This window comes from Roseivirga sp. 4D4 (assembly GCF_001747095.1).
In the GTDB taxonomy this organism is placed as follows: domain Bacteria; phylum Bacteroidota; class Bacteroidia; order Cytophagales; family Cyclobacteriaceae; genus Roseivirga.
The window spans coordinates 1,890,490-2,351,862 of sequence record NZ_MDGP01000001.1 but is presented as its reverse complement, the minus strand read 5'-3'; the positions used below and the strand labels follow the sequence as shown (position 1 = coordinate 2,351,862).

Below are 461,373 nucleotides of genomic sequence, written 5' to 3'. Positions count from 1 at the left end.
CTTCCAGGGTTCCGGGAGCGTTGATCGTACCTAAAATTTTTATGCCTGCTGACTGATAATCCCTCGCTTGAGAAGCTGGTTCATGAATCCGACCACCCTTCCCCATATTACAAATGATCATGCCGAAATCCGTGGCGATAGCAGCATCCCGGCAATAGATGGAGTCTATCATTACACTTTCATCTGATCCGAAGCAAGTCACGTCTATTTCACCACCACTGAAATGTGATAGAAAGCTCTCATATTCCTTTAGAGCTTCTGCATAAAGAGGTTCACTTAGGTAGTTCAACTCCTCCCATTGAGCATGTAAGGTTTCTTGATTTATGAATGCCTTTGAGGCTGGCTTGACCCATAGGGATCTGATGGTCCCGTAGTCAGAATGGCAAGTTTTCATTTACCGTTTTCTTTTGTTCCAAATATAAACTGGGACCCCTGCCATTAGGCCAATGAATCCTGCCATAACCGCAGTTTCACCAGAACCAATGATCATCCAGATGGAAAACCCAAATGCCACAGTGGCAAGGGTAATGTTGGTATAAGTTGGTTTTAAGTTGAACTTTCTTTCAACAGCAAATAAGGCAAAAGCACCTATGCTAAAAATATAGGCAACAAGATTCAGCACGGTTGTCAATAATACCATATATCGGTAAATGCCGGATAATCCTTTGGACTGGTTGAGTAGCACCAAAGCCGTAGCGATAATGCTGGAGACAATAATACCGAAAGTGGGAGACAGGTTCTTGTTTACTTGAGCAAAGGCTTTTGGGAAGAGGCCATCTTTTGCCACACCCAATGCCATCTGGCCCTGCATTAAAACCCACCCATTGAGTGTTCCTAATGCTGAAATACAGGCTCCCGCTGCCACAAAATACATGGCATTGGCACCCCATATTTTTGCCGCTGCATCAGCAAATGGTGAAACTGTATTGGCTACTTCTTCAGGTGGAAGAATGCCGAAAAGCGAAAACGAACTCAGCATATAAATGACCGTGACGAAAACCGTTCCGAGTAAGGTAGCCCTGGGTACCGTTTTTTCGGGCGACTTGATGCTACCGGCAGGTATGGTAGCCGCTTCTAATCCTAAAAAAGCAAAGAGGCAATAGGCCGTAGTAACCGTTATAGCCTGAAAGCTGGACTGGCCGCTAATATTTAAAGGTGAAAAATGTGCGAAGTTGATGAAGAACAGCCCCCCAATGGTGATAATGATCAGTGGAATGAGTTTTAGCGCTGTTGCCACCACCTGGGTTTTTCCAGCTGCCTTTAGACTGTAGCTGTTAATCGTAGTGATCACCCACAATATTGCCATTCCCACAGCCAGACCTAGCAAGGTTTTTTCAACCAGAACAGGAAAGAAAACACCCAAATAGCTAATGATGGTCATTACCAATGCAGCATTGGTGGTCATGATGGAGAGCCAATAACCCCAGCCAATCAGGAAACCTAGGAGATCTCCAAAACCAGCCCTTGAATAGGCGTAAGGACCACCCGTAGTCGGTATGATCTTACTCAAAAAAATCATGATTTTGGCGATCGTGAATGCTCCTGCCGCAGCGATAAGCCATCCAAAGAGACTAATACCACCAAACTCTGCTAGGGCTATGGGAAGCGAGAATATACCGGAGCCGATCATACTACCTACAACCAAAGATGTGGCAGCCCAAAAGCCTAACTTTTTTCCTGCATTAGACTTTTTTGACATTCAGATAAAATTGGAGTTGATTAGCTATTTTAGTGAGATTCAATGGTTAAGATATTTATTATATAACAGAATGCCTAAATACGAGATTCATCCCAAAATTGAGCATGCTGAAACAATGCCTTCTTCTTTTTATAGAAGCGCTGAGGTGTTTGAAGAGTTAATAGAAAAGGTATTTGCTAAGTCATGGCAGTTTATCGGGGATGATGGTTTGGTTAATCAGGATGGTGCTGTTTATCCTTTCAAATTTGAAGGAACAGAAGAACCAATGCTTCTATCAAGAGATAAGGAGACTGTGAGAGTCCTCTCAAATGTGTGTACTCACCGTGGAAATATTCTTTGCCATCAGCCTAATAAAGCACGAAACATCACCTGTGCTTATCATGGCCGAAGGTTTGGTTTGGATGGCAAGTTTCAGCACATGCCGCAGTTCAAGGAGGCTAAGAATTTTCCCCGATCAGCCGATGATCTTCATGAGTTTCCAATGTTAAAATGGGGTCCATGGTTGTTTGCCTCCATGGGGCAGGGTTATGATTTCCAAGATGTCATCGCTGCAATGGAGCGCAAAATTGGCTTTATGCCATTAAACGAGTTCAAACTTGATGTTCAAAGAGGAAAGGACTATCACATCAAGGCGCATTGGGCACTCTACTGCGATAATTATTTGGAGGGCTTCCATATCCCCTTTGTCCATGCCGATTTGAATGCGGCCCTTGATTATGGGAATTATGAGACAGTGCTATTTAAATACACCAACCTTCAAATCGGTTATGCCGATGGTGACGAGCATGTTTTTGATTTTCCTGAAGGGCATGAGGACTTTGGAAAGTCTATAGCCGCTTACTACTTCTGGGTGTTCCCAAATATGATGTTCAACTTTTATCCTTGGGGACTTTCGATAAACGTAGTGAAACCAATATCTAAGGAGCAGACCAAGGTGTCCTTTATTTCATACGTGTATGACGAAAGTAAAGTGGATGTTGGCGCGGGTACTAACTTGGACAAGGTTGAGCAAGAGGATGAGGAGGTGGTTGAAGGAGTACAGCAGGGTATGAAATCCAAGGTTTACCATACAGGACGCTATTCACCCGAAATGGAAAAAGGAGTGCATCATTTTCACCGCCTTCTGGTTGAGTTTCTAAACGAAGAATAGGCCCTCTCGGCTGTGCTCGAGATAGAAAGGGATCGATGGTTCTAAATAGTGTTTTTCACCTCGACCTTGCGGAGAGGTCTTCTGAGTGAATGGCTAAGGTTCTCTCTTAATAAAGTTCATGTGAAACATATTCAGTTCGTCAGAATTTGCTTCTATGAGATCAGGCCTGCCATCACCATTGAGGTCCGCTGCTAGAATATCATAGCTATTAAATTCTGGTCCAACGCTCATCTTCACCCAGCTTTGACCTTTGTCCTTATTCAAGAAAACAGTGTTTGTACCCCTAACATTAGCCACTGCGATATCGATGTTACCATCTAGGTTAAAATCGCTTACCGTTACAGAGTACGAAGCATCTTCGCTTTCATCAAATACAAGACTCTTTGTAAACTGAAGGTTCTCATCTCCGAAATAGATGGCATTAGGCTGGCCAATATTTGCGGTGATAATATCTTTATACCCATCCTGATTAATGTCTGCTATTGCTACACCTCTGGTCTCATCGGTGCCTGTTCCAAAGAGGATTTTTGTGCTGAAATCCAAGTTCCCCCCATTCAGGTATACCGCATTCGATTGACCATCTCGATTGGCTAGAATGAGGTCCAGATCTCCATCTTGATCCATATCAGATACTTCTACGTCTATTGTAGAATCATCTTTAGCACCAAAGCCAATGGGTTCAGAAAACTCTCCTTTTCCATTATTTAGGCAAATCTCGTTTTCCTGTCCACGATTGGTGATCAGAATGTCAATGTCTCCGTCTTGATCCAGGTCGGCTAAAGTCAGGTTTCTTGTATTTGAGTACTTTTTCCCGAAATACTTTCCCCTTTTAAAATTCCCTTGCCCATCATTGAAGTAAAGCATATTAGGGGCATTGTCATTACCAACGGCTACGTCTAAATCACCATCGCCATCTAAATCAGCTAGTTCGGTGGCATAACTGGTTTCGCTGGTGATGTCTAGGGGCTGAGATAGCGTGAAGATTCCCCGGCCATCATTGAAGAATACTTGGTTTTGCAGTGGCCAGTGTCTTCCATTCGCTACTACCGCATCCAAATCACCATCGTTATCGATATCACCAATACCAATAGAAGCTGTTCGGTCTTTATTGGTTCCAAAGATGTAGCGATTGCTACTTCTAAACTGTAAGTCTTGGCTGAAGGCTTGCTGGATTATGAGGAGGCAGCAAAGGCTAAGGAGATGTTTCATTGTCGATGAGCTTCATTTTCAAATCCAAGCTAGCAATTTCTGACCTATTGTAATCCGCTTGAGTTTTAATATCTTACTTAGATGGAAATTGGTACTATACTGATCATAGTAGGCATAGCGTATGTCGTGGCCAATTTCGTTATCTATTTCGCCCAGGAACGCTTTCTCTTTAAACCCGAAAAACTGCCCGAAGACTTTGAATTCAAGTATCCAAACCTTCAATTCGAAGAGTACAACTTGGAAAAAGAACCTGGGGTAAATATCAATGGCATACATTTCAGGATTGCCGAACCTAAAGGAGTGGTGATCTACCTAAAGGGCAACTCAAAGTCGCTTAAAGGATGGGGTAAGTTTGCCGTGGATTTCACTCGATTAGGTTATGATGTACTGATGGTAGATTATCGAGGCTTTGGAAAAAGCACCGGTAAACGATCTGAGGAAAGCATTAAAGATGACTTGCAGTATGTTTATGATAAAGTCAGAGAGCAGGTCCCTGAAAAGTATATCATCCTCTATGGTCGATCCTTGGGTTCTGGGTTTGCAGCAAAAATTGCTTCTATCAATCACCCTAGAATGCTGGTGTTAGAATCACCTTACTACAGTCTTGCCAAGGTGACGAAGCGCTATATTCCATTTATGCCCGTTTCGCTTCTAATCAAGTTTCCTATTCGCACCTATAAGTGGCTTAAGTATGTGGATTGCCCTATTAAAATCGTTCATGGAACAAACGATAAACTCATTCCTTTTAAAACGGCCGTTTCCCTATCAAAAGTTAATGCTGAAAACACCCGGCTTTATCCTGTAATTGGCGCTGGACATAATAACTTGCACACTTTCGAAGAATACCATCGCATGCTCGAAGAAATCCTCAACTCCAAATTACCTGGTACCATCGATCCGTCAGAAACCAGTCTGAATTTTAAGCGAAAACGTAAAAAGGAAAGACAAAATCCATAATCTTGAAGCGCTTGTTGATCATAGGTTCCAGTCTTCTTTTCGTTTATATACTCGGTGCAATATTTCTCTATGCGCTACAGGAGAAGTTCATTTTCCTTGACGGAGAATTACCTGCAGATCATCTCTATGCTTTCGACTCAAAACACGAAGAAATCAATCTCACTACACCTGACGGTGCCAATTTGAATGCAATTCATTTTAGGGCAGATAGTGCCAAAGGTTTGATCCTCTATTTTCATGGTAACCGTGGTAATCTCACCCGTTGGGGAAAGGTAGTTGAGCGCTTCGTAAAACTTGATTATGACGTTTTGGTAATGGATTATCGAGGCTATGGCAAAAGCAGGGGAGAACGATCCATGGAGCTTCTGCTGAAAGACGCAGAGTTGTTTTACAGCCATGCCCTTAGCCAGTATCCTGAAAACGAAATCACCCTCTACGGCCGATCGCTTGGTACTGGAATCGCGTCTTGGTTGGCGGGAGGGCACAACCCCAAGCGCTTAATACTTGAGACGCCATATTACTCATTGGCTTCGGTGGCCCAACGTTTTTATCCGATTTATCCTTCTAATTGGGCACTTCGCTATAACTTTCAAAGCTTCAAATATCTGAAGACTGCCAAGTGCTCAGTCCATATTTTTCATGGCACGGAAGATGAAGTAGTTCCTTACAAATCGGGTAAAAGGTTACATGAATCGATTCCAAATGGGCAGTCTCAATTAATTACCGTAGAAGGTGGGCAACACAAGAACCTCGTTGATTTTGAGGCTTTCAGATCGGCAATACAAGAAATACTTAAATAAGAATTGACAATGCTCGGACTAAGAACTACGATTTATAAAGTATCGGATATTGAAGCGGCCAAGGCTTGGTATACTCATGCTTTCAGTACAAAACCCTATTTCGATGAGCCATTTTACATTGGTTTTAATATCGGTGGTTACGAGCTAGGCTTGCAGCCTGAGGAAGTAGCAGGAGGAGAAAAGATCGATAGCGTATTGAGCTATTGGGGTGTGGAGAAAATCGAAGAAGAATACCAAAGACTCCTAGCCCAGGGCGCTACTCCCCACGAAGCACCTACTAATGTAGGAGGCGAACTGATGGTGGCAAGCGTAAAAGACCCTTGGGGAAATGTCCTGGGATTGATCTATAATCCTTATTTCAAGCTTCCGGATTAGGCAGTAGCTTGAAGGTCTGCGGATTGATTTGAATTGCTCTCCAGATCAATGCATACCCACTTTTCCCTTCATCGATTCAAAGATTTTTTGAGAGTCGAATCCAATGCCATTTTTGAAGACAATTTCCATTTTTCGAATATTGGAGACATCCGATTCAAGATCTCCACCAATTAAGACCAGATCGGCTTTTTTACCCACTGTTAAAGAACCAACCTCTGAATCCCTCTCAAGGTATTCAGCACCATTAAGAGATGATATTTTGATGGCTTCCGTCAGGCTAAAACCCGCTTCGATAAAGAGCTCTATTACTCTTTGGTTGGCATAACCAGCTACAGTCCTTCCAGCGCCTGTAGGGTCAGTACCAGCGACCAGCTTACCACCGGCTTCATAGAACATTTTCTCCCAAGCCATCTGCTTCTTGAATTGGGCCAGTGAGGCAGCATCTCTTCCCTGCCTTCTTGTATGACTTGCAATCAGGCTCTCTTTTATTTCGGGACTCATGGCATCAATGCCACCTCCCAAGACAACTTCGCGATCGGTATAGGGCTCAAAAACAGGGAGGGTGGAAGTAATTGCCACATTCTTTTCGATTAAGAGATCCATTAGAGACTTCATTTCTGGGCTATCGATGGCCAAGTCTCTTAGTGCTTGCCCTCTTTTAAAGGCAGGGCAGAAGTCATCCACTTTATCCGCTACAAAGTCAGAGCTCTGAAAGAATCCGTGCTCAATGTTATCAATTCCGATTTCGGCCGCTTCTCGATAGGTTAAGGAGCAAATATGACCGGTCACTTTTTTGCCCTTGGCGTGGGCAGCCTTCACCACTTGTGTCAAATCTTGGCGGGTGATGTTTTGATAAACCTTAAAGGAGTTAATACCGCGATCGGCCCAGTAATTCACCATTTCAACTCCTTCTTTTGAATTGTTAATAATGCCTACCTCAGGAACAGGCGTGCCAGCTCTTTCAATAAAAGGTCCGGTCAAATCCATCTTTGGTCCCAGCATACGACCTTCTTCAATCCATTTGCGGATATTTAGATCTGTCTGTGGTTCTATACTTCCGGCTGTTCTAATGGTGGTGACACCACCGGCAAGGTAAAGCCTCGGGAAGGTGAAAGTCATTTGTGCCACGCTGAAAACCCCGTCAAAGGGTTTGGGATAGAAGATGTGCTCATGAAGCATGACCAGTCCCGGAATAACCGTCTTGCCTGTACCATCGATCCGTTTGGCACCCTCTGGTATATTGACTGTATTGTTGTCTCCAATAGCCGTTATATTCTCACCTGAAAAAACGATGGTTTGATTTGTTCTAATGGGGCCACCGGTACCATCGATGAGTTTCACATTGGCTATAGCAACTGTTGTTTCCTGAAGACTTACATAGGGCTTCACCGCCCTGGAAAACTCTTGAGCATTGAGAAGGTGGGTGCAAGAAATGATGATGGCGGAAAAGAGGATTCTAAATCTCATGGTATAGTTTAAAAAGTCTCAATAAGATAGGTAAATCTGGTCAAAAATGAGATTGATCTTGTGCGGATTGCAATTGTGCTGCATGCAGAATAAATTGAGGCATGGAATCACTCGTAAGTTTCTTCAATGATGTGCCCACAGAATTCAGAGCTGGCATTCTGATTAGTGGCATACTGATCTTCTGGATACTTGAAGGAACAGTTCCTCTATTTCGATTTGGGTATAAAAAATGGAGACATGCCGGAATCAACCTCTTTCTTACTCTTACGACTATGATCATTGGGTTTGGACTTGCAGGAGCTCTATTAGCTGCTTCTGATCTGGTGGCCCATAATAAATTCGGCTTGCTTTATATCATTGATTTACCACTTTGGGGTCAATTAGTTTTAGGTGTATTGTTGATGGATTTGATTGGCGCTTACCTTGTCCATTGGACGGAGCATAAGGTTAAGTGGATGTGGAAGTTTCATTTGGTTCACCATTCAGATACTACAGTCGATGTGACCACGGGTTTAAGACATCACCCCGGAGAAACGGTCTTCAGAATTGGATTCACCATACTGGCTGTGATGATTATTGGAGCTCCTATGTGGATCATCATGGTTTACCAAAGTCTTTCCGTGCTTTTTGCCCATATCACCCATGCCAACATCAATATGCCAAAACGGATTGATCGCGGACTTTCCTGGGTTTTCATAACCCCTTTAATGCACAAGGTGCATCATCACAATACCCAACCATTGACTGATACAAACTATGGCAACATCTTTTCTTTCTGGGATAGAATCTTTGGGACCTTTGCCCAGGTAGAAGACACTACCGCATTGGTTTATGGTATAGATACCCATATGGACCCCAAGGAGAATGATAAGATGGGCAATCTGTTAAAGATTCCTTTTCAGCCTTACCGACCACCTACTGGGTCAAAATTTGGAAAATAATGCTAGGTAGAAGTATCAAGGAACTTACCGATCAATATGCACAAGTCGGTTTGGTAAAACTTGTAACCATCAGACCATTGAGGAAAGAACCTCCAGTAATTCTCAAAGATGTAGAGGCAATCGCTGAGGTAGGCTTAGCGGGTGATCACTATGCCTCTAAAGGAGGGAAGCGTCAAGTCACCTTAATATCGCGAGAACATATTCATGCTGTGGCTTCCTTTATGGGTAAGGAAGAAATTGATCCCTTGGCATTAAGGAGAAATATAGTCACCACAGGCATTAATCTTAATGCCCTAAAAGACAAGCGATTTCAAATTGGTGAAGCCGTCTTTGAACACACCGGAGAATGTCATCCTTGTTCCAGAATGGAAGAGAACCTTGGATCAGGCGGTTATAATGCCATGCGCGGTCATGGGGGCATCACCTGTCGAGTAATTCAGTCAGGCCGAATTACTCGAGGCGATTCCATTAAAGTTTTTGACTAGTTTGCTTTAATATCAAATGCGATGATAATGCTATAACCATTGGCGGTAAAGCTAAATTGCCCTTCTCCATTTTGGTAATAATCTTCCTCAGTCGGAATTCTGACTGGGTTCAGGTTGAATGAAGTCATAAGGTCAGAAGTATTCGGATCGGTAAGCGGATCGTCATTGTCTAAAAAGGCGAAAGTCCAATCCGTATCTGTAAATGCAACCTGTAGTGATTCATCAATGGCTCCAGCGATTGGTAAGTCATCAGAGGTGATGTCATCTCCCAATATGAACGGGTCAAACTCAGCCTGTCCAACAGGGAAGAAACCAAAAAGTATCTCAGGGCCACTACCGTCAGGGTCCCATGCATCACCATTACCATTTACAAATTGAACTTCCGTTACGGCCAATGCAACTGCCCAGCGATTGCCAACTGTAACTGAACTTGTAGATGTGGCAACGTCCCCAGTGCTACTTGTTACACTAAGCGTCACATTGAAATTACCCACAGCGTTGAATGTGTGAGTTGGATTTTCATCAGTAGATAGTGTACTGTTGTCGCCAAAATTCCAAGAGTAGCTCTCACCATCCGTAGATGTATTGGTGAAAGTAACCGTTTCCCCAGGTTGAATGAACAGCCTATCTTGGTTGAAATTCGGCATAGGAACGATACTGGGCGTCTCATCTCCACCACTACAAGAATAAATTAGAATTAAAGCGGCTAATGCAAATAACTTAGGGAGTTTTTTCATGATTTTGGTTTTGAATGAGGAGTTATTTTAAACTAAACACCTAATTAATACAATTCCCTTACAGATTGTTCAAGTAGTGCTTAGAAATAATTTCTTTTATCGAATTTGAAAGAGCAGTGAAAACCGATAACCGTTCCCCTCAATCTCAAAAATACCCCCACCAAGTAAATAGTCTTTTTGAGTTTCAATGGTCATAGGGTTGAAGGTAAAACGAGCCATTTCTGTTGAATTCAACGGAACGGCTAAGGGATCTTCATTATCGAAAAAGGCCAATTGCCAGTCCTCATCTGTAAACATCACTTGAAATTCCGGTGGCAGAGGCCCTCCAGCGGGAAAGTCACTTTCGACATAGTCATTTCCAAAGTTTAAGAAGAATTCTGAACGAAGGTCCTCGGCCTTAAAGAAGTCTATTAGTAAATCTGGTCCAGAATCATCGTCATCCCAGGGATCTCCATTGGGGTCCAGAAAGTTGATTGACTCAACTCTTATGCCGAGCGCCCATCGGTTACCGACAAAAACGCTTGAGGTTGTGGCAATACGATCACCGGTGCTGCTAGTAACCGTAAGTCGGATGACATACTCTCCCAGTTCTTGATATTCGTGCACTGGGTTTTCCTCTGATGAGCTCGTATTATCACCAAAATCCCAAAAGTATGTAGCTCCGTTTTCACTTGTATTTGTGAAGGTTACTGCCTCGCCAGGTTCTATGAAAAAGCGATCTTGATCGAATGAGGTGATGGGCTTTATGGCTGGTGTGTCATCTCCGCCACAAGATACCAGGGTGATCAAAAGGAGAAAACTGAATACAGATATAGAGTGGCGCATGGGTTGAAGGTCAAGGTAAGTATTCTTGAATAAAACACTTGCATTTACATATTCCCTTACTGAGGGTGTGATTGTAATGGGTTTTCAATCAAGCTCTTATGCCCCAGGGGTGGTCTTATTTACCTTTGATTTTCGAGTGGAGTAGTAAGCGGTAGGATCCAATCGGCATTACCAAACCAAGGCTTGGGAACTGCAGCAATGTCAAAATTAGGGGCTATCAGTTGTTGATATGCGCGGCCATTCAGTGAGGCCCAGGCATCCACATAGACTTTAACATTTGAGCCCATAAGCCTGAACTCTTTTTGGATATGTTGTGCAAACTCCCAGATCATATAGGGTTTACCATCCATCTTACTGGCTTGCCAATCTTCCATAAATCCATCGGTGCGAATCTGTATTCTTTCCCCTGAGCCTTCTTCCTCAATATAGAATCTGGTGATGCCAGATTTCCCTCTCAGTTTCATATGCCAGGCGTATCGGTGTCCTTCTTCCGTCCAGTGGACATTTCCGGGGATGAACAAATGCCTGAAAGGCATTAGTATCTGTACAGCTGCAAAAAGTACAAGACCAGAAATCACTACTTTTCTCACGATCGGCCTGGGAGAAGTGTAATTATTTGTCTCCAATTTTCTGGTTGGCTGAAGACCAAACTTGGAAAATAGTTTCTTAGGCCAGTCCGGTGCAAAGAAGACCGTGGTCGCTAGCATCATAAACCAAGGAAAAATGCCAATGCTGAAGAGTTGGTCATTCATTAAATGAAAAAGAGAGATTATTATGAAGCCAGCTAGTCGGGTTCGCTTGAAAAGCAATGCTGGAACAATTAATAAGTCTAGTAACAAGCCAGAGTAGGACATAAATAACACCATCCATCGCTGATCAAAGAACTGACCAATGATAGGGAAGTCCATATCCGACAGTAACCAATTACTAAGCGGATAGCCACGTAACCAGTCAGGATTAATTTTGGCAACACCACCAAAGAAATAGGGAATGGCAATGGTAAACCTTACGAGCCAAAGGCTCCAATTGGGTATTAAAACCGACCTGATCCGCTTAAAAATTAGACTGTCTATAGAAAAGTTGCGATGAGCCGGAAGGAAGATTAAAACAAAACTGATGATGACGACTAAATAGAAGTGGTTGAGGTAACGTGCTTGCTCCAGCAGGAAGGTGTAGGAGAAGAGTATGAAAAACAGCACTGTGCTGATCCTATACAGAAAACCGATAAGTATAAAGGCTGCTAAAACACCCAAAACATACCATAAACCATACATGTATTGTTCAGGTAGGGGTTGAAAATTAAACGGCCCATAACTGAAATTGAATTCTGGCTCGACCCAATACCTATAGATCCAATTATATCTGAAGTATCGGGTCACTTCCCAGAGCATGATGGCTCCAAAAACGATCCTGAAAACTACTATTGAAGAGATGTCTACGGGTTCGAAAAGATTTTTGATCTTCTCTTTCCCCCAGATTTCATTGAGATCTCCTTTTAGAATATTCATAGTGTTTCGGATGAGTAAATATATTAATCTACCACAAACATTACCGGCTTTCTACTATAGGGTGGCTTACAAAAACTTTCTTGCAAATTGAACTATCAAAATTCTTAGTCGTCTTAAGGGGCGAGAAATTTAGGATGACAGAAAGTCAAGCATCAAGAAGAACGGACCTAAAGCTGAAACTCCTCATACTGAGGTGTCAAGCAGGAAATGAGCCAGCATTTGGAGAGCTGTACGAGCGCTTCAATCAAAGCACATTGGTCTTCTTGAAGAATTTAACGGACTCCGAAATAGCGCAAGACTTGAATCAGGAAGTTTGGCTGCAAGTTTACCGGCAGATAGCCACCCTTGCAGATGCTAGAAGGTTTAAGGCGTGGCTGTTTCAAGTTGCGAGAAATAAGGCCCTCGATTACTTCAAGAGTTCCAAAAGGTTGAGAGAGCTCCATGAAATCATGAAGCCCGATAAACCGCTGGAAGTGCAAATGCCTTTTGATGAGGTAGACTTTAACAAGTCCGACCTTTTGAAGCTTTCCTTGGATGGTTTATCTCCCAAACTCAGGGAAGTGATTGTATTGAACTTCTTCGAAGGAATGGACTATACGGAAATAGCCTTTATCCTGGGTTGTTCGCTGGGCACCGTTAAATCAAGAATTTATAATGGGAAATTGAAGATTAGAGAATTGTTAGAAACTAAAATATTAAGTCATGAATGAAATTGAAAAAAGTAATGATGCCGTCTGGAAAATGATCGAGAGGGAGAAGCGAAAAGATAAGTCGATAAGTAGAATTAGCACGGCTGCCTGGGCCACTACACTCCTAGTGGTTTGTGCGTTTATGGTGCTAACCTTTATGGACTTTAGCCGGCATATTAGTCTTTATAAAAAGGGAGTTATTTCATACGAGAGTGTAACTTCTACCCTTGTCCCTTTTCTTATCATCTTAGGGGTGTTCAGTCTAATTGTGGCCATAGTTATGACCATAGGGAGGTTTATGCGGCTGAGAACGGCCAATTTGTTGGAAATACAGCAGCGGCTGACACTCTTAGAGCAGAGCCTGACAAAGGACGAAGACTTAATTTAATGATCGGTGATCGGTATAAAAGAGGCTAGCTGGTACTAGTCTCTTTGCCTTTAGGCCCTACAGTCATTAATGGCTGTCTCCAAAATTCCCATCACCTTGTCCGCATTCATGCCGACAAGGGAGGCCGGAAACCCTACTTCGAGATTTGTGATAGAAAGAGTTTGGGCCGCTTCGTCAAAGTGATAATCGGTAGAGATTCCGTTTTTGCTTAGATACCCTGAAGTTCCCTCGAATGAAAGGCCTTGTTCTTGCAACTTTGTACCCAGGCAAGTGAAAGTGCTTGCCGAAACGTTATCAAATGTCTTGTTCATCTTCTTCGGTTTCTAGTTCGGCAACTGGAGTCAGGTGATCAGGAATTCTCTCCTCATCTGATTTTACATGATGAAACACCTCCAAGACGGGAGATTCCTTGATCTCAGGCACTACAAAAGTCACTAGCATATTATTCAGGCTTTCGTGTATACGTTCCCAAGCCATTTTAATGTCATCAGCATGAACAATCATAAGGTTGGTTACCTTCTTTTCTTTACCACTATCGGCATCACCTACCATGTATGAGATTTTTGCCTGATAGAATACATCGCCTCCTGGATATTCAAAAACGTCTACGATTTTACTTTTGGCTATACTGGTCACCTGAAATTCACCCATTACACGTTGGCCAATTTCTTCATAGATTTTGGCTTCAGCTTCAGTAAAAGAGAGGGCATCCGCCAAGTAGGTCTCAGTTACATTTTTAACACGGCCGTTTTCGTCTTCTTTTTGGTATTTAACCTTACAAGTAAACCAGTTTTGCATATCAGTAATTTAGGACTGCGAAGTTAAAATTCAATCATGACATTTAAAGGCTTTGAGCGAAAAGCCTTAGATTATTTTTGAATGACTGACGATCTGACGTATTTCGCCTTTAATGAGTAGTGTATTTCCATATAAAAGTGCCATCGTTATCACCTGCTTCCCCAAGCAAAGCGAATGGTTGGCCAAAGAAGTTGAAGCCCTCGATTATGAGGTAACCAGTAAGAGCATATCTGAAGTTGAGATTTCGGGTTATATGGATGACTGCCTTCGGCTCAATATGTACTTGAGGACCGCTGGGCGTGTGCTTTTTCAATTACAAAGGTTTAGAGCGAATACAGCCAATGACCTGTACAAAAGGGTTAAGTCTATTCCATGGGAAAACTACCTGCATAACGATAGCTATTTCTCTGTGACCTCTTTCGTAAGAAATGAGCACATCAAAGACGATCGTTTTGCAAACGTAAGAGTTAAGGATGCCATTGCCGATCGCCTGATCGAAGTAACAGGTAAGCGTCCTGACTCAGGCCCAAACCGTGACCATGTAGTGATCCATCTCTACTGGAAGGAAGATCAGGTGCGTCTCTACTTCGATACGTCCGGCAATACGATTTCCAAACATGGTTATAGAAGAATACCATTTAAGGCGCCAATGATCGAATCTCTGGCTGCGTCAACCATTATAGCTTCCGACTGGGATAAGGAAAGTCACTTTGTCAATCCAATGTGCGGTAGTGGCACATTGGCCATTGAGGCGGCTCTCATGGCCATTAATAAAGCCCCTGGTTTATTGAGGGAGAACTTTGGCTTTATGCACCTGAAGGGTTATGACAAAGATTCATGGGAAGGTTATCAGAGGCTGGCCAGACTTCAAATTAAGCCTTCTCCCAATTTTAAGATCATTGCTTCTGACATGAGTAAGAATGCCATTTGGTCTGCCAAGCAGAACGCGCAGACGGCCGGTGTGGATCACCTGATTGATTTCGAGCTTTGTGACTTTAGGGAAACCCCAGTTCCGGAAGCTCCAGGTGTGGTAATGATGAATCCGGAGTATGGGGAAAGACTGGGAGCCGACAAGGATTTGGAAGAAATATACACTGCCATAGGGGACTTCTTTAAACAGCGTTGTAAAGGATATACCGGTTTTGTATTTACAGGTAATCTTAACTTAGCTAAGAGGATTGGGCTGCGGACATCAGCAAAAATTCCTTTCTTCAATGCAAGAATTGAATGTAGATTATTGAAATACGAACTTTATCAAGGGACAAAGAAAATTCGCGATTGAAAATACTTAAGGCTTTCTTAAATAGCTTTCCAATCAAGCTGCTTTTAGTGCATGTCAAGCACAATCAGTTTCTTTTATTCTATTGGTTTATACTGTTTTCGATTGTAGATGGCCGTTTTGGTAAAGCACTTGGTATTCCCTTCCTTTTTTTAGATCCCATTTATATGGATGAAGTTGGTTTCTGGGGCTTTCTGATCATTGGCGTGGCGCTAGCTGGTTTTTCCATGGCTTTCAATATTACCAGTTATATACTTGATGGCTTTCGGTTTCCTTTTCTCGGCACTTTACCGAGACCCTTTTCTCATTATTGCCTCAATAATTCGTTGATTCCCATTGCCTTCTTGATTTTCTATATTCAGAGGATTATAGTCTTTCAAGACACGGCAGAGTTGTACGAAGGTCCTCAGATTGCCATGGGTATTTTAGGGCTGCTTTCTGGAGTCATTTTTATGCTTAGTTTTCTGTTTGTCTATTTCTCTCGAACGAATCGAGACATTCAAAAGGTGATGCGCAATAAGGAAAAGCGTCCATTAAAGCGTTCTCAAAAGACTAGATATAACGCTTTTAGGCAGTTGAGGAAAATGCGTAAGTCCAAAGTGAAAGTAGACTATTACTTTTCATTAAAACTGAAACATCACTCAACCAGACGATTTGAGAAGTATTATGATCGGATTGCGATCCTCGGTATCTTCAAGCAAAACCAGCGCAATGCGATTATCATTGAATTGTTGCTTTTGGTGATTCTAATTCTCCTGGGCATATTTCAGTCATCCCCGATTTTCCAAATACCTGCTGCAGCCTCGGGAATATTCCTGTTCACCATGATTGTGATGGCAACCGGGGCCTTCAGCTTCTGGCTACGTTCTTGGGTTGTAACTGCAGTAATCGCCTTGTTCTTTTTGTTTAATATCCTTTCCAGTCAGTTGAATTGGGGTTATCAGTACCCGGCATACGGTTTGGACTACACCGTAGAAAAAGCGGATTACTCGCTGGCGACCATTGAAAAACTCAGTAGTCAATCCGAGATAGAGAAATCGAAGGCGCATTGGTTGCAGATGCTTGAAAATTGGAAAATTAAATCTGGAGAAGAAAAGCCAAGAATGACGCTCATTGCCGTGAGTGGTGGTGGTCAGCGATCGGCACTTTGGACCATGAATGTATTGCAGCATGTGGATTCTGTCTTGAGTGGAAACCTGATGAATGAGACGGTCTTAATTTCAGGAGCTTCCGGAGGCTTGGTTGGGGCCGCCTTTTACCGTGATCTTTTCTGGAGCAATAAGAATCCTCAAGATAAAGTTCACGCAGAGGAAATGGGAAAGGAGTTGTTGAATCCTCTCATCTTCTCACTACTGATCAATGATATTTTTTATAAAGCCAGAAAGTTCAAATACGGAGGTCAGCGCTACAAACGGGAGCGAGGATATGAATTTGAAAATAACCTAAGCGAGAACTTGGGAGGAATGTTGAATCGACCCATATCGGCATATCGTGAGGCAGAATTTTCTGGAGACATTCCAGCGCTGCTGGTGAGTCCTTTGATTACAAATGACGGTCGAAAACTTTATATATCGCCACAACCCGTGAGTTTCCTCAATCTTCGACCGAATGAGAAGAGCATTGTTCAGGGAGTAGATTTCCGTTCATTATTAAAAGAACAACAGGCCGATAGTCTACGCTTTTTAACCGCATTGCGAATGAGCGCCACTTTCCCGTACATCACCCCAACGATCACTTTACCAACAAGTCCCCCAATCAAAATTGCGGATGCTGGCATTTCTGATAACTACGGTGTTGTCGATGCGCTGATTTTTCTGAATGTGTTCAAAGACTGGATTTTGGAAAACACCAGCGAGGTTGTATTGATGTCGATAAGAGATTCTGAGAAAAACGAAGAGTTAGGCCCAGTCGAAGGTCAAAATGTACTCGAAAGGTTCTTTTCACCCATTCAATCTGCATACTCCAGTTGGGATAAGGTGCAGACCATTAAGAATGATCAATTTTTTGAATTAACAAAGGCAGCTCTAGGGGAGCACTTGCGCAGAGTTGAATTTCAATATGGAACAGAGAACCCATTTGAGCACAGGGCCTCATTGAGCTGGCGATTGACTGAAATCGAAAAAAGGAATATCATCCGAGCCATTCATCAAAAAAAGAATCAAAACATCCTCAGAAGCCTTTCAGAGTCCAATGAATAGCGTTAGAGACTGTTGCAGATCTTGAAAATTCTTTAGTAAGCAGGCCTACTACAATATTCAACGGCTTCCGGACATTTCATTAGAAAAGGCTCATCTATGTCCTCATCTAATTCCCATATGAACCTATATTCTTTTTGATGTGAAAACCTGACAGGCTTTATGAAATATTGGCCCCAGTTCACGAGATTCCTTAATTCATGAGACATTTTATAGAAATTGAAATTTGGTGGAGGCGTGCCAACCAAAACCTTATCATTTCTATAAACGCATCTAGACCTATAAATATTTGGACAAGGTAAACGGTCGGCTATGGCTTGGGCGAAACCATTGGGGTTGTCTATAAAAAAGTAGTCATCATAATCAAATTTACCTACCAGTGTTTGGTCTGCTTCACCATCGAAGCAGCAGAAAACAAAGTTGTTGAAGCCTGATGAAATGTGTGCTATGCCAGTTCTTTTAGAGTTTCTTCCGATTACTAAGAGACATCCTTCGCTCTTGTCTCCAATCTCTTCATTTTCAGATTTTTGATAATCTTTGAAAGTCCCTAGTCTTAGTGTTCCATCTTTGAAAAAGCTATCTATATGTTCTTTCTTAGACATTTTAATAAGTTTCTCTTGTGGTTCTAAAAGGCTTTGAAATTCTGATTCAAAAGTGAGCTCAGCTAATTTTTCTTTTGGTACTTCCTGGTCCAGATAAAGGTTGTTTAGAAGTGCGCCTGCAATTGATCTCAATTTCTCATTGGATATGGAAGTTTCCATTCCGGTGTAGGAGCTTATAAGCGATCGCATATTGTGTGTATTATGACTAAATATACTGTTTTCTCTTAAAATAACCATGCCTAACAAGTGTTAGGAAAACCATTCTTTTTGCCTAAATTTGCAGACCGTTTATACCTGTGAACCATATGCAAGACGTAGCGCCATATAAGCCTAAAAACAAGATCAGAATCGTTACAGCAGCCTCATTGTTTGATGGGCATGATGCAGCGATTAATATCATGCGAAGGATTATCCAATCCACAGGTTGTGAAGTGATCCATCTAGGGCATGATAGAAGTGTAGAGGAGGTTGTTAATACAGCCATTCAGGAAGATGCACAGGCCATTGCAATGACCTCATACCAGGGAGGTCATAATGAGTACTTCAAATATATGTATGACCTTTTGAAAGAAAAGGGAGCTGAGCATATTCGCATCTTTGGTGGAGGGGGAGGAGTAATTCTTCCTGAAGAGATTAAAGAGTTAATGGAATATGGGGTGACCCGAATTTACTCTCCGGATGATGGTCGTGCAATGGGTTTACAAGGTATGATCAATGATATGGTAGAGCGATGTGACTTTGCTACAGGCGAAAACCTGAATGGCGAAGTAAATCATATCGCAGAAAAGGATGTGAAGTCAATCGCCAGGGTAATATCAGCTGCGGAAAATTTCCCTGAAGCTTCAAAGGCGCACCTTGATCAGGTGCACGAAATGGCTACCAAAGTAGAAGCTCCTGTTTTAGGTATAACAGGTACGGGTGGCGCTGGTAAGTCTTCTTTGGTGGATGAATTGGTCAGAAGATTCTTGATCGACTTTAAAGACAAAAACATTGCGATCGTTTCGGTCGATCCCTCGAAGAGAAAAACAGGCGGGGCCCTATTAGGAGATAGAATTCGAATGAATTCAATTAACAATGAACGTGTTTACATGCGCTCATTAGCTACTCGTCAGTCTAACCTGGCCCTTTCAAAGCATGTCAGAGAAGCCGTTCAGGTATTGAAGGCAGCGCAGTATGATTTGATCATTCTTGAGACTTCAGGGATTGGTCAATCCGATACTGAAATTCTGGATCATTCAGATGTTTCTCTTTATGTGATGACACCAGAGTACGGTGCCGCTACCCAGTTAGAGAAAATCGATATGCTCGATTTTGCTGATGTAATTGCCTTGAACAAATTTGACAAACGTGGAGCACTTGATGCCCTTCGTGATGTGAAGAAACAGTACCAACGTAACCACGGGCTATGGACCGTCAATGTAGATGAGATGCCTGTGTTTGGCACTATAGCCTCTCAATTCAATGACCCTGGCATGAACTCGCTGTATAAAGTGATCATGGACAAGGTTGTGGAGCGTACGGGTACGGAATTGAATTCTACTTTCGAGATCACGAATGAGATGTCTGAAAAGATATTTGTGATTCCACCGAAAAGAACTCGATACCTGTCAGAGATTTCTGAGAATAATCGCGCGTATGATAGTAAGGCACTTTCTCAGGCAGACATTGCAGATAAGCTATATGGTCTTCATAAGTCAATCGAGACGCTAGAGAACTCTGAGATTGAAGACAAAGATCGTTTGATCAAAGGGCTTCAGGAGTCTTTCGAAAAAATTAAGCTCGACTTCGATCCACACAATTGGCAGCTGATTGAGCAATGGGAAGAGAAGAAAAAGAAATATACTGACCCAGTCTATAGCTTTAAAGTTCGGGACAAAGAGATCAAGATTCAGACACATTCTGAGTCACTCTCGCATACGCAAATCCCGAAAGTCTCACTACCAAAGTTTAGAAGCTGGGGTGATGTATTGCGATGGTCTTTGCAAGAAAATGTTCCGGGTGAATTCCCATATACCGCTGGTATTTATCCTTTCAAAAGAGAGGGAGAAGATCCTACCAGAATGTTTGCCGGTGAAGGTGGACCAGAGCGTACGAACAGGCGTTTCCACTATGTGAGTTTGGGCATGCCTGCTGCCAGGCTTTCCACCGCTTTTGACTCTGTTACACTTTATGGAAATGACCCGGATCACCGACCTGACATTTACGGCAAGATCGGTAATGCAGGGGTAAGTATTTGCTGCTTGGACGATGCTAAGAAACTCTACTCAGGCTTTGACCTTTCAAATCCTACCACTTCGGTTTCCATGACCATCAATGGTCCTGCGCCAATGCTGCTCGGTTTCTTTATGAATGCCGCCATTGATCAGCAGTGTGAGGTTTATATCAAGGAAAACGGTCTTGAGAAAGAAGTTGAGGCCAAGATCAAAAAAATCTATGAGGACAAAGGCGTTGCCAGACCTCAATATCAGGGGGAGCTTCCTGAAGGAAACAATGGTCTAGGTTTGATGCTTTTGGGTGTTACTGGAGATCAGGTACTTCCCGCAGAGGTCTATGAGCCTATCAAGGCCAAAACCCTTTCGGTAGTCAGAGGAACTGTTCAGGCTGATATTTTAAAAGAAGATCAAGCCCAAAACACTTGTATTTTCTCTACTGAGTTTGCCTTGAGATTGATGGGTGATGTGCAGCAGTACTTTATTGAGCAATCGGTAAGAAATTTCTATTCTGTTTCTATTTCAGGCTATCATATTGCCGAGGCCGGTGCTAACCCAATTACACAGTTGGCCTTTACATTGGCCAATGGCTTTACGTATGTTGAGTACTACCTCAGTCGTGGAATGGACATCAATGCCTTCGGACCAAACTTATCTTTCTTCTTCTCAAACGGTATCGATCCTGAATACGCAGTGATCGGTCGCGTGGCAAGAAGGATTTGGGCTAAAGCCCTAAAGCATAAATATGGGGCTAATCCAAGAGCTCAAATGTTGAAATATCATATCCAGACGTCTGGCCGATCGCTTCACGCCCAGGAAATTGATTTCAACGATATCAGAACTACACTTCAAGCCTTGTATGCGATTTATGATAACTGTAACTCATTGCATACCAACGCCTATGATGAAGCCATCACTACCCCTACAGAAGAATCTGTGCGTAGAGCCATGGCGATTCAATTGATCATCAACAAGGAGCTAGGACTTGCTAAAAATGAGAATCCGATGCAGGGTTCATTCATTACCGAAGAGTTGACTGATCTTGTAGAGGAGGCAGTATTGGTAGAATTTGATCGCATTACCGAGAGAGGTGGTGTGCTTGGTGCCATGGAGACCATGTACCAGCGTAGCAAAATTCAGGAAGAGTCGCTTTACTATGAGACCCTGAAGCATACGGGTGAATTCCCAATCATCGGTGTGAACACCTTCCTGAGTTCAAAAGGCTCGCCAACGGTATTGCCAAAAGAAGTGATTCGTGCTACGGAGGAAGAGAAAGAATATCAGATCACGATGCTGAACCAGCTTCATGAAGGTAACGCGTCAAGGACTGAAGAAATCATCAAGCGGCTTCAGACCGCGGCAATCCAAAATGAAAACCTCTTCGAAGAACTGATGGAAGCTTGTAAGTACTGTTCTTTAGGACAGATTACTAGCGCACTCTTTGAAGTGGGTGGTCAGTATAGGCGTAATATGTAAATACAGGTTTTGATCGCTGTATGTCGAATTCAACGTTTCTTTCGATCTTATTTCTTTTTGTATGCTCCCTGTGTCATGGGCAAATAATAGATAAGGATTATGAACAAATTGGTGTTGTAGATAGAGACTATCCGGGTAAGGATATACCCTTCTATTTTTTTGCCGATGATGAGCGAGACGTTGTTTTAATAGGATATGGATTTAAGCCAACAACATTTACAGTCTTTAAACTGAGTAGCTTAGAGAGGATCAGTATGTTTAAAACAAAGGGCCATACTACTTCAGTGGAATCCTACTTTTCTGAATCTGAATCTGATATAATCTATATCAAGAATAGTAAAGGGAAAACAGTCAGTAAAGTCAATTTTAAGACTGGTGAAGTCACGAAGACCAAGTGCCAGCTTTCTCCGAAAGGGTGTGATTATTTCACTGAGAAAAATTATACTGCCCTGTGGGATGAAGAATTTCGTTTTTACTACTTCTTTTTCAAGAGGTACCTTTTTTTGGTTGAACAAGAAACTGTTAGCGCTTACAAGAAAGTAAACTAGCAACTTCTGGGTGGATAGGCCTTTTGCTAGAGGAGGCTTTCAAGATAATGCTCCTTGATGCCAAATTGCTGCTTAAGCTTTTCAACTTCGTCTAAGTATTGTTGAGGATTGGCAGTTTTCTTCCTCTTTTGACCCACAATCATCAAATTCTTACCCGTGTGCTCCGTAGAAATGAACTCAAAGACTTTGGTCTTATATCCCTTAGATTCCATCAGTAAGGCACGAATCGCGTCTGTAACAATTTCGGCCTGTCTTTCTTTGAGAATTCCATGTTGGAGGAGGCTATCTAGTCCTTGACTGTCGGTCATTGACTTTCGCACCTGTTTATGACAGCATGGTGCACAAATGATTAGCTCCGCATTGGCCGCCATGCCTTTAGCAATAGCATCGTCAGTGGCGGTATCGCAAGCGTGGAGGGCGATCAGCATATCGGTGCTGTCTAATGCGTAGTCACCTATATAGCCCAGTTCAAAGTTGAGTTGTTCAAAGCCTACTGACTTAGCGATTCCATTACATTTATCAATTAGGTCTTGACGAACTTCAACACCCGCTACGGAAGCATCCAATTTCAGTTGGTTCGCGAGGTAGTCATATAAGGCAAAAGTCAAATAGCCCTTGCCTGAGCCCATGTCTACAACACGAATAGATTTTTTGCTTGAGGCCAATTCATGGTTTTTCAAGAGACTTTCTATCACCTCAACAAACTTGTTGATTTGCTTAAACTTGTCTCCTTTGTCTTTTAAGACCCTTCCGTTTTTGTCGAGGACTCCCAAGAGTTGTAGGTAATCAGTCCCTTGAATCAGATGTCTTTTTTCTTTGTCATGCCCACGATTTGGAGCCGTTTTGAAAGTCGCTGGCTTCTCCTTTAGTCTAGATTTACCGCCATTTCGCTCATAAGCAAAATCAGATGAAGTAGTAAAGAGGTTGGCTATTTCGAACTCTCCTGATAACTGACTTTCGATCGTGACCAGGCCTTCTTTGATGGGCTGGTTTTTAGTGATGTCATTGGTTTTATGTCTATAGATAAATGAAAGCTGCGTCTCCTTCTTAATGCTGGCAAGAGATACGATCACCTTCTTCAAGATACCCTTTTGATCAGTTGGCTTACTCAGGGTAAGCCGAACAAAAGAATCATCTGCTATGCTAGACTGAATATGTTGAAGTAATCGGGTTTCGTTGGACATAAGGCTTTGCACTATACCGCAAAGATACATTTATGCCGATTATGAACTTAATTGGTCCGAATTATCTCATTCGGGCTGTACACTGTGGTTGGAGAAAGTAAAACTCTTGACAGATTCAGGTACATCAAGTCCTGGTTTGCAATCATCGTTTCTTACTACCTTACCTGGTAGGGTATCTATTTCGAGCACTCCGGCCCATACATCTAAGTCATGATCAGCTACTTCATCACTGGCTCCCACGTCTCTGACTTTTGCCGAAGCTTCATCAATATCAATGGCGATTACCAAAGTGCCATTGAGTTCTTTCTGATTGGGGATTCGCGCTTCGGCCCAACGACCAGGAATGATGTTTTCAGTAATGATCTCCAGAGCCTCCATTTTTGCCTCATCATCTTCCACTAGGTGGGCTTTCCCGAATACAGTTACCGATCTATAGTTGATGGAGTGGTGGAAGACTGACCGGGCCAATACCAGGCCATCCATATGGCTCACCGTCAAACTCGCCAACTCTTGATCGAGAAGGGAGAGAAGCATCCTGTTTTTGTTAGACCCATGCAAGAGGATTTGATCTCCCTTTCTGCCATAACCAGTAGGAATCACAATAGACGTATTGGCATGGATATAGGGCACGTAGCAGATGAAATGAGAGTCAAGGATCTCGTATACAAGCTTTTTATCATAGTGAGCTCTTTTCGGACCTCTGACGATTTTATTCAATGATGTCTTAGCAAATTCGGCCATAGCAGTAATCTTAATAATCTAAATATGCCGTAATATTGGACTATCATTGTAATCCAGTTTGGTATTATTAAGTAGTCCACTATGATAGCACTGAAAAACCTGATAGAAATCGATCGGTCTTCTGATACTCCTATTTATCTGCAAATCAACAATGCATTGATACATCTTATGAAGAATGGGATTTTGGAAAGTGGCCTGAAGCTTCCAGGCAGTCGTAGTTTAGCAACAGATTTAGAAATTCATAGGAAAACGGTTGTCGCTGCTTATGATGAATTGATCAGTCAGGGCTGGATTGTAACCATCCAGTCAAAAGGGACCTTTGTCAGTGATCAGTTGCCCGAAGTAAAACCAGAAGGGGATTTTAAGGAAGGGGAGTTCTCAAGAGACGCGCCTTTCGAATTTGGTGATATTGGCGACCTAAAAAGAACCGAACCAAAACTTGTAGATGGATTGACCCTAGACGAGGGAACTCCTGATGTTAGAATCGCACCGGTCGCTGAGATCTTCAGACATTATCGGGGGATCATTTCCAGAGGTTATAATACTAAGCATCTAAACTATGGTCCCTTTTATGGGGATCTTTCCCTTAGGGAGGCTCTGGTCAAATATTTACAAGAAACCAGGGGCTTAAGATGTAGTGTAGACCAAATTTTAATTACCCGCGGTAGTCAAATGGCGATGTATTTATCAAGCCAATTATTACACCGAAATGGTGGGATATCCATTGTGGGGAAGACCAATTATATCGCAGCTAGTTTGACATTGGAGCATGCTGGAGCAGAAATCATGAAGGTTTCTGTCGATGAAAAGGGCTTGGTCACAAAGGAAATTGAGGCAATTTGCAGGCAACAGAAAATCAGCTCTGTTTACGTAACTTCTCACCACCACCATCCAACAACTGTTACTATGAGTGCGGAAAGGCGAATGCACTTGGTTGAGCTTTCAAAGAAGTATGGGTTTGCCATTTTAGAGGATGACTATGATTATGACTTTCACTATCAAAGAGCGCCTTTGCTGCCACTAATCAGTATCGCTTCTCATGGCAATGTGGTTTACATGGGTGCGCTATGTAAGATTGTCGCACCTGCAATTCGTGTGGGTTATATGGTGGCCCCTAAAGATTTTATAACATCTGCCGGGCACTTGAGAAGGATTATCGATCGGCAAGGAGATACTGTTATGGAACGTGCCATTGCTCAAATGATCATGCAGGGCGATTTGCAACGACATAGTCGTAAGGCACTCAAGCTTTACCATGCCAGGAGAGATCACTTTTGTAATCTTCTATCTCAAGAACTGGGTGAGTACATGACCTTTAGTATTCCAGAGGGAGGGATGGCCGTTTGGGTGCTTCTTAGGAAAGACTTGAGTTGGACAAGGATTTCGGAACGTGCGAAGACCAATGGTCTCGATATTCCTGATTACCTGAATTATGATCGGTCTGGATTAGGTCATAATGGTATGCGACTTGGGTTCGCTTCCTTAGATTTTGACGAACAGCAGCATGTTGTAGATATCTTGAAATCGTCAATTTTGGAGCAAATAGAGGGATAATCAAAATATATTTTAGATTTTGTCCCTTTATGAATCAAGAAGCGTCTTAAAGGTGAATCGCGATTTTTTAAACCATTTTTTAATTCAAAACATAGAATAAGATGCAAAAGTATTTATACCTATTTAGAGGTGGAGACGAAATGATGGCTTCACTTTCTCCAGAAGAAGTTCAAGCCCATATGGGTGAGTGGCAAGTTTGGATGCAAGGACTAGCAGAGAAAGGCCAGCTAATTGATGGTGAACCATTGCAAGCGAAAGGAAAACAAGTTTCGGGTGGCGGAAGTGTGGTTACCGATGGTCCATTTGCTGAGGGTGCAGAAATTGTAGGAGGTTATCTTATGATTAATGCCACTTCTTTAGATGAAGCCACGGAAATATCGAAGGGTTGCCCAATTCTTCAAGCAAAGGATGGTCACATTGAAATCAGAGAGATCAATGTTTTAGAATTTGATTAATCATTGATGACCAAAGCCATTGAAGAGAATTCTTCAATGGCTTTTTTTAAAATATCAATAAGCATACTTTTTAAACTTCTTATGTCTAACACCACGGTTAACGATACCCTTGATCACCTTTTCAGGCATGAATATGGTCGGCTGGTTTCGTTGTTTGCCAACCGTTATTCATCACACCTTATTGATAAAATTGAAGATGCAGTTCAGGAGGCGCTGTATAAGGCAGCCAAGGTATGGTCTTATAAGGAAATGCCTGAAAATCCATCAGCATGGTTGTACCGTGTGGCTAATAACAAACTGATTGACTTCTTAAGAAAAGACAATAAAAGTGCCGATTGGGAGCATCACGAAGCGAGCATCATAGATAAAGAAACTACAGAGTTAGAATTGCCAGAGGAAAAAGCCATAGTAGATGATCAGTTAAGGATGATTTTTGCTTGTTGTCATCCCGCAATGAAACCCGTGGAGCAATTGATGCTGAGTCTCAAACTTCTATGTGGTCTTTCTATTAAGGAGATCGCAAGAGCGCTTTTAAAAAATGAGGAGGCCACCAAAAAGGCAATCACAAGGGCCAAGAAAAAATTTAAGGTGGAAGTCGGTGAACTCAGCGTGCCGAGTGATGATGAAATTGAATCTAGGTTATCTTTAGTACTACAGGTTATTTACTTACTCTTTAACGAAGGTTATAAAGCCACAGAGGGTGATAAACTCATTAAAACCGAGCTTTGTGAAGAAGCCATTCGTCTGGGCTTTCTCTTGACCAATGCACCCAATTGTGATAAAGGAGAACTAAAGGCACTCATTTCCATGATGCTGTTCAAGGCGGCTCGTTTTCCCGCTCGGATGGATGACGAGGGAAACTTACTGACGCTTGAGCATCAAAACAGGAAGCTCTACGATGAAGAGTATATCAAATGGGGTTGGGATTTTTTGAGACAGTCGTCTAAGGACGAGACTACCTCTGCCTATCAACTAGAGGCTGCGATATCAGCCTATTATACGACAGCAAGAACCTATGAAGTCACCAATTGGAAAACCATTCTTGGTTTATATAATCGGTTGGTAAAGATTAAGCCAATTCCAGTGGTGCAGATGAGCCGGGTAGTGGTGTTGAGCAAAGTGGAAGGTCCTGCCAAGGCACTTGAGGTGATGGAATCTATTGAGTCAGAGATCAAAGGCAACCAATCTTTTCATGCACTCAAAGCAGACCTTTATGCAGCCGTAGGCAATTGGGCTCAGGCCAGATTCTTTCTTCAAAAGGCGATTGCACAAGCTCAAAACATAGCCGAGAGAAGGTTTCTTGAAAAGAAGCTTCAAGATTGGATTGGTAAATAGCTATTCGTCCGCGGTCAAGATTCTCATTTCTGCGGTATGTTATAATCTTCAAAATTAATTAATTGCAGTATGCTTAAGACCGTCCTTCGCTTCGGTTTGATAATTATTGCCCTACTCATACTTTTTCAGCTGAGTAATGCCTCTTTGTTCGTGCCCTCAATTCCTGCAGATGTTGTTATCGGTATTACCGCAGTAATCTTAATTGGATTGGGGATTTACCTGGGAGGAAATTTGAAGAAGGACAAGATTGTCGCAGTGTCGGCTCCATTAGATGTTGACACACAAAAAATAATTGATCTGGGTATTAGCGAAAGAGAGCTTGAAGTGCTGCAACTGATTTCTGAAGGCTTGTCAAATCAAGAGATAGGAGAAAGGCTTTTTATCTCCGAAAGTACTATCAAAACGCACGTTTCAAGCCTGTTTGTAAAGTTGGACGTAAAGCGAAGAACACAAGCCGTTATACGAGCTAAGGAATGGCGTGTTATTGTTTGACTGACTCCTACTTTCGTACGATTTAGTAGATTGGTACTTAAGTATGACACTCATTTTGGTGTCTCCATGTTGATTTGGGTAAACAAAAAAATAGTTCGATATGAGAAGAATACTTAAGATTTACTCACCCTATGTACTGACCATTTTACTGGGCATCCCATTACTCTTCAGTCTCGTTTATGGTAATGGTCCAGAGTCATTTAGTGCTGGAGAGATTGTTGGATACTCTTCCATCATAGTGGCCATGGCCTTGATCTTTTTTGCGGTAAAAAATCACAGAGATAAAATCAACGAAGGAGTGATCGGTTTTGGTGAAGCGATGAAGATAGGTTTGTCACTGTCAACCATAGGAGGACTCGCCTGGGGCTTATATAACTTTGTTTTCGTTACTTGGATCATGCCGGATTTCAACGAACAATATGTGGCTTATGCCGAAGGTTTGGAAGTCGGTACACCGGCTTTTGAGGCTAAGTATGAAGCATTAATGAGTGGTAGTGGCAGTTTTATGTACACCCCAATTGGTGGTACAATTGTTATGTTCATGACAGTATTTCTAATTGGCTTGGTAATAAGCGTAATAAGTGCCTTAGTTTTACAATCAAAGCAGAAGATGGCAGAAGCATAGTACGGATGAACGGATTTAAGGTATTTAGCTTTATGATATTTATGATGCTCCTGAAGCCTATTATGGCACAGGAGTATTCATTTTTAGAAGAAATAGCGCAGTATAGGGAAGAGCAGAATGCTGAGTTTCTTAATCCAGATAAATCCCCACTGACTCCTAAAGAGAGGGTTGAATTCAAAGGACATGAGTTTTTCGAAGCAGATGAGGCATATCGTGTATATGCCAGGTTTGAGGCAACACCGAATGATAGGCCATTCCCTTTAGGTACTAGCAAAGGAGGAACCCAACTCTACAAGCGAATCGGTATTTTGCACTTTGAGTTAAAAGGCAAACCCTACACACTTGAAGCTTACTTACAAGTGCAGCGTTTTAGAATTCCCAACCAAAAGCCGATTGTCTTCTTACCCTTGGTAGATAAGACCACAGGAGACACCACTTATGGTGGAGGACGGTATATGCATTACGAAGGAATACCGGAAGGGGCAGAATGGGTGATTGACTTCAATAAACTTTACAACCCCTACTGTGCCTATAGTGATAAATACGAATGTCCAATGGTGCCTGAACCAAATCATTTACCCATTGCCATAGAGGCAGGTATAAAAGGGAGTTAGATCTAGGGTTTCCCTTCCAGTACGGGTGCTACTCTGCTTACCCTTTTCCATTCAAAGATTTTAACAAACCCAGCGATACCGGCAAGAAGAATTCCCGGCTTCGCAATATCCTTTCCTAGCCAGGCAATTGAAGCATCGCGTTTTTTGAATAGTAACTGTTTGTTTTCAATGTCTGCATCGGCATAAGCACAAGAGAATTCCCAGGCACCATCTCGCGCCAACTGAATGCTGAAATCAACCAAGCGCTCATCTAATTTGCCAGCGAGTCTATCCATAATGCCGATGATCGGAGAGACCTTATCAATGTTGGCTTGAACCCCATCCACCATAGAGGAAAGGATATCATTGATTTTGCTGAAGTCTCCTTTGAGGTCCTCAATGTTATCACCAGCTACTTCAGCAGCAGCGATACCCAAATCGAGATTGATATGCGCATTGATGCCCAACAGAAGGTGTTGCAAGACAATCGGCCAAAACTTATGGCCCTGTTTGAATGAGATGGCCCAACAGGTACTTGGTTTTTGTCCTTCTTTAAACTGGGTGTAGGCTTCTAAATACCGATTAGCGAAAACTACATCGAGCCTTTCCATCCGAGGATTATCCTCAAACTCTTTATTATTAATGGCTACTTTGATTGCCTTTGTGACCTCTCTATAGAGAATAGGGAAGTAGGCAAGTTTCGATCCCTTTTCCACTTCATCCTTGACTATTTGGTCCAAAAAAGAAATGACTTCGTCTATTGTGTGTGCTTGCATGTCGTAGGTATTCTCCTATGAAAATAGAGAATACCCACGACATTTAAACTACTGCAAAGTACAGCTTCCATTGAAGTCCGAGGCATCAAACAAGGTGTTTGCTCGGCCAACGAGCGTTCCCTTGGTCACCTCTATCGTCAATTGATTGTTACCCGATCTTTTTGGTGAACAATACTCAAGTAAATAGTAACTGTTTGCACGACCATTAATCAGATCACCGATTTCGCGAAAGCTGTCTAACAACTCACCAATATTGGCGGCCGAGACAAAGCTTGTTTTTCCTACCTCTCTCAACACTTGTTCATCAATCTCACCCCCAAGGCCGATGGTATAAATTGAAATGTCTCTATCCGCATTGGCGACCGCCCCGAGTGCCTGACCTTTGGTGTTCCGATTGGCCTGATCAGTACCATCGGTAAAAATCACCAAGGCACTGGAGGCAATTTCATCCAAATTTCTCGTTTGCGTGAGTTTTTGATTGGCTACTTCCAACCCTTGGATAACAGCACCATAGAGGTTTGTAGAGTTGTCTGAGCTCATCTGTGGAGAAATGTTGTCAATCGCTGCTTTTAATTCTACTGCACTGGTAGAAACTGCCTGCAATTGTTTTATATTCTCAGCTCCATCAAACCACCAGATATCCATTTTAATGGCTTGAGCAGAAGGTTCTTCACTTGATGGAACCACCTCATCAATAAAGCTTTTGGCCGCCTGTTTAAGGCCAGCCAGGTTCTCACTGGCGAGTACACTACCACTGAGATCAAGCATCAATGTGATGTGGTAGTCGAACACTTGCTCATTCGGCTGAATCTTTCTTGTGGCCTCAAATTCTGAGATGACAGAACCGTTTTCATAGATAATGAAATCATCTTCTGTGAGGCCTGCTACACCATTACCGGCTCCGTCTTCGACTCTAAAAAATACCGACACATTGGAAGGTAAGTTCACGAATTGATCTTCGATGGTGACAGCCAAGCTGACATTCTCAGCATCATCACTGCCACAGGAGGTGACGAGTCCCAATAGTAAGACCGAAAGGAATAAAATGAATTTTGATTGTTGCATGGTTCTTAGGTTTTGAGTTCACCGCTAAAACCTTGAAACTTATTTTCATATTGTACAGTTAGCCATTTAATTCGACTAAATTTGAGTCTGCTTTACTTAATGACAATATGAAGACAACTACCACGTTACTAGGAGATTATCAATTCGAAGCAGTTAATGAAAATGGCAATAAAGTTCAGATTGATATGCGCCCACCAGAAGAAAAAGAAGCACAATCACCAACTGAGCTCGTCTTATCTGCATTGGCCGGTTGCGCATCCGTAGATTTGGTTCAGATGTTGAAGAAAAGAAAGAAGACGGTGAATAATTTGACTGTTGAAGCAGAGGGAGTTAGAAGAGATGAACACCCCAGAGGGTTTACCCATATCACGCTCCATTTCGTCCTTGATTCACCAGATGCTACGCAGGAAGAATTTGAAAAATTAGGACATCTCGCGGCCACAAAATATTGCTCAGTGGCAGGTACCTTAAGTGCTGAGATGGATCATAAATTCACGATCAATCGCTAGAGGTTGAGCCAATAGGTCATCTTTATTACCAAGGCCCTGTTTTTATTGACAAAGTCTCCGGGGAAGTAATTGTCTGTGTAGGCAATGAAAAGGTCCGATACAGGTTTGAATCTCCACTGAAGACGAGAGTTGATATTTATATTATCAATTTGACTGTTATACTGAATAAAAGTGGTCCAGAATAGTGATTTGTTGAAAGTGATATCGAATCGCGGGCCAATCAGAAAAATGTCTGCATCTCCATAGGGATCAGGCAACCTGATGTTGTTGTAATTGAAATCAAGACTCACTAAGCCGTAGGGTTGAAAGCGATAGTTGATGTTACCCCCAAGGCTGTATCGATTGCCATTGAAATATTGCCCCGCACTTGTCCTGAGCGTATAAAAGAAGAATTGACGCGTATCTGAGTTATAACTCGCCTCAAAGTTCGTGAAGGTGTATTCGCTACCTTCAGGCAGCTCCAGGTTACCTTCACGCGTAGGATCAAAGTCACCAAAGAGGTAGATAAAGTTTCTAACCAAGCTTGCATTGAACCTGCCAGTATTCTTCAATTGAGTATCTACGCCTAATCGCAGTTCTGAATCCGTTGTGCCGTTTGCATCATTTTGAAAGGTCTCAAAGGAAACGAGCGGGTTGAACTGTTGGAAAGGGCCCTTTTCTGGGTAGAAGTTTTTTCTTACTTCTAAACTGGCAAATTCATAACCACTGCGCCTGGCAAACCCCACTTCAGGATTATAGTTGTCTCCAACCTTTTGAACCCTGCTTTGAATTCTCCAGTCAATGGTTGAGTAGGCCAAACTGGCGGCTGTAGCATAACTATCATCAAGTCTTTGCTTATCAAACGATCGGTGGTAGAATATCTTTCCATTCCACACATTGTCAGATGATGCCAGGTTGTAGTCAACACCAATGACTCTATTAAACTGATCGAAGTTAGTGCCATTCTCGTTCCTTAAGTCTTGTTTGTTGATCAGGATAAACCCAATATTCGATCGGCTGAAGACTTTTCGTTGAAGGGCAGCGACTGTGTAGTTGATTTGAGGAAGGTTAATATCTCTTTCCTCATCGGCCTGCATATTGAGCACCCCAATTCTCCAGTTATTATTCAGCTTTCCACTTAGTCGAGCTCCAAAATTGATTTTATTCTGAATGTTTTGCCCGGTGGATTCGTCTCTGGAAACACCAATCCTTCTTGAGAAGAACGGCCTTAGCCCGTCTTGACCAAACTGTCCGAAGAGATCTGCATTCTCAAGAAAGAATTGTCTTCGCTCAGGAAAGAATATCTCGAACCGATCGAGGTTAGTGACTTGCCGATCGACTTCTACTTGAGAAAAGTCAGGATTGACCGTCAAATCCAAATTTAAGGCTGGGCCAACACCTATCTTGGCATCGAAGCCAAAGTTTCCCGATGACTCTGAGGTTCTGGGGAGTTCATCAGTTTCCCCGGAAGGGGTATAACCACCACTTCCCGCCATATTAGCCGAAGCATAGGGAATCACCGCTATGTTGGCACCGGGATTATCCAGCGGTTTGTCCCAAACCAATTGCCCCGTATGTGCCAAGGAGTACAACACGAAATTCCGTGGTATAGGATTCCAGGTAGATCGTTCGCCTGTGTTACTGTCTATGCGGTAAGAGTTGATGTTCCAGATGGTGCCACCTTCTTTGAATCGGATACTTTTAAAAGGAATCGCCATTTCTACCATCCAGTAACCATCATGCTGGGTAGCTTCACCGAACCATTTGTTCTCCCAATCCAAGGACAAGTCTCCACGGCTTCCACCACCATTAGAAACAAGGCCTTCTCTTCTTACCCCAAAGGGGTTAATTCCAAATTGGAAAGCGTTGGTTTTGTCATCGAAAGTGTCAAAGTGGACGATGAACATATCATTACCACCACCTCTGAAATCTCTTCTTAAGGATGGGGTCACATATTTTGAAGGTCCTGTATTGTACAGTTTGGCGCCTATATAGATGAACTTATCATCGTAACTGAATTTCATTTCAGTGATGGCATTGGCCTTAATTCCATCCGTGGGAAAGTTTTGTTGGAAATCATCGGCCAAATCAGCATTCTTCCAGGTTACCTCATCAAGAAGGCCGTCTATAATGATCTCATCTTGAACCCTTGCGATTTTGACTTGCTTTCTGTCTTGAGCCAGTGTATTGAAACCAGCGAACAATGCCAGTGTAAGAAGAATGAGCTTGATACTTCGCATTTACCTCGCAACAATAATTGTATTTATAATTTTCGCAAAAGAGTGTGACGGCTTTGTGACGGGCGGTAGTTGTGACTTAAGTCTGCTATATTTCGGAAAAATCTAATATTCATGAGAATCGTTAAGGAAGTGTCGGGCTTACCCTGCAAGGTCACAGTTTTTTCCTGGAATGGAAAATACTTGATTAAACTCGAAAACGGACCATTTGAGCAAACCTTTAAGGTGAGTGAATTGGATGTTTTAGAAGAAGAGCTTGACGACATCTTAAGTGAAAAATTTTTGAGCGAAGCCATCAAAAGATTCGATGATATGGCTCTTTCGCTGAGAAGTGCCATGAATTAGAAATTACTTTTTAAATTTATATGTTCAATTAGTAAGTTTATAGTCTTAACTAATTGCTCACCTGAAACGCGAATGTCTTTTTTTGTATACTTATTGCTCTCCTTCTTGCTGATCGCACTGATCATCGCGGTGGTCTATCTGCAGCGCTATAGAAGAAGATTAGGAGCCTACGAGTTAAAGCTTGTTGACGAGAAAAGGCGTAAAGAGTCCATTACAGATACATTTGAGCTTCTGATGGATCATTCATCGGACTTTGTCTTTAGGTATAATGCTGATGGCATGATTACCTATGCATCCAGCAATGTGGAAAGGATTTTGGGCTTGGGTAAGGTGGATAATAAGGTTCACTTTAGTGAGCTTCTGACTCCTAATCCAATAAACGATAAAATCTCCGGCCACATGTCGGGATACTTCTCCGGTACTGAGACAATGAAGACACCGGTTTTCATAGAAGTCTATGATGCCACTCAGCAAACACATATGCTAGAGGTGTTTGAATTTCCATTTTCGAATGTAGAAGGTGAAGTAGAGTATGTGACCTGCGTTGCTCGTAACGTTACGAGTCTCTACAAGACGGAACTCGAACTGAAAGAAAGCGAACATCAGCAGGCAATGATATTGCAGGCTATTCCTGATGCCATGTTCACCCTGGACCGCGAGTGTCGTTACATAGACTATCAGGTCCACAACGAAGAAAAACTGTGGTACAGACCCTCAGACTTCTTAGGAAAAAAAGTATCTGAGATTGTACCAGAGCCTCTAGGCTCAATCTTTGAAGATGCCATTACGAATGCTTTTAAAACAGGTGAATTGCAGACCTTGGAGTACGAATTTGGTAAGCCTGGGGCCGAAGAGAACTTCGAAGGTAGAATTATCAAACTGGATCCCAATCGCGTATTAATCATTTCGAGAAATATAAGTCCGCAAAAGAAACTTGAGATTGAGCTTCGTAAAGCCAAGGAGGCGGCAGAGTCTGCAGCTAAGGCAAAGAGTAATTTCCTAGCCACCATGAGTCATGAGATCAGAACTCCTATGAATGGTGTTATAGGGATGACTAGCCTACTGGCCGAAACTGATCTTTCAGAGGAACAAAAGGATTATGTTGAAACCATTCAGGCCAGTGGTGATACCCTATTAAGAATAATCAACGATATTCTTGACTATTCTAAAATCGAATCCGGGAAATTGTCTTTTGAAGAGACAGTCTTTTCTCTAGAAAGAGTGATTAAGGATTCTTTCGCACTTTTCAACTTTGAGGCATCAAAGAAAGGACTGGCTTTGAATTCACATATGGATGATGATGTTCCGGCATTCATAAAAACGGATCGTGGCCGCCTTCGTCAAATACTGCTCAATCTACTCTCAAATGCAGTTAAGTTTACTGAACGTGGGGCTGTAACGCTCAAAGTTGAGTTGGAAAGTAAAACTGCCAAAAATGCTGTTATCTGTTTCACTATTAAAGACACGGGCATTGGTATACCGAAGGAAAAGCTAAGTAGCCTATTCCAAGAATTTACTCAGGCAGATTCTTCTCATTCCAGAAGGTTTGGAGGCACTGGCCTAGGTTTGGCGATTGTAAAGCGCCTAGTGAAATTATTGCATGGTAAGATTACAGTAAAGAGCGAGGCTGGAATAGGGTCAGAGTTCTCATTCAGTACCAGGGTTAAGCTGGCTAGCAAGAAGAATTTGGCAGAAGTCGTATTGAACAAAGCTGAAATTCCTAATGACAAATCTGACCAACTAATTAGCAATGAGTTTCCATTGAAGATATTGCTTGCGGAGGATAACTCGGTGAATAGGAGGCTGACCAGCATCTTTTTAGAACGATTAGGGTTTATTCCAGATGTAGCTTTAGATGGTCTCGAAGTGATCGAGATGGTCAAAAAGAATACTTATGACATCATACTACTCGATGTCTCTATGCCGAAAATGGATGGGCACATAGCAGCGGAGGTTATCAGTGGAATGGACTTGCCTACAAAACCATACATTATAGGGTTTTCAGCAAATGCATTTCAAGATGATATAGATCGTGCTTTGGAATGTGGTATGGATGACTATCTAACCAAACCAATACAATTTGAGGTACTGCGCAACAAATTGATTGTGGCAGGCCAAAGAAGGTTTCCATTTGTATCTTAAATTGCGACCTCATTTTAGCGTATGAATTATTTCGTCACGGCTATCGGAACAGATAGCGGGAAGACATTAGTGTCGTCTATATTGGTTGAAGCCTTAAAAGCTGACTACTGGAAGCCTGTTCAGGCTGGTATGCCAACTGATAGTGAGACTGTACAAAGCCTAATTACTAATGACCAAAGCAAAATACACCCCGAAACGCATTTATTAAAGCTGCCAGCATCACCACATGCGGCTGCTAAATACGAGCATTTGTCGATTCAAATGGACGACTTTGTATTGCCAGAAACGGATAATGAGATTGTGGTTGAAGGGGCAGGCGGCTTGTTAGTTCCATTGAATGATGAGGACTTCGTAATTGATATTGCTGTGTCATTGAATATTCCGGTCATACTGGTCGCCAATCTTTATTTGGGGAGTATCAATCATACATTACTGACCATTGACTATCTGAAAAGAAACAATATAGAAGTAAAAGGTCTAGTGTTTAATGGTGAATCCAATCCTGAAAGTGAGCGCATCATTGAAAAGCATTCAGGTTATAAGGTGCTCTTGAGATTGCCAAAATTAGGTTTAGTGAGTAAAGAAGTGGTTCAATATTGGGCGGATGAATTAATGCTGAATTGGTATGAGTGATTGGGTAGATAGAGATGAGCGTTCAATTTGGCATCCTTTTACACCACTAAAGGGAATGGACCAGCCTTTGGTTATCGACAGAGCTGAGGGGGTGAATTTATACACCCAATCAGGTAAGAAAATCATTGATGCCATATCCTCGTGGTGGGTCAATATTCATGGTCATAGTCACCCCAAGCTAGCTGAAGCCATAGCGCAGCAGGCACATCAGTTAGAACATGTGATTTTTGCAGGATTTACACATAAACCAGCGATTGAATTGGCAGAGCGACTCTTGCAGATCTTGCCTGATAATCAAGCCAAGGTATTCTATTCAGATAATGGAAGTACGGCAGTTGAAGTGGCCATAAAAATGGCCTTTCAGTACTTCTACAATCAGGGAATTGAAAAGAAGAAAATAATTGCCATCGATGGAGCTTATCATGGAGATACCTTTGGAGCAATGTCAGTGGGAGAGAGAGGCCCATTTACCGATCCCTTTGATCCTTACCTTTTTGATGTCGAGTTCATAGACTTTCCAAGCCCCGAAAAGGAAGCAGATGTTTGGCAACATTTTGAATCTTTGGTTGCCAAAGGAGATGTTGCGGCCTTTGTTTTTGAGCCGGTAATCCAAGGAGCTTCAGGGATGAGGGTTTACTCTAAGTCTTTGCTCGATAGGATGATCAACTTAGCGCAATCTCAAGATATCATCTGTATTGCCGATGAAGTGATGACTGGTTTTGGAAGAACGGGAGGTCTCTTTGCCTCGGATCTTTTAGACCATAAACCAGATGTTTTCTGTCTTTCCAAAGGACTCACTGGAGGTGCCCTGGCAATGGGTGTCACTACCTGTACGGATAAAATTCAGGAGGCATACCGTAGCAACGATTTAATGAAGACCTTCTTTCATGGCCATTCATTTACTGGTAACCCAATGACCTGCGCTGTTGCCAATGCGTCCTTGGACCTTCTTTTAACCGATGAATGTGAGTTGAACAGACAACGAATTAACGATCGGCATAGGGAGTTTGAATCCGAGTTAAACGAACATCAACTTGTCAGGAATACAAGGGTTCTGGGTACTATCATTGCCTTTGAATTGAATACCGAAAGGGATACTTCTTACTTTAATGAGGCACGTCATCACCTCTATCCATATTTTATTGACAAGGGTATTTTGATCCGTCCATTGGGGAATGTGATCTATCTTATTCCACCCTATATTATCTCGGATGAGGATTTGAGCTTTATTTATACTAGTATCCTTAACTTTCTAAACGAATACCCTTCACTCATCAAAAATCAGAAATTATGAAAAGGTACTTTTTTGCGCTCTTGACGCTCCTCGTGTTGACCAATTGTGAAGCACAGCAGGCCAATGATGTTTATTATAAGGTGATTACCATGCGCGCTGTACCCGGAAAGCTTCTTGATTTGATTGATGTAATCAAGGCTGACCTAAAGAATTACGAAAGAGCTGGAATTGAGAAACCTTTTTTGATGAGGCACTCCCAGGGGGATCAATGGGATTTGTTATTGATGTACCCGATCAGGGATTTAAGCAAGCATTTCTCAACAAGTGAAATGGATAAGAGAAGGGAGAACTCAGCTACCTTGGATCAAGGTTATGGAAGACCATATTATAATTTAGTGTCTTGGCAGGAGGAGTCTATTGTTGAAGGTCCCTCATTGGAAGATTTCAACGATCGTTTTACGAGATTTGATTATTACCATGTAGAAATGTTTCAAGCCTTAGCGGGTAAACAAGAAGAACTGCTGAGACAGCGTGAAATGGAGAACGTCTACTTGACCGAAATAGGTAGAGACACGAATTTGATTTTTACCAAAATCTTTGGTGGGGAAGTCGATATATTCACATTAGGCTTCTACAGGGATATAAAGCATTTTGCTGAAAGTGCAGATATTCCGATCGAGAAGGAAAACGCTGCTGCTAAAAAAGCTGGTTTTGAAAGCGTATATACGATCGGTAGTTATTTGAGATCATTACTGCTCGAACATCACGATACTTTAGCTGGTGCCGTCAGAAATGACTAAGTAGTTTTTTCGATCACCAGGTATTTGAGAAGGCCATGCCCTCTACTCTGCCAAGAGCCTTGGAAGCCCTTGGGGAAGAGGAAAAAGTCACCAGTATTAAAGACATGTTCTTCACCGCTGGTGTCGGTGATTGTCAGTTGCCCTGAAAGTAGGTTGACCAGTTGCTCCTTCATCGGGGTACTAATCTCTCTTTGAGTTGGCTTCTCCGCCTTCAAACTTACTGTTAATTCTGAGCCCTTAGTGAGAACTTTTTCGTATTGTTCAGCACTGTTTAGGTTGATATTAATTCCGGATAGTTCATCTTGGTCAATTAGTTCAGGAAGTGTCTTCGTGGGATCGGCAGACTCAGCTCTATCTGTCGATATGATGGATAGTTCGTAGTGGTAGTTTTTTCCTGCTTGAATCTCCCAACTACCTGTATATCCTTTAGGTATAAAGAAGAATTGGTTTGATTGGAAAGTCATTTCATTGCCCTTTTCAGGATTTATTTTGGCCTTGCCGTTAAGCATTAGTACCACTTCATCAATAGGGAAGTTATTCATCTGAGTGGTCCACGACTCACTAGAAACTATAAATACACTTAGGTCTACACCTCTCAAAAGCCTTCTTTGAAAGAATTTTCTATCAGGTTCATTTTCCAGTTGAACGGGCTTAAGGCCTATCCCCGATAATGCAGCTTTATCAATGCGAATGGGCTTTAAGGGAGGTTCTTGATTGTCATTTTGTGCCAACGATCGGATGGGTGCTAAAACCGCAATTAGTATTAAAGTGATGGGAATTAAGTAGCGTAGGTTCTTCATTTGGATGAGTTTGTATATTCTGAATTTGGTCAAAAAAATATAAACCCTCAGGGTAAATCTACCTAAGATATGATTTGGACTACAGCATTCTACTTTTCATAGACAAGCACTAAACTACTCAGTGCTCAATGCCTTGATAGGACTCTGAATACTAGTGTTCCAGCATCTTCTTACAATTATGGTGATAGCCAATAGACTCATGCCAATCACTGGTCCAAGGGCAAATCCGGGGTGTAAATTAATTCTGAAGGCATAGTTATCCAGCCATTCACGAGCCCCATAAATAACAAGGGGTATAGCGATAGCACTGCCAATGAACATTAACCGTAGAAAGTCATAAATCAAGACATACAATATCTGAGATACGTTGGCACCTAAGATTTTCCGTATGCCAATCTCTTTTGTTCGCTTCATCGCTGTAAAGGAAGAAAGTCCAAAAATGCCCAGTGAGGCAATGAATACCGCCAGCAAAGTGAAGAAAAAGAACAGCCTGACAAGGTTTTTCTCCATTGCATTCTGTTCTTCATACTTCCGAGTAAGAAAGTAGATTCCTTGAAATTGTTGATTCCATGTCTGCCTTGCCAGATTAACAGCCTCATTCAGTTTTTCTGCCGAACTACCCCTCGTTATAAAAGTCATATCTATATAAGTAGGGTAGCGCAATCCTGTTACATATACTGTTGGGATATCATTGATCGAGTCATTTTTTATAACTCCTTTGACCACCAATGGGCCATTATAAGGTCTTACTTTCTTATTGATGGACGAATCTGGGGAGTTGAATCTCATGGCTGCCAAGGCCGCCTCGTTTACGATGACACCGTTGTAGTCAAAGCCAAATCTTTTGCTGAAGTTCTTTCCTGCTAGGAATTTACTATCCAGACCATCGAAGTAGTGATAATCAATTACATACAAGTCAAAACTATCTGTGAGTCTTGTGGTGTCACCACCAACCTGGTACAGTGGCTTAATTTTTTGCTTCATTTTAACCTGACCATTGAAGAGATTAGAGATATAGGCGGACTCAACTTGCCCCTTATTTAGAAGACTTCGAATATAACCCTCTGATTGTTCGGCAAACATATCATTAGCTCCCGTAAGCCCTGGAAATTTTGCCGTCAGATTCATTCTAAAACTCTTGTTGTCCTTTTCCTTCACATGGGCTAGCTGTTGCTGCACAATATAAAGTCCGGATATAAAGATGACACTCATGGTCAATTGGAAAATCAGTAAGACGCGCATGACTCTGGAACCTTTGGCCGATTGCTTTGAACTGACCACCTGAGTTTTGCCTTTGAGTGCTTCGATGGGCTTTAGGTTTACCAATAGACTTGCCGGATAATAACCAGAAACCAGTGCTGCGAACACAACGAGAACCAATAAGATTAATGAGCTTCTCAAAATGGCTAGAAAGTCTAATGCATTTGGGTACTCGATAGTGGTAAATACATTAACGACTCTAATGCCGAAAATGAAAAGAAAGAACGCGATGAGTCCAGCAATAAGGTTTATGCAGGTGCTTTCGGTCAATACGTTAATGACCAGTTGTCTTGGTTGAATACCGACTAGTTTTCTTACACCAATCTCTTTGGATCGCTCAATCGAATTGATGATAGAACCATTAATGTAATTAGTGGAGGCAAGAATTAGAATGATCATTCCCATTACGATCAGGAAAAGGATGAAAGTCTTATTCGCACTTTGCCCTGGATCATTGGAGACTTTCGTGGCCGTATGAATATCTGTTAGGGCTCTTAATGAAAGGAAATCTTGTTCTATATGGGAAAATTCGGATAGCTTAGCCATGTCGACCAAGCTGCTTTGGAACATCTTGTACGTGTAGTTGTCGTCTACTAATAAGTAAGTATAAGTATTGGGTAGGCTTTCCGAGTTTAAGAGATAATCTTTATCGTGTAGCGAAAACAGGGCACCGAACACCAAATGGGAATTTTTCGGTGGTGCTTTGAAAATACCTGCTATGCTCCAAGACTCTTTGGACTGGCCAGTAGTTCTTGTCCTTATCTCCTCGCCTAATATTGACTTACCCAAACTCATTTTCTTTGGAAAGAGTTTTAGGGCTGTTTCTTCAGAGACCACAACTTCATTTGGTTTGAGTAGTGGTAAACCTTGTACTTTATCTATCCACTCAAGGGTGAAAATATCGAAGAAGGTACTTTCGGAGAAATAGGCCTTTTCTAAATAAGTGGTGCGGTCAAGAGCGTCTTCATCTTTACTAAATAGGAAGGCTGTCCCGTTTTCAGAGAAGGGTACTAACCTTGTTGTTTCCAGAACTTCAGGAAAACGAGCCTCAATGCCTTTACCACTTCTGTATTTAGTGAACGCATTAGTTTTGATGATCTCTTGCCGAAAGTAAGTATCAGTTTCTAACCGGTAAATTCTATCCGACTTGGCGTGAAAACTGTCATAACTGTTCTCAAAATACACATAATGATAAATGAAGAGACATGTCGCCATGCCGAGTGCCAAGCACAGAATATTGAGCAATACGGATCCTTTATTCTCCCGTATATTCCGAAACGAAATAAGGAGATAGTTTCTCAGCATGTGTAAAAATGTTTTCTATCCAAAGATAAACACTCAAGCACAATGCCAGTCTAAAAAATCTATCTTGACTTCGTTATTTAGGCTGTTTTGAAAAATAGGCTTACTTAAGCTGCTCATCTTCGAACTTATTCTGTCCATCTTTGAACATAAATTCCTTCAACCCTTCAAGGTAGGGTCTTTATTCCCAGAGGGTTATTAATACTGTTCGGAAGGTCTACGCCTTTTTCGACAACCAAAACACTACAGAAATGAAAAAGTCAGTTAACACCAACCTTTTTCCTTTCACCTTTTTATGCTTACTACTAACACAATTCTCCCTGGCCCAAGTCCAAAAGCCAGTTAAAGCCTATGATATGCGCTTTGGGGGTTCATCACGGGACACCGATGTCAGTTCTATACGAACAAGCGGTGGTGGCTTCTTACTCACGGCAAGTTCACTCTCCGGCATTAGCGGTAATAAGTCCACGCCTAATCAAGGTGATGATGACTGGTGGGTTGTGAAAACCGATGCTGATGGCAACATTCAATGGGACTTTAATTTTGGAGGAAGTGCCGAAGAGGGTTTTGAGGCTGGTGCAATACAAACCGCTGACGGTAATTTCATTCTTGCTGGAAGAACCAGGTCAGGTGTTTCAGGGGATATAACCTCGTCTTCTCTAGGTTCTGACGATATTCTAATAGTTAAAATTTCAGCCAGTGACCGCAGTATACTGTGGCAAACACGGGTTGGTGGGAATGGAGCAGACTGGGCTTTTGATATAAAAGAGACTTCTGATGGGCAGGTTGTAGTAGGGGGCTATACTACATCTACAGATTTGGCTGGCATTAGCCCTATGGGATCTCTTGACCTTTATCTGGTCAAAATCAATTCTTCTACAGGAAATAAAATTTGGGAACGCACTTACGGAGGGAGCGGATTCGAATCTGCTGATGAGCTATTGCCCAATGTTGATGGTGGAGTGGCGGTAGGAGCTTATTCTGCCTCTACCGATCTGGGACAGGCAAATAACGGAAGCTTTGACTATTGGGTCTTCTCAACCAACGGAAATGGTGATGTGCTTTGGGAGAAACTTTATGGTGGTCCTGGCTTGGATGCCATTCGATCCATGACACAAACCCCTGATGGAGGTTTTGTTTTTGCAGGTCAGAGTAGTTCTGGTGCAGGTGGAGATAAATCAGAAGATAATCTAGGCTTTGATGATATTTGGGTAGTCAGAACCAATAGCGTTGGAGAGTTGCTTTGGGAAAGAACTATTGGGGGTGCTGGTTATGATTGGGGGCAAGCAGCCTATGCACTGTTAGATGGTTCTGTTGTTATCGGAGGTTTTTCAAATTCTCCTGCAGGAGGAGACAAGTTGAGTGACAATATCAACGCCTCTTTGGATATCTGGTTTTTCAACCTTGATATCGCTGGGGACATCACCTGGCAGGCAGATTTTGGAGGGGCGGGCTCTGACGGGGAACTGAATATTCCGTATTTCGATGAGTTGAATCAAGAGGTGTATCTATCTGGAGGTACTCAATCGGGACAGGGATTCTACCTGTCTACTCCGAACTTTGGAGGGTCTAATACTGATCTATGGTTGTCCAAATTCAAACTCCATTCACTAGAAGTAACGAATCTAAGTGCCTGTGAAGGTGAATCTGCAAATGTGCTATTGGCTGGTACGCTTGATACTGGTAGCAATAACAGACGGTATGAATTGAGGAATCCTGATGGCTCCTTGAATGGTGCGACTGTATCAGGAGAGTCACCAGAAGTGAATCTAATGAGTGGCGCTGTAGTCAGTGACACAACTTTGGCTGTCTATGTGCTCAGTGATGTTGGTGATGGCAGCGTTTTAGAAGAACTTATCGGTGAAGTCAATATTACTGTTGGGGATGAATTACTCAGTGCTGCGAATGAGAGTGAGATTAGCTTTGATGCTCAAATTTGCTACAATAAACGCGCAAAGGTGTTTGTAGCTTCCTCCAAGGTTGGCATTGTGTATTCCTTAATCGATGGAGATGGCAATGTACTGGTGACGAAAGAGGGAAATGGAAGAGAATTAATCTTAAAAAGTCCTAAACTCAGAGAATCCACATTATTAAGCCTCAAGCTTGATAATGTGTCGACTGGATGTTCAGTCATTCATGACACTCCAATTGTCATTGAAGTCGAAGATAAAATTACTGCTAAGATATCCTTTAATAGAAGTGACCTCAGCATCAATAAGCCGATCTCCTTTTCTGTCATTGATGATGAAGGAATTGTATCATGGGAGTGGACTTTTAATAATAAGAGGCAAGTTGCCGGAAGAGAGATCATTCACACTTTCAAACGCCCTGGAGTGCATTGGGTGAAACTTAAGGTGACCAATGAAAGTGGCTGTACTAAAGTCATCCGCAAGAAGATCCTGATTAGAAGAAAAATATTCTTTGGGGTTCCCGGTATCTTCTGGCCTTGTACTAATCAGGGGCCCTTCAAAGCCAAATTGAAGCATACGAAAAAGGAGCGTTTAGTAATTGTAAATGGAAGAGGAAAAGTCATTCACTCTGGTAAAAATGAATGGCATGGTTTCGATAAACGAAGAAGGCTGGTTCCAGCAGGAAGGTATTATTATCGAATATTGGCAACTACAGTTGACGGAAAACCATTCCAGAAAAGAGATTCTTTTTACGTTTCTTATTGATTCACCTCTGCCAGTTTAATCCTTGATAAAGCCTCTTTCTTGTACTTTCTGCCGAGTGGAAGTTTCTCAGCATTTACCTGCATAAAGTCATGTCCGTAGGCTTCCAACTTATGCTGGTTTATCAAAAATGATCGGTGTATTCTGAGAAACCAATCCGGTAAGGATGCTTCAAGAAAACTAATTTTCTCTTTGGTTATAATTGTGTCAGACTCTCTGTGGATTTTGACATAGTCGGCAAGGCTTTCGATATAGAGAATATCATTCACAGCCACGGGAATTGACTTCCTATTTGATTTTACATTGATGATTGTCTGACGGTTTTTGTGTTCGAGTGTATCCAGTTTTTCTTGATGAAACTCATTTGCCTTATAAGTGTGAATGAATGAGAAAAGAATGGCAATAAAGTAGATGACTACTACCATTTGGAATAGGTCAGCTGAAACCGGGTTCATTTGGTCCCATTGCAAGTCCGCAAGTGTAACAAATGAAAACATGGAGATAACGGCTGTGAAAAAAGCTGAAATGATAATTGTGTAGACGGTATAAAGCCCAAATTGGAAGTGTTTTCCTTTTGACAAATACTTTGGTACTAAAAATAGATTGAAGAAGTAAGAGCTACCTACTGCCACGGGCATAAGCATGGATGAGTAGTAGAAAGACTCAACATAATTACACCACCTTACACCGAACAAGATATTTAAAAAACCGAATATCACGATCCAGAAAATTATTTGATGTGATGTTTTGATCATAAACTAATCTCGATGACTTACTTCACTAATCTCTTCATTTTTTCCCTATTTTAAAGGAATTGTCGATTAACAACAAGTCTGGTGAGGGATATGACCTGTACATTGGTCCGGCTGGTTAATAGCTTTGAAATTAAGTTTTAACCTAAAGAAGTACATATGTTAGATTTAATTAATGAAGGTGGTCCATTTTTTATGGGACTACTTTCCATCATAGGGGCTGGTATGATAGCACTAGCGATTTTTAACACCTACTCTATTTTCAAAACCAGCGAAAGTCAAAAGGCTAATACCAAAATTGTTCAAGTGAGGGAAATTGGATTGCTTGCTTTGGTTATGGGAGTTTTGGGCACCACCGTTAATCTTTTAGGGGCATTTCAAGCAATTGAAGCTGCAGGAGATGTGTCTATGAGTTTGTTGGCAGGTGGACTCAAGTACTCTACCTATACTATTATCTATGGGATGATTATTTACATCCTATCATTGCTCATATCCATCGGTCTAAGATGGAGAGTAAGTAAGATATCAGCTTAATAAGCTGTGTCAGAAGGAGCTTTTCTTGAAGCTCCTTTTAATTATCGGCTGTCCAAAGTCTTTAGGAATTCTTCGGCAGCAGTTTTATGGCCTTCTTTTTTCTCATCAGACATTTTATCGAAAGTTCTGACGAGCATACCGAGTCTTGGGTTTTTTAAGAAGAAGTCGCGGTTTAAATCCATAAACCTCCAGAATAGCCCGTCCCAGGTCTTTTGCCAATCACCCTTCTTGTAATCACTCATTTTCATCAGGTAGTTCGATCCACTGATATAGGGCTTAGTCGCGAAAAGTCCGCCATCTGCGAACTGACTCATGCCATATACATTAGGCACCATTACCCAGTCATAAGCATCTATAAACAGTTCCATAAACCAGCGGTATACCTGGTCAGGATCGAATTCACAGAGTAGCATAAAGTTGCCCAGAATCATCAAGCGTTCGATGTGGTGACTGTAGCCCGTTTTGAGTACTTTTTTGATCGTGGTATCAATCGGTTCAATGCCCGTGGTACCATCATAAAATGATGACGGAATTTTACGGTCGAAGCCCCAGAAGTTTTTGGTTCTTGAAAAGCTACCTTTTACCTCATACATGCCTCTAATGAACTCTCGCCATCCCAGTATTTGTCTTACAAAGCCTTCTAGTGCATTGATCGCTACATCGTGTTCATCGGCATAGTGAATAGCCTTTTGAATGACTTCTAGAGGATTGATCAATCCTACATTCATCATTGGGGTGAGGATGCTGTGATTCAGAAAGCTTTCTTGCTTTACAATTGCATCTTCGTAGTCTCCAAAACCATGGAATCGATATTGTAAGAATTGATTCAGCCAGTCTTCGGATGTCTTATGATCAATTGGATAAGGTTGGTTTTTTGACAATTCTCCAAGATTCTCGGCAAAGTGGTTATCCACATATTCTTTTGCCTCTTTCCAATAAGAAGTGGTATCAGGAAATTGAATGGAAGGAGGCGTTTTATCTTTAGGGTATTTCTTTCGGTTATCTCCATCAAAGCTCCATTTGCCACCAACTGGCTCACCTTCTCCATCTATGAGTATATCCCTTTTTGAACGTTGTTGTTTGTAAAAAGTGGTTTGAAAGAAGGATTTCTTTTCGGGCTTAAAGAAGCTTTTTAGGTCTTCTTTGGTATTAATGAACAGCGGGTTTTCATAAGAGGTGACTTCTAATCCTAATCTTTGGGTTGATGACTGTATTCTTTTTTCTAGCCAATTATCGGTTGGATTAATGAAGTGGATTTCTTTGATTCCTCTCTTGTCTAGTGTTTTTAAAAGCTCTCTTATATCAGATTCATCTTGTGAAGTGCCTATGTATTTAACTTCAATGTCTTTCGCTTTTAAATATTGCTCATGCGATTTCATACTGGCCCGGTGGAAAGCCAACTTGGTCTTATGAAAGTTGAATTCTTTAAAGAATAGGTGTTCTTCGATCAGATATATCGGGAGACTATTTTCATAGATTTCATGGGACTCAAAAAGCTGATGAGGAAATAAGAGGTTTGCTGCATTCATTTCTTTGATCGATTTCTTCGGCACCTTTCGCTACAGTATTTCACTGAATCCCAATTCAATTCCCACTTTTTTCTCCAAGTGAAAGGCCGTTGGCATACGAGGCAAATTTTGGTAGGAAGATGCTCCTTTTTCATTGAGTAAAGTTTGGTGTTTCTTCTACCCGAGCATATGGAAAATCAGTGATACGGGTGAGTTGGTAGTAAGAATTCAGTCCGGATATACCCACTCCATTAGAAGCTCCAAGATCGATGTATCCTTGATCATTAATCGCGTGATCTGGAATGATCAAGTGTTCAATTTGCCCCACAATCATTGTCGTTCCACTTGACTTTATATCCACGCTTTCCACGTGCTTCAAACCTATTTTCAGTGGGCTTTCTTTTACAAATGGGGCGTGAAAGTCGTGTAGAATCTCCTCGGTCAGCCCGCAAGCGTCAAATTCAGAAATATAATGATCGAATTTTGCCGAAGTATAGTGGGCATTTTTGATGAAGTCTGTACCGATATGGTTAATCGTGAAATAGCCATTCTCCAGAATGTTTTCCTGAGTGTGCCTTCGGACTTCTCCACCGGGACGTACAATAAAACCTAAAAAGGCTGGGTTGCTTCCAAGGTGTACAACAGAGCTGATGATGGCTAAGTTGGACTGTCCTTGGTTTGATTTTGTTCCAACCAAATTGCCAGGTTTGATTCCAGAGACGGAGTTGATAATATTCAGTCGTTTAATCCTGTCGGTCTTTTCAATGTCTTGTCTTGATAGATACATGCTTAATTGTTGCGAGTATGGGTTTTTACAATTCGTTTCTTTTCAGCCTGTACGGCTGGGTGTTTACGATGACCCCAGATTTTTGCTCTGGCTATTTTTCCACTCTCTGTTAGGTCAACTAAAGGTGCTGGGTATTTAGTAGTGAGGTGGAGGCCATTAAATACCTTGTCCATTTCGGTCAATTTCCATGGCTCATGAATAAATTCAACCGGTACTTCTCGTAACTCTGGCACCCATTGCTTGATAAACTTTCCTTCTGGATCGTGCTCTTGTGACTGCTTCACCGGATTATACATTCTGACTGTATTTACTCCGGTTGTTCCTGCCTGCATCTGAAATTGCGGATAATGGATGCCGGGCTCATAGTCTAGAAAGAGGTTGGCTAAATGATATACCCCTGTTCTCCAGTCTTGATCTAAATGATGACAAAGTATTGAAACCACCATTGCTCGCATTCGGAAATTGATCCAGCCTGTTGCTTTCAAGCACCTCATGCACGCATCTACGAGTGGGAAACCTGTTTTGCCTTCTTTCCAAGCAGTGATAAATGCTTCATTTTGAGGGCGCTCCAATAGTTCATAGCCTCGGTTAATGCAGTCCGTTTCATATTCACACTCAACTTCAAACTTTTGAATGAAGTGGCAATGCCATTTCATTCGAGTTAAGATGCCATTAAAGGCTCGCTTGTTTAAAGCATAGTTTGAATGAGTTTTAATATGCTGAACCGCCTGTTTGATGCTTAGGTTACCCCATGCCAGATAGGGAGATAGGCGGCCGCAGGAGGTTCTGCTTTCCAATGGTTTGGAGATCAGACGATGATAGTTATTTCCACGACCTTCGGTAAATGACCTTAGGTATTTCCAGGCATTAGTTTCTCCAGCAGGCTGGTAACTATCCGGGTATTGGCTTATCGTTTCCTTTAGTGCATCGGTGAGTGGAAAGGGATGGTCTAGAGGAGATAGTATGTTCGTTGAGTATTGGTTTACCACTTGAGCTTGGCTCATAGTCACATACCACTGCTTATCCCATCCTTCGCGATTTTTGATGCCTCTTTCTATTCCGTCACGCTTGAATTCGGTCCATTGGATATGTTGCTGGTTCAGGAGCTCAGCTACTCTTTTGTCCCGTCTCCAGGTAATCTTAATACCACTTTCTCGGTGAGAAAATACTTGTTGAATCGTCTCCTGACTTGATAGATACTCAAAAACCTCTTGTGCTTTGCCATGAAAGACTTCAGCATGGCGATTGTATGAGGTCAGGTGTTGATTAAAATCTAAAATGGAGTGGTAAATGAATTGGAGATGCCGATCTGAAGTGTCTGGATACGCAATCATATCGGGTTCGAACAGATAGATAATACGATATGGAATTCCAGCTTTTTCTGCAGCATGGAGAGGTGCGTGATCTTGTGTTCGGATATCACGTTTTAACCAAACAATATTGATCGGTCTATCTACCACTGCTTGATTTCCTTTTTACACTTTTTCCAAAATGCGAAGAAAGAGGGATAATATCCTTTCACATCAAACATCCAATCTCTGGAGTCTTCAGTGCCCTGATAGTCTTGGTTGAGTGGGTGTTCTTTGTAGAAGATCTCTTTTAAGCCATACGTTTCTCTGAGTTGCTGAAATGAACCACGAAAGTACTGTATGCCTGAAATGTTTTTGGATAGTACCATGGCGAAGTCAATACATTTATTAGAAACAGGATATTGCTCAAATACTTTTGGGTCAAGTACCAAGATTCGATTTGCTTGCTGATCAGTTCGCCAGTTAGGATCGAGGTTATAATAGTTGTATGCCAGAGTTGGTAATGCCGTGTCTATTGACAACTCAGTGCTGCGTGGCAGACTGGTTTTTAATTCAGGCTTCGCTGTACTGTTTAGTGCTTCTGGAATTAGTAAACTTTCAAAATGCTCATAAGGTACGTCTAGGAAAGTATTCTTCTGTTTCGAGTAAAAGAAGTTGTTGATGTTTTCCTGGTTGGCATAATACTTTTTGTTTGCATTGGCGCCTGACACCCATTGCCAGCTCAGTGCATTGCTTGCCCAGTCTCCATCCAGCAAGTGGTAATACATCCATTTGGCGGGGGTATGCCAATGACTCTTGGCAATATTACACGCGATCGAGGCCAAATACATGCGCATGTGATTGTGCACATAACCGGAATCATATAACAATTGGATGTTTTGATCTACGATATGGATGCCAGTATCAGCATTGATCAATGCATTTGGTATTTCGTAGTTTCCGATGTCTGGTTGCTCCCTTTTAAGGTCTTGATTGATGGCTTCACCTTTCGTTATCCACACTTGTTGCCAATAGTCTCGCCAAGCCAACTCTTGAACGAACTTTTCGATCTCTGACATTTGGAAACCTCTTTCCAATAGTCGATCCAGAACGAACTTAGTCGAAATAACTCCACGAGATATATAGGGAGATAAATAGCTTACCGAACCATCAACATAGTTTCTGTCCTTACCATAGGCTATCGGATCAATCCGATCTATTTTTTCAAGAATAGACGCATAAGAAGTATCAAAAATCATCTTTTAGAGATTTTGTTCCCAGTGATTTGGCGTTGCATGGAGCATTTAAAGCGATCAATGTCTTCGTTTCGCTTTTTGAGATGTTTTTGACTTACTCCACTATTGACCCGCTTGCGCCAAAGCTTGAAGCTTGAAGACTTCAAGGTTTTTCTCATCAACTGAATTACTTCTTTTTCAGGAAGCCCAAACTGGTGATGAATGGCTTCAAAAGGAGTTCTATCTTCCCAAGCCATTTCAATGATTCTGTCTTGCTCTCTTTCTGTTAATGCCTTCATCGCAACCGAATAACTTAATGTCGGCAAAACTGTTCGGCAATATCAGTTGAAATTGGATTGGCTGTAATTAGAGTTTGAGGTCTGATGGTTCGTAGCGGACAAACCCATCTTTCATAGGGAGTTGCCTTTTTAAGTTCCAGCAGTCCTTTGCCTCGCTAAATCGTTTACCGGGGTTGTCATTTAGAAAGTCACGAACGTATTGATTTAACATATTATGGGTTGCAATCTCTCTTCTGAAGTTTGGGTTTTCTTTTCTTTTCTCCAATTCTTCCCACTTATGGATGGCGTCACGAAGTGTAGCGCCTATGTTTGCCTTTACCCAATCCATGAAATCAGTATTAAATGAGAATTTCCTATTCACCTGACTAATCATGAACTTTCTGAAATTTGGACCGAAGGATACATTGTCTGTGATTACAGTATCGAGGGTTAACCGTTCTTTGGCCCAATTGAACTTAGATGATGGCTTTTTTCTCTTTTCCTTAGGTTTCACTTTGCCATCATTATCTAAGGCATACATGATGCGATCCCTTAGAGTGAACTTACTTCCATCGGCAGGTAGGCTACTGACTTTGCAAATTCTCATCATTTCTTCTTTGGTCCAATACCAGGTATTGAACTCTTCTCCTGAGCTTATTTCACCGAAGTCTGGTCGTGACATACTCCTTTAAATAGGTTGAACGAGCTATTTATTTTCTGCCTCTAACTCCTGAAGCCTCCGATTTGCATTCTCATACTTCGGATCTAATTCAATTGCTCTTTTGAAAGCTCGAATGGCTCCAGCTTTATCCTCATTGATAAGTAAACCCTCTCCATAACTATTGAATGCTCTAGGGGAATGCGGGTAGATAATGGTGTTGAATTGAAAGGTAAGCAAGGCTTCGCGTATTCTGTCGGATCGTAAGAACACATAACCCAATGTGTTGAGTTCTCTATCTTTTCCTACCAGATGATTCACTTTATTCAAATGGTTTCGGACATCTTTTATGATGTCTTCCATAGACTCATTTTCGAATAGCTCGAGCAAATAGGTAGCTGCTCTATAGTTAGGTTCCGATGCATAACCAACAGCGATTTGTGCTACATCAAGCTCAAGGTCATTTCTTGGGTATTCAACGATTCTAGCATACTCTTCTCCGTTTTCTTTAAAGATGAATGTAGGCACCCGATGAATCCTCAGTCCTTTTTCCTCCCCACTAGGGCCTTGTTTGTATTTTTCAACACCATCATACAGCGCGGTGAACTTTAATCTGTCTTGGTTCAGTCCGAGATCCTTCCACATTTTGACAAATTGAGGTACCCATCGTTTACTATCTCCACACCATGTACCTAAGTAGATGTCGACCTCGGTGTTTTCAAGATTCTTTTTCCAGTTGGTTGGCTCACCTTTCAAGGAGAACAGTTTCCAATTTTCTTCAAACCATACTTTGTAGATAGAATCCGTCTTTAGCACCTCAAGGTCAAAGGGTCCGGCCAAGTGCTTTTCTGCTCTTGCATTCAGGTAAGTTTGAGGAGTCTGGGCTATGGCCAAATGACCGAAGAGTAAGGCAAGAAGTAAAAGGTGCTTTTTCATATGTGAAAGAGAATTGTCAGATATACGACTAAATATAAATGCAATATTGGAGAACAACCAACCGATTCAATGACTGACCAAAAAAAGTTGGCTAGCGTAGGAATTGGTTCAATCAACGACCAGTTGATCCTTCGAGTGACTTGTTAGGCTGCAAACAAAAAAGCCTCATATCCAAAAGAATATGAGGCTTTTAAGGCTTTCTTTTATTATCAGATGGTCATCGAAGGATCGAAACGTTCCAGATAATCAGCAACTCTTCTCACGAACATTCCACCAAGCGATCCATCTACTACTCTATGGTCATAGGAGTGAGATAAGAACATTTTATGTCTAATCGCAATAGCGTCACCTGTTGGAGTCTCAACGACAGCTGGTTTTTTCACAACCGCACCCAAGGCCAGTATACCTACTTGAGGCTGCATAATGATCGGAGTACCCATGACATTGCCAAATGATCCAACATTTGAGATGGTGTAAGTACCACCTTGAAGGTCGTCTGGTGTTAATTTATTTTCTCTCGCTCTACGCGCCAGGTCATTCACTTTCTTGGTCAAACCTACAAGGTTATACTGATCAGTATTATGAATAACCGGAACAATAAGGTTGCCTGTTGGCAATGCTACAGCCATTCCGACATTGATTGCCCTTTTCTTTACAATGTTATTACCATCCACCTGAATGTTCATCATTGGATAGTCCTTTAAGGCATTGACAACCGCCTCCATGAAGATAGGCGTGAATGTAATCGGTTCACCCTCTCTTTCTTTGAAAGACTGTTTGATACGGTTTCTCCAGTGGACAATGTTGGTCACATCTGCCTCAACGAATGATGTAACATGTGGAGAGATTCTTTTCGAATCCACCATGCGCTCTGCAATCATCTTGCGCATGCGATCCATTTCAATGATTTCGTCCTCGCCAGATACTGAAACCGGCATTGGCTTCGGTGCACTTGCTGATGGCGCTGCAACTGGAGGAGCAGGGGCTGCCACCGGAGCCTGAACACCACCAACAGGCCTACTTTTCAAGTAAGCCATAATGTCTTTTTTGGTAACGCGACCTTCTCTGCCTGTACCTGGCACCATTTCTAACTCAGCCATTGGGATGCTCTCCTGACGCGCAATGTTCATGACCAAAGGCGAGTAGAATCGATCTGAAGCAGGTGCTTCTAATACTGCATGTCCATTTGAAGAGGTAGCAGCTTCGTTAGATTGGCCATTTACTGCCACGGGAGCAGCTTCTGGTTTTTCGGCCGGTGCTGGAGCAACTTCAGGAGCTGAAGTTTCAACCGCTGCATCTGTTTCAATTTTAGCGATTGGTGCACCGACTGGTACAACATCGCCCTCTTGCACCAAAATTTCTTTGAGGACACCACCATGAGTGGCTGGTACTTCAGTATCAACCTTGTCGGTTGCTACTTCAAGCACGGACTCGTCCGCTTCAATAGTTTCACCTTCTTGCTTTAACCAAGATAGTACAGTACCCTCCATGATACTTTCTCCCATCTTCGGCATTACCATTTCTACTACAGCCATAACAAAATACTAATGATTAAAACGATTGCATTGAACTACAAAAGTAAGTCTTTTACCAAATATTATCAATGTTTTAACCCTTCAAACTTTTCCTAACCAAATTTAATACTGATATTTCTGTTAATTCAATATTTAATAATCTATTTTGAGTTAATTGCAGCTTTTTTGCCACGGTTTGGTTACCATCTGCATAGGCGATCCAAACAGTGCCGACCGGTTTGTCAGGGGTTCCACCTCCGGGGCCTGCAATTCCACTCGTGGCAGCACCGATATCTGCATTAAAAGCTTTTCTGACCCCTTCGGCCATTTCTTTAACACAAGCTTCACTCACAGCACCGTGGGCTTCCAGCGTTTCTGGTTTTACTCCTAATAGATTGATTTTGTGATCGTTGTGATAGGGAACAACTCCGCCTTGGAAGTATTCCGAAGAACCTGCGATTGTCGTGATCTTATGCTGAACATAACCACCAGAACAACTTTCGGCCAAGGCTAATGTTTTATCTTGAGCCAATAGCATTTCACCGATTGCCTTTTCTAGCGTCATATCGTCATAACCATAGATGTACTTTTCCGCGAGGGGCAAAAGGGCATCTATTTTTGACTGCACTTCCTCTTTTAATATTTGTCGATCATGACCCACAGCGGTTAGTCGCAGTTTTACATGTCCAACACTTGGTAGGTAGGCGAGTGAAATATGGTCTGGAAGACTATCTTCCCAGTCCTTGATTTTGTCAGCAAGAAATGATTCTCCAATGCCTACTGTTTTGACTAGCTTGTGATAAATCACAGGTGTTTGGAAGAAATCTCTAAGTTTTGGGATAACCAGCTTTTTCATGAGATTTTTCATCTCATGTGGTACCCCTGGCATGGATACAAATACTTTTCCATTGCGCTCGTACCAAGTACCAGGTGCTGTTCCCAAGTCATTATGTAAGACTTCTGCAATTTCTGGAACCAGTGCCTGTCTTCTGTTCAGTTCAGTAAAAGTTCTACCTCTACGCTCAAAGAAGTCTTGAACGTGCTCAAGCACATCTTGATTCATGATGATTTCACTGCCGAAATAATGCGCGAGCATTGGCATAGTTAGGTCATCATTGGTTGGACCCAGCCCACCGGTGATTAAAACTATATCTGCTCTTTCTTCTGCCTGCGCGAAAGCCTCAAGGATGTCTAGTTCAGTATCGCCAACTGTAGTTTTTCGAATTACTTTGACGCCAAGTTCATCGAGTTCAGCACTCATCCACTGAGAGTTGGTATCAGTAATTTGACCATAAAGAATCTCATCTCCGATGGTGAGGATTTCTGCGAGTACTTTCTTCATTTATGAACTGTAAAACCTTAAATACTGTGATTAAGTGCCTGTTGGATATCAACGATGATGTCATCGATATGCTCTAAACCTACCGAGACCCGAATAAGTTCTGGTGTAATGTCAACTTTCTGTCTTTCTCCTTCGGTCAGCTTTGCATGAGTAGTCGAAGAGGGGTGCGTCACAATGGTTCTACTATCTCCAAGATTAGCTGTTAGAGAACACATTTTAATCTCGTCTAAGAATCTTTTCCCTCTTTCAAGGCCTCCTTTAATACCGAATGATACTACTCCGCCTCCGGCAGACATTTGTCGATTGGCAATTTCATGTTGAGGGTGAGACGGGAGAAATGGATATTTCACCCATGCTATCTGGTCATTCGATTCTAAGAATTGAGCCAATTTTAATGCATTATCACAATGCCTATCCATACGCACAGCCAGGGTTTCCAAGCTTTTTGATAGTACCCATGCATTAAAAGGAGACATGGATGGCCCGGTACTTCGACTAAAGGCATAGATTTCATCAATCAGGTCTTGCCTACCGACAGTCACTCCTCCGAGTACACGTCCTTGCCCGTCAATGAATTTGGTAGCTGAATGAATCACAAGGTCAGCACCAAATTTTATGGGCTGTTGTAGATAAGGAGTGGCAAAGCAGTTGTCCACCACAAGAATTAAGTCGTTCTTTTTGGTAAACTCAGATACCCAACTGAGATCCACTAAATCAACACCAGGGTTAGTCGGTGTTTCGACATAAAGAAGCTTGGTGTTTTCCTTTACAACTTCTTGCCATGAGTCCGTGTCTTTAAGATCGACATAAGTGGTGGTGATGTTCCATTTGGGAAGAATCTTGTTAAAGACTGTGTGGGTAGAGCCAAATATCGAGCGACATGAAATAATATTGTCGCCTGCTGCAAGAAGTGCGGCAAAAGTAGAAAATACTGCTGCCATACCTGAGGCAAAGGCATAACCTGCTTCGGCACCTTCCATTGCACAGATTTTGTCTACAAATTCTTGTGTGTTTGGATTGCTGAAACGGCTATAGATGTTTTTGTCTATCTCCCCGGCAAATGCCGCTCGCATTTCTTCCGAATTTTCGTATGTAAAACTGGAAGTCAGGTATAGCGGGGTAGAATGCTCTTGAGCATGCGTGCCATCGATTTGCTGTCGGATGGCTTGTGTTTCAAATCTTTGATCTTCGTTCATGTCAATGAATTGTTGACCAAAGATAGCGGCTCTTCTCACTAGTGGATAGCCACGATAGAAAAACTTTATGAATGATTAACTTAGGAAAAATGAAAATACAGAAACGAATAATCGGCCTACTATTACTGGTACTTTTTATCAGCGCTTGTGACAATGAACCCAGTGGCACTCCAGAAGATGATGCTAGTGAATTAGTCGGAATTTGGACCGTTACTTTCGCTAGCGCTGCCAACTGTGATGATCCCGATGAAAATTTGTCCTTTGCTCCGGTTTGTACCTCTACTGACTGCCTAAAAGTAGAGTTTAAGGCTGACGGAACTTTTGTGAGTACTGATTTGGAAGATGGCGTGACCACCATTAATAATGGAACTTACACGGTATCAGGCAACCAGATGACCATTACTGAAGACATGGACGTACAGGTAGCCACTTTTGAGATAGAGAGCGGTACGCTCACCCTGCAAGGAAATGAGGCTGAGACCGGATGTGATGTGTCTACAACACTGACAAAAGACTCTTAATCCTGAGTTATTTTGGTGGTAATTTTCAAAGCCTAATAATTATTAGGTTTGTCAAAAGGTATTGTGACTGACAATATATAAAGTCAGTCTCGCCAATCTTTGCAGGAAAATAATCAACCATGAAAAAATTACTGTTCTTTAGTTTGCTTACAGGTTTAATGGCCTGCCAAGGGACAAAAAATGAATCTGAGGTAAAGGATGAGCCTCAAGTAGTCCAGTCCTCCAATACAGGTCACCACATAGCATCAATTGCCAAAGTATTCGAGGCCCACGGTGGTTTCGACAACTGGAGTGCCTTAAAGACGCTTTCTTATGACAATGGCGGTCAGCATACGATTGTGGAACTTCAAAACCGATATACTAGAATAGAGTCTGAAAACCAGACAGTGGGTTTTGACGGTGAAAGAGTATGGGTGAATCCACCAAGTGAGAATGCTGCTAGACAAAGAATGAGGTATAACCTCATTTTCTACTTTTATTCTTTTCCTTTTGTGGTAGGTGATCCTGGTATCAGCTATGAGGATTTAGAGCCTATTGAATTAAAAGGTAAAAGCTACAATGCTGTGAAGGTCTCTTATGGAGATGGTATCGGTGACTCTCCTAAAGACAACTATATCGTGCTGTCAGACCCTGAGACGAATCAAATGCATTGGCTTATGTACACAGCAACATTTGGTAGAAATGAATCAAGCGATAGATTCAGCCTGATCAAGTATGATGGTTGGCAAGAGTTTGAAGGGGTTGTTTTACCAAGCTCATTGCAGTGGTACCAATATAGTGATGGCGTGGTTGGTGAACCTAGAGGTGGAGCCAGAGTTTTTGAGAATATTCAGGTGTCAAAGGAGTACCCGTCTATGGATAATTTCAGCATGCCAGAAGGCGCTCAAGATGTTACAAACCCAGCGACATAGAAGCTAGAAACTAAGTAATTTTTGAAGCCTTGATCATTGAGATTGAGGCTTTTTTGGTTTTTGGCCCTTCGAAAAGCCCCGATTTTCATAAAAAGGGTAAAAAAATCATGTTTTTGGGTTACCGTTCAATGAATCCATTACAACAGTTTCAGATTAAACCCGTAAATTTAGAAATCAGTATAAAAGCTGATAAACCTATCTCTAATCCGTTGGCACTACTGCTCAACCGGGTTTATCTCTACGACTCAAGTAGAGAACTCTATGTATAACATATTATTAAAATAAAATGAGTTGCACTACGCTGCTTGTTCAAAACTGATAACAGATGAAAATTAAAAGAACACTACTTTTTAATTCCTTCAAAGGTTTGGCCTTTGTCGGAGCTATTGTCTTAATGACTGCTTCTTGTAAAAGCCAGAAGGCAGTGGCAGATGTCACTCCTGAAGTTCCTGAAGAGGTTGTTGTTGTTGAAACCCCCGAACCGGAACCAGAGCCAGAGCCGATCGTAAAACCCAAAGAGCCAACTGCAGAAGAGAGAATCACAGGCAGTTTGAACTCTTATTTCTCTGGTATTGCCAATGCATCGTCTACAAACGCAGCTAACAATAGCATTCAAGAAGCGCTTCGCATGTTTGGTAGTTCTGATGCTCCTGTTTTGATCATCTTTTATTCAGCAAATGGCCAGGAGGATTTTGATGAACCTACTACTATTTCTAAGTACCTCAACTACCTAAAAGATCAGAAAAAGAACCCTCACAAAGTGAAGGAGTTGGTAATGGACGCTCAGGGTAAGGTTAAAGAACTAGTGCTCGTTAAAAAGTAATTCACGTTTATTGAAGACATCATGAAAAATTATATAACAAGACTATCTATTACACTAGCAATTATCTGTTTTCTAGGCGTTAATCTTTCTGCCCAAAATGCGGTTGATCCAAATAGAGAAAAGGCTATTGATTCTTTGGCCCTTGAGAAGGTAAAGGACCTGGGCAAATACATTAGCATTATTGGTAACAAAGACACGCCTTTCTCAGAAGCCACCCGCGTTATGGATCGTGCTGAAGAACTCTTCGCACCTGGTAGTGAAATGGGTGTTTCTTCTTTGGCTTCAGAAGAGATTGAATATTACAAAGTACGTGAATACTTCAAGCGCTTAATGGCTCTGAACTATGATAAGGTGACCATTGAATGGTACGATGTTCAGTACATTTCTGACTTGGAAAGACAGCCCGATGGAAAATATGTTGGAGTTGTGACCGTTTACCAAAAGTTCGAAGGAAAGAGCGGTGATCTTCTCAAATACAAAGACACAACCAAAAAGGACATCACCATTTATGTTGAAAAGAAGTCGACTCAAATCGCAGGCAGAACTGTAGAATTTTGGGATGTGATTTTAGGAGACATTAGAGTATCAGAAACCTCTGTATGATTCAGAAATTAAGCGTATTTATAATATTACTTTGTGGCGTTGTCAGTATTGGCAACGCCCAAGTGCTTAATGACGATTATGACATTGAGCAACAACTATTGGCCAGTACTAAACAGCTCAATCAGTTCTTCAAACGCTTTAATGGTGAAGAGAACAATAAGGGTGTTGAGCTTGAGCCTGGTGATCGTCAATATCGTAATCCAAGATTGAGAAAGCGGTATATCAGTATGCTCTTCGATGAAGAGTATGCGCAAATTTCTAAGGATTTAAAAACCCGATTTATAAACTATACCACCAAATCCGATCAACCCAAGTTTCTGGGTTTGAGATCTGAAGACTGGTTTGCGGTGGTTAATACCACCTTTGAGTACGAGGGTAGAGAAGAGGCAATTACACTTTACATGCAAATGCAGCAGGAGGGTCTCGGCTATGAGTGGGTGATTTCGAAAGTGTCTTTTGGTCGATATAAAGAAATGTTCGACAAGCAACGCGGTGAAACCAAGGAGTTCTTGCATCCGATGAGTCATGAACTAGATTTTATGAACCTTAGGAAAGCCTTGGTGAAAAATGGCAGTCCTGAGTCGTATACTCTGGCAGATTACGAGCCAGATTATTTGACGCTTTTCATTTACGAGGTGAAAAAAGGCTTGCTGAAGTTTAATACTGTTAACCGAATCAACTTCCATTTCTTCAGTCTTGATGGCTGGTATTTTTCTTTAAACAATTTTAATCGAGCCGGCTATAATACCGGATGGTTAATCTCTGACCTAACCGAGATCAATAAGCCCCAAAAGGAACAGCTATTGAAAATAATCTATGATCAGAAATAGGGTCCTTCTTCCAGTTATCATGCTTTTTGTTTCGATCTGTACTTTTAGTCAGACGGAAACGCCTACAGATACCTTGCCTGATCCTGAAAAGGAACAAGCGATGGCCATGGTAGAGGCAGTGGAATATTATTTCAACTTACTCGGCTCGAAACGAACCAAAACACGAGAGAAGGAAACGATTATCAACGAGAGTTATAAAAAGCTATTCATAGACGATCGTGTTCAGGTGGAAGATGATCTACAAGAGGATCGTTCAACACAGATATTCAAAGACATTCAGGCCTACTTAAAAGATATCGACTTCTTCTTTAAGGAAGTTGTCTTTGACTTTGAGATTAATTCTGTTGAAAGACTCTATACTGCTGATAGTACTCCATATTTCAAGGCAGATATTACTCGGAACCTTAATGCCATTGGCATAGCCGATGATACCCTTAAAATCTCCGGACAGCGCTTCATCGAACTCAATTTTGACGGTCCTCAAAGGGAAATAAAAGTCGCTAGTATTTACACTAATAAGATTGACAGAGAAAGGCAGTTGAGAGCCTGGTGGCTGAATCTATCCGTTGGTTGGAAGCAGATCTTTCAAGATGAGATCGGCATATATGACGATAGCCTAACGGTAGATGAATTGACAAGAATTGCTGGAATGGACTCACTGGATCTTTCAGGCAATGGTCAGGTGGTCAACCTGGATCCTATTTATGTTTTGACAGACTTGTCCTACCTAAAGCTTTCAAACTCCTTCATCACTGATCTTAGTCCACTACTTTCTATAAATCGCTTAAAGACGCTTGATATATCCGAAACATCAGTTCACGACCTTAGTGCATTGAAGTATCACACCGATATTGAAGATATGGTTTTGCATAGTAGCCATGTGACCGATTTCTCGGTACTGGGATTTTTTGAAAAACTGAAGCGATTGAATTTGATGGGTTCACAATTCGATGACTTATCTTTTATTTCGAGTTTCACAACACTGACGGATCTTAACTTGAAGGGAGCCACTGGAACCAACTCCATTGACTATTCGGGACTTGTAAATCTCCGAAACCTAAACCTTGAAGGAAGTGACATCAACACTTTAAATGGCTTCGAAAGACTTGCAGAACTCAAAGAACTCAATCTTGAAGGCACCAGTGTCAAGAGTGTTGAAAGCCTTGCTACGCTTCAGAACCTTAGTCGTCTAAATATTTCGAGTACCGAAGTCAGTGATATAGAACCATTGGTTGGTATCAGGGCTTTAAGCCGAGTGTATGTGGAAGGCCTCGGGCTTGAAGATGCTCAAATAGATAATTTTGTTGACAACAATGATGCACTCCTCATTCGTGATCTTGCCTCCTTGGCTTCATGGTGGGAGGGACTTTCACCTGAATGGCAAACGCTGTTAACTGCGCAGCTTAATATGGCTAATCCTTCCACAGAAGAACTTGTGCGCCTACTTGACCTTGATAAACTAGATGCAAAAAATGCTGGAATCCGATCGCTTGAACCTGTGAGTCGGTTGACCAAACTTACACTATTGGATGCCAGCGACAACAACATCACCAGCTTAGTGGGAGTGGATCGGCTCACTGAACTCATTACTATCCGCTTCAATAATACTAACGTTACTGACCTTAGTCCTCTAAAATTATTGACTAAGCTCGAGACAATCGAAGCTGAAAATACTAGGGTAAGAGAAGTACGATCATTGAACGGCTTGACTAAGCTGAGTTATCTCAATGTGGATGGAGCAGCATTGTCTAAGCCAAATGCCAATGCTCTATTGAATACTATTCCAGGCTTGAAATTGCGTTTTCAGACTGGCGCCCTGATGAGCTGGTGGAATGGTCTGAGTGAAGATATGAAAGATGTCTTCCGTCAAAACGCTTCTATTACTGCTCAGCCGACTTCCGATGAACTGCATGCATTGGTAGCTATTGAGGTACTAGAGGTTAATGGACCAATTGATGGGAAAGACCTTGAGTCTTTGGAAGAACTTGTGAATCTAAAGTCACTTACACTTTCTAGAACTGGTTTAACTAGTCTGAGTGAACTCCCCAATATTCAGACCTTGACTAGTTTGAGTATTACAGAAACTCCATTCAATGATTTGAACTCTGTATTAAGGTTTGAGGAGTTGACTGAACTGAATATCAGTAATACAGCTGTCACGGACCTCAGTGATTTATCGGTGATGATAAAACTGAAGAAAGTTAATTTCTCAGGCACTACCGTAAAAAGGCTGAGAGGCCTTGAAAGACTGGTAAACCTCGAAGTAGTAGATTGCTCCAATACCCGGGTAGCCAGACTTGATGGACTCTTTTTGCTTCCAGAGTTAAAACAAGTGATTTGCTTTAATAGCAAACTAAACGCAAAGGACATCTCATCCCTCAAAGCAGCACAACCAAAGGTTGAGGTTATTTTCTATTAAGCTTTATACTTCTTGAAAATTGCTGTGGCAATGTGTCCTCCAAAACCAAAGGTATTGCTCATGGCGTAATTGACAGTTCTTTTCTGAGCCTCGCCAAGGGTTAAATCATACTTATCCGCCCAATCCGGTTCAACTTCGGTTGTGTTAATTGTAGGAGGGATCATGTCATCCACTGTTGCCATGATGCTTGCAATCGCCTCAATCGCACCTGCGGCACCCAAAAGGTGGCCTGTCATTGACTTTGTAGCACTAATATTCAAGTCTGGGTTTTCTCCAAAAACCCTCGCGATAGCCTTTAATTCACTGACATCGCCCATGGGAGTAGAGGTAGCATGCATGTTGATATAGTCAATATCACTTGCCGTAATTTCAGCTTCTCTTAGGGCTTCGTTCATGCCTAGGTAGGCGCCTTCACCATCGGGATGAGTGCCGGTCAGATGGTAAGCATCTGCTGCCATTCCACCTCCGACTACTTCGCCATAGATGTGTGCTCCTCTTGCTTGGGCATGCTCCAGGGATTCCAATATCAATGCACCAGCTCCTTCGCCCATAACAAAACCATCTCGATTAACGTCAAAGGGCTTCGAAGCCCCGGAGGGGTCATCGTTGTTGGTGGATAATGCTCTGGAGGCATTAAAGCCACCCAGACCAGCAATGGTAATTGGAGCTTCGGAGCCACCTGTTACAATCATGTCGGCTTTGCCCCATCTTATGTGATTGAAGGCATCGATTATTGCGGTTGTGGAAGTCGCACAAGCTGATATTGTGGTGAAATTAGGTCCTCTGAGTCCATATTTAATGGAGATGATTCCTGAAGCAATGTCGGCAATGATTTTCGGAATGAAGAACGGATTGAAACGAGGGGTTTCACCATTCTTTACAAACTCTATCATCTCTTCGGTAAAAGTTTCAATCCCCCCATTACCTGAGCCCCAAATAACACCAAATCTATTTCGATCAAGCGTTTCAAAGTCGATTCCACCGTTCTTGATCGCTTCTTCAACAGCTACCAGTGCATAGGAAGTAAATTTGTCATACCGCCTAGACTCGCTCTTTGGAATGTAATCGTTAAGGTCAAAGTCTTTCAACTCACAGGCAAAGTGTGTTTTGAACTTGGATGTATCGAATCTTGTGATGGGCGCAGCTCCACTCTGACCATTCTTTAGATTTGTCCAAAAGTCCTCAAGGTTATTTCCTATAGGAGTCAGAGCTCCCATTCCTGTTACAACTACTCTACGCATGATTCTTAATTTCTAAATTCGATTGAATGAATGTCAGCAAGCTATTCGTCACCTCATTAAAGTATTCTGGCGAATCCATTGTTTTCGCTACCAGAATACCGCCTTCAAGCATTGCAATGAATGTGTTCGAAAAACGGGATGGATCAGCCAAAGGATTAATCTCCATTTTCCGCTGACTTTCTACCACTATACTTGTGATTTCTTTACGCCAAAGGCTGAAGGTTGTTTGAACCTTGTCTCTTAACAGAGGATGGGCATCATCAGTTTCAATAGCACTATTCATTAATGGGCAACCGCCATTTTCGGCTACATCACCGTAATGCTGTTGATAGAAGTTCACTAAAGCACCAAGTTTATCAATGGCGCTACCATTGATGGCGATGGATTTGTAAAGCCCTTTTTGAAGAAACCTCAGATTGTATTCAAAGCAGGCCATTGCCAGCGCATCTTTACTGGCAAAATTGCCATAGATAGCGCCTTTTGTTAGACCCGTAACATCAGTCATGTCTGACAAGCTGGTTCCATAGACCCCCTTTTTGTTAAAGATAGGAGCTACCTTTTCAATGATATATGCCTTGGTTCTATCTGACTTTTTCATTTCAAGGCTAAAAATATACCAATTGGTATATTATAGCAAGTAAAACTTGATTTCAATGCACTCGTTATAACACAGTGTTTTCCACAGTCGGTTTGATATCGAAGCGGATTATCTCGTAATTATTTTGCTAAATCCATCACATGAAGATCAAGACACTTACCCTCACATTTTTTCTACTCTCAATTGCTAGTGCCTCTTTCGCACAAGACAAGAAGTGGGCTAACCCAATCATCAAAGATTATGGAAGAATTCTGGATTTAGAGAATGTGGCAGTGACTCCAGATCCTGATATGGAGTACAAGATTTTAATTGAAATAGTCCATGACATGAAGAAGCCTGGACGCTTGAACTTTTATGCTAATAATGTGGCACGCTTGATTAACCTTCATGCCATTGGTGGAGTTAAACCCGAGAACCTCAATGTAACTGTTGTTATTCACGCTGCGGCTACTAACTCTGTAATCAATGCAGAGGCTTATGAGAAGAAGTATAAAGTGGAGAGTCCCTATGTGAAGTTCTATGAAGCTTTAGAGGAAGCAGGAGTGGAGATGATCGTTTGTGGTCAATCTTTGAACATGTTTGGGCATCAACCCGAAGATGTCGTTCCTCAGGTGAAAATTGCAACTTCCGCTTTGACCGTAATGAGCACCTATCAACTCAAAGGTTATTCATTTTTCAAGATGGGTGGATCTTAAAAAAGAATGATTGATTAAGTCTTGAAAATTCACTCTATTGAGTGATCAAGATAAATTAGTCATCCTATGATCCGTATTAAACTAATTCTTCCCGTAATAATCTTCTTGTTTGCAGTCAATGCTATTGAAGCACAAGAAATGGTGAACCCGATAATCAAAAGTTATGGAGGGATTTTCGATGCACCCCATGCTACTGAGAAGCCTGATCCGAATATGGAGTATAAGGTAATCATAGATGTCGCTACTGGTTCTTCAAAAGTGGATGACCCGTTTTATTCAATTTCCAATGTGGCAAGACTCTTGAATTTGCATGGTATGGGAGGTGTGAAAAAAGAGAATATGAAAGTGGTGCTTGCCATTCATGGTGGAGCTGTTTGGTCTGTGTTGAATAATGAAAAGTATAACGAGAAGTATGGTATTGATAATCCTCACATTCCATTGTTTAAAGAACTCCAGGAAGCTGGTGTTAAAATCTTTGTTTGCTCTCAATCCATGATGGGTAGAAATATCGATCACACGAAACTGGCACCAGGTTTGGAAACCGCAACCTCTATGCTTACCACAATGACCACCTATCAATTGAAGGGCTATGCGGCATTGAAATTTTAGCTTCAATCCAACTATTTCGAATTGAGGTTCATCATAGTTTAGTAAACCGCTATAACTATGAAACATCACTTCAAATTTGCCTTAAGACAACTCTTTAGAAACAAGCTGATCGCCTTTGGAAGCCTCACTAGTATGGTGGTGGGCTTACTCAGTGCTCTACTGATATACATTTGGGTGGATAATGAATTATCTACCGACCGATTTCATAAAAATATAGACAATATCTATATGACGGTTGCGCAGCAAAGCCCTGTCGATCAGATTAGTCCTATCGGGGCTAAGCTCTTCTTTAAGGTCAATTATGATGATTACCCTCAGGTACGCAGCATGTTGAGTACCTCATTGTATAATGAGAATCGCATAAAACTGGTAAAGGGTGAAGTTGAATATCGTGGAAGAGGCTTGGTGACGGATAGTACCTTCTTTGAATTCTTTGATTTTGAATTGCTTGAGGGCCATCGGGAAAATGTGATGAAAGATCCTACCAGCATGGTGATGACCGAATCTATGGCAAGGAGAGTTTTTGGAGATGAAGATCCGATTGGTCAAACACTCTACCTTGAATGCGATAGAACAGGGTATTTTGAGGTGAGGGCGATTATGAAGGACATTCCTTCTAACAGCTCCATCAATTTTGATTTCATGGTGCCCTCCCATATGCATCCTTGGTGGGGAATTGCTTCTCAGGAGTTTTTGCTAATGGAAGATGATTTTGACAAGGCAGCTTTTGACGATGCTTTTAAACATGTAGGTCGAAATCACCCCCAATTCAAAGAAAGTATCATGTCAACTGTGGCATTTAAGGACCTGTACTTTAATCACAAGTTTTCACAAGATATGTTCGTGAAGTTCGGCAATAGGGATGAGGTGGATACCTTGATTCTAGTCGCTATTGTAGTGCTTTTAGTTAGCATCTTTAATTTCACTAACCTTCAGACGACCTTAGCGCTGTCTCAACTGAAAACCAGAGGAATCAAACAGGTAAATGGTGCGAGTAGGTCGGATTTTAGACTTGAGTTAATTGTTAATCGATCCATCTATGCTTTGGTATGCCTTGCCTTGACCTTCTTCCTCTTTGAGTTAGTTAAGCCATACTACCTAGCCTTTCTGGGAATTAGTCAAAACTTTACCACAGTTGAGTTTCTGATCGCTTTGACGGTTGGTATTGCTGCATTTTCACTTATCTCGGCACTTATTACACTCTTTCAGACTACCAATGTTATTACCTCACAAGCGCTTTTGGGCAATCTGAATAAAGGAAAGCGTTCGAATGCTGGTAAAGTGCTTACTACGGTTCAATATGTACTGGCAATCACGCTCATCATAGTTACAGCTGTTGTTTTTAAGCAGTTTAACTATATGCAGAATAAGTCACTAGGTTATCAAGAGGAGAATGTAGTAGCTGTCAATTTCTTTGAGCGTGTGCCCTATAATTTTGATAATCCGGAAATAACCAGGCAGCTTGAACTGAAGCAGCGAGAAGATTATAAGCTGGTAAAAAGTGAGCTGATGAAGATTCCGGGGGTTGTCTCCTTTTCTCAAGGACCCTTACCTGTGGAGGGTAATTCATCTACCATGTCGTGGAAATTGGCGAATAGCAATTATGAGTACACCGAAGTGAATATGATTAGCCTGGAGCCGACTTATAAAGATATCCTGGGCTTAGAGGTGGTAAAGGGTCGCTTTTTCACGGATTCTTTGGATAAGTCAAGACAACACAAGGTGGTGATCAATGAAGCTGCAATGCACTACTGGGGAATTGAGAATATCGAAGGTGTTAAAATTGCAAGTAGCTCATGGAGTGGAGAGAAGGATCCATGGCAAGTGGTTGGTGTGGTAAAGGATTTTCATTTTGAACACCTTTCCAAAAAGGTAGAACCATTGATCATGACTTTTTTCAATGATGTTGAGAAGCAATTTTTAGTCAGGCTCAATGGTGAACGATTCAAGGAGACAATCGACAACATCGGATCACTATTTTCTCAGGTGAACCCTAAACGCACTTTTGAATACACCATACTCGAAAACAAGGTTAAAGCTCAATACGATCGCGAGAAGAAACTTTCTCAGACCTTTATTCTCTTTACACTGACAGGTCTGTTATTGTCTTCTATTGGCCTCTTTACATTCGCCTTATATGAGACAAGAAAGCGAATCAAAGAGATCGGTATTAGGAAAGTCATTGGTGCAGATGTCTTTGAAGTCGTCAGGTTATTGAGTATGTCCTTTGTCAAGTGGGTATTACTTGCTTTTGTCATTGCTTGCCCCCTAGGATGGTATTTTATGAATGATTGGCTTGCGAATTTTGCCAATCAAACTACCCTGAGTTGGTGGTTATTTGGAGGGGCCGGCCTATTGACTTTGGTCCTTGCATTGCTCACCGTGATTGGTCAGACTTATGTAGCTGCAAGAAGGAATCCAGTGGAGTCGTTGAGGTATGAATGATCAGAACTGATTGATCACCGTTACTCCCTGAGACTTGAACTCGTTCATTTTAGGGAGTAATTGTGCTCCCTCTTCCAAAGAGATGAGTTGTCCAATGAGTTGTTCGGGAGCCAGTTTTCCCTCTTTGATCATTTCAAGCATTTCGGGGTAAACATGTGCTTGCATGCCATGGCTACCGATAACCTCGAGCTCGTTAGCGACTACCAAGTGCATTGGGATTTTGGGATCATAATCGTCTCCTGCCATAAGCCCTACTTGAATGTGTTTTCCTCTTTTCCGAAGGTTTGCGACTGAATTATAGCAAGTCATTTTATTACCGAGCGCATCTAAGGAGACATGTGCACCTCTTTTGGTCAATTCTCTGACAGCCTCTACTGGATTGATATCATTCGCATTGATGCAATGATCGGCACCGATAGATTTGGCAATTGCTAGAGTCTCTTCATTAATGTCAATTGCGATTACCTTGGCGCCTTTTGCTTTGGCGATCATAATGGCAGAAAGACCTACACCACCACATCCATGCACGGCCACCCATTGATCGGCCTTGACCTGCCCTTGATAGACCACCGCTCGGTAGGAGGTGATAAACCGACATCCTAAGCTGGCAGCGGTTTCAAAGGTAATTTCCTCTGGAAGGTGAACGAGATTGATGTCGGCATAATGAATGCTCACATATTCGGCAAAGCTACCCCAATGTGTAAAACCAGGTTGAAACTGATTATCACACACCTGATGATTTCCAGAATGACATTCAGGGCACTTGCCGCAACCACCAACAAAGGGAACAGTGACCCGATCTCCAATCTTGAATTTGGAAACACCCTTTCCCACCTCAACTACCGTTCCGGCCAGCTCGTGACCTGGAACATGTGGCAATTCTATATCGTTATCGTGCCCCATCCACCCGTGCCAATCAGACCTGCAAAGGCCTGTAGCTTCTACTTTCAGTACCACACCACCTGCTACTGGCGTAGGATCAGGAAGATTTTCGATCGTAACGGGGCCTTGAAACTTTGTGTAGAGAATGGCTTTCATTGGCATTGAGTCTGAACGGAGTCTAATTAAACAAACAATTATCAGTTTTCTGTGCTTTATTTGTGGAACAAACTTTAAGCTATGTACAACGGACTATTACACATGCATTCAGGCCTTAGATGGGTTGTGCTTGTTCTATTAATTGCTGCTATCTATAATGCTTTTTCTAAGAAGAGCTCTGGAATTTGGACTGCTAAGGATAAGAAGATCACCCTATTTGCAATGGTGTTTACGCACATTCAATTGTTGGTAGGTCTTGCGCTTTACTTTATTAATATGTCTAGTAGTGAAGTAGTTAAGAAGGTTTCTTTTGCCGAAGGCTTTATGAAAAGTTCTATGTTAAGATTCTACACAGTCGAACATATTTCACTAATGTTGATAGCCATTGCTTTGATCACTGTGGGTTACAGTAAGGCCAAAAGAGCAGCGAGTGATGCAAAGAAATTTGGTGCTGTGGCGACCTTCTATCTGATAGGCTTAATTCTGATTTTGGCTTCTATTCCTTGGCCATTTAGAAATTTAGGTGCTGGTTGGTTCTAGCCCGGTGAATGATATTGAATGCTTAGCCTCGATAACTCGGGGCTTTTTTATTGATTACTATTTATAATCAACTGCCGATAGAATCGAATCGCGTCTTTGTAGTCTTCGACTGGAATGTGTTCATCGATGCCGTGAAAGGTATTGATGTTGTTTTCATTGATGTGATAGGGGACAAACCGATAGATATTGCCACTTACTTCCGTAAAATGCCTGGAGTCTGTAGCTGCTATTACAAGATTAGGAGCAGTCAGCGTATTGGCAAAGACTTGTTTGATCGTTTTGTTGATGAATCCATAACCATCATTGTCTATAGGGGAGACAGCAGACGGATTGGTATTAAATCCATAAAACTTTGGTTTCACACGCTCGTCATCAATTACCGAAACCACATGGCCCATGACATTATCTGCTGTCTGCCCTGGAATGATTCTAAAATTGACGACAGCCCTGGCATAAGTGGGAATTACATTTTCTTTAATTCCTGCTTCAAAGATGGTTGGAGAAGTGGTTGTTCTGACTAATGCGTTTCCAGCCCCACTAGCATTTTCGTAGGTGCTGATGATCATTCCTTTGAAGATACTCCTATTGGCAAAGGCCATCTTATTAACAAAACCCATTTCAGGACCTAGTTGGTCCATAAACCCTTGCATGGGTTCAGATAGTGTCGGAGTAAGTGGGTTTGCTTTCAGTTTTGCCATTGCATTAGAAAGCACATCAATAGCTGTCTCTTTGGCGGGTTGTGAAGAATGACCGCCTTCCATATCAACGGTGAATTCTATTGTGGTCGAACCTTTTTCAGCTATCCCAATAAGTGCTGCGTCAGGCTCAATACCAGGTATAAGTTTCTGGGTAATGGCATACCCTTCATCTAAGACAAATTCTGCTTCAATGCCTTGTTGAGTCAAATATTCTGCAATCAAGACAGCGCCCTTATCACCTCCTATTTCCTCATCATGACCAAAGGAAAGATAGACAGTCCTTTTGGGTTGGAAACCATCAGTCAAAAGCATTTCTGTAGCTTCTAGAATCCCGATTACTGAAAATTTATCGTCAATGGTGCCACGACCCCAAATCTTGCCATCCTTTATTTCTCCGGCAAAAGGATCGACTGTCCACTTGTCTGGTGAGGCAATTGGAACAACATCGATATGTCCCATAAGTACTATGGGCTTCAAGGAAGCATTTGATCCTTGCCATTTATAAAGATGACTGTATTCACTAAATACTTCATGATCGAGCAGAGAGTCTATTAGGGGATAGTTCCTACTTAATAAAAGATTGAATGCCTCAAAAGCCATAGAATCGAAATCACTTTCATTCTCGAACGAGATCGTCTTCAGCCGTAGTGCTTCTTGCAAATGCTGTATAGCCAGATCGGGAATCTCGATCTTTTCGATTGGATCGACTTGTAGTTGATTCGAACTGAATGTGAGGGTTTTTACTAAGATGAAGCCAACAAAAAGTAAAAGGACGATCAGTATACCGAGAAAAATCTTTTTCATAAAAAGCAGGACAGTACGACCTACAATTTACCGATTTTCACCTTAATCCCTTCTGAATTCCCTGCCATCAAACTTGAAATGATCCTGGTGCCTGGAAACTGATCGAAAAGGATTTTAAGGAAAACCGTGATCGGTATAGACATGATCAAACCTGGAATTCCCCATACAAAACCCCAAAGCATCAACATGATAAGGATTGTAATTACATTAATGGAAAATGATTTGCCCATGAATATGGGTTCCAATATTCCTCCAAAGAGCACTTGAACTCCGGTTATAGTGATTACAAAAAAGAGTAGATAAGAAGCTACTTCTATCTCCACGAAAGAGAAGATAGCCAACAGTATCACACTGATTACCGAACCTACCAGTTGAAGGAAGTTAATGGCGAAGGCAAACAGACCCCAGAAAACCGGGAAGCTGACCCCAAAACCCCAACAGGCAAGACCGATTCCTATGCCGGTAAAGAGACTGATAAAGAATTTGACTTTGATGAATTTGATCAGGTCTTTCTCGATTTTCATAAAGGTTTTCACTGAGGAGAACTGCTTCTTGAAGATGGTATTTTGAAGTACTTTCTGAATATCTACAGAACCTGCTAAAAGTAGTATGACCATAAATGCTGATGACAAGGTCATGGTGAGTGTATCGGTGATAAAACCAACGGTAGGAGCAAAGTTCTTGCTCAAAGTCTCTTTGTTGATAAGAGAAGCCAAAGCGTTTTCATCCTGAAGAAAGTCCACGCCAAAGAAAGATTCTACTGAGAATATTAGAGAAGCAATTTTGACTTTGGCCTTATCGAAATAGGCGTTATCAGTAGACAGAATCTCTTTACTCGATAACTGGATGAGCTCACCACCAAGTTTGAAAAAAACCGCAATAATCAGAATGACGATGATTAGACTCAGTGCTTTTGGACTGCCTTTCTTTTTTAGCCACCGCATTAACGGCAAAAAGAGTAAGGCGATGAACATTGCAGAAATAAGTGGAATGAAGATAAACGACAAGGTCTTCAGCATGTAGAATACCAAAGGAATCACAATAATAAGAAGTAGGAGATTGGTCGTTCTGCGATCGTTCATTCAAATGAATTTGCTGCCGCAAAGGTATACCGATTATGGGCAACTAATGTTTTGAGAATCACTATTTTTTGTCCGCTAGTAGGTCTTCGTCATATTGGCATCAACGCAGATAATGAAGTCAGCTTTCCCAATGTGATCGGCCGAAAGCTTGGTGATGTCATCCTGCTCCACAGTTGATATCGTCTGTACTTTGATTGATGGATTTAGCCTATTGAGATACCATAAAATCCCTTCATAATAATCAGAGTGGTATGCGCCATTGTAGTGGATAAATAGTTTTCCTGAAGGATGGTTCTCGTAAATAAAATGTGCCATCGTAGCATCTTTTGAAGCTTGGGATTTGACCAGGTTAGGTGTACCATGATCGCCCATCATGCTAAGAATGTTTACATAACGAGGAAGGTCGGGATCGAAAGCGATCGGTAAAGGTGCTATCCATGATTTCTCTTCGTCTGTAAGACCTTCCAATACTTCAAAGCCCTTTTGGTAGACCATATTGGCATATCTTCTGGGAATATTTGTTCCTACAAAGTCTAGGTTATTCTCCTTCGCGAAATTCACAAGGGGTGCATAGTCTGTTTGGTGGTTTTTCCATAGTCGAGCCAGAGTATCTAGTCCTTTCGCATCAATTTTACCCTTGAGATAACTCCTGAGTTCATCTTGATTATCGGCTTCAATCATTTCAGCACCCAGAACCAAATCTCTTTTCTTGTGTAGCGCTGCAGTCACCTCAAATTGCAGCCAGTGGGCTATTGGGTTATTGTGCTGTTCACCAAAGAAGATTACATCTGGTTTTTCAAGTTGTTTGAGCATCTTTTTATAGGACACCTTTTTGCCCTTGGCATTGTAGATTACATAAGGACCATTTTGCTGGGCCAAGATTGGAGCCGTAAAAAGTAAGATGCTAAGGGCTAATAAAAATCGCATGCTCAATTAATTAGATACTCTGAAATTTAACTGATCTACACCTGTATTCTTAGATCGAGGGTGATAGGCGGTAATTATTACTTCATGGTTACCGATCTGCTCAAGAGTGAGCTGTGCGGTAAAGTTATTGGCCTCTGAAATTGACATGGGTATCGTTTTCCAATACCTGCTATTGACGTATATCATTGCTTCTACTTCTATCTCTTCAGAATCCCACAAGCCTCCTTTGGAAATAGTACACCCACACATCATGACCATATTGGCCTTGATTTCTACTGTTTTATCTTTTTCAAGTGAAAATCCCTGATGGGTTTGTGGATAGAGGCCATCGATAACAAAACCGGGAATCTCTAAGGTGATACCTGCTCCATCCATATGTTTTCCCGGAATCATCCAGACTTGTGTTTGGGCAAAGATTCGAGCTTCCTCATGGTTAAGTGGAGATAAGGCTTGAATGGTAATGTACTGTGGTTTGCTTAAGTAAAGACTCGCCTCATAGAAGGCAGCACCGGTTGTGATATCGGTGTTTCTTTCATGAGAAGTTTTCATAATGAGGTCGGTATCACCTGTTCCACCTGAAGTGAGGCCCTTGGCAAGAACCTCATCCGTGAGTGCATCTCTCAGTACTATCATAGAGCCACCCATACTGGTGCCAATGAATTTAGCGTCTTTGGCCTTTGTTCGAACAATGATTTTTGTCCTTTTATCTTCTTGGGAGAAGGCAGTGAAGCAAGAGAAGAGGAAAATAGTGATCAGTATGTTTTTCATGCTTGAATTTAATGGACTTACTCTAATAAGGACGTGAGGAATGTAGATAAGAGGTACAGCTTTATCATAAAGAATGCTTCTTTTCTTATTAGTGGTCTAACAATAGCAATTCATGTCTGTTAATTCTCAAAGCATTATCTTAATTTCGAAGCCAAACAAACGTTAGTTATGGGATTAACATCTTCACAAAAAGAGATCTTAGACAAGGCCATTGAAGCCTTGCATACTCGTGTTTTTCACGCACAATATCCTGAGCATCCATCTCCAAAAATCTATGGAGAAACTGCGGATGAGGATGGAAAAAATGCATTCAAAGCCCTTAGGAAAGGAAACTTTGAAGAATTAAAGCAAGAAGGAGCAAGTGAATGGGTCGGTGAAGAAGATTCTCCTTATTTCTTGGAACCAGTGGGAACCAAATACCCGGCCTTTTCTGTGGACACACTGATCGAACGTGCCGAAGGCGCTTTTCATTCTTGGAGAAAAGTTTCCAAAGATGACAGAGCATCCGTGCTGATCGATTCGTTAGAAAGATTTTCGAAGCGTTTCTTCGAGAACGCTTATGCTACAATGCATACAACTGGTCAGGGCTATATGATGGCTTTCCAGGCCTCAGGTCCGCATGCTGCCGACCGTGCCTTAGAAGCTATCGCTGCTGGTTATGAAGAACTAGGTCGTTTCCCTGAGTCTAATGTTTGGACCAAGCCTATGGGTAAGTACGACTTGGTAATCAACAAAGAATGGAGGGCGGTTCCTAAAGGAATTGGTCTTGTGATTGGTTGCTCTACTTTCCCAACATGGAATTCAGTACCGGGTGTTTATGCCGATTTGATGATGGGCAATTCTGTCATTGTTAAGCCTCATCCAGGCGCAATCCTGCCAATGGCAATTGTTGTGGCTGAGATTAGAAATGCCCTGAGAGATGCAGGATTTGATCCTGAGACTTGTCAATTAGCTGTTGACACCAAGGCCAACCCGCTGGCAAAAGAACTTGCAGAGCATGCTAAAGTTAAGGTTGTTGATTTCACAGGTAACTCTGAATTTGGATCATACCTTGAGTCATTGCCAAAAGCAGTTTTCACCGAAAAGACTGGAGTAAACTCAATCATTCTGGATTCAGTTGAGAACATTGACAAGGTCATTCAAAATATTACTTTCTCAGTAGCACTTTATTCTGGGCAAATGTGCACTGCGCCACAGAACTTCTTTATCCCTAAAGGCGGGGTTAAAACGCCAGAAGGAGTTGTTTCTTTCGATGAAGTGGCGCAAAAGTTTGCCGACTTTACCGATGGCTTAATAAACAACCCTAAGGCCGGACCATTTGTAGCGGGTACTATCCAAAACCCTGCAACAGCTGAAAGAACAGTAGGAGCGTCCAAAGCAATTGGTGGGAAGACTTGGTTAGAAACCAGAAATATTGAACAAAGCATTCCTTATTTCAAGAATGCTAGAACGCAAACCCCTACGGTCATTGAATTGACCGCAGGCGATAAAGACAAGTTCTCAAAAGAGATGTTCGGACCGATCGCTTTCTTAATCAAGACGAAAGACACAAAAGAGTCAGTGGCCCTAGCTAAAGAAATGGCAGAGTCTTACGGTGCCATTTCTTGTGGTGCTTATACTACCGATGCTGAAATGAAGGAATATATCGCAGACGAGATGTCCTTGGCAGCTACGCCAGTTTCTTTCAACTTGGTAGGACAGATATTTGTGAATCAAAATGCGGCATTCTCTGACTTCCATGTGACAGGAGGTAACCCTGCCGGAAATGCTTCATTCACTAACCCTGATTATGTGAATCGTAGATTTACTTGGGTGGGAATGAGAGAGCCAGCGTAGGTAATCAAGAATTAATAATTGTAATTGTAAATGAGTAATGAGCCATCTCGATAGGGGTGGCTTTTTTGTAGTCTCTTGTCAATTCTTCCCCTGAAGACCGTAATAGTTTTTGGTGTAGTAGAATAAGCGATTCAGTGGAATTTACTTTTCTTTTGATTCTCCAAAAGAAAAGACGACCAACCCGTCTACCGACAAAGGCAGGCATCAAAACCATCGAAGTGGAATTGTGCCCCTAGTGGTTACATCGGTCGATGGTCACGCTGATGTTGGATCTCCACGCACTCAGATCCGCCAACTTTCGTCATTATAAAGTCTTCGGCTAGAAATATTAATCTCCCTCTTTGAAGAGGGAGTGCCGCAGGCGAGGGAGTTGGCAGAGTTGTTCTCTTAGGGTTCCAGTAATCAAAATGGTTTTTTGGTGTAACTATCTCACACCCCTCCGCCCTTCAGGCACCTCCCCTTACAAGGGGAGGAGTTCATTTTTTCGTATAGGTCACAAAGTCAAAGGCGTATTGATGCCTGTCATCTGTCGGATGGTGAATGCGACCAGCTTCATGCCATTCCTCTTTATCGAAGTCCGGAAAGAAAGTATCTGCTCCGTCAATTTCTACATCTACTTCAGTGATCAACATTTTATCGACCATGCCTTTCTCGATGGAGTCTTTGTAGATAACACCACCACCGATAATGAAGACTTCTTTTAATGAATGTTGGACTTCACAAAGCTCGAATGCTTCTTCCAGACTGTGTACTACAAAGTGACCTTCTGGCGCTATGTAGTCCTGCTGTCTGGTGATGATGACAAAGGTTCTTCTGGGTAGAAGTCCTGGAAGTGAATCGAAGGTTTTACGGCCCAGAATGACAAAATGATCTACAGTAACCTCCTTGAAAAACTTAAAATCATCAGGCAGTCTCCATAGTAAGTCATTGTCTTTTCCTATGGCATTGTTCTTGGCTTTGGCTACAACGATTGTCCTGATCATAATGTGTTCCCTAGTAAAAATGATTTGATGTCCATCCGTTTTTTGCCTTCCATTTGTAGTTGGGTGATGGCTATTGCATTGCCACCGGTTTGGATATGCAAGTAAGACTTGTTGTCTGTTTCATAGTCACCTGGCTCTTCACCAACGCTGGTAAAGTCTAATTTTTTGGCCCCAAAAATCTTGAACTTCTTTCCATTTAGATGTGTCCAGGCCGCAGGATATGGCGATAAACCACGAATGAAATTATAAACCTCTTCGGAAGATTTGGTCCAGTCAATTTCGCAGGTTTCTTTAAAGATTTTAGGTGCGTGTTTAATCTCCTGACTTGTATCCTGAGGTTCTTGAGGGTAATCTCCCGATTCAATGGCACGCACAGTTTTGAGCACCAGCTTGGCACCCTTTTCCATTAAGCGACCATATAAGTCTCCAACCGTATCATCTTCTTCGATAGGCTCTCGATCCTGAAAAATGATATTACCCGTATCAATCTCATGCTTGAGAAAGAAAGTGGTTACGCCAGTTTCCTTTTCGCCATTGATAATGGCCCAATTGATCGGGGCAGCACCTCTATATTGTGGAAGCAGGGAGCCATGCAGGTTGAAAGTGCCTATTTCAGGCATGTCCCAGACAGCTACAGGAAGCATTCTAAAGGCCACCACAATCTGTAGATTAGCATTATAGCTTTTCAACTCCTCTAGAAATTCTGGCGACTTAAGGTTGGTAGGTTGAAGCACAGGGATTCCTTGAGCGACAGCGTAGTCCTTCACTGGAGTCGTTGCTAACTTTTGACCCCGACCTTTGGGACGGTCTGGCGCAGTGATTACAGCTACTACATTGTAACCGTTTTCTACCAGTATTTGCAGGCTTGGTACTGCAAACTCTGGTGTGCCCATATATATGATTCTTAGATCAGTCATCTATTTCAATCCGTCATTCCGGAATTTTTCTTTTTAAAATCATCATAAAAGAAAAATATCCGGAATCTCATTTATGAGAAGAGATACCGGATAAAAAGATCATACTTCAAATATATGACCTTTTTTCCGGCATGACGCTGTGGTTATTCTTCAAAATCAGGGTAAAGTAAATACTTCTTGCGCATGGCTTTATAAGCCTCAAGCTTAGGCTGCCATGTGGCTTTAATCTCTTCTTCAGACCAACCTGCTTCTACCTGCTTTCGAAAATCTTTAGTGCCAGAGAGTAAGTCAATATAAGACCGAAAGAAGGTGGTGTCATCCTTGATGTCAGCATGATAATCCAATAGATACTTCAGCGTCAACTCATGAGGTGCCTCCGTATCTCCAAAATATTGTCCGAGGCAAAGTTTGCCTTCCATGGGTGGGTATTTCGAACCTGCATTGGGTTGAGGTGTAAAACTAAAGGTTCCTTTGGAATAGTCAGGGTGCCCAATTACTTCAAATGGAAAGTCGGTTCCTCTACCCACACTAACAACCGAGCCTTCAAAGAATCCAAGCGTTGGGTAGAGTGCAATCGCATTGTCGGTTGGCAAATTAGGGGATGGTTTAATCGGTAAGCTGTATGTCGAGTTATGATCCCATCCCTTCATAGGAATTACCCTGAGCTTACTTTGAACTCCGTTTTCCAGCCAACCTTCACCGTTAATCATTTGTGCCAATTCTGCCACAGTCAAACCATGGACAATGGGTATGGGATGCATAGCGACAAAACCTTTGATATCGTCATCTTTCACAGGCCCGTCAATGTACATGCCGTTAGGGTTTGGGCGATCCAGAACAATGACTTCTTTACCATTCTCGGCAGCCGCTTCCATTACATAGTGCATGGTGCTGATAAAAGTATAAAACCGAACGCCCACATCTTGAATGTCAAAGATTAAGACGTCTACATCTTCCAACATTTCAGGGCTTGGCTTTTTCGTACGGCCATAAATGGAAATGATCGGCAGGCCGGTTTTCTCATCCTTAGCATCATCGATTTTAGCACCATCTGGAGCCTCTCCACGAAAACCGTGCTCCGGAGCCATGACTTTGACAACATTAACACCCCTTGAGAGCAGCGTGTCTACCAAATGAGTGTTGTTGATGACTGAAGTTTGATTAACAACTAGCGCAACTCTTTTGCCTTCCAGAGCAGGCAGGTATTCGTCCACTCTTTCTGCACCAAGCTGGAGTTCTTGCGCATTGGAACAGGCAAAAACAGAAAAAATGCACAGGGCGAGCAGTAGTCGAATCATTCGCTTCGTTTATATTTGAGGAATTGCGTCAAAATTAACCATAATCTTGAACCTCCCTTATTTCATTTCTAAAAGAATCAATACTACAGATAAGGGTAGTTTCTCCTCTATTATCCATCGGGTAGCGATTGCAAGTGTTGCACTGGGCATTGCGATTATGGTCATTTCATTTCAGGTCTTAGGTGGTTTTCAGAATAACATCAAGGATAAGATATTCACTTTTTCGGGACACATTCAGATCAAGAAGTTTTCTCTTAACAACTCTTATGAGGAGGAGCCGATCATTGTAACAGAAGAGCGAATGGAAATGCTAAAAAATGACCCTTATGTCAAGCATATCCAGGAGTTTGCGCATAAACCGGGTCTGATTAATCGAGATGGAGAAAATTTTGGACTAGTCTTCAAAGGAATTGGTGATTCATTTGACCGCGAAGCCTTCAGCGACTATATGGTGGCAGGAGAGATTCCAGTCTTCGATTCTACGGAGTTGGTCACCAATACCGTAATGCTGAGTCAACGGATGGCTGATAGAATGAATGTGGAATTGGGCGATCGCTTGGTTACCGTATTTATCATGGACCCTCCAAGAAGGAGGAGTATGTATGTGACGGGTATATTCAATACGGGGCTTGACAATTTCGATGAACAGATTGTCATTGGTGATATCAATATGATCCGAAGCCTCAATGACTGGACTGCCGATCAGGTAGGCGGGTACGAAGTTTTCGTCAATGATATCGATCGTCTGGACGAAGCGGATGATTCAATTGTTCAGAAAATCAGTGTGGAGCATTATACCGAAAAGGTGAGTGAGAAATTCGTCCAAATTTTTGATTGGTTAGGCTTGCTATCTCAAAACGTCTATATCCTCATTACCCTGATCTTGTTTGTCGCTTGCTTCAATATGGTTTCAGTACTTTTTATTCTAATCATGGAGAGGACTCAGATGATTGGTTCCTTTAAAGCCTTCGGGGCAACGAATCGTTTAATCAGAAGAATATTCGCTTACAATGGAGTCAGGTTGGTGATTAAGGGCTTATTGTTGGGTAACGTGATTGCCATTGGCTTTGGAGTCTTACAGTATTATTTTGAGTTGATCCCTCTAGAGCCTTCTACTTATTATATGGATCATGTGCCGATCGACTGGAACTGGTTCAGTACAATAGGTATTAACCTGTTGACTTTGGTAATTGTAGGAATGGTCTTGATTATTCCGACAGCCGTGATTTCAAGAATTAGCCCTGTCAAGGCTATTCGCTTCGACTAATTCCGGAGTTGCCTCCATATCTCTTCTGTATGAACGGAAAAGACTTCCAATTTTGATTTGCATCACTCCAATGACGGCCTCTTTGATAATGCCTCCACTCATTTTTGATGTGCCTCTGGTGCGGTCCGTAAAGATGATCGGCACTTCTTTAATTTTGAAGCCATACTTCCAGGTGAGGAATTTCATTTCAATCTGGAAGGCATAGCCCATAAATCTGACTTTGTCCAGCTCGATCGTTTCCAAAACACTTCTGTGGTAGCATTTGAAACCAGCCGTTGTATCATTAATTGGCATCCCGGTTACTATTCTTACATAATGGCTGGCAAAGTAAGAAAGCATTACCCTGCTCATGGGCCAATTGACCACGTTAACTCCTGTTACATACCTGGAGCCTATGGCCATGTCGTTGCCATCTTTTTTACAAGCAGAATAGAGTCTGTTAAGATCTTCAGGGTTATGCGAAAAGTCAGCATCCATTTCAAAAATGTACTGATAGTTTCTTTTCAAAGCCCAGCGAAAGCCATGGATATAAGCGGTACCGAGTCCTAGTTTTCCAGAACGTTCTTCAATGAAGATACGATCAGGGTGCGCTTCCATTTTTGTCTTCACGAGCGCGCCAGTGCCATCAGGTGAACCGTCATCAACAATGAGCAAATCGAAGCCCGAGGGTTGAGACATAACTGCCTCGATCATCTCTTCGATGTTCTCCTTTTCGTTATAGGTCGGTATAATAACTAGGCTATCACTCATGTGAGGGACACAAATCTAATATAATCTCAAATACAGCCTTCAGGTCGTGAAAATTAATTTACTTTAAGCTGTTGGTAAATCAGTGAGTGGTTGAACGTCTTACTCGTAACAGAGTTCTCGATTACCTCACAATAACTGTTAAATGAAAAAAGCTGTATTTCTAGATAGGGATGGGGTGCTTAATGAAGAATTGGGTTATCAGGTCACCTCTATGGCAGATTTCGAAATCAAAGAAGGTGTTACCGAAGGCTTGAAAATGCTGAAGGAAGCTGACTTTTTATTGATTGTAGTAACCAATCAAAGTGGTATAGCTAAGGGTACTTATGACAGCACTTTTGTGATGGACTGTCACCAAAAGATTCAAGATGCTTCCAACGGTGCTTTAGACGATATATACTTCGCTCCAGGCTATGATTCAGTCAGTAAGTCTTTGTCCAGAAAGCCAGGGTCATTGATGTTTGAAAGAGCCATTGCCAAACATGACATTGATGTAAACAGATCATGGATGATAGGTGACCGCGAAAGCGATATGATTCCAGCAAAGAAGGTCGGCTTGAAAACTATTCAAATTGCCTTAGATGAGCCTTCCCCGTTGGCCGATCATGTAGCAGAGAATTTTCTTCAGGCCGTGGAGTCTGTCCTTAAAGCATAAAAAAGGCGGATAAGAATATCCGCCTGATCAATATCTATTCACTTCTAAGTCCCTCTGTAGGAGCGGTGGTCATTACCTTACGAACCTGTGAAGAAATGGTGGTTAAAACCATGATTACTACTATTACAAAAGCAATAGCAAATGGGATAACAGTGATCGGCTTATGAACTTCATAAACTGTTTCAAAAAGTGTACTCATTAGTAAGTAACTGATCGGCAAACCTAATACAAGGGCTACTGATAGAAATATCACAAACTGTTTATTGATTACAAAGGCCAAGTTTTTAAGTCCAGCTCCAAGTGCTTTTCTAATACTAAATTCCTTGGTTCGGCTTGCTACATTGAGTGAAACCAGCCCATATAACCCTAGACATGATAGGATGATGCACATCGAGGCAACAATTCGCATGAGTTTGCCGTGCCCGTCAATTTCACGGAAGTAGTTTTCAAGTGTAGCCTCTTGATAGAATCCACCAAAGGGCTTTTCTGGAAATAGCTCTGCCCACTTGTCTTCCAGGGCTTCATAAGTCGCAACTAAGGTCCCAGGCTTTACTCTCATGGAAACAAAGGTGTATTCGTCCTCCGGACTGAGTTTGATGATCATTGGCTCGATTTCTTCGGAGAAGTTTTCTTGGTGAAAGTCTTTGATAATGCCGATAACCGCGTAACTCAATGTATCTGACTTGAAACGTTCTCCAAGAGCACCTTCTGGGTTTATCACCCTGGCCATTCTCTCATTGACCAATACATTTTGAAAGTCTGCCTCGCGTCCCTTTTCAAAAGATCTGCCTTCGATAACTTCCAACTCCATTGTTTCGATATATTCTGGTCCCACTTCCAGTGTTAGGATGTCCAAGTCTTCTTCAAGAATTTGGATCTCCATTCTGGTAGCGCGTCTACTGAGGTGATGTTTCGATGGAGCGATAGACTCAATATTTGCATTTGATTCCATTGCCGCCATGAGCCTCATAGCTTCAGTGGCAGGGAAGACATTGGCACTTATGGTAGCATCTTCATTATAACCCCAATCTTGACTTTTCTGGAATGCTGTATTCTGAGTAAACATGATGCCGCCAACCACCGCAATACAGGCTAGTATGTATTGGAAAGTTAGAAATACCTTAGTCATCTTGTTTTTCCCACCAAACTTCAATCGCCCTCTGAAGATGTGTACTGCACTGAAATTAGAGATATAGAGGGCAGGGTAAGCACCAGAAGCGAGCCCAGTAAAAACAACCAGAACCAAAAGGAAAACCCAAAGTGATGGTTGTGCAATGTCGAAGTCCATTCCAATGTCAAACATTTGGTCGAACCCTGGTATCAAGACAGTAACTCCAAGTATGAATCCAAAGACTAGAGCGACAAGCGTCAGGAATACATTTTCGGAAAGAAACTGGAAGACCAAAGACTTACGCGTACTGCCCATGACCTTACGTACACCAATCTCTTTGAGTCGCTTGGTAGCCGAAACGATCGCAATGTTGATGTAGTTGAAAATGGCCAATACAAGTATGAAGCCTGCGATAATTGATAGCACCAAACTTCCTACGCCATCGGTACTTCCGGTAATGGTATTTCGCATATCATCACCTTTGAGGTAAAGATCATTCCATGCAAAAAATCGGAAGGCCGTGGCCGGATAATCTTTTCTTACTTCGTTCTGCAGTGCCACGTATTGCTGAACATTATCTGTAATATTGCTAATTGCCGAATGATCGTCAACCTGAATGAAGGTTGCATCTAAAAATCTTGCCCAATCATTAAGGTCCACATTGGGGTCTACCTGCTTGAGCTGATCGAAGTTGACCAAGACGCTGAAGGACATACTACGTTTGTAAGGGAATTTTTTGGCAACTCCGGCTACTTCGAAGGTGTATCTTTGAGATCCGAATTCGAAGGTCATCGATTCGCCCAGTGGGTTTTCATCTCCAAAGTACTTTATGGAAGTATTCTCACTGAGGATTATTTTATTGGGCTCATTCAGCGCAGATTTATCCCCCCATTTGAGAGGGAAAGTGAACATGTCCAGATATTCTGGATCAACGAAACTAAAGTTCTCATTGAATACATTGCCGCCACTTTTTAGCACACCACCTTTTCTTTCTACCCGAATGACTCGCTTAATCTGCGGAAAATCATTCATCAGTATTTGGGCAAAAGGGGCAGGTGTAATGCCATACTGAGCTTCCTGGCCACTTCTGTTGAGAAATGAGGTGGCCATGTAGATTTCATCTTTGTTCTCATGGAATTGATCAGTAGTGTATTCCATGTCTACAAAAGCGTAAACCATAATAGCCACGCCCAAAGCCATGGCCAACCCGAAAATATTGATGAACGAAGAAAGCGGACTACGTTTAATGGTCCGCAAAGTAGTTTTGAGGTAAGATTTTAGCATGTTGTGTTGAGTTTTGACCTTTCTGAAAGGTTAGATGCTAAAAGCTAACCGAGGGTTGCACCTCCGTATTATTTTTTAATGCAGGTAAAACTCCTGTCTCCGGCCGCTAGTGTGACCGAAACAACCTTACCCTTTTCGTCACGCTTGAAAGTGGCAATAAGCCCGCCTGTTTTTAATAACTCGAATTCGTCTTCTCCTAAGGCCATTAAATCTGCCTTTGGCTGAGATTTGTCTGTCGGTTCAGCCTGCAGACCATTGTCGGCATCATATGTAACGGTAACATCAAAGCCGAAATCTGATTTGTTATCAAAGGTGTACTCTCCGGCATACTCCTTGGTCGAATCTTCTTTTTTCTCAGTCTCTTGTGCGAAGGCAATCGAACTGATGGCTAGTGTAAGACAGATAAGGACAGCCTGTCTTAATGATCTTGATTTCTGTTTCATGATTTTGAGTTTTCATTTGAGATGAGCTCATAAGAAAAAAGGTTACAGTTTGAACATTCCACACAATAAAAACTAAAAAAATAGTTATTAAATCGATAAGCCAGATTGGCGAGGCAATTTTCTATATTTAATAAGGCGTATTTCCCTTCAATTATTAATCATTTTTAGCATGTCCAGAAGTTTCAAATTAACCATCTTCAACCTTGTGTTAATGCTCTTGATTGCTGCCTGTAGCAGTAAAAAGGAGTCTTCTAGTGACCTTGACAGGCGGGCAGATGAGCAATTTACCGCTTATGTTTCTTCTTACACATCGGGTCAGGTTTCTTCCAGATCCTTTGTAACTGTTCAACTGGCGAGTGAGGTGTCAAAAGAGTTTCAGAAGCTGAATGCATTGACCTTTTCGCCATCGATTAGTGGAGAGGTCAATTGGTTAACAGATCGGGTGATTGAATTTCGTCCAAAACATCCCCTCAAGAATGGGCAAGCGTATGTGGCCAAGTTGGACCTTATGGCCTTGGGTTTCGAATTAGAAGAAGGAAAAGAGGAATTTCAATTTGGCTTTCGAGCAATTCCACAAGACTTTGATTTTAGAATTACAAGTATTGTAAGCGATACCAATGACCCAATGAAAAAACAGGTGGTCAAGGGTGAGTTGCAGACTGCTGATGTGGCAGACACATTGAAGCTCAGGCAAGCATTGACCGTCAGACAACCTGGTGCGACCTTGGAGGTGCAATGGGACTTCGATCAGAACGCAGGGACTAATCACGCTTTCACCATTTCTGGAGCGGAACGTAAAGAGGAGGGTTCTAAGTTGAGCTATCAGTTTGATGGGACATCTATTGGTGTTGTAAGATCCAGTAGGGGAACGACTGACATTCCTGCTCTTAATGACTTCAAGGTGGTCGATAGTAAGGTCTTCAAAGTAGGTAGTCCATACGTTCTGTTGAGCTTTTCAGATCCTTTGAATGAGGCTCAGGACCTTCATGGTTTGATAACGCTGGAGGATGATGATAATCTCAGGTTTTCGGTCTCAGAAAATCAAGTGAAAGTTTACACCTCAACTAACTTGACGGGAATCAAGAGACTTTCGGTATATCCTGGAATTAAGAACAAGCTGGATTACAAAATGGAAGATGGCTTTGGTACCAATGTCTCTTTTGCCCAGACCAAACCAGAAGTAAAAATCGTCAATAAGGGAACCATTTTACCGAGTACAGATGGTTTGGTGTTGCCCTTTGAAGCAGTCAATCTCAGGGCGGTGGATGTTACTGTGATCAAAATCTTCGAGGATAATGTAGTTCAGTTTTTACAGGCTAATAACCTAAATGGAGGTGATCGCCTGAGAAGTGTTGGCCGTCCGATCCATGAAAGCCGTGTGATTCTTGATGAATCCAATTTATTGGATCTATCAGGGTGGAACCGGTTTAACTTGGATATCTCAGAGCTTGTCAATACAGAGCCTGGAGCCATCTATCAAGTCAGACTGAGCTTTAAGAAAGCTTATTCCCTATATAATTGTGGTGAGGGCGCACTGGATGAATTGCCTCTGGAAGGTGAGGTTGAAGAAGATAATTGGGAAGCTAACAGCGGTGAAAACGGAGGGGCATATGACAGCTATTACAACTACAGCTATAATTCAAATTATAACTGGAGTGAACGAGATAACCCTTGCAGTGATAGTTATTATTATGGCACCAACAGGATGGTAAATACCAATATTCTGGCTTCCAACCTTGGGCTCATTGCCAAGATTGGTAACAATAGAGAACTGAATGCCTTCGTCTCAGACCTGAGAACCACCAAGCCGATTTCGGGTGCAGAGGTCCAAGTGTATGACTTTCAACAAACTGTAATCGAGAGCCTCACCACCGATGGCGAAGGAAAAGTAGCCTTAGACCTTGACCGAAAGCCTTTTCTACTTGTGGTGAGTAGAGGTGCCGAAAAGGGATATCTAAAGCTTTGGGATGGCCAATCACTCTCTTTAAGCAACTTTAACGTGGGTGGAGCAAGAGTCGAGCGTGGTATCAAAGGTTTTATCTATGGCGAGCGGGGCGTTTGGCGGCCTGGTGACAATATCTACCTCAACTTTTTATTAGAAGACAGTGAAGCCAACCTGCCGGAAGATCACCCTGTAGTAATGGAACTGGTCGATCCATCTGGCAATGTGAAAGTTAGAAAGGTAGAAACCAGCGGATTGAATGGTTTCTATCATTTCCCACTTAAAACTGAAGACGATGCACCTACCGGTAATTGGCTGGCAAGGGTTAAAATTGGAGGTACAGAATTCACTAAGAGAATTAAGGTTGAGACCGTCAAACCCAATCGCTTAAAGATTGATTTGAAGTTTGACAAGGACAGGGTTTTAGCCGGAGGGAGAGCCCTAAGTGGCGACTTGAATGTACAATGGCTCAGCGGTGCCCCAGCCAAGAACCTTAAAGCCGAATTCGATCTTTACCTAAATCCTACCAAGACGGTATTTGAGGATTATCCCAACTATATGTTTGACGATCGGGCAAAGGAATTCCAGTCCGAAACCCAGCGAATTTATAGTGGTACTATTGATGCCAAGGGACATGCTGATGTCAATGTCTCCTTAAACAAGAAATCCAACGCACCAGGTATGTTAACCGCTACTTTTAGTGGTAAAGTGTTTGAACCGGGGGGCGACTTTAGTATTGATCAGTTCAGCATTCCATTTTATCCCTACGAAAGTTTTGTTGGGATAAAGAAGCCCGAGGGAGATAGAAGAGGTCAATTGTTAACGGATGAAGACCATATGATGCAGATCGTTTCTGTGGATGCTGAGGGAAATCCTTTGGATAAGAAAGGACTTGTATTAGAAGTTTTTAAACTCAATTGGCGTTGGTGGTGGGACAGGTCATCAGATAATCTTGCCTATTACATTAGTCGTAATTATAACCAGCCCTATGATCGGCAAAGGGTAGAAACGGTTGATGGCAAGGCATCCGTCAAGCTAAATATTCCTAATCGTGATTGGGGTAGGTATTACGTCCGGGTGCGAGATATAGAATCGGGTCATTCAGCCGGGGCTATCACTTATTTTGATTGGCCAGGTTGGGCTGAAGAGGGTAGACCTGGTGGGGCTGCATTGCTCAATTTTTCTACAGATGCGGAAGACTATAAGGTTGGTGAACCCATTACACTCAATATTCCAGCAAGTGCCGAGGGGCGTGCCTTGGTAAGCATTGAGAATGGCAGTAAGGTAGTGGCTTCTTACTGGGTCGATACCAAAGAAGGAGCCAACGAGTTTGTTTTTGAGTCGACTCGTGAAATGGTGCCTAATGCTTACGTTCACACAACACTATTGCAACCCCATGCACAGACTAGCAATGATTTGCCTATTAGACTTTATGGGATTGTACCTGTTAATATCAGCGACCCAAATTCGAGATTAAAACCTGAGATTTCACTGCCTGATGTATTGGAGCCTGAGTCACAGGTAGAAGTAAATGTGTCAGAGCAGAATGGTAAACCCATGACCTATACCATTGCTGTGGTGGACGAAGGTTTATTGGATATTACTCGATTCAAGACCCCTAATCCTTGGAATACATTCTTTGCACGTCAGGCCTTGGGTGTGAAAACCTGGGACGTTTATGATGATGTAATCGGTGCTTATCATGGAGATTTATCTAGGCTCCTGGCACTCGGAGGTGATGGTTCTGGGGCTAGCCCTGAAAAGGTTAAGGCTAATCGATTCAAGCCAGTAGTAATGCATTTAGGGCCTTTTGAGTTAGAAGCTGGTGAAAAGGCCTCTCACAGTTTCCAAATGCCAAATTATGTAGGTTCAGTGAGAACCATGGTAGTTGCGGGACAAGATGGTGCTTATGGTAAAACAGAGCAGGCAACACCAGTGCGAAAGCCATTGATGGTTTTGGGTACGCTCCCGAGGGTAGTAGGGCCAGGTGAGAAGATCAAGCTTCCTGTTTCGGTTTTCGCCATGGAGCCAGATGTGAAAGATGTGGAGGTGAGCGTTAAGGGAAATCAGCTATTGAAGATTGTTAATGACCAAAATCAGTCTTTGAAATTCGAAGAGATTGGCGATCAGGTTGTTGATTTTGAATTCGAGGTAAGCGAAGCCATTGGTGTTGGCGAGGTGGAAATTGTGGCTACTTCAGGAAGGGAGCGAGCGACTTACAAGGTAGAGGTGCAGGTTAGAAATCCCAATCCAATCATTACAGACGTCTCGGAGTTTACGCTTCAAGCAGGAGAAAGCCTAAACAACAGTTTTGACCAGGTCGGGATGGCTGGAACGAATGAGTTCTCTTTGGAGCTAAGCATTATCCCACCAATTAATTTAGGCAAGCGACTGAGTTATCTCATGCGTTATCCTCATGGGTGCATTGAGCAAACTACATCTTCTGTCTTTCCACAACTGTTCTTAAGTGATATTACCGAGCTGTCTGAACGAGAGGCCACCGATGTTCAAAGGAACGTGAAAGCGGGCATCGATCGGATCGGGAAATTTCAGACCGCAACAGGAGGTTTCGCCTACTGGCCAGGTAATAGTGATGATAATGATTGGGGAACCAATTATGGCGGAGATTTTCTATTGGAGGCCAAGGATAAAGGTTACTTCGTTCCGTCAAAACTCCTGAACGACTGGAAGAAATATCAAAGAAAAAGAGCACGTAGTTGGAGCAGATACTCAGCTTATAATGATGACTTAGTCCAAGCATATCGATTATATGTTTTGGCAAAAGCACAAGCGCCTGAGTTGGGAGCGATGAATCGATTGAGGGAAGATGATCGACTCAGCTTAGAGGCTAAGTGGCGATTAGCGGCCGCATATGCTTTGGTAGGGAGAGCACAGGTAGCACGAGAAATCATTGATCAATTACCTACCCAATCGCCCAGAAAATCCAATTACTACTACTACGGATCAATGGTTCGAGACAATGCGATGATTCTTGAGACCCTGGGCCTATTGAGTATGCAGAACGAAGGATTGACACTGATGAGGTCAGTAGCTCAGGCACTCAGTGAAAGGCGATGGATGAGCACACAAACCACTGCTTATGCCTTACTCTCAATTATCAAATTTGCCGGGGTAGATAAGACCAATGGTGGTGTAGAAGCCAGTTATCAGATCGATAACAAGGCTACTCAGGAAGTCAATACTTCCAGACCGATTATTCTGATCGATACTCCTGTAACCGGAACAGAGTCAGTTAATGCCCAAGTAGAGAATAAAGGGGCTGGTGTCCTTTTCGTTCGAGCGATTAAAAAGGGTCAACCCCTAACGGGTCAGGAAAAGCCTGCGGAAGAGGGACTGAGGCTGGCTGTCACTTACTCTGATCGGAATGGTAATACTATTGATCCTAATACCTTGGATCAAGGTGCTGACTTTTTCGCTGAAGTATCCATTTTCAACCCTGGTACCCGTGGGGTCTATAAGGATCTTGCGCTGAGCCAAATCTTCCCTTCAGGGTGGGAGATTCTAAACGATCGTTTGAACGAAATTCCAGGAGTGGTGCAAAAGGTAGACTATGATTATCGTGACGTCAGAGATGATCGAGTCTTCACCTATTTTGACTTAAGGCCGAATGAGCGAAAGAAGTTCAGAGTTGCTTTGAACGCTACTTATGCCGGTCAATATTACTTACCAGCGGTTAAAGTGGAAGCGATGTATGACGATACCATTAATGCCAGAACTTCTGGCCAATGGGTAAAAGTTGAGAGAAGCGATAATTGATAAGGCTCATAAAACGATATCGTAAGGTCCTGCTGATCGTTGCCTTTTGCACAAGCCTTATATACTACTATGCTTTACCGAAGGTGCTCTTTGACGATCCCTATGCCACAGTGGTCAATGACTTCAGAGGTGAGCTGATGTCTGCCAGAATTGCATCAGATGGTCAATGGAGATTCCCAGAAATTGAAGAGATCCCGGAAAAGTACGAAAAGGCCCTTTTGCTCTTTGAAGATCAGCACTTTTATAAGCACCCAGGAGTAAACCCTGTTGCCCTAGGTCGTGCCTTGTGGCAAAACGTGAGTGAAGGCAAAGTCGTGAGTGGTGGTAGCACCATCACCATGCAGGTTATACGCCTTGCACGAAAAGGGAAGGGCCGTTCCATTGGTGAGAAGCTCATCGAAATGACGCTGGCCACACGATTGGAATTGAGGTATAAAAAGTCAAGCATATTGAAGCTTTATGCCTCTCATGCTCCGTTTGGTGGAAATACGGTCGGACTCAGTGCAGCTTCATGGCGGTATTTTCAACGTCCACCTGAGCATCTCTCTTGGGCTGAGTCTGCCTTGTTGGCCATTTTACCTAACCAGCCCTCGTTGCTCTTTCCGGGTAGAAGGAATGAGAGATTAAAAGCAAAGAGAGATCGACTTCTAGATCGACTCTATGGTGAAGGCCATATGGACCTGACTTCTCTGGACTTGGCCAAGGCTGAACCCTTACCAGACGGGCCTAGTAATCTACCTCAGAAGGCTGATCATTTTTTGAACTACATATCCAGCAATGGCAAAGCAGGAAAGGTGACAAAATCTACTATTGATGGTCACCTGCAAACCAGAGTGACTAATGTGCTGAATGCCCACCATCAATTGTTGAAAACGGATGGTATTCATAATGCTGCGGTGCTGGTCCTTGATGTCAAGGAAAACAAGGTCATCAGTTATAATGGTAATGTGTCAATTGCGGGTAGTGAACATGCGTCATACGTGGATGTAATTCAAGCCCCAAGAAGCACAGGTAGTTTGCTAAAGCCAATCCTCTATGCAAGCTTATTGGATGAGGGTATGATTTTGCCAAAGACCTTGATCCCTGATGTGCCGACTTTCTATTCGGATTTTGCCCCTAAGAACTTCACCAGAAAATATGATGGGGCCGTTCATGCCGATATGGCTATTTCCAGGTCTTTGAATGTGCCCGCGGTAAACATGCTGAAACAATATGGCTATCCTCGGTTTCATCAGAAGCTGAGGGGTTTGGGGATGAGCACTTTGACTCAGCCTGCCGATCATTATGGGCTAGCAATGATCCTTGGTGGTTCTGATGGTACGCTTTGGGATATGGCGAATATCTATGCGGGCATGTCAAGAACGCTTTCTGACTTTCAGGCAAACAGGTCCTCATATAATACTGCCAGTTTCGATTTTGCAGATTACTCCGTAAAGCAGGGAGAGGTAGGAAAGTCGAAAGATGATTCAATGTTGAGTGCTTCTTCCATTTGGTTTGCTTTTCAGGCAATGCTTGAGGTCTACCGTCCTGATGAGGACTCTTCTTGGAAAATGTATTCAAGTTCAAGGAAGGTGGCATGGAAGACAGGAACCAGCTTTGGTTACCGCGATGGTTGGGCCATCGGGGTAACACCAGAATACGTGGTAGGTGTATGGGTAGGTAACGCAGATGGTGAGGGGAGACCTGGTTTGACAGGTATCAAGGCTGCTGCTCCTATAATGTTTGATGTTTTTGATCTACTGCCAGAGACCAGTTGGTTTTTGCCACCAAGATCAGAGCTTACTACGGCTGCGGTAGATCGTCAAAGTGGTCATTTGGCTTCGCCATATTCTTCCGAGGTTGATACGGTCTTCATTCCAAAAGTCGGTTTGAGAACAGCTGCTAGTCCTTACCACCAAAGGGTGCATTTGACTAAAACAGGAGACTTCAGGGTGAATGCTGCTTGCTACCCTCTGAATGACATGATTGCTAAGAACTGGTTTGTATTGCCACCCAAGCAGGCTTTTTACTTTAGAAAGAAGAACCCTACCTATCAGGAATTGCCTCCATTACTGGCTAATTGTGCTGATGAGGAACTGTCTTTGGTAGTAATGGATATGATCTACCCTGAGCAAGACGCGACACTCTATATTCCTATTCAGCAAGATGGAACGAAAGGCCAGCTTATTTTTGAGGCGACACATCGCAAGCAAGACTCGGAATTGCACTGGCATTTGGATGATACCTACCTAGGGAGTACAAATACTCAACATGTAATGGGTTTGCAACCAGTACCCGGTGATCATGTGGTCCGAGTTATCGATTCGGATGGGAATGAATTGGTAAGGTCTTTTAAGGTGCTCTCGAGGGAAGGGGATGAATAACCGTGCTTATTACAACCTATTTTTATTGAGTGGTGTCAACAAAGAGAGTCCAAAGGTAAAACAAATGAAAACATTCAAATGCATATTAGTGGTACTGACCTTGGTCATCTTCAGCTCTTGCGGAGAAGAAGATACACTACCGGAGTCGTGTTTAGAGGCAGGAGAAATAATTCTCACGGTTGAAAAAGGTGTTGGCTCCATCAAAGAAGAAAGCGGTCAGCGTATCATCACCTATTTCATTCCAGGAACCACAGATTCGTTCAGAGTAGGCGTGGTTTGCAATGACTTGTTTCCTGATTTCTTGATTACTGAGGAAACTCAAGTGCGATTCTCAGGCCATTTCCGCAGTAATAACAATCCTGTTGGAAATGTATTGGCCTTTGGAGATAACAGTATTGATATTTTGGAACTCACTTTTATCGAAGATATTACAGGTTCCGATTGATGCAATTTTCAAGTCGTATTTAGAAAAGAATAAAAAAGACCTCATTTACGAGGTCTTTTCTTTTAACTCATTTCTGGTTTAAGCCGATCGGCAAACATGGCCCTCAACTTAGCAACTTTTGGATCTATAATGGCCGTACAGTAGCCTTGACTTCTGTGTTCGTTATAATAGTTCTGATGATCTTCTTCGGCTGTATAATAAGCTCCTAATGGGCTTATTTCTGTCACGATCGGATCGTCAAAGTAATCCTTCATCTCTAAAACAACTTCTTCCGCTATTTCCTTCTCTTTTTCATCCTGAAAGAAAATCACAGATCGATATTGTGTTCCCTGATCGTAACCTTGTCGATTCAAAGTAGTCGGATCATGAGTTGAGAAGAAGATCCTTAGTAGATCAGCATAATCCAATACTTCCGGATCGTAGGTTATCTTAATCACTTCTGCATGTCCTGTGCGTCCCGAACAGATTTCTCTGTAGGTCGGGTTTTTAATTGCACCACCAGAATAGCCAGATTCAACATGGCTTACACCTTCGACTCTCTGAAATACTGCCTCAGTACACCAAAAACAACCGCCACCAATAATGGCTGTTGCTTCTTTATTATCATCCTCCAGCAGTTGCATAGAAGCCGAATTGATACAATACCTCAAGCCACTTGGCTCTGGTCCATCAGGAAACACATGTCCCTGATGAGCATCACAGGTATTACACACCACTTCTACTCGAGTCATGCCATAGCTAGTGTCTTTTATATAACCAATAGCATTTTCTTTTACAGGCTGGGCAAAGCTAGGCCAGCCGGTTCCTGATTCGAACTTCACTCTTGAGTCAAATAAGGGTGTTCCGCAACAGACACAGCCATATAGTCCTGGCTCATGCCTTTCGCAAAAAGCTCCGGTGCCCGCTCTTTCGGTACCTTTGAGTCTTGCAATTTGAAACTGTTCTGGGGTGAGGATTTTCCTCCACTCTTCTTCAGTTTTTTCAACCCTACGGTCAGGGCTGGGGTTGCCATTATTGGCAAATTTGATCACATCAATCCACGTGAGCATATTATTCCTTTCTTTAGCCGAAAGAACAAATCTATGAAAGGATTAGTTTGAATTTGCAATAATAATTTAGTCATGAAAATTGGGATAGATTACGGAAGCAAGTTGGCAGGTACCACGGTTATCGCTTATCGTGAGGAAGGGAAGATTCATCTTGTGAAATCAGTCAAGAATAAAGATGCTGACTTGATGATTCTGGAATTTGTGAAGGAGAACAATGTGAGTGTCGTAGGAATTGATGCACCTCTGTCCTTGCCTGGTGTTTATTCTCAGCTTATAGGGTATAATGATTACCATTATCGCGCTTGCGACAAAGCCTTAAAGGCGATGTCTCCAATGTTCTTGGGTGGTTTGACAGCAAGAGCTATGAAGCTTCGATCGGCTTTAGTAGCCAATGATATTGAGGTCTTTGAAACGTATCCCGTGAAGGCTGGTAATTCACTTTTTACTGAGGACGAGGGTTATCGTAGTAAGACTCCAGATTATGAATCAATGTTGGATACTTTAAGCAAAATGGGGATAACCTTGGCCAAAGACTCTAAGTTGGAATCAGGTCATGATTTAGATGCAATTTTAGCCCTAGACATAGTGGATAGAATAAACAAAGGAGATGCTAGTGTAGCAGGAGACTCAAAAGAGGGAGTGATCTATTATTAAGACTTTTCAGAGACCTTTTCCTCGATGTATTCTACAGCTTGACCTACTGTTTGAAGTCTTTCTGCATCGCTATCTGGTATGCGAATATTAAAGGTCTGCTCAAACTCCATTACGATTTCGGCATAGTCAAGGGAGTCAATTCCCAGGTCTTTTATGAAATTGGCATCGGTAGTTGCCTCGGTTGGAGCTATGCCTATTTTCTCAACAAGTATTTGAATTACTTTTTCTAGCGTATTGCTCATTAGGGGGTATTGAATGAAATGATTTCGGAAGATAAACGATTCCTTAAAATAATTAAAACCTCAACGTAAATTCTGTGCCTTCGTTCATGACTGATTTAACAGTAATGGCACCACCATGTTTTCTCATAATCTGCTTGGACAAACTGAGTCCAATACCCGATCCTTGCTTTTTGGTTGTAAAGAAGGGTATGAAAATCTTACCCAATGCTTCTTCGTCAATACCTACACCATTATCTCTGATTGTCAAGGTGGGTCTTCCATATTCATTTAGAAAGGCATTAACTATGATCATTTTCTCACCACTATTCTCATCAAGGGCATGAATGGCGTTTTGTAGCAGGTTGATCAACACTTGATCAATCAACTCCTTATCAATATTGAACATTAAGCCCTGAGGTTGGATATTCAATCTAAAGTCAATGTTCTTAGCGGCTATTTCATGTTTCAGAAGAAGACTAATATGATCCAGTACTTTTTGAACTTCTATTTCTTGAAGTTTTGGCTCAGGAATTCTTGTAAGGTTTCTGAAATCAGATACAAAACGAATCAAACCTTCGCTTCTACGTTTGATGGTCTGTACTGCTAGATAGATGTCTTCTAACTCTTCTTTTTCAATTGGGACATCGTCTTCAATATTGTCGACTAAGTTTTCTTCGACCGTGGCGGCTAATGAGGATAGTGGCGTAACTGAATTCATAATCTCATGTGTCAGTACACGGATTAGGTTTTGCCAAGCCTCCATTTCTTTCTCTTCCAGTTCGCTTTGGATATTCTGTATGGAGACTAGCTTAAACTCTTCACCTCTTAAAACCAACTCAATCACGTATACCGAAAGTTGAGTTCTATTGCCTTCATTTGTCAATTCAATCAAAGCGCTTCCTCCGGTCTTAAGCTTTACTAGAGATTCTACGAGCTTGGCGCTTACCTTGCTGAGCTCGAAAATATTTGTGAGTGATTCTATACCAATGAGTTTTTTAGCGGCACTGTTAATGATCTGTATATCGCCTAACTTATTAAATGTGATTAAGCCAATGCCAACGTGCTGTACAATGGTTCGGAAGTAATGATAGTTTGCTTCTTTATCGGCACGAATTTCCCTGAATTTTTTAATCACGTTGTTGAACTCTTTGTAAAGTTCATTCATTGATTGTCCGCGCCCATGAGTAGGGTAGGTGGTTGTGAAATCATCGTATTTAATAGAGCTCAAAAAGCCTGCAATCTCACGGTTTGTTTTGTCGATAGACCGAATAAGAAAGTAGGTCTGGATGGCGATCAGCATGATCAAGAATGTACTGTTGACATTATTGGGCACTTCAAATACCACATATGCTAAAAGCATGATTGAACCGATCAGTAATACTATTCGGAGTACTAAGAGTAGCCGAATGTTCTTAAAGCCCATGCTTTTCTAAACGTCTGTATAGTGATGCACGGGTAAGTCCCAATTCCTTCGCTGCCTTAGATATGTTACCAGAATGTTTATTTACAGCTTTGAGGATTACGTTCTTCTCTACATCATCGAGATTCAGGTTATCTGCTGTCTCAGTCTGGCTGTCAGTTTTTTGCACCAAGAAGAAGAAATCATCAGGCATGAGAATGTTGCCATCACTCATGATGATCGCTCTTTCTATTGCATGCTGTAACTCACGGATGTTTCCGGGCCAAGGGTACTTGCTGAGCTTCTTCATCGTGGAAGAGGCCACTTTCTTTTGAGGTTTTCGGTATTTGTCGCAGTAAACCTTAACAAAGTGTTCAGCGAGCAGATTAACATCATCTTGCCTTTCTCTCAAAGGAGGTAAGTGCAGTTCAACGGTATTGATTCTATAAAGTAAATCTTGCCTGAAGGTGTTTTCGGCCACCATGTCATATACTGGCATATTGGTCGCGCAGATAAGGCGAATGTCAATATCCATAGGTTTATTGGAGCCAATCCTGGTTACTTGCCTTTGTTGAAGAACGGAGAGGAGTTTGGACTGAAGAGGCATACTTAAATTGCCAATCTCATCTAAGAAGAGAGAACCACCTGTTGCTACTTCAAATCGACCTGCTCTGTCTTCCTTGGCATCCGTAAATGCTCCTTTTTTATGGCCAAAAAGTTCACTTTCAAATAAGGTTTCGGTTATGGCACCCATATCAACGCCCACAAAGACATTGTCTTTTCTCAACGAACGCTGGTGGATTGCTCTGGCGACCAATTCCTTACCCGTACCATTCTCTCCTAGAATCAGTACGTTAGCATCAGTACCGGCAACTTTGTCAATTATGCTGAAGACATTCTTCATTGCAGGACTATCCCCAATAATATCTTTGAAAGGCTTATTGATATCGTCCTCTAATTGTTTTTTGGCACTTTTGAGCTTGTCTACTTCTTTGTAGGACTCTTTGAGTTTAATGGCAGCCGATAGTGTACCTATCAGTTTTTCGTTTTGCCAAGGTTTTAGTACAAAGTCAGTGGCACCCTCCTTAAGCGCTTTTACGGCCATTTCAACATCACCAAATGCGGTAATTAATATGACGACAGCCTGTGGATCTGCATCAAGAATTTGCTCTAACCAATAAAAGCCTTCCTTACCACTCGTTATGTCTTTGCTAAAATTCATATCGAGCAGAATGACATCATAGGTGCCATTGTTCATTAGAAAAGGAATCTTCTTAGGGTTTTTTTCGATGATTACTTCTTTTGCATGTTTTTTCAGCAGCAGCTTTGCAGCGATTAACACATCTTCATCATCATCTATAATTAAAATTTTGCCTAATTCTTTATCCACAGTGTCGTTAGTTTATTCAGATGGCGTTCTTTAAGCCTAAATAGTGCCAACAGGGCTAAAAGGCCTAATATATAGTTTTTCGGTGGTTGTGTGTCCGAAAATGTGACAAAATATGATCGAAAATGGACATCTCTAAATATCTAAGAGGACTGGGATAAACACCTAAGATGGTGAGCGTGCAAGAGTTTTAATATGAAGTTTAAGGGTGAATTGTAATTATTAAAGGATGAGTTTTATATAAAGAGTACGTACATGTATCTAAAAACCGATGAAATAAAAAAACACAATATTTAGGGAACTAACATTTTGCAGAAGTGATTAAAGTACATATATTGCACACGTTGTTTTGAATTAATTTAAATATTAATTCAGATATTTTGAGTTTTTGACCTTTGGGCTCGGTACTGACCATACTGAGCCTTTTTTTATGCCCTCCCCTCAATAGTTCTTATTATAAAGTGTTCGAATCCGATCAATTCGTGTGTTATAATTGTACACTTTGAAACCTCTTACATATTCCAAATAATTTGTAACTAATTGTTTTTCAGTTATTTAAAAAAGTGGCACCCTTGTTGTCTGTAGCTGGCCGGATTAGAAAACACTTTAACAACAGCAATGGATAAAAAAATCAAAAAGAAAACATTCACTACCAAAAGGGTCGTCACAATACTTGGTAGTGCTGGATTAGTATTCCTTATACTATATGTTTTTGTTTTTGCCGATAAGGCTTCAAAACTCAATGTCGATTCAGAGAAAATCAGTATGGCCACAGTGGTTGAGGGGCCATTTCAAGAATACATACCTATAGAAGGTACAGTTCAACCAAAGGCTACTTTCTTCTTGGATGCGAAGGTTGGTGGTAATGTCCAAGAGAAATTTCTCGAGGGAGGTGTAGAGGTTCAGAAGGGTGATACTATTCTGAAGCTGGAAAATAGCAGTTTGGAAATGCAGTACATCCGGGAGCAAACCCAGACGAACAGGTTGACGAATGAGATTGAGATCGCTAACAACAATTTGACACAATCATTATTTAGATCAAATGCACAGGTGATTGCTATTGATTTTGATATAGATGAAGCAAAAGACATTTATACACGAAATCAACAACTCTGGAAGGATAAAGTGATCTCGGAGCAAGAGTACCTGAACTCAAAAAGAAGATACGACAGGTTGATTGCCACAAGAGCAAATACGATCAGACAGAAGGAATTTGACTCTATTAACTCCATAAGTCAGGTAAGCCAAAATAAACAAAGACTTATCACTTCTCAAGAGAGTCTGAAAATCGTTGAAGGACAACTAGATGACCTTTTTGTTACAGCTCCAGTTGGAGGTCTGTTGTCTACTGTGAATGCTGAAATTGGACAAAATATAAACCAAGGTACTACAATCGCCCAAATTGATGATTTAGAAGGCTTTAAGATTGAGGCAAATGTCGATCAGCATTATTTACCAAGGGTTTATGAAGGCCTTGTAGGTACTTATGACTTTGCTGGCTCTACTTACTCTTTAGAGATCAGAAAAAAATTCCCAGAAATTAACAATGGTACTTTCGTAGTTGAAATGGTAGGCGATGTGCCTGCGGGCGTTAGAAGGGGACAAACGATCTCTATTCGACTTCAACTAAGTGAAGAAAAGAACGCTATTCAAATTCCCAGAGGAAGCTTTTTCCAGACTACAGGTGGTAACTGGATATTCGTTGTAGACGAGTCTGGAACTGTAGCAACAAGAAGACAAATTAGAATTGGAAACCAGACGCCACGTCATTATGAAGTGCTTGAAGGTTTACAACCTGGAGAAAAAGTCATATTTTCATCTTACGAAGGATATGATGACAAAGACAAATTAATAATCAAACAATAAATTAATTCAAACAACCGATAACTTTTTACATTATGGAAAATGGTAAAAACATTATTACTACAAAAGGTCTCAAGAAGTTCTATTACACTGATGAGATCGAAACTACTGCACTAAACAACGTTAATCTGGCGATTGGCGAGGGAGAATTCGTGGCAATCATGGGTCCTTCTGGTTGCGGAAAATCTACTTTACTTAATATCATTGGTCTGTTGGACAACCCTTCTGAAGGTGAGTTCTATTTTTATGATGAAGAGGTCTCAAAATATTCTGAAAGACAAAGAGCTGAGCTTAGGAAGAAGAACATTGGTTTCGTATTCCAGAGCTTTAACTTGATTGACGAGCTTACAGTTTATGAAAATGTTGAGCTTCCTTTGATTTACTTGAAGTACCCTTCTGCCGACAGAAAGAAAAGAGTCGAAGAAGTGTTAGAGACTATGCAGATTATGCACAGAAAAGATCACTTCCCTCAACAGCTTTCTGGTGGTCAGCAACAAAGGGTTGCCGTAGCAAGAGCTGTAGTTGCTAAGCCAAACCTTATTCTTGCGGATGAGCCTACTGGTAACTTGGACTCAACTAATGGTCAGGAAGTAATGACTTTGTTGAGCGACTTGAATGCTAAAGGAACAACGGTTGTAATGGTGACGCACTCCGCTACTGATGCAGAATATGCGCACAGAGTGATCAACCTATTTGATGGTCAGGTAGTTTCTGAGAACATCAATTCCAAAGAGAACTCTCTAGTTTAATAATATTCCCTTTTACGGGTTTAAATCATCCGCTTGCCTATTGGCAAGTGGATGATTAAAGAAGCTTGAAAAACGGCTTCCAGGTATAGTATTGCCTAAAGGATAGAAAACACCATTATGAAAAAGATTTTATACACATGTTTGGCCTTAGTTACGCTTTCGAGCTTGACTTTAGCTCAACGAACCCTCACACTTGAAGAGTGTATTGATATAGCGCTTGATAATAATATTAGTATCAAGACAGCCAGAAATAATGCAATCAGTGCTAAGGCTGGGTATACCCAAAGTAAGTTTAATTTTTTACCTAGTCTGAGTGCCAATGCCAGTCATAACTGGAGTGAAGGACTTCAATTTGACCAAACTGTCGGTAACTTGGTTAATACTACCGCACTAAGTGGTGGTGGTTCTCTCAGTGCAGGGGTTACAATATTTAATGGTTTTAGAAATGTCTTAACCATGGGTCAGCGAAAGCTTCAATATGAAGCTTCTCTACAGACTATTAAAAGCAATATACAGGTCACCGAGGCCCAAGTAATTGGTTCTTTTCTGGATATTATTTCCACTAATGAGCAGTTGAAAATTGCTATTCAGACACTTGACTTACTCAATGATCAGTTAGCAAGACAGGAGAGTATTGAACGTGCCGGTACCGGTAGTATGGAGCAAGTCTATAATTTCAGAGCCCAAATTGCACAACAAAAACTGACTAAGGTTAACTTAGAAAACCAATTGGCTACCAGTGAGCTTACCTTACTGCAATTGTTGTTGTTAGACACAACTCAGGACTATGAGTTTGCCGGTGTTACATCAAATGATGCTCAGTTGGAGCAAGAGGTTGAGGAGTTTACTACTATATATGAAAGAGCTGAGAGCTTTAGCCCTAGCCTCAGGTCTGCCGAAATTAGTATGGAGGCTTCTAAGAAAGCGCTTAAGATTTCTCAATATCAATGGATGCCTACGTTAAGTGCAGGTGCATCATGGGGAACCAGTTGGTCCTCGAACTTTGTGAATGTGCTAGAGAGAGATCCGGTTACACAAGCACCCACCCGTACTGAGGTTGCTGATTGGAGTACACAATTTGAAGCCAATGAGCGAAAGGGTGCGAACTTGAATTTGAACATACCTCTCTTTACAAGGTTTGCCAATAGAACGGCAGTACAGCAGTCCAAAGTGCAATACCTCAATGCTGAGCTGAACCTTGAACAAACAAAGAATACCCTCATAAATCAAGTTCAACAAGCATATCTAAACCTTGTTAATGCAAAAACCAGTTATGCTGCTGCTAAAGAAAGTTTGGTCAACTTGAATACTTCTTTTGAGTTCTCAAAAACAAGGTATGAGAGTGGTACTATTGATTTTGTAACGTACCTGCAGAGTCTTAATCTCAAAAACGGTGCTGAATTTCAGTTAGTTCAAGCAAGATATGCTATCATGTTGAGAAAACTGATTCTCGACATCTTTACAGGCGAATTGGATCCAGAGAATTCTAATTAAGATTATATACTTCAACCGTTTGGTTGTGCACTAAGAAAATTTGATTGTTTTCCATAAGTACAAATTGATAAGGGAGATCGGGTAAACTGATCTCTCTTTTTGTTTTGTCGTATAAGTGAATCATCTGGAGTTTTCCACTACTAAGAAATACTATCTCATCGCCTGTGAATGTGAAAAAATCTATTCCACTCTCGGTAATCTTTTCACTGTAGTTTCCGAGGTTGTCAAAGACAAAGATGCCTTCCTTTGAGTCTCCTATAAACAAATAGTTTTGGTAGGATCGGATGAATTTGATATCCCAAGAGTCAATATCTAAACTCAAATTGAGTTGGTTTTCTATGAGTAATTCCCTGTCATTGATATCTATTTTCTTCAAACTCAATTCCTGATTGTTGAGGATCCAGAGGTTATTATCATTTGCTAATGTAGCTAACCCTGAAAAGTCACTGATTTGATTGCTGTTGACCTGATACCTTTCAGAGGCGTTTAAGAACCTATCGAGGAGTATGTATTCCTGGAAATTTTGATAGTATACAAATGTCCTCAAACCCTGCCAGGCATCTATGAGTGTCGGTGTGCCTTGCTTTTGAGGTGAGTAATGGTAAATCTCATTTCCCTTCTTATCGAGTTTGTCAATAGCCCCTTGATTGTTAGAAAAGTATAGGTAGCCTTGTCTGTCTATGGAAGCCGCTGTAGGTCTATAGCCAAGGTCAAATGAATAAGTCTTTTCTAAGCTTTGTGCTTGTAGAAAGGAGCCGCTGACAAGGCATAGGAGTATGACGTGACTAAGCTTCAAAAGTCTTTAGTTCGATTTTCCCATCACTGTATTCCGCATAAGTGCAATAGTTAAGCCATTCACCCAGATTAATGTACTTGCTGTTCTGTCCAACTTCCAGGTCTAATGGAAGGTGTCTATGACCAAAGATATAGTAGTCATAGTGTTTCTGTTTTTCCATTGCCTTGGCGAAGCTCCAAAGCCACTCATCTTCACCCATGAATCTTTGCTCAGTATCATTGGCTTGAGCACGACTCTTGCCTGACCAAAAATTAGCTAAGCCTATTCCAATGTTAGGATGGAGCCAACGGAAGCACCATTGAAAAAATCGATTCCTGAAGATTTTCTTGAGGAATTTATAACCTTTGTCACCGGGGCCAATGCCATCTCCATGCCCTATAAAAAGTTTAATGTCATCGATGGACACATCTATGGGGTCATAAATTACCTTGGCACCAATTTCCCTATCTAGATAACCAAACATCCACAGATCATGGTTACCGGTGAATATAACCAGGTTGATTCCTGCATCCGAAATCTCGGATAGCTTGCCCAAGAATCTCGTAAAACCTTTAGGTACTGTTGACCTATACTCAAACCAAAAGTCAAAGAGGTCGCCTACAAGAAAGATTGTATGCGCGTCCTTTTTACATTCATCGAGCCAGCGGATTATTTTTTTTTCTCGTTCCAAACTGACTTCTGTAGTAGGTACGCCCAGATGAAAATCTGATGCGAAGTAGACTTTTTGGTTTGGAGCTGGGTTTAATTCCATAAGTGAAGCAAAGTAAAAATTGCAAAACCTGTGTAAATAAAAAAATCAGGTCGTTAAACCTGATTTTTAATGTATTGAATTAAATTCTTATTCTGCCTTAGGTTCTTCAGTTGATGCCTCAGGAGTTCCCGTGTCTTCAACTATTGGTTCTTCCACCGCTTCCTCGGTTTTGGCTTCTTCAGAAATTTCTTCCTCAGCTTTTCCATTATTATTGGTAAACGCTTCATAAGTGGTCTGCTTTTCAAAAGGACGAGGTCCTATCAGTCCCTCTAAGTCAGACTGGAATAATATCTCTTTTGCAAGAAGTTCTTTTGCCAAAACTTCAAGTTCAGATTTCTTGTCAGTTAGAAGGCCGATAGTTCTTTGATAGGCAGAATCAACGATCTTCTTTACTTCTTCATCAATGGTCTTAGCAGTATCTTCCGAATAAGGTTTTGAGAATCCATATTCGTTTTGCTTAGAATCGTAGAAAGAGATATGCCCCACTTTTTCGTTCATGCCGTAAACAGTCACAATACTGTAGGCCACTTTCGTGACTCTCTCTAAGTCGCTCAAGGCGCCAGTAGATATTTTACCGAAAATGATTTCTTCGGCTGCTCGGCCACCCAACGTCATACACATCTCGTCAATCAGTTGTTCTGTCTGATACAAGAACTGTTCTTTGGGAAGGTATTGAGCGTATCCAAGTGCAGCAACTCCTCTAGGTACAATAGATACTTTAACCAATGGGTCAGCATGTTCCAAGAACCATCCTGCCACCGCGTGACCTGCCTCATGGTAGGCAACAATCTTCTTTTCTTCTGGTGAAATAATCTTGCTTTTCTTTTCAAGCCCACCTATCACTCTGTCAATAGCGTCCTGGAAGTCTTCCATATCGACAGCCTTCTTGTCTTTTCTTGCAGCAATTAATGCCGCTTCGTTGCAAACATTGGCAATTTCTGCTCCGGCAAAACCTGGAGTTTGAGCAGATAATTTTTTGGCATCAATGTCCTTCGCCAATTTAATGGGTCCGAGATGTACTTTGAATATGGCTTCTCTACCAACAATATCTGGTTTATCAATACCGATTTGTCTATCAAATCGACCAGGCCTTAAAAGGGCATTATCTAGCACGTCAGGGCGGTTGGTTGCGGCCAGAATAATTACGCCAGAATCGGTTGCAAAACCATCCATTTCTACCAAGAGGGAGTTCAATGTATTCTCTCTTTCATCATTAGAGCCAGGCATCTGTCCTTTGCCTCTGGAACGACCGATGGCATCAATCTCGTCAATGAAAACAATACATGGCGCTTTCTCCTTAGCCTGCTTAAAGAGATCTCTTACTCTTGCAGCACCAACACCCACAAACATCTCAACAAAGTCAGACCCTGATAAAGAGAAGAAAGGGACAGCGGCTTCACCCGCTACGGCTTTTGCTAATAAAGTCTTACCTGTACCAGGAGGGCCTACAAGCAGAGCACCTTTAGGTATTTTACCTCCAAGTTTGGTGAACTTAGATGGGTTCTTTAAGAAGTCGACAATTTCTTTCACTTCCTCTTTTGCCTCATCAAGTCCGGCAACGTTGTCAAAAGTGATCTTTACTTTGTTTTCAGCATCAAAAAGTGCTGCTCGAGATTTGCCAATATTGAATATTTGTCCGCCAGGACCAGCATTTCCCGTCATCCTACGCATCATCAACCAGAAGAAAAGGACAATAAGTATCAAGAAACCCCATGTACTCAAGAAGTCCATGATGGTGGTTCTGTCATCAAATTCAGTAGTAACTCTCTGTTGTTGTGGGATATTACTTGTTTCTAAGAAGTTGTCGTAATATGTCCTGAAATCCTCTGCTGAGAAGAACTGTTTTTGAATGGTGTAGTGTGGCCCACTGTTAAAGCCAAAGACACTATTACCATCCAGCTCAGTCTTATATTTGGCGTTTTGAAGCGCCTCTTGCTTAAGTGTTACCTCTACGGTATTTTGACCATTAATAAAAACCACTCGAGCAACATCATTGCTCTTGATCATATCTTCGAATCGCGACTTTGTAATGGCTATGCCAGAACTTTGACTTGTAAAGTATGATACTGCGAAAAATACTATGATCAGGGATACGAAAATCCATACCTGATTATTTGGTCTTTTACCTGCTGGTCCAGGTTTGCCTAGTATATTTTTCTTTCTTGGATTATCCGGCATTATATATTTTTTAAAATTTTATAAACCTACTTAATAACGCTCTCTTAACAATAAAGTTAACTATGGATTTTGAGAGACTTGCGTAATGATTGCGTCACCCCATAGTTCTTCAATGGCATAGTGATCGCGTTTCCCTTTATTGAAAATATGAGCCACAACATTGACGTAGTCGATAAGAATCCACTCTCTATTTGTGAACCCCTCTTTTCGCCAAGGGCTCTCCTTAGAGGCTTTCTTCATTTCATCTTCAACAGATTCGGCTATTGCCTCGATTTGGGTATCAGAATTTCCAGAGCAAATGATGAAAAAATCACTTATCGCACCTTTTACCTTTCTAAGGTCCATTATGACAATGTCCTCAGCTTTCTTCTCTTCCATCCCCTTAACAACGATGTTGCTCAATTCTTCAGAACTCATTCAATTGTATAAGTGATTTTAACTTAATTTTAGGATCAAAACTACTAAAAAATCATTGTACAAAATCCTTGCTAATACCTTATTTCTGGGCAAAAAAGTGATTTACATGCCAAGTTGTCATTCTACCAACGACATTGCCCTGGAAATGATCAGAAACACTGACATTGGAGAGGGGACTGTCATTATAACCGACCACCAAATAAATGGCAGGGGACAAAGGGGGAATTCTTGGTTGGCTAGCCCTGGTGAGAACATTACAATGTCTCTAGTGCTCAAACCTAAATTTCTAGAGGCATCTCAACAGTACTTTTTAAATATGGGTGTGTCTTTGGGCGTTTTGAAGACAGTGAATGACACATTAGGCGAAGATAAAGGCATGATTAAATGGCCGAATGATATTTTAATAGATAAGCACAAAGTCGCAGGTGTTTTGATAGAAAATGTTTTGGTGGGTAAAAAAATCGATCATTCTATTGTTGGCATCGGACTCAATGTCAACCAATTGAATTTTAGCGGAATTAAGGCCACTTCTCTTAGAGATAATTTGGGTAGAAGACTTGAATTGAAAAACATTTTGGAATCTTTGGTCGAGAATATCGAGGCTTTTTACTTAAAGCTTAAAGCTCATAAGACCTCTGAGATAAAAGGAGAGTATTTGAGGTATCTATTAGGGTATAAGACTAAGCTCAGATTTAAATCAGAATTTGAATTTGATGGTATCATCGAGAATGTCACTGATTCAGGGTTGTTGTCAGTTTTAGTCAATGGTGAGACCAAAGAGTTCAATTTCCAAGAAATCGGGTTCATCCTTTAATCTTTGAGCAATCTTTGATTTTGCTAATGGCTTAAGTTACCTTTGTGGCGCAATTAATACATGAATTATGCAAGAAACACTTGAGTACAAAGTAAAAGATATTAATCTATCAGATTGGGGTAGAAAAGAGATTGAATTAGCTGAGGCCGAAATGCCTGGTTTGATGTCTTTGAGAGAAGAGTTTGGCCCATCACAAATCCTTAAAGGAGCAAGGATAGCCGGTTGTCTTCATATGACAATTCAGACAGCTGTTCTTATCGAAACATTGAGAGATCTAGGTGCAGAAGTTTCTTGGTCTTCATGCAATATTTTCTCCACACAGGATCATGCCGCTGCGGCAATTGCTAAGGCAGGAATTCCAGTTTATGCTTGGAAAGGTATGAATGATGAAGAGTTCGATTGGTGTATTGAGCAAACCCTATTCGCGTTTGAAGGAGGAAAGCCTCTCAATATGATCCTTGATGATGGCGGTGACCTTACTAACATGGTATTGGATAAATACCCTGAGTTAGTACCGAATATTAAAGGTCTTTCTGAAGAAACTACTACTGGTGTTCACAGGCTTTATGAGCGTATGAAAAATGGGACGCTTCCAATGCCTGCAATCAATGTGAATGATTCAGTGACAAAATCAAAATTTGACAACAAGTATGGTTGCAAGGAATCTCTAGTAGATGCAATCAGAAGGGCAACAGACGTAATGCTTGCTGGTAAAGTAGCTGTAGTAGCTGGATATGGTGATGTTGGAAAAGGGTCTGCCGCTTCTTTGGCTGGTGCCGGTGTTCGCGTAATTGTTACTGAAATTGATCCAATCTGTGCGCTTCAAGCCGCAATGGATGGTTTCGAAGTTCAGAAGATGGACAATGCCATTCCTAGAGCTAACATTATTGTGACTGCTACGGGTAATTATAATATTATCCAGCAGCGACACTTTGAAGCAATGAAGGATAAAACCATCGTTTGTAACATTGGTCACTTCGATAATGAAATTGATATGGCTTGGTTGAATGGTAACCATGGTGATAGCAAAGTAGAGATCAAACCTCAAGTGGATCTTTACAATGTTAATGGTAACGATATCATTGTTTTGGCTGAAGGTCGTCTGGTGAATCTTGGCTGTGCAACTGGTCATCCATCATTTGTAATGTCGAATTCATTTACAAATCAGACATTAGCACAAATCGAGCTTTGGACTAATACGGATGCTTATGAAAATGCGGTGTATACTTTGCCAAAGCACTTAGATGAGAAGGTTGCTAAACTTCACCTTGCTAATATTGGTGTTGAACTTGAAGAACTAACTCAGGAGCAAGCAGAATATATTGGAGTAACGGTTGAAGGTCCTTATAAGCCAGAACACTACAGGTACTAGAAATACTAAAGTCGGTGGAGTTGAGGCAATTCCACCGACTGTTTTTTAATAACAAATAATATAAGGAGGCCTACTTGTCTCACCAACTGCCCACAGATTACCTGACCAGTTCGTTCCGTTGGTACTCGTGGCATAGAAGGTTTGCGAACTTGATTCACCCCTATAGACCAGAACAAGTTTGTTGCCATCTGCCGTCATGGATGGTCTGAATGCAGTTTTGGCCGAAGATGTAACATAAACGGCAGTTGTTGCTGACGTTGCTGGTACAACTTGCCTTGCTACCATGCGATTATTGTTAGCGTGATAAACAGCGTATAGATTACCGTTAAGGCTTGCTGCCGTCACACCGAATTTACCGCCCTGAATAGCTCCGCCAACAGATCCCGTGATCTCGACTGGGCTTCCCCATGTACTGCTTATTCCGTTAAACTTTTTATAAAACACCTTGTCGTCATTTCCTCTATTGTAGAAAATGTATAACTCGTTGTTATGAACTGTTAAATATCCTGGGTTGGTTCCTTCAAACGCACCTTGATTCTCAGCTGAAGTGACCGCCACCGTAATGGGGTTATTCCAATTTGTACCGTCACTGGATCTCATTATTAGAATTCGGTCATCGCCTCCAAAGCCCCCAATTGGGCTCTCAAAGGCAACATAGATTTGATTGTTCCAGACAGCTGCCGTCAGAGGGTTTAGCGTGGTAGCCCCAGAGACCATAATTGTGTTTCCTTGCCATGTATTTCCTCCATCTGATGAATATGAATATTTAATCTGGTAGCCACTAGCGGGATCGGCATGAAATACATAGATTTTATTGTTAAAGTAGACTGATGCCGGTCCTATATCCGTTTCTGAAGGTGAACTGACTGCACCTTGTCCTACCCAGGTAGTGCCATTTGAGCTCCTGCCTTGGTTGATAGATAGAGAGTTCTTTCCTCTCATATAAAGTTTAAACTCAACATTGCTGCCACCTCCTGTGCCACCTCCACCACTGCCGCTTCCACCACCGGAGCCACCACCTCCTCCGCCAGGACAATACAAACAGTCATCATCTATCAGTTCGGGTAGATCGCTGATTCGCGGTTCAACTTCTGGTGCTTCTTCACTGCATCCCCAAAGAATGAGGGCAAAAACAATTAGGTAATAGGGAATGTTCTTTTTCATTTGTGTTTATTTTAATAGTTAAAAGAATTATTTATGCTATTACAATAATGAAAGAGTATAGAGAAAGAAACATGAAAGCTATATGAATATTTTATAAAGCAATATTTTGTATGTGAAATCACAATTGAAAGAATTGCTTCCTAAGTCCAATAGGCTTTAGAAAACTAAAGCAAAAATAAAGGCCTCGAAAGAGGCCTTTATTTTTTAGGGATGATCCGGTTTTTAGTAAGAGATAATATAGGGAGATTTTTTCGTCTCACCCACTGCCCAAAGATTACCTGTCCATGTTTGTCCATTTGTACTGCGCGCATAAAAGACATGAGCATCAGAGTCGCCTTTGTAGGCCAAAACTAGGTGTGTACCATCTGAGGTGAGAGAGGGTCCTGCGCTCGTTTTTGCTGTGGATACATAATATCCCGTGGGGTTTGAAACAAGTGCGTTAACAGATAACATGTTATTTGTAGATGTTTTATATACAGCATAAAGGTTCCCATTATGACTGTAAGCTGCAACATGGTCTTTGCCAAGGATTGTGCTACCATTAATGTTACCTGTAATCTCCACTGGAGGTTCCCAAGATATATTACCAGGAATAGTGGAATCAAACTTTTTATAAAAAACACGCTTTGTAGAATGTTTGACATAGAATATATATAATTCATTATTGTGGACTGCTAAGTAACCTCTTGTTCCTGCTGTATTCTCGCTTGCAGTTAAGGGAGTACTATGATGAGTCCAGTTTGGAGTACTTGTATTTGTGTGTGATTTATATACCCTGATTTCTCTTGCAAATGTGCCTGGAGTAAAACGTGTGACGGCCACATATACAGCACTGTCATAAGTAACCGCTGACATGCCTATGCTTGTCCCAATGGAAGATGTGACTGTATTATTGGTGTTCCAGCTTGAACCATTGTCATCAGACCAGGAATATTCAATGTCCCCTCCAACAGTGTAAGCAGAAAAAGTAAATATTCTACCATTTAAATAGGCAGCAGCAGGGCTGACATCTGTTTGCACTGATCCGACCGAGCCTTGAGCGGTCCAGCTTGTTCCATTGGTACTAGTACCCTGATTTACGGTCAAGGAATTTTCTCCTTTCATATAGAGCTTGTAGGTTGTACTAGTTCCACCACCAGAACCACCACCTGGTCCACCAGAACCACCACCTGGTCCATCATCGCAATCATCACCATCAAAAGTGCAACCTCGGGAATCTAAGGGTCTCGTGTCCTCCTGTATTTCGGTTGTCTCACAATTGACTAAGAACACGCTTAAGAGTATTAGAAAAAATAGATTAATTTTTTTCATATGCTTATCGTTTATAGTTACAAAATGATTGAATTAAAAATAATTAAAATTTCTAAGAAAAATATTAATTCTTTATTAAATAATTATGAATGTATACAACATTATTTGAAGTGTTTATATCATGCCTCTCATCCCGCAGCCTTAAAAGAGCATGAGGGATTTGCTTACGTCAAGCACTTTATCCGATTGTTTGGGAGAGAGAATTAACTGACTATCTTGCCGTTTCAAATCTATGAAAGCAGACAAAATTACTTCGATTTATGCTAAAGGGACTAAGCGGAAATTGCTCAAGCTCTTTGGGGTTCAAATGAAGGATCCTTATATGAAGTATAAGGAGATCACGATATTTCAACAGCTTTTCACAAGTCTCAAACCTAAGAAGTGTTTAGAGTATGGCTGTGGCACAAGTACCTTATACTATTTGGATTTTCTGCCAAAAGAAACAAAGTGGTACTCTATTGAACACCATGAAGAGTGGTTCAAAAAAATTCATGCATCTAATGACAGAGATAATCTGGAGCTGATCCATGTACTTATTGGTGATAATGAACCTTCAAGCCTCGAAGATGATGATTATGTGAATTACCCTGAGCAATTTGGAAAGTTTGATTTCATTTTGGTGGATGGTATAAGGCGGGAGCATTGTATTCAAAAAGCCCACGATTTACTAACCGATGATGGCTTGTTGATCGTGCATGACAGCAACAGAGAACAGTATCATTCACTGATCAAAGAGTTTCCAAATTGGATGATTATCGAGGATTTTAGGAAGTCTGCGGGAGGAATAGGTTTTGCTAGTAAGAAATTGGATCTAGAAAATGTACTTGACCTTGATAGTCATATCGGCCTATGGAAGTTAGATACCAAAATTTCTAACTTCTTCAAATTCAAATTCTTGCTTGGAAAGAAGGCTAAGCCCTTTCGTTTTCAAAGATCCTCTAGCTAAGGACGAAAGACCAAATAGAATTTATGGAATTTAGATAAGTCGCCCTTAGTCGCATCGTTAAGAGCAAGGGCAAACTTAAAGAACTGAGATTCACTCGAAAAGTCATAGATATATCCAGACCATAACGTTTCGAAGCCTGTCAACATCGCCTGATTTTCTTCTCTTACTAAGGCGAGCGTCTGCTCTTTAGTGTCATTTATGGCTTTTATTTCTACATCTCTTATCGCCTTGCGGTTGGCATAAAAAGGGATATTGTGAATTAGCCATCCATCTAGGAATATGGGTGTTTCCTTAATAATTCGTTCGTCTTGCTGAATGATGTTACCTATGGTGTCATAAGGTCGGAATTCCTCCATTTTCGGCAGAAAGGCTGAGAAAACTATTAGAAAACCCATCATAGACCAAAATGGAATGTATACTTTAAGATTAGGCGTTTTATTCTTCAAACCGGCAACCAAAAGTGTTAATAATGCCAGTGGGACAGTATAAAGGCCTAGTGCTAAATTGAGTTCGAATACTGCATAACTAGTGACGCCAATTAATAGGGCAGCTGGAAAAAACAAGGAAAAACTCCAAAGCCCTTTCAATAATCTACTCTTGGGATTGAACCTCAAAAGCATTGGAACCAAAATGAGTATTAGGGCTGGATGGGCTTGGATCATATAAGTTGGAAGCTTCCCCTTAGAGACTGTGAAAATGATTAGCATTGTCAGAAGCCAGCTAAAGGCAAAGCTCATTTCCCTTATACGAGACCAATCTTTTAGATTTCTTATAAAGGCATAATAGAAGGCAAGGGAGTAGGGTACTATACTCCATGCGATCACAGTGAGGTAATAGAACGGTTGCGGTCCCCGATTTGCCTTGGACAAGGCTCTGTCAAAAGTCTCTCTTTTGTAAACTAACCAAAAGGAATCCCCCTCCTTTAAATACATATAAATAACCCAACTCAACCCAATGAGTAAAATAATAGGTACTCCTATATGCAATTTTAAGAACCTGATTTTCTTCCAAATTTCGAATATTTTGAAGTTTGTCTCGATCAATACGAACAAACCGATGATACCAGTAATAACTATGATATACGGGAAGCCTTTGGTAAGAACAGCGAGCCCTAAAGCCACATAAGACCAAAAGATAAATTTGAATTCTTGCTGTTTATAACCTTTAATAAACAGGTACATAGTCAGCGTGAAAAGGAAGGTTAAGGGTACTTCTGGACTGGCATATTGCTTAACGAAGATGAACTGAGCACTGGAAGCCATGATCATCATTGAGTATATTCCAGCTCTTTCTCCATAGAGCTGTTTCCCCAATAAATATACCAGCCAGACTGAGCCGAGTGCCATAAGTATAATGGGTAACCTTATACCAAACTCATTAATTCCAAATATTGAACTGCTTAAGGCTATGGCCCAGTAGGTTAGAGGAGGCTTGTTATATCTCGGTTCATAGTTATAATTGATGTCCAAGAAATTTCCAGATTCGAACATTTCTCTAACCGCTTCTGCATAGAAGCTTTCATTTGGAGTGAAAATGTCATTGACTTGAAAATTTATAAAGTATAGAATTGAAATGACACCAAAGATCATTAGGCTCTGCGACCTATTGGCCTGTTTGATAGTCAAAAAATCTAGAACTCTTCGCATCAATAATAGTGTTAAATTTGTCTCCAGATAAAGAACTGCAAATTTAGTAGTAATTAATTCCCAACAAGTTTTCTAAATAACTTAACGAAAATTGGAGAGACTCAATGTAACCGCCATAATACCGACTTTCAATGAGGAACAGAATATAGCAAAGGCTATAGAATCTGTTTTGTGGGCTAATGAAATCATAGTTATTGACTCTTTTAGTACGGATAGGACACTTGAGATTGCTGGTGAGTACAATGTTCAGCTTGTACAACATGAGTATGTGAATTCAGCTACACAAAAGAACTGGATTATTCCTCAGGCTAAAAATGAATGGATATTTTTATTAGATGCTGATGAGTATGCTACCGATGGTCTGATTGAAGAAGTTCGGACACTGTTAAAGTCCCAGGTTAAAGAAGTGGCTTACTGGATAAACCGTAAGAATTTCTTTATGGGCATAAGAGTGAACTATAGCGGTTGGCAGAACGATAAGGTAATCAGGCTTTTCAAGAGAGACTTCTGTAAATATGAAGATAAACACGTGCATGCCGAGATTCTGGCAGATGGGCCGGTCGGCCACCTGAAAAACGTCATTGAGCATAACACTTACAAAGGGCTTTCTCATTATTTGGCCAAAATCGATCGTTACTCCACCTGGAAGGCCTATGACAAGCTAGGTAAGGGAGCATCTACCAGTCTTTTTTTTAATAGCGTTATAAAACCCATTTACAGATTTGTATATCACTACTTCCTAAGGTTGGGCATATTGGATGGTAGAGTGGGCTTTGTGATTTCAGCATTGAATGCCTACGATGTAATGTTGAGAGGTGTTAAAATATGGAGAATCAAACAAGGTGAGAAAATTCAAAAATAGTAGCAATGATACTTGTTGAAAATGCCGTCATCAGTGATGACATCAAAGAGCAGTTTTTCGTTTGTGATCTCGATAAGTGCAAAGGTGCTTGCTGTGTGGAGGGCGACCTGGGTGCTCCTCTGGAAGAGTCGGAATTAAAAGAGCTTGAAGAGTGCTATGATGTAGTAAAACCTTACTTGTCAAAAGAAGGTGTTGAAGCGATAGAAAAAGAAGGGCCTTATATCAAGGACTTTGAAGGAGATTACTCTACAACCACCATTGGAGGTAAGGAATGTGCTTTTGCTATTTATGATGAGAACAAAGTATTGAAGTGTGGTATTGAGCAGGCCTACATCGATGGTAAGACCAAGTTCAAAAAACCTATTTCATGCCATCTATATCCAATTAGAATCACTAAATATGATCACTACGAAGCTTTGAATTACGACAGATGGTCTATCTGTTCTGCGGCCTGTGCCTTGGGTGAAAAGTTAGGAGTTCCGATTTATAAGTTTTTGAAAGATGCACTGATTCGAAAGTATGGAGAGGCTTGGTATCAGGAGCTCCGTGATGATATCGAGGGTAACTAGCCATCTACAGAATGGCCTTCTTCATCTATAGTAGGCCTTAGTACTTCTATTTCTTTTTATATCATAGTATGATTTTCTTAAATCATGTTTTGTAAACTCAAAACAACAAAAACATGGTTAAGAATTATCTGAAAATGGCGTGGAGAAACTTGTTGAAGCACAAGGGCCACACCGCAATCAATGTATTCGGTTTAGCAGTCGGAATGGCCTGCTTCCTTTTGATTCTCTTTTATGTTAAAGATGAATCTTCTTATGATAAGTTTCATGCCGATCATGAGCGAATCTACAGAATAACTGAGGTCAACTATACGGATGGGGGAGATAACTACTTGGCAAATGCCTATAGTGCCATTGGTCCGGCTCTGCAAAGTGACTTCCCGGAATTCGAGGCATTTGTAAGGTTCCATATCGAAGAATTCTCTGTTGAGAATGGCCCCGAAAAAAAGTTTCAAGAACCCTTTTTTGCCTTTGCGGATTCTACACTTTGGGATGTCCTTGATTTTACTTTGCTGGAAGGAGATAAAAGTAGTGCGCTGGCAGATCCATTTTCAATAGTGATCACCGAATCTATGGCTAAAAAGTACTTCGGAGATGAAGATGCCATGGGGAAGACTTTGAAAGTTGATAGCCAAAATGACTATCAGGTGACAGGCATCTTACAAGACATTCCCGAAAACTCACATTTACAATTCGATTTTCTGGCTTCGTTTATAAGCCTAAGGCAGGTGCAGGGCGGCTGGATGTTTAATAACTGGTACTGGCCACCAATGTATACTTATGTAAAAGTGCCACCGGGAGTAGACGTTAAAAATGTGGAGGCAAAGTTTCCGGGTATGGTAGAGAAGTACCTAGGGAAACTCACAGCTGAACAAAGAGGCTATAAGATGCAATCACTTGCCGATGTGCATACTACTACTGACTATGCCAATGAATTAGGCAAGACGACTAATAAAACTTATTTATACATACTCACAACCACAGCATTTCTGATCTTGGCCATTGCTTGTGTCAATTTCATGAACCTATCTTTGGCAAGATCGATCAGCAGATCAGGAGAGGTGGGAGTCAGAAAGGTGTTTGGTGCCGTTAGGGAACAAATTATCGTCCAATACCTAAGTGAATCAATTCTAGTTACCACTATTTCAGGGGTAATTGGCTTTGGGTTTTTCTTGCTGGCGATGCCGGCCTTCAACAACCTGACAGAAAAGTCATTGACGGTTGGAGTAGCCGATGTACCACTCATTTTGGGAGGATTGCTTGTCATCGCATTGATAGTCGGTTTTCTGTCGGGTATTTATCCTGCACTTTTTTTATCGGGGTTTTCACCCGCGGCCATTTTAAAAGGGAAGGTCGCAAAGCAGAGTCCATTCGCCAGTCTCTTTAAGAAGGTCCTCATCACCTTTCAATTTGTAATTTCTGCCGCGCTGATTATCTCCACCTTTATCATCTACTTCCAACTACAGTATATGCGCAACAAGGCTTTAGGCTTTAATAAGGAGCAAACCGTAGTGTTGGAAGTAAGATCGATAAGAGACCAAACCAGAATCAAAACGCTCAAGGACAGGTTAAATCAGTTGCCACAGGTGACTGGGGCTGCTGTATCTTCAAGAATACCGGGTCACGAGGGTTTTTATGATTATAACGTCCTACCGGAAGGAGAGACAGTAGAGAATAATATGCTCTTTATGAGACTAGAGTCAGACTTAGATTTCACTGATTTGTATGAGTTCGAAGTGATCAAGGGGCGAGGTTTTGACAGTAGACTGAATACAGATTCGCTGTCTTATCTGATCAATGAAACTGCAGCAGCTCAACTTGGTTGGGATGAAGATGATTTGAATAAGAAGCTCAATATGGGAAGTCTCAATCAGGATGGTACTTTCAGGGTTTTGCATACGGGTAAGGTTATTGGAATTGTCAAAGATTTCAACTTTGTCTCATTACACAATGAAGTCGATCCAGTAGTAATGAGCATCATACAAAGTTCTCAACCTTATATGCAAAGTAAATTGTCGGTAAGAATAGCTCCTGGAGATTTGATGGAGTCTATGCAGGCTATTGAGGATGAGTGGCGTCAATTTACCTCAGCAGCTCAATTCGAATACTTCTTTTTAGATGACTCGGTGGATCGTATGTACAATGCTGAGAAGCAACTGGGCAAGGTGTTTTTGACCTTCTCTTCCATTAGTATAGTGCTAGCATGTTTAGGACTTTTAGCCATGACTACCCTACTGGCAGCTCAGTTGAAGAAGGAAATTGGGATAAGAAAAGTGCTTGGAGCAACAGTTGGTAGTATCGTGCTTTTAATGTCCCGTGGATACTTACAACTGATTGCCATCTCGTTTGTCATCGCGTGTGTGATCACCTATCTTGTTATGGAAAAGTGGCTCGAAAACTTTGCTTACCACATCCAGATGCAAGTATGGTACTTCTTGTTGGCAGGTGTTGTGCTAGGCCTTATTTCATTTCTAACCATGAGTTTTAAATCTGTAAAAGCGGCCTATGGAAATCCGGTAGAGGCATTGAGATACGAATGAGAATTAACTGGAGACTTGTATTCACCCATCTTCTTTTTTGGTTGCTTTATGTAATCATATGGAGTATCAGGGATATGGCTTATGCGCCTACTTTCTGGGATACGGTTGATGCAAACGTAATCGGGGGACTCATTTATTCAGTGGGTGTATACGTGAATCTCTACATACTTGTACCTCACCTCCTTTTAAAAGGAAAGCAGCTTATTTACTGCTTAGTCATGATCATTTGGCTAATGATAATGGCCTATGCTGCGGCTGAGATTTTTGTGTATATATACAGAGATGTCAGCCCTAGTACAAGTGAGTTTTTTGGCTCAGCTGGTGGACTTGCGAGTACCGCGGTAGAGTTTTTGGTGGTGTATGCCCTGGCGACAAGTCTATTTTTCATCAACGAGTGGTACATCAAAGAGCGTAAGTTACGCGAGCTTGAAAGTCAAAACTTGAAGGCGGAGTTAGATCTATTGAAAGGTCAGATTAATCCTCATTTCCTGTTTAACGCACTGAATAGTGTCCATGTATTGATTAGGACCAACCCTGACTTGGCTACCCAAACACTGGAGAAGTTTTCGGACCTGCTCAGCCATCAGTTATATGATGTAGATAAAGATAAAATAACACTTCAGCAGGAGGTTAGAAACCTGGATAACTTCATTCAGCTTCAGAAAATGCGTCATCAAGATCATGTTGAAGTAAATGCTTCTTTCGATATCGATTCTGGAGAGAAGGCGATCGCTCCGATGGTGTTTTTGAATTTTGTTGAAAATGCTTTTAAGCATGGTTCAGGGTCAGATGATGGAAAGGTCAAGGTAGATATCAAGCTCTCTTTTAATCAGGATCAATTAGTATTTAGATGTACCAATTCATTTGTTGAGCAGGGGGAAGAATCCAAAAAGATTGGTCTTGGAATCGCCAATGCGCGAAGAAGGTTGGATATCATTTACCCAAGTAAGTATGAGTTGTCTACAGGTAGGGAGGGGAATGAATACATCGTATTGCTTAAATTGGATTTAAGTGAAAGTTAGTTGCATAATCATAGATGATGAACCTCTTGCCAGACGGGGACTTAAAGACTACATCGACAAGGTTAGTCTGTTGGAGTTGGTGGGTGAATTTAAGAGTGCAATTGAGGCACGTACCTTTTTAGAAGAACACCCGGTAGATTTGATGTTTTTGGACATCAATATGCCGAAGTTAAGCGGTCTTGATTTCGTTAAATCATTGTCTGAAGGACCAAAGGTGATTTTTACTACTGCATATCGCGAGTTTGCAACTGAAAGCTATGACCTGAACGGAATCGATTATCTACTTAAGCCTATCTCTTTCGAACGATTCTTTAAGGCTGTCAACAAGGTCTTTGAGCTTTTGCAAACCGCGACATTGAAAAATCCAGAGGATCATTTTTTTGTAAAGGTGGATGGTAAGATCAAGCGCGTGATGAATGTAGACGTGCTCTATATAGAGGGTATGAAGGACTATGTGAAGATCTACTTAGAAGACGGGTCAATGCTCATTACCTTGCTCTCTTTAAAACAAATGGAGCTAGCCCTGCCCGAAGGCTTTATGCGTGTACATCGATCATTTATCGTATCCATTGACAAAGTGGGAGAGATAGCCGGGAATATCTTGAAAATCGGAGCTGCCGAAGTACCTATGGCACCCAATCTTAGAGCAGAAGTAATGCAAAAGGTTCTCGGGGATAACTATTTGAAAAGGTAGGCTGAGATTACTATACGCAAAACGGGCAGGGTTCGGTATACTCCTTACCTTCCGAAGACCATACACTGAATTTACTTTAGTCATTATCAAAGTTCTGACAAACTAGGCTTAATGTGTGATTTAAATTATTGATAATTTAAAAAATGTGAATATATTAGTTTTATTATTAAAAATTAATGTTAAATAATAAACTCTAATGCAATGATTTATACTTGTCTGCGTATCTCCATGGCAGTGCTGATAACCATGGTTTTCTCACATTCACTAACTGCTCAAAATGAAACAATAGACATCTCCATAGAAGAACTGGATCAAATCATGCACAGGCCAATGACACTAGAGAGTATTTCCAGTGAGACGGTTACGATTGGTCAGAGCGGTATTAAACAAAAGACAAAAAGGTGGAGGTATAGACTGGGGCCAATAGGTGGTGGAACCTTAGCGCTAATGCATTTAACGATAGAGGTTACTTATCAAATTGAAAATAAGAGATTCACCGGAGTAGTCGCTCACAGCTCATTGCTGAGTGGTGGTGGTTTTGGTATTTACTTCAATGCCGGTAATTTTGCTTGGAATATTGGCAATGATGGTAAGCTGCTTACTTGGAATTCATCAGGTGTTCTCGGTTTTAGCTTATTCTTCTCGGGAGGCCCTGTAGGTTGGAGCAGAACGGAATATTTTAGTGGAGAAGTTCATTTAGACGATTTTGGTGATTTTGATGGGGATGGTGGAGATTCTGAATTAATAAATGTCAACAGAACTTAAATCATATTGAAATTCAAAAATCAATTATGTCAAATGTAAAACTAAGTCTTCTCATTGCTCTGATTGTCTGTTCTTCAAATATGTCATATGGACAAGATCGAGATTATAAGGGGTTTGAAGTTCATAACTTTGAAATCATGAACTACACTACTTTGAATCTATATGTCGAATATACAGTTCAGCAAGATGGCTATGTGATAATTGATTCGGTTCATGGTGGTTTTACTGGGTGGGTCTTCAATTTATATTTTGAACCCGTTGATAATCATATAGTGCAGAATTGGAATGAAGATACGGGCCAACTGATTTGGGAACAGACTTTTACTGCTGGCGTGGGAAAGTCATATGAGTCGGCACTTTATACTCAGATCTTTAGAATTGAAGGAGCCTTGGAAGTCAATGGAATAGATACGGATTCAATGGAAGTGATTAGTATAATGAATGCAGAGCCAAAGTTTAATATTGGGGTTAGGGTATTTTACTCTATTTATGTTTGGCATATTTTACTCATGATAATTTCTGCTTTGGTCACGTTATTTCAAACAAAGTATGGAAGCTTAAGAAAGCTGATTATTGCAGGATTATTTCCACTAATTGGTCCAGTAATTTATTTGGGAGTAGGCTTATATAGGCTTATAAGGTTTATTATTCTATGGGCAAAAGGGTTAAAAGCACCTGTCGCCTAATGAGGTAAATAGAAACAAAAAGCCCCGACCAGTCGGAGCTTTTTTTATAGATCTGAAAAATCAAAGTCATCGAGGAAGGCTGTAGTAAAGTCTCCTGACTTAAAGCCTTCGTCATCCATAAGTTTTATATGGAATGGTATCGTGGTTTTGATCCCTTCGATTACAAATTCTTCCAATGCCCGCTTCATTCTCACCAAAACCTCTTCTCTTGATTGAGCACTCACAATAAGTTTAGCAATCATAGAGTCATAGTTTGGGGGAATCGAATAACCTGCATATACATGGCTGTCAACTCTGACACCGTGTCCACCTGGAAGGTGAAGGTTTGTGATTTTCCCAGGAGAAGGTCTAAATCCATGGCTAGGATCTTCGGCATTGATACGACACTCCATTGCATATAATTTTGGATAATATGCTGTTCCAACAATGGGTACACCTGCAGCTGCTTTGATCTGTTCTTTGATCAAGTCAAAGTCTGTCACCTCTTCGGTAATAGGGTGCTCAACTTGAATTCTGGTGTTCATTTCCATGAAATAGAAGTCACCATGTTTGTCTAATAAAAACTCGACAGTACCAGCGCCTTCATATCCAATGGCTTCGGCAGCTTTAACGGCCGCAGTTCCCATTTTATCCCTAAGCTTTTTATCAACAGCAGGAGAAGGTGTCTCCTCAACTAGCTTCTGATGTCTTCTTTGAATAGAGCAATCTCTTTCGGACAGATGACATGCTTTTCCAAAGCTATCACCTACCACTTGAATCTCTACGTGACGCGGCTCTTCGATGAATTTCTCTAGATAGAGGCCATCGTTACCAAAAGCAGCAGCTGATTCCATTCTGGCATCATCCCAAGCCTTTTGGAAACCATCGTCATCATGGACGATTCTCATTCCGCGACCGCCACCACCGGCAGTAGCTTTCAAGATCACGGGATATTTCATTTTGTTGGCGATTTTGATGCCGTTCTCAACGGTATCAAGCAGGCCATCTGAACCTGGGATGGTAGGTACACCAGCAGCCTTCATCGTTGCTTTGGCAGTAGCCTTATCACCCATTTTGTCAATCATATCAGGGCTGGCTCCAATAAATTTGATGCCATACTCCTCGCATACACGAGAAAACTCGGCATTTTCAGAAAGGAATCCATAACCTGGATGAATAGCATCGGCATTGGTAATTTCGGCTGCCGAAATGATATGAGGAATTTTTAAATAAGACTCGTTAGAGGGAGCAGGTCCAATATTCACGGCCTCATCTGCAAATCTAACGTGGAGACTGTCTTTGTCTGCTGCAGAATAAACAGCAACAGTTTTGATGCCCATTTCTTTACAAGTTCTGATAACTCGAAGGGCAATTTCTCCTCTATTGGCAATTAATATTTTCTTGAACACAGTGATTCAATTAAAGATGATACATGATGGGTTATACCCCCTGCCTTATGATGGATCAACCAAGAATAACGGCTGATCATACTCTATCGGTGAAGCATTTTCTACCAATACCTTCACGATAGTACCAGAGATTTCAGACTCTATTTCATTGAATAGTTTCATTGCCTCTATGATGCCGACCTTGTCGCCCACAGAAACTGTGTCACCAACACTCATAAAAGGTGGATCTTCAGGTTTTGGAGCTCTGTAGAAGGTACCAATCATTGGCGATTTGATCTCAACATAGTTGCTGGTGTCATCCGCCTTTGGGGCCGCAGCTTTTGGTGCTTCAGCCGCTGGTGCTGCAGGGGCAGCCGCAGGGACCGGAGCTGGAGCAGCTGCTGGTAAAGCAGGTGCGCTTGCAACTACGGTGGCTTCGGCATCGCGCCTCACCTCTATTTTGAACTCTTCAGTTTCAATGTTGACTTCAGCCAAACCAGATTTGGCGATGAAGTCGATCATGTTTTTTATTTCTTTCGGATTCATTCGTAGGTCAGTTGATTATTTTACGCGCTCACCATATGAGTGAGTTCTTGTGTCTACTTTAATTTTGTCCCCTAAGTTAATGAATAATGGCACTTGTATTTCAGCACCAGTTTCTAGGGTTGCGGGTTTGGTTGCATTAGTCGCGGTATCTCCCTTAATGCCAGGCTCAGTATATGTGATTTCAAGCACGACATAAGCGGGAAGTTCACAGGTAAGCGGAAGCTCAGTTTCTGCATGAAAAAGAATGTCAACTTCTTGTCCATCCTTAATAAGACCAGCACTTTTCCCGATCATTTGTTCTTCGATCATTACTTGTTCGAAGGTATCAGAGTTCATAAAGTGAAAACCAAAGTCATCTTTATATAAGAACTGATGAGATCTTTTTTCGACCCTTGCAGTCTCGATCTTATGACCCGCAGTGAAAGTGTTGTCCACCACTTTACCCGTCTTTACATTCTTAAGCCTCGTTCTGACAAAGGCCGGGCCTTTTCCAGGTTTTACATGCTGAAACTCTGTGATCATCCAAAGGTCTTGATCTTTGACTATACAAAGTCCGTTTTTAATATCTGCAGTAGTTGCCATATGACAAATCTATTGAGTTAAGTCTAAAATTACTTAGGATCGTAAGCCCATTTTAGCCAAATCGATCCCCAGGTGAACCCTCCGCCAAAAGCAGCAAGAATCAGGTTGTCACCTTTGCGAAGTTGAGATTCATAGTCCCATAAACATAATGGAATTGTTCCACTGGTTGTATTACCGTATTTGTGGATGTTCAACATGACCTTCTCTTCACCAACCTCCATTCGCCTGGCTGTCGCATCAATTATACGTTTGTTGGCCTGATGAGGCACCAGATAAGCGATATCTTCTCCAGTGAGGTTATTCCTTTCCATCACTTCAGCTGCCGCATCTGCCATATTAGTAACAGCAAATTTGAATACAGCGGAGCCTTCTTGATATACAAAGTGTTCTCTGTTTTGAATGGTTTCGAGGCTAGCAGGTTTTCTACTGCCACCTGCTTTCATATGCAAGTGTTGTGCGCCTGACCCATCAGATTTGAGCATGGAATCCATAACTCCAAAGTCAGGAGATCCGGGCTCAAGCATAACTGCACCACCACCATCGCCAAAGATGATGCAGGTGGTTCTGTCCGTGTAGTCTATAATGGAAGACATCTTGTCTGCACCCACAACTACTACTTTCTTATACTTTCCTGTTTCTATAAACTGAGAACCTGTGATCAATGCATAAATAAATCCGGAGCAAGCCGCCTGAAGGTCATAGTTAAAGGCATTTTTTGCACCAACCGCATCTCCAATGAGATTGGCCGTTGCCGGAAAAGTCATGTCAGGAGTAGTAGTGGCACATATGATTAGATCAATGTCCTCAGCATTGGTATTGGTCTTTTCAAGAAGTCCTTTCACGGCTTCTATGCCAATAACTGAAGTTCCTTGATTTTCACCTTTGAGAATGTGCCTTTGCTTGATGCCAGTTCTTGAAGTGATCCATTCATCAGTGGTATCGACAATAGTTTCAAGTTCCTTGTTTGTTAAAACGTAATCTGGAACATAACCATGGACACCCGTGATTTGAGCTCGAATGTTCGTCATTAAGTAGTATTAAGGCCTATATGATGACCTGAATTAAGTTCGGTGCCCAATATAAGCGTAAACCATTCAGAATCATAATCAGAAATTAGAAAGAGTTGATGGGACAAATGCCCTTAAATAAGTACTGCTCCTGAATAAATATCCAGGAGCAGTGCTTTTAAGATCTTAGTACTTATACTAAAACTTCTTTTTCCATCACAACTTTACCTTTATAGTAAAGTTTGCCTTCATGCCAGAAGGCTCTGTGAGGCATGTGTAGCTCGCCTGTTGTAGGGCAAACCACCAATGTTTTGGCAGTCAATTTCTTATGCGTTCTACGCTTGTCTCTACGAGTTCTTGAAATTTTTCTTTTAGGATGCGCCATTTTAAATCTTATTTATTCGCTTTCGCTATTTTTTACTCTCTAAACCTTTTAATGCTGCCCATCTAGGATCAACATCTTCTTCTTGCTGCTCGTCAGATGTATCGTCTTGCTCTGAAGTATACACCATTGCACCTTCTTCATTCTGATCATCATCTTCCTGAAATCTGGGATGAAGCTTTTTCATTGGAATTTGTAAACCAATAAATTCAAAAAGTAAATCTGCTATGTTGATGGTCTGGGTATCCTTGAGGATAACCATGACATCTTCAGATAACTCTTTCTCTTCTTCTCCATACTTGAAGATCATTTTACTCTCAAAAGAGATGGGTTGATCGAACAAGTCAAGACTTCTATCACAAGTCAATTCAATACTTCCTTCAACTTTGAAGTCCATTTGAATCATACTATCTGACTTTTGAAGTGAAACGTCAGCGTTGAGTTTTCCCTTGCTAAACATTTCATTTTCAAACAGTTCAAAGAACGAATCTGAAATTTCAAACTGATAATCATGATTACCATTTGCTAGCTTGAAAATATGAATATCAAATGCTCTTCTCGCTTTCAATTTCCTAGCTTAAATTTCAGGACTGCAAAGGTATGTAATTATTGATTAATGAAGAAATATGTTTTAGATAAAAAACTCACCGAATCTGATGTCAATGATGAAGTGAGTTTTATCTGCATTCATCAAACCTCCGATTTGACGGATTCTTCTGTTTTTGAGCCATTACTTTCGGTTTCTACATTGATCATTAAAGGTCCTAAAGACTGATCATAACCATTTAGGTCTAGTTCATCTGAGCAAGACATCTTAAAATCAATGTTTTTGTACTTGGCGCTCTCTTTAAAGTCATGAATGATTTCTAATACATCATGTTGAATATGACGTGTTCTTGAAGCATCAATCAATAGTTCCGCATTATCGGGTATCTTATTAAGCTCTTTTAATATCTGTGCCTTATTTAGGAAAGTCACCATTTCTGCTAAAACAATACGATAATGTTTATGCGCTTTGTCATGGGTCTCTTTGAGCACATAAGGGTTTTTGAGGTTGTTTAGAAGAATGTAGAAAATCGCTACCGCCATACCTATTCCAATACCCTTAAGTAAATCGGTGAGTACAATAGCCAGTACAGTAACCACGAAGGGAATGAACTGCTGGTAACCAGACTTGAACATCTGCTTGAACAGAGAAGGCTTTGCTAATTTGTACCCCACAACTAGCAGAATAGCCGCTAAACTGGACAGCGGAATCATATTGAGCACATTGGGAATAATCATTGCAGAGATGAGAATGAGAAATCCATGAATCAATGCTGATGCCCTTGTTTTACCTCCAGACTGAATATTGGCTGAGCTACGGACAATAACTTGAGTAACAGGTAACCCCCCGATAAGGCCAGAAACAAAATTGCCAATACCCTGTGCTCTAAGCTCTCTACTGGTAGGGGTAACACGTTTCTGCGGATCTAATTTATCAGTAGCTTCTACACATAAGAGTGTTTCTAAACTCGCAACTATGGCAATGGTGATACCCAAAACCCATACTTCAATCATTCCGAAGGCGCTGAAATCTGGCAGTGTAAATTGATCAATAAAACCATTAAAATCACTTGCTACAGGAATACTAACCATATGATCCTGGCTAATTGACATTGAAGACCCAGAAAACGCGATGGCCAATACAATTCCAACAATTACCACAACCAAAGGCCCTTGAATGACCTGGGTGATTTTGATTCTTTTGACAAACTGCTGCTCCCATAGAATAAGGATGGCCAGAGAGATAAGCGCAATGGTGATGGCACCAGGTGAAATAAAGTTGATCATATTGACCAATTCAGAGAACGTATTTTCTCCATCGGCTTGAATAAAACCTAAATCCCCTTCAGGATCTGCGTCATAGCCAAAAGCATGAGGAATCTGCTTTAGGAAAATGATAACCCCAATTCCCGCCAGCATTCCTTTGATTACGGCACTTGGAAAGTAGTAACCAATAATTCCTGCTCTAGCGACACCCAGGACGAACTGGATGACCCCAGCAATAACAACGGCAACCAAGAAGATTTCAAAAGATCCCAGATCTTGGATCCCTGCCAATACTATGGCTGCAAGCCCAGCCGCAGGACCACTAACACCGAGTTGCGAACCACTGAATGCGGTTACAACTATACCACCAACCATACCGGCAATAATGCCAGAGAAAAGTGGTGCACCAGATGCAAGTGCAATACCCAAACATAGGGGTACAGCTACCAGAAATACGACCAGACCCGATGGGGCGTCATGTTTTAGATTAGAAAAAAAACTGTTCTTCATTAGTAGTGTCTTAGACTAGATGCAACACGCACCTAGCAGTGTGATTTTAAAAAATGGTAAAGGATTAACTGATTAAATATCAGTGAAATTCTGGGGGAGGGGTATTTATTTCCCCGTGGTTCAATTTTTTGGTTCGAAAAAGGTCAGCCTGACAACTTTGAATTTTCAAGTAAGTCCCGGACAAATTACCATGACCAGAAGTTCGAAAATAAACCGTCTTTGAGTCTTCTAATTCCTTTTCCGACTCTTCAGAATCTGTTTCAAATAGCTCTAAACCGTCAATATTATCTAATGCATAGGCAAAGCAATCAACCGTAAACATGGCCGAGAAACCGCATAATAATATTAAGGCAATGACTTTTTTCACTTTGGTCAAGGTACGAAAGAATACGGTTAGATAGATAATACGTTGTTAGAAATCGATCAAATTAGGCCTTGGGATGACAAACGACATTCATTTCTGAATTAGGAAGATGTTCTGTTTCTGACAATGTCAATGGCCATATAAAGAGCACTTCGCATACTTTGTTCGTTGGCTATGTTCTTGCCTGCAATTCCAAATGCCGTACCATGGTCAGGTGAGGTGCGCACAATTGGCAGCCCTGCTGTAAAGTTAACCCCATCTTCAAAGGCTATGGTTTTGAAAGGGATCAGACCTTGATCGTGATACATGGCCAAAACGCCATCAAACTTGGAATAACTTGCATTGCCGAAAAAGCCATCTGCCGGATAAGGTCCGAAGACCAAATCACCCTTTTCCTTGAATTGGGAGATGACCGGAGTGATAACTTCATTTTCTTCGCTACCCAAAAGGCCTTCTTCCCCTGCATGCGGATTGAGCCCTAAGATGGCCACTCTCGGTTTCCCAATGCCAAAGTCTTTCTTGAGTGACTTTATCATAAGACTAATCTTTCGAGTCAGTACTTCTGCGGTCAGTTTTTCTTTAACCTTTGCCAAAGGGATGTGCCCTGTTGCTACTCCAATTTTCAGGCTTTCGTTACAAAGAAACATGAGACTGTCCTCTGCTCCGAAAGTTTCTGTAAAGTATTCGGTGTGTCCGGGAAACTTAAAGTCATCGGCTTGAATATTATTCTTACTAATAGGTGCCGTGACAACTCCTTGAATATCTCCATTCTTTAAGTCCTCGCTTGCATGGGTCAAAGAAGCTAGAGCAAACCTACCCGCCTCAGAAGTTTCCTGGCCTGCTTTAATTTCATAATCCTCATCCCAGCAATTGATAACATTGAGTTTGTTATGTCTAATGTCTTTGATGGATTGTGCTTGGTGAAAAGAGAAGCGATCGATCTGTAAGTGGTTCTTGTAAAACGAAAACACTTTTCCATGCCCGTATATTACTATGTTGGCAAATGAGAGCATTTTGTTATTCTCGACTGCCTTCATGACCACCTCAGGTCCAATGCCATTGATGTCTCCAATGGTTATGCCGATCGTTGGCTTGATTTGATTGTCGTTTGCTTCCTCCTTCATATCTCTTCAAAATCAATAATTGTCCTTTACAACTGTGCCTTAAATCCAGATTTTTGCGCAAATTAATGTTTTTTGCCTAAGTTGTCGCGATGTCTGGAGTACGCCCTAAAAAACATCTTGGCCAGCACTTTCTTACCGATTTAAGTATTGCTGAGAATATTGCCAAAGCACTAAGTGGTCATGGTGATTATCAACGAGTTTTGGAGATAGGTCCTGGCACAGGGGTACTTACTCAATTTCTCTTAGAACAGCCTGTAGAGACTTGGGTGATTGAGGTCGATAGAGAGTCAGTTAGTTATCTCGAAACGCATTTTTCTCAACTAAAGGACCGAATCATTTCGGGAGATTTCCTCAAGATGAATTTCAATGAATCGATTGGTTCACCTCTGGCAATCGTGGGCAACTTTCCCTACAACATTTCATCTCAAATTTTCTTTCGCGTTCTAGACTTTCGCAATGACATTCCTGAGGTAGTTTGTATGATTCAGAAGGAGGTAGCTGAACGTTTGGCATCGCCTCCGGGTAACAAGACTTATGGGATACTCAGTGTTTTATTACAAGCCTATTATGACATTGAATATTTGTTTACTGTAAAACCCGGTGTATTTAACCCACCACCAAAAGTTAATTCAGGTGTTATCAGACTTAAGCGTAACAATGTCAGTCAGTTAGGTTGTGACGAAAGTCTTTTTAAATCTGTAGTAAAGGCAGGTTTTCAAATGAGGCGGAAAACATTGCGCAATGCATTAAAACCTATAAATTTGCCATCCGAGTTGGTGGATCACCCGATGCTGAATTTGCGGGCAGAGACCCTCTCGGTTGAAGATTTTGTCACCCTTACAAATCTAATTTCATCGTGTCAGAAGCGAGCGTAAAATTTGAGCTTTCCAAGGAGTACCTTGATCTTGTTGTTCAGGCAGTCGAACAACAAGACAATGCCTTTATCCTTGAGACGATGGAAGGGGTAGACCCTGCTGATATTTCCCTCCTATTAGAAGAGGCAACTTCTGACAACACTAAGTATGTTCTGGATTTGCTTCAGAACGAAGTGGGTGCCGAGGTAATCGAAGAACTTGAAGAAGATACGCGTCAGGACTTTCTGAAAGAGTTGAGCTCAGAGGAGATCGCTGAATACATTGAAGAGATGGAGTCCGATGACGCGGTAGATGTCATTAATGACTTACCTGTCAGGGTAAGGGAAGAAGTAATTGCCGCGATTAAGGACCCCGAAAACGCAGCGCACATTCAAGAGTTGATGCGTTACGATGAGGACTGTGCTGGCGGACTGATGGCGAAGGAGATGATTGTCGCCAATGTGAATTGGACAATCCTTCAGACCATTGATGAGATTCGTAGGCAGGCCGAAAACGTAGAAAAGATTTACTCCATCTATGTTGTTGACGATCGCCAGAAATTGTTAGGAAAAGTTTCTGTGAAAAGGATCATTCTCTCCAACGACAATATCTCTATCAAGGATATCTACGATGAAGATATCAAGGCAGTAGAAACCTATATGGACGAAGAGGAAGTGGCTGATATCATGCAGAAGTATGATTTAGACGCTGTTCCTGTGGTCAACCTTCAAGGGAAGCTGGTAGGTAGAATTACCATTGATGACATTGTAGATGTTATCACTGAACAGGCTGAAGAAGACATGCAGTTAATGTCAGGTATTTCTGCTGATGTTGAAGAGGACGATAGCATCTGGGCCATCTCCAAGGCTCGTCTTCCTTGGCTAATGATCGGTTTAGTGGGTGGAACTTTAGGTGCATGGGCGATCGGCTTTTTTGAGGGCGATTTGGAGAGCAATGCAGCCCTTGCCTTCTTTATCCCACTAGTAATGGCAACAGGAGGTAATGTAGGCATTCAGTCTTCTACTTTGGTTGTGCAAAGTCTGGCTAACAGATCTGCTTTTACTGAATCGTTCGGTAAAAGAATAGCCAAAATGTTTTTGGTGGCCATTTTCACAGGGATAGTCTTAGCAGCCATCAGTTTTGGGATCGTATATATCTGGAAGGGTGATGCTGATCTAGGCAAAGTGGTGGCCATTTCATTGATCTGCGTGATCATGCTGGCTTCCTTCACGGGCACTTCAACTCCTTTGATTCTTGATAAATTCGGGATCAATCCTGCCCTTGCCTCAGGTCCATTTATCACCACCACGAACGATATTTTAGGAATTATCGTTTATCTGGCCATCGCTAACCTTTTACTTACATAAAAATGTCTAAGAAGTGCCTGATTGTAGATGAGATGCACGAGAGCATCCAAGATTTGCTATCGCAAATTGGCATAGAACCTGTTTACCGACCCAAAGCTTCAAGAGAAGAAATTCTCGACTTGATCAGTGACTTTGAAGGCTTACTGATCAGGAGTAAGACTACGGTAGACAGAGAGCTTGTGGACAAGGCAAAGAAGTTGGAATTTATCGGAAGGGCAGGAGCGGGCCTTGATAAGATAGACGTTGAATACGTTGAGTCAAGGGACATAGAGATTCTGAATGCCCCTGAAGGAAATCGTGATGCCCTAGCCGAACATGCTGTAGCAATGTTGCTCAACTTGCTCAATAATATTAACCGTGCCGATCGTGAAGTAAGAAATTGGATATGGGACCGGGAAGGCAACAGGGGTGTGGAGCTTAGTGATAAGACGGTCGGTATTATAGGATATGGTCATATGGGACAGGCCTTTGTTCAACGACTTAGGGCATTTGATTGCCGAGTGCTAGTCTACGATAAGTATAAGAAGGGTTTCGGAACAAAGAATGTAGAAGAGGTAAGTCTGGAGAAGATGTTTGCAAAAGCTGACGTTTTGAGCTTGCATGTTCCATTGACTGAGGAGACAAGAGGGTGGATCGATGCTGAATTCTTTGGGCAGTTCAAAAAGAACATCTACCTCTTAAATACCGCAAGAGGTGAAATTATTCCAACTCGAGACTTATTAGACTTATTAGACTCAGGTAAGCTTATAGGTGCGGCTTTAGACGTTTTAGAGAAAGAAAAATTCGATCAGCTTAGCGCAGAACAGAAATCCCTTTTTGAAAACCTCTTTAATCGAAAAAATGTGGTCCTATCTCCTCATGTGGGAGGCTGGACATTTGCCTCTTTCAAGCGAATCAACGAGGTATTGGTGGGAAAAATAGCTACCCATTATCGCATCGATTGGAATGCTTAGGCTTTATGATTTGCTAATTTTTAGCTAATTTTGAGTTCAATCGCCTGAACAGGCGATTTTATTTGTTTATAGGCGGTTTCAATCTGAGGCCGTTCTTTGTTTTAAGAGTACACAAAATATATTGATATGGCAGGTGTTAGTTATTACACTGAAGAGGGATTGCAGAAGTTGAAAGATGAACTGCACGAGTTAAAGACGAAAGGTAGAGCCGATATGTCTAAGCAAATAGCGGAGGCAAGAGATAAAGGAGACTTGAGTGAAAATGCTGAGTATGATGCTGCCAAAGATGCTCAAGGCTTAATGGAAATGCGTATTTCCGAACTGGAAACGGTTATCGGTGATGCCAGAATAAAAAAACAAGAAGATGTTGACCTTTCAAAGGTGTCGATTCTCTCTACAGTAAAGATCAAGAATGTAAAGAACGGCATGGAAGTGAAATACACTTTGGTGTCTGAAAAAGAAGCTGACCTAAAGAGTGGTAAGATTTCATATGAATCACCAATTGGAAAGGGCCTTCTAAATAAAAAGATTGGTGAAGTAGCGGAAGTGATTGCCCCTGCAGGGAAAATAGAGTTCGAAATTCTGGATATCACCTTAGAGTAAGATGCCAAGTATCTTCACCCGGATCATCAATCGTGAAATTCCAGGCTACATTGTGGCAGAGAATGATGATGCGATTGCCTTTCTCGATATCAATCCGCTTAATGAAGGACATACGCTAGTAGTGCCTAAGAAGGAAGTGGACAAGCTATTCGATCTTGATGAAGATACTTACCTCAAACTCCAATCCTTTGCACACCAAGTAGCCAAAGCTATTGAAAAAGCCATTCCTTGCCTGAGGGTTGGCGTTGCAGTTGTGGGCTTAGAAGTGCCGCATGCCCATATCCACCTAATTCCACTTCACGGAATGCATGATATTGATTTTGGTAGGCCTAAGTTGAAGCTAAGTCCTGAGGCTTTTGAGGAAGTAAGAGGTAAGATTACGGAGTACTATTAACTGTTTTGGCCATAAGTCGTGACGTCCCTAGCGGTGCTACCCATATGGCTTTTTCGTGTACTGCTTTACATTTTAATACTTCTTTTTCAGTATTTGTCCTTCGCGCCTATAACCGTGCTTTTGCAAAGATTTTATCAGTAGTTCCTTAATGACTTTGTCAAAGTCATCGCTGAGAATGTAATTATATGTTGCGTCTCTATAGAATTTTAGTCGTTCTGCTTCTGATGCTTTGTCGAGATAGCTCTGTACTAGGTTGTCCTCAACGCTATAATCAAAACCTTCAATGATCAATTTTTCCGTTCGGTACTTGATTCCAATGCCGTCCAAAGTCTCAATCGTTATTTCTTTCTTTCTGACAACTCTCAGGTCATTGATGTATTGACTGACTTTAGTTATTGGGTAAATTTCAAATTGCTCACTAAGCACTTTAGCGAGTAGGACTCTGCCCTGCCTTCTCTCAGCTCTTCTTTGTTTCATTTCTTCTATCTCAGTTTTTGGTAGTGGATTTCCCTTCCAGTCCACTTCCGATACTTCGTCCCATTCCTGAAGTTGAGCTTTTATTTGTTCATCACTCGTGTAATCGTCATCAAGAAATTCCGCTTCACCGATTGTTAAAACAAGCCCTAAAAAATCAGTGAGATTTTGAGCAACCAGTCTGATAGGTGGGTCGTTTGATGGACTTACACAAACGATTGGGGCATTACTGAGGTCTTTAACTGTCCCAAAATCTGTCAGGAAACCGAAGTGTATTCCATCTCCACCAGTCCCTGCAAATGGTATGACGTCCAAAGGTGTCATGGAGTGATGGTGGTCATACTCAATATAGAAACCGAGCCATTCCCAGGTTTGTCCCCTTATGTTTTGATACTCTTCAAGTTTTTGAAGCAAATCAGGCTTCTCGTATTCACCGAAAAAAAAGTCTTGGGAATTTGATTTAAATAGAGAGAACATAAGTATTAATATCAGAAGCCCTTTCATTTCTTAATGCGCTCAACGTTTACTAATAACAAAAAGATGTGTCAATATACAGAGTATTGAGTTGGTCAATGTTTTTTTAAACCTAGCTTCGGATCTCTATTTCACCCTTCCCGGATTATCAGCTACGAAATTCTTCCAGCTTTTGGCTCGACTTTGTAAACTTCCGTTTTGGAAGTGATGACAAACGGCCACGGCTAGGGCATCTGTGGCATCAAGCATTTTGGGGAGTTCTTTGATGCTCAATAAGGTTTGAAGCATAGAGGCCACTTGTTCTTTGGAGGCGTTACCATTTCCGGTAACTGACTGCTTTACTTTTTTTGGAGCATACTCGGTAATAGGAATATCTCTAGCCAGCGCAGCAGACATTGCCACGCCTTGTGCTCTGCCCAATTTCAGCATTGATTGGATATTCTTACCATAGAAGGGCGCTTCTAAGGCTACTTCGTCAGGATGGAACTCCTCAATAATGGACGTGATGCGTTCAAAGATTTTCTTGAGCTTTAATTCATGACCGGAATACTTACTTAAGTGGATAACACCAAACTGTAATAAGGACAGTTTTTTACCTGATATTTTAAGCAGGCCATAGCCCATTACACTGGTGCCAGGGTCAATGCCTAAAACTATTTTTTCTGGTACTACGGCCATGTGATTGCAATATAATGAATCCGAATAGCCGATCGATTTTAATTTTCCACGCTAATGGTATTTATTCGTGTATGATCCTGGCCATTGGCATATATGTGGGCTACCTTCTTTTTCTTCTGGTCCTCATTGTGGTTTGGAACACTTGGAAACTCGATCCACGACCTTATCAAGAAATCCCAATTTCGGTAATCATCCCTTTTCGTAACGAGGAGAAGAACCTGTTCAAATTGGTTAAGAGCCTGAGTGAACAGGGGCACCGAGTCTTTGAGGTTGTTTTCGTTAATGACCACTCTGAAGATGAAGGGTTGAACTTACTCCGCGAGCTCCTTCAGGAAGTCAGCTTTGATTATCAAATACACACCCTAAAAGATACTTTCGGCAAGAAGGAAGCCATTAAGGCTGGAATTGAAATGGCGAACAATGATCTTATCGTCACGACCGATGCTGATTGCGCTGCAGGCAGTAAGTGGCTCGAGGAGATTTCCAGTCGCTTTCAGGATGAACATATTCAAATGGTGGTGGGACCAGTGGTACTCACAGGAAATAGCTTTTGGCAAAAAATGCAATCCCTTGAGTTTGCTTCTTTGATCGGAACGGGAGGAGTCTTCTTGAGAATGGGGTTGCCTTTAATGGCCAACGGGGCAAACCTTGCTTACAGAAAAGCTGCCTTTAAAAAGGTAGACGGGTTTAATGGGATTGATTCTACACCATCTGGGGATGACGAACTTTTAATGCATAAGGTAAATCAAGAATTTCCCAACGGCATCAAATTCCAAAAATCCATCGGGTCAGTCGTTTCAACTGAAGCTTCGGAAGGCTGGAGTGCCTTCAGACAACAGCGCCTAAGGTGGGCGAGCAAGTGGCGGGTAGGACTTAGGTTCGCTACGATCCTTTCGGCACTACTAATTTTTATAGTTCAACTCATTCAGCTATGGCTTTTCTATAATCTATTTGACCCAGGCGACAATCTTCAACTAATTGCTTCGTTACTATTCTTTAAATTACTGATCGAGTTCATCTTCCTTTGGTCTATCGGGCACACCTTTGGACAAAAAATGAATGGAATTGCCTTTATAGTTAACTATCTATTGTATCCGCTTTATGCCATATATTTTGGCATTGCTGCTAACTTTGGAAAGTTTAAATGGAAGGGTAGAGCTTATTAGCTAAGTTTCATGAGCGATGAAGAGTTTGACGTAATGGACGAGTTGTACTTTGTACAGCCATTCGATTATTTGATCGAAGAACTTGAAATGACTGCCTCGGAATTGAAGGAAGTTTTACGAGGTTTGTTAAAGCGAGGTTGGATCAAGTGTTTTTATAATATGAATGATGAGGTGTTCGAAGATCAACTAGACTTTGAAAACGCCTTTCAAGATTACTACTACCTAGCCACAAAAACTGGGCTTTTGGCCCATAATGGAAGATAATATGCCACAGAGGTCACTGCAAAATAGATTTGATCAAAAAGAGCTGGAAGTCAATGCCCTCTTGGAGATTACCCAAGCGGTGAACAATAACTTGCCCGAAGAAGACTTGTACAAGATTTATGAGTTTACGCTTCGCGCAAATCTCAGACTCGATAAGCTTACACTTTATGTGCTCGAAGAAGATTGGGAATGTAAAGTGCAGTTTGGTACTAAAAAGGATTTCACCCAAGTGTCCCTTGGGCAAAGTTGCTTACAAGTAAGTGAGGCAACAGAGATCAGCAAGTTGGACTTAGATGTTCCTTGCTTTTCGGAATTCGATATCATCATTCCTGTTAAACACAAAGACAGATTACTCGCCTTTGTTTTCCTCAAAGTCAAAAGCGAAATCGAAGACCTCATCGATACGACCTTTATTCAGGCACTAAGTAATATTATTCTGGTGGCCATTGAGAACAAGCGATTAGCGAGAAAACAGCTAGAGCAGCAGGCCTTGCAGCGAGATATTGAAATTGCGAGTGATGTTCAAAACTTCCTTTTCCCCAAAGACTTACCTAGAACTGATAAAATTGAAATCAAAGCTTTTTACCAGCCATGTCAGACTGTAGGGGGTGACTATTATGATTACATCACCTTGGAAGATCAAAACCAGTTTGTGGTGTGTATTGCTGATGTATCTGGGAAAGGCGTTCCAGCGGCAATCCTGATGTCTAATTTTCAGGCGGTACTACGAACAGTTTCACGTACAGCAAAGAACCCGAAGGAGGTTGTTACTGAATTGAACTACCAACTAAGTCGTAATGCGAATAGAGAAAACTTCATCACATTTTTTCTAGCAGTTTATGACTATGATACCAAAGACCTTAGGTATATAAACGCAGGTCACAACCCTCCAATGTTGATGAACGGTTCTGCAGAGGTGCAACGTCTGACGGTTGGCACCACTGTTTTGGGGGCATTTGAACCTTTACCTTTTATGGAGATGGGAACAGTCTCTGGCTTGGAAGATTTCTCGCTTTTCCTTTTTACCGATGGGTTAACCGAAACTTTCGATGATAAGGAAGAAGAGTTCGGAGCGGAACGACTTCAAGCCTTCTTAGAGTCTAATCATGGTCGCCCATTAGATGATGTGCATAATGACCTACTGAAAGCTCTAGATGACTATCGAAAGTCACAACCCTTCTCGGATGACTTGACTTTCTTATCTTGCAGGGTCAAGAATGGTACCGCATAAAACCCCATCACTCTTTAAATACTTATGGCCGAATCTGGTTTGGAACATTCCAAACTCAGAAAAGAAGATTTTCTTGACTTTTGATGATGGTCCGATCCCAGGGCTTACGGAATGGGTGATTCAAACCTTGGATGCATACAAGATCAAATCGACATTCTTTTGTGTTGGAGAAAACATCAAGAAACATCCAGATGTCTTTTCCAAATTGTTGGAAGCTGGTCATAGTATTGGGAACCACACCCACCATCATTTAAATGGAAGAATGGTTTCAACCGGTGATTATTTGGATGATATTCTTCTTTGTGACGAGGCTCTAAATATTGAGAACACATCTACAGATCTTTTTAGACCTCCATACGGTAGGTTGAAAACGAGTCAGAGAAACTCCTTGAAGCACAAGAGAATAGTTATGTGGGATGTTTTGAGTAAAGATTATGATGGATCATTGAAGCCCGAGGATATTCTCCGAGGTACTATAAAGGCCACTCAACCGGGTTCTATTGTTGTCTTTCATGACAATTTAAAAGCTGAAACGAACTTGAAGGCAGTCTTACCGAAGTACATAGATCATTTCTTGAGTATAGGTTATCAATTTGAGCAACTCTAATGGTGTTCTTATTAACTGTGTATTCGCTCTTGTCTGTCATTGAACTGGCATTAATTGTTATCCATTTTTGGAAGTTTAAAAGCATTGCGCTGATACCTAAGGAGCAAACGCCTGAGGTCACTGTCTTGGTTTGTGCCCGAAACGAAGAGCACAACCTACGAGACTGTTTGGAATCTCTGATGACTTCCGACTATCCCTTTGAGAAGGTAGAAATACTTGTTGGGGATGATAATTCAGAAGATAGTACTGGAGACATTATTCATGAGTTTGCCAATAAGTTCAAAGCAATAAAAGCTGTTGATATTGCCCATGAAAAGGACGGACTGATCGCGAAAGCAAACGTTCTGAATCAGTTGATCGATGTGAGTCAATACGAATGTCAGGTAATCATTGATGCCGATATGGTCGTCACAAAGGATTGGTTACGACTGATGGTTTCAGCGCTGAAGTCAGGAAATGATATGGTAAGTGGCTATACTCAGGTTAAGCGATCCAGCTGGTTTGCAAACCTTCAATTTATGGACTGGCAATCTGTGCTCTTCGCCATGAAGACTATGGCTGACTTTGTAAGGCCAATTTCAATCCTGGGTAATAACATGGCATTCAATAAGACTGCTTATCATAAGGTAGGCGGCTTTCGAGGACTTGGTCCTACTGATGTGGAAGACTTAGGCTTATTGCAGAGATTCCAAAAAGAAGGTTTTAGAACAATGCAATTGGTGGCCTCCGAGGGTCATGCCTATACTAAACCGCAATTGACATTTGGAGAGCTATTGACTCAACGCTGCCGCTGGATGAATGGAGTTTTTACACATCATTTTGTTCTTGGTATCCCTGCTTTCTTTGCTAGGCTATGGGTGGTGTTTGCTGTCTTGGCTTTATTTATCAATCTAAATTTGGCCGCGTTTATCGCCTTTTACGGTCTTTGGACAAATTGGGCGAAAAGCAGGATCATGACAACTAGAACAAAGTCTCATGATTCAATCTTCTTGTTATCGCCAATTATTATTAGTCTTTTAGATACTTTAGCACTCCTAAGGCTAGTGCTCATTGGAAAGGTGAGTTGGAAAGGAAGGAAACATTAATGATTGATACCCACGCGCACATATATGCGGATCAGTTTAAGGAAGACATTGATCATATAATTGAACGCTCCAAAGAAGTCGGTTTGGAGAGAATCTACATGCCCAATATTGATCATACATCCATTGATGATATGTTGGAATTAGAGCTCAAGCACCCTGACTTCTGTATTGCCACGATGGGGCTTCATCCTTGTTCCGTAAAAAGTGATTTTGAAAAAGAACTATATATAGTAGAGGAATGGTTGTCGAAAAGAGAGTTTGTAGCGATCGGAGAGATGGGTACAGATTTATACTGGGACAAGACATTTGTCGATCAGCAAGTGGAAGCTTTTAAAATTCAAGTCGCTTGGGCCAAGGAGTATCAAAAACCAATCATCATCCATTGTCGTGAGTCCTTGGATATGACCATAGACTTGGTCGAGCAGTTGAAGGATGATGATTTAACTGGAGTTTTTCATTGTTTCAATGGATCGGTAGAGCAAGCCGAGAGAATTGCTGCACTCGGATTTTATATTGGGCTTGGGGGCGTTTCTACCTTTAAGAATGGGGGTATGGATCAAGTTATTCCGGAGCTGGATATGAGTAATGTGGTTTTAGAGACGGACAGCCCGTACTTGGCCCCGGTTCCTCATCGTGGAAAGCGAAATGAACCAGCCTATGTTCAATTGGTAGCGCAGAAGGTCGCTGACTACAGAGAAACGTCTCTTGAAGAAATTAGCTCCATTACCACAGCAAATGCAAACAAACTATTTCAATTCGATGCTTGAGTTAAAACCTATACAGCACTTCGACTTATTTGATCAGCCTAAGGCCAAAATATTGATCATTTATACTGGTGGAACTCTTGGTATGGACTATGATGAGAATGGCTCATTGCAGCCCTGTGGTTTTGATCAGATACTAAGGAGAGCCCCAGTGGCGAAAGAATTACATATTAACCTGTCGGTTATATCATTTGAAATACCGATTGATTCGTCAAAAGTTGAACTGGCCCATTGGCAAAGTATGGCCAAGGTTATCCATGAACATTATGACCAATTTGACGGGTTCTTAATACTGCATGGGACCGATACTATGGCCTATTCGGCATCTGCATTAAGCTTTATGCTTGAAGGGTTGAATAAACCAGTGATTTTTACTGGAGCGCAATTACCAATTGCTTCTCCTCGATCAGATGCTCAAGAAAACCTCGTTACATCCTTAGAGATTGCTTCCGATAAAAAGGAAGGAAAACCGATCATCACAGAAGTTTGCATCTTTTTTAATAATGTACTGCTAAGGGGGAATCGATCCAAGAAGGTAGAAAGCGAACGCTTCGATGCTTTTGAATCAGAAAACTACCCAGTTCTAGCAAAGGCTGGAATTGCCATAGAATATCAATGGTCTTACTTAAGACCATATGCAGATGAAGTTTTGAAACTTAATGTCGCCATGGATCCAGCAATAGTGGCGTTGAAGCTCTTTCCGGGTTTGAATGCCACTACCGTTGAACACATTGTTAAGGCACCCCTTGTAAGGGGCATTATACTAGAGAGTTACGGAGCAGGAAATGTACCTCATGAGCAGTGGTTTTTGGACCTTTTGAAATCAGGTGTCGATTCAGGTAAATTGATATTGAACATCAGCCAGTGTAATGGCGGGCGCGTATTACATGGGAAGTATCAGACCAGCGGAGCGCTTGATCGGATTGGCGTTTTAAGCGGGTCGGATTTGACAACTGAAGCAGCGACTACTAAAATGATGTACGCTCTTGGTCAATTTAGCTCTCCGACCGATCAGAAAACATGCCTGACAACTTCGATTAGAGGTGAAATGAACTGATTTTTCATGCTTGACAAAAACAAATTTCGGCTTGCATACTGAAATTATTATTAATTTATTTGTCACCCTGCGAGAAGCGCAGATATGGAAAGGGAGAGGTGTCCGAGTGGTTGAAGGAGCACGCCTGGAAAGTGTGTATACCTCTAAAGGGTATCGAGGGTTCGAATCCCTCTCTCTCCGCACTATCAACTAAAACTTTAAGTGATAATTTCTTTTAATCATATTTATTAATAATTTAGAAATCGTTTTAACCTTATATTAATCAAAACTAGACTATGAAAAAGTTATTTTCTTTACTGATGATCCTTGGCATTTTCGCTTTTGGATTTAACGCTGTTGCTCAAGATAGCACGGGTACAGCTTCAGATACAACTGTCGTAGCAGAGCCAGATCCAATTCCAGAACAGCCGGAATATGAGATTGAAGAGGAGGCACAGTCTTTCGACCAAATTATTAAAGACAAGTTTATCGAAGGTGATCCTCAGTTTATGTCACCAGTATTGATCTGTTTGATTCTTGGATTGGCTATCGCCATCGAAAGAATTATCAGTCTTAACTTATCAACTACAAACACTCAAAAGCTATTGAGCAAAGTTGAAGACGCACTTGAGTCAGGTGGAGTTGAAGCTGCTAAAGAAGTTACTAAAAGCACTAGAGGTCCTGTGGCATCTATCTTTACACAAGGTCTAATGAGAATGTCTGAGGGCATTGAGATGGTTGAGAAATCAGTTATCGCTTATGGATCAGTTGAAATGGGTAGACTTGAAAGAGGTCTAGTTTGGATTTCACTATTTATCTCACTCGCTCCAATGCTTGGTTTCATGGGTACAGTAATCGGTATGATTGGTGCCTTTGACGCAATTGAAGCTGCAGGTGATATTTCTCCTTCACTAGTGGCAGGAGGTATTAAAGTAGCACTTTTGACAACTGTTGCGGGTCTAATCGTTGCGATTATCCTTCAGTTATTCTACAACTACTGTGTTTCTAAAATCGATTCTATCGTAAACTCTATGGAAGATGCCTCTATCTCTCTAGTAGACTTATTAGTGAAGCATAATCTTTCTAAGTAATCATTGTCAACTCTAAAAAGATAAATTATGAGTCAGGAACAATGGATTGATATTGGATTATATGGCGCGATCATTTTGATCATTGTCGCAACACTTGCGGCTATCGGAATGAATCTTGTAAACGCCTTTAGTAATCCTAAGAGCCTTGTAAAAGGTGGAATTGGAATTGGCGTACTAGCCGTTATATTCCTAATTGGTTATTCAATGGCACCAGCAGAATTTGGTGCTTCTACAGCTAAGGCATTAGAAGCCTCTAATATTGACCCAACCAGCGATGGTGCAGGATCAATGTATAAACTAGTAGGTGGAGCAATGACTACAACATTGATACTTGTTGTAATCGCTTTAGTTGGTTTGGTATACTCATCAGTAGCAAGAATCGTAAGATAATTTTATGGCAAGAAGTAAAGATAAGGGAAGTCAAGAGGTGAATGCAGGCTCAATGGCCGACATCGCATTCTTGCTTTTGATTTTCTTCCTTGTAACTACCCAGATTGCCACGAACAAAGGACTAACACTTTTGCTTCCTCCTAAACAGGAAGAAGACGAGCCAATTGAAATCAAGCAACAAGAGCGTAATCTGTTTAAAATCCAGATTAACTCTGCTGATAGACTTTTGGTAGAAGAAGAGCCGTTAGACGATGTTACGCAAATCAGGGAGATGGTATATGACTTTGTGTTGAACTTTGGAAAGCCTAGCGATAAAAAGAAAGGTAAAGCTGAAGTGAGTGACAGAGACGTATATGAGAGTTTACCAGCTTCAATGAAAGCATATATTAATCGTAGTCTAGGGTCATCTGAGTCATCTGACGGACCAGGCAGCGCGATTATATCACTGAAAGCTGACCGTGGAAGTAGCTATGATATTTTTATTAGTATCCTAGATGAACTAAACGCGGCATATAATAGAATTTATGGCGAAAGAGTCGGTTTGACTGATGAAGAATTCAGAAAGTTGAACAGAAATGACCCACGCCAGAAAGAGTTGTACGATAGAGCTAGAGCGGGTATACCGAAAGCGATATCTATTGCAGAACCATCAACAGTAGGAGGATAATATGTCTAAGTTCAAGAAAAAGAGTGAATCGAGTCAGGATATCCCCACCGCAGCTTTACCGGACATTATCTTTATGCTTTTGTTCTTCTTTATGGTAACTACCGTATTGAGAGAAACAGAGCTAAAGGTAGAGCAGAGAATTCCGCGAGCTGAACAGTTGGTGAAACTCGAAAAGAAAAAATTGGTGACATACCTTTATGTAGGTGCGCCAAAAGATAAAAGCCTTGGTTCAGAATCCAGAATTCAGGCCAATGATGCCTTCATCGGTATCGATGGTATTGTACAATGGGTGAACCAGGAGAAGTCTAAATTGAGTGAAGTAGAACGTGATCAAATCACAGTTTCAATGAAAGTTGATGAAGAGACCAAAATGGGTATCATTGTTGACATTCAGACGGAGCTGAGAGAAGCAAATGCACGTAAGATCATGTACGCTGCACCAACTAAGGCTAAGGATAATTAATCAATAACTTTTTCAAGAAAAGGGACTACCGCGTAGTCCCTTTTTTTATGCATTTTAGCGAGAGATGAGCAAGCTGAAACTTAATGACAAGCGCATAACAAATGGCTGGTGTATGTACGACTGGGCCAATTCAGTCTATTCATTAACCATCACCACAGCGGTATTTCCCATATACTTTGAAAGTGTCACAACCAGCGATGATGGAAACAAGCTGGTCGATTTTTTGGGTTGGCAGCTACCGAATACTGTGCTTTACTCTTATGCCTTATCTCTGTCCTTTTTACTGACAGCAATGATGTTGCCATTACTTACAGGTATTGCCGACTATACCGGAAAGAAGAAGACCTTTCTTAAGTTCTTTGCTTACCTGGGAGCTTCAGCCTGCGCAGCGATGTTCTTCTTCGAAGGTTCAAACATAGAGTTTGGGGTATTGATGGTCATACTGGCCAGTATCGGTTACTCAGGAGGCCTGGTTTTCTATGATGCTTACTTGCCGGAAATCGCTACCGCAGATCGGTTTGATCAATTGAGCGCTAAAGGTTATTCTCTTGGCTATATAGGCAGTGTGATTCTGCTTATACTAAACCTCTTAATGATTCAAGAACCTGAGGTGTTTGGTCTTCAGGAAGGATCCCTTCCTGCCAGAATATCTTTCCTGACCGTGGCCATTTGGTGGGCAGGTTTTGCACAAATTACGTTCAATCGTCTTCCTGCTAATCCTTTTAAGAAAACCAATACAGATCATTGGTTCAAGAAGGGATATAGAGAATTGAAAATGGTCTATAGTCAAATAAAGGAGCTGCCGAACTTAAGACGTTATGTGCTGGCCTACTTCTTTTTTAATGCTGGCGTGCAGGCTGTAATGTACCTAGCTTCACTCTTTGGCGCAAAGGAGCTTCAATTACCTACTGATGCGCTGATTAAGATTGTACTTATTATACAGCTTGTAGCTATAGGTGGAGCATATTTGTTTGCCAACCTTTCTAAAAGGAAGGGTAATGTATTCTCTCTTATGACCATGATTGTCATCTGGGTAGCAGTATGTATTCTGGCGTTCTTTGTTAATAGTGAGCTGCAGTTTTATGGGCTGGCCATAATGGTAGGTTTGATCATGGGAGGGATTCAGTCATTGTCTAGGTCTACCTATTCAAAACTCATACCCGAAAACACAGAAGATCATGCTTCCTTCTTTAGCTTTTATGATGTTACTTTCAACGTCTCTATAGTAACTGGTACACTGGCTTATGGTACCATCGAATGGCTGACTGGTTCTATGAGATATAGTGCACTTGGACTCAGTGTTTTCTTCATTATTGGATTGCTTTTAGTTAGAAGCGTGAAGGTTAGAGACATCTGATTGACCGAAACTCAATTTTTGGTATTAATCGCAAACGTTTGCAATGACATTAGTCTCTTGCAGCCTCTTTAGCTTAGTTTTTTATGATTATTATTGATTTTACAAGGATTCTGTGAATAGGATACGCCTGGTCTATGGAATCGATTTTCAAAAATTAAAAGAGCATGAAAAAACTACTTTACACTATGATTGCGATGTCATTGATGACATTCGCCATTACTTCCTGTGACAACGGGAATGCAGATTTTGATGTTGTCGATGTAGCACCAGTAATTTCTATAGCAGACCCTGGGAATGTTATTCAAGGTGCTGCTGTAAATATTGAAGTATCATTTACAGATGGTTCAGAGAACCTATCTCAGAGCACATTGGCTTCTGCTTCTTATGACCTCGTTACAGGAGGTAATTCAGTTGCGTCTGGTACTTTCACAGTATCAGGAAGAACCGCTACTGGAACAGTTACAATTGCTGGTGGTCTGGCCGCAGGAGATTATACGCTAAGCGTTACTGCTACAGATTCAAATGGCAATGCGGACACAGAATCATTTGATTTCTCAGTTACTTCTGATTTTTCTGTGGGAATTATCGGTTCGGCAACTCCTACAGGCTGGGATTCTGATACGGATTTGAACTTTGTAACGGGTACGCAATATGAAATTACTATTGCATTGACAGCTGGTGAAGCCAAGTTCAGATCAAATGATGATTGGGGTCAGAACTGGGGTGACGGAGCATTCCCGACTGGTACTGGTACTCAGGATGGTGCCAATATTCCAATTGCAACTGCTGGTACTTACTTAGTTACTTTTGATACAGCTACTGGTGCTTACTCGTTCACTGCACAGTAAGAAAAAAACACAACTACAAAAAAAAGCCCATTGATTGGGCTTTTTTTAACCCTAAAACTATGATGCGCTATTCTTTGTCTATCATTCTTCTCCTTATCACCACGAGTGTTTCCATGGGGCAGATTGTTACTTTGGAACCCTCAAATGCTAATGGAGAGCAAGAGATAAAATTGATCTTTGATGCTACCCAAGGTGATGCTGGTTTAGTAGGGGCCAGCAAAGTCTATGTACATACTGGGGTAGTGACAGACAGCCCCAATGGAACAGCCTGGACTTTTGTAAAGGGCAATTGGGGCGCTGATGATGGTATAGGTTTGATGACCAAAGTATCTGGTGAGAGTGATAAGTGGGAGATCACATTATCACCGACAGCTAGAGAATATTATGGTGTTCCTTCTGGAACTAATATGTTCAGGTTGTCCATGGTATTTAGAAATGCCGATGGTTCTTCAAAAGGTGCCGGAACACCGGGATCCATAACTGGTGGGGAGGTGGCCTCCAATGGTGATATCTATATGGACTTGAACGTTGCCAATTTTGTAACAATCACGGCACCTACGGAAGAAGATATTTTTGTTGTAGATGGTCAATCCGTGACCTTGTCAGCTGAAGCTTCAAGCGAAGTATCTGCTATGGCCATTTCAGTTGATGAAGGAAATGGCTTCGATGAAAAGGCCAGTATTACCTCTGGAACCAATATTAGTTTTGATTTTTCTCCAACCAGCAGTTTTAGAGGTTCTTTAAAGGTGACCGCTACGGTGAACGGAGAAAATTTAGAAGTAACCCAGTCACTTAATGTTAACCTCACTTCAGAAACACAAGTGTTGGCATTACCTGCTGGACTGAAAAAGGGTATCAACTATGGAGATGACCTAACTAAGGTGAGCCTGGTACTGGAAGCACCGGAAAAGGACTTTGTTTATGTCGTGGGTGATTTTAACAATTGGGAAATCAGATCAGAATATTTGATGAATGTCACACCCGATGGAGAATTATTTTGGATTGAGCTATCGGGGCTAACGCCAAACCAAGAATACGTATTCCAGTATTGGGTAGATGGAAATATTAGAATCGGTGACCCTTATGCTGATGAGGTGGCTGATCCATGGAATGACTCATTCATACCTGCAAGTGTTCATGATGACATACCCGACTACAACAAAACTGACTATGCGATTGCCACCACCTTAGAAACTGGGCAAGCTGCTTTTCAATGGGATGCTTCAGAAGACTCATGGCAAAGGCCAGCTAAAGAAGACTTGGTTATTTACGAGTTATTGGTTCGCGACTTTATCGGTACACACAGCTATAAAGATTTAATTGACACACTTGATTATATCGCTGACCTTGGAGTGAATGCGATAGAACTCATGCCGATAATGGAGTTTGAAGGCAATGAGTCTTGGGGTTATAACCCTATGTATTTCTTTGCGCCAGATAAGTACTACGGCACTAAGGATGATTTAAAGACATTTATTCAGGTTTGTCATCAGAAAGGAATAGCTGTTATTCTGGACATGGTTCTGAATCACGCTTTTGGTTTGAATCCAATGGTAAGAATGTATTGGGATGAAGCCAATAGTAAACCAGCAGCAAATAGCCCTTGGTTCAATCCTGATGCAACGCATCCTTTCAACGTTGGCTTTGATTTTAATCATGAGAGCACATATACCCAGGCTTTCGCAGATTCTGTCAATGCCTATTGGGTCAATGAATACCATTTCGATGGCTATAGATTTGATCTCTCAAAAGGGTTTACCCAAACTAACAATCCAAGTGATGTTGGAGCGTGGTCTGCTTTTGATCAAACGCGTATTGACTTGCTTACGCGAATGAGTACTAAGCTCTGGGAAACTGATCAAGAGGCTTACGTCATTCTTGAGCACTTTGCCGATGCTTCTGAAGAGAATGCTTTGGCAGCAGCGGGTATGTTACTGTGGAGGAACGTTGGTTTTCCTTACCGGAAGGCACTTGGTGGATCTACAGGAGAGACTTTTCAGGGAGCTACAGCTAATACACATGTTTCTTATATGGAAAGCCATGATGAACAAAGGCAACTATGGGAGGTCTTCCAAGAAGGCGAGGCTGAAGAAGGTTATAATACAAGAGACACTACAATCGCCTTGGAAAGGCTGAAAATGAATGCGGCTTTTATATATACTCTTCCAGGTCCAAAAATGCTATGGCAGTTTGGAGAATTGGGATATGATATTGACATCAACTTCAATGGTAGAGTAGGAAACAAACCGCTTGTTTGGGGTGAGGGAAGTCTAGGCTATTATGAAGACCCATTAAGGTCTTATACTTACGATGCCTTTGCAGCAATAATTGCCTTGCGTAACCTGATTAATGAAGAGGCTAACGTCAATTATACTTATGACTTTGCCGGTGATGAACGATCGATCAGTATTGATTCCGATGATCTAGATGTTCTAATCGTAGGAAACTTTGGTCTTTCAGAGACTACGATGGACGTTGCATATACTCAGACCGGGGATTGGTATGATTATTTTTCTGGAGAGACAGTGGCGGTTGCGGATGTTAGTGCATCCGTAGACTTGGCTCCGGGAGAGTTCAAAATATATACCTCTAATGATGTTTCAGATGGTTTTCCTGGAGCAGTTGAGGCATTCGTCAACCCAGTGACGGTCAGTCCTGCGGTTTTTGGTCCGGACGATGAAGTGACGATTACCTTTGATGCCTCTAAAGCCAGTCCTGATGGCACCAATGGTTTGGTGGGTGCTTCTAAAGTTTATATGCATGCTGGGGTTGTTTTTGACGATGTAACAAGCCAAACACTGCAAAATGTAGTGGGAACACTTACTGATGACGGCTTGGGTTTAATGACAAAAGTGGATGGAGAAGACGATAAGTGGGAGATAACAATCACTCCAACTAATTACTTTTCAATCACCAGTGGTGAAGCGGTAAGACTGGGGATGTACTTCAGAGATGCAGACAATTCTAATGTAGGCAAAGGCTTTCGAGGGTCTAATGTATTCCTTGATATGGAACTTAACGGGGCATTAATTAGTGTCTCCCCTGCAGAATTCGACCAAGACGATCAAATCACATTGACCTTTGACGCACGTTTTGGCAACCGAGGTCTGGTAGGAGAGAGCAAAGTCTATATGCACTCAGGTATAAGCTTTACCGAGGGTGGAACCGCGTTTGAAGACGGTTTTGTCATAGGGAATTGGGGGGAAGATGATGGCGTTGGCTTAATGACTAAATCTTCTGAGAATGCGAATAAGTGGCAATTGACATTTACACCAACGCAGTACTATGGGATGAGTGACACCGATATTGCTTATCGTTTAGCTATGGTATTTAGAAATGCCGATGGAAGTAAAAAAGGAACAGGGACTCCTGGAGATTTTGAAGGTGGAACGGTGATCGCGAATGGCGATATCTTCTTTGACTTTCCGATAATTAAAGAAGTCACCAGTATTGAAGATGAGTTACCTGGGTTTAACTATTACCCGAACCCCACTCAGGGTATTATTAATTTCTCTGGAGAAATACCAGGTATACCAAGGGCTGTTAAGATATTCAACATGAATGGCAATGAGGTCTTCAGTCAAAAGTTATCCCAAGGCAGAATGGAACCAGTGGATATAACAGGTTTGAAATCTGGATTGTACCTTCTCCGAATTCTTACCGACCAGAAGCGGTATACTTTAAAAGTATTGGTGCGATAGCATATTAGACTACTTAGCGCAATAAAAAAGGGGTTTAAGCCCCTTTTTTATTCAAATTTCATGTGTTTCACTGAATCGCCAGAATCTCTCAGCTCTCGAAGTGAGTCAATACCGATGTCCAAGTGCGCATTAACGTAATCCGTGGTGACCTTACTATCGCTAGCTTCAGTTTTCACGCCTTCTGGGATCATTGGATTGTCAGACACTAACAAAAGCGCTCCTCTTGGAATTTCATTTACAAAGCCCACAGTAAATAGGGTGGCAGTTTCCATGTCTACAGCCATGGCACGAATCTTCCTAAGGTACTTTTTAAACGCCTTGTCATGCTCCCATACACGTCTATTGGTCGTATAACAAGTGCCAGTCCAATAGTCTCTCTGATGCTTCTTAATCATTGAAGAAACAGCTCGCTGTAATCTAAAGGATGGAAGTGCCGGGATTTCCACGGGCATATAGTCATTACTTGTTCCCTCACCACGTATGGCAGCAATTGGAAGAATCAAATCGCCTAATTGAGTCTTTTTCTTCAAACCGCCACACTTTCCTAAGAAGAGTACCGCCTTAGGGTTGATGCTACTTAGTAGGTCCATGACGGTTGCAGCCATAGCACTCCCCATACCAAAATTGATGATGGTAATGTTTTCGGCTGTAGCGCTTTGCATCGGCCTGTCTTTACCTTTTATTTCTACATCAAATTTTTCGGAAAACATATTGACGTAGTTGATGAAGTTAGTCAATAAGATATACTCACCGAATTCTTCATTAGGTACACCAGTGTATCTGGGGAGCCAATTGTCTACTATTTCTTCTTTGGTCTTCATAGAGGTTTAATCGTAGGAGGGAATTATTTAGCTTTACCAAATGCTCGAACTCAATCTTCCTAAATACAAATATCGAATCGAACAACGGGCTGGCAAGTTAGCCATTTTCGATCCGATAAGGAAGAAGTTCATTGTATTAACCCCTGAAGAGTGGGTGAGACAACACTTTATTAATTTTCTTAATAATCACCTCAATTACCCCGCAAGCTTAACGAGTGTTGAAACAGGACATAAATACAACTCGCTGACTAAAAGAAGTGATATTATGGTCAGAAATAATGAGTTGAATCCACTGGTTTTAGTAGAATGCAAGGCAGCTTCAGTCCCTGTTAATGAATCAACGGTAAGACAGTTAGCTGTTTACAACACTCAATGTAACGCTCGATTACTTATTGTTACCAATGGTCTGGTGACATATGCTTGCCTCTGTAAATCTCCTGACGGAGAATTTGAAACGCTCGACCAAATTCCGGATTACAATAGTTTGACCGCTATGCTATGATTGATTAAATTCCTAGGTGAGTTTAATCAAGAAGATAGGCTTTCTTACTGCATTTATAATTCCATTATTGGCAGTGCTGGGGTTTTACCTGGGAGGGTATTGGAATTATCTTACGGTGGTGTTCGTCTTTGTCTTCATTCCATTAGCCGATTGGCTAATTGGGCAAGACCCAGAAAATATGACGGATGATGAAGCACGGGTTGTCTCAGAACAATTCTACTACCGCTTAATAACCTATGTCTGGACAATCTTTCAAGTCTCTTTTTTGGTTTGGGGTGCATATGTGATGGCCGACAGTAATATGGAACTTCAATATTTAATTGGGTTTGTTCTAAGCTTTGCATTGGTAACTGGCGGTATAGGAATTACTGTGGCGCATGAGCTTGGTCATAAGAAATCAAAGTTGGAAAGGGTCTATGCTCGGATCATTCTGATGACTGTGTGCTATATGCACTTTTATATAGAACACAATCGAGGACACCATGTCTATGTGGCTACACCTCGAGATCCAGCGACAAGCCGTAAGAACGAGAATTTTTATGCCTTCTGGTTTCGTTCAGTGATCGGGAGTTATACAAGCGCATGGAAGCTTGAAAGAAGTCGTCTAGAACGAAAGGGTGCGAGTTTCTGGAGTACTCAAAATGAGATGATTTGGTATACAATGCTGCCGCTGGTTTTTGCTGCCCTGCTGACTTTAATTATCAGTTTGTTCTTTGATCGAATCGTTTGGGAAGTGCCCTTGTTCTTTTTTGCTCAGAGTCTTTTGGCATTCACCCTCTTAGAGATTGTCAATTATGTTGAGCATTATGGAATAGTGCGCAAAGAGAAGTCACCTGGAGTATATGAGCGCGTAAACCCTATGCACTCATGGAACTCAAATCACAGGCTGAGTAATTTCTTTCTGTTCCAATTGCAACGTCATTCAGATCATCATGCGAATGCTATCAAAAGATATCAGGTTTTAAAGCACTATGATGAGTCTCCGCAACTTCCCTCAGGATATCCAGCTATGATACTATTGGCAGCTATGCCACCACTCTGGTTCAAGTGGATTAACCCAAAGTTGAAATCTTGGGAGGAGACAGTTTATAATCGGGCAGACTAGAGTGTCTTGTTCGCTTTTTCGTCAGCTCTTTTAGCGTGATTTTTTCGTTGAATGTTGCCCACCATATTCGCGACTGTATCTCTACTGAGTAGCCTGGGTAAGAAGGCACTCAGCTTGTTCCAAAAACCGGGAACCGCAACTACCTTTCCTTTCATTAAAGCGTTAAAAGCATATTCAGCCACAAAGTCACTGTCCATGATATTAAACTTAATGTTGGGGTCATCATTGCCATTGGCCTTAGCAAAGTTCGTTTTGGTCATTCCAGGACAGATCACAGTGGCCTTGATATTTGTTCCTTTCATCTCATTGGCCAATGCCTGAGTGAAGTTCAGTAAATACGATTTTGAGGCGTGGTAGGTAGACATTAATGGACCAGGTACAAAGGCAGCCACGGAGGCATTATTCAGAATATAGCCCTTGCCTCTGGAGATCATGCCTGGTAATAAGAGCTTAATCAGCTGTGTAGCGGTGATCATGTGAACTTGGAGCATGGCTCTATCTTTGACCCAACTGCTTTCAGCAAAGTATCCAAAGTTGCCAAAGCCAGCATTGTTGAAGATGAGATCAATTTCTAAGCCTTGGTCAGTCACGAAATCAATGATCGAAGTTGCAGCGGATTCAGCCGATAAGTCTTGGACAAAGATCTCAATATTGACGTCACTCTCATTTTTTAAGGCCTGCCTAGACTTTTCGAGTCCGTTCGCATCCATATCAACCATGACAAGGTCATAGCCCTTGGAAGCCAATAATTTACAGAATTCAAACCCTATACCACCTGCAGCACCAGTAACTAAAGCGTTGTCAGCCATCTTAATCTTTGTTCGAGGAAATTATATAAAAAAAGGAACCTCTAAAAATAGAGGTTCCTTCAATCAATACTATGAATCTTTTAAGCTAAATGTTTGTCCAAAGTAACGTATGGCAGATCGAACGCTTGTGCAACCGCTTCATACACAACATCTCCTTTGATTACATTTAAACCTTTGGCTAGTTCAGTATCATCATTGCAAGCCTTTTTCCAGCCTTTGTTAGCCAGTTGAATGGCATATGGAAGCGTGGCGTTAGTCAGTGCTAGCGTAGAAGTATAAGGCACTGCACCTGGCATGTTTGCTACACAATAGTGTAGTACATCATCGATAACATAGGTAGGCTCAGCATGTGTCGTTGGTCTACAAGTCTCAATACAACCACCCTGATCTACAGCTACATCAACTAGTACGGTTCCCGGCTTCATGTCTTTTAGCATATCTCTAGTGATCAAATGAGGGGCTTTGGCTCCAGGAATCAACACGGCACCAATGATTAAATCCGAGTCTTTGATCATCGCACGAATATTATATTCGTTAGACATCATTGTATTCACATTGGCCGGCATGATGTCGTCCAGCTCTCTCATTCTTTTCAAGCTGATGTCCATCATAGTTACATCTGCTCCAAGGCCAGCCGCCATCTTTGCAGCTTGTGTACCCACAATACCACCACCAAGGACTAAAACCTTAGCAGGAAGTACACCTGGAACACCTCCGAGTAGTTTGCCCATGCCACCAAGAGGTTTTTCAAGGTAGTTAGCTCCCTTTTGTGTGGCCATACGGCCAGCTACTTCTGACATAGGCACTAATAGAGGAAGGCTTCTATCAGCCTTTTCAACAGTTTCATAGGCCAAACAAACCGACTTATTAGCAATCATTGCCTTAGTCAATGGTTCGTAGGATGCAAAGTGGAAATAAGTAAATAGAAGTTGATCCTCTTTGATCAAATTATACTCTGATTCGATAGGTTCTTTCACCTTCATGATCATTTCAGCAATGGCATAGGTATCCTCAATTGTAGGAAGGATTTGAGCACCTGCTTTTGTGTAGTCTTCATCAGAAAAACCACTTCCCAGACCTGCTGTAGATTGAACATAAACGGTATGACCGCGCTTCGTAAGTTCAGCCACGCCAGAAGGAGTTGCTGCTACTCGATTTTCATTGTTTTTGATTTCCTTAGGTACACCAATGATCATGATAAAAGGATGTTTAATTTTTTGTGAGCGCAAATATAGTAAGCGGAGTTAACAAACGTTTGCAATTGAAATAAAAATGACTTTGTGTCCTGGTATTCAGAAGGAAATGTGATCACATCTGGTAATCTCGAAATTATGTTCTTTTTGATCAAAATTGAAAAGAATAATATTTTGTTATTTCGAATAAAATGAAATAGGAAATCGTTCAGTAATCTTTGACAAAATAATATTTTATGAATGGCAAATTTTCATGACTTAAACCAAATTTGCTTTGTCTTAATAATTGATTACTTTTGTATTCCATTTCATTGGGAAACAACCGTTCATTTTAAACTGTGAGGCCTGTGGGAGCAACGAAAAGTATTAACAAGAGAAAGGTTAGTGTAGAAGACGTCTTGAGAGACTATAGACTTGTTTTTGAAAGCAGAGAAGCGAGTTTGATTGGCCGAAAGGAAGTTTTCATGGGCAAGGCTAAATTCGGCATCTTCGGTGATGGTAAAGAATTGGCTCAGATCGCCATGGCCAAGGTTTTTCAAAATGGTGATTTCAGATCTGGTTACTACCGTGATCAGACCTTCATGTTTGCCATCGAGGGTCTTACAATTCAACAATACTTTGCTCAGTTATATGCCCATACTTCTATAGAAGCAGAACCAGCTTCTGGAGGAAGGTTGATGAATGGCCACTTTGCGAATCGTCTTCTGGACGAAAAAGGAAATTGGAAGAATCAGACAGAGATGAAAAACTCAAGTGCTGATATTTCTCCCACTGCAGGCCAAATGCCAAGACTTGTAGGCCTCGCCTATGCCTCTAAGCTCTACAGAGAGAACAAAGAACTGCACGGATTTTCTGACTTCTCAATTAAGGGGAATGAGGTGGCGTTCGGAACCATCGGTAATGCTTCTACCTCTGAAGGACACTTTTTTGAAAGTATCAATGCGGCTGGTGTGCTACAAGTACCAATGGTTATGTCTGTCTGGGATGATGATTATGGGATTTCAGTACCAAAAGAATATCACACTACGGGCGGAAGTATTTCTGATTTTCTTGCCGGAATGCAAAGGACCAAATCAAAAGCTGGTTATGAGATCATTAAGGCTAAAGGTTGGGATTATCTTGGGCTGATCGAAGCCTTTGAAAAAGGAACTAAAATTGCTCGAGAAGAGCATGTGCCAGTTTTGATTCATGTGCAAGAAATGACTCAACCCCAGGGTCACTCCACATCAGGATCGCATGAGCGTTATAAGCCGAAAGAGCGCCTTGAATGGGAGAAGGAGCATGACTGTATTGTCCAATTCAGAAAGTGGATTTTAGATAATGACATAAGTTCTGAGGAAGAAATCGATGCAATTGAAAAGGAGGCCAAGGCTACTGCCAAGCAAGCTAGACAGGATGCTTGGAATGGTTTTATCGCTGATATCAAAAGAGATCAGGATAAAGCGGTTGAAATCCTTGAAGCTTTAGGTAATGAAAGTGCTCATGGAGGCACTATTCTTCAAATTGTATCAGAACTTAAAAGTACGCTGAACTCAATTCGACTTGATACCTTTAAGGTTGTCAAAAAAGTGTTGAGAATAACGCGAAATGAAGAAACCTCAGCCAGGGCCTCATTAGTCGCTTGGTTAGAGAATGCCGATAAAGAAAACCACGCCCGTTACAGTTCGCATGTAATGAGTGAATCGGAGCATGCTTCCCTCAATGTTGAGGAAATTAAGGCTGAGTTTTCTGAATCGTCTCCTTTGGTAGATGGTCGAGAAGTGCTTCAGGCATGTTTTGATGCGGCTATGAGTCGCGATCCACGCGTGTTTGCTATTGGTGAAGATGTGGGTAAGATTGGTGACGTAAACCAAGCATTTGCTGGGCTTCAAGACAAATACGGAAAGCTCAGAGTCACGGATACCGGAATCAGAGAGACGACCATAATCGGTCAGGGAATAGGTGCAGCCTTAAGAGGACTCAGACCTATCACTGAAATCCAGTATTTGGATTATTTATTATATGCGCTTCAAACCCTTTCGGATGATTTAGCAACGCTTCAATACAGAACCGTTGGAGGGCAGAAAGCGCCACTGATTATCAGAACTAGAGGTCACAGACTGGAAGGTGTGTGGCATTCAGGTTCTCCAATAGGGATGATCTTGAACAGTCTTAGGGGTATCAATGTATTGGTGCCAAGGGATATGACACAAGCGGCTGGATTTTATAATACGATGCTCAAATCTGATGATCCGGCATTAATAATTGAATGCTTGAATGGTTATCGATTAAAAGAACGAATTCCTGACAACATTGGTGAGTTTACCGTTCCTTTAGGTAAGCCAGAAATATTGAGATCAGGTGATGATGTAACAATAGTTACTTATGGTTCAATGTGCAGAGTGGTGATGCAAGCCGCACAGGAGCTAGAAGAAGTAGGAATATCAACCGAAGTAATTGATGTTCAGACCTTACTTCCATTTGATGTAGATCATTCCATTATTGAATCACTTAAGAAGACAAATCGGGTGGTTTTCGCGGATGAGGATGTACCTGGTGGAGCTTCGGCCTATATGATGCAGAAGGTTCTGGAAGAGCAGAAAGGGTACTTGCAGCTCGATTCTCAGCCTGTGACTATAGCGGCTAAGGAACACAGACCAGCTTATGCTTCAGATGGAGATTACTTCTCTAAGCCAAATACAGAGACGGTATTTGATAAGGTCTATGAGCTAATGAGTGAGGTTGATCCAACCAGATTCCCCGAAATCTACTAGTCAGTTTGTTGAAGGAATCGTGATTCCCTGAAGAGTGAATTCCTCAGTACTGGCGACATTGCTTTCATTCAAAGCTCTGTCACGAATCTTGAATTGAAGCATAAGAGTGTCCGTCCTGAAAATGGGCAAGAATAAGCCTGAATTCATCTCGTAGGTAACCACACCCTCAATTGGGCGATCATTATCGCGAATGAAATCACAAGGATTATCTTCACTTGAAAGACAAGGGAATCTTCCATCAAATGAAATTCCACATAGTGTGGTTTCATTGGCGCTTCCTCTTGGTTGAGCTCTCATTTCTAGCTCTTCAAAAACACCATTTCTCTTTACTAAAAAATCTACCTCAATGTTGAATTGATTTTCATTGAAGTTGATTAAAAGGGTATCAAGAAAATCCTCATCGTTATTCAGGTCCAAGTTTTCTCTGTCTTCAATCACATAGTCTAGGCACGAAAAGGGAGGGTCTGTGGGTCTTTCACCAAATTCAACAAAACCGTTGGTTCCTGTTACAAGGCTGTAAGAGTTGTAAGGTGCATTGTTTTCATTCCCATCCAGGCCTAGGTCGCCATTGCCATCCGAAACATTGAAAGAAAGACTCAATACGGTTTCTTCAAAAAGGGGATCTCCCTCATTTCTGACTTGAAAGGTGACATCGTCAAAACTTATCGATGGAGCATCTGGTAAATCAGGTGGTCTATTGCAGCTGAAAGCAACGAGGCTTATTGTCGCAATAGATAGGAAAACCTTTGAATAGTAGTGCGTAATTCTCATGCAAAGCATTTAAAAGAGTACAATTATAGCAATATTTGCCCTAAGTGTTTGCTCATTGTCAATAACGAATGCCTGATATCAATAGTTTATCTGAAAGAATTATTTCTGTCAACTCATTGACTTTTGATGAGCTGGCGTTAGAAGTTTTTAGACTCCAATTTCAGCATAATCCAGTGTATCAATCATACGCTCAGGCGTTAGGTAGGAAATTGGATGATGTAAACAACATCAACGACATTCCTTTTTTACCCATTGAATTTTTCAAGACGAAGAACGTAAAAACTGGAGAATGGAACACAGAAAGAGTTTTTGAGAGTAGTGGCACCACTCAGAGCCAGACAAGCAAACATCATGTTTTTAATGAAGCATTTTATCTCCAAAGTTGCTTATCAGGGTTTGAAGAAATGTATGGTCCTGTCGAGGATTTCACCGTATTAGCACTGTTGCCTTCTTATCTAGAACGTGCTAATTCTGGGCTGATTTCAATGGTTAATCATTTCATCACGAAAAGCGGGAAACCGAAATCAGGATTTTTTCTGAACGATATAAAAGCATTGAGAGATACTTTGACTTCGTTGCAAGGTAGCGGAGAAAAGGTGCTATTGATCGGTGTTACATTCGGCTTACTGGACTTTTGCGAAACCTATGAAGTCAATTTTCCTGAACTGATTGTAATGGAAACAGGAGGGATGAAAGGCCGAAGAGAGGAAATGGTTAGGGAAGATGTACATGAGGTTTTAAAAACCTCATTTGGTGTTTCGACTATCCATTCGGAGTACGGTATGACTGAACTTTTCTCTCAGGCTTACTCCCAAAAGAAGGGTATTTTTCGACCTAGCCGTACTATGAAAGTAATCGCCAGAGATTTGAATGATCCTCTGACCTATCCTTTTGCTGGAAGAAATGGTGGTTTGAATATTGTCGATTTGGCCAATTTCAAGACATGTTCTTTTATTGAAACCAAGGATATGGGAGTTGTTTATCAGGATGGTTCGTTCGAGGTAAAAGGCAGAATTGACAATGCCGAACTACGCGGATGTAACCTAATGGTAATTTAAAATATTACTCACTTCGAGTCGTTGGGAGATAGATTGACCTGGGGTAAGATTATTTTGTTTAGGGTTAATTTTTAACTTTGTTGTATAACTACTCATATGAATAAGAAGAAAATCATCATTATAGCGATTGCTGTGGCTTTTTTGGGCATAACATCTTGTGCACAAAAAATCTGTCCGGCCTATGCTAAGGTTGATAAAAAGGAAGAAAAGAAAGAGAAAAAAGAGGGTCAGTTCTAAATTAGACCAAATATTTTTCTACGTCTTCTGCACCGATGCTTTCACCGCACATGATTACCAACCTTTCGGTGACATTCCTGAGTTCTCGAATGTTGCCAGACCAGTCATAGGCCTGTAGTGCCTTAAATCCGTCAGCTGTCACTTCCTTCTTTTTGGTTCCATACTCATGGGCTATGTCATCCAAAAATTTGTCAACCAGAAGTGGTATGTCGTCTTTTCTATCTTTCAGAGGTGGGACTTGAACTAAAATGACACTCAATCTGTGATAAAGATCTTCTCGAAAATTAGTCTCCTCGATTTCTTTCTTTAAGTCTTTATTGGTTGCAGCGAGAACGCGTACGTTTACGTTGATATCCTTATCTCCACCAACGCGTGTGATTTTATGCTCTTGAAGGGCTCGAAGGACTTTCGCCTGAGCAGAAAGGCTCATGTCGCCTATCTCATCTAGAAATAGCGTTCCTTCATTAGCCTGCTCAAATTTACCAATGCGCTGTTTGTGGGCAGAGGTAAAAGCACCCTTCTCATGCCCGAAAAGTTCGCTTTCTATCAATTCTGCTGGAATTGCCGCGCAGTTAACCTCTATAAATGGAGCGCTGGCTCGATTACTTCTTTCGTGTATTCCCCTTGCCACAAGCTCCTTACCACTTCCGTTTGGTCCAGTAATGAGTACCCTAGCATCTGTTGGGCCAACTTTGTCCATCATCTCTTTAACCTCTGATAATGAACCGGATTCACCGATCATCTCATATCGCTTGGATAGCTTCTTCTTGAGGGTTTTGGTTTCGGTCACCAACGAACTCTTGTCTAAAGCGTTTTTAACCGTTAGCAATAATCGGTTCAGGTCTGGTGGCTTGGGTACGAAATCAAAGGCACCCATTTTTGTAGCATCTACCGCGGTTTCAATGGTGCCATGCGCAGAGATCATGATGAACTGAGTGTCTAACCCTGCCATCTGTACCCGTTCTAATAACTCTATGCCATCCATTTTTGGCATTTTAACATCGCATAGAGCAATGTCATACTTGTTGGCGATTAGCTTGTCTAAGCCTTCTTGACCATCCTTTGCTTCGTCAATCGTATATTTTTCATATTCCAGAATTTCTCGAAGCGTGCTTCTTATACTTTGTTCATCATCGATGATCAGAATCTTTGCCATGTTCAATATTTTAATCAATAATAAAAGGTCGTGACATTCTAAACAAATAGTTTGCCACGACCTTTTTAAAAACAAGCCGATAAGCCGGGTTCTGTCATATCTCGACTAATCGAGAAGTTCTTATCATTTATCTAGTCTCTTAATTACTCAAGAGATCAATCTGCCTACCCACTTACATCGAGCGGGAACTCTCAAACGCAAGCTTACATGGCATTTCACCGCATAGAGTTTACCTGATTTCACTACAGCATTACCTGTACATTCTTTCTGTTGCACTTGTCCTTCCCCGACAAGTCGGGGAGACGGCTGTTAGCCGCTATGCTTCCCTTTGGTGCCCGGACTTTCCTCCCCGACAAGTCAGGGCGATAAGTTGGCTTGTGATACAAAGGTATGGTTATTGTTTGAACCAAGGCTGAAGTTGTCCTTGAAAAGTTCATGGTGCACTATCTCTGATTTAAAGAAAATTGAATTTTCTTGATGACTATTTTAAGAGCCGTGGTACTAAGGTTAAAAAGACATAATCGCTATGGAAAAACAATACTACGGTTTAAGTATGGGATTAATCAATCAGGTAAGTGAAATCAAAAATCCGGTTTCAGAGAGTAACTACTTTGTCTATATAATGAAGGACTTAATTAAGGAATTCAACAAAGTTGGAGCAGATTGTATTTTACCCAACGAAAGGCTAAATCAGGTGAGTAACTTTATCAATGAGATGGCAATTGAGGGGTACTTGATTTTTAGCTTTGAGAAGGAAGAATACTTTTCTGACATTATAAAAACAGCAGAGTTAGTTGTCGAAGACTTTGCACGTAAATTGGTAAGAGGTTCGAAGGCCTTTAGAGAAAAAGCAGAACGTAACATTGCCATCGCTAATTTCAGAATGTGTTTTAAGCCTTATTGCATTGAAAAAACTGTTGAGAAAGACTTTCCCAGAGAGAAGGTGGCAGAAGTAGTTTTAGAAGAACTGAAAGAGACAATTAGTAAAGGTAGGGGTATTCCAATGGCTACTAAGCCATCGATCGTGGAGCTTTTGACTAATGAGGACTTCCAGATGAACTGAGATCATATCCCTTCAGCCTCATTTGTACCAAATGAGTATTCGGTATTAGAAATTGGCTGATGTTCTAATTTTTTATACATTTCAGTGGCTGGCAAAGTTCAATCATTTATTCATCCTAATATTTCTAATGATGAAGAAGCTTTTTGCCATTAGCATGGGGTTCATTAATCGAGAACCCAAATCCCCATTTATTCCCAACCCGAACAGCATTTATGTCGAACTGATGAGGAAGTTAGCCTATGAGTTCTTGAACTCTGGAGCGAGAATTTATCTACCATATCCGGTTGAAATGATAGAAACAGAAGAAGAGATATATGATATTCTCGTAAGTAGTGGTTACTGCCTGATGTCATTTGATCAAGACGTGTCGCCAATTCAGGTCATTCGACAAAGTAGATCAATTGTAAGGGGCTATGGATTAAATCTATTTTCTAAACCGGGTAGTACATCTGATGATGAATTAGAGGTTTTTGTAAGGTGCATGAGTCCATACCTGATCCCCTTTACTATTGAAGATGACTTGTCTCAATCAATGGTTTTTGAGAAGGCGCTACAAGGTCTGAATAAAGTTATTAAACAGGGTAGGGAGTTACCAATTGATACACGCATAATCATGGCCAAATTCCTAGAAGAACAACTTCATGCGTATAAGACGCAGATTTAAATAACACTTCAATGAGGGCAAGACTAATTGATTCAGCATAATCAGACAATTTTAATTATTTGACCTCAAGTGTACTAGTCAGTAGTACAGTAAACGTCCTCTGATACCGTCCTTGTTGATCTCCAAGGTAGGGGCTGGCAAACGGATCATGTCGGCCATAAAGAGTAAGATTCTGAGCCATTTCTTATCGGTTTTGATATAGGATAGGTCAAAGTCTATACCGAGGTAATATTGCCTAAAGTTCTCGAAACCCGCAACAGCGTTTTGATTGTCTCTGGCAAAGACCATATTCTGTGCGCCATAGCCAAGTGCTAAATTGAGCCATTTAGGGAAACGACTTTCTTTTGCAAAAGCATGAACATCAAAGGATAACCAATAGGTTTGACCGTTGTAGTCTTTCAGCAACTCTTCTAAAAGACCACTGCCCAGAATTTCGGGCCTTTGACCCGCAAGGCTGGTCTCGTGGAAACTCCATTTAATCTTAATGCGCTGTTCACTCCAGGCTTTTTGTTGTAGGTAGAAAAGTCCTGAACCAGCAGCATTGGCAATCATATCTCCATAGGAAAATCCAAAGTCTGGTGAGAATCCGTCCAGGATTTCTACCGGTAAAAGGAGTAAGGTGCTTAATGCACTGCTCCAAACAATCGCCTTATGATCAGACAACTGAGTCTTTCTTAGGAGTTGGTAGTTGACTCTTGAGAAGTTATATGTGGTAAAAGTATGTCCGAATTTGTCGACTTGCTTCCACTCAGCATTGTCATTAAAGAATTTGAACCTATCAAAGCCTTGTTCTTTATACCAAGCCTGACTTAACACTACCATAGAGGTCGCATATCCGATTCCTCCATAAAGCACTATGTTCTTAAGCCGGTTGTCTGGCAATGTGTCCTGACCAAAAGATGAAAGAGCCTGAGCTAACAAAAAAGTTAGGCACAAAAGCATGGAACGCATGTTGCAAGATAATTAATCTACTAAGCTAATGCCTTTTTATAGGTGTCTATTGCCCTCAGCCTTGCGAATTTATGATCCACTATTGGATCGGGATAGGAATCAGTTCCGTATTCAGGAATCCATTTTTTGATGTATTTTAACTCTCTATCGAATTTCTCAGTTTGAGAGGCAGGATTAAAAACTCTAAAATAGGGTTGGGCATCTGTGCCTGTACCTGCTGCCCATTGCCAGCCACCATTATTCGAAGCTAAGTCAAAATCCAAAAGCTTTTTAGCAAAGTAAGCTTCACCCCAGCGCCAGTCAATAAGTAAGTGTTTTGTCAGAAAACTGGCGACTATCATGCGGACACGGTTGTGCATATATCCCGTTTCATTGAGTTGTCGCATTCCTGCATCTACAATGGGGTAGCCGGTCATTCCATCACACCATTTCTGAAATCCCTCCTCATCTTGTCGCCAGGGTATTTCGTCATATTGTGGCTTAAAGGCTTTTTCTGTTACATGAGGATTGTTTGCCAAAATCATTGCGTAGAAATCTCTCCAGATTAATTCATTAAGAAAAGTGCTATTGAGTTTTCCGGTTTCAAGTGCAAGTTTTCTAATGCTGATCGTACCGAACCTTAGGTGAACACCTAATCTGGAAGTAGCATCTAGGGCAGGGTAGTCACGCTGGTCACTGTATTTTTTTATAACCTCTTTGTCAAGGTCTTTGGTTGGGATTTCAATGGATGATTTTTCAAAACCCATTTCTTTTAATGAAATCACCTGCTCATCGGTTTGTGACCAGTTTTTTTGAGTTAATGCATCACCTTGGAGAATGGGAGGGTTGCTTTGAAATTTGTCTCTCCAAACTCGACTATAGGGGGTAAAGACTTTATAGAAAGTGCCGTTACCTGAGGTGATCTCTTCCTTTTCGAAAATCACATGATCTTTGAAGGGGTAGAAACCTATTCCTCTCGAGCTCAAGAGGGCTTCTACCTCATTATCCCTTTTGATGGCGTAAGGTTCGTAATCTCGATTGGTGAAAACGGATTCAATTTCAAATTCTTTCGAAATTCTTTCGAAAACCTCACGAGGTGTGGAATAAAAGGTTTTAATACCGGAACCTACTGCAACGAGTTGATCGTTCATTTGACTGATCTGATCATGAATGAAACTGACTCGAGCATCGTTTTTTTCCTCCAATCTGTCCAGAATGTTTTTATCAAAGATAAATATTGGAAGTACAGGTGAGTTTTCTTTAAGAGCGTAACTGAGTGCTGTGTTATCGTAAAAGCGAAGGTCTCTTCTAAACCAGAAGATGTTGATTTTTGACATGCTGTTTTAATAACTAAGATGCCCTTTAGAAGTTTCCACTTTCTTCCTCAGAAGTTTCTTTTTTTGGTGTCTCCTTCCGCTTCTTCCTTTTTTTATTCACACCAGAGAAGAATTCCCGAAAACTGTTGAAACTCGTAGTTTGTGTGATACTGGCTCCTGTGGTGTTTGTGGTGGCATTTTGTGTGTTGGCAAGACGGGTTATATCGTAATTGTTTCTGGAATAAACTTTCACCTTATATCTGCCATCATCCGTCAACAGATACTCAGCAGTCCAATCACCGGCAATGCTATTAACATCCACTAGATTTGTAAGTCCCCCTTCACGAGTAATTCTCAGGCGACCGTCCAAGAAGGTATATGAAAGCCTAAGCCTGAAGGTATTGAAGGCATCCTGATCTAGGTCCGCTAAGTCTAAGTCAACTTCGAGGTTTTCGTCCAGTTGAGCAATCAATTGACTGAACTGATTGGATAAGAACTGACTCACATTTTGAGTGGTCGTACGACCACCAATGGTAATACCTCCTTGATCCGAGAATCTGTTGAGTACAATTAAGCTGAGAACTTGTCGATTTAATTCTTGTTCGTCACTAAGCAGTCTGTTTTTGAAAGCGTCAATGGCCACTTGGTTTTCTTGCCCTTGTATTTGACTAAAATCAATATCAAAAGCTATAGTCGGTGATAGCATAGGGCCCTCTAAAGAGAGAAGTACTTTGGTAGGAAACCTTCTATTTACACCGCTGGAGCCACTTTCACTGGTCGGGTCGGCAAACCCTGTCTGCTCAAGAACGGGTTGTAATGAAGTGTTTTGCGAAAATGAGGCATTCAAATCTAAGACTCCGGTATATGGATCACCGTACCAGGTAATGGTACTGGGTTGCTCAATATCAAACTCCTTGGTTATAATGTTATAGAGTGAGAAATTATAGCCTCCTTCCACAATATTCAAGCCTCCCGTCATGGCAAAGTCTCCTTGTGGATCGATTTGAAGCCTCAATTGGCCATTGCCACGACCACGTATAATGTCTCCTGATTTAGGGTCTATAATGATCTCCACATAGGCATCCGGAGTTACACCGATGTCTAGGTCTAGATTTAGTCCTTCAATCTTAATTTTATTTACCTCATCTGATGTTTCTTCAATATTGTCTTCAACAGTGGTCGTATCTGTACGATCAATAAAAGTGATATACTCTGGATTATCAGTTGCATCAGTTCCCTCGCTTATCGGTACAAAGAGCCGAGTCTCTCCTGAGGTCTGCACATTGGCGGCTATCGTTAAGTTGGAGGCCTCACCAATCAGGTCAACAGTGCCCGTAGCATAGGCAGTTCCATAATACAGGTCGCTTAAACTTTCATCAGTATTCAATACCTGAAATTCATCAAGGTCTCCTGAAAGGTTGAGCTTAAAGTTGCTAAAGGAATCGTGAGCAATGGTACCATTGAAATCTGCCTGACTGCCTATGGCATCTACAAAACCTATATCAGTTAACTCAATAAGATCCTTTTTGAATGATACACCTCCATTAAAGTCATACTTGGTGTTGAGGTAATTGATTTTCATTTGAGCGTCTTTCAGGTTTCCAGTGCCATTAATGACGGGGTTTCTTGTTGTTCCTGATACCTTATATTGACCGTTTAGAAAGCCGTCAAGCTCGGTGAAGTACTCTTCAATAAAGGGTTCCGCGATTCGAAGGTTTGCATCATTCAATTGAAGGTTGAGGTTTAACTGATCCGTTTTGTTCGAAGGGAGAAAGTCGCCATTTAAAGTGATAATTTCTTTATTAAGCCGCTCGACTTTGAAGTCTAAGTCAAACTTCTTTTGTAGATCATTCCATTCGAGTCTACCAGCTAAATCACCTACGAGAAAATTATTAATTCTGAGCCCATCTAACTGAACATCCCCAAAGAGCAGGGGGTTGAAATATATGTTTTGAGCGGAGAGTTTTCCCTTTAGTTTCCCTGTATATGTTTTTGAGGTTAGTGGGTTAATATTGGCTACAGAAACATCTTTGAACACAATTCCAAGGGTCTTAGTGCTGTCTTTGGTCACAGCTACTGCACCATCAAAACTGATTGATTGGTCGGTATTGTATATGTTTAAACCCTTGATGTCTATTCTTCTCTCACCGAAAATGACCCGATTTTCATCATTTATTTTCCATTCTTCATTCAATGCCTGGAGTGTCGACTCCTTAAAACGTAAGACCGTACTATCGGGATAAAAATCAATATCAGCACCCAGTTCGGCAAAGTTGCCACTACTGATCTGTTTTACTTTCTGTTCAACATCAATATTAAGCCCATCCCATTTCGCAGTCAATTGGAGAGAGTCAGTTTCAGAAGTATTCGCGTATCGCTGCTTTTCTGAATTCAGATAACCAATGGTAAATACCTTTGATGCATCTCGCAGGTCCTCAGAGTTAACGGCAATTGTGTTATTGTAGAACCAGATATTCGCCCATTTAATGGTGTCTGCATTGGCAGATAGGTTTAAGTTAGTATTCCGCTCATTGGTAAACCTACCTTGAATTTTGGCCTGTTGAGATATGTATAGCGATGTATCAAAGAGTTGAAGAATCGGACTTATATTCTTCAAGTCCATTCTGTAACCAATATTGAACGGTATGGCACTTGTTCTATTTTCTGCTAGAAAAGCATCCACCTCCTGAAGTCGACTGGAAAAAATAAGCCGATACTCTTCATTGATCGTTTCCAGCTCATCTAGTAGGTTGGTGAACTCAAACTGTCCATCAAGTTGAATGTCAAACTGATTTTCAGATATGAATTGTACTCGCCTTCCATCATTGTCACGTTGCGAGACGAATTGTAGAGAATCAAACACTATGGAGCTTTCTTCATAGGCTAAGTAGGTGTCTTTTAAACTTATATCTCCCAAAATACTGTCTAACTGAATGCCCGTCACATCAATATTGAAACGGCTAGCCAAGGCAACATCTTCATTAATTATATTCAGTGTGTTGAGTTGGGCAGTATCAAGTTTCCCTTCGATTTTGAAGATTTGCTTTTTTTCTCTCAAATCAACTGACCCTTTTGCACTAAGTTTAATGTTAGGATCTTCAACTGTGACATCCCCATTAAAGAATGACTGGGCAAATCTACCCTCCGTCTCAATGTTGGTATAATCATAGCCATTAATGCCAACTCTAGGAATTTCAGCATTTAGTTTAAAATCAGCCTCTTCAAGCGTGAAACCGCTTCCTTCGATTCTGCCATCCATATCTACTTTCTGAAAAACACTATCTCCAGTAAATAGCCCAAGATCGAAGCCCTGCATACTTAATCTCCCATCGTATTTGGGTAGTCCTCCATCAGTTGCTTTTATGTTTGTATTAGAATTGAATGAACCGATTTCAGTGTCAAACTGGCCATCCGCTACAAAGTCATTTATGAAGCCAATGAAACTTCCGCTTAGGTTAACCAGCCCAAGCTTATTGGTAATATTATAGGTCCTTTCTCCAATGTATTCCTGAAAGTCATCAGCATCTATGGTAGAGTTATCAAGCGTTACGGAAAAGTCGGTAGTTTCAATGTTGGGTAAACCTTCCAACTCCATTGCTCCTCTGAGAATGGTGTTTTCTCCGAATTCAAGTTGAAAATCATCTGAAAAGAAGTCGCTGACATTTCCTTCGAAGAATCCATCGATTTTGACCAGTTCATTATGCTTCTTGAATTCTGGTACAAAGAAGCTCAATTCATCAGTGTGTAACCTTGCACCATTGAAGTTAGCTCGGACGTCTATACTGTCCACAAAGTAGCCCATATCACTCGGTCGGTTCATTCCGAAGACTACCTCATCCGTAATTCTTGATTTACCCATTTGGAGGTCCAAATCATAGAATGCCATTTCGCGCCAGGAGTTTCTGAAAAACGTTTTTAGCTCATCAATCTTAAAACCAGAAGCACTATCTCTGGCTGTTAAGTATTTGACGTCAATTTGGAAAGTGTCTGCCACAGCCTTTAAGTTGAGCAAGTCGGCATTTAAATCAACTAGTTTGAAGTGATTGTAATCAAACCCTGTTTTGACGCTATCCCGATTTTTATCTGATATACTGAAGGTGGATTCTATTAAGGTAATTTCGTCAATGGTAAAAGCTGCTGGCTCTACAGGCCCATCGGCAGGTTGTGAGGCAAATAATTCACCAAGTTTAATTACCCAATCATCGATATTGAGTCTTAGGCGCGTTTCATCTCTTAGGTTCACCTCTGCACCCTTCACCCATGCCTGACCTGTTTCGAAGTTTTGCTTGCCTATGAGGTCTCCTAGCTTGAAGGTCAAAACCATCTCATCGATGCCAATCATTTTGACATCATTGAGGTCGTAAATTTTTGTGCCGTCTATAGAAACAGCATTAAACCACTTGATATTGATGTAATCAATTTCCGTTTTATAACCAGTACCCTCCGTGAGATATGTAGTAATGCGATTGCTGATGTAATTCTGGACTGGCGGTAGGTGTATCAGTAGCGCTACCAGCGCCAGTAGGATGAAGGGAGTAAGGACAAGCCAAAGAATTGATTTAACAATTCGTTTTTTAATAACTTGCGATCTTTTAATTTTCTCTTTCAATGCCTTCCTCCGAAATCAAAATCTTAGCCATAGAATCCTCTTGTGATGAAACATCTGCGGCTATCGCAGTCAATGGCAAAGTACTTAATAATATAATCGCAACGCAATCGGTACACGAAAATTATGGGGGTGTAGTACCTGAATTGGCAAGCCGCGCACACCAACAGAACATCGTTCCTGTCATAGATGAAGCACTCAAAAATGCTGCCATACCTAAAGAAGATTTATCTGCTATTGCTTTCACTCGCGGTCCAGGCTTAATGGGTGCTTTATTAGTGGGTACTTCTCTCGCTAAATCTATGGCATTGGCACTTGACATTCCATTGATTGAAGTCAATCATATGCAGGCGCATATACTGGCGCATTTCATTGATGATCCTAAGCCTAGTTTTCCATTCCTTTGCCTTACTGTGAGCGGAGGTCATACTCAAATTGTTTTGGTTGAAGATTACCTGAAAATGAGTGTAATCGGAGAGACACAAGATGATGCAGTAGGAGAGGCTTTTGATAAAACAGCTAAGATGCTGGGGCTTGGATATCCTGGAGGGCCAATTGTAGATAAGTTAGCTCAAGCAGGTGATCCCCTTAAATTCAAATTTCCAGAAACTGAGATGCCAGGGTTAAGCTATTCATTCAGTGGTATTAAGACAGCTGTATTATACTTCTTGAGAGATCAGCTTAAACAGAATGAGAACTTCATTCAGGAGAATGTAAATGACATTTGCGCTAGCGTTCAACATACATTGGTTCAAATGCTAATGCAGAAGCTGAGAAAGGCTTCGAGGCAGTATAGGATCAAAGAAATTGCTATAGCAGGTGGTGTTTCTGCCAATAGTGGTTTAAGAAGCGCATTGCATAACCTTGCGGAAAAAGAAGACTGGAAGGTTTATATACCTTCTTTTGAATATTGCACCGATAATGCGGGAATGATTGCCATGGCTGCTCATTTCAAATATTTGAAAGAGGAGTTTGTGGATCAAAGCGTAAGTGCTTTGCCTAGAATGAAATTTTAAATGAAAGGTACTTTTCAGATTGGGGATGTGAGAACTCATCACTTCAAGGTGACGAAAGATCATTTGGCCACTTTTGAAAGTGGTCCCGTTCATCCCGTATGCAGTACCTTCATATTGGCTCGTGAAATGGAATGGTCTAGTAGACTTTTTTTATTGGACATGTGTGAAGCTGATGAGGAAGGCGTTGGCACCATGCTTCAAATCGAACATAAGTCGCCAGCCTTTGTAGGCGAAGAATTGAATTTAGAGGCTCGGGTGATGTCCTTTGCAAAGAATGAATTGATCTGTGGGATAGAGGTCAAGGTTGGAGAGAGGTTAGTGGCTACTGGCAAGACTGGTCAGAAAATTATGTCCAAGGACAAGATCACTCAAATTTTCACTAGTTTAGAAAGATAGATGGCAAAGGATAAGCAGCGGTTTGCAAAGACTGTAAATATTAAGAATAGAAAGGCCAGTTACGAGTTTGAGTTTCTGGATAAATATGTTGCAGGAATGCAGTTAATGGGTACTGAGATTAAATCGATTCGTGAAAGCTTGGTAAACTTGCAAGATGCATTTTGCTACTTTCAAGGAGAGGAGCTCTTTGTAAAGCAATTGCATATAGCGCCTTATGCTCAGGGAACTCATTACAATCATGAGAGTGATCGTGAAAGGAAACTCTTATTAAATAAGAGAGAGCTGAGTAAGCTTAGAGAAAAGTCTAAAGAAAAGGGTTTATCGATCATCCCAACTAGGCTTTTCATTACCGATCGTGGATTCGCGAAGCTTGAAATTATATTGGGTAGAGGAAAGAAACTCCACGATAAACGAGATTCCATCAAAGAGAAGGACTTAAAAAGAGATTTAGAAAGAATCAATTATTAGTCAATGCAAATAGGAAGTCATGGTGTGGTAAGACTGAGTATTGTTCCTGTAAGGGAAGAACCCTCAGATGCTTCAGAGATGATTTCTCAATTGCTCTTTGGTGAACATTATACAGTGCTTGAAGTATCGGAAAATAATGCCTGGATTAAAATCGAGAATGCCTTCGATAATTACCAAGGTTGGATTGACCTGAAACAACATCATCCAATTTCTCCCGAATATTTCGAACAAATTGAAGGCAGTGAATACAAGATTTGTACTGAACTGACCAGTAAGATTTTATTTGATCATCAGGTGAGCTATATCACTTGTGGTGCTATTCTTCCTTTACTGAATAACCCCATTTTTAAAGAAGAAGGTAATGTAGTGTTTAATGGCAATGCCAAGAGTGTACATCAGAAAGTGAGTGTATCTACCCTGATCAATACCGCAAAGATGTATCAAAACACACCTTATTTATGGGGAGGTAGATCACCTTTTGGAATTGACTGTTCTGGATTTACCCAAGTTGTCTTTAGAATGTCTGGCTATCGACTCCCACGAGATTCCTCCCAACAGATTATGAAAGGGGAGGAGGTTGAGTTTGATGAACATGAACCGGGTGATTTAGCATTCTTTACCAATAAGGAAGGTAAAATGAATCATGTAGGGATACTCTTAGGAGAGGGAGAAGTCATTCATGCCTCTGGAAAGGTGAGGATTGACCAAATTGATGAGAAGGGGATCTTCAATCAAGAACAAAATCATTATACACATCATTTATTTAAAGTTAAGCGAGTGTTAAAGTAGTTCATGAGACGCGTTCTGGTTTTAAATCAAGATTATAGCCCACTATCCGTTTGTTCGGCAGAAAGGGCATTTCTTTTGATTTACCTCGACAAAGCAGAGCTCGTTCATGAAGACCCGAAACTAAGAATGAGGTCGGTAGGCTCTAGTTATCCAACCCCCTCGGTAATAAGGCTCCAGAAATACATTTTCATTCCTTTCAAAAGTGTGATGCTTTCCAGACAGAATGTATTCAAGAGGGATGCTCATCAATGCTTGTATTGTGGAAGCGATAAAGACTTAACCCTCGATCATGTAGTGCCCAAGTCGAGAGGAGGAGGTTCCAATTGGACAAACCTGGCTACTGCCTGCAAGCGCTGTAATTCTATCAAAGGGGACAAAACCCCAGAAGAAGCTGAAATGCCACTTTCACAGAAGCCTTTTAAGCCTTCATACATCATGTTTGTGAGAAACTTCAGTGGCTTTACTTCTGATGACTGGCTGCAGTATCTGAGTTTGAATTAGCTCACCCAAAGAGATAATTCGCAATGATACTTCCATCCGGAAGAGGGTTCCCACAAGTAGATATTAACACTTGCACCAGAACTGCCATGGACAAATACCAAGGCCTTAGAATGAGATTCTAAGAAAATGGGATAGCCAAGACTTATATTTCTTATGTAGTCATTTTTATTCAAGCCTTTTTTTAGTTCTCTTACTAGCTTTTTAGGCCATTTTCCAGATTTTAAATCTTTTGGTTGTAAAGATTTCAGTCTTGTGACTGATTCATCGCTTAGTTGAAAGTCTATAGCATCCAATGTTCTCTCCAAACCAATACAGCTGAAGGTTTTTGATTTTAATTCGTTGACTATAATTGGCTCCTCAAGCCAGAAAAAATCACTTTGCCGAGTATTTAATCTGATTTGGCCACCTTCTATTCTGTTGAATATGTACTCAATGAGTTTGTTTTCTCTATCTATTGAACCAGTGGACTGAGCTTGAAGAGGGCTTACAGAGTTGTAAATAAGCATAACTATAATGCTAGCAACCTGAATCGCCTTTCGCTTTGTTAGAGTTTTTTCTTTCAGCTTCATTCGCATCTCGGATATCATATTTTTTTGAATTATGCAGGCTCTGGTAGGCCGTTGTTTCGTGTAAACCACCCCAGCTCAATTTACGATAATAACTCATATCCTGTTTATGATCATCCCAAACCGACAACGAGTATGCCATTGCATCTACATAGTCGGATATAAACTCATGTTGAGTCATAACTATGTCCAATTTTTTTGGTTGGAGGGAGTTGTATAAATCCTGTAGAGCTTGGTTAGTTCCTGGGTCTTCGCTTCCATTATAAATTGAGAAGCTCAAGTATCCGTGCATAGCCTCGTGTAAGATTGTGCTTGCAAGCCCTAGGCTGGTCGAATTTTTTAAGCGCTCTTCATCAAGAGTGATCATAAAATTGGTTTTACTAATCCGATTGGTGTTTGCATTGAGGTCATTACCTTGATTGTCTTTTCCAGCATCTCCTACTTGAAAAGATAGATTGTACGTACCTGAGTCATTAAAGAAATTGAGTATATCAGCTGATATATGGCCAATTTTTTGATTTTTTTCTGGGTGCGTATCGTTTTTTAAAGCTGCTGACCAATTTAGGGGGTCACCCTTAGAAGCAAGGTCGAGAATGATTTGCTCACTGCATGGAAGTAATGACAAACTGCTGTCGAGGATTAAGCCATCAGGAAGTAAAATTGGGATTTCACCTTCTTCTTCACATTCGTTACTACTACCTGCCACTTCAGTATGATTCGAATAGGTATAGTAGCAAGTACGCGTGTAAACAGGAGTTCTTTCATAGCTTGATATATCACACCCTTCCGGTGTACAATTAAGAGTATAAAATACTTCTTCGTGCATACTCAGTTCGCAAACCTTGACTAATGAACTGCTAGTACCGGTATTACCGCCAGGTGCGGTTGACCCTCCCCCTCCATCAATCATCTCTTCGAAAGGACATTCCTCGGAAAAAAGCACAGCTGTCGGGTCAGATGGATCAGGAGCGGCAGAAGATGAATTATTATTACTTGATTTAGTCAGAATCAATTTGGTGACTGACCCAGAGAAGTCAGACATTGACCTGGTTTTTAGGTATTCAGGAATGAATTCTTCATCCATGACGTATCTCATGACAAATGGCTCAAATACTTCTCCCTGCTCATTATACTTCAGAATTAGATTATAGAATGTGAATGGAGAGGCGGACAGGTTCTCTATTTGAATCGAGTATGTCTCCCTTCCTAAGGAGTCTGCTGTTCTCAGTATTCTGTCAAGATCAATATCAAGGGTGATATTTTGGCCTCCATCGTTAACCGAAAAACGCTTTTGGTCATTTCCCAGATTTAGTTGATTGAAAAGGTCATCGACAATATGCGGTATGTCTTGTGAAGAAACGATCTCCCTTCTTACTTCTTGTTTGACTGGAAGTTCAGAGTCTTCGTCCTGCTGACAGGCCAAGCATAGAGAGATACTAAATAGTATTAAAAGATATGATTTCTTGAATTTCATTTGAATAGATTTTTACAAATATGTTAATAAATATTTTTAAAATTATATTTTTCTTTAAAATTCGAAATTCTTCTGTTTATATGTCTCAACAGATTGTGCAGTAGATCATAGCATTACTTTAATGTTGCTTGAATAAAAAATAAATTCTTACCTTTGCAGTCCGTTTCGACCGAGGCGGCTTTTTGCAACAAGTGTGAAGAGTTTTTAGAACCAAAAATTCCCCAATATGTGCCCTGCATATTGAAGGAAGTAATCACAGGGCAATATTATCATGTCAGAAGAAAAAAAAGCACCTGAAGCAGTAGAGGAAACTGTAGTTGCTCAGGAAACTCAAGAGGCACCAGCCGTTGAGGAAAAAGTAGAGGCAACTGAAGTTGCTGAAGAGACTCCAGTAGTAGAAGAGAAACCAAAAGCTAAGAAAGCACCAGCTAAAAAAGCTGCTAAGAAAGAAGCTGAACCCGCTCAAGAAGAATTTGATTGGGAGGCTTTTGAAACTAAAGGTTTTGGAGAAGGCTACTCTAGCAAGGAGAGAGAAGATTTAGAGGCGCTATATGGCGATACTTTAAATACGATCGAGGAGAAGAAAGTGATCCATGGTACTGTAGTATCGATCACGCCAAGAGATATTGTGCTAAACATCGGCTACAAGTCAGATGGTTTGGTAAGTTCTTCAGAATTCAGAGATACACCTGATTTAAAAATCGGTGATCAGATTGAAGTATACATTGAAGAGCAAGAAAACGCACAAGGACAACTAGTGCTTTCTAGAAGAAAGGCGAAGATTGTACGTGCATGGGAATTGATCCAAGATGCTAGCGAAAATGATAAGGTAATCGAAGGCTTCGTAAAAAGAAGAACTAAAGGTGGTCTTATTGTTGACGTTTACGGTGTTGAATCATTCTTGCCAGGTTCACAAATTGATGTGAAGCCAATCAGAGACTTTGATGTTTTTGTAGGTAAGAAAATGGAAGTGAAAGTTGTGAAAATCAACTACACTAACGACAACGTAGTAGTATCTCATAAAGTACTAATCGAGAAAGATCTTGAGAAGCAAAAAGCACTTATCCTTGAGAACCTTGAGAAAGGTCAAGTATTGGAGGGTGTTATCAAGAACATGACCAACTTCGGTGTATTCATCGATCTAGGTGGTGTTGATGGTCTATTGCACATCACTGATATCTCTTGGGGTAGAATCAATGACCCAGCTGAGGTATTGAACCTTGATGAGAAAGTGAATGTAGTAGTACTTGACTTCGATGATGACAAGAGAAGAATTTCTCTTGGTATGAAGCAATTGACTGAGCACCCTTGGGATCAGTTAGATGCTGCTATCGAAGTAGGTTCTAAAGTGAAAGGTTCTATCGTGAATGTTGCTGATTATGGTGCGTTCCTTGAGCTTAATGCTGGCGTTGAAGGTTTGATCCACGTTTCTGAAATGTCTTGGTCTCAGCACTTGAGAAACCCACAAGACTTCATCAGTGTTGGAGATGAGCTTGAAGCAGTTGTATTGACACTTGACAGAGACGAAAGAAAAATGTCTCTAGGTATTAAGCAATTGACTGAAGATCCTTGGACTAAGCAAGATGTATTGACTAAGTACGGTGTTGGTACTAACCACACAGGTATCGTAAGAAACCTAACCAACTTCGGTTTATTCATTGAGCTAGAAGAAGGTATCGATGGTTTAGTACACGTTTCTGATCTTTCTTGGACTAAGAAAATCAAACATCCATCTGAATTTGTAAAAGTTGGAGATGAGCTTGAAGTACAGGTACTTGAGCTTGATATTGATAACAAGCGTTTGGCACTAGGTCATAAGCAGTTGGAAGAGAATCCATGGGATACTTTCGAAACTGTATTCACTCCAGGTTCTGCTCACAAGACAACGGTAATTTCTAAAAATGACAAAGGTGCTTCTCTAGAATTGCCTTACGGACTTGAAGGAATTGCTACGAACAAGAACTTGAAGAAAGAAGATGGTTCTAATGTAGAAGTAGGTGAGACTTTAGATTTCGTTGTAGTTGAATTCTCTAAGGATGACAAGCGAATTGTAATGTCACATACTTATACGCATACTGCTCCTGAAAAACCTGCGGCTCCTGTTAGAAAGGCCAAGTCAGGTGGTTCTGCTAAAGCAAAAGCGAAACTGAAGAACAATGATGCTGAAGTTTCTACTTTAGGAGATCTTGATGCACTTTCTGCATTGAAAGCTGAGATGGAAGATAACACCAAGAAGGCTAACGAGAAGAAAGCTGCTGACAAGAAGAAAGCAGACGCGAAAGCAACTAAAGCTAAGAAAGAAGAAGCTCCTAAGGCTGAGGCTCCAGAAGCTGACGCTGCTGAAGAAGCAACTGAAGAGTAAGGTTTAATAAATGACAAAAAGCATCCTGTGAAAACGGGATGCTTTTTTATTACTTAATCGTTCAAAACTTGGTGCAGCTAACGATTATTGATAAATTTGCGCACTGAATAACTGGCGCTGTGGCCGAGTGGTCCCGATACATCGGGAAGCACTGCAAAAGGTGGTACTCACCTGAATTGCACAAAGAAAAACGAAAAGCCACATCGTTAAAATAATGGCGCTGTGGCCGAGTGGCTAGGCAGAGCTCTGCAAAAGCTCGTACAGCGGTTCGAATCCGCTCAGCGCCTCTCCAAAGCCCCACCCCGAAACTTCGGAGTTGGGGCTTTTTTCATTAAAGTACTTTTAAGCCTTTAGGTTCTAAGGTATTAATCCTCAAACCCCTAGTTTTTCCTGAAAAACTGACTAGAAAATGGCAACAAATTCTTGTGAATTTGGTTGGTCTATTTTCCCTTCTCAAAATGGTTGCGTTAGGTTGTTGTAATTCCACTATTTATAATGATTCTAAATAAATATTGATGAATTAATCTGTGTGTAAATAATTGATTTACAGATTTTTGAGACTTCTTTTTATGTCTATTTAGACCCTAAAATGGGCTTGCGTTTTAGTTTGAAATACGGGCTTCCGATACTACCTTTGCCGCTACATTTTCAGTATTGAGTTAATCTGTGATTAAAAATACATTTTACATGGTAGCGAAAACAACCATTGTCCGATTTGCGACAGCATGCCTCTTTGTATGCTGTTTTCTTTTTTCTGGGGGTGATCTATTTGCCCAAAGAGATGCAGTTCCAACTGATGAAGCCATCATCAATATCGGAGCCGGACTATTCGAAGAATATGCTTGTAACACTTGCCATAATGTGGTGGGTAAGAAAGTAGGTCCTGCTTTAGCTGGTGTCTATGACAGAAGAGAATTAGAATGGATCTATTCATGGGTGAAGAATTCGACACTATTGATAGAAAGTGGTGACGATCAGGCAGTAGCGCTCTTTAATGAGTACAACAAGCTTCAGATGGCGGCTTACGATCTGACCAACGATCAAATCTTGTCAATTCTCGCTTATGTTAGAAATGTAGAAGAGAATCCGGTTGAGGTTGTTGACCCAGCCGCAGGTGGAGAAGGCGCAGTTGCACAAGAAGGTGGTGTACCGGCAGAGTATCTCAACGTAATGGTCGGAGTGCTCGTTTTTGTACTTCTGGTCATTCTGATTGTACTTGGACTGATCATTAGCGTACTGAGAAGAATCGCTGCTGAGAAGAAAGATATTTCTGAAGATGACGAAGAGGTTATTAACGAAAAGTTCAGTCTATCTGCCTTCGTAAAAAGTCCTGCGGTTATCGGTATTATCACTTTCCTGGTGATTGCCTTAGCCGCGAAAAACGTAATTGACGGACTCTATACGGTAGGTGTTCAGCAGGGTTATGCTCCTGAGCAGCCAATCGCTTTTTCACATAAACTTCACGCAGGCGAATATGAAATCGCTTGTCAGTATTGCCACACAGGAGTAGAGATTGGTAAGTCTGCCAACATTCCTTCGGTAAACATCTGTATGAACTGTCACAACTACTTGAAGACAGATTCGCCTGAAATTCAAAAACTTTATGCTGCTCAAGAATCTGGGCAACCAATTGAGTGGGTTAGAATTCACAACCTGCCAGATTTAGCCTATTTCAATCACTCACAGCACGTGAAGGTGGGAGAGATAGAGTGTCAAACTTGTCACGGAGAAATTCAGGAAATGGAAGTCGTAAAACAACATGCTCCTTTAACAATGGGCTGGTGTATCGACTGTCATAGAAATACTGATATTAATTCTCAGGGCAATGGTTACTACGACAAGCTTGTAGAACTACATAATAAGAGTTCGAAGACGCCAATGAAAGTGGCGGACATCGGTGGTTTGGAATGTGCTAAGTGCCACTATTAATTGAATACACGATTTCTGATTGATATACAATGAAAGAAAATCAAAAAACATACTGGAAAGGAATTGAGCAGTTAACGAACGATTCTGAGTTTGTTAAGAAGAACGAAGGTGAATTTCCAGAGTATCTTCCTGTAAGTGATCAGGACGGTAATAGTAATAGAAGGGATTTCTTAAAGCTAATGGGTTTCGGTATCGCTGCTGCTTCTTTAGCTGCATGTGAGGCTCCCGTTAGAAAAGCTATTCCTTATCTGAACAAGCCGGTGGATGTAGATCCATCTGTACCTAACTATTATGCTTCTACTTATGTCAATGGTGGTGATGCAGTAAGCATTGTCGTTAAGACTAGAGAAGGCAGGCCAATCAAAATTGAGGGTAACAAATACAGCTCAATTGGTCAGGGTGGTACGAATGCTCAAGTTGAGGCTTCTGTGCTTTCACTTTATGATAAGGAGCGTCTTGCTGGTCCTACCAAAGATGGAGCAGATGCTGACTGGGAGACTGTCGATAGAGAAATCACTGCTCAGTTAAATGATATTGCTTCTAAAGGAGGTCAAATCAGAATTGTAAGTCAGTCTGTTCTAAGTCCGACTACAAAAAGAGCAGTAGGAGAATTTGTTGCTAAGTTCCCGACCGCACAGCATGTTACTTATGACGCTGCTTCGGCATACGGAATTTCTGAAGCACATAGAAGATCTTTCGGTGAAGCGATGGTTCCTTCTTATGATTTCAGCAAAGCACATACAATAGTAAGTGTTGGAGCTGATTTCTTAGGTACATGGATTTCTCCAATCGAGTTTACCAAGCAGTACAGTAAGACTAGAAAAATTAACGAGCATCACAGAGAGATGTCTCGTCACTATCAGTTCGAATCAAACTTGTCTTTGACAGGTTCGAATGCTGATTATAGAACACCGATCAAACCTTCTCAAGTTGGACCTTTGGTCGCAGCCATGTATAATGGTATTGCTGCAAAAGCAGGTCAGGCTAGTGTAAGTGGCGGAGCAGCTGTTGATCATGCTGCTGAAGCCATTAATGAGCTTTGGGCAAATAGAGGCAAGTCACTTGTGGTTTGCGGTTCTAATGACCCAATGGTTCAGGTGTTGATCAATGGTATCAACAATATGTTGGGTAACTATGGTACTACCATCGATGCGAATGCACCGGTTTACTACCGTCAAGGTAATGATCAGGCCATGAGTAACCTAGTGAAAGAAATGAATGGCGGATCTGTTTCTGCGGTCATTTTCTTCAACTGTAACCCAGCTTATGACTCTGCTGAAGCAGCCGCTCTAAGTGCAGCCATGTCTAAGGTTGGTTTGACAATTTCTACTTCTGATAGAATGGATGAAACTGCTTCTGCTGTGAAGTATGTTGCGCCTGATCACCACTACCTAGAGCAGTGGAACGATGCAGAATTGAGAGAAGGACATTACAGTTTGGTACAGCCAACAATCTCTCCAATTTTCAAAACAAGACAAGCGCCAGAGTCATTCTTGAAATGGGCTGGACAGGACGTAGAGTACTATACTTACCTACAGAATAACTGGAGAGAAAACTTCTTTGGTAAGCAAACAGATACTTCAAGCTTCCAAACTTTCTGGGATAAAGCACTATATGATGGTGTATTCGAGACTGGTGGTAGCAATAGAAACTTGAGCTACGATGCAGCGGCAGCGAATGCAGCGGCTACGAGCATTGCTCAGAATTATAAGGTAGGTGGAAACGGTTTTGAGCTTTCACTTTATCAAAAAATTGGATTAGGTGACGGTTCTCAGGCCAATAACCCTTGGCTTCAGGAAATGTCTGATCCAATCACAAAAGCGACTTGGGATAACTACTTGACCATGTCGATTGCTGATGCCAATGAAATGGGTATCACCTTGAAAGAAGGTGAGACGCAATTGGTTGATTTGACGGTTGGTGGAACTACAGTGAAAGTTCCTGTGCTCGTTCAACCTGGTCAAGCCATTGGTACACTAGGTATGGCTGTGGGTTATGGAAGAACAAAAGCTGGTAGAGTAGCTGATGGTCTTGGTGTTAATGCATACCCAATGATGACAAAGCTCAATGGAGCCAATGTCATGGATGTATTTGCAGGTGTAAGTGTTACAGCGACTGGCGAAAGTTATAGAATAGCGCAAACGCAGACTCACCAGACTTACATGGGTCGTGAGAACGTAATCCAGGAAGCTACGCTTTCAGAATACAAAGAAGATGCAGGTGCCGGAAGATGGCATCCAAAAATTTATAAAGAAGGTAAGTATATCAAACCTTCGAAAATCACCTTGTGGAAAGGTCACGAGTACTCTAACCACCACTGGGCGATGACCATCGATATGAACTCTTGTACTGGATGTTCGGCTTGTACCGTAGCATGTCAGGCAGAAAACAATATTCCTGTTGTAGGTAAAGAGGAAGTATTGAATAGAAGAGAAATGGCATGGATTAGAATTGACAGATACTACTCTGCAGCTAATCCTGCAGGAAGTAAGAAGGAGCTGGAAAATGCAGCTGAAAATCCTGAGGTTACTTTCCAGCCAATGATGTGTCAGCATTGTAATAATGCACCTTGTGAAACTGTATGTCCAGTTGCTGCGACTACTCACAGTTCAGAGGGATTGAATCAGATGACTTATAACAGATGTATTGGTACGAGATACTGTGCTAACAACTGTCCTTACAAAGTAAGAAGGTTCAACTGGTTCAAATACCACGATAATACTCAGTTCGATATGAACTCTTCAATGAACAACGATTTGGGTAAAATGGTATTGAACCCTGACGTGACTGTTCGTGCAAGAGGTGTAATGGAAAAATGTACGATGTGCGTGCAGCGTATCCAAGCTGGTAAATTGACTGCAAAACGCGAAGGAAGAAGACCGGTTGATGGCGAAATCAGCATCGCTTGTGCTTCAGCTTGTCCGTCTGATGCAATCACATTTGGAGATTTGAATGATAAGAATTCTAAAATCTCTCAAATGCTGCAGATTGAGGATAAGAAGGATGGCGAAGGAGCTACCGAGCGCGTGGTCAATGAAGAGCGTGCTTATCATGTGTTGGAAGAGATTAATGTCAACCCTAACGTGTGGTATATGACCAAGATCAGAAACAAACAAAAAACTGAAGCTTAATTTTTAAACCGAAAGAATATGCAGGTTACTTCACCCGTAAGAAAACCTTTAATCACAGGCGGTAAAACCGTTCATGATGTCACCGAAGACATCTGTCGCCAGGTTGAAGCTAAGCCTTCAAAACTGTGGTTGATGGCCTTCGGAATATCCGTGGTTACATTGGCTATAGGATTCCTTGCTGTTGCCGCTACCCTTTGGGAGGGCATTGGCATGTGGGGTCTTAATAAAACAGTAGGCTGGGCATGGGATATCACCAACTTCGTATGGTGGGTAGGTATTGGTCACGCAGGAACGCTTATTTCTGCAGTACTATTACTCTTCCGTCAGAAGTGGAGAATGGCCATTAACAGAGCATCTGAGGCAATGACAATCTTTGCTGTAATATGTGCTGCTATGTTCCCGGTACTTCACATGGGTAGACCATGGCTAGGAGCTTACTGGGCACTACCATTACCAAATACCTTCGGTTCGTTGTGGGTAAACTTTAACTCTCCTTTATTGTGGGACGTTTTCGCGATCTCAACTTACTTCTCTGTATCTCTTGTTTTCTGGTACCTCGGTTTAGTACCTGATTTCGCAACAATTCGGGATAGAGCTTCTGGTATTAGAAAGAAAATTTATGGTGCACTTTCATTAGGATGGGATGGAGCTGCTAAAACCTGGTCTAGATATGAGTCGGTTTCTCTTATCTTGGCAGGTCTTGCGACACCACTTGTACTTTCAGTACACACCATCGTATCCTTTGACTTTGCTACCTCAGTAATTCCTGGATGGCACACCACAATCTTCCCTCCATACTTTGTAGCTGGAGCGATTTTCTCGGGTTTTGCCATGGTATTGACGCTAATGATCGTCACCAGACAGGTATTCAAACTTCACGACTATATCACTATCGAGCATATCGAATTAATGAACATTGTAATCATTGTTACGGGTTCGATTGTAGGTATCGCTTATATCACAGAGTTTTTCATCGCATGGTACTCAGGAGTTCCGGCTGAACAATATGCATTCTTTAACAGGATGCAAGGGCCTTACTGGTGGGCATACTGGTCGATGATGACTTGTAACGTGATTTCACCACAACTCTTCTGGTCTAAGAAAATCAGAACGAGTATTGCTGCCACGTTCATCATTTCAATTATTGTGAACATTGGTATGTGGTTCGAAAGGTTTGTAATTATTGTGACTTCGCTTCACAGAGATTACCTGCCTTCTTCATGGGCTATGTTCTATCCAACCATTTATGACATGGGTGTTTACTTGTTCACCTTCGGATTGTTCTTCACAGCATTCTTCTTGTTCGCGAAGTTCTTCCCAGTGATCAACATGGCTGAAGTGAAAAGTATTGTTAAATCATCATCTGAAAAAACGGCTTAATCATGAGTGATTCTAAAGACTTTATCCTAGGTGTTTACGATGACGAAGACGTATTGCTGAAAGCAGTAGGTAAGATTCGTGGTGCTGGTATTAAAATAGACGAAGTATATAGCCCATTTCCGGTTCACGGACTAGATGATGAGTTAGGCTACAAAAAGTCAAGGCTTCCAATTGCCGCATTCATGTTCGGTATTTTGGGAACTACGCTTGCCTTAACCATGCAGATTTGGATGCTTGGTATTGACTGGCCAATGATTATTGGTGGTAAAAACCATGTAGCTCTTCCAGATTTCGTACCGGTTACTTTTGAGCTAACGGTATTACTTGCCGCCTTCGGTATGGTAGGTACATTCTTGGTTGCAAGTGATTTGAAACCATGGAAAGACCCTAAGTTGCTTGATATCAGAATTACTGATGACAAACACATTATGGCGATCGATTTAGGCCAAAACAAAGCGGTTGATGCTTCTAAAATTGGCAGCGCGCTTAAAGATTCAGGTGCAATCGAAGTGAATGATAAAAAAGTTGAAGAATAAGCTGACTAACGTTATGATCCATAAATTAAAAGCTTTCGTTCCCCTCGCATTGATTGTTCTCATCAGTGCCTGTACCGCAAAGGGTGACAACCCAGGTTTAGAATATGCTCCGCAAATGTATCACTCAGTTCCTTACGAGCCTTTGACTCAGATTGTTGATGAAGACAGAGGCGAATGGTTGAGTAATAGGGAAGATGGAAAAGGAGAATTTTATAATTCTAACCCAAACAATCCCTATGCACAAAATGTCAGAATACCAGTAGCAGGAACAGTGAGAAGAACGAGTAACAACATACTACCTTATAGATTGGAGAAAGATCAATTGGCGGAAGCAGCATTGATCGAAAATCCATTCCCAGCAAGTCCTGAGGTTCAGGCTGAAGGTAAAAGGTTGTATACAGAATATTGTCAGCACTGTCATGGAGCAGATGGCAAGGGACAAGGTAAAGTTGGCGTAGTATACGCGGGTGTACCATCTTATTCAGCCCCAAACAAGAAAGATTTACCTCAAGGGCACATCTTTCACGTGATTACTCATGGATATAATCGTATGTGGCCTCATGCTTCGCAAATCAGCGAAGAGAGACGTTGGAAAATCGCAAGGTATGTTCAACAATTACAGCAACAGTAACAGATAAATTTTTTAGAGATGTCAAAAGAAGTATTTGATTTTAGCGCTGGGATTAAGAAGAAGCTTGCAATAGCTTTTATCTCAGGTGTGGTGCTGTTACTAGTAGGTTCTTTATTGTCTTCTTCTGGAGGACATGGTGAAGAGCACGCTGAGGGTGATCATGCCGAGTTAGCTGAGGCTGGCGATCATGGTACAGACCATGAAACAGAAGGAGATCACGGTGAGCCTGCCGGACATGATACAGACGATGCTCATGGGGCAGAAGCTGGCGATCATGAAGGTGGTGACCATGAAAAAGGCTGGTTTGATAGAGTAGTAATTGATTTATGGGTAAACAATGTCTATTTCACAGGTTTGGCCTTAATCGGACTATTTTTCTTTGCCATCCAATATGCTGCTCAAGCAGGTTGGTCTACTTATATACTAAGAATTCCATTATCAATGGCGAGCTGGATTTTGCCAGCGGGGGTCTTGATGTTTTTGACATTCATGATCTTTAACCATGATATTTTCCACTGGACACACAGTGACTTATATGAAGTTGGAGGGGCGCATTATGATGAACTCATTGCTGGAAAGGCGAGCTTCTTTTACCTACCCTTAGAAGGCGGATCATTCCCAGTCTTCTTTGTGGCTAGAATGGTAATCTTCTTTGGAGCATGGGTATTATTGTTCAGAAGGTTAAGAACACTTTCTAACCTTGAAGACGAACTTGGTGGAACTACTTATTGGTACAAAATGAGAAGAGCATCAGTTGCCTTCCTTTTGATCTTTGCTGTTTCATCTTCAGTTTCGGCTTGGGACTGGATTATGTCAATTGATACTCACTGGTTCTCAACCATGTTTGGTTGGTATGTATTTGCGAGCTGGTTTGTGGCTGGTTTGGCACTGATCACTTTGATGACAGTATTGTTAAAAGAAGCGGGTTACCTATCACAGGTAACTTCAAATCACTTACACGATCTGGGTAAATTTGTATTTGCGTTCAGTATCTTCTGGACTTATATCTGGTTCTCTCAGTTCTTGTTAATCTATTACGCAAACATTCCCGAAGAGTCAGTGTACTTTGTCGAGCGATTCTTGAGCGACAAATATGCACCGGTATTCTTTGTGAATCTGATCATGAATTTCTTCTTCCCTTTCCTTGTCTTGATTACAAGAGATGCGAAGAGGTTGAATGTATTCTTGAAAATCGCCTGTATCGTAATTATCCTAGGGCACTGGATAGATTTCTATCTAATGGTGACACCAGGTACGTTGGGCGAGTCTGGAGCTTTCGGTTTAACTGAAATCGGAACTTACTTGATATTTGGATCAGCGTTCTTATTTGTAGTACTCAAAGCACTTTCATCTGCTGCTTTAGTACCTAAGAACCATCCAATGTTGGAAGAAGCAAAACATCACCATATTTAACACATAGATAAACTAGTAGATATGTTCGGTTTTTACATAGCACTTGCGGTTTTCTTAGTTGTAGCCATCTTGTTGTTGATCTTCAGGATCACACGTCTAGTTGGTATCGTTAAGGGAACGGGGGAGAAGGTTGTTACAGGAAGTAACAACGCGAATGCAGCGATGATGATCGTGTTCATGGTGTTATTCTTTGGACTTGCAGCGTGGTACTCTTACGTCAATTTTGACGCTTATGATCCACCTGTAGCCTCAGAGCACGGAGAACTGACTGACAAACTTTTCTGGAGAACCATGTGGATCACTGGAATCGTATTCGTCATTACTAACATCTTGCTATTTGTATTTTCTTATAAATACAGATATGATGAAAAGAGAAAAGCGCTTTTCTATCCACATAATAACAAGTTGGAGTATATCTGGACAGGCGTGCCAGCGATCGTTTTGACTTGGTTAGTGATTTCAGGATGGATGGCCTGGGATGGTATCATGAGTGAGGCACCAGAAGATGCGGAGCAGATTGAGATTATGGGATACCAGTTCCAATGGTCGATAAGATATGGTGGGGTTGATAATCAAGTAGGAGATTATGATTATCGTCTGATCGATGCGGTTAATGCCCATGGCCAAGACCTCTCCGATAGATCAAACTTCGATGATTTTATTTCTAACAGTATGGTAATCCCTAAAGGAAAGCCGGTATTGTTAAAGATTAGAGCAAGAGATGTGCTCCATAGTGTATTTATTCCTCACATGCGTGTAAAAATGGATGCTGTACCAGGTATGCCTACTCAATTCTGGTTTGTGGCTAATAAGACCACTGAAGAGATCAGAGTAGAAGAAGGTAATCCTGATTTCAACTATGAGTTGGCTTGTACAGAAATTTGTGGTGGTGGACACTTCTCAATGAAGAAGAGAGTGGTTGTTCTTGAGCCTGCGGAGTATGCTGAGTGGAAAGCTGACCAGAAGTCTTGGCTTTCTAAACATCCTGAGTATTTGAGTCAAGTTCCTGAAAACTTGAAAGAATTAGCATTAGTTACAGCTGGAATTAACGAATAATAAGACATTAAATAAGTGCATATGGCAACAGAAGTAGCACAAATCGATGTTCATGCACATGAGGATCATCATGATCATCACGAGCAGTCATTTATTGAAAAATATATATTCTCAACCGATCACAAAGTAATTGCCAAGCAATTCCTTATCACGGGTATTTTCTGGGCAATTATTGGAGCAGCTATGTCTGCGATCTTCAGATTGCAACTTGGTTTTCCTGAAGCAGATTTAGGGTGGTTGAGACCGCTTTTAGGTAGATGGATTACTGAGACTGGTCAACTAGATCAGGAGTTCTATTTGGCGCTAGTGACAATGCACGGTACCATTATGGTATTCTTTGTATTGACAGCTGGCTTGAGTGGTACGTTCTCGAATTTCTTGATTCCTCTACAGATTGGTGCAAGAGATATGGCCTCTGGCTTCATGAACATGCTTTCTTACTGGTTCTTTTTTGTATCTGGTGTGTTGATGTTCATTTCACTATTCCTGGAAACTGGACCAGCATCGGGCGGATGGGTAGTTTATCCACCACTGTCTGCTATTCAGACAGCAATGCCAGGTTCAGGTATGGGTATGACCCTATGGCTAGTGGCTATGGTTTTCTTTATCGCATCCTCACTACTGGGAGGTATTAACTATATCACAACAGTAATTAACTTAAGAACGAAGGGGATGACCTTCTCTAGGCTGCCATTGACGATTTGGGCCTTCTTCTTAACAGCTGTAATCGGTGTGCTTTCATTCCCAGTATTATTCGCTGCGGCCTTATTGTTAGTATTCGATAGAAGCTTCGGTACATCATTTTACTTATCCGAGATTTATATTCAGGGAGAGGCACTTTCTAATGTAGGAGGTAGCCCAATTCTTTATCAGCATTTATTCTGGTTCCTAGGACACCCTGAGGTATATATCGTATTGCTACCTGCATTAGGTATTACATCGGAGATTATCGCAACAAATTCAAGGAAACCAATCTTTGGTTACAAGGCGATGATTGTGTCAATGCTTGGTATTACGTTCCTTTCATTTATTGTTTGGGCGCACCATATGTTCGTTTCAGGATTGAATCCTTTCTTAGGATCAATCTTCATGTTCTTGACATTGATTATTGCAGTACCATCAGCAGTAAAAGTATTTAACTACCTGACCACATTATGGAAGGGTAATATAGTGTTCACACCGGCCATGTTGTTCTCGATCGGCCTGGTGTCGGTGTTTATCTCAGGAGGTATCACGGGTATTTTCTTAGGTAACTCAGCGATTGATATTCAATTGCACGATACATATTTCGTAGTTGCTCACTTCCACTTAGTAATGGGAGCAGCTTCAGCATTCGGTCTATTGGCAGGGGTTTACCATTGGTTCCCTAAAATGTTCGGCCGTATGATGGATGCTAAGTTGGGCTATATCCACTTCTGGTTGACGTTCATTGGTATTTACTCTGTGTTCTTCCCAATGCACTATATTGGAATCGCTGGATTCCCAAGAAGATATTACTCGTTCACAAACTTTGATGCATTTAGTGGCTTCACTGACTTGAACCAGTTCATTTCAATTGCTGCCATTGCAACATTCATTGGCCAGTTTATCTTCTTGTTCAACTTCTTCTACAGCATGTACAGAGGAAGAAAAGCACCGGCTAACCCTTGGAAGTCTAATACATTAGAATGGACTACGCCAAGAAATCCTGGTCACGGTAACTGGGTGGGAGAAATTCCTCACGTTTACAGATGGCCTTATGATTACTCGAAGCCTGGTGCTGAGGATGATTTTATTCCTCAAACTGTTCCATTCTCAGAGACTATGGAATCTAACTTGCCGCATGAAAATGACTTGATAGCATTGGAAAAAGAGCAGGCGGAAGAGATCGTAGTGGATGAGTCTGCAGGACACTAAAGCGAGACTATTTAGACGGTTTTCAGCCGTCACAATTATAGCTGTCTATTTGCTTATAGCAGTAGGCGGAATAGTAAGAAGTACTGGGTCAGGCATGGGTTGTCCTGACTGGCCTAAGTGTTTCGGAAGTTGGGTGCCACCTACAAGTGTAGATGAGCTTCCAGCGGACTACAAAGAGGACTACGTTCGGCAACGTGTTGAAAAGAATAAGAAGTTCTCTAAGTATTTGACAGCATTGGGCTTTGATGATCTGGCTTATCAGGTTGAAAATGACCCAAGTATTCTTGAGGAAGAAGATTTCAATGCAGTCAAAACTTGGGTAGAGTATGTAAACCGCTTGATAGGTGCGGTTATCGGCCTACTGATCTTTGGCACTTTTGTGTTGTCGATCAGGTACTGGAAGAAAGATAGACCCATCACCGTTCTTTCATTTGTTGCATTTGTATTGGTTGGTTTCCAAGGATGGATTGGCTCTATTGTGGTAAGTACAAACTTGCTGCAATGGATGATTACAATCCATATGCTCTTGGCCATCGTAATTGTATGTCTTTTGATCTACGTTTACTTCCGATCGAAGAGAGAAGGTCTAAGCCAATTAACTGGTTTATCTGGAAAGTTGAAGTGGCTTGTAATAGCATGCTTATTATTTACGGTAATTCAAGTTGTATTAGGCACTCAGGTACGAGAAGGTATAGATATGGTAGCTACCTATGCGGCCAGATCTGAATGGATATCGAACCTAGGATTAACATTTCTAATTCATCGTTCATATTCATTGCTCTTATTGGCACTGCATGTATATATGTTCTATATGCTTTTGAGGAGTGTGGAGCTGAAGTCGATTACTAAATGGCTGTTAATTATTGTGGCTGTTGAGATTTTGAGCGGGGCGATAATGGCCTACTTTGGAGTTCCAGCATTTATTCAACCAATACACTTGCTCTTAGGGACAGTAATAGTAGGAGTGCAGTATTATCTGCTACTTCTGATTAACCATAAACAAAAAAGTATTGCTTGACAATGATATCAGGTGATTCAGCAAATATTAAAGTAACATCACTCTTTGCTCAAAAGGCAAAGGCATATGTGGAATTGACAAAACTGAGACTTTCTCTAGTGGTGTCCTTTTCATCTGCTTTTGGTTATGTGTTGGCGATGAGAGGAAGCGTTGATTGGATGCAATTAGCAATGCTCTTCATTGGAGGCTTCCTGATTAGCGCAGCATCATGTACAATTAATCAAGTACTGGAAGTAGAGTATGATAAGCTGATGAAGCGCACTCAGAGTCGACCATTGCCTACTAACCGGCTCAATGCAACTGAGTCATTATGGTTTGCAGGGATTGTGGCCATCCTGGGACTCTATATGCTATTGATTTGGACTAATTGGTTAACAGTTGGTCTTGCTACACTTTCAATGATCCTGTACAGTTTCGTTTATACCCCCCTTAAAAGAGTTGGGCCAATAGCTGTTTTTGTTGGAGCTATTCCGGGTGCATTACCACCGTTATTGGGTTGGACAGCAGCTACTGGTGATATCAATCACGCTGCGATGATCATCTTTGGAATTCAGTTCATCTGGCAGTTTCCACATTTCTGGGCAATCGCGTGGGTAGCTGATGAAGATTATAAAAAGGCCGGTTTTAAACTGTTGCCAGTAAAAGGAGAGAAGGATCTTAAGACGGCTTTCCAGATAATGACATACACTTTGTTCCTTATCCCAATGGGCTTATTGCCGATGTATTTTGGGTTGACAGGAACAAATTCAGCTGTAGTTGTTACGGTCTGCGGAGTTTTGTTCTTAGCGTCAACCATTAAGTTGATGAAAGATCAATCAAGGAAGTCTGCTTTGCGGATTATGTTCGGTTCGTTCCTATACTTACCGATAGTTCAGATTGCGTACCTATTAGACATGGTGAATTGATGGTGGAGGATTATAAACTAGTAGACGTACCTGTAGAGCAACCGCTCTCAATGCATCCTAAGAAGTTTGCCCTTTGGTTATTTATCGTAACGGTTGTGATGATTTTCGCAGCATTTACGAGTGCCCATATTGTAAGACAAGCAGATGGTGATTGGTTGATATATGACATTCCTCCGATGCTTTGGATTACTTCGGGTATTATTTTGACCAGTAGTATCTTCATGCAGTGGGCATATATCGCAGCAAAGAGAGATAAGTTAGAGCAGGTAAAACTTGCCCTTTCGATTACGACAATATTAGGATTGGCCTTTTTGTATGGTCAGTTTCAGGCTTGGGGCCAACTGGTGGATGCTGGGGTCTTTTTTGTAGGAAATCCTGCAGGAAGCTTCATGTATGTATTTACTGGAATCCATGCCGCACACCTTATTAGTGGTGTGATTTATTTGTTATATATGCTAATTTCGTCCTTTAGATATAAGGTTCATGCTAAGAACATGTTGAACATGGATATGTGTACAACATACTGGCATTTCCTCGGAGGACTCTGGATATATTTGTTCATATTTTTATTGCTGAATCATTAATTAAACTGTTCTATGGCAACTACTGCTACAGTAAATAAGAAGAGCTTATGGGGAGGTGGAATTGCGCCTTTCAAAGCCAGCTATGGAAAGCTGATGATGTGGTTTTTTCTACTATCAGATGCTTTTACTTTTTCTGGCCTGCTTATTACCTATGCCTTTTTAAGATGGAGTGCTCCTGCATACAAGGGGGATCCTGAAGCCTTTACTTTCTCAACGGAGTACTGGCCTATTCCTGAAAAAGTTTACGAGGCTTTTCCTGGTTTACATGGCGTAGAGGCGCCACTTTACTTTGTAGGTCTCATGACCTTCATACTTATTTTGAGTTCTGTTACTATGGTACTAGCTGTTGAGGCAGGTCATAGAATGGATAAGAAAGGAGTAGTAAAATGGATGCTTTGGACCATCATTGGTGGATTTGCTTTCTTAAGCTGCCAGGCTTGGGAATGGTCTCACTTTATCCATGGTACTGATGTTGCTACTATCGGTGATGTTGTGAAGAATGGTATCTGGATGGAGAATTACGAGATTATAGGGGCCAACCTCAATTTCAATCAATACGGACCCCCGGCCTTTGCAGCCTTATTCTTCTTTATCACAGGATTCCATGGATTCCATGTTTTCTCTGGAGTATTGATAAACATCATTATCTTCTTTAATGCCGCGAATGGCATGTATGAAAGAAGAGGGCATTATGAGATGGTCGAAAAAGTTGGTCTTTACTGGCACTTTGTAGATCTAGTTTGGGTCTTTGTATTTACATTCTTTTATCTGATTTGATAGACTTTTATTATGGAACAAGCAACAAGCAACGTAGTAGTTCAGCCCGTAGATAAAGCCAAAATTCGAGGAATTTGGAAAGTGGCTTTGATTCTGTTTCTAGTAACAGTTATCGAGTATGGCTTTGCATTTACAATGGACGCGGGAATGTTAAGGACCGTAATCTTTGTGGGATTAACCATTGTAAAAGCATGGTTTATTGTAAGTGAGTTTATGCACCTGGGCCATGAGGTTAAAGGCCTAATCTACTCGATCATTTTACCGATGATATTTATCATTTGGCTGATTGTAGCCTTGGTGAACATGGAAGGTGCTGCCATTAAGGATGCAAGAGGTATTGTGGATGTTGAACAGCCAGCGACAGAACATGTCGGTGGTGAAGAGCACTAAATGAAAATTATTTATAGACATAGAAATCAGGTCATATCAGTGACCTGATTTTTTGTTTTAGGCTATGAAGAAAAAAATCGTCTTACTGTTTTTGGTCATCGCATTACCTGTGTTGATCTTTCTATTTCTCAAAGCATTCGGGAATAATGAATTCACCATACCCGTGTATTATGAGCAAGGCCTAGGCGATTCACTTGCCACTCCGTGCCTTGATCGTTCTGTGGAACAATATGTAGTCAAAAACCCCGTATTGCCACTTGGTGGTCTTAAGGTGGTTCATTTCGAGCGTATGGATGGTCCTGTCCTAAAAACTCGTTTAGAAGAGTTAGAGCGAGTACAGGATGTCTTTTATGATAAGGAAGGGATACAGCTGCTTACACATCTAAATGGTGCCTCAATCAAGAAGCAGGATATAAGTGACTACGATAAGAGAATCCAGTTCTTGGACCAGTTCTGGAAAATCAACGAGATGGATTCTACAGCCTGGGCAGAATTGAAATATTGTGGAGTAGCTATGTCTTCTTTGGACAATAGGGTGGTCTTACTGGATGAGCTCAACAGAATTAGAGGCTACTACAATATTTTAGAGCGAGAGGAAACAGATCGCTTAATACTGGAGTTAAGGATTTTAGATTCAAAAAGATAAAGGTATGTCAGAGCAGAAGAAGTCGATGTTTTGGATCAAGGTATTGTCAATAGCGATACCCTTAGTCGTTGCAGTTTTATTAGGGCTTCCCACCAAACTGGATTTAGGAGATTGGGTTTACAATTTGCCTCATGTGATTGGGGTGATAAATAGCTTGACGGCTGTTAGTTTGATTTTGGCCTTCGTTTTTGTGAAACAGAAGAAGATTACCTTACACAAACAGTTCAACTCAGCTGCCTTTATTTTGGGTGCTGTTTTTCTACTCTGTTATGTTACTTACCACGCTAGCGCTGAATCTACTGCCTATGGTCAGGATGACTATACTAAATACATCTATTACTTCTTTTTGCTGAGCCACATTATGCTTTCCATAGGAGTAGTACCGATGGTTCTACTTGCTTTTTATTACGCTTTGAATGACATGATCGATAAGCACAAAAAGATTGTAAAATTTACTTTCCCTATTTGGTTATATGTGTCCGTAACAGGAGTAATCGTTTATTTGATGATCAGTCCTTATTATGTGCATTAGTGGGATATAAGCGTATTGAGCTTTAAATTTGTATTATGTTCAAAAGGTTGAGAATCGTATTACTGACAATCGCAATTTTGGTGTTAACCAATGTTGTCTCTTTTGCTCAGTGCGCCATGTGTCGTGGTTCTGTCGAATCAACAGTAAGTGCCGGAGAAACTTCGATGGCTTCCAACCTGAACCTTGGTATTCTTTATCTATTTTTTGCACCGTACCTGCTCGTAGGTCTAATCGCTTATTTCTGGTACAAGACGAGTCGTAAAAATGTCAAAAAAGCCAAAGGGATTGGCAGTGTTGCAGGGTAAATGCCCTCAATGCCATCAAGGTGATTTATTTACACATGGTGCATATAACCTACGAAACTTCACAAAGGTAAATGAGCATTGTTCCCATTGTGGAGTCAGGTTTGAACGAGAACCTAGATTTTTCGATGGTGCCATGTACATCAGCTATGCCCTTTCGGTAGGCTTGTTTCTGGTCAGCGCATTTATCATTTACATGCTCTTCCATCCAGTTTCTGAAAATGTCTACCTAATCGCGATAATTTCGGAAGTATTTTTGCTTTACCCTTTGATGTTCCGCTATTCACGAATTTTCTACCTCTACATTTTTGGAGGTCTGAAGTTTCAGCCTGAATTAGAGGAGAAAGAAAATAATTAGTAGATTCCGTTCTAACGGCATTAGGGTTCAATATTTTGAGTAATCAGCAAGGTTTTTTCCGAACCAATAAGTTTCTTATTATCAGTATTGTACTGGTAATGATTACTCTCATCATTGATGAGGCCATATTCTCAGATCAGAGCCGAAGAGTAGATCCTCAGACTACAATTACCCAGAACTTACATACTGCATTAGGGCAATTAGACAATCACATCGAAAGGGTCAGCGATATTGCCATTTTAGACCTCAATCGGCTCTTTAACCGATTTACTAATGATGAAGAGTTACCCTATTTCATTTATGAAAATGGTAATGTGATTTATTGGAGTACCAACAGGTTTGTTCCAAAGTACGGGACACTAGGGGGGACATATCTCTATAAATTTCTTGAGTTAAAAAGTGGTCAGTATGTCGCGAGGAGGAAAGTAATCAATAGTGCTCAAAACCGAGTGGTAGAGATTTTTGCCTTGCTTCCATTATCATCTGATGTAGTACTTAATGATTCGTTTCTAGAGTATGGATTGAACGGAGAGGTATTTGGAAGGTCTTCATTCACACTTTCAAGTGAAGAATCCATTCCAGAAAAAAACATAAGTTCTCCCGAGGGTAGCTTTCTATTCTCTTTTGATGGAACTGAACGGATGAAGATAGACTACCCTAGCTTCTCCACTTTTATCTTTTTACTCTACCTGATTTCAATTGCAGCCTTCATCTGGTCAGGCTTTGTTTACAGTCATAAGTTAGTGGCAAGGGGGAGACCTTATTTGGGTGTTGGACTGATTGCTGTTTTCATGCTCGTAGTACGCCTTTCAATGTTACGCTATGAATACCCTTTGAGTGTTATAGAGTGGTCCTTGTTTCAACCTGATAGTTTTGCAGCGAGCTGGTGGCAACCTTCTTTGGGTGACTTTATATTAAATCAAGTCGCCCTTTTAGTAGTAGTTGGGTATGGTTATAAAGTATTTACTAAAAGACAAACTCAGACTCTGGTAGTTTCATTCAGGGCAGTGATTCTTCCTCTGATATTGTTAGTAACCATTTTATTCTACTATATCTCAGAAGTGGAATCCATTCTACTGAACTCGCAATGGTCATTTGATGTCGCTCGGGATATCAGCTACAGCCCCTTTAAGCTCTTGGTCTATTTTGCCCTATTCATCAAAGCCATTATGGTCTTTCTTATAGGACAATACCTCAGTCGAACACTTAGAAATATCTCGAAACCTCGACTCGTTAATACTGGCCTTAGCATGATTTTGTTAGCTGCTGTTATAATGGCAATATCTCTTGAGATGCAGCACCTTATGCTTGTCGGTTTCTTGATGGGCTACTTGCTGATTGTATATAACTTCAACCTATCAGAGCACATAGACAAGGTTAACTATAATACCTTTCTCTATTTTTTTATTGCAGCCTTTCTCATGGCGAGCGTTTCTACTTCCATTTTAATGAGACATATCAGAAGTGAGAATTTGCAGGATAAACGTGCGCTTGCAACTCGTCTTTCCACAGAAGAAGATATTGCAGCAGAATTTCTCTTGTCAAAAGCAAAGGAGAGTATTGAACAAGATATTAGGATCCAAACCGGGATTACGAGCCCATTCGGATCTAAGGATCAAATAAGAAGACTAATTCAACGTGTTTATTTGGGTGAGTACTTTGATAAGTATGAGATTGAGATATTGCTATTTAATGGCACAGGAAGGCCAATCAATAGTAATACATCGATTGACTATCAGGGTTTGGTAGATACCTATGCCCGACCCGTAAATGCCACGGATTTTGAGGGACTCTATTTTTATCGTGAAAACTACCCCGTTCGTCTCAATCAATACTACCTGTTCTCTGAGATTCAGCGATACAATACAACCATCGGCTATATACTCGTAAGACTCGATAGAAAAGAGCAATTGAACAATAGCATATTGCCAAGACTCCTCTTAGATGATGACTTTGAAGAGGATGGAATGCATTTTGATTATGGAGTATACAATGGTAATGTACTTGAGTCGACCACGGGCGATTTTAATTACCAGCGCAATTTCAATTTTAGCCTCCTCTCAGATTCACTTTTGTATCAAGAAGGGATTTCCCTTGCAGGGCATCATCATTTGGGAGTAGAGGGTAATGGTGAAAATCAAGTCTATATCATCAGTAACAGGTTATATCCTCCCAAGTACCTCATTACCAACTTTGCCATCTTCTTTCTCTTTATGGTAGCTGCCATCATCCTTGTTTTTGGAGTAAGTGCCATGTTCTATAACCTTCAAAAAACGAGTACCACACTCTCTGCCAAAATTCAGATTCTGCTAAACTTCGCCTTCTTCCTTCCATTGATCATTGTGAGTATAGTGGTGTTGCGACTGGTCAATAAGACCGTTGAAGAGAAAATTGATACACAATATTTGTCTATTACCGAAAGTGCTGCGGCCAATCTAGCCAATCAATTGCAGGACTTTTTGGAAGGTCAAAATGAAAACAACGAAACCCTCGAAGACAGGATCACTGAAATAAGCCTCTATGCTCAGGCAGACATTAACCTCTTTAATACGAATGGGAGGCTGATCGCTACGAATCAGCGACTCATTTTTGAAAATGAAATACTAGCACCATTCGCAAACCCCAGCGCTATGGCCAATATAGTTGAATCGGGAAATAAGGAACAATTGAGTATTGAAAGAGTGGGCGAGTTAGATTACCGTTCAACATTCTATGGTATTCGGTCCAATGAGGACAATAGACTCCTGGGTATTCTGACAATGCCATTCTTTGATTCTGAAGAACAACTAAAGGCAGAACAACGAGATATACTCTCTAACATTCTCAATGCCTTCACCTTCATCTTCGTGATTTTCGTGGTATTGTCATTTCTCGCTTCAAGAATTCTCACATATCCTTTTAAATACTTAACCCAGAAGATCAAGTCTACTACACTTTCCACCCTCAACGAGCCCTTGGAATGGCAAGCCAATGATGAAATCGGGCTTATGGTTCGAGAGTATAATAAGATGCTCCTTAACCTTGAAAAGAGTAAGAAGGCATTGGCTTTGAGTGAGAAAGAAAGTGCCTGGCGGGAAATGGCACAACAGGTTGCCCATGAGATTAAGAATCCATTAACTCCGATGAAGCTGAAATTGCAGCATCTAAAAAGGGTATTGAGTCAGGCACCTGATGTTGGCAATGACTTCAATATGCCTATTGACAGCTTGCTTAATCAGGTGGAGACTTTGAGCGACATAGCCACGTCTTTCTCATCTTTTGCCAAGATGCCAATGCCAATCAGTGAGCGTTTGGATTTGGTTGAAGAGCTACGAAAGTCGGTAAGACTCTTTAAGGGCAATAAAGCTGAGATAAAAACCAATATACCTAAGCAACCAGTTTGGGTTATGGGAGATAGTAAACTGTTGGGAAGGATATTCAATAACCTTATTCTAAATGCTGAGCAGTCTCTCAATGAAGATAGACCAGGAAGGCTCTCCATAGAACTTTTGGTTACCCATAATAAGGCCAGAATTACCTTTGAAGATAACGGTAATGGTATCCCTGAAGACATCAAGGAGAAGATATTTATCCCTAAATTTAGTACTAAGGAAGAAGGTTCTGGCATTGGGTTAGCCATTGCCAAACGTGGGGTAGAACATGCCGGTGGGAGTATTTGGTTTGACTCAACTCTTGGAAAGGGGACAACCTTCTACCTGGAGTTTCCGCTAACCGATTGATTGTGCTTCGTGGTTCACTTGTTTTCTTGGTTACACTCTTGCTCAGTGTTTCGCTAAAGGCACAGACAGGTACGGTCTGTAAATGGATATCCACGTTTGATGGAGAAGTTGTCCTTGACTCGCTTACTGTCTACCCCGAGTCCATCAAAATCAAAGAACCGAATTCCGAGATCAGGTACAGTTTTAATCTTAATACAAATAGTATCAGAATTCCCAATCAGGGGTTTGATTCTGTCCGGGTTTGTTATAGGACGCTGCCATTCGATCTCCATACCCCGAAGGCAAATAGAACTTTAGACATCTATGATTCCACAGCGCTTTTCAAAGATGCGGTGCTGTATCAAGAAGCGCTCGCACTGCCAGTCAGAGAAGAAATAGTATCGACTGAAAGTATTACCAAGACGGGTAGTATTACCCGAGGAGTATCCTTCGGAAATCGCCAGGACGTATTTGTAAATTCTACACTAAACCTTCAAATGGAAGGGCAACTCACTGAAAACGTTAACCTTCGGGCAGTAATCACAGATCGTAATGTGCCTTTTCAGCCTGAAGGCAATACTCAGCAACTTCAAGACTTCGATAATGTATTCATCGAACTCTATAACGATAAGTTTTCGCTGAAAGCGGGCGATGTGGTACTAAGAAATGGAGAGTCCAATTTTCTTCGGTATTACAAGAATGTTCAAGGTGCCCAATTTAAGATTGACTATGATTTGTCCAATGGTTTTAAGGCCCGGACGTCATTGGCCGGTTCTGTGGCCAAAGGTCGTTTTGCTTCAACCTCAATCGAGCCAATTGAAGGTGTGCTGGGTCCTTACCGAGTCAGGGGAGCACAGAATGAAAGGTTCCTGATTATTCTGGCGGGATCAGAGAAGGTATTCATCGATGGAGAACAAAAAACAAGAGGTTTTGAAAATGATTATGTGATCGACTATAATTTGGGAGAAATAACCTTCACCAATAAGGTGCTGATCACTCAGTTTACTCGAATAAGAGTCGATTTTGAATTTTCAGACCAGAATTACACACGTTCTATCTTTCAGGCCAGTCACTACCAAGAAAACGACAACCTAAAATTTTCACTCAACTATTACAGTGAGAAGGACAACAGAAATCAACCTTTGGCTTTTGAATTGAGTAATGAGGAGAAACGAATCCTTGCGGATGCAGGAGATGATTTGGATCAGGCATTTACCAGTCGTGTAGATAGTATTGGATTTACCCCTGACTTGATCCTCTATAGAAGGACGATAGGTCGTGATGCAGATAATTTGTCCTATGATATTTTCCAATATTCGACTAATCCAGATAGCGCTTTCTTCGATGTGCAATTTTCGGAAGTTGGTAATATGCAGGGAAACTACCGCCTCTTAAGTACCACTTCCAATGGGCGGATTTATGAGTGGGTTCCTCCGGTGAATGGTGTGGCGCAAGGCAACTTCGAGCCTATTTCCATTCTTAACGCCCCGAATCAGAAGGCAATGTTCACTATTGGTGGTGCCGCAAAACTGAATGACCATGATGTTGTCGAAGCAGAATTGGCGCTATCACAAAATGATTTGAATCTCTTTTCTGAGGAAGACTCAGAAGACGATAATGGCACTGCTTTTAAAGTTATACACAGAACAAAGGATAGATCCGTTCGGTTACTGCCTAATTACCAGTTCAACTCTGAAGTTTCATTCGAGTATAACAGCGAGTCGTTCTCCTTTGTCGATCGGCTTCGGTACATAGAATTTGATCGAGATTGGAGCTTTAATCCCAACGATTTTACGCAGAACTTTTCTGAAAATATCCTGAACGCTCAGGTCAATTTGTCCAAAGACAGGCTGAATAATTTTGACTATCGACTAGTTAGACGAAAAAGAGGCGAGGCTGTGGATGGTTTTCAGCATTACTTCAATGTATCTAAGCAGTTTGGTAGAATTCAAACCCAGCTGAATGCTTATTTGATGAGAAACGATCAAGTTGTTCTTGATTCTGAATGGAATAGAGTCAAGCTGGATATTGCCTATGCCAGCCGATGGTTTATTCCAGGTTACCGATATCAGCAGGACAGGAACGCGGTAAGAAACCAGTTGGACAATCGAGTAGTAAGTACGGCTATGAATTTTTCTGAGCATACATTCTATTTGAAGAATGCAGATACCCTTAGAACAACCTACGGTATTGACTATCAAAGTAGGGAAGACCGTCTCCCTATAAACGGAGTATTGCTCGATAACAATCAATCAGAAACATGGAATGCCTTTTTTAAGACCAATTTTGATAGCAATAACAGGCTCTCATTGCTCTTCACTTATCGAAATCTAGAGAATCTCAATGAGAGTGGATTGGATAGGAATGATGAAACGATTATGGGGCGAGTTGATTGGACAGGGTCATTTTTCGACCGAATCATTCGGTCTGAGCTTAATTATAACCTATCAAACAGTCGTGAGTTGAGAAGGGAATTTATCTTTATTCAAGTAGCCACTGGTCAGGGAACACATACTTGGAGAGATGATAATGGCGATGGTATTCAGGACTTGAATGAGTTCTATTTGGCAATCAACCCTGATGAGAAGAATTACGCAAAGATCTTTGTGCCAACCGATACTTTTGAGGAGGCCTTTAATACCATCATTTCGTATAGATTCAATTTGAATTTCCCGCGAACATGGAATAGTGAAACCGGATTTAAGAAATTCATTGCTCACTTTTCCAATAGTACAGCATGGTCACTCAATTCCAAAATCACTGACGATGACCTGGGTAGTAGATTACTGCCAACCAATGTTCCTGATTCGCTCATACTCGGTTTAAATGAGAGTGTTCGTTCAACCCTATTTTTCAATCGTTCCAATACCAAATTCGGTGCAGATATCGGTATCGCCCAAATTCAGAACAAGCAACTCCTTCTTAATGGTTTTGAGAGAAGAGCGAATCGTGATATCAGGACTCATATTCGATGGAATATTAACAAGTCGCTTAATCTCGACATCAACTACATTGATGGAAATAGAAGTAACTCTTCCGATGTATTGACAGAGCGAAACTATCAGATAGAACAAACTACATTTCAACCTTCGCTTACCTGGCAACCCTTCAGGACATTCCGGTTCACAGGTAAGCTGTCCCAAAAGGAAAAGCAAAACGTATTTTCTGAAGGCAATGGAGAAACAGCGACACTTAGGGAATTAGAAATTAGTATGCGTTTTGCCAAAGCTGCCAAAACTACCCTAACGAGTGGGTTCCGTTTTGTGAATATTGATTTCTCTGGCACCGAAAATACACCAACAGGTTATGAACTTTTAGAGGCACTCAGGCCAGGTCAGAATCTTACTTGGAATGTAAATTGGCAACAGAAATTGGGGAAAGGCCTTCAGTTGGTGCTAAGGTATGACGGAAGAAAATCGGCCGACAACAGTGCTATTCATTTGGGAAGAGTACAGGTGAGCGCATTGTTCTAGTAAGTGTTAATAAAAGGTTAAAGCCCGATTTTGACTAATCCATAATTGCACCATCCCGTATCTTAGTACTGACCAAACTATTTTTTATGAAGACGCGAGCTGCCATTTTGATCCTCACTTTTTGCTTTTCAATCACCACTTTATTTAGTCAGAAAAAGTCAAATGAAATATTTGTAGACCAGCAATGGTTCCAAACTCATCAGTCTGATGATGACTTAGTGCTGCTTCACGTTGCGGACCCTAAATCGTATGAGGAGGGGCATATAGAAGGAGCTATTTCAATAGTCCCCCAAGAGTATACTGTGGTGAGAGATGGACTTTATTGGGAACTGCCCGAACTGAGTAAGATGGATTCTACCCTCAGGTCCAAAGGAGTAACGAATGACTCTCAGCTGATCCTTTATTATGGAGGAAATGATCATGCAGCTACGTTTAGATTGTTTTTTACACTAGACTATTTTGGACTGTCCGATCGTGTAAGAATACTGGATGGTGGCCTCAAAGGATGGAAAGCCAATGACTTGGCCCTTAGTACAGACAAACCAGCGATATCCGAGACAACAGGTAAACTTAAGCTTAAGCCAAAGAAGAAAATCAAGGTGGATAAGAATTATGCCCGAAAGTCTGCAGGTAAGGATAAAATCAACCTAATCGATGCCAGACGAGATGTATTTTATAACGGAACTGAAATGGGTCAGTATAAACGTGGGGGGCATATTATGGGGGCTGGTAATATATGCTGGCTCGATATAGTAGATGAAAACATGTTCGTAAAGGACAAGACTGTCTTAGCTCAGATGTACGCGGCTCAGGGAGTAGGGAAAGGCGAACAGGTTGTAGCCTATTGCCACGTGGGTTTAAGAGCGTCTACCATTTATACCATTGCCAAATATTTAGGCTTTCAGGCAAGACTCTATGATGGATCCTTCAATGAGTGGGATACACTACCAGATGAGTATGCCGTAGAAAGGTAGGCTTAGGACCTTGATTTCTTAAGGTAAATGATATTTACCCTCAGCATTACGAAGAATGCAAACAAGAGAAATGGAATGACAGCAAAGTTCTGGCTGATCACTATTGGTTCAGAGAAGCCATTCGTGATTGCGGCTACTAATAAACCAATTCCGACAGCCAGAATTAGCCACCCGATGACCACTACCCGTTTTGTGATTAATTTCTGGAGCCCTTGCTCGTTGGCACTCATAACTAATGCATTGATTTGAATTTGCGCATCATCTTATTGGCAAAGACAAAGTCATCTAATTCTTGAACTCCGGAGTGGATGATGTCATTGTTGGTTCCTTCCCATAACTTTCGGCTATTGGAAATAAAGAGAATATATTCCCCAATTTCCATGACTGAGTTCATGTCGTGGGTCACGATGATGGTAGTTATATTATACTCATCCGTGATCTCTTGAAGCAATTGATCAATTTTTATTGAAGTCTGAGGGTCAAGTCCCGAGTTGGGTTCATCACAGAAGAGATACTTTGAGTTGTTTACGATTGCTCTGGCAATTCCTACGCGCTTTTGCATACCTCCACTGATTTCTGAAGGCATTTTCTTGTTGGTGTTTTCAAGCTTTACTCTTTTTAAGATAAAGTTGACCCGATCCAACTTCTCGTCTTCAGGCATATCAGTTAAAACGTCAAGTGGAAACTTGACATTCTGTTCCACATTCTTTGAATCGAAGAGAGCCCCGCCTTGAAAAAGCATTCCAATTTCCCTACGGATATCGGTTTTGGTGTCACGATCGGCACCAATAAAATTCCTTCCATTGTAAAGAACCTCTCCACTGTCGGGCATAAAAAGCCCCACGATATTCTTGAGCATTACACTTTTTCCCGATCCGCTCGCACCAATGATCATACTGGTTTTTCCTTGTTCAAAGACACCATTGATGTCTTGTATGACCGTCTTGTCTGCAAAGGACTTCGTAAGGTTTTTAACTTCTATCATCAGACAAGGAGTAATTGAGCGAGTACAAAATCACTTAACAAAATCGCAATACAACTTACGGTAACCGCACGCGTACTGGACTGTCCTACCTCTAGGGCTCCACCTTTGGTAAAAAAACCCATGTAGGCCGAAATGGACGATACAAGAAATGCGAATACCACAGATTTGATAAGCGCGAAATAGACACTGAACGTATTAAACTCAAGTTTCAATCCAATGAAGTAGTCGGCAGGGGCTAGGACACCACCAAACTTCGCTGCCAGATAACCACCAGAAATGGCTAAGGTTCCTGCCAGAATAACCAAGAATGGGTACATGAATAATGTCGCTACAATTTTTGGTAACACTAGATAAGAAACGGAATTTATGCCCATTACTTCCAATGCATCAATTTGTTCAGTAATTCTCATGGTACCTAGGTTACCGGCAATACTGGAGCCTACCTTACCTGCGAAAATGATCCCCGTAATGGTCGGTGCCAATTCTAAAATCGTCAAGTCTCTTACAACTAAACCGATGACATTATCCGGTATCAAAGGGTTAACCAAGTTATAGGCAGTTTGGAGTGTGGATACCGCTCCCATAAACACCGAAACGATGGAGACAAGGACAATACTGTTGATACCTATCAAGACGCATTCGTCCAGAATTAATTTGGCATAAGTCCTGAAAGACTCAGGGTTCTTAAAGAGTGCACCAAGAAATAAAATGTATTCTCCGAGTTTTCTCATGAATCTAATTTATTCCTGTTGGAATCAATCATCGGTAAAATAGTAAAACTTGCCCTAAGAGTGCCTTCAAATCGGCAAAAAAGGAATTCTCATTTTACTACATCATTACAACGAGTGTTTTGACAATAACAGATTAACTTTATGTAATAAAGCGACAAACATGCGAAAACTGGCAGTGATTAGTAGTGGCACCAAGGGAATTGGCAGGGCTACGGTAGAGAAGTTTCATAAAGAAGGTTTTGATGTTGCAACTTGTGCAAGAAGTGAAGATGACCTGCTAAACCTTAAAAGTAGTTTAGAAGGACAGAATGGTCCGGGATCTATTTATGTAAAGCCTGCTGACATGTCTGATATGAGGCAGCTGGGAGCTTTTGCTGACTTTGTCAAAGCACATAGTCAGCCTGTAGATGTGCTGCTCAATAATACGGGGGTCTTCATTCCTGGTTCGGTTCATGATGAGGCAGAGGGCAGCCTTGAGCAAATGATTGAGACCAACTTATACAGTGCGTACTACCTGACCAGAGCCTTTATTGAAGGCATGAAAAAAAGAAAAGAAGGTCATGTGTTCACTACCGGTTCCATCGCGGGGATTCAGTCTTATGCAAATGGCGGCAGTTATTCGATTTCAAAGTTTGCATTGCATGGATTTACAAAGGCCTTAAGAGAAGAAATGAAAGAACATGGTGTAAGGGTAACCTCGATACTCGCTGGAGCTACTTATACCAACAGTTGGGATGGAGTGGAGTTGCCTGAAGACAGGTTTATGAAGGCCACGGACGTTGCCGATGCCATTTATGCGGCACATGCTCTTTCTAAGAATACAGTGGTAGAAGAGATACTACTTAGACCACAGCTGGGAGATATTTAAGAGTTAACAAAATTGCAACAAAACACCTCATTTCAGGTTAACTTTGAAGCAATCAGAAATCCATGAATTCTAGCGTAGCCTCAGTTAAAAATTACTGCAAGAGCCTTGTCAAATACCACCGTAGAAAGTCGATCCCTGTGAAGGTTGGCGATGTGATAATAGGTGGTGATAATCCGATTGTTGTACAGTCTATGACTACCATTGACACTATGGATACAATGGGTTCAGTGGAGCAGACCATCAGAATGGTGGAGGCAGGCTGTGAATTAGTCCGTATTACAGCACCAAGCTTGAAGGAAGCCGAGAACCTTAGGCATATTAAGGCCGAACTGAGAAAGAGGGGATACAATGTTCCACTGGTGGCTGACATCCACTTCACACCAAATGCTGCTGAACTAGCGGCACAGATAGTCGAAAAGGTTAGGGTGAATCCGGGTAACTATGCCGATAAAAAGAAATTTGAGAACATCGAGTATACCGATGAGACCTATGAAGCCGAACTTCAACGTATAAGAGATCGGTTTACTCCACTGGTTGAACTTTGTAAGGCACATGGCACCGCCATGAGGATCGGTACCAATCATGGTTCTCTTTCCGATAGAATCATGAGTAGGTACGGAGATACCGCTTTGGGAATGGTTGAGTCAGCCCTTGAGTTTTTGCGCATTTGCGAAGATTTAGACTTTGATCAAATTGTGATTTCTATGAAGTCTAGCAATGCTCAAGTCATGGTGGAGGCCTATCGATTGCTTGTTCAAAAGCTGGATGAAGAGGGTCTAAAGCCCTATCCACTCCACTTAGGTGTGACGGAAGCCGGTGAGGCCGAAGATGGAAGGATCAAGTCAGCAGTGGGTATCGGTACTTTGCTCGAAGATGGCCTTGGGGATACTGTAAGAGTTTCGTTAACCGAAGAACCTGAATTCGAAGCTCCTGTCGCCCAAAAACTGGTTGATCAATACATCAATCGTGAAGATCATGACGCAATTGCGGAGATTGAGGAAAGTCCTATCGATCCATATGCATATCACCGAAGGCAAACCCGAGAGATCGTTAACATTGGCCAGACCAATGTGCCTCGTGTGATGGCTGACTTCAGTCGAATAGATGAGGTTTCTATTAAAAGTTTGAAGGCCATCGGTCATTTCTATCTTCCAGAACCAGACAAATGGACTATGAATGATCAAGGGGCTGATTATGTCTACTCAGGAGGCAAGGCTATACCCTTTATGCTCCCAAATGGGATAAGAGAAGTAATCGATTACCCTATTTGGAATGAACTTGAGGACAAAAAGAATCGCCACCCGATATATGCTTTGGATCAGCTGAAAGTTGCTGAGAATTGTGATGATACTTTAAATTTTGTCACGCTTGAAGATCATCAATTGGATGATGACACCATGTCCATCTTGGAAGCCGATAATCTCGTGGTCGTCCTGAAGACGAGAAATAAGCATGCTATGCCAGCACTCAGAAGGTTCTTCTTTGAGTTGGAAAAGAGGAAGTTAAAAGTGCCTGTAATTATTGAAAGAGGATATGAGATTGTCTATGAGGAGACTTTTCTGATTCAGGCATCGACAGATGTTGGCGGATTACTAGTCGATGGCTTTGGCGATGGCGTAATGCTTAGTGCCACTGAAAAAGATGATGTTGATGCTTTGAAACTGAAGAATCAGACCGCTTTTGGAATTCTTCAGGCAGGACGTACCAGAATGACAAAGACAGAGTATATCTCTTGTCCAAGCTGTGGTCGTACCCTTTTCGATCTTCAGGAAACGACCGCCATGATCAGAAAACGAACGGATCATTTGAAAGGCGTGAAAATCGGCATCATGGGATGTATTGTGAATGGACCTGGAGAAATGGCAGACGCGGATTTCGGTTATGTAGGGTCTGGGAAAGGCAAAATTACCTTGTATAAAGGTCAAGACGTTGTAAAAAGAGGTGTTCCATCAGAACAAGCCGTTGATGAATTGATTGAAATCATTCGTCAGGACGGAAAATGGATGGAACCACAAACCATTGAAGGATAAAGAAATGTCAGAAGAAAAGAAGAGTGCTGAAAAGGAAGAAAGGGTTAAACTAACGGCTAAAGAGGCCTTTGACTTTGGTCCATTATTGGGTTATTTCTTTAGAAAGAAGGACCCTAATCGTCCGAATAATTTCAATTTACGGATGATGCATGGCGTGAACAAGATTTCTATTATCATGTTTTTAATTGCCCTGACCGTGATAATTGCTCGTGCTATTTCACGCAGCATGTAGTTCGGTCCACTATTTTTTTGACTTATGTATATTGATGAATTCAGAGACTATTGCCTAGCCAAGCCAGGCGTGACAGAGGATACTCCTTTCGGCCCTGATACGCTTGTGATGAAGGTCATGAATAAAGTTTTTGCTATCACGGGAATTGTGGAGTATGAGTTTATTAACCTCAAATGTGATCCTGAACGGGCAGCAGAATTGAGAGAAGAATTTGATGGAATTCGTCCAGGTTGGCACATGAATAAAGTGCACTGGAATTCGGTATTTACGGATGGCTCCGTACCAGAAAACCTAATCAGAGAATTGATCGATCATTCTTATGATCTGATTGTAGCTAGCTTGCCAAAGAAGTTGAAGGAAGAGTTAAAAAATCTTTAAGGGATCAACTTCACCACATAGTTATGTAGTGAGTAATTGTCATAGTTATCTACACTGAGCTCTACCCAACCAAAGTATCTAGTGGTGCCAATATCTATTCTGACCGCTACAAATTTATTCTGTAGACCATTCCAAAGGCCACTGACTGTTTGACCAGCGATTTCCGCAAGTGGCAGCGTAGAAGCATTCACCCAGGTCTCTGAAGTTGCAGTAACAATATCACCACTGTTCAAGGCTTTGATATCTCCATTTTCATCGACTGAGACTCGAACATCCGCGCTCTCAGTATTGAGTGTGAGCCCTCTATCACCACTAAATTCTTGATAAGCATTAAGTGTAATATCTGTGGTCTGATCAAAATTGATATCTAGTGCACGTGGTGTAATATGTACCTGATCCAGAGATAAAACAAGAGGGCTTGTTAAACCAAGAGAAACTATATTTTCACTGCTATCATCACCCATAACTAACTGACGTTGTTCCTCGGTAATGCCTCCACCATCATCGTCTCCGCAGGAAACAATGGTGATCAGTAATAGTGTGAAGAGTAGAATTTTGCAGCGTTTCATATTGTGGGTTTTTCTAACAACTAAGTTTGCCAGTAAAGGGTTTGGGCTTCAATAGGGTTTTCGAAAGGAGTTTTCTCCTCCTGACACTTTTCATATCGGGCTCGGATGGCATTATACCATTTCGCTTGCATATCCGGATCGCCCATAAGCATCAAAGGAGGGTTGTTATTTAGTCCTTCTTTGAGTTTTTTGAAGACATCCACATCCTGTTGGATAAACGTATCAGCGAACTTATAGAATATAGGCCTGAAGATCTTAAACCAGCTAATGTCTGTATAGATGAACTGGGTTAACTCCGTTGTGTTTTCATTAACCGGGGTGAGTGTTGTCATGATCAAAATGACTTTTTCCCCTACAGTAATATGTTCAATACGAATGCCAGGTATTTGAAAGCTTATCTCAGTGGTCTGTTCCTTCTTTAAAATTTTATAGGCTGCCGAATTTTTTGAGGGGGCATGCCTAACCATCTTAAAACCAAGATGGCTGGGAGCGAATTTCTTCTCTTTGAGCTTAAGGTTGTCGCTTTTTCTAAAAAACCATGATTGATGTACAAAAGGCACATGTGCCGGATCGATTAAGCCAATGACAGAGTGATCCAAACTGCAGTCCATAGGTTTTGCAGTGACGAGGTCAAAGGATTTGTCCTGGTCTAAAGGGAATTGTGGAAATAGGCTTTCATCAATATCCTCTGGCTTTCGCATATCACGCGGCAAGTAGATCAGTACTAAGCCATGCACCTCTCTGATAGGATAATAAGGTGCCCTTACTTTGCTAACATCTAGTTTCGAATTGGGAGGCAGGGCTGGAATCTTTGTGCAAGTACCATCGGTTTTAAATCGCCATCCGTGGTAGCAACATTGGATTTCGCAACCATCAAATTTCCCGTAGGTCAGCGGTATTCCTCGGTGTGGACATTGATTTCTTAAGGCGAAAGCCTTTCCGTTTTCATCGCGCCCAAGAAGAATCTTTTCGCTATCAATTTCCTTTTCAATGGTTTTGCCCTTTTTCAGAACACTTCCATGACAGGCCACATACCAAATATTGCGGAGGTTATTGGACTTGCTTGCTTTCATTCCGCAACAAACATAATGAATAAGATGCTTATTGGTATATGATTAAAATCAGAGAATTTCTAACAAAGCATTTTTGTCAAGTACCGTTGCAAACTCCTCATTTAGACTGGCCAGGGCTGTCTGGTGGATCAATTCGGCTTCAAACACTTCTCCATTCAGTCCTTTTCGATCGAAAGTGGCGGAAGCATCGGACACCAAGTAGACTTCGAATCCAAAATTGCCAGCCATTCGGGTGGTTGTAGAAACGCAGTGATTCGTGGTTAAGCCAGCAATAACCAGTTTGTCGATATCTTGGGTATCCAGTCTCTCCTTTAAATCGGTACCAATGAATCCCGAGTTTACATGCTTGATGATCAAAGGCTCCCCATCTATAGGTTGGAACTCATTGAGCATTTGAAAACCGGGCTTACTTTCATGAAGCTCTGAGTTCGGGTCTGTGGAACTATGAATGATATGGAAGACTGGCAGGTCTTTTTCACGCCAAATATCTAGGAGTTCCTTTGCTACTTTTTCGGCATAAGGGTTATTGCGGTTTCCTCCCCAATGCTCGGTTTTCTCCCAACCCTTTTGAAGATCGATAAGAATAAGTGCTGGTTTCTTTTTGGTAAGACTCATATTCAAGATTGAGTCGTAAAAATAATACCTAGTCCCTAATGATAGGACCAAGTACTTCTAACTTTCCATCAATTTCGGGCAGTTCTGTAATGCCCAAGACCTTGGCAATCATTGGATAGATATGGATGTTCCGAAACTTATCAATCTTTAAGCCTGATTTAAAGTTTGGGCCGTAGGCGTAGAAAATAGCACCCATGTCTTCCGTTTCTTCAGGATCAAAGCCGTGCTCTCCGTGAAACTCTTGGTTCTGTATGGCCCTGTCTTTTCTGTTTTTTGAGGTAAGGTAGTGTCCTGGGTTGATTTTGATAAAGAGATCACCAACACGATGGTTGTTTCCATAATGCCAGTGTGCTGGCATCTCTGACTTGAAGTAGACTTCGAATTTATCGCTATCTGGTCTAGCCTTTAGTATGGAAGCCATCTCATTTAGATAAGCTTTGTCTTCGGAATAGAAATGCCCATGCGCACCATTGCTGACAAAACGAAACTTGTCTTCATCAAAATCTTTGAGCAATTCTTGAACGGTCATATAAGAATCTTTCTCTGGCTTTATTTCATGCATGCCGTGATCAGACGTTACTATCACATTGACAGGAAGATCAATTGCTTCCAACTTCTTCATAAGCAGACCAATGAGCCTGTCAGCCTCTAACACTGTCTCTTTGGTTTCTTCTGCATTAGGGCCAGTTGCATGTCCCTGGCTATCGACCAAGGAAAAATATAAAGTCATGAAATTAGGCCGTTCCGATACTGGAAGTTCTAGCCAATCAATGGCTGCCTGAATTCTTGTCTCGTTTGGGACTGAGCCATCATAGATATGATAGTAATCCGGGAAGCTCCCAGTGACTGGAGCTTCAGAACCCACCCAGAAATAGGATGCTGATTTCATTCCATGTTGCTGTACTAATTGCCAAAGCGGGGTGCCCCCATAAAATGCCGGATTTTCAACAATTGATCTATTTCTAGTGCTGTATTGGATGTCTAGTTGAGAGTCGTAGAAGCTATTGTCAACCAAACCGTGATGATCGGGATATAGTCCTGTAACAATTGTATAATGGTTTGGGAAAGTCTTACTCGGGTAGGATGGAAGCATTGCTTCTGCACTCACACCTTCATTGATGAATTCTTGTAAGTTAGGCGCATTGAATTTTTCGACATAGTCATGCCGGAAGCCATCCAATGATATAAGAATGACATAAGGCGTTTGATCTTTGTCTTGGATTTTGGCCACAGAGACAAAGCCAATTACTGCCACTAAAAGGAATAATTCAAAATGCTTTTTCAACACACGCTGTTTCGAAAGTAAAGGTAATAGTAGGGATAGTGGCATATGATTTTATAACTGTTAAGCTTCTATTAATAAACGTAGCAAAGGCTTTGATCTGGCTACTCTAGATAGTCTAGATTAAAGTCTAGGGTCAATGCTAACTGATTCAATAATGTCTTAGCCAGACCCTTTGTGCGGCTCATTTCGTACTTGTAGAAGAACTTCATCGTATGAATTTTTCCTTCCATCGCTGCTTTTAGAGGGGTGTCGTTTGAAACCTCATCATAGGCTTTATTGGCGATTTTTAGCCATTGCCAGCCAATAATGACTGTTCCGAACAAGTCCATGAAGACAGTAGCATCAGAAAGGTACCTTTCAAAATCTCCTTTCTTAGCTATTGGGGCTAGTTCAGTCAGTACCTGCTGAATCATTTTGAGATTTTGCTCTAATTCATTGGCATAGACATGAAGAGCGTCAATTCTAGAGGCTTTGGCAATGGTTTCCATCACTTCCTCTGCCAACCACTGCAATACCTTTCCATTTTTAAGGTTCACTTTACGACCAAGTAAATCCAGCGATTGAATACCAGTTGTGCCTTCGTAAATAGAAATGATTCGAATGTCTCTATAATACTGCTGCAAGATGAAATCCTGACAAAAACCATAACCACCAAGTATTTGAAGCCCTTGGCTCACAGATTCAAGCCCTTTTTCAGCCGGGTATGTTTTTACAATGGGTGTTAACAATTCAAGGAGGAGATTGTATCGCTCCTTGTCTTCTCCTTCTGCTATTTGCTCCCGATCTAAATAATGAGCTGCCTGTAAAATAAGGCTCAATGAACCTTCGACAATCGACTTTTGATGCAGAAGCATTCTTTTGACATCAGGATGATTGATAATTAAAGTCTGATCTTGTAGTAAGTCTTTGTCTCCGGTCGAAGTCAGTTTTCTTCCCTGAGGCCGTTCTTTGGCATATTGAAGCGAAGCATAATAGGCGGCAGAAGCAATTCCTGCACCCATTCGGCCAGTAGCTATTCTGGCTTCGTTCATCAATTGAAACATATAGGTCAGACCGCGATTTTCTTCCCCAACCAACCAGGCCTCCGAATTTTCAAATACCAGATGTGAAGTGCAATAACCTCGTTGCCCTAGTTTCTCAAATTCACCTGCTGTAGCTACATGATTTTCTTCAAGACTTCCGTTGATAGGTTTGAATTTGGGGACAACGAAAAGCGATACGCCTTTTGTGCCCTCTGGTGCTCCATCAATTCTGCCAAGAAGGAGATGCACAATGTTATCTGCAAACTGATGATCTCCAGCAGAAATAAAGATTTTCTGGCCGTTAATCAGATAGCTGCCGTTTCCTATTGGAGTAGCACTGGTAGTGATGTCAGACAAAGAACTGCCTGCCTGAGGCTCTGTCAGGCACATTGAACCTGTCCATTCCATGTCGAGCATTTTAGGTAGGTACTGATCTTTTAAGACTTGATTTCCAAATGTCGCTATTAGGTTGGCTGCGCCTGTTGTCAGTCCTAAGTATCCAGTAACATGGTTATTGGCAGCTTCCATAATATAGTAAGCAGCATGGAAGAGTGTGTTGGGCATTTGCAAACCACCGTCTTCTTCATTAAAGATTGAGGCAATAAGCCCTAGGTCTCTAGCTTGTTGAAAGATTCGTTCAAATTGAGGATGGATAGTGATTTTTCCTTCCTTATAAACGGAAGGCTTTTGGTCCATCTCCTTGATATAAGGAAAGAGCTCTGCATCGCTTAGCGAAGCAATGGAGTCCAAGAACATATCTATTGATGCAGTGTCATACGCTGAGAAACGGCCTTCGCCCAAAACCGAATCAGTTTTATGGACCTTGTGAATGAGGAATTTGAGCGTTTCTAAATTTGTATATTGATTTTGCATGTGCCTTCTATTAAAGTAATGGTGCTAAAAGCCTACAGACGGATTCTTTCAATTTCTGTTTTAAACTGCGTTTTCTCCAGTCTTCTAATGTAATTTGGATACATTCCTTTTTGTCTTCTTCGAACTGATCGATGAGGGTTTCAACCAAGTCCTCATCGTACAAATATGCATTCACTTCATGGTTCAGGTCAAAACTTCTATAGTCCATATTAGCGGTACCTACGGATGCAAAAGAATGATCTATTGCGATCACCTTGGAGTGAAGAAACCCCTTTTGGTAAAAGTAAATGCTGACACCAGCGGCCAACAACTCTTCGATGAAAGACAAAGATGCGGCCTGTACAATCCATGAATCTGATTCATAGGGGATCATCAATTCTACTTTCACATCACTCTTCGATACTGTGGTAATGGCATCCAGAATGCTCTCGGTAGGAATGAAATAGGGTGTCGCAATTCTCACCTTGGTCCTGGCAGAAGTTATTGCAATAAGGAAGGAGTCCATAATACTTGCTAGTTCCCAATCGGGACCGCTTGCGTTAATCTGAACACAATGATCTCCAAAATGCCCAAGTTCAGGGAAGTACTTGTCCGCTGTCTCTAGTTCATGCTGAACTACAAACTGCCAGTTTAAAAAGAATAGAAACTGTAGGGTTTTCACAGCTTCACCCTCAATCATTAGGTGGGTATCACGCCAGTATTCCGGGTGGGTATGGTTATTAATGTACCGATCACTAATATTGATGCCACCCGTAAACCCCACTTTCCCATCTACAATCAGTATTTTTCTATGATCTCGATAATTGATTTTACTAGTAAAGGATGGAAAGAGTACGGGCATGAATTCTGCTAATTGAACGCCACTGGCTTTTAATTTTTTGAAGAAGCTCTTTTTTAGTGCCAAAGAGCCCACACCGTCTACAAGCATCCTGACCTCAATTCCTTGCTTTGCTTTCTCCATCAAAAGGTCGGTTACCGCTCCGCCAATACCATCATCTTCGAAAATGTAGTACTCGATATGAATATGGTCTTTGGCTTCCCTTAAAGCATTCATCATCTGTGGAAACTTCTCTTCACCATTGCGAAGCACAGTTACAGAATTATTGAGTGTGAGAGGTGATAGGTCGTTTTTCAAAAAGCGAATCAACTTTTCGAATTGGCCATAGGGTTTTATTACTTGAGGGTTGACCCGAGTTTGGTTGTCCAAATGCTCTTGGGCATACAATGGGCCAAATGCCTGATTGATAAGGCCTCTTTTGGCAAAAACCTTCCTTTTCCGTTGATGCTGTCCAAAGAAGAAATATATCGCCACACCAATTATCGGTAGCAACAGCAGCAACATTAAATAAGAATGCGTTTTCAGAGGGTTGCGATTCTCCAATAACAGATTGATCACCACAAAGAAGATGATCACGTAGTACAATGGAAGTATGTAGGGTGAGATGATTTCCCAAACGCCAAGCATACCTAAAGATAGGCTACTTCAGCATAGATTTGATAAATGCGGCACCAAAATCAAGAATTGGGGTGGAGGACATTATCTTGAGTTCTTCGGCCAGAGATGTTTCCTCATCAAGGAACTTAAAAAAGCCCTTTGCGCCATTCTTCTTGAACATAGGGGTAAAGACTTCATCCCCGGTGTACTTGCCTGAGGCCAACACGTTTAAGAGGGTAGCATCGTATTTTTTGAACCTCGCTTTTTCATAAGGCAGGTCCTTTAGCGGATCAATTTCCTTAGAAAGATTATCCACCATCTTAAGGATAATTTTCTGTCCTCGAAGAAAAGTATAGCCAGTAGAGGGTTTTGCAAATCCTCCATTGATGCCAATTCTGATTACATTTTCACTTACCCTCATTTGAAAATCATGATCCGTCATGGGAATAATCCCATATTCATCTTCTACGATTTTGTAATGCTCAATACCTAAACTCTTGATATAAGATTTTAATCGATCTTCGTACACTTCTTGCTCCAAAAGAGACTGATTGAAGATGGTGTATTCGACCAATGCCCTATGTTCGGTAAAGGGTAATATGTAACCGAATCGGCAGTCACCTTCCTGATCAATCTTAAAATCCATATAAGTACAGGCATCCGGATTGAATGCCGGGGTTTCTGTTTCAATTACATAGCCTTTGAAATGCTGCAATAGCGTAGTGGCTTTCTCTTGCTGAAGCTTTGTAGGGTCGAAGGTGCTATCAAAAACCAGTTCCCCTTTGTATTGACCTTTATCCGTAGTAACTACACCACTCTTATCTATACTTTGGATGTCTTCTTTAATCCAGGTTATCCGATCGTCTTCAGACAAAGACTTTTTTATAAACTCGTAGAAATCAATGCCGCGAATGAGCTTGTAGGTGTACGGAGCAAGCTCATATGTCTCGCTAAAACCGCTACCAGCGTATATGGCTTGTTCCCATGATTTATGGACGAGATGCTCAAAGAGGTTGTCGTTTTTTTCCCAAAAGCACCATGTTCTATCATTTTTTGACTTATCTTCCCTATCGATAATAAGGATTGATTTATTCAAATCCCTATTGTTGATCGACACATATGCCAGGGTAAGCCCAGCGGCACCCGCACCGGCTACTACATAATCATAATGCTTCATTAGTCAATAAACTTACAATGATTATTAATCATTTGAGTTTCTATGGTGAATAACCATTTGGCTGATGGTATGTTAAATAAATCTTCAAGGCGATTTTAATTAATCGTTTTGAAAACTTAGTAATATTGTGCCCCCTTCGGGGGGGAATCGAATGAACAAAACAATCTTCATAAGTCTTCTGGCCTTGTGCCTGCTGTCTTCGTGTGCGGTACAAACGATGTGCCCAGCATATCAGTCAGCCTTTGTGCTTGATAAAAAGGAGCAAGACAGGATTTATTCCCTCTTTACAGTGGTAGAAGGGGATACAGTACCCAAGAGACCGATCGGCTTTCGGTTTAAGGCGGATGGAGACACCCTAATGGAGAAGTTTATTGTAGGTACTCAGGGTCGAGGTTTCAGGGTCCAAGGTGGTCGAATCCACTCTTTCGAGAAAGCTGGGTTTACCTACGAGAATAGAAAGAAAGAAAGGCTTTGGGCCAAAGTGTTTAATGGTCGTGAAAAACCCGTTTTAGAGAATCCCTATCTATTCGACAGAATCTTTAAGAAAAGACCTTTTTACAAACTTGATGACCTTGAGTCTAAGTTGATCCATTTCAACAGTACAGAATATGACTCTCTGCTCAAATCAACTCTGAATCGCTTTGATACCACCACTTATACCAGGTTAATGGATGAAATAGCTGAGCTTCCACCGGCTATTCAGGTACAATATGCTCCACTATTGCGAGGAGGTTTCAATGTAGAACAAGAGGCCTATAACAAGCGATTTCAAGATTACTTCTTGAAACTGGAAGAGGCCAAGATTGAAGATTTGTCTGATTCTACGGATTTAGCGGATTTGGAAGGCGATACGCTTTCCACAGATACAGTCACTAAAAAGAAAGGACTGTTTGGCCTTTTCAAAAAGAAGAACAAGACTCCAAAGCCTAAAAAGGAACGGAAGAAGAAGTCCAAAGACGAGAATGAAGAAGGATTACCACCGGAAGAGGATAATCTTGAAATCTGAGGGGTAGGGTATTTCAATGGTTTACGGATTCACCTGTAAACATTGAAATCATGAAAGACCAAAAACATTTATTATTTCTATTTTTTGTCCTTTTGTGCACTGCGATTGTCAGTTGCGACAAGGAAGACGGAGACGATGAATATCCAAACGATCAGGCAGATCAAACCAGAAATTCTGGTCTAGTCGCTCGATATTCGGTATCGGGAAATGATATTTCCCTGATTCAAAGCGGCCCTGCTGCCAATGGTTTTTATAACCAAACCAGACAAAACGAATTCTGGAATTTTTTCACCAACCTTATTCCTGCTGATGCCAGGCAGGTAATGAAGGAGCTGGAGCTCTTTGCGGATTCTGAAGATGGTACAGCTGCATATGTAGCTCCAATTAACCAGAACGACCTTAGCATCTGGGAGATGGGACATAACCTGGATTTCGTCTGGGATAGGAATAACCAGTTTGTACCTGGAGAGAGCGCCTATACCTCCATTCATGAAATTGCTCACCTGATCACCTTGGACAATAATCAGGTGAGTGTAGGTAATGGAGGATGTGAAAGCTTCCATACAGGAGAGGGCTGTAGTACCACAGCATCCTACATCAATCAATTCTATAATCAGTTTTGGGGAGATATATATGCTGAGAATCAGCGCATAGGCCAAGATGATTTTGATGGATTTTTTGCCTTCTATAGAAAGTATCAGAGTCGGTTTGTATCAGAGTATGCGGCCACCAACCCTGGAGAAGATATTGCCGAATCATTTGCAAATTATGTGATGGGCGATGCTCCCACAGGCAACTCTATCGCAGCACAGAAGATCAGGTTCTTTGACCAGTTTCCAGAACTCTCAAACCTAAAGCAGAGAATTAAAGGCAATATCAATTTCCCTATTAGCCTCCCAGGCATTAAGGGAGCCAGATCACAAAGATTTATGGCCAGAGTTGGCTCAGGACTATAGTAGTGCGTTCTTTTGGTTGAATGAAAAAGCGAGCTTGTACGGAGCTCGCTTTTACTTTTTTAAACCACCAAGTTCACAATCTTCTTAGGTACTATGATCACCTTTTTAGGTGTTTTGCCCTCAAGCCACTTTTGTACATTCTCATGCGCCAAAGCAGCAGCCTCAATCTCATCTTTACCCAAGTCGGCACCCAACTGAATTTTAGCACGCATCTTACCATTGACCATCACAGGATATTCAATAGAATCTTCTACTAAATAAGAGGCATCAAAAGCAGGGTACTCAGCATTGATAATGCTCTCCTCATGGCCCAGTAGTGACCAAAGCTCTTCTGTAATATGAGGAGCGTAAGGAGAAATGATCACAATCAAGTCTTCTAAAATGCTTCGATTATTGCACTTCAAAGCCGATAGCTCATTAACACAAATCATAAAAGTACTGACCGAAGTATTGAAAGAGTATCTTTCTATATCTTCTTGTGCTTTTTTGATGGCTTTATGAAGTGATTTCAACTCGTCCTTAGAAGGTTCAGCGTCTGACAAGTTCAAGTTGCCTTGCTCATCGTGAAAGAGTCTCCAAAGCTTTCGCAAGAACTTGTTGACACCATCAATGCCATTGGTGTTCCAGGGTTTGAACTGCTCCAAAGGCCCTAAGAACATCTCGTAAAGTCTCAAGGTATCAGCGCCATATCGTTCTATAATCTCATCAGGATTGACGACATTATACTTCGACTTAGACATCTTCTCGACTTCCCATCCGCAGATGTATTTTCCATCCTCAAGGATAAACTCCGCATCAGCTAAATCAGGTCTCCATTTTTTGAAGGCCTCCGTATCTAAAACGTCATTTCGACAAAGACTGACATCTACATGGATTGGTGTTACTTTGACACTGGCAATGTCAACTGCTATTTGTTGATTAGGATAGAGCTTTGTAACAATGCTTTGTACCTCACTTTCTATTTTGGCAATTCCACCGTCAATATCCTTTTCCGGTTTCAAAACATCTTGAATACCTTTTGAAATGAATATGTTAGGTAGCTTAATATCCAAATCAGGTAAATTCAGCCTGTAGACAAAATTCGATCGCCCCTGGATCATACCTTGGTTGATCAACTTTTTGAAAGGTTCTTCCTGGTTCACAAAACCTAGGTCAAATAATATCTTATTCCAGAAACGTGAGTAAAGCAAGTGACCTGTGGCATGTTCGGACCCACCGATGTATAAGTCTACATTCTCCCAATACTCCTGAACACCCTTGTCTATAAATGCCGCTTCATTATGAGCATCCATATAGCGGTACCAATACCAACTTGAGCCGGCCCAACCTGGCATGGTACTCAATTCCAATGGATATGACTGGTCGTCTCCATCAGGTGAATAAGTAAAGTTTTCTGCCCTGCCTAATGGTGGGTCGCCATCTTCTGTTGGTAAGTATTTATCAATTTCTGGAAGAATGATTGGCAAGTCTTTCTGGTCAACCAAATAAGGAATGTCGTTTTTGAAATAAACGGGTACTGGTTCACCCCAATAGCGCTGTCTCGCGAAAATAGCATCTCTGATCCTGTAGTTGATCTTGCCCTTGCCAACACCTTTTTCTTCCGCAAACTCAATCGCCTTTGCAATGGCATCCTTGCATGAAAGGCCATCCAAGAAACCAGAATTGATCATAGTTCCATCTTTGGTAGCGTCAGCTCTTTCGCTGATATCGGCATCTTTGATCACCGGAACGATCGGCAAGTCGAAGTGCTTAGCAAAATCGTAATCTCTTTGGTCGCCACAGGGTACAGCCATTACAGCACCTGTTCCATAACCTGCCAATACATAGTCGGCCACCCAAATTGGTACTTTCTTACCATTGAATGGATTAGTAGCGTAACTACCCGTGAACACACCAGAAATAGACTTGACATCTGTCATCCTATCTCTTTCAGAGCGATTTGAAGCTTGCTCTACATAACTTTCAACAGCTTCCTTCTGCTCTGGAGTAGTGAGCGCTTTCGTTAAATCACTTTCAGGGGCTAACGACAAGAAGGTCACTCCAAAAATGGTATCAATTCTTGTGGTGAATACCTCGATTTCGATATCAGAATTTTCCACCCGGAACCTCAACTCTGCACCAATGGACTTTCCAATCCAGTTGCGCTGCATTTCTTTTAATGGCTCAGACCAATCGATCGTATCCAATCCCTGAAGCAACCTTTCGGCATAAGCTGTGATACGCATGCTCCATTGCTTCATGTTCTTTCGAACTACTGGGAATCCACCTCTTTCGGAGAAACCATCTTTGACTTCGTCATTAGACAATACGGTTCCCAATTCAGGGCACCAGTTTACGGCAGTGTCTGATAAATAGGTAAGTCGGTATTTGAGCAACATGCGTTGTTGTTCGGCTTCCGACCAGCTATTCCAGTCCTCTGCTGAAAAGTCTGGTGTATCTTCATCGCAAGCGGCATTGATGCCCGCATTTCCAGTTTTGGAGAAACTTTCTTTTAACGAGTCAATGTGCTCTGCCTTAGCAGTGTCATAGTCATACCAGCTATCGAAAATCTGCATGAAGATCCACTGTGTCCACTTGTAGTAGGCCGGATCGCAGGTTTGTACTTCTTTGTCCCAGTCAAAGGCAAAGCCAATATTCTTCAACTGCTCTTTATAGCGAGCAATGTTCTCCTTAGTGGTAATGGCGGGGTGTTGCCCGGTTTGAATGGCATATTGCTCTGCAGGCAGTCCAAACGCGTCAAAACCCATTGGGTGCAAAACATTGAAGCCTTGATTCCTCTTGAACCGAGAAACAATGTCACTGGCGATATAACCCAGCGGGTGGCCCACATGAAGTCCTGCTCCTGAAGGATAGGGGAACATGTCCAATGCATAGAACTTTGGTTTGGAAGTGTCCTTAGTTGCTTTAAAGGTCTCTTTTGCCGTCCAATATGCCTGCCACTTAGGCTCTATTTCACGATGATTGTATTCAGCCATTACCGCTTAACCGATTTTCTTGTTTAAAGTCTGCAAAAATAGTGTTTTTAGTGCCTTTAGAAATGATTTTTGGTAATTATCATCTGATTTACTGCCAAGCGATTATCTTTGGCGGATTAACACGTATCTATGTTCGGACTGTTTAAAAAGAAACCCAAGGAGAAGCCACTTCCTAAATTGTTAGACTTGAACAACAACCCTATTGTGGAAGGCGCTACGGTAAAGTCGCTTCGATATGAATTAGGTGAGTGTACTGTTGAACTTGAAGGTCAGGAATATTTCTATGTTTCTAAGAAGTCAGGTGAACGGGTGAGCTATACCCGAATGGTGGATGCGATTACCGAGAATCAAAAGGTAATGTTAGTCACTGAGGCAGATAAGTAAGCCTTACTATCAGTTGAATTGGCCAAAATGCCAGAGAATTCCGGAAGGGTCATGCATAAAGCATTCTTTACCCCAGCTTTCAATCCGTATAGGAGTGAGCCTTACCTTGGCATACTTCTCATGAAGACCTAAGGCTGTCAATTCCTTCCAATATCTTTCAACATCGTCTACCTCAAGAAAGAGCATGGTGTTGTCTACCCAATCTTTCACGTAGGCCTTTTGTAAGTAAAAGCTCAACGTATCAGTAACACGAAAAAGTGACATGTTATGACTGATCACTGATTCCTCGAAGCCCAATTCTATGTAAAAGGATCTGGATTCTTCAAAGTTCTTAGCACCAATAAAGGCTCTGATCGATTTGGCAACATGTTTCATATGCGAGGTTTGGGTCTATTTACCATGCAAGTAAAGACTTTCGCTCATAAAACATGCTTGATTGAAATCAAGAAATGAATAATCACTTTGTCCCCTATCAAGATTCCAGTAGTTATGATCCATTAAGAAAAAATAACATATCCATTATGAGCTTTTTCCGCTGTTATCCGTTACCTAATGGAAAAGCACATCAAAATGAAAAAACTATCTATTCTCTTCTCGTTCGCTCTCCTATTTAGCTACTCTGCCGAAGCACAATTACTGAAGAAAGCCAAAAGCCTTTTAGGTGGCAAAGGTGGTTTTTCAAAAGAAGAAGCTGCCGATGCCTTAAAAGAGGCCTTTATTCAGGGTACAGGAAAAGGAGTTGATTTGCTGTCACAACTGAATGGTTATTATGGTAATCCAGAGATTAAGATTCCGATGCCTCCAGATGCTAAGAATGTAGAGAACAAGCTGAGGGCGATTGGATTGGGAAATGAGGTAGATAAGGCCATTGAATCCCTAAACCGTGCAGCTGAAGATGCGGCCGTTGAAGCCAAGGATATTTTTGTGGCGGCCATTAAAGGGCTCACCATTACTGATGCGCTGAATATCGTTGGTGGTAAGCAAGATGCTGGTACCCAGTTTTTAAGGGGACAAACAACTGATGATTTGACAGCCAAATTCAGTCCCATTATAAAGACTTCTCTTGACAAAGTTGACGCAACTAAGTATTGGAGTGATGTGATGACCAAATACAATAAGATTCCTTTGGTCAGAAAGGTTGAAACAGATTTAACTGCTTATGTTACGCAACAGGCAATAGATGGTTTGTTTGTGATGATTGCAAAGGAGGAGTTAAATATTAGACAGAACCCTGCTGCAAGAACTTCTGACCTTTTGAAGAAGGTCTTTAAGTAACCATCAATTTCGGCTGGAGACAGCCGATCGCTTCGACCCTAGCTTGTAGGCAAATGAAATGCCTAACAAAGAAATGCCACCCTCACCAACAGGTTCGCCACTGGTGGCTACGTTTAACTCGTATCCAAAGGCTCCAATCAAACCAAGTTTTATACTGTCATTGATTAAAAAGTCATAACCTAATCCGATTGTTGGTTGTAAAACCGTAATATCCGTATTTCCAGATCTGAGCGGCTGATCATCTCGCCAATCAATGTCTAAAAACCACATGCTTGCTCTTCCTTCTAAAAACCAACCAGAAAAGCCTGATTTAAAATATCGCTTGTAGGCCAGTGTAAAACCAGGTCCACCGCCTTCTTCATCGTCATGCTTTCCAAAATCTTGCCGCATGGCAATATTATACCCAAGCTTGCCCACCAGCATCGAATTGGCAGACATTGCCCAATTAGCCTTGAGGTTGATGATAGCGCCAGCTGGATATAATTGGACGCCAAGTCCGGCAGACTCCAATCCCCTTGTTCGTACATCCTGTGCAGCGGCCAATGTCGAAAAAATTACAAATACCAATGTGGCCAGCAGTGCTCTCATGACACTAAATAAAAGTGAAATTGTAATTGGCAATGAAGTTCCACAAGACTACCACCGCAATGGCGATCAGCTTGGCCCAATAGAAGTTCATGTCTCTTTTATTAATCAATAAATAGATGATGAATGTGTTGATCCCTAAGCCTATAAGGGCAAAGCTCAGATATTTAGAATACTGAATCAGTTCATCTGGATTCTGATCATTGAATGTCCAGAACTTATTAAAAAAGAAATTAGAAGTGGCTGCACAAAGAAAGCCCACACCATTGGCCACATATTTATTGACCTTTATGCGCTCCTTCCCTAAAAAAGTAATGCCATAATCTATGGCCATGCCGGAGAGACCAACAAGGCAAAATCTAAAAAATTTGAAGCCTAATTCGAGCATTAAAACTGTGCGCCATTAAATCCGGCAATGCAAATATGCTGAACTATTTTGATTTCTTGAAAAGCCGTACTTTTGTTGCCATACTGAAACACTAACATGTCCCTGAATACTTTATCGTCAGAAAAACAGTCCAACAAGCTTTTTTATACTTTTCTAGCGGTTTGGTTTGTTATTGGCCTCGTCCAAAACTATTTCACTGAAGTCAATGGTGAGGAAGCCTATTACTGGCTATTCTCACAGTATTTAGACTGGGGATACCTAGACCATCCCCCAATGGTCGGTGTGGTTACAGCTCCGGGGTATTGGCTGATGCCCAACCCCTTGGGACTTCGCCTGGGTATGCTGATCGTCAACATTTTAACAATGACGGTAGTATGGAAGACCACAGAAAAGAAGGATACCCAGCTCTTGATATGGATTTTTGTAGCCATGCTGTCCGTCCATGTTGGTTCTTATATGGTCAAGACGGATGTGCCATTAATTCTGGGGGTGGCACTGTTCTATTACTTCTATAAGCAATACCTAAAGGCTGATAGCCTAAAGACGGTATTCTTTTTGGCTTTGTCGATCGCTTTGATTCTTATGAGTAAGCATCACGGTATTTTGGTGGTATTCTTTACGGTGCTGTCCAACGTAAAACTCCTTACCAAAAAGAGCTTCTGGCTAACGGTAGGTTTTACAGTACTGCTCATGCTACCCCATACTTATTGGCAGTACATGAATGAGTTTGCTACCATCAAATTTCATTTGTACAACCGCATTGACATGGGCTTTAGCTGGGAGAATATAGCCTATTATATTGGGGTACAACCACTTGTATTTGGTCCACTAATCGGAGTCTCCTTACTTGCTGCCAGTTATAAGAATAAGGAGGGTACTGATTTCAATCGGGCTTTGAAATTCACCATCGTTGGCGTATTGATTTTCTTCTTGGTATCCACTTTTAAAGTAGAGTTCCACAAGCATTGGACAAGTGTATTGTCTGTTCCTTTTATGCTTTTGGGTCACGAATTTATCCGTAAGAACCAGGGTTGGAGGAAAGTTCTGATAAAGCTTTCCATCGTTTCCATCATCATCGTTATTCCAGCAAGGATTTACCTGATGCATGACTTCTTTCCAAAGAAATGGACGGAAGGATGGGATGTGCTTCACAATTGGGACACTTGGGCCGATGAGATAGAGGAGTTGAGTGGAGGTCTGCCGATCATGTTCAATAATCACTATGAGAGGTCTTCGAGATATGCTTATTTGACAAAGGACATTGTACACTGTTACAATACTTTCGATTATCGCGAAACACACCACGATTTATTGCCACTCGAAGAGAACCTTCAAGGAAAGACGGTTTTTCAAATCAATAGATTTAGGGATACTGTCAATTATAAGGATTACTTTACACAAATAGGGAAGGGGATTCATTACAGAACTATCGAGAATTTCAGGAGTTATCGCAATGTCTGGATTGAAATAGAAGATGGCGAAAAACACTACGATCTTGAAGCTGGAGAAATCGTAGCACTTAAGCTCAAGTTGATCAATAAGTATAAGCGTGGTGTTGACTTTGCCAATGCTGGTGATCGTTTAGTAACGCTCAATGTCCACTACCTAAAAGGCTTAAAACCAGTAGAGAAAGAAAGACTGATGATACTTAATGGTACGATGTCTGAAGGCGAGGAGTTGACATATGATGTTGACTTGAATATACCAGAACTTGAGGGTGATTTTGATATTCGTTTCTCTATCCAAGTTGGACAAATTGAACCTCCGATAAACAGTCGGAAGGTAAAAGTGACAATAGACTAGAACCTGTCTTCGATTTGAGACTTGTTTTTAGGTTGACCTTGTTTGTCGAATCGTTGGGCCAGTTGATACTCTGTCAACCCCATCACTACAAACATGCTCACCGTGATTGCCCCAATTGCCACGTAAATTGCCACCATGGCTTCCATTGTGAAGTAAGCAAATATTTGAATGGTAATCGAAGCTATAGATGTCCACATCATTAGATTACCGGCATACTCATTGGCAAAATCCCAGGCTGCTTGGCTCTTCATAGACCTTTTGGTACGGTAACCCATCATTGAATTGGGTTCTTCAGGACGAACCAGTTTGCCCAGTGTACCTATCAGCACAGATGAAAAGGCTAGCATTACATGTGCTATTATTAACTCAGAATTTTCCATGGGTTAGGTGGTAAAGAGGTCAAAGATATTAGTGATCGTTGATGATTTGCCTCCTTTATAGAGCTCAGTATATCCGCAATTGCCGCATGAAACGGTCATGAACTTACGATTCTGTAAGTCGAAAAATTTACTAAATCCACTACCGGTTGTGGCAATCGTATCTGTTTCGAATGTTCTGTTGTTGCACTTTGAGCACTTGTAGTTTCTATGTTCCATGTTACTTGTCTTGGGGTTTTTTCTTTATCCGACCTGAGTCTTTTAAGGCCTTGTTAACGATCCATTCCATTTGGCCATTTGTACTTCGAAATTCATCTGCAGCCCATTTCTCGACTGCAGATAGAAGCTCTGGATCTAGACGAAGTACAAATGGTTTCTTCTTGGCCATGCTAGTATTTTTCTTTCCCTAAGACCAGGTGTGCTCCCTGACTCATATTGGTTATTACGCGCCAGCCCTGAGCTGATAGGTCATTCAATCTCTTCTCGAATTTCTCGACCTTTTCAAAGGGTCCTTTGGTGATTAGCTTATACTGCATAATTCTAGTGATTTAAAGTTCCAGCATTTACGATGGGTGAAGCCGCCTTATCTGAGCAAAGTACAACCATTAAATTACTTACCATTGCCGCTTTTTTCTCTTCATCTAAGTCTACGATTTCCTTTTTATTCAACTCTTCAAGAGCACTTTCAACCATCCCAACTGCACCTTCTACAATCTTATAGCGAGCTGCTACAATGGCCGTTGCCTGCTGTCTTTGAAGCATGGCGCTTGCGATTTCTTCGGCATAAGCCAAATAACCAATTCTGGCTTCAATCACTTTAATTCCGGCAATGGAGAGCCTTTCTCTTAACTCCTCTTCAAGATCATGATTTACCTCTTCCATTCCGGATCTCAGTGTAATTTCAGAATCATCCTCGAAATTATCATAAGCAAACATCCCTGCGAGCTTTCTAACAGCGGCATCTGATTGAACCCTAACAAAATGCTCGTAATCATTTACATCAAAGGCCGCTTTGTAGGTGTCTTCTACCTGCCAGACTAAGATGACGCTAATCATGATAGGGTTACCGAGTTTATCATTCACTTTCACACGCTCACTGTCGAAATTATGAGCTCTTAGCGACACTTTCTTCTTCACAAAGAATGGGTTAACCCAGAAGAACCCGTTTTCCTTGACAGACCCACGATAGTCTCCGAAGAATATCATGACGCGCGACTTGTTGGGTTGGATGATGAAAAATCCTGGAAGCATGAAAAAGAACAAAACAAACAACAACCCGAAAAATGGATTGTGGGTGACAACGAGTCCTGCAATTGCTCCAAAAAAGATGAGTAAGACGACAGTCAGCATTAAAAAGCCCGACATGGGGCTAAAGGGTCTTTCAAGATTCTTCATAGTATTGAATTTATAATGATATTAAAATGATATCATTTCAAATATACGATCAATTTTAAGAAAGGTTATATGAGTGATGCTTTTCTTCATTGTTTTTGCTAGTAGTGTTACCTTCGGAAATGATCGAGAAAATCACCCGACCCACACTGCTTTTAGATACTCAAAAGATGGAGGCCAATATCAATTTCATGGTTGAAAAGGCCGATCGACTAAATGTGAAGTTGATACCTCACTTTAAGACTCACCAGTCTAAGCAGATAGCAAGGTTTTTTAGTGACAGAGGAATCGATGCCATCACTGTTTCTTCGGTTGAAATGGCCGAGTATTTCGTTGAGAGTGGGTGGAGGGATATTACGGTAGCTTTTCCTTTTAACCGCCTAGAAGTGGAGGTGATCAATGGTTTTGTCCAACAAGGTGTGAAGGTCAAGCTCTTGGTCACAGATGTAGATACAGTCTCTTTTTTAAGAGAGAATTTGGTAGGTCAAGTAAGTCTATTTATCGAGTTGGATGCTGGTTACAATCGCTCTGGGGTAAGTACAGAGCGGATAGATGAGGTTCAGGCAATTGCTCTTGAGATGGATAAATCAGAAAAGACTCATTTCTATGGTTTATACTGTCATCCAGGAAATACATATCACTCGGATTCAATTGAGGGGATCAAAATACTTTGGGCTGATGCTATCAAGAAAGTCAACGCTGTTCGGGAGGCCTTAAGTAGTTTTGGTAGAGAACTGATCGTTCGGATGGGGGATACGCCAGGCTGTGCTGTGGTTGACGATATGGATGGTGTGGATGAGATGGGGCCTGGAAATTTTGTGTTTTACGACTTGGTAATGAACTACCTCAATGTCTGTGATGAGTCAGATATTGCTGTTGCCGTGGCATGCCCGATTGTAGCTAAAAGCGAAGCGCGCAATGAGCTCGTTATTCATGGAGGTGCAGTTCATTTTTCAAAAGACCATCTTTTTGATAAAGGCGAAAACAGGTTTTTTGGTGAAATGGTGGTTCTTAATGAGGCTGGCTGGTCAAATATTATTCCTAATGCCAAACTCATATCCCTGTCACAAGAACATGGTATTATAAAAGTGTCTGATGAGCTTTTGGAGACTTTGCAGGTGGGAGACGTGATCGGCATACTACCGATCCACTCGTGTCTGACGGCCAATTTAATGAGAGAGTACCTCACGCTCGAAGGCCAGCGGTTTGACCATATGTAGATAATTTCCCCCTCTTGTTAACTTTTGAAATTGTGGTTCGTCATTTGGCCAAAGGTGATAAGCACCTTTGAAAAAACTCAGGAATCCACCTCTGGCAGTTCGAGAGACTTTTTATTGAACAGCAGATATTTTTTTCTAGCTGCAACATTTCCTCTCGAAGTCTGATCTAATGATTCGTTGAACTAAGTTTTCGATCATTTACCGATCGTTAGCGATGGTTTACCGATAGCACTTTTTAATAAGGTGATACTTCTAGCAGTTTTGCATTACAACGGTCAAACTCAAAAACAATGATTAAAAACTATCTAAAAGTTGCGTTCCGAAACCTCCTTCGCAACAAATTCTACTCTATTTTAAACATAAGTGGTCTCGCAATCGGGATCGCATGTTGCCTACTTATAGTATTGTTTGTTACTGATGAGCTAAGCTATGACAGGTACTATGACAACTCAGAAAATACTTACAGACTGACAATGGCAGGGGCCTTGAATGGTTCTGCATTTGATCTGGCAGTGGTGGGTGATGTTGTGGGGAAAACACTGGTCGAAGATTTTCCAGAAGTAATTGATTATGTAAGGTTCAGACAAAATGGCTCTCCCTTTATTCGTTCGGGTGAGAACATTTTTAAAGAAGAAAAATATGTGTGGGCCGATCAATCTATGATTGACATCTTCGATCTGGAAATTGTAAGTGGCGATCCTAGTGCAGCACTGACAGCACCAAAATCACTAATAATGAGTGAAACGGCTGCAAAAAAATACTTTGGCAGTGCAGAGGCAGTAGGTCAGCAGGTGGAATTCGGTCAGGCTAAGGATTATCGGGTGACTGCAGTTTACAAGGACATTCCGACAAATACCCACTTTGATTTTGATGTAATTGGCTCATTGATCACACTAGACGAATCTCGTCAGAATATGTGGATGAACATGAATTTCCAGACTTATGTGGTATTGACTCCCGATGCTGATTTAGAAAAAATGGCTGCTCAGTTTCCGGATATGCTGAAGAAGTACATAGGTCCGGAAGTAAAGAAATTTCTAAACATTGAGTGGGAAGAAATGGAACAAGCTGGTTCATCTCTGGCTTTTGCATTACAGCCTGTAGTTGATATTCACTTGACATCTGACTTACAAGGAGAACTGGATGCCAACAGCGACAAGAGCTATGTCTACATATTTTCCGCCATTGCATTCTTCATTCTCTTGATTGCGTGTATCAACTTCATGAATTTGGCAACTGCACGATCGGCACACAGAGCTAAAGAAGTAGGAGTTAGAAAAGTTTTGGGATCAATAAAGGCCCAGTTGATTTATCAGTTTCTGGCGGAGTCAATTCTAATTAGTTTCATTTCCTTCGTTTTGGCAGTCGGTATTGCTTATGTGGCGCTACCGTTCTTTAATGACCTTTCGGCAAAGGAATTGGTTATACCTTTTACAAACCCACTTTTCCTTGGTTCAATTTTCGCAGGGGTATTGATGGTTGGTTTCTTGGCTGGAAGTTATCCTGCCTTCTTTTTATCAGCCTTTAAGCCTGTCACAGTATTGAAAGGTTCTTTGAGCAATGGGATGAAAAGTGGTGCTTTAAGAAGTGTATTAGTGGTCATTCAATTTTGTACTTCAATCTTCTTGGTGATTGGGACCTTGGTTATTCTGAATCAATTGGAGTACATCCAAAATAAGAACCTAGGTTTTGATAGAGATCAGGTTTTAATAATCAATGATGCCTTCTTGGCTCGAGGTAATACGAGAGCTCTAAAGACTGAAGTGGAGAGCTTTCCTGAAGTGAAGTCAGCATCCTTGAGTGGTTTTCTTCCAACACCTTCAAACAATAACATGAACCTTTTCTTCAATGGGATAGTGCCTAGCGAAGGAACGCAAGTAATCATGAGTAGCTGGACGGTTGATTATGAGTACTTGGAAACCTTAGGGATCGAGTTGGTGCAAGGACGAAATTTCTCAAGAGATTTTGCCACGGATTCTACGGCCATAATAGTCAACGAGGCTGCGTTGAAAGAACTAGAACTAGAAGGAGATCCATTGGGTAAAATCATCGGAACTTTTGTGAGCAATGAAGGTGATATTCAAGGATATACAATCGTGGGGATCGTTAAAGATTTTCACTACCAGACACTTAAGTCAAAAATCGGTCCTCTTGCACTGCAATTGGGTAACAGTACCGGCTTATTAAACCTGAAGGTAAATACTCGCGATTATGCGGGACTTTTAGGGAAACTTGAGTCTAGCTGGATGGAATTGGCTCCTAATCAACCTTTTGAGACTTCGTTTCTTGATGACAGATTCAATAGAATGTACGATGCAGAACAAAGACTTGGAAAGATCTTCGGTGTATTTGCTACCCTGACGATTGTTGTAGCATGTTTAGGTCTATTTGGCCTGGCAGCATATACCGCTGAGAACAGAATCAAAGAAGTGGGTATTCGAAAAGTACTTGGTGCCAGCGTTGGTCAGATCGTTTTCTTGCTCTCCAGAGATATGGGTAAGCTAGTGATCATTGCATTCATTTTTGGAGCACCGTTGGCATGGTACGCCATGAACAACTGGTTGCAAGGTTTTGAATACCGCACCAATATCGGCTGGACAATCTTTGCTATGACCGCTCTAGGTTCATTGTTTATCGCATTGATAACGATGAGTTATCAGTCCTTGAAAGCTGCGGTGAGTAACCCAGTGAAATCACTTAGAACAGAATAGTCAGAAAGAAATAGAATCAGTCAAAGAGCAATCTGGAAAAGGATTGCTCTTTTTTATTTTAAGCGGCAGACGAATTTTGCATTAAAATTGTTAGAATAGTGTTTTGACACTAGATGAAATCATTTCTTAAGCTACCTGTCCTGGTTTGGATGTTTATCTCACTTTTGGTCTATGCCAGCGTGTTGATATCTCCACTGACTTTTCGGTATTCCGGGGTAGTGTCTTTTGGTATTCCGTTTATCATTCTGCTTAACCTCGTTTTCTTGATCTTAAGCCTGCTGTTCAAATCTAAGTTGGGTTGGATTCCATTACTCTTACTTATTTGTGGGTGGCCATTTATTAATATAGCGATTTCATTGAATGGGAATGATGATTTGAATCAGGAAGGAGTCAAAGTGCTCAGTTATAATGTCAAGTGGTTTGTTGACGCAAGAGGTGATAACTATAAAGAGGTGATGGCCTGGGTCGAAGATGTAGATGCTGACATTATTTGTTTTCAGGAGTTTTATCCACTGAGGGGGATAGCTGAAAAGATTAGAAACAAGGGGTATCAACTTTCCATGGACAAGGATCGATTCAATAATGCCATTTTTTCTAAATACCCAATAGTCAATGATGGTCTGATACTGGAATCTAACTCAATTAATAACATTCGCTTCGCTGATTTGATTATAGCCGGTGATACTGTAAGAGTTTATGGAGTCCATTTGCAATCTATGGGAATTGACCCAAACAAAATTCAGGATACCGAAGGGATTCAGAATGAGTATGATAATGTCAAGTCGAGATTTCTCTTCTCGAGCACTTCCCGGACGAAGCAGATAAAGGCTTTGATGGACCATGTCGCACTTACTAACTATCCGGTCATCATAGCTGGGGACTTTAATGATGTACCTTTCAGTTATAACTACTTTCAGTTTAGAAAACGCTTTGAGAATTCTTTTGAAAAGGAAGGTCGTGGCTTAGGCGTGACCTTCAATAGGAACATTCCATATCTGCGCATTGATAATCAGTTTTTCTCTAAAGAATTCAAGATCAAGGCGTTCAAGACCGTTGATAATATTTATTATTCTGATCATTTTCCGCTAATAGGTATTTATGAGTTAAGTGATTAACTTGTTGCTTTGAATGGGTTATTTATGGCTGGGAATAACAGTAAACTTACTAGATCAAGTGCGGATAAAGTAGTAGCGGGAGTGTGTGGCGGCTTGGCTGAGTGGCTTGGCTGGGATGTCACCTTAGTCAGACTCATTTATGTGTTAATTTCAATTTTTAGTGCTGGCTTCCCCGGGTTCATTGTATATGTAATTCTTTGGGTGATCATGCCAGCAAAATGATGAACACCTTACATATCTGCAATTTGAACTAAACCAAATGAAACGATTTTTACTCGCCTGCATGGTCTGTCTGACCATAGCAGCAGTACCTTCATGTGACTTGAAGTACTTCGAAAGCACCGAATTTGGGGACATTATCTTTGATCCATCCCTTGCAATTCCGGTCGGAACCATCACCTATACTGTCGCTGAACTCTTTGAAGAGCTGAATGATGGCGGTGCGGTAATAGCACCGAATGGGGAAGATGTGGTTACCTTGACATATACGGAAACCTTACAATCTCAAAGTGCCTCGGGTTTCTTGACAGTGCTAGATCAGAGTTTCGGGGCCAGCCTGGCTTCAGGAACAAATTTATCTAACCCACCTGTGCAGACGACAATTTCGGTTTCAGAACTTTATGAGTTTGATTTAACTCAAACTGCTGATGAATCTTATGATAGTATAATTTTTAATGCTGGGAGCTTCGATTTCAACGTAAGCTCAGACATTGGTGCAGATGTTGATTTTGTTGCCACCTTCATTTCACTGGAAAATGCAAATGGGCCAATCGTGATTTCGGGTAGCTTACCCGCAGGTGGTGCTGACTTCGTACAGTCAGAATCTTTGGCGAACGGGAAAGGGTTATTTCATCTAGATGATCAAGGCAATGCCGCTTCTAGCAAGTTCTTAGTCAGAATCCAATATGACATTACCGTGGGGCCTAGCAATAGTATCACCGATAGCCAACGCGTGTCCTTCACCATAGGCATAAATAATACGTCTTTTCAAACCGTATATGGCAACGTAGGTAACCAATCACTCACTGTGGGGCAACAGGACATTAGCTTGGATTTTTTCAGCACATTCGATTCTGGAGATATCACTTTTGTGGATCCAACCGTAAGGTTCATTTTCGATAACAGTTTTGGCTTTCCTCTAGGTATTGATTTTCAGCAAATCACTGCGGTAAGCGGAACAGGGACTAATATTCCACTTTCGGGGACGGTGGTTGATAATCTACAGGTGGTTAATGCACCGGATATTAATCAACAGGGTCAGGTGGTAAGAACAGAAATTGAGGTTACAACAAGTAACTCTAATATTGCCGATTTGCTCTCGTCAAAACCAACTCGCTTTTTAGTAGATGTAGGTGCGGAGTCAAATCCTGCAACTGCTCCAGCAAGCTACAATTTCATTGATGATTCGAACTTGCTGGATGTTTCTGTAGAAATCGAGATACCCTTAGAGCTAAATATTAATGGATTGATCGCTGAAGAGGTGGTGAATTTCACCAATGGCGGAGATCTGGAAGAGGCCAAGAGGTTATTGTTTAGGGTAATCGCTGAAAACGAGCTTCCCCTAGGAGGGCTAGTTGAACTTCAATTTAGAGACTCAAACGGAAATGTAATCTATACGGTAGATGAACGTCCGGCATTCTCGGCTGCTTCGGTTGGTGCCAATGGAAGAACCAATGAAGTGGCTATGTCTACGGTGGATATTCTAATCCCCGATGAAGGAATTAGGATCATAGAAAATGCGACAAGCATTAATGTAGTGGCAACAATTACAACCACAGATGCTCAGTCCGCAACGGCTGTTAAGTTTTTTGATGATTATGAACTGAGGTTCAAACTCGCAGTTCAGGCAGATGTAGAAGTAAACTCAAACGGTAACTAAGATGAAGAAGCTATTAACTATTGCGCTATTGGTTTTGGGGTTTGCTAGTGCTAATGCCCAAGGCTACTTGTCTTTTTATCAATTGAGAGACATTGTGCCTCAAACTTCTGGGATACAGCCTGCCTTTATCCCTGAGAATTCGTTGACTGTCAGTATGCCAGCGCTGAATGTTGGTGTAATGCTGCAGGGTGATTTGGAACTTCAACAACTCTTATCGAGGCCTAATGGTCAGACTGATTTGACCGTTGATTTTGATCTTCTTAACGAGGCAGCTCAGAATGAAAACTTCTTGAATCTGGATGTTACGGTCAATCTATTTCATCTGGGTATAAAGACTAAGCATGGAGCTTTTTCATTCTTTGCAAATGCTAGAGCTACTTTTGATTTTGCTTATGGAGATGACTTGACGGACTTTCTGGCTAATGGTAACTCAAATTTCATTGGTCAGTCCATTGATTTTTCAGATACCCAGATCAGGGCAGAAGCTTATCATGAAATTGGCATTGGTTATGCTAGAAGGTTCTTAGGCGAGCGTTTAACAGTTGGCGCAAGAGCTAAACTCGTTACAGGTATTTTCCATGCATCGCTGGCCGATGGTGCGAGTGGAACTTTGACCACGGATGCGGATGATTTCTCCTGGCAAGTTTCCGTTCAAAACGGTACAGCAAATACCGCTGGATTGGACTTGCTTTTCAATTCCGATGATTATGCGGATGATGCGCTTCAGACTTATGCATTTGGTAATGACAATCAGACGATTGCCTTTGACTTAGGTGCTAAGTTCAAGCCTTTGAAATGGTTAGAGGTTGAAGCCTCTGTGAATGATATTGGCTCTATCGATTGGAAGGAGCAAGCTAGAAACTATAACACGGCAGACACTACTGTCACCTTCTCAGGTGTTGATCTTGAAGGTATTCAGGATTCCGGTGAAGTTTTCAAAGATAGTCTTCAGAATAAGTTCCGATCTAATGAAACTAGAACAGCCTTTTCAACCAACCTGCCTACAAGAGTTTATTTAACAGCATCGGCATACTTGACAGAAAATGACAGGTTCTCCTTGACATATTTCCAGTCAAGCGCACTTAATAATCTACCTGCGAATTACGCTCTGGCATATAATCACAGGTTCGATAAGTTTGTGATCGGTATACTAGGAACTCATAGAAGGTCAAATAATGAGACTAATATTGGTGCTAATTTGGGTACCAACATCGGTCCGGTTCAGCTCTATATGGCTTTAGACAACGTTCTCGTATTGAATAAACCAGAACAGTATTCTAAGGCAGATTTTAGGTTTGGCTTGAACTTAATGTTTGGATACAAAAAGTGGCGTAAAAAGTCAGAGGTCGTTAACCTTGACGAGCTTTAGACCGCTTTTCGATACTAAGTATGAGGATGGGAAGAAGTGTCAAATCCAATATGAGGGCGATCACGGCTGTAATAACTATGAAGAAGCCAAGATAGTAAGGAGAGGAAAGCCCAGAGGAAAGAAATAAGGCAAAGCCAGCACATAAGACCAAGCTCGTTATGAGAATGCTCTTACCCGTGCTGGCTATGCTATTTTTTAGCGCCCAGAGAACATTCTTAAACCGATCCCTTTCCATGTAATAGCGGGCTAGTAAGTGGATGCTGTCGTCTACTGCCACACCAAAAGCGACCGTAAAAATAATGGCCGTGGATATATTGAGGTCTATCCCCAAATATCCCATCAACCCAAAGAGCATTAATATGGGTAAGAGGTTCGGTATCAAGGAATAAAGGACAATCCTCCAGCTTCTGAAGAATATAAAAAGAAAAAGTGAGACGCTGAGTACGGCTACAGAAAGCCCTTTTACCAGTGATTTTGAAATGTAATTATCGGTTTTATCAATCAAGTAAGATGTGCCTGTGAGTCTTGCAAACAATGAGTCATTATTGATCTCTTTCGACAAAAAGTCCTTTAGCGATTCATTCAATTCCCTTGATTTAGCACTTCCTATATCTTTTGACCGCCCAATGAGCCTTATGGTTTTGCCAGAATCGCTTTGAAACGCTCCAATTGTCTCTTTTAGTTTGGAAGAATGATAATATCGTTTGATTCTATTTAAGTCCTCGGGTAATGGTAAAGCATATCGGCTAGAGGCAGCCCCATAGAGTCCAGCATTTAGGGAACGAATGACGTTTAATGGAGATTCGATATGTTTCACATCATATGAGTTGATCAAGTAGTCTTCTATCGAGGCAATGGTCTCAATAACTCCTAAGTCAAATAGATCTTGACTATCGGTAAGTTCAATGCCAATTTCAAAGGGTCTGTAGCCATCATAATTGTCATCAAAGTACATGACCTCCTTCAACTCAGGTTCATTCTTCTGAAACCCAACAATTATTGAGGTATTAAGCGTCAATTGGCTTGCTCCGAAAATGAGTGTGATACAAGCAAGAGATATATACCAGACTACTTGTTTTCTCCTTTTCATCACTGCCAAAAAGCAATAGTCGAGTATTCTTTTCCAGGAGATGAACAGGCGTGTCTCTTTTTCCACAGGGCGAGGGAAAAAATAAAGAATCGATGGTAACAAAAGGAAAGTTATTAAGAAGGCAAAAACCACACCTACAGCCGTATAAAGTCCAAAGTCTCTTATCGGAGGTATTGGTATGACGTACAGGCTTAGAAAACCAATTGCAGTAGTAATGGAGGTAAGACAGGTGGCCTTTCCGATGAATATTATGGTTGACCTAAGTGAATCGGTTTTAGAAAGTCTTTGACGAATAAAGTGATCGTATTTATGTACGAAATGGATTACATCTGAGAGGGCCACAATCAAAAGGATAGACGGAATGATTACGACCAATACATCGATCGACTTCCCCATGAGCGAAATGAAACCCATAATCCATACAACGCTCAAAAGAATTGTCAAAAGCGGGATAAGCACTCCTTTTAATGATTTGAAAATTATTAGTAAGACAGCAATGACAAAGGCAAAAGCCAAAAGAAGCAATAGTGAAAGTTCGCGCTCCAGTTTTTTGGTGAAGTCATATTGCATTTGAACCTTACCAGAAACTATGTATTGATCTTGATACATAGAAGAGAGATATTCTCTTAACTCAACTAGGAAAGCATCTGATTGCATATTGCTATCAAATGCCTTATGTCTTAGTATGAACATGGTTGAGCGTTCATCTTTTCCAAAGAACTTACCTTTTATCTGGCTCTGCTTCAGTGATTCTTCACTGAGCCTCTTGTCAGGGTTTACCAAATCAATCTTGTTGATTCCAAAAGGGGTGATTTGAATCTTGTGCTCATCGAATGCGCTTCTCGTACCGATCACTTCAGGCCAATTTTCAAGAGACTCAATGGTTGATTTGGCTGTTTTTAATGCATTTGTACTGGTTGGGTCATCAGATTTCAGAACAACAAATAAGAAGTCATTGAACTCACCAAACTCATTGCTCAATGATTGATAATACGAAAAGTCATCATCACCTTTTGGAAAAAAACTGTCGAAGTCATAATTGAATTCGAGCTTTGGTATTTGGATAGCAAAACCTATGGTAATGAGTGTTAAAATGAACAATCGAACCAAAGCCTTTCTTCTGTTAAGGGTAGCAAATTTTTCTATCCACCGAGGTGTGCGAAAAACTTCAGATGAACCCTTCCCATTCGTAACATTTTGCCGTAATTTGTTCATTGATTCAAATCTAAAAAATCGAAGGCATTATGAAGCAGTACCACGACTTAATGAGCCATATTCTTGAAAATGGTGTAGAAAAAGCTGATAGAACTGGTACAGGTACGAAAAGTGTTTTTGGTTATCAAATGAGGTTTGATTTGTCAGAAGGGTTTCCAGTGGTGACTACAAAAAAGCTTCACCTAAAATCAATAATTCATGAATTGCTTTGGTTCTTGCAAGGTGATACGAATATCAAGTATTTAAAGGACAATGGCGTACGTATCTGGGACGAATGGGCAGATGAAGAGGGTAACCTTGGTCCTGTTTATGGCTACCAATGGAGAAACTGGCCCGATGGCAGTGGGGGAACTATAGACCAGATTACAAAACTTATAGATCAGATTAAGACCAATCCAGACAGTCGAAGACTCATTGTTAGTGCCTGGAATGTGGCGGATGTTGACAATATGGCGCTTCCACCTTGTCACACATTCTTTCAGTTTTATGTAGCAGATGGTAAGTTAAGTTGCCAGTTATACCAACGAAGTGCAGATGTCTTTTTGGGGGTTCCCTTCAATATTGCTTCCTATTCATTGCTTGTTTTGATGGTTGCTCAGGTTTGTGGCTTAGAGCCAGGAGAGTTTGTGCATACTTTCGGTGATGCGCACTTATACTCTAACCACTATGAGCAGGCTGAATTACAACTTACTCGTGACTTTAGGCCGTTGCCTATTATGAAGATGAATCCTGATGTGAAAGACATCTTTGATTTCAAGTTTGAAGACTTCGAATTAGTGGGCTATGATCCACACCCTCATATTAAGGCTGCTGTAGCTGTTTAATAATAGGTGTTAGGAAGTTCTCTGGACTTTCATAATTCCAATTCCCAATTCTTTTGAGGTATTTGATACCAGATGCGTTGGTAGAAAATACACTGCTTGCGTCTCTTAAGGCTTCCTTTGTCTTTTCGACTTCATGAACGGCTATATTGTTTTTATGGAAAAGATCGATTAGTGTATTTCTCATTATGCCTTCTATGCATCCCGTGGTTAGTGACGGGGTATAAACCTTACTCTCCTTTATCCAAAACAGATTCGAGATGTGGGTTTCAGAGAGGTTTCCATTGGGGTCAGTCAGAATGACTTCATCCAGGCCGTTCTCCTTTTTCTCCAGGCCAGCAAGTACATAGACTAATGCATTCGTAGTTTTGGCAAAAGAAATTGGTGAGTACTGAGTGTGTATCTCGCTTGAGACATCAACCTGATCAATGCCTTGAAATAAAATGGAATTCGAGGCTTTGACTTCTAGTGAGAAGGAGGCGCTAGATAGATTAGGTGTGTAAAGACCTCCACTATCTCTCCATACGATCACTTTGGTTCTGATATCACCATCAAAGCCATTAATTGCTTGGAGTTTCTGAATCATTGTTTCCAATGAATTCATCTCAAGGTCATTGGGAAATTCCATGCCGAGTACCTTGCAACCTCTCTTAAGTCGGTGGATATGTTTTTCAATCAGGTTAATTCTTCCATGTCCTGTAACAATTGTTTCGAAGAGGCCGTCTCCATAACAAAATGACCGATTGCTGGTTTTGATCAGGTAGTCGGAAGTTTCAATAATTCGAGAGTTAAATATTGCTTTCATGGAGGGTATTAACCTTTCAAACATAATAGAAATTTGGCAACGAGTTATTTCTCTAATATTGAAACCTTAATTTCGCGTCCATAATGGCAGACCAGAGTAGTGTATTTGATATGATTGGCCCCGTGATGATCGGCCCTTCGAGTTCGCATACGGCTGGCGTGGTGAGAATTGGTCGAGTAGCTAGAAAGATTTTGGGTAAGCAACCCGATCAGGCGAGCATCACTTTTTACAATTCTTTTGCGAGAACTTACGAGGGACACGGAAGTGATCGAGCGATTATTGCAGGTTTACTAGACTTTTTGACGGATGATGTCAGAATTAAGACGGCCTTTGATGAGGCAGAGGCAGCCAATTTTGATTTTAAATTTCGCTCTGTAGGTAATGCATCCACAATGCACCCCAATACAGTGAGGGTAGTAGCTCAAGCAGGTGATAGACAAATTGAAGTAGTAGGAGAAAGCCGTGGAGGAGGAGTAATTAAGATTACAGAAGTCAATGGGTTTAGCGTAGGCTTCAATGCCGGCTTGACCACAATGATACTTCTGGCGGATGATAGAAAAGGAGCGATAGCTTTTATTGCCACAGTACTGGCAAATGACGAGTGCAACATTGCTTCTATGTCAGTGAACAGAAAAGGAAAAAATGATAAGGCGTGTCATGTGATAGAGATGGACTCTAAACCACCGACCGTCACTATAGATTATTTAAAGCACTTGGATTGGATTAGAGAGGTCATATTTATTCCAGACATCGATTTTTAAAACGTAAACATGAAATTCAAACAAAAACTCTATTTCAGCTTGATGGCCCTTTTTATAGGGAATCTGGCGATAGGTCAAAGCACAAAGACAGAATGGACATTAGAAGAATGTGTCAGTTATGCTTGGGAAAATAACCTGACCATTAGGAATAATCAGCTTACTCAGCTTCAAAATGAGATTGCGGTAAAGCAATCAAAATTTGCTCGCTTACCAAATTTGAGTGCCGGTGGAGGTGTTGGTAAATCTTTTGGACGGACGATCGACCCAGTATCAAACTCTTTTATAAGTCAAGATATTCTCTCAGGAAGTCTTTCCGCTAACTCGAGTGTTATACTTTATCAGGGAGGCACCCTTCAAAATACTATTAGACAGAATGAGTTGAACCTTCAATCTAGTGAGTTTGACTTGCAGAAGGCCAAAAATGATATTGGGCTGAGTGTAGCTACAAACTTCTTGAATGTGCTCTTAAATAGAGAGCAATTAGAGAATGCCAAATTCCAATTAGAAGTGACGGAAAATCAACTCGCGAGAACCAAAAAGCTTGTTGAGGCTGGTTCACTTCCCTTAACCAATCAATTGGACCTTGAGTCACAAAATGCCTCCAATGAAGTACAAGTTGTTACAGCTGAGAATAACTTAAGTCTTGCAATGCTAAACCTCAAGCAGTCGATGCAAATGCCGGCAGATCAGGAATTGAATATTGTTGCGCCAGACCTTTCCGTTGATGAGGTTGAAATGACTTTGCAAACACCAACACAGGTTTACGAGGTGGCTGTGGCCAATCAACCAGAGGTAAAGAGTGCCGATTTAGGAATAAAGAGTAACGATTTAGGAGAAAAGATTGCTCGAGGTGCATTTTTACCAACCCTAAGTCTTAGTGGAAGTATTTCGACTAATTATTCAGATCGTGCTCGTCAACTTTTAGGAAGTCAATTGGTCAATATTCCTGCTCGGGATGTGGGATTTGTTCAGGGGACAGGAGATCGAGTGTTCTTAGACGCCAGTCAGGAGACAGTTCCTGTTTTTAGTGATAGCTATAGCACATTTGACCAATTCAATGATAACCTTGGTCAATCTGTGAGGGTAAATCTTAATGTCCCCATTTTCAGTAGGCTTTCGAATACTTCTAATCTGCAACGGGCAAAAATCAATAAGCAACGCGCAGAGATCAGTGCCCAGAATGTCAAGAACCAATTACGTCAAGCGATAGAGACAGCATATAATAATGCCATTGCCAGCCTTAAGTCTTACGAGGCAACAGGAAAAAGAGTAACTGCACTTGAAGAGTCCTTTAGAGCCACGGAGCAACGATACAATGTTGGAGACGTAAACTTTGTTGACTATCAAGTGGCTAGCAATAACTTATTTGCGGCTAGAACAGATTTAGTTCGCGCCAAATATGAATACATTTTTAGAGTAAAGATTTTAGATTTTTATTTAGGTAACCCAATTACATTAGATTAAGAAGATGACTAAAAAGAAAAAAGGATCAAATAAGATCGTTTGGATATTACTTGTACTAGTAGTTCTAGTATTGGTGTTTGCAATTGTCGGAAAACAGGCTGGCGTTATTGGTGGAGAAAAAACCATCAAGGTTGAGTTTGCTGAAGCAAGTCGAGTAACGATCGTTGAAAAAGTTACTGCTTCTGGAGTAGTTCAACCGGTAACTGAAATTGCTATTAGTCCAGACGTAGCCGGTGAGATAATCGAGCTTAATGTTGAGGAAGGCGATGATGTAGTTGAGGGTATGATTTTAGTAAAAATCCGACCAGACAACCTTCAGTCTGTACTAGACAGAACAAAGGCAAACTTGAATCAGCAAAAGGCTAATCTGGCTTCATCAAGGGCTAATAAGTTTAGAAGTGAGGCACAATTGAAGCAGGCAGAGTTGGCGTTTAAGAGATCAGAGCAGCTGAGGAAAGAAAATGTAATTTCTGAAGCTGATTATGAAACAGCCAAAGCTAACTATGAAGTAGCTAAGTTCAACTTGGATGCTGCAGAACAGAGTGTGAAAGCAGCTGAGTTCATTATAAAGTCGAGTGAGGCTTCTGTAGATGAAGCAGAGGAGAACGTACGATTAACAACAGTAAGAGCCCCTGCAACAGGAACTATCTCTAAACTGGATGTCGAGCAAGGCGAGCGTGTTGTAGGTACACAGCAAATGGCAGGTACTGAAATGATGAGACTCGCAGACTTGAATCAAATGGAAGTTCAGGTAGATGTCAACGAGAACGACATCATTCGTGTAAATGAGGGAGATACAGCAATAATTGATGTTGATTCTTACACGTCAATGGATAAGAAGTTCAAAGGTATAGTGACAGCAATTGCTAATACGGCTAACCCTAAGACTTCAGCAGATGCGGTAACAGAATTCAAGGTTGAGATCAGAATTTTGAATGAAAGTTTTAACGACTTGTTATCCGAAATTCAAGGTCCTTCACCATTCAGACCAGGAATGACAGCAAGTGTTGAGATTATCACTACTACCAAGTCTAATGTGTTATCTGTGCCTTTAGCCGCGGTGACTACTAGAAACCCTAAGCTTGCTAAGAGTCAGGGTAATAATAGATTCGGAGATGATGATGATAATCAACCTACGCTAACAAATGCAAATGCTAAGCCAGAAGAGAAGGAAGATATCAAAGAAGTGGTTTTCATCAATGATGGAGGAACTGCAAAAATGGTGGAGGTTAAAACTGGTATTAGTGACTATGATAACATCGAGATTTTATCAGGACTCAGTGAAGGCGATCAGGTGATATCAGGACCATTCTTTGTTGTGTCTAAAAGACTGAAGACTGGGGACTTAGTAGAAAAGACAGTTAGTAAAAAGCCTTTAGCAAGCACTAACTAACAGATTCATTGTACCAAAGAAACTAAGGGGCCTAGTGCCCCTTTTTTATTTGAAATTTGATAGTTCTTTGTAAAGTCTATTGACCGGCAGACCCATTACGTTATAATAATCTCCTTCAATCTTGTTAATGCCGATCATTCCAATCCACTCCTGAATACCATAGGCACCGGCCTTGTCATAGGGCTGATATTTTTCTATATAATATGAGATGCTCTCAGCGCTGAGGACATCGAAAGTGACTTTGGTGATCTCGGTGAAGCTTAGAAACTTTTCTCTTGTTCTTAAACAAACACCTGACGCTACCTTGTGTGTACGACCTGATAAGGACTGGATCATAGAGATCGCCTCTTCCCTGTCTTCAGCTTTCCCAAGAATGGTAGAATCAACCACGACTGTAGTGTCAGAAGTTATTAAAAGTGCATCCTCTTGGAGTTCGCCAAAAGCATCGGACTTCTTGCGTGCTAGATATTCAGCTACATCTAATGGTGCAATGTCAGAAGGATAGGTTTCATCAACCTCTCTCGTTTTCACTTCAAAATCTAAGTCAAGACTTTTCAACAAAGCCTGTCGTCTGGGCGATTTAGAAGCCAGGATCAAGCGGTAGTTCAAATTCATCATTCTTGATTGATCCAAATAAGTAGCCACAAATGACTTTAGGATAAAAGTAGGTGGACTTTTGTGGAAGAGTATGTCCTGAATAGCATACTTTTTTTACCGTTTCCATATTTATGTCCTGTGTTATGATCGCGAATTGTGCCTCTCCCTTGATTGTTTTGGTAAGGCAGTTGGCGAAATTTCGCTCAAAGCTAATATTGGTCGACTTTCTCTGGTCTTTCCCCAAAATGCCAAGGCCCTTCTCTAGAATGAAGTAGTGCATAACGGTTAGGTCCAGTTTTTTGATTACATCAGGAAAATTCCATTCGATATGATCAATAACTTCAGGTTTCAGCCGAACCTTATAGGCTTCGTCACCAAATAAGAGGCCAAAAGCCCATGGTTTACCTAATATGATCTCCGTTACATCATTCGGATTTTCTAAGGGCTTAATGATAAAATTGGGCTCTAACTTTTTGAAAAACTCGGCTTTGTCGAAATTTTCCAGTCCACTAATCAACCTGTGGGTGGGTAGTATTCTTAAGTCATCAGCTTCACCATTGGTTAGGTACATTAAATGGTAATTGTATCCCTCTTTACCGGTATGGTTTCCTTTGGAGGCTAATTCTTTTCTGTAGATAATAGACCCTTCCAGTCGATGATGTCCATCAGCAAGAATCACTCGTTCCTTACCAAGCTTATCGATAAACTTTTGAATGACCTCTTTATCATGAATGACAGACAAGACATCGCGTACACCCTGATAATCTTCGGTTTCATAGATTGGGTTGAGCATACTTTCATCCATATACGCTTCCAGCTCAAAACTAGGGTCAAAGTACAGTCCGTGTGTTGGGCTTACGTTGAGTTCTGTAGCTCTAAGCACTTCGACTCTATCAGATACAGAATGTGGCATTGTATTCTCGTGCCTTAAAATATCTGAATCTGGCTGACCCCAGTCAGTGGCTTCAATAAAGCTTACAAAGCCCTTTCTAACATAGTCCTTGTTACTGCCAGGCAGAGAAAAATGCTGATAATAGACGTAAATGCCTGGAAGCGGATCTTGTTTAATTATTCCATCGGCTTTCCATTTAGCAATAGTTTCATGAGCGTCTTGAGGTGTTTCACCATGCAAAGGGACGCTTAGGTGGATGCTATTGTAAGGGTTTTCATAAAGGGCATCGCGTTGTTTTTGTGATATGACATCAAATAAAGGTGATGTTAAACTTCCAATCGAAGAGGACAACTCGCGATTATACCTCCAGGCTCTTAAGGGACGAATCTTGGCCATTAATTATTGTCTAGCTCTTAGTTTCCATTTGCTTATGGCCTGATCGCTGTCTTTAGATGTTGTACCATTGGTTTTTTCATTGAAGATATGTGCTGCCAAAGCAATTGCCAGCTCCTCTTTTTCAGGATCATTATCATCGAGCATATCAGGAGTAAAGTATTTGTCGACAAACTTGGTGTCGAAATTTCCACTGATAAAGGCTTCATGCCTCAAGGCAAAATCACAAAAATCTAAAGTTGTCGCTACACCTGAAATCTGATATTCATTGATCGCCCTTAACATTCTTAATCTCGCTTGTTCTCGATTGGCCCCATAAGTGATCAATTTAGAGATCATCGGGTCATAGTAGATAGGGATTTCCATACCTTGCTCATAACCATCGTCTACACGAACACCAGGCCCTTGAGGTAGTTTATAAGTGTCGAGAGTACCCGTGTCGGGTAAGAAGTTTTCTCTTGGATTTTCAGCATAGACCCTTACTTCCATGGAGTGTCCAGTAATTTTAAGGTCTTCCTGCTTAAAGCTTATGGCCTTTCCTTCAGCGATATAGATTTGTTCTTTAACCAAGTCTACTCCAGTGATTTCTTCGGTAACAGGATGTTCCACTTGAAGTCTGGTATTCATCTCTAGGAAGAAAAAATCGAGGTTTTCATCCATGATGAACTCTACGGTTCCTGCGCCATAATAGCCGCAAGCCTTCGCCACACCTACTGCAGCTTCTCCCATTTGCTTTCTTTTCTCAGGAGTTATCACTGCAGAAGGAGCTTCTTCAATCACCTTCTGATGTCTTCTTTGGATAGAACATTCTCTTTCAAATAAATAAAGAATGTTATCATGCTGATCGCCTAATATTTGAATCTCAATATGCCTAGGCGATCCAATGTATTTTTCTACAAAAACAGACGGGTCTCCAAAAGCCGATTGTGCTTCGCTCATTGCGCGCTGCATTTGGCTTTCAAGTTCGTCTGCATGTTCCACCACACGCATTCCTTTTCCACCACCACCAGCGCTGGCTTTTATTAAGACAGGATAGCCGATTTGTTCAGCAATAGATTTCGCTTCGTCAACTTCGGTCACTGCGTGATTGACTCCGGGCACCATTGGAATGTCATAGGCTGAAACAGCGTTTTTGGCGGCTAGTTTGTCACCCATTACTTCGATTGCGTGAGCAGATGGGCCAATGAAAATGATACCATTATCCTCGACTTGCTTGGCGAAACTGGCGTTTTCTGATAAAAAACCGTATCCAGGATGAATGGCATCGACATTTAGTTCTTTACAAACATCTATGACTCTATCGGTTCTTAGGTATGATTCAGATGATGCCGGAGGTCCGACATTAACCGCTTCATCGGCATAGGTTACGTGTGGAGAACTACTATCGGCATCACTATAGATGGCTACAGTCTTGATTCCCATTTCTTTAGCGGTACGCATTACACGAATGGCAATTTCTCCGCGATTCGCAACAAGAATTTTATTAATTTTTTTTGAGGACATATCTCTTCTTAATAAGCATGCAATGCTAATTAATAATAATCATAATCAGAACCAATGAATGTGTTATATGTGCTCTAATTTTTGATAAATGGTGTATATAGTGTTACCTTCGCAACTTGTTTTAGCCAGTCTAAGACAGCTAATATTTAAAGACAAAAGAAGTTGGATTTATTTGAAAAGTTACTGACTAATCAAGGCCCTTTAGGGAAACACTCTGATGTATCTGAAGGATACTTCATGTTTCCTAAACTGGAAGGTGAAATTGCACCTCGTATGAAGTTTATGGGTAAGGAAGTGTTGACCTGGAGTCTAAATAACTATTTGGGTCTAGGAAACCATCCTGAAGTGAGAAAGGCCGATGCACAGGCTGCTGCTGATTGGGGTATGGCTTACCCCATGGGAGCCAGAATGATGTCTGGAAATACCAAGTATCACGAACAATTAGAGCAAGAACTTGCCGCATTTGTAAGCAAAGAGGCTGGTTTACTACTGAATTACGGTTATCAAGGCGTCCTTTCTATTATAGATGCTGTAGTAGACCGTAAGGATGTTATTGTCTATGATGCTGAGTCTCACGCTTGTATTATTGATGGTGTTAGACTGCACATGGGTAAACGTTTTGTTTTCCCACATAACGATATAGAGAACTTAGAGAAGCAGCTTGAAAGAGCCACGAAATTGACCCAGGAAACCGGTGGTGGAATACTAGTGATTACAGAAGGTGTTTTTGGAATGTCCGGTAACCTAGGTAAGCTAAAGGAGATTGCCGCTCTGAAAGAAAAATTCCAGTTCAGACTATTGGTTGATGATGCACATGGTTTTGGTACTGTTGGTGCTACAGGTGCAGGTGCAGGAGAAGAGTTGGGTTGTCAGGATGAAATAGATATCTATTTCTCAACTTTTGCCAAGTCAATGGCTGCCATTGGTGCTTTTGTGGCTGGTGATAAAGAGATTGTTAAGTTTTTAAAATATAACCTACGTTCTCAAATCTTTGCCAAGTCCTTACCGATGCCATTCGTTATTGGTGGTTTGAAAAGATTAGAAATGCTGAGAGACAATCCGGAGCACAAGAATAAGCTTTGGACTATTGTTAATGCACTTCAAAGCGGATTAAAGGAAAAAGGGTTCAGCATTGGAACTACCCAATCTCCAGTTACTCCAGTGGTACTCAATGGTACGGTAGGAGAGGCTGCTGCCTTGAGTAAAGACCTACGCGAAAACTTTGGAATCTTCTGTTCAGTAGTGATTTATCCTGTTGTTCCTAAAGGCACGATTATATTGAGATTAATCCCGACTGCATCACATTCTTTGGCAGATGTCGAAGAAACTATTGCAGCATTCGAGGCTATTAAAGGCAAGCTGAAGGGCGAAGAATATAAAAAAGAAGAAGTCGCACTTGCTTTTGGTGAGTAAAATCAAAAAAAAGTGCCTTCACTGTTGATAATAGAACATTTTGCTTTATATTGCTGGCAGTTAGACATTATTATCAACAACCTTAAAACACGATAAATATGAGTCAATTTAGCAAAGTTCAAGATTTAGTAAATTCCTTAGAAGGCGATTTCGAAAAGTTCTATGACAAAGGAAATCAAGCTGCTGGTACTAGAGTAAGAAAAGGCATGCAAGAGCTTAAGAATCTAGCACAAGAAATTAGAATTGATGTTCAAAACATCAAGAACGGCTAAGAAACTAAAATCCAGATAAAAAAGGCCTCGACTAGTCGAGGCCTTTTTTATGGGCTTTACTTGATTAATTCGGCTATTTGAGCCTTCAGAGTGGAGGAACCTTCTACTAGAGGGAGACGCACTTGATTGCCACAAACGCCTTTCTGGTGTAATACCTCTTTGATCCCGACCGGATTGCTTTCGGCATACATCAATGGGTTAATCTCTTCAAATGAGGCAGTGATTTCTCTTGATTTATTAAAATTACCCGCAAGTGCCGCTCGAGCTATCTCACTAAATTCTTTTGGAAACCCATTGGCCAAGACCGAGATAGCACCTATGCCTCCAAGTTCCATTATTTCTGTCGTAAGTAAATCGTCACCTGAGGTTAGAAAGAAATCAGGGCCCATTCCATCCACAATTTCCCGAAATTGATCGAAATTTCCAGAGGCTTCTTTGGTGCCAATGATGTTGGGGTGTTTGGACAAGGTGAGAGTCGTTTCTGCAGAAATGTTTGACCCCGTTCTACCAGGGGCGTTATAAAGAATAATTGGTAATGGAGAATTGTCTGCCAAATACTCATAATGGGCAACAATGCCTGCCTGACTTGGCTTATTATAATAAGGACTGATAGATAGAATTGCTTCAACACCATTTAGGTCAGCATTCTGAATGTCACGAGCTACCTGGACTGTATTATTACCTCCAGCACCATAAACGATAGGCAGTTTTTTTGGATTGTTATCCTTTACAAATTGAAGAATCTCAGCCTTCTCTTCAGCGGTAGTCGTGGCCGACTCTCCAGTAGTGCCGAGTACTACATAATAATCTACTCCCTGGGCCGTATGTTCAAGTACCCTTGCCAGACCATCAAAATCAACCGAACCGTCTGTGTGGAATGGTGTTACTAATGCCACTCCTGTACCTTTAAATTTTTCCATTACCGAATTGCTCTAACGTATTTTATCATTTGATCAGCAAAGTTAGAAATGCCTGAACTTTTGTTGATACCGATCATCAACTCATAATAGCCAGTATGTTCTTCGCTATGAACACCGATTCGACACTTAGCGTTCGTCTGGATCAATATGTTTTTGAGAAGTTCGTTCGACTCAAAGTCCAAATGGAAAAGGTAGTCGAATGGGGCTTTCATAAACTGTTGAACATCCTCTGAATTGAGTTTGCCAAAGTTTGTCAGTATCGATTTATCGAAGGTTGGGTATGGAGTGTTAATTGGATCCTTAGTGGGATTAAAGCATAATACTTCTACCTTTTTTTCAGTGCCCATTTTATCCATTAGTGATATCAAGACCTCCTCTTTCTTACCGTTAGACCATGTGTATAAGATTCCTACATGTTGAGCCTTCTCAAAGGGTACTAGCTTCTTTTCTCCCTTCTTTCTCTTCTTAGGATTGTTTAAAAAGCTGAGTATTTTTTTTCCAATAACTGACATTAGGTATCAAGTAGTGCTAAGAATTCTGATTCTGAAATGATGTTTACGTTAAGCTTAGTGGCCTTTTCTAGTTTCGCTGGTCCCATCTTGTCACCTGCTACTAAATAATCCAGTTTAGCACTAATTGAAGAGACCACTTTTCCACCATTTGCCTTGATTTTCTCCTTAAGCTCGTCTCTACTGAATTCCGTAAAGACACCGCTAATAACGAAAGTTTTGTCAGTCAAGTTTGAGCCTTCACTCACGATTTCTTTTCTGACAATTTCGAAATTGAGACCTGCGGATCTTAGCTGGTTAATCTGACCTAAACTTTCCTCATTCTCGAAAAACTGTACGACACTTTCTGCAATACGTTCTCCGATTTCTGGTACTTCTATCAGAGTTTCAAAGTTAGCTTCCGCAAGTTTATCGATTGTCTCAAAGTGTTCGGCCAGCTTTTCCGCAACAGTTTGCCCTACGAATCGAATTCCCAAACCGAAAAGTACTCTTTCGAACGGTACCTCTTTTGAGGCTTCAATGGCCTTTATGATGTTCTGAGCAGATTTTTCTCGTAAACTTCTAAGACTATAGTCTCCCTTTTTTTCAGAGAAGGTTTTGAATTCAAGCCCATTGAGTTGCTCATAAGTAAGGGAGTATAGGTCAGCGTAATTGCTGATAAGTCCATGATCCAAAAGGCCCCGTATGGTTTCAGACCCCAGGCTATCAATGTCCATAGCCTTTCGTTGAATGAAGTGCTCAATTCTCCCTTGAATTTGGGGAGGACACCCTGCCACATTAGGGCAGTAATGGTTGGCCTCTCCCTCCAAACGTGTAAGTTCAGTATTGCACTCAGGACAATGCGTAATGTAGGTAGTAGGTGTACTGGAAGAATTACGTTGAGATAAATCAACACCTGTTATTTTCGGTATGATCTCACCACCTTTTTCTACTGATACCACATCTCCGATTCGGATTCCTAGTCGCTCTATCTCATTGGCATTGTGTAATGAGGCACGTTTAACTGTGGTTCCGGCCAGCAAGACAGGTCTTAAATTGGCAACAGGAGTTACTGAGCCTGTTCTGCCAACTTGATAGGAGATACTCTCTAATACGGTTGAAGCACTTTCGGCTTTGTACTTATATGAAATGGCCCAGCGAGGGCTTTTTGCAGTAAAACCTAACTCATCTTGTTGATTCAGACTGTTCACCTTGATCACAACACCGTCTGTTTCTGATGGGAGGGTATGCCTTTTTTCTTCCCATTCAGCGATGTATTCCAGAACCTCTGTAATACTCTCGCATTTTCGATAAGTCTGAGATACGTTAAACCCCCATTTTTCGATTTGATGAATCGCTTCTGAGTGTGTAGCGTAGTTTAAATTATCACCTAGAAGATAATAGAGGTAACAATCTAGTTTTCTGCTAGCTACCACTGATGAGTCTTGCATCTTCAGTGTACCTGATGCAGCATTGCGGGGGTTCGCTAATTTATCTTCTCCTATATCCTCACGTTCTTGATTTACACGCTCGAATTCATGTTTAGGAAAGTATACTTCTCCACGAACTTCAAACTCACCAGGAACGTTTTGGTCGATTTTTAAAGGAATAGATCGAATGGTTTTGGCATTGGTAATTACGTCATCACCCTTTGTGCCATCGCCTCGGGTTACTGCCTTCTTGAGCACACCATTTTCATAGATAAGACTGAGCGCCACCCCATCAAATTTCATTTCACAGAAGTATTCGTATTGAGCACCATCCAGGCCCTTGGCTACTCTATTGTCCCATTCAATCAACTCTTCCTTGGAATACGTATTACCTAGGGAGAGCATGCGATACTTATGTACAACCGTTTCAAATTCTTTTGTAATAGTACCACCTACACGTTGGGAGGGCGAATCTTCGAATTTATGTTCTGGAAATTGATTCTCTAACGCGATGAGCCTCTCAAGCAATTGATCGAATTCGTAGTCAGTGATCTCTGATCGGCTTTGCTGATAGTAAAGCTCACTGTGATAGTTGATTTTTTCAGTGAGTGACTGAATTTCTTTGAGGGCCTCCTGAGCTGTCATATTAATTTAATTTGTCTAAGGAAGTTTGAAGATCAATTTCCGCGTTTTGAAGTTTGTCTTTGCAGCCAGCAACCAAGTCAGTGGCTTCTTTTACCAAAACAGTCAATTCATCTATATCCAGTTCTCCTCTTTCGATAACCTCCACAATTTCATTAATGCGGTTAATAGACTCCTTATAACTTAAACTCTTTTTACTCATTTTCGACTTTGGTTACTTGACTATTGATCGTCTTATTGGCGGCTCTGATTTCTAAAATATCACCAATCTCTATCTTTTGTGTCATTACCGACTTACCATTTTTTAAGGTCAAGGAGTATCCTTTACTTAAAATGGTCGATGGATTGATTAGGGTTAGTTGTTGATCCAATCGGTTGATAAGTGATTTTTCACGTTCTAAATGTCGTTCTGATAAATGCTTTAGACTAAGGGCTTTCTGTGCAAGTCCATGATCATGAGATTGCAGGATTTCTTTGGCAGAATGATCTATTCGACTGGATAGGTAATGAAGCTTCTGTTGCTCAGTATTTAGTCTGGTTTTGTATTCCTTTTCTATCCTGTACAAGTAGTCGTACAGCAAGTTATCAAAATGGCTCATTCCTGTAATCAGAAATTCCGCTACGGCAGTGGGGGTCTTCAGACTTGTGTGTGCTACTAAATCCGCTACCGTTTGATCTCTTTCATGACCAATACCAGTCAGGATAGGTAGGGGAAACAGCGCAATGGCCCTTGCTAATTCATACGTGTCAAAACAATCTAAGTCAGCCTGAGCTCCTCCTCCACGAATAATAATGGTCGCATCAAAGCTTGTCTTACTTTCATGAATTTCCTTAAGCGCTTTTCTTATTGATATTACGGCTTCATTGCCCTGCATAAGAGCCGGAAACAGCTGGGTATAAAAGCTATAATTATCACTGTTATTATTAAGCTGTTCGATAAAATCGCCATATCCAGCAGCAGTATTAGAGCTAATGACAGCAACCTTTTGTGGAACGATGGGCAGGGCCAATGACTTATTCTTATTGAGTAAGTCTTCACTTTCTAGCCTCTTAATGGTCTGCTCTCTCAGTCTTGAACGTTCACCAATTGTATAATTCGGATCAATGTCATTGACAGTGAGACTTAAACCATATACCTCGTGAAAATTGATGGTCAGGTTGAATAATACCTTTATCCCGGCCTTTAGAGGTGTACCCGTTGTTTGCTCAAATTGTGCACTAAGTGTGCGGTAGGTGTAAGACCAGATATTGGCCCTCATTTTGGCTTGAATAAAGTTGTTCTCTTTTTCAACCAACTCTAAATAACAGTGTCCCTTTTGATTAACACGCAGTTCACTGATTTCAGCAACTACCCAATAACTCGGATCGAGATTCGCCTCTAATTGCGTTTTGATGAGGTTATTCAGCTCGAAGAGCGTTAACTGGGCCATGATGCAAATTACACCAAAGTGTAGTGGCGACAAACAAAAAATCCTGCCGAGTGGACAGGATTTTAAGGTTTTCTTAAATTTTAATTTCCGCCTGTATTATCGGGTTTGGGTTTACCCTCTAATCGGTTACCTCGACTTACTCTTTGCATTAAAGATCGTCTGAAGTCTGAATCGAATCGGATGACTCTCCAGACTTGTCTCAAAGTAAGTACCTCTTTAAATCGACTTAAATACTCTTTCTCTAAATCTAGCTCCGCTTGTTTTTGATCTAAATAGATCTCAAGCATTTTGTCTGCGTTTTCATCAGAAATGTTACGCGTACCTTCTTCAAACAGAAGTCTCTTCTGAGCCCCATATTTTTTCGAAAGTGCACTTTTTTTATTGTCATAATCATTGAAAATTGGCCAAAAGACCTTGGCAGTTTCGGGAGAGAGCTCCAGTCTATTAGTCAAAAAAGCAATGCGAGCTGCCTGCAGTTTTTCCCTGTCCATTTGTGGACCTCTTCTATTCCCATCTTGTGCAAATGTCAGTGCACTACAGAATAATAACAGCAAACTAATGTGTATGACTCTCATATCTTTAATAGTCAAAATATTCAAAATCGTAATCTAATTCCGGTTCGGTCTCAATGGTATTAACAAAAATACCAATCTCATCAGCGTAAATCTCGTCAAGAACGCTGTCAATCTCCTCCAAGTCAACAAGTAAGTCATCACCAAGCGCATTTTCACTTTCTAGAAATGAAATAATTGTCTCATCAGAGACATTAGAAAGTAAATCTGAACTTGTTGAATCCGGTCGGGTGAAATAAAATGTAATCAGCAGTACCAGTGATGCAGCTACAGCCACCCATCGCATTAATGGTCTCTGATAGAAACTCACTTCTTTTTTATCACTTATGGTGAGCTTCGACTCAATAGCTCCTGCTAATCCATCGAAATAGTCATCAGGTGCCGTAAAAGGAGTTTTCTTAAGGTGTAGGTTGTATTTAAGGTCGCTTTCTTCTGCATTAATAGCATCAGAAATACGTTCAGACAAGCCATCGAAATAGCCATCTTCAACCTGAAACGGAAGTCGTTTTAGTTCCGGCCTTTCTAAAGGGTTCTTATCGTGATCCTTATTATTCATTTTCTATTTGATAATCAAACTGTTAAAGGGTTTAACCCATACTCAAAGACTCTTCAATTTTTTTAACTGCAAGGTGGTAGCTAGCCTTTAATGCACCCACACTTGTTCCCGTAATTTCAGAGATATCATCATACTTTAAATCATCGAAATATCTCATGTTAAAAACCAATCGCTGTTTCTCAGGTAATTTTAAAAGCGCCTTTTGCAGCTTCATTTGAATTTCATCACCATCAATATGATCGCCATGGCTCAGGGTGTTTTCCAATTCTTGGTAGACGTCATCCATTGAAACAGCCTGTCTTCGTTGTCTTTTCTTCAGGTGGTTCAATGCCTCATTTGTGGCAATCCTATAAATCCATGTAAAGAGTTGAGACGCTTCTCGAAAAGTATCCAGGTTCTTATAGACCTTGATGAAGACCTCCTGAACTACATCATCTGTATCATCATGCGAAATCAGAATTTTTCTCACATGCCAATAAACACGTTCTTGATACTCAGACACCAAGTTTTTGAAGGCAAAATCCTTGTTTGATGATACCCTAAAGGCCTGAAGTATTTCTTTGTCTTCCAATTGGTGTCTTACTTTCCTGATTTAGATGTCCATTTGATCAAATAGTTTAACCAATGGTTAGTTAAATATAGCCTTTCACTCAATAGTTGTCGTTTCCAGCGTTATTATAGAGTTGATTTACAACTTATTACTAATTTAGTACCAATAAAACTTACCAAGCTTATGGGTATTGAGGAAGATATTAAACAGGGTAAGAAATTTGACAACGTTTACGAGAAACTCGTGGTCAATATTATGTACACCAACGGCTGGATCGTTGATGAACAGACTAAAATCTTTAGGCCTTACGGTATTACCACTCCGCAGTATAATGTGCTTAGAATTTTAAGAGGCCAGTATCCCGATGCATGTACTGTGAATATGATCATTGATCGAATGTTAGATCGAATGTCTAATGCATCCCGGATTGTCGATCGCTTAGAGAATAAGCAATTGGTAGAACGAACGGTTTGCAAAACAGACCGAAGGGCTAAGGATGTTTTGATTACCGAAAAAGGCCTTGCTGTGCTTAATGAGGTGGATAATGCACTGCAGCTATGGATGAAACGTATGGAAGTCTTGACTAACTCCGAAGCTCACCAAATGAATGAATGCCTTGATAAATTGAGGAGTGTTTAACCCTTGATTACTCCATACTTCTTTAAAATTTCTATAACCTTGTCTAATGGAATTGCCTGAATAGTATGTCCATCATGACCAGTCATGGTTTCTGCTGCAAATAGAGAGTTGATAATGGCTTCTTCAGTTGCTTCAATTGTAGCCAGAAATACGGGTGACATTGCGTCATTCTTTAGAACATCACCTCTATCAAGTCGTTCTCTTGTCTGATAGGGGATACGCATACTTTCGGCTGTTGCGGTGGCTATCACATAATCTCCACTACCATTAGAGGCAATACCTCCCGTTTTGGCCAGTCCCATCATAGCACGTTTTGCAACGCGTTCCAGTTGTCTAGCATTAAGGGGTGCATCAGTTAGAACCACAATCATGCAGGACCCATCGCTTTTTTGAATTGCATTGCGGAAAGGGTATCGTTCTAGTTCCTTGCCTACTGGTGCACCGTTGATGCTGAGGACACCACCAAAATTAGTTTGAACCAAAACACCCACAGTATAACCGCCCAGTGATTCGGGAAGAAGACGAGAAGAGGTCCCGATACCCCCTTTAAATCCAAAGGCCACAGTGCCAGTTCCAGCTCCGACATTACCTTCGGTCACGACTCCATCTGTGGCACCAGTAATGGCCTCAATCACATCTTCCTCGGAAACATGCATCCCACGAATGTCATTTAGGTAGCCATCGTTTGTCTCTCCGACTATCGCATTTACGGAGCGAACATTCTCATTGCCTTTTAAACCCAGTGTGTATTTGACTGTGCCTTGAATACCCATAGGAACACTCAGTGTATTGGTGAGAATAATTGGAGTTTCTAAGTTTCCAAGTTCTTGCACCTGGCTAATTCCAGCGAGCTTTCCAAAGCCGTTGCCAATATAGATCGCTGCAGGAACCTTAGACTGAAAGATGTTTCCGCCATGTGATAGTATTGCGGTTACGCCTGTTCGAATATTTTCGCCTCTGATGAGCGTTTGATGACCGACTTTAACTCCTTTTACATCCGTAATGGCGTTCAAAGGCCCTGTTTTCATAACACCGAATTCAATGCCGTAGTCTCGGGCTCTTTTCTTTTCTTGTCCCAAAGATGAAAGTGTGATGAGAAGGGTTAAGCAGGAAATGAGTATTTTCATAGACCTAAATTACTTAAACGAGTGATTATCTTATCAATCTATGAAACAGTTCAACCTCCGTATCGACCGAATATTCATTAAATATGCGTTATAGGTTAAACTCGTGCCTTCTTTAAACTACGAAAACCAATAACTCATGAAGAAGATTTTAACTACATTTTTGATTGCAATAGTTACACTAGGAGTAGCTAATGCCCAATCTCCAGACCAAATCGCTGCCGATTATGTAAAGGCAATTGGCGGGGCTAAAGCATGGAAGGACGTAAAGACCCGCAAGTACACCATTACCCTTAACCAAGCTGGCTTTGATATACCAGGTTTCATAATTGGAGACAATAAAAACCGTGAAAGGTTTGAACTGGCATTTAATGGGATGAAAATGGTACAGGCCTCTGATGCAAGCACAGCCTGGACGATTAATCAGTTTCAGGGGATTAGTCAGCCCACCAAACTCCAAGGTGAACAGGCCGAATCCGCACTTGCAGCACAATTCTTGGATGAGTTTATTGATTATAAGAAAAGAGGGTATTCCTTAAGTTATGAGGGAGAAGCAGATCTTGAAGGTGTTTCATGTTATCTAGTCAAACTCACTAACAAGGACGGAAAAGAAACTACTCATTACTTTGACAAAACCAGTGGCCTGCAAATGGCTAAAAAGGAATTAGCCAACGGTCAGGAGGCGATGAGTATTTATTCTGATTACACGGAAATGAATGGTCTCAAAGTTCCCGCGAAAATCACCCAGAAAATGGGTGGGGTCACAGCCTTCAGTATTAGTATCCAAAAAATGGAATTGAATGTGCCTGTTAATGATGAAATGTTTGCCTTTCCTGACAAGTAAAGCAAAAAGATAAAGAGAGTAAAAGGTGCTTTTAAAGCGCTTTTTTTATGCCTCAGAAGCCGAATTGATTTTTTCTTGCTAAAAAGTGAACGCTGTTCAGTAATTTTACGTTACTTAGTGGCAATGGGAATTTCAGAACGTAAAGAACGAGAAAAGGAGGAACTACAGAAGTTAATTCTGGAGACCGCTACTCAACTCTTTATCGAGAAAGGGTTTGAAAAAACCAGTATGCGCAATATTGCAGAAGCCATTGAATACAGTGTGGGAACTATTTATCTCTACTATAAGGATAAGAGTGAGCTCTTTCATGCGATTCACAGTAAAGGGTTTCAAGAGTTTTTTAAATACCTCAGCAAAGTGATGGTGATAGAAGAGCCTATGGAACGGCTTGATCAGCTTGGTAGGCAGTATTTACGATTTGCAATCGAAAATCCAGGTTATTATGATCTAATGTTCATTATGCGAACTCCTATGGAGTCCTCCCAAAGTGAAAGTGATTGGGAAGAAGGAGATACAAGCCATAAGATCTTAACATCTACTGTCGCTGATTGTCTTAGAGCGGGTTATTTCAAAGGGTTGAAGCCAGAAGTTGTATCATTTATGATTTGGGCACAGGTACATGGCATATGTTCCATGATGGTAAGAGATCGAATGAGGTTCTATCCTGAGGATGACTGGGAAGATATGATGTTTAATGCCAAAGGCTCATTTATGCACTTAATCCGAAGAGTCTAAAAAAATTTTACTTTGAAATGAACAGTGTTTATTAAAAATACAATGTATATAGCAATGAAAAAAATCAGCTTACTATTTGTAATGATGTGTTTTTCCATACCGATATGGGCTCAAAGCCCAGTATTGGAAAAGTATGTCGAACAGGGTCTGAAGTCAAATCTGACACTTCAGCAATTGGGTTTTGATATAAGTACGAGGCAAGAGCAATTGAATCAAGCCAAAGCGCTTTTCTTGCCTCAACTTAGCTTTGAGGCTTCCTATTCAAGAGCTGAGGGAGGCAGGACGATCGACTTCCCAGTAGGAGACTTGCTGAACCCTGTCTACGATGCGTTGGATCGAATTAATGGATCAGATGTATTTCCGACTATCACTAATGTCAATGAGCAGTTGCTTCCGGACGACTTTCATGATACCAAGGTTCGGCTCATTCAACCCTTGTTTAATTCTGATATCAAGTACAATCGCCTTGCCCAAGAAAACTTAGTATTCATGGAAGAGGCCAGATCAGCAGCGTTTCGAAACGAGCTTACACATGATATAAGGTCTGCATATTTTAGACATCTGCAAACGCTTGAAGCCCTTAAAATTTATCAAGATTCTCAATTGGTCATAGAAGAGTTAGTTCGTGTGAATAAGCGGCTGGTAGCCAATGATAAGGCTACTTACGACATCATCTACAGCGCGGAGTCTGCATTGGCCGAAGTAGAAGCTAATGTGATCAGAGCCCAAAAAGATATTGATGTCACCAGGTCTTTCTTCAACTTTTTATTGAATAGGGACCTCTCTGATAGTATTGAGGTTGATGGGAACATCAAATCCGAGTTGTTGGTGCTAAGTTCTCTGAGCATGCTATCCGCAGATGCCTTTCAAGAACGACAGGAGTTTAAGCAGATAGAAGCTGCCATTGCAGCCAATCAAAACCTACTTGACCTAAATAAAAGTGCAACATACTTACCGAAAGTGAATCTCGTGATGGATGCGGGTTTTCAGGGTTTCGGATACACGTTCGACAGTGGACAGGACTATTGGTTGGCACAAGTGAGTATGTCTTGGAACATCTTTAAAGGAGGAGAGAAGAAATCCAGGGTCAGAGCTTCTCTGTTTGAGCTAGAGAAATTGACTAGTCAAAAGGAACAATTAAGGGACCAGGTAGAATTTGAAGTAATCACTGCTTTCAATGAATATAAAGCAGCCTTAGAGTCTATTAACGCGGCTACCAGGCGTACGGAAAGTGCTGAGAAGACCTTTAACATCATTCAGAAAAAGTACCGAGAGAATCAAGTCTTGCTGATCGAGTTTTATGAGGCCAGAGACGCCTTCACTCGTGCTCAGCTAAGCCAATCCATTACCACATACGATGCACTCATTAAGGCATCAGAACTCAAAAAAGTCATTTCGAAAAACTAATAAAGCATCATGAAAATTCATAAATCATTCTTGATAGTTGCAGTGCTGGGCATTGCATTTCAAGCTTGTAAGCCAAATTATCAGGAGCAATTGGCTTCGGTGAACACAGAAAGAACTACAAAAGTCAAAGTAATGCGACTGCAAAAAACAAATGCCCCAATACCCATTGAGGCTAGTGGAGTGCTTCAGTCAAAAGCACAGGCCGGCCTGTCATTTAAAGTAGGCGGTATTGTTGACCAAATATTAGTAGACGAGGGCGATGCCTTTAGAAAAGGACAAGTATTGGCCAGGTTGGAGCTTACCGAGATCAACGCCCGTGTATTGCAGGCAGAGGAAAACGTCAAGAAGCTATCGAGAGACAAGGACAGAGTATTAAGGTTGTATAAAGATACAGTCGCTACGCTAGAGCAATTAGAAAACATTACAACTGCCCTGGAAGTAGCACAAGCTGATCTTGATGTAGCTAGTTATAACAAGGCCTATGCTACCATTGTAGCTAAGGAAAATGGTAAAGTCCTTAAAAGAATGACCGAACGAGGAGAGCTTCTGGCAGCAGGACAACCAGTATTTCAAGTAGCCTTAAATGGAAGATCAAAATCGCATATCTTGAAAATTGGAGTGGCCGATCGTGATGTGGTAAAGGTACAATTGGGCGATTCTGCAAGGGTTCAATTAGACGCGTACCCAGGGCAATACTTCAAGGCTAATGTTACAGAAGTGGCAGAAGCAGCTGACCCTCGTACAGGTACTTTTGAACTCGAACTTACATTAAAATCAGAGACACATGTATTCAAAGATGGTTTCGTAGCCAAACTGAGACTATATCCTTCGAGCCAAGCGCCATATTACAAGATCCCTATGACTGCATTGGTGGAAGCGAATGAAGATGAGGCCACAATCTACATTCCTAAGGATCAATCGGTCGAACGGATGAAAGTCACCCCAATAGTGGTGGGAGATGATTACTTTATCATATCTGCTGATAACTCGATATCTATTGATCAGGTGGTCACCCAAGGGAGTGCATACGCTAAACCAGGTGAAATTGTGGAGATTTTAAAAGAGCAACCATGAGACTACCGAAACTTGCCATAGAGAATTATCAGTTTGTTATTATACTGATCGCTTTAGCCATATTCATGGGAGTATCTTCTTACACTTCTATGCCTAGAAGTGAAGACCCAAACCCCGATTTCCCTAATTATAGTATTGTGGCTATTCACCCTGGTGTAGGGCCTACAGATTTAGAAGAATTGGTAGTGAAACCTTTAGAAGATGCACTAGAGGAAGTCACAGATATCAAGAAAGTGGAAACTCGGATAGAAGAAGGGTTAGTGATCTTACGAGTAGAGGGGGAGTTTGGACTTGATACGGAAGCATTATATGATGAGATACTAAGAGAGATCAATAATATTCGAGACGACTTACCAGACGACCTCTTTAGCCTTGACATAGACCAATTTAGACCCAGACTTCAGGTGAAGGTGCTACAGTACGCCCTTGTTTCTGATGTTGCCAATTATGCCCAACTTAAGTCTCTGGCTGATGACTTTTCCTATCAGTTGGAAAAGATCAAAGGTGTTCAAAATGCAGAAGTAGAAGCATATCCTGAAGAAGAAATCAGAGTATCTATTGACTATCAGCGCATGGCGGCTCAGCATGTCAACCTAGGTGCTGTAATACAGATACTTCAAAGTCAGAACCTTAATATTCCTGGAGGCGATGTAAAATCAAGTGTAAAATCATTCAATATAAAGTCAAGTGGGGGAATCAAGACACTGGAAGAGATAAGGGATGTAGTTGTACATCAGAATGCTGAAAAGCTTGTTAAGCTGAGAGATATTGCCGAGGTCGGCATGGACTATGCAGATAATCTTTGGGTGGCAAGGTATATGGGAGAACAAGCTGTGTGGGTCAATTTGACACTTAAGGAAGGAGTCAACTTGGTAAATATTGCCGAACAGTTTGAAGAAGTAAAGCTCGAATTCGAGTCATTTCTTCCGGAGGAAGTAAGACTTGAAACGGCTTTTGAACAGGCTCCGGCTGTGAAAGCTCGGATTAATGATTTCTTCGTTAACCTGATTCAAGGTGTGGTATTGGTAGGTGTAGTGATCTTTCTATTTCTCGGTTTCAGGTCATCTACCATCATAATGGTGGTAATTCCATTGTCTATCATTATTGCTGTCGCGGCTCTTGATGCTAGCGGGTTTGCACTGCAACAGATATCGATTGCCGCACTTGTTATCGCCTTAGGCCTTTTGGTCGATAATGGCATTGTGGTGGTTGAGAATATTGTCCGTTTTCAGCAGGAGGGTTATACGTTGAAAGAGGCAGCTTTCAAAGGTACATCAGAAGTGGGCTATGCTATCATTAGTTCCACCATTACGACCCTTTTGGCTTTTGCCCCGCTTGCCTTGCTCAATTCAGGAGCAGGAGAGTTTTTGAGGTCACTACCCATCACAGTGATCCTAGTATTAGTGGCTTCCCTTATTCTGGCATTGACTTTTACGCCTATCATGGCGAGTAAAGTTCTCAAGAAAAAACGTAACAAACAGTTTAAATCAGGTCCCATTGGGCCGTTTTTAACAAAGGTCATCGATCGTATTTATCAGCCAATGCTCAAAGGCGCGGTGAAGCGATGGTATCTTGTTTTGCCAGGAGCTCTCTTGATTTTTCTCGGCAGTTTTTCACTGTTTCCTGCAATTGGGGTTAGTTTTTTTCCGAATGCAGACAAGCCGCTTCTACTTATTGAAGTAGATACTCCTGATGGATCTAACTTGGATCAGACGGATCGTGCAGTAGCATTTGTTGAATCAATTTTAGCTAATAATGATTTCGTAACTAGCTATTCAAGCAATACAGGGCACGGCAATCCACAGGTCTATTACAATCGAGTTCCGGAGAGCTACCAGAAAAATCACGCGCAAGTCTTAGTCAATTTTGAGGAGTGGGACCCTGAACGGTTTTACGGTACCCTCGCTACACTGAGAAGTCAGTTTACGCAATACCCTGATGCCTTAATTACATTTTCAGAACTTAAGAATGGGCCTCCATTTGAAGCTCCAATCGAAATAAAAATCATTGGTGAGGACTTAGATACGCTCAGAATCATAGCTGACGACCTAGAGGTTCTGATAAAGGAGACGGAGGGGACACTCAATGTTGATAACCCATTAAGTCAAAGTAGGACTGACCTAAAGGTGTCTATTAATAAAGACAAAACTGCGATGATAGGAGTGCCAGTGAGTGATGTCGATTTGGCTATTCGAGCCAGTATTGCAGGTCTGAAAGTTGATGACGTAACACTAGAAAACGGTGAAGAATATGATCTGGTAATAAGAATTCCTTTTGAGGAGGACCCTTCTATTAGTGACTTTGATAAAGTTTACCTGTCGACTAGAACAGGAGGAACCCTGCCATTGAAGCAAGTAGCAAATGTTCATTTCGAACCCGCGATTAATGAAATACAGCATTATAATTTTCAGCGCAATACAGCGGTGACAGCTGGAGTAGTAAATCCTGATGATGTGACAGCTATTACGCAGAATATCATTGAAAAACTGGAGTCCTATGATTGGCCAAGGGGCTATGAGTACCATGTGGCGGGAGAGTATGAATCTCAACAGGAAACATTCGGAGACCTTGGAACGCTCTTAATCATTGCTATGCTTGGAATATTTGCGGTCCTAGTTCTGCAGTTTCGTTCATTGGTTCAGCCCTTGGTGGTGTTCTCTGCGGTACCCTTGGCAATTACAGGTTCTTTGGTAGCCTTGTTCTTAACTGGTTGGTCCTTCTCATTCTTTGCCTTTGTAGGCTTCATCTCCTTAGTAGGTATAGTAGTTAACAACTCAATCATATTAGTGGACTACACTAACCAATTGAGGGGTGGAGGTATGACTAAATTAGATGCCATTTATCAGGCGACAGCTACAAGGTTTAAGCCTATTATTCTAACAACGGCAACAACCATTTTGGGGCTTTTGCCATTGACTATGCAAAGTAGCGGCCTATGGTCACCCTTGGGATGGACGATCATCGGAGGAATGGTTTCATCTACCTTATTGACATTGTTTATAGTTCCTATTCTATACAAACTGTTTGTAAGAGAGGATAAACCTGAATTGGCTTAAACGGAGGTCTCATCGGTTTCGAACTGATGAGGCCTTCACTTTATTCTCCATTGACGTCAAAGATGATCGTCTTCAGGAGTATGATTACAGGCCTCGGCTTTCGCAACATTTTGCTATCTTCCATTTCAACCTTGGAACGCGCTATGAAAAACAATGCGATTAAGCTCTCGCTTTATATTAACTACTTTGTCTTTGCTATTCTGCTGAATAGTGTTGGCATCGTCATACTCAAATCCCAGAATGTCTATGGTGTTGACGAAGTACAGGCCAGTGTACTAGAGGCATTCAAAGACTTACCGATCGCCATAGTCTCTTTTCTAATTGCTTCTTTCTTACCAAGAATAGGCTATAAGAAGGGAATGTTGGTTGCTTTGGCCCTTGTCTCACTGGCATGCATAGGTATGTACTTTGGTAATTCCTTTTGGACTGCCAAGTTGCTTTTTGCTACGGTGGGAGTAAGTTTCGCAATTATCAAGGTGTCGGTTTATTCAGTGATTGGCTTGGTTACTTCTGATTCTAAGGAACATGGCAGTCTTATGAGTAATATTGAGGGAGTATTCATGTTCGGAATTGCTTTGGCCTACTTCCTCTTTCCAGCATTTAATACCGAAAGTGATCCTAATGCTTGGCTCAATGTCTATTGGCTACTTGCAGGGCTCTCTATGCTTTCTTTTGTGTTTCTGCTCAGAGCGGATTTTCAGGAAGGAGATGAGGTACCGGGAGCTAATGTCGCTGAAGATTTCGTGCAAATGTTCAGGTTGATCGCTAAAGTTCTGGTAATCGTTTTTGTGGTCTCTGCTTTCCTATTCGTAATGATAGAACAGGGCATAATGACCTGGTTGCCTACTTTTAATGAAAGGGTACTGGATCTGCCAGAGAACGTGGCCATTATGATGGCGAGTATTCTGGCCATTAGTCTAGGTATTGGAAGAATATTGGCGGGTCAACTGGCAAAGAAATTTTCATGGGTATGGGTATTAACGGTATGCATTTTCGCCTCTATGGCTGTGGTACTGTTTGTATTGCCAAAGGCGGTTAACGCTGATATTGGGTTAGTAGAGACGCTGGCAGATGTACCTGCAATAGGTTATGCCTTTCCATTGGTGGGTCTTTTCATTGCACCAATTTATCCCTTATTAAATTCTGTAGTGCTGAGTGCCTTGCCTAAGAAGTTGCACAGCCCAATGTCTGGTTTGATTATCATTTTCTCGGCTTTAGGAGGAACTCTTGGTTCAAGAATTATTGGCATTTTGTTTAAAGAGCTAGGTGCTGATCAGGCCTTTACATATACTTTGATTCCAATGGCTCTTTTGTTAATAGCCTTGTTCTTTCTAAAGCGATTGACAGCCAAAGAGGTTATCAATAACTAAACCTCTCACAGAAATTGAGGTCCAATAGTGGGATTAATTGAATAAATTCCTTCTGATAAAATGAGTCCTATGAAAAAACTAATTAAAACCTCAGTAGCCTTTACAGTAGTATTGTTATTTAACACTGGTTTTGTTTCCAATAGAAGTGACTTAGTGCGTAATGACATCCAAGATCAAGATGGAATTGAAATTACTGGTAAGGTCAAGGAAATTATAGAAGCCAAGTGTATGGGGTGCCATAAACCCGATGCTAGAAATGAGAAAGCTAGAAAGAAACTACAGTGGGTTAAAGTGCCTGATATGAATAAAGAAGAGCAGGAACATCTAGTAGCAGAACTTTTTGAGGTACTTGAAGAAGGTAAAATGCCTCCTAAAAGAACAGTAGAAAGAAGGCCTCAAATGAAACTCACTGATGAAGAGACAAAGACGCTACTCGCTTGGGCTGAAAAAGAGGAGAAAAGGCTGAAAGGTCAGTAAACTTAGATTTCTCTAATCAAGTCCATTAGACCAGCGTTCTTGCCCTTAGGCCGAACTACCATCATTGGAATATCATTGTTGTACTGAATTAATTGCTCAGCACGACTACCAATAAATAGGGCTGTCGTAGAGGTACGTCCTTTTACACCAATGAAAATAGCACCAGGTTGATTGTCATGAGCAAAATCAATGATATCTGTAACAGGGTTGTCGTTGGTGTCTAGAGAGTAAACCACCTCTAAACTCACACCTTCATGATCAATTTCTGACATGAAACGTTTGTAATCCCTTGCCGCATTACTCTGCATTACCTCAGCGAACTCTTCGTAAGTTTTACCGGAGTAATGATATCCGCCTGGAACGGTATAAACATTTTGGCAGATGATTTTTACATCCTTGTATTTGCGAGCCACTTTTATCGCCTCTTCCATCGCAATTCGAGAGTGATTAGAGAAGTCACAAGGAACATGAAGAAGGCTAGTATTCGGTTCGGCACCTTCTGGAATAATGAATAATGAGCATGCTGCTCTTCTTGCCAATCTATTAGATAGAACACCGCCTCCAATGAAGTTTTTGTGTCTACCCATAATAATAAGGTCGATATCATTTTTCTCGACAAATCTCAATATGGCCTTTGAGGGAGCACCTTCTTTAATATGAACCTGACTTATATCTACTAACTTTTTAGGGAGAACGCTCTTGGCAAGCACCTCTATTTTGCTTTTCCTCTCAGCAATGGACTTTTCTTTGATTTCAGGAAATTCCTTCAATACTTCATCAGGAATTTTCATCTCACTGATACTATTGAAAAAATGGATTTCTTGGGTCTCGTTAGTAGTGGCAATAATTTCTAGAAACTTCAGAAGCGTTCTATCCGCATCTGAGGTATCCATTAAAACCATTATTTTTTCTCTTGAAGGCATAAGCTCAAAAAATTCTCTGCAAAATTAACACTTCTTTCGCATGACGAATTATTGGTTTCTTGAAAATAATGAAATCGTATTCTAAATAAGAATAGTTGTCGAATTAGATTGTCGCATTGATCACGTCAACCAATAATTCCATTTGTTCTTTTGAATGGGTAGGAAAGGAGGCAATTCTGATCTGTTTGCCCTTATAGTTGCCGTATCCATTGCCTAATACAAATCCTTTTTGATCCAGTTTCTCCAGGATTTCTGAAGACCCTTCCATTGTATTGGCAACCGTGACCGTTTTGGATCTTAGCTTTCGATCCGCTACAAAATGATTGAGCTTTGGATGGTTTTCGACAAGATGATTTAAAAGCGCTGCCTTGTATTTTGCCTCACGTTTGATTACATCTATCCCTTTTTCTAGCATATCTGAGGTCACTCGCGACAACAAGAATATGTTGAGCACGTTTGCGGTGAAAGTGGTTTGATTTTTCAGACCATTTTTCAACAAGTTAGGCAGTGCCTGATATGCTCCAATGGAATGACCTAAGGCCAGTTTTTTCTCAGCTTTTTGAATTGCCCTTGGGCTTACAATCCATACACCCAATCCTGCTGGCAAACCAAAGCACTTCTGCACCGAGAAATAGACGCTATCTACCTTGTTAAAGTCTAAATCTAATACCGGCAAGGCCGAGACACCATCGACTGCAATCAATGCCTCAGGGTGCCTTTCTCTAATTTTGTAGATATCTTCCTGCGGGAATGAAACGCCCGTACTGGTTTCGTTAAGCGCGAGGGTAATGAGTTCAGTATCGTCTGGAATCAATTCTGGATCCGTATTGGGTAATTCACCGAAAGGTGATTCGGATTTTTCGGCATTAATACCCCATTTTACAGCGAAGTCATAAAACCTGTTTGAGAATGCCCCAAGGCAATAGTGAAATGATTTTTCAATGACCAGGTTTTGCAGTTGTCGTTCCCAAATTTCAGTAGCCGAACTCAAAAAGAAAACTTGATAGTCCTCAGGTATATCCATTAAGGCTTTCAAGTTGTCAGAAGCCTCTTTGTAATAACTCTCAGCTTGCTTACTGCGATGATTGATTTCCATCACCTGAGCCCTGGTAGCTTGCTTCAGATGTTCTTCTACTGTGAAATAAAGTGCTGAAGGTCCAGGGGTGAAAAAAATCTTCTTAGGCATTTAACTCGGCTTCTTTAAGTATAGCAACGTGTCTTTCATAGTGCTTTTTCACAAATAGGAAAAAGTAGATCAACGGGAACAAAAGTATTACTCCCGAGACAAAAAACATATTGGCTAAGCCATAATATTCAGCAATGTAACCTAATGATATTGAGCCGGCTGCGATGCCTAAGTCGACAGCGGAGAAAAAGGTAGCGTTGGCGGCTCCTCTGCGTTCAAGAGGTACCATATTGAGTGCCATGGTCTGAACCGTAGGCATAATTACACCGTTGCCGATGCCGACTAAAACACCCACAGCCATGAACTGCCAAAACGTATCTACATAACTAAACCAGATAAGTCCAAGAACGGTAACCGCCAGACCAGCAAAGACGAGCATTGATGGACCGCGCTTATCCATGATTTTTCCCACAAAAATTCTCGCGAGCGCAACTCCAACGGCCATAAAAATAAAGAAAAGAGAGCCTTGTTCTATATTGAGTTCCTCACTGTATAAGAGTATGAATGAGAAGATGGCTGCATATGGGAATGCACCAGTAAACATCACTATGGCGATTCTATTGACTCGCTTATCGAACATCTTTGAAATACCGATTTTGGTTTCACCGGTTTTGATATTCGGAACCTTGATTAAGAACGCTAGTAGGAGAGCGGCTACAGCGAAGGCAAATGAAATCGTAAACAGATTGAAGAAGTTGTTTTGCCCCATGATTTGATCACCTGAGAATGGAGCCAGGGCTATTGCCAAAGTCATTGCCAAGCCAAAATACCCTATCCCTTCTGCTCTTCTGCTTTCTGGAATAAGGTCAGCAGCGATGGTACTCCCACCTGTGGTAATAATTCCCCAAGTGAAACCATGAAAGACACGAATAACCAATAGAATATAAAAGGTAAACGAGTAGTGATAAAGCCACATGAGTACTGTAAACAGTATCAGCGCGATCAAGTAAACAGCTCTTCGGCCATAGGCATCAAGGACGTACCCACAGAATGGACGTATGGCCAATGCTGATGCGGCATAAACCCCGATGATCCATCCGATTTGATTCTTTTTAGCTCCTAGGGCTACTTCAGCGTAAGTAGGTAGCGTAGGCAGTAAGAAGTAGAAGGCCGAAGCCATCAGGAAGTAGGAGGTGAAGTGCAAGATGTAATCTCGCGTCAGAATTTTGTCGGTTGATAAACTCAATGTGCCTTTTGATCTCCTAATTAAGCGTGCAAGCTAAGAAATTATATGCCAAATACCGATTTGTGCATTTATTCGATGAGACGCATCGACCACGAAAAATGTAACATTATTTATTGATAAAAAGCACTATTTGAAACCAAACACCTGTTATGTTTGTATGTAATTAACAGTTTTGACAAAGACTTCCCATTTGAGCTTAGACTAGTTTTCGAACTTTACAATTATAACTCAAATACCGGGTGAATCCCTCTCAAAACAAGGCCTCACCCCGACTTGTCGGGGCCTCGTTCTTCGGAAAAGGATAACAGTGGACTGTTGCGAGTCTAAAGGATAGCCCAAATCTTGTCTTACATAGAGGTTCGAAAGACCTTTAGGCTTAAAGTGGGATAATATAAAAGCCCCGATTTATCGGGGCTTTATTTTTTCCATCCCTTCAAAGTATTCCTCAATACTTCAATTACCTCATCCACATTGCTTTTGGAAAAACAAAGTGGAGGTTTAGACTTAATAACCGAGTCATAAGGGCCATCAGTACTGATGAGGATATGATTATCTCGGAATGTGTTTTTTATATGCTGAGCCAGTGCCGTGTGCGGTTCCAAAGTGCCTTCCTGAACAATCTCAATACCAGTGAACAAACCAGATCCACGCACGTCACCAATGATTGGGAACTCCTTTTGTAGCTGACGAAGGCATTCCATTTGATAGTTACCTACCATTCTGGCATTTTCTTGAAGTCCCTCTTCCTCAATAACGTCCAAAACTGCCTTTGCAATTTCACAGGATACCGGATTGCCACCAAAAGAACTGAAAAACTCCATGCCATTATCAAATGCATCTGCAATGGCATTAGTGGTTACCACTGCACCCATTGGATGTCCATTGGCAATGGGTTTGCCTAAGACTACGATGTCAGGAATTACTTCTTGCATATCATATCCCCAAAAATAATCTCCTAAACGGCCAAATCCTGTTTGTACTTCATCGCTGATGCAAACGCCTCCTTGACTTCTGATATAAGGGTAAATTTCTTTGAGGTAGTCTGGTGCCAAAGGAACCTGTCCTCCACAGCCTACAATGGGTTCGGAGATAAATGCGGCAACATCACCATTGGCTGACTTCAATTTCTCGATGAATTCTTTGGCATATAGGACACCGGTATTCTCTCCCTCTCCAAACTTGCTTCGGTAGACATTAGGGATAGAAGCCTCAATAATCTGATCGACTTTGCCCGAACCGCCAGAACCTCCATACTTGTAATGGCTAATGTCAATACCAAGTCGAGTGTTGCCATGGTAGCCATGTTCCATAACAGCTATAGCCTGCTTTTGAGTAAAGTTCTGAGCAAGCCGAATGGCAAGATCGCTGGCGGCACTACCAGAGTTAACAAAGAATACTTTGGATAATGTAGCCGGGAACTTCCCTAATAACTGCTCTGCATATTCTTGGAGGCTATCATATAGATATCTAGTATTGGTATTTAATTTTCCAATCTGTTGCTGAGCAGCTTCTACTACTACAGGATGTTGATGTCCGACATGAGGGATGTTATTGTAGGCATCTAGATAAGTATTTCCGTATCTGTCGAACATATATTGGAAAGCTGCACTTTCCATATAGATAGGTGTTTTGTAACTAACGGAAACGTTCGATCCGGTGACGCGCTTTCGTTTGGATAGCACCTCTTCGATTGGTTCGACTTTATCAATCTCAAACCCTGCCGCTCGAAGGAATTGGTTTTTGGCCTTAATTGGGTTGATTTTCACCCACTTTTCTAGCAAGTCCCAGGCTGGTTTTTCACTTATGGTGATATAGTCACTATTAGGTTGCTTTGTTTTTTCTTGTGCCGATTTGCAAACACTTGTAATTAGTCTCCCGGCAATCAGATAGTATAGAACTTCTAATTCCCTTCTCTCAAGAGGATATTTTTGGTGATACCCATTTGTGGTATACACTGCCCATGTCAATGGGTCTTCTTTGTCGAAAATGGCATAGGTGATGGTAATTGCTAACTCATTGATCAATTGAGTATAGACTGAGTCACCAAAGTCAATTATCCCGGTGACCCGATTGTCTTTGGTTAGGACATTCCAATCGTTACCATCGTTATGAATAACCGACTGTCTGAGTCGTGGGCGTACAGGAGCCACATTCAAATCCCATTGAATAAAAAAGTGCTTTACTAGCTTTCTCCGAGAAGGGTCCTTGATGTGCTCAATAAGCGATTTTATAAGCGACAGGTTTTGCAAATCCCATTCTAACCTTCGGCTTTCTATGCCTGGATTTCTAAATGATGCCAGTTTTAAATCTATCTCTGCCATAAAACTGCCGAGTGACTGAAATAACTCAGGTGTATGTTGCGCTTCGGCTAAGAAGGTGCCTTCTACAAACGAGAGTAGCCTAAGTATTTTATCATCGGCTGTTCGTGTTAGCAATTCATTATCCTGATTCTTTATCGGCCGTGAAACCTGATTGGCTGTAAGGTGGGTCAGACGATTAACAAACTCTGTTTCAGCAATAATTTCTGCTTCGGTTTGAGCAGAATAATCATACACTTTCAATACATATTTCCCTTGATCTGATGAGACCAAGTAGTTTTCACTTATATAACCTTCCATGGTCTTAAGTGAGCAGTTCGTTAGCCGATAGTGATCGAACAGGTCTTGCGTCATCAAAGGTGAAGTTAAAAAAGCTCGTAGTGATCTTGACAAAAAGGAGATAAAAAAAGCACGAACCTTTAGGGTCGTGCTTTTATCAGAAGTTTATGGTGACTATTCTCCTTTTTCGTAAAGGATTTCTCCATTGATAATAGTCATAGCCACTTTTGTGTCCAGAATTTCCATTTCAGGAATAGTCATAATGTTCTTATCGAATACAGTAAAATCAGCAGCTTTACCAACTTCAATCGATCCTTTGAAATCTTCTTCAAACTCACCAAAAGCAGCATCAATTGTAAATGATCTTAAGGCTTCGTCTCTTGACATAGATTGGTCAGGCTCAAAGCCTCCTTCAGGAAAGCCCTGAAGTGTTTTTCGGGCTACAGATGCAAAGAATGATGGTAGGGGATCAACTGGTTCAACTGGAGCATCGGTTCCGTTAATAATCTTAGCGCCTGATTGCAATAGCTTTTGCCATACATAAGCACCCTCTTCAATTCTGGCTTTTCCTAATCGGTCAATTGCCCAAGGTCTATCAGAACTCATATGCACGGCTTGCATAGCCGCAATCACGCCCATTTGACCAAAGCGAGGAATGTCATCCACATTCAAGTGTTGAGCATGCTCTATTCTAAACCTTACATCCTTTGGGTTGATGTTAGGGTACTTCTTAAATGAGGCTTCGTATCGATCCAGTATTTCACGGTTTGCTCTATCGCCAATAGCATGAGAACAAACCTGAAAACCTGTGGCCAAGGCCTTTTCTGAAACAGTATTTACCGTTTCCATGGGTAGAGTCTCGTGTCCATAATGGTCAGGACGATCAGTATACGCCTCTAACAACCAAGCACCTCTAGGGCCTAAGGCACCATCACAGTTGAGTTTGATCGAGCGCACAGTAACCATATGGTCAGGGTCAATCATTGGTCCTTTTTCATACCATTCTTCGAGCAACTCGGGTTGACGACCTGTAAGCATTACATACTGACGGACCTTTAGTTTTCCTTCTGCTTTGAACCTTTGCAATCTGTCAATGAAAGCCTGACCTGATCCTGCATCGTGAAAACTTGTAATTCCTTTTTCTAATAGCTCTTGGATAGCCATTTCTAGGGCTTGATCGGCACGCTCAGGTGTTTCTTGTGGTACCAGCTTACCAACAATCGAGGAGGCCCTTTCGGTGAAAACACCAGTCGGGTTGCCAAGCTTATCCTTAATAATTTCTCCACCTTCAACTTCGCCCGATAGGCTTTCAATGCTTAAACGGTTGATGCCGGCCATTTCCATAGCCTTGGCGTTTGCGAAGGTCGCATGTCCACTAGCATGGCGCAGATATACTGGGTTGTCAGGACTCACAGCACTCATCTTGTCATGAGTTTGGAAGCCTTTTTCCATTACGTCTGGTTTTTCTATCCATTTATCCTGATGCCATCCGCGTCCAGTAATCCATTGACCAGGTTCAGCTTTGGCTACAGCCTCAGCTACTTTTTCTACTAACTCGTCATATGTTTTGACATACATTAAGTCGAGCTCAAGCTTGTTATAACCAATTCCCATCAAATGGGCATGTGATTCAATGATGCCGGGTGTCATCGTCATTCCTGCTAGGTCTACAATCTTTGTATTTGACCCAGCCAGCTTGCTGATCTCATCGGTCGTTCCAACAGCCTCAATCATTCCATTAGTCACAGCCACTGCTTGGACTTTGGAATTGTCGTTGTCTACTGTGTAGACCTCGCCATTTATGAATATGGTATCGGGTCCAGTTTTGGGAGAGCAGGCCTGGGTAACTAAAAGCGCTGCCAGTGCAACTAAAGACAGAAGTTGCTTGAATTTATTGTTCATAGTCTAAGGTTTCAATTATGCTAAAAACTAGCATAATTCTAACTGGATCGCAACCGGAACTATGTCAATAAGTAGGAATAGACTTTTAACGGTGACTTAGTATAAGACTCTGAATTTGATCGTGTGTTCGATCTTCTTCAGTGCTTTTGCCAGGTCTTTGCCGTACTCCTTATCTATATCGGTAATCACATAGCCTATAGACTCATTGGTTTTCAGGTATTGCCCCACAATGTTGGCTTCATGTGCGGCCAAAACATTATTAATCTCCGCCAATACACCTGGTTTATTCTCATGAATGTGAATGAGTCTATGCGCATTTTCGAGAGGAGGCAGGGTGAGATTAGGGAAGTTAACACTAAGCGCAGTGTTGCCAGTGTTAATGTAATCCATGATTTTGCCTGGAACAAAGTCACCAATGTTCTCTTGGGCTTCTTGAGTACTGCCACCGATGTGTGGTGTTAAAATTGTGTTCGGTAATCCAATTAACTCAGAATTAAACGGATCATTATTACTCTTTGGTTCCTCAGGGAATACGTCTACACCAGTTCCTCTAACTTTCCCACTTGAGACAGCTTCCTTAAGGGCAGGGATATCCACCACAGGTCCTCTAGCAAGGTTTAGAAAGACGGCTCCATCTTTCATCATTTCGAAATGCTCTTTTCTGAAAATGTTCTTGTTTTCAGGTCTTCCATCGACATGTAGGGAAACTACATCAGCCAGTTCAAGAAGTTCCTGAAGGGAGTTACACTTTGTAGCATTCCCCAGTGCCAAACGTTCTTCAATGTCATAGTAGAAAACATTCATCCCGAGGTTCTCTGCCAGTACTGAAAGCTGTGCACCTATGTTGCCATAACCAATGATGCCAAGCTTCTTACCTCGGATTTCATAACTGCTATTGGCGGTTTTAGACCATTTGCCCTGATGCATATCCTTGCTCTTGTCAGGGATGCCACGCATTAGCATAATGATCTCCGCTATGGCAAGTTCTACGACAGATCTAGTATTACTGTATGGAGCGTTAAAAACTGCCACACCTTTATTTAATGCGGCCTCTAAGTCAATTTGGTTGGTGCCAATGCAGAAGGCACCAATTGCCATGAGTTTATCGGCATGATCAAGGACTTTTGCTGTGACTTGGGTCTTCGATCTAATACCGAGCACTCGAATACCCTTTATCTTTTCCGATAGTTCATCCTCATCTAATCCCGCTGGATAGCTTTCCACTGAAAACCCATCCTCTTTTAGTTTGGCTAAGGCTTTGGGGTGAACGCTCTCCAATAAGAGCATCTTGATTCGATTCTTTGGGTATGATAAAGCTCCACTCATATTATTATGGAATAGTATTTCGTCAAAACTAGGGGCTATATGATCAGCATGCGCCTTCACACTGTCCCGTTCGATATTTTCTGTATAGGCATAGAAAGTATTGGCGGCACCAGCTTTCCTTACCTCATAATCGGTGTAACCATCACCAATCATATGGACGTTTCCCTTAAGGCTTAGCTGCTCTATTTGTTTCACTTTCCCTCCATTGGAGGACAGTACATTTTCCCTATTAAAATCAATGATTGCACCGTTGTCATCGAAGATGAAGTCATTGGCAAAGACATGTTCAGGGCGTATACCGAGTTGCGTTACCACGGGTACGATAAATTCCTTGAATCCATTAGAAACAATGAAGGTATTGGCGGCATTGTGCTCAAAAAACGTCTGATTTCTTGAAATCGACTTTGACACCAATTTGCTCAAGCGCCTAACTAATTCATCCAAGTGAGACTGGTGTGCATCAAGAATATTGATCCTTGATTCTAGGGATTCTCTTAGAGACATTTCCCCAGCCATGCCCTTGTCAGTCACATCTTTGATCAACTGAAGGCGTTTGTCTTTTTCTGGATGGTTTTCTAATGAGATTTCACCAAGAATATCTAGGGCCTCAACCTTGGTGAATGTACTGTCAAAATCAATTACAAAATGCTGGACTTCCGATGTGGTCTGATTCATTGATCGTTCTGGCTAAAAATTGCCCGGCATTGGTTGCCAAAAACTCCTGCAACCCCTGCAGCAAGTCCGCCAACGACCCCTGTGACCAAAATTAGCACCAAGGCATTTCCTCCAAGACTAAGTAGTACTGCTACCTTTTTAGCTAAAATGAAGTCGTTCGCGCTGCTCAATAACCAGGCGTATATTATCCAAAATACGGCTATTGCTAAGAAGGGAACAAAGAATGCAGATGCTTTTCTTAAGCGAACGATTGCACTAGATATAAATGCTGCCAGCATGATAGACCACCAAGGTAAAAACAAGGAAAGCACCAGGGCGAGAACTATAGTAAGAATAAAGTTTGATAGTGCGCTTTTCATTGTTTCGGTGTTAAAGTTTGTGAGAACATGATTCCACTCGTATTAGACTCGTCTTGCATGAAGAGAATTTCCAAATACTCTCCATTGGCCCATGTGTCGACAAAATTGTCATAGTATTTACTGCCAGGGTTGCCCGATTGCCCACCAGGGTATATGCCTAGAGCTTTTGGTGGGTCTGACATCTCGACTATCATTCGCCAGGAGGGCCCATGATTTCGACTTGTCGCATTGACAATTCCACTGTTCCCTCCAATTGGTAAATTGAACCTTGAGAATGCCGGTAAGGCCTGAAGAATATGACCTACATAAGTAGACTTGTAGTCACCCCAGTTAAAACCTTCATTATTTTCTTTCCAGTTCTTAATGTCTTTGGCAGCTTCTTTAAAACTTAAAAGGAAAAGATCGTTTGCAGTTTCAACTTTATCCGTTTCCATAATGTCCATAAACTTATCCTCAGGGTTGTTCTTCAGCAAATAAATGGTTTGATAGGCAAAGGGGTAGGGCATGTCGACATCATCTTCTGCGAGCTCATCCCAGACCATATTTCTGATTCTTATCCACCAGCGTTCCCAAATTGTCGCGCCATTTTTGTCAATGTCATTGTAATAGTTCCAGCTAGATACTTCACCGAATAGCTTTTCTTCCTCAGGGCTGAGTTGAGTGATGTCAATGTTTGCTATCATATGTGGCAATAGTTCGGCTGCCTTCAAATTGTAATTGTTGTTGTGAAGGTCCTTGAAGTCTTGCACGTCAAACTTTTCTCTTGACCTGAAAAAGTCATTGATTACTCGATTTCTATAAGCCTCATATCCATCATTGAAAACATAATAAGGGTATGAAGCATCAGTGGGATGCTGATTGGCAGAGCTGACAAAGCCTCTCTTAGGGTTTTTGATATGCGCATTGTGTTCTTGGGGGATAAAGGCTCTCCAGTCATGATCGGGATTGTTCCCGTCTAATAGAAATTTCCCTTGACCTTTCCACTTGTTGGGGAATTTACCTTGAACCCAAAGTGCTATATCTCCTTCTCGAGATGAGAAAATGAAATTCTGCGCTGGCGCAACGAAATGCTTAAGTGCCGACTTATACTCGTCATAATTCTTGGCTTTATTTAGTTCAAGCAGTGTCTGCTGATTATTACCGCCAAGATGCCCCGCCCATTTCATGGCATAACCGATCAGCTCTTTATTTCCAGAAAAGCTGGCATCATAAGTCACTGGGCCATGATGTGTATAAACAACTGTATCGTAATAAGTTTCTCCGCCTCGCACTATGATTTCCTCAATCTTTTTATCCGTATTTGCCCAAGCATCTCGGTGTCGATATCTGTCTCTTGATTCGTCTTCAAAATTGATTTTGTACCAATCTTTTACATCACGAGTAGCATTGGTTACCCCCCAAGAGATGTCGTTGTTAAACCCAATGACTATGCCTGCCGCTCCAGGAAGAGTTACTCCGAAGGTGTTTTTTTCTGGTGTCGCGAGTTGCATGGCATACCAGATGGATGGAAGGTTGAGTCCCAAATGAGGATCATTGGCCAAGATGGGATTGCCAGAATACGATTTGTCTGGTCCAACCGCCCAGTTATTGCTTCCATTGTCAGGATGTGGTTTGGGTAACAGGCCAGAGACATATTCTTTTGGTAGCTCACCCTCTGGTACTTCAGGCACTTCAACTTCCCCAAAATCCTCCCAATTTCTTTCAGAGGGTATCACAGGATCATTGACATCATAAAAGTCTGGAAAGAATAGGTCAAACCTTTCTTGACCGTACTTCTTAAGAAAATTGGTGTATTCCAAATCAGATTCACCCCCAGCCAACATGTCTGTCATATACATAAGCAGTAAGGCCGTCTTCTTCAATGTCCATGGTTCAGGCTGGTAGTCCAGTAGCTTGTATTCAAGTGGGTAGTCGGCAGGAGAGAGGTTTTCTATATAGCTATTGACTCCATCTCTATAAGCTTCAAGGTTTTTGACTAGCTCTGGAAACTCTTGCATCGTTTTGAGGGCATTTTCAGCACCGAAAACCATCCCTTTTCTTCGTTGCCCACGATCAAAATCCAAAGCAGCACTGCCTACAATCTCAGATAAGCGCCCAGCTGAAGCATGTGTTTGAAACTCCAATTGCCAGAGTCTGTGCTGTGCCGTTATATATCCTTGAGCCCGATAGAGGTCCCGATCATTTTGAGCAAATACGTGAGGAATAAGTGCTTGATCATAATGAACATTAACAGGCTGAGAAAGCCCTTCAAGATTTTGTAGGTCTTGAAAGCCCTCAGTTGATGTCTCATTTTGCCAAACCCCAGTATAAGGATTTAGGAATTTACCGATAGGAGGGATGGATCCAAACTTGTTGTCCATGCCATAGAAAATGGCAATAGTCAACACTAAGGATAATATGAATTTAAATTGCTTCATGGTCTGAGAAAGAGATACAGTCGTTAATATAATAAATTCGGCAGCGACACATTATGAAGATATCCTATTGTCTGTTATTGGGTCAAACTGGAATTTCCTTTTACTTTTGTTTAAATCATAATATGAAGGACATCTCGCCTGAAATTCTTGAAAAGGCAAAGCGAATTAAGCTAATCATCTTTGATGTTGATGGTGTACTGACAGATGGGGGTATTATCTATGATAATGCTGGTCAGGAGTACAAAAGGTTCAATGTAAAGGACGGACAAATCATCAAGTACCTGAGAGAATTCAATATCCTCACAGGAGTAATCACTGGCCGTGATTCACAAGTGGTCAGAAATCGATGTAATGAACTCAAGATTGATTTCCATCATCATGGAATCGAAAACAAGGTTGACGTATTCAAGAAAGTACTTGACGAGTTCAAGTTGTCAAAGGATGAGGTGGCCTATGTTGGTGACGACATCAACGATCTACCAATCTTAGTTAACTGTGGATTAAGTACCACACCAGCCGATGGTCATAATGCAGTAAAGAAATATGTTGATCATATCACAAAAGTGGAGGGCGGTAAAGGAGTCTTAAGAGAATTGGCGGACCTTGTGCTCTACAGTCAAGGCTATTATGATCAAATAATCAATGACTTAACAAGCAATGGAGATTTTTAAGGAAGGCTTTCAGATAACAGACAAAATATCACTTGGCAAAGGTAAAATGGTCTTGTTCTCAGGGCCATGCGCAATCGAGAGTTATGACGTATGCGCAAGGGTTGCGGAAAGCCTTAAAGAAACTTGTGAACGGCTGGATATTCAGTATATATTTAAGGCATCATTTGACAAAGCCAACCGAACTTCAGTAAATTCATACAGATCAGTAGGGTTGGACGAAGGGTTAAGCGTACTAGACAGGATTAGACGCGAATTTGACCTTCCAATAGTCACCGACATTCACGAGCCTAATCAGGCAAAACCTGTGAGTGACGTGGCGCAAGCATTGCAAATTCCGGCTTATTTATGCAGACAAACGGATTTATTGGTAGCAGCAGGAGAGACAGGTAAAACAGTGAAAATTAAACGTGGACAGTTTATGGCGCCAGAAGACATGCAGTATGCAGTCAACAAGGTCAAGTCTACAGGAAATGACAAGGTTTGCCTAACAGAAAGAGGGGCTTCTTTTGGTTACCACAATTTGGTTGTTGATATGAGAGCACTGCCAACTATGAGACAATATGCTCCCGTAATTTTTGATGTCACGCATAGCGTTCAGCAACCAGGTGGTGCTGGTGGAAGTTCTGGAGGTCAAAAAGAGTTTGCCCCGTACTTGGCTAGAGCGGCTGGCGCAGCAGGAGTTGATGGGTTCTTTATCGAGACGCACCCTGATCCAAAAGTTGCTTTAAGTGACGGACCAAATATGATTCCTCTGCATAAGATGAATGATTTTCTAACAATGAGTATGCAAGCCTTTGAACTAGGCCAAAAAGCTCAAAACTCAGTTGAATGACAAAGAAAAAATCTGAACTAAAATTAGTAGTCGGTTTCCTATTTATCCTTTTTCTAGCAAGTGGCTGTATTCCTAATGAAAAAGTGCTATACCTTCAGAATAAAGAATTAAACCCAAAATTAGTGAACGATTCATTAATCGCACTTAAAAGAATAGACTATAGGTTGCAACCAAATGATATTTTATTGATCAACTTTTATAGTGGCGTTGAAGAGGCTGTTGAAAAGTACTACCCAATTTTTGCTCGCCCAAACTCAGGTATAAATGCTCAGGGCAATAATGGAGCAGGAGCAGGAGGAGGTCTCGATCCTTATTTAACAGGTTATAATGTAGATAAGGAAGGTAATATTGAAATTAACGCTCTTGGCAGGGTTAAAGCCTCAGGATTGACTACTTCAGAATTGAAATATGAAATTGAGCGACAAATAAGAGAAAAAGATGGTGTTACAGATATTTTAGTGGGTGTAAAGTTGAGCGGTATTCCTTATACGATTTATGGAGAGGTAAATGGTGTTGGACCAAACCTGATTCGGCAGTATGAAGTGAATCTTCTTGAAGCTATCGCGGCTTCCGGAGACCTTACAATTAATGCAGATAGAAGTCATGTGAGTATCCTACGCCAATATCCAGAAGGGATTAGAATTCATGAGATTGATGTGACTGGAAGAGAGTTTATTAATACAGAATACTTTTTCATTCAACCCGATGATATTATCTATGTACCACCCCTGAAAATAAGAGAGTTAGGGACTGGAGAGACAGCACTCCAGACTTTCGCGACTATCATTAGTGTGATATCAGGTACTGCTGTTATCATTGGAGTCTTGACGCGATAACAGACATTGACAAACTAAAATGGCAAGCGAATTTGATTCTTTAGATGATTTCCAAAGTGGGCCTAGTTCAGGTTCCAGTCAAGCCATCGACCCAATATTGATTCTGATCAAAGTAGTTCGAAATTGGCCATTAATACTCATTTCGATTCTGCTGGGTTTACTTATAATGTTCACCTACCACAGGTACACCACTGAGCGATTTTCTGTCAGAGGTTCAATCTTAATTCCAGAGACTAATCCTAATATAGCATCTAACTTTCTGCAAGATTTCATTGGTGGTGGTTTCGCGGCTAATTTTTTAAATGAGTTGGAGGTTTTGAGAAGTGAGGGGATCACAAGGGCGGCAATAGACTCATTAGATTTTGATATCGAGTACTTTTCTAAGGGCCGAATTAAGTCAATAGAAGAGTACAATACATTGCCTTTTGAAATAATCAAGACTGAAAACCACAGTCAGCTATATAATCGCGAGTTTCTTATCACTTTTTATGACAATAATCAATTTAGGTTGACACTTGCTAATGATGATGGACATGAAGAAAGTACCTTGTATCCGCCAAATAGTCTGATAGAAACTGATGGCTACAGTTTTTCTATGTTTTTTAATAAGTCTAGTTCTTTGACAGGTAAGAGTTATACATTTCGGTTTCGCGATAAAGAAAGCCTAGTCAAGGAGTGGAATAAGAGGTTAAATGTGACCTTTTTGAGAGAGTTTACCACCATTGCCGTCCTAAAATTAACTCATAGTGAACCTAGAAAAGGAGCAAGGTTTATTAATGAGATTATGAGTGCTTATCGAGATCAGGAATTAGACAGGAAGAATGAGTTGGCTGATAAGACGATAGATTATATCAATCGTGAGCTCAACGTTTTGGATGACACGCTGTCCCTTTATGAGGGTCAATTAGATAAGGTGAAAGTTCAGGAGAAAACTTTGACTTTAGATAACATCGGTGACAAAGTCTTAGCCAAATTAACTCGACTTGAAGGAGAGAGAGAAATTGCCAAGGCTTCCTTAAGGTCTTTATCAGAAAACTTGGAGTTTTTGAATGATACTGCCAATTATCAAAAAGTCTTCATACCGATTTCTGTAACACAAAACACAAATTTGAACAGTTATATCAGTAGACTACAGCAGCTTCTAATTGAGAAAAACGACTTGCTAGAAAACTTGTCTCCAATTAATGAGTTGGTAAAGGCCAAGGACTTTGAGATTACAAGTTTAGTTAATTTGATAAGAAATACCGCTGAGATACAGATCAATGATCTTAGGAGTGAAATTGAAATTTTAGATGCCGAGATTCTCAGATCAAATGCGGATTTCAAGAACTACCCCGAAAAGCAACGCAGACTCAGTGATATTCAGAGAATTTATGATGTCTATGTGCGTATGTATAGTTTCTTTAGTGAGAAAAGAGCAGAGTCCGGTATTTCAAAAGCAAGTAATGAGGCCAATGCCCAAGTGGTGGATTTAGCGACCGGTAATGTAGGTTCAATATTCCCAAATAAACCTTTTAATTATGTTCTAGGAGCTGGTCTAGGTTTGGCCATTCCATTAGTCTTTTTGGTCATAAGAGAATTGTTGAATGATAAGATAGAATTCCGAAAACAAATAGAGAAGTATACTCAAATTCCAATAATCGGAATGATAGGACATAATAAATACGATGGAAATTTGACAATTTTAGAACACCCAAAATCAATCATGTCGGAGTCTTTTAGGGCAATCAGGTCAAATATGGCCTTCTTTGGCCGCGAGAAGGCTATAAAGACAATTCTAGTTACCTCAAATGCATCAGGGGAAGGTAAATCCTTCTGTTCTCTGAATCTTGCCTCGATGCTCGCTTTATCTGGTAAGAAGACCGTTTTAATAGGCCTAGATCTAAGGAAGCCTAAGTTATTCAATGACTTTGGCCTTACGAATGATTTTGGGGTCTCGAACTATTTGGCTGGTTTCGTTAGTAGAGAAAAAATTATTCAGGCCACTGATTACGAGAATCTTGATTTAATAGCTGCGGGGCCGGTACCTCCGAATCCTGCTGAACTCCTAATTTCAGATCAACTCAGGGATTTGATAGCATATTTGAAAGAAAGTTATGATCATGTGGTGATAGATACTCCACCTGTAGGTATAGTGGCTGATACTTTTAACCTTACTTCCTTGGCAGACCTAAATATTTTTGTTGTCAGACAGAATTACACAGCTAAGCAGGTATTCCCCTTTTTAAATGATATTACCAATAAAGATCTAGTTAAGAATGCAACTTTACTTTTAAATGATTTCAAGGTCAATAGAGGCTATGGCTATGGTTATGGTTACGGCTATGGTTATGGTTACGGCTATGGCTATGGTTACGGCTACGGTAGCTACGGCTCGGGGTATTACTCTGATGAAGAGAAATTGAACGAAAAACGTTCACTATTTAAATTTTTCAAAAATTGATTCACCCCGATTGGGATACGATAATTGAGCCGAAATCGGCAACCTTCGATCTAAAGATAAAGGAGATCAGAAGGTATAAAGATCTGCTATTGTTATTCGTTAGAAGAGATCTTGTGGCTCAATATAAGCAGACCATACTTGGTCCTCTTTGGTATTTTATTCAGCCAATTCTCACCACCCTCACATTTACTGTGATTTTTGGTAATGTGGCAGGGCTTTCTACAGATGGATTGCCCAAAGTGTTATTTTACCTCGCTGGAGTGACTTCGTGGAGGTACTTTTCTGACTCTCTTACCAAAACCTCTGAGACCTTTACGAAAAATGCTCAAATTTTTGGTAAAGTTTATTTCCCACGGGCCATAATGCCAATTTCTACTACCATCACTAACCTTGTGACATACGGTGTTCAGTTGGTACTCTTTTTTGGTTTCTACGCTTATTTTGTTTTCGTAGAAGGTTTCGAGTTAAGGATACAAAAAGAACTGTTTCTATTTCCTTTGCTTGTTTTGATTATGATGCTTTTGGGTTTGGGCTTTGGTTTCATCCTTTCAGCGCTTACCACAAAGTATCGCGATCTTAAGTTTTTAATCACTTTTGGAGTTCAACTTCTTATGTATGGGACTCCGGTAATTTATCCTCTCTCCAGCATTCCAGAGCAGTATAAAGTTTTTATACTGGCCAACCCTATGACACCTATTATTGAGACTTTTCGGTTTATCTTTTTGGGCTCAGGGCAACTCAGTTACCTATATTTAGGCTATGCTACAGTATTTGCTCTTGCCTTATTTATTTTGGGTTTGGCCATCTTCAATCGAACCGAAAAGAACTTTATGGATACTGTATGATTTTATGATAGCTAGAGCTACATCAGTCTAATATGTCAAACACTTCAATTAAAGTCGAGAATCTATCCAAGCAGTACCGTTTGGGCTTGGTAGGAACTGGTACAATAAGCCATGATTTGAATAGATGGTGGGCCAGAATTCGAGGGAAAGAGGATCCATTTCTAAAAATTGGAGAGACTAACGACAGAAGTCTGAAAGGAAATTCGGATTACGTATGGTCATTAAAGGATATCAACTTTGAAGTTAGGCGTGGAGAGGTATTGGGCATTATTGGTAAAAATGGGGCTGGCAAAAGTACTTTGTTGAAGATTCTCTCAAAAGTGACAGGTCCTACTACAGGTCGAATCATGGCAAATGGACGAATAGGAGCATTACTAGAGGTAGGTACTGGTTTTCACCCAGAATTAACGGGGAGAGAAAACATCTTTCTTAACGGGGCTATACTTGGTATGACCAAGGGCGAGATTAAAACCAAACTGGAGGAAATAATTGATTTTTCGGGATGCTCTCGGTATGCAGACACTCCTGTAAAGCGTTATTCTTCTGGCATGAAGGTACGCTTGGCTTTTGCCGTTGCAGCATTTTTGGAGCCTGAGATATTGATAGTGGATGAGGTGCTAGCTGTGGGTGACGCAGAGTTCCAGAAAAAGGCAATAGGTAAAATGCAGGATGTGAGTAAGGGGGAAGGACGTACTGTTTTGTTCGTAAGTCATAATATGGCAGCAGTTGAGAGCTTATGTTCAAGAGTGTTGGTATTGGAGAACGGGACTATTCACTCGGAAGGTCAGGTTAATGAAATGATCTCGACTTATCAAAAGTTGACTTTGGCAAATGCTAAGTCTGATTTATCACAAAACTCGAACCGAACAGGAAATCAGAAAGCCTTATTTTCTACTATTAAATTCAATCAAGGACGCCCAGTGAACATTGGTACGCCATTGGACATTGAATTAGTAATTAACTCAACGGAGAATTTTGCGAATGTTCAAATTGCTTTAACAATTTGTAGAGGCTTTGAAGAGCGTGTAACTGTTATTGACAACGTTTCTCAAGGCATTGCTATCAACTTATCAGCAGGAGTAAATAATCTTCGTATCTCAATGCCAGAAGTAATGCTCTTACCCAACGAATATCAAGTGAATCTATGGATGGCTGGAAACAGTGATGTTTTAGATTATGTTGTGAGTGGAGCCGCATTCGATGTGCTAACCTCGGATTATTATAACTCGGGTTATATGCTAAAGGCACAAAAACATGGTGTTCTTGTGTCGAAGAAATCTGAATGGCGAATAGATAGAATAGAATGATTTTCAATACTAAGTCTGTTAAAATACTCTATGAAGGTGGCTTCGTTTTAACAGTACTCTTATCTATTTGGTACCTGCAGCCATTTATCTTTAAACCTTTGAATAAACATTTTTTCGAAGAAGATCAATTGTTTTTCAACTACTGGTCTTTGAGTAAACTCTCATTACTAGTAGCTATATGTGTTACCGCTTATGCTGCTTTTTTAAGTCTTTCATGGAATAAAATTCGGGATTGGAGTAGCATTCCTCCTTGGGTCAAAGTAGTTGTAATGACATGCGTTTTACTTCTGCTCTGGGCGTATGCTTGCTCAGAACATAACTATTTTTATGATCGGTCTTTTTTACTTGACAAGGCACTTTTTGTAATAATTGGTTTAGCTGCTTTCTTTAGACCACAATTCATTCCAGTTTTTCTCTTGCAGGCTTATCTACTCTCTAAGCAGTTCTCCTTCGCATTACCTTCAGCATATACCTATACCGATAAACAAATTATCTTTGATATACTTTTCGGATTTTCAGTTTTCTATTTTCTAAAGACTACCATAGCTAAAAATGTCTTGTGGTCTACCTTTACAATGCTGGTTCTGCTTATTATATGCAATTGGTATTTTAAAGCTGGCCTGGGAAAAATACTTGTTGGTTGGCAACATCATAATTCACTTTACAATCTGTTTATGGCAAGTACGGCCTATGATTGGCTGTATCAATTTCCAGAATTGAAAACAGTATTAGCAAAGACACTTTCGCACTCCAGGGGTGTTATTGAATATGCAACATTGGTAATTGAATTTTTGTTTCCTCTTATCTTATTTTGGAAAAGAAGCTGGTTTAGAATTGTTATTGGTGCGTTTATAGTTTTTCACCTAACGGTATTTATTACAAGCGGTATTTTTTTCTGGAAGTGGGCAGTTCTAGAATTTGTTCTCATGGCACTCACATGGAGGTACGCTGATATGATCCAGTTTGGGGAAAAGAGCTACCTTCTTTCTTATGTTTCTTTACTAATTATTACTTATTTAATTTCTCCTACAACTTCTCTAGTTTGGTATGATACACCATTTGTTCAAAAGTATACTCTCTCTCTTGTGGATGACAAGAAGCTGGAATATAATCTAGATCCTAGTTTTTTTTCTCCTTATGATGTGATCTTTGCACAGAATAGATTTGCCTTCTTGTCGGAAAGGCCTGTTTATACCGGGACTTACGGTTCTACCACTTCGTTAGAAACGCTCAAGGAAGCTAATTTGGCAGTTGAGGAAGTGAGACTTCCGGCATTTAGTACTAGAGGTGATATACAATACTCTGAGAGTAAGAAAGAAGATTTCTTGTTTTTTGTTCAAACTTTCGTTCAGAATAAACTTCAAAATGATGTCAAATGGGTTAGTTGGATAGATGCTCCCATGCATATCCATCAAGGAGCTAATCAACAGAATATCAGTATTGAAGAAAATATTGTTGGTATCAAACTAACCTACGAAGAGTTATTGACACTTCCGTCTAACAGTTTTAGGACTCTTTTTAAAAAGCATCAATACTTCTTTTTTTGATCTAAATGTGTGGCATACTTGGTTTTTACGATACGCAACGAGGGTTGAATAAGGTCTTATTCGAGAAATCTTTAGAATTGATGGAGTTTAGAGGTCCTGATGATTCTGGAGTAGAGATTTATAACGATCAAATATACCTAGGTCAAAAGCGCCTCGCCATTATAGATTTGACGTCTGCTGGGCATCAACCTATGGAAAGTCATGACGGTAAACTCTCTATCGTTTTCAATGGCGAAATTTATAATTATCAGGCATTAAGAAATCAATTAATTAATGATGGGCAAGTTTTTTTCTCTAACTCGGACACTGAGGTCTTACTTCTCGGGTACAAGGAATGGGGTTTGCCACTCCTTTTGAATAAAATTAAGGGGATGTTTTCCTTTGCCATTTACGACAAGGAGTTAGGCGTTATTATTGGAGCTCGTGATCGTTTTGGTATTAAGCCTTTCTATTACTCTAATGATTTTCAAGGATTTGGGTTTTCCTCGAACTTGAAGTCTTTAAAAGTGTTACTAGAGAGAGAAGAGAATACATTAAATGAGAATGCTCTTTTAGATTTTTTGAACCTAGGATATGTGCCAAATCCAGACTGTATCTGGGAGTCATGTAATAAGTTGCCTCCAGCTCATTTTTTCGAATACTCGTTAGAAACAACAATATTAAAGGTGGAGCGCTATTGGGAACTTGCCATTAGCAGTGTGAAACTCCCATTTAATAAAGCCTGTGAGCAATTCGAATCGATGCTGGATCGGTCAATTGATGATCATTTGGTGGCCGATGTCCCAATTGGTCTTTTTTTAAGTGGTGGATACGATTCTAGCACTGTTTTAGCAAAGATGTCATCAAGAGTAAAACAGATAAATACTTTCTCAATTGGTTTTAAGGATTCTGACCGATCTGAACATCTTGTAGCAGAAGAATTGGCTTCCAAATTCAAAACTAATCATCAAACACTATTAGTAGATAAGGATGATGATGTTCTTGGAGATTTACACGAATTAGTGAGGTTTCTTGATGAGCCCTACGCCATTAGTTCGATGATTCCATATTACTTAGTATCAAAATTGGCTTCTAATCAGAATAAGGTTGTGATGGTAGGAGATGGAGGTGACGAATTGCTGGGAGGCTACAATTGGCATTACCATATAGCTAGGACCGAAAGGGAGTTTTGGTTAAAGAAGCAAGCTAGATTTTTGAAAGGCGGAGGTTATCGCAATTACTTGTCCAAAAGGTATGCAAAAGTTATGGGGACTTTAAGCAAAGAAGACTTGTCAGTATTTAAGCCACGCATAGAAAAAAAAATTAAGCAACGGCAACTGGACTTTTATAAAGGGAACATGAGGGATACTGGGAGCATGGTTAAGGATATGCAGTACCTTGATATGGCTACTTTTTTACCAGAACCGGCTCTTACTAGAGCCGATAGAATGAGCATGGCACACTCGATAGAAGTAAGAGTTCCTTTTTTAGATCATGAACTATTTGAATTTACTTTTGGCTTACACCCTTCCTCTTATTTTGATAGGCATGCGAAAAAGCCATTTCTGAATAAAATATTAAATGATACGCCAGCCTCGTTTATTTTGAATTTACCCAAAAGAGGGTTTAGTTTTCAATTCTTAGACTGGTTTAAATCAAAAGAATCTCAACAGCTAATTGAAGAGCAACTTGTTCGGTTGCCAAATATTTTTAATCATAGTTTCAGCTATGATAATTTATCTCCCCTAATGAATTTTAAGTTATTAGTACTCTCCATTTGGATAAAACAGAATCTATGACACTGAAGAATAATGAAGAATACGGGCCCTATATTGATAGAAGGTTTAGGCTCCCAAGGGTGTGGAGTAACAGGGAGTTAGCTAAGTTTGCCCATCTTTTTAAAGGTGATATTGCCAATGTTAGTGGGTGGAAAGATATTGATAAAGAGGGTAAAAATTATCGTGAATATTTTAGTAGTGCTGAATCTTACACTATTACTAATTACAAATCTGAGGCACGTGGATTTCAAGGTGGGAAAGATGAGGTGTTTTTAGATTTGACTGCGGATTTACCTGAACAAGAATCAAACCGTTTTGATGTGGTTTTTAATCATACTGTACTTGAACATGTTTATGAAGTGCAAAAGGCCTTCAAGAACCTGTGCTTGCTATCAAAAGATGTTGTGATTGTTGTTGTACCTTTTTTACAAGAAATGCATGCTGATTATGGTGATTTTTGGAGATTTACCCCGCTAGTCATGAAAAACATGTATGAAGAGAATGGGTTTGACCTCCATTATTTGAGTTTCAATGGTCATAAGAATGCTTCAGTATATCTTTTCTGTATTGGGTTAAAACCAGATTCACCATACAAAGCCCAAATACCTTTTCATTTTTCTTTTGAAGACCCTACACCTACTTTTGACACTTCTCAAGATTGGGTAGGTTGCCATGCTATTGATAATAAAAACTTTATGAACCGGAATAGTCTGTTTAATAAACTCAAGAGAAAGCTTAAGCTCGTGTAATGGATGTTACTGTTGTCATTCGCGCTGCGGGAGAAAGGACTGAAGAGCTCTGTCGTTATATTATTGAGCGACAAGTACCTAAAGAGCAAGTATTCTTAATACATGAAAGACCTTTTTGGAAAGCTGTTAAAAGAACATTTGAAATTGGTGTTGAAGAAGGTAGAAAATGGACTTTAGCAGTAGATGCAGATGTTTTAGTCAGCTCAGACGGGATAGAAAGGCTTATTACTCTGGCATCAAAAGTTAAAAAACCACTGTTTTGTTATCAAGGTTATGTAATGGATTTTGTTTTTGGTAGGGCAAGAGACGGTGGCCCACATTTATATAATACTAGTTACTTGAAGAATGCATTGGGCTTCGTTAAAAGTGACGTGAGCGTTTTGAGACCAGAGTCAGATACTTATCGGGCATTAGCAGAGCAAGGCATTTATACGGTCGTTGATAGTCATCTCTTTGGATTACATGATTATTATCAATTTCACCATGATTATTTTCGGAAAGGGTATTTTCATTCAATAAAGAGTTCAAGTGATAAGGAAAACTTTGGGTTTCTTACTTACTGGGCTAACAATATGACTACTTTTCCTGAGTTAGAATGTCTATTAAGGGGTTGGCTATTAGGTAAAAAGAGTTCAGAATATAGGGTTGATATTGATTTTTTTAAAAGTTTAAATCTAGAAGAGAGCATTGATCCTTTGAAGGAGATATCATCAGATTTGTTCTTAGAATATATGAATCAGGCCGATGAGCTTTCGTCAAATATCTCTATATCAAAACTTCGTTATAAAGAGCTCCCCAAAAGGAAGTTAAGCTTTCTCATGCGAGTCAAAAGTTGGGTGGGATGGAGACTCATCTCGTTGGGTACTTTTATGAAAGCACGTAATTGAGAGTTCTTTATTTAATACCTAACATTACTCGAGGTGGAATTCAGACTCAGGTATTATCATTGGGTAACTATTTAATGAGGGAGAGGGGCTTCACTGTTTCTATTGTCGGCTTCCATACGAAAGATGAGTCGTACTTGAGCTTATTGAAAAAAATAGGATTTGATGTTCGTTTTAGTCCAGAAATTGGGGAAAGGCTTACTAGATACGATAGTTACTCTGTAGTAGAGAAGTGTGTTTTTTGGTTTGACTATATTCGTTTTTTAAAGAGTTTCAAACCTTCCGTTATTGCTCCGTATACCCAGCGCATTGATGATTTGACGAATGCAGTTTGGAGATTCACAGGGGCTAAGCTGAGTTTTAGTTTTGAGAGAGGCGGGTATTTACATCCTAAAAGAGAAAAGCTGAATTGGTTGAGAAGATTAAAAAAGCTCTCTCAACCTACGTATGTGGCTAATTCGAATCATGGCGCCCTTGCTTTAGCTAAAATTAGAAATATTCCCATTAGGAAAATTCATGTCATTCCGAACGCCTATGTGATTCCAGACCTCTCTGTATCGGATCACTTGCCAGTTGAGGTTGATTTGTCAGACAAGGTTGTGTTTATTATGTTGGCGAATTTCTTTGATCAGAAAGACCATACGTTTCTGCTAAAGGCATGGCAAATGTCCAATATGACTGAATCTTTATTGCTTTTGGTAGGTGGTGGAGGTACTGACAAGTGTCGTCAAAACTATCACGAAGCTCAAGAATTTGTTAAAAATAATGGTTTGGATGATCAGGTGTTTTTTTTGGGTGCTACTGGGGCAACTCAACATCTGTTGTCAATTGCATCTATTGGTCTCTTGACGTCAAGAACAGAGGGTTGCCCTAATGCCGTTCTTGAATACATGGGAGCTGGCCTGCCGGTTTTGGCTAGAGATATACCTGGCATTAGAGAAGTACTACCAGAAGAAAATAAGGTCATATTGACAGGCTTTGATGACATTCGAGGCTTGGCGCGACAAATGTGTTTTCTTGAAAAAAATAAAGCACTAAGAATAAGGTTAGGTGAGGTTAACCGACAGCACGTAATGGCAGAGTTTAGACCTGAGGAGATGTTTAATGCATATAATAAGCTCATTTCAGCTCGCTAATGTATACTACTGAAAGCATTGTTTCTATCGTTACCCCATTGTTCAATCGGGTTGAGGACGTTTCGCTAACCATTGAGAGTGTACGACAGCAGACATATGAAAACTGGGAATGGGTTATCGTGGATGATGGTTCCACTGATGGTTCATTGGAATTGTTAAATGATTGGTCAATCAGGGACAGTAGGATCATCATTGAAAAAAGAAATAGGGAGCCTAAAGGTGCTTCGACATGTAGAAATATTGGTGTTGGCAAGGCTAAAGGAGACTTCTTAATGTTCCTTGATTCAGATGACTTACTCGCCCCTCAATGTCTCCAAAATAGGTTAAGGTTAATTGAGGATGAAGATTTTATTGTTACTCAAACCGGAATTATCAGGAAAGAACACAAACTGGTTAAAAAATATTGGAGCTCACTCTTGCATATGGACGACACCGAGGCTTTCATGCGACTTGAGGGCTGGTGTATTTCATCAACATTTTTCCTCGCCAAATTTGCAAAGCAATATGCTTTTGATGAAACCGCAGCTTCACTTCAAGACTGGGACTATCATTTGAGAATCCTCCAAGACTCACCCAAATATGTAAAATATGCAAATTCAGATCCCGATGTATACATTAGATCAGGACACGGGGATCGAATATCTCTAAAAAATGGGTCTTCTAAAAGGGTAATGAATCGATTTACTACCTTTCTTAAAATTGAGGAGCTTTTGTCTCAAGTTGGCAAAGGCGCGAGTATAAAATATCTAGATAAGCACTATTTAAAACATCTAAAAGAATCTGTATTATATCACAGTTATGACGATTTCAGGTTGTTGTATGAGTATTGGAAAAAGTCTAGTACTTATTATGGGAAAACAGGGAGGCAGATTAAGATATATCTTATTCTTCAGTTTTGGTTGAGAAGGTTGGGTTTATCTTTTTTGAGTGGATTAGCCTACCGTACGGCCAAATTTATTTGTCCTAAGCGCTTGTTTAATCCAAATGAAAGAGAGTTAATATTGACTTCGCCAATATTATTAGAGAAAGAAATTCAAGACATTTTATATAAGTAGGTTTAGGTGCTGAAAGCTTATGATGAATAAAAAGATTCAAGTTTTAGACTGTACACTCAGGGATGGAGGATATTATACCAATTGGGATTTTGAAGACAGCTTGGTTGATGCATACCTTAAATCAATGAACAGTCTAGTGGTTGATTTCATTGAGATTGGATATCGCAGTCCTAAAAAGCCTGAGTACTTAGGGAAATACTTCTATTGCCCCAAGAGTGTGATGGAGGAAATTAAGTCTAAAACAACAAAGAAATTGGCCATTATTCTAAATGAAAAGGATGTGCCTGCCGAAAACGCTGAGGAGCTTCTTCAAGATTGTAGCAGATTAATTGACCTAATAAGAATTGCGGTTGCACCCGAAAACCTCAATAGGGCTATTGAGGTATCAAGGAAGATAAAAGAGATGGGTTTTGATGTAGCTTTCAATGTTATGTACATGTCTAATTGGTCCAAGATTGATGGCTTTTTTGATCAGATTGAAACTTTGAATGGTACCATAGATTACTTTTATCTCGTTGATTCTTATGGAGGTGTTTTACCTAGTGAGGTGGAAGAAATGATCCTTAAAGTAAAAGCCCGATTAGATTGTAAAATTGGATTTCATGGTCACAATAATTTGGAGTTAGGGTTAATAAATACACTAACTGCTCTTGACGCAGGGGTAGATATAGTTGATGCCACTGTCACCGGTATGGGAAGGGGAGCGGGTAATTTAAAAACGGAATTACTACTTACCACAATGAATGCGCGTTATGGCTGGGACGTGAATTTTAATGCCTTGGGAACGGTTGTCGACTCATTTGAACACTTGCAGTCTCAGCACAAGTGGGGTACGAACTTGCCTTACATGGTTTCTGGTGCTAACTCCCTTCCTCAGAAAGATGTGATGGATTGGGTGGGCAAACGCTTCTATTCTATGAACAGTATTGTTCAAACACTCCATAATCAGAGCATCGGTGTTGAAGACAACATCAAATTGGAAACCTTTCTTCCCGAAGAAGGGTATGACAAAATTCTTCTTATTGGTGGAGGCCCTTCTGTATCAAAGCATGCAGAAGCCTTAAGGAAATGGTGTGAAAGTCAGGACAACTTGGCTATAGTTCATGCAAGCTCAAAGAATTCCATTTTTTTTAAGGGGATGTCGATTCAACAGTACTTTTGTCTTGTAGGCAATGAAGGGCATAGATTAGAATCTAATGCTGCAGAAGGTTTTGAGTTTGTCTCAGAATGTGTTCTACCTCCTTTTCCCAGGAAAATGGGAACATATATACCATCTGGCCTACGCGAGAAGTGTTTTGAACTAAAGACAATCAACTTTACCAACAAAGTCAATGACTCTCATACAGTTCTTGCCCTACAAACCGCATTAGAACTTAAGGCAGCAGAGGTATTTGTAACTGGTTATGATGGCTATTTCGGAGACTCAGTGAAACAAGTGGAGATCGAATTGTCTCATGAAAATGAACAATTGTTCGATGACTTCAAGAATATAGGTGTGAAAATTGTATCTCTGACGCCTACCAGATATGAAATTCTAGATGAAGACTCAGTTTACTCCAACATTTGATCAATGAGCGATATTTCCTTTTTTCTTCCTACACGTAAAGGAAGTAACAGGGTTGAAAACAAGAATACTCGCAGTTTTGCAGGTATTGATGGTGGGCTCTTGGCCCTAAAGTTATCTCAATTGATAGGTTCGAAGCTCATTGGAGAGATTATTCTCTCTACCAATGATGAGTTATGTATTGAAATTGCCTCAAAGTTTAAGGACCCGAGGTTAAGAATTATTGAGAGGCCGGATCAACTATGTCTTGATACCACGCCTCTGACAGCACTGATTAAATATGTCCCTGAAGTGGTCAGGTGCGAACATGTCATTTGGGGGCACGTAACGACACCTTTTGTCGAAGGTCAGGAATATGATCGCATAATAGACAATTACTTCAAAGGTTGTGATGAGGGTTATGACTCTTTGGTCACAGTAAAAGAACTTCAGAATTTCTTGATTGACCCTAAAACTGGAGAAATGATTAATTCTTTGAAAGGTCAGTCAGGTCGATGGCCTAGGACACAAGATTTAGATTTACTTTATGAAGTTAATCACGTGGCTTTTGTTACTTCTTTGAATGTATATGAAGACTTACATGATCGTATCGGAAAGAGGAAAAGATACCATGTTCAAGACACCGTAACATCCTTTGACATTGATTGGGGAGACGATTTTTTAATTGCAGAGAGTATATATGAGAAGCATAGGACCTCTTGAAGCGATTTTCTGGGACTTTGACGGTGTCCTTATGGATTCTATGCCTGTAAGAAATGCAGGTTTTAGAACAGTGCTGGCTGATTATCCTAAGGATCAGGTAGATTCATTAATGGAATTTCATTTAGCAAATGGAGGGCTATCCAGGTATGTCAAGTTCAGGTACTTTTTTGAAGAGATTAGAGAAGAACCGATTACAAATGAAGAAGTGAATCAGTGGGCTTCAAAGTTTTCCAGCATAATGATTAAATCCTTAATCAACCCTGACCTCTTGTTGTTCGATTCAAATCAATTTGTAAAACAGTATGCTGATCAACTTAAGATGCATATTGTCTCAGGCTCTGATCAAAACGAGCTGATCCATATTTGTGAGAGCCTTGAATTGAGTAGGTCATTTGTGTCTATAAAGGGATCACCTACCACGAAGAAGGACCTTGTTAGACAGGTTTTAGCCGAGCATCAGTATGATAGGAAAAAGACTATACTTATAGGCGATTCTATTAACGATTATGAAGCTGCAAATGAAAATCAGATCTTATTTGGTGGCTACAATAATGAAAAACTAAGAGGTGTTGGTCAATACTATATTGATCAGTTAAGCCAAGTAAAGATGGTTCTTGCTGGGCATAGCCAGTGACATGAATTCACCAAAGAAGATTATACTTGTAATCATTCATAGTTCACTTGGGGAGCTAAATTGGATACTTCCTTTTATAAGCTATTTAAAGGAAAATCAGGATAATTACGATATCGTCACATTGTTCTTTTCTGATAAATTACTTGAGAGCGCTAGAAATGAAGGGATGCTTTACAAGATGCTTGATCAGAATTCTAGGGTGATAAGAAAACGTCAACTCTTGGGTTTTCTGCTTGGCAATAGCTCACGAATTGCCTACATATTCAAGGATTTTTGGCCGATTACCAGTAAAAGCCTTGCTGCTTCTATCCGGAGTATTTCTTCAAGTGCTCAGCTGATACTTTATCCTCATGCCTATGCTCTGTACAGTGTAAGTAACAAACTAAGTCCTTACATACATAATTCTAAAAAGCATGACGAGCTAGTGTATGACGGCCTTGTTTTGAATTCAGCTTATGATATCAATTATTGGTCGGAACGTATTGCGCATGATCGAATAAAAGTTTTGGGTCCATTGGGTTATTCTGCTTGGTGGCAGCGAATAGTTGCTATGGAAACTCAAGATTTAGTAGATGCAGAAAGGAAATTTACCGGCAAGTTTGATCAAGTAATTGCTTTTATTTTACGTGGACCAAACGGTCAATATTTGTCTGAAGAAGATTATCAACGCTTAATGGCCGAGGCAATTACCGAGTTTGCCAATATGTCAAACACATTTATATATGTCAAACCACATCCTAGACAAGATATTTCGGAAGTTGAAAAATATCTTGATTCTTTACCTAAAAATCGATTCAAGGTTGTGGACTATAATACCTTTGTTTTGGGGAGGATGACCGACTTTTCAGTGAGTTTCTGGTCCTCAGCAATTACAGATTTTCTTGCAATTGGGACTCCGACTATCGAGTATTTTAGCTTCAATGGAAGCTGCAGTTTGTGGTTAAGAACTAGGGATAATGCGCAGACTTCTTTCTTTGACAAGCTAGGCTTGACATTACAAGCTAGAGATAAGAATAGCCTAAGAGCAGCCTTGAAAAAAATGAACGATAATATAGATGAAGTCAGAACCGAGCAACTAAATAATTTTAGTGAAGTATTTGAAAATAGTGAAGAGGTAGGTGAAAAAATGATCCAATACCTTCAGCAGGGCACTGGTTCAAAAAAAAGGTCTCGAGTACCCATGGCTACCCTTTTAAAAAGCTATCTACATGTTTTTTTTGCTAGCCTGAAGGGCACGGCTGGTAGATGACTTATTGAAATAAAAAATAAAGACGAACAAATAGATAAGATGAAGAAACGAATTTTGGTTACTGGTGGGGCTGGTTACATAGGCTCAGTGTTATGCAGACTATTACTAAGAAATGACTATAAGGTAAGGGTACTTGATAACCTTATGTATGGAGGTGAGCCTATCATCGATTTGCTAAATGAAGAAGATTTTGAGTTTATCAAGGGAGATGTTCGCGATCCTGAATCAGTTACCATGGCTACCCAAAATGTTTTTGCGGTAGCCCATTTGGCCGCAATAGTTGGCGATCCGGCATGCGCAAAAAGTCCAGACTTAGCAAGAAGTACCAATTTGGAAGGAAGTAAACTGCTATATAAAGCGGCCGAAAATCAAGGCACAAGTAGGTTTGTTTTCGCTTCTACTTGCAGCAACTATGGTAAAATGGATGACCCAGAATCATATGTACATGAGGGTTCTACACTTGCTCCAGTCTCTCTTTATGCAGAAACCAAGGTGGCATTTGAACAATTCTTAATGGAACAACCTCGGGAAAACAAATGTAAACCTACGGCCCTGAGATTTTCTACAGTGTATGGCTTATCTCCCAGACCACGTTTTGACCTTACAGTCAATGAATTTACCAAAGAGGTTGCCCTAGGAAGAGAATTGTTAGTCTTTGGTGAGCAGTTTTGGAGACCTTATTGTCACGTCTTGGATTTGTGCCGATCAGTTATGGCGACTATCGGAGCTGATCAAGAAAAAGTAGCTTTCGATGTTTTTAATGTAGGTGACACCTCTGAGAACTATCAAAAGCAAATGATTGTGAATGAGATAGTCAAACAATTGCCAGATGCAAAAGTCAAGTATGTGTCTAAAAATGAAGACCCTAGGGATTACAGAGTGTCATTTGATAAAATCAAAGAAAGGTTAGACTTTGAAGTTAAGCTCAAGGTACCAGATGGAATAAGACAGACTATTAAAGTGCTCAAAGAAGGCTTTATCTTGAATCCTGATGACCCAAAATACAAGAATGTATAAAGACACAATTGATTTTATTAAAACCCTTTATCCTCGCCAGGATTTTATACCCTTGCACGAACCTCGATTTATTGGTAGAGAAAAAGAGTACCTGACAGATGCAATTGATTCAACTTTTGTATCATCTGTTGGTGCTTATGTCAATAAATTCGAAGATGAAATGGCTGACCTTACTGGTGCTCGATATGCAGTTGCAATAGCTAATGGTACAGGTGCTTTACACATCGCATTAAAGCTTGCAGGTGTCAGTTCAGGTCATGAAGTAATTACACAGGCTTTTACCTTTGTTGCTACAGCCAATGCCATAAGCTATCTGGGAGCCAAGCCAGTATTTACTGATGTTTCTCTGAAGACAATGGGTATGTGTCCGGAAAAACTCGAGGCTTTCTTATCCGAAAACGCAGAGCAGGTTGGTGATGATTTGATTAATAAGGTCACAGGAAAGAAAATTTCAGCATGTGTGCCTATGCATACATATGGTTTTCCATGTGAAATAGACCGAATAGTGAGCGTTTGCAATCATTACAGTATTCCTGTCATAGAAGATGCAGCGGAATCTCTAGGTAGTCACTATAAGGACAAGCATACTGGTACATATGGAATTATGGGGACTTTTAGTTTTAACGGGAACAAGACGCTAACCTGTGGTGGCGGTGGCGCTATTGTGACAGATGACGAAGAGATTGCAAAAAAAGCCAAACACCTGACTACCCAGGCTAAGGTACCACACCGCTGGGAGTTCAGGCATGACGAAATAGGATACAATTATAGAATGCCAAATATAAATGCAGCACTCGCATGTGCTCAATTAGAACAACTTGACTCATTTATTAAAAACAAGCGTGAATTAGGTTTGTGCTATGCCGATTTTTTTATTCAGCAAAAAGAGATGAAATTCTTTACTGAAAATGAAGGGAGCAAGGCGAATTATTGGCTGAATGTTTTAATTTTCAAAGATCTCATGGCGAGAAATGATTTTCTGGATGAGACAAATGCTGATGGTGTGATGACTAGGCCAGCCTGGATTCTTATGAACGAGCTTGACATGTTTAGTGATTGTCAACATGACGGTCTCGCAAACAGTAAGTGGTTGGAAGAACGTTTGGTCAACATTCCAAGTAGTGTAAGAATAGACAGTCTTTGAAGGTGAGTCGAACAGTTATAATAGCAGAAGCAGGAGTCAACCACAATGGCGATATGGATCAAGCAAAGGCCTTGATCGATGTAGCAAAAAAGGCAGGTGCTGATTATGTAAAATTTCAAACATTCAAAGCAGATAAAATCAGCAGTAAACTTGCGAAAAAAGCAACCTACCAATTAGAACAGAGTGAAGAGGAGGATACCCAATTCTCTATGCTGAGAAGACTTGAATTATCGGATTCAGACCATGCCCTTCTCAAGAGACATTGTGAAGAAGTAGATATAAAGTTCTTGTCCACAGGTTTTGACCTAGAAAGTGTAGATAAGCTAACAAAATATGACCTAGATTTTTTCAAGATTCCATCAGGGGAAATAACGAATAAACCATTGATACAGCAAGTGGCGTCTAAAGGCCTTCCGGTTATTCTTTCTACCGGAATGGCTAACCTTATCGAGATTCGGGATGCATTGGATGTATTATTAGAGAATGGTTTGAATAAAAAAGATATTACCATATTACACTGTAATACTCAATATCCAACACCTATGGTAGACGTGAATTTGAATGCGATGCTCACCATCAAAAATACATTTGGCGTTGAAGTTGGCTACTCAGATCATACCATGGGTATAGAAGTGCCAATAGCGGCAGTGGCCTTAGGAGCTTTGGTAATTGAGAAACACTTCACGCTCGATAGGAGCCTTCCTGGACCAGATCATAAAGCATCGCTCGAGCCTGAGGAATTGATTAGTATGGTGAGAAGTATTAGAAATATTGAACAGGCAATGGGTAGTAGCAATAAGGAGGTCAGCTCGTCAGAAAGGCCAAATATGGTTGTTGCCAGGAAGAGTATTCACTTATCTAATCCGGTCACAGAGGGACAGAGAGTGAAGAAGGACGATTTTATTATGCTTCGACCGGGTGATGGGCTGTCGCCAATGAATTTCGAAGATTATATCGGCATGTTCTATAATAAAAGTTTGGATGCCGGACACAAACTCGAACTAGATGATTTCAAAGCATAAAAAGGTTATTGGTGTACTGACTAGCTCTAGAGCGGACTATGGTATTTATTACCCGTTGCTCAAGAGAATAGCAGATTCAGCAGAATATGACCTAAGCTTAATCGCATTTGGGAGTCATACATCAAAGCTTCATGGATACACAATAGATGCTATCGAAGCTGATGGCTTTGAAGTTGACTATAAATTAAAAACTCAAACTGGAAACGATGAACCAAACGATGTGTCCACGAGTATGGGGATTACTCTTTTAAAGTTTTCAGATTTTTGGGAGGTACATCATAGTAGATTTGCTTTGGTGTTTTGCCTAGGAGATAGGTTTGAAATGCTTGCCGCTGTTCTAGCAGCAGTTCCTTATGGCATTACCTTTGCCCACGTTCATGGAGGAGAAAAAACTCTAGGTGCTATGGACAATTCTTTCAGACACTGTATATCTCATTTTTCCAAAATTCACTTTACTTCCTTGCCCGAATATGCCTCTAGGGTCTCCAAATTGATTGAATCGAGTGAAAATATTCATATTGTAGGTGCGCTGAGTTTAGAGAATGTTGGAACAGTAAAGCTCTTATCGCCTGAAGAGTTTCTCGAAAAATGGGGGGTTGATTTGCGAAAGCCTACTGTTTTGGTCACAGTACATCCTGAGACCATAGAGTACGAAAATAATGCACACTTTGCTGATGAACTTATTAAAAGTTTAGAACACATAGTAAATCGATTTCAACTACTAATTACCATGCCTAACGCTGATACTAAGGCTTCGGCATATCGTAAGGCTTTTTTAGCACTAGCCGCTGAGCATTCAACATCTGTATTTACAATTGAAAACCTTGGCACGCAGTCATATTTCACATCTATGAAATACTGCAGCTTTCTTTTAGGTAACACTTCTAGTGGCATCATTGAGGCAGCTTCATTTGAAAAGAATGTCATTAATTTGGGTAAAAGACAAGATGGACGTATCTCAGGTGATAATGTCCATCATGTGGATTTTGATACCGAAGCTATCATGAGAAAAGTTGAAAACCTGGCAGGCATGAGTCCTTATACGGGTGGAAATATTTATCATAGAACTGGCAGTTCTAAATTGATCATGCAAGAAGTGGATTCTTATTTGAGTAAAGGTGAGTAACTATACGAAACACTTGGTAACAAAGTACAACACCGTCAAGGAGATACTTTTGCGGCTAGACTTCCTTGCATCAGAGGCAATTGTCTTTTTGGTAAATGAAGAAAATAGACTACTTGGTGCTATTACAGATGGAGACATCAGAAGAGGACTAATAAAAGGCCTAAATCTCGAAGATAAACCAGAGAAGTTCATGAATGATAGGCCAAGGTTTATTCGAAAGGACAGTTTTACTCTTGAAGAAATTATAGCTTATAGAAAGCAACACATTCGTGTTATTCCAGTACTTAATAAGTCTAAACAGGTTGTCAATGTCGTCAACTTTGACTTCTTCAAATCATACCTCCCGATTCATGCTGTGATCATGGCTGGAGGTCGAGGTTCTCGGCTGAAACCTCTGACTGATTCCACACCAAAACCTATGTTAAGTATTGGAGATAAACCAATTATTGAGCATAACCTGGATCGATTGAGGACTTTTGGTATAGACCATTTTTCTATAAGTATTAGGTATTTAGGCGCTCAAATAGTTGATTATTTCAAAGATGGCTCGGATAAAAATATAGAAATAGAATATCTAAACGAAGATGAACCTTTAGGCACGATTGGGGCATTGGCTGGCAAGAATGACTACAAACATGATACTGTATTAGTGACCAATTCAGATTTGTTGACCAATTTGGACTATGAAGAATTCTATCTGCACTTTCAGGATCAGGAAGCCGATATATCAGTTGTCACAATCCCATATCAAGTAAATATACCATATGCAGTGGTTGAGACTGGTGATGATCTAATTGTGGGTTTTAAGGAGAAACCAACTTATACTTATTATAGCAATGCTGGAATCTACCTAATTAAAAGCCGAATACTGGATAGAATTCCTAAGGGTACTTTCTACAATGCTACTGATCTACTGGAAAGTGTAATGAAAAGCGGGGGGAGAGTTTCTTCTTTTAACTTTCAAGGATATTGGTTGGACATTGGTAGGAAGGAAGATTTTGATAAGGCAAAAGAGGACATAAAGAATATTAGATTTTAATGAAGACTCTTTTTCTCATTCCAGCCAGAGGTGGATCGAAGGGGATTCCTGGCAAGAATATTAAACAACTTAACGGCAAGCCACTCATTTGCCATACTATTGATGTTGCTCGGGGGTTGACTGAAGATATAAACATCTGTGTGTCAACTGATTCTGAGGAAATTAAGAAAGTAGTTGAGAGTTATGGATTGAATGTTCCGTTCATACGCCCAGCCGAATTGGCCACTGACAAAGCCGGTACGGAAGAAGTCATAGAGCATGCTATCGATCACTTTCTACAGTCTGGTTTACGTTACGAAACAGTGGTATTACTCCAGCCAACTTCCCCGCTAAGAACTGAAGGTCATGTTAAGGAAGCACTTGATGTATACAAGCAAAAAAAGGAAATGGTTGTCTCAGTAAATTTAAGCAAGGCTAATCCTTATTATTCATTATACGAAGAGAATGAAGGTGCTTTTCTGGTGAAATCTAAAAAGGGAGAATTTAACAGGAGACAAGACTGCCCCTTGGTTTATGAGTTCAATGGGGCAATATATATATTCTCTATTGACGCCTTTAAAGAACATGGGCTGTTCGGTGTGAATATGATCAAATATCTAATGGAAGAGAAATACTCTATAGACCTCGATACGGAGATTGACTGGGTTTTGGCGGAGTATTACATGAACCTAGTTGCAAGTGAGCAAGCTTAAATTACTATTTAATTTTGGGTATTCTAGAAGTAGTTGGATTTACCCCATAGAGCGACTTACTGATCACTTTGACATTACTTATATCTTCTATGTTGATCAGCGTCAGGAGGTAAGTTCAAATACTCATCAGAAAAAGGTTTATTGGTCTGAGTTCGAAAGTGCTCAAGACCTATTAGATCAAATAAAGCCAGATAAGGTGGTTTTTATGGATTTATCTTCAGTGGTGGCTATTGCTCTCAACTATGTAGCAAGAAAAAAAGGTATATCTACTTACATTCTGCAACACGGCTTTTTCAATGACTATAGAGAGTATCGTCAAAGACAAAAGTTGTATCTAAACCAAGCCATTGAAAAAAGTAAATCATTAAGGAAAACAGAGCCACAAATATCATCATTTAGTGCCACTGGATTCCTTAAAAAGTCTATCAGAAAAAGTGACCTTTTTTACTTTTGGAAGTTGATTCCTTTTCTGATCCTTCGAAACAAATTCGATGAACGTCTCGCAGCAAAATGGGTGCGATTTTCTGCAAGAATACCAGACAAATATATATGTTATACCAGCGTGAATGCTCAATACCATAGACAGCTGGACAATCCCAAAGAAACAAAGTTCCATTATATAGGAAACCCTGAATTGGATAAGTTTCTCAACCTAAACCTACAAGAGGACAATTTTCAAGAGTACTATTTACATATTGACCAACCTCTGGCAGAGAATCAATATGGAGAACACTTATTTAGCAAAGTCCAGATGGTTAATTTCTACAAAAAGCTCAATGCTTTTTGTAAGCAAGAAGGATTAAGGTTATTAATAAAGCTTCACCCTGAAAGTTATAGTGGAGGTTGGTTCCCTCAAGATGCGAATATCAAGTATATCAGACAGCATCATGACCTACCTTCTTTGATTGCAGGTGCGAAAGGTTGTTCAAGTTTTTTTTCCACACTAGCCTTACCTGCAATGCTTTACAAACCAGTCGTTTTATTCAAAGTTTCTCCTTCTATATTTCTCGATCATATAAAGAGCTTAAAAATGGCCTGGATTCATGATTTTGAGAATGGTACTTTATCAAGCCAAGACCTGCATATTCAAGAAGGTCGTCATGTGGATAAATTTATTGAGGACTATTTTTACTCCCTTGATGGTAAATCAATTGATAGGTTAAGGGTGCTAATGTCAGCGTAGTAACTCACTAATGAGTAGAGAAGAAAAAGTCTATTTATATCCAAGCTTAGGGCCAAGTTACAGCATGAAAAGGTATTTAGAAGGGCTGAAAGTTGGTTTTGAGAGAAATGGAATTTCGTATGAAGTTATAGAGCCAAAGCTAAAAACCTTAGTAGGTAAGTATTATCATTATCCAAGGTTGGCTTTGAATTATGGGAAAAGAGGTCAACATATTATTATCAGTGAACGATATGCTTATTTATTGCCGTTTTTAAAGAATAGAGCTACTGTTATCTGTCACGACTTGCATACTCTTTATCCAGAAGCAAGAACTCCACTCGTTCATAAATTGCTTTATAAAGTTTTTTTGAAATTGATGCTGAAAGCTGATAAGGTAGTCTGTGTTTCTAATCATACCAAATCGGATCTGGAAAGGTTCCTTGGCAACGTCAGGAGACCGGACCGTCTTACGGTAGTTCACAACGGTATAGAAGACTTTTGGTTGCGGCCTGCGAAATTGAAAAGGGAGCAGGTTGAATGGTCACCTAAGTTGAAAGATAAAATAGTATTAGCCTCTGTGGGCACTGATGCGTGGTATAAAAATAATAGTTGGTCTATAGATTTATTGGGTAAACTCGGTGATGGTTACACCATGTTGAGAGTAGGCGATTTTTCTAGGGAGAATGAGAAATTGATTGATCAGCTAGGTCTTCGAAACAGAATAGTGAGTGTAGAGAATATTAGTGATGAGGAACTAAAACTGGTGTATAGTTCTGCTGAATATCTACTGTTTCCCTCTTTAACAGAAGGTTTTGGATGGCCCGCACTTGAGGCGGCCTTATCGAATTGTACGGTTATATCGGATCACAGGACCGCAATGCAGGAGATTTTCAAGAATACTGAAGACTTGATTAGCTTGGATCAAGCTGAAGAATTGATAAGGAAAAATGAAGTGCGACATGCAAGCCCCAAGTACTTTTTGTGGCAAGAACAGGTAAAAAAGATACTGAATTGAATATTCTGTTTATTCAACATAGATATCATTCCAACCTCTATGGATGGTTTGAAGGCCTGCAAGGGAATCAGGCAAATGTCCAATTAATTGTTTACCGTCCCGATGATAAAGACATTGAAGGTCTTCCGAAATCTACATTTCTCGAGCCTTCAAAACTGTCAAAAAAATTGATGAACAAGAGAAAGAGAACCCGTGGTGATGGAGTTGACTCTTTCTCTCCATTTTACTTTCCATCTATTCGTAATCTTTACGAGTTTTTCAGAACATGTAAACCAGATGTGATCGTTATCAGGCCCGTTTTTACTCGATTTGGTTACCTTCTACTTGCCCTAAGTCTTCTTTTAAGGGTCAAAGTTGTATTTCACTCCAGAATAGCGATTTATCGACACTTCGACCCTTTGAAGCTTATTGCCTTTAAATCATTTATGACTCTATTAGGAGCGTACTGGATTTCCCCATGTAGAGGAGATGAATCGCGTTATAAATTGAGTTCTAAGCGATTAATTTATATGCCGTTTACAATCAGGTCCAATCAAAACGAGCGTGATTACTTCAATGGAAACAGAGTCAACATTTTGTGTGTAGCCAAATATTTCGAAAACAAGAACCCAAAATTGATGCTTGACGCATTTTTGGAGTTACTCAAAACAGAAACAGGAATAAAGCTCACTATAGTAGGTACAGGAGATGACAATGGACCTTACTTTAATGAGATGTTGGCAAAAGTGAGAGACAGCCAAGCAGAGGAGTACGTTGACATTCTAATTAACCAACCACAACAACAAATGGAGAGGTTATACATAGGTCACGATATATTTGTATTGCCTACTAATCATGACCCTGCATCATTCACGGTCCTCGAGGCTATGTCATACGGTCTCGCAACATTGACTACGGATGTAGACGGTTCTGCTGGATATATAACTGATGGTTTCAACGGGTTTATTATTCCCAAAGGGAATCTCAGGGAGTTAGTCTCAAAGCTGAAAGAGTTGATTCAAAACAAAAATCGTATTGTCAGCCAGGGTCAAAACTCCTTAAAACTGACAAGGAAAAACCATGGTCCAATAGAAGTAACTGCAAATTTTTTAAATCGAATTTTGGGTTGAGAGTTTATATACTTATCTGGAATTTCGCTTTTGGAGGAGCTCAAAAATTTGTAGTAAAACTGGCTAATGCTTACCAGAGAAAAGGCCATTCTGTCACAATTTTAGTTGCTGACGATCATGGATCACTAAAAGAGTTGCTCAGTGAAGATGTGCAAGTTCAGCAGTTCAAGATTCCAAACACGAATAATCCGATCAAGCTTTTGGGTTTGAATAGAAAAATGAAGAATACTATTGAACGCGATTCAATGGTATTTGTAAATGGCCCTAATAACTTCAGGCAATTGGCACGTCTAAATTTCTTTTCAAGGAGATGGAAGTTGATTTTTAGATTGCACAATGATATTATCATCAAGCCTTCTTTTCTTTCAATGTTTAAGAGGTTTGAGATGAGACAGCTTTTCGGCCAGAACAGAGTGAGAATTCTGGCAATGTCGGAAAACCAGAAAAAGGAACATTCGCAATCATTTAAGACTAGAAATGTAAGGCATATACCGAATTTTTTTCCAGAGGCTCCAAAAAGGTCTTATATCAGATCGGACTCTCGATTAAACGCGATTTGTCTTGGAAGGCTTTCAGTTGAAAAAGGGATTCAGACTCTGGTTGAAGCGCTCTCTTTGGTCAAGTTTGATGTGAAAGTGGATGTTTTCGGTGATGGTCCCTTGAAAAATGAGTTGGTTAAAAGGATTGACCAATTGCAGCTTCGCAATATTGAATTTAAAGCTCCGGTATTGAATGTAGATGAAACACTCTCAAAATACGATTTTCTAATTTTACCATCTTTATCAGAGACTTTTGGCAATGCTGTAGTGGAGGCTTTCAATGTTGGTTTACCTGTGGTTTCAACCGATTGTGCTGGCCCACTAAACTTAATCGAACCTGGCTTGAATGGACTCGTTGCCAGGCGTGGCGACCACGTAAGCCTTGCTATGAAAATCGATAAATTGTGCGAATTGATTATTAATGATGCATTGGATGAGGAATTTATAAGGGCTTCGGTGCCTGTGCAGTACCGAGAGGCTGCGGTAATAGAACAACACCTGAAACTATTTGAGAATTAGTAATGCTCTTTAATTCCATTGACTTTGCAATTTTTCTACCAATAGTTTTCCTTTTCTATTGGTGGGTATTTAAAAATAGCCTAAGGCTTCAAAATGCCCTGATAGTAGTTTCTAGTTACCTCTTCTATGGCTGGTGGGATTGGAGGTTTTTATCCCTAATTATTTTCAGCACCCTTGCAGATTATTTGATTGGAAGAAGAATGGGAGTTGTGAAAGATAGTGTCCAGAGGAAAAGATTACTCTGGCTGAGTATCTCTATTAACCTTGGATTCCTGGGCTTTTTCAAATATTTCAACTTTTTCCTTGATACCTTCCAATCAGCATTTTCATTTGCTGGATTTGAAGTAGGTGGCACCATGCTCAATGTTGTGCTACCTGTAGGTATTAGTTTCTATACATTCCAAACACTTAGCTATACCATAGATGTCTATCGGGGTAAGCTCCAACCAACCTCTGACTTTATCTCCTTTTCTGCCTTCGTGAGTTTTTTCCCTCAATTGGTTGCTGGTCCAATTGAGAGGGCAACACATCTTTTACCGCAGTTTGGTAGACAAAGGGTCTTTAATTATTCGCTAGCAGTTAATGGGATGAGACAAATTTTATGGGGATTCTTCAAAAAACTTGTTATCGCGGACACTTGCGCCATCTATGCAAATCAAATTTTTAATAGTTCAGAAGGTTACGGTGGAAGCGCTTTGTTTTTAGGTGGAGTGTTTTTTGCCTTTCAGATTTATGGTGACTTTTCCGGCTATTCAGATATCGCTATTGGAGTTTCGAGACTTTTTGGTTTTGATCTAATGAGAAATTTTGCCTTTCCCTATTTTTCAAGAGACATTGCCGAGTTTTGGAGGAGGTGGCATATTTCACTTTCAACCTGGTTTAGAGACTATTTATATATACCCCTTGGGGGGAGCAAAGGTACAAAGTTGAGACAAGTGAGAAATGTCTTTGTAATATTCGTTGTAAGCGGTTTCTGGCATGGTGCCAATTGGACATTCATTTTTTGGGGAGTTCTCAATGCACTCTATTTTATCCCCTTGCTCTTGCTCAATAGAAATAGATCTAACTTAGAAATAGCCGGTGGGAATCGTCACCTACCTAGCTTGAGAGAGTTTGTTCAGATTTTGAGCACCTTTTTTCTAGCAACCATTGCTTGGATATCCTTTAGAGCTGAGGATATTCATCATGCAATCGAGATCTACCAGGCCATATTTAGTAAGACCTTGTTTTCCATTCCTCAGGGGTTATTTTCTCCCAAAATGTTTGTCGCAGTCCTTCTCATCGCTGGTTTCGTCATTGTAGAATGGATTGGTAGAAGAAGACAATTCGCAATTGAATGTCTTTTTGAAAGCTATCCAAGAGTTGCCAGATGGGGTGCATATACTTTCATCATTTTTTTAATAGGAATGTTTATGGAAACTAAAGAATCACCTTTTATTTATTTCCAATTCTGATGGACAGATTTCTTAAGAATTTCATTCTGTTCTTAGGGTTTACAGGCATAGGCTACTGCCTTATTTTATGCGTTTGGTCATATCTAATTCCATTCGATGCATTGAAGAAAAATATGAATTATAGAGTAGGCTCCTATGGTCATATGCATACAAGGATGAAAGAAGTCCGACAAGTAAAAGAGATAGATGTTCTAATACTTGGATCATCTCACGCTTATAGAGGTTTTGATCCTCGAATTTTTCGTGAAAGTGGGATTGAAATTTTTAATATGGGTTCAAGTAATCAAACACCAAAGCAAGCACTGTCTTTGTTGAAAACTTACATTGATCGATTGAATCCTCAGTTGGTGATTTACGAAGTTTATCCGGGTATTTTTCAACATGACGGGGTTGAATCATCTCTAGATATTATTGCAAATGAGCCACTCAATTGGAGGACAATAGACATGGCTTTGACAGTCAATCATTTAAAAACATATAATACACTAATTTTCGATGTTTTTGTAGAATCATTGGGTCTCTACGACTCTTATCAAGAACCTCTAACTAGAGGAGATGATTTGTATGTTTCTGGAGGTTATGTGGAAAAAAGTGATAATTATACGCGACAACAGACTCGTAGGGAGAAGTCGTCATGGAAATTACGTCAAGACCAACTCAATCTTCTATCTGATATTTCGGATTTTGTAGAAATGAAAAATATTGATTTCTTAATGATTCAATCGCCTGTAGATAGCATCAATTTTAGGTCAATTAGGAACCAAGAGGAAATTGATAAGGTGTTTGAATCAGAAGGAGATTATATTAACCTAAACAACCTGATGAACCTGTCCTATCCTGAGGACTTGTATGACTTACATCACTTGAGGCAAAGTGGAGTGGACAAGTTTAATCGATTACTTATTTCTGTTTTGGAGGAGCGGGGATTCTTAAAGTAAGAGATTTAGTTGGTGATACCAGTTAAAGCTTCTTCTAGTTAAGGAACAGATCGGTATTATAATGGTGTATCCACATAAAGAAAATGTAATACACATCAGCTTGTTTAGTTCAAATTTTATGCTATTGATGAATGATCATGATATCTACTAAATCAGCGGGCTTGTAATTGATAAGAATGAAGATACTCTTTGTCCAGAAAGAAGGAGGAATATTTGGTGCGGAGAACTATCAATTGAAAGTTATCCCTGGCTTACAAGCCAAAGGTATCCAGATAGAATTTCTCAGATTGTATACTGACTATCAAGGTGGGGTAGATGGACTTTTTATTGAAAAGTTAAAAGAACTTAATGTCAACACACATCAGGTTAATATCGGGAGATACCCTAAACTCAGAGCCCTAAGATATATTAAGAAAGTTGTCGATAATGGAGACTTTGATATTGTTCACACTCACCTCATTCATGCCGATTTTCATCTAGCTTTGATTAAGACTCTCTTAGGATTGAAGGTTTGTCTAGTTTCTACCAAGCATGGCTATGACAACAGTTTTACGTCTCGTCATGGTTTTGATGCAACAAAACAAAGGATGACACCTTATTTTGTAATAAGCAAATGGGCAGAAAGAAGAATGAAGTCTTCGTTTACAATTTCACATGGTTTACTTAACTTCTTCAATGAGACTGGACTGACCAGAAAAGGAAAGATGAAGCTTATCCACTATGGCTTTGATTTAGAAGATCACTTTCTCCGAAAAGGAGAACAAGAATACAGACTATCCTCAAAACAATTGATTATCGCGGGAAGGCTTGTAGCTTTTAAAGGGCATAACTATTTATTGTCGGCTATGACTTTAGTGAGAGAACGATTTGGAGATGATGTTAAATTGTTAGTTGCCGGAACTGGAGCCCTAGAAAGTGAACTAAGGGCAAAGGTTAAGGAATTAGGGTTAATTCGAAATGTAGAGTTTCTAGGATATAGCAAGGAGGTAGGAGCTTATATGGCCAATTCAGATGTCGTTATCGTCCCCTCAATATCTGAGGGTTTCGGAGTAGTATTCTTAGAAGCATTTGCATCAAAAACTCCTGTGATCTCATGGGATGTACCTGCTGGCAACGAGTTAATGCAACATAATGAGACAGGATACCTTGTCCCACCATATGAGATTAGTTTACTTGCCGATCAGATAATTGACGTGCTTGAGAACCTAGAAAGTCAAGGTCCAATAACTGAAGGGGCTTACTTAAAGCTGACTAGTTACTTCAATCTCTCTAGGATGACAGAGGAGACAATTATGTTCTATAAAACGGCAATAGAAGAGTAAATGGCCTCATTTGAGTTTCCAGGTTTTTTTATCGCCATTATCTTCTTCTCGGTTTTGGTGTATTTTTTTGGACAACGACATGTGCCAGCACAAAACCGGAGTGTTATTGGGGTCTCAATTCTTGTTAGAATAATAGGAGTCCTTGCTTACTCTTTTGTTGCTTTTGCTATATACAGAGGCGGGGCAGATCCTGTTGTCTATTTCAGATGGGGTCAGCGTTTTGCAGATTATTTCAAGCAGTTTGATCTTTCACCTTTCTTCGATAAATCTACTTGGCGTGGGCCGGCATTTACCGGTACCAACTTTGTGGGTTACCCATCTGCCCTTATGATTTTATTGGTAGGGGAGAGCTTTCGAGGTACTTGGCTAATGTTTTCATCATTATGCGCGATTGGACTACTTTATTTTGCTAAAGTATTTTTCAGGGCCTATGGCATAACTGATTATAAAAATTACCTTTTTGCAGTGCTACTTTACCCATCCCTTTGGTTTTGGACGGCCAACGTTAGTAAGGATACATGGATGATATTTGGGGTAGGAATATTTTTGCTGGGCATGGTAAATAAACAGAGAAGGCAGAGCATTGTCGTAATGGCTTTCGGTCTATTTTGGTGTTATCTCGTTAGGCCACAAGTTGCAGCAATGTTAGCCTTTTCTCTTGCAGGAGCTTATTTTTTGGGGTCATTTAAAAAGTTCACATTCCAGAATGTAGTTATCCTAGTAGTAGCTTCGGCAGGAGCACTTTATTTTCTTTCAGTGGTAGGGGTTAGTGATATAACAGAGGTTACAGATTTTGCCGTTGATCAAAGGAGAAAATCATCATATGGTGGGAGTGAAATTACTCTTGTTCAAGGACCTTTAGCCTTTGTCCAGGCTCCAGTTAATATACTTTTCAGGCCTTTTCCTTGGGAAGTGGGTGGAATTCTTCAAATCATTAGTTTTTTTGATATCTATATCATTTGGTTCATGGCTTTCAGAAATTGGAAAGCCGTAAGAAGATCGATTGGAATGATAAGGAAGGATCGTTTGATCGCATTCAGTATAATCTTCATATTGCTTTTCTCTGTTGGTGCCGGCTTAGCATTAAGTAATTTAGGACTGATTGCGAGGCAGAGAATTATCCTATATCCATTTATGTTTATGGTCATCTATGCATATTCAGACAAGAGGATGGCCCTTGTAAGAAGAAAAAGGCGCAAGTTGTATCAAAACAAACTTGATAGTATTGCAAAACTCCAGAAAGCCTAGGTTTTTGTTAATAGGGGGCTTTGCCTCATCCTTGATTAACTTTAGAGGGCCTTTGCTGAAGAGACTAGTAAAGGATTTTGAGGTTTATGCAGCAGCCCCCTTCATAGATGCAAAAACAAGAAGTTTAGTTGAAGATATAGGCGTTCAGTGCATTTCTACAGAGTTTGATAGAACCGGGCTGAACCCAATCAAGGATGTCAAAGCCTACTTCAGATTCAAAAGACAATTGAAGAGTGTTAAGCCAGATCATGTTTTGGCTTATACCATCAAGCCAGTAATTTTTGGTCTAAGGGCGACAAAATTTACAAATGCTTCAAGGTTTGCATTGATAACAGGAAAAGGCTCTGGGTTTGATCAATCAACTTTCAAGAATCGAATAATTAGATTCTTTGTAAAGTTTCTATACCGGAGCACTTTGAGATCGGTAGATGGTGTTATTTTTCAAAATGATCAGGATAAGGTGTTCTTTGAATCAGAAGGAATTCTTTCGAAAGTGTCTAGGTCTACTGTAATTAAGGGAACCGGGGTTGATTTGAATCACTATCTAAGAACAGACAAAGCGCAAAAAGGTAACAAGGTTGTTTTTCTTTTTATAGCAAGGTTAATTCGAGAAAAAGGCATTCCTGAGCTTTTAGAGGCGACTGCATTATTGAAAAAGATTTATCAAGGCTTTGAGGTACAATTGTTGGGTTGGATTGATCCTAATCCAGGAGGTATCTCGAAAAAGGAAATTGATGACCTACATGCATCTGGTTTGATTAATTACTTGGGAACAACAGATGATATCCGTCCATATATGGATGCTGCTGACGTCTTCGTACTTCCTAGTTATTACAATGAAGGTTTACCACGCACTATTCAAGAGGCAATGGCAATGGGTAAACCAATTATTACTACGGACCATCCCGGTTGCCGAGAGACTGTTGAAGAAGGTAGTAACGGGTTTTTGGTGTCAATTAATGATGCTGATTCCCTAGCTAAAGCAATGCAATATTTTATGGATAGCCCATCTGAAATCGAAAGAATGGGAGAGGAGAGTTATAAAATGGCAATCGAGAGATTTGATGTCCATAAGATCAATGAACAGTTGTTAGACTTTATGAGATTGAAAAATGTATAGATCATTCTTTAAAAGGCTAATCGACTTGATTCTGGCAATAATCTTAATGTTCATCTCTTTCCCTTTCTTTATCATTGTGGTCATACTTCTTTCGTTTGCTAATTCAGGCAAGCCATTCTTCTTTCAAAAAAGGCCAGGAAAGTTTGGTGAGGTATTTACAATAGCCAAGCTTAAGACAATGAATGATAAACGAGGAAAAGATGGAGAATTGTTGCCGGATGCGGATCGTCTAACAGGATTGGGGAAAATCATTAGAAAGCTCTCACTGGATGAACTACCACAACTATTGAATGTAATAAAAGGAGACATGTCGTTTGTAGGCCCGAGGCCTCTTCTGGTAGAATATCTACCACTCTACAGTGAGGAACAAAGTCGAAGGCATAGTGTGAGACCAGGTATAACTGGATGGGCTCAAGTTAATGGTAGAAATACAATTAGCTGGGAAAAGAAGTTTGAATACGATGTTTGGTATGTTGATCATTTATCTTTCGGCTTAGATCTCAAAATCTTACTTTTAACATTCTTAAAAGTATTTAGGACAAAGGAGATAAGTTCAGCCACTTCGGCAACAATGGAAAAATTTACTGGAAATCGAAGATGATATTATTTGGTGCTTCAGGACATGCTAAGGTGATTATTGATATTCTGGAAAAGCAGGGTGTTGAGGTCGGCTTTTTGGTCGATGCAAACCCTGAAATCAAGTCTCTTCAATCCTATCGTGTTATTAATGAATCGGAAATCGATTCGTATCTCCTCGATCAGGAGATTATTATTTCTATAGGCGATAATAAGATCAGAAAAGAGCTTTCCGAACAGTTGAAAAGCGAGTTTGGCTGGGCAGTGCATCCATCTTCAATTTTGGGTGATGATGTCACAATTGGTCAAGGCACAGTAATCATGGCAGCGGCTGTTGTCAATAGTTCTACCGAAATAGGTAATCACGCGATCATCAATACCGCGTGTTCTATAGATCATGATTGTTCTATTGCTGATTATGTACATATTTCACCGAATGCCACCCTTTGTGGAACAGTGACAGTTGGCGAGGGGACACACATTGGAGCAGGTGCTACAATAGCACCGAATCTCTCAATTGGAGAATGGGCCACTATTGGCGCAGGTACCGTTATTATTAAGGATGTCCCAGATCGAGCGGTCGTGGTCGGAAATCCAGGAAGGATGATTAGGTATAATGAGTGAATTACCGAAAATTTGGCTGTCTTCACCACACATGGGAGGACATGAACAAGAGTTTGTCCAATCTGCTTTCGATACAAACTGGGTAGCGCCATTAGGACCAAATGTGGATGGTTTTGAATCTGACCTTCAGAATTATTCTGGAGTTCCTCATGCCGCTGCTTTAACGAGTGGTACAGCGGCAATTCACCTCGCCTTAATTATCCTAGGAATAAAACAGCAAGATGAAGTGTTAGTTTCAACCTTTACTTTTTCTGGCTCAATCAATCCAATAATTTATCAAGGAGCTATCCCAATTATGGTAGATAGCGAACCAGATACTTGGAATATGTCACCTCAGTATTTGGAAAAGGCGATTCTTGACAGAATAGCAAAAACTGGTAATAAGCCAAAAGCCTTGATTTTGGTTCACCTCTATGGAATGCCAGCCAAACTAGACGAGATCATCGAGATTTGTACAAGGTATGAAATACCAATTATTGAGGATGCAGCTGAAGCTCTTGGGAGTTCGTATAAAGGTAAAAAACTAGGTGCTTTCGGTGACTTGAGTGTTTACTCATTTAATGGTAACAAAATTATAACCACCTCAGGAGGAGGAGCGCTGTTATCAGAAAATGAAGATTGGATAGTCAAAGCTCGTTTCCTAGCCACACAGGCAAGAGATAAAGCCGTGCACTATGAGCATAGTACTCTTGGCTATAATTATAGGATGTCAAATATAATCGCGGGTATTGGCAGAGGCCAAATGCTTGTGTTAGACCAATGGGTCGAGAAGAGGCGAAAAATGCACGAATTCTATCAACGCCTTTTTGGAGAGATTGACGGGATAGAACTTTTCAGTGAGCCAAATGCTGATTATTTCTCAAATCATTGGCTTACAGCACTGACTATTGACAAGCGTATTGCGGGTTTCGATCGTGAGGAAATGCGACTACATCTCTTAGCTGATGATATTGAATCGCGCCCTCTGTGGAAACCTATGCATACCCAACCTGTATTCAAGGGTTTCCCATATTACGGAGACCGACTTTCTGAGAGCCTTTTTGCAATTGGATTGTGTATGCCTTCAGGATCGAACCTCGGAGATCTGGAACGGGCCAGAATTGAGAAGAGCTTAAATAGGCTATTTTTGAAAAGATGATAAGTAGAATTAAAACCCTGAACGTACTTCCAAGGTGGATCATTGTCTTCATTGATTTGATCGTGTTCTCTGTGTCTGCATTGGTGGCGTACTTACTAAGGCTTAATTTTCTTGTTGATCAACTCTATGAATTTGACTTTCTAAGGGGGATACTCATCTTTACAATTTCAGGGTTTATCGCCTCATTGATTACGAGAAGCTTTGCTGGTATTATAAGGTATACTGGCATTCAAGATACACTCAGGGTTCTTTATGCCAATTTGGTTACTCTCCTGATCGTTTTTGCGGTTAACTATTTGTCGGAGAACTCTTTGCCATATTCTGTAGCTCTGATTGCTTTTCTAGTCTCCTTGGTGATATCAATAAGTTACAGGCTTTTGGTAAAAGAACTCTTTGCCTTTTATCGAACAGCTCCGAGGGCCCAGCGAAAGATACTCATTATGGGGGCAGGCCGATCCGGAATGATGACTAAGCAACTGCTTGATAATGATACAAAGTCAAATATCAAAGTAGTTGGCTTCCTTGAGGATAATGAACGGAAAATCGGAAATGTAATCGGTGGGGTAAGGATATACTCTGCTACTGAGGAGTTTGAAAAGGTAGTACTTAAACAAAGCCCGACTGAGTTAATTATTGCTGTCACTAATTTATCCCTAGAGAAAAAGAATGACTTAGTAGATCGCTGTTTGGAGTTTGGTATTAAAGTTTCGGCCGTGCCATCTACGGACAAGTGGATTGGTGGCGAGTTTGATATCTCACAAATCAAGGAAGTGAGAATCGAAGATTTGCTGGGAAGAAGTGCGATAGTATTAAACAATGAATATGTTGCCAGAGAGGTACTGAATAAATCGGTGCTCATTACTGGAGCAGCTGGGTCAATTGGAAGTGAGATAGCACGGCAAGTGGTTAGGTACAATCCTTCAAAAATCATATTACTTGATCAGTGGGAGACAGGTTTGTTTGAAATAGAGAATGAATTAAGATCTATTTTGAAGCTTGAGGAACGACTCGTTTGCTTCGTTGCAGACGTGACAAACGACCAAAGAGTAAGGGCTTGTTTTGATATATATAAACCAGATATGGTATTTCATGCCGCTGCCTACAAGCATGTTCCTATGATGGAGACTAATGTTCCAGAGGCCATTGAATGTAATGTCATGGGAACCAAAAACCTCGCTGATGTTTCAGTAGAGTTTAATGTTCAAAAATTTGTCATGATTTCTACAGACAAGGCCGTGAACCCCACTAGCGTAATGGGTGCTACAAAACGGGCGGCTGAAATCTATGTACAGTCTTTGAACGATTTTCTTGGAACATTAGACAAGACAACAAGCACTAAGTTCATTACTACCAGATTTGGCAATGTATTAGGATCGAATGGCTCAGTTATCCCAATCTTCAAGAAGCAGATTCAAAATGGTGGTCCAATTACGGTTACGCATCCAGATATTACTCGATTCTTTATGACCATTCCTGAAGCCTGTAGCCTAGTACTTGAAGCTGCTACTATGGGCAATGGCGGTGAGATCTTTGTATTCGATATGGGACGGTCTGTGAAGATCGTTGACCTAGCCAAACGAATGATTCAGTTATCAGGCTTGGTTGAAGGAAAAGATATCGAAATCGCTTTTACTGGTCTTAGGCCTGGTGAAAAACTTTTTGAAGAGTTGTTGGACAATGAGGAGAACAATATGTCCACACATCATCCGAAGATAATGATTGCCAAAACGAGGGTTATTGAGTTTTCAGATGTTAAGGCAAACATTGACAGCATTTCCGAAACTTTAGAAGGAGGTAGTACCGAAATTGAATTTGACCTAGTTCGTCAATTAAAATCTTTTATAGCGGAATATAAGAGTAAGGCTTCACAGTTCGAAGTCTTAGACTAGACAACAATTACCTGAACTTTGGCTTTCTTCGAGAAGGGGAAAGCAGTTCGGAAAGGAAGTTGTCAGGCAAATACATTTCAAGTCGAATTTGGAATATATAATAGGCATCGTTGTTTTCCCTTCCCCTTGTATTACCAGGTTTTCGTTGCTCAAACCCACCCTCTACCGATCGGTCAAATACTTGCAATGCCACTTGGGCCTGTGGTGAACCAATTCCACCATTCCATTCAATTATCTCATCCACACTGGGATAAACAGTCGCAACATCATCTAAATAATCGGTGAAAGTAAAGCGTCTAGCGCCTTCTAAAAGTATGTCAATTTGACGACTGGCTTTGATTCTAACTCCAATCCCAAAGGGGATGACAGTGACATTTTTTGGGTAACTGGATACAGGAGCAGCCGCTTCAGTCTGGATTTCCCATAGATTAACAGTATAATTGCCTTCTTGACCGGGGAGATAAGTTTTTGGTCGATTTGTTGTCCGGCCAATACCGAACATTAGATAAGGGTTTACAATTGGTCTTCGAGTATAACTTCCGTCTACAGGGATTAAATTGAAAACAGCCATTAGAGACATTTCCAAGTTTCGAGCTCTAAAATTTAAGTTTCTAACAAAGCGTGTATCGGCCTCGCCAGAAGCTCTTCCTGCTGGACGATTGATTATTGCACTAGCGCCACCCTCGGCATCATTACCACCTAGTTGATACCAGTTCACATCAAATCTTAATGATAATTGTGAACCAAATTTCCTTCTTATTCCAGCACCAATGGTAGGGTTTGCAGCGGCAGAGAAGCCGTCATACAAGAAATCGTACATGTCTCCATTGTACAGAGAATATCCTATGCCGTAGGATAGCATCCACAAGCGGTCTCTTCTTCTGGAGTAGAAACTCTGAGCATCTGCAAACTCTGCAAATACTAGAAACAGGCATAAGATGAAAGCGAATTTTCTCATCGAGATTAACTCAATTAATACAAAATTAATTAAATGATGGGGTTAGAGCAAAAAAATCTCGGTCGAGGAACTCAAAACTACAACTAATTGAGAAAAATAAAAAGTCCTCAAGATCATTCTTGAGGACTTTTGCGCACCCGGAAGGAGTCGAACCCTCAACCCCCAGAGCCGAAATCTGGTGCTCTATCCAGTTGAGCTACGGGTGCAAACTCTTAAAGAGCTTCTTGTACTTTTAGTGCAGCGTCCTTCAATACAATAGCTGATTGTACTGCCAAACCACTTTCGTTAATTATTTTGGCTGCTTCTTCGGCATTTGTTCCCTGAAGTCTTACGATAATTGGTATCTCAATATTACCAATCTTCTTATAAGCTTCTACTACTCCATTAGCTACTCTATCACATCTCACAATACCACCGAAGATATTGATCAATATAGCCTTCACATTAGGGTCTTTCATGATGATTCGGAAGCCTGCCTCAACAGTCTCCGCGTTTGCCGTACCTCCAACATCCAGAAAGTTAGCAGGTTCCCCACCTGAAAGCTTAATAATGTCCATCGTAGCCATTGCTAGGCCAGCACCGTTAACCATACAGCCAACGTTTCCATCAAGCTTCACATAGCTGAGGCCATACTTACCAGCTTCTACTTCAGACGGATCTTCTTCAGTAATATCTCGCAACTCCAACAGGTCCTTGTGTCTAAAAAGACCATTGTCATCCAAGTTTACTTTGGCGTCAACTGCGAGAATTTGATTGTCTGAGGTCTTTAAAACGGGATTGATTTCGAATTGAGAGGCATCACTATCTTCATAAGCCGTATAAAGGGAGTAAATGAATTTCACCATTTCCTTGAAGGCTTGACCTTCCAAACCAAGTTTGAAAGCGACTTTTCTGGCTTGGAAACCTTGCAATCCAACTCTAGGATCGATCCATTCCTTAATGATTTTTTCCGGAGTCTCTTCAGCAACGGTTTCAATGTCCATTCCTCCTTCAGTAGATGCCATTATAACGTTGCACCCTTTCGCTCTGTCCAGCAATATGGACAGGTAGTACTCCTTTGGTTCAGAATCACCTGGGTAGTATACGTCCTGTGCAATTAAGACCTTATTAACTTTTTTGCCCTCTGGGCCAGTTTGGTGAGTAACCAAGGTACCTCCAAGAATGGCTGCTGATTTTGGTCCCACTTCGTCCAAACTTTTGGCTAACACTACACCATTAGAATCTGTTTCTTGAACTTTCCCTTTTCCTCTTCCACCTGCGTGAATCTGGGCTTTCACTACATACCAACTTGTACCAGTGTCGGCATTAAGTCTTTTTGCGGCTTCAGTAGCACTATCTGCAGAATCGGCAACAATACCTTCTTGTATCTTAACTCCGTATCCTTTAAGTAATTCTTTGGCTTGGTACTCGTGAATATTCATGTCTCAAATTTTGTGCGAAGCTAAATCTTTGGGCTTATAATAACAAGCGAATTCATACTAATACATTCAAGCATTTAGGAACAATACGACATTAATCATTATGTTTGACCAGCTATGGATCAGCTTATGTTAAAAGCGACTAATCTAAGAAAGTCTTATGGTGCCTTGAATGTTTTAAAGGGCGTGGATCTTACCGTAGAAAGGGAAGAGGTTTTGTCCATAATTGGTGCCTCGGGTGCCGGCAAAAGCACGCTACTACATATTCTAGGAACACTCGATTCTGCCGATATGGGGTCGCTCGAAATTGACGGGACGGAAATATCTAAGTTGTCATTTCAACAATTAGCAGCCTTTAGGAATAAACGGATAGGCTTCATCTTTCAGTTTCACAATTTGCTTCCGGAGTTTACTGCCTTGGAGAATGTTTGTTTACCAGGCTTTATTGGCGATAGACTGGAAACTGATGTACGGAAGAAGGCTCATGAACTTCTAAGTATGCTTGGTTTAGTTGGTCGGCTTGACCATAAGCCCTCTGAACTTTCAGGAGGTGAGCAACAACGTGTAGCGGTTGCGCGTGCCTTAATTAATGATCCCTCGATCATTTTTGCTGATGAACCTAGCGGGAATCTAGATTCGAAGAATGCAGCAGAACTTCACAACTTATTCTTCAGCTTACGCGATGAATTGAATAAAACCTTTGTAATCGTAACTCACAATAGTGAGCTAGCTGAAATGTCGGACAGAAAAGTAGAGATAGTAGACGGATCTATCTTGTCCTCTTGACCACTTTACAACGGATGGATGACTTGCCGTATAATGACTTCGGAAGGTAGTATCCAATCCTAAAGCCAAATCTCACGTAAGCATCATTTGATAAATCGCCACGTGCTGTTCCAGCCGATACTGGAGCGAGTGGTGGAGAAAGGGTAACCCTTGGATCTGATAAGATGCCCAAGGTTGTCGCATCAACACCGTTAGTATCACTAAATGATGACGGATCTCTATATACTCCACTGACATCATCTAAGTATCCAGTCAAGGCTATAGTGTATTGAACCTCAAACTGAATGTCTACATACCTTGAAACGTAAATGCTTGTGCCCACCCCAAAAGGTATTGCCAATGCTATCCCGCCATACTGCACGCCTTCCAGGGCGAGTGGCCTTAATTTGTAATCAGTTAGGTTCACAGATGTCTTGGGGTTATTAGAAGTTACCCCAAGGCCTAGATGGAAATAAGGATTTATGAAAGATCTGTCTTTGTATCCTGATCTTGGATGTCTAAATGCATAATACATGGCCTGAGCCACAAATTCTACATTAACAGCTTTGAAATTTATGTTTCTCTGCCTATTGGCCGCAATAGGCGAAAGTGAATCATCTGCCTGAATTCTATAGACGCTGAAGGAAGTCCTAATGGCAATGTTGTCAGTGAAAAGATGCTCATAGCCGATACTTACGCTTGCTCCTGATTGAAATTTCGAGTCAGAAATCCTCCTTAACTCTCCAATATAAGTGTTCAATCCAAAGCCAATACTTGCTTTTGAGATACGATCAAAATCGCCTGTTGTCACGAACTGCTGGGCCATAGCCCATCCATTCAATAGTAGACAAAAAGTTAGCAGCACGGTTTTCCTCATGAGACTCTTTTGCATAGGAGGTACAAATTTATAATTCGAACGAATATTTTTGACTTTTATTCAGTTTTTAATTCGCGAATCATACTTTCTAAGTGTTTCTTAAATCCAAAAAGGTCTGCATAAACGGCTTTTATTCGCATGTCTTTGTCAATAAGGTAGGTTATTCTCTTCGGTATTCTCACAACCGGGATTAATGCCTGGTAAGATTTGCATACCTTCCCATCCGGATCACTCAGTAAATGAAAGGGGAGCTTATTCTTTTCTCGAAACTTTTTGTGTGTTGAAATGGAATCTTTACTAATTCCGTAAACATCGATAGATAGGTTTCTTAATTCGGCAAAACCATCTCTAAAACTACATGCCTCTTCAGTACAGCCAGGGGTGAAGTCTTTTGGATAAAAATAGATGATGCAGGGAACATTGTCTGCTAATTTGAAGTTCTGATCGGACGTGCTTTTGAGCTCGAAATTTGGAGCTTTCTCGCCTGGTTTTAATGCCATAAGTATTTCTGTCTATTAATTTTTAAATCTACACTAAAAACAGACCTTCGCACATGATTTCAAAAGGAGTGATTTACATGCTCTTGGCCACATTCGTGTTTGCGGTCATGAACGTTCTGATAAAATACGTTCCTAACATACCTGCTGTAGAAATCATTTTGTTTCGCTCAATTGTTTCGTTTGTAATGTCAGGTGTGGCTTTGAAATATCAGCGGGTACCTCTTTTTGGAACGAATCGGAAAACCCTTTTGATTCGAGGCCTAGCCGGAGCGATAGCCTTGATCATGTTCTTTATCACACTTCAGGAGATACCTCTGGCAAGTGCGGTTACTCTGATGTTCTTGAGTCCAATATTCACCACTATATTGGGTATTTGGATTGTGAAGGAAAAAGTAAACCCGTTACAATGGCTGTTTTTTGCCATATCATTTGGTGGCATTGTTATGATCAAGGGCTTTGACACCCGAATTTCAGTTGAAATGGCTTTGCTTGGTATTGGAGCTGCATTCTTCTCTGGTATTGCCTACAATATGATTAGGAAACTTAAGACGTCTGAGCATCCACTGGTGATCATTTTCTATTTTCCATTAGTCACACTACCTATTGTCGGAATTTATTCTGGCTTTAATTGGGTGATGCCGGTGGGTGAGGAATGGATTATTCTTTTGGCCATTGGAGCGTTAACCCAGGTAGCACAATATTTCATGACTAAGTCGTACCAGTCAGAAGAGTTGGCCAAGGTGGCCAATATTAACTTTATTGGTATTATCTATGCCTTAGGCTTTGGATATGTCCTTTTCGATGAGACTTTCAACTTCCTGACCTATCTTGGTATGTCAGCTGTGTTGGTTGGTGTGATCCTTAATGTTGCATTTAAGAACAGAAAGAAGAATGAAGTTATTTCAAATTGATTCATTTACTAAGGAGCTTTTCAAGGGTAATCCGGCTGCGGTTTGTATTGTTGATCAAGCCTTGACTGATGTACAGATGCAGCAGATTGCTTCAGAGATGAACCTGTCTGAAACGGCCTTTGTAAGGCTTAGTGCAGAATCTTGTGATTTGAGATGGTTTACGCCTGCCAGAGAAGTGCCTTTATGTGGCCACGCAACACTGGCAACAGCTTATGTCTTATTCAATGAGGGGTATAAACCCTTAGATGAACCAATTGTCTTTAATACGCTAAGTGGCAAACTAATCGTGACTCAGAATGAAGATGACAGTCTTTCCATGGACTTCCCATCTTTGATGCCAACTGAAAAATGGGAGGGTTCCGTGGCCGAACTTGAGGGGCTTTTTGGAGGAGAAATCAAGGAGGTATTGACAGTTCCAAATGAGTTGATCGTGGTTTTTAACGAGCTGTCTACGCTGTTGAATACAAATCCCGATACTGGCATCATCGCAAGCCTGGCGGTAAATGGCGTAATCGTTTCGGCATGGTCAGGTAGTGATGACTATGATTTCGCATCAAGGTACTTTGCCCCAAACCTCGGAATAAAAGAAGACCCAGTGACTGGTTTTATGCATACTATACTGACCCCTTACTGGTCTTCCAGAATGAATCAAACGAAATTCAAAGCATTTCAAGCATCCGAACGCTCGGGCCATATGACGACTGAGCTACGAGGAGGTAGGGTTATTCTTGAAGGTTATGCTGTCAAGGTCTTTGAGTCAGAATTAAATATCTAATCCTGGCTCAGGATGAACGCGGTCATGGCGGGCACTGTGATACTTCCTGATCTTGATCGGCCAATTCCATTTTCATTGATTACCTCTCCATTTCCGACTAAAGTCCACTTTCCTTTCGGCAAAGCCAGGGTTTTATTGAGGTCACTTCCATTGAGTAGAACCAATATCTCTTTCCAGGTATCCCCATTAGCATTGTCCTTAAGTCTGTATCCAAGGAAGTTTTCTCCCTCTATGTCCAAAAACTCTAGGTGATCCTGAATCATTTTGGTCTCTGGCATTCTGAATGCTGGATGAGCTTTTCTTAGGGCAATCAAGCCTTTGTAATAGTCGAAGACCTCTTGGTATTCTTCTTTTCGAGTCCAAACGATTTGATTGATTTCATCCGGTAAGTTGTAAGAGTTTTCTTCACCGTTTTTCGTACGGAGCATTTCCATACCTGCATGGATGAATGGGACTCCCTGCGAGGTTAAAACAATGGTTTCAGCCAGCTTATGCATTTTAATAAGCTCTTTCTCCGAAGCTTCAGGGTTAGAAATTTGAAGGCGATCAAACAGCGTATGGTTATCGTGGCATGAAACATAGCTTATCGTCTGGGAAGGGTCGGTTGCCCAGGGAGCATTTGAATAGTTAACAGCCTCATAATTGATTTGAGGATGTTGAGTTGAAGCTACAACCCCAAACTTAATACTCTCCTTAGTTCCATTTCCTTGGCTAACAAAACCTCTCTGCTCGTGCTCAAAAACACTTCCTTTCAAACCATCTCTCAGATCATCGCTGAAGGCAGAGACTTGTTCCATTTGGTAGGTGTTGGCCTTAAGGGCAAGTTGATTATCGGGTAGAGGAGAATCACCAGCTTTCCATCCTTCACCATAAACGAAAATAGAAGGATCAATCGCTCTTACTGCCGTACTTATCTCGTTCATGGTTTCCATATCGTGTATTCCCATAAGGTCGAACCTGAAACCATCTAAATGGTATTCATTCACCCAATGCTTGACAGACTCTACCATGTACTTACGCATCATCTCTCTCTCCGAAGCAGTTTCATTGCCGCAAGCTGATGCATCTGAAAAAGTGCCATCAGGTCTTTGCCGATAGAAATAATCAGGTACAAGTTGGTTGAAGTTTGAATCTTCTGTCTGTCCGGTGTGATTGTATACCACATCCAGGATAACGCGGATGCCATTTTTATGGAAGGCCTGTACCATTTGCTTGAATTCCTTGATTCTCGTTCTCCCGTCATATGGGTCTATAGAAAAACTGCCTTCCGGAACATTGTAATTCAGAGGGTCATAACCCCAGTTGTACTGAGGCTCATCAAGTCGAGTCTCATCTATTGATTTGTGGTCGAAAGTAGGTAGAAGGTGTACGTGAGTAACACCAAGTTCTTTAATATGGTCAAGTCCCGTTGTTAGGCCATTCGGGCTTTTTGTTCCTTCTTCTGTCAGCGCGAGATATTTTCCTTTATGCTCTGATCCGGATGACTCATGTATGGACATGTCTCTGATATGCAATTCATAAAGAATAATGTCTGTGTAGTTTTCAAGCGCAGGTCTTTTGTCATTTTCCCACCCTGCTGGGTCAGTTTCATTTAACGATACGATCATGGAGCGTTGACCATTAACGCCAACGGCAACGGAGTATAAATCAGGCTTTTCCTGTAATAACTGTCCGTTTTGTCGGACTTGATAGGTATAGTATTTGTTCTTCTGATCGCCATTCAAGGTGAAAGACCATTCCCCTTGACGACCTCTTTTCATTTTAAACGAACCTTCTAAATTGTCACCATTTCCCTGTTCGTAAATATTGACCATCACTTCTTGGGCGGCAGGCGACCACATCTTGAATGATGTTGCTTCAGGAGTATAGGTAAATCCCAAGTCATTACTTTCATATACCGGGTAGTCCTCTAGCGCTTCGTACTGAGGTGTTTTATCACAAGCTGACATAATAAGGAAGAGTAAAGCTGTTGATCGTAAAAGATGTTTCATAGTGTATTGATTAATGACCGCCAGAAGGGCTTAATTTTGAAGCTTTTGTACCTGATTCTTTCACAAAGAGCCAGAGAACGGCTGAAATACCAAGTGCAATAGCACTGATGATGAAGATGCTATTTTTGTTAGCCTGTCCGTCAATAAAACCTCCTAAGCTTGATGCTACGAGTTGAGGAATCACAACGGATAAATTAAATAGCCCCATATACAATCCCATGCGACTCTGGTCTACTGTTTCAGACATAATGGCGAAGGGCAAACTAACCACTGCAGCCCATCCAACTCCCACCACAGCCATCAGAACAAAGAGCATAGTGGATGACTGACCTAGCAGGATTATTAAAACATAGCCAATGGACATAATCGCTATGCACAGCATATGCGTTTTAACTCGGCCAATTTTTTTGGTTATTGGCTCTAATACCAAAGCTGGTAATAAGAACCCGACTGTGTTAAGTACGGCAAAGGAGATTCCCGTAATAAATCCAATTTCATTGTTCTGGGCCTCAGCCAGTGTTTCTGTGGTGCCAAAGCCCATTATGACTTCCTTAATGTAAGCGAAGGTGTAGACGAACATGGTTTGTACGCCTAGCCAGGTAAATGCATGGGCCACACATATTTTCAAGAACTCTGGCATGTTGGTACTGCCCGGTTTACTTTCCTCGGCATTGTCATCAGAGGCATTCAGTTGTCTTGGCTCTGTAATAAATAGAGTGGGTATAATTGAAAAAACAAAGACCAATGCAGCTCCTGTATAGATGAGCATATAGTTGCTGACAAAGGCACCAATCAAATAGGCAACTACTCCAAAAAAACCAGAGATAGTTTGCATCCATGTGTAACCCTTGGTCCGCGTTGAACCTTCAGTAGTTACGTCAGCAATGACTGATCTTGTGGGGTTAAAACTAATGTTGATTGCTAAGTCGAGAGAAAGGGCTACAGCAATAGCAACACCTAGAAATTCTTCAACACCCAAAGCTTTTCCTATCAAGTCGATGTTTGGTAACGCTAGCAGCATCAAGGCAGCAATCAATCCACCGATAAGGATGAAGGGTCTTCTGCGACCTCCCCAAAACCAAACTTTGTCACTAATAAGTCCGATGATTACCTGACCAATAATTCCAGCCAAGGGGCCAGCTGCCCATACAAGGCCGATCTCATGTAAATCAAAGCCAAATTTGGTATTTAGAATCCAGCTCAGTGCTGCAATCTGCACAGAAAGTGCAAAGCCCATGGCTGTGGCTGGCAGACTAAGTATTACAAAAAATGACTTTGTGAAATTCTTCTGAATAGGAAGCATAGCGAAGGTTGGGCTTTTACCAAAAAAGAAAGATAAGGCTTTCGGCCCGAAACGGAAATGCGAACGTTTGCACGTTCCTTTAGACTATGCTAGAGAAGGGCAAAAAATCCGAGTTTACCTTACATTAAAGGTCGTTTGGCCTATTTCGTAAGTATCAGCTAAAATCACCACTTTGTAATCACCAGGATTGAATTCAGAACCTTTGTCGTAAACAAATGAGAGCTCTTGTTTAGAGTTATCGAACACGATCTCTTGCATCGCAGTGTAGAACTCCTCGCGGCCATCTATTTGGAAAGAGCCAGAACCCCTCGCAACATCAAAGATTACATTGCCAAGTGGGTCAACCAATTGTATAAGAATTTGATGACCTGCCACAGGTGCTACATCGTTAGGGGCCAAATTAAAAGTGACTTTGATTTTCTGTGCTTGTCTTTTTCGGAAGTCACCCTCGCGCTCTTTACCTCTACTATTGATGTTGAAGATCTTGATGTTTTCAGCGCGATGTTTAGCAGCAAGCGATATTCTTTGTTTGTATGCTTCTTCCCGTTGAGCTGCTTCGGTTAGGGATTTATTAAGTTCGTTTTTGTCAACTTTTAGATCGTTGTTCTCCTCCAATAAATCGTTATTCAGTTTCTTAAGTTGAACAATTTCCTCATCCTTAGCTAACAGGAGCTCTTCATAGCCATTTACCTTTCGATCTAATCTTTGAATCAGCGCTTTGTTAGCAACTCTGGTTCTTTGTAATTGATCTCTTTCAGCAGTAATGGAGTCTTTTAGAATGATCAATGAGTCAATATTTCCTCCTAATTCAGAAATCTCAGATATTTTTCCACTTAATTCCACAGAGATACTGTCAAGTTTGGTTGTTAGCGTTTCACGGGTAAGATCATATTCAGCCTGAAGTGCTTTCCTTTCCTTGCTGTCTTCATTGATTTTATAACCGCCTCCTACTACTACACCAATCAGAATTACGATTAGAACGATTCTGATAATATCTCTGTTACTTTTACCTGTTACTTCACTCATGATCCAAATGGATTTGCCAACCAACTTAAAAACGCTGGGTCGTTTGATTATTGGGCGAAGTACTCACATTTTTTTTAATTATTCAATGTCGGAAAAAAGAGAAACCGGAAATGTTGACTTGAATGAACAGTTCTGGACTGATAAATATCAGAAAGATCAAATGGGTTGGGACATCGGGTATGTCTCTACACCACTTAAAGGTTATTTTGATCAAATCGATGATAAGAGCCTCAAGATACTGATCCCTGGAGCCGGTAATGCATATGAGGCGGAATATCTCTGGAACAATGGGTTTACAAATGTCTACGTGGTTGATATTTCCGAAGAACCTTTAACTCGATTCATCAAGCGTGTGCCTGATTTTCCTAAGGATCAGTTACTGAATGTAGATTTCTTTCAGTTAGAGGATCGCTTCGATCTGATCATTGAGCAGACATTTTTTTGTGCACTTGACCCCAAGCTCAGAGCCCAGTATGTAGAGAAAATGCATAATCTTCTGAGGCCAAATGGAGTGTTGGTGGGGCTTATGTTCAAAATACCTTTGTTTGATGATCGACCTCCTTTTGGTGGCAATGAAAGCGAATATAGGTTGTTGTTTTCCGATCGCTTTAGCATTGATATTATGGAAGAAGCCTATAACTCGATAACTGCCAGAGCTGGCAGTGAGTTGTTTATCAAGATGACTCCTTTAGAACTTTAATATATAATCGGCTTTCTGAAGATTAGGATCAAAGAATAAAAGCCCAGCCTCAAATAAATCTATAGAAAGGGTTACTTCAGGTCTTTTTTTTAATTCATGCCATGCCTTGTTCATCTCTTTCGACCAGTGAATGTCATCGATGGCCATCATGCTTTTTTCATGCGTCAGCGGTTGAATTAATTCATAATAGTGAAGTGTGGGATCATAGCGATGGTTAGCATCTAGGTAGGCGAGGTCTATATGATTTAGACTCTGAATATGTTTTGGAAGAGTATAATCTATGTTTCCAACGATAGTTTTAATATTCTTTCGACCAAAAGAGTCAAAATGTTCTTGAGCTATTATGGCAATGGTTGGGTCACCTTCGAAAGTAGTGACTTGATTATCCTCATTTTGACTTAAATAAAGTGTGTTGATCCCCAAAGAGGTTCCCAACTCAATAATATTTGTATAGCCAAAGTGATCGATAGCTCTGCTTAAGAATCGAGAGAATTTGGAAGGAGTGGATGCGAACTTGGCAATGCCACCGATGGATCGGTTGGTTTTCTTAGTGACTCTTGATCCTGCACCAAAATCGGTTATTTCAATAGCCTTTCTCGAGTGCGTCAACTGAAATCTCAAAGCCTCAATTTCACGGTCTTTATTAGATGGTTTAGATATTACTTGTGTGAAAAGGTCAAACACAAAAGGGGAGTGCAGCGAATGCTGATCAACTCTTTTTAACCAATAATTAAAAAAGGAAAGTATCTCGAACAAAACTAGTTCATCAGATAGGGCACTACCATATTGAATTCAGGAATGGCAACTTCAAATTCTCTTCCGTCAACCACTTTTTCCATCAGGTAGGTGCCATACATTTTGCCAAAACCAGACCTTAGATTACAACCCGAAACATATTGGTGTTTTTCGCCTGGTTCTAAAATGGGTTGTTGGCCAACAACGCCTTCGCCTTCTACTTCACGCATTACATTATTGGCATCATGAATGTACCAATGCCTGCGGTGGAGCTTAATGGTATAATCACCTTCGTTCTCAATGGTGATTCTATAAGTAAACACATAGTGCGACTGGCTCGGGCTGGAATATTCCGCCTGATAGTTTGTTTCTACACAAACTTTGATGCCCTCAGTTGTCGCTGTAACAATCATTTTCTGTTTACTTCTGTGATTTAAAGTTATAGATTAGTTCGAAAATAACTAACCCCCCTGAAGAAAATTCAATGGCTGTAAAAATTGAAGAAAGTTGGTCTAAGGTATTGTCAGAAGAGTTCGAAAAAGATTATTTCAAACAGCTGATTGGCTTCGTAAAAGAGGAGTATAAACAACATACAATTTATCCCAAAGGGAGAGATATTTTTCGAGCATTCGATGCATGTCCTTTTGATGAAGTGAAGGTGGTTATCCTGGGACAGGATCCATACCACGGCCCGGGCCAAGCCAACGGCCTCTGTTTTTCAGTGCATGAGGGCGTGCCTTTTCCTCCTTCTCTTGTGAATATCTTCAAGGAGATTAAGAATGACCTGGGTCGAGAGATTCCTCCTAATGGTTCACTAGAGGGCTGGGCTCAGCAGGGGGTGCTCTTACTCAATGCGACATTGACAGTGCGCGCTCACCAGGCTGGATCTCACCAGAAAAAAGGATGGGAAATATTCACCGATGCTGTAATTACTCATCTGGCGAAGACCAGAAAAGACATTGTTTACATTCTCTGGGGTAGTTACGCTCAAAAGAAAGCGGCTATCGTTAGTGCTACTGATAATCTCATCTTGAAGTCTCCGCATCCATCTCCACTCTCTGCCCATAGAGGTTTTTTCGGGCGAGGTCATTTCAGTAAAGCGAATGCCTATTTAGAATCAAAAGGCCTTCAACCGATCAATTGGTAATCAGTCAAATTGAAGAAAATCTTCCATAGACTTTACACCCTTTTGATCTTTTAACCATTGTGCTACGGCTATAGCACCTTTGGCAAAACCTTCTCTTGAATGTGCAGTATGTTTGATTTCTATGGTGTCAACGGTGGAGCTATAGCTCACTTCATGGGTGCCCGGTGCTGGGTCAACACGTTCCGATATAATTTCTAGTTCATTCGGCAAGGAAGCCTCTTGGTTCACCCAGCTTGTTTTATTGTCCAATTCCTTTATTATGCCCTCTGCTATAGTTATTGAAGTCCCGCTTGGTGCATCCAGTTTTTGGGTATGGTGAATCTCCTTTGTCTTGACGCTGTACTGTTTTTGGTTATTCATCAGTATGGCCAACTGCTTGTTCAGTTTAAAAAAGAGGTTTACGCCAATACTAAAATTAGAAGCATAGAGGTAAGTACCGCTTTTTTCATTACAATAGGAATTGACTTCTTCTCTTCTCTCTAACCAACCTGTGGTACCAACGGCCACTGGAATTTCATGGTCGATACACCACTTGATGTTATCTACGGCCGCTTCAGGTTGACTGAAATCAATAGCGACATCTACCAAGGATGTATCAAGCTTATCAAGTTCTACTCTATTGTCAATACTGATTTTACCGACTATTTGGTGTCCAGCTTCTGTAGCCAATTGATCTATCAATTGGCCCATTTTTCCATAACCTAGTAATAGAATATTCATCTTCCGATGGGTAGGGTAACACCAAAACCGAGATAGGGGGCTCCATTTGAAATAACTCCAAGCTTTGGTTTAATATTTAATGCAAGGTCTTCATCTACATTGAAACCTTTGAGGTGAGCATCTACGGCTGCTTCTATGATCTGTAGGGCATATATGCCCACCATTGTAAGAATGACCAAGTCCCTATTCTTTCGCCAATTATCTGCTCGTCTTCTGTAAATCCTTACCAAGTTTTCGTTTGGGATGTCCTTTGCTAATTCCTCTGCTGCAAAATCGAGATTTTCATTTCTATTCCGTTCGTTGACTCCAATGAAGTGAATGGCCACCCCAAAACCTGTGTAGAGTACGGGGACTTTCCACCAACTGTCATTGTAGATTTGCCCCCAGCCAGGAATGATCGCGGATCTGCTGGAAGCGATTCTAGGATTATAATACTTCTGATTGGGGTTCACTTTGATCTCTTTTCCAGTAATAATTCCGTTTTCTAAAACGGCATTATTATCCTGAGCCAGAGAAGGTAATGAAAGTAAGAGACAAAGTGCAATAGAAGTTATAAGTCGCATCACATGTTAATAATTTCCAAAATGCGATTTAGGTCTTCGGTAGATACAAAAGGGATTTTAATCTCGCCCCTAAATTGACTATCTGCCCTAAGACCAACCCGAGTACCGAAATGTGAAGAAAGCTTTTGTTGAACCTGTTGCACTTCATAATTTCTGTGCTGTGTGCTTCCTTTCTTTTCTTTACCAGATTTATCGCTGTCTCCAGACATCAAATCTCGTACCAGTTGTTCGACTTTTCTTACGGAAAGTTCTTCGTCAACGATTTTTTTATAGATATGAAGCTGTTTGTCGATATCATCCACATTAACAATTGCCCTGGCATGTCCCATTGAGATTTTCTTATCTCTAATGCCTGCCTGGATATCCGGTGGAAGCCTGAGTAACCTCAAATAGTTATTGACCGTGGTTCGGTTTTTTCCAACACGTTCACCCAGTTGATCTTGCTTGAGGTCACATTCTTCTAGTAAGCGCTGATAGCTCAATGCAATTTCCATGGCATTAAGGTTTTCACGCTGAATGTTCTCAATCAATGCCATCTCTAGCATTTGTTGATCGTCAGCCGTTCTTACATAAGCAGGGATTTTCTCAATACCTGCAATTTTGGAAGCCTGAAACCTTCTTTCACCTGAGATTAGCTGAAATTCATTATCACTAAGTTTCCTAACTGTGATCGGCTGAATTATGCCTTGAACCTTTATAGACTCAGCTAGTTCCTCTAGTGCTTGCCTGTCAAAATGGGTACGAGGTTGGTAGGGGTTGACCTGGATTTGATCTAGTTGGATTTCATTCATTGATCCAACTGGATTTTTGTTTAGTGATTCTGCAGCGTTTGTTGAGGAATCCTCCAAAAGTGCTCCCAAACCTCTTCCCAATGCGTTTCTACTCTTTGGAGTTTTAGATGCCATATTAAAAAGTATTATTACTGATTCTTATCAGCGATTTCTTTAGCCAAATTTAAATATGCAAGTGCACCTTTACTATCCGCATCATGCTGAATGGCCGGAATACCAAAACTTGGTGACTCGCTTAATTTTACATTTCTCGGTATAATGGTTTCGAAAACCATGTTTTTGAAGTGAGTCTGTACTTCTTCTACCACCTGATTAGACAAACGCAGCCTTACGTCATACATTGTCAATAGAATTCCTTCGATTTCAAGACTCGAGTTCAAACGTTTTTGAATGATGGTGATGGTATTCAAAAGCTTACCTAGTCCTTCCAATGCAAAGTACTCACATTGTACTGGTATGATCACAGAGTTCGCAGCTGTTAACGAATTGATCGTTATGAGACCAAGAGACGGAGCACAGTCAATTAAGATGAAGTCATAATTGTCAGCAACTTCTCCCAGTACACCACGCATTTTTTCTTCTCTGTTGGTCAGGTTAACCATTTCTACCTCAGCACCCACAAGGTTAATATGAGATGGTACTAATTCTAAATGAGGAACATCAGTTTGTACAATACAATCCTGAATGTTGGCTTTGCCCACCATGCACTCATAAATACTCAGCTCTACTTCTCTGGGGTTTTGTCCCAAACCAGAGGTGGTGTTGGCTTGAGGGTCAGCATCAACCACCAATGTCTTATATTCCAATACAGCCAGACTGGCAGCCAGGTTCATAGCCGAAGTAGTTTTACCTACACCGCCTTTTTGGTTTGCTATCGCGATAATTTTACCCATCTGTTATTTATAGTGAAAGTGTTTGTCCAATTTCTGGGAGTGTCAATTGTACCTTGTTTTCGGCAGCGATCTGCATTGACTCTTGTCTGTCGATGGCAACGTAAGGAAAAGTGTCAAAGTGTACTCCGATCACCTTGTCACATCTTACCATTTTTGCAGCTTTCATCGCATCTGAGATTCCCATAGTGAAGTTGTCACCAACGGGCATAATGGAGAAATCAAGTTCAAACTCTTCTCCAATTAATTCCATGTCTTTTGTCAAAGCCGTGTCTCCAGCATAGTAGAAGCACCCTTCTTCATTCTTGATGACGATGCCCGCAGGATGCCCACCGTAACTACCATCAGGCATAGAACTGGAATGTACTGCGTTGACAAGCTTTACCTTGCCAAAATCAAAGTCCCAGGAACCTCCATGATTCATAGGGTGACCTCTTTCTAATCCCTTGGCTCCAAACCACCCAACTACTTCGTAGGTAGAGATGATAGTAGCTTCAGAATTATCATAAATTCTTTCCACATCGGCCACATGATCGCTATGCCCATGACTCAAAAGAATATAGTCTGGCTTTATCGCATCTACGTCAATTTCCTTAGCCAATTCATTAGGAGTAATGAACGGATCGAAAAGTAGTTTCTTTCCCATTGTCTCTACTAAAAAAGAGGCATGTCCAAAGAAGGTAAATTTCATTTAGGAGTAGGTTTTATTTGGTTGACGAATAGCTTACAAAGATATAAGTTTAGTCGAAAGTATAATGCGATTATGCCTTCAGCTCATAGACTAGTTTTTGTTGTTCAGAGCCAAATAAAAAAGGAGGCTTTTGAACCTCCTTTATATTTATTTTTTTCCTTTCTGTTTTTGCCTTTGTGCTTCCTGGCTGGCTTTCATGGCCTCTTCAAGTCTCAATGCAAACTTAGATTTCTTTTTGTTCACATTCTTTTTCTTGTTCTCCTCCAGTGTTGCACGAATCTTGTCTTCATCAACAAACCTTCTGATCAGTGTTTGCTGTCCAAACGTGATGATGTTTGAAACGAAGTAATAGAAACTCAAACCAGAAGAGTAGCTGTTCAACACAAACATAAAAATGACTGGCATTACGTAGCCAATGCTCTTCATTGGTCCCTGTACAGAGCTTACTTGATTATTGGACCAAGTATAAAGCAATGTAGAAAGGGTCATGAGTAAAGTAAAACCACTGACGTGAGATCCATAGAAAGGGATTGTAAACGGAAGGTTTAACAAAACATCATAAGTAGAAAGGTCATTTGCCCATAAAAAGGACTGCTGTCTCAGCTCAATCGAATTAGGGAAGAAGAAGAACATCGCAAATAAGATCGGCATTTGAAGTACCAGCGGTATACAACCACTGATCGGGTTAACTCCAACCTCTCTATAGAGCTTCATTTGCTCCTGTTGCATCTTCTGTTGGTCTCCACCAACCTTCTCTTTCATAGCATCCAACTCAGGTTTTAAAACCTTCATTTTGGCCATTGAGAGATATGATTTTCTTGATAATGGGAAAAGAACAAGCTTAACGATCAGCACTATGATCATAATAATCACCCCATAGTTGCCAATGTATCTTTCCAAAAAGCCGAATAGCTCAACTATGATGTATTTGTTTACCCAGCTCACCAATTTGTAGCCCATGTAAACATTGTCTTCGTATGCTTCAGTTACTTTCTTTAGACCTTTATAACTGTTTGGGCCATAGTAATAGGTGAAGTTTGCACCTGCATAAACATCGCCCATTGGGATAGACAATTCCATGAGGCCTTCTTTGACTATCGTGGAGTCAAGACCTACAGTAGAGCCTATGGTGGCTTGGTTAAATCCTTTTTCAGAGATGATACCTGAGTTGAAGAACTTTTGAGAGAAACTTAGCCATTTCACACCTCCAATGGTCTCCTTTTGAGGGTCTCTAGAGGTGGCACTTAGGTTATCTGAGTCTTCGTCAAGTGTGTAATACCTGAGGGTTGTCTTGTTTCTTGAATCCTCAAGGTTCTTTTCATAGCGCTGCATGGCCACCGCCCAAGCCATCGTAGCTTCATTTCCAATGACTTCACCTTGAAGACCATTCAACTTGAGCTGATAATCTAATTCGTAGTTGTTGGCATTGATGACATATGTCTGTACAATTGACTTGCCGTTGCCAAGGTCAGCAGAGAACCTGATAGTTGCGCTACCATCCGCTGCAACAGTGCGATTAGAGCTATTGGACTCGAAATAGAGGTTGTTGAGATCGATATTTCCCTTAGTTGTAGGGATGTTCAAAACCCTTTGACTGGTATTCTCATCGAACAGGATAAGAGGTTTTTGGTCAAATGTTACGTAGTCTTTGAGTTCTACAGCTGTAATAGCACCACCCTTATTAGAGAAGGTATACTTGGCCTTATCTGTTTCAATGACAAAGCTCTCTTCATTGCCCTGCATAGCAGCGCCAAAAGCTCCGTATTGCGCAGAAAGGTCATTGGCTGTCTGGGTCTCATCGATTACCTCTACCGGTTGAGCTTCCTGAACCGGAACTTGTGGAGTCACACTTTCTACGGATGTAGTGTCAGCGAATTCTAAAGGTTCTTCTTGAGCAGGTGGTCTGTAGACTATTGAGTAAACAATAAGTATGACCGCTATTAAAACGAGACCAATGGTCTGATTTCTATCCATTTCTGTAAAATTAATTCTTTTTGTTTTTCACTACTGCGCCTATAAAGCTTACAAATAGTGGATGAGGGTTCATCACAGTACTTTTTAGTTCTGGGTGAAATTGTGTGCCCACGAAGTAGGGGTGATCTGAAATCTCAACGATTTCTACCAAATTTGATTCTGGATTCACACCTACAGCTTTCATTCCAGCCTTTTCGAAATCTTTGAGGTATTCATTATTGAATTCATATCTATGTCTATGGCGCTCGGCCACGTTGACAACACCATATGCATTATATACTTTGGAAGGTTTTTTCACCTTGCAATCGTAAGCACCTAGTCTCATAGTACCACCATAGTCTTCTATGTTCTTCTGATCCTCCATAAGACCGATCACGGGATCTGGTGTATTGGCATTTAATTCCGTTGAAGCTGCTTCTGAAAGGCCAAGTACATTTCGGGCAAACTCCACAACAGCGCATTGCATACCCAAACAAATACCAAAGAATGGGATGTTATTCTCCCTGACATACCTTATCGCTTCAATCTTACCTTCTATGCCACGTTCCCCAAAACCTGGTGCTACTAATACCCCGTCCATATCTCTCAGGGTTCTATGTACGGATTTATTTGTTACGGACTCTGAAGAAATCCAGTGAACGTTCACTTTGCACTCTAAGTGAGCTCCAGCGTGGATGAAAGCCTCTGCAATTGACTTATAAGCATCTGGAAGTTCCACATATTTACCCACCAGGCCAATGTTAACTTCATTGGTTGGGTTCTTTAACTTTCCTAAGAATTTTCTCCAGTCATCAATTTCCGGCTGGTCCTTAGAAGGCATCCTGAGTTTTGTGAGTACTCTTTCATCTAGTTTCTCCTTTCTCATTAAAAGAGGAACATCATAGATGGTATCTGCATCGAGGGCCTCAATAACAGAGTTCAACTGCACATTGCAGAACAGGGCCAACTTCTTGCGTATATCGTTCGGTAACGACTTTTCAGATCGGCATACAAGAATGTCCGGCTGAATACCAGCTTCAAGGAGTTGCTTAACCGAATGCTGGGTAGGCTTAGTTTTTAATTCTTTTGCCGCTTTTAGATATGGAATTAGCGTGAGGTGAATTACCAAACAGTTGTTTTCACCAACATCCCAGCGCGCCTGTCTTACGGCTTCTATAAAGGGTAGTGATTCAATATCACCGACACATCCACCAATCTCAGTGATCACAAAGTCGTAATCGCCTGTTTCGCCAAGACGAAAGAAATTTCTTTTGATCTCATCCGTGATGTGAGGGATTACCTGAACAGTTTTTCCCAAATAGTCACCACGTCTTTCCTTGGTGATCACATCATAATAGATTCTACCTGTCGTCACGTTGTTTGCCTGTGAAGTAGGTGTATTTAGGAAACGTTCATAGTGACCAAGGTCCAAATCAGTTTCCGCGCCATCATCGGTCACATAGCACTCACCATGTTCATAAGGGTTGAGTGTACCTGGATCTACATTAATGTAAGGATCAAATTTTTGAATGGTTACCCGATATCCTCGAGCTTGAAGAAGGTTGCCGAGTGATGAAGCAATGATTCCTTTTCCTAAGGAAGAAGTAACACCACCAGTAACAAAAATGTATTTCGCAGATGCCATAAGTGTGATAAGAGAAATTAACTTATGGGATACAAAGGTAAGGATTTCAATTTAATCTGGTCGGCAATTTTTAATCTTTAAGTTGATGTCTTTTTGTTCGTTTTGAACTCCCTGAGATAAACTGCTAACTTTGCCTGCCTTTTAAGGAGATCGATCAATGAATCTGACCAAAAAACTTAAAGATCCCATTTTCAAAACCATAAGCCAAGTGGCTCATAATGAGCGCTTAGAGACCTATGTTGTTGGAGGGTATGTAAGGGATTTATTGTTGGGCCGATCATCAAAAGACATTGATTTTGTTTGTGTGGGTAGCGGTATTCAACTGGCAGAAGCAGTGAAAAAAGCACTTGGTGATAAAGTGCCATTATCAGTCTTCAAGAACTTTGGTACTGCCATGATCAAGGATGGCGATTTGGAACTTGAGTTTGTTGGGGCCAGGAGGGAATCTTATCAAAGGGATTCGAGAAAACCCATTGTCGAAGACGGCAGCCTAGAGGATGATCAAAATCGTAGGGATTTCACTATCAATGCCATGGCGATTAGCCTCAACGAAGGAAGCTATGGCGAATTGGTTGATCCTTTCGGAGGAGTAAATGATTTGAAAGAAAGACTTATCAGAACACCGCTTGAGCCGGACAGGACTTTTTCGGATGATCCTCTGCGTATGATGCGTGCTATCCGCTTTGCATCACAATTGAAGTTTGATATTGATGCTGAGACCTTCCAGGGTATTATTGATATGAAAGAGCGTATCAGTATTATATCCAAAGAAAGAATCATTGTAGAGCTGAATAAGATTATCCTTTCGGATGAACCATCTTATGGGTTTAAGCTCCTATTCCATTGTGGGTTGCTCAAACTCATTTTTCCAGAGTTAGTGGCCTTGCAGGGAGTCGATAGTATAGAGGATAAATCGCATAAAGATAATTTCTATCATACGCTTCAGGTATTAGATAATATCAGTAAGCATACGGACGACCTATGGTGGAGATGGTCCGCCATCATGCATGATATCGCCAAGCCTGCAACCAAGCGCTTTAATAAGCGAGTAGGTTGGACATTCCATGGTCATGAAGACAAGGGTGCGCGAATGACACCAGGCATATTTAGGAGAATGAAGCTACCAATGGGTGAGTCCATGAAGTTTGTTCAAAAAATGGTACGTCTCCACTTGAGGCCCATTGCTCTGGTAAAGGATGAGATCACAGATTCGGCTGTGCGAAGGCTCCTGTTCGAGGCTGGAGATGATATCGAGGCACTAATGACACTCTGCCGAGCAGACATCACCTCCAAGAATAACAATAAGGTTAAGCGCTACCTCCAGAACTTTGATAAAGTCGAAAAGCGCATGCGAGAGGTAGAGGAGAAGGATAAAGTTCGTAACTTTCAGCCCGTAATTACCGGAGAAATGATCATGACGGTCTTTGGATTAAAGCCAGGTAAGACCATCGGAGATATCAAGGAAGCGTTGAAAGAGGCAGTTTTGGAAGGTAAAATCAGAAATGAATTTGATGAGTCATACGAATACCTACTTAACCTAGGTAGGGAACTTGGCTTGAATGTTGTTAAATCACTGAAATAATTTAGTTACCAATAATAAAATGAAGAAGATTAAATTTTTAGTACTGGCCATCACATTGATGTTTGGAAGCCAAAGTGTATTGGCACAAGACAGTACTTATATCTCTAATGAGTATGCGAAGGCCATTGCCCTTCTTAGAAAAGCCGAGCAATACAATGATGTGCTTATCCAGAAGCAGGCACTTACAGATATATTAGTATTAAACCCAGTTGATTCGGCTGCCATGAGAATGTTGGCAGAGTTGTACTACAACACCTCTCAGTTTTCATCAAGTGCTTTAGTTGGTTTGGACTTTCTCCAGAAATACAACAACAATGAGATTGCCTTGGAAATTGTAGCCTTGAGTTACGAGAACCTAAGGTTGTACGATAAGGCGGTTGAGTATTATGAGAAATTATGGCTAAAGACAGAAGATGTTCAAGTGCAGTATCAGGTTGCCTATCTTCAATATTCCTTACAGCGTTTTGCCGAAGCCGAGGCCAACTTAGGCGTTATAGAGTCTAAGGTTAAGGATGAAGATAAGATCGCGTTAAATAAGAGTGATGGCAGTGCCCAACAGGTTTCTTTTAAAGCGGCCATTTATAACCTAAGGGGTTTGATGGCGATAGAGCAGGGGAAAAATGAGGAGGCCAAAACACATTTTACTCAGGCTCTGGCACTAAGTCCTGATTTTGAAATAGCTAAAACGAGTTTAGAAGCCTTAAACAAAGGCTAAGCGATAAGAAAACACTTTCCTAAAACCCCGACTAGTCGGGGTTTTTTTTATGCTTATCTTTCAGTATGCAACCCTTTATAGGTTGTAATGTCTTTAGTATGATTTCAGACGTTGGAAACAGGATACCAGAATATACATCAACCCATTATTGATCGCTGCCTTGCTGGGGACAGTACAGCTCAATATGAATTGTACAAGCTCTATTCAAAAGCTATGTACAATACATGCTTGCGCATTACCGGAAGCGAAATGGATGCAGAAGATGTGTTGCAAGAGTCCTTTTTGAGTGCTTTTAAGAATCTTAAAAACTATAAAGGCACTGCTTCGTTTGGCAGCTGGTTGAAGCGTATTGTGGTGAATAACGCCATTAACCTCGTTAAGAAGCGAAGGCTTGATTTGGAGTCTGTCGATGATATCGGTCAGTTTGATGATCGGGTAGTTGAAACAGAATCCAGAGATGTAAGTTATGATGTTGCGGTTGTCAATGAAGGGATATCTCGATTACCAGATGGTTATCGTGTGGTGCTAACCTTGTACTTGTTAGAAGGATACGATCACAAGGAAATAGCAGAGGTATTAGGGATTACTGAATCAACGTCAAAATCACAGTTTAATAGATCAAAGAAGAAATTGAGAGAAATACTAAGGGAGGAGTTGCAGTATGCAGGATAAAGACAACTTAGAGAGATTTATAGAAAACAATAAGGGAGCATTTGATCTCAAAGAGCCAAATAAAGATGTTTGGACGAATATTGAGGCTGAACTCAGGCCCAATCGGACGGTTACGCTCTGGTATTGGAAGGCTGCGGTTATACTTCTAATTGGAGCCGTGGCATTTTTGTTAGGAGATAAGTATTTGCCGCTATCACAAAGTGAGACTTCTTTTGACGAGAGTGAAATTTTGGCCTCCAATAATCTGGAGAAGTTTGAAGACCTTGAAGTTTTTTATACTTCAATAATTTCCAAGAAAAGAACTAAAGTCTCTGAAGAACTCGAAACAGGTAAAGTGTTTAATTTTCTGGAGGCAGATCTTCAGGAACTAGATGTTATCTACAATGACTTAAAGGAAGTATTTCTTGAGAGCCAACAATCTGAAGAAGTACTGGACAGACTTTTGCACTTATTGCGTCAGAAAATTCACCTCCTGAATAGTCAATTAGATATTCTTGAGCGTGATAAGCTTCCTGAGGATATGAAAGGGAAAGTTGATATTTCTATGTAACAGGCTGAGCCGCAGAATCTAGCACTTCACCGTTTCCACAAGTCAAGGTCCGTTTAGGATAATTCTCAATCAGCTTGAAATCATGGGTTGCCATTAGAATGGCAGTACCACTTCGATTGATGTCTTCAAAGGTTTTGAAGATGCCTTCTGAAACTTCAGGGTCAAGGTTTCCCGTAGGTTCGTCTGCAATAAGAATTGCAGGTTCGTTAATCAAGGCCCTGGCGATAACTACCCGTTGTTGCTCTCCACCTGAAAGTTGATGCGGCATTTTATTCGAAACGGCTCCTAAGCCTACTTTCATCAGTACATCAGCCAGTCTGCTTTTCATCTTAGCTTTGTCTTTCCAACCTGTAGCCTTCATCACAAAAAAGATATTTTCGGCAATGGTTCTATCAGGTAAGAGTTGAAAGTCTTGAAATACAATGCCCAGCTTTCTTCTGAGCATAGGTACTTCTTTTCGCTTGATCTTTTCTATTTCAAAGTCACATATGCGAATGCTCCCCATGTGGAGTGGCAGATCACAATAGAGTGTTTTGAGCAAAGAGCTTTTTCCACTTCCTGTTCTTCCCACTAAGTAAACGAACTCTCCCTTGGCGATCTTAAGGTTGATGTTGTTGAGAACGGTTTGATCTTCTTGAAAAATACTGGCGTCAGTAATTTGAACAATTGGTTCTCCTGAAAAAGGCATGCTAAATTTCGAGTTTTTGAAGTTTACCGAAGGGCAAGTTATTAATTACTTTCTCTAACGCAACTTCCTTGCCCTCCAGTCCATATTTCTCTAACTTTTTTAAAGGACGATCAGCTCTGAAATAGGCAATAAGGACGAAGTTCTCGTCCCTGAGCTGTATGTAGTCTGGAATTTTGGCTTTCCCCTTTACCTTAATTATATACATTTCCGTAAAAACAATCGGGTCATTTGGGGAATAACCAGAAGTAGGCGTTAATGTTTTAGCCATTGGCTTTTGCATGATCAGCAAGAAATTGTTGCAGGCCTTTATCAGTTAGTGGGTGGTTTAGCAAGCTCGTGATGACTTTGAGTGGACAAGTTGCTACATCTGCCCCAATTTCAGCACATTGGATTAAGTGCATAGTATGTCTTACAGAAGCAGCTAATACCTCAGTTGGGTAGCCATAGTTGTCATAAATCTGAACAATCTGCTCGATCAATTCAAGACCATCATAGCCAATATCGTCAAGTCTACCGATAAAAGGAGAAACATATGTTGCACCAGCCTTAGCTGCCAGAATAGCTTGCCCAGCAGAGAATACTAAAGTACAGTTGGTACGAATACCTTCATTGGTGAAATGTTTGATCGCTTTAACACCGTCTTTTATCATTGGAACTTTCACTACGATTTTGTCATCGATTTGCGCAAGCTCTTTTCCTTCCTTAATCATGCCATCAAAATCGGTGGCGATTACTTCGGCACTGACATTATCATCCACAATGTCGCAGATCGCTTTGTAGTGGGCAATCACATTATCGTGCCCTGAAATTCCTTCTTTGGCCATGAGCGATGGGTTAGTGGTCACGCCATCTAAAACCCCAAGGTCATAGGCCTCTTTAATATCATTTAGGTTTGCTGTATCGATAAAGAATTTCATAGGTTCTGCTTCTTAATTTATGGATGCACAAATCTAAAACATTCTCACCTTAGAAGAGGCTTAAAATCATGAAGTTTTGAACAAGTTGCTTTTGAGCGCTGGTGGTGATAAAGATTATCTTGATTCATAGTAGAAGATTCAATAGCTTGAACTTTAGCCAATTAATAATAAATACACTACTACCATGTCAACACAACACATTACACTAGCCAAGAAGCTGATGAGCTTTACCTCGGCTGATACAAGTTCTGAAAAGAGGGGCTTTGTTGAAGCGGGTAACTACTCATTACTATCGACCAAGCTTAACTTTCCGAATGAGGATACCGACTATGCCCAGATAGAAACCCCTGCTGGCAAAGTCTGGATTTGTTCTCGCTGGAAAGAGAATCAATATACAGAAACGCATTCGGCTCCAGCGTTACCTTCAGATGACGGGCCCGATTCATTCTTGGATGCCGTTGGCGCTGTGTCACGTATTAACTTCGATAGCAACGATGACGCGGTGGAGGAGTCTAAGTTGGTAGAAATAGTCAAAGATTACGATGGGTTTGCCTATGACCTGCATGATCCTGCCTATCCATATGATCTTCCCGGGGTGAACTTGCCTTTGGCTCCTCCGAAAACAAAACAAAACAACTGCTGTACTTTTGCCGAAGGCTTAATTGTAAAGGCTTGGTCTGATCAGTTTCCTTCCTTTGAATGGAATAATCATCGCCATGGACAAATGATGATCTTTTCAACCGATGACTATTTCTCGCCTGTTACAGCGGCAGTGGAAAGCGGAATGGGAGAGGAGGTCGAAGATGTTGAAGCGGCACCCGCCCCATGGACATTAGTTCAAGGTTGGAAGTCGAAGCAGTCGGATAACGTACCTGGCTCTAAATGGTCCGGTGGACATACCTTTATCATAGTAGATCATCACCCTGAAACGGACAAAGTCTTAACTCTGGAATCTAATAAGGCTTTTGGTCTGGATGGAGTAGGTTTTAGGAAAATCGGAATGGCTTCAGCTCACAATCATCAACCACCGGCTAATTGGTGGAACCTGCCCGGTGTATGGACCTGGCAACAGATTAAGAATAGCTATAAGGCTCGGGCCATGGCTACTTTAAAAGTGAAGAATAGAAGCTGGTCGGGACTAGCCTGACCAGCTTCTCAAAATAGCTCATTCAAGATTTAGTTTATTGCACCTTGCTCAATGTCATAGGAGATACTTAGTTCCGTACCCCAGTGATAGGTTACCTTTTTAGGTAAGTTAAAGTCGTTATACTCATAGGAAGTATTACATGGATTGCAGGCTAAGTCCAACAGACCTGAATAGTCTTTGTATCTGGCTTGAGTAATGTTGTTTTGTGTGGCAAGGCTAATTTCATAATCGCTAAAGAAGGGATTGCCTAACTTATAGTTCTGAGCGTTGTCATATAAGTAGAAGGATTCATATTGCAGTGCATCACCATAGAAGTGCTCAATTTTCACCACATTTCCATTTTCCCAGTAGTAACGATTGCTCACTTCAGTATCTAAAGAAATTGGATTGTATGAGGTTCTTGATCGTAATGTACCATTATCATTGTAAACGTATTCACTCACCCAACTAGGCTTCATGGTACCCTCTGAATTGTATGAAGAATGAACTTCGTGGATTAAACCGTTTCCATAATAAGTAATAGAGTCTTGTCTATGAATCTCATCCGTGGGTTGGTAGCGAAATGTCTTTAAAATCAACTGATCATTTGCATAAATGAAATTGGTCACCTCTACATATTCGTTGGATGGGTTGTTTGTATTGCGGTTGTCTATTACCGAGAGCAGTCTTCCATTGCTGTTGTAGGAGAAGCCCTGCTGCTGTCTCTGGTCACCTTGTTGGGAGACAATTTGAGATATTAAAAAATTGCCGGTGAAGTTGGGGTCAATGATGCCGTCATTTTCGCAAGAGTAGATGAAGGTTAAGCTGAGTGCTAGGAGCAAATACTTTTTCATATTGTCTTTGTGTTTCCTTCTTTGACACAGACTTAGTTGAAGGGGTTGTAAGGGGGGCTGAAAATATCAATTCACGTACTCTTGTTTCTTCACCAGAGCAAAATAATCCCCCTCAATGGGTAGGTAGCCATACTCATAACAGAAGTAGTAGGTGGCTCCCGCTTTTGTGGTATAAGTACTGGTGTGATAATTAAAGTCAAAGCCTTTTTCGGTCAGCTTGCTGCGGGTCGTTTTTGATTTTCCTTTTGGATTCAATTCCTCCAGTATTCGCCTGTTTCTTCGAAGGATGTTATGCACGTTTCTGACGTAATTATTGCTATCGGAATTTTGCTTGTTATTGAAAGTATTACGGCACTGATCGTCACAAAACTTCTTGTCTATTCTTCCATAAACAGGTTTTCCGCACTCCAAACATAATCTTTCTTCCATTTTCCTTATTTATTATTTATCCCACAATCTATTGAAAAACAGGTATATATCCAATTACAAACGTTTACAAACGAATGTTAATCGGTTACAAGCGCTTAGCAACCGACTTTAACTTTTGACCTACTCTTACTTTGCCATCGTCAATTCGAACAAATCGAAACAGACATCAAGTCGAATGTTAAACGTTAAAATTTATAATCATGCAAAATCTTAGAAATCGAGTACAGTTAATCGGAAGACTAGGTCAAAACCCTGAAACAAAAACTTTGACATCGGGGAAGTCGCTCACCACATTTTCAATCGCTACTACCGATAGTTACAGAAACGCCAATGGCGATAAAGTTGAAGAAACGCAGTGGCATAATATCGTAGCCTGGGGTAAGGTAGGTGAGATTGCCGCTGAGTACCTGACCAAGGGACAGGAGGTCGCTTTGGAAGGTAAGCTGACACACCGCTCTTATGAAACACAAGAAGGTGATAAACGCTATGTCACTGAGATTAATCTCAATGAGCTATTAATGCTAGGGGCTAAGAAGTAGATTTAATACCGAACTAGGTTCAAAGGAGTGCTTGGAGTCCAAGCGCTCCTTTATTTTTTGTCATGATCTGAAATTCGAATCTCTCAAAGGCTTCCTTGAGATCGGATAGAAGTTCTTCTTTTCTGTTGCTATCCAGAAAGGAATAATTGATGGAATTATAGACTAGGTCTTTAATCATGGCATAACGAAGGTTCGGGACATATTGAGTAGCCATGATATACTGATTGGTCAGATCACTTCTCAAAATGGCAGGATCATCTGAGCTAATACAGACAGGCACGCCAGCGGCTAAGTAGGCTTTCAAAGGATGTGTACTGCTATCACTTTCGAGTATCACTTTGTTGGTTTCAAGATTGATCTCGACTGCAACACCTTTCGCTTTCATTAGGTCCATTGTCTTCAGATAATTGTCCTGATGTAAGATGTCGAAGCCATGACCAATACGTTGCGTATTCGCTAGACTTATGGCCTGATAGATATGGTCTTTGGTATTGTCCTCCTTGACTGATTCATTAAGCTCTCCTGCGTGGAGTGATAGAGATACTTGGGGGAACTTAGACGTCAGAAAACGAAACATGGCCATATGTGCCGAATAATTTTGAAGGGCTGTGGGATCGTCTTCCGGAGCCACGAAATTGACGCCTACGACATTTTCAGAGAGTACTGCTGTTTTAAAGGCAAGTACCAAGTGACTAAAGACCACTGCCAGGTCTGGAATTACCCTCATTCCAACAGTCTGAAAAGCCAAATGCACGCTCTTGCTATCAATGTTCTCTATCCAATGATCCATGACTTCTGCATTGTAGTCGGCCCATGTATCAATGTTCTGTTGCTCCAGGTACGCATACCAGTCTGCTAAATGATCTTTAATGGAAATGCCCGGTTTCCATGCTTTGTCTACAGTGAGATCGGCCACCTGATTCATGATACTAGGTACGCCAACCATAGTTTCTAGGTACTGAATGTTTTCCGCTGCAGCAGCTTCGCAAATCTTAGAGAGTAGCGCTATCTCATTTCCAGACATAGCCTCTTCAAACTTTTGAAAGGTATTGAAGAAGTGGTCTCGTCCATTCAATGAGTTCTTGCTTTGGTTTCTCATAGACCAGCTGTCAATGATCATATCTCTGTGATCAGGAGACTCGTCCAGATATTGGTTGAGATCTATTGCAGTGGTGTCCTCATTGGATAGGGCCACTGTTTGGTTGGCGTAAAGTCGGAAGGTCTTTGGGTTAATCAAGAAATTTTTTTCTGAGGCAATGTTGAGATAATCCTCTGCCCAGACTGCCCCAAGTGCATGATGATGAATGTCTCCACCCTTGGGCATGGCCCAAAGGAACTCTCTTAGTAGATGCGGTTGGTCTTTTATCTGGTTGAAGTATTCTTCTGTGGCTTTCTGGTAATCATTTGGTGTCTCTGGAGGAGTACTGGTGCAGGCAAGTATCAAAGTCATTTGTAGTAGAAGTATTAATCTTTTCAATTGAATCCGTAAAGCGTTTATCACTACAAAACTCATGAAATGGATAATAAAATCTACATAATCGATAATTATTAGATGATATTCCTAAATGGAAAAATTGAATAGGAATTAGTACGTTTGCTTCAGTGAATGAATGCTCAAATAAGGAAAAAACACCATGGCAGTTTTAGATTCTATAGATCGAAAAATAATGAGGTTACTTCAGGAGGATGCAAAACTGAATGTTAAAGAGATTGCCATTCGACTTAACCTCACCAAGACCCCTATATATGAACGGATCAAACGATTGGAACGTGAAGGGATAATTGATAAATATGTGGCCATTGTCAACCGGAAGAAGTTAGCACCTTCTATACTGGTATTTATCTCTGGTAAGTTAGAGGTAAGCAAGTTTGAGCAAACGGAAGAATTCTACGCTGGAATAATGGACTTGCCCGAGGTTTTAGATTGCTATTTAATGAGTGGAGAGTACGATTTTTTACTCAAGGTGATGGTCAAGGATTTGGATGACTATCATGAGTTTTACTCTAAGAAACTCTCTCAGGTTCCCAGAGTAAGCTATGTGAGCAGCTCATTTGTGTTGAATGAAGCTAAACGATCGACTGTATTGCCGGGTTAAAATAAAGAGCACTTGCTAGGCAAGTGCTCCATTAATTGCATCAAATGCTTTACACAAAATGATTGCTGTAGCTAGTGTAAAGAAAACCCAAACGAGCCAGTGTCTTTTTTTACCGGGTTTTGATCTCCTTCTCCTTTTCTCTTGGTGATTCAGGGAGTCATGCGTGCTAGTCATAATAGTAATGTCAGTCATCTATTAAGACTCAAAAGGCTTGCCAGTACTTTAAATGAACTTTACGTGTAGTTTTTAAGGATAAATCGATCCCATTTTGGGAAATTTTTCCAAAACGGTTTATCGATATGAGAGGCTATTTTTTTGACTCTTCGATAATAGCATAGATAATGGCGATGAGCGCAAGACCTACACAAATCCAACCCAGTACGTTGGTACCATCCTTAAAGGAAAGGTAATAGAGTGCTGCTCCTGTACCACCACCTAGTATAGGTCCGGCTATGGGAATCCAGCTATAAGACCAATTAGAATCGCCCTTGCCTTTGATAGGCAGTAGGAAGTGCGCAAGTCGAGGTCCAAAATCACGTGCTGGGTTGATCGCATAGCCTGTGCTACCACCTTGTGCCATGCCAATCATGACGATTAAGCCTCCCACGACTAAGGGGTTTAGGCCTTCGGTGAACTCGTTCGCACCAATCATCATCAGACCAAAGACTAAAATCATAGTACCCATCATCTCACTTACTAGATTAGCACCTTTCTGATCAATAGCTCCTGAAGTACAAAATACACCCAATTTGGCACCCTGATCTTCTGTTTTGCCCCAATGAGGCAAGTATTGTAGCCAGGTGAGGGTAGCACCTAACATGGCGCCAAGCACTTGTGCGATAATATAGCCCGGGACGATGCTCCACTCTACTTCACCGGCAACAGCAAGGCCGATGGTAACGGCTGGGTTTATATGCGCCCCGCTGATTTGGCCCACGGCATAAATACCAAAGGTCACAGCAAGACCCCAACCGATGGTGGTAATGATCCAACCGGAATCTTTAGCATATGAATGATTTAATGTGGTGGCGGCATTAACACTATTCCCGAAGTAGAGCAGGATGGCCGTACCAATGAATTCTGCAAGATAAACTGACATGAGTTTAGAAAAATCGTTGGGTAATGATACGATTTAGGAGGGAATAAAAAAAGGCATCAGGATGTCGCACCGCTCAACCACTTACCCTTGCTCTGTTCCCAGCCTGGGGGAGTTCAGTAGGAGCTGGTCGCATCCCTTTGCCGGGCACAAAGGTATCAAGAATTTGTGAACTGGAAAGCCCGTTTTTGGAAAATTTCAGATTAAAAAAATACCCAAAAGTAGGTATTTTTTTAATCGAGGATTTGAATCTAATTTGTGTATACACACACGATTCTTCACCACTCGGTGGAGCTTTACTGACGAGACATTTTAATTTTTTTACACCATTAAACAACTAGAGATATGTTTAGACTACAATTGAATGCATCGGAAGATGTAGAATTTAAAACTGTTTTAACCAGCCAATTGGCTAACTTAACCGACCCTGATCCAGATTCTGATAGTGATGATGATGGCGGAGGTGAGTCAGGCCCTGGTACAGGCAATGGCCCTGGAAGAATTATATGAGAACTAGTAACCTACTTTTAACCTTTCTATTATTCACTTCACTCTCTTTACGAGCACAAGTGGAGGAATTAGAAAAGATTAGAATTAGAGCAGAAAAATATAGGGCTGAGTCAAAGTATGATTCGGCCTTATCTCTTTTTTTAGACTTAGGCTTAAAAGCTCAAAAAGAGGACAACATTCCTTATCAAGCTGCTTCCTACATGGGCCTAGGTGCATTTTATATCGATACTGAAAAGCCAAAGTTGGCGATTGAGTCTTATAAAGAAGCAAATAGGCTATCGAAAATTAGTAATCTACCCAGATATCAAAACTCTTCAATGTTCGGTGTGGGTGTTGGTTTTCAGCAGTTATATAGACTTGACAGTACTCAGAAGACTGCTGTAGATTCAGCACTTTATTACTATGACTTATCAAGAGAGCCCATGCTGGAATTGGACATGAAGGAAGAAGTGGCTATCCTTCTTTATAATTCCTCCTTGCTGAATAGCATCAAAAAGGACTATTCAGAGGCTAAGAAGAATCTTATTAGAGCATATGCGATAGACGTAGACATTGAGAATTACTTTGGACAAACGAGAGAACTTGCTGAGTTAGGTCTGGTCAATTATAGAATATCTCAAACAGATAGCGCTGAGTATTACTTTCTGAGATCTCTCAGTTTGGCAGATTCATTGGGTTTTTTAGACAAGGGATTGACTGTAATGAATAATCTGGCTAACCTCTATGAGGCTGATGGGAGATACGAAAAAGCAATTGGTTATTATAAAAGATACTACTCCGGTTCTCAGAGCATCTATAGGATGGATTATCAAGATCGACTTTTTGAGATTCGAGAACAATACAAAACTGCGGAACTAGAATTGACAACTGAACGACAAGAAAATGAGATTTTAAGAAGAAGGAGGTCCCAGGCATTTACTGTAATTATCGCTGTTGCCATTGTAGTGGCGATTTCCATTTGGCTCTATGTTGTCGACCAACGGAGAAAGAATATCAAGGCACTCGCGGCTAAGAATGATGAGATCAATAAGCAGAAGATTGATGAATTGCTTCAGCAGCAGGAGATTGCTTCCCTTCAGGGCGTCTTAGAAGGGCAGGAGACCGAACGTAAACGCGTGGCTATTGATCTACACGATCGGCTTGGAGGAATTCTATCTATGGTTAAGTTGCACTTCAGTGCAGTAGAAGAGAAGATCGATCCAGCAAATCCAACCAAAGAGAAGTTCTTAACGGCCTCAGAATTGCTTGACCTAGCAGCAGGAGAGGTGCGCAATATTTCCCACAACATGATGTCAGGAGTATTGGCCAAATTCGGTTTGATACCGGCACTAGAAGATTTAAAATCCAGGATTTCGGAAACAGGTAAACTCAAAGTCAACCTTTATACCAGCAATATCAACGGTTCACTAGATGGTGAGCAGGAACTACAACTGTATAGAATTGTACAGGAGCTCATGAGCAATATCCTTAAACATTCGGAGGCAACAGAAACCAATATCCAGTTGAACGAGAATGAGGATAGTGTTAACTTGATTGTCGAAGATGATGGAGTTGGGTTTAATCCTGAAAAGCTAGATGTCAATGCCGGGATTGGTTTAACCAATCTAAAAGCAAGAGTGTCTAAGCTCAACGGTACTTTGCATATTGACTCAGGTCTGGGTGCGGGTACCACCATTTCCATCGATATTCCTGTAGAAAATGATTAGAGTCTTTATTGTTGACGATCACCAGGTGGTAATTGATGGTTTGTCCTCCATTCTTTCGGAAGACGACAACATCCAATTCTGCGGCAGTGCGCAAAATGGTAAGGAAGCCTTGCATCAGCTTCAATCTGTTTCTCCAGATGTGCTACTGCTCGACATCAATATGCCTGAAATGGACGGTATTTCCGTCATCAAGGAGCTCAGAAAAAGAGAAGATAAGACCCGCATACTGGTTCTTACCATGCATAACAACCCACAATTCACTAAGCAACTAATACAGCTGGATGTGGAGGGCTGTGTATTAAAGAATGCCGGCAAAAAAGAATTGATACAGGCTATCAGCGATGTGAACGATGGGGAACGCTACTTTGGTAAAGATGTCACGGAAACGCTTTTTGCTGATGTCAAAAAGACTGAAAAGGCGGTAGAAAAAGTACAGCTAACCAAGCGCGAAGTTCAGATTATCCGCTTAATCGCTTCCGAATACACAACCAATGAAATCGCCACGGATTTGGCCATTAGTACACATACGGTAGACACGCACAGGAAAAATATCGTCAGCAAGCTTGCCGTGAAGAATACGGCAGGTCTTGTAAAGTTTGCTATCGAGAACGGTTTGGTCTAGTCGTCCTTTCTTTCGAAAAAGTCCTTCTTCATATAGAGCTGAAACTCCAGTGGACTGCTTTCTTTGAATTCATCTACTTCCAGGTCTTCGTAAATGTCTTCATCAAACTCCATGTCCGTCTTTTCCACTTTTTCATCCGGGTGAACGATTAACTCGATTCCTGTAAGGTCGATCGGATTCACGGCCACTAAGACTTTATAGTCGTCAAATACACGTTTGTAATACTTATAAACGATAGCGTCTTTTTTACCCATTTTTCAACGGTTTTAATTTCTCTAAACGAGACTTCAAGAAGAAAACAAAATAAGCTGCACCTATGCCGATCAGACCACCTGCGATGATATCTCCTGGAAAGTGAACACCTAGATAGACACGGCTGTAGGCCACTAAGGCTGCCCATGGTATTAATAGCCAAATGTATTTGACATGATCTTTTAAAAGCACCCAGCAAAATATGGCTACCGCAAAGGAGTTTGAGGCATGTGAAGAAGCAAACCCATGCCGACCGCCACAACCTTTAAGTAAATGGACACTGTCAGCTAATTCAGGGTCATGGCAAGGTCTTAGCCTACCGACCCATGGTTTTAGAATACCAGATGCCACTTGATCACTGATTAAGATCAAGACTCCAATACCGATAAGGGTGAAGGCCAGGTTGCCTTTTTCATGTTTAACCAAAAGGTAGATGAGTAGGGCATATAGTGGAATCCAAACCCACTTGTCACTGATCCATGGCATCAGAAAGTCGAATAGGTCGTTATGTGCTCCATTGAGGAACTTGAAAAGTGATTTATCCCATTGTTCTAACTGATCGATCATGCCGTCCAATCAATTCCTTTTTTGAGTAATCTTAGGGTATCAGATTCTAGCGACTTGACAGGCGGCTCATAGTCATATTCCCAACCTGCTTCAGGCGGTAAGCTCATCAGAATGGATTCTGTTCTTCCATCGGTTTCGAGTCCAAATTTGGTTCCCCTGTCTAGCACCAGGTTGAATTCTACATAGCGACCTCTTCTTAGTCGTTGCCAGTTCTTTTCTCTCGATCCATAAGGTTTACCCGCATTCTTCTGCATAAAGTAGGTGTAGATAGGCGCGAAGCACAGTCCAACGTCTTTCACAAAGTTGAAGATGTCTTCCTTCGAATGTTCCTTGTCTCCCGACTTATGATCAAAGAAAATCCCTCCAATGCCACGGGTTTCTTTTCGGTGTTTGATATAGAAGTAATTGTCAGCCCAGTCCTTAAATTCTTTGTAGTAAAAGGAGTCATGTTTGTCACATACGGCCTTTAGCTTTTCATGAAAGAAGCTCGCATCATCATGATCGACATAGTGAGGGGTCAGGTCAATGCCGCCACCAAACCAATAGGTACCAGTAGACATTTCAAAATACCTGATATTCATATGGATTATGGGAACCCATGGATTTTCGGGATGCAAAACGATCGACACACCTGTAGCAAAGAACTCACCTTCGGTCAGGCCGAAAGATTTCAAAAGTTTCTCAGGCGTCTTACCATGGACCTCAGAAAAGTTGACACCTCCTTTTTCGATGATGTTTCCATGACGCAAAACCCTGCTTCTGCCACCACCACCGCCAGGCCTGGTCCATTTATCTTCTTGGAATTCGCCTAGTCCATCGGCTTTTTCTAGTTCTGCACAGATATGATCCTGAATGTTTCTAAAAACTCCGGCTATATGTTCTTTGTCGATATGCGGCATGATGCAAAAATATCAGAATATTCTGATGGTAAATTAAAAGTGAAGAAAAGCTAAACTGTACACCTATTCTGGGAGTTAAAAGAAAGATAACCTAACGATCGGTAGGTTTTTCTATTAGCCTTTAAATTATTGGTTATTTTTGAATCGAAACGCCAATTACTCTATGGAATTGACCAAGGATAAAAAGACGAGTACCTCTAAAAGCAACGATATCAATATTCCAAAAAAGACTTTAGAAAAGGCCTATCGCTTAATGCAGACTGCCAAAAACATGGCAATTCTCTATGATGAGAACAGAGCTGTTTGCAGTAAATACGTTCACAGTACATCCAGAGGGCATGAGGCTATTCAATTAGCTGCAGCGTTTCAATTGCAAGCTTATGACTTTGCTGCTCCTTACTACCGTGATGAGTCCATTCTATTGGGGATCGGTATGCAACCAAATGAGTTGATGCTACAACTTATGGGTAAAAAGGACGATCCATTCTCAGGAGGCAGAACTTATTATGGTCACCCATCTTTGAGAAGAGAGGGCTTTCCTACCATTCCACATCAAAGCTCAGCTACGGGAATGCAGGCGATTCCAGCTACTGGAATGGCACACGGACTTCATTACCTCGAGGAGCAAGGACTTTTGGCTTCGAATAATAAGCCAGTAGTACTTTGTTCACTAGGAGATGGCTCGGTTACGGAAGGTGAAGTTTCTGAAGCAATGCAAATGGCTGTGCTCCATAAACTCCCAGTAGTATATCTCATTCAAGATAATGATTGGGGAATATCCGCTACGGGGGCAGAAATGCGAGCCATGGATGCTTATGAGTTTGCAGCAGGCTTTAAGGGTATGGAGCGTATACGGATCGATGGAGCAGATTTTGTTGCCTCGTATGAGGGCATGAAAAAGGCCTTTGATTTTGTGCGCGAGCACAGAGCTCCCATCTTGGTTCATGCGAAAACCCCGCTATTAGGACATCATACCTCTGGAGTAAGAAAAGAGTGGTACCGAGGAGATTTCGATCTTGAAGATCACCAGAAATCGGATCCAATTCCAACCTTAAGAAAAGCACTAAAGAAGGCTGGATATAAAGAATCTGACCTTGTTAAGCTTGAAGATGAGACGGTGGTCTTTGTTCAGGCGGAGTATGCAAGGGCTTTAAATGGAGATGATCCTGATCCTGCGACTGTGCTTGATCACGAATTTGCACCAACACCTATCACCGAAGAAAAAGGTCAACGCAAACCAAGAGGTGCCGAAAAAGTGGTGATGGTAGATGCTGCACTACATGCAGTGGATGATATTTTAAGAAACAATCCTGAGGCTTTGTTCTACGGACAAGATGTGGGAGGAACACTCGGAGGAGTGTTTAGAGAGGCAGCTACACTTGCTCAGAAGTATGGTGATAGTAGAATCTTCAATACACCCATTCAAGAAGCTTACATTGTTGGGTCTACTGCTGGTATGAGTGCCGTTGGAGCCAAACCTATCGTAGAAATTCAATTTGCAGATTACATCTGGCCAGGGATCAACCAATTGGTTGAGGAACTCTCTAAGAGTTGCTATCTGTCTAATGGTCAATTCCCAATACAGTCACTGATCCGAGTACCTATCGGAGCCTATGGTGGTGGTGGTCCTTACCACTCAGGTTCTGTGGAGTCTACCTTGCTCAATATCCGAGGTATTAAGGTTGTCTATCCATCTAATGCAGCTGACATGAAAGGCTTGATAAAGGCGGCTTTCTATGACCCTAACCCGGTGGTAATGCTGGAACACAAAGGCCTGTATTGGTCGAAGGTACCTGGGACGGAAGAAGCCAAAACATTTGAACCTGATTCAGAATACATTATTCCTCTGGGTAAGGCATTAGTAGCTCAGGAGGCATCTGAAGAAGCCATGGAAAATGGTGAATCTTGTGCGGTAATCACTTATGGAATGGGTGTTTATTGGGCTAAGGCGGCAAGTAAAGCCTATAAGGGGCAAGTGGAAATTCTTGACCTGAGAACCCTTAACCCTCTAGATTGGGAGGCTGTGATGGAATCCGTACAGAGGCATAATAAGGCTTTGGTCTTGACCGAAGAACCACTGATGAACTCATTTGCTGAGTCTTTGGCAGGTAGAATATCACAACATTGCTTCCAGGAGTTAGATGCTCCGGTAATGGCTTACGGTGCAGAGAACTTGCCAGCTATTGCATTGAATGTAGACCTTGAAAAAGCAATGTTACCAACTCCTGAGAAAGTGGAGGCCGTTATCGGTGATTTGCTGAACTACTAGAAGGCGTAACCTACAGCTATATTGTAGACCGTTTGGTTGGGTCTTTTGAAGAGCCTTTGCCAGCGCTGCCCTTCAGGAAATCTGGGGTCTCTAATTTTATGGCCAACGTCTAGCCTGAATACGAGAAAGGAAAAATCGAGCCTTAAACCGATACCTGCTCCAATCGCCAACTCTTTATAAAAGTCATTGACCTCAAACTTGGCTCCTTGAGATATTCTCACGACCTCGCCAGGTAGTGGAGTCTCAAATTCTCTTAATCTCCAGATGTTGCCGGCATCAATAAAGAATGCCCAATCGAAGAAACCTGAGATTTTGGCCCTATATTCCGCATTCATCTCAATAAGTACTTCCCCTGGTTGCTCAAACTGATAGCTATCGGCTCCAGTTCTATTGGCCTTTAGTTCTCCGTTTTCAATAATATTTTGACCATTCTCATCAAGCTCGTATGGGAAGGCCGAACCCGGTCCTAATCGTCTTGGGTTCCATGCACGGTTACTGCTACTACCACCTGCAAAGAAGTACTTCTCATAGGGTAGGGCATTGTTTCCTCCATAGGGATCCGCAATTCCGCCATTGACCCTCAGCACCACTGATTTATCAATACCAAGAGGAACCTGACGCCTGTAATCAACTTGTACCTTATAAAATTGGTAATTCTCAAGGTCATTGTTCTCCAAAAGTGCACGCCCCACGATATCATAAATTGTTCCACCTGATTCTAAGAAGAACCTTAAGTAACTGGAAGGATTTGATGGGTTCCCATAATCGTAGTTATATGTGGCATTGAAGGAAGAACTGGATACAAAAGAACGGTTGAAGGAAAAGGCCAGCGTGTTTCCCTGGAGAAATAAATCATCTAACTGCTCCTGAAAGCCAGAATTAGCATCGATTTCGGTATCAATTAAAGCGATATCCGCTAGGTTGAAAGTATAGCTTTTATTGCCTTTTAGGTTCTGCCATGTATAGGCAAAAGTACCGTTGAGGTTACTTCTTACATATTCCGGTCGATCTATAAAGTTGAAACCCAGTGACACGCGTGTTCTTGGATTGAAGGTCATTTTATTCAGTCCACGTGACTTAAAAGGTGTGATAAACCTTGGGAAGGTCAGAGAAGCGTTGGCACCGTATTGAATGGTTCTAAGTACCTGACTCTGATCGGTGGCTGAACTTACTCCATCCAGACCAGCAAATATTCCAATTTCAAGAATTTCAGAGCCAAGAAATATATTCCTGTTCTTAAGACTCGCATTGTATAACGGACCAGGAAGTCCTTCTGTAACGTTAAATCCTAATTCTTGTGTTAGCTGAAACTTCTGCAAAGGAGCAGTGTAAAAATTAGCAATCGATTTTCCAGGGACAGTTGTTGTATCAAAATAGGTGTTAACAAAACGGAACATGTCCATATTCAGCAGCTGCTTTTGTGTGTTTTCAAAGTCGGTAAAGTTGTATTTCTGGCCTGGTGCAAATCTCAATCTCGCATCCAAGGATTTAGGAGAGTATTTGAAGTTGCCATAGTTGTATTTAACACCGAAATAGTCTTGAGTTTCGGTAATGGGATCATTGCCATTGGTATTGATGACTATGGAATCCAGTAAAAATGATCTATGAGTCTCCTGATCTGCTGGTTTGTTGATTATCGTTGCTACCCAGAGGTCGGTTGTAGATGGATCTTCTAGAATTTGAAATTCTATATAGGCTTTGTTGAAGCCATAATAACCATTTTCTATTAGGAGTAACTCAATACGATCTCTTTCTGCATCTAGTAATGATCTGTCATAGTCGGAACCTTTAATTAGAAAAGAACCAGATTGATTCGTCTGGAGTAAAGTGGTTAATGCTGGATCGCCTGTACGCGTAATTAAGCTGTCAATGGTATTCCTAGGGCCAGTATCTACCTGATAGGTAAGTGATACTTTTCTGTTTTTTTCGGTATAACTAGTTGTGACATTAGCCTTGCGAAAACCCTTCGAATTGATCAAGAAGGAATTAATTCGGTCTTTGGTATCCTCTACAATAGTACTATCGAAAACGGATAGGGGTGTCCCCGTTTTCATTCGAAAATTTCCATCTTTCAATTTTCTGTCAAATCGGGCAATTTTTCTGTTCTTCTTGGCTTCGAGTTTGGTGGTGCTTTTTCCGGCTTCAGTGCGCTCTTGAATCTTAGCATCAACCTTTGCAATAGCACTTCGCTTTTTTTGGTTGATCCGTGCCGTATCGAAATTGTCTTCGCCACGCTCGTAGATTGCAGCCCCTAAGGGACCTATGATAGGAATGCGTGTATTGGGTTTTAGGGTGATGAGGTTATTGATCTCATTCTCAAGGTTTTTATCTACCCCTTTTACTTGTTGTTTGTAAAGCCATTTTTCCCCATCTTCCAAATGCCTGACACCGGAGCAGGCGTAAAGGAGAGGCACTAATAGTAGGAAGAGAAAAAAACGAGTGCTAGTCTTCACGAACAAGTAAAAATATGCTTTCTAAACGATTAAGTAAGTACTTTAAATCTCTGCAATTAAAAAAATATCGACTGCAAGAGCGAAAGTTTTTGGTTGAAGGTGCAAAAGGGGTTTTGGAGGTACTCCAATCAAGTTTTCAAGTAGAAAACTTGTTAGCAACCTCCGACTTTTTAGATACACTCGATGCACCGTTGAGAGCAGCTGCCCAAGAAACCATTGTGTGCAAGTCAAATGACTTAGAAGCTGTTGGGACCTTTAAGTCAAATAACGCTGCCATTGCTGTGGTAAGTATGCCAGAACCGGCTTCAATCAATGTTCCCGAAGGAGAGCTCAGTTTGGCTTTGGATGGGGTGAATGATCCGGGGAATCTTGGTACAATCATTAGGATCGCTGATTGGTATGGGGTGAAAAACATCTTTTGCAGCGAGGAGACTGCGGATGTTTATAATCCAAAAGTCATTAATGCTACCATGGGATCGTTTACTCGAGTACAGGTTCATTATACAGATTTGGCTTGCTTGATCAAATCAACCGACATACCAGTTTATGGTGCATTACTTGATGGTGACTCCATTCGTGACCGTGAGCTAGTACCCAATGGAGTATTGGTCATGGGGAGCGAATCTCAGGGGATTAGTGAATCGCTCAAACCACTGCTAACAAAACCTATTTATATACCGGGTAGAGGAGGGGCAGAGTCACTGAATGTTGCCGTGGCAACAGCGGTTTTGCTTGATAATTTCTTCCGCTAGAAAAGAGATTCTCCACTTTCTTTACTCGCTTCTTCCATCAATATCTCGGCATTTTCCTTTCCTAAATAGCGATCAATGAAGTAGTGTGCTATATACAACAGTGGGGTCAAGGCAATCGCAATCAGGAATTTGTAGATATAGTTGGTAGTACCCACCGCTACTACCTGACTGAGGGACCACCCCCCCAGAAAGTAAAAAGCAACAATTAGCACAACGAAACTATCTATCAACTGTGAAATAAGTGTTGAGCCCGTGGCTCTCAGCCAGATCTTATGTTTACCCGTGAGTCTTCTAAGCCTGTGAAAGACGTAAACATCTACAAATTGGCCAATGACAAAGGCGACCAGTGAGGCAAAAATGATATTCAACCCTTGGGTCAAAACTTGCTGGAATGCGTAATTGATGTCAAAAGGGGCACCATTCTCATCAGTACCGAAAACACTTAGCCAGAAATCAGCTGGAGCCAGACGCATAGCTAGGTAAATGGCAATAAAAGCGTAGGTTATAAGACCTACGGTTATGAAGGTGATCTTTCGAACTCCCTTTTTACCAAAGTATTCGTTGATGATATCGGTTGTAATGAAAACGATCGGCCAAAGAACCACTCCAGCCGTAAGGTTAAATTGAAGGACAAAGTCCCCAAACATGGGGATGTCTAATGGCTCATAGCCCAGCGTTCTTTCAACTGAGAAGATCTTACCACCGATCAATTCAGCAATCAATGCATTGGTGATGAAAATCCCACTGAGAATAATGAATAGGTTTGTTTTCTTATCGCTTAGGATTGACTTGCCCATTGCTTATGAGACTAGTATAAATTCTTCCCCCTCAATGGCCAGTTCCGAATCCTCAAATACGGTCTGGGCTTCCTCACGAATTGGTTCCAACTCTTTATATCTCACCGAAAAATGGCCAAGGATCAATTTTCCAACCTCAGCTTTTTTGGCAATAGTAGCCGCTTCTTTGGCTGTACTGTGGTAGGTACTTCCTGCTCTGTCTGCATGCTCTTCAAGGAAAGTCGCTTCATGATAGAGGAGGTCCACTCCTTTGATCATGGGGATGATGGATTCATCATATTTGGTGTCTGAGCAAAAGGCATAAGAGTAGGACTTCCTAGCCGGTAATGTTAGAGCCGTATTTTTATAAAGTAAATTCCCCTCTTCGTCCATAATATCTTCGCCATGCTTGAGTCTGATAATATTTCTGATGGAAAAGTCATCTGGAAGTACCTCTTTTTTGATCCTTCGGTTCTTCTTCTTTTCGGCAAAAAGGTATCCACAGCATGGAATACGGTGATTCAATGGAATGCTGTATACTTCTACAAAGTTGTCTTCGTGTACCACCTTGTTTTGAGTGGTATCGACTTCTACAAAATTGATATCGTAGTTAAATACCGTTTGAGAGTATTTAAGCTGCATGGTGATGATTTCAGATAAACCTTTAGGTCCATAAAGGTTTAACTTCTGAGATCTACCCATAAGGTGCATGGTGGATAACAAACCCATTAGCCCAAGGTAGTGGTCACCATGAAGGTGCGAAATAAAGATGTTATTGATTCTTTGGGCTCGGAGTTTATAGCGCTTTAACTGAAGTTGTGTGGCCTCCCCACAATCCATCAAGTAATACTTGCCCTCAATGTTAATGAGTTGGGCGGTATGATGTCTGCGATGTGCAGGCGCTGCGGAATTAGATCCTAATATTTTGACTCTTATACCCAAAACGGAGATTATGCTTCTCCGTCTTCAGGGCTATTGGCGAGTACCAAGTCCATAGCAGCTTCGTCAGTGGCCAAAATGGTCAATACATTATTGAGCTGTGATATGGTCAATAGCTTATCTACAAAAGGAGTGATTTCAGAAAGGATAAAAGCACCTCCGTTTTCTGCGTATGCTCTGTTACCCGTCAGCAATGCGCTTAGCCCTGATGAATCGGCATATTTTGTGGTGGAAAGGTTCAAAATAAGATTTTGAGTCCCCTGTGCCTGTAATGATACAAGTTCCGACTTCAGGTCAGGAGATAAAGTAGAATCAAGCTTCTCTTCTTCTAGTTTGAATACTGTGTACAGGTCTTGTTTATCTATGCTAAACTTCATAATGTCTTGTTATCTATTCTGTAGGTAATTCGTAATGTTATTCTCAATTCTCTCGAGTACGTTTTGGTTCCCATCTTTCTGAAATGATTCACCCGTTACTTTCTCGAAGAGCTCAATATATCTTTCGGAGATAGAATTTACAACTTCGTCAGTCATTTCTGGAATTGTCTGACCTTCTTTGCCTTGAAATCCATTCTCTATCAGCCATTGTCTAACAAACTCCTTGGAGAGTTGTTTTTGCTTTTCTCCAGCCTTCTGTCTGTCATCGTATCCTTCTTGGTAAAAATACCTAGATGAGTCAGGCGTATGAATCTCGTCAATCAGAATGATTTTATCATCCAGTTTTCCAAACTCATATTTGGTGTCGACCAAAATAAGCCCTTGAGCTGCAGCCATTTCTGTTCCTCTGGCAAACAGGGCCTGAGTGTAAGCTTCAAGCTGCTCGTATTCCGCTTGATCCACGATCCCCTGAGCCAATATTTCTTCTCTAGAAATATCCTCATCATGACCTTCTTTAGCTTTTGTAGTAGGGGTGATGATAGGGGCTGGAAGCTTGTCATTTTCTTTTAATCCATCAGGTAGAGGTACCCCGCAAAGGATTCTTTTGCCATCTCTGTACTCTCTCCAGGCATGGCCGGCAAGATAACCTCTGATGACCATTTCTACCTGATAAGGTTCACATTTAAGCCCCACACTAACAGTTGGGTCAGGGCTCGCTGTAATCCAATTCGGTACTATGTCACTGGTGGCTTTGAGGAACTTAGAGGCGATCTGATTTAAGACTTGGCCTTTAAAAGGGATCGCTCTTGGAAGCACCACATCGAAAGCTGAAATTCGATCAGAGGCAACCATAACCAATAGGTCTGAGAAATAGTAGATATCTCTTACTTTGCCGCGATAAAAATCTTGTTGATTTGGAAACTGAAAGTTGGTTTCCTTAATGCCTTCAATCATCGGGTAAAAATAGTCAAAAATTGAATCTAGGCGTGCTGGAAATTAATTTTCTGAACTGCTCATCAGGTTACCTCTGGAATAGTTTTCGGTCTTGGTCACTTTGCCTTTAGCATCATAGTATTCCCAAGTACCCTGACGTACATCATAGAGGTGATTTCCTTTGATTTTCACCTTTCCATTTTCATAGTATTCGTAATAGCGACCGGACTTTTGACCATTTAAAAGCTTGGTTTCGGTTCGTTTCTTTTTGTCTGGGTAATAGGTGATTTCTGAACCGGTCTTTCTTCCAAATTTGTAAGGAACGGTTTTCTCAAGTGTACCGTCCTTAGCGTACATTTCTACATTGCCATTGATGACATCTTCCAGGTAGGGAGATTTGGTTGCCACCTGACCATTTTCATAGTAAGTCTTCCAGTCCTTGTTCTTTCTACCTCCTTCATAGAATTGTTCGGTTTTAACCTGGCCATTCTTATAGTATTCTGTAAGGATTCCGTCCTTAGCTATTTTGGTGTAGTTTTCCAGCCACATCAGTTCACCTGTAGGGTAGTAAACAAAGTTTTCTCCAATTTTTGCTCCAGTTTGGTAGTTAAAGACCTCTTTTCTGGCACCATCGTCATAGTAAGTTTTGCGAACCCCAGTTTGAACGCCTTCATTATAAAAGCCTTCATCAATCAGCTGGCCTTTGGTATTAAAATGAGCATAGGGGCCTGTTTTATAACCTCTGACGTATTGATAGGTCCACTCTTTCTTACCATTGCTATAGTAGGTCTGATATAAGCCATTGATTACTCCTTGTTGGTAAGTAAACTCGGCTGAAATCTGACCGTTTTGATAGTAGGTTTTCGCTTTACCATCCTGTGTGCCATTGAGGTAGCTAAAAGTTTGTTTCAGTTTTTCATTAGGATAGAATTCCTCTGTAAGTCCGTTTGGAGTTCCCTCTTTGAAGGTCGTTTTGGTTCGGACCTTACCATCTTCAAAATAGCCACTGACAATACCATCTAGTTTTCCATCCACGTAAGCTCCTTTTTGAATAGGTTTTCCGCTTTTCGAGAGGATTTCGAAAGCGCCTGTCTTTACGCCTTGTTGGTAGGTGGTTTTTGAGAGTACATTTCCATTCTCATAGAACTCAGTAAATACACCATTCGGCTTGCCATTGACAAACTCGCCTTCCATGGCAATGGAACCCTCTTGAAAGTACTTGGTATAAGCACCATGAATCATGGAAGAGTCTCCATTCAGAATGGTATAAGTCTCTTTTTTTACTCTATAATCCGGTGGGTAATAGGTGGTGATTTTCTGTTGAGCAAGAGTAGCGGAGCCACAGAGCAGAAGTAGTAGGGTGTAGATTGTGTTGCGCATAAAAAAGCCTTACGTAAAATTACGTAAGGCTTTCAGAAATAGTATGTTAATCTTATAATTTCTCGATCACCATGGCCGAAGCACCTCCGCCACCATTACAGATGCCAGCAACGCCTATTTTTCCATCGTTCTGATCAAGCACATGACATAAAGTAGTCACAATTCTGTTTCCAGATGCTCCTAGCGGGTGGCCCAAAGCAACAGCGCCCCCATTGACATTAACTTTTGAAGCGTCAAGTCCAAGCTCTTGATTATTGGCTATAGCTACTACAGAAAATGCTTCGTTGATCTCGTAGTAGTCAACGTCATCCTTACTAACACCAGCCATTGCCATGGCCTTAGGAATTGCTTTAGCAGGGGCAGTAGTAAACCATAGTGGATCTTGAGCTGCATCAGCAAATCCAATGATTTTTGCAATCGGAGTCACGCCAAGCTCTTCAGCTTTTTCTTTGCTCATTAACACCATGGCAGATGCACCGTCATTGATGGTAGAGGCATTTGCGGCTGTCACTGATCCGTCTTTGTTGAATACAGGACGAAGGTTAGGAATCTTTTCGAAGATCACATTATTGAATTCTTCGTCTTCCGTCATCATTACTGGGTCTCCTTTTCTCTGAGGAATTGCTACCGGAATGATCTCGTTTTTGAATTTTCCAGCAGCTGTAGACTCAGCTGCTTTTTTATAGGAGTTAATGGCATATTCATCTTGTGCCTCGCGTGAGATATTCATCTCTTTAGCTGTATTGTCAGCGCAATTTCCCATAGGGAATTCATTATAGACCTCCCATAAACCGTCTTTTACCAGGCCGTCTACTAATTCACCATTACCATATTTGTAACCATATCTAGCTTTAGGGATGTAGTAAGGGATATTACTCATGCTTTCCATACCACCGGCAACTACCACATCATTAGAACCAACCATAATAGACTGAGCCGCGAGCATCACAGACTTCATTCCTGAAGCACATACTTTGTTGATGGTAGTACAAGGTACATTCTCACCAACACCAGCTCCTAAAGCTGCCTGACGCGCTGGTGCCTGACCCAGACCTGCTGAGACAACATTGCCCATTAAAACTTCTTGTACCTGATCAGCAGCAACATTGGCTTTTTCCAAAGCTCCTTTAATGGCGAATGATCCTAACTGAGTGGCGGTGAAGCCTGATAATTTTCCTCCGAAACTGCCAATGGGTGTTCTGGCAGCGGATATGATGTATACTTCCTTCATTGATTATTAGTTTACCTAACGACTGTTAGCAAAGTTAATGAAAGGAACGAGAATACCCTATTAGAAGTTCCGCATAATGTTTAATAGGAATTAAGAATTACGAATTACGAATTACGAATGTCACCTTCCTATCTGAGATCAAGTTTTGCAATACCCAATACCCAATCTACCAATCAGGTTTGTCTGAGCGTTTGCGCTGTGTGGCCTTGCGCTTCTTTTGCTGAACGTATTGGGTTTCGTTGTTTTTCATCGCCTCAAGAATCATCTGAGCTTTTTCTAAAGGGATATTCATTTCCTTCAGTTTCTCTTTTAGCTTTTCCAGCGGATCTTCCTTTTGTTCTCCCTCTTTCTGTTCCTGATTCTCTTTTCCTTCTTCCTGCTCCTGTTTCTGATCTTGGTTTTGCTGTTGCTCTTGATTCTCTTTCTTTTCCTGATCTTGTTTTTCTTGATCCTGGTTTTGTTGATCTTTCTTTTGCTGATCCTTATTCTCTTGATCTTTTTTCTCCTGATCCTGCTTTTGATCTTCTTTTTGTTCCTGATCTTTCTGCTGTTGTTCCTGTTGCTGCTGCTGGCGGATCAGTTTCTTCAGCAATTCATAATTGTATCTTGCCTGATCATTTTGAGGGTTTTTCAGCAGCGCTTGTTTAAAGTTATTAAGAGCAGATTGGGTAAAGGACTCTTTTTCATCTGGAGATTGCTCACCCATCTTGTAAGAAATGATCCCCAGTTGATTGTGTGCCATTGAGGCCAGATTAGGATTCGATCCATCTTTAACGCGCTTATAATTCGAGTCAGCGATATCAAAAAACCTGATGTCATCGCTTATGGCATTCAGAGCAGCAGTATCTTCGACCATAGTTTCTCCAGAACTGATTTCGCTTAGCAGGCCCATGTTCTCACCACCATAAGACATGATATAAGCGGCATTGGCTAGGTTGAGTCGAGCTACATCATCTTCAATTTCCATTGAGTCGAGCAACATCTGGTATGATGTAATAGCCTCTTCGAAGTTTCCCTCCGAATAAGCTTCACTAGCCTCTTTCTTGAGTTTGTTAGACTTAGCAATCTTAGTCACAGGGTCTGTGACACTTGTAAAAAGAAGAACTATACTCAATAAATACTTCATATTCTTAATGTCTTTCTTCTGATCATGGCGTCTAAAACCAACAAGGCAATCGCACCAATCAGGAAGTAATAAAATTTGTTAGCCGAAGCATCAATGACTCGGGCATCTCTCAATTCGCCTTCCACCTCATTGATGGCACGAATCAATCGGTTTACATCATTCTGGTCTTCATTGATTTCGAAGTACTTACCACCAGTATCTACCGCCAGCTTTCTCAACGACTTTGAATTTAGTTTTGTTACTACTTCGCCACCTTGTCTATCTCTTTTGAAGCCGTTGCCCTGTCGAATCTTCGAACCTGTTTCTGTTCCTACGCCCAGTGCAAAGAGTTGAATGCCAGATCTCACTACCTTTTCTACAGCCTCTTGTGTCTCGTCACCGAAATCTTCACCATCGCTAATCATCAAGATGATCTGGGCCTTTTGTTGTGTTACAGAAGCTTCGGTGTCTTCTAGTTTTTCTAAAGCAATGTTCAGGGGTGATCCAAAATCGGTTCCCGCATTGGGTACTAGGCCTGTATTCAGCGTATTGACAAATAGGTTCAATGCGCTTTGGTCATAAGTCAATGGGCATTGTACAAATGCTTCCGAAGAGAAAATGATCAGTCCGATTCGATCTGAATTGAAAGCCTCAATGATCTTTTTCAGTTCGTACTTTACCTTTTCCAATCGAGTGGGCTGAACATCGAAGGCGTTCATGGATTGTGAGAGGTCGACAGCTACATAGATATCTTTGCCTTCAGATTTAACCTCTTTTGTTGTTTCTCCGAAGGAGGGGCCTAGTAAGGCAATGATTAATAGCGAAAGCGCCAATGACCTTAGTAAAATTTTAAAGAGGAGTGGTCGAAAAGTTGTGTTCATCCGCTTTGCTAAGCGAAGAAGTCGGAAAATGTAGACCAGATATGCCACAATGAAGAGGCCTACAAAAATCCCCTCAATCATTCCAATACTCTTAAACCAAGTCATGCTTTAAATCTTCGAACGAGCAAATATAATCAAGCCCTGAACTTTATGAATACCATTCATAAATAGCTTACGCATTGGAGCAGTTAAAGATTGTTAATTAATGTGAAGAGTGGAGATCAGTTTAGACGAGTTATTCTTTATTTTTATCTGTATAGCGAATGAATAGATACTTGTGATTTGACTTCTCACACCAACAATATTGACGATCTGGTATTGGGAGTGGCCAGTGCTACCAATGCATTGATTGCCGAAAAACTGGATAAGGGCATTAATCTGGCACTAAAAGCACTCTCTAAGCCTTTGGGTGTAGATGCCGGCTTCGTGTCTGTTAATCATGAAGATGAAAAGGGAGGTTTTTTAACTTCTATGAAATATGCTTGGACTCCTCATTCAAATCAGGAACGCTTGGAGAGAAACCAAAATGTCGGGGAAAATCAGCTTGGAGAAATATTACCTGTTTTATCAAACGGAGATTGTTTTGAGCTTACCTATTCTCAGGCTAAAGATGAACTCAAAGCTCATATGGGTTTTGATGGGAGCAAGTCGGTGATTCTGTTTCCCATTCATTTTGAAGATACTTTTTGGGGGATTTTTGGATTGGTAGATTTTCATCAGGAACGAGGTTGGTCCGACTCGGAGAAAGCCTTATTACTATCGTTTGCCAATTCTATCGGCAATGCGGTTTGCAGAAATATCTTGGAAGAAGGATTGGAAAAGCTAGTGGCTGAAAGAACAAGTGAACTTCAGAACAGTCGAAAAAGGTTTCAGTTGGCCATTGAGGGTTCGCAAGATGGTATTTGGGATTGGCAACCCAAAGAGGATAAAGCCTATTGGTCTCCTCGATTGTTTGAGCAATTGGGTTATCAACCTGATGAAATTCCTGTTCCGAAGGATAATTTCTTTGATATGATTCATCCGGATGATGCTGATGAGACACGTTTGCGTTTTGAGAAGCATCTGAAGGAGAGAACTCCTTATGAAGTTGAGTTCAGGCTTAAAACAAAGCCAGGAGATTACCGATGGTTTAAGTCTACAGGGCAGGCCCTATGGGACAAAGCCGGTAATGTGGTGAGAATTGTAGGCAGCCATGAGGATATTCACGACAAAAAGATGGCTGAGATAGAGGTAGAGGAGAGTCATCGGAGAATGAATAACCTGGTGAATAATCTGCCTGGGATGGTTTACCGCTGCCTGAACGATCAGAAATGGACAATGTATTATTTGAGTAGTGCCTGTGAGACCATTACCGGATATACTTCAGAAGAATTCTATGGAGATCCTGGAGATGTTACTTATGGCGAGTTAATACATGTGGACGATCGGATTGAAGTATGGGATCAGGTGCAGGCTGCCTTGAAAAGGGATGAGTCTTTCCGTGTTATCTATCGGATCGTAGATAAATCTGGTAAGGAGAAATGGCTCTGGGAGCAAGGAAATGGTGTTCGGAATGAAGATGGAGAATTGAGTGCGTTGGAAGGGTGTATTTTTGATATTAGTCCTGTAGTCAGAAATCAAGAATTACAGCATCAGGCCATCTATCGGGCAGAAGATAATCAAAGGAGAAAAGTTGCCGCTGAGCTGCATGATGGGCTTCAACAAACCTTGAGTGTAAGTGCCCTGAACCTGCATTACCTTGAAGATGAGGTGGACAAGCTCAGTCCGTCAAGCCGGGATCGGTTTGCGAAAAGCAAAGCGTTTTTAGAGCAGGGAATTGCTGAAACCCGAAGTATCGCCCATCGACTGATGCCCAAGTCCATTGATGAACTTGGTCTGGATAGAGCCTTGCAAGATTTGCTTGCATCGGTAGAAGCTGCTGCGGATATTGAGTGTAAGTACTACAGCAATCTAAAGGATAGACTTGAGGCGGAGGTCGAATTAGGTTTATATAGAATGGCTCAGGAAGCGCTGAATAATGTAATCAAGTCGTCCAAAGCAAAACATGTCAATGCTCAGCTTGTCAAGATGAAAGGAGGCATTCAGTTGATGATTGAAGATGATGGCATAGGCTTTGACAAGAATAAACTTGACTTGTACGAAACTGGTTATGGTTTGACCAGCATGAAAAATAGGATTGGAGCCCTTTCCGGTAGTTTGACTATTGATTCGCGACCCGATCATGGGACAAGCGTAATTGCATTAATTCCACTAAATGAATGATTATGAACACACCAATAAGCATTTTTATAGTAGATGACCATCCAATGATTATTGATGGTTTAAAAGGTTATCTCGATGATGCCGATCGTTTCGAGATTAAAGGGTCGGCTTCCAATGGACTTGAGGCTTTGGAAAAACTCATGTCTTTGGAGGTGGATGTTATTCTCACGGACATCCAAATGCCTATGATGGATGGAGCAGAGCTGATCAAAAGGATAAAGCAGGATAAGCCTGAGCAAAAAGTCATTGCCTTGACCATGTTCAACGAAGTACAATACATTAAAAAGATGCTGCAACTGGGTGTGGTGGGGTATGTGCTAAAAAGTGCCAATAAAGCCGAATTGATCCAGGCGATTGATTTTGTAAATGGTGGAGGGCAATACTATTCACCTGAGGTTACACAAGTGATTATGAACAAGCTTCGTGGTAACCAGCCCGCAGTAAGCATGGTTACCGAACTCACAGATAGGGAGAAGGAGATTCTCTATCTGATTCTTAAGCAAAAATCGAATCAGGAGATCGGTGAAGAGCTGTTCATCAGTACCCGAACCGTGGAGGCACATAAACGCAATTTGCTGGAAAAGACGGGGAGCAAGAACATCGCTGGACTTGTGATTTACGCCATGGATCATCAGCTTTTTGAAGACTTCTAAGGGAATCACCTATTCTTTTATTTACGTATTCACCTGATTTTAAGCCCATTTGGGCTTCATACTTTTGTATCGTAATCGAAGAAGGGTATGGAAGAGCAGTTGGAAGAACAGAATGTAGACGGGAAAGTTGAGCCCAAACCAATCTTGGTTACAAAGCTATCAAAGGAACTCCTTTTCACCTTAGGCAACCTGGAAAAGCAAGCTAGAGAACTGCGTGACGAACCGTTTGTAATCAATCGCCATAAGCCAATGTTGGATGATATGGTGGAAGAAGCACACAGAATGGATGGTTTGCTACAAGCTTTAAGAAGAGCATTAAGATCACTTAAATCAGACGAGAATTAGTTTTGGTTGATTGTGTGTGTGATTGATTGGTTTAAGACAGTGATTTGACTAAACGATTGTTTAGAAAGTGCTCGAAGTGGCCACCCCTAAGGGGTGGCTTTTTTTGGTTTAAGCCGTCTGGTTAAAGATTCCAGTAACAAATTATAATGGCTTGCCGTCTAAAGAGCATAAAAAAAGACACTCCATGATGAAGTGTCTTTCTGGGTGATCCGCTCAGGACTCGAACCTGAAACCTACTGCTTAGAAGGCAGTTGCTCTATCCAGTTGAGCTAGCAGACCAACGGGCTTTTTCAAAAGCGAGTGCAAATATAGTGAAATAGCTTTTTCATAGTCAATGAGATTTAGAAAATCTTTGCTCTTTTTATGCCTTTATTTTCGAAAGAGAATGATTACTTTCAAAAGAATAATCAGCCTATGAAAACAGACTTTACCAGAGATAACCTTAGAAATGCTTCTTACTGGGTAATAATTATCGCTGGTGTCTTTTTTGGGCTTATTTATTTCAGGGCTTTTCTAGAACCGATCGTTCTGGCGTTGGTGGTTTGGTACCTGATTAGAACAGCCCGTAAGTATGTAGGAAAGATAAAAATCAGAGGTAAAGCACTGCCGGGAATTCTGCAGCGTATCATTGCCTTCATTCTGACCTTGTCCTTGCTTTATGGTCTATATCAGATCGTTTCCGTCAATGTAAAGCTCATTAGCGCAAATGCAGACAGCTATGATGATAACCTGCAGATATTTATTAACCAGATTAAGGAGTTCACAGAGGCAAATAGTGATTATATACCAGAAATAGACGTTCAGGAGACCATTGATAAGCTCGATTATCAGTCTATAGTTTCTAGTGTTTTCAACTCAGTGAGTGTTGTACTGGGTAATTTTGCGCTTGTCATTGTCTATGTCATCTTCTTCTTGATAGAAGAGAACTACTTCGGACAAAAGTTAGATAACCTTTTTAAAAAGGAGGCTAATCGCCAAAATGTGATGGGTATTTTGGGTCGGGTTGTGAGTGCAGTGAACAAGTACTTTACTGTCAAAACCCAAGTCAGTCTTATCACGGCAGTGGTGGGGTATTTTATATTACTGGCCTATGGGGTAGACTTTCCTGTGCTCTGGGCCTTTCTGATATTTATTTTGAACTATATACCCTATATCGGTTCTCTGGTGGCCAGTTTATTGCCCTCAATCTTTGCGATTTTTCAGTTCGCATCCTTTTGGCCTTTCCTTTGGGTTTTCTTAACAGTGGAAGTGGTACAGATTTTTGTGGGGAATTATGTGGAGCCTAAGCTGATGGGAAGAACCCTAAACTTGAGTCCTCTTGTCGTGATTATTGCCCTGTCATTTTGGGGCTCAATCTGGGGGATCTTAGGTATGATATTATCCGTTCCAATTATCTCCGTAGCAGTCATTATTTGTGCTCAATTTCCGTCCACTCGAGCCATCGCAATTATGATGACAGAGAATGGATATATAGAGGAAGATGACCCCAAAGAATAACTATGAATTTCAGGAGACTCAAGCGAGCAAATCTAGACATATCTGAGATCAGTTTCGGATGCATGTCCCTTGGTTCAAATCATGTAGAAAACGAGTCTTTAATTCATACTGCTTTTGACGGAGGTGTTAACTATTTTGACACGGCTGATATTTATCAAAATGGGTTCAATGAAGAGACAGTGGGGAAGGCCTTGAAACCAATTCGTCAAGAGGTGATCTTGGCTACCAAGGTGGGAAACGTACCGAATGTCGAAGGCAGAAACTGGGAGTGGAACCCTTCAAAAAGTTACATACTGAAGGCAGTCGAAAAGAGCCTGAAAAGATTAGGTACTGACTACATCGATATCTATCAGCTACACGGTGGGATGATAGAAGATAACTGGGAAGAAACCATTGAGGCCTTTGACTTGCTGCACGAGAGGGGGCTCATACTTCACTACGGAATTTCATCTATCAGGCCTAACGTAATTCGAAGGTTTGTGCTTCAATCCGAGATCGTTAGTAACATGATGCAGTACAGTCTGCTCGACAGGCGTCCGGAGGAAGAGGCGCTAGAGGTATTGTCAAAGTCTGACGTTGGTGTGATGGTAAGAGGGGGGCTTGCAGGTGGTATATTGGCTGGAAAAGATTCAAGTGATTACTTAGGTTACATATCAGAAGATGTTGAATCATTGATAGATAAGATAAAAGTATTCTCAATTGAGAAAATGTCATTGGCTCAGGCGTCATTGCAGTGGGTGCTATCTAATACAGCTGTTACAACAGCAGTGGTTGGCATCAGAAATATGCACCAATTGAAGGACGTTTTAGGTACAGTGAATGCTCCGAAACTTTCACCTGAATCAATCGCTGAATTGAGTGGCTTACTCAAGCCGAATGTATACACGAAGCACAGATGAAAATGGATCATCAATCATTTTCGCGATCGGCAAAAGTTATCCTGAGTCAGTACTTGAACGGAGATGATTACTCGATCAACAGCTTAGAGGAGTTTCTGGAAAATGTGCAATCATTTGACTTAGCATCGCTTCTTGATGATGACGATAAAAAGGCATTTTGGATCAATGTCTACAACGGTCTGACGAACTATCAAATTGTCAAAAATCAATTGAAGGAATCTGTCTGGGAGAAAGAAGATTTCTTTAGAGATGAGCTGCTGAAGTTAGGTGGTTTTCGGTTTTCATTGGACGCTATTGAACATGGGATTTTGAGGAAGAATGGCCCGAGAAAAAATGGTAAACCAAGGCAGTTTTCAGATGGTGATTTAAGGCTGAATCTCATGCTTGAAAACATGGACTTCCGTGTCCACTTTGCGCTCAATTGTGGAAGTGTTTCTTGTCCTCCAATCGCCTTCTATTCCAGTGATAAAATCGATGAGCAATTGGGCCTTGCGGAGTCTAGTTTTTCGGCATCCGAATTCATCGTTGATCACGTTAATAAAAGCATCGACTGTTCGGCTATTTTCGTGTGGTATAGATCGGACTTTGGAAACCATTATCTTAACGATTCGGTTTTGTCCCAATACGCTGTAACCGAACGTTCATACATCTGGAAGATTCAATAATTAAACAACCTAAGTCAATGGCACAAATCAATAAGTCCTCCTTCGATTTTTTAAATCAACTCACGGAAAATAATAACCGTGATTGGTTCAATGAGAACAAACCCTGGTATCAGGAAGAGCATCAAAACGTCTGCGATTTTGCTGAGGCCATGCTGCAGGGACTCAAGGAAAATGATGAGATCACTACTGTAAGCGGAAAGAAGAGCTTGATGAGAGTCTATCGCGATGTGAGGTTCTCAAAAGATAAATCCCCTTACAATCCACGCTGGGCAGGTAGTTTTAACCGACAAAAACCACATTTGCGTGGAGGTTACTATTTCCACTTAAAGCCAGGACAAACAGTGATTGGGGGAGGCTTCTACGGACCAGCGCCTGAGGATCTCAAGCTAATCAGAGATCAAATTGCGCAAGATGATCAGCCTTTAAGAGATGTGTTGAATGATTCGGCCTTCGAGAAAGTGTTTGGAGCACTGCAAGGGGACCAAGTGAAGACAGCTCCCAAGGGTTTTGATAAGGAGCATCCCAGTATTGACTTGCTCAGGTATAAGTCCATGTATGTGTTTAGAAACTTCAGTGATAAGGAGGTGCTGAGTCCTAACTTTCTAAAAGAAGCCTTGGGTACTTTTGCGGCCCTAAGACCATTCTTTGATGTGATGACCGAAATGCTTACAACCGATTTGAACGGACTTTCATTGATTGACTAGTGCTGATTTAATGGCAAAACAGAACATATTTAAATTCCTGGAAGCGCTCACTGCCAATAATTCCAAGGAATGGATGGATAAGAATCGTTCTTGGTATGAGGATACTAAGGGTGAGGTGGTAGACTTATTTGATCCCATACTCGAAGAAATCAAGCGTGTAGATCCAAGGATCGTACAGCCCAATGCTCGTAGAGCCATTGGTAGAATCAATAATAACCTGATGTTTCACCCCGATCGTCCTACCTACAAAGATCATTTTGGAGTTGGATTTGGCTATGGCAAAGGCTTAGCAGACTTCTATGTAGGCCTGGGTGTGAGAGAGACCGAGATAGCAGGTGGACTGTGGCATCCGGATAGTGAACGCCTGAAGAAGGTAAGGATGGAGATTGACTATGAAGGAGATAAACTGTCGGCTATACTCGATTCTGACGCTTTTAATAAATCTTTTGAGCTATATAAGCTAGATACGCTCAAGACCACGCCCAAGGGATATCCAAAAGATCACGAGCATATTGAGTTGTTGAGGCTAAAGACCTTGGCTGCCTTTCGACAGATTACCAGAAAGGACGTTTATTCGAATCATTTTAGTGAAATGGTGGTAGAATCCTACCTGGCGATCGTCCCTTTGTTAGACTTTATTAATACAGCCATTACCGATAACTAGGGTAAGCTTTTAACAGGTTTTGTCCACCGAATCCTGTTGCGTTTGGATAGTCTCAAAAAATCTGAAATTTTATCGTTCTGGCTTTATTGCAAAACAAAAAATCCCTCTATATTTGCACTCCGATTTGGGAGTTACATCGCAAATCATTGGGCTCGGGGTGTAGCGTAGCCCGGTCATCGCGCCTCGTTTGGGACGAGGAGGTCGCAGGTTCGAATCCTGCCACCCCGACACAAAAAGCTAGTTTATGACTGGCTTTTTCTTTGTCAAATGACCCGAGTTTAAAAGGTTTTTTCTTTAAATTCACAGCGCATTTGACAGCAAATCAAATACAGCAAAGAATCCACGGAGAGGTGGGTGAGTGGCTGAAACCACATGTTTGCTAAACATGCGTGCGGGAAACCGTACCGGGGGTTCGAATCCCCCTCTCTCCGCAATGAACCCCAGACCGAAGGTCAGGGGTTTTTTGTTTTAGCACGTTGAACTTGTTCATAAGTGCCATAAAACAAAAAACCTAAGCTGAGCTTGCTCAGCAGGGTTCATTGCAGACCACCCCTAACGGGATCAACGTAGTTAATCCTTTTCTTCTACTTTGTCTATGTGGTGAGAACCCATGGGTTCGAAATCGTAGCGTAGCGAAGATTCACGAGGGGTATAGCGTATGCCTGTGCGTATGAGTAATCCCCCTCTAAGCTGAGCTTGCTCAGCAGGGTTCATTGCAGCCACCCCTAAAGGGATCAACGCAGTTAATCCCTTTCCTAAGCCGTATGAAGGCTAATCTTAGTTTCTGAAAAGAGATGATAAGCAGCCACAATGGTTGAATGACCGTTCTGATAACTTTCAATTTCCGTTCGTTGCTCTAGGTAGACAGGGGAGAAGTCCTGTTCTCCTTCCTCCCAAATGACGAGCATAAACTCATAATTGATCTTACTCTCTCGACCTTCAACCAACCATTGGTCGAAAGTATCTTCATCAAGTGATTTGGGGAAACCCAGGCCATCGAACATGAGGCGAAAGTATAAAAATTGAGCTTGTATCAAAAGCTAAAAAAGAACGTCATTCCCATGAAAATGGGAATCTCCTTTAGGCTTGGTGCCATAGATTTGGAGATTCCCGCTTTCGCGAGAATGACGATACTGAATTTATTTCTTTTAAGCCTTATTCGTAGCGTAAAGCCTTCACGGGGTTTTGGTTGGCGGCTTTTAGTGAATGGAAGCTCACCGTCAAGAAAGCAATCACCAATGCCATAATACCTGCAACAGCTGCCGCACTTACAATCATAGTAGACAAGTCCATGGTATACTGGAATACCTGTAGCCAATCTTCTATCAATAGGTAAGCAATTGGTGCCGCTATGACGAAACCGACTGTCACTAGGACCATAATGTCTCTGAAAATCATAAACACTAATTGGAAGACCGAAGCACCTAATACCTTCCTCACACCAATCTCCTTGATGCGTGTGGCAGTTGTGTAGGATGATAGTCCCAGAAGGCCAAGACAAGAGATTAGGATACAGATATAGGATAGAATTGCCGTGAGTCTACTCTGCTTCTTATCAGACTTGTAAAGCAATTCTGCCTGACTATCAAGCAATCCATATTCGAAAGGATGACTTGGATCAAGCTCGGCATAGCGTGTTTCCAGATAGTTTAACGTCTCCTGAAGTTTACCGGCTTTCGCGTGTACTACAACAGCGGGCTGTACCTGAGTAATGGTCGCAAATCGCTCATATCGGAAGATTAATGTTGGTTCGACTTTTACGTGCAACGAGAAGGCATGGAAGTCTTTGACTACACCAATCACCCTGAATGTAGGCACATTAGGTCCTGCATTCTGGACTTTTTTACCAATCGGATTTTCCCAGCCCATTTTTTCCACCATCGCTTCATTAACGAGTACACCATTCGTTATGTCGGTCGGTATATTTTCATCGAAATCTCTTCCGTCTATGATTTCCATTTCCATGGCTCGCACGAAATTCTCTCCGATATTCATCATGTTGTAGGTGTCAGTCACCATAAGGGTATCTGCACCTTCAACCATCATGACCTGACGACCACCTCCAATCAGGCGATTGCCGACAGAATTGGAAGTACCCGTATTCATACCTGTGGATGTGGTGACATCAATAATATTCGGATTTTCACGAAGCTCATTCTGAATAAACTCCAGTCTTCGGCTTACCAGCGTATCTCTCGTTGGGATAATGATGACATTATCCTTATTAAAGCCAATGTCTTTCTGCCGCATAAAGTTGATTTGATTGCCCATAAGCAGGGTGGCGATCACCACACCGATAGATACAAAAAACTGAAACGCAACTAATACTTTTCTCAAGAAGAGGCTGCCAGGACCTGATTTTACGGAGCCTTTCATGGCTAGCAATACCGAAATCGTTGACAGATAGAAAGCAGGGTAAAGTCCTGAAAGCAAACCAATCAGTAGTGTAATGCCTAGTGATCCGAATAGCAATAGATTATTACTCAGAAAGTGAAGCTCAAGTTCTTTGTCCAACAAATCGTTTAGGCCCGTACCATGAATCAGCAGGTTGACGATCACGATCGCGACAATCAGTGAAACGAAAGTGATCACGATCGATTCGCTTAAGAATTGACCAACCAACCTCCCTTTTGTTGAGCCGAGAACTTTCTTAATACCAACTTCTTTGGAACGTTTTGTGGCCCTAGCTGTAGCCAGGTTCATGTAATTGATAGAGGCCAGAATCAGCACAAAAAGGCCAATGGCCATAAAGGCGTTAGTGTAGGCTTTATTGCCTGTCGGCAAGTCATACTGCACTTTTGAGTTGAAGTGTACTTCATTTAACGGTACCAATCTTGGCGAGAAAGAAGCCTCTCTAAGCGAAGGAGCAAATTGCGCGATTGGCGCCATGTACTTGTCGAAGAACTCCGGGAACTTGTTGTAAATGGTGTTTACATCATATCCTTTAGGCAGTTTGACATAAGAGTACAAGGCAATATTCCAAAGCGCTCCAGACCGTTGTTGGGCATTCAAAGGAGGTTGTCCTGAAGTAGCAGTAGTAAAGGAAATCAGGCCATTAAATCGTAGGTGTACGTTATCTGGGACATCTTCAATAATCCCCTTTACAGTAAATGTATTCTGATCGGTTTTCACCAGCTCATTCAAAGGATTTGTATCTCCAAAAAGCCTCTGGGCGGTACTTTCTGTTAATACTAGACTGTTAGGTTCTACAAGAGCGGTTTTCGGATCGCCCTGAATGAACTTATGGGTGAAAATATCGAAAGTGGTAGAATCGGCCAGATAGACATCATCTACATAGAAATTGTTGTCATCTATTCTGAAAAGCACCTGTCCAGTATTTTGAAACCTTGTAAAGGATAAGATTTCTGGGAACTCCATTTGCATGGTTTCTGCCAATGCGGTTGAGGTGAGGGCAAACTCATCATTCTTAGGAGGGATGTAGAATTTGGACTCGATGCGGTAAACCTGATCCCAGTTTTCATGGGATTTATCATAGCTGTAATCACTCTGTACATAGAGCATGATGATTATACTGACCGCAAGGCCAATGGCAAGGCCGAAAATATTGAGGAATGAGTAGAACTTGTTTCTAAGCAATACTCGAATTGCGTAAGCGATATTCTTCATATGAGAGGTTGGCAAATGTTAACGATCCTTCCAATACATGAAGCATACCAGAAACTAGTATTGTATGTAACTAATTGTTTAACAACGATTTATATTTTAATGCTCTTTGTGAAAACGCGTTTTATGTGCGTATTCGAACTCGATTATGAACGATAACGTACATGAAAAAAGGCCGCTCCTAATCAAAGGAAACGGCCTGAACAATTAAAGGAAAAGTCTTACTCGTATCTCAAAGCCCTTACTGGGTTTTGACTTGCGGCCCTTAGCGAATGATAACTCACCGTCAAGAATGCGACTACGATCGAGAGTACCCCTGAAAGTATAGCTGCGAAAGCCAGCATTTGTGCCAAAGGCATTTGGTATGCAAACTCTTGGAGCCACTGCTCAATAATGTAGTAGGAGACAGGTATAGAAATCACAAAACCAATGATGATTAATACCAATACGTCTTTGAAAATCATATAGACCAACTGGAAGATCGATGCGCCAAGCACCTTACGCACCCCAATTTCTTTGATACGCTGTGAGGTACTGAAAGAAGCAAGCCCCAATAGCCCAAGACATGAGATGAAGATACAGATGTAAGAGAGAAGCCCCGTGAGCTTACTTTGACGAGCATCTTCTCTATAAAGCTCTTCCGCACGACCATCTAAGAATCGGTATTCAAATGGATGGCCAGGGTCAAGCTCTGTAAACTTCTGCTCAATGAAGTCCATGGTTTGCCTCAAGGACTTTCCATCCACATGAATCATAAAGGACGGCAAAGCACCTTGAGCCTTTAAGAATGGGTTGAAATCGTAATGGAACATGACCATCGGTTCAACAGCTGTATGTAAAGAGAAGGCATTGAAGTCTTTCACGACACCGATCACTTTGCTCGGTTGAACACCAGGTATCGGTAAGCCCAGTTCTCTTCCGATTGGATCAGCCCAGCCCATATTCTTCACCATGGTTTCATTAACCAAAACCCCTAGTGTTCTGTCAGATGGCTGGTTCTTGTCAAAATCACGTCCAGCTACAAGCTCTAGTTGCATGGTCTTGACATAATCATCACCCACAAACATAACCGGGTAAGTATCATCTCTGCTAATCGAATCAGCGGATTCTGCTCTGATCAATGACTTTGAAGCCCCTAATAAGTTGTTCCCCAAGTTAGAGTCACCCCCTACCACAATCGCATCGGTAACACTGATGACATTAGGGTTTTGCTTCAACTCTGACTTGATAAAGTCTACACGGTTGCTCATGGCAGTGTCCTGCATGTTAATGATTACCACATTGTCCTTGTTAAAGCCAAGGTCTTTGTCTGCTAAAAACTCAATCTGGTTTTTCATTAAAAGTGTGGAAATGATCACAGCAATTGAAATGAAGAACTGAAAAGCAACCAGCCCTTTTCTCATATTCATGCTGCCAGGTCCACTTTTGGCAATGCCTTTTAACGCTTTAATGGTGCTCACAGCAGATAGATAGAAAGCAGGATAAAGACCTGACAGAATACCAATCAAGAAGGTCACGCCTAGCACTCCAAGGGTCATGGTAAGGTTCGACATAGGCTCAAAGACCAGCGTTTTTCCCATGATGTCTCCTATACCAACACCGTTAATAAGCAGTGCGACAATACCAAAGGCTAGTACTAGGGAAACTAATGCGATAATGATGGACTCGCTTAGGAATTGAGTAACCAAAGCTCCTTTGGTAGAACCCATTACCTTTCTAATACCCACTTCTTTGGATCTGCTGGTTGAACGGGCCGAGGCCAAATTCATATAGTTGATCGAAGCGAGGAGCAAAATGAATATGCCGATCGCTGTAAAAGCGTAGGTGTAAGTTTTATTGCCGGTAGGAAAGTCAAATTGAGCCGGTTGGGAGCTAAAGTGTGTATCTGCAATATTGGTGAGGTCAATCATGAATACCCCTTGGTAATTAATGATTTTGGCGATCGGGGCCATGTACTTTTCATAGAACTCAGGAAACTTGTCCTTTAAGTCCTGAGGGTTGTAATTCTTCGCAAAGACCAGGTAAGCAAAATCAGAAGGACTCCATAATCCGCCTTGTTGTTCCTGTTGAGCAAGCAGTTCTTTGTTCGTTTGCACCGTTTCATATGACATAAAAGCATCATAAGTCATGTGGACGTTCTCCGGCATATCTTTCATCACACCAGTCACCTTAAACTGGTTAGTAGCCGTTTTTAAGGTCTGACCCATGGCATCTTGTCCTTGGAAGTACTTATTAGCCAGAGTTTCAGAGAGTACGATAGCGTTTGGTTCATCAAGTAGCGTTTCGGGATCCCCTTGAATCAGTGGATATTTGAAAACGGTAAAGGCAGAAGTATCGGCATAGAAGATGTTGTTCTCATAGAACTTTCTTCCATCAATGTCGAAAAGGACCTTTCCTGCAGGTCTGAAACGCACATAATTCTCGATTTCGGGATAATCAGCCTTTAGGCCTTTAGGTAAAAATTGAGATACGAAAGCGTATCGATCTTCCTTTTCACCCACAATGAAATTCGATTCTACACGATAGATGCGCTCATAATCACCAAACTGCTTATCAAAGCTCATATCGCTTTGTACAAATAGAAAAATAATGATGGCGACCGTTAGGCCGACTGCAAGACCCAGGATATTGAGGAGTGAGTAAAACTTGTTCTTTAGCAGTACTCTAATGGCAAGTGTGAAGTTCTTCATGATAAAGGTGTTGAGTTTTTGGTAGTATAAAAGTCTGAAGAATGAGCCTCATGGTTCAATGAAAGATGAAGAACGTCTTAATTCGGCTGCTCTGTGGAAGAGATTTCCGCTGAGTGGAAGCTGGAAATACGAAAAAATGGACTTGTCTTGTAACGTTATTGAAATTTGAAAGTAACAGTCATAAGGTCTTTCTCGTCATTATCATATGGAATCTTTCCAAGGACTTGGTAGCTAGGTTAAAATAATTCGTTAAACTTGTGGTTATATTATTTACATAATAGTAAAATATGAAAGGCACATATTTGGGAGAGTTTGAAGAGGTGGTGCTGTTAACCGTAGCCATGTTGGAAGATGAGGGCTATGGTATATCAGTGAAACAACAAGTAGAACTCAGAACTAAAAGAACGATTAACCTTAGTGCGATTCACTCGACTTTGTATCGGTTGGAAAAGAAGGGTTTTCTAAACTCTAGACTTGGGGAAGCCACAAAAGTGAGGGGAGGTAAGCGAAAGCGTATTTTTTACATCACTCCCTATGGAGTAAAAAGTCTTAAGGAAGCAAAGTCCCTGCGAGAGGACATTTGGAATTCAATACCAACTTATGTCTTACAAAAATAATGTGCCATCTCCACCGCGCCTGGCGCTGTGGTTACTTCATATATTCTGCACCAAGCATTGGTTGGAGGAGATAGAAGGAGATTTAGAAGAGGAATTCGCACTAAATGTTGAGGAGAAGGGACTCAACAAGGCAAGAACGATTTACTTCTGGACGGTTCTCCGATCGTTCAGAGTCTATATACTAAAAGAGAAATTTTTATCAGGTCAACACTCAAACAAAAGAATCATGTTCTCAAATTATCTAAAAATCACGCTTAGAGCCCTGCTCAAAAACAGGGTGTATTCATTCATTAATATCTCAGGCTTGGCGATCGGCATTGCAGGTGCTTTGCTGATTTTTCATTATGTCAGTTTTGAGTCTAGCTATGAAAAGTTCATTGAAGGCTCGGAAGACATGTATCGGGTAAGCCTAGAATTATATGGAAATGGCGAATTCGTTTACCATAGTGCCGAAAACTATCCACCTGTGGGAGAGACTATGGTCAACGACTTTCCTGAAGTCATAGAATGGGCACACCTATATAATATGGGTGCAAAGAATAATGTGGTCATTACCTATGAGGAAAGTCCAGGTGAGCCCATTAAGCTTAAGCACAAGAAGTTCCTTTATGCGAGCCCTAGTACGCTTTCTATGTTCTCAGCGCAAATGGTGGAAGGAGATGCCGCCACCGCATTGGATGAACCGTACAGTATCGTAATCTCAGAGAGTACTGCTAAGAAGTACTTTGGCGATGAAAGCGCGTTAGGCAAGCGTTTGCGGCTGCGTGATGACGACTTCAACAATGAAAACTGTTTGGTAACGGGTGTTTTTAAAGATCTTCCCGCTAATACACATTTAAAATATGATGTGCTGATCTCGACCGGAACTATCTACGGTCGATGGGATGGTGCCTTGACAAGATACAAGACCGGTTGGGTAAGAAAGGATTTCTATACCTATGTAAAGGTACGCCCAGGGACTGATATCAAGGCATTGGAGGCCAAACTTCCAGAAATGATCGATCGGAATATGCCAGATTTGGCGGATCAAAATGCACGACATGTAATGCATTTGCAGCCTTTAAACAGGATTCACTTTGACTCACACTTGTCAGATGAAGCAGAATTGAATGGTAGTGCTGAGCCAATTACCTTCCTGTCCATCATTGCCATTTTTATAGTGGTGATCGCTTGGGTGAATTATGTAAACCTTGCTACTTCAAGATCGCTTGATCGTGCTCGAGAAGTTGGAATTCGTAAAGTACTCGGTTCATTGCGTGCCCAACTCATTAGACAATTTCTCTTTGAATCTGTGGTCATTAATCTTCTTGCAGTTGTGCTAGCCTTAGGAATTGTTGCTTTGGCATTGCCGTCTTTCTATGTAATCAGCGGTATTCCTGACAGTGTTGTCATCTGGCAAAACCAGTCCTTATGGTTGCTTTTAGCGGGTGTCTTTTTGTTCGGTTCAATTGTATCAGGTTTCTACCCAGCCATGGTCCTATCGTCCTTTAAGCCTGTAAGCACACTCAAGGGTAAATTTAGAAACTCTAGTACAGGTGTATTGCTCAGAAAAGGGTTAGTCATCTTTCAGTTTGCAACTTCAGCTGCGTTGATTGTGGGTACGCTCACAGTTTCTAAACAAATGAAGTACATGCAGTCTGCCGACTTGGGTTTTGATTTGGAACAGACCATTGTTGTTGAGCGAGCGGCTATTGCCGATACAAGTAGAGCGGTTAGGAATCGAAACCTTGAGACTTTTCAAGAGCAACTTCGAGCAAACGCAAATATCAAGTCTGTATCGAGTAGTGGAATGGTGCCTGGAAAGAAGATTAGATTTAAAGGTGCTGTGAGGGCTTATAATCAACAGGCAGGTCAAGTACATCCCATGGATGCAGTAGGAGGAGATTATGGCTTAATTGAGACCTTAGGAATGGAAATCATTGCCGGACGTAATTTTTCAAGGGACTTTCCTAATGATAGAGATACAGCTGTTTTGGTTAGTCGCTCATCGGTACCATTGCTAGGCTATGATAATCCTGAAGACATCATTAACCAAGCTGTTGTTGTCGAGAATTTCGGTGCTACTGCAATTGTAATTGGGGTAGTAGAAGATTATAATCATGAGTCATTAAGAGTTAAGGCGGCACCTTCAATCTTCTTGCTAGATCCACAGTGGGCAGAGTACTTCTTATTTAGAGTCGATGGCTCAATCCCAGATGCCTTGGCTGCTATTGAAAGGCAATGGAACATCACTTATTCGGCTAATCCGTTTGACTTCTTTTTCCTTGATGAATTCTTTAACAATCAGTATAAGTCGGAACAACAGTTTCAATCCATGTTTTCCGTATTTTCTGTACTTGCCATTCTCATAGGTTGCCTTGGATTATTTGGCCTATCAGCTTTTACGGCTATGCAAAAAACTAAAGAAATTGGAGTTAGAAAGGTTTTGGGAGCCTCTGTCCAGAGTGTCTTTTATATGCTTTCCAAAGAGTTTATCGTGCTGATCTTGATTGCCAATGTTATCGCTTGGCCGATAATTTACTTTGCGATGGACAAGTGGTTGCAGGGCTTTGAATATAGAACCACAATCGACATTGCGGTATTTGGATTAGCGCTGCTCGCTGTATTAGCAGTAGCTTTATTGACTATTAGTTTCCAGACAATCAAGTCCGCAAGACTTAATCCAGTTGATTCACTGAGGTACGAATAGGGAATAATTAACTCAAGTATAGACCAGCATTTTACTCCTTTTTGGTGTAAAGTGCTGGTTTTATTTTATGCTTTACTCTGATGTTTGCATAATTTAAGATAGGTCCGCACTGCAAGTGCGAACCAGATGGACTGATATTATTTGGCCTTGGACTATAATGGTTGTATAATTTAAGATCGGTTCGCACTTGTAGTGCGAACCAGAGAGAAACGCACTGCAAGTACGAACCAGATAAGTCTACCTTCTCTTTTTGAAGTGCTTCTTTTTGCCTCCGTAAGATTTACGACCTCTACCAGCAAACTTTTTTGGGTTATACTCTGGGCCGTCACCCAAAAAGTCAGGCATAGGCACTTTTCGTACTTCAGCTTCAATCAGTTGCTCAATCTTCTGGAAGTTCTCCTGATCATCTTCATTGATAAATGTCACCGCTTCGCCCTCTGACTCAGCACGGGCCGTTCTACCAATACGGTGCACATAATCTGCGGCATCATTTGGTACATCATAGTTAATGATCATATCGATGTTGTCCACATCGATTCCACGAGAGATTACATCCGTAGCCACAATGATCGGCAATTGCTTATTCTTAAATTCTCTGAGAATATCTTCTCTCGCTGACTGCTCCAGGTCACTCGAAATTCCTTTCGCCTTAAAACCTTCTTTTTGCAAGGCACGAGTGATGTCTCTTACCTTAGACTTTCTGGAAGTAAAAACAATCAGGCTAGGAATATCTCCAAATCTCAATAAGTGCTTTACGAGATCAATCTTTTGAGAATCATAGGTAAGAAAAGCAGCTTGGGTGATCTTTTCAGATGGCTTCGCAATTGAGATGTTGATTTCTTCTGGATCATTCAGTATCTCTTTGGCCATTTTCCTAATCTTCGGTGCCATGGTAGCAGAGAAAAGAAGGTTTTGACGCTCTTTTGGCAGATGATTGATAATCTTCATGATATCCTCATGGAAACCCATGTCAAGCATTCGATCGGCCTCATCGAGGACCAAATGCTTGAGTTGATCAACCTTTACATAACCGAGATTGAGGTGAGATATTAGCTTGCCCGGGGTGCCGATCACAATGTGGGTTCCTTTGGCCAGCGCATTCTTTTCTCTGGTAAAACCAGCTCCGTCACCACCGCCATAGACGGGTAAGGAGGTAATGCCACTGAAATAGCTCAGTCCTTCTAACTGCTGATCAATTTGCACAGCCAGTTCCCGTGTTGGACAGATAATCATGGTATTGATATGCTCATCAGATACTCCACTTTCGGCTATCTTATGCATCAGAGGTAACAGGAAAGCTGCTGTTTTACCAGTACCTGTTTGTGCACAACCGATAAGATCTTTGTTGGCTATGATGGTAGGGATGGCGGCCTCTTGGATTGGAGTTGGTTTTTCGAACCCCATTGCATCCAATCCTGCAAGCACATCTTCATGTAAATTGAGTTCTGTAAAGGTCAAAGCTTGAACTATATTTTGAATAGATTTGTAAGGCCATAAGGAAGCCTTTTCGAAAGATACTAAGATCAATCGATGGAGCAATAAAACTGACTGAAAATGAAGAAAGCCATCTATAAGACAAATATTAACTGCGGTGGATGTATAGCTACAGTAACGCCCTTTATGGAACAAGCCAAAAGCGTTGAAGACTGGTCTGTAGATACAGACTCTAAAAATAAATTGCTGACTGTTTCGGGAGCTAACTTAGATAAGAAAGAGGTAGAGAACTTAGTGAAATCTGCGGGTTTCGAAATCAAGGAAAAGAAAGGCTTATTCTCCTTCTAATATCGATTATCGCTTTCTCCAGAAGTGAGGAGAGAGTAGCATCAAGACTGTAAAGAGTTCGAGTCTACCGAGTAACATCAAAGCCGAGAGTAGCCACTTTCCACCGGTGGGCATGCCAGCAAAGTTATTCAATGGGCCTACATCACCGATACCAGGACCTACATTACCCAAAGAGGTAGCCACAGCTCCAAAGGCAGTGTCAAAATCTACATTCATCGAGGAGAGTAAAGTCACTCCGACCAAGAAGACCAGAATGTAAATCATAATAAAGGCAAGGACATTGTATACTATGCTTTGCTCTACTGCCTTACCACTAATTCTTACAGGCATTACGGCAGAGGGATGAAGTTGCCTTTTCAACTCTAGAAAGGAGTTTTTGAACAATACCACATGCCGTATTACTTTTACCCCACCCGCAGTAGATCCGGCAGAACCTCCTACAAATAGAAGAATAAAGAATAATACGGATAAGAATGGTGCCCATGAAGTATAGTCAGCTGATACAAAACCAGTGGTAGTAATCAAAGAGACTACTTGAAATAGTGCATCTCTGAAAGAGTTTTCAAAGGGTTTGTCATTAACAACAAGCAGTGTTACCGTTACAATTACAGTGATCACCGCTGTAAAACTGAGGTAGACTAAAAACTCTTCGTTCTTGAATACCTTCTTGAAATTCCTTTTAAGTCCAAAATAGGTAAGGGTAAAACTTGTTCCCGCCAGGAACATAAAGAAGATCACGATATACTGAATCAAAGGATCCACAAACTGAAGGCTATCGTTCTTAGTTGAGAAGCCCCCTGTAGCCATCGTGGTCAAGGAGTGATTGATCGCATCGAAAGGGTCCATGCCTGCAAAATAGAGTGCAATGGCTTCAGCCAATGTCAGTCCTACGTAGAGAAACCAAAGCCGCTTGGCAGTCTCCTGAATACGAGGCTGAAGTTTATCTGGAGTAATACCAGGAGCTTCGGCAACGAATAGCTGCATTCCTCCAATACCCAAGAAGGGTAGGATTGCAAGGGCCAGTACAATGATTCCCATACCACCTATCCATTGCGTTAAGCTTCTCCAGAATAGAATGCCGTTCGGTACCGATTCTATATCTGTTAATATGGATGCTCCGGTAGTAGTATAACCAGAAATAGTCTCAAAAAATGCGTTACTAAAGTTGGGGATAGACCCACTGATGATGTAGGGTAAAGCGCCAAAAATGGACATTACTATCCACCCTGCAGTTACAATCAGATAACCGTCTTTCTTTTTAAGTTCTTTGCTTTTCTTTTTTCTGGTGATGTATCTCAATAGGAAGCCAGAACCAAGGGTAATAATGCTTGAGGTGGTTATCGCAATCCAATCATGCTCTCCGTAATAGAGTGAGATGGGTAGGCACAGTGCCATAAAGCCACCATTGATCAGGAGAAGAATCCCCAGTATGTCACCGATAACTTTTAAGTTGAACCTCATGAGATCGTTCTAGATGAAGTAATCTTCAACCTTTTTGATACACTCTAGCTTGGACAGTACGACCACTCGGTCTTTGGGTTGAAACTTGAAGTTGCCTGGAGTGGTCAATCCTTTGCCATCTCTGATAACACCACCGATAATGGCAGATTTGGGGAATTCAAGATTACGCAGTTCTTGCTCCGTAATTTTTGAGGTTTCCTGCACTTCAAATTCTAAGATCTCTGCATCTACTCCATGAATACTGGCGATAGACACAATTTCTCCCTGACGAATATGACGGAAGATAAAGTTTGCTGCTATTAGTTTCTTATTGATCATGGTGTCAACACCAATACTCTGCGAAAGGTGTATGTAATCCATGTTTTCCACCATGGCGATAGTTTTCTTAACACCCATTTTTTTGGCTACCAGACAAGAAATGATATTCGTTTCAGAATCACCCGTCACAGCAATGAAGGCATCCATTTCGTTGATACTTTCTTCTTCAAGGAGGTCGACATTTCTACCGTCACCGTTGATTACCATCGCATCAGGCAATTGATCGGCAAGTTCGAAGCACTTCTGGGCATCACGTTCTATCAATTTGACATTGTATCGAGCACTCAGTAACTTGGCTGCATGAAAGCCTACACGCGATCCACCGAGGATCATAACACTCTTGACACCTTCTTTTTTCTTCCCGGTTAGGAAAAGTAGTTTTTCAACTCCATCAGGTTGTGCAATGAAATAGGCATGATCATTCTCTTCAAAGCAGGTATCGCCATAAGGAATAATAGTCTCATTATCTCTAAGTATAGCCACTGTCATAAATGACTGATCTGGGTTGATCTTGGCCACCTCGAGCATTGACTTGCCTTTGAGCGGACTCTTAGAATCAATATTAACACCAATCAATTGAAGTAAACCCTTCTCGAATTCAAAGCTATCGGTTACGGCTACTTCCTTAAGCAATCTCTTAATCTCACGGGCGGCAAGCGATTCAGGAGAAATCACATCATCAATACCGAGGTGCTTCAAATTAAGCTTATCCTTTTGGTAAAGAAATTCTGTATTGGAAATACGTGCAATGGTTCTCTTTGCACCTAAGTGCTTCGCGATAATCGCTGTAGCAATATTGGCTTCTTCGGACGAAGTAACGGCTATAAGCAAGTCAGCATCTGCTACACCTGCCTCTTCCAAAACAGCGTAGGAGGTAGAAGTACCCTTAATCGTACCAGCATCTACAGTGTTACTTGCCTGTTTTAATTTATCTGCAGCCCTATCAATCAAGACAATGTCTTGTCCCTCTTGACAGAGAAGTTTAGCCAAATGAAACCCCACATTTCCAACACCCGCAATAATAACTCTCATCCGAATTCCTTATAAAGTGGACAAATTTATGAAAAAATCATCTACAACTATTCAAATTGACGCTGATTACTAAATCCTACTTCAGCGGTTTGTCTGTATTTGTCCAACCAGATTTTAGATGTAAATCCCGCTGAGGGTAAGGAATTTCAATTCCATGTTCCTTGAACTTCTCAAAAATCTCGTAATAGAGCTGGCTCTTTAAAATGATCGGTTTGTCGATGTAACTACTTGTCCATATGAGCAAATCAAAGTCGATGGAGCTATCTCCATAGCCAACAAATAGCACATCAGGAGCCGGCCTTTTCAATACGTCCTTGTTGGCATCTGCAACTTCTAGCAACACTTTCTTGATGATCGCAGGATCTTCCTTATAAGACACCCCTACAGGCACATGGTATCTAATACGCCTATCATTATGGCTCCAATTGATGACTTGCTTGTTGATAAGGTCTGAATTAGGAATGATAATGGAAATATTATCATTGGTATTCACTGTACTTGCACGGGAAGAGATCTTCACAACATCGCCTGTTACACTCCCAACCTCAATGCGGTCACCTACCTTAATTGGTCTTTCAAAAAGAATGATTAGACCAGAAATGAAATTGTTGGCAATGTTCTGCAGTCCAAAACCAATACCCACACCGAGTGCACCGGCTAGCACGTTCAACGAACCCAAATTAATTCCTGAGTTTTGAATCACCACAAAAGCACCTACTATGATAATAAAGTATTGTATGATGGTTCCTATGGACTGACTGACCCCTATATCATCAGAGTATTTGGATAATATCTGTTTGACGAAAATAGATTTCAGCTTCCCCGAAAGGAAAACCAGCAATGTCATAAAGAAAGCCAGCCTTGCTATGCTGAAGAGCGTTAGGTCTGGTTTTCCATCTTCGTCTCTTGTAAAGGAGTAATTAAGTTCTGAGTCCTCATTGAGTCCAATTGCCGTGAGTAAAAAGGCGATACCTATCACAAGCAATGTATACTTAGTCGTATTGCCAATGGAAAGCACTGTTTTACGATCGTGAACATATCGAGGAAGTATCCGATTAATCAGTGTGGCCCTGACAAGGTTACCCAATAAGTTCACCAGAAATAGAAAGACGATCGGTATGATAATCTCCGTGGCCGTAAAAGAAGCACCTTCTCCGAAGGCTGGGATTGGCTCACCCAAAAGCGGGATGTTAGAGTTGATATAATTGATCAGCCAATCGTAGACTTTTGTCATACCCGAATATAGTTATCTTTTGAGATTAAGGAAGCAAAAGTGACGAGTCTCCGTAACTCAAAAAACGGTATTCGTTTTGCAATGCGTGATCATATACTTTTTGCCAATGCTCACCTATGAATGCAGCCACCAAAAGCATGAGGGTACTACCAGGCTGATGGAAATTGGTGAACAATCCATCGCATACTTTAAATTGATAGCCGGGCATAATAAAAATTTCAGTACTGCCCGAAAGCTTGTCAATTCCTTTATCAATCATCCAGTCATGAATGTACTGAAATGCTTCGGTTCGACTTGGTAAATCACCTGCTTGATAGAGCTCGAGTTTTTCAATATTAAATTGCTCATTTCCATTTGCCAAACGAACACCAAACCAATAGAGACTCTCTAAAGATCGCATAGATGTGGTGCCCACCGCCACGACACGTTTTGCTTCGACTATGTCCTTAATAGTGTCAATGGTGACTTCAATTTGTTCCGAATGCATAGGGTGCTCTCGAGCATCATCAACCTTTATCGGTTGAAAAGTGCCGGCACTCACATGAAGCGTCAGAAAGGACTCTTTCACACCGTTTTGCTTGAGTTGCTCTAGTATTTGATCTGTAAAGTGTAAACCAGCGGTTGGTGCAGCAACCGCACCTTCTTCTTTAGAATAAACCGTTTGATACCGAGGTTTATCCTCTGGTTCGGCAGCACGATTCAGATAGGGGGGCAGAGGTACTTGCCCAGCTAATTCTACTATCTCCGCGAAAGCATAATCCTTGTTATCCCATTTAAAGGATACCAGCCTTTCATCTCTATTGACCAAAGTTGCCTTTAGTTGTACCTCCTGATTTCCATCATTTAGAGTTCTTCTAAGAACTGTTTCCTCTTTCCACCTTTTGAGGTTGCCTACCATGCATTCCCAAATAACTTCATCAGTGGATTCCATCACCGTGCTAATAATTGGGGTTGGTGATACAGGCTTGAGTAGAAAGATCTCTATTTGTGCACCAGTGTCCTTCTGGAAGTGAAGCCTTGCCGGGATTACTTTGGTGTTATTGAAGAAGAGGGTTGTGCGCTCATCGAGAAATTCAGGTGCTTCTCTAAATACCTTGTCGCTGATGTATCCCTTTTCATATAGCAACAACTTGGAATCATGACGGTTCGCTAGAGGGCGTTTGGCTATTTTTTCATCGGGTAGATGATAATTGAATACTGATAAATCAGGTGATTCTGGTATGCTCATAATGCTTCGGCAAATTAAAGTCAAAACTTCAATTTATCCGCCTGAGGGACCGTTAAACATTTTTTTGGTACCTCATGCAACTTTTTTTGGACCCCATTTCGAACAGAATTGTCCGCATTTATGAACGGAAATGGACATATCCGAACATGTTCAAAATCTGTAAAATGCATAAGTACCTGATTTACAGTTGTTTAATTTTTTTGGCATAGCGATTGGAAATAGATTGGCAGGTCAAAAACAACGGTCAATTTTTAGGTCAATCTTCCGTCTTAGGGCGGAACTCAAAATATCAGAACAACATGAAAACAGTTAGTAAAAGAAATATCTCAGCGCTTTTCGCGCTACTGCTGGCAGGAACAATTCTTACCTCTGCCAAGTCAGATTCAGTTGCAAGTTTATCGGAAGTCCCTACTATTGAAGAGGCTCACTACTTAGAATATGTAGACGAGTACGTGGAGGACTACTATGAAGAAATGGATGACGAGCTTTTCGAAACCAGCGAATATGTGAAAGTATATGATGCTAATAACGAATTGTTAGTTGCTGGAGAAAGATCAGAGTTGGATCAGGATCAGCTCCAAATTTTAAGACAAGCTGATTTGCTTACTGAGCAATCAGGAACAGAATATTATCAATTGAATAATTAGTTAGTAGTTTTAGTTTAAGGTTGATTAAGGCGATTTCGAACGGAGATCGCCTTTTCGCATTTAAGAGGTTTCTAAACTGACTAGCATAAATTTCAACTCATCACCAGGCTTCATTTGGGCCACTAACTCCAAATCTTCTTGAACCACGTTTGCTATTCTAGGGTAACCACCTGTGGTTTGTGCATCGGCCATTAATATGATAGGACTACCTCCATTATTGAGTTGAACTGTCCCGATCGTAATTCCCGATGATATTTCCTCACCTACAGGTTTATAATCGTCAAGCTGTCCTTTCAATCGATATCCCATTCTATTAGAGTCAGCATCCACAATAAAGATTTGCTCAAAGAACGCTTGAATCACATCGATTTCGAATCGGTGAAACTCAGGCCCTGTGACTACCCGAATGATATAGCATTCAGCATATATTGGCCTTTGGTGCATTGGAATTCTCTTTGGAGCAAATTCGTCTCTTGTAATGACTTCAAAACTGAAACCATCTCTGATCTTGGAAGGCAGGCCATCGTTTTGCATCAAACTTGGCAATGCGCTATAGCTACCTAGCCATTGTTTTGTTTGCCACAGACCTCCGATCGCCAGATAAGTGCGGCAGCCATGGGCCGTATTATGAAAGGCCAAAATATCACCTGATGTTACATTAATTGTAGTATAGTTTTCAATCACGTTATCATTGAGTGTTGCTTTCATGTCAGCTCCGGCCATGGCAATTTGGCCATTGCCCTGGAACGAGAGTGTCGGCCCAAACATTGTCATTTCCAGAACGGGTGAAGTTGAAGGATTGCCAACGAGGCTATTGACTATGTGCATCGAGCTTTTGTCCAAGGCACCAGAGAATGGAATTCCCTGATCTTGAAAACCAATTCGGCCTTCGTCTTGGACGGAAGTATAGAGTCCCGCTTTCAAACATGTGACCTTCAATACATCAGACATGGGCTTCTTCCATTTGGAAAATGGCGGTTTCAATCTTTAGCTGAATGATTTTGAACTCTTCTAATCCGATTGATCGAAACTTTACATAATCCCCGGGTTTCAGTAAGCTGGTCTGTTCTCGATTCGGATCAAACATATTGAGTGGCGTTTGCCCGATGATCTGCCAACCTCCTGGAGCTTCGGTAGGGTAGATGCCTGTTTGTAGACCCGCCAAACCCACCGAACCTTTTGGAACACTCAACCGCGGTGTTGCTTTTCTTTCGCAGGCTAAATGTTTGGGTAAGCTTCCCATGTAGGCAAAACCGGCTACAAAGCCCAACATATAAACCCGGAAGACCTGATCGGTATGTACTTGGATCAATTCCTCCTTGCTTAAGCCTGTCTGTGTGCAGACTTCATCAGAATCCAGATCATAAGGCTGCTCATAACAGACTGGGATCGAGTAGACCTTTGGCGCCTTTTCTGCCTCTTCTTTTGGACGTCTTTGGTTTAATTCCTTTATCAACTTTGAAATTGAGTCGAAAGTCCAACTTTCAGGTTCAAAACCTATGGTTAGTGAGTTATAGGCAGGAATGAGGTAGGTGATTCCCTTTTCATCGCCTAGCGCATTGTATAATGATATGACCTTTTGGTTTACCTCCTCCGAAATCACTTTTTCGAAGGATACTAGAATGGCACTTTCTCCAAAAGGCTGGATTTTCATATCAGAAGTGCTTTTTGTCAATCTGATTTTGAGCTAATAACGTCTCAATTGCTTTTAGTATATCTACAGCGGCAGGATTGTCGCCATGAATGCAGAAACTCTTCGCTGAAAGCATAACGTCAATTCCATCCAAGGTTGTTGTCTTGCCTTGTTGAGTTATAGAGACAACTTGTTGGGCAGCAAAAGAAGCATCATCAATCACCGCCAACGGTAATGATCTTGACCTTAATTTACCATCTGCCTCATATCTTCTATCTGCGAAGGCCTCTGGTATGTAGTCCATACCCACAGTGTCTAGTATCTCCTCAACATGACTACCGGCCAGCCCCATAATTTTCAACTTGGGATCAATCTTTTTGATGGCCCTATAGACTGTCTCAGCCACCACACGATTGTTTGCAATTTCGTTGTAGAGCGCACCATGAGGCTTCACATAAGCGAGTTTACCTCCAGCACTGGCTACCATGCCCTGCAAGGCAGATACTTGGTATTTGATGAAGGAGGAGAGTTCTTCCTGCGCAATAGGGATTACCCTTCGTCCAAAACCCTGCAGGTCAGGGTAGCCTGGATGGGCACCAATTTGAACATCATGTTCAAGTGCCAAGTTGATTGTCTTCTCTATGTGATAAGGATCTCCGGCATGAATGCCACAGGCTATATTGCAGGATGTGATATGAGGGAAGATGGCTTCGTCATTGCCAATTTTAAAGTTGCCGAAGCTTTCGCCCATATCGCAGTTGATATCTACAGAATCCATAGTCGGTTTTGGTCTCAGGCTATGAATCTATGAAAATTGTGTGAGTTAATGTTTCGGCTAACTGACTTTGTAAGGAGTAGTTACACTATTGGTCGTCAAATGGACCACCTAGAGGAACTACATGACAGCAATCATGACCCACGAGAAAGTCCTGCTGGACAACAATTTGATTTCCTTGTAGACCTATAAAACGAATATTGGTACCCTCCTGATTAATCTGTTCAATTTGTTCATCACTGATCACTACATAGCTGGCAGTGCTTGCAACACTACTATTCAGAATGCTGTAGGTTTCGCCATTGTCCAGGTTTTGAGAATAATAACTATCCAGAAAGATCGGCACTCCATTGGCTGTTTTAGGGCTAAAAGTCAATGAAATGAAAACCTGAGTGCAGGCTATATTGTCGGGACAGGAGCTCGTATTATCTACATCCTCATCTGAGTTTGAGCATGCAGTTAATATTAATAATAGAGAAAAAAGGGTGCAAATGAGTTTTCTCATGAAAGCTTGTTTCCTTATTAGACCTGATCAAATTGAAAAGGGTTGGAAGAGAAGCAGAATTATAGCCTTACTTGATATAGCCTACTTTTTGGAGCCAAGCGAACGCCCGATGCACGGCATCTTCGGCACTCAGTTCAGGGGTATAACCCAGCTCATTCTTGGCCTTGTCGCCATTTAGATGTTGTCCACCCGAAAGCACAGCAATTGCCGTAGAAGATAGGGTAGGTGGTGTGCCTCTAAAAAGCGTGTATTTGGTTTCTTGAATTTTCGAAATGACCTTGGCCAGTTTAAGTGAGAGAATTTTCTTCAAGGGGTCGACTCTCGCCTTCTTACAAATCAAAGCCACAAGGTCATCGGTGTTGGTATTTTCTCCTGTGATCAGGTAGCGCTCCCCAAACTTCCCTTTTTCAAGTGCCATGAGTAGTCCTCGTCCGGCATCACCCGCAAAAACCACATTGCGATCTCCCTTTATATAGGCAGGTAAGGTTTGATTCGCTAATTCAACGATGAGTCGCCCTGTTGTGGGTCCGTAATCATATTCCCCGAAGGTCATAGAGGGGATTCCAATGACGATGGGCAAACCTCCTTTGGCTGCTTCTCTTGCCATTTCGTCCATAAGGCACTTGACCTGGACATATGGTGCACTGTTCTCAGGCGTACCTTTATAAAACCCAGTTTCATCGGCCACTCCGCTTGGTGACTTCGGAATAGCAATTGCTCCTCCAACATAAAGCGCCCTTTTGACATTTGATTCGCGAACAGCATCAATAAAAAACTGCATTTGAAGTCGTGCCGTTTTGATTTCAGCGGCAAGAGGCCTTGGTATTGTGGGGTAATAGGCTGCTGCATTGACTACATAGTCAAGACCATCAAAAGATTTGATTAAGCTGCCTCTGTCACTCAGGTCCGCAGTTCTGGATTCATATTTCAGATCACTAATTCTACTAAGATCGGAACCCTTACGGTGGATGATAACAATCTCATATTGCTTGAAGCTAGCCGCAATAGCAATGTGATGGCCAAGCATACCCGTGCCGCCAATAATTCCCAATCTCATAGAGTAAGTTTTCTAATGGTATACCGAAGAAGACGTCTTAGTCTTCCTCATTGTTATCATCGGCATAAGGATCATGCTCTTCGTCTTCCTCCTCATGTTTGTCCTGATATTCCTCCTTAATATCATCCTTTAAATTACCATCATCATCGTAATCATCATCATCTTCAATGATTTGCTGGGCCTCTTCGATGGTCATTCTTACCAGATAATACTTTTCATCCGTTTCAAAGGGTAAGGCAGAAACTCTTTTGCCCTCTTGATTGGTAAAAGAAATTAGGTTGTCTTCGAAGCCTTCTGGGTACTCGAGTTTGATTTGTTCTTGAATGGCTAGGTCAAGTTTTTCGAAGTCTTTAATTACACGTGGTTTGGTGTTAGGTGTTGACATGCGCTTAGATTTCGTTCCTTAAAGCAATATCAAGCATATTTTTCTAAAAAGTCAATAAACTAGTATTAATAAATTAATACGGTTTACAGCAAAAGACTCACTTTACAGCTTGTGCAACGATTTTGAGCTGTGCATCCCTTTTATATCTTTCTATGCCGAGCTCTATAAGAATATCAATCAATTCTGCATACGGGATACCAGTTGCTTCCCACATTTTCGGATACATACTGATGCTTGTAAACCCAGGTATTGTATTAATCTCATTAATTAAAATATCGCCTTCGTGAGTCACAAAGAAGTCGACTCTGGAAAGTCCTTCGCAGCCCATGGCCTGATAAGCTTTGATGGCAATTCGTCTTACATCCTCTAATTGCTGATCGGTAAGGTCAGCTGGAACTTGAGTAGAAGATGCATCTTTGTCCACATACTTGGATTCAAAGTCATAGTACTCAGTGTTCATGATTACCTGTCCGGGAAGAGAGGCTTTTGGTTTTTCGTTCCCTAAAACTGCACATTCAATTTCCTTACCAAGGATCGTCTTCTCGATCAACACTTTACTATCATAGGTTAGCGCTTCATCAAGTTTCTCCAGATATTCCTCTTCGTTTTCCACCTTGAAAACTCCCACTGAAGAACCGAGGTTAGCCGGTTTTATGAAAAGTGGAGTGCCTAAATCCATCTCAAGTTTCTTGAAGCCGGGTTTATGCTCCGGTGTGGCCACGGCATATGGCGCAATACCAATCCCTGCATCTCTTAGGATGCGCTTGGTCATGTCCTTGTCCATGCAGGCAGATGATGCCATCACATCACAACCAACAAAGGCCACATTCATCATCCTGAGATAACCCTGAATGGTACCATCCTCACCAAAAACACCATGTAGTACAGGGAAGACCACATCCAAGGTTTTTAATACTTTGCCAGTATCTGTTGCTAAAATTGAGGTCCCATGCTCACCAGGTATGAGCGTTATCGCTGTAGATTTGTTTTGATCCAAATCATCTACCAACGACCAGTTGCCTTTGATGTCAATGTGTATCAATGAAATGGCGTATTTGTCTTTATTTATCTGATCCAGAATACTTCTGGTAGATAGTAGTGAGATTTCGTGTTCTGTGGATTTTCCTCCAAAAACTATGGCCAATTCAAGCTTTGACATGGTCAGCAATTATTCTTTGTTTGAAGAACGTCAACTGATTACAATTTTCATAAATAGCCGTTCATTTTTTTGAAAAGACTGGGAGGAGGTTCGGTTGAACGATCATGGTTCGGTTAAATTTGTATCTTCCACGATGAAATCGAAGTTCTGGAATTTCATTTTTTGGTTGGTAATCGCAGCCGCATTTATTGGACCGGGAACCGTGACCACGGCCGCTTCAGCCGGAGCCAATCATCAATACCAATTATTGTGGGCCTTACTCTTTTCTACACTTGCCTGTGTGGTCTTACAAGAGGCAGCGGCAAGGGTCAGCATTGTTACAGGTTTGAGTCTTGGTGAGGCAATTAAAAGCCGCTTTGAATCATCAAGTCTCGTTTGGTTTATTGCTATTGCGGTGTTCCTGGGGTGCGCTGCCTATGAAGCAGGTAACATTCTTGGGGCCATTTCAGGACTGGCCTTAATCATTACCGGACCACCCACATGGATTTTTACCATTGTCATTGTGGTTGTTGCTGCAGCGGTACTTTATAAAGGAAGCATAAATAAGGTGGCCAATTTTTTGGGGATCGTTGTCGCCATTATGGGCTTAGCTTTTTTGTATGCAGCTTTGAATTTGAAAATTGATGCGAGTGCCTTTTTTCAAGGTCTTTTGATCCCGCAGATTTCAGAAGAGAGCGCATTACTTACCCTCGGTTTGGTGGGTACCACCATAGTTCCTTATAACATTTTTCTAGGCTCAGGACTGGCCAAAGGACAAACAATAAAGCAAATGCGTTCAGGCATGATACCGTCAATAATTCTCGGGGGGATTATCTCCATGGCCGTATTAGTGGTTGGTACCTCACTTAATGGCGAGTTTGGCTTTGGTAACCTCTACCAGAATCTAGTCTCGAATTATGGCGCATTGATGGGTATCGTTTTCGCCATTGGACTATTTGCCGCAGGTTTCACTTCAAGCATAACAGCTGCTCTTGCAGGTGCTATTACCATAAAAAGCGCAACTCAAACACAACCTGATGAAGCCACTTGGAAATTCAAACGAATTTGGATGTTGGTCCTTTTGACCGGGTTGGTTTTTGGCGTTTCGAATATCAAGCCGATACCTGTGATCATTCTTGCACAGGCAGCTAACGGGTTAATATTACCACTTTTGGCTTTTATACTTTGGATGATGGTAAATCGCGCTACCATCATGAAGGATAACCAAAACAGCCTTTGGCTTAATGTATTTATGGCCATTACCGTTTTTGTCACCGCCATGCTCGGCTTTATAAATGTTTTTAAAGCTGGGTACGCTGTGTTTGGTGGTCAATTTTCATTTGCGGGCAACACGCAATTAGTCATACTCAGCTTGGCCCTGATCACTTTGGTCTTTGGTCTCCTAAAAGTTCAGAAGGAGAGAATAGCTTAACGAAACCCTAAAAGCAGAACCATTTCAATTCACTTTACACCGATTATCTTTGCTCTATGAAAAAGAGTTTTTGGTTATTCCTTATTGCAGTGATTTTTACTTCCTGTGGAGGAAGTGATGATTCTACACCAGATAATGACGACAATACACCCATACCTTTGTCATTGGCTAATTGTTCTGTCACAGTTTCCAGTGAGACCTTCGATATTCTGACTTGGAATATTGAGCAGTTTCCAAAGACAAATGCGACAGCTGATATGGTTGAGCAAATCATAGAGATATATGATGTTGATGTAATTGCCTTGCAGGAAATAACGAGTACCGGTGCCTTTGACGCACTGGTTTCAACCTTAGGGGGTTGGTCGGGCTTTGTTACACAGTTTAATGGAAGCAATCTAATGCTTGGGTACCTCTATAAGGAAAGTGAAGTCACGGTGGATGGAACCCCAATGAATCTTTATGAAGAAGCCTCTACTGAGAATAACAATGCATTTACAGCTTTCAGAAGACCGTACCTAATGAAGGTCAATCACACCAATGGACTTAGTGTAAATCTGATCAATGTTCATTTAAAATGCTGCAATGGTTCTCAGGATAGAAGGAGAGCTGCATCTGACCTCTTGAAGGCATATATTGATAATAATCTGGCTTCTGAGGAGGTGTTAATGTTGGGGGATTACAATGACGACATTATAGATACTGACAATGTATTTCAGGTATTCCTGGACGATCCACAAAACTACAAGTTTACTACATTACCGGTTGCAGAAGGTCCGAGTAATGGCTGGTCATATCCATCCTTCCCAAGCCAAATTGATAATGTGCTTATTACTGATGAGTTGTTCGACAATGAGATTTCTACTGAGGTGATCTCTGTAGATAACTGTGTTTCTACCTATGATGCTGTTATATCTGATCATAGACCAGTATTAGTAAGGCTGAGGGCCGATCAGTAGGAAGATTCGAATCTGGTTATCTGATCACTTTGGCACAAAGATTGTCTAAAGAGGGTAAACCTATTAGACAATGCAAAAACTCAAATTATTAATCTCACTATTTTTTATTGGTCTGGGCCCAGTCATGGCTCAAGGCTTTGTAGAACCCTTTTCTGATTTTGTCAGTAACAGGGAATGTTACGTTATCACAAACGATGGGGAAACCATCATAGGGCGTCTTGGAGGCGCTACTGAATCCAGAGGCTTTATTACACGGCTAAGGATCAGGGATGAAGACGGTAAGCTTTATAAATTCAAAGCTGAAGACATTCAAAGGTTTGCCATTCGGCCAGGGTCGTTTGCTAAGCTGTCGACCCTATCAGAAAAGTCAACTTCTGTGAGGCACATCCTAAATACTGATCAGAATGATATATTGGATCGTGAGTGGATCTATTTCGATGCACAGAATATGCCTCGAAGAAAGAACAAGATCGCACTACTTCAACTATTGAACCCGGGTTTTGATCAATACATCAAAGTATATGATCATCGCAATGGCTCTAAGTCTATGCCGATCGGTGTTCAAGGGGTCGCACTAGTAGGAGGTGAAGAAAGAACTTATTGGGTTGTGAAGGGAGAAGGCAAACCAATGATCGTAAGAAAGGCTTCTTTCAAAAAGTCCTTTGCTGATTTGTTTGCCGATGAGCCTGACTTGATTAAAGGTCAGAGAAGAAGACCCAAGTTCAGGGATTTTGCGGGTCATATTCAATCCTACAATGAAATAAAATATCGTTCGATTGAAAGCAGAAATTAATCAAGACCGCCTTCGGGCGGTTTTTTATTGGATTTCGTTCGTCATGGAATTGACTAACTCATCACAGATTTTTACCTTTTCTATCAAATTCTAAAATTTCCATTTGCTTTAAAAAAATCCTTTTCTACATTTGACGCAATGAAAAGAACAAACAGATATAACGCTTGGTGGTGGCACGTAACGGAACTCCCATAACGTGAACTAAGTGCTATAGCTAAAAATATAAATCAAAAGCCTGCAGTTCATGCAGGCTTTTTTCGTTTCAGGACTTTCGTCATTGCGAGGGAGTTCGTAGAACGACCGCGGCAATCTCATTAAAGTGGGAGATTGCCTGCCTGTCGGCAGACAGGCTTCTCCCGATGAATCGGGATCGCAATGACAAAGAATAAAAACAAGTAATGATTAAGCTTAATACGACATATAAGAAACTGCTTGCCGATACGGTCACACCAGTGAGTATCTACTTGAAGCTGCGCGATAAGTTCGAGAATCCGATCCTCTTGGAAAGTTCGGATTATCATGGTGCAGATGATAGCTTTTCCTACATCTGCTGTGAGCCTATCGCTAGGTTTGAAGTGAAAGACAATCACTATAAGCAGTCTCTGCCTGAAGGTATAACCGAAGGTGAGGTTCAAGGGAGTGATGTAATGCAAAAACTGGATGAGTTTGTTGCCTCTTTTCAAGCAGATGAGAACCCATTCAAGTTTATTAATAATGGACTCTTTGGGTACATAGGCTATGACGCAGTTAAGCATTTCGAGAACATTCCTGTCGGAAATCATCAAGAGGATGAATATGGTATTCCTGATATTCTATACCACGTCTATCGCTACGTGATCGCCATAGATCATTTCAAAAATGAGCTCTATATCTTCGAGCATTCGCCAGAAGGTTCGGCACCCAAAGGTCTTGAGGCAATCGAGAATTTGGTCAATAATAAAAATTACCCTTCCTACGAATTTGCACCTGCACAACAAGAGTCCTCCAACTATAATGATCAGGAGTTCCTAGAGATTATTGACAAAGGAATTCAGCATTGCTTCAGAGGAGACGTGTTCCAGATCGTCTTGTCCAGAAGGTTTCAGGATAACTTTTCGGGTGACGAATTCAATGTCTATCGTGCATTGAGATCGGTAAATCCATCCCCTTACTTATTCTACTTCGACTATGGTAGCTACAAGATCTTCGGTTCTTCTCCAGAAGCCCAATTAGTGATTAAGGATCGTAAGGCTACGATACATCCTATTGCCGGAACCTTCAGACGAACGGGAAATGATGAGGCAGATGCCGAATTGGCAAAAAAACTTCATGAAGACCCCAAGGAAAATTCAGAGCATGTCATGCTCGTAGATCTGGCACGAAATGACCTAAGTCGTGCAGGTTCTAATGTGGAGGTAGATACTTACAAAGAAGTCCAGTATTTCTCTCATGTCATTCATTTGGTATCGAAAGTAACTGGGACCCTGAGTGATGACATGAGCGAAACGAAGATGATATCAGGCACCTTTCCAGCAGGCACGCTTAGTGGTGCGCCTAAAGTGAGAGCCATGCAGTTGATCAACGAGTATGAATCAACAAGAAGGGGCTATTACGGAGGAGCCATTGGCTTTATGGGTTTCAATGGAGACTTCAATCACGCGATTATGATCCGGTCTTTCTTAAGCAAGGATAATACACTCTTTTACCAAGCTGGAGCTGGAGTTGTGGCCAAATCGAACCGGGAATCTGAGCTTCAGGAAGTTAATAATAAGCTGGCGGCATTACGTAAGGCGATAGAGCTGGCAAAAGAGATAAGATAAGCCTCCCTAAATCTCTCCAAAGGAGGGGCTTTTCCCTTCTCCCTTGGAGAAGGGTTAGGGATGAGACCAAAGAGGAAACAATGAAAATATTAGTACTAGATAACTACGATTCGTTCACTTTTAACCTGGTTCACTACTTAGGGGAGCTGGGTTATGCCGATCATATGGATGTTTTTAGAAACGACCAGATTGACCTTCTGAAAGTTGGTGCATACGATAAAATATTACTCTCTCCGGGTCCAGGCATTCCTAAGGAGGCAGGTATTATGCCGGAGCTCATCAAAATGTATGGTAAAGAAAAGAGTATCCTGGGTGTCTGCCTGGGACATCAGGGCATTGCCGAGGCCTACGGTGCCGAGCTGTTTAATATGCCAGAAGTGTTACATGGCGTGTCGAGCGAAGTGCAGGTGACTAAAACTGATGATAGGCTATTTAGTGGTCTTCCGCAGACTTATAAGATTTGTCACTATCACAGTTGGAATGTGGATAGGGAAAAATTAGGTGACCAATTGGAAGTAACAGCTATAGACGAGTATGGTGAAATCATGGCCATCAGCCATAAGGAGTATGATGTGAAGGGAGTACAATTCCATCCAGAATCGATTATGACAGAACATGGGCATCAATTGTTGAAAAATTGGATTAATAATTAAACGTCTTCGCGAGGAACGAAGCGATCCCCCAAATAGATAGGGAGATTGCTTCTCCCGATGAATCGGGATCGCAATGACGAACTAAAAAATGAAAGAAATACTAAACCAACTATTCGAGTACAAGTCGCTTGACAAAGCCACCGCCAAGGAGATTTTGAAAAACCTGGCGCAAGGTGAGTATAACCAAAGTCAGGTAGCGGCATTCCTTACAGTGTACCTGATGAGGAGTATTACTGTTGAAGAGTTAGAAGGCTTCAGAGACGCTATGCTGGAATTGTGCGTGCCTGTTGAAATTCCTGAGTATGATGCCATCGACCTGTGTGGAACGGGAGGTGATGGTAAAAACACCTTTAACATTTCAACGCTATCGTCATTTATTGTGGCTGGGGCTGGCCAGAATGTGGTTAAACATGGAAATAATGGAGTGTCTTCTGTTTCAGGATCTTCGAATCTGATGGCACACTTTGGCTATGAGTTTACAAATGACATTAGCAAACTGAGACAAAGTCTTGACGAATGTGGATTGTGCTTTCTACATGCACCACTTTTTCATCCTGCTATGAAGAACGTTGCTCCAATTAGGAGAGACCTTGGGGTCAAAACTTTCTTTAATATGTTAGGGCCAATGGTAAACCCATCTTTCCCTAAGAAACAGCTGGTAGGGGTGTTTAGCTTAGAGTTAGCAAGACTCTATGGCTACCTGTATCAAAAGACCGATAAGCACTTTGTGATTTTACATGCACTAGATGGATATGACGAAATATCGCTGACTGGCGGGTTTAAGAAGATTTCTAATGGAAATGAGTCCATTATCAATCCTGCGGACTTGGGTTTTGAAACCATAAGACAAGAGCAAATTCATGGTGGAGAAACCGTTGAGGAGTCGGCAAAAATCTTTGAGACGATTTTGAAAGGAGATGGAACTACTGCACAGAATAATGTGGTTATCGCGAACGCGGCCATGGCCATCCAATGTGGAAAAGGTGTATCGACCGATGATGCTTTGGGCATGGCAAGAGAATCTTTAGAAAGTGGTAAGGCACTTAGGACATTTAAAAGAATATTGGAATTATAAAATATACGTCACTGCGAGGAACGAAGCAGTCTCCCAAATTAGACAAGGAGATTGCTTCTCCCGATGAATCGAGATCGCAAAGACGAAACGAGAAAAATGGATATACTAGAAAAAATCATAGCGCACAAACTCACCGAGGTAGAGAATAGAAGAGCGCTTTTCCCTGAAAAACTACTCGAACAGAGTGTGTATTTTGAGGGCAAAACTGTCTCTTTGAAGAAATACCTACTGAGAGAAGACAAGTCAGGTATCATTGCTGAGTTTAAGCGCAAGTCGCCTTCTAAAGGAATGATTAACTCTCATGCCAAGGTTGAAAGAACCACCATTGGTTATATGCAGGCAGGAGCCTCAGCACTTTCGGTTTTAACGGATACTGAGTTTTTTGGTGGTAAGAACGAGGACTTGAGTGAGGCTAGAAAGTACAATTTCTGTCCAGTGCTTAGAAAGGATTTTATCATTGATGAATACCAAATCATTGAGGCCAAGTCAATCGGTGCGGATGCCATTTTGCTTATAGCCGCGGCACTTGCTCCTCAAAAGCTGCAATCATTGGCCTCTTTTGCCAAGAGTTTAGGACTTGAAGTCCTGATGGAGGTACACAATAGGGAGGAGCTAGAAAACAACTTGATTGAACAGCTCGATATTGTTGGAGTAAACAACCGAAATTTAAAAACCTTCGAGACAACAATTGAAACTTCGAAGGCTTTGGCTTCGGCAATCCCTGATGTTTTTGTGAAAATATCTGAGAGTGGGATTAGTGATCCAGAGTCAATTGCTGACTTGAGAGGTTATGGGTACAAAGGCTTTCTTATTGGAGAAACCTTTATGAAAACTGCTAGACCGGAGGTTGAAGCTCGAGAGTTTATCTCTCGGCTTCGCAAATTATGAATGAAGAATGAAGAATGATCAATCATGAGTTTCGGTAAGACCATATTGGAAGAACTTTTTAAACCACCTAAATCAAGAAAGCAGGCCTTGATTATCCATTTTGACTATGGAAAAGACTCGCCAGACGACTTCGATAAAATGAGAGACGGACTAGATTCATTGGTTGAAAAGTCCAATTTGGGAGAATATGATGGACATGAAATTGCCATGGATTTGTCTGATGGGTCGTTCTATATGTACAGTACAGAAATTGAGGCATTGTTTAAGCATATACGAAGCTATCTTTTGAGTCATGACTTCATGATTGGAGCCAACGTCTACATGCGCTTTGGAGAAATCGGTAGCGGAGCGAAGGAGATAGAGTTTGAACTACATCCTGATTGAACATTAAACATTAAAAGATTGAATATTAGACTAAAGGTTTGTGGCATGCGAGATAGTAAGAATATAGTGCAATTGCTTGCGCTAAAACCTGACTATATGGGGTTTATCTTCTATAATAAATCACCTCGCGATGTCCAAGAAGTACTGGATGCTGAGTTGCTAAACAACTTTCCAAAGGAAACTGAAAAGGTAGGAGTATTCGTAAATGCTGATCTGGAAGAGCTAAAGGAGAAGGTGGGAACTTATGGTTTAGACTACGTTCAACTGCATGGTGATGAGTCTGTCGAATATGTTGCAGAGCTTTTTGCTGTGGGAATAAAGGTGATCAAAGTCTTTTCAATTGGTGAGGCCTTTGACTTCAGTGGTTTAGACCTTTATAATCCCTTTGTCGACTTCTTTTTGTTCGATACTAAAGGAAAGGCAAGAGGAGGTAATGGTGAAGCCTTTGACTGGGAGATATTAAAAAGCTACAATCAAAAGGTGCCCTTCTTCCTTAGTGGCGGCATTGATTTAGATAATGTATATGCCTTAGAAGGGTTTGGCGAAATGAACATTCATGCCATAGATGTGAACTCTAAGTTTGAGTTAGCTCCTGGGCTAAAGGATATAGAAAGAATTGAACAACTAACATCGTCACTGCGAGCCTGCTTCTAGCTAGACAGGCTTCTCCCGATGAATAGGGATCGCAAGGACGTAAAAGAATTGACATGAAAGTAAAAGTTGACGAGAGAGGGTATTACGGAAATTTTGGGGGAGCCTATATCCCTGAAATGCTATACCCTAATATGGAGGAGTTGAGAGACAACTATGAGCGAATTATGCAGTCCGAAGACTTTCAGGAAGAGTTTCAGTCACTGCTGAAAGACTTTGTTGGAAGGCCCACTCCATTGTATTTCGCTAAGCGGCTCTCACAAAAGTACGGGGCTAAAGTGTACCTAAAAAGAGAAGATCTCTGCCATACTGGAGCTCATAAGGTAAACAATACGATAGGTCAGATTCTAATGGCCCAGCGTTTAGGTAAAAAGAAGATCATTGCAGAAACTGGAGCAGGCCAGCATGGAGTAGCCACAGCCACAGTCTGTGCGCTGATGGGTGTAGAATGCATCGTTTATATGGGAGCTGTAGACATGGAACGTCAAAAGCCAAATGTCGAACGCATGCGTATCCTTGGTGCAGAAGTTCGGGCAGCGGAGAGTGGCAGTAAGACCCTCAAGGATGCTACGAACGAGGCCATGCGCCACTGGATCAACAATCCAACAGATACACACTATATCATAGGATCCGTGGTTGGACCTCACCCATATCCAGAAATGGTTGCTCGCTTCCAATCGGTAATTAGCGAAGAAATTAGAAAGCAATTGCTTTCACATGAGGGTACCGAAAAGCCAAATTATGTAGTCGCCTGTGTAGGTGGTGGTAGTAATGCCGCTGGAGCCTTTTTTCATTACTATGACGATGAAGACGTGCAATTAGTGGCTGTGGAAGCTGCGGGTCTAGGAAACGATTCTGGAGAGTCTGCGGCAACAACCGTACTGGGTAAGCCGGGTGTACTTCATGGAAGTAAGACACTGCTTATGCAAACTGAAGATGGACAAGTAGTAGAACCTTACTCAATTTCAGCAGGCTTGGATTATCCAGGTATTGGCCCAGTGCATGCACATTTGTTTGAAACGGGTAGGGCGCAATTCTACAGCGCCACCGATGAAGAGGCCATGCAAGCAGGTATTGAGTTAAGCAGGCTTGAAGGGATAATTCCGGCCATCGAAACGGCTCATGCTTTTGCAGCATTAGACCGAATGACATTTAAGCCCAATGATATCGTAGTCATCAACCTTTCAGGTAGAGGAGATAAGGATTTGGAGACTTATATCAAATGGGGAAAGTATTAAATGGGTAATGAGATAGGAGTAGTGAGTATTGGGACGTCACGGTACCCATTACGCAATACTCAATACGTACTACGCAATACGCTTATACAATGAATAGAATAGAACAACTTTTTAATAGAAAATCAGAACGGGTACTGAACGTGTATTTCACGGCTGGTTACCCAACCCTAAACGATACAGTCAGTATAATGCAGAGCTTGGAAGCATCCGGTGCAGACCTAATCGAAATAGGTATTCCGTTTTCCGACCCAATCGCTGATGGTCCTACCATTCAGGAAAGCAATGGTATTGCACTCGACAATGGAATGACCTTGAAGCTCCTTTTGGAACAGCTAGAAGGGGTGAGGGAGAAAGTCAATATCCCGATTATCCTGATGGGTTATATCAACCCCATCGTTCAGTACGGTATTGAGGCTTTTTGTCAAAAATGTGAAGAAGTGGGAGTCGATGGATTGATTCTACCAGACCTACCCATGTTCGAATACCTTGAAGTCTACAAGCCTTTATTCGAGAAGCATGGTCTCCTGAATATCTTTTTGATCACTCCACAAACTTCCGAATCGAGGATTAGGGAGATTGATGAAAACTCAAACGGCTTCATCTATATGGTTTCTTCTGCAAGTACCACAGGAGCCAAGACAGGAATAAGCCAAGATCAGGAAGCCTATTTCTCCAGAATTAAGGAAATGAATTTGAAGAACCCAACCTTGATCGGTTTCGGGATATCCAATAAAGAAACATTCGATAAGGCATGTGAAAATGCCAATGGTGCTATTATTGGAAGTGCATTTATTAAAGCAATCTCCCAAGAAGGAGAGGTGGCGAATAACATTAATGAATTTATTCAATCTGTAAAGGGTTAAACAAACTGAGCTTGAAGCTTGTGGCTCATAGCTCGAAACTTATAAGAAATGATCATACAATTCGAACAAGAAATAGAAGAGAGCCAAAAAGAGGCAATCATTAATAGAGTCAAAGGACTCAAATACAAACCAACCGAAGTGAAGACCCAAAAAGGGGATTACCTGGTAGGTACAGGAAGCAAGGAATTCGATATCAGATCTATCGGATCAATGGAAGGAATAAAGGACATCCATATTGTATCGGATGGTTTTAAACTTGTTTCCCGTAAGTGGAAAGTAAATCCTACAGTAATAGATCTTGGCGATGGTGTGGTTATCGAAGAAGGCGGATTCCAAATCATGGCAGGTCCTTGTTCTATCGAAGGTGAAGATCAGATCCGCAAGACCATTGCGCATCTAAAATCTCAGGGAATTTCCATTATGAGAGGAGGGGTTTATAAACCCAGAAGTTCGCCATATGCCTTCAGAGGCTTGGGAATTGATGGACTGAAAGTGTGGTATGAGTTGGCCAAAGAAGCCGGAATGAAAATCATTACTGAGGTAATGCAGGTTTCTCAGATTGCTGAAATGGATCCTTATGTCGATATCTACCAAGTAGGTGCTAGAAATACGCAGAATTTCAACCTGCTGGACGAATTGGGGAAGGGCACCGACAAGCCCGTAATGATTAAGCGTGGTATCTCTGGAACAATTGACGAGCTACTTTCTTCAGCCGAATATGTCTTTAGTGGCGGCAATGAGAGACTCTTGCTTTGCGAAAGAGGAATTAGAACCTATGAGAAAGCCACTAGAAATACGATGGACCTGAATGCAGTTGCTGTACTGAAGGAGAAAACACACCTTCCGGTAATTGCAGATCCTTCACATGGTATTGGCATAAGAGCGCACGTTGAGCCGATCGCTTTGGCAAGTATTATGGCCGGTGCTGATGGAGTGATTTTTGAGTCACACGAGATTCCCGAAGAAGCGTATTCAGATGGACAACAGACTTTGAATTACAATGAGTCAAATCGTCTAATCGATCGTATGCGCAAGACTTTTGAGTTGAGAAAGAGTTTCTAGCCTACCTAAACCCCTCCAAAGGAGGGGCTTTTCCCTTCTCCTGAGGAGAAGGGCTAGGGATGAGGCTCCTAAGGCCTAAACCTTACTCTGATCTTAACTGTGGAACTGACGGGGCGTTTGTCGACTCCTTCTGTTCTTGGATTCCACTTTGGTCCATCTTTTACCAAGCGGATGGCTTCTTCATCACAACCATAGCCCAGGCCCTTGATAATCTTGAAGTTTGAGAGCTCACCGATAGCACTTACATCAAATTCAAGCGTAACCCTACCACGTATTTTCTGTTCTTTGGCTGCTTCAGGGTATTTAAGGTTTCTTCGGAGGTAGCGGTTAAAGGAGGTAAATCCTCCTTCAGGTTTAGCAGACGCATAACTGGATAAATCCATGTTTGGGTCATCAGAAATTAATGATAAATCTCCAGTTTCGACTTTCGATATCGAAAACGCTAGTTTCTTTTCAGGTGTAGCTGCAGCTACACCTGTAATAACAACCTCTCCTAAACTGGTAAAATCTGGCTCTAAAGTTACATTTAAGATGCTATCACCGGTAATTGGAACTTCCCGAGTCTGATAACCGAGAAACCTGAAAACTAAAGTGTCTTTAATATTAATATCATTGATGACGAATTGCCCTTTAGTATCAGTTGGCGTTCCAGTGGTAGTTCCTTTTTTGAAAACGGAAACAAATGGAAGTGGGAAACCATCATCTGCAGTCAAGACTTCGCCACGTATTGTGAGTGATCGAACTGTGCCTTGGTTCGCCTCAAAAGCAGTGTTTCTCAATGCTCTGCTGGTCTGTGAATTCTGTTTTCTCTTGCTTTGAAGGGATAATTCTGGACTGGTGTCAATATCTGTGGACCTTTTTAGCATACTATCTACACTGCGCTCAAACGAGGTCATAGGTATGGTAATTTCTTGAGTAGACTCTGCTTTAATTCCTGCCACTTTTCCGCGAAGTGGAGATGGCTGAGTAACAATTTCTGGCTCCAGGGTTTCATCACTTTCAGAAAGATCAGGTTCTCCCTCTTTGACTATCTCTGGTTCTTTTTTTGATTGTTGACCAGCTTGATTGTTATCTGTCTCATTCGAAACACTGTCTTCAGGTAATTCAATATCAGGCTTCTTTGCCTCACTTAAATCTTGTGTTGGAAGGGGAGGTTGGTCATCCAATAAATAGAATAAACCTACAGAGGTGATCAGTAGGAGTGCGATTGCAGCTACTCTTCTGTATAACGTCCAGAATGGAGCAACCTTAGAGTCCGTAGCTTGATCCAATCTTGCAGTCAATTCATTAAGGTCTGCGGAAAGGTCAGCCAAGCCAAGGGATTCAATCCCTTCCATGCCCTCTGCATACAAAGGATTTTCAAGCATCAACACTTCCACCTGATGCATTTGCTCAGGGGAAAGTTTACCAGTATGGTAAGCCTCTATGACCTCAGGTGTTAACCGATCAATATGTTTGTTCTTCTTGTCCACGGAGTTTCTCAATACATAATTTCAAATTCCTTCGTCCATTCTGAAGGTAGCTTTTGACTTTCTTCATATCGTAACCTGTCATGTCACAAACCTCTTGGTAACACTTTTTGTCAAGGTAAAACAGCTTAATGCATTGTTGCTGTTCTTCGTTTAATCTATCAATACAAGTACCTAACTTCTCAACGTCTTCCTCAAGTCCTTCATCTTCATGATGCGCTGCAATGGATAATTCCATAAAATCAGTTCCATTAACAATTTGAGCTTTCTCATTTTGACTGGATTGTTTCCTGAGAAGCATGAGGCATTCATTTTTTGTAAGTACATGAAGCCAACTTTTAAAATTGACTATGTCTTGACCTTCAAGGCGGAGCAGTAGCTTTTCGAATACCTGCATTGTCGTATCCTTAGAAGCCTCCCTCTCTTTCAAATATTTCAGGCATACACCATAAACCAAGGGCATATAGCGCTTGAATAGCAAGCCCACTAACTCCTTGTCCTTACTTCGCTTGTAAGCCGAAATAAGCTCTAGATCAGTGATTTGGTCGATATGTAGTGCTCTGTTTTTCAAGTTGGTGTTAGCCAAAACCGAAAGTTGACGTCATGCTGAACTCGCCTGTCTGCCGACAAAGGCAGGTTTCAGCATCTATTCAATTAAGACCCTGAAATGAATTCAGGGTGACGTTGAGATTAACCTGATTCAAAACTATTTGAATCAGTCTTCTTCACAATGTCAATAATTTTTTTCTCAAGTATTTATGGAATCAAGTTCCATGCCGCATCATGTGAATAAAGAATTGAAAATCTAAATCATATAATCATGAAGCAGGTATTAATCATAATGATGACACTTTTCATTGGATTCCATAATCCGATTGAAAAAAAAGAGATAAAAGTCACTGGGCAGGTGACAGATGCGATTTCTGGGAGAGGTTTCCCTTCTGTAGCCGTATTTATTAAAGGCAGCACCAAAGCGGTATCAACTGATAGAGCAGGTAACTATACGATTACTGTTCCTAATGACTCTTCTACCTTGGTGTTTCGAATGTTGGGTTATCACATGATTGAAAGGAAGGTAGGCAATCAGAGAGTGATTAATGTATCTCTAGTGCCCGATGAAACTGGACTAGGGGAGGTGGTAGTCACAGGTGAAAGACCAATAACCTCAGTCAAACGATTATCCTTTAGTGTAAGTAAAGTCGCAGAAGCTAACATGGAATACGAAATGGATGTGGCCTCAATGCCTTCTCCTGTATATAAAAGGTCGATGTATTTCGATAACTATAATCCATCCAACGAGTCATACAAAAAGATTGATGAAAATGGCTTTAAATCACCCTGGAAGAATCCATATAGTACACTGTCTATTGATGTAGATGCTGCGTCATATAGTAATGTGAGAAGGTTTATCAATTCAGGCCAGTTGCCACCAAAAGATGCGGTCAAGATTGAAGAAATGATCAACTACTTCAATTATGATTATCAATCCCCAAGAGGCAAGCATCCATTTGGTGTTGAGCATGAAGTTTCTTTAGCACCATGGAATGAGGATCATAAATTAGTTCATATAGGCATTCAAGGTGAAAAAATTGAGATGGACAATCTTCCAGCATCTAACATTGTTTTCTTGATTGATGTGTCGGGATCAATGAGTAACCACAATAAGTTGCCGCTTTTGAAGAAGTCATTCAAGCTGTTGATTAATGAGCTCAGAGCTGAAGATCGTGTGGCGATGGTCGTGTATGCAGGGGCAGCGGGAGAAGTACTGGAATCCACCCCGGGTAACGAGAAGAAGAAAATCCTTAAGGCTTTGGACAAGCTTAATGCTGGTGGCTCTACTGCTGGCGGTGCAGGAATAAAGCTTGCTTATAAAATCGCCAAAGAGAACTACATAGAAGGAGGCAATAACCGGGTAATTCTAGCTACTGATGGAGATTTTAATGTAGGAGCTTCAAGTGATGATGACATGGAGGCTTTGATCGAGAAGCAAAGAAAGAGTGGAGTTTTCTTGACAGTACTTGGCTATGGAATGGGCAACTATAAGGACTCTAAAATGGAAGTGCTAGCCAACAAGGGAAATGGCAATCATGCTTATATCGACAATATCCTTGAGGCGAAAAAGGTACTTGTTAAAGAGTTTGGAGGCACGCTTTTTACCATTGCCAAAGACGTTAAGATTCAAGTAGAGTTCAATCCAGCAACAGTTCAGGCTTACCGACTTATCGGTTATGAGAATAGAAGATTGAATGATGAAGACTTCAATAACGATAAGAAGGATGCTGGTGAACTTGGGTCAGGGCACAGTGTGACGGCTCTTTATGAAGTGATCCCGGTAGGAGTTGAAAGTAACTTTAAACCTCTGGATGACCTGAAGTATGGTCAGAAAAAGAAGATCGAGCTGAGTGGAAATGCATCAGACTTGATGACTGTCAAGCTCAGATACAAGAAGCCGGACGAAGACAAGTCGATCTATTTGGATACGGTCATCAAGAATGAAATAATAAAGATTGGAAAGACCTCCAACAACTTTAGATGGTCAGCTGCTGTAGCTGGATTTGGCATGCTGCTGAGAGATTCTGACTATTCAAATGACTTGAAGTTTGGCGATGTGATCCGTTTGGCCAAGGGAGCTAAGGGCAAGGATGAAGAAGGTTACAGGGCCGAACTAATCAAACTGATTGAGATGGCCGAGTTGTTAGGTGAGGGGGAGTAGTTTTTCTAAAAGATAGTTCTGATTTTGTGATCGCCTTGAACGCAAAAAATTAGTTTTCGTTCGGAATCGTACTATCCAAATTGTTTAAAAATAATTAAAGTGCTGATTTTCAGCGCTTTAATTTTTGGCATATGTCTTGGTCATCTGTTTTTATCCTTAAGACAAGATTATGTTCAAAAACTATTTAACCACTGTCTTCCGACAAATCTTCAAGAACAAGCTTTTCTCATTTATCAATATACTTGGCCTCTCTTTTGGCATGGCCATTTGTTTGGTGATCTACCAGTATGTTTCCTTTCATACTTCATTTGATAAGTACAATGAAAATGCAGATCAACTCTTTCGATTGGAACGTGCTATCCAGTCGGTAGATAATAACACCTCATACAGTGCTTCACATGCTGATCTTTTATCCACCATTCTGGAGGAAAAGTCTCCCTTAGTTAAAGAGACTGCTAAGGTGGCCTCTTTTAATTATTTGAATGCCTCGATGGAATTTGTTATTGAAGAGGACTTAGTGGCATTTAAGCAGCCCGGTGTCTTCTCTGTTGAAAAGTCCTTTTTTGATATGTTTAGCACGAGCTTCGTTGCTGGTGGTTATCAGTCTTTTGATGAGCCATACAAAGCTATACTGACAGAAAAGGCTAGTAAGAAGTATTTTTCAGACCCGGCAGCAGCCATTGGTAAGGTTTTTACACTAAAAGCCAATGCCGGTGCGCAGCAATATGAGTTGGTGGGTATAATGAAAGATCTGCCGAATAATTCACACTTCACTTTCGAGCTGGCCTTAAGTCATCCATCAGCTGAGAAGTATCTCGGATCTTTGAACAATTGGCAAATACAGGCTTTCCGCACATATGTGCTTCTAAATAGTTTCACAGATAAGCAAACGGTTGCTCAAGTTGTAGATGAAATATTTCTCGAGAATTACAGTGAGACACTTAAGAATAGTGGTGACAAGGTATCTTTCAGTCTGAATAACGTACAAGATATTCACCTAAACAGTAAGATACCTTTGGATGACACCGTGACGATCGATAAACGGATGGTTTGGATATTATCCCTTGTGGCCATTGTGATTCTCGTAGTGGCATGGATTAATTATTTGAACTTATCATTAGTAAAGACTCTGGACCGAATGAAGGAAATGGGGGTAAGGAAGTGTCTAGGTTCATCCAAGCATCAATTGTCACTCTTATTTGTCATTGAGTCTTTGGTGATGAATGTCTTGTCACTGGGCATTACAATCGTTTTGATCAACTTGACAAGCGGTTATTTGGAACAGACTACCGCGCTTCCAATGATCAATATTTTGAGTTATGACGTCCTGGGCTTTCTCCTTTTGATTGCCACGTTGGGTACACTAGTTACAGGGTTTTATCCATTGATCTTGTTGAAGTCATTTAACCTGGCGTCAGTACTTGTTGGAAAACGCGGTAAGGCTGCCAGCGGTAAATCAAGGAAGGTGTTGGTGCTGGCGCAATTTGCTGTCACGTTTCTACTGATTTCTGGTACTATAACAATCTTTCAGCAGATTGAATATATGAGAAACACGGACTTGGGTATTGAAACGGAAAATATCTTAATGGTTGAAGCTCCACCTTCTGATGTAAATGCTGACGATCGGCAAAAGAAAGCTAGGATTAGAACAATGACTACGGAGTTGTTAAAATATCCAGGTATTGAGTCCATGTCTACAGCGGGAGAGGTGCCCGGTCAACCGATCACTTGGGGAGGTGCTTTATATTTGAATACCCAGCCGAAAGAATCGGCAGTAAACACGGGTCTGATCTCTATGAGTTATACTTTCCCAGAGTTTTTTGGAATAGATATTGTTGCCGGTAGGGCCTTAAGACAAGATGATGACCCATGGTCGAAAGGCGATGTGGTGATCAATGAGAAACTAGCAGAAGAGCTGGGCTTCAGTAACCCTGAAGATGCTGTTGGTGCTAAAATAGCAGGCTTTTTTGCCCCGCTGCAAGTAAGAGGAGTTCTAGAAAATCATCATCATACTTCTTTACACAATGATTATCGGCCGATCGCTTACATTCTTAGCGGATGGACTAAATATTACTTCTTCAAGTTGAGAATAGACGAGTCTTCAGGGGCTAATAGAAAGGATCAGTTGAATGGAATGATCGCCAAGATGCAAAGTGAGTGGGATGAGGTATTCCCCAACTATCAAATGCAGTACTCATTCGTAGATCAGGGTTTTGATCAGCAATACAAGGAGGATGTCCGTTTCGGAAAAATATTTACCGGGTTTTCAATTGTCACAATTGTAGTGGCATGTTTAGGGTTATTCGGCTTGACGGCACTTACAGTCAATCAGAAAATAAAGGAAGTGGGTATTCGAAAGGTGCTGGGTGCCAGTGGCTTCAGCTTGATGAAGATGTTGTCAAAAGAGTATGCTGTGATGGTGTTGGTCGCTGGGATTGTAAGTATGCCGGTAGCCTACTACCTAATGAATAATTGGCTGGATGGTTATAGCTTTAGAATTGAATTGGGCGCGTGGTTCTTCGTTAGCCCATTGCTTTTGATTTTTGTTCTAGCTGTTTTAAGTGTAATCGGAAAGATTTGGAAAGTAGTACAGTCCAACCCCGTAAATGCGCTAAGGCACGAATGATTATAAACAAACAATAGAACAAGAAAAAGGCCATGCAATTGCAATTGCATGGCCTTTTTTTAAGGAAAGCCGAACTAGTCAATCACAGTTCTTTTCAATTGAATTTTTACTTCATGTGGTGCGGTTTGGTTACCACCAAAATATGGCCACAGCCAGTAGTTTTCACCTGAATCACAATTACTACTTCTTTGCATGGTGACTGACTCAAGTCCTGTGCCTGAATACTGATAAGTATCTCCAACAATTCTTATGGATAAATCTACTTCGGTATTTAAAGGAATCGCTCCCATAAGTTCGAATGAAAGGTTGCCCTCCAGATAGGTGTAGGCTAAAATTTGTAATTCATTGTTGAACCATCTCCAACCAATACGGCCACTTTCACTTTGATGATGCTGAGCGCAATCTGAGAAGCCGATGAGTTTGTTGATATCTGCCTGATCAGAAGTCACTTCTAAGGTATATTCCGCACTGTTATCAAATATTGCCTTGATATCTATTCCAGAACCTGTGAATGCTTCGCTTCTAACAATGGAATTATGTGAGCCTGCAGGAATTGTGAATATTTCAAATCCTGTATCAGGATCAACGTCAATGGAGTTGCTGCACGCGCAAAGTGTCAAAACCAATGCGCAGAGAGAGAGTTTAGCCGCCTTAATCATGTCAATGTAGTGGTAGTGTCACAGCAAATGTAAGAATTTATAGATTAAGTATGTTCCATACCCCGCTAGACAAAACGTAGACGTAATGTTCCTGACAACACTTCGTCTATTATAATATGCGATTCAGTGCAACGAATTACTGATTGAGTGCATCCTAGTTTATGTAGATGCTTGTTTTTATTAGTTTTACTAATGGGTAAGATATTGAATCAATGGAAAGAAGACACTTTTTAGGCGAGTTTGAAGAAACAGTACTGCTCGTGGTGGCTACACAACAAGGTAAAGCCTATGGCCTTTCAATCACTAATGTGATTGAAGAGGAGTTGGGTAGATCGGTGAATATGAGTTCAGTACATACCGCGCTCTATCGGCTTGAAGAAAAGGGCTATGTGAAGTCTGACTTAGGAGGTGCCTCCGAAAAAAGGGGCGGGAGGCGCAAGCGAATCTTTGAGGTCACTTCGGCAGGAAAGTCTGCTTTGCTGGAAGCCAAAGAACACAGACAGTACCTCTGGTCGAAAATACCAGACTATGTATTCGGAGGAGGCCAATCATGAGTAAGACTCAAGATAAGAAACCACCAAGGTTAGCAGAGAGGATCTTCCATTGGTATTGTGACGATCCATTGCAGGAAGAGATTGCGGGAGATCTTGAAGAGCGTTTTCTAGATCATTGTGAAAAGTATGGCTTGGCCCAGGCCAAAAAGAAGTACTGGCTCAATGTGCTCAAGTTTATAAGGTGGCATACCCTCAAAAGAAGAAACTCAAAAAGATATTCTCAAAACAATTTAGCTATGGTCAAAAACAATTTCAAGGTCGCTTTTAGAAGCGCCAAAAAGCACAAAGCCTATTCTATCATTAACCTATCAGGACTTGCGGTTGGTCTCACTAGTTTTATTCTGATAGTCCTCTACGTACAACATCAGCTGAGCTTTGATCAATTTCACGAACAAAAGGACAAAATTTTCAGGGTAACTAATGGTGAGGACGCCATCACCCCAAACATTGTGGGCCCCTTCCTCAAGCGAAACTTTGAAGAAGAGGTGAGGCACAGCGTCAGAGTGATTGAACTTGGAGGTCAAATCATGAAAATTGACAATCAACCATTTACAACTAACGCTTATTTCGCTGATACTGCTTTCTTCGATGTCTTTACTTTCCCCTTACTCCAAGGAAATGAAGAGGGAATTCTTTCTAAGCCAAAGACGCTTGTTATCACGCAAAAAGCTGCCATGAAATACTATGGCACTCAGGATGTTGTTGGAAAGACATTGATAAGAGAGGGAGAGCAGTATGCTATTGCCGGAGTTGTTCTTGACCCACCAGCCAATTCGATGATGCAATTTGATTTCTTAATCCCTTTTAAAGAACTAAGATGGGCACAGCGAGAAACCTGGTCAAACTGGAGCTTTCAAACCTTTCTAAGGTTAGAAGATAATGTTGATCCGATTGCCTTTGAACAAAAAGTAGAAGAGAAAGTAAATGTGGAGTTAGATATGCCCACAGAAAGTGAAGATAGTGGTACATACTTGCAGTCTTTGAATGACATCTATCTTCAGAAAAGATTTAAACTCAATTATGAACTAGGGAGAGTAGGTGATATCCAATATGTCTACATCTTTTCTGTGGTGGCTTTCCTCATCTTATTGATAGCCTGCATTAACTATGTGAATCTGGCAACCTCAAGGTCTTTAGAAAGAGCCAAAGAAGTAGGAATCCGTAAAGTTGTTGGCGAGCACAGGAGGCAACTTATAGGTCAGTTTTTAGGAGAGTCATTCTTGTTCGTATTTCTATCGCTCGCAATTTCTATCGCTTTTAGCTATTGGCTGCTACCTTATTTTAATGATCTGGCAGGAGAAAGACTGAATACCGTATACCTGTTTAAATCAGAGTTTCTTCTGTTTTTATGTGGGCTTGGACTGATAATCACATTTCTGGCAGGTATTTATCCAGCCTTGGTGCTTTCAATGTTTAAGCCAGTTACAGTGTTAAAAGGTAAGTTCACTCACTCTGGGTCTGGGAATAGACTACGAAAGTTTTTAGTGATTGTACAATTTGCTATTTCGGCTTTCTTGGTGGTGGCAACACTTGTGGTCAAGAAACAGCTGAATTTCATCCAGGACAAGAATATCGGTTTGGATAAAGAACAAGTGATCTTCTTTACGGCAGATGGAGATTTGAAGAAGAACTACGAGTCCTTCAAAAACACACTCATGACTAACCCTAATATTAAGTCCGTGAGCATGGCCTCCAATGTGCCAGTAAGTGTTGGTTCGGCACACGGTATCCAAACTGGCCCCACCGAAGATGACTATGAATTGATTTATTTTTTAAGTGCCGATAAGGAATTTATGGATCTCATGGGTATGGAGTTGTTAAGTGGACTTAGTCTTATGGAACGAGCAGTACCTTTCAATGAACTTGACACGGCAGGGTTGAACCCAACCTATATTATCAACGAAACTGCTGCTAAACTCTTCAACTGGTCGGCCGAAGAAGCTGTAGGGCAGAATGTAGTCATTGGAGGTTATGAAGGGCCTGTTCAAGGGGTGGTGAAAGACTTTCATTTCAAATCCATGCAGCAACGCATTGAGCCTTTTGTGATCTTATACAACCCTAATCAGTCTTATACGGGCTATGTAAAGTTGGAAACCAATGACTTGCCTGAAACATTGCAGTTTATAGAATCCAATTTGATAGAAGCGGCACCAGGTCTACCATTTGACTATGAATTTATGGATGACTATTACAATCGTATGTACAGGTTTGAATCCCGCTTGGGTAATGTATTTCTTACTTTTGCCAGCATTGCTGTATTCATTGCTTGCCTAGGAATGTTTGGTCTGATTTCATTCATAGCTCTGCATAGGGCTAAAGAAATGGGGATTCGTAAAGTCTTAGGGGCGTCCTTTAAGTCAATTTTGTTTTTGCTATCCGCAGACTTTCTAAAGCTTATAGTGATAGCTCTATTGGTAGGTTTGCCGACTGCATATTTCTTTATGGGAGATTGGTTAAGCGATTATGTTTATCGCATTAATATCGGTGCTGATGTGGCTATAGTGGCTGCAGTCTTCGCTATCCTAATAACTATGCTGACAATTGCCTATCAAGCGGTGAGAACCGCCTTGGTAAATCCGTCCAAAGTATTGAGGAGCGAATAATATCGGTTGACTGACCGTTGATTTAAAAAACTGGTTAAGTCATTTGGATAATCTGAAATGGGTATTACCTTTGAATCGATGTTGAAAAACAAAGCATATCACTACCACTATTATCACAACAACTTGTTGCGGAACGGTAGTTATATGTAATCAGAAAAGAAATAATTAACTGAAAATATAAAACCCGGTTCCGAAAGAGCCGGGTTTTTTTATGACCGGGCTCTTGATTTGAACCAAATCCAAGAACAAAACATTACAACCCGTAGCAATGAAACAGAATTACGAAAATTACACAGCAGAAGATCAGAAAGTGTGGAATATACTTTTCGATCGTCAATTCCCAGCTTTACCAAAGGCAGCAACCAAAGAATTCTTGATCGGCCTGGATAAAGTTAACTTTAATGGTAAGGCCATTCCTAATTTTGAGGAAACCAACAAATTATTGCGTGAACTTACTGGGTGGGAGATTTACGCAGTGCCAGGTATAGTTGAAGATGGGCTTTTCTTCGACCTAATGGCTAATAAGAAGTTCCCTGCCACCACTTGGGTGAGAAAAATGAGCGAACTGGATTATTTGGAAGAGCCAGATATGTTTCATGATGTGTTCGCACATATTCCATTATTGGCTAATCAGTCATTCGTAGACTTCTTGCAGGCGATCAGTAAGTTCGGGCAAGAGTGGATTGACGATGAGTGGGCAATTCACCTTTTGTCGAGAATTTATTGGTTCACGATTGAATTTGGCCTGATTAGAGAAGAGGGAGAATTGAAAATCTATGGAGCTGGCATTCTATCATCATCTGGTGAAACTAAGTTTTCACTTTCTGACGAGCCGAACCATTTCGAATATGATGTAGATACTATTCTTGATACGCCTTATAGAAAGGATAATATGCAGGAAAACTACTTCATTATTGACTCATACGAGCAGCTTTACGAATCATTGCCAGAGATCAAGTCTAAGATAGAAGAGCGCTTAAAAGCAAGAGAAGCGACTGTTTAAACACTTTGTGAAACGGAGAGTTTTCTAGAGCTATGAGCGTAGTCATTGTAAACTACAATGCAGGTAACGTGCAATCTGTAACCCATGCCTTAAACAGACTGGGAGTTGAGCCTGTGCTTTCTGCAGACAGTGAGGTTATTCAGTCTGCAGATAAAGTAATCTTTCCCGGAGTTGGTGAGGCAAGTACTGCCATGCGATTCTTGAAGGAAAAGCAACTTGATACGGTAATCAAGGATCTGAAACAACCTGTTTTCGGTGTCTGCCTTGGCTTGCAACTGCTTTGTTCTCATACCGAAGAGAATGATACTGAATGTCTGGGCATTTTTGATATTAAGGTAAAGAGATTTGAGCCAAAGCTGAAAGTTCCGCAAATGGGGTGGAATACGTTGACACAAATGGATTCACCACTCTTTAATGATCTTCCAAACGATCCATACGTGTATTTTGTACATAGCTATTATGCCGAACTAAGTAACGAAACTATCGCTGTGACAGACTACATTAATCCCTTTTCTGCAGCCTTGCACAAGGATAATTTCTATGCATTGCAGGCGCACCCTGAAAAGAGTGGTAAAGTAGGTGAGAAGATCTTGGCTAATTTCTTGGGATTATGAATTATTAGTGTTGAATTTTAAATTTAATTATTTAAAAATAATGCTAGTGATATGGAGTTTTCAGGCAATCCGATTGAAAAGAAGAGTTTTGAGTTTTCATTAATGATAATCGAGAAGTATAAAGAAATGCAGGCTCAAAAGGAATTTATTCTGTCTAAGCAGTTACTACGTTCAGGAACAAGCATAGGTGCTAATGTCCAAGAAGCTCAGGCGGCAATCTCTAAGAGAGATTTTGCCCATAAGATGTCCATTTCGTCAAAAGAGGCACGTGAGACAAAATACTGGTTGCTATTGAGTCAATATGGTGGTTTAGTCGAATTGGATTTAGAGTCAATTTTGGAAAAGAATGAAGAATTGATTCGTATGCTTACGGCAATTGTCAAATCAAGTCAAAAAGCCTTGTCTAAACATTCATAATTGAACATTAATCATTCAAAATGAAGATAATACCAGCAATAGATATAATAGGAGGCAAGGCCGTCCGGCTTACCCAAGGTGACTATAACCAGAAGACCGAGTATAATGATGATCCATTAGCGGTCGCTCGGGCTTTTGAGTCTGCCGGAATCGATCGGCTGCATGTGGTTGACTTGGAGGGAGCCAAAGCCAGTAAGCCAACCAATTTGAACGTCCTGGAAGCAATCAGTAAGGGCACCGAACTAAAAATAGACTTTGGAGGAGGCGTTAAATCCAATTCCTCAATTGAAGAAGTTCTAAAGGCCGGAGCTCACCAGGTGACAGCAGGGAGTATTGCTGTAAAGGATAGGTCCCTAGTTAAGGAATGGATTGCTAAATATGGGGCTGAAACCATCATTTTAGGTGCTGATGTCCAGAATGAGAAGGTTGCCATTAACGGATGGCAAGAAGACTCAGGTCTTGACCTTTTTGAGTTTCTAAGAGAGTATGTTGAGTTGGGTATTACCGACTGTATTTGCACTGATGTTAGTAAGGATGGTTTGCTTCAAGGGCCCTCATTTGATCTATATGAAAAGATTATCAAGGCTTTTCCTGATCTTAAACTGATTGCAAGTGGTGGTGTATCTTCTATGGAAGACCTAAAACGATTAGAACAAATGGGTGTTTATGGAACAATAGTGGGCAAAGCCTATTATGAAGGACGTATAAGCCTTGAAGAACTAGCTTCATTTGAATAGTTATGCTAACGAAAAGAATCATACCCTGCTTGGATATAAAAGACGGCCGTACCGTTAAGGGCATCAACTTTGTTGGCCTTCGAGATGCCGGAGACCCAGTCGAGCTGGCGGCCCGTTATGCCGAAGAGGGTGCCGATGAGTTGGTTTTTCTGGATATCACAGCGACAGTTGAGAAGAGAAAGACGCTGGTAGACCTTGTAAGAAGGGTTGCAGCTCAAATCAATATCCCATTTACAGTAGGTGGAGGTATAAGTTCTATTGAGGATGTATCTGCACTGCTTAATGCTGGAGCAGACAAGATCTCCATTAACTCTTCTGCTGTCAAACGTCCGGAGCTGATTAATGAGCTGGCATTGGAGTTTGGAAGTCAATGCGTTGTTGTAGCTATTGATACGAGGTTTGTGGATGGAGAACATATAGTTCACGTAAGAGGAGGTAGAACGCCTACTGAACTCAGAACCCTGGAGTGGGCCAAGGAAGTTACAAAACGAGGCGCGGGTGAGATCTTATTGACCTCTATGGATCACGATGGCACCAAAGCAGGTTTTGCGGATGAGCTTACTTGTGAGGTTTCACAAATGCTATCAGTACCAGTCATTGCATCCGGAGGTGCTGGTAATATGGAACACTTTGTAGACTCGTTTACTCATGGAAAGGCAGACGCTGCTTTGGCCGCGAGTATCTTCCATTTTAAAGAAATTTCCGTTCCGGAACTTAAGACATATTTAGCTTCAAAAGACATCCCTATAAGGCTTACACAATGAGGAAATTCGAATCCATTAACCAAGTCAAATTTGACGAAAACTCAGGGTTGGTTCCTGCGATAATTCAAGATGCTCAAACCAGCAAAGTGCTGATGCTTGGCTATATGAATGAAGCTTCAATTGAGCAGACTTTGAGCACTCAAAAGGTGACTTTTTTTAGTCGCTCAAAACAGCGATTATGGACCAAAGGTGAGACCTCAAATAACTACTTAAACCTGGTCAGTATTTCAGTCGATTGTGACCAGGATGCACTGCTTGTAAAAGTGAATCCTGAGGGCCCAACTTGTCATACCGGTGATGATACTTGTTGGGGTGAAGAGAACATAACTGGCGCTTCATTTCTTGACTATCTCAGTGAGGTAATAAGAGAACGGAAGACGCAGTCGCCAGACGAGTCTTACACCGCACGCATGTTTGAAAAAGGAATTAACAAGCTTGCGCAGAAGGTGGGTGAGGAGGCTGTCGAGTTGGTGATAGAAGCCAAAGATGACAATGCTGAACTCTTTAAAAACGAAGCGGCCGACCTGATTTTCCATTTTCTTATGCTACTAGAGGCAAAAGAATTTACTTTGGAGGATGTAATTCAAATTCTTAAAGAAAGACATAAGTAAGAGGTATTTAAATTATTGATATAAAACACCTTAAAGAGAATTTTTAGACATGTCTAAAAATTGAAATCTGACTTTTGTAAGTCTTTCTATTACGTTTTACCGGCTTTTGACTTACTTGTCGACAAATCTTAATGTTCGAATATGAAACGACTGTACATTGTTTCTCTTTTATGGTTTTTGGGGCTACCACTTCTTGCACAAGTAGAAGATAATTCTACTTCTACAATAGCAACTGATCGGCCTACGCAAACTACTTCTCCTTATGTCATCACGCCCGGATTATTTCAGATTGAAACGGGATTTTATCAGCAGCAAACCAATCAGTCAGTTATTAATTTTGCCAATAGCGTTGACTTCAAATTTCAGAATATAGTTTACAATAGTCTACTTCTTAGGTACGGAATTTCTGACAAATTAGAGCTCCGATTGAATCAGGAATATGGACGCACTCGAGAGCTGATTGATGACGTAATTACCGAAAAATCTGATGCCTCTTTTGGGCCTACAACTATTGGTGTAAAATATCAATTTGTAGAGGAGGATGGATGGCGTCCGGCAGTGGCTTTGAATGGCCATGTGGGTGGTCAGTTTTTGTCCAGTGGAGGCGGAACAACTGCAGACTTGAGAGTCAATTTTCAGAACAACATTTCAGACAAATTTAACATCAGTTATAACGTTGGAATTATACTAATTGAGAACTCAAGTAATGTTGGACTTTGGACCTTGAACTTAGGCTTTACAGTGTCTCCAAAGTTGACTGTATTTTTGGAGGGTTATGGCTTCAAGGAGAATGTTAGCTCTCAACAAAGTATCGATTTTGGTTTACTGTATTTACTTGGTCCCAACCTGCAGATTGACTTCTTCGGAGGCTTTGCCATGTCAGAGCTTGCACCAGATACCTTGTTTGGATTTGGCATAAGTACGAATATTGCGAAGCGAAAATAGTCGAGTTTATGATAACGCAAGGATCAAGAGAGATAATGATGGTAAGACCGAAACACTTCGGTTTTGACCAAACCACAGCATCGTCAAATTCTTTCCAAAATGAGGATGGTGCTGATGCCGTTGACGAAATTAGCCATAAGGCCATTGCTGAGTTTGACACTGCTGTTTCCGAATTGAGGAGCAATGGAATCAAGGTACATGTCATTGAGGACACAGATAATCCGGTTAAGCCGAATGCCGTATTCCCAAACAATTGGGTCTCTTTTCACGGAGATAAGACTTTACTCTATCCCATGCTAGCAGAGAATAGACGATGGGAACGAAGATCAGAGGTGCTGAAGCAATTGGAACATGAGGGAGTTGCTATCGGAGAAGTTATTGATCTATCTAGGTTCGAAACAGAGGAGAAATTCTTAGAGAGTACCGGAAGTATGGTGCTGGATTATGAGCATGAGTTGGCTTATGCCTGTTTGTCTTCCAGAACGGATATCGATGTCATTGAGGAATTCTGCAAAGTAACCGGTTTTGATGCCTTTACTTTCGATGCCTTTGATAAGGAAGGCCTATCAGTTTATCATACAAACGTGATCATGTGCATTGGAGAAAAGTATGCAGTGATCTGTTTAGATTCTATACCTGAAGAAGAGCAAGACACTGTTGTCGAAGCACTTGAAACCACTGGACATGAGATAATCCCACTCTCAATGGATCAGATGTATGCCTTTGCAGGTAATATGTTAGAAGTACTAGATGGTGAGGGGAATTCAGTCCTTGTCATGTCTTCGACTGCATTCAATAGCCTTTCAGAAGATCAGAAAGATACAATTCAACGCTATTCCAAAATATTGTCGGTTGATATTCCTACCATTGAAAAGTATGGTGGAGGCAGTGTGCGTTGCATGATGTGTAGAGTGAGTTGATCACTCTAAATGATCTCTGCATTCATTCACGCCTTCTTCGATTCCCAACTGAGCGTAGTAGGACTCACCCTTTTGCCAATGAACTTTTGCTTCCGAAGCATTGTGTGAATTTTCTACCGCTAAGGCGTATACCCTATGCGTATTGGCCTTTTCGAGGATGTTAACCTCGTGCTCTTCATTGTAGTCTACGACTTGAACAAGGCATTTTTGAGCACATTCGAACTCACCCAATTGATGATATAGATCACCAACATGTCTCAAGGCATGCATTTGCTTTGCCTCATCCTTGATTTGGATGTATATGCGTTCAATCTCTTTGTAGTGGGCTAGGGCCTCTCTCAAACGTCCCGTATCGCTATATACCTGGGCATATAACTTGAGGAAAAGTGCTTTATCTTCAGGAGTCTTGGAGTTCTTTAAGTACTGTTCTGCAATGAGCAGGACCTCCTCCGAATTGCCCTTATTTCTCAAAGCCCAGGCTTCATTGAATTTGGCTTGCATTTCGGATGAGGTCATTGCTTTATATCTTTTGTCTAGTATTTGGCCGGTGTTCCTGCTGGAGGAATTGAATTCTTAATAAATACTCGAATATCCTCATTCGCATTTTTCAGGTCTTCCGCTCTCAAGTACATCATATGACCGCTTCTATAGCCTTTAAAACTCATTCTGTCTTTCAGCTTCCCGCTAGGGTCCATGTGCCACATGTTGTATTTGGCATTGAAATATGTGGTCGCTCCATCATAGTAACCGCTTTGCGTCATTACATGCAAATACGGATTCATGGCCATTGCCTGCCGAAGATTTTCTCCCGTATTGTCCCCACTTCTATCCCAAGGGCTTACCGGACCAAACATGTTGTATTTGATATCGGTTTTGTAGTTCAGGAAGTTTTGAAAGTAGCCATTGATTGCTGGTGTAAAAGAGTGTAGCCATGAAGTGAGCTCAGAATTGAAATCCGGGCTCATACCGGCATCCATTCGATCAAGACCTTTGTATCTAGAATCTAGCCTACCGACCGTGTGACCCTCATCTCGCAATAATTCTTTCCAGAAGAAACCGGTAGGGACGTCCAGGTTATGTTGACGAATTACTTCTTCATTGAGTCCAGAATATCTTGAGAACATCTTTACTGCCTCCTGCTTTTCAGCATCTGTTGCCCACGCTCCTTTAGCTAGTGTCGGCAACAGTTCGTTCATGGTATAGTTCTCGGCTTCTTTAAGTACATCCAGTAAATCTTTGTTCTGAAGATCGCTAGGCAACTGCTTATGGTACCAAGCTGCGGCAGCGTAATACGGAAGTCTGTTGGCTTGATTCACAGGTCCATCTCTGTCGATGCCTAATCCAGTAGGGGAAACCAGAATCACACCGTTTAAGTACATCCAGTGACTGTTTTGAAGTCGATAAGACAGGCCTGATACTCTGGTGGTGCCATAGCTTTCACCAATTAAGAACTTAGGAGAATTCCATCTGTCGGTCCTGGTAACGAAGGTATTTATCCACTCAGCTAGATAGTTGATGTCCTGATTTACTCCAAAGAATTGGCTTCTGTCAGCTTCAGGATCCACTATTCTTGAATATCCCGTATTTACTGGGTTCACGAAAACAATATCAGCAACATCAAGGATAGAATGTGGATTGTCTTTTACACCGTAAGGTTGAATTGGGTAACCCTCATCATCAATTTTTAGAATTTTGGGTCCCGTATAGGCCAAGTGCATCCACACAGAGGCCGAACCTGGTCCACCATTGAAGGAAATGACTAATGGGCGAGTGTCCTTATCCTTAACGCCCGTTCTTTGGTAAAAGGTGAAGAACAGCGTGGCTACGGGGTCACCATCGTTGTTCCAAACCGGTTGAGTACCAACAGTTGCTGAATAGGGGACTTTCTTCCCTTTAATGGTCACTTCATGGTTGGTTACAACAGTGGACTCTACATCAATTTTTCGACTTTGTCCAAATGTTATTAAGGAACATGTGCTTAATAAAAGCACTAGGAGCTGGGTTCTTATTTTCATGATTCTGTTTTCGTTAAATCAGTTATTAGTCTTGTACTGTAAATCGATTTTCCTTTTTCATACCTCTATTTAGCCTTGGTATGGTCCTTTTTAGAACATCATCTCGTTCACTAGCTAGTTTCGGTATCATGGATTGATAGTATTCAAATTGTGCTTTCTGATCTCCGCTCCAAGGGCCAATCCAACTTGAAACCCCAAAATAAAGCGATCTGATTCGGCTCATTAACTCACCATACTTTCTATTGATTTCCTTTATCGGAGCTACTGCACCTTCATTGTAGCTGATATTGTCTTTATCGAGTTTGTTCAAATGCCATTGCATTTTTTGAGCACCATGCATTTCATCAATGACCTGCTCATACAAGGCTCCAATCTCAAAAAGAGACGCGGTCCAAACTTTTCTAACATTGATATCAACTTTGAGTCTTGGGTCGTCACTGACCTTGAATTGCTGTTCGTATTTTTTACCATTGACTTCTAGTCTAGCCACATAAATCCCTGGGTCAACACCTGGGCCGAAAAGACCGAAGCCTCTTCTTCCTCTTCGATTAGAAGATGGATCAGTATTGGCGGCTTTGAAGGCTTTGTGCTGGAAGTTCCAATAGACCCGTTGAATTCCTTTCTTTCCAGATGGATTCAATTCCTGAATAAGGTTTCCTTCCAGATCAAAAATGGATAGGCTGATGTCTTTCCTTGATACCGTATCTTTCAGGTAGATATCCATAGAAGCCCCCCTGCGTGGATTTTCTCCACGGTAATACATATCTCCCGTATGTGCACCGCCAATATTGTAATTGATCATTTTGGCCTCGGGAATGCTGAAGAGGGCGGCTTCTTGATCCGCTACATCAGCCAATTCCTGAATGACGCTAATGTTGTCGAGAATCCAAACACCACGACCGTGTGTAGCCAGAATGAGATCATTATCACGAGGATGAATGACCAAATCGTTGAAAGGTAGCGTTGGCATATTGTTTTTCAACTCAACCCAGTTTCTACCACCATTGATCGAAACAAACAGCCCTAATTCTGTACCCAGATATAATACATTAGGGTTTTTAGGATCTTCTCTCAACGTTCTAGCCACACGATTTTTAGGTAGATCGCCCGCTACCGATGTCCAGGTCTGACCAAAGTCAGTGGTCTTATAGACATAGTTTGTAAAGTCGTCATTGCGGTAGTTATTGATTGCCACATAGGCGGTACCTGCATGATGCCAAGAGGTTTCGATTGTGTTTACCCAAGTTTCTTTCGGCAATCCTGAGAGTCTTGAGGTCACATCAGTCCACGTTTTTCCATCGTCAGATGAGATTTGCATCAATCCATCATCCGTACCCACGTAAAGCATTCCTTGTTTTTGTTTTGACTCGGCTACTGCTGTAAGTGTTGGGTAGTAGGGGATACCATCATCCAGTGAATGCGTACTGGTGTCAGCTCTTTGCCCCATAATGGTCAATTCTCTACGGTTCACACGTGTGGTCAAGTTTCCAAGTGTTTTCCAGGTGGCTCCTCCATCTGTACTCTTCCAAAGCTGTTCTGTTCCGGCATAGATGGTGTTTGGGTCGTGATACGAAAGGAAGAAAGGGCCATCCCAGTTGGCTGGTTCCATAGCATTGCCTAGTTCCGGCTCCTCAGTTCCTGGTCCCCAAGAAGTCCAGTTTCTTCGTGCTCCAATTCTGCCTTGTGGATCGCCTGGTCGGATGGATTGTCTCTGACCATTCTTCATATTCAGCCTTGAAAGGCCTAAGTATTGAGATTCAGTATATACGATATCTGGGTCGGTGTGATGGGGTAGGTTCAGGAAACCATCGCCACCACCAAGTTTTTTCCAATCTTCATTCAGAATACCAGCACTACGATAAGTCTGGCTTGGTCCAACCCAACTGCCATTGTCTTGAAGACCGCCATACACATTGTAAGGCTCAGCCATATCTACTGCTACCCTATAATATTGACTTACAGGTAGATTGCTGACAAGTAGCCAGTTAACACCTCGATCATAAGAGATGCCAATACCCCCGTCATCGCCTTTCATGACATGTCGAGAATCTTTCGGGTTAACCCAGAAAATCCTGTCATCTCCGTGAAGCGACTGACGTACTGGTCTAAAAGTTCTTCCACTATCGCTGGAATAACTGTACTGGTTCATCATGTAGATGCGAGAAGCATCACTAGGATCCACTAATGGCTGACTTGCATACATTGGTCTTGGGTTCCAGTCACTCATGAATTCCCAAGTTTCTCCTTTGTCTAGTGAGCGATAGAACCCTGCTCTTCTTTCATTGTAAGCCGTTGAAGCATTGTATTGAAAGCCTTGTTCTACCGATGCATAGATCAGGTTAGGGTCCTTCCTGTAAATGGTGATGCCAATACGACCAAACTCACCCTCAGGTAAACCAACTCTTAATTCTTTCCATGTTTTTCCTCCATCTGTAGATTTGTGTAGTCCACTGCCAGGTCCGCCACCATGAAAGCCAAAGGGTTTTCTTCTACGTTGGTACGTGGCTGCGTAAACGATCTGTGGGTTCTCAGGATCGAGCGCTACATCTACTACTCCGGTATCGTCATCTACATAGATGATTCTATCCCATGTTTTACCACCGTCAGTAGTTTTGTATAGTCCTCTTTCATTATTTGCTCCCCATAAATGTCCCATGGCAGCTACGTACACAGTGTTGGTGTCAGTTGGATGAAGGGCAATTCTACCCACATGGTGTGAGTCTTTTAAACCTACATTGGTCCAGGACTTACCACCGTCAGAAGACTTATATACGCCATCTCCCCAGCCAGAACTTTGTCGGTTGGCACGTTCTCCCGTACCGACCCATACATGGTTTGGATAGGCTTGATGCACGGTGATGGCACCAATAGAGTGAGTGGCTTCTCTTTCAAAGACGGGTTTAAAATTGACGCCATTGTTGGTCGTCTTCCAAATGCCTCCCGTAGCTGTGGCCACATAGAAGGTGTAAGGGTCACTTTCAACTACAGCCAGGTCAACAACCCGGCCACTCATAGTAGCAGGGCCAATATTTCTGAGTCTTAGACCATTGAAAGTTTCTGAAGTAATGTTTTGGGCGAGAGCTAGCGGAGCGCATAAGACCATCGCGCATAGAAAGGATAGTGATTTTCTAAGCATTATGATTCGGTTGAATTAAGTCCTCAATTTAATGATCAGACTTGAAGGCGGAGCTAACTTTTTTAAGAGTGGTAATGGAATTGTGATAGGGGAATTATGAATGTTTAATTTTTGCTAGAAGCTCTTCGAATGTTTAATGAAGAATTAATAATGAATAATAGGATTGATTTTCCAGAATTCGAACTTCACCTAATCACCTAATCACCTAATCACCTAATCACCTAATCACCTAATCACCTAATCACCTAATCACCTAATCACCTAATCACCTAATCACCTAAAACCCTTTTATGATCTTCTCTAGGATGATGCCGAAGCTTTCACGGATAGTAGTGGTAGAAGCGGTGTAGTGATTTGCCATTAACACAAATATCAACGTCTTTCCCTTGTCTGTTCTGAGATAGCCCGCAAGACTGTGGTTGTTACTGAGTGTGCCTGTTTTTGCGTAGACATTTGGTGAATACCATTCATCCAAAGTGCCAGATTTTTGGCCCTGAGGTAATAACTCAGTCATTTTGTTCAGGTCGAGGCTTTTGAGTAAGTCCTTTATTTCATTAGGCTTGAACATGTTGTATCTGGAAAGCCCAGATCCATCTTTCCAAATAAGCTTCTCTTTAAGTGTGAAATGTGAATGTGTAATAACCTCTCCAACATCTTGTAGTATCCCTCTTCCTGTACTCAAAGTATCGCTTAGAGTACCGCTAACCATCATCAAGATTTGCTCCGCAAACAGGTTATCACTAGGCTGAAGCATCCATTTGTAGAGGCTGTCAGAAGGAACTCCATTGAGTGTCTTGAATTGGTTTGGCCGTTCAAAATCATTGATGTGTCGAATTTTCTTGTTTGAGGCTTTACCTAGTAAATCCAGAAAAAGTTGATTTGAATATCGAAAAGGACGAACGAGTGTATCGGTTGTTATCGAATCGGAATCCTGAAGCTCCTTGTATTGGATTTCGAATTCGTTCCAGAACTCGTCTCGTGATACTTTTGCTCTTTTACCTATTGAATCACTTTGGGTGAACCGCAAACCAGTATAGATTGGCGAAGTGGAATAGGTTCTGTTCTCACTATCTATAATTACTTCAATACTATTGCCATAGATCGGAAATAGAGATTTCTCAGCTCCATAGTAACCGGCATAGTCATCCCATCCCCAGCCTGGGCCAAAGCGCTCATCTTCAATTGGACGAGGCCAATAAAAGAGGTTTTTGTTGCTCTCTGCTAAGAAATCAATCACAGTTGAGTCTGGATGACCAGGGTGCAAGGTTAGTGGGTAACCTGTACTCCAGAAAATGAGGGAGTCACCTTTAATCACATATTCAAGTGCTGGCAGCGTATCAGGCAAATAACTCTTGCCAGCCTCGTAGGTGAATAGTTTGGTCACAGATGCTGGGGTCATGTATTGATCAGCATATTGTTCTGCTATCACTTTATCTTTTATAGGGTCATAAAGTGTAAAGCCGATAAAAGCGTTCTCGAATCCAGGAAGTTCTTTAAGGTCTTTTAAAATCTTCTTTTTAGGGTATCGCTGAGCGTTTAGCCCGATACAGTATAGACAAAGGAGCGATATTAGAAACCCTCTTTTAATCATAAAAGACGGCCATTTCATCTAAACTCTTTCTACGGTTATTCGGTACATAGACTTCATCGGCTTCATAGCCAACTGGGAGCAAAAGAAAGGCTCTTTCGTTATCTGGTCTATCCAGAATCTTTTGTAAGAAATTCATTGGACTAGGGGTGTGAGTAAGCGTAACAAGACCTGCATCATGAATGGCAGTAATGAGTATACCTGCTGCTAGACCGACAGATTCGTTTACATAGTAATTCTGCCGCTTTTTTCCGTCAGTCTCATATTCAAACGGCCTTTTGAAAACAATGATCAAGTATGGTGCGATTTCAAGAAATGGCTTTTCCCAATCGGTGCCCATTGGCTTCAGGTCATCCAGCCATTCATCGCTCATGCGCTTGGTATAGCTTTCATACTCTTCTTTTTCGGCCGCTTCACGAATTTTGGATTTCATTTCTGGATTGCTCACTACGCAGAATGTCCAAGGCTGTTTATGTGCGCCAGATGGAGCTGTGGATGCAGAAAGCAGAATGTTGTCAATGACTTCTTTAGGTACAGGCTTATCAGAAAAATCTCTAACTGATCGCCTGGTTTCCATCCATTTATAGAATTTTTGGCTACGGGCTATCATTTCTTCATGTGAGTAGTGCACATGGTCATATTTGACATGCTCAAAGCCCTTAATGATTTTGATGTCCTGATTTTCTGTCATCCAGTGTTTCTTAACACACCAATTTAGAAATTCTAATTAAGAAGCCTTTTTAAGAATTAAGAATTAAGAATTAAGAATTAAGAATTAAGAATTATTTTTCGCTAGAAGCTAGAAGCTAGAAGCTAGAAGCTAGAAGCTAGAAGCTAGAAGCTAGAAGCTAGAAGCTAGAAGCTAGAAGCTAGAAGCTAGAAGCTAGAAGCTAGAAGCTAGAAGCTAGAAGCTAGAAGCTCTTGGAATGTTTAATGAAGAATTAATAATGAATAATAGGATTGATTTTCTAGAATTCGAACTTCACCTAATCACCTAATCACCTAATCACCTAATCACCTAATCACCTAATCACCTAATCACCTAATCACCTAATCACCTAATCACCTAATAAAAAAAGAACCCCAGCCGCGTAACAGCCAGGGCACGATTTGGATGTATAAAATCCCACAAGTGGGATATCTTAAAGACGATCAGAATTTGTGTATGTTTCTTCTATCTGATCATTTTTTCTTTTTCTGGAGTTTAGTTGATTGATCATTATGCCAATTACTCCAGCCGCACTCAGTCCCCAAGCCAACTCAAGGCTTAAATAAGAAATCGGGACTGAGGCAATGATTACAACTGCTGCAAACCCCCAAAGCCAATCTGACCTGAGGTTTCTCCGCACGAGCGGAACCCTCTTTACTTCAGCAAAACTATCCGTAAGAATAAACTTGAGTTTGTGGTAGTCATAAGCCAAAAGCCAGGCATTGAGTAATACAAGGAAAGCATTGACATAAGGTGTTCCTTGCCATTTCATACTTACGGTAACCATAAAAATATTAAGTATGATCGGGAAGCATAAAATGGCACCAAGGGTTGCAAAGCGTTGTGTAAAAAGGAGCAATCCAGCCAGAATTTGACTACAAGCAATAAATCGAGCATACATTCCTAAGTCATGTTCAGCCAGTCGTTCTTCGAGCCAGACAGGCCCGATAAGGCCGGGGAATTGATGCTCAAAATAGAGCTTAGACATGCCAGCGGTAAAAAATATTAGGCCAAGGAATACCCTGATTAAAATGATAATCCTTGGTTGATGTTTTTTCATAACATAGATCATATGATTCGTTTTCTGACCTTCTCAACGCCACCAAGTAGAAAAATGATGACTGCGAGTCCCAGGCTTCTGTAAACAAATTCCATGTTTCCCCAAACTTGGAATTCTGGGTCTCTAACATTACCGAGACCTAAGATCTGATAGCCATATGGATGATAGGGGGCATATTTCCAGCCTTGAGCTAAAATCATAATGGAGATAAAACCTGCAATGCCGATACCCAAAGGTAGCATTAGGTTTTTCCATCTTTGACTCATCCAGAATTGAATAGAGGCATAACCCATTGTCATTAAAAACACCTTAAAAGGTAATGAGAAGAAGAGGCTCTTGTCAAAAGCCTGATCGAACCCAAGGTCAGGTTTAAGTGCACCCACAATTTGGCCAACCAGTACTGAGAAAATGCCAAAGAGCATTAGGCTCATAAAGATCATCACAGTAAAGACTTTTACCTTTGATAGGTATATTACACCTCTTGATAAAGGTTGTGTATAAATCAATTTCCAGGTATTCGAGTTGTGCTCAATACTGTTGACAAATAAGGCGACTATCATCACAAAGAATGGGAATAAGAAATTACCTGGCTCAATACTGAATTGGAGTATCATTTGCCATGGGTTCCCACCGTTAGCCATTACCTGTTCGCCACGTGTTAAGAATATGATTAGATTAATTACCGGTATAAAGGCCGGGCCTAATATCAGAAACCATAGTATGAAGGTTCTTCTAAACTTATATAGCTCAGCTGATATTCCTCTTTTTAAAGCGATTGCAGCATTCATTGATCTAATTTTTTAGTGATGTTCAAAAAGATTGATTCCAGATTCTGTTCGGAGGTTTTCAACTGATATATGTCGAGATTCTTATCCACCAATGCCCTATTGATTTGTGCTACCTCCTGTTTTTCTCCGATTGGGATATGAATGGAACGGCCATTGTGTTCTGAAACGGTGTAGTTCATGGATTTCAATACCTCGGCAGCCTGAGAAACCTCGTTGGTTTCAATAATCAATTCAAGACCGCTGTTATCTTGATGAAGCCCTTCTAATTTACCCTGATATAAGATTTTACCTTGATCAATAATGGCGACATCTGTTGCCAATTTCTCGATTTCTGAAAGAATGTGGCTTGAGAGAAAAATAGTCTTCCCATGTTCTTTGTTCAGTTCTATGATCAATTCACGCATCTCAATAATTCCACTTGGGTCTAAACCATTGGTGGGTTCGTCAAGAATCAATAGATCTGGATCGGTCAAAAGAGCTCCGGCTAGCCCTAGTCTTTGACACATTCCTAGTGAATAGTTCTTTGCTTTTTTATCAGCATTATCCATCAAGCGAACAATCTTCAACACTTCATCGATACGTTCTTTGGGTACATCGACCATTTTTCGAATTACTTCCAGGTTCTGTCTTCCACTTAAGTGCTTATAGATCGATGGGTTTTCAATGAGGGCCCCAACCTTGCCGAGAATTTCAACTTTATTCGCCCTGAGCTCTTTACCAAAGATTTTGACTTGGTTAACCTTTGGATGAAATAAGTCGAGTAAGACTCGGATAGTAGTTGTTTTACCAGCACCATTAGGACCAAGAAAACCATAAATGCTTCCCTTAGGAACTTTAAGGTTGATTTGATCCAGTGCCTTGAAGTCTTTGAAATAGAAGTCAAGCCCATGGGTCTGAATGATTGGTTGTGACATAGTTTTGCTGTTTGATCAGATGACGGGCAATAAGCTACTTTTGATAACTTCATATTTTTTTACTCGACCACTTGGAGGGTTTTCTATATCAAATGGAATTGAACATCTATCAATTATGCTACGTCATTTTAGACGAATACCAATGAGTATTCCGGAAGAAAAGAATACACTATTTTTAGCTTATGTCTTCACTGAAAAAGTGGTTGAGCCTTCATCATAGACAAGTAACAGTAGTCGCTATCCACGTTCTAGCGTGGGTCCTTTACTTATCGTTTTATAATACGACTTATGTACAGCGCGTAAGTAGTCAAACATTTACGCTTCTCTTTCTCTTTTCCATTCTTCTAACGGATCTGCCCGTTTTTTACTATTACTATTTGAGGGCAATTCCTCGATTGCTTGTAGGCAGGAAGGTCTGGAAGTTCATTTTGATTACTGTGGTCATTGTTCTGAACTACCCATTAAGTCGCTATGGATTAGATTATGTGTTCTTATGGCTGTACCCAGAGAATGCAACGCCATTGTCTAATATCGCAGCAGGTGAATTTCAGGTCGTTTTTTTTATCCGCGCATTAGCAGCGCTGTTTGTTGTCGCCATGGCGGGTATCGGTAAATTCACCTTTGATTGGTTTGAAAACGAGCGTATTCGGAGAGAATTGGAGAATCAAAACCTATCCAGTGAACTCGCCTTTTTGAAGTCACAGATCAATCCGCACTTTCTTTTCAATACACTCAATAACATTCATACACTAGCATATAAGAAGTCAGATGGTGCTCCTGAGGCGATCATGAAACTGTCAGATCTTATGCGATATATGATCTATGAGTCAGACGTGGATTTTGTTCCCTTAGAGCACGAGGTACAGCATCTCAAAAGCTTTGTGGCCCTCCAAGAGTTACGATTTAAATCGGAGGAGATAGTGGACTTCTCTTTTGAAGGAGATATAAGTCGAAGACAAATTGCTCCTCTAATCTTGTTGCCCTTTGTAGAAAATGCATTCAAACATGGCTTTGACTTAAATAGAAAAGGGGCGATTCGCATTAGGCTAGTTGTTGGTACAAAACTCGTTTATGAAGTTACCAACCCATTACCTCCTTCGGGAATGTCAGTGAATAAGGATCAAGTGGGGGGTATTGGGCTTGAGAATATCAAAAGAAGATTAGACCTCATATACAAAGGAAAGCACACATTGTCGGTGAATGAATCGTCTGATAGTTTTAAAGTAACATTAACCATCAAGTAAATGGAGAACATAAAATGTCTAATAGTAGATGACGAGCCTCTGGCTATTGAAATTCTACAAGCCTATGTTCAGAAGATTCCATGGCTGGAATGTGTTGGCTCCTTTGACACAGGAATCGAGGTCATTGGCTATCTGAATGAAAATAAGGTTGACTTGTTGTTCTTGGATATTCAGATGCCCGATCTAACTGGCATTCAATTGGCAGAACATGTGAAAGGAAAGTGTGACATCGTTTTTACGACAGCTTATAATGAATATGCGGTCGAAGGTTTTGAATTAGAGGCAGTCGACTATTTGTTAAAACCCATTTCATTCGATCGTTTCTTTAAGGCTGCACAAAGGGTCCAAAAGCAAAGTGACAAAATAGAAATTGAGGCTATTGATTACATTTTTGTTAAGAGCGAGTACAAAATCAAGAAGATTGAACTTGCGGATATCTTATATATAGAAGGGATGAAGGACTATTTGAGAATAGTCACCAAAGAGGAGAAGGTGATGACCTTGCAGAGTTTTTCAAAGTTAGTGCCAGTGTTGCCTGCTGCTAAATTCGTTCGTGTACATAAGTCATTTGTGATTGCGTTAGATGCCATTGATAGTATTGAGAAGAGTAAAATAAAGATTGGCGATCAGCTTATTCCAATTAGTGAGTCATATAGAGAATCTTTTTTTGAAATAATCCAAAGAAAAGCCGTCTAGGCATCAACTTTTGCCAGCCAAATCCGAAAATATATGATGATAAGTCTAACCTTTTCACTTAATCAAATGTTATCGGCATATGGAAGGCACAGCAGTTAAGAAAAAGCCAAGAGCAAAGGCAAATCCAGCACAAAAAATCAAAGATGCGTATATCGAATACGTTTTGGAAAACGGAGCTAAACCAGCCTCAATTTTCAAGTTTGTAAAAGAGCTGAAAGTCAAAGAGGAGTTGTTTTACGACCACTTCAATTCATTTGAAAATATTGAAAAAGAGATTTGGTCTGATATGTTCGAGAGTACTGTCCAATCAATTACCTCCGAAGAGGTTTACGGGGATTACTCAGCAAGAGAAAAGTTATTGGCCTTCTTCTACACTTGGATTGAGAACCTAAAGTCCAACAGAAGTTATATTCTGCAGTCTGTTCCAAAGAAAATGAGACCAGAAATTACGCCTTATTACCTAGAGCGTGTTCGCCATGGATTTAAGGATTGGGTCGCTGATTTATTGCTTGAAGCCAAAGAAACAGAGGAAGTAACGACTAGGCCAGTGATCAGCGATCGGTATGATGATGCTATATGGCTTCAATTTCTTTTTATCCTAGGTTTTTGGATGAAAGATGATAGTAAATCATTTGAAAAGACAGATGCAGCGATCGAAAAGTCTGTGAATTTGGCGTTTGACTTAATGGGTCGTGGTCCATTAGACGCAATGGTAGATTTCGGGAAGTTCCTATTTCAGAACAGGTAAGATTCATTAGATACAAAGGCATGAAAGAGCAGTCGAAAATTCCAACTTCAAAAGTGCAGCGTGCTGCAAAGTTTGTAAAAACTGGAGCCAAGGTTGGGGGCAATTACGTAAAGCATTATGCCAAAAAAGTTGTCAACCCTTCATTGACTAAAGAGGAGTTGCATGAAGATAACGCAAGGGATATCTATAACTCTTTGAGTGAGTTAAAGGGTAGTGCTCTGAAGGTAGCGCAAATGATGAGTATGGATAAAAATATGCTTCCTACGGCCTACCAAGATAAGTTTTCCATGGCTCAGTACAGTGCTCCACCGCTTTCCTATCCTTTGGTAGTAAAGACTTTCCAGCAGTATTTTAAGGAATCTCCTTCGTCTATTTTCGATAGCTTCTCTAAGAACGCAAGGAATGCAGCTTCCATTGGTCAAGTCCATGAAGCTACTCAGGGAGACAAGAAATTAGCCGTAAAGATTCAGTATCCCGGTGTGGCTGATAGCGTTAAGTCAGATCTCAAATTGGTTCGTCCCTTTGCCGTTCGTCTTATGAATTTGAATGAGAAGGATCTGGATCATTATATGGAAGAGGTGGAAACCAAACTATTGGAAGAAACTGACTATCTGCTCGAAGTGGAAAGGTCGATCGAGATTTCTGAGGCTTGCAGTCATATCGAAAACCTAAGGTTTCCAAAATACTATCCGCAATATTCTGCTGGCCGAGTGATTACCATGGACTGGTTAGACGGAAAAGTTTTGAAGGAGTTCATCCAGTCTAACCCTGATCAAGAAACCCGAAATAGGGTAGGTCAGGCCATGTGGGACTTCTATGACTATCAAATTCACTCTTTAAGGCAGGTGCATGCCGATCCACACCCTGGTAACTTTATTATCAGTGATGATGGTATTCTCGGTGTGATTGATTTTGGTTGTGTTAAAGTCATACCAGACCAGTTCTATGAGCCTTATTTTAGCCTGATCAGAAAGGACATGCTGACTGCGGGGTCAGGACTACAAGAGACCTTCAAACAGCTTCAGTTTATTTATGACTCAGATACTGCTGAAGACAAAGCATATTTCTCAGAAGTTATAAAAGATATGATGGGCTTATTGGGCCAACCGTTCCATCAAGACGAGTTTGATTTTGGAGATGACTCTTATTTCCAAAAGATTTTTCAGATGGGTGAAGTGATTTCTGAGTCCAAAAAATTTAGAGAATCAGAGAAGGCCAGAGGTGCAAGAGATGGTCTCTATATTAACAGAACCTATTTCGGCCTTTATAATATTCTAAACGAATTAAAGGCTAAAGTTAGAACTACAAAGCCCGAATGGGCTGCAAAAGTCGCTGTTTAATCTTGGAAAGGTAAGCTTGTTGGTAGTGTCAATTGTGCAGAACTGACTGACTTGATTGACATTTTAGAAATGTGGAAGTTCCTTTCGAAGTCCTCATTGAAATCCGAAGGTTTGCGAAGTGTGGCAATTAACCTACCAGCCTCGTCATATACTTCAAAGTGAATCAAACCTTCTTGTGTGATTTTCTTCATATCCTCAAAAAGTTCGTTACGATCCTTTTGGATATTTCTTTTTACAAAACCGAATACAGATTCTGAGATATTGCGAGGGGCAATTCTGTCATTCATAGCGCACGCTATGAAGAGCACTAGGGCGAAAAGGTAGGTGAAGACTTTTCTCATTGTCAAAATAGGTACGCGTCTATCAACGAATACCCTACTTCCAAGATAAGAATTTATTTTAAATGAAGCTTCATTCCCTCATGAGAGGCTTTAAAGCCAAGTTTCTCATAAAATCTGATTGCATCAGGTCTTTGCTTGTCAGTAGTAAGTTGTAGCACGTGCGCATTTCTTTCCTGCGCTCGTTGAATGGCCCATTCGAAAAATCGCTCTCCTAGTCCCTGTCCTCGATGATCTTTTCTAATTCTCACGGCTTCTATTTGAGCTCTGATGCCACCTTGGTAAGTCAGGTATTGAATGAAACTTAACTGCAGCGTACCGATAATTTCTTCATGGTGTTGGACAACAATTAACTCTTGATTTAGATCATTGTTGATCGCTTTGAAGGCATTTAGATAACTCACGGGGATTGGGAGTCGGTAGTCTTCCCTTCGGCTACCTAGTTCATCATCAGCCAACATTTCTACGATATGTTTGATGTCTGAAGAAGTGGCTTTACGAAAAGCGAGATCCATAAAGCCAATAAAGATTATTCTCCGAATAGAAACAAGTGAAATAGAGCAAGCCTTGAATTAGCAAGTTGTTGTTCATTGGAATAATTCAGTTGTTGGTCGATTACTGAAATGGCCAACCTTCAAATACCCTATTTTGGATAAAATCAATGAAAGTGAATATGAAAAACAGTAATCTCTTTTCCATTTTAGCAATCTTGCTACTGTCTTATGGCTGTTCGTTCAAGGTGCCTGAGAGTGAAACCTGGCAATTAGTCTATCGGAATGACGCTGAAGGAAATACGGTCTTTGGCGATAAATCCCAATTGCTGGATGCGGTGAGGAATGGATTGCCCATCAGAATTGGTTTTGGAGGAAGAAGCCGGATAGATTCTACACGCTCAGTTGAACATGTAGCTGATGCCCAATTCTTGAGTATTCTTGATGGTGATGAAGTGTTTGCTCAAATCACTCAGATCATTGGTCAGGCACCGGCTCGAGAAGCAGATGGAACCAAAATCCGTTTTCGTACGAATAATAAGTGGACGACAATACGGGGCACCAATGGGTATTCGACTGGACTCATGGTAGACTACATGGCAGATACACTTGTTGGTCAACCAGGAGATGGAAGAGGAGCAACAAGTTGGTTTGTTTATATTAAGGAGACTTCAAATAAAGCTCCAAAACGATTATATGATTGATAACCATGATGAATCATGATGATAAGAAGACTTAAGAAATTTCTGCTTTGGGGGATGCTAACCCTCGGTACCGGCCTGACAGTCCTCATTATACTATTAACCACTCCATCAATACTTTATGCAAATCATACGGCCATTGGGAATATTGAAGTGTACCATAGTCAACCACTACCTGCGGAATTAAGGACGACTATTGAGAGTGCCTTGGAAAGGGTTTCTTCTTCAGAGATTTACGATGCCAATATGAAGCATGACCTGTGCTTAAATGATGGTTCGAAGTATCCAGCATTGGTCGAAAGTGTTTTGGGCTCTGATGTTTTTGCGGCCTTTGCCAATAAGGTTGTGGTCCTTGGTAAATACGAAGAAGCCGGCAAGTTCAGGCAATGGGGTCAGACTTTGTCTTTTGATCAGTTTTTAGCACATGGACTGATGCACAACTATCAGTATCGATATCATGGATTTTTTGGTGCCAATCCTTTGGGAAATCATGTACAGTGGAAATGGGAAGGCTATGTTGATTACCAGGTCATTGGTAAGCATTACGATATGGATGACTTGATGACAGCTTTAGAATCACCCAAGGGGAACTTTGATTGGCTAAACTTCAAGAATGGCGAGTCGACCATAAAAATGCATGTTAAATACTTGACCTTGGTTAAATATGCATTGGAGTCAAAAGGCTGGAGTTACCAAGACCTGATAGCGTCAAAAGTATCCATGGAAGATTTGGAGTTGGAAATGAATCAAGGACTTCGGTGATTTTCCGGATCGCTTTGAGTCCATCGGATTTTAATAGCCGATATTTTCTTGTCAATACTTTCTGAGGGTAGTAATTCGAAACCATTTTTAAGATAGAAGGGTAGAGGAGACTGATAGACAGTACCATCCGATTTTTTATATTGGTTTTCATTAACCACCCAGCCATTTAGAACCGTGTTGTCCTTTTTAAGTTTGGACAAAAGTGAGCGTCCGTATCCCCTAGAATGTATTTCTGTGTCAATAATAATCGCGAACCATCGTTCATTATCTCTTAAAAAAGTAATGGCCCAGCCCCTAAGTTTGTTTGCTTCAGGATAAAGGAGAAAGTGTTTTATATCGGATAGATTATTCAAGTATTGATCAAACTCAGATTCATTTTGGTAATGCACTTGAATCGGATATTCCTGATTCCACAATGCCACAATTGCGGTTTTTTGACTATCGGATAGGGTAGAAACCTCTTGAATTTTCACATTGCAATTTTACGAATGTCCTGCGTAAATCATATCTTGAAAATGGACACAACAATGACTTAGATATGGTACTCTATAAATATCGCGATTTCAACAATCTGGAATTCGCATTGGATATCTTCATCAACCAAAGACTTTTCGCTGCAAATTTCAAGGATCTTAATGATCCAATGGAGGGTAGGTTTGTCTATACAAAAGGGCTATTCAGGCCTGGAGATTTAATGGAGATTAGAGGCTCCAAGGCCCGATACAATATTCTTTCGCTCGGGCATGTACCAAATAATATGTTAATGTGGTCTTATTATGCTGGAGGTCACACGGGGTTCGTGGTAGGTGTGGAGATAGATGACAACAATACGGAAATAGAGGAGGTGCAATATGTTGAAGAACTCAGGTTAGAAGGCCATGAAGGAAACTTGCCAAAGCATATCCTTAGTCGCAAACTCAAACTATGGGGTCATGAACAGGAGTGTAGAGTGTTTAAGCAACATGATACCTTTGTAAAGGTCAAAGTCAAGGAGCTAATATTCGGCTTAAATACTGATGACTACAAGAAAGAGCTCCTTTCCAAAATCGCAGAACAGTTTTGTCCAGGGATATCAGTCAAGAATATTACCCGTGGTGAATTGAATACTGGTGAGGCAATGGCGTATGACTTGTAAGTCTAAAGTTGCCGATCGTTAATTTCTATCCAATAACCGTTAGGGTCTTGAAGATAGATTTGCCGAACACCATCAGGCCGGATCGTTATGCCACCCAACTCACCTTCCCAGCTTTCAAAGCTGACTTTTCTGTTTTCTAGATTGGCGATAAATGGCCTGAGCGCCTCTACCGAGAAGCTATAGTGTACTGACTTGGTTAGTTTGATCGATGACATATCAGCCTCAATCATGTGGATTTGTTGACCTTTATTATTTTCTACCCAATCGATAAGAGGGTTGCCTGTTGGGTCTTCGATGTTCTTGAAACCCAGGACATCGACATAGAACTTTTTACTTTCTTCCAGGTCTTTTACCACAATGGCCATATGGTCAAAGGCAGTCTGGCCCCACAGAAGAGTAGAAAAGAGACATATGAACAGACTAAGAACTACTTTTCGCATTACGTTTTTCTTTATACCATTTAAGAGCCAAGTTCATTAACAAATAGCCACATACCAAACAGAAAATTACATGAGGCCATTTGCCAAGATCAAAGCTTAGAAACTCGAATTCACTGTCTTCAGGTTTAAAAAGGCTGTCTACAAAGTTAATCAGATAAAAAAGCCCACCAATGAACATGAGCATGATCATCCAGTTCGGTTTGAGTTTTTGCTCAGCCATACTTCTTTGTCATGTAATCATAAGAACCCTGTACAAGCTCTTCTAGTACGTCACGATCGACATCGTCAAGCTTTTTAATGTATAAGCATGACTTTCCGGTTTTATGCTTGCCGAGGTTCTCCATCAGTTCAGGGTATCTCTCAAAACCGGGCATAATATAAACCGTAACATTTTGCGCTCGAGGAGAGAAGCCCACTTTCATAAAATCACCCTCACGGCCACTATCATATTTGTAGTGATATTGATCAAAACCAACAATGGACGTCCCCCACATTTTTGCCGGAGTATTCGTTATACGCTCCATCATGGATTTTAATTCAAGGCAGTCAGCCTTCTTCTGTTCATCCTTAACACTTGCCAGAAAGTCTTCAACGCTGGCATCATTTTCTGTGGTTTTATTCTTCGCTTTGGCCATTAGTCTTCTTTTGATTTATTGATGATCGGTATTCTAAAGTTAGGAAGTGCCGCATCTTCATGTGCCTCTTCCATAATTGATTTAATTTCTGCTACAATTTCGGGCTTTGAATTACTGATGTCATTAGATTCTGTAGGGTCTTGGGCCAAGTCATAAAGTTCTATTTCTAAGTTTCCTTCAAACATATTTTTTCGAATACCTTTATAATCACCTAACCTTACGGCTTGCTGCCCCTTGTACTCGGGAAACTCCCAATATAGGTAATCATGCACGGATTGTGGTCTGCCCATTAATTCCGCAGCGAAACTTAGACCGTCAATATTCTTCGGTGATGCTAAGCCTCCGAGCTCGGATAGTGTGGGCATAATATCATAAAAAGCACTGATGTGGTCTGAAGTGGTACCATGGGCTATCTTTCCCGGCCAGGATGCAATCATAGGAACTCGAATACCACCTTCATAAGTAAAGCCCTTCGTTCTTCCATACTCATTCGGAAAGATGCCTGCACTATTGAAGAAATCGGCATCAACACCTCCGGCATATGTGGGGCCATTATCACTGGTGAACATGATAATCGTGTTCTCGTAAATACCTTCTGCTTTTAGTGTGGCAATCAATTCGCCCACTTGATCGTCCAAATAACTGATCATTCCGGCATAGGCCGCCTTGGGGTATTTGTGTGGGAAATAGCCCTTTTGACCCAAGTATGGTTCTTCTTCACCAATAATCTCATGGTACTTCATCACGTATTCCTCTGGCACTTGTAGCGGCACGTGTGGAATGGGGGTAGCATAATAGAGCATAAAGGGTTTGTTCGTGTCTCTATCTTTAATAAAGTCGAGGGCGCTTTCCTGCATCTTGGCAGGAGCGTAGTCCGCCTGATAATAGTTGGCATATGATGCATCTAAATTGGGATCGGCTGTTTCTGGAAGTTTGGTTCCAGGGGGAACGGTGTCATTGGCCAGCGCTACTTTATGATCGTTTTCCCAGAGGTGAGCAGGGTAGAGGTTGTGGGCTTGCCTTTGACAATTGTAACCATAGAAGTAATCGAAGCCTTGTTGGTTGGGTTCGCCTTCGGTGAATGGGGCGCCTAATCCCCATTTGCCAATAACTGCTGTTTCATAACCAGCTGTTTTCATTACTTCGCTCAATAGAAGGGTGCTATCAGGGATTGGTCGCTGACCTTCAAGGCCCGGGTTTTTGATGGCTTCTTTGTAATTCCAGACATTACCTCGCTCTTTCCACTCATCATTTCCCCTGATAAATGAGTGGCCCGTATGCATGCCCGTCATTAGTACATATCTGGATGGAGCGCAGACGGGTGAGCCTGCATAGAATTGAGTGAAACGCATGCCACCAGCAGCCAAAGCATCGAGGTGAGGGGTCTCAATGATTTTTTGACCATAAGAGCCCAGTTCACCATAACCCAAGTCGTCCGCTACGATAAGAATAATATTCGGTGGTGGAGCATCTTGCTCTTCTTTACACCCGAAAAAAAGCAATGGGAGCATTAGGAAGGTTAGCCGGTGTAACAAGGAATTGATGGCCATAAAAAAATCGTTTCTCCAATTTAGGAAAAACGATTTAGTGATTCTACTTGAATGGATGCTCTAATTCTTTTGTAGGCGCTTAAGCTTTTTGAAAAGCCTCTTGGTTTTTGAGTTCTTTACCAGTTGGACAACGATAGTGTCGGCATCATCCTTGTCGGTTTTGGATTTCATCACATTAATGGACTTGAGGTATTTAGCATCCAGTCCTTCCAGGTCAGTAAGTTTGTCTAATTCAATTTGTTCATTACCCAAACTCAGTATAATGAATGGAATAGCACCGTCCTTCACTAGTTGGGACTTACCTCTAATATTCAGTTGACCATCTTCGAAAAACCTGCTGGGGTCGAGCGTAAAGCTTGACTTTTCGCTTATTGAAATGTCTGTGTCAATTTTTATCTGTGGAGAAGGTAGTTTTCCTGCTTGGAGCTTTTTAAAGAAGAGGTCATTGCTATCGCTTTTTGATAAGGTCAGCATAATCACACCATTTTTTCCGCTATCTCCATAGAGGGCTTTGGCCGAATTACCTTTAAGTACCTCAATAGAACTTATTCCTTCGGTAGGAATGGCTTTTAGCAGCTCACTAGAATTGTGATCATGAAACTCGATTTTTTCTGTGTTGTATTGGATAACGAGTAAGGGGTTCTTTTCCTCATTGAATGGACTCAACAGCCTTTCTTGCCCTCTGAGGGGTAAGAACATCGTAGAAAGAATGGCGATTACTAGTAGCTTTTTCATAAGAGTTGATTTAGGCGATTATCAAGCAAAAATATGGCCAGAAAACAAGCACCCCAATGACAACCGAAGTGATAGCCGATAGAAGAACAGCACCAGCTGCAATATCCTTGATTTTTCCTGCAAGAGGATTTTGGTCAGGTTCCACCATATCCACCAATCGTTCAATGGCCGTATTGATCATTTCGGTGATAAAGACCAAAGAAATTGATAGAACTAACCAAAGCCAATCGCTGGTAGACACCTCGAAATAGGTTGCAAGGGCAATTACGATTAGCGCAGCAACCAGATGGATTCTGAAATTGTGCTCCGCCCAAATAGTGATCCGTATGCCCCTAATGGCATGTCCAAAGCTTTTAATTCTATCACGAATGTTGAAACCACTCACTGTATAAAATTAAACAAATGCTCTTAACTAATTCTTCCCTTGTTAAAGAGTCATTATAGCCTTTATTTTGACCAAAATTTCGATGATGAAGAAGGTATTGGTGTTGTTTGTCCTAAGTCTGGTGTTTTCTTGTGACAGTGATGAAAATAAGGCAGGTCGCTTCTTTATCAAGGGAAACGAAGCCCTGAACAAAGGTGAATATAATGAGGCTGTAAGACTTTATTCAGAAGCCATAGCCAAGAATGACAAATACACTGAGGCATATAACAATCGAGGAGTAGCCTACTATAGGGATAGGAAGTACATTGAGGCTATTAATGATTACACGACCATCCTCCTACAGATCGACCCGGATTTTACAGATGCCAAGCGCAATAGAGTAAATGCTTATTTGGATGCTAAGCGATATGATAAGGCATTGGAGGACCTTGACGGTTTAGAAAGACTGTTTCCAGATTCTGCTTATATAGATTTCAATCGTGGTTTGGTTTATCACGAGATGAAGGAGTTCTCCAAATCAATTGATGCTTTCAATTCAGCTTTGGTAAAAGATGAGGGTAACCCTGAAATCCTGATCAATGCTGCCAATGGTTATTTTATGCTTAAAGACTTCACCAAGGCGGAAGACCTTTTAAAGCAGGCTGAAATGATTGATGCATCGGAACCCAATATTTACAATACTCAAGCGCTGATAGAGACCAGCAAAGAAAACTACGATGTGGCGCTTACTTTGGTTGAAGAGGCTTTGGAGCTAGACCCTACTAATCCTTATTTTCTGAACAACCGCGGATTTGTCTACCTGATGAAAGGGGATCTGGTGAAAGCAGGTCCTGATATCCGAAGAGCCATCATCGGTGCCTCTGATAATGGCTGGGGTTATCGCAATAGAGGGATTCTATTATTTATGCAAGAGAACTACGAAGGAGCTATCAGGAACTTCGAAAGAGCTGAAAAGCTTGAAGGTAAAATTCCTTTGATGCTTGATTATTGGGTTGCCGCGCTCAAATCGGCCGGCAGGTCCGAAGAAGCTTGTGCTAAAATGCAGACCGCACCGGATGAGATAAGGCCCGAGACCATGGAGGGTCTAGCTTGCAACTGATTTTCACTGCAAGTAGCTTTTCGACCTTCCATTCCTTTGAAACTCCTTTCTTTCAGAAACCCTCAGATTCTTCCTTAACGGCCACTTTCTTTAGCTTAAAGAAAAAATATTCTATTTGTGTTAACAAGCCACAACATAGGCTCGTCTATTTTTTGATTATGGATGTATCACGCTTCAAAGCAGAGGTTTTACCCTTGAAGAATAAACTGTACCGCTTTGCACTCAACATTGTAAGAGATGAAGAGTTGGCAAAGGATGTTGTACAGGAGTGTCTGATCAAGGTGTGGGAAAAAAGATCGGATGTCGATCTGATCCAGAATCTGGAAGCTTGGTGTATGCAGATAACCCGTAACAAGGCACTGGATAAACTGAGATCGAAGCATGTAAAGAAGACAGACTTATTTGAAGTTGAATTCGATACGAGAAAAGAACGTGATACCCCATTTGTTGTGACTGAGCGAGAAGACCTAATGAGTAGAATCAAAGGGTTGATCGAAGCACTGCCGAACCGTCAACGTGAGGTGATGCAGCTCAGAGATATCGAAGGCTTTAGTTATAAAGAAATTGCTGAAAACCTTGATATCGATATCAACCTGGTAAAGACGAACTTGTTCCGAGCCAGAAGGAAATTGAAAGAGAGCTTAATGAAAGTTGATGCTTATGGACTCTAGAAGAGCAGAATTATTAGAAAAGTACTGGGAGGCTGAAACCAACCTTGAAGATGAGAGAGAACTCAAAAGGTTGATCAAAGAAGCCCAGGCTACTGAGGAGATAGAAGAGGTGAAGGCACTGTTCGATCATTTTGATTCGGAAGCCAAGGTGGAATTGGATGAGGCATTTGATGATTCGATTCTAGCGATGATCTCCGAAGAGAAAGAAACCAAAGTGATTAGTATCTCTGGTTACTTTAAACAATACGCCAGCATAGCAGCGGCAGTAATTGTAATGCTGGTAAGTGGGTACATGTTTGTACAGCAGCAAAATCAATATACTTCAGAAGATACTTTTGAAACGCCTGAAGAAGCTTACGCTGAATTAAAGAGACAATTACTTGTAGTGTCTAACTACATGAACAAAGGAAATAATACAATGAATGAATTAGCCAGTCTTGGTAAAGCTGGCACGGAGGTTCAGGACTTGACAAAAATGAGTCAGGCGTCTGAAGGTCTGGAATTACTGAGTGAAATGAATGTAAAAAACAATTAGAGGAAAATAGATAATGAAAAAGTTAGTATTAACAATGGTATTGGGTTTGTTTGCGATGTCTGCAAGTGCCCAGAGTGATGCGATCTCAAAGTATTTTGATAAGTATTTAGATGATCAGTCTTTTATGCACCTGAACTTCAGTGGCAAAATGTTCCAAATGATTGCTCAATTAGAATTTGATGATCCAGATGAGCAGAAGATGGTTGAAGAGTCTTTAGGTAAAATCAAAAGGGTACAAGTTTTAGGCAAAGACAAGGATGTCGATGGTCGCAAAATGTACAAGGAAGCCTTAGGCTTAATTGATGGGAAAGATTTTGAAGAGCTAATGTCGCTTAGAGAAGATGACAAAGACATCAAATTCCTGATCAAAGAAAAGAATAACAAGATCGATGAGCTATTTATGGTAATGGGAGGCGAGAATGAATTCGGTCTTTTGAGTATCGTAGGAGATGGCATCGACTTGAACGCTATCTACAAACTATCCAAGTCTATCGGCATGGAAGGTTTCGAGGAACTAGAATTCCTTGATAAGATGGATGGTAACTAGAATATTACTATCATGATTACAGAGGGTGCCTCGGTGCCCTCTGCTTTTATTGGTCAAAGCTCAAAATTATTGGATGTATGAAGAAGCTTTTAATACTTAGTCTACTTTTTAGTATGACACTTAGCGGTTTTGCTCAAAGCCGGAGTGTCGAAAAATTCCGTCAGGACAACCGTCCTTCGACAACGCTCTTCTTCTATAAGAGTACCCTCAAAATGATTTCCAGGATTGATCTAGGTGCTCTAGGCGGGGCAGATGTCAGTGAATTTCAGGATATGCCACCCATTGGTGATATGATCCGTGGCATAGAGAAGGTGAAATTCTTCCTTTTCGAAGATGATGACGATCGGCATAGCGTCAATGGTTCTGATTTCAATTCACTTGAGGCAAGGATAGAAGAAGAGGGATACGAATCTATGATGTCGGCAAGAATTCAAGGCAATAACATGAATGTCATGATGAAGGAAAGGAGAGGTAAGCCTCAAGGGTTTGTCGTTCTGATCACCATGGATGAAGGGTATAGTATCATTGATATCGAAGGATACCCTGACGTTCAGAATATTCTTAAGTTCTCAGAATTCATGAATAGCAACGGATCTAGTATGGGCCTTAAAGAAGCCTTTAGATAAGTTAATATCGAGCCTCGGCTCATTTTTTACTCAAAAACAACACGATTTGGATACTGTATTATCAATAAAAAACCTTTCTAAACACTATGGAAGGATCAAGGCCGTGGACAACCTGTCGCTTGAAGTCAAGCGCGGAAGTGTTTACGGAATTCTTGGACCAAATGGTAGTGGAAAGACAACTACACTAGGGGTAATTCTCAGTGTAATCAACCAGACAAGTGGAGACTTTCAATGGTTTGGGCAACCAGCCACACAAAACACTCGAAAGAAGATTGGAGCCATTTTGGAGCATCCGATATTCTATCCCTATCTCACTGCAGTTCAGAACCTAAAGATTGTATGCGATATTAAGGAAGTTCCTTATGCTCGTATCGATGAGGTGTTGGAACAAGTTGGCCTGGCGGTTCGAAAAGATCATAAGTTCAAGACCTTCTCACTAGGTATGAAGCAAAGGCTTTCTATCGCCTCTGCTTTATTATGCGATCCGGAAGTAATGATTCTAGATGAGCCTACTAATGGCTTAGACCCTCAGGGAATTGCCGAAATAAGAGATCTTATCATTGATATTGCCAATAGTGGTAAGACCATTATTGTTGCAAGTCACTTGTTGGATGAGGTACAGCGGGTTTGTACTCACTTCTGCGTGTTGCAGCAGGGCAAGCTGATTCATGATGGTCTGGTTGAAGATGTAGGTAAGGGAGCAACACTCATTGAGGTAAAAGCAGATGCTGATAACCTTCAAGAAGTGCTCGAATCTTCCGGAATGGCCAGTGGCGTCAAAAGGGAGCTTGATAAGTACACCTTGACCATGTCAAATGGATATGGAGCCGCAAACGTAAACGAATATCTTTTCAAGCAGGGTATTACCGCAAAACACTTGATCGTGAAGGTGAAAACCCTAGAAAAGCAATTCTTAGAAATATTAGCAGAACAAGAAGGAGGTAGTCAATGATACGTTTACTAAAAATTGAACTGCACAAGGTGCGTAGCAATAGATCTTTTAAGGTCTTGTCAACGCTGTATATCATTGCTCTATTCCTTATCAGTATGGGAGTAATGCCATTCTTACAATGGTTGAAAAATAAGTTTGCCGAGTTTGATGCAGATGAAATTGACCCGACAATCTTGCCTTTTTATGAGTTTCCAGACATCTGGCAGAATCTGACGAGTGTTGCAATTTACTTCAAAATACTCTTGGCGCTGGGGCTCATTTATTCTATCACGAATGAGTATACCTATAGAACGATCAGGCAAAATGTGATCGATGGACTAAGCAAGCAGGAGTTTATCTGGTCTAAGATTATCATGGCGGGGTTCTTAAGTGCTGCCTCTGCGGCTGCTTTGCTCGTAATGGGATTGATCACTGGGTTTATCTATTCCTCTGAAATTTCTTTTGGGCTCGTCTTCGAGGATATGCATTTCTTGCTTGCCTTTGCGCTACAATTGTTTGCATTCCTTCTGTTTACACAATTCATAGCAACACTTATCCGAAAACCCATTATGACCATGGGGCTAATGTTTCTATGGGTAGTTTTAATTGAGAATGGACTTTTTGTTTGGGGACAAGTTAAAAACCAACAATGGGTAGAATACTTTCTTCCTGTGAAGTCCATTAATGCCTTGATTCATGTGCCTTTCCAAAAGTATGCGCTGATGGAAATTCAAGACTATATAGCACTGCCTGAATTGGCCCTTGTGCTTTTCTATGGCGGCTTGTTCTACTGGGCGACTACCAGATTGGTTGTCAAAAGAGACCTTTAGGATAATTAATATGCAAACAAAAAAGTGCTCTCGAGAAATCGAGAGCACTTTTTTTTGGTAGTAACGAAGCTCAGTATTTGGCCTTTTTACCTGTCTCTAAGAAGAGAATAAGGTTGTTATAAGACAGTTCATTACCCTCAATGAAAAACTTCATAAGTGACTGATATTTGGGGTTGTTCTTATAACCAATCCCATAAGATGTGACCTTTGTAAGGGAAGGCTTCAGTTCTTCCAGACTTATGATATTAAACAAGTCTTTTTCATCTGCTTTCATAAAGTCTGGGAAATTCTGAGTGATTTCGGCTTGAAGCGTGAGGAGCTTTTTAGGCACGTAGTTGACAATATGCAAGACAATGGTTGAACTGTCTCCTATAGTTGCATCCTGATTATAACTTGTTTTGATGGTGCCATTAACTTTGAAATCTACCTCGGCTAGGGCGACAAAGGCACTTTCCCAGCCTTCTTTTGTTGTATAGGTATCCCATACTTTTTCTAGTGGAACGTTTACCTCAAATTCCTGTATAAGGACTAATTCATTGGCGTAGCTAGAATCAACCCATGATTTTACTCTGGAGTCGTTGGTGGTTTGTCCAGATAGTTGCAGACAAGAGGTCAATATGAGGATGAGGGGAATTATTCTTTTCATGACATTCATTTGCTTTCAAAGAAAAGCAAGTAGTGCATATGTAGATAGAAAAAAATTAACCTTCTCGGTCTAAAGGGAAAAAGTTCGGCTCATCATTGTGAAACCCATTCTTAATGAACTCTTCAGGGCTAAAGCCCGAAAACTCCTTGAACTCTTTTATGAAGTGTGATTGATCCGCATAGTCATATTCGTAGGCGATTTGGGACCAATTAATTTTCTCTTTATCACCAATTTGTCTCAGGATCTCATTAAAACGACAAATCCTATGAAAGACTTTCGGTGTATATCCACAATGCTTTTTAAACTGATCAATAAGGTTTTTCTGAGTTTGAGGGTACTCGCTTACTACCGATTTGTGTTTATTGAATGGCTTTGTTGATAGATTATACACAATGCTTAGTAGACTTTCGGGAGGTGTGTATGCTTCGAAGTACCTGCGATTTAACCATCGCTCAACTACACTAAACTTATGCTCATACTTATCTTGATTCTTAACCTCATCTCTCAACGAAAGTATGGTATCTCCCAGAACATCTTGAGCAGGAACAACCTTATCATTCAATGTATGAACAGGCGTATGGAGAAAAGGAAGTGACCCCTGTGGCTTGAATTGTATCACAAGCATTTCAGAGTCTTGGTGAGCAGAAATGGAAAGGTAGTTTTTGTGAACCCCAGATATCCAGACCTTTTCGAAAGTATCTTTAACCACTAAGGACTCGTTATCAAAAGTGTTTCTCTTTATTCCATCCAGTTCGAAAATAATGAATACATGTCCTGTAGGTACAACTCTTTCAATGGAGTGGTCGGGTTGAAAATCTTTGTAATAGAAAATCGATTCGATCCATTGATCGAGAGGAGGTGTTAACCTGTGAAATTCAAAAATCAAAATATCTTGTTTTGGGATGAGGTTGTATTATTCCTTTTTAGCCAGAAGAGAAGCTAATGCTAAATATTATTATTTCATAGTATTTGAGGTGAATGGAATCTTTACTTATGATCATTGAACAGTTTTGTTTCTTTTTGAATAGAATTTGTTGGTAGACCAAAGGCTTAATCACGATCTTTCAGTCATTAAGAATCGAAACCTAATACTTTTTCAAAATGAGATATCTTATTACGATTGTTTGCTTAATGGTACTTTTCAACCTTGGCCAAAGTCAGGATTCACCATTCAAGAATATATCTAAAACAGAAAGCGAATTCAATTCAGGAAACATTGCTGCTCGAATGGTCGAAGGTCTCGGGTTTAGATATTACTGGGCTTCTGAAGGTTTGAGAGCTGAAGACTTGGAATTTGATCCAGTGGAAGAGGGGAGAAGTTCAAGGCAGACTATTGATCATATATACAGCTTATCGAGGTTTCTGTTGAGTGCTTTGGAGAATGAGGTTTTTGATGCTGGTAATGCCCGAGAGATGTCTTTTGAGGAGGTGAGAACTGAAACACTGGAGAACTTTGAGAAAGCAGTTAAAATTCTAAAAGGCAGCGAGAGTTCGGATTTTGCTGATTACAATATCAAGTTTGCTAATGGAGTAGGGTTCCCTTTTTGGAATGCCATCAATGGTCCTATTTCAGACGCCATTTATCATACGGGTCAGGTCGTATTGATGCGGAGGATGTCTGGGAATCCAATCAATCCAAATATTAGTGTGCTTTCAGGGAGTATAAGAGGGAATTAGAATGGCTTAGAGTTTGAACTGACAGGTCATCTCAGTGTCCTCGATAATGGTTCCCCTTTTCTTATAAAAGTTGATTGCAGGTTCGTTCCATCTAGAGACTAACCAGCGCATAGATTTGCAGCCTTTGTCTTTTGCTATGGATTCTAACTGATCCATGATTTGTGCGCCAAGTCCTTGCTTTCGATACTCTGTTTCGAGATAAAGGTCATCCAGGAATAAGTGCTTTCCTGACCAAGAACTGAATCCGAAGTAGTAAGTGGCAAAACCAACGGCCCTGTCTCCATCTCTTATGATCAATGCTTTGAAATCCTCAGAATTGGCGAGCATTTGATCCAGTGTAATGGAAACCTTTTCAGGCGTTTTCTGAAAAGTGGCGAAGTCCACAATCATCTGATGGATTTCTGCATAATCGGTCGTTGTTGCCTTATTAATTGTTGTCATGATGAATTACATCTTTCTGAAGAGCCTCACCCTTACAGGAAAGGTGTAGAGTAATTTGACTTTCTTATACTCTTCAATCTAGTATCTAATGTCTTGAACCTTTATGGTATCCACTTGATATCCTTGAAATTCGGCTTTCTTTTCTCCAAGAAGGCATTTCTTCCTTCCTTGGCCTCTTCAGTCATGTAGGCGAGGCGAGTGGCTTCACCAGCAAATACCTGCTGACCTACCATGCCATCATCCGTAAGGTTGAACGCGAATTTCAGCATCTTAATAGAGGTAGGGGACTTTTCTAAGATTTCCTGCGCCCAATCGTAGGCAGTGTCTTCTAATTCTTCATGAGGAATTACCGCATTGACCATACCCATTTCAAAAGCCTCTTGCGCAGAGTAGTTTCTTCCTAAGAAGAAGATCTCTCTGGCTCTTTTTTGACCCACCATTTTTGCCAGGTAAGCCGAACCGTAGCCACCATCAAAACTCGTGACATCTGCATCAGTTTGTTTGAAAATGGCATGTTCCTTACTCGCTAGGGTTAGATCACATACGGTATGTAGACTATGTCCACCACCTACTGCCCAGCCTGGGCAAACACAGATTACTACCTTTGGCATAAACCGGATCAGGCGCTGGACCTCCAGAATGTTGAGCCTTGGCATGCCATCATCATCCACATAGCCCTGGTGTCCTCTTGCATTTTGATCACCACCAGAACAGAATGCCCAACCTCCATCTTTAGCTGATGGACCTTCACCTGATAGAAGCACCACGCCAATGGAAGTGTCTTCACGGGCATCGAGCAATGCTTCGAATAGTTCACCAACGGTTTTGGGTCTAAAGGCATTTCTGACTTCAGGTCTGTTGAACGCAATCCGAGCGACACCATCACCGGATTTTTTGTAGGTGATGTCTTGATATTCCTTAACGGTTTTCCAGGCTACTTTACTCATAACAGTGGGTTTGTTGCGAAAATACAGCTAAAGCAAAGATTAGCAAAGGGGAGGAGGCTATTAACGCCTACCTAAGCCAAAGACTACTCTTATGGTCATTTCTGAGCTGACTACTTCTCCTTTTACCGTTGCGGGGATCCAGTTAGGGCTCTTCTTCAGTACCCTGAGTGCCTCTAGCGTCAAGTCATGACTGGGACTTGAGACCATAGTTATTTCTTCTAAGGATCCTGTTTTGCTCACCGTAAATTTAAGAAGTACTTGTCCCTGAATACCAGCCTGTTTTGCTGCGGAGGGGTATCTTAAATTCTTTCTTAGAAACATGCTCCATGCCTTTGGGCCACCTGGAAAGCTGGCGTCTTTCTCGACAGTATATTGTACGTCTTTTCCTTGAGTACTGAAATTTGGTAAGTCCATGGACGGTAGTTGATTACCCCTAGAATCAAATACCTCCATTCTTGCATTTTGATCTAATATGTGTTCATAGGTCCAGATATTCACTTTCTTTCCCTTTTTGTAGGTTCCTTTTATAAGTGTGTCGCCCTTTACTAGAGTATAAGGTCCAGTCTTTCGGCCCTTCTCATAGGTAGTACTTTCAACCACATCGTCTTGCTTATTAAACCGTTTAATGAGGCCATGTGGTTTGCCCTTTCTGATAAACCGAATCTCATACGTTTCTGCTAAGCCTAGGTTTTCTACGACTTTCATATTGCTGTCGTAGTAAACCGTGTCAAGTTTGGTTTGGGAAAAGGAGGTGCTGGAGCATATAAATAGTATGATTACAACGGAAATGAACTTAATAGTTATTTGGTTATTGATCATAGTTGTTTTCTTCTGTGAGATAGGTGTTTCCTAATTTGTTCATTATTCAATTCTTGCCATGCAATGAACTTTTGTATTTCTTTAGTATCGTTGTCCAAAAATATCTTCCAATATCTGAGGATATGGTAGCGCCATGCCGTTAGCTGAAAGTTAACTTTTTGTTCCAATGTGAGGGTATTGGGTGGTATAAGATTCTTTCGGTAATTGTAGCCATCAAAATAAAACCCTAGAAGCTCACCTAAAGATGTTTTATCGTAGCCCTTTACTTCTATCTCCATTTCATAACCATCATATCTTTGGTCAAGAAATTTGAGCGAGATAGTTTCATTGCAATACTCAATTGTAGGATCTTCTTCGTCCATGGGGCGAAGGATTAGTTGGTAGTCCTCAAAAATATCTTCAAAAAATATCTCTATTCTTTCAACGGTCATTAGGTAATTCTCCAAGCCTGGATTCCTAATCTTGAGCAGGTTGAATTCAGACAAAAACAGGATGCGTAACAGTTTGAAAAAAGCCAACATTTTAATTCTGGTGTCTGCCTGGCTTAAACAAGATTAATTGACAGGTGTGTTGTCTAGAAGGTACTATTATTGCTCTAGCAGGGCAGTCAATTTGATGTGTATAAGTATATGAATAAAAAACTAAATTGATATAATAAATATACTAATAAATGCTTTTAAAGCAAATAGTTGATGAGGAGCGTTGAAGAGTATGCATAAAAAAAGGCCGCCATTTGGCGACCTTCTTTATGATACTAGTCTGAATTAATTCTTTATTGGATCATCAAAGTCTTTGAAGAAGCCCATATCAGTGGCTTCATAAGCAGCTTTGAATTTAGGCCACTCATTCTCAAAGAATTCGTTGACAATGGCGATCGCCTCGTTCATCATCTTTTCAGCGTTTTCCAATAGGCCGCGCTCATTAGAACCTGGAGCTGTCAGTCTTGAACTGGCATATCTTCTTGCCTGTCCAACCCACTGACCCGCATTAGGGTAGTTGACGCGAGGAGCATTTTGTGCTCTGTCTCTCGGAAGTCCGATAGTAACTTTCTTAGCTTCATCGAAATTCTCATTCATTTCTTTGATGGCTTTCTTCAAGTCCTTTACAGCATCCTTATCAGCATTTTTCATCTGAGCTTCTACTTTAGAAAGTACACTTTGAGCATCTCTTACTCTTCCAGTTACCGCTGCCCATTTTTGATTCATTTCTAAAACTTCATCTTCGAACTGCTGCTTGGCTCTAAGGTCAGACATGTTTACTTCAATACGCGGATCGTAATGAACTTTCACTGTCTTCTCTATTTTCTGATCGTTATAATCAATATGGATTTTGTAATCACCTGGTAGAGTAGCACCCGCAGCTTGTTCACGGTTTCTTCCACCGCCACCTTGAGCACCTCCGAATCTACCACGCACTTGAACATTTGCAGATCTAGTAATCGGGAATGGATTTCTTCTTCTTAGATCCCAGTTCAATGTATTGATCTGACCTTTTTTAACAGTACCAGAACCAGTTCTGATAGTGTCTCCAGCCATATTCAATACAGTCATACTGATTTTAGAAGGAAGCTTTTTAGGAGCAGCTTCTTCAGTAGCTTCTTCCTTTTTTCCTCTTCTACGTTTGCCTTTAGCCTCCTCTTTTGGAGCTTCTTTGGCCTTGTCATCTCTTACGTAGTATTTGATCTGCGCTGAAGTCACGAATTTGTTTTGTCCTTCAAATGGTCCGCCACTTGCAGGGAACCTCATACCCGCAGGTTGTCTGTAGGTCATCTGGTAAGCATCTGCTACGTCAAAGACAATGATGTCTTCTTTCATTGCATTCTCAGCACCTCTTTTAGCAAACTCTCTCAAAGGACGAATATCATCCAAGATGTAGAAAGCTCTACCGAACGTACCAATAGCTAAGTCATGCTCTCTTTCCTGAAGGGCAAGGTCCATAGTGGAAGCTGAAGGATATCCATGCGTCCACTTATTCCAGTTTTGCGCTTTGTCAAAACTTACATAAAGTCCGTTTTCAGTTCCTAAGAAAATCAAGTTAGGCTCAATTGGATCTTGAAGAATAGAAAGTGTATAACCAAATACATCACTGTCGTCAACAATTCTAGTCCATGTTTGACCGTAGTCCATCGTATGGTAAGCATAAGCTGACCAGTTATTTCTTCTATAGTCATTAGCGATTACAAATGCTTCGCCAGCATTATATCGAGATGCCACAATCTGAGGAATCCAGCTACCCGCAGGTAATCCAGGAAGATTTGCTGCAGTATTCGTCCAGCTTTCGCCTCTGTCCTGAGTTACCTGAACGTTACCATCATCAGTACCTACCCAAATTACGTTTCTGTCCACTGGACTTGGCGCAATCGCTAGGGTAGTAGTATGGTTTTCAGCACCTGTTGCATCGATGGTCATACCACCACTTGCATTTTGCTTTTGCTTCTCTGGGTCATTGGTAGACAAGTCTGGAGAAAGTACTTCCCAGTCATCACCACGATTTGAGCTGTAGTGCAAGTGCTGCGATCCGTAATAAACGCCATTAGGGTTATGCGGATCGATCGCTACTGGAGCATTCCAGTTAAATCTCAAATTGATTGAAGTGTCAGGCGAAGTAGGTCTTACCGTTTTGTTATAACCTGAAACTCTGTCGTATCGTGAAACATTACCCTGTTGAGACATGGTATATCCGTAACGAGAATCACCTGGAATAGGAGCCACGTCAAATCCGTCACCAAAGCTTAGTTCTTGCCAGTCATGGTTTCTGATTCCAGCAAAGTTGAAAACATAAGCAGGACCTACCCAAGAACCGTTGTCTTGCATTCCACCATAAACATTATATGGCATATCATTATCCACATTGATGTGGTAGAACTGTCCTACAGGAATCTTCTCAGTAAACCTCCAAGTCTTACCCATATCACGAGTGATGTTCAATCCACCGTCATTACCATCAACCATGAAAGTTGGGTCATTTGGGTGAATCCACCATGCGTGGTGATCTGGGTGAACGCCAGAGTAAGGGATGATTACTTCCCAAGACTTTCCTCCATCCTCAGATCGAGAAACCATTGAGTACAAGCTGTAAAGCCTGTTTTCGTTTTTGGTATCCACATAAATTGAAGAGTAGTAGAACGGACGGTTACCCATATTAGGTTGCTTAGAAGATTCAGCTCTTCTTTCCCAAGTCTTACCACCATCAGTTGATCTCCAAAGGCCATTTGCTTTGTTTTCGATCAAGGCGTAGATATAATCAGGATTGCTATTTGCTATAGCCAAACCGATACGACCGTAATCGCCTTTCGGCAAACCACCTTCACCATTCATTTTCTTCCAAGTATCACCACCATCAAGGGTCATGTAAATACCTGAGCCTTCACCACCAGACTTAAATGTCCATGGCCATCTTTTGTGTTCCCACATAGAAACGAAGATTTTGTCAGGATTGCTTGGGTCAGCAACCATATCTGATACTCCAGATAGGTTGTTAGTGAATAATACTTGATTCCAAGTCTTACCACCATCGGTAGTTTTATAAACACCTCTTTCATCATGCTCTCCCCAGGGAGAACCAATCGCACCAACGAGCACTGTATTAGGATCGTCAGGGTGAATAATGATTCTGTGGATGTTTCTGGTCTTCTCAAGGCCCATCAATTCCCAAGTGTCACCACCATCAATTGATTTGTAAACTCCATAACCACTGCTTACCGAGTTTCTTGGGTTTCCTTCACCTGTACCCACCCAAATGATATCTGGGTTTGGTTGGTGAATGTCAATAGCACCGATGCCCAAAACAGCCTCTTTATCAAATAACGGCTCCCAATCGAGTCCACCACCTGTAGTCCGCCAAAGGCCACCAGAGGCAGCACCCGCGAATATGACATCGGGGTTACTTTCAACTACATCGATCGCAGTGATACGTCCACTCATGGCAGCCGGACCAATGCTTCGTGCTTTCATATTTTTGAATAAGTCCATGTCTACTTTTTGCCCAAACATGAGTGGGGCACTGAGCAGCATCGATAGACAAATCAGAGAGATTCTTTTGAAATAGGAATCTTGAAGTTTCAAGGTATTCATTAGATTCTTGGTTTTGATTGATATAACCTTCAAAGTATACCAAGAAAATGAATGCAAAAATCCAAATTCTAAGAGCGCGAGTATGTTGTTATGAATGGCTGTAGAACCGGTCTACATTTCGCGTAGAAGCAATTTGATTCCAAATCCAAAGGTGATAGAGTTAAATCTGGAGCGTTGAATATCGAGTTGATAGTTCTCGATATCGGGATCATACTGGATCGTTTTGGGTGTTAGGTAATCACCACGGGTACTATATGTATTCCTAAAATGGAAGTCAATGCTAATCGATTCGTCAATGATGTATTCTATACCACCACCGAAGCCATAAGTAAAAATGAAGTCGTCTAATTCGAAAAACTCATCTACCACTTCATCAAATTCTCGATCGAATACCCTGGCTCGGGTATACACATAGCCAAAACCAAAATTGAAGTCGCCATAGGGGAGCAGTCGCGTCTTCGTCTCGGGTTTGAATCTAACTACTGAGAGCAAACGTCCCATTTCATTATGGTGCCTGTAACGAACGTCTGGCAGATCGGCATTGTGAAAACCTTTCCTTACCCTAGAGCCATATCTGGTAAAGTCGATTAGACCACCGAGATAAACAGGTGACTCATTGATTTGGAATGCTGCTTCCATTCCGAAGCCACCTCCCCAAATTTCCGAAGCATCTTTTTTAAGCTCTCCGGTAGGAAGAAATCCATGGAGATGAAATCCAATAGTAGAGTTGTTCTGTGCCGAAAGCAGAGAAGTAATAAATAGACCGATGATTAAAAGTGTTGTTCTCATGATTGAAGTGTTGGCACCTCTTTTCTAGCCAATTACATGCCAAAATTAAACTAAAAATATTGACACCTAACTAAAAATATTAGTGAATATTACTATCTTTAGGCAAACTGATAAGCTATGAGCACCATTTCAGGCAATATTAAGCATTTGAGAAAGCAACATCAATGGACGCAGGGTGACTTCGCGGATCGAATAGGTATTAAGCGATCGCTAGTCGGTGCCTATGAAGAGGGCCGAGCCGACCCAAGGCTCAACAACCTTTTGAATATGTCCAAGGTGTTTCGCGTTTCTGTAGATAATCTACTGACCAAGGACCTAACCAGAATGGATTTGAAAGTCATTGAGGCCTTAAATGAGGCAGATGGTAATATGAAAGTGCTCTCTATTACGGTTGATCAAGACGATAAGGAATATATCGATCTAATCCCTCAAAAGGCTTCAGCTGGTTATCTGAATGGTTATGCTGATCCTCATTATTTAGAGGAGATGCCTAAGTTTCAGTTGCCGAACTTGCCTCGTAATGCCACATACAGGGCTTTTGAAATTACTGGAGATTCTATGTTGCCAATAAAGCCAGGAACTGTCGTGATTGGTGAGTATATGGATGGTTTGTCAAATATTAGAAATGGTAAGTGCTACATTGTTCTATCCAAAGAGGAGGGGATTGTCTATAAAAGAGTGTTTGACTACACGCAAGAGCACGGACAATTGTTTCTCGTATCGGACAACAAAGCCTACTCTCCATATAGAATTGATGCTTCGGACGTTATCGAGATTTGGGAGGCAAAGGCATTTATTAGCATGGATATTCCTGAGTCTACCGAAGATGACCTGAATTTCGATGATCTTAAAAATATCGTGCTGGAGCTGCAGAAAGAGATTATTAAACTGAAAAACTAGATGCTGTTCCTATTTGTCTAACAGCAGGCCAATTCGTACAAAGCTGTACTTGTATTTCAGAATACCTTGATTAAACCACGAGGGAGAATGCTGAAAATCTAGGAAGTAAGTCCTTTGGGTTTTCAACTGAATACCAAAACCGACATTTACGGCCATTCTGAATCGCTCGGTATCCTCTTGACTTGTAATGTCTATCAGTACGCTCTCATTTTGACGGAGCACTCCATGTATCTGACCACTCTTCGTTAAAGCATGTTGCGGGTTAATACCACTATTGATAGTAAAAAGCCACTTCTTGCCAGGAAATACATATTTGATGTTTATGGGCATTCCCAAATTAAGTCGCCTTAAGTCTACAGTTGTTTCGTGATCTACATCTCCCCGAATGTCAGTATTCGTAGAAATGAATGCAAAGTTCAGCCCATTCGTCACAATGGATTGATCAGTCACCTCTTCCGTTCTCTTATATGTCTGGCTAAAGGATTCGTATGACAAGCTGAGATCCAAGTCGAGATACAGCCTCTTAGTCCCTCTGGATATCTCCTTTTGGAATTTGACTCCTACTCCGGCCAGATAAGAGTTCCCGGTACCCGAGTAGTCGCCAAGTTTTTGCTGTGCATTACCTTGAATCAAATAGAAGCCAGTAGTTGGTGGCCATTGCTCTTTAGAGCCTAGTAACACTTTGCCCTTAAAGTT

The 461,373-nt window shown here is 41.2% G+C and carries 433 protein-coding genes, 6 tRNA genes, 2 other RNA genes and 1 pseudogene (2 of these 442 cut by a window edge); 243 read left to right on the top strand and 199 right to left on the bottom strand.

The window, feature by feature from the left end; genetic code table 11:
• On the bottom strand, positions 1-394 hold the 5' portion of the coding sequence (locus BFP97_RS10300; RefSeq protein ID WP_069842335.1) for a dimethylarginine dimethylaminohydrolase family protein. The gene continues 482 nt to the left of window position 1, outside the view; the window shows 394 of its 876 coding nt (coding positions 1-394); its start codon is at positions 392-394; the stop codon falls past the left edge of the window.
• A complete protein-coding gene (locus BFP97_RS10295; protein WP_069842334.1) occupies positions 395-1,699 on the bottom strand; it encodes an amino acid permease in 1,305 nt (434 codons plus the stop codon).
• A 70-nt stretch (positions 1,700-1,769) separates the two neighbouring features.
• On the opposite strand from BFP97_RS10295, the gene BFP97_RS10290 reads away from it, so the two are divergent.
• The gene (locus BFP97_RS10290) at positions 1,770-2,849 is read left to right on the top strand and encodes an aromatic ring-hydroxylating oxygenase subunit alpha (RefSeq protein WP_069842333.1); all 1,080 of its coding nucleotides are present in this window, start codon (positions 1,770-1,772) and stop codon (positions 2,847-2,849) included.
• Positions 2,850-2,942: 93 nt separating this feature from the next.
• On the opposite strand, the gene BFP97_RS10285 is transcribed toward BFP97_RS10290, so the two are convergent.
• Positions 2,943-4,058 (bottom strand): FG-GAP repeat domain-containing protein, encoded by a 1,116-nt coding sequence (locus BFP97_RS10285; RefSeq protein WP_069842332.1) that lies wholly within the window; start codon positions 4,056-4,058, stop codon positions 2,943-2,945.
• Between the two features lie 81 nt (positions 4,059-4,139).
• Between BFP97_RS10285 and BFP97_RS10280 the strand changes: the two genes are divergently transcribed.
• Genes BFP97_RS10280 through BFP97_RS20635 form a run of 3 tightly spaced genes read left to right on the top strand, consistent with a single transcriptional unit; the run spans position 4,140 to position 6,190 of the window.
• Positions 4,140-5,015: an alpha/beta hydrolase gene (locus tag BFP97_RS10280; RefSeq protein WP_069842331.1), complete on the top strand. Its 876-nt coding sequence runs from the start codon at positions 4,140-4,142 to the stop codon at positions 5,013-5,015.
• Positions 5,016-5,017: 2 nt separating this feature from the next.
• The gene (locus BFP97_RS20640) at positions 5,018-5,815 is read left to right on the top strand and encodes an alpha/beta hydrolase (protein WP_139135260.1); all 798 of its coding nucleotides are present in this window, start codon (positions 5,018-5,020) and stop codon (positions 5,813-5,815) included.
• Between the two features lie 9 nt (positions 5,816-5,824).
• Positions 5,825-6,190: a VOC family protein gene (locus BFP97_RS20635; RefSeq protein WP_069842329.1), complete on the top strand. Its 366-nt coding sequence runs from the start codon at positions 5,825-5,827 to the stop codon at positions 6,188-6,190.
• Between the two features lie 45 nt (positions 6,191-6,235).
• Here the strand turns inward: BFP97_RS20635 and BFP97_RS10265 are convergent, their stop codons facing one another.
• Entirely contained in the window at positions 6,236-7,657 is a 1,422-nt protein-coding gene (locus tag BFP97_RS10265) for an amidohydrolase family protein (protein ID WP_069842328.1), read from the bottom strand.
• A 101-nt stretch (positions 7,658-7,758) separates the two neighbouring features.
• On the opposite strand from BFP97_RS10265, the gene BFP97_RS10260 reads away from it, so the two are divergent.
• A complete protein-coding gene (locus BFP97_RS10260; protein WP_069842327.1) occupies positions 7,759-8,598 on the top strand; it encodes a sterol desaturase family protein in 840 nt (279 codons plus the stop codon).
• Entirely contained in the window at positions 8,598-9,083 is a 486-nt protein-coding gene (locus tag BFP97_RS10255) for an MOSC domain-containing protein (protein ID WP_069842326.1), read from the top strand. Before BFP97_RS10260 ends, BFP97_RS10255 begins: the two co-directional genes overlap by 1 nt.
• Here BFP97_RS10255 and BFP97_RS10250 read toward each other — a convergent pair.
• The 3 genes from BFP97_RS10250 to BFP97_RS10240 all read right to left on the bottom strand — a co-directional run bounded on the left by BFP97_RS10250 (position 9,080) and on the right by BFP97_RS10240 (position 12,153).
• Positions 9,080-9,820, bottom strand: a complete 741-nt coding sequence (locus BFP97_RS10250) for a PKD domain-containing protein (RefSeq protein WP_069842325.1) — start codon at positions 9,818-9,820, stop codon at positions 9,080-9,082. The genes BFP97_RS10255 and BFP97_RS10250 overlap by 4 nt on opposite strands.
• Before the next feature lie 96 nt (positions 9,821-9,916).
• Positions 9,917-10,645 (bottom strand): PKD domain-containing protein, encoded by a 729-nt coding sequence (locus BFP97_RS10245; RefSeq protein ID WP_069842324.1) that lies wholly within the window; start codon positions 10,643-10,645, stop codon positions 9,917-9,919.
• Positions 10,646-10,764: 119 nt separating this feature from the next.
• The gene (locus tag BFP97_RS10240; RefSeq protein ID WP_083262509.1) at positions 10,765-12,153 is read right to left on the bottom strand and encodes an HTTM domain-containing protein; all 1,389 of its coding nucleotides are present in this window, start codon (positions 12,151-12,153) and stop codon (positions 10,765-10,767) included.
• A gap of 134 nt (positions 12,154-12,287) precedes the next feature.
• Between BFP97_RS10240 and BFP97_RS10235 the strand changes: the two genes are divergently transcribed.
• Together BFP97_RS10235 and BFP97_RS10230 are read left to right on the top strand one after the other, a co-directional pair.
• Positions 12,288-12,863, top strand: coding sequence for an RNA polymerase sigma factor (locus BFP97_RS10235; protein WP_069842323.1), 576 nt, complete (start codon positions 12,288-12,290; stop codon positions 12,861-12,863).
• Positions 12,856-13,230, top strand: a complete 375-nt coding sequence (locus tag BFP97_RS10230; RefSeq protein WP_069842322.1) for a hypothetical protein — start codon at positions 12,856-12,858, stop codon at positions 13,228-13,230. The genes BFP97_RS10235 and BFP97_RS10230 overlap by 8 nt, the downstream gene beginning before the upstream one ends.
• Positions 13,231-13,280: 50 nt before the next feature.
• Here the strand turns inward: BFP97_RS10230 and BFP97_RS10225 are convergent, their stop codons facing one another.
• Together BFP97_RS10225 and BFP97_RS10220 are read right to left on the bottom strand one after the other, a co-directional pair.
• Positions 13,281-13,541: a hypothetical protein gene (locus BFP97_RS10225; protein WP_069842321.1), complete on the bottom strand. Its 261-nt coding sequence runs from the start codon at positions 13,539-13,541 to the stop codon at positions 13,281-13,283.
• Positions 13,525-14,028, bottom strand: a complete 504-nt coding sequence (locus BFP97_RS10220) for a DUF4494 domain-containing protein (RefSeq protein ID WP_069842320.1) — start codon at positions 14,026-14,028, stop codon at positions 13,525-13,527. The genes BFP97_RS10225 and BFP97_RS10220 overlap by 17 nt, the downstream gene beginning before the upstream one ends.
• Before the next feature lie 112 nt (positions 14,029-14,140).
• Here BFP97_RS10220 and BFP97_RS10215 point away from each other — a divergent pair, with 112 nt between their 5' ends.
• Positions 14,141-15,310, top strand: a complete 1,170-nt coding sequence (locus tag BFP97_RS10215; protein ID WP_069842319.1) for a class I SAM-dependent RNA methyltransferase — start codon at positions 14,141-14,143, stop codon at positions 15,308-15,310.
• Positions 15,307-17,505: a patatin-like phospholipase family protein gene (locus tag BFP97_RS10210; RefSeq protein WP_083262508.1), complete on the top strand. Its 2,199-nt coding sequence runs from the start codon at positions 15,307-15,309 to the stop codon at positions 17,503-17,505. Before BFP97_RS10215 ends, BFP97_RS10210 begins: the two co-directional genes overlap by 4 nt.
• Before the next feature lie 32 nt (positions 17,506-17,537).
• Here the strand turns inward: BFP97_RS10210 and BFP97_RS10205 are convergent, their stop codons facing one another.
• Positions 17,538-18,293: a hypothetical protein gene (locus BFP97_RS10205; protein ID WP_139135259.1), complete on the bottom strand. Its 756-nt coding sequence runs from the start codon at positions 18,291-18,293 to the stop codon at positions 17,538-17,540.
• A gap of 116 nt (positions 18,294-18,409) precedes the next feature.
• Here BFP97_RS10205 and BFP97_RS10200 point away from each other — a divergent pair, with 116 nt between their 5' ends.
• Positions 18,410-21,790, top strand: coding sequence for a methylmalonyl-CoA mutase family protein (locus BFP97_RS10200; protein WP_069842317.1), 3,381 nt, complete (start codon positions 18,410-18,412; stop codon positions 21,788-21,790).
• A 574-nt stretch (positions 21,791-22,364) separates the two neighbouring features.
• Here BFP97_RS10200 and BFP97_RS10190 read toward each other — a convergent pair.
• Positions 22,365-23,522: a class I SAM-dependent methyltransferase gene (locus tag BFP97_RS10190; protein ID WP_069842315.1), complete on the bottom strand. Its 1,158-nt coding sequence runs from the start codon at positions 23,520-23,522 to the stop codon at positions 22,365-22,367.
• A gap of 66 nt (positions 23,523-23,588) precedes the next feature.
• Positions 23,589-24,263, bottom strand: a complete 675-nt coding sequence (locus BFP97_RS10185; protein ID WP_069842314.1) for a pyridoxamine 5'-phosphate oxidase family protein — start codon at positions 24,261-24,263, stop codon at positions 23,589-23,591.
• An 81-nt stretch (positions 24,264-24,344) separates the two neighbouring features.
• On the opposite strand from BFP97_RS10185, the gene BFP97_RS10180 reads away from it, so the two are divergent.
• The 6 genes from BFP97_RS10180 (at position 24,345) to BFP97_RS10155 (ending at position 29,338) form a co-directional block, all read left to right on the top strand.
• The gene (locus tag BFP97_RS10180; RefSeq protein WP_069842313.1) at positions 24,345-25,817 is read left to right on the top strand and encodes a PLP-dependent aminotransferase family protein; all 1,473 of its coding nucleotides are present in this window, start codon (positions 24,345-24,347) and stop codon (positions 25,815-25,817) included.
• 101 nt (positions 25,818-25,918) lie between these two features.
• Positions 25,919-26,272, top strand: coding sequence for a YciI family protein (locus BFP97_RS10175; RefSeq protein WP_069842312.1), 354 nt, complete (start codon positions 25,919-25,921; stop codon positions 26,270-26,272).
• 81 nt (positions 26,273-26,353) lie between these two features.
• Positions 26,354-27,607 carry an RNA polymerase sigma factor gene (locus BFP97_RS10170; protein WP_170827447.1) on the top strand — a complete coding sequence of 418 codons (1,254 nt, stop codon included), beginning with the start codon at positions 26,354-26,356 and terminating at the stop codon, positions 27,605-27,607.
• 69 nt (positions 27,608-27,676) lie between these two features.
• On the top strand, positions 27,677-28,099 hold the full coding sequence (locus tag BFP97_RS10165) for a response regulator transcription factor (RefSeq protein ID WP_069842310.1): 423 nt from the start codon (positions 27,677-27,679) through the stop codon (positions 28,097-28,099).
• A 100-nt stretch (positions 28,100-28,199) separates the two neighbouring features.
• Complete coding sequence (locus BFP97_RS10160) at positions 28,200-28,724, top strand: DUF4199 domain-containing protein (protein ID WP_069842309.1); 525 nt, start codon at positions 28,200-28,202, stop codon at positions 28,722-28,724.
• Positions 28,725-28,729: 5 nt separating this feature from the next.
• Positions 28,730-29,338, top strand: coding sequence for a DUF1684 domain-containing protein (locus tag BFP97_RS10155; RefSeq protein WP_069842308.1), 609 nt, complete (start codon positions 28,730-28,732; stop codon positions 29,336-29,338).
• Between the two features lie 2 nt (positions 29,339-29,340).
• Here the strand turns inward: BFP97_RS10155 and BFP97_RS10150 are convergent, their stop codons facing one another.
• Positions 29,341-30,093 (bottom strand): DUF5995 family protein, encoded by a 753-nt coding sequence (locus tag BFP97_RS10150; RefSeq protein ID WP_069842307.1) that lies wholly within the window; start codon positions 30,091-30,093, stop codon positions 29,341-29,343.
• 48 nt (positions 30,094-30,141) lie between these two features.
• A complete protein-coding gene (locus BFP97_RS10145; protein ID WP_069842306.1) occupies positions 30,142-31,158 on the bottom strand; it encodes a VWA domain-containing protein in 1,017 nt (338 codons plus the stop codon).
• A gap of 107 nt (positions 31,159-31,265) precedes the next feature.
• Here BFP97_RS10145 and BFP97_RS10140 point away from each other — a divergent pair, with 107 nt between their 5' ends.
• Complete coding sequence (locus tag BFP97_RS10140; protein WP_069842305.1) at positions 31,266-31,667, top strand: OsmC family protein; 402 nt, start codon at positions 31,266-31,268, stop codon at positions 31,665-31,667.
• On the opposite strand, the gene BFP97_RS10135 is transcribed toward BFP97_RS10140, so the two are convergent.
• Complete coding sequence (locus BFP97_RS10135; RefSeq protein ID WP_221406599.1) at positions 31,664-33,886, bottom strand: DUF5916 domain-containing protein; 2,223 nt, start codon at positions 33,884-33,886, stop codon at positions 31,664-31,666. The genes BFP97_RS10140 and BFP97_RS10135 overlap by 4 nt on opposite strands.
• A gap of 111 nt (positions 33,887-33,997) precedes the next feature.
• Here BFP97_RS10135 and BFP97_RS10130 point away from each other — a divergent pair, with 111 nt between their 5' ends.
• The 5 genes from BFP97_RS10130 to BFP97_RS10110 all read left to right on the top strand — a co-directional run bounded on the left by BFP97_RS10130 (position 33,998) and on the right by BFP97_RS10110 (position 39,037).
• Positions 33,998-34,228: a hypothetical protein gene (locus BFP97_RS10130; RefSeq protein ID WP_069842304.1), complete on the top strand. Its 231-nt coding sequence runs from the start codon at positions 33,998-34,000 to the stop codon at positions 34,226-34,228.
• 72 nt (positions 34,229-34,300) lie between these two features.
• The gene (locus tag BFP97_RS10125) at positions 34,301-36,370 is read left to right on the top strand and encodes a PAS domain-containing hybrid sensor histidine kinase/response regulator (RefSeq protein ID WP_069842303.1); all 2,070 of its coding nucleotides are present in this window, start codon (positions 34,301-34,303) and stop codon (positions 36,368-36,370) included.
• Between the two features lie 21 nt (positions 36,371-36,391).
• On the top strand, positions 36,392-37,003 hold the full coding sequence (gene bioD, locus BFP97_RS10120; protein WP_069842302.1) for a dethiobiotin synthase: 612 nt from the start codon (positions 36,392-36,394) through the stop codon (positions 37,001-37,003).
• Positions 36,996-38,297, top strand: coding sequence for an adenosylmethionine--8-amino-7-oxononanoate transaminase (gene bioA / locus BFP97_RS10115; RefSeq protein WP_069842301.1), 1,302 nt, complete (start codon positions 36,996-36,998; stop codon positions 38,295-38,297). The genes bioD and bioA overlap by 8 nt, the downstream gene beginning before the upstream one ends.
• Positions 38,294-39,037, top strand: a complete 744-nt coding sequence (locus tag BFP97_RS10110) for a hypothetical protein (RefSeq protein ID WP_069842300.1) — start codon at positions 38,294-38,296, stop codon at positions 39,035-39,037. Before bioA ends, BFP97_RS10110 begins: the two co-directional genes overlap by 4 nt.
• Here the strand turns inward: BFP97_RS10110 and BFP97_RS10105 are convergent.
• Together BFP97_RS10105 and BFP97_RS10100 are read right to left on the bottom strand one after the other, a co-directional pair.
• A complete protein-coding gene (locus tag BFP97_RS10105; RefSeq protein WP_069842299.1) occupies positions 39,034-39,837 on the bottom strand; it encodes a cupin domain-containing protein in 804 nt (267 codons plus the stop codon). The genes BFP97_RS10110 and BFP97_RS10105 overlap by 4 nt on opposite strands.
• Positions 39,838-39,951: 114 nt before the next feature.
• Positions 39,952-42,402, bottom strand: a complete 2,451-nt coding sequence (locus BFP97_RS10100) for an ABC transporter permease (RefSeq protein ID WP_083262506.1) — start codon at positions 42,400-42,402, stop codon at positions 39,952-39,954.
• A 248-nt stretch (positions 42,403-42,650) separates the two neighbouring features.
• On the opposite strand from BFP97_RS10100, the gene BFP97_RS10095 reads away from it, so the two are divergent.
• Positions 42,651-45,074: a PKD domain-containing protein gene (locus BFP97_RS10095; protein ID WP_069842297.1), complete on the top strand. Its 2,424-nt coding sequence runs from the start codon at positions 42,651-42,653 to the stop codon at positions 45,072-45,074.
• On the opposite strand, the gene BFP97_RS10090 is transcribed toward BFP97_RS10095, so the two are convergent.
• Entirely contained in the window at positions 45,068-45,826 is a 759-nt protein-coding gene (locus BFP97_RS10090; RefSeq protein ID WP_069842296.1) for a LytR/AlgR family response regulator transcription factor, read from the bottom strand. The two genes, BFP97_RS10095 and BFP97_RS10090, sit on opposite strands and share 7 nt — an antisense overlap.
• Positions 45,827-45,982: 156 nt before the next feature.
• On the opposite strand from BFP97_RS10090, the gene BFP97_RS10085 reads away from it, so the two are divergent.
• On the top strand, positions 45,983-46,357 hold the full coding sequence (locus tag BFP97_RS10085; RefSeq protein ID WP_069842295.1) for a MotA/TolQ/ExbB proton channel family protein: 375 nt from the start codon (positions 45,983-45,985) through the stop codon (positions 46,355-46,357).
• 41 nt (positions 46,358-46,398) lie between these two features.
• Here the strand turns inward: BFP97_RS10085 and BFP97_RS10080 are convergent, their stop codons facing one another.
• The 11 genes from BFP97_RS10080 to BFP97_RS10035 form a co-directional block, all read right to left on the bottom strand.
• Positions 46,399-47,910: a cryptochrome/photolyase family protein gene (locus BFP97_RS10080; RefSeq protein ID WP_317039328.1), complete on the bottom strand. Its 1,512-nt coding sequence runs from the start codon at positions 47,908-47,910 to the stop codon at positions 46,399-46,401.
• Positions 47,883-48,020, bottom strand: coding sequence for a DUF2256 domain-containing protein (locus tag BFP97_RS20255; RefSeq protein WP_083262505.1), 138 nt, complete (start codon positions 48,018-48,020; stop codon positions 47,883-47,885). The genes BFP97_RS10080 and BFP97_RS20255 overlap by 28 nt, the downstream gene beginning before the upstream one ends.
• Positions 48,017-48,652 (bottom strand): flavin reductase family protein, encoded by a 636-nt coding sequence (locus BFP97_RS10075; RefSeq protein WP_069842294.1) that lies wholly within the window; start codon positions 48,650-48,652, stop codon positions 48,017-48,019. The genes BFP97_RS20255 and BFP97_RS10075 overlap by 4 nt, the downstream gene beginning before the upstream one ends.
• Positions 48,653-48,654: 2 nt before the next feature.
• Positions 48,655-50,112, bottom strand: a complete 1,458-nt coding sequence (locus BFP97_RS10070) for a cryptochrome/deoxyribodipyrimidine photo-lyase family protein (RefSeq protein WP_069842293.1) — start codon at positions 50,110-50,112, stop codon at positions 48,655-48,657.
• Positions 50,106-51,200 (bottom strand): FAD-binding domain-containing protein, encoded by a 1,095-nt coding sequence (locus tag BFP97_RS10065; protein WP_069842292.1) that lies wholly within the window; start codon positions 51,198-51,200, stop codon positions 50,106-50,108. The genes BFP97_RS10070 and BFP97_RS10065 overlap by 7 nt, the downstream gene beginning before the upstream one ends.
• Positions 51,197-51,475, bottom strand: coding sequence for a TIGR03643 family protein (locus tag BFP97_RS10060; RefSeq protein WP_069842291.1), 279 nt, complete (start codon positions 51,473-51,475; stop codon positions 51,197-51,199). The genes BFP97_RS10065 and BFP97_RS10060 overlap by 4 nt, the downstream gene beginning before the upstream one ends.
• Before the next feature lie 67 nt (positions 51,476-51,542).
• The gene (locus BFP97_RS10055) at positions 51,543-52,136 is read right to left on the bottom strand and encodes a DUF6434 domain-containing protein (protein WP_069842290.1); all 594 of its coding nucleotides are present in this window, start codon (positions 52,134-52,136) and stop codon (positions 51,543-51,545) included.
• Between the two features lie 24 nt (positions 52,137-52,160).
• The gene (locus BFP97_RS10050) at positions 52,161-53,048 is read right to left on the bottom strand and encodes a hypothetical protein (RefSeq protein WP_069842289.1); all 888 of its coding nucleotides are present in this window, start codon (positions 53,046-53,048) and stop codon (positions 52,161-52,163) included.
• Between the two features lie 209 nt (positions 53,049-53,257).
• Positions 53,258-54,583, bottom strand: a complete 1,326-nt coding sequence (locus BFP97_RS10045) for a dihydrolipoamide acetyltransferase family protein (RefSeq protein WP_069842288.1) — start codon at positions 54,581-54,583, stop codon at positions 53,258-53,260.
• 73 nt (positions 54,584-54,656) lie between these two features.
• Complete coding sequence (locus tag BFP97_RS10040) at positions 54,657-55,904, bottom strand: competence/damage-inducible protein A (protein ID WP_069842287.1); 1,248 nt, start codon at positions 55,902-55,904, stop codon at positions 54,657-54,659.
• A gap of 17 nt (positions 55,905-55,921) precedes the next feature.
• Entirely contained in the window at positions 55,922-57,100 is a 1,179-nt protein-coding gene (locus BFP97_RS10035; protein ID WP_069844271.1) for an O-succinylhomoserine sulfhydrylase, read from the bottom strand.
• Between the two features lie 89 nt (positions 57,101-57,189).
• On the opposite strand from BFP97_RS10035, the gene BFP97_RS10030 reads away from it, so the two are divergent.
• The 6 genes from BFP97_RS10030 to BFP97_RS10000 all read left to right on the top strand — a co-directional run bounded on the left by BFP97_RS10030 (position 57,190) and on the right by BFP97_RS10000 (position 63,207).
• The gene (locus BFP97_RS10030) at positions 57,190-57,621 is read left to right on the top strand and encodes a lipocalin family protein (RefSeq protein ID WP_170827446.1); all 432 of its coding nucleotides are present in this window, start codon (positions 57,190-57,192) and stop codon (positions 57,619-57,621) included.
• A 119-nt stretch (positions 57,622-57,740) separates the two neighbouring features.
• The gene (locus BFP97_RS10025; RefSeq protein WP_069842285.1) at positions 57,741-58,532 is read left to right on the top strand and encodes a DUF6503 family protein; all 792 of its coding nucleotides are present in this window, start codon (positions 57,741-57,743) and stop codon (positions 58,530-58,532) included.
• A gap of 325 nt (positions 58,533-58,857) precedes the next feature.
• Complete coding sequence (locus BFP97_RS10015; protein ID WP_069842283.1) at positions 58,858-59,355, top strand: hypothetical protein; 498 nt, start codon at positions 58,858-58,860, stop codon at positions 59,353-59,355.
• A 21-nt stretch (positions 59,356-59,376) separates the two neighbouring features.
• The gene (locus BFP97_RS10010) at positions 59,377-59,958 is read left to right on the top strand and encodes a hypothetical protein (RefSeq protein ID WP_069842282.1); all 582 of its coding nucleotides are present in this window, start codon (positions 59,377-59,379) and stop codon (positions 59,956-59,958) included.
• On the top strand, positions 59,955-60,788 hold the full coding sequence (locus BFP97_RS10005) for a hypothetical protein (protein WP_255399439.1): 834 nt from the start codon (positions 59,955-59,957) through the stop codon (positions 60,786-60,788). The genes BFP97_RS10010 and BFP97_RS10005 overlap by 4 nt, the downstream gene beginning before the upstream one ends.
• A complete protein-coding gene (locus BFP97_RS10000) occupies positions 60,775-63,207 on the top strand; it encodes a leucine-rich repeat domain-containing protein (RefSeq protein WP_069842281.1) in 2,433 nt (810 codons plus the stop codon). The genes BFP97_RS10005 and BFP97_RS10000 overlap by 14 nt, the downstream gene beginning before the upstream one ends.
• Here the strand turns inward: BFP97_RS10000 and fabF are convergent.
• Together fabF and BFP97_RS09990 are read right to left on the bottom strand one after the other, a co-directional pair.
• Positions 63,204-64,448: a beta-ketoacyl-ACP synthase II gene (fabF, locus tag BFP97_RS09995; RefSeq protein WP_069842280.1), complete on the bottom strand. Its 1,245-nt coding sequence runs from the start codon at positions 64,446-64,448 to the stop codon at positions 63,204-63,206. The two genes, BFP97_RS10000 and fabF, sit on opposite strands and share 4 nt — an antisense overlap.
• Positions 64,441-65,046 carry a TetR/AcrR family transcriptional regulator gene (locus BFP97_RS09990; protein ID WP_069842279.1) on the bottom strand — a complete coding sequence of 202 codons (606 nt, stop codon included), beginning with the start codon at positions 65,044-65,046 and terminating at the stop codon, positions 64,441-64,443. Before BFP97_RS09990 ends, fabF begins: the two co-directional genes overlap by 8 nt.
• A 140-nt stretch (positions 65,047-65,186) precedes the next feature.
• On the opposite strand from BFP97_RS09990, the gene BFP97_RS09985 reads away from it, so the two are divergent.
• The 3 genes from BFP97_RS09985 (at position 65,187) to BFP97_RS09975 (ending at position 68,795) form a co-directional block, all read left to right on the top strand.
• Positions 65,187-65,741, top strand: coding sequence for a DsrE family protein (locus BFP97_RS09985; RefSeq protein ID WP_069842278.1), 555 nt, complete (start codon positions 65,187-65,189; stop codon positions 65,739-65,741).
• Between the two features lie 66 nt (positions 65,742-65,807).
• Positions 65,808-66,350 carry a DsrE family protein gene (locus BFP97_RS09980; RefSeq protein ID WP_069842277.1) on the top strand — a complete coding sequence of 181 codons (543 nt, stop codon included), beginning with the start codon at positions 65,808-65,810 and terminating at the stop codon, positions 66,348-66,350.
• 57 nt (positions 66,351-66,407) lie between these two features.
• Positions 66,408-68,795: an ABC transporter permease gene (locus tag BFP97_RS09975; protein WP_069842276.1), complete on the top strand. Its 2,388-nt coding sequence runs from the start codon at positions 66,408-66,410 to the stop codon at positions 68,793-68,795.
• On the opposite strand, the gene BFP97_RS09970 is transcribed toward BFP97_RS09975, so the two are convergent.
• The gene (locus BFP97_RS09970) at positions 68,796-69,833 is read right to left on the bottom strand and encodes a zinc-dependent alcohol dehydrogenase family protein (RefSeq protein WP_069844269.1); all 1,038 of its coding nucleotides are present in this window, start codon (positions 69,831-69,833) and stop codon (positions 68,796-68,798) included.
• A gap of 81 nt (positions 69,834-69,914) precedes the next feature.
• Between BFP97_RS09970 and BFP97_RS09965 the strand changes: the two genes are divergently transcribed.
• Complete coding sequence (locus BFP97_RS09965) at positions 69,915-70,373, top strand: cytochrome B (RefSeq protein ID WP_069842275.1); 459 nt, start codon at positions 69,915-69,917, stop codon at positions 70,371-70,373.
• A gap of 47 nt (positions 70,374-70,420) precedes the next feature.
• Here BFP97_RS09965 and BFP97_RS09960 read toward each other — a convergent pair whose 3' ends face one another.
• The 4 genes from BFP97_RS09960 to BFP97_RS09945 form a co-directional block, all read right to left on the bottom strand.
• A complete protein-coding gene (locus tag BFP97_RS09960) occupies positions 70,421-71,875 on the bottom strand; it encodes a M20 family peptidase (protein WP_069842274.1) in 1,455 nt (484 codons plus the stop codon).
• Between the two features lie 20 nt (positions 71,876-71,895).
• Complete coding sequence (locus BFP97_RS09955; protein ID WP_069842273.1) at positions 71,896-72,957, bottom strand: AI-2E family transporter; 1,062 nt, start codon at positions 72,955-72,957, stop codon at positions 71,896-71,898.
• A 75-nt stretch (positions 72,958-73,032) separates the two neighbouring features.
• Positions 73,033-73,884 carry a ChaN family lipoprotein gene (locus BFP97_RS09950; RefSeq protein ID WP_069842272.1) on the bottom strand — a complete coding sequence of 284 codons (852 nt, stop codon included), beginning with the start codon at positions 73,882-73,884 and terminating at the stop codon, positions 73,033-73,035.
• 6 nt (positions 73,885-73,890) lie between these two features.
• Entirely contained in the window at positions 73,891-74,652 is a 762-nt protein-coding gene (locus tag BFP97_RS09945; RefSeq protein WP_069842271.1) for a hypothetical protein, read from the bottom strand.
• 168 nt (positions 74,653-74,820) lie between these two features.
• Here BFP97_RS09945 and paaN point away from each other — a divergent pair, with 168 nt between their 5' ends.
• A complete protein-coding gene (gene paaN, locus BFP97_RS09940) occupies positions 74,821-76,488 on the top strand; it encodes a phenylacetic acid degradation protein PaaN (protein ID WP_069842270.1) in 1,668 nt (555 codons plus the stop codon).
• 476 nt (positions 76,489-76,964) lie between these two features.
• On the opposite strand, the gene BFP97_RS09935 is transcribed toward paaN, so the two are convergent.
• The 3 genes from BFP97_RS09935 to BFP97_RS09925 form a co-directional block, all read right to left on the bottom strand.
• Positions 76,965-77,471 (bottom strand): dihydrofolate reductase, encoded by a 507-nt coding sequence (locus BFP97_RS09935; RefSeq protein WP_221406598.1) that lies wholly within the window; start codon positions 77,469-77,471, stop codon positions 76,965-76,967.
• On the bottom strand, positions 77,468-78,388 hold the full coding sequence (gene fmt, locus BFP97_RS09930) for a methionyl-tRNA formyltransferase (RefSeq protein ID WP_255399438.1): 921 nt from the start codon (positions 78,386-78,388) through the stop codon (positions 77,468-77,470). The genes BFP97_RS09935 and fmt overlap by 4 nt, the downstream gene beginning before the upstream one ends.
• A 143-nt stretch (positions 78,389-78,531) precedes the next feature.
• Positions 78,532-79,686 carry an exo-beta-N-acetylmuramidase NamZ domain-containing protein gene (locus BFP97_RS09925; RefSeq protein ID WP_069842269.1) on the bottom strand — a complete coding sequence of 385 codons (1,155 nt, stop codon included), beginning with the start codon at positions 79,684-79,686 and terminating at the stop codon, positions 78,532-78,534.
• A 46-nt stretch (positions 79,687-79,732) separates the two neighbouring features.
• Between BFP97_RS09925 and BFP97_RS09920 the strand changes: the two genes are divergently transcribed.
• Positions 79,733-80,953, top strand: a complete 1,221-nt coding sequence (locus BFP97_RS09920) for an FtsX-like permease family protein (protein WP_069842268.1) — start codon at positions 79,733-79,735, stop codon at positions 80,951-80,953.
• Here the strand turns inward: BFP97_RS09920 and BFP97_RS09915 are convergent.
• On the bottom strand, positions 80,915-81,703 hold the full coding sequence (locus BFP97_RS09915) for a polyprenol monophosphomannose synthase (RefSeq protein WP_069842267.1): 789 nt from the start codon (positions 81,701-81,703) through the stop codon (positions 80,915-80,917). The two genes, BFP97_RS09920 and BFP97_RS09915, sit on opposite strands and share 39 nt — an antisense overlap.
• A gap of 142 nt (positions 81,704-81,845) precedes the next feature.
• Here BFP97_RS09915 and BFP97_RS09910 point away from each other — a divergent pair, with 142 nt between their 5' ends.
• Positions 81,846-82,355: a D-glycero-alpha-D-manno-heptose-1,7-bisphosphate 7-phosphatase gene (locus BFP97_RS09910; RefSeq protein ID WP_069842266.1), complete on the top strand. Its 510-nt coding sequence runs from the start codon at positions 81,846-81,848 to the stop codon at positions 82,353-82,355.
• 34 nt (positions 82,356-82,389) lie between these two features.
• On the opposite strand, the gene BFP97_RS09905 is transcribed toward BFP97_RS09910, so the two are convergent.
• Both BFP97_RS09905 and BFP97_RS09900 read right to left on the bottom strand, forming a co-directional pair.
• Positions 82,390-84,750: an ABC transporter permease gene (locus tag BFP97_RS09905; protein ID WP_069842265.1), complete on the bottom strand. Its 2,361-nt coding sequence runs from the start codon at positions 84,748-84,750 to the stop codon at positions 82,390-82,392.
• A gap of 68 nt (positions 84,751-84,818) precedes the next feature.
• Complete coding sequence (locus BFP97_RS09900) at positions 84,819-85,193, bottom strand: DUF3471 domain-containing protein (protein WP_069842264.1); 375 nt, start codon at positions 85,191-85,193, stop codon at positions 84,819-84,821.
• 169 nt (positions 85,194-85,362) lie between these two features.
• On the opposite strand from BFP97_RS09900, the gene BFP97_RS09895 reads away from it, so the two are divergent.
• From BFP97_RS09895 to BFP97_RS09885, 3 genes are all read left to right on the top strand, one after another.
• Positions 85,363-90,912 (top strand): alpha-2-macroglobulin family protein, encoded by a 5,550-nt coding sequence (locus BFP97_RS09895; protein WP_069842263.1) that lies wholly within the window; start codon positions 85,363-85,365, stop codon positions 90,910-90,912.
• A complete protein-coding gene (pbpC, locus tag BFP97_RS09890) occupies positions 90,909-93,275 on the top strand; it encodes a penicillin-binding protein 1C (protein WP_069842262.1) in 2,367 nt (788 codons plus the stop codon). The genes BFP97_RS09895 and pbpC overlap by 4 nt, the downstream gene beginning before the upstream one ends.
• A 64-nt stretch (positions 93,276-93,339) precedes the next feature.
• Positions 93,340-93,720 (top strand): hypothetical protein, encoded by a 381-nt coding sequence (locus tag BFP97_RS09885; RefSeq protein ID WP_139135257.1) that lies wholly within the window; start codon positions 93,340-93,342, stop codon positions 93,718-93,720.
• A 62-nt stretch (positions 93,721-93,782) separates the two neighbouring features.
• Here the strand turns inward: BFP97_RS09885 and BFP97_RS09880 are convergent, their stop codons facing one another.
• Positions 93,783-94,769 carry a bifunctional methionine sulfoxide reductase B/A protein gene (locus tag BFP97_RS09880; protein WP_069842260.1) on the bottom strand — a complete coding sequence of 329 codons (987 nt, stop codon included), beginning with the start codon at positions 94,767-94,769 and terminating at the stop codon, positions 93,783-93,785.
• Between the two features lie 72 nt (positions 94,770-94,841).
• On the opposite strand from BFP97_RS09880, the gene BFP97_RS09875 reads away from it, so the two are divergent.
• On the top strand, positions 94,842-95,423 hold the full coding sequence (locus tag BFP97_RS09875) for a DUF429 domain-containing protein (protein WP_069842259.1): 582 nt from the start codon (positions 94,842-94,844) through the stop codon (positions 95,421-95,423).
• Here the strand turns inward: BFP97_RS09875 and BFP97_RS09870 are convergent.
• The 3 genes from BFP97_RS09870 to BFP97_RS09860 are packed head-to-tail and all read right to left on the bottom strand — an operon-like array spanning position 95,420 to position 98,433.
• On the bottom strand, positions 95,420-95,665 hold the full coding sequence (locus tag BFP97_RS09870) for an acyl carrier protein (protein ID WP_069842258.1): 246 nt from the start codon (positions 95,663-95,665) through the stop codon (positions 95,420-95,422). The two genes, BFP97_RS09875 and BFP97_RS09870, sit on opposite strands and share 4 nt — an antisense overlap.
• Before the next feature lie 52 nt (positions 95,666-95,717).
• A complete protein-coding gene (locus BFP97_RS09865) occupies positions 95,718-97,004 on the bottom strand; it encodes a sensor histidine kinase (RefSeq protein WP_255399437.1) in 1,287 nt (428 codons plus the stop codon).
• Between the two features lie 52 nt (positions 97,005-97,056).
• Positions 97,057-98,433, bottom strand: a complete 1,377-nt coding sequence (locus BFP97_RS09860) for a sigma-54-dependent transcriptional regulator (protein ID WP_069842256.1) — start codon at positions 98,431-98,433, stop codon at positions 97,057-97,059.
• 615 nt (positions 98,434-99,048) lie between these two features.
• On the opposite strand from BFP97_RS09860, the gene BFP97_RS09855 reads away from it, so the two are divergent.
• From BFP97_RS09855 to BFP97_RS09845, 3 genes are all read left to right on the top strand, one after another.
• A complete protein-coding gene (locus BFP97_RS09855; protein ID WP_069842255.1) occupies positions 99,049-100,296 on the top strand; it encodes an efflux RND transporter periplasmic adaptor subunit in 1,248 nt (415 codons plus the stop codon).
• Between the two features lie 50 nt (positions 100,297-100,346).
• Positions 100,347-101,042, top strand: coding sequence for an ABC transporter ATP-binding protein (locus tag BFP97_RS09850; RefSeq protein WP_221406640.1), 696 nt, complete (start codon positions 100,347-100,349; stop codon positions 101,040-101,042).
• A 117-nt stretch (positions 101,043-101,159) separates the two neighbouring features.
• Positions 101,160-102,536, top strand: a complete 1,377-nt coding sequence (locus tag BFP97_RS09845) for a TolC family protein (RefSeq protein ID WP_083262504.1) — start codon at positions 101,160-101,162, stop codon at positions 102,534-102,536.
• On the opposite strand, the gene BFP97_RS09840 is transcribed toward BFP97_RS09845, so the two are convergent.
• The 4 genes from BFP97_RS09840 to rsfS form a co-directional block, all read right to left on the bottom strand.
• On the bottom strand, positions 102,529-103,332 hold the full coding sequence (locus tag BFP97_RS09840; RefSeq protein ID WP_069842252.1) for a hypothetical protein: 804 nt from the start codon (positions 103,330-103,332) through the stop codon (positions 102,529-102,531). The two genes, BFP97_RS09845 and BFP97_RS09840, sit on opposite strands and share 8 nt — an antisense overlap.
• The gene (locus BFP97_RS09835) at positions 103,322-104,083 is read right to left on the bottom strand and encodes a UDP-2,3-diacylglucosamine diphosphatase (RefSeq protein ID WP_069842251.1); all 762 of its coding nucleotides are present in this window, start codon (positions 104,081-104,083) and stop codon (positions 103,322-103,324) included. The genes BFP97_RS09840 and BFP97_RS09835 overlap by 11 nt, the downstream gene beginning before the upstream one ends.
• Before the next feature lie 87 nt (positions 104,084-104,170).
• Positions 104,171-106,261, bottom strand: a complete 2,091-nt coding sequence (gene ftsH / locus BFP97_RS09830; protein WP_069842250.1) for an ATP-dependent zinc metalloprotease FtsH — start codon at positions 106,259-106,261, stop codon at positions 104,171-104,173.
• Between the two features lie 60 nt (positions 106,262-106,321).
• The gene (gene rsfS, locus BFP97_RS09825) at positions 106,322-106,678 is read right to left on the bottom strand and encodes a ribosome silencing factor (protein ID WP_069842249.1); all 357 of its coding nucleotides are present in this window, start codon (positions 106,676-106,678) and stop codon (positions 106,322-106,324) included.
• A 106-nt stretch (positions 106,679-106,784) separates the two neighbouring features.
• On the opposite strand from rsfS, the gene BFP97_RS09820 reads away from it, so the two are divergent.
• Positions 106,785-107,492 (top strand): biotin--[acetyl-CoA-carboxylase] ligase, encoded by a 708-nt coding sequence (locus tag BFP97_RS09820; RefSeq protein ID WP_139135256.1) that lies wholly within the window; start codon positions 106,785-106,787, stop codon positions 107,490-107,492.
• Positions 107,493-107,559: 67 nt separating this feature from the next.
• Positions 107,560-108,864 (top strand): adenosylhomocysteinase, encoded by a 1,305-nt coding sequence (gene ahcY, locus BFP97_RS09815; protein WP_069842247.1) that lies wholly within the window; start codon positions 107,560-107,562, stop codon positions 108,862-108,864.
• Between the two features lie 45 nt (positions 108,865-108,909).
• On the opposite strand, the gene BFP97_RS09810 is transcribed toward ahcY, so the two are convergent.
• Entirely contained in the window at positions 108,910-110,028 is a 1,119-nt protein-coding gene (locus tag BFP97_RS09810; RefSeq protein ID WP_069842246.1) for a glycoside hydrolase, read from the bottom strand.
• A 222-nt stretch (positions 110,029-110,250) separates the two neighbouring features.
• Positions 110,251-111,339, bottom strand: coding sequence for a hypothetical protein (locus BFP97_RS09805; RefSeq protein WP_069842245.1), 1,089 nt, complete (start codon positions 111,337-111,339; stop codon positions 110,251-110,253).
• Positions 111,340-111,571: 232 nt separating this feature from the next.
• On the opposite strand from BFP97_RS09805, the gene BFP97_RS09795 reads away from it, so the two are divergent.
• Positions 111,572-112,285 carry a class I SAM-dependent methyltransferase gene (locus BFP97_RS09795; protein ID WP_069842243.1) on the top strand — a complete coding sequence of 238 codons (714 nt, stop codon included), beginning with the start codon at positions 111,572-111,574 and terminating at the stop codon, positions 112,283-112,285.
• Here the strand turns inward: BFP97_RS09795 and BFP97_RS09790 are convergent.
• Complete coding sequence (locus BFP97_RS09790) at positions 112,282-113,931, bottom strand: ArnT family glycosyltransferase (RefSeq protein ID WP_069842242.1); 1,650 nt, start codon at positions 113,929-113,931, stop codon at positions 112,282-112,284. The two genes, BFP97_RS09795 and BFP97_RS09790, sit on opposite strands and share 4 nt — an antisense overlap.
• Positions 113,932-114,022: 91 nt before the next feature.
• On the opposite strand from BFP97_RS09790, the gene BFP97_RS09785 reads away from it, so the two are divergent.
• The 7 genes from BFP97_RS09785 to BFP97_RS09755 all read left to right on the top strand — a co-directional run bounded on the left by BFP97_RS09785 (position 114,023) and on the right by BFP97_RS09755 (position 121,066).
• A complete protein-coding gene (locus tag BFP97_RS09785) occupies positions 114,023-114,793 on the top strand; it encodes a glycosyltransferase family 2 protein (protein WP_069842241.1) in 771 nt (256 codons plus the stop codon).
• A gap of 5 nt (positions 114,794-114,798) precedes the next feature.
• Entirely contained in the window at positions 114,799-115,362 is a 564-nt protein-coding gene (locus BFP97_RS09780; RefSeq protein WP_069842240.1) for a DUF3109 family protein, read from the top strand.
• A gap of 113 nt (positions 115,363-115,475) precedes the next feature.
• Complete coding sequence (locus BFP97_RS09775) at positions 115,476-117,899, top strand: ABC transporter permease (RefSeq protein ID WP_069842239.1); 2,424 nt, start codon at positions 115,476-115,478, stop codon at positions 117,897-117,899.
• Positions 117,896-118,921 carry a sensor histidine kinase gene (locus BFP97_RS09770; protein WP_083262501.1) on the top strand — a complete coding sequence of 342 codons (1,026 nt, stop codon included), beginning with the start codon at positions 117,896-117,898 and terminating at the stop codon, positions 118,919-118,921. Before BFP97_RS09775 ends, BFP97_RS09770 begins: the two co-directional genes overlap by 4 nt.
• Positions 118,911-119,615: a LytR/AlgR family response regulator transcription factor gene (locus tag BFP97_RS09765; RefSeq protein ID WP_069842237.1), complete on the top strand. Its 705-nt coding sequence runs from the start codon at positions 118,911-118,913 to the stop codon at positions 119,613-119,615. The genes BFP97_RS09770 and BFP97_RS09765 overlap by 11 nt, the downstream gene beginning before the upstream one ends.
• Before the next feature lie 201 nt (positions 119,616-119,816).
• The gene (locus BFP97_RS09760; protein WP_139135255.1) at positions 119,817-120,380 is read left to right on the top strand and encodes a hypothetical protein; all 564 of its coding nucleotides are present in this window, start codon (positions 119,817-119,819) and stop codon (positions 120,378-120,380) included.
• Positions 120,381-120,406: 26 nt separating this feature from the next.
• Entirely contained in the window at positions 120,407-121,066 is a 660-nt protein-coding gene (locus BFP97_RS09755) for a hypothetical protein (RefSeq protein ID WP_139135254.1), read from the top strand.
• A 44-nt stretch (positions 121,067-121,110) separates the two neighbouring features.
• On the opposite strand, the gene accC is transcribed toward BFP97_RS09755, so the two are convergent.
• The 9 genes from accC to pdxA form a co-directional block, all read right to left on the bottom strand.
• Positions 121,111-122,454 (bottom strand): acetyl-CoA carboxylase biotin carboxylase subunit, encoded by a 1,344-nt coding sequence (gene accC, locus BFP97_RS09750; protein ID WP_069842234.1) that lies wholly within the window; start codon positions 122,452-122,454, stop codon positions 121,111-121,113.
• 45 nt (positions 122,455-122,499) lie between these two features.
• Positions 122,500-122,979: an acetyl-CoA carboxylase biotin carboxyl carrier protein gene (gene accB, locus BFP97_RS09745; protein ID WP_069842233.1), complete on the bottom strand. Its 480-nt coding sequence runs from the start codon at positions 122,977-122,979 to the stop codon at positions 122,500-122,502.
• Between the two features lie 15 nt (positions 122,980-122,994).
• Positions 122,995-123,561 carry an elongation factor P gene (gene efp, locus BFP97_RS09740; protein WP_069842232.1) on the bottom strand — a complete coding sequence of 189 codons (567 nt, stop codon included), beginning with the start codon at positions 123,559-123,561 and terminating at the stop codon, positions 122,995-122,997.
• A gap of 29 nt (positions 123,562-123,590) precedes the next feature.
• Positions 123,591-124,589 carry a beta-ketoacyl-ACP synthase III gene (locus BFP97_RS09735; RefSeq protein WP_069842231.1) on the bottom strand — a complete coding sequence of 333 codons (999 nt, stop codon included), beginning with the start codon at positions 124,587-124,589 and terminating at the stop codon, positions 123,591-123,593.
• Positions 124,590-124,761: 172 nt separating this feature from the next.
• Positions 124,762-124,953, bottom strand: coding sequence for a 50S ribosomal protein L32 (gene rpmF, locus BFP97_RS09730; protein ID WP_069842230.1), 192 nt, complete (start codon positions 124,951-124,953; stop codon positions 124,762-124,764).
• 25 nt (positions 124,954-124,978) lie between these two features.
• Positions 124,979-125,518 carry a YceD family protein gene (locus BFP97_RS09725; protein WP_069842229.1) on the bottom strand — a complete coding sequence of 180 codons (540 nt, stop codon included), beginning with the start codon at positions 125,516-125,518 and terminating at the stop codon, positions 124,979-124,981.
• 122 nt (positions 125,519-125,640) lie between these two features.
• Positions 125,641-127,272: a SulP family inorganic anion transporter gene (locus BFP97_RS09720; RefSeq protein WP_083262500.1), complete on the bottom strand. Its 1,632-nt coding sequence runs from the start codon at positions 127,270-127,272 to the stop codon at positions 125,641-125,643.
• Positions 127,273-127,351: 79 nt separating this feature from the next.
• Positions 127,352-127,639 (bottom strand): hypothetical protein, encoded by a 288-nt coding sequence (locus BFP97_RS20730; RefSeq protein WP_170827445.1) that lies wholly within the window; start codon positions 127,637-127,639, stop codon positions 127,352-127,354.
• 98 nt (positions 127,640-127,737) lie between these two features.
• Positions 127,738-128,760 (bottom strand): 4-hydroxythreonine-4-phosphate dehydrogenase PdxA, encoded by a 1,023-nt coding sequence (gene pdxA, locus BFP97_RS09710; RefSeq protein WP_069842226.1) that lies wholly within the window; start codon positions 128,758-128,760, stop codon positions 127,738-127,740.
• Between the two features lie 89 nt (positions 128,761-128,849).
• Here pdxA and rsmA point away from each other — a divergent pair, with 89 nt between their 5' ends.
• The 5 genes from rsmA (at position 128,850) to BFP97_RS09685 (ending at position 132,931) form a co-directional block, all read left to right on the top strand.
• Positions 128,850-129,635: a 16S rRNA (adenine(1518)-N(6)/adenine(1519)-N(6))-dimethyltransferase RsmA gene (gene rsmA / locus BFP97_RS09705; RefSeq protein WP_069842225.1), complete on the top strand. Its 786-nt coding sequence runs from the start codon at positions 128,850-128,852 to the stop codon at positions 129,633-129,635.
• The gene (gene mgtE / locus BFP97_RS09700) at positions 129,617-130,981 is read left to right on the top strand and encodes a magnesium transporter (RefSeq protein ID WP_069842224.1); all 1,365 of its coding nucleotides are present in this window, start codon (positions 129,617-129,619) and stop codon (positions 130,979-130,981) included. Before rsmA ends, mgtE begins: the two co-directional genes overlap by 19 nt.
• Before the next feature lie 2 nt (positions 130,982-130,983).
• Complete coding sequence (locus BFP97_RS09695) at positions 130,984-131,934, top strand: NAD(P)-dependent oxidoreductase (RefSeq protein ID WP_069842223.1); 951 nt, start codon at positions 130,984-130,986, stop codon at positions 131,932-131,934.
• Between the two features lie 126 nt (positions 131,935-132,060).
• Positions 132,061-132,537 (top strand): transcription elongation factor GreA, encoded by a 477-nt coding sequence (gene greA / locus BFP97_RS09690; protein ID WP_069842222.1) that lies wholly within the window; start codon positions 132,061-132,063, stop codon positions 132,535-132,537.
• 1 nt (position 132,538) lies between these two features.
• Positions 132,539-132,931 carry an HIT family protein gene (locus tag BFP97_RS09685; RefSeq protein WP_069842221.1) on the top strand — a complete coding sequence of 131 codons (393 nt, stop codon included), beginning with the start codon at positions 132,539-132,541 and terminating at the stop codon, positions 132,929-132,931.
• Between the two features lie 72 nt (positions 132,932-133,003).
• Here the strand turns inward: BFP97_RS09685 and BFP97_RS09680 are convergent, their stop codons facing one another.
• Both BFP97_RS09680 and ruvC read right to left on the bottom strand, forming a co-directional pair.
• Positions 133,004-133,882 carry a hypothetical protein gene (locus BFP97_RS09680; protein WP_139135253.1) on the bottom strand — a complete coding sequence of 293 codons (879 nt, stop codon included), beginning with the start codon at positions 133,880-133,882 and terminating at the stop codon, positions 133,004-133,006.
• A 123-nt stretch (positions 133,883-134,005) separates the two neighbouring features.
• Complete coding sequence (gene ruvC / locus BFP97_RS09675; RefSeq protein WP_069842219.1) at positions 134,006-134,557, bottom strand: crossover junction endodeoxyribonuclease RuvC; 552 nt, start codon at positions 134,555-134,557, stop codon at positions 134,006-134,008.
• 14 nt (positions 134,558-134,571) lie between these two features.
• Between ruvC and BFP97_RS09670 the strand changes: the two genes are divergently transcribed.
• From BFP97_RS09670 to BFP97_RS09600, 15 genes are all read left to right on the top strand, one after another.
• Positions 134,572-135,723 carry a glycosyltransferase gene (locus BFP97_RS09670; RefSeq protein WP_083262499.1) on the top strand — a complete coding sequence of 384 codons (1,152 nt, stop codon included), beginning with the start codon at positions 134,572-134,574 and terminating at the stop codon, positions 135,721-135,723.
• 9 nt (positions 135,724-135,732) lie between these two features.
• On the top strand, positions 135,733-135,987 hold the full coding sequence (locus tag BFP97_RS09665; RefSeq protein ID WP_069842217.1) for a hypothetical protein: 255 nt from the start codon (positions 135,733-135,735) through the stop codon (positions 135,985-135,987).
• A 1-nt stretch (position 135,988) separates the two neighbouring features.
• Positions 135,989-137,218, top strand: a complete 1,230-nt coding sequence (locus BFP97_RS09660) for a PP2C family protein-serine/threonine phosphatase (RefSeq protein WP_069844266.1) — start codon at positions 135,989-135,991, stop codon at positions 137,216-137,218.
• Positions 137,205-137,825 carry a polysaccharide deacetylase family protein gene (locus tag BFP97_RS09655; protein WP_069842216.1) on the top strand — a complete coding sequence of 207 codons (621 nt, stop codon included), beginning with the start codon at positions 137,205-137,207 and terminating at the stop codon, positions 137,823-137,825. Before BFP97_RS09660 ends, BFP97_RS09655 begins: the two co-directional genes overlap by 14 nt.
• Positions 137,825-138,910 (top strand): glycosyltransferase, encoded by a 1,086-nt coding sequence (locus BFP97_RS09650; protein WP_069842215.1) that lies wholly within the window; start codon positions 137,825-137,827, stop codon positions 138,908-138,910. Before BFP97_RS09655 ends, BFP97_RS09650 begins: the two co-directional genes overlap by 1 nt.
• The gene (locus BFP97_RS09645; RefSeq protein WP_069842214.1) at positions 138,910-139,677 is read left to right on the top strand and encodes a TatD family hydrolase; all 768 of its coding nucleotides are present in this window, start codon (positions 138,910-138,912) and stop codon (positions 139,675-139,677) included. Before BFP97_RS09650 ends, BFP97_RS09645 begins: the two co-directional genes overlap by 1 nt.
• Complete coding sequence (locus BFP97_RS09640) at positions 139,646-140,731, top strand: asparaginase (protein ID WP_255399436.1); 1,086 nt, start codon at positions 139,646-139,648, stop codon at positions 140,729-140,731. Before BFP97_RS09645 ends, BFP97_RS09640 begins: the two co-directional genes overlap by 32 nt.
• Positions 140,732-140,823: 92 nt before the next feature.
• Positions 140,824-140,911, top strand: a tRNA-Ser gene (locus BFP97_RS09635).
• Between the two features lie 95 nt (positions 140,912-141,006).
• A complete protein-coding gene (locus BFP97_RS09630; RefSeq protein WP_069842213.1) occupies positions 141,007-141,801 on the top strand; it encodes a MotA/TolQ/ExbB proton channel family protein in 795 nt (264 codons plus the stop codon).
• Between the two features lie 27 nt (positions 141,802-141,828).
• A complete protein-coding gene (locus BFP97_RS09625) occupies positions 141,829-142,191 on the top strand; it encodes a hypothetical protein (RefSeq protein ID WP_069842212.1) in 363 nt (120 codons plus the stop codon).
• Between the two features lie 4 nt (positions 142,192-142,195).
• The gene (locus tag BFP97_RS09620; RefSeq protein ID WP_069842211.1) at positions 142,196-142,858 is read left to right on the top strand and encodes an ExbD/TolR family protein; all 663 of its coding nucleotides are present in this window, start codon (positions 142,196-142,198) and stop codon (positions 142,856-142,858) included.
• Between the two features lies 1 nt (position 142,859).
• Positions 142,860-143,321 (top strand): ExbD/TolR family protein, encoded by a 462-nt coding sequence (locus BFP97_RS09615; RefSeq protein WP_069842210.1) that lies wholly within the window; start codon positions 142,860-142,862, stop codon positions 143,319-143,321.
• Positions 143,322-143,385: 64 nt separating this feature from the next.
• Positions 143,386-144,678 carry an MFS transporter gene (locus BFP97_RS09610; protein ID WP_083262498.1) on the top strand — a complete coding sequence of 431 codons (1,293 nt, stop codon included), beginning with the start codon at positions 143,386-143,388 and terminating at the stop codon, positions 144,676-144,678.
• A 164-nt stretch (positions 144,679-144,842) separates the two neighbouring features.
• Complete coding sequence (locus tag BFP97_RS09605; protein WP_069842209.1) at positions 144,843-145,526, top strand: SusF/SusE family outer membrane protein; 684 nt, start codon at positions 144,843-144,845, stop codon at positions 145,524-145,526.
• 59 nt (positions 145,527-145,585) lie between these two features.
• Positions 145,586-149,227, top strand: coding sequence for an alpha-amylase family glycosyl hydrolase (locus tag BFP97_RS09600; RefSeq protein WP_083262497.1), 3,642 nt, complete (start codon positions 145,586-145,588; stop codon positions 149,225-149,227).
• 47 nt (positions 149,228-149,274) lie between these two features.
• On the opposite strand, the gene BFP97_RS09595 is transcribed toward BFP97_RS09600, so the two are convergent.
• A complete protein-coding gene (locus BFP97_RS09595) occupies positions 149,275-150,048 on the bottom strand; it encodes an AMP nucleosidase (protein WP_069842207.1) in 774 nt (257 codons plus the stop codon).
• 40 nt (positions 150,049-150,088) lie between these two features.
• Between BFP97_RS09595 and BFP97_RS09590 the strand changes: the two genes are divergently transcribed.
• Both BFP97_RS09590 and BFP97_RS09585 read left to right on the top strand, forming a co-directional pair.
• A complete protein-coding gene (locus BFP97_RS09590; RefSeq protein WP_069842206.1) occupies positions 150,089-150,550 on the top strand; it encodes a type I restriction enzyme HsdR N-terminal domain-containing protein in 462 nt (153 codons plus the stop codon).
• A 16-nt stretch (positions 150,551-150,566) separates the two neighbouring features.
• Positions 150,567-151,655 (top strand): alkane 1-monooxygenase, encoded by a 1,089-nt coding sequence (locus BFP97_RS09585; RefSeq protein WP_069842205.1) that lies wholly within the window; start codon positions 150,567-150,569, stop codon positions 151,653-151,655.
• Here BFP97_RS09585 and BFP97_RS09580 read toward each other — a convergent pair.
• A complete protein-coding gene (locus BFP97_RS09580; protein ID WP_069842204.1) occupies positions 151,652-152,464 on the bottom strand; it encodes an SDR family NAD(P)-dependent oxidoreductase in 813 nt (270 codons plus the stop codon). The two genes, BFP97_RS09585 and BFP97_RS09580, sit on opposite strands and share 4 nt — an antisense overlap.
• Before the next feature lie 80 nt (positions 152,465-152,544).
• Positions 152,545-153,660, bottom strand: coding sequence for an alanine dehydrogenase (gene ald, locus BFP97_RS09575; RefSeq protein WP_069842203.1), 1,116 nt, complete (start codon positions 153,658-153,660; stop codon positions 152,545-152,547).
• A gap of 344 nt (positions 153,661-154,004) precedes the next feature.
• Between ald and BFP97_RS09570 the strand changes: the two genes are divergently transcribed.
• Positions 154,005-156,410: a thiamine pyrophosphate-dependent enzyme gene (locus BFP97_RS09570; protein WP_069842202.1), complete on the top strand. Its 2,406-nt coding sequence runs from the start codon at positions 154,005-154,007 to the stop codon at positions 156,408-156,410.
• On the opposite strand, the gene BFP97_RS09565 is transcribed toward BFP97_RS09570, so the two are convergent.
• Positions 156,411-157,181 carry a hypothetical protein gene (locus BFP97_RS09565; RefSeq protein ID WP_069842201.1) on the bottom strand — a complete coding sequence of 257 codons (771 nt, stop codon included), beginning with the start codon at positions 157,179-157,181 and terminating at the stop codon, positions 156,411-156,413. It lies immediately after the preceding gene.
• A gap of 68 nt (positions 157,182-157,249) precedes the next feature.
• Between BFP97_RS09565 and BFP97_RS09560 the strand changes: the two genes are divergently transcribed.
• Positions 157,250-158,239 (top strand): acyl transferase, encoded by a 990-nt coding sequence (locus BFP97_RS09560; RefSeq protein WP_069842200.1) that lies wholly within the window; start codon positions 157,250-157,252, stop codon positions 158,237-158,239.
• A gap of 96 nt (positions 158,240-158,335) precedes the next feature.
• A complete protein-coding gene (locus BFP97_RS20725) occupies positions 158,336-158,476 on the top strand; it encodes a hypothetical protein (protein WP_170827444.1) in 141 nt (46 codons plus the stop codon).
• Between the two features lies 1 nt (position 158,477).
• Here the strand turns inward: BFP97_RS20725 and BFP97_RS09555 are convergent, their stop codons facing one another.
• Positions 158,478-159,632, bottom strand: a complete 1,155-nt coding sequence (locus BFP97_RS09555; protein ID WP_069842199.1) for a sigma-54-dependent transcriptional regulator — start codon at positions 159,630-159,632, stop codon at positions 158,478-158,480.
• Between the two features lie 64 nt (positions 159,633-159,696).
• An RNA gene (gene rnpB / locus BFP97_RS09550) (RNase P RNA component class A) lies at positions 159,697-160,014 on the bottom strand.
• Between the two features lie 144 nt (positions 160,015-160,158).
• Between rnpB and BFP97_RS09545 the strand changes: the two genes are divergently transcribed.
• Positions 160,159-160,695, top strand: coding sequence for a hypothetical protein (locus BFP97_RS09545; RefSeq protein ID WP_139135252.1), 537 nt, complete (start codon positions 160,159-160,161; stop codon positions 160,693-160,695).
• 127 nt (positions 160,696-160,822) lie between these two features.
• Positions 160,823-161,359 carry a hypothetical protein gene (locus BFP97_RS09540; protein ID WP_139135251.1) on the top strand — a complete coding sequence of 179 codons (537 nt, stop codon included), beginning with the start codon at positions 160,823-160,825 and terminating at the stop codon, positions 161,357-161,359.
• 78 nt (positions 161,360-161,437) lie between these two features.
• Here BFP97_RS09540 and BFP97_RS09535 read toward each other — a convergent pair whose 3' ends face one another.
• From BFP97_RS09535 to BFP97_RS09525, 3 genes are read right to left on the bottom strand one after another with little or no spacing between them, the layout of a single operon-like run.
• The gene (locus BFP97_RS09535) at positions 161,438-162,280 is read right to left on the bottom strand and encodes a DUF2279 domain-containing protein (RefSeq protein ID WP_170827443.1); all 843 of its coding nucleotides are present in this window, start codon (positions 162,278-162,280) and stop codon (positions 161,438-161,440) included.
• Positions 162,281-162,330: 50 nt separating this feature from the next.
• Positions 162,331-163,626 (bottom strand): cryptochrome/photolyase family protein, encoded by a 1,296-nt coding sequence (locus BFP97_RS09530; RefSeq protein ID WP_069842195.1) that lies wholly within the window; start codon positions 163,624-163,626, stop codon positions 162,331-162,333.
• A gap of 25 nt (positions 163,627-163,651) precedes the next feature.
• Positions 163,652-168,214 carry a translocation/assembly module TamB domain-containing protein gene (locus BFP97_RS09525; RefSeq protein ID WP_069842194.1) on the bottom strand — a complete coding sequence of 1,521 codons (4,563 nt, stop codon included), beginning with the start codon at positions 168,212-168,214 and terminating at the stop codon, positions 163,652-163,654.
• Here BFP97_RS09525 and tsaD point away from each other — a divergent pair.
• Genes tsaD through BFP97_RS09500 form a run of 5 tightly spaced genes read left to right on the top strand, consistent with a single transcriptional unit; the run spans position 168,214 to position 171,381 of the window.
• Entirely contained in the window at positions 168,214-169,227 is a 1,014-nt protein-coding gene (gene tsaD / locus BFP97_RS09520; RefSeq protein ID WP_069842193.1) for a tRNA (adenosine(37)-N6)-threonylcarbamoyltransferase complex transferase subunit TsaD, read from the top strand. The genes BFP97_RS09525 and tsaD overlap by 1 nt on opposite strands.
• The gene (locus BFP97_RS09515) at positions 169,228-169,623 is read left to right on the top strand and encodes a thioesterase family protein (RefSeq protein ID WP_069842192.1); all 396 of its coding nucleotides are present in this window, start codon (positions 169,228-169,230) and stop codon (positions 169,621-169,623) included. It abuts the gene before it with no gap.
• A complete protein-coding gene (smpB, locus tag BFP97_RS09510; protein WP_069842191.1) occupies positions 169,624-170,091 on the top strand; it encodes an SsrA-binding protein SmpB in 468 nt (155 codons plus the stop codon).
• Positions 170,092-170,094: 3 nt separating this feature from the next.
• Positions 170,095-170,880: a C40 family peptidase gene (locus BFP97_RS09505; RefSeq protein ID WP_069842190.1), complete on the top strand. Its 786-nt coding sequence runs from the start codon at positions 170,095-170,097 to the stop codon at positions 170,878-170,880.
• A gap of 3 nt (positions 170,881-170,883) precedes the next feature.
• Positions 170,884-171,381: an HNH endonuclease gene (locus tag BFP97_RS09500; RefSeq protein ID WP_069842189.1), complete on the top strand. Its 498-nt coding sequence runs from the start codon at positions 170,884-170,886 to the stop codon at positions 171,379-171,381.
• Here the strand turns inward: BFP97_RS09500 and BFP97_RS09495 are convergent.
• The gene (locus tag BFP97_RS09495) at positions 171,378-171,887 is read right to left on the bottom strand and encodes a hypothetical protein (RefSeq protein WP_139135250.1); all 510 of its coding nucleotides are present in this window, start codon (positions 171,885-171,887) and stop codon (positions 171,378-171,380) included. The two genes, BFP97_RS09500 and BFP97_RS09495, sit on opposite strands and share 4 nt — an antisense overlap.
• Positions 171,888-171,897: 10 nt before the next feature.
• Positions 171,898-173,421, bottom strand: coding sequence for a hypothetical protein (locus tag BFP97_RS09490; protein WP_069842187.1), 1,524 nt, complete (start codon positions 173,419-173,421; stop codon positions 171,898-171,900).
• 271 nt (positions 173,422-173,692) lie between these two features.
• Between BFP97_RS09490 and rpsA the strand changes: the two genes are divergently transcribed.
• From rpsA to BFP97_RS09380, 22 genes are all read left to right on the top strand, one after another.
• A complete protein-coding gene (rpsA, locus tag BFP97_RS09485) occupies positions 173,693-175,783 on the top strand; it encodes a 30S ribosomal protein S1 (RefSeq protein ID WP_069842186.1) in 2,091 nt (696 codons plus the stop codon).
• 216 nt (positions 175,784-175,999) lie between these two features.
• Positions 176,000-176,070, top strand: a tRNA-Cys gene (locus tag BFP97_RS09480).
• 400 nt (positions 176,071-176,470) lie between these two features.
• Positions 176,471-177,712, top strand: coding sequence for a cytochrome c3 family protein (locus BFP97_RS09475; RefSeq protein ID WP_069842185.1), 1,242 nt, complete (start codon positions 176,471-176,473; stop codon positions 177,710-177,712).
• Between the two features lie 29 nt (positions 177,713-177,741).
• Complete coding sequence (locus tag BFP97_RS09470; RefSeq protein WP_069842184.1) at positions 177,742-180,843, top strand: TAT-variant-translocated molybdopterin oxidoreductase; 3,102 nt, start codon at positions 177,742-177,744, stop codon at positions 180,841-180,843.
• Positions 180,844-180,861: 18 nt separating this feature from the next.
• Positions 180,862-182,223: an NrfD/PsrC family molybdoenzyme membrane anchor subunit gene (gene nrfD / locus BFP97_RS09465; protein WP_069842183.1), complete on the top strand. Its 1,362-nt coding sequence runs from the start codon at positions 180,862-180,864 to the stop codon at positions 182,221-182,223.
• Positions 182,224-182,225: 2 nt separating this feature from the next.
• On the top strand, positions 182,226-182,759 hold the full coding sequence (locus BFP97_RS09460) for a DUF3341 domain-containing protein (RefSeq protein ID WP_069842182.1): 534 nt from the start codon (positions 182,226-182,228) through the stop codon (positions 182,757-182,759).
• Positions 182,737-183,390 (top strand): c-type cytochrome, encoded by a 654-nt coding sequence (locus BFP97_RS09455; protein ID WP_255399429.1) that lies wholly within the window; start codon positions 182,737-182,739, stop codon positions 183,388-183,390. The genes BFP97_RS09460 and BFP97_RS09455 overlap by 23 nt, the downstream gene beginning before the upstream one ends.
• A gap of 18 nt (positions 183,391-183,408) precedes the next feature.
• Positions 183,409-184,803 carry a quinol:cytochrome C oxidoreductase gene (locus tag BFP97_RS09450; RefSeq protein ID WP_069842181.1) on the top strand — a complete coding sequence of 465 codons (1,395 nt, stop codon included), beginning with the start codon at positions 183,409-183,411 and terminating at the stop codon, positions 184,801-184,803.
• A gap of 21 nt (positions 184,804-184,824) precedes the next feature.
• Positions 184,825-185,859, top strand: a complete 1,035-nt coding sequence (locus BFP97_RS09445) for a cytochrome c oxidase subunit II (RefSeq protein WP_069842180.1) — start codon at positions 184,825-184,827, stop codon at positions 185,857-185,859.
• Between the two features lie 21 nt (positions 185,860-185,880).
• Positions 185,881-187,755, top strand: coding sequence for a cbb3-type cytochrome c oxidase subunit I (locus BFP97_RS09440; protein ID WP_069842179.1), 1,875 nt, complete (start codon positions 185,881-185,883; stop codon positions 187,753-187,755).
• Positions 187,736-188,773, top strand: a complete 1,038-nt coding sequence (locus BFP97_RS09435) for a COX15/CtaA family protein (protein WP_069842178.1) — start codon at positions 187,736-187,738, stop codon at positions 188,771-188,773. The genes BFP97_RS09440 and BFP97_RS09435 overlap by 20 nt, the downstream gene beginning before the upstream one ends.
• 2 nt (positions 188,774-188,775) lie before the next feature.
• Entirely contained in the window at positions 188,776-189,678 is a 903-nt protein-coding gene (gene cyoE / locus BFP97_RS09430; protein ID WP_069842177.1) for a heme o synthase, read from the top strand.
• On the top strand, positions 189,678-190,262 hold the full coding sequence (locus tag BFP97_RS09425; RefSeq protein ID WP_069842176.1) for a heme-copper oxidase subunit III: 585 nt from the start codon (positions 189,678-189,680) through the stop codon (positions 190,260-190,262). The genes cyoE and BFP97_RS09425 overlap by 1 nt, the downstream gene beginning before the upstream one ends.
• 12 nt (positions 190,263-190,274) lie before the next feature.
• Positions 190,275-191,039 (top strand): cytochrome c oxidase subunit 3, encoded by a 765-nt coding sequence (locus BFP97_RS09420; RefSeq protein ID WP_069842175.1) that lies wholly within the window; start codon positions 190,275-190,277, stop codon positions 191,037-191,039.
• Positions 191,040-191,051: 12 nt separating this feature from the next.
• The gene (locus BFP97_RS09415; protein ID WP_069842174.1) at positions 191,052-191,429 is read left to right on the top strand and encodes a cytochrome C oxidase subunit IV family protein; all 378 of its coding nucleotides are present in this window, start codon (positions 191,052-191,054) and stop codon (positions 191,427-191,429) included.
• Between the two features lie 64 nt (positions 191,430-191,493).
• Positions 191,494-192,075 carry a hypothetical protein gene (locus tag BFP97_RS09410; RefSeq protein WP_069842173.1) on the top strand — a complete coding sequence of 194 codons (582 nt, stop codon included), beginning with the start codon at positions 191,494-191,496 and terminating at the stop codon, positions 192,073-192,075.
• Between the two features lie 4 nt (positions 192,076-192,079).
• Positions 192,080-192,607 carry a DUF420 domain-containing protein gene (locus BFP97_RS09405; RefSeq protein WP_069842172.1) on the top strand — a complete coding sequence of 176 codons (528 nt, stop codon included), beginning with the start codon at positions 192,080-192,082 and terminating at the stop codon, positions 192,605-192,607.
• 35 nt (positions 192,608-192,642) lie between these two features.
• Positions 192,643-192,912, top strand: coding sequence for a hypothetical protein (locus BFP97_RS09400; RefSeq protein WP_069842171.1), 270 nt, complete (start codon positions 192,643-192,645; stop codon positions 192,910-192,912).
• On the top strand, positions 192,872-193,267 hold the full coding sequence (locus BFP97_RS09395) for a DUF983 domain-containing protein (RefSeq protein WP_069842170.1): 396 nt from the start codon (positions 192,872-192,874) through the stop codon (positions 193,265-193,267). The genes BFP97_RS09400 and BFP97_RS09395 overlap by 41 nt, the downstream gene beginning before the upstream one ends.
• A gap of 35 nt (positions 193,268-193,302) precedes the next feature.
• Positions 193,303-196,986: a HAMP domain-containing sensor histidine kinase gene (locus tag BFP97_RS09390; RefSeq protein WP_069842169.1), complete on the top strand. Its 3,684-nt coding sequence runs from the start codon at positions 193,303-193,305 to the stop codon at positions 196,984-196,986.
• Between the two features lie 2 nt (positions 196,987-196,988).
• The gene (locus BFP97_RS09385; RefSeq protein ID WP_069844262.1) at positions 196,989-200,438 is read left to right on the top strand and encodes a hypothetical protein; all 3,450 of its coding nucleotides are present in this window, start codon (positions 196,989-196,991) and stop codon (positions 200,436-200,438) included.
• A gap of 86 nt (positions 200,439-200,524) precedes the next feature.
• Positions 200,525-201,412, top strand: a complete 888-nt coding sequence (locus tag BFP97_RS09380) for a sulfurtransferase (RefSeq protein WP_069842168.1) — start codon at positions 200,525-200,527, stop codon at positions 201,410-201,412.
• 2 nt (positions 201,413-201,414) lie between these two features.
• On the opposite strand, the gene BFP97_RS09375 is transcribed toward BFP97_RS09380, so the two are convergent.
• The 3 genes from BFP97_RS09375 to BFP97_RS09365 are packed head-to-tail and all read right to left on the bottom strand — an operon-like array spanning position 201,415 to position 203,128.
• Positions 201,415-201,642: a hypothetical protein gene (locus tag BFP97_RS09375; protein ID WP_069842167.1), complete on the bottom strand. Its 228-nt coding sequence runs from the start codon at positions 201,640-201,642 to the stop codon at positions 201,415-201,417.
• A gap of 2 nt (positions 201,643-201,644) precedes the next feature.
• On the bottom strand, positions 201,645-202,397 hold the full coding sequence (locus tag BFP97_RS09370; protein WP_069842166.1) for an ABC transporter ATP-binding protein: 753 nt from the start codon (positions 202,395-202,397) through the stop codon (positions 201,645-201,647).
• The gene (locus BFP97_RS09365) at positions 202,397-203,128 is read right to left on the bottom strand and encodes an MlaE family ABC transporter permease (RefSeq protein ID WP_069842165.1); all 732 of its coding nucleotides are present in this window, start codon (positions 203,126-203,128) and stop codon (positions 202,397-202,399) included. Before BFP97_RS09365 ends, BFP97_RS09370 begins: the two co-directional genes overlap by 1 nt.
• A 160-nt stretch (positions 203,129-203,288) precedes the next feature.
• Here BFP97_RS09365 and BFP97_RS09360 point away from each other — a divergent pair, with 160 nt between their 5' ends.
• The 4 genes from BFP97_RS09360 (at position 203,289) to BFP97_RS09345 (ending at position 206,636) form a co-directional block, all read left to right on the top strand.
• Positions 203,289-203,996, top strand: a complete 708-nt coding sequence (locus tag BFP97_RS09360; RefSeq protein ID WP_069842164.1) for an SDR family oxidoreductase — start codon at positions 203,289-203,291, stop codon at positions 203,994-203,996.
• 62 nt (positions 203,997-204,058) lie between these two features.
• Entirely contained in the window at positions 204,059-206,026 is a 1,968-nt protein-coding gene (ispG, locus tag BFP97_RS09355) for a (E)-4-hydroxy-3-methylbut-2-enyl-diphosphate synthase (protein WP_069842163.1), read from the top strand.
• Entirely contained in the window at positions 206,016-206,258 is a 243-nt protein-coding gene (locus tag BFP97_RS09350) for a DUF6728 family protein (RefSeq protein ID WP_139135249.1), read from the top strand. Before ispG ends, BFP97_RS09350 begins: the two co-directional genes overlap by 11 nt.
• 24 nt (positions 206,259-206,282) lie before the next feature.
• Positions 206,283-206,636, top strand: coding sequence for an MmcQ/YjbR family DNA-binding protein (locus BFP97_RS09345; RefSeq protein ID WP_069842162.1), 354 nt, complete (start codon positions 206,283-206,285; stop codon positions 206,634-206,636).
• Here BFP97_RS09345 and BFP97_RS09340 read toward each other — a convergent pair.
• The 7 genes from BFP97_RS09340 to BFP97_RS09310 form a co-directional block, all read right to left on the bottom strand.
• Positions 206,633-207,205, bottom strand: a complete 573-nt coding sequence (locus BFP97_RS09340; RefSeq protein WP_069842161.1) for a hypothetical protein — start codon at positions 207,203-207,205, stop codon at positions 206,633-206,635. The two genes, BFP97_RS09345 and BFP97_RS09340, sit on opposite strands and share 4 nt — an antisense overlap.
• 20 nt (positions 207,206-207,225) lie before the next feature.
• Positions 207,226-208,278: an aromatic ring-hydroxylating oxygenase subunit alpha gene (locus tag BFP97_RS09335; protein WP_069842160.1), complete on the bottom strand. Its 1,053-nt coding sequence runs from the start codon at positions 208,276-208,278 to the stop codon at positions 207,226-207,228.
• Positions 208,279-208,326: 48 nt separating this feature from the next.
• Complete coding sequence (locus BFP97_RS09330) at positions 208,327-208,893, bottom strand: cysteine hydrolase family protein (protein ID WP_069842159.1); 567 nt, start codon at positions 208,891-208,893, stop codon at positions 208,327-208,329.
• A 28-nt stretch (positions 208,894-208,921) separates the two neighbouring features.
• Positions 208,922-210,178, bottom strand: coding sequence for an ectonucleotide pyrophosphatase/phosphodiesterase (locus BFP97_RS09325; protein ID WP_170827441.1), 1,257 nt, complete (start codon positions 210,176-210,178; stop codon positions 208,922-208,924).
• 101 nt (positions 210,179-210,279) lie between these two features.
• Positions 210,280-212,073, bottom strand: a complete 1,794-nt coding sequence (locus tag BFP97_RS09320) for an acyl-CoA dehydrogenase (protein ID WP_069842157.1) — start codon at positions 212,071-212,073, stop codon at positions 210,280-210,282.
• Positions 212,074-212,083: 10 nt separating this feature from the next.
• Positions 212,084-213,538, bottom strand: coding sequence for a cardiolipin synthase (cls, locus tag BFP97_RS09315; RefSeq protein ID WP_069842156.1), 1,455 nt, complete (start codon positions 213,536-213,538; stop codon positions 212,084-212,086).
• Between the two features lie 13 nt (positions 213,539-213,551).
• On the bottom strand, positions 213,552-214,685 hold the full coding sequence (locus tag BFP97_RS09310) for a lycopene cyclase family protein (protein ID WP_069842155.1): 1,134 nt from the start codon (positions 214,683-214,685) through the stop codon (positions 213,552-213,554).
• A 151-nt stretch (positions 214,686-214,836) separates the two neighbouring features.
• Here BFP97_RS09310 and BFP97_RS09305 point away from each other — a divergent pair, with 151 nt between their 5' ends.
• Together BFP97_RS09305 and BFP97_RS09300 are read left to right on the top strand one after the other, a co-directional pair.
• Entirely contained in the window at positions 214,837-215,691 is an 855-nt protein-coding gene (locus BFP97_RS09305; RefSeq protein ID WP_139135248.1) for a hypothetical protein, read from the top strand.
• A gap of 50 nt (positions 215,692-215,741) precedes the next feature.
• Complete coding sequence (locus BFP97_RS09300) at positions 215,742-216,647, top strand: hypothetical protein (protein ID WP_069842153.1); 906 nt, start codon at positions 215,742-215,744, stop codon at positions 216,645-216,647.
• Positions 216,648-216,706: 59 nt separating this feature from the next.
• On the opposite strand, the gene BFP97_RS09295 is transcribed toward BFP97_RS09300, so the two are convergent.
• Entirely contained in the window at positions 216,707-219,622 is a 2,916-nt protein-coding gene (locus BFP97_RS09295) for a leucine--tRNA ligase (protein WP_069842152.1), read from the bottom strand.
• Between the two features lie 129 nt (positions 219,623-219,751).
• Here BFP97_RS09295 and BFP97_RS09290 point away from each other — a divergent pair, with 129 nt between their 5' ends.
• Positions 219,752-220,006 (top strand): hypothetical protein, encoded by a 255-nt coding sequence (locus BFP97_RS09290; RefSeq protein WP_069842151.1) that lies wholly within the window; start codon positions 219,752-219,754, stop codon positions 220,004-220,006.
• Positions 220,007-220,015: 9 nt separating this feature from the next.
• On the opposite strand, the gene BFP97_RS09285 is transcribed toward BFP97_RS09290, so the two are convergent.
• Positions 220,016-220,381, bottom strand: coding sequence for a VOC family protein (locus BFP97_RS09285; protein WP_069842150.1), 366 nt, complete (start codon positions 220,379-220,381; stop codon positions 220,016-220,018).
• Positions 220,382-220,576: 195 nt separating this feature from the next.
• Here BFP97_RS09285 and BFP97_RS09280 point away from each other — a divergent pair, with 195 nt between their 5' ends.
• Positions 220,577-221,281: a DUF4197 domain-containing protein gene (locus tag BFP97_RS09280; protein ID WP_069844260.1), complete on the top strand. Its 705-nt coding sequence runs from the start codon at positions 220,577-220,579 to the stop codon at positions 221,279-221,281.
• A gap of 3 nt (positions 221,282-221,284) precedes the next feature.
• Here the strand turns inward: BFP97_RS09280 and BFP97_RS09275 are convergent, their stop codons facing one another.
• Together BFP97_RS09275 and BFP97_RS09270 are read right to left on the bottom strand one after the other, a co-directional pair.
• Entirely contained in the window at positions 221,285-221,869 is a 585-nt protein-coding gene (locus BFP97_RS09275) for a hypothetical protein (protein ID WP_069842149.1), read from the bottom strand.
• Positions 221,870-221,873: 4 nt separating this feature from the next.
• On the bottom strand, positions 221,874-222,254 hold the full coding sequence (locus tag BFP97_RS09270) for a GtrA family protein (RefSeq protein WP_069842148.1): 381 nt from the start codon (positions 222,252-222,254) through the stop codon (positions 221,874-221,876).
• Between the two features lie 96 nt (positions 222,255-222,350).
• Between BFP97_RS09270 and BFP97_RS09265 the strand changes: the two genes are divergently transcribed.
• The gene (locus tag BFP97_RS09265) at positions 222,351-224,057 is read left to right on the top strand and encodes an ArnT family glycosyltransferase (protein WP_069842147.1); all 1,707 of its coding nucleotides are present in this window, start codon (positions 222,351-222,353) and stop codon (positions 224,055-224,057) included.
• On the opposite strand, the gene BFP97_RS09260 is transcribed toward BFP97_RS09265, so the two are convergent.
• From BFP97_RS09260 to BFP97_RS09250, 5 genes are read right to left on the bottom strand one after another with little or no spacing between them, the layout of a single operon-like run.
• Positions 224,054-224,437, bottom strand: a complete 384-nt coding sequence (locus BFP97_RS09260; RefSeq protein WP_069842146.1) for an SdpI family protein — start codon at positions 224,435-224,437, stop codon at positions 224,054-224,056. The genes BFP97_RS09265 and BFP97_RS09260 overlap by 4 nt on opposite strands.
• A gap of 3 nt (positions 224,438-224,440) precedes the next feature.
• Positions 224,441-224,653, bottom strand: coding sequence for a zinc ribbon domain-containing protein (locus BFP97_RS20245; protein ID WP_083262494.1), 213 nt, complete (start codon positions 224,651-224,653; stop codon positions 224,441-224,443).
• Position 224,654: 1 nt separating this feature from the next.
• On the bottom strand, positions 224,655-224,822 hold the full coding sequence (locus BFP97_RS09255) for an Arc family DNA-binding protein (protein WP_069842145.1): 168 nt from the start codon (positions 224,820-224,822) through the stop codon (positions 224,655-224,657).
• A gap of 1 nt (position 224,823) precedes the next feature.
• Positions 224,824-224,970, bottom strand: a complete 147-nt coding sequence (locus BFP97_RS20720; RefSeq protein ID WP_170827440.1) for a hypothetical protein — start codon at positions 224,968-224,970, stop codon at positions 224,824-224,826.
• A gap of 4 nt (positions 224,971-224,974) precedes the next feature.
• Positions 224,975-225,829 carry an SPFH domain-containing protein gene (locus BFP97_RS09250; protein ID WP_069842144.1) on the bottom strand — a complete coding sequence of 285 codons (855 nt, stop codon included), beginning with the start codon at positions 225,827-225,829 and terminating at the stop codon, positions 224,975-224,977.
• A 119-nt stretch (positions 225,830-225,948) separates the two neighbouring features.
• Here BFP97_RS09250 and BFP97_RS09245 point away from each other — a divergent pair, with 119 nt between their 5' ends.
• The 6 genes from BFP97_RS09245 (at position 225,949) to BFP97_RS09220 (ending at position 234,120) form a co-directional block, all read left to right on the top strand.
• Positions 225,949-227,046 carry an alanine racemase gene (locus BFP97_RS09245; RefSeq protein ID WP_069842143.1) on the top strand — a complete coding sequence of 366 codons (1,098 nt, stop codon included), beginning with the start codon at positions 225,949-225,951 and terminating at the stop codon, positions 227,044-227,046.
• A 290-nt stretch (positions 227,047-227,336) separates the two neighbouring features.
• The gene (locus tag BFP97_RS09240) at positions 227,337-229,757 is read left to right on the top strand and encodes an ABC transporter permease (protein WP_069842142.1); all 2,421 of its coding nucleotides are present in this window, start codon (positions 227,337-227,339) and stop codon (positions 229,755-229,757) included.
• Between the two features lie 113 nt (positions 229,758-229,870).
• Positions 229,871-230,872 carry an endonuclease/exonuclease/phosphatase family protein gene (locus BFP97_RS09235; protein WP_069842141.1) on the top strand — a complete coding sequence of 334 codons (1,002 nt, stop codon included), beginning with the start codon at positions 229,871-229,873 and terminating at the stop codon, positions 230,870-230,872.
• Between the two features lie 24 nt (positions 230,873-230,896).
• The gene (locus BFP97_RS09230; protein ID WP_069842140.1) at positions 230,897-231,094 is read left to right on the top strand and encodes a PspC domain-containing protein; all 198 of its coding nucleotides are present in this window, start codon (positions 230,897-230,899) and stop codon (positions 231,092-231,094) included.
• A 37-nt stretch (positions 231,095-231,131) separates the two neighbouring features.
• Entirely contained in the window at positions 231,132-232,751 is a 1,620-nt protein-coding gene (locus tag BFP97_RS09225; protein ID WP_139135247.1) for a hypothetical protein, read from the top strand.
• 1 nt (position 232,752) lies between these two features.
• Entirely contained in the window at positions 232,753-234,120 is a 1,368-nt protein-coding gene (locus BFP97_RS09220) for a DUF5723 family protein (protein WP_069842138.1), read from the top strand.
• On the opposite strand, the gene BFP97_RS09215 is transcribed toward BFP97_RS09220, so the two are convergent.
• Positions 234,101-236,425 (bottom strand): efflux RND transporter permease subunit, encoded by a 2,325-nt coding sequence (locus BFP97_RS09215; protein ID WP_069842137.1) that lies wholly within the window; start codon positions 236,423-236,425, stop codon positions 234,101-234,103. The two genes, BFP97_RS09220 and BFP97_RS09215, sit on opposite strands and share 20 nt — an antisense overlap.
• A gap of 29 nt (positions 236,426-236,454) precedes the next feature.
• Between BFP97_RS09215 and BFP97_RS09210 the strand changes: the two genes are divergently transcribed.
• Positions 236,455-237,249: a thymidylate synthase gene (locus BFP97_RS09210; RefSeq protein ID WP_069842136.1), complete on the top strand. Its 795-nt coding sequence runs from the start codon at positions 236,455-236,457 to the stop codon at positions 237,247-237,249.
• Here the strand turns inward: BFP97_RS09210 and BFP97_RS09205 are convergent.
• On the bottom strand, positions 237,227-238,051 hold the full coding sequence (locus BFP97_RS09205) for an aminotransferase class IV (RefSeq protein ID WP_170827439.1): 825 nt from the start codon (positions 238,049-238,051) through the stop codon (positions 237,227-237,229). The two genes, BFP97_RS09210 and BFP97_RS09205, sit on opposite strands and share 23 nt — an antisense overlap.
• A gap of 83 nt (positions 238,052-238,134) precedes the next feature.
• On the opposite strand from BFP97_RS09205, the gene sdaAB reads away from it, so the two are divergent.
• Genes sdaAB through BFP97_RS09190 form a run of 3 tightly spaced genes read left to right on the top strand, consistent with a single transcriptional unit; the run spans position 238,135 to position 241,669 of the window.
• Positions 238,135-238,812 carry an L-serine ammonia-lyase, iron-sulfur-dependent subunit beta gene (sdaAB, locus tag BFP97_RS09200; protein ID WP_069842134.1) on the top strand — a complete coding sequence of 226 codons (678 nt, stop codon included), beginning with the start codon at positions 238,135-238,137 and terminating at the stop codon, positions 238,810-238,812.
• Positions 238,813-238,821: 9 nt separating this feature from the next.
• Positions 238,822-240,276, top strand: coding sequence for a TolC family protein (locus BFP97_RS09195; protein ID WP_069842133.1), 1,455 nt, complete (start codon positions 238,822-238,824; stop codon positions 240,274-240,276).
• Between the two features lie 4 nt (positions 240,277-240,280).
• Positions 240,281-241,669 (top strand): efflux RND transporter periplasmic adaptor subunit, encoded by a 1,389-nt coding sequence (locus BFP97_RS09190; protein WP_069842132.1) that lies wholly within the window; start codon positions 240,281-240,283, stop codon positions 241,667-241,669.
• 45 nt (positions 241,670-241,714) lie between these two features.
• Here BFP97_RS09190 and BFP97_RS09185 read toward each other — a convergent pair whose 3' ends face one another.
• The 3 genes from BFP97_RS09185 to BFP97_RS09175 are packed head-to-tail and all read right to left on the bottom strand — an operon-like array spanning position 241,715 to position 245,054.
• Complete coding sequence (locus tag BFP97_RS09185) at positions 241,715-242,230, bottom strand: Maf family nucleotide pyrophosphatase (RefSeq protein ID WP_317039325.1); 516 nt, start codon at positions 242,228-242,230, stop codon at positions 241,715-241,717.
• A gap of 19 nt (positions 242,231-242,249) precedes the next feature.
• Positions 242,250-243,554, bottom strand: a complete 1,305-nt coding sequence (locus BFP97_RS09180) for a DUF1015 domain-containing protein (RefSeq protein ID WP_069842130.1) — start codon at positions 243,552-243,554, stop codon at positions 242,250-242,252.
• Between the two features lie 3 nt (positions 243,555-243,557).
• Positions 243,558-245,054 carry an acetyl/propionyl/methylcrotonyl-CoA carboxylase subunit alpha gene (locus BFP97_RS09175; RefSeq protein ID WP_069842129.1) on the bottom strand — a complete coding sequence of 499 codons (1,497 nt, stop codon included), beginning with the start codon at positions 245,052-245,054 and terminating at the stop codon, positions 243,558-243,560.
• 162 nt (positions 245,055-245,216) lie between these two features.
• On the opposite strand from BFP97_RS09175, the gene BFP97_RS09170 reads away from it, so the two are divergent.
• Together BFP97_RS09170 and BFP97_RS09165 are read left to right on the top strand one after the other, a co-directional pair.
• Positions 245,217-246,467 (top strand): aminotransferase class I/II-fold pyridoxal phosphate-dependent enzyme, encoded by a 1,251-nt coding sequence (locus BFP97_RS09170; protein WP_069842128.1) that lies wholly within the window; start codon positions 245,217-245,219, stop codon positions 246,465-246,467.
• Positions 246,468-246,565: 98 nt separating this feature from the next.
• A complete protein-coding gene (locus BFP97_RS09165) occupies positions 246,566-246,739 on the top strand; it encodes a histone H1 (RefSeq protein WP_069842127.1) in 174 nt (57 codons plus the stop codon).
• 56 nt (positions 246,740-246,795) lie between these two features.
• Here BFP97_RS09165 and dapA read toward each other — a convergent pair whose 3' ends face one another.
• The 8 genes from dapA to BFP97_RS09125 all read right to left on the bottom strand — a co-directional run bounded on the left by dapA (position 246,796) and on the right by BFP97_RS09125 (position 253,348).
• Entirely contained in the window at positions 246,796-247,659 is an 864-nt protein-coding gene (dapA, locus tag BFP97_RS09160; protein WP_069842126.1) for a 4-hydroxy-tetrahydrodipicolinate synthase, read from the bottom strand.
• Positions 247,659-248,171, bottom strand: a complete 513-nt coding sequence (locus tag BFP97_RS09155) for a DUF6913 domain-containing protein (protein WP_069842125.1) — start codon at positions 248,169-248,171, stop codon at positions 247,659-247,661. The genes dapA and BFP97_RS09155 overlap by 1 nt, the downstream gene beginning before the upstream one ends.
• A complete protein-coding gene (gene ligA, locus BFP97_RS09150) occupies positions 248,171-250,222 on the bottom strand; it encodes an NAD-dependent DNA ligase LigA (protein WP_069842124.1) in 2,052 nt (683 codons plus the stop codon). Before ligA ends, BFP97_RS09155 begins: the two co-directional genes overlap by 1 nt.
• A 1-nt stretch (position 250,223) precedes the next feature.
• Positions 250,224-250,421 (bottom strand): exodeoxyribonuclease VII small subunit, encoded by a 198-nt coding sequence (xseB, locus tag BFP97_RS09145; RefSeq protein ID WP_069842123.1) that lies wholly within the window; start codon positions 250,419-250,421, stop codon positions 250,224-250,226.
• A complete protein-coding gene (gene xseA, locus BFP97_RS09140; RefSeq protein WP_069842122.1) occupies positions 250,414-251,649 on the bottom strand; it encodes an exodeoxyribonuclease VII large subunit in 1,236 nt (411 codons plus the stop codon). The genes xseB and xseA overlap by 8 nt, the downstream gene beginning before the upstream one ends.
• A gap of 80 nt (positions 251,650-251,729) precedes the next feature.
• The gene (locus tag BFP97_RS09135; protein ID WP_139135246.1) at positions 251,730-252,224 is read right to left on the bottom strand and encodes a hypothetical protein; all 495 of its coding nucleotides are present in this window, start codon (positions 252,222-252,224) and stop codon (positions 251,730-251,732) included.
• Between the two features lie 4 nt (positions 252,225-252,228).
• The gene (locus BFP97_RS09130; protein ID WP_069842120.1) at positions 252,229-252,777 is read right to left on the bottom strand and encodes a hypothetical protein; all 549 of its coding nucleotides are present in this window, start codon (positions 252,775-252,777) and stop codon (positions 252,229-252,231) included.
• 31 nt (positions 252,778-252,808) lie between these two features.
• A complete protein-coding gene (locus BFP97_RS09125) occupies positions 252,809-253,348 on the bottom strand; it encodes an RNA polymerase sigma factor (protein ID WP_069842119.1) in 540 nt (179 codons plus the stop codon).
• 162 nt (positions 253,349-253,510) lie between these two features.
• Here BFP97_RS09125 and BFP97_RS09120 point away from each other — a divergent pair, with 162 nt between their 5' ends.
• Positions 253,511-253,966 (top strand): MarR family winged helix-turn-helix transcriptional regulator, encoded by a 456-nt coding sequence (locus BFP97_RS09120; RefSeq protein WP_069842118.1) that lies wholly within the window; start codon positions 253,511-253,513, stop codon positions 253,964-253,966.
• Here BFP97_RS09120 and BFP97_RS09115 read toward each other — a convergent pair.
• Positions 253,963-255,093, bottom strand: a complete 1,131-nt coding sequence (locus BFP97_RS09115; RefSeq protein ID WP_069842117.1) for a P1 family peptidase — start codon at positions 255,091-255,093, stop codon at positions 253,963-253,965. The genes BFP97_RS09120 and BFP97_RS09115 overlap by 4 nt on opposite strands.
• 136 nt (positions 255,094-255,229) lie before the next feature.
• On the opposite strand from BFP97_RS09115, the gene BFP97_RS09110 reads away from it, so the two are divergent.
• The 7 genes from BFP97_RS09110 to BFP97_RS09080 all read left to right on the top strand — a co-directional run bounded on the left by BFP97_RS09110 (position 255,230) and on the right by BFP97_RS09080 (position 264,053).
• The gene (locus tag BFP97_RS09110) at positions 255,230-255,934 is read left to right on the top strand and encodes a LolA family protein (protein ID WP_069842116.1); all 705 of its coding nucleotides are present in this window, start codon (positions 255,230-255,232) and stop codon (positions 255,932-255,934) included.
• A gap of 123 nt (positions 255,935-256,057) precedes the next feature.
• Entirely contained in the window at positions 256,058-256,669 is a 612-nt protein-coding gene (locus BFP97_RS09105) for a TetR/AcrR family transcriptional regulator (protein WP_069842115.1), read from the top strand.
• 54 nt (positions 256,670-256,723) lie between these two features.
• A complete protein-coding gene (locus tag BFP97_RS09100) occupies positions 256,724-258,076 on the top strand; it encodes a TolC family protein (protein WP_069844259.1) in 1,353 nt (450 codons plus the stop codon).
• Between the two features lie 9 nt (positions 258,077-258,085).
• Positions 258,086-259,150: an efflux RND transporter periplasmic adaptor subunit gene (locus BFP97_RS09095; RefSeq protein ID WP_069842114.1), complete on the top strand. Its 1,065-nt coding sequence runs from the start codon at positions 258,086-258,088 to the stop codon at positions 259,148-259,150.
• A complete protein-coding gene (locus tag BFP97_RS09090; protein WP_069842113.1) occupies positions 259,147-262,206 on the top strand; it encodes an efflux RND transporter permease subunit in 3,060 nt (1,019 codons plus the stop codon). Before BFP97_RS09095 ends, BFP97_RS09090 begins: the two co-directional genes overlap by 4 nt.
• A 62-nt stretch (positions 262,207-262,268) precedes the next feature.
• On the top strand, positions 262,269-263,576 hold the full coding sequence (locus BFP97_RS09085; RefSeq protein WP_255399422.1) for an MFS transporter: 1,308 nt from the start codon (positions 262,269-262,271) through the stop codon (positions 263,574-263,576).
• Between the two features lie 69 nt (positions 263,577-263,645).
• Positions 263,646-264,053, top strand: a complete 408-nt coding sequence (locus tag BFP97_RS09080) for a heme-binding domain-containing protein (protein ID WP_170827438.1) — start codon at positions 263,646-263,648, stop codon at positions 264,051-264,053.
• Positions 264,054-264,055: 2 nt separating this feature from the next.
• Here the strand turns inward: BFP97_RS09080 and BFP97_RS09075 are convergent, their stop codons facing one another.
• From BFP97_RS09075 to BFP97_RS09040, 8 genes are all read right to left on the bottom strand, one after another.
• Entirely contained in the window at positions 264,056-264,955 is a 900-nt protein-coding gene (locus BFP97_RS09075) for a universal stress protein (protein WP_255399554.1), read from the bottom strand.
• 124 nt (positions 264,956-265,079) lie between these two features.
• Entirely contained in the window at positions 265,080-266,162 is a 1,083-nt protein-coding gene (locus tag BFP97_RS09070) for an aminotransferase class V-fold PLP-dependent enzyme (RefSeq protein ID WP_069842110.1), read from the bottom strand.
• Positions 266,155-267,348, bottom strand: coding sequence for an MFS transporter (locus BFP97_RS09065; protein WP_069842109.1), 1,194 nt, complete (start codon positions 267,346-267,348; stop codon positions 266,155-266,157). Before BFP97_RS09065 ends, BFP97_RS09070 begins: the two co-directional genes overlap by 8 nt.
• A gap of 416 nt (positions 267,349-267,764) precedes the next feature.
• Positions 267,765-270,020: an aminotransferase class III-fold pyridoxal phosphate-dependent enzyme gene (locus tag BFP97_RS09060; RefSeq protein ID WP_069842108.1), complete on the bottom strand. Its 2,256-nt coding sequence runs from the start codon at positions 270,018-270,020 to the stop codon at positions 267,765-267,767.
• Between the two features lie 99 nt (positions 270,021-270,119).
• Positions 270,120-271,847, bottom strand: a complete 1,728-nt coding sequence (locus BFP97_RS09055) for an amidohydrolase (RefSeq protein WP_069842107.1) — start codon at positions 271,845-271,847, stop codon at positions 270,120-270,122.
• Positions 271,848-271,943: 96 nt separating this feature from the next.
• The gene (gene serA / locus BFP97_RS09050; protein WP_069842106.1) at positions 271,944-273,848 is read right to left on the bottom strand and encodes a phosphoglycerate dehydrogenase; all 1,905 of its coding nucleotides are present in this window, start codon (positions 273,846-273,848) and stop codon (positions 271,944-271,946) included.
• The gene (locus BFP97_RS09045) at positions 273,845-274,207 is read right to left on the bottom strand and encodes a hypothetical protein (protein WP_069842105.1); all 363 of its coding nucleotides are present in this window, start codon (positions 274,205-274,207) and stop codon (positions 273,845-273,847) included. Before BFP97_RS09045 ends, serA begins: the two co-directional genes overlap by 4 nt.
• Positions 274,204-276,624 carry a penicillin acylase family protein gene (locus BFP97_RS09040; RefSeq protein WP_069842104.1) on the bottom strand — a complete coding sequence of 807 codons (2,421 nt, stop codon included), beginning with the start codon at positions 276,622-276,624 and terminating at the stop codon, positions 274,204-274,206. Before BFP97_RS09040 ends, BFP97_RS09045 begins: the two co-directional genes overlap by 4 nt.
• A gap of 122 nt (positions 276,625-276,746) precedes the next feature.
• Between BFP97_RS09040 and BFP97_RS09035 the strand changes: the two genes are divergently transcribed.
• From BFP97_RS09035 to BFP97_RS08905, 27 genes are all read left to right on the top strand, one after another.
• The gene (locus tag BFP97_RS09035) at positions 276,747-277,295 is read left to right on the top strand and encodes a KdsC family phosphatase (RefSeq protein WP_069842103.1); all 549 of its coding nucleotides are present in this window, start codon (positions 276,747-276,749) and stop codon (positions 277,293-277,295) included.
• Positions 277,282-278,127, top strand: a complete 846-nt coding sequence (gene kdsA / locus BFP97_RS09030; RefSeq protein ID WP_069842102.1) for a 3-deoxy-8-phosphooctulonate synthase — start codon at positions 277,282-277,284, stop codon at positions 278,125-278,127. The genes BFP97_RS09035 and kdsA overlap by 14 nt, the downstream gene beginning before the upstream one ends.
• Positions 278,124-278,963: a polysaccharide biosynthesis/export family protein gene (locus BFP97_RS09025; RefSeq protein WP_069842101.1), complete on the top strand. Its 840-nt coding sequence runs from the start codon at positions 278,124-278,126 to the stop codon at positions 278,961-278,963. The genes kdsA and BFP97_RS09025 overlap by 4 nt, the downstream gene beginning before the upstream one ends.
• A gap of 19 nt (positions 278,964-278,982) precedes the next feature.
• Complete coding sequence (locus tag BFP97_RS09020) at positions 278,983-281,406, top strand: polysaccharide biosynthesis tyrosine autokinase (RefSeq protein ID WP_069842100.1); 2,424 nt, start codon at positions 278,983-278,985, stop codon at positions 281,404-281,406.
• Entirely contained in the window at positions 281,403-282,251 is an 849-nt protein-coding gene (locus BFP97_RS09015) for an ABC transporter permease (RefSeq protein ID WP_083262491.1), read from the top strand. The genes BFP97_RS09020 and BFP97_RS09015 overlap by 4 nt, the downstream gene beginning before the upstream one ends.
• A gap of 32 nt (positions 282,252-282,283) precedes the next feature.
• Entirely contained in the window at positions 282,284-283,558 is a 1,275-nt protein-coding gene (locus BFP97_RS09010; protein ID WP_069842098.1) for a polysaccharide ABC transporter ATP-binding protein, read from the top strand.
• A gap of 149 nt (positions 283,559-283,707) precedes the next feature.
• The gene (locus BFP97_RS09005) at positions 283,708-285,105 is read left to right on the top strand and encodes a hypothetical protein (protein ID WP_139135245.1); all 1,398 of its coding nucleotides are present in this window, start codon (positions 283,708-283,710) and stop codon (positions 285,103-285,105) included.
• 5 nt (positions 285,106-285,110) lie between these two features.
• Positions 285,111-286,883, top strand: a complete 1,773-nt coding sequence (gene asnB / locus BFP97_RS09000) for an asparagine synthase (glutamine-hydrolyzing) (RefSeq protein ID WP_069842096.1) — start codon at positions 285,111-285,113, stop codon at positions 286,881-286,883.
• Complete coding sequence (locus BFP97_RS08995; protein WP_069842095.1) at positions 286,880-287,611, top strand: hypothetical protein; 732 nt, start codon at positions 286,880-286,882, stop codon at positions 287,609-287,611. The genes asnB and BFP97_RS08995 overlap by 4 nt, the downstream gene beginning before the upstream one ends.
• On the top strand, positions 287,611-288,498 hold the full coding sequence (locus BFP97_RS08990; protein WP_069842094.1) for a hypothetical protein: 888 nt from the start codon (positions 287,611-287,613) through the stop codon (positions 288,496-288,498). The genes BFP97_RS08995 and BFP97_RS08990 overlap by 1 nt, the downstream gene beginning before the upstream one ends.
• Entirely contained in the window at positions 288,495-289,631 is a 1,137-nt protein-coding gene (locus tag BFP97_RS08985; RefSeq protein ID WP_069842093.1) for a glycosyltransferase family 4 protein, read from the top strand. Before BFP97_RS08990 ends, BFP97_RS08985 begins: the two co-directional genes overlap by 4 nt.
• Positions 289,631-290,686, top strand: a complete 1,056-nt coding sequence (locus BFP97_RS08980) for a glycosyltransferase family 2 protein (RefSeq protein WP_069842092.1) — start codon at positions 289,631-289,633, stop codon at positions 290,684-290,686. Before BFP97_RS08985 ends, BFP97_RS08980 begins: the two co-directional genes overlap by 1 nt.
• 19 nt (positions 290,687-290,705) lie before the next feature.
• Positions 290,706-292,253: an aldolase catalytic domain-containing protein gene (locus tag BFP97_RS08975; RefSeq protein WP_255399420.1), complete on the top strand. Its 1,548-nt coding sequence runs from the start codon at positions 290,706-290,708 to the stop codon at positions 292,251-292,253.
• 3 nt (positions 292,254-292,256) lie between these two features.
• Positions 292,257-292,952, top strand: coding sequence for a cytidylyltransferase domain-containing protein (locus BFP97_RS08970; protein ID WP_069842091.1), 696 nt, complete (start codon positions 292,257-292,259; stop codon positions 292,950-292,952).
• A complete protein-coding gene (locus tag BFP97_RS08965; RefSeq protein WP_069842090.1) occupies positions 292,930-293,586 on the top strand; it encodes an HAD family hydrolase in 657 nt (218 codons plus the stop codon). Before BFP97_RS08970 ends, BFP97_RS08965 begins: the two co-directional genes overlap by 23 nt.
• Positions 293,587-294,028: 442 nt before the next feature.
• The gene (locus BFP97_RS20630) at positions 294,029-294,835 is read left to right on the top strand and encodes a polysialyltransferase family glycosyltransferase (protein ID WP_139135244.1); all 807 of its coding nucleotides are present in this window, start codon (positions 294,029-294,031) and stop codon (positions 294,833-294,835) included.
• A gap of 39 nt (positions 294,836-294,874) precedes the next feature.
• Positions 294,875-295,852 (top strand): NAD-dependent epimerase/dehydratase family protein, encoded by a 978-nt coding sequence (locus BFP97_RS08955; RefSeq protein WP_069842088.1) that lies wholly within the window; start codon positions 294,875-294,877, stop codon positions 295,850-295,852.
• Positions 295,845-296,996 (top strand): LegC family aminotransferase, encoded by a 1,152-nt coding sequence (locus BFP97_RS08950; protein ID WP_069842087.1) that lies wholly within the window; start codon positions 295,845-295,847, stop codon positions 296,994-296,996. Before BFP97_RS08955 ends, BFP97_RS08950 begins: the two co-directional genes overlap by 8 nt.
• Before the next feature lie 2 nt (positions 296,997-296,998).
• Positions 296,999-298,018: an N-acetylneuraminate synthase gene (gene neuB, locus BFP97_RS08945; RefSeq protein WP_083262490.1), complete on the top strand. Its 1,020-nt coding sequence runs from the start codon at positions 296,999-297,001 to the stop codon at positions 298,016-298,018.
• On the top strand, positions 298,002-299,144 hold the full coding sequence (gene neuC / locus BFP97_RS08940) for a UDP-N-acetylglucosamine 2-epimerase (protein ID WP_069842086.1): 1,143 nt from the start codon (positions 298,002-298,004) through the stop codon (positions 299,142-299,144). The genes neuB and neuC overlap by 17 nt, the downstream gene beginning before the upstream one ends.
• Entirely contained in the window at positions 299,137-300,183 is a 1,047-nt protein-coding gene (locus tag BFP97_RS08935) for a nucleotidyltransferase family protein (RefSeq protein WP_069842085.1), read from the top strand. The genes neuC and BFP97_RS08935 overlap by 8 nt, the downstream gene beginning before the upstream one ends.
• The gene (locus BFP97_RS08930) at positions 300,183-300,875 is read left to right on the top strand and encodes an acylneuraminate cytidylyltransferase family protein (RefSeq protein ID WP_069842084.1); all 693 of its coding nucleotides are present in this window, start codon (positions 300,183-300,185) and stop codon (positions 300,873-300,875) included. Before BFP97_RS08935 ends, BFP97_RS08930 begins: the two co-directional genes overlap by 1 nt.
• A complete protein-coding gene (locus BFP97_RS08925; RefSeq protein WP_139135243.1) occupies positions 300,862-302,058 on the top strand; it encodes a polysialyltransferase family glycosyltransferase in 1,197 nt (398 codons plus the stop codon). Before BFP97_RS08930 ends, BFP97_RS08925 begins: the two co-directional genes overlap by 14 nt.
• A 10-nt stretch (positions 302,059-302,068) precedes the next feature.
• The gene (locus BFP97_RS08920; RefSeq protein WP_083262489.1) at positions 302,069-303,052 is read left to right on the top strand and encodes a glycosyltransferase; all 984 of its coding nucleotides are present in this window, start codon (positions 302,069-302,071) and stop codon (positions 303,050-303,052) included.
• Positions 303,019-304,161: a glycosyltransferase family 4 protein gene (locus tag BFP97_RS08915; RefSeq protein ID WP_069842081.1), complete on the top strand. Its 1,143-nt coding sequence runs from the start codon at positions 303,019-303,021 to the stop codon at positions 304,159-304,161. The genes BFP97_RS08920 and BFP97_RS08915 overlap by 34 nt, the downstream gene beginning before the upstream one ends.
• A complete protein-coding gene (locus tag BFP97_RS08910; protein WP_069842080.1) occupies positions 304,158-305,219 on the top strand; it encodes a glycosyltransferase family 4 protein in 1,062 nt (353 codons plus the stop codon). The genes BFP97_RS08915 and BFP97_RS08910 overlap by 4 nt, the downstream gene beginning before the upstream one ends.
• Positions 305,220-305,221: 2 nt before the next feature.
• Positions 305,222-306,673, top strand: coding sequence for an MBOAT family O-acyltransferase (locus BFP97_RS08905; RefSeq protein ID WP_069842079.1), 1,452 nt, complete (start codon positions 305,222-305,224; stop codon positions 306,671-306,673).
• An 859-nt stretch (positions 306,674-307,532) separates the two neighbouring features.
• On the opposite strand, the gene BFP97_RS20920 is transcribed toward BFP97_RS08905, so the two are convergent.
• Positions 307,533-307,577 (bottom strand): hypothetical protein, encoded by a 45-nt coding sequence (locus tag BFP97_RS20920; protein WP_410527951.1) that lies wholly within the window; start codon positions 307,575-307,577, stop codon positions 307,533-307,535.
• A 210-nt stretch (positions 307,578-307,787) separates the two neighbouring features.
• Between BFP97_RS20920 and BFP97_RS08895 the strand changes: the two genes are divergently transcribed.
• From BFP97_RS08895 to BFP97_RS08865, 7 genes are read left to right on the top strand one after another with little or no spacing between them, the layout of a single operon-like run.
• Complete coding sequence (locus BFP97_RS08895) at positions 307,788-308,933, top strand: glycosyltransferase family 4 protein (RefSeq protein ID WP_069842077.1); 1,146 nt, start codon at positions 307,788-307,790, stop codon at positions 308,931-308,933.
• Positions 308,934-310,181, top strand: a complete 1,248-nt coding sequence (locus tag BFP97_RS08890; RefSeq protein WP_069842076.1) for a hypothetical protein — start codon at positions 308,934-308,936, stop codon at positions 310,179-310,181.
• Between the two features lie 52 nt (positions 310,182-310,233).
• Positions 310,234-311,301: a glycosyltransferase family 4 protein gene (locus BFP97_RS08885; RefSeq protein WP_139135241.1), complete on the top strand. Its 1,068-nt coding sequence runs from the start codon at positions 310,234-310,236 to the stop codon at positions 311,299-311,301.
• Entirely contained in the window at positions 311,294-311,902 is a 609-nt protein-coding gene (locus tag BFP97_RS08880) for a sugar transferase (protein WP_069842074.1), read from the top strand. The genes BFP97_RS08885 and BFP97_RS08880 overlap by 8 nt, the downstream gene beginning before the upstream one ends.
• Complete coding sequence (locus tag BFP97_RS08875; protein ID WP_069842073.1) at positions 311,899-312,501, top strand: acetyltransferase; 603 nt, start codon at positions 311,899-311,901, stop codon at positions 312,499-312,501. Before BFP97_RS08880 ends, BFP97_RS08875 begins: the two co-directional genes overlap by 4 nt.
• Positions 312,494-313,639, top strand: a complete 1,146-nt coding sequence (locus BFP97_RS08870; protein ID WP_083262487.1) for a DegT/DnrJ/EryC1/StrS family aminotransferase — start codon at positions 312,494-312,496, stop codon at positions 313,637-313,639. Before BFP97_RS08875 ends, BFP97_RS08870 begins: the two co-directional genes overlap by 8 nt.
• Positions 313,636-315,528 carry a polysaccharide biosynthesis protein gene (locus BFP97_RS08865; RefSeq protein ID WP_069842071.1) on the top strand — a complete coding sequence of 631 codons (1,893 nt, stop codon included), beginning with the start codon at positions 313,636-313,638 and terminating at the stop codon, positions 315,526-315,528. Before BFP97_RS08870 ends, BFP97_RS08865 begins: the two co-directional genes overlap by 4 nt.
• A 7-nt stretch (positions 315,529-315,535) precedes the next feature.
• Here the strand turns inward: BFP97_RS08865 and BFP97_RS08860 are convergent, their stop codons facing one another.
• The 3 genes from BFP97_RS08860 to sucC all read right to left on the bottom strand — a co-directional run bounded on the left by BFP97_RS08860 (position 315,536) and on the right by sucC (position 317,907).
• Complete coding sequence (locus tag BFP97_RS08860; RefSeq protein ID WP_069842070.1) at positions 315,536-316,486, bottom strand: hypothetical protein; 951 nt, start codon at positions 316,484-316,486, stop codon at positions 315,536-315,538.
• 132 nt (positions 316,487-316,618) lie between these two features.
• A tRNA-Arg gene (locus tag BFP97_RS08855) sits at positions 316,619-316,692 on the bottom strand.
• Between the two features lie 6 nt (positions 316,693-316,698).
• Positions 316,699-317,907 carry an ADP-forming succinate--CoA ligase subunit beta gene (gene sucC / locus BFP97_RS08850; RefSeq protein WP_069842069.1) on the bottom strand — a complete coding sequence of 403 codons (1,209 nt, stop codon included), beginning with the start codon at positions 317,905-317,907 and terminating at the stop codon, positions 316,699-316,701.
• Between the two features lie 126 nt (positions 317,908-318,033).
• Here sucC and BFP97_RS08845 point away from each other — a divergent pair, with 126 nt between their 5' ends.
• Positions 318,034-318,690 carry an ABC transporter ATP-binding protein gene (locus tag BFP97_RS08845; protein WP_069844255.1) on the top strand — a complete coding sequence of 219 codons (657 nt, stop codon included), beginning with the start codon at positions 318,034-318,036 and terminating at the stop codon, positions 318,688-318,690.
• Here the strand turns inward: BFP97_RS08845 and BFP97_RS08840 are convergent.
• Positions 318,674-319,561 carry a hypothetical protein gene (locus tag BFP97_RS08840; RefSeq protein ID WP_139135240.1) on the bottom strand — a complete coding sequence of 296 codons (888 nt, stop codon included), beginning with the start codon at positions 319,559-319,561 and terminating at the stop codon, positions 318,674-318,676. The genes BFP97_RS08845 and BFP97_RS08840 overlap by 17 nt on opposite strands.
• A 41-nt stretch (positions 319,562-319,602) precedes the next feature.
• Complete coding sequence (locus BFP97_RS08835; RefSeq protein ID WP_069842067.1) at positions 319,603-320,046, bottom strand: peroxiredoxin; 444 nt, start codon at positions 320,044-320,046, stop codon at positions 319,603-319,605.
• Positions 320,047-320,099: 53 nt separating this feature from the next.
• Between BFP97_RS08835 and BFP97_RS08830 the strand changes: the two genes are divergently transcribed.
• Positions 320,100-320,957 carry a DMT family transporter gene (locus BFP97_RS08830; protein ID WP_083262486.1) on the top strand — a complete coding sequence of 286 codons (858 nt, stop codon included), beginning with the start codon at positions 320,100-320,102 and terminating at the stop codon, positions 320,955-320,957.
• Complete coding sequence (locus BFP97_RS08825; protein WP_069842066.1) at positions 320,938-321,732, top strand: PhzF family phenazine biosynthesis protein; 795 nt, start codon at positions 320,938-320,940, stop codon at positions 321,730-321,732. Before BFP97_RS08830 ends, BFP97_RS08825 begins: the two co-directional genes overlap by 20 nt.
• Here BFP97_RS08825 and pulA read toward each other — a convergent pair.
• The 3 genes from pulA to BFP97_RS08810 all read right to left on the bottom strand — a co-directional run bounded on the left by pulA (position 321,729) and on the right by BFP97_RS08810 (position 326,052).
• Entirely contained in the window at positions 321,729-323,723 is a 1,995-nt protein-coding gene (gene pulA / locus BFP97_RS08820) for a type I pullulanase (RefSeq protein WP_069842065.1), read from the bottom strand. The two genes, BFP97_RS08825 and pulA, sit on opposite strands and share 4 nt — an antisense overlap.
• 10 nt (positions 323,724-323,733) lie before the next feature.
• The gene (locus tag BFP97_RS08815) at positions 323,734-325,026 is read right to left on the bottom strand and encodes an MFS transporter (RefSeq protein WP_069842064.1); all 1,293 of its coding nucleotides are present in this window, start codon (positions 325,024-325,026) and stop codon (positions 323,734-323,736) included.
• A 114-nt stretch (positions 325,027-325,140) separates the two neighbouring features.
• A complete protein-coding gene (locus BFP97_RS08810; protein WP_069842063.1) occupies positions 325,141-326,052 on the bottom strand; it encodes a hypothetical protein in 912 nt (303 codons plus the stop codon).
• An 85-nt stretch (positions 326,053-326,137) separates the two neighbouring features.
• Between BFP97_RS08810 and BFP97_RS08805 the strand changes: the two genes are divergently transcribed.
• The gene (locus tag BFP97_RS08805) at positions 326,138-326,752 is read left to right on the top strand and encodes a methyltransferase (RefSeq protein WP_069844253.1); all 615 of its coding nucleotides are present in this window, start codon (positions 326,138-326,140) and stop codon (positions 326,750-326,752) included.
• Here BFP97_RS08805 and BFP97_RS08800 read toward each other — a convergent pair.
• Positions 326,741-327,373, bottom strand: coding sequence for an O-methyltransferase (locus BFP97_RS08800; protein ID WP_170827436.1), 633 nt, complete (start codon positions 327,371-327,373; stop codon positions 326,741-326,743). The genes BFP97_RS08805 and BFP97_RS08800 overlap by 12 nt on opposite strands.
• Positions 327,374-327,510: 137 nt before the next feature.
• On the bottom strand, positions 327,511-327,897 hold the full coding sequence (gene apaG, locus BFP97_RS08795; RefSeq protein WP_069844251.1) for a Co2+/Mg2+ efflux protein ApaG: 387 nt from the start codon (positions 327,895-327,897) through the stop codon (positions 327,511-327,513).
• Between the two features lie 74 nt (positions 327,898-327,971).
• Between apaG and ung the strand changes: the two genes are divergently transcribed.
• A complete protein-coding gene (ung, locus tag BFP97_RS08790) occupies positions 327,972-328,634 on the top strand; it encodes a uracil-DNA glycosylase (RefSeq protein ID WP_069842062.1) in 663 nt (220 codons plus the stop codon).
• Here the strand turns inward: ung and dapB are convergent, their stop codons facing one another.
• The 7 genes from dapB to BFP97_RS08755 form a co-directional block, all read right to left on the bottom strand.
• The gene (gene dapB / locus BFP97_RS08785) at positions 328,635-329,354 is read right to left on the bottom strand and encodes a 4-hydroxy-tetrahydrodipicolinate reductase (protein WP_069842061.1); all 720 of its coding nucleotides are present in this window, start codon (positions 329,352-329,354) and stop codon (positions 328,635-328,637) included.
• Positions 329,351-329,917: a DUF5683 domain-containing protein gene (locus BFP97_RS08780; RefSeq protein WP_069842060.1), complete on the bottom strand. Its 567-nt coding sequence runs from the start codon at positions 329,915-329,917 to the stop codon at positions 329,351-329,353. Before BFP97_RS08780 ends, dapB begins: the two co-directional genes overlap by 4 nt.
• Positions 329,917-330,822, bottom strand: coding sequence for a ParB/RepB/Spo0J family partition protein (locus tag BFP97_RS08775; RefSeq protein ID WP_069842059.1), 906 nt, complete (start codon positions 330,820-330,822; stop codon positions 329,917-329,919). Before BFP97_RS08775 ends, BFP97_RS08780 begins: the two co-directional genes overlap by 1 nt.
• Before the next feature lie 14 nt (positions 330,823-330,836).
• Positions 330,837-331,601, bottom strand: a complete 765-nt coding sequence (locus BFP97_RS08770; protein WP_069842058.1) for a ParA family protein — start codon at positions 331,599-331,601, stop codon at positions 330,837-330,839.
• A gap of 7 nt (positions 331,602-331,608) precedes the next feature.
• A complete protein-coding gene (locus BFP97_RS08765) occupies positions 331,609-332,289 on the bottom strand; it encodes a metal-dependent hydrolase (RefSeq protein WP_069842057.1) in 681 nt (226 codons plus the stop codon).
• Between the two features lie 147 nt (positions 332,290-332,436).
• Positions 332,437-334,263 carry a membrane protein insertase YidC gene (gene yidC, locus BFP97_RS08760; protein WP_069842056.1) on the bottom strand — a complete coding sequence of 609 codons (1,827 nt, stop codon included), beginning with the start codon at positions 334,261-334,263 and terminating at the stop codon, positions 332,437-332,439.
• Between the two features lie 10 nt (positions 334,264-334,273).
• Entirely contained in the window at positions 334,274-335,887 is a 1,614-nt protein-coding gene (locus BFP97_RS08755) for a CTP synthase (protein WP_069842055.1), read from the bottom strand.
• Between the two features lie 157 nt (positions 335,888-336,044).
• On the opposite strand from BFP97_RS08755, the gene BFP97_RS08750 reads away from it, so the two are divergent.
• From BFP97_RS08750 to BFP97_RS08735, 4 genes are all read left to right on the top strand, one after another.
• On the top strand, positions 336,045-337,469 hold the full coding sequence (locus BFP97_RS08750; RefSeq protein ID WP_069842054.1) for a CCA tRNA nucleotidyltransferase: 1,425 nt from the start codon (positions 336,045-336,047) through the stop codon (positions 337,467-337,469).
• Between the two features lie 19 nt (positions 337,470-337,488).
• A complete protein-coding gene (locus BFP97_RS08745) occupies positions 337,489-338,184 on the top strand; it encodes a tetratricopeptide repeat protein (protein ID WP_069842053.1) in 696 nt (231 codons plus the stop codon).
• Positions 338,185-338,295: 111 nt separating this feature from the next.
• Positions 338,296-338,856 (top strand): RNA polymerase sigma factor, encoded by a 561-nt coding sequence (locus BFP97_RS08740; protein ID WP_069842052.1) that lies wholly within the window; start codon positions 338,296-338,298, stop codon positions 338,854-338,856.
• Positions 338,846-339,406, top strand: coding sequence for a hypothetical protein (locus BFP97_RS08735; protein WP_069842051.1), 561 nt, complete (start codon positions 338,846-338,848; stop codon positions 339,404-339,406). The genes BFP97_RS08740 and BFP97_RS08735 overlap by 11 nt, the downstream gene beginning before the upstream one ends.
• Here the strand turns inward: BFP97_RS08735 and BFP97_RS08730 are convergent.
• Genes BFP97_RS08730 through fsa form a run of 3 tightly spaced genes read right to left on the bottom strand, consistent with a single transcriptional unit; the run spans position 339,399 to position 341,011 of the window.
• Positions 339,399-340,094 carry a cell division ATP-binding protein FtsE gene (locus BFP97_RS08730; protein WP_069842050.1) on the bottom strand — a complete coding sequence of 232 codons (696 nt, stop codon included), beginning with the start codon at positions 340,092-340,094 and terminating at the stop codon, positions 339,399-339,401. The genes BFP97_RS08735 and BFP97_RS08730 overlap by 8 nt on opposite strands.
• Position 340,095: 1 nt before the next feature.
• A complete protein-coding gene (locus tag BFP97_RS08725; RefSeq protein WP_069844250.1) occupies positions 340,096-340,299 on the bottom strand; it encodes a fructose-6-phosphate aldolase in 204 nt (67 codons plus the stop codon).
• 55 nt (positions 340,300-340,354) lie between these two features.
• Complete coding sequence (fsa, locus tag BFP97_RS08720) at positions 340,355-341,011, bottom strand: fructose-6-phosphate aldolase (protein ID WP_069842049.1); 657 nt, start codon at positions 341,009-341,011, stop codon at positions 340,355-340,357.
• Positions 341,012-341,195: 184 nt separating this feature from the next.
• Here fsa and BFP97_RS20805 point away from each other — a divergent pair, with 184 nt between their 5' ends.
• Positions 341,196-342,158 carry a hypothetical protein gene (locus BFP97_RS20805; RefSeq protein WP_069842048.1) on the top strand — a complete coding sequence of 321 codons (963 nt, stop codon included), beginning with the start codon at positions 341,196-341,198 and terminating at the stop codon, positions 342,156-342,158.
• A 29-nt stretch (positions 342,159-342,187) separates the two neighbouring features.
• On the opposite strand, the gene BFP97_RS08710 is transcribed toward BFP97_RS20805, so the two are convergent.
• Together BFP97_RS08710 and BFP97_RS08705 are read right to left on the bottom strand one after the other, a co-directional pair.
• Positions 342,188-342,991, bottom strand: coding sequence for a hypothetical protein (locus BFP97_RS08710; protein WP_069842047.1), 804 nt, complete (start codon positions 342,989-342,991; stop codon positions 342,188-342,190).
• A gap of 66 nt (positions 342,992-343,057) precedes the next feature.
• Positions 343,058-343,420, bottom strand: a complete 363-nt coding sequence (locus BFP97_RS08705; RefSeq protein ID WP_069842046.1) for a DUF2116 family Zn-ribbon domain-containing protein — start codon at positions 343,418-343,420, stop codon at positions 343,058-343,060.
• 200 nt (positions 343,421-343,620) lie between these two features.
• Between BFP97_RS08705 and BFP97_RS08700 the strand changes: the two genes are divergently transcribed.
• The gene (locus tag BFP97_RS08700) at positions 343,621-343,959 is read left to right on the top strand and encodes a single-stranded DNA-binding protein (RefSeq protein ID WP_069842045.1); all 339 of its coding nucleotides are present in this window, start codon (positions 343,621-343,623) and stop codon (positions 343,957-343,959) included.
• Between the two features lie 19 nt (positions 343,960-343,978).
• Here the strand turns inward: BFP97_RS08700 and BFP97_RS08695 are convergent, their stop codons facing one another.
• Positions 343,979-345,409, bottom strand: coding sequence for a hypothetical protein (locus BFP97_RS08695; protein WP_069842044.1), 1,431 nt, complete (start codon positions 345,407-345,409; stop codon positions 343,979-343,981).
• Positions 345,410-345,593: 184 nt separating this feature from the next.
• On the opposite strand from BFP97_RS08695, the gene BFP97_RS08690 reads away from it, so the two are divergent.
• Positions 345,594-346,055 carry an Lrp/AsnC family transcriptional regulator gene (locus tag BFP97_RS08690; protein ID WP_069842043.1) on the top strand — a complete coding sequence of 154 codons (462 nt, stop codon included), beginning with the start codon at positions 345,594-345,596 and terminating at the stop codon, positions 346,053-346,055.
• A 307-nt stretch (positions 346,056-346,362) separates the two neighbouring features.
• On the opposite strand, the gene BFP97_RS08685 is transcribed toward BFP97_RS08690, so the two are convergent.
• The gene (locus tag BFP97_RS08685) at positions 346,363-347,154 is read right to left on the bottom strand and encodes an MIP/aquaporin family protein (RefSeq protein ID WP_069842042.1); all 792 of its coding nucleotides are present in this window, start codon (positions 347,152-347,154) and stop codon (positions 346,363-346,365) included.
• A 52-nt stretch (positions 347,155-347,206) separates the two neighbouring features.
• Positions 347,207-347,293: signal recognition particle sRNA small type (ffs, locus tag BFP97_RS08680), an RNA gene on the bottom strand.
• A 203-nt stretch (positions 347,294-347,496) separates the two neighbouring features.
• Here ffs and BFP97_RS20715 point away from each other — a divergent pair.
• The 3 genes from BFP97_RS20715 to BFP97_RS08670 are packed head-to-tail and all read left to right on the top strand — an operon-like array spanning position 347,497 to position 349,989.
• A complete protein-coding gene (locus BFP97_RS20715) occupies positions 347,497-347,661 on the top strand; it encodes a hypothetical protein (protein ID WP_170827434.1) in 165 nt (54 codons plus the stop codon).
• Positions 347,658-349,367 (top strand): sensor histidine kinase, encoded by a 1,710-nt coding sequence (locus BFP97_RS08675; protein ID WP_083262482.1) that lies wholly within the window; start codon positions 347,658-347,660, stop codon positions 349,365-349,367. The genes BFP97_RS20715 and BFP97_RS08675 overlap by 4 nt, the downstream gene beginning before the upstream one ends.
• Entirely contained in the window at positions 349,360-349,989 is a 630-nt protein-coding gene (locus BFP97_RS08670; RefSeq protein ID WP_069842040.1) for a response regulator, read from the top strand. Before BFP97_RS08675 ends, BFP97_RS08670 begins: the two co-directional genes overlap by 8 nt.
• Here BFP97_RS08670 and BFP97_RS08665 read toward each other — a convergent pair.
• The 3 genes from BFP97_RS08665 to hemF are packed head-to-tail and all read right to left on the bottom strand — an operon-like array spanning position 349,986 to position 351,707.
• Positions 349,986-350,243 (bottom strand): hypothetical protein, encoded by a 258-nt coding sequence (locus BFP97_RS08665; protein WP_069842039.1) that lies wholly within the window; start codon positions 350,241-350,243, stop codon positions 349,986-349,988. The genes BFP97_RS08670 and BFP97_RS08665 overlap by 4 nt on opposite strands.
• Positions 350,236-350,808, bottom strand: a complete 573-nt coding sequence (locus tag BFP97_RS08660; RefSeq protein ID WP_069842038.1) for a phosphatase PAP2 family protein — start codon at positions 350,806-350,808, stop codon at positions 350,236-350,238. Before BFP97_RS08660 ends, BFP97_RS08665 begins: the two co-directional genes overlap by 8 nt.
• Positions 350,805-351,707, bottom strand: a complete 903-nt coding sequence (gene hemF, locus BFP97_RS08655) for an oxygen-dependent coproporphyrinogen oxidase (RefSeq protein WP_069842037.1) — start codon at positions 351,705-351,707, stop codon at positions 350,805-350,807. Before hemF ends, BFP97_RS08660 begins: the two co-directional genes overlap by 4 nt.
• Before the next feature lie 163 nt (positions 351,708-351,870).
• On the opposite strand from hemF, the gene BFP97_RS08650 reads away from it, so the two are divergent.
• Positions 351,871-353,976: a thiamine pyrophosphate-dependent enzyme gene (locus BFP97_RS08650; RefSeq protein WP_069842036.1), complete on the top strand. Its 2,106-nt coding sequence runs from the start codon at positions 351,871-351,873 to the stop codon at positions 353,974-353,976.
• Here the strand turns inward: BFP97_RS08650 and BFP97_RS08645 are convergent.
• The gene (locus tag BFP97_RS08645) at positions 353,973-356,429 is read right to left on the bottom strand and encodes a BamA/TamA family outer membrane protein (RefSeq protein ID WP_139135239.1); all 2,457 of its coding nucleotides are present in this window, start codon (positions 356,427-356,429) and stop codon (positions 353,973-353,975) included. The two genes, BFP97_RS08650 and BFP97_RS08645, sit on opposite strands and share 4 nt — an antisense overlap.
• 14 nt (positions 356,430-356,443) lie before the next feature.
• Here BFP97_RS08645 and BFP97_RS08640 point away from each other — a divergent pair, with 14 nt between their 5' ends.
• Positions 356,444-357,181: a TrmH family RNA methyltransferase gene (locus tag BFP97_RS08640; protein WP_069842034.1), complete on the top strand. Its 738-nt coding sequence runs from the start codon at positions 356,444-356,446 to the stop codon at positions 357,179-357,181.
• Here BFP97_RS08640 and BFP97_RS08635 read toward each other — a convergent pair.
• The 8 genes from BFP97_RS08635 to BFP97_RS08600 form a co-directional block, all read right to left on the bottom strand.
• Positions 357,178-357,978, bottom strand: a complete 801-nt coding sequence (locus BFP97_RS08635; RefSeq protein WP_069842033.1) for a queuosine precursor transporter — start codon at positions 357,976-357,978, stop codon at positions 357,178-357,180. The two genes, BFP97_RS08640 and BFP97_RS08635, sit on opposite strands and share 4 nt — an antisense overlap.
• A 3-nt stretch (positions 357,979-357,981) precedes the next feature.
• On the bottom strand, positions 357,982-358,899 hold the full coding sequence (locus tag BFP97_RS08630; protein ID WP_069842032.1) for a ribonuclease Z: 918 nt from the start codon (positions 358,897-358,899) through the stop codon (positions 357,982-357,984).
• A gap of 8 nt (positions 358,900-358,907) precedes the next feature.
• Positions 358,908-359,273, bottom strand: coding sequence for an STAS domain-containing protein (locus tag BFP97_RS08625; protein WP_069842031.1), 366 nt, complete (start codon positions 359,271-359,273; stop codon positions 358,908-358,910).
• Between the two features lie 9 nt (positions 359,274-359,282).
• Complete coding sequence (locus BFP97_RS08620; protein WP_139135396.1) at positions 359,283-360,224, bottom strand: phosphoribosylaminoimidazolesuccinocarboxamide synthase; 942 nt, start codon at positions 360,222-360,224, stop codon at positions 359,283-359,285.
• Between the two features lie 45 nt (positions 360,225-360,269).
• A complete protein-coding gene (locus BFP97_RS08615) occupies positions 360,270-361,586 on the bottom strand; it encodes a toxin-antitoxin system YwqK family antitoxin (protein ID WP_069842029.1) in 1,317 nt (438 codons plus the stop codon).
• Positions 361,587-361,638: 52 nt separating this feature from the next.
• The gene (locus tag BFP97_RS08610) at positions 361,639-362,817 is read right to left on the bottom strand and encodes an acetyl-CoA C-acyltransferase (RefSeq protein ID WP_069842028.1); all 1,179 of its coding nucleotides are present in this window, start codon (positions 362,815-362,817) and stop codon (positions 361,639-361,641) included.
• A gap of 166 nt (positions 362,818-362,983) precedes the next feature.
• Positions 362,984-363,943, bottom strand: coding sequence for a hypothetical protein (locus BFP97_RS20625; protein WP_069842027.1), 960 nt, complete (start codon positions 363,941-363,943; stop codon positions 362,984-362,986).
• Complete coding sequence (locus tag BFP97_RS08600) at positions 363,940-364,908, bottom strand: vWA domain-containing protein (RefSeq protein WP_069842026.1); 969 nt, start codon at positions 364,906-364,908, stop codon at positions 363,940-363,942. Before BFP97_RS08600 ends, BFP97_RS20625 begins: the two co-directional genes overlap by 4 nt.
• A 177-nt stretch (positions 364,909-365,085) precedes the next feature.
• Here BFP97_RS08600 and BFP97_RS08595 point away from each other — a divergent pair, with 177 nt between their 5' ends.
• The 3 genes from BFP97_RS08595 to BFP97_RS08585 all read left to right on the top strand — a co-directional run bounded on the left by BFP97_RS08595 (position 365,086) and on the right by BFP97_RS08585 (position 368,063).
• The gene (locus BFP97_RS08595) at positions 365,086-367,065 is read left to right on the top strand and encodes a PAS domain-containing protein (RefSeq protein ID WP_069842025.1); all 1,980 of its coding nucleotides are present in this window, start codon (positions 365,086-365,088) and stop codon (positions 367,063-367,065) included.
• 2 nt (positions 367,066-367,067) lie between these two features.
• Positions 367,068-367,718 carry a response regulator gene (locus BFP97_RS08590; RefSeq protein WP_069844249.1) on the top strand — a complete coding sequence of 217 codons (651 nt, stop codon included), beginning with the start codon at positions 367,068-367,070 and terminating at the stop codon, positions 367,716-367,718.
• Between the two features lie 87 nt (positions 367,719-367,805).
• Positions 367,806-368,063, top strand: coding sequence for a hypothetical protein (locus BFP97_RS08585; RefSeq protein ID WP_069842024.1), 258 nt, complete (start codon positions 367,806-367,808; stop codon positions 368,061-368,063).
• Positions 368,064-368,264: 201 nt separating this feature from the next.
• Here BFP97_RS08585 and BFP97_RS08580 read toward each other — a convergent pair.
• Positions 368,265-368,343, bottom strand: a tRNA-Arg gene (locus BFP97_RS08580).
• A gap of 134 nt (positions 368,344-368,477) precedes the next feature.
• Here BFP97_RS08580 and BFP97_RS08575 point away from each other — a divergent pair.
• From BFP97_RS08575 to BFP97_RS08545, 7 genes are all read left to right on the top strand, one after another.
• The gene (locus BFP97_RS08575; RefSeq protein ID WP_170827433.1) at positions 368,478-369,560 is read left to right on the top strand and encodes an AI-2E family transporter; all 1,083 of its coding nucleotides are present in this window, start codon (positions 368,478-368,480) and stop codon (positions 369,558-369,560) included.
• Between the two features lie 2 nt (positions 369,561-369,562).
• Positions 369,563-370,459, top strand: coding sequence for an aldo/keto reductase (locus BFP97_RS08570; RefSeq protein WP_069842022.1), 897 nt, complete (start codon positions 369,563-369,565; stop codon positions 370,457-370,459).
• A gap of 2 nt (positions 370,460-370,461) precedes the next feature.
• On the top strand, positions 370,462-371,124 hold the full coding sequence (locus tag BFP97_RS08565; RefSeq protein WP_170827432.1) for a DUF547 domain-containing protein: 663 nt from the start codon (positions 370,462-370,464) through the stop codon (positions 371,122-371,124).
• 17 nt (positions 371,125-371,141) lie between these two features.
• The gene (locus BFP97_RS08560) at positions 371,142-371,828 is read left to right on the top strand and encodes a DUF2461 domain-containing protein (protein ID WP_069842020.1); all 687 of its coding nucleotides are present in this window, start codon (positions 371,142-371,144) and stop codon (positions 371,826-371,828) included.
• A gap of 10 nt (positions 371,829-371,838) precedes the next feature.
• A complete protein-coding gene (locus BFP97_RS08555; protein ID WP_069842019.1) occupies positions 371,839-372,492 on the top strand; it encodes a DUF2461 domain-containing protein in 654 nt (217 codons plus the stop codon).
• 153 nt (positions 372,493-372,645) lie between these two features.
• Positions 372,646-372,720, top strand: a tRNA-Pro gene (locus tag BFP97_RS08550).
• Positions 372,721-372,836: 116 nt separating this feature from the next.
• Positions 372,837-372,923, top strand: a tRNA-Ser gene (locus BFP97_RS08545).
• Positions 372,924-373,247: 324 nt separating this feature from the next.
• On the opposite strand, the gene BFP97_RS08540 is transcribed toward BFP97_RS08545, so the two are convergent.
• The 3 genes from BFP97_RS08540 to BFP97_RS08530 all read right to left on the bottom strand — a co-directional run bounded on the left by BFP97_RS08540 (position 373,248) and on the right by BFP97_RS08530 (position 378,806).
• The gene (locus tag BFP97_RS08540) at positions 373,248-373,496 is read right to left on the bottom strand and encodes a hypothetical protein (RefSeq protein ID WP_069842018.1); all 249 of its coding nucleotides are present in this window, start codon (positions 373,494-373,496) and stop codon (positions 373,248-373,250) included.
• 151 nt (positions 373,497-373,647) lie between these two features.
• Entirely contained in the window at positions 373,648-376,119 is a 2,472-nt protein-coding gene (locus BFP97_RS08535) for an ABC transporter permease (protein WP_069842017.1), read from the bottom strand.
• A gap of 218 nt (positions 376,120-376,337) precedes the next feature.
• A complete protein-coding gene (locus BFP97_RS08530) occupies positions 376,338-378,806 on the bottom strand; it encodes an ABC transporter permease (protein WP_069842016.1) in 2,469 nt (822 codons plus the stop codon).
• Positions 378,807-379,093: 287 nt separating this feature from the next.
• Here BFP97_RS08530 and BFP97_RS08525 point away from each other — a divergent pair, with 287 nt between their 5' ends.
• Positions 379,094-379,423: a PadR family transcriptional regulator gene (locus BFP97_RS08525; protein WP_069842015.1), complete on the top strand. Its 330-nt coding sequence runs from the start codon at positions 379,094-379,096 to the stop codon at positions 379,421-379,423.
• Positions 379,407-382,112: an ABC transporter permease gene (locus BFP97_RS08520; protein ID WP_083262479.1), complete on the top strand. Its 2,706-nt coding sequence runs from the start codon at positions 379,407-379,409 to the stop codon at positions 382,110-382,112. Before BFP97_RS08525 ends, BFP97_RS08520 begins: the two co-directional genes overlap by 17 nt.
• Before the next feature lie 237 nt (positions 382,113-382,349).
• Here BFP97_RS08520 and BFP97_RS08515 read toward each other — a convergent pair whose 3' ends face one another.
• Positions 382,350-383,570 carry a DEAD/DEAH box helicase gene (locus tag BFP97_RS08515; RefSeq protein WP_069844247.1) on the bottom strand — a complete coding sequence of 407 codons (1,221 nt, stop codon included), beginning with the start codon at positions 383,568-383,570 and terminating at the stop codon, positions 382,350-382,352.
• Positions 383,571-383,666: 96 nt separating this feature from the next.
• On the opposite strand from BFP97_RS08515, the gene BFP97_RS08510 reads away from it, so the two are divergent.
• Positions 383,667-383,894 carry a heavy-metal-associated domain-containing protein gene (locus tag BFP97_RS08510; RefSeq protein WP_069842014.1) on the top strand — a complete coding sequence of 76 codons (228 nt, stop codon included), beginning with the start codon at positions 383,667-383,669 and terminating at the stop codon, positions 383,892-383,894.
• Positions 383,895-383,900: 6 nt separating this feature from the next.
• Here BFP97_RS08510 and BFP97_RS08505 read toward each other — a convergent pair whose 3' ends face one another.
• The 4 genes from BFP97_RS08505 to BFP97_RS08490 all read right to left on the bottom strand — a co-directional run bounded on the left by BFP97_RS08505 (position 383,901) and on the right by BFP97_RS08490 (position 389,167).
• Positions 383,901-385,355: a TrkH family potassium uptake protein gene (locus BFP97_RS08505; protein ID WP_069842013.1), complete on the bottom strand. Its 1,455-nt coding sequence runs from the start codon at positions 385,353-385,355 to the stop codon at positions 383,901-383,903.
• Positions 385,356-385,364: 9 nt separating this feature from the next.
• Positions 385,365-386,705: a Trk system potassium transporter TrkA gene (trkA, locus tag BFP97_RS08500; RefSeq protein WP_069842012.1), complete on the bottom strand. Its 1,341-nt coding sequence runs from the start codon at positions 386,703-386,705 to the stop codon at positions 385,365-385,367.
• Positions 386,706-386,781: 76 nt separating this feature from the next.
• Positions 386,782-387,939: a mechanosensitive ion channel family protein gene (locus BFP97_RS08495; RefSeq protein WP_255399419.1), complete on the bottom strand. Its 1,158-nt coding sequence runs from the start codon at positions 387,937-387,939 to the stop codon at positions 386,782-386,784.
• Positions 387,940-387,964: 25 nt separating this feature from the next.
• Positions 387,965-389,167: an S-adenosylmethionine:tRNA ribosyltransferase-isomerase gene (locus tag BFP97_RS08490; RefSeq protein ID WP_069842011.1), complete on the bottom strand. Its 1,203-nt coding sequence runs from the start codon at positions 389,165-389,167 to the stop codon at positions 387,965-387,967.
• 299 nt (positions 389,168-389,466) lie between these two features.
• Between BFP97_RS08490 and BFP97_RS08485 the strand changes: the two genes are divergently transcribed.
• Positions 389,467-389,814, top strand: coding sequence for a hypothetical protein (locus BFP97_RS08485; protein ID WP_139135238.1), 348 nt, complete (start codon positions 389,467-389,469; stop codon positions 389,812-389,814).
• 60 nt (positions 389,815-389,874) lie between these two features.
• On the opposite strand, the gene BFP97_RS08480 is transcribed toward BFP97_RS08485, so the two are convergent.
• The 7 genes from BFP97_RS08480 to BFP97_RS08450 form a co-directional block, all read right to left on the bottom strand.
• Entirely contained in the window at positions 389,875-390,765 is an 891-nt protein-coding gene (locus tag BFP97_RS08480; protein WP_069842009.1) for a biotin-dependent carboxyltransferase family protein, read from the bottom strand.
• The gene (gene pxpB, locus BFP97_RS08475) at positions 390,758-391,468 is read right to left on the bottom strand and encodes a 5-oxoprolinase subunit PxpB (protein ID WP_069842008.1); all 711 of its coding nucleotides are present in this window, start codon (positions 391,466-391,468) and stop codon (positions 390,758-390,760) included. The genes BFP97_RS08480 and pxpB overlap by 8 nt, the downstream gene beginning before the upstream one ends.
• Before the next feature lies 1 nt (position 391,469).
• The gene (locus tag BFP97_RS08470; RefSeq protein ID WP_069842007.1) at positions 391,470-392,225 is read right to left on the bottom strand and encodes a 5-oxoprolinase subunit PxpA; all 756 of its coding nucleotides are present in this window, start codon (positions 392,223-392,225) and stop codon (positions 391,470-391,472) included.
• A gap of 85 nt (positions 392,226-392,310) precedes the next feature.
• Positions 392,311-392,727, bottom strand: coding sequence for a hypothetical protein (locus BFP97_RS08465; protein WP_069842006.1), 417 nt, complete (start codon positions 392,725-392,727; stop codon positions 392,311-392,313).
• Positions 392,728-392,794: 67 nt separating this feature from the next.
• Positions 392,795-393,784, bottom strand: coding sequence for an NAD-dependent epimerase/dehydratase family protein (locus BFP97_RS08460; protein WP_069842005.1), 990 nt, complete (start codon positions 393,782-393,784; stop codon positions 392,795-392,797).
• A 37-nt stretch (positions 393,785-393,821) separates the two neighbouring features.
• Positions 393,822-394,169 (bottom strand): hypothetical protein, encoded by a 348-nt coding sequence (locus BFP97_RS08455; RefSeq protein WP_069842004.1) that lies wholly within the window; start codon positions 394,167-394,169, stop codon positions 393,822-393,824.
• Positions 394,170-394,266: 97 nt separating this feature from the next.
• Positions 394,267-395,328, bottom strand: coding sequence for a D-alanine--D-alanine ligase family protein (locus BFP97_RS08450; protein WP_069842003.1), 1,062 nt, complete (start codon positions 395,326-395,328; stop codon positions 394,267-394,269).
• Between the two features lie 133 nt (positions 395,329-395,461).
• On the opposite strand from BFP97_RS08450, the gene BFP97_RS08445 reads away from it, so the two are divergent.
• The 12 genes from BFP97_RS08445 to aroF all read left to right on the top strand — a co-directional run bounded on the left by BFP97_RS08445 (position 395,462) and on the right by aroF (position 407,101).
• Positions 395,462-396,739 carry an Nramp family divalent metal transporter gene (locus tag BFP97_RS08445; protein ID WP_069842002.1) on the top strand — a complete coding sequence of 426 codons (1,278 nt, stop codon included), beginning with the start codon at positions 395,462-395,464 and terminating at the stop codon, positions 396,737-396,739.
• Positions 396,740-396,795: 56 nt separating this feature from the next.
• Entirely contained in the window at positions 396,796-397,695 is a 900-nt protein-coding gene (locus BFP97_RS08440) for an endonuclease/exonuclease/phosphatase family protein (protein ID WP_069842001.1), read from the top strand.
• Positions 397,696-397,765: 70 nt separating this feature from the next.
• A complete protein-coding gene (locus BFP97_RS08435) occupies positions 397,766-398,488 on the top strand; it encodes a hypothetical protein (protein WP_069842000.1) in 723 nt (240 codons plus the stop codon).
• A gap of 398 nt (positions 398,489-398,886) precedes the next feature.
• The gene (locus BFP97_RS08430; RefSeq protein WP_069841999.1) at positions 398,887-400,287 is read left to right on the top strand and encodes an anthranilate synthase component I family protein; all 1,401 of its coding nucleotides are present in this window, start codon (positions 398,887-398,889) and stop codon (positions 400,285-400,287) included.
• A gap of 80 nt (positions 400,288-400,367) precedes the next feature.
• Positions 400,368-400,940 carry an anthranilate synthase component II gene (locus BFP97_RS08425; protein WP_069841998.1) on the top strand — a complete coding sequence of 191 codons (573 nt, stop codon included), beginning with the start codon at positions 400,368-400,370 and terminating at the stop codon, positions 400,938-400,940.
• Positions 400,941-401,028: 88 nt separating this feature from the next.
• Positions 401,029-402,015 carry an anthranilate phosphoribosyltransferase gene (trpD, locus tag BFP97_RS08420; RefSeq protein WP_069841997.1) on the top strand — a complete coding sequence of 329 codons (987 nt, stop codon included), beginning with the start codon at positions 401,029-401,031 and terminating at the stop codon, positions 402,013-402,015.
• 96 nt (positions 402,016-402,111) lie between these two features.
• Complete coding sequence (gene trpC, locus BFP97_RS08415; protein WP_069844245.1) at positions 402,112-402,903, top strand: indole-3-glycerol phosphate synthase TrpC; 792 nt, start codon at positions 402,112-402,114, stop codon at positions 402,901-402,903.
• A gap of 24 nt (positions 402,904-402,927) precedes the next feature.
• Positions 402,928-403,287, top strand: coding sequence for a hypothetical protein (locus BFP97_RS08410; RefSeq protein WP_069841996.1), 360 nt, complete (start codon positions 402,928-402,930; stop codon positions 403,285-403,287).
• An 18-nt stretch (positions 403,288-403,305) separates the two neighbouring features.
• Entirely contained in the window at positions 403,306-403,941 is a 636-nt protein-coding gene (locus tag BFP97_RS08405; RefSeq protein WP_255399418.1) for a phosphoribosylanthranilate isomerase, read from the top strand.
• A gap of 53 nt (positions 403,942-403,994) precedes the next feature.
• Positions 403,995-405,176, top strand: a complete 1,182-nt coding sequence (gene trpB, locus BFP97_RS08400) for a tryptophan synthase subunit beta (protein WP_069841995.1) — start codon at positions 403,995-403,997, stop codon at positions 405,174-405,176.
• Between the two features lie 89 nt (positions 405,177-405,265).
• Positions 405,266-406,039 (top strand): tryptophan synthase subunit alpha, encoded by a 774-nt coding sequence (gene trpA, locus BFP97_RS08395; protein ID WP_069841994.1) that lies wholly within the window; start codon positions 405,266-405,268, stop codon positions 406,037-406,039.
• Positions 406,040-406,087: 48 nt separating this feature from the next.
• Complete coding sequence (gene aroF, locus BFP97_RS08390; RefSeq protein WP_069841993.1) at positions 406,088-407,101, top strand: 3-deoxy-7-phosphoheptulonate synthase; 1,014 nt, start codon at positions 406,088-406,090, stop codon at positions 407,099-407,101.
• 68 nt (positions 407,102-407,169) lie between these two features.
• On the opposite strand, the gene BFP97_RS08385 is transcribed toward aroF, so the two are convergent.
• Both BFP97_RS08385 and BFP97_RS08380 read right to left on the bottom strand, forming a co-directional pair.
• Entirely contained in the window at positions 407,170-408,585 is a 1,416-nt protein-coding gene (locus BFP97_RS08385) for an energy transducer TonB (protein WP_139135237.1), read from the bottom strand.
• Complete coding sequence (locus tag BFP97_RS08380) at positions 408,548-409,156, bottom strand: RNA polymerase sigma factor (RefSeq protein WP_255399416.1); 609 nt, start codon at positions 409,154-409,156, stop codon at positions 408,548-408,550. The genes BFP97_RS08385 and BFP97_RS08380 overlap by 38 nt, the downstream gene beginning before the upstream one ends.
• Before the next feature lie 234 nt (positions 409,157-409,390).
• Here BFP97_RS08380 and BFP97_RS08375 point away from each other — a divergent pair, with 234 nt between their 5' ends.
• Both BFP97_RS08375 and BFP97_RS08370 read left to right on the top strand, forming a co-directional pair.
• A complete protein-coding gene (locus BFP97_RS08375; protein ID WP_069841991.1) occupies positions 409,391-411,283 on the top strand; it encodes a vWA domain-containing protein in 1,893 nt (630 codons plus the stop codon).
• 169 nt (positions 411,284-411,452) lie between these two features.
• The gene (locus BFP97_RS08370; protein WP_069841990.1) at positions 411,453-413,909 is read left to right on the top strand and encodes an ABC transporter permease; all 2,457 of its coding nucleotides are present in this window, start codon (positions 411,453-411,455) and stop codon (positions 413,907-413,909) included.
• 74 nt (positions 413,910-413,983) lie between these two features.
• Here the strand turns inward: BFP97_RS08370 and BFP97_RS08365 are convergent, their stop codons facing one another.
• Positions 413,984-414,568 carry a hypothetical protein gene (locus tag BFP97_RS08365; RefSeq protein ID WP_069841989.1) on the bottom strand — a complete coding sequence of 195 codons (585 nt, stop codon included), beginning with the start codon at positions 414,566-414,568 and terminating at the stop codon, positions 413,984-413,986.
• A gap of 212 nt (positions 414,569-414,780) precedes the next feature.
• Here BFP97_RS08365 and BFP97_RS08360 point away from each other — a divergent pair, with 212 nt between their 5' ends.
• The 10 genes and pseudogenes from BFP97_RS08360 to ctlX all read left to right on the top strand — a co-directional run bounded on the left by BFP97_RS08360 (position 414,781) and on the right by ctlX (position 423,736).
• Positions 414,781-415,122, top strand: a complete 342-nt coding sequence (locus BFP97_RS08360) for a PadR family transcriptional regulator (RefSeq protein WP_069841988.1) — start codon at positions 414,781-414,783, stop codon at positions 415,120-415,122.
• Entirely contained in the window at positions 415,119-417,725 is a 2,607-nt protein-coding gene (locus BFP97_RS08355) for an ABC transporter permease (protein WP_069841987.1), read from the top strand. The genes BFP97_RS08360 and BFP97_RS08355 overlap by 4 nt, the downstream gene beginning before the upstream one ends.
• 262 nt (positions 417,726-417,987) lie before the next feature.
• Positions 417,988-418,728, top strand: a pseudogene (locus BFP97_RS08350) (phenylalanine 4-monooxygenase); the annotation flags it as partial.
• Positions 418,729-418,760: 32 nt separating this feature from the next.
• Positions 418,761-419,342, top strand: coding sequence for an imidazole glycerol phosphate synthase subunit HisH (hisH, locus tag BFP97_RS08345; protein ID WP_069841985.1), 582 nt, complete (start codon positions 418,761-418,763; stop codon positions 419,340-419,342).
• 51 nt (positions 419,343-419,393) lie between these two features.
• Positions 419,394-419,759 carry a four helix bundle protein gene (locus BFP97_RS08340; RefSeq protein ID WP_069841984.1) on the top strand — a complete coding sequence of 122 codons (366 nt, stop codon included), beginning with the start codon at positions 419,394-419,396 and terminating at the stop codon, positions 419,757-419,759.
• A gap of 20 nt (positions 419,760-419,779) precedes the next feature.
• Complete coding sequence (gene hisA / locus BFP97_RS08335) at positions 419,780-420,496, top strand: 1-(5-phosphoribosyl)-5-[(5-phosphoribosylamino)methylideneamino]imidazole-4-carboxamide isomerase (protein ID WP_069841983.1); 717 nt, start codon at positions 419,780-419,782, stop codon at positions 420,494-420,496.
• A 2-nt stretch (positions 420,497-420,498) separates the two neighbouring features.
• A complete protein-coding gene (gene hisF / locus BFP97_RS08330) occupies positions 420,499-421,260 on the top strand; it encodes an imidazole glycerol phosphate synthase subunit HisF (RefSeq protein ID WP_069841982.1) in 762 nt (253 codons plus the stop codon).
• Positions 421,257-421,871 (top strand): bifunctional phosphoribosyl-AMP cyclohydrolase/phosphoribosyl-ATP diphosphatase HisIE, encoded by a 615-nt coding sequence (gene hisIE, locus BFP97_RS08325; protein WP_069841981.1) that lies wholly within the window; start codon positions 421,257-421,259, stop codon positions 421,869-421,871. The genes hisF and hisIE overlap by 4 nt, the downstream gene beginning before the upstream one ends.
• A 141-nt stretch (positions 421,872-422,012) precedes the next feature.
• Entirely contained in the window at positions 422,013-422,816 is an 804-nt protein-coding gene (locus BFP97_RS08320; RefSeq protein ID WP_069841980.1) for a transporter, read from the top strand.
• An 8-nt stretch (positions 422,817-422,824) separates the two neighbouring features.
• The gene (gene ctlX / locus BFP97_RS08315; protein ID WP_221406596.1) at positions 422,825-423,736 is read left to right on the top strand and encodes a citrulline utilization hydrolase CtlX; all 912 of its coding nucleotides are present in this window, start codon (positions 422,825-422,827) and stop codon (positions 423,734-423,736) included.
• On the opposite strand, the gene BFP97_RS08310 is transcribed toward ctlX, so the two are convergent.
• The 8 genes from BFP97_RS08310 to BFP97_RS08275 form a co-directional block, all read right to left on the bottom strand.
• Positions 423,737-424,252, bottom strand: coding sequence for a hypothetical protein (locus BFP97_RS08310; protein WP_139135236.1), 516 nt, complete (start codon positions 424,250-424,252; stop codon positions 423,737-423,739).
• Positions 424,253-424,269: 17 nt separating this feature from the next.
• The gene (locus BFP97_RS08305) at positions 424,270-425,751 is read right to left on the bottom strand and encodes a S10 family peptidase (protein WP_069841978.1); all 1,482 of its coding nucleotides are present in this window, start codon (positions 425,749-425,751) and stop codon (positions 424,270-424,272) included.
• A gap of 25 nt (positions 425,752-425,776) precedes the next feature.
• Positions 425,777-428,887: a WD40/YVTN/BNR-like repeat-containing protein gene (locus tag BFP97_RS08300; protein ID WP_083262478.1), complete on the bottom strand. Its 3,111-nt coding sequence runs from the start codon at positions 428,885-428,887 to the stop codon at positions 425,777-425,779.
• Positions 428,888-429,164: 277 nt separating this feature from the next.
• Positions 429,165-430,496: a D-alanyl-D-alanine carboxypeptidase gene (locus tag BFP97_RS08295; RefSeq protein WP_069841976.1), complete on the bottom strand. Its 1,332-nt coding sequence runs from the start codon at positions 430,494-430,496 to the stop codon at positions 429,165-429,167.
• On the bottom strand, positions 430,471-431,166 hold the full coding sequence (locus BFP97_RS08290; protein WP_069841975.1) for a nitroreductase family protein: 696 nt from the start codon (positions 431,164-431,166) through the stop codon (positions 430,471-430,473). The genes BFP97_RS08295 and BFP97_RS08290 overlap by 26 nt, the downstream gene beginning before the upstream one ends.
• Positions 431,167-431,617: 451 nt before the next feature.
• Complete coding sequence (locus tag BFP97_RS08285; RefSeq protein ID WP_170827431.1) at positions 431,618-432,172, bottom strand: hypothetical protein; 555 nt, start codon at positions 432,170-432,172, stop codon at positions 431,618-431,620.
• Between the two features lie 80 nt (positions 432,173-432,252).
• Positions 432,253-433,032, bottom strand: coding sequence for an ABC transporter permease (locus tag BFP97_RS08280; protein ID WP_069841973.1), 780 nt, complete (start codon positions 433,030-433,032; stop codon positions 432,253-432,255).
• Entirely contained in the window at positions 433,029-433,946 is a 918-nt protein-coding gene (locus BFP97_RS08275; protein ID WP_069841972.1) for an ABC transporter ATP-binding protein, read from the bottom strand. Before BFP97_RS08275 ends, BFP97_RS08280 begins: the two co-directional genes overlap by 4 nt.
• A 182-nt stretch (positions 433,947-434,128) precedes the next feature.
• Between BFP97_RS08275 and BFP97_RS08265 the strand changes: the two genes are divergently transcribed.
• From BFP97_RS08265 to BFP97_RS08250, 4 genes are all read left to right on the top strand, one after another.
• Positions 434,129-435,190, top strand: coding sequence for a sensor histidine kinase (locus tag BFP97_RS08265; protein ID WP_083262477.1), 1,062 nt, complete (start codon positions 434,129-434,131; stop codon positions 435,188-435,190).
• A complete protein-coding gene (locus BFP97_RS08260; protein ID WP_069841969.1) occupies positions 435,191-435,886 on the top strand; it encodes a LytR/AlgR family response regulator transcription factor in 696 nt (231 codons plus the stop codon). It abuts the gene before it with no gap.
• Between the two features lie 79 nt (positions 435,887-435,965).
• On the top strand, positions 435,966-436,634 hold the full coding sequence (locus BFP97_RS08255; protein ID WP_069841968.1) for a TetR/AcrR family transcriptional regulator: 669 nt from the start codon (positions 435,966-435,968) through the stop codon (positions 436,632-436,634).
• Between the two features lie 20 nt (positions 436,635-436,654).
• Entirely contained in the window at positions 436,655-437,974 is a 1,320-nt protein-coding gene (locus tag BFP97_RS08250) for an ABC1 kinase family protein (RefSeq protein WP_069841967.1), read from the top strand.
• Here BFP97_RS08250 and BFP97_RS08245 read toward each other — a convergent pair.
• Positions 437,971-438,315: a hypothetical protein gene (locus tag BFP97_RS08245; protein ID WP_139135234.1), complete on the bottom strand. Its 345-nt coding sequence runs from the start codon at positions 438,313-438,315 to the stop codon at positions 437,971-437,973. The two genes, BFP97_RS08250 and BFP97_RS08245, sit on opposite strands and share 4 nt — an antisense overlap.
• 53 nt (positions 438,316-438,368) lie before the next feature.
• The gene (locus BFP97_RS08240) at positions 438,369-438,827 is read right to left on the bottom strand and encodes a GNAT family N-acetyltransferase (protein ID WP_069841965.1); all 459 of its coding nucleotides are present in this window, start codon (positions 438,825-438,827) and stop codon (positions 438,369-438,371) included.
• A gap of 158 nt (positions 438,828-438,985) precedes the next feature.
• Between BFP97_RS08240 and BFP97_RS08235 the strand changes: the two genes are divergently transcribed.
• Positions 438,986-439,507, top strand: a complete 522-nt coding sequence (locus tag BFP97_RS08235) for a hypothetical protein (RefSeq protein WP_139135233.1) — start codon at positions 438,986-438,988, stop codon at positions 439,505-439,507.
• 15 nt (positions 439,508-439,522) lie between these two features.
• Complete coding sequence (locus BFP97_RS08230) at positions 439,523-440,266, top strand: hypothetical protein (protein WP_139135232.1); 744 nt, start codon at positions 439,523-439,525, stop codon at positions 440,264-440,266.
• Here BFP97_RS08230 and BFP97_RS08225 read toward each other — a convergent pair.
• Positions 440,251-440,739, bottom strand: a complete 489-nt coding sequence (locus BFP97_RS08225) for a GNAT family N-acetyltransferase (RefSeq protein WP_069841962.1) — start codon at positions 440,737-440,739, stop codon at positions 440,251-440,253. The two genes, BFP97_RS08230 and BFP97_RS08225, sit on opposite strands and share 16 nt — an antisense overlap.
• Positions 440,740-440,804: 65 nt before the next feature.
• Here BFP97_RS08225 and BFP97_RS08220 point away from each other — a divergent pair, with 65 nt between their 5' ends.
• A complete protein-coding gene (locus BFP97_RS08220) occupies positions 440,805-441,401 on the top strand; it encodes a DUF2971 domain-containing protein (protein ID WP_069841961.1) in 597 nt (198 codons plus the stop codon).
• 2 nt (positions 441,402-441,403) lie between these two features.
• Here BFP97_RS08220 and BFP97_RS08215 read toward each other — a convergent pair whose 3' ends face one another.
• From BFP97_RS08215 to BFP97_RS08190, 6 genes are read right to left on the bottom strand one after another with little or no spacing between them, the layout of a single operon-like run.
• A complete protein-coding gene (locus BFP97_RS08215) occupies positions 441,404-441,841 on the bottom strand; it encodes a VOC family protein (RefSeq protein WP_069841960.1) in 438 nt (145 codons plus the stop codon).
• Positions 441,822-442,061 (bottom strand): hypothetical protein, encoded by a 240-nt coding sequence (locus BFP97_RS08210; RefSeq protein WP_069841959.1) that lies wholly within the window; start codon positions 442,059-442,061, stop codon positions 441,822-441,824. The genes BFP97_RS08215 and BFP97_RS08210 overlap by 20 nt, the downstream gene beginning before the upstream one ends.
• Positions 442,054-442,476 carry a DUF1801 domain-containing protein gene (locus tag BFP97_RS08205; protein WP_069841958.1) on the bottom strand — a complete coding sequence of 141 codons (423 nt, stop codon included), beginning with the start codon at positions 442,474-442,476 and terminating at the stop codon, positions 442,054-442,056. The genes BFP97_RS08210 and BFP97_RS08205 overlap by 8 nt, the downstream gene beginning before the upstream one ends.
• Positions 442,476-444,026 carry an arylsulfatase gene (locus tag BFP97_RS08200; protein ID WP_069841957.1) on the bottom strand — a complete coding sequence of 517 codons (1,551 nt, stop codon included), beginning with the start codon at positions 444,024-444,026 and terminating at the stop codon, positions 442,476-442,478. Before BFP97_RS08200 ends, BFP97_RS08205 begins: the two co-directional genes overlap by 1 nt.
• A 60-nt stretch (positions 444,027-444,086) precedes the next feature.
• Positions 444,087-444,761 carry a hypothetical protein gene (locus tag BFP97_RS08195; RefSeq protein ID WP_069841956.1) on the bottom strand — a complete coding sequence of 225 codons (675 nt, stop codon included), beginning with the start codon at positions 444,759-444,761 and terminating at the stop codon, positions 444,087-444,089.
• A 10-nt stretch (positions 444,762-444,771) separates the two neighbouring features.
• Positions 444,772-445,146, bottom strand: a complete 375-nt coding sequence (locus tag BFP97_RS08190) for a diacylglycerol kinase family protein (protein ID WP_069841955.1) — start codon at positions 445,144-445,146, stop codon at positions 444,772-444,774.
• A gap of 82 nt (positions 445,147-445,228) precedes the next feature.
• Here BFP97_RS08190 and BFP97_RS08185 point away from each other — a divergent pair, with 82 nt between their 5' ends.
• From BFP97_RS08185 to BFP97_RS08155, 7 genes are all read left to right on the top strand, one after another.
• Positions 445,229-446,245 carry a tetratricopeptide repeat protein gene (locus BFP97_RS08185; protein ID WP_069841954.1) on the top strand — a complete coding sequence of 339 codons (1,017 nt, stop codon included), beginning with the start codon at positions 445,229-445,231 and terminating at the stop codon, positions 446,243-446,245.
• A 158-nt stretch (positions 446,246-446,403) separates the two neighbouring features.
• Positions 446,404-446,916: an RNA polymerase sigma factor gene (locus BFP97_RS08180; RefSeq protein ID WP_069841953.1), complete on the top strand. Its 513-nt coding sequence runs from the start codon at positions 446,404-446,406 to the stop codon at positions 446,914-446,916.
• Entirely contained in the window at positions 446,906-447,451 is a 546-nt protein-coding gene (locus BFP97_RS08175) for a hypothetical protein (RefSeq protein ID WP_069841952.1), read from the top strand. The genes BFP97_RS08180 and BFP97_RS08175 overlap by 11 nt, the downstream gene beginning before the upstream one ends.
• A gap of 13 nt (positions 447,452-447,464) precedes the next feature.
• Complete coding sequence (locus BFP97_RS08170) at positions 447,465-447,998, top strand: DUF4252 domain-containing protein (RefSeq protein ID WP_069841951.1); 534 nt, start codon at positions 447,465-447,467, stop codon at positions 447,996-447,998.
• 77 nt (positions 447,999-448,075) lie between these two features.
• The gene (locus BFP97_RS08165; protein WP_083262476.1) at positions 448,076-448,624 is read left to right on the top strand and encodes a DUF4252 domain-containing protein; all 549 of its coding nucleotides are present in this window, start codon (positions 448,076-448,078) and stop codon (positions 448,622-448,624) included.
• 46 nt (positions 448,625-448,670) lie between these two features.
• Positions 448,671-449,576, top strand: a complete 906-nt coding sequence (locus tag BFP97_RS08160) for an ABC transporter ATP-binding protein (protein ID WP_069841949.1) — start codon at positions 448,671-448,673, stop codon at positions 449,574-449,576.
• Positions 449,573-450,385, top strand: a complete 813-nt coding sequence (locus BFP97_RS08155) for an ABC transporter permease (protein WP_069841948.1) — start codon at positions 449,573-449,575, stop codon at positions 450,383-450,385. The genes BFP97_RS08160 and BFP97_RS08155 overlap by 4 nt, the downstream gene beginning before the upstream one ends.
• Positions 450,386-450,455: 70 nt before the next feature.
• Here BFP97_RS08155 and BFP97_RS08150 read toward each other — a convergent pair whose 3' ends face one another.
• Positions 450,456-451,031: an SRPBCC family protein gene (locus tag BFP97_RS08150; RefSeq protein ID WP_170827428.1), complete on the bottom strand. Its 576-nt coding sequence runs from the start codon at positions 451,029-451,031 to the stop codon at positions 450,456-450,458.
• A 55-nt stretch (positions 451,032-451,086) separates the two neighbouring features.
• A complete protein-coding gene (locus BFP97_RS08145; RefSeq protein WP_069841946.1) occupies positions 451,087-451,917 on the bottom strand; it encodes a helix-turn-helix domain-containing protein in 831 nt (276 codons plus the stop codon).
• Positions 451,918-452,132: 215 nt separating this feature from the next.
• Here BFP97_RS08145 and BFP97_RS08140 point away from each other — a divergent pair, with 215 nt between their 5' ends.
• Complete coding sequence (locus BFP97_RS08140) at positions 452,133-452,708, top strand: DinB family protein (protein ID WP_139135230.1); 576 nt, start codon at positions 452,133-452,135, stop codon at positions 452,706-452,708.
• A 6-nt stretch (positions 452,709-452,714) separates the two neighbouring features.
• Here the strand turns inward: BFP97_RS08140 and BFP97_RS08135 are convergent, their stop codons facing one another.
• The 6 genes from BFP97_RS08135 to BFP97_RS08110 form a co-directional block, all read right to left on the bottom strand.
• Positions 452,715-453,149, bottom strand: coding sequence for a GNAT family N-acetyltransferase (locus BFP97_RS08135; protein ID WP_069841944.1), 435 nt, complete (start codon positions 453,147-453,149; stop codon positions 452,715-452,717).
• Positions 453,150-453,250: 101 nt separating this feature from the next.
• Positions 453,251-454,096 (bottom strand): 1,4-dihydroxy-2-naphthoyl-CoA synthase, encoded by an 846-nt coding sequence (locus BFP97_RS08130; RefSeq protein ID WP_069841943.1) that lies wholly within the window; start codon positions 454,094-454,096, stop codon positions 453,251-453,253.
• Between the two features lie 60 nt (positions 454,097-454,156).
• Positions 454,157-454,915, bottom strand: coding sequence for an energy transducer TonB (locus BFP97_RS08125; protein WP_069841942.1), 759 nt, complete (start codon positions 454,913-454,915; stop codon positions 454,157-454,159).
• Complete coding sequence (locus BFP97_RS08120; RefSeq protein WP_139135229.1) at positions 454,912-455,400, bottom strand: hypothetical protein; 489 nt, start codon at positions 455,398-455,400, stop codon at positions 454,912-454,914. The genes BFP97_RS08125 and BFP97_RS08120 overlap by 4 nt, the downstream gene beginning before the upstream one ends.
• A 279-nt stretch (positions 455,401-455,679) precedes the next feature.
• A complete protein-coding gene (locus BFP97_RS08115) occupies positions 455,680-458,988 on the bottom strand; it encodes a WD40/YVTN/BNR-like repeat-containing protein (protein WP_255399413.1) in 3,309 nt (1,102 codons plus the stop codon).
• 111 nt (positions 458,989-459,099) lie between these two features.
• A complete protein-coding gene (locus BFP97_RS08110; RefSeq protein ID WP_069841940.1) occupies positions 459,100-459,777 on the bottom strand; it encodes an outer membrane beta-barrel protein in 678 nt (225 codons plus the stop codon).
• A 117-nt stretch (positions 459,778-459,894) separates the two neighbouring features.
• Here BFP97_RS08110 and BFP97_RS08105 point away from each other — a divergent pair, with 117 nt between their 5' ends.
• On the top strand, positions 459,895-460,677 hold the full coding sequence (locus BFP97_RS08105) for an XRE family transcriptional regulator (RefSeq protein WP_069841939.1): 783 nt from the start codon (positions 459,895-459,897) through the stop codon (positions 460,675-460,677).
• A gap of 9 nt (positions 460,678-460,686) precedes the next feature.
• Here BFP97_RS08105 and BFP97_RS08100 read toward each other — a convergent pair whose 3' ends face one another.
• A protein-coding gene (locus BFP97_RS08100; protein ID WP_069841938.1) for a hypothetical protein crosses the window boundary here: on the bottom strand, positions 460,687-461,373 show its 3' portion. It continues 561 nt past the right edge of the window; the window shows 687 of its 1,248 coding nt (coding positions 562-1,248); its start codon lies off the right edge, out of view — the gene reads right to left on this strand; it ends in the stop codon at positions 460,687-460,689.

What these genes read in the sequence shown, in the direction of transcription:
- rsfS (WP_069842249.1), bottom strand. Translation starts at nt 106,678, where the DNA reads ATGAGTTCTGAAGAATTGAGCAACATCGTTGTTAAGGGGATGGAAGAG.
- BFP97_RS09270 (WP_069842148.1), bottom strand. Translation starts at nt 222,254, where the DNA reads ATGCTCGAATTAGGCTTCAAATTTTTTAGATTTTGCCTTGTTGGTCTC.
- BFP97_RS09425 (WP_069842176.1), top strand. Translation starts at nt 189,678, where the DNA reads ATGGTGGAGGATTATAAACTAGTAGACGTACCTGTAGAGCAACCGCTC.
- BFP97_RS08355 (WP_069841987.1), top strand. Translation starts at nt 415,119, where the DNA reads ATGAGTAAGACTCAAGATAAGAAACCACCAAGGTTAGCAGAGAGGATC.
- BFP97_RS09555 (WP_069842199.1), bottom strand. Translation starts at nt 159,632, where the DNA reads ATGGCAAAGATTCTGATCATCGATGATGAACAAAGTATAAGAAGCACG.
- BFP97_RS08125 (WP_069841942.1), bottom strand. Translation starts at nt 454,915, where the DNA reads ATGATCAATAACCAAATAACTATTAAGTTCATTTCCGTTGTAATCATA.
- BFP97_RS09090 (WP_069842113.1), top strand. Translation starts at nt 259,147, where the DNA reads ATGAGACTACCGAAACTTGCCATAGAGAATTATCAGTTTGTTATTATA.
- BFP97_RS08265 (WP_083262477.1), top strand. Translation starts at nt 434,129, where the DNA reads ATGTCTTCACTGAAAAAGTGGTTGAGCCTTCATCATAGACAAGTAACA.
- rpmF (WP_069842230.1), bottom strand. Translation starts at nt 124,953, where the DNA reads ATGGCGCATCCTAAAAGAAAAATTTCAAGAACTCGTAGAGACAAGCGT.
- BFP97_RS08570 (WP_069842022.1), top strand. Translation starts at nt 369,563, where the DNA reads ATGAATTTCAGGAGACTCAAGCGAGCAAATCTAGACATATCTGAGATC.
- BFP97_RS08320 (WP_069841980.1), top strand. Translation starts at nt 422,013, where the DNA reads ATGAAACGACTGTACATTGTTTCTCTTTTATGGTTTTTGGGGCTACCA.
- BFP97_RS10140 (WP_069842305.1), top strand. Translation starts at nt 31,266, where the DNA reads ATGAAGACAACTACCACGTTACTAGGAGATTATCAATTCGAAGCAGTT.
- BFP97_RS10035 (WP_069844271.1), bottom strand. Translation starts at nt 57,100, where the DNA reads ATGAACGAAGATCAAAGATTTGAAACACAAGCCATCCGACAGCAAATC.
- BFP97_RS09285 (WP_069842150.1), bottom strand. Translation starts at nt 220,381, where the DNA reads ATGAAACATGTTGCCAAATCGATCAGAGCCTTTATTGGTGCTAAGAAC.
- BFP97_RS10100 (WP_083262506.1), bottom strand. Translation starts at nt 42,402, where the DNA reads ATGCTGAGAAACTATCTCCTTATTTCGTTTCGGAATATACGGGAGAAT.
- BFP97_RS10260 (WP_069842327.1), top strand. Translation starts at nt 7,759, where the DNA reads ATGGAATCACTCGTAAGTTTCTTCAATGATGTGCCCACAGAATTCAGA.
- BFP97_RS08365 (WP_069841989.1), bottom strand. Translation starts at nt 414,568, where the DNA reads ATGATTAAGGCGGCTAAACTCTCTCTCTGCGCATTGGTTTTGACACTT.
- paaN (WP_069842270.1), top strand. Translation starts at nt 74,821, where the DNA reads ATGGGATTAACATCTTCACAAAAAGAGATCTTAGACAAGGCCATTGAA.
- BFP97_RS08685 (WP_069842042.1), bottom strand. Translation starts at nt 347,154, where the DNA reads ATGTCAGTTTATCTTGCAGAATTCATTGGTACGGCCATCCTGCTCTAC.
- BFP97_RS10170 (WP_170827447.1), top strand. Translation starts at nt 26,354, where the DNA reads ATGTCTAACACCACGGTTAACGATACCCTTGATCACCTTTTCAGGCAT.
- BFP97_RS10045 (WP_069842288.1), bottom strand. Translation starts at nt 54,583, where the DNA reads ATGGCTGTAGTAGAAATGGTAATGCCGAAGATGGGAGAAAGTATCATG.
- BFP97_RS10165 (WP_069842310.1), top strand. Translation starts at nt 27,677, where the DNA reads ATGCTTAAGACCGTCCTTCGCTTCGGTTTGATAATTATTGCCCTACTC.
- ftsH (WP_069842250.1), bottom strand. Translation starts at nt 106,261, where the DNA reads ATGCCGGATAATCCAAGAAAGAAAAATATACTAGGCAAACCTGGACCA.
- BFP97_RS08140 (WP_139135230.1), top strand. Translation starts at nt 452,133, where the DNA reads ATGAGATATCTTATTACGATTGTTTGCTTAATGGTACTTTTCAACCTT.
- BFP97_RS09460 (WP_069842182.1), top strand. Translation starts at nt 182,226, where the DNA reads ATGAGTGATTCTAAAGACTTTATCCTAGGTGTTTACGATGACGAAGAC.
- BFP97_RS10000 (WP_069842281.1), top strand. Translation starts at nt 60,775, where the DNA reads ATGATCAGAAATAGGGTCCTTCTTCCAGTTATCATGCTTTTTGTTTCG.
- BFP97_RS10265 (WP_069842328.1), bottom strand. Translation starts at nt 7,657, where the DNA reads ATGAGATTTAGAATCCTCTTTTCCGCCATCATCATTTCTTGCACCCAC.
- BFP97_RS08235 (WP_139135233.1), top strand. Translation starts at nt 438,986, where the DNA reads ATGAAAAACAGTAATCTCTTTTCCATTTTAGCAATCTTGCTACTGTCT.
- BFP97_RS09255 (WP_069842145.1), bottom strand. Translation starts at nt 224,822, where the DNA reads ATGGCCAAGAAGAAACCATTTGTACTTCGTCTAGATCCAGAGCTTCTA.
- BFP97_RS10055 (WP_069842290.1), bottom strand. Translation starts at nt 52,136, where the DNA reads ATGTCACGACCAGACTTCGGTGAAATAAGCTCAGGAGAAGAGTTCAAT.
- BFP97_RS08765 (WP_069842057.1), bottom strand. Translation starts at nt 332,289, where the DNA reads ATGAAATTTACCTTCTTTGGACATGCCTCTTTTTTAGTAGAGACAATG.
- BFP97_RS09625 (WP_069842212.1), top strand. Translation starts at nt 141,829, where the DNA reads ATGAGTCAGGAACAATGGATTGATATTGGATTATATGGCGCGATCATT.
- BFP97_RS08860 (WP_069842070.1), bottom strand. Translation starts at nt 316,486, where the DNA reads ATGAGAAAATTCGCTTTCATCTTATGCCTGTTTCTAGTATTTGCAGAG.
- BFP97_RS09810 (WP_069842246.1), bottom strand. Translation starts at nt 110,028, where the DNA reads ATGAAAAAGAACATTCCCTATTACCTAATTGTTTTTGCCCTCATTCTT.
- BFP97_RS09370 (WP_069842166.1), bottom strand. Translation starts at nt 202,397, where the DNA reads ATGATAGAAGTTAAAAACCTTACGAAGTCCTTTGCAGACAAGACGGTC.
- BFP97_RS09680 (WP_139135253.1), bottom strand. Translation starts at nt 133,882, where the DNA reads ATGTTCTCTCTATTTAAATCAAATTCCCAAGACTTTTTTTTCGGTGAA.
- BFP97_RS10005 (WP_255399439.1), top strand. Translation starts at nt 59,955, where the DNA reads ATGATTCAGAAATTAAGCGTATTTATAATATTACTTTGTGGCGTTGTC.
- BFP97_RS09450 (WP_069842181.1), top strand. Translation starts at nt 183,409, where the DNA reads ATGTCAAAAGAAGTATTTGATTTTAGCGCTGGGATTAAGAAGAAGCTT.
- BFP97_RS08625 (WP_069842031.1), bottom strand. Translation starts at nt 359,273, where the DNA reads ATGAAGTTTAGCATAGATAAACAAGACCTGTACACAGTATTCAAACTA.
- BFP97_RS09440 (WP_069842179.1), top strand. Translation starts at nt 185,881, where the DNA reads ATGGCAACAGAAGTAGCACAAATCGATGTTCATGCACATGAGGATCAT.
- BFP97_RS09580 (WP_069842204.1), bottom strand. Translation starts at nt 152,464, where the DNA reads ATGGCTGACAACGCTTTAGTTACTGGTGCTGCAGGTGGTATAGGGTTT.
- BFP97_RS09895 (WP_069842263.1), top strand. Translation starts at nt 85,363, where the DNA reads ATGTCCAGAAGTTTCAAATTAACCATCTTCAACCTTGTGTTAATGCTC.
- BFP97_RS09055 (WP_069842107.1), bottom strand. Translation starts at nt 271,847, where the DNA reads ATGAACAATAAATTCAAGCAACTTCTGTCTTTAGTTGCACTGGCAGCG.
- BFP97_RS08470 (WP_069842007.1), bottom strand. Translation starts at nt 392,225, where the DNA reads ATGGATTCTGTAGATATCAACTGCGATATGGGCGAAAGCTTCGGCAAC.
- BFP97_RS10180 (WP_069842313.1), top strand. Translation starts at nt 24,345, where the DNA reads ATGATAGCACTGAAAAACCTGATAGAAATCGATCGGTCTTCTGATACT.
- BFP97_RS09545 (WP_139135252.1), top strand. Translation starts at nt 160,159, where the DNA reads ATGGAAAAACAATACTACGGTTTAAGTATGGGATTAATCAATCAGGTA.
- greA (WP_069842222.1), top strand. Translation starts at nt 132,061, where the DNA reads ATGGCAGGTGTTAGTTATTACACTGAAGAGGGATTGCAGAAGTTGAAA.
- BFP97_RS08970 (WP_069842091.1), top strand. Translation starts at nt 292,257, where the DNA reads ATGAGCGATATTTCCTTTTTTCTTCCTACACGTAAAGGAAGTAACAGG.
- BFP97_RS09455 (WP_255399429.1), top strand. Translation starts at nt 182,737, where the DNA reads ATGATAAAAAAGTTGAAGAATAAGCTGACTAACGTTATGATCCATAAA.
- BFP97_RS09375 (WP_069842167.1), bottom strand. Translation starts at nt 201,642, where the DNA reads ATGAGTGCCAACGAGCAAGGGCTCCAGAAATTAATCACAAAACGGGTA.
- BFP97_RS08705 (WP_069842046.1), bottom strand. Translation starts at nt 343,420, where the DNA reads ATGGAAGAAAGATTATGTTTGGAGTGCGGAAAACCTGTTTATGGAAGA.
- BFP97_RS09780 (WP_069842240.1), top strand. Translation starts at nt 114,799, where the DNA reads ATGATACTTGTTGAAAATGCCGTCATCAGTGATGACATCAAAGAGCAG.
- BFP97_RS10150 (WP_069842307.1), bottom strand. Translation starts at nt 30,093, where the DNA reads ATGCAAGCACACACAATAGACGAAGTCATTTCTTTTTTGGACCAAATA.
- BFP97_RS09735 (WP_069842231.1), bottom strand. Translation starts at nt 124,589, where the DNA reads ATGACGAACATTCGAGCTCAAATCACGGGTGTCCATGGTTATGTTCCA.
- BFP97_RS08540 (WP_069842018.1), bottom strand. Translation starts at nt 373,496, where the DNA reads ATGTTCGATGGCCTGGGTTTCCCCAAATCACTTGATGAAGATACTTTC.
- BFP97_RS10015 (WP_069842283.1), top strand. Translation starts at nt 58,858, where the DNA reads ATGAAAATTAAAAGAACACTACTTTTTAATTCCTTCAAAGGTTTGGCC.
- ung (WP_069842062.1), top strand. Translation starts at nt 327,972, where the DNA reads ATGGCTGTAAAAATTGAAGAAAGTTGGTCTAAGGTATTGTCAGAAGAG.
- BFP97_RS09600 (WP_083262497.1), top strand. Translation starts at nt 145,586, where the DNA reads ATGATGCGCTATTCTTTGTCTATCATTCTTCTCCTTATCACCACGAGT.
- hisA (WP_069841983.1), top strand. Translation starts at nt 419,780, where the DNA reads ATGAAGATAATACCAGCAATAGATATAATAGGAGGCAAGGCCGTCCGG.
- BFP97_RS08955 (WP_069842088.1), top strand. Translation starts at nt 294,875, where the DNA reads ATGAAGAAACGAATTTTGGTTACTGGTGGGGCTGGTTACATAGGCTCA.
- BFP97_RS08440 (WP_069842001.1), top strand. Translation starts at nt 396,796, where the DNA reads ATGAAAAAGAGTTTTTGGTTATTCCTTATTGCAGTGATTTTTACTTCC.
- BFP97_RS08830 (WP_083262486.1), top strand. Translation starts at nt 320,100, where the DNA reads ATGATTTCAAAAGGAGTGATTTACATGCTCTTGGCCACATTCGTGTTT.
- BFP97_RS09865 (WP_255399437.1), bottom strand. Translation starts at nt 97,004, where the DNA reads ATGCTTTTAGCATATGTGGTATTTGAAGTGCCCAATAATGTCAACAGT.
- BFP97_RS09605 (WP_069842209.1), top strand. Translation starts at nt 144,843, where the DNA reads ATGAAAAAACTACTTTACACTATGATTGCGATGTCATTGATGACATTC.
- ligA (WP_069842124.1), bottom strand. Translation starts at nt 250,222, where the DNA reads ATGACAGCTCAGGAGGCCCTCAAAGAAATTCAGTCACTCACTGAAAAA.
- BFP97_RS08565 (WP_170827432.1), top strand. Translation starts at nt 370,462, where the DNA reads ATGGATCATCAATCATTTTCGCGATCGGCAAAAGTTATCCTGAGTCAG.
- BFP97_RS09400 (WP_069842171.1), top strand. Translation starts at nt 192,643, where the DNA reads ATGTTCAAAAGGTTGAGAATCGTATTACTGACAATCGCAATTTTGGTG.
- BFP97_RS08575 (WP_170827433.1), top strand. Translation starts at nt 368,478, where the DNA reads ATGAAAACAGACTTTACCAGAGATAACCTTAGAAATGCTTCTTACTGG.
- BFP97_RS09760 (WP_139135255.1), top strand. Translation starts at nt 119,817, where the DNA reads ATGATTTATACTTGTCTGCGTATCTCCATGGCAGTGCTGATAACCATG.
- BFP97_RS09020 (WP_069842100.1), top strand. Translation starts at nt 278,983, where the DNA reads ATGGCAAGCGAATTTGATTCTTTAGATGATTTCCAAAGTGGGCCTAGT.
- BFP97_RS09795 (WP_069842243.1), top strand. Translation starts at nt 111,572, where the DNA reads ATGAAAGCAGACAAAATTACTTCGATTTATGCTAAAGGGACTAAGCGG.
- hemF (WP_069842037.1), bottom strand. Translation starts at nt 351,707, where the DNA reads ATGCCGCATATCGACAAAGAACATATAGCCGGAGTTTTTAGAAACATT.
- ruvC (WP_069842219.1), bottom strand. Translation starts at nt 134,557, where the DNA reads ATGGCCGTAGTACCAGAAAAAATAGTTTTAGGCATTGACCCTGGCACC.
- BFP97_RS09685 (WP_069842221.1), top strand. Translation starts at nt 132,539, where the DNA reads ATGCCAAGTATCTTCACCCGGATCATCAATCGTGAAATTCCAGGCTAC.
- BFP97_RS08990 (WP_069842094.1), top strand. Translation starts at nt 287,611, where the DNA reads ATGGATGTTACTGTTGTCATTCGCGCTGCGGGAGAAAGGACTGAAGAG.
- BFP97_RS09245 (WP_069842143.1), top strand. Translation starts at nt 225,949, where the DNA reads ATGATCGAGAAAATCACCCGACCCACACTGCTTTTAGATACTCAAAAG.
- BFP97_RS10050 (WP_069842289.1), bottom strand. Translation starts at nt 53,048, where the DNA reads ATGAAAAAGCACCTTTTACTTCTTGCCTTACTCTTCGGTCATTTGGCC.
- BFP97_RS10085 (WP_069842295.1), top strand. Translation starts at nt 45,983, where the DNA reads ATGTTAGATTTAATTAATGAAGGTGGTCCATTTTTTATGGGACTACTT.
- BFP97_RS08255 (WP_069841968.1), top strand. Translation starts at nt 435,966, where the DNA reads ATGGAAGGCACAGCAGTTAAGAAAAAGCCAAGAGCAAAGGCAAATCCA.
- BFP97_RS08360 (WP_069841988.1), top strand. Translation starts at nt 414,781, where the DNA reads ATGGAAAGAAGACACTTTTTAGGCGAGTTTGAAGAAACAGTACTGCTC.
- BFP97_RS09565 (WP_069842201.1), bottom strand. Translation starts at nt 157,181, where the DNA reads ATGAGAATTACGCACTACTATTCAAAGGTTTTCCTATCTATTGCGACA.
- BFP97_RS09155 (WP_069842125.1), bottom strand. Translation starts at nt 248,171, where the DNA reads ATGTCAGTTATTGGAAAAAAAATACTCAGCTTTTTAAACAATCCTAAG.
- BFP97_RS09905 (WP_069842265.1), bottom strand. Translation starts at nt 84,750, where the DNA reads ATGCTAAAATCTTACCTCAAAACTACTTTGCGGACCATTAAACGTAGT.
- BFP97_RS09295 (WP_069842152.1), bottom strand. Translation starts at nt 219,622, where the DNA reads ATGGCTGAATACAATCATCGTGAAATAGAGCCTAAGTGGCAGGCATAT.
- BFP97_RS09180 (WP_069842130.1), bottom strand. Translation starts at nt 243,554, where the DNA reads ATGGCCAAGATTCGTCCCTTAAGAGCCTGGAGGTATAATCGCGAGTTG.
- BFP97_RS08155 (WP_069841948.1), top strand. Translation starts at nt 449,573, where the DNA reads ATGATACGTTTACTAAAAATTGAACTGCACAAGGTGCGTAGCAATAGA.
- BFP97_RS08480 (WP_069842009.1), bottom strand. Translation starts at nt 390,765, where the DNA reads ATGTCTGATGTATTGAAGGTCACATGTTTGAAAGCGGGACTCTATACT.
- BFP97_RS08870 (WP_083262487.1), top strand. Translation starts at nt 312,494, where the DNA reads ATGAGTGAATTACCGAAAATTTGGCTGTCTTCACCACACATGGGAGGA.
- nrfD (WP_069842183.1), top strand. Translation starts at nt 180,862, where the DNA reads ATGCAGGTTACTTCACCCGTAAGAAAACCTTTAATCACAGGCGGTAAA.
- BFP97_RS09475 (WP_069842185.1), top strand. Translation starts at nt 176,471, where the DNA reads ATGGTAGCGAAAACAACCATTGTCCGATTTGCGACAGCATGCCTCTTT.
- rsmA (WP_069842225.1), top strand. Translation starts at nt 128,850, where the DNA reads ATGTCTGGAGTACGCCCTAAAAAACATCTTGGCCAGCACTTTCTTACC.
- dapA (WP_069842126.1), bottom strand. Translation starts at nt 247,659, where the DNA reads ATGGAAAAATTTAAAGGTACAGGAGTGGCATTAGTAACACCATTCCAC.
- BFP97_RS08615 (WP_069842029.1), bottom strand. Translation starts at nt 361,586, where the DNA reads ATGCGCAACACAATCTACACCCTACTACTTCTGCTCTGTGGCTCCGCT.
- BFP97_RS20635 (WP_069842329.1), top strand. Translation starts at nt 5,825, where the DNA reads ATGCTCGGACTAAGAACTACGATTTATAAAGTATCGGATATTGAAGCG.
- BFP97_RS08505 (WP_069842013.1), bottom strand. Translation starts at nt 385,355, where the DNA reads ATGAGGTTCAACTTAAAAGTTATCGGTGACATACTGGGGATTCTTCTC.
- fmt (WP_255399438.1), bottom strand. Translation starts at nt 78,388, where the DNA reads ATGACTGATCTAAGAATCATATATATGGGCACACCAGAGTTTGCAGTA.
- BFP97_RS08930 (WP_069842084.1), top strand. Translation starts at nt 300,183, where the DNA reads ATGAAGACTCTTTTTCTCATTCCAGCCAGAGGTGGATCGAAGGGGATT.
- BFP97_RS08695 (WP_069842044.1), bottom strand. Translation starts at nt 345,409, where the DNA reads ATGACTTTGATACTTGCCTGCACCAGTACTCCTCCAGAGACACCAAAT.
- BFP97_RS08890 (WP_069842076.1), top strand. Translation starts at nt 308,934, where the DNA reads ATGGCCTCATTTGAGTTTCCAGGTTTTTTTATCGCCATTATCTTCTTC.
- BFP97_RS09470 (WP_069842184.1), top strand. Translation starts at nt 177,742, where the DNA reads ATGAAAGAAAATCAAAAAACATACTGGAAAGGAATTGAGCAGTTAACG.
- BFP97_RS09415 (WP_069842174.1), top strand. Translation starts at nt 191,052, where the DNA reads ATGGAACAAGCAACAAGCAACGTAGTAGTTCAGCCCGTAGATAAAGCC.
- BFP97_RS08530 (WP_069842016.1), bottom strand. Translation starts at nt 378,806, where the DNA reads ATGAAGAACTTCACACTTGCCATTAGAGTACTGCTAAAGAACAAGTTT.
- fsa (WP_069842049.1), bottom strand. Translation starts at nt 341,011, where the DNA reads ATGAAATTCTTTATCGATACAGCAAACCTAAATGATATTAAAGAGGCC.
- BFP97_RS08635 (WP_069842033.1), bottom strand. Translation starts at nt 357,978, where the DNA reads ATGGGCAAGTCAATCCTAAGCGATAAGAAAACAAACCTATTCATTATT.
- BFP97_RS08115 (WP_255399413.1), bottom strand. Translation starts at nt 458,988, where the DNA reads ATGAATACCTTGAAACTTCAAGATTCCTATTTCAAAAGAATCTCTCTG.
- BFP97_RS09260 (WP_069842146.1), bottom strand. Translation starts at nt 224,437, where the DNA reads ATGGAAAATTCTGAGTTAATAATAGCACATGTAATGCTAGCCTTTTCA.
- BFP97_RS09615 (WP_069842210.1), top strand. Translation starts at nt 142,860, where the DNA reads ATGTCTAAGTTCAAGAAAAAGAGTGAATCGAGTCAGGATATCCCCACC.
- BFP97_RS08665 (WP_069842039.1), bottom strand. Translation starts at nt 350,243, where the DNA reads ATGGGTAAAAAAGACGCTATCGTTTATAAGTATTACAAACGTGTATTT.
- cyoE (WP_069842177.1), top strand. Translation starts at nt 188,776, where the DNA reads ATGATATCAGGTGATTCAGCAAATATTAAAGTAACATCACTCTTTGCT.
- BFP97_RS09665 (WP_069842217.1), top strand. Translation starts at nt 135,733, where the DNA reads ATGAGCGATGAAGAGTTTGACGTAATGGACGAGTTGTACTTTGTACAG.
- BFP97_RS08195 (WP_069841956.1), bottom strand. Translation starts at nt 444,761, where the DNA reads ATGAAAAAGCTACTAGTAATCGCCATTCTTTCTACGATGTTCTTACCC.
- BFP97_RS09220 (WP_069842138.1), top strand. Translation starts at nt 232,753, where the DNA reads ATGAAGAAGCTATTAACTATTGCGCTATTGGTTTTGGGGTTTGCTAGT.
- BFP97_RS10190 (WP_069842315.1), bottom strand. Translation starts at nt 23,522, where the DNA reads ATGTCCAACGAAACCCGATTACTTCAACATATTCAGTCTAGCATAGCA.
- trpA (WP_069841994.1), top strand. Translation starts at nt 405,266, where the DNA reads ATGAATAGAATAGAACAACTTTTTAATAGAAAATCAGAACGGGTACTG.
- BFP97_RS09610 (WP_083262498.1), top strand. Translation starts at nt 143,386, where the DNA reads ATGAGCAAGCTGAAACTTAATGACAAGCGCATAACAAATGGCTGGTGT.
- BFP97_RS20715 (WP_170827434.1), top strand. Translation starts at nt 347,497, where the DNA reads ATGTTTAGACTACAATTGAATGCATCGGAAGATGTAGAATTTAAAACT.
- BFP97_RS08450 (WP_069842003.1), bottom strand. Translation starts at nt 395,328, where the DNA reads ATGTCAAAGCTTGAATTGGCCATAGTTTTTGGAGGAAAATCCACAGAA.
- BFP97_RS09405 (WP_069842172.1), top strand. Translation starts at nt 192,080, where the DNA reads ATGTCAGAGCAGAAGAAGTCGATGTTTTGGATCAAGGTATTGTCAATA.
- BFP97_RS09035 (WP_069842103.1), top strand. Translation starts at nt 276,747, where the DNA reads ATGAAGGACATCTCGCCTGAAATTCTTGAAAAGGCAAAGCGAATTAAG.
- sucC (WP_069842069.1), bottom strand. Translation starts at nt 317,907, where the DNA reads ATGAATATTCACGAGTACCAAGCCAAAGAATTACTTAAAGGATACGGA.
- BFP97_RS08755 (WP_069842055.1), bottom strand. Translation starts at nt 335,887, where the DNA reads ATGGCATCTGCGAAATACATTTTTGTTACTGGTGGTGTTACTTCTTCC.
- BFP97_RS09910 (WP_069842266.1), top strand. Translation starts at nt 81,846, where the DNA reads ATGAAAAAAGCTGTATTTCTAGATAGGGATGGGGTGCTTAATGAAGAA.
- BFP97_RS08840 (WP_139135240.1), bottom strand. Translation starts at nt 319,561, where the DNA reads ATGCAAAAGAGTCTCATGAGGAAAACCGTGCTGCTAACTTTTTGTCTA.
- BFP97_RS09100 (WP_069844259.1), top strand. Translation starts at nt 256,724, where the DNA reads ATGAAAAAAATCAGCTTACTATTTGTAATGATGTGTTTTTCCATACCG.
- BFP97_RS08780 (WP_069842060.1), bottom strand. Translation starts at nt 329,917, where the DNA reads ATGCGACTTATAACTTCTATTGCACTTTGTCTCTTACTTTCATTACCT.
- BFP97_RS10010 (WP_069842282.1), top strand. Translation starts at nt 59,377, where the DNA reads ATGAAAAATTATATAACAAGACTATCTATTACACTAGCAATTATCTGT.
- neuC (WP_069842086.1), top strand. Translation starts at nt 298,002, where the DNA reads ATGATTTCAAAGCATAAAAAGGTTATTGGTGTACTGACTAGCTCTAGA.
- BFP97_RS09080 (WP_170827438.1), top strand. Translation starts at nt 263,646, where the DNA reads ATGAAAAAACTAATTAAAACCTCAGTAGCCTTTACAGTAGTATTGTTA.
- trkA (WP_069842012.1), bottom strand. Translation starts at nt 386,705, where the DNA reads ATGAGAGTTATTATTGCGGGTGTTGGAAATGTGGGGTTTCATTTGGCT.
- BFP97_RS09845 (WP_083262504.1), top strand. Translation starts at nt 101,160, where the DNA reads ATGAAAAAGATTTTATACACATGTTTGGCCTTAGTTACGCTTTCGAGC.
- BFP97_RS09330 (WP_069842159.1), bottom strand. Translation starts at nt 208,893, where the DNA reads ATGAGTCTTACCAAAAAGAAACCAGCACTTATTCTTATCGATCTTCAA.
- BFP97_RS08220 (WP_069841961.1), top strand. Translation starts at nt 440,805, where the DNA reads ATGGTACTCTATAAATATCGCGATTTCAACAATCTGGAATTCGCATTG.
- BFP97_RS08135 (WP_069841944.1), bottom strand. Translation starts at nt 453,149, where the DNA reads ATGACAACAATTAATAAGGCAACAACGACCGATTATGCAGAAATCCAT.
- ald (WP_069842203.1), bottom strand. Translation starts at nt 153,660, where the DNA reads ATGATCATTGGTGTACCTAAGGAAATCAAAAACAATGAAAATCGAGTA.
- BFP97_RS10090 (WP_069842296.1), bottom strand. Translation starts at nt 45,826, where the DNA reads ATGATCAAAACATCACATCAAATAATTTTCTGGATCGTGATATTCGGT.
- BFP97_RS08950 (WP_069842087.1), top strand. Translation starts at nt 295,845, where the DNA reads ATGTATAAAGACACAATTGATTTTATTAAAACCCTTTATCCTCGCCAG.
- kdsA (WP_069842102.1), top strand. Translation starts at nt 277,282, where the DNA reads ATGGAGATTTTTAAGGAAGGCTTTCAGATAACAGACAAAATATCACTT.
- BFP97_RS08250 (WP_069841967.1), top strand. Translation starts at nt 436,655, where the DNA reads ATGAAAGAGCAGTCGAAAATTCCAACTTCAAAAGTGCAGCGTGCTGCA.
- BFP97_RS10135 (WP_221406599.1), bottom strand. Translation starts at nt 33,886, where the DNA reads ATGCGAAGTATCAAGCTCATTCTTCTTACACTGGCATTGTTCGCTGGT.
- BFP97_RS08710 (WP_069842047.1), bottom strand. Translation starts at nt 342,991, where the DNA reads ATGAAAAAGTATTTGCTCCTAGCACTCAGCTTAACCTTCATCTACTCT.
- BFP97_RS09340 (WP_069842161.1), bottom strand. Translation starts at nt 207,205, where the DNA reads ATGAAACGCTGCAAAATTCTACTCTTCACACTATTACTGATCACCATT.
- BFP97_RS08300 (WP_083262478.1), bottom strand. Translation starts at nt 428,887, where the DNA reads ATGCTTAGAAAATCACTATCCTTTCTATGCGCGATGGTCTTATGCGCT.
- BFP97_RS08215 (WP_069841960.1), bottom strand. Translation starts at nt 441,841, where the DNA reads ATGCGAAAAGTAGTTCTTAGTCTGTTCATATGTCTCTTTTCTACTCTT.
- ctlX (WP_221406596.1), top strand. Translation starts at nt 422,825, where the DNA reads ATGATAACGCAAGGATCAAGAGAGATAATGATGGTAAGACCGAAACAC.
- BFP97_RS08640 (WP_069842034.1), top strand. Translation starts at nt 356,444, where the DNA reads ATGCTTTCTAAACGATTAAGTAAGTACTTTAAATCTCTGCAATTAAAA.
- BFP97_RS08240 (WP_069841965.1), bottom strand. Translation starts at nt 438,827, where the DNA reads ATGGATCTCGCTTTTCGTAAAGCCACTTCTTCAGACATCAAACATATC.
- BFP97_RS09060 (WP_069842108.1), bottom strand. Translation starts at nt 270,020, where the DNA reads ATGACGCAAGACCTGTTCGATCACTATCGGCTAACGAACTGCTCACTT.
- rpsA (WP_069842186.1), top strand. Translation starts at nt 173,693, where the DNA reads ATGTCAGAAGAAAAAAAAGCACCTGAAGCAGTAGAGGAAACTGTAGTT.
- BFP97_RS08815 (WP_069842064.1), bottom strand. Translation starts at nt 325,026, where the DNA reads ATGCTTCCTATTCAGAAGAATTTCACAAAGTCATTTTTTGTAATACTT.
- BFP97_RS09915 (WP_069842267.1), bottom strand. Translation starts at nt 81,703, where the DNA reads ATGAGTGATAGCCTAGTTATTATACCGACCTATAACGAAAAGGAGAAC.
- BFP97_RS08280 (WP_069841973.1), bottom strand. Translation starts at nt 433,032, where the DNA reads ATGAATGCTGCAATCGCTTTAAAAAGAGGAATATCAGCTGAGCTATAT.
- BFP97_RS09095 (WP_069842114.1), top strand. Translation starts at nt 258,086, where the DNA reads ATGAAAATTCATAAATCATTCTTGATAGTTGCAGTGCTGGGCATTGCA.
- BFP97_RS08555 (WP_069842019.1), top strand. Translation starts at nt 371,839, where the DNA reads ATGGCAAAACAGAACATATTTAAATTCCTGGAAGCGCTCACTGCCAAT.
- BFP97_RS10155 (WP_069842308.1), top strand. Translation starts at nt 28,730, where the DNA reads ATGAACGGATTTAAGGTATTTAGCTTTATGATATTTATGATGCTCCTG.
- BFP97_RS08675 (WP_083262482.1), top strand. Translation starts at nt 347,658, where the DNA reads ATGAGAACTAGTAACCTACTTTTAACCTTTCTATTATTCACTTCACTC.
- BFP97_RS09175 (WP_069842129.1), bottom strand. Translation starts at nt 245,054, where the DNA reads ATGTCCTCAAAAAAAATTAATAAAATTCTTGTTGCGAATCGCGGAGAA.
- BFP97_RS08875 (WP_069842073.1), top strand. Translation starts at nt 311,899, where the DNA reads ATGATATTATTTGGTGCTTCAGGACATGCTAAGGTGATTATTGATATT.
- BFP97_RS08455 (WP_069842004.1), bottom strand. Translation starts at nt 394,169, where the DNA reads ATGTCAACACCTAACACCAAACCACGTGTAATTAAAGACTTCGAAAAA.
- BFP97_RS09230 (WP_069842140.1), top strand. Translation starts at nt 230,897, where the DNA reads ATGGCTGGGAATAACAGTAAACTTACTAGATCAAGTGCGGATAAAGTA.
- BFP97_RS09110 (WP_069842116.1), top strand. Translation starts at nt 255,230, where the DNA reads ATGAAGAAGATTTTAACTACATTTTTGATTGCAATAGTTACACTAGGA.
- BFP97_RS09300 (WP_069842153.1), top strand. Translation starts at nt 215,742, where the DNA reads ATGAAAGACCAAAAACATTTATTATTTCTATTTTTTGTCCTTTTGTGC.
- BFP97_RS09630 (WP_069842213.1), top strand. Translation starts at nt 141,007, where the DNA reads ATGAAAAAGTTATTTTCTTTACTGATGATCCTTGGCATTTTCGCTTTT.
- BFP97_RS08465 (WP_069842006.1), bottom strand. Translation starts at nt 392,727, where the DNA reads ATGAGAAAACTCATTTGCACCCTTTTTTCTCTATTATTAATATTAACT.
- BFP97_RS08230 (WP_139135232.1), top strand. Translation starts at nt 439,523, where the DNA reads ATGATGATAAGAAGACTTAAGAAATTTCTGCTTTGGGGGATGCTAACC.
- BFP97_RS09210 (WP_069842136.1), top strand. Translation starts at nt 236,455, where the DNA reads ATGAAGCAGTACCACGACTTAATGAGCCATATTCTTGAAAATGGTGTA.
- BFP97_RS08975 (WP_255399420.1), top strand. Translation starts at nt 290,706, where the DNA reads ATGATGAATAAAAAGATTCAAGTTTTAGACTGTACACTCAGGGATGGA.
- BFP97_RS09985 (WP_069842278.1), top strand. Translation starts at nt 65,187, where the DNA reads ATGAAGATCAAGACACTTACCCTCACATTTTTTCTACTCTCAATTGCT.
- serA (WP_069842106.1), bottom strand. Translation starts at nt 273,848, where the DNA reads ATGAATCAGACCACATCGGAAGTCCAGCATTTTGTAATTGATTTTGAC.
- BFP97_RS09345 (WP_069842162.1), top strand. Translation starts at nt 206,283, where the DNA reads ATGTATATTGATGAATTCAGAGACTATTGCCTAGCCAAGCCAGGCGTG.
- BFP97_RS08750 (WP_069842054.1), top strand. Translation starts at nt 336,045, where the DNA reads ATGAATCTGACCAAAAAACTTAAAGATCCCATTTTCAAAACCATAAGC.
- BFP97_RS09205 (WP_170827439.1), bottom strand. Translation starts at nt 238,051, where the DNA reads ATGAAAGCAATATTTAACTCTCGAATTATTGAAACTTCCGACTACCTG.
- BFP97_RS20720 (WP_170827440.1), bottom strand. Translation starts at nt 224,970, where the DNA reads ATGCAGTATAAGCTAATCACCAAAGGACCCTTTGAAAAGGTCGAGAAA.
- BFP97_RS09945 (WP_069842271.1), bottom strand. Translation starts at nt 74,652, where the DNA reads ATGAAAAACATACTGATCACTATTTTCCTCTTCTCTTGCTTCACTGCC.
- BFP97_RS09620 (WP_069842211.1), top strand. Translation starts at nt 142,196, where the DNA reads ATGGCAAGAAGTAAAGATAAGGGAAGTCAAGAGGTGAATGCAGGCTCA.
- BFP97_RS09820 (WP_139135256.1), top strand. Translation starts at nt 106,785, where the DNA reads ATGCCAAGTTGTCATTCTACCAACGACATTGCCCTGGAAATGATCAGA.
- BFP97_RS10245 (WP_069842324.1), bottom strand. Translation starts at nt 10,645, where the DNA reads ATGCGCCACTCTATATCTGTATTCAGTTTTCTCCTTTTGATCACCCTG.
- trpB (WP_069841995.1), top strand. Translation starts at nt 403,995, where the DNA reads ATGAAAGTAAAAGTTGACGAGAGAGGGTATTACGGAAATTTTGGGGGA.
- BFP97_RS08285 (WP_170827431.1), bottom strand. Translation starts at nt 432,172, where the DNA reads ATGTCTAAGCTCTATTTTGAGCATCAATTCCCCGGCCTTATCGGGCCT.
- BFP97_RS08810 (WP_069842063.1), bottom strand. Translation starts at nt 326,052, where the DNA reads ATGAGTGAAGTAACAGGTAAAAGTAACAGAGATATTATCAGAATCGTT.
- BFP97_RS09775 (WP_069842239.1), top strand. Translation starts at nt 115,476, where the DNA reads ATGGTTAAGAATTATCTGAAAATGGCGTGGAGAAACTTGTTGAAGCAC.
- xseA (WP_069842122.1), bottom strand. Translation starts at nt 251,649, where the DNA reads ATGGCCCAGTTAACGCTCTTCGAGCTGAATAACCTCATCAAAACGCAA.
- BFP97_RS08585 (WP_069842024.1), top strand. Translation starts at nt 367,806, where the DNA reads ATGGAAGAGCAGTTGGAAGAACAGAATGTAGACGGGAAAGTTGAGCCC.
- BFP97_RS08835 (WP_069842067.1), bottom strand. Translation starts at nt 320,046, where the DNA reads ATGGCATTAAAACCAGGCGAGAAAGCTCCAAATTTCGAGCTCAAAAGC.
- BFP97_RS09130 (WP_069842120.1), bottom strand. Translation starts at nt 252,777, where the DNA reads ATGAATAATAAGGATCACGATAAGAACCCTTTAGAAAGGCCGGAACTA.
- BFP97_RS09670 (WP_083262499.1), top strand. Translation starts at nt 134,572, where the DNA reads ATGAATCCGAATAGCCGATCGATTTTAATTTTCCACGCTAATGGTATT.
- BFP97_RS09640 (WP_255399436.1), top strand. Translation starts at nt 139,646, where the DNA reads ATGCAAACAAACTATTTCAATTCGATGCTTGAGTTAAAACCTATACAG.
- BFP97_RS08305 (WP_069841978.1), bottom strand. Translation starts at nt 425,751, where the DNA reads ATGAAAATAAGAACCCAGCTCCTAGTGCTTTTATTAAGCACATGTTCC.
- BFP97_RS08700 (WP_069842045.1), top strand. Translation starts at nt 343,621, where the DNA reads ATGCAAAATCTTAGAAATCGAGTACAGTTAATCGGAAGACTAGGTCAA.
- BFP97_RS10025 (WP_069842285.1), top strand. Translation starts at nt 57,741, where the DNA reads ATGAAAAAATTACTGTTCTTTAGTTTGCTTACAGGTTTAATGGCCTGC.
- BFP97_RS09290 (WP_069842151.1), top strand. Translation starts at nt 219,752, where the DNA reads ATGTTCGGACTGTTTAAAAAGAAACCCAAGGAGAAGCCACTTCCTAAA.
- cls (WP_069842156.1), bottom strand. Translation starts at nt 213,538, where the DNA reads ATGCTTGGCGTTTGGGAAATCATCTCACCCTACATACTTCCATTGTAC.
- BFP97_RS10200 (WP_069842317.1), top strand. Translation starts at nt 18,410, where the DNA reads ATGCAAGACGTAGCGCCATATAAGCCTAAAAACAAGATCAGAATCGTT.
- BFP97_RS08560 (WP_069842020.1), top strand. Translation starts at nt 371,142, where the DNA reads ATGGCACAAATCAATAAGTCCTCCTTCGATTTTTTAAATCAACTCACG.
- BFP97_RS08495 (WP_255399419.1), bottom strand. Translation starts at nt 387,939, where the DNA reads ATGACAAAAGTCTACGATTGGCTGATCAATTATATCAACTCTAACATC.
- BFP97_RS09265 (WP_069842147.1), top strand. Translation starts at nt 222,351, where the DNA reads ATGTCCCTGAATACTTTATCGTCAGAAAAACAGTCCAACAAGCTTTTT.
- BFP97_RS09365 (WP_069842165.1), bottom strand. Translation starts at nt 203,128, where the DNA reads ATGAGAAAACTCGGAGAATACATTTTATTTCTTGGTGCACTCTTTAAG.
- BFP97_RS10185 (WP_069842314.1), bottom strand. Translation starts at nt 24,263, where the DNA reads ATGGCCGAATTTGCTAAGACATCATTGAATAAAATCGTCAGAGGTCCG.
- BFP97_RS09335 (WP_069842160.1), bottom strand. Translation starts at nt 208,278, where the DNA reads ATGAAAGCAAGCAAGTCCAATAACCTCCGCAATATTTGGTATGTGGCC.
- BFP97_RS10175 (WP_069842312.1), top strand. Translation starts at nt 25,919, where the DNA reads ATGCAAAAGTATTTATACCTATTTAGAGGTGGAGACGAAATGATGGCT.
- BFP97_RS08865 (WP_069842071.1), top strand. Translation starts at nt 313,636, where the DNA reads ATGATAAGTAGAATTAAAACCCTGAACGTACTTCCAAGGTGGATCATT.
- BFP97_RS08980 (WP_069842092.1), top strand. Translation starts at nt 289,631, where the DNA reads ATGTATACTACTGAAAGCATTGTTTCTATCGTTACCCCATTGTTCAAT.
- BFP97_RS10030 (WP_170827446.1), top strand. Translation starts at nt 57,190, where the DNA reads ATGAAAATACAGAAACGAATAATCGGCCTACTATTACTGGTACTTTTT.
- BFP97_RS10255 (WP_069842326.1), top strand. Translation starts at nt 8,598, where the DNA reads ATGCTAGGTAGAAGTATCAAGGAACTTACCGATCAATATGCACAAGTC.
- BFP97_RS08170 (WP_069841951.1), top strand. Translation starts at nt 447,465, where the DNA reads ATGAAAAAGTTAGTATTAACAATGGTATTGGGTTTGTTTGCGATGTCT.
- BFP97_RS09790 (WP_069842242.1), bottom strand. Translation starts at nt 113,931, where the DNA reads ATGCGAAGAGTTCTAGATTTTTTGACTATCAAACAGGCCAATAGGTCG.
- BFP97_RS08590 (WP_069844249.1), top strand. Translation starts at nt 367,068, where the DNA reads ATGAACACACCAATAAGCATTTTTATAGTAGATGACCATCCAATGATT.
- BFP97_RS10280 (WP_069842331.1), top strand. Translation starts at nt 4,140, where the DNA reads ATGGAAATTGGTACTATACTGATCATAGTAGGCATAGCGTATGTCGTG.
- BFP97_RS08185 (WP_069841954.1), top strand. Translation starts at nt 445,229, where the DNA reads ATGATGAAGAAGGTATTGGTGTTGTTTGTCCTAAGTCTGGTGTTTTCT.
- BFP97_RS09310 (WP_069842155.1), bottom strand. Translation starts at nt 214,685, where the DNA reads ATGAAGCATTATGATTATGTAGTAGCCGGTGCGGGTGCCGCTGGGCTT.
- bioA (WP_069842301.1), top strand. Translation starts at nt 36,996, where the DNA reads ATGAGTGATTGGGTAGATAGAGATGAGCGTTCAATTTGGCATCCTTTT.
- BFP97_RS08425 (WP_069841998.1), top strand. Translation starts at nt 400,368, where the DNA reads ATGAAAATATTAGTACTAGATAACTACGATTCGTTCACTTTTAACCTG.
- BFP97_RS08295 (WP_069841976.1), bottom strand. Translation starts at nt 430,496, where the DNA reads ATGAAATGGCCGTCTTTTATGATTAAAAGAGGGTTTCTAATATCGCTC.
- BFP97_RS09380 (WP_069842168.1), top strand. Translation starts at nt 200,525, where the DNA reads ATGAAGACGCGAGCTGCCATTTTGATCCTCACTTTTTGCTTTTCAATC.
- BFP97_RS09950 (WP_069842272.1), bottom strand. Translation starts at nt 73,884, where the DNA reads ATGCGATTTTTATTAGCCCTTAGCATCTTACTTTTTACGGCTCCAATC.
- BFP97_RS10205 (WP_139135259.1), bottom strand. Translation starts at nt 18,293, where the DNA reads ATGCGATCGCTTATAAGCTCCTACACCGGAATGGAAACTTCCATATCC.
- BFP97_RS08510 (WP_069842014.1), top strand. Translation starts at nt 383,667, where the DNA reads ATGAAGAAAGCCATCTATAAGACAAATATTAACTGCGGTGGATGTATA.
- BFP97_RS08965 (WP_069842090.1), top strand. Translation starts at nt 292,930, where the DNA reads ATGAGAAGCATAGGACCTCTTGAAGCGATTTTCTGGGACTTTGACGGT.
- BFP97_RS08600 (WP_069842026.1), bottom strand. Translation starts at nt 364,908, where the DNA reads ATGACTTGGTTTAAGAGTATTGGAATGATTGAGGGGATTTTTGTAGGC.
- BFP97_RS08110 (WP_069841940.1), bottom strand. Translation starts at nt 459,777, where the DNA reads ATGAGAACAACACTTTTAATCATCGGTCTATTTATTACTTCTCTGCTT.
- BFP97_RS10060 (WP_069842291.1), bottom strand. Translation starts at nt 51,475, where the DNA reads ATGAAGGCATTAACAGAAAGAGAGCAAGACAGAATCATTGAAATGGCT.
- BFP97_RS09305 (WP_139135248.1), top strand. Translation starts at nt 214,837, where the DNA reads ATGAACAAAACAATCTTCATAAGTCTTCTGGCCTTGTGCCTGCTGTCT.
- BFP97_RS08430 (WP_069841999.1), top strand. Translation starts at nt 398,887, where the DNA reads ATGATTAAGCTTAATACGACATATAAGAAACTGCTTGCCGATACGGTC.
- BFP97_RS09240 (WP_069842142.1), top strand. Translation starts at nt 227,337, where the DNA reads ATGATTAAAAACTATCTAAAAGTTGCGTTCCGAAACCTCCTTCGCAAC.
- BFP97_RS10225 (WP_069842321.1), bottom strand. Translation starts at nt 13,541, where the DNA reads ATGAACAAGACATTTGATAACGTTTCGGCAAGCACTTTCACTTGCCTG.
- yidC (WP_069842056.1), bottom strand. Translation starts at nt 334,263, where the DNA reads ATGGATAGAAATCAGACCATTGGTCTCGTTTTAATAGCGGTCATACTT.
- BFP97_RS08825 (WP_069842066.1), top strand. Translation starts at nt 320,938, where the DNA reads ATGAAGTTATTTCAAATTGATTCATTTACTAAGGAGCTTTTCAAGGGT.
- BFP97_RS08775 (WP_069842059.1), bottom strand. Translation starts at nt 330,822, where the DNA reads ATGGCATCTAAAACTCCAAAGAGTAGAAACGCATTGGGAAGAGGTTTG.
- BFP97_RS09955 (WP_069842273.1), bottom strand. Translation starts at nt 72,957, where the DNA reads ATGAACGATCGCAGAACGACCAATCTCCTACTTCTTATTATTGTGATT.
- hisF (WP_069841982.1), top strand. Translation starts at nt 420,499, where the DNA reads ATGCTAACGAAAAGAATCATACCCTGCTTGGATATAAAAGACGGCCGT.
- BFP97_RS20805 (WP_069842048.1), top strand. Translation starts at nt 341,196, where the DNA reads ATGTCAACACAACACATTACACTAGCCAAGAAGCTGATGAGCTTTACC.
- BFP97_RS08670 (WP_069842040.1), top strand. Translation starts at nt 349,360, where the DNA reads ATGATTAGAGTCTTTATTGTTGACGATCACCAGGTGGTAATTGATGGT.
- dapB (WP_069842061.1), bottom strand. Translation starts at nt 329,354, where the DNA reads ATGAATATTCTATTACTAGGTTATGGAAAAATGGGCCAATTGATAGAT.
- BFP97_RS08340 (WP_069841984.1), top strand. Translation starts at nt 419,394, where the DNA reads ATGGAGTTTTCAGGCAATCCGATTGAAAAGAAGAGTTTTGAGTTTTCA.
- BFP97_RS09540 (WP_139135251.1), top strand. Translation starts at nt 160,823, where the DNA reads ATGATGAAGAAGCTTTTTGCCATTAGCATGGGGTTCATTAATCGAGAA.
- BFP97_RS09695 (WP_069842223.1), top strand. Translation starts at nt 130,984, where the DNA reads ATGTCTAAGAAGTGCCTGATTGTAGATGAGATGCACGAGAGCATCCAA.
- BFP97_RS09515 (WP_069842192.1), top strand. Translation starts at nt 169,228, where the DNA reads ATGAAAGGTACTTTTCAGATTGGGGATGTGAGAACTCATCACTTCAAG.
- BFP97_RS08730 (WP_069842050.1), bottom strand. Translation starts at nt 340,094, where the DNA reads ATGCCTTTTTCAGGAGAACCAATTGTTCAAATTACTGACGCCAGTATT.
- BFP97_RS08310 (WP_139135236.1), bottom strand. Translation starts at nt 424,252, where the DNA reads ATGACCTCATCCGAAATGCAAGCCAAATTCAATGAAGCCTGGGCTTTG.
- BFP97_RS09990 (WP_069842279.1), bottom strand. Translation starts at nt 65,046, where the DNA reads ATGAAAAAGTCAGATAGAACCAAGGCATATATCATTGAAAAGGTAGCT.
- smpB (WP_069842191.1), top strand. Translation starts at nt 169,624, where the DNA reads ATGGCAAAGGATAAGCAGCGGTTTGCAAAGACTGTAAATATTAAGAAT.
- tsaD (WP_069842193.1), top strand. Translation starts at nt 168,214, where the DNA reads ATGCCTTCCTCCGAAATCAAAATCTTAGCCATAGAATCCTCTTGTGAT.
- BFP97_RS08445 (WP_069842002.1), top strand. Translation starts at nt 395,462, where the DNA reads ATGAAATCGAAGTTCTGGAATTTCATTTTTTGGTTGGTAATCGCAGCC.
- BFP97_RS08210 (WP_069841959.1), bottom strand. Translation starts at nt 442,061, where the DNA reads ATGGCTGAGCAAAAACTCAAACCGAACTGGATGATCATGCTCATGTTC.
- BFP97_RS20625 (WP_069842027.1), bottom strand. Translation starts at nt 363,943, where the DNA reads ATGAAGTATTTATTGAGTATAGTTCTTCTTTTTACAAGTGTCACAGAC.
- BFP97_RS09590 (WP_069842206.1), top strand. Translation starts at nt 150,089, where the DNA reads ATGCTCGAACTCAATCTTCCTAAATACAAATATCGAATCGAACAACGG.
- BFP97_RS08375 (WP_069841991.1), top strand. Translation starts at nt 409,391, where the DNA reads ATGAAGCAGGTATTAATCATAATGATGACACTTTTCATTGGATTCCAT.
- BFP97_RS08490 (WP_069842011.1), bottom strand. Translation starts at nt 389,167, where the DNA reads ATGAGCATACCAGAATCACCTGATTTATCAGTATTCAATTATCATCTA.
- BFP97_RS09855 (WP_069842255.1), top strand. Translation starts at nt 99,049, where the DNA reads ATGGATAAAAAAATCAAAAAGAAAACATTCACTACCAAAAGGGTCGTC.
- BFP97_RS10240 (WP_083262509.1), bottom strand. Translation starts at nt 12,153, where the DNA reads ATGAATATTCTAAAAGGAGATCTCAATGAAATCTGGGGGAAAGAGAAG.
- BFP97_RS10130 (WP_069842304.1), top strand. Translation starts at nt 33,998, where the DNA reads ATGAGAATCGTTAAGGAAGTGTCGGGCTTACCCTGCAAGGTCACAGTT.
- BFP97_RS09720 (WP_083262500.1), bottom strand. Translation starts at nt 127,272, where the DNA reads ATGAAGAACAGTTTTTTTTCTAATCTAAAACATGACGCCCCATCGGGT.
- trpD (WP_069841997.1), top strand. Translation starts at nt 401,029, where the DNA reads ATGAAAGAAATACTAAACCAACTATTCGAGTACAAGTCGCTTGACAAA.
- BFP97_RS09885 (WP_139135257.1), top strand. Translation starts at nt 93,340, where the DNA reads ATGAAAACATTCAAATGCATATTAGTGGTACTGACCTTGGTCATCTTC.
- BFP97_RS09925 (WP_069842269.1), bottom strand. Translation starts at nt 79,686, where the DNA reads ATGATTCGACTACTGCTCGCCCTGTGCATTTTTTCTGTTTTTGCCTGT.
- BFP97_RS08745 (WP_069842053.1), top strand. Translation starts at nt 337,489, where the DNA reads ATGAAGAAGATTAAATTTTTAGTACTGGCCATCACATTGATGTTTGGA.
- BFP97_RS08410 (WP_069841996.1), top strand. Translation starts at nt 402,928, where the DNA reads ATGAGTTTCGGTAAGACCATATTGGAAGAACTTTTTAAACCACCTAAA.
- BFP97_RS20725 (WP_170827444.1), top strand. Translation starts at nt 158,336, where the DNA reads ATGAATAAGAAGAAAATCATCATTATAGCGATTGCTGTGGCTTTTTTG.
- BFP97_RS08370 (WP_069841990.1), top strand. Translation starts at nt 411,453, where the DNA reads ATGTTCAAAAACTATTTAACCACTGTCTTCCGACAAATCTTCAAGAAC.
- BFP97_RS09495 (WP_139135250.1), bottom strand. Translation starts at nt 171,887, where the DNA reads ATGCTTATTTACAACTCTGTAAGCCCTCTTCAAGCTCAGTCCACTGGT.
- BFP97_RS08150 (WP_170827428.1), bottom strand. Translation starts at nt 451,031, where the DNA reads ATGAAAAGAATAATTCCCCTCATCCTCATATTGACCTCTTGTCTGCAA.
- BFP97_RS08260 (WP_069841969.1), top strand. Translation starts at nt 435,191, where the DNA reads ATGGAGAACATAAAATGTCTAATAGTAGATGACGAGCCTCTGGCTATT.
- BFP97_RS20255 (WP_083262505.1), bottom strand. Translation starts at nt 48,020, where the DNA reads ATGAAAAAGGAGCATCTTCCTACCAAAATTTGCCTCGTATGCCAACGG.
- BFP97_RS09650 (WP_069842215.1), top strand. Translation starts at nt 137,825, where the DNA reads ATGGTGTTCTTATTAACTGTGTATTCGCTCTTGTCTGTCATTGAACTG.
- efp (WP_069842232.1), bottom strand. Translation starts at nt 123,561, where the DNA reads ATGGCAACTACTGCAGATATTAAAAACGGACTTTGTATAGTCAAAGAT.
- BFP97_RS09770 (WP_083262501.1), top strand. Translation starts at nt 117,896, where the DNA reads ATGAGAATTAACTGGAGACTTGTATTCACCCATCTTCTTTTTTGGTTG.
- BFP97_RS08895 (WP_069842077.1), top strand. Translation starts at nt 307,788, where the DNA reads ATGAAGATACTCTTTGTCCAGAAAGAAGGAGGAATATTTGGTGCGGAG.
- BFP97_RS09420 (WP_069842175.1), top strand. Translation starts at nt 190,275, where the DNA reads ATGGCAACTACTGCTACAGTAAATAAGAAGAGCTTATGGGGAGGTGGA.
- BFP97_RS09880 (WP_069842260.1), bottom strand. Translation starts at nt 94,769, where the DNA reads ATGCTCACGTGGATTGATGTGATCAAATTTGCCAATAATGGCAACCCC.
- BFP97_RS08880 (WP_069842074.1), top strand. Translation starts at nt 311,294, where the DNA reads ATGTATAGATCATTCTTTAAAAGGCTAATCGACTTGATTCTGGCAATA.
- BFP97_RS09085 (WP_255399422.1), top strand. Translation starts at nt 262,269, where the DNA reads ATGATCGTCTTCAGGAGTATGATTACAGGCCTCGGCTTTCGCAACATT.
- BFP97_RS08725 (WP_069844250.1), bottom strand. Translation starts at nt 340,299, where the DNA reads ATGTATATAATTAAGGTAAAGGGGAAAGCCAAAATTCCAGACTACATA.
- BFP97_RS09975 (WP_069842276.1), top strand. Translation starts at nt 66,408, where the DNA reads ATGAAACATCACTTCAAATTTGCCTTAAGACAACTCTTTAGAAACAAG.
- hisIE (WP_069841981.1), top strand. Translation starts at nt 421,257, where the DNA reads ATGAGGAAATTCGAATCCATTAACCAAGTCAAATTTGACGAAAACTCA.
- BFP97_RS09195 (WP_069842133.1), top strand. Translation starts at nt 238,822, where the DNA reads ATGAAATTCAAACAAAAACTCTATTTCAGCTTGATGGCCCTTTTTATA.
- BFP97_RS09960 (WP_069842274.1), bottom strand. Translation starts at nt 71,875, where the DNA reads ATGAAAAAGATTTTTCTCGGTATACTGATCGTCCTTTTACTTTTTGTT.
- xseB (WP_069842123.1), bottom strand. Translation starts at nt 250,421, where the DNA reads ATGAGTAAAAAGAGTTTAAGTTATAAGGAGTCTATTAACCGCATTAAT.
- pulA (WP_069842065.1), bottom strand. Translation starts at nt 323,723, where the DNA reads ATGAAACATCTTTTACGATCAACAGCTTTACTCTTCCTTATTATGTCA.
- BFP97_RS09045 (WP_069842105.1), bottom strand. Translation starts at nt 274,207, where the DNA reads ATGAAAAGCGCACTATCAAACTTTATTCTTACTATAGTTCTCGCCCTG.
- BFP97_RS08130 (WP_069841943.1), bottom strand. Translation starts at nt 454,096, where the DNA reads ATGAGTAAAGTAGCCTGGAAAACCGTTAAGGAATATCAAGACATCACC.
- BFP97_RS08690 (WP_069842043.1), top strand. Translation starts at nt 345,594, where the DNA reads ATGGCAGTTTTAGATTCTATAGATCGAAAAATAATGAGGTTACTTCAG.
- BFP97_RS09435 (WP_069842178.1), top strand. Translation starts at nt 187,736, where the DNA reads ATGAGTCTGCAGGACACTAAAGCGAGACTATTTAGACGGTTTTCAGCC.
- BFP97_RS09755 (WP_139135254.1), top strand. Translation starts at nt 120,407, where the DNA reads ATGTCAAATGTAAAACTAAGTCTTCTCATTGCTCTGATTGTCTGTTCT.
- BFP97_RS10125 (WP_069842303.1), top strand. Translation starts at nt 34,301, where the DNA reads ATGTCTTTTTTTGTATACTTATTGCTCTCCTTCTTGCTGATCGCACTG.
- trpC (WP_069844245.1), top strand. Translation starts at nt 402,112, where the DNA reads ATGGATATACTAGAAAAAATCATAGCGCACAAACTCACCGAGGTAGAG.
- BFP97_RS09870 (WP_069842258.1), bottom strand. Translation starts at nt 95,665, where the DNA reads ATGAGCAATACGCTAGAAAAAGTAATTCAAATACTTGTTGAGAAAATA.
- BFP97_RS10075 (WP_069842294.1), bottom strand. Translation starts at nt 48,652, where the DNA reads ATGTATCTATCAAGACAAGACATTGAAAAGACCGACAGGATTAAACGA.
- BFP97_RS10290 (WP_069842333.1), top strand. Translation starts at nt 1,770, where the DNA reads ATGCCTAAATACGAGATTCATCCCAAAATTGAGCATGCTGAAACAATG.
- BFP97_RS09530 (WP_069842195.1), bottom strand. Translation starts at nt 163,626, where the DNA reads ATGTCAAAAATCAACATCTTCTGGTTTAGAAGAGACCTTCGCTTTTAC.
- BFP97_RS09070 (WP_069842110.1), bottom strand. Translation starts at nt 266,162, where the DNA reads ATGCCTAAGAAGATTTTTTTCACCCCTGGACCTTCAGCACTTTATTTC.
- BFP97_RS09935 (WP_221406598.1), bottom strand. Translation starts at nt 77,471, where the DNA reads ATGATCAGGACAATCGTTGTAGCCAAAGCCAAGAACAATGCCATAGGA.
- BFP97_RS08770 (WP_069842058.1), bottom strand. Translation starts at nt 331,601, where the DNA reads ATGGGTAAAATTATCGCGATAGCAAACCAAAAAGGCGGTGTAGGTAAA.
- BFP97_RS08525 (WP_069842015.1), top strand. Translation starts at nt 379,094, where the DNA reads ATGAAAGGCACATATTTGGGAGAGTTTGAAGAGGTGGTGCTGTTAACC.
- BFP97_RS09320 (WP_069842157.1), bottom strand. Translation starts at nt 212,073, where the DNA reads ATGCAAAATCAATATACAAATTTAGAAACGCTCAAATTCCTCATTCAC.
- BFP97_RS08485 (WP_139135238.1), top strand. Translation starts at nt 389,467, where the DNA reads ATGAAAACAGTTAGTAAAAGAAATATCTCAGCGCTTTTCGCGCTACTG.
- BFP97_RS08805 (WP_069844253.1), top strand. Translation starts at nt 326,138, where the DNA reads ATGTCGGAAAAAAGAGAAACCGGAAATGTTGACTTGAATGAACAGTTC.
- BFP97_RS09040 (WP_069842104.1), bottom strand. Translation starts at nt 276,624, where the DNA reads ATGAAGCAATTTAAATTCATATTATCCTTAGTGTTGACTATTGCCATT.
- BFP97_RS08650 (WP_069842036.1), top strand. Translation starts at nt 351,871, where the DNA reads ATGGAATTGACCAAGGATAAAAAGACGAGTACCTCTAAAAGCAACGAT.
- BFP97_RS08275 (WP_069841972.1), bottom strand. Translation starts at nt 433,946, where the DNA reads ATGTCACAACCAATCATTCAGACCCATGGGCTTGACTTCTATTTCAAA.
- BFP97_RS09595 (WP_069842207.1), bottom strand. Translation starts at nt 150,048, where the DNA reads ATGAAGACCAAAGAAGAAATAGTAGACAATTGGCTCCCCAGATACACT.
- BFP97_RS09115 (WP_069842117.1), bottom strand. Translation starts at nt 255,093, where the DNA reads ATGAAAATACTCATTTCCTGCTTAACCCTTCTCATCACACTTTCATCT.
- hisH (WP_069841985.1), top strand. Translation starts at nt 418,761, where the DNA reads ATGAGCGTAGTCATTGTAAACTACAATGCAGGTAACGTGCAATCTGTA.
- fabF (WP_069842280.1), bottom strand. Translation starts at nt 64,448, where the DNA reads ATGCGTAGAGTAGTTGTAACAGGAATGGGAGCTCTGACTCCTATAGGA.
- BFP97_RS09225 (WP_139135247.1), top strand. Translation starts at nt 231,132, where the DNA reads ATGAAACGATTTTTACTCGCCTGCATGGTCTGTCTGACCATAGCAGCA.
- BFP97_RS10235 (WP_069842323.1), top strand. Translation starts at nt 12,288, where the DNA reads ATGACAGAAAGTCAAGCATCAAGAAGAACGGACCTAAAGCTGAAACTC.
- BFP97_RS09120 (WP_069842118.1), top strand. Translation starts at nt 253,511, where the DNA reads ATGGGTATTGAGGAAGATATTAAACAGGGTAAGAAATTTGACAACGTT.
- BFP97_RS08845 (WP_069844255.1), top strand. Translation starts at nt 318,034, where the DNA reads ATGTTAAAAGCGACTAATCTAAGAAAGTCTTATGGTGCCTTGAATGTT.
- pxpB (WP_069842008.1), bottom strand. Translation starts at nt 391,468, where the DNA reads ATGAAAATCCAGCCTTTTGGAGAAAGTGCCATTCTAGTATCCTTCGAA.
- BFP97_RS08735 (WP_069842051.1), top strand. Translation starts at nt 338,846, where the DNA reads ATGCAGGATAAAGACAACTTAGAGAGATTTATAGAAAACAATAAGGGA.
- BFP97_RS10215 (WP_069842319.1), top strand. Translation starts at nt 14,141, where the DNA reads ATGAGTAGTGTATTTCCATATAAAAGTGCCATCGTTATCACCTGCTTC.
- BFP97_RS09900 (WP_069842264.1), bottom strand. Translation starts at nt 85,193, where the DNA reads ATGAAACAGAAATCAAGATCATTAAGACAGGCTGTCCTTATCTGTCTT.
- BFP97_RS09970 (WP_069844269.1), bottom strand. Translation starts at nt 69,833, where the DNA reads ATGAAAGCCATTCTCTACACAAAGTTTCAAGGCCCCGTTACGATCGAA.
- BFP97_RS08105 (WP_069841939.1), top strand. Translation starts at nt 459,895, where the DNA reads ATGAGCACCATTTCAGGCAATATTAAGCATTTGAGAAAGCAACATCAA.
- BFP97_RS10105 (WP_069842299.1), bottom strand. Translation starts at nt 39,837, where the DNA reads ATGAAGAACCTACGCTACTTAATTCCCATCACTTTAATACTAATTGCG.
- BFP97_RS10095 (WP_069842297.1), top strand. Translation starts at nt 42,651, where the DNA reads ATGAAAAAGTCAGTTAACACCAACCTTTTTCCTTTCACCTTTTTATGC.
- BFP97_RS10160 (WP_069842309.1), top strand. Translation starts at nt 28,200, where the DNA reads ATGAGAAGAATACTTAAGATTTACTCACCCTATGTACTGACCATTTTA.
- BFP97_RS10295 (WP_069842334.1), bottom strand. Translation starts at nt 1,699, where the DNA reads ATGTCAAAAAAGTCTAATGCAGGAAAAAAGTTAGGCTTTTGGGCTGCC.
- BFP97_RS08165 (WP_083262476.1), top strand. Translation starts at nt 448,076, where the DNA reads ATGAAGAAGCTTTTAATACTTAGTCTACTTTTTAGTATGACACTTAGC.
- BFP97_RS08205 (WP_069841958.1), bottom strand. Translation starts at nt 442,476, where the DNA reads ATGGCCAAAGCGAAGAATAAAACCACAGAAAATGATGCCAGCGTTGAA.
- BFP97_RS09025 (WP_069842101.1), top strand. Translation starts at nt 278,124, where the DNA reads ATGACAAAGAAAAAATCTGAACTAAAATTAGTAGTCGGTTTCCTATTT.
- BFP97_RS09165 (WP_069842127.1), top strand. Translation starts at nt 246,566, where the DNA reads ATGAGTCAATTTAGCAAAGTTCAAGATTTAGTAAATTCCTTAGAAGGC.
- BFP97_RS08905 (WP_069842079.1), top strand. Translation starts at nt 305,222, where the DNA reads ATGCTCTTTAATTCCATTGACTTTGCAATTTTTCTACCAATAGTTTTC.
- BFP97_RS09655 (WP_069842216.1), top strand. Translation starts at nt 137,205, where the DNA reads ATGGTACCGCATAAAACCCCATCACTCTTTAAATACTTATGGCCGAAT.
- BFP97_RS09965 (WP_069842275.1), top strand. Translation starts at nt 69,915, where the DNA reads ATGTACAACGGACTATTACACATGCATTCAGGCCTTAGATGGGTTGTG.
- BFP97_RS09190 (WP_069842132.1), top strand. Translation starts at nt 240,281, where the DNA reads ATGACTAAAAAGAAAAAAGGATCAAATAAGATCGTTTGGATATTACTT.
- ahcY (WP_069842247.1), top strand. Translation starts at nt 107,560, where the DNA reads ATGCAAGAAACACTTGAGTACAAAGTAAAAGATATTAATCTATCAGAT.
- BFP97_RS08520 (WP_083262479.1), top strand. Translation starts at nt 379,407, where the DNA reads ATGTCTTACAAAAATAATGTGCCATCTCCACCGCGCCTGGCGCTGTGG.
- BFP97_RS09500 (WP_069842189.1), top strand. Translation starts at nt 170,884, where the DNA reads ATGAGACGCGTTCTGGTTTTAAATCAAGATTATAGCCCACTATCCGTT.
- BFP97_RS08660 (WP_069842038.1), bottom strand. Translation starts at nt 350,808, where the DNA reads ATGATCGATCAGTTAGAACAATGGGATAAATCACTTTTCAAGTTCCTC.
- BFP97_RS09135 (WP_139135246.1), bottom strand. Translation starts at nt 252,224, where the DNA reads ATGAGAGTCATACACATTAGTTTGCTGTTATTATTCTGTAGTGCACTG.
- BFP97_RS09105 (WP_069842115.1), top strand. Translation starts at nt 256,058, where the DNA reads ATGGGAATTTCAGAACGTAAAGAACGAGAAAAGGAGGAACTACAGAAG.
- BFP97_RS09010 (WP_069842098.1), top strand. Translation starts at nt 282,284, where the DNA reads ATGTCAAACACTTCAATTAAAGTCGAGAATCTATCCAAGCAGTACCGT.
- BFP97_RS09275 (WP_069842149.1), bottom strand. Translation starts at nt 221,869, where the DNA reads ATGAGAGCACTGCTGGCCACATTGGTATTTGTAATTTTTTCGACATTG.
- BFP97_RS08180 (WP_069841953.1), top strand. Translation starts at nt 446,404, where the DNA reads ATGGATGTATCACGCTTCAAAGCAGAGGTTTTACCCTTGAAGAATAAA.
- aroF (WP_069841993.1), top strand. Translation starts at nt 406,088, where the DNA reads ATGATCATACAATTCGAACAAGAAATAGAAGAGAGCCAAAAAGAGGCA.
- BFP97_RS09505 (WP_069842190.1), top strand. Translation starts at nt 170,095, where the DNA reads ATGCAAATAGGAAGTCATGGTGTGGTAAGACTGAGTATTGTTCCTGTA.
- bioD (WP_069842302.1), top strand. Translation starts at nt 36,392, where the DNA reads ATGAATTATTTCGTCACGGCTATCGGAACAGATAGCGGGAAGACATTA.
- BFP97_RS09395 (WP_069842170.1), top strand. Translation starts at nt 192,872, where the DNA reads ATGTCAAAAAAGCCAAAGGGATTGGCAGTGTTGCAGGGTAAATGCCCT.
- BFP97_RS09980 (WP_069842277.1), top strand. Translation starts at nt 65,808, where the DNA reads ATGATCCGTATTAAACTAATTCTTCCCGTAATAATCTTCTTGTTTGCA.
- sdaAB (WP_069842134.1), top strand. Translation starts at nt 238,135, where the DNA reads ATGGCAGACCAGAGTAGTGTATTTGATATGATTGGCCCCGTGATGATC.
- BFP97_RS09660 (WP_069844266.1), top strand. Translation starts at nt 135,989, where the DNA reads ATGCCACAGAGGTCACTGCAAAATAGATTTGATCAAAAAGAGCTGGAA.
- BFP97_RS08290 (WP_069841975.1), bottom strand. Translation starts at nt 431,166, where the DNA reads ATGACAGAAAATCAGGACATCAAAATCATTAAGGGCTTTGAGCATGTC.
- BFP97_RS09645 (WP_069842214.1), top strand. Translation starts at nt 138,910, where the DNA reads ATGATTGATACCCACGCGCACATATATGCGGATCAGTTTAAGGAAGAC.
- BFP97_RS08200 (WP_069841957.1), bottom strand. Translation starts at nt 444,026, where the DNA reads ATGGCCATCAATTCCTTGTTACACCGGCTAACCTTCCTAATGCTCCCA.
- BFP97_RS08610 (WP_069842028.1), bottom strand. Translation starts at nt 362,817, where the DNA reads ATGAAGGAAGTATACATCATATCCGCTGCCAGAACACCCATTGGCAGT.
- ispG (WP_069842163.1), top strand. Translation starts at nt 204,059, where the DNA reads ATGAATTCTAGCGTAGCCTCAGTTAAAAATTACTGCAAGAGCCTTGTC.
- BFP97_RS10145 (WP_069842306.1), bottom strand. Translation starts at nt 31,158, where the DNA reads ATGCAACAATCAAAATTCATTTTATTCCTTTCGGTCTTACTATTGGGA.
- BFP97_RS09445 (WP_069842180.1), top strand. Translation starts at nt 184,825, where the DNA reads ATGTTCGGTTTTTACATAGCACTTGCGGTTTTCTTAGTTGTAGCCATC.
- BFP97_RS09235 (WP_069842141.1), top strand. Translation starts at nt 229,871, where the DNA reads ATGAAATCATTTCTTAAGCTACCTGTCCTGGTTTGGATGTTTATCTCA.
- BFP97_RS09490 (WP_069842187.1), bottom strand. Translation starts at nt 173,421, where the DNA reads ATGAAATTCAAGAAATCATATCTTTTAATACTATTTAGTATCTCTCTA.
- asnB (WP_069842096.1), top strand. Translation starts at nt 285,111, where the DNA reads ATGTGTGGCATACTTGGTTTTTACGATACGCAACGAGGGTTGAATAAG.
- BFP97_RS10110 (WP_069842300.1), top strand. Translation starts at nt 38,294, where the DNA reads ATGAAAAGGTACTTTTTTGCGCTCTTGACGCTCCTCGTGTTGACCAAT.
- BFP97_RS09410 (WP_069842173.1), top strand. Translation starts at nt 191,494, where the DNA reads ATGAAGAAAAAAATCGTCTTACTGTTTTTGGTCATCGCATTACCTGTG.
- pdxA (WP_069842226.1), bottom strand. Translation starts at nt 128,760, where the DNA reads ATGAAGGAGGAAGCAAACGACAATCAAATCAAGCCAACGATCGGCATA.
- BFP97_RS09560 (WP_069842200.1), top strand. Translation starts at nt 157,250, where the DNA reads ATGCCTGATATCAATAGTTTATCTGAAAGAATTATTTCTGTCAACTCA.
- BFP97_RS09875 (WP_069842259.1), top strand. Translation starts at nt 94,842, where the DNA reads ATGAAAATTGGGATAGATTACGGAAGCAAGTTGGCAGGTACCACGGTT.
- BFP97_RS09280 (WP_069844260.1), top strand. Translation starts at nt 220,577, where the DNA reads ATGAAAAAACTATCTATTCTCTTCTCGTTCGCTCTCCTATTTAGCTAC.
- BFP97_RS10250 (WP_069842325.1), bottom strand. Translation starts at nt 9,820, where the DNA reads ATGAAAAAACTCCCTAAGTTATTTGCATTAGCCGCTTTAATTCTAATT.
- BFP97_RS08245 (WP_139135234.1), bottom strand. Translation starts at nt 438,315, where the DNA reads ATGAGAAAAGTCTTCACCTACCTTTTCGCCCTAGTGCTCTTCATAGCG.
- BFP97_RS20245 (WP_083262494.1), bottom strand. Translation starts at nt 224,653, where the DNA reads ATGGAACATAGAAACTACAAGTGCTCAAAGTGCAACAACAGAACATTC.
- BFP97_RS09215 (WP_069842137.1), bottom strand. Translation starts at nt 236,425, where the DNA reads ATGAACAAATTACGGCAAAATGTTACGAATGGGAAGGGTTCATCTGAA.
- BFP97_RS10285 (WP_069842332.1), bottom strand. Translation starts at nt 4,058, where the DNA reads ATGAAACATCTCCTTAGCCTTTGCTGCCTCCTCATAATCCAGCAAGCC.
- BFP97_RS08435 (WP_069842000.1), top strand. Translation starts at nt 397,766, where the DNA reads ATGCAAAAACTCAAATTATTAATCTCACTATTTTTTATTGGTCTGGGC.
- BFP97_RS10220 (WP_069842320.1), bottom strand. Translation starts at nt 14,028, where the DNA reads ATGCAAAACTGGTTTACTTGTAAGGTTAAATACCAAAAAGAAGACGAA.
- BFP97_RS08460 (WP_069842005.1), bottom strand. Translation starts at nt 393,784, where the DNA reads ATGAGATTGGGAATTATTGGCGGCACGGGTATGCTTGGCCATCACATT.
- BFP97_RS08920 (WP_083262489.1), top strand. Translation starts at nt 302,069, where the DNA reads ATGAGTAGAGAAGAAAAAGTCTATTTATATCCAAGCTTAGGGCCAAGT.
- BFP97_RS10230 (WP_069842322.1), top strand. Translation starts at nt 12,856, where the DNA reads ATGAATGAAATTGAAAAAAGTAATGATGCCGTCTGGAAAATGATCGAG.
- BFP97_RS10040 (WP_069842287.1), bottom strand. Translation starts at nt 55,904, where the DNA reads ATGAAGAAAGTACTCGCAGAAATCCTCACCATCGGAGATGAGATTCTT.
- BFP97_RS08535 (WP_069842017.1), bottom strand. Translation starts at nt 376,119, where the DNA reads ATGAAGAATATCGCTTACGCAATTCGAGTATTGCTTAGAAACAAGTTC.
- BFP97_RS09250 (WP_069842144.1), bottom strand. Translation starts at nt 225,829, where the DNA reads ATGAAGAATCTTGAAAGACCCTTTAGCCCCATGTCGGGCTTTTTAATG.
- BFP97_RS08995 (WP_069842095.1), top strand. Translation starts at nt 286,880, where the DNA reads ATGACACTGAAGAATAATGAAGAATACGGGCCCTATATTGATAGAAGG.
- BFP97_RS09360 (WP_069842164.1), top strand. Translation starts at nt 203,289, where the DNA reads ATGCGAAAACTGGCAGTGATTAGTAGTGGCACCAAGGGAATTGGCAGG.
- BFP97_RS09075 (WP_255399554.1), bottom strand. Translation starts at nt 264,955, where the DNA reads ATGGTTTTAATGGATACCTCAGATGCGGATAGAACGCTTCTGAAGTTT.
- BFP97_RS08175 (WP_069841952.1), top strand. Translation starts at nt 446,906, where the DNA reads ATGGACTCTAGAAGAGCAGAATTATTAGAAAAGTACTGGGAGGCTGAA.
- BFP97_RS10065 (WP_069842292.1), bottom strand. Translation starts at nt 51,200, where the DNA reads ATGATTTTTGATACTTCTTATGCGTCTATTCTTGAAAAAATAGATCGG.
- BFP97_RS09805 (WP_069842245.1), bottom strand. Translation starts at nt 111,339, where the DNA reads ATGAAAAAAATTAATCTATTTTTTCTAATACTCTTAAGCGTGTTCTTA.
- accB (WP_069842233.1), bottom strand. Translation starts at nt 122,979, where the DNA reads ATGAATCCGAAAGAAATAAAAAACATGATCGACTTCATCGCCAAATCT.
- BFP97_RS09835 (WP_069842251.1), bottom strand. Translation starts at nt 104,083, where the DNA reads ATGGAATTAAACCCAGCTCCAAACCAAAAAGTCTACTTCGCATCAGAT.